Source organism: Flavobacterium yafengii (assembly GCF_030010375.1).
GTDB lineage: Bacteria > Bacteroidota > Bacteroidia > Flavobacteriales > Flavobacteriaceae > Flavobacterium > Flavobacterium yafengii.
In genome coordinates, this window is sequence record NZ_JASCRY010000001.1 from 807401 (window position 1) to 1268773 (window position 461373).

Sequence of the window (461373 nt, forward strand, 5' to 3'; positions counted from 1 at the left end):
CCAGGTCTATTGTTAATTTACTTTTTTTATTGGTGTTTAAATATTGTTTCACAACTTAAAAAACATCATCATGAAAAATCGATTTGAAAAGTTTTATGATTATTTGTCACATTTACTATTTGGAGGTAAAAAAGCAACTAATTATTAAACAATCGGCGCGAGCCTAGTAGACAAATAGAGTATGGATTAAAACTACTTTAACTTTAGAAAAAACACATCGCAAATTCAATTTAATATTGGATTTGTCATGTGTTTTTGCTTTTGGTTACAATCCTTCGGTAAGACTTTCTTCGAATAAAGTAACATCCATTGCATCAGCCACGTTATAATCGCCAATTTTTGTTCTGCGTAAAACGGTTAAATGGGAACCGGAATTCATGGCTTTTCCAAAATCAAAAGCCAGCGAACGAATGTAAGTTCCTTTACTGCAAACAACTCTGAAATCTATTTCCGGGAGTGCGATTCGAGTAATTTCAAATTCGTGTATCGTTGTTTTTCTACTCGCAATTTCAATTGTTTCTCCAGCGCGTGCATGTTCGTATAAGCGAACACCATCTTTTTTTATGGCCGAGAAAATGGGTGGTTTTTGATCTATTTCCCCTAAAAACTGCTTTACGGTTTCGTGAATTAAAGCTGCGTCAATATGTTCTGTTGGGAAAGTCTGGTCTATTTCAGTTTCTAAATCATACGAAGGCGTTGTGGCTCCAATATAGAACGTTCCGGTATATTCTTTGGCTTGACCTTGAAGTTCGGTAATTCTTTTGGTGAATTTTCCCGTACAAACTAATAATAATCCAGTTGCTAAGGGGTCTAAAGTTCCGGCATGACCAATCTTAAATTTTTTCGGAAGATTAGCTTTACTGATTAAAGCCCATTTCATTTTATTTACCGCCTGAAAAGAAGTCCAATTCAAGGGTTTGTCAATGAGTAAAATTTGTCCGTTTTGGAAATCTTCGGCTGTTTTCAATGGGAATTATTTTAAGTATGAAAAGTAGATCAATAAAAAAACGCCTACTATTATTCGGTACCATCCCCAAGGTTTGAAACCGTATTTTTTGATGATTTCAATGAAGAATTTAATAGCGATAATGGCAACGATAAAAGCAACAACATTTCCTATCAAGAACAATTGTATGTTTTCGTTTGATTTTAAAATCAATTCGTAGCCTTTCATTTGTGACGTTTCGTAGGTTTTCAAGAATACGGAGTAACATGTTACCGCCATCATCGTTGGAACCGCTAAAAAGAAAGAGAATTCCGCTGCAGCGTGACGCGTTAATCCTTGTTGCATACCGCCAATTATGGAAGCGGCAGAACGACTTGTTCCAGGCATCATTGCTAAACATTGCCAAAAACCGATGGTTACTGCTTTCTTAATGGTGATGTCTTCTTCTTGAAGAACCGTTGGACTTTGAAAACGACTGTCAATAAATAATAAAATGATTCCACCTAGAATTAACACAATGGCAATAGGAATAGGGTCTCCCAGCACTGCTTCAATCTTGTCGTCGAATAATTTCCCTAAAACCAAAGCCGGTATTACGGCGCAAATAAGTTTAATGTAAAAGTTGATGGCAACACTTTTTGAAGAGAAATCAAAAAATTTCTTCCAATACAAAGCGACAACAGCCAGAATGGCTCCAAATTGTATGGAAACCTGAAATAGTTTTACAAAATCATCCTCTTGAATTCCAAAATAAGAACTTAGAAAAACCATGTGAGCTGTTGAAGAAACAGGAAGATATTCAGTTAATCCTTCGATAACAGCAATTAAAAATGCTTGTAATGTATTCATTTATGCTTTTTTGGGATTCTTAAGAATGGCATAAACGGTAATTCCAAACCCGATTAAAACGGTAGTCGGCGCCAATCGAATTCTTCTGAAATTAAAGATATCTTCATTGAAAACATTTGGGTCATCACTTCCTCCGCCAGCCATTAGAATAAATCCTAAGGCAATTATTCCAATCCCAAGTAATAGAATTTTATAATTTATTTTGTCAAAAAGAAATTCCGGTTGCTGTTCGTTATTTTTCATTTTATGGTGTTGATTTAAAAAGCTGAATGGTGAAAATTCGAATAAACAAATAACCAAATCAACAAATAAACATTAGTATAAATCGTCCGTTCTTAAATTCAAGAAGCGTTGTGTTGCAAAATATGTGCTTAACCAGGTAATCAATATTCCAATACCTAAAACGGTCAATAATACCATTCCAATTAAAGCTTTGTCATCAAGTATTCCAAGATTTGGAAAATTAGTTTGAACATAAATCAAAACGCCAATTAATGCAATAATGGCAAGTCCTGCGCCAATCATTCCCAATTTTATACTTCGCATCACAAATGGTTTTCTGATAAAGGCTTTGGTTGCCCCTACCATTTGCATGGTTTTAATGATGAATCGGTTGGAATGTATCGATAAACGCAATGAACTGTTAATCAGTAATACGGCAATCACGGCCAAGAATCCGCTAATTACAAGAATCCACATACTTACTTTTTTGATGTTGTCATTTACTAGATTCACTAATTGCTTGTCATACACAATATCTGAAACCATAGCGTTTTTGCGCAAGCGGGTTTCTATTTTTGCAATACTGTCTTTGATTACATAATCGGCTTTCAGATGAATATCGTAAGAGTTTTGCAATGGATTTTCGCCAAGAAATTCCATAAAATCTTCTCCAATAATATCTGTATGTTGTTTTGCGGCAGCTTCTTTAGTTACATAATCGTATGATTTTGCAAAGCGGCTCGATTTTAATTCAGTTCCAAAAGCTTTCAGAATACTGTCATTCGCTTCGTTCTTGAAAAAAACGGTCATGGCAATATTTTCTTTGAAATCGTCAGCTAATTTTTTAGAATTTATAATAAAAAGACCCAATACACCCAATAAAAATAAAACCAAGAATACACTTAGCACTACTGAAAAATAAGAGGAAATTAATCTGCGTTTTTGAAATTTATCAAAGGAAGAACTCATAGTTTACTGAAATTATTGGGTAAAAATAATAAAGAATTTCTTTATTTAAAGTTAATAACGCTCAAAGTTTCAACTTTCGTACAATAAACGTAAATTTGGCACCTGAAAATAGTCATCGCAATAAAACTTAGAACCTTAGTTACTCAGTTACTCAGAACCTTAAAAAAATGACTTGAGTATGCGATAGCATGAATCCATAAAAAAGAACAATTAAGAAAGTAGAATGAAGTACAATCCGAACGAAATAGAGGCCAAATGGCAGAAATATTGGTTAGAAAACGAAACGTTTAAAGCCGAAAACAACTCAGAAAAACCTAAATATTACGTACTTGATATGTTTCCTTATCCATCTGGAGCGGGATTACACGTAGGACACCCTCTGGGATATATCGCTTCTGATGTGTATTCAAGATACAAAAGACACCAAGGTTTTAATGTGTTGCACCCAATGGGCTATGACAGTTTTGGATTGCCTGCGGAACAATACGCCATTCAAACGGGGCAACGTCCTGAGGATACGACTTCGGTAAATATTGACGGTGGAACAGATAAAGAAGGAAATAAAATTGCGGGATACAGAAAGCAATTGGATAAAATTGGGTTTTCATTCGATTGGAGTAGAGAAGTACGTACTTCAAATCCGGATTATTACAAACATACACAGTGGATTTTTATCCAATTATTTAATTCTTGGTACAATAAAAACAGCGATAAAGCAGAAGATATTTCGACTTTGGTTTCCATTTTTTCAACGGAAGGAAATGCAAATGTCAATGCGGTTTGCGATGAAAATATTGAAGCTTTTTCAGCAAATGAATGGAACGCTTTCGCAAAAGAACAGCAGGAGAGAATTTTGCTGCAATACAGATTGACTTATTTAGCCGAGACCGAAGTGAACTGGTGTCCGGGATTAGGAACGGTTTTAGCGAATGACGAAATCGTAAATGGTGTTTCAGAACGTGGCGGTTTTACGGTTGTTCGTAAAAAAATGACGCAATGGAGTATGCGAATTTCGGCTTATGCAGAACGTTTGTTACAAGGATTAAACGATATTGATTGGAGCGAAAGCATCAAAGAAAGCCAAAGAAACTGGATTGGAAAATCCGTTGGAGCGACTGTTTCTTTCAAAGTCGAAAGTCAAAAGTCAAACGCCGAAAGTGAGCAACAATATATAGATGTTTTTACTACAAGACCTGATACTATTTTTGGAGTTACGTTCATGACATTGGCTCCGGAACATGAATTGGTTTCGCAAATTACTACTACTGAACAAAAAGCGGAAGTGGAAGCCTATATAGAAAAAACTTCAAAACGTTCCGAAAGAGAACGTATGGCTGATGTAAAAACCATTTCGGGAGTATTTACGGGAGGATATGCAGAACATCCGTTTACGAAAGAACCAATTCCGGTTTGGATTGGGGATTATGTTTTGGCTGGTTACGGAACAGGCGCGGTTATGGCAGTTCCTTGTGGCGACGAAAGAGATTATGCTTTTGCGAATTTCTTCAAAGGTAAACAAGGTATGTCGGACATTAAAAATATTTTTGATAAAGATATATCTGAAGCTGCTTTTGGAGCCAAAGAAGGTTTTCAATTGGTAGATTCTGATTTTCTAAATGGATTAGATTACAAAAAAGGAACTCAAAAAGTAATTGCCGAGTTAGAAAAAATAAACCAAGGAAAAGGAAAAATAAATTACCGTTTGCGTGATGCCGTTTTCTCTCGCCAACGCTATTGGGGAGAACCCTTTCCGGTATATTATGTGAATGGCTTGCCGCAAATGATTGATGCACAACATTTACCAATAATCCTTCCGGAAGTAGAGAAATATTTACCAACCGAAGACGGTTTGCCTCCTTTAGGAAATGCTTTGGTTTGGGCTTGGAATACCGAAACAAATTCAGTAGTTAATACTGATTTAGTCGACAATAAGACGATTTTTCCATTAGAATTAAACACGATGCCAGGTTGGGCGGGAAGTTCATGGTATTGGATGCGTTATATGGATGCACACAACGAAAACGAATTTGCCAGCAAAGACGCATTGGCATATTGGGAAAGTGTGGATTTATACATTGGCGGAAGCGAACACGCAACCGGGCATTTATTGTATTCCCGTTTTTGGAACAAATTCTTAAAAGACAAAGGTTTTGCACCGACAGAAGAACCGTTCAAAAAACTGATTAATCAGGGAATGATTTTAGGAATGAGTGCGTTTGTTTATAGAGTTTTAGGAACTATGGGTATTCCTCCTATTTTTATTACTTCAAGTTTATATAAAAGCAATAATTTAGATTTTGTTTATTCTGAATTAACTAAGATTCATCAACAATTTAATATTGATGGATTTAACGAACGGTTTACAATTGGATTTTCGCCAATTCACGTTGATGTTTCAATAGTAAATTCATCAGATGAATTAGATTTGGAAAAATTTACAAAGTCTAGAGATGAGTATAAAAATGCCATTTTTATAAATGATGAAAACGGGAAATACATAGTAGGTCGTGAGATCGAAAAAATGTCGAAATCCAAATACAATGTGGTAACGCCAGATGATATTTGTAATGAATACGGAGCCGATACGTTGCGTTTGTATGAAATGTTTTTAGGGCCATTGGAACAAGCGAAACCTTGGAACACGGCAGGAATTTCGGGCGTTTTTGGATTCTTGAAAAAACTGTGTCGTTTGTATTTTGATGACAATGGTTTGATTGTTACCAATGACGCACCAACCAAAGACAACTTAAAATCATTACACAAAACCATCAAAAAAGTAGCGGAAGATATTGAAGGTTTCTCTTTCAATACGTCGGTTTCGCAATTTATGATTTGTGTGAATGAATTGTCAACACAAAACTGTCATTCACGTGCAATCTTGGAACCATTAGCGATTGTGATTTCGCCTTATGCGCCACACATCGCTGAAGAATTATGGTCGTTGTTAGGAAATACAGGTTCTATTGCAACGGTTGATTTTCCAATATTCGAACCAGCACATTTGGTAGAAAGCAGCAAAGAATATCCAGTTTCTTTCAACGGGAAAATGCGTTTCACGATGGTTTTACCTTTGGATTTAACCAAGGAACAAATCGAGGAAATTGTAATGAAAGACGAAAGAACCATCAAACAATTAGAAGGGAAAACGCCAAACAAGGTGATTATTGTTCCTGGAAAAATTATCAATTTGGTGGGGTAAATACAAAACGTCATATTGTAGAGACGCACTGCAGTGCGTCTCTACAATCACAATAATATCAATCCAAATTCTATTTTTAGAATTTGGATTTTTTAATTATTAATAAATATAAATCCGCATAAACCCGTTTCATCCGCGTTCCATTTTTTCAATGCCAAATTGACACAATAAAAAATTGGTTCAGATTTTGATGATTCTTTTATAACTTTAACAATACAATTAAAAAACAAAAATATGGGAATGGGTTATTTGATTCTTGCCGGAGCAATTATGCTTTTCAGCTGGTTAGTTAGTTCAAGACTAAAAAGCAAATTTGAACATTATTCTAAATTACAATTACAAAACGGAATGTCAGGCGCAGAAATCGCCGAAAAAATGCTTGCTGATAACGGAATTCGCGATGTGAGAGTTATCTCTACGCCGGGACGTTTGACGGATCATTACAATCCAGTAGATAAAACCGTGAATTTAAGTGAGGCGGTTTACAACCAACGAAATGCGGCTGCGGCTGCTGTTGCTGCGCACGAATGTGGTCACGCCGTACAACATGCTGTAGGATATCAATGGCTGACGATGCGTTCTAAATTAGTGCCTGTGGTGAATGTGGCGTCAACGTACATGCAATGGATTTTGCTTGCCGGAATCTTAATGATGAAAACTTTCCCACAATTGCTATTGGTAGGAATTATCATTTTTGCAGCAACAACTTTATTTTCGATTGTTACTTTGCCAGTCGAATATGACGCGAGTAATCGTGCATTGACTTGGTTAGAAAACAAAAGAATGCTGACGCAACAAGAACAAGCGGGAGCGAAAGATTCGCTTAAATGGGCTGCTAGGACGTATGTCGTGGCTGCTTTAGGATCTATTGCAACGCTGTTGTATTACGTTTCGATTTATATGGGGGGAAGTAGGAGAGATTAGATGATTAGATTTTTAGAAAACTAAATCTTTAGAGAATTATATAAAAAACCGTCTTGTTATCTTAACGAGACGGTTTTCTTGTTTTAAAAATCTAATTATCCAATTGTCTAAAAATCTGACTAAAGTTGAATCTGTCTATCGATTTGTTGGTCTAAGGAAATGAAGGTTTCTGTTCTGGAAACACCTTCTATCGCTTGGATTTTGGTGTTGAGGAGCTGCATTAAATGTTCGTTATCCCTACAGATAATTTTGATAAGAATCGACCAGTTTCCTGTGGTATAATGGCATTCCAATACTTCAGGAATTTTCTTTAAATCACGTACCGCTTCAGGATTTCGGGCGGCTTTGTCCAGATAAATTCCAACAAAAGCCATCGTATTGTAACCCAGAATTTTATTGTTTACTGTGAATTTTGAACCCGAAATAACACCGGATTGCTCCAGCTTTCGCAAACGTTGATGAATTGCCGCTCCTGAAATTCCTATTTTATTGGCGATTTGAAGAATTGGTTTTCGGGCATCTTCCATCAGGTCGCGTAAAATTTCTTTGTCGATACCGTCAATTTCTACTATTAGGGAATTGATTTTCATGAGTTATTGTTTTAAACTAAAATATGAAATTTAGTTTGAATTGAAAATCAAATTTAAGTAAAAAACGATTAGTGTAAAGAATAAGTCGCCTTTTTTATAATTTACGTCATAAAAAAAACCATTCGGATTGCGAACGGCTTTTTGATTTTATTTTGAAAAGTAATTTTTTATTTTCCTTTATTAGCTTCAATAATGTATTTTTCCAAAGCCATTGTCATGGAAGGTGTTGCTGGTGTTGGCGCAAGAATATCCACTCTTAAGCCATGATCCAACGCTTCTTTTTGAGTAGTGCTCCCAAAAACTGCAATTCGAGTATTGTTTTGCTCGAAGTCTGGGAAGTTCATAAACAATGATTTTATTCCGGTTGGGCTAAAGAAAGCCAAAACATCATAATATACATCGGCTAAATCTGATAAATCACTCATTACGGTTCTGTAAAAAACGGCTGGTGTCCAATCTACTTTTAGTGCGTTTAGCGTTATTGGCGCATCGGCATTCAATTGATCTGAAGCTGGTAATAAGAATTTTTCGTCTTTGTATTTTTTTATCAGTGGAGATAAATCAGCAAAATCTTTTGGTCCAACGTAGATTTTACGTTTTCTATACACAACGTATTTTTGCAGGTAAAAAGCAATAGCTTCTGATTGGCAGAAATATTTTAATCCTTCTGGAACTTTATAACGCATTTCATCAGCCACTCTAAAAAAATGATCTACGGCATTTTTACTCGTTAAAATAATTGCGGTGTAATGATTAAGATCGATTTTTTGAAGTCTAATCTCTTTTGCATTAACTCCTTCTACATGAATAAAAGGTCTGAAATCAATTTTTACTTTATGCTTTTGTTGAAGTTCAAAGTAAGGGGAATTCTCCACTTTAGGCTCAGGCTGTGACACCAAAATTGTTTTCACTTTCATATTTAACGGTTTCTAAGCACTCCCTTTTGTAAACCAATAATACATAAAATAATAGGGTGCTATTTCAAGAGCGCAAAGATATAAAATAAAATAAAACAACTTACCGAATATTATATTTTGATAATTTTTTATTGAAATCAAATAAGTTAATATGTTTATTATCAATACTGTAGCAATAATTAGTAATGGAATATTTCTTGAAAACGAGTCGTAATAAAACAAAATAATATTCAATGGCAGTATGATTAGTCCAATATAGGTTCTGTAAGTCACCTTTTGGAGGTTAAACTGCTCCATAAATTCTTCAATATTGAAGGATGTGGCTATTATTTTCTCAATCAAATATTTAGATAAAATAAAGAAAGCTAGGAAGGTAAATATTTGAATATAAAGGATCCAATCTGTCTTTGAGGCATGGCCAAAATAACTTAACGAAATTTGGATGAAGAAAGCAATTGAAATCACTTGGACAAAAAACAAGGAGATGGTGAAACCGCTTTTTAAGTGGCTGCTGTCTCTGTAAACTTTGTTGTATTTATTAGAAAAAATTAAATTGGCGAAATCACCAAATCTATTTTCGAAAACAGATTTTGTAACAGCAATAATAGCAAATGACAGAACAAAAAGCACGGTTGCCCAGTCTTTGCTGTCAGTTATTCTTGGATGAAGTATATTTTCGATCATAACACTGCAAAATTACTAATTTTTATATCATTCTTTTTATTATAATTTTATTAAGGATGAAATGGCATAAAAAGTTTACTTTTGCGGTGAAATTAGTCAAAAATATGAATGATTGTATTGTTATAATTCCTACCTATAACGAAATTGAAAATATAGAAAGCATTATTCGATCGGTGTTTTCGCAACATAAATCTTTTCATGTTCTTATTATTGATGATAATTCACCGGATCACACAGCTGATAAGGTCGTTTTACTTCAATCAGAATTTGGAGGGAGATTATTTTTGGAAAAAAGAGAAAAAAAATCGGGTCTGGGAACGGCTTATGTTCATGGATTTAGATGGGCATTAGCGCATAAATATGATTTCATTTTTGAAATGGATGCTGATTTCTCCCATAATCCAAATGATTTAGAGAAATTATACAATGCGTGTCATTTTGGTGATGCCGATTTAGCGATTGGTTCACGTTATGTTACGGGAGTAAATGTGGTAAACTGGCCGTTGAGTCGTGTATTGATGTCTTATTTTGCATCGGTTTATGTACGAATGATTACCGGAATGAAAATTCATGATGCCACAGCGGGTTTCGTTTGTTACAAAAGGCAAGTGCTCGAAGAGATTAATTTAGATAAAATAAAATTTGTTGGATATGCTTTTCAAATTGAAATGAAATACAGAACGTACTGTAAAAAATTTCAAATTACGGAGGTTCCCATCATTTTTACCGATAGAACAAAAGGGCAATCCAAAATGAGTAATTCGATAATTATTGAAGCTGTTTTTGGAGTTATTGCACTTAGATTAAAAAGATTAGTCAACACCTTATAAGAAAAAGACAGGATGAACAGGGTTTTAATTAAGAATGCCAAAATAGTAAATGAAGGAGTGATTTTTGAGGGCGATGTATTAATTGAAAATGACTTAATTGTTGAGATTTCAGAAAGTATTAGTGCAAAATCCTCTCAATGTAAAATCATTGATGCCGAAGGAAATTATTTGATTCCGGGTGCAATTGATGATCAAGTGCATTTTAGAGAACCAGGGCTGACACACAAAGGAGACATCGAATCAGAATCTAGAGCGGCGGTTGCAGGAGGAATTACTTCTTATATTGAGCAGCCTAACACGGTTCCTAATGCGGTTACCCAAGAAATATTAGAACAAAAATACGAGTTGGCTGCCCAAAAATCGTACGCGAATTATTCTTTTATGATGGGCGCAACCAACGATAATTTGGAAGAAGTTCTAAAGACAAATCCAAAGAATGTTGCCGGAATAAAAATATTCTTAGGTTCCTCAACAGGGAATATGTTGGTGGATAATGAAGCGACTTTAGAGAAAATATTTTCCAGTACACCCATGCTTATTGCGGTGCATTGTGAAGATGAAGCCACTATCAAAAATAATTTAGAGAAATACAAAGCAGAGTTTGGAGAGGATGTTCCCGTTACGGTTCATCACCTTATCCGAAGCGAGGAAGCGTGTTATATTTCGTCTTCCAAAGCGGTTGCATTGGCTAAGAAAACAGGGGCTCGCTTGCATATTTTTCATCTTTCGACGGCCAAAGAAATGGATTTGTTTACGAACAAAATTCCTTTGGAAGACAAGAAAATCACTGCCGAAGTTTGTGTGCATCATTTGTGGTTTACCAATGATGATTATGCTACCAAAGGCAATTTGATAAAATGGAATCCAGCCGTAAAAACGGCTAATGACAGAAAAGTGCTTTGGGAAGCCTTGCTGGATGATAGAATTGATGTGATTGCTACGGATCACGCACCTCATACATTAGAAGAAAAAAAACAATCGTATTTGAATGCGCCTTCCGGTGGACCATTAGTGCAACATGCTGTTGTGGCTATGTTTGAAGCGTATCATCAAGGAAAAATAAGCATTGAAAAAATTGTGGAGAAAATGTGCCACAATCCGGCTAAAATCTTCAAAATAGAAAAGCGTGGTTTTATCAAAGAAGGCTATTATGCGGATTTAGTAATTGTAAATTCAGGTTTGCCTTGGAGCGTAAAAAAAGAAAATATTTTAGCTAAATGTGGTTGGTCTCCATTTGAAGGTTTTACTTTTAAATCTAGAATTACCCATACTTTTGTCAACGGACAATTGGTGTATACTGCTTTTAAAGTAAAAGACATTCGTGCAGGAAAACGTTTATTATTCGAAAGATAAAATTTCATAAATGAAAAAAATCATAGCACTTTTAACGATCATAACACTGTTTGTAAGCTGTAAAGAAGAAGTGGTGAATAAGCCGGAACGACTTATAGAGAAAGACGTTATGGTAGATATTATGTATGATTTATCTATTTTGGAAGCCATAAGAAATCAAAATCCGGCTTCCTTGGACACTTTTAAAATAAATTCCAGAGATTATATTTTTAAAAAATATAAAATTGACAGTGTTCAATTTGCTAAAAGTAATGTCTACTACGCATCTGATTATAATGAATACAAGAGCATGTTTGAGCAAATCAACAAGCGATTACAAGCAAATACAAAGAGTGTAGATTCTTTGATCAAATTGAAAAAAAAGAAAAAAATTATTAAAAAAGGGGAAAAACAAGCTGTAATTAGCAGAGATACCACAAAATTAAACTAAGAAAAGAACTCACAGGTTGGAGATTTCTTTTATGTATTGGTGTACATTTATAAAATCTGTTTTCAAGGTGTCTTTAATCTTTTGGTTCGAATATATACTATTCGCATACGAAGCTTTAGCAGTCGTTTGAGTCAATTTTCTCTTCTGTTGTGAAATATTCGAAACAAACCAATCCAATCTCCAAAGCATTTCCATAAAAAAGGGTTTTGCATGAATTTCAGGTTTTTTAACACCCAATGCATCGGCCATAGTATTCAGAATGTCACGAAAAACACTATTTTCTGCAATCAAGGTAAAGCGTTCATTGTTAATTTCGCTTTGCATTAATTGATGCGCCATTCGAACAACATCAGTAACGGCAACAAATCCCGTTGAGCCCAGCGTATAAAATTTTAATCCGTTTTTTACTTTCGTAAAAAGTTGTCCACTTCCTTGTTCTCTAAAACCGGGTCCAAGAATAACGCCTGGATTTACAATTATCACATTTAAACCTTCTTGTTGCCCACGCCAAATTTCCATTTCGGCGCCATATTTAGAAATAGCATAATCATTATGTGGCTTTTCTGGGTTCCATTCGGTTTCTTCCGTGATGAATTTTTCATGAGGTAGTAAATCTCCCAAAGTGGCAATGGAGCTTACAAAACACAGTTTTTTTATTTCATAGGCGATACAAAAATTCACAATATTCGCCGTTCCTTCAATGTTTGTTTTTCGCAATATATCCTCATCTTTTGGATCAAAAGAAATCAAAGCGGCGCAATGATACACGGTGTCAATATTTTGAAAGGCAATTTCTAAGGAAGGAACTTCGGTAATATCTGCGGGAATCCATTCAATTTGCTCGAACAACGATTCCTTTTTATACATGGAGAACAGCGATTTGGTTTTCTCCATTGAAGTGACACTTCGATAAATAGCACGAACTTTTTCTCCATTTTCAATTAAATGAAGCAATAGATGTGCGCCTACTAAACCCGTTCCTCCTGTGACTAAAATCATGCTACGAAAATACGAATAATTTTTTTCGAATAACCTATTAAACAAATAACCGAATCCACAATAAATTTTATCTTTGTGCACACGAAGCCTTAAAGGCTGAACTGATGAAAGTAAATTGATTAAAAAGATGAAGAATTTTATTGAAGAAGTAACTTGGAGAGGAATGCTCCACGATGTTATGCCCGGCACAGAAGAACATTTGATGGAACAAATGCGTGTGGCGTATGTGGGAATTGACCCAACTGCCGATTCATTGCATATAGGACATTTAGTTGGTGTGATGTTGTTGAAACATTTTCAACTATCGGGACACAAGCCGTTAGCGTTAGTGGGTGGTGCAACAGGAATGATTGGTGATCCGTCAGGTAAATCGAATGAAAGAAATTTATTGGACGAAGCTACTTTGCGTCATAATCAAGAAGCTATAAAAGGACAATTGGCTCGTTTTCTGGATTTTACTTCGGATGCGGCTAATGCGGCTGAATTAGTGAATAATTACGACTGGATGAAGAACTTTTCTTTTCTAGATTTCATTCGGGATATTGGAAAGCACATTACGGTAAATTATATGATGTCCAAAGATTCAGTGAAGAAACGTTTATCTTCTGAAGCTGCCGAAGGAATGTCATTCACGGAGTTCACGTACCAATTGGTTCAAGGATATGACTTTTTGCATTTGTACAGAGAAAAGAATTGTACGTTGCAAATGGGAGGAAGTGACCAGTGGGGAAATATCACCACAGGAACCGAATTAGTGCGCAGAATAGCCAGTGGAAAGGCGTATGCGTTGACTTGTCCGTTGATTACAAAAGCGGATGGAACCAAGTTTGGAAAATCAGAAGGTGGAAATATTTGGTTGGATTCGGTCAGAACTTCTCCTTATAAATTTTACCAATATTGGTTGAACACTTCGGATGTTGATGCGGAAAAATACATTAAGATTTTTACTTTTTTATCAAAAGAAGAAATCGAAGTTTTAACTGAAAAACATAGAGAAGCGCCACATTTACGTTTGTTGCAAAAACGTTTGGCCGAAGAAATTACGGTGATGGTACATTCAGCCGAAGATTTAGAAAATGCGATAAAAGCATCAAATATATTGTTCGGGAATTCTACTTCGGATGATTTGAAGCAATTAGATGAAGCGACTTTTTTAGATGTTTTTGATGGTGTTCCTCAAGCGGAAATCAGCAGAACCGAAATCGAAGCAGGAATTGATATCGTTACTGTTTTGAATGAAAAAACAGGTTTTATGAAATCCAATGGAGAAGCAAGACGCGCTTTAACAGCTAATTCTATTTCAGTGAATAAAGAAAAAGTTGCTGAGGATTTTGTGCTTTCAACAAAAGATTTAATCAATAATCAATTTGTATTGTTGCAAAGTGGAAAGAAAAATTATTTCGTGGTGAGAATTGTTTAACCGCAAAGTTCACAAAGATATTCGCAAAGTTCGCAAGGTTTCTTGCGGACTTTTTTATTCTTTAAAATTAATTTCCATTTTGTCGGATTGGATCCATCCTTTTATGATTGTTTTATCTTCTATTATTCTTTTAAAATCTTCAGATGATACTTTTTCTTTGAATTCTTCTTTCATTAAGTTAATACATAAATCAAAATAATGAGTTGCTTTTTCGTTTAAATAATATTCGATGTCAAAGTATTGAGAATATCTGTTTTTGTCCCAGTTCAAAGTAGCTGAAATTTTTTTAATTTCTTTAGGATTCAATTTGATAATACTGTTAAGTATGTTTTGAGTTATTTGCATTTTATTTTTTGTAATGTCATCATAAATATTGTTTTTAGAACCTTTTTTTGTTTGTGCTAATTTTAATTCTGAGTCTTTTATTATCTTATGAAGTTCTTCCTTAGCTGTTTTAGAATTAAAAATACTGACAGAATTAACGATTTCATCTCCTTGGTATAATCTGTAGGCTGGGTAATAAGACATTGAGCTCGTTGCGTTTGGTCTTATGGAGTTTGTGTTTAAAATAAATGATACGGGATTATTAGTAAGGTTTTCTATATGATAGAGAACTGTAAATTTTCTTTCAGTTGGATTTGAATCTATAAAAGTAATGGAGTCAATTTTTATTTCCAATTCAGTGTTCTGTGCAAAGCTGCAAATTGAAAAAAATAAAAAAATGAGAGGAATGATACGCATAGATTGGAAAGGTTAAATATTATTTTAAATAACCATGAGGTTACAACCTCGAATATCAGAATTATCAAAACGTCCCAATACCTCGAAAGAGTTGTTGGGATTTTTTTTGCCCAAATCTTGCGTGGCAATAAACGAACAAGAATTAATGTTGGCCAAATCAATCACGTTGATTCCACCTGTTTTTCCGTCTTGAATGTAGGTTAAAGCATCTTCGGTATCACGAACGAGGATTTGTATCCAAGAAGGGCATTCAAATACCCCGTTTCCTAATGAATAGGCTTGCGAAAGCAATTCGGTCATTCCATATTCAGAATGTATGGATGAAACGCCAAATCCTTTACACAATTGTTCGTGTAATTCTTCCCGAATCATTTCTTTGCGCTTGCCTTTCATGCCGCCCGTTTCCATGATAATGGTATGCTGCAATTGAAACTGATGTTTCTCGATCAAATCTAATAACGCAAAAGTAACACCAATCAGAATCACATTTTGACCTGCTTGGTCTAAAGCGATTAGTTTAGCAATCAGTTCGTCATGATTGTGCAGGTAAAACCCACTTTCGGGATGATTGGATAATGCAATTAAATCCTTAACCATGTAAATTAAGGAAGAGCCTTCTCTTTCAAGATAGGATGGAAGCAAGGCCAAAACAACATAATCTTCGATATTGCCATAAAATTCTGAAAATCCTTTGCGGTAACTTTCTTCATACAAGGTAACATCCGTAACCAAATGTTTACTGGTAATCATTCCGGTTGTTCCGCTGCTGGTAAAGGTTTCCTGAATGGGATTAGTGTTAGAAACCACTTCATGACTCTTAAAAAACTGAATAGGCAAAAACGGAATCTGTTGTAATGACTTTACTTTATGAGGATCAGTTTTTAAAAAACTGCAAAATTCTTGATAGACCAAGTTGTTTTCGTATTGGAAACGAAACACTTTCAAGGCGATTTTCTCAAACTGTTTTTGACTGGAAATAGCAAATATATCGGAGGATGTAATCAAGAATTTTTTTTGCAAAAGTAATCAAAATTTTTAAGGGAAACTCATTAGCAAAATAGCAATAGTGTGTTTTTTGGAATCCATTACATTAAAATTATGCATAAAAAAAGCCCCAATAGAAATTGGAACTTTGTATTTAAATGTTGATGTATTATCGTATAATTAGTTTTCTGGTCGCAGATGCCTCTTTTTCATTAATTTTTATGATGTAGACACCTGAAGTTAGATTAGAGACATTTAGTTCTCTAGAACTAAGCATTGTTTGAAGCACTTTTTTTCCTAAAACATCAAAGATAATAATTTCTTTATCCAAGTCGTTTTTCGAAGTAATGTAGACTTTGCCATTACTCACAGGGTTCGGGTACAAGCTTAAACCTTCAATTGCGGCGGTTTCTTGTGTTTTTGGTTGTTGCTTAGTTTCCTGAGCACTAGCGCTCATAGAGAATAGAAAAACCAATAAGATGGTAATATAAAAGTAGTTTTTTGCCATTGGATTAGTTTGAATAGTAAATATACAAAAAATAATTCAAAAAGCGTACCAAAAAAAAACATCCTGAAAACTCAGGATGTTTGATATAAATAAAAGCGATGTTTTTTATAAGTTTCCTAATAAATTAACGCCATCAACAATTGCCCATGCTCCAGGAGTCAATACTGCTCCAGATGCTGCTGCACTTGTTGTGAAATTTGCAGGTAAAAATGAAACTGTAAAAGCTGCACCAGCACCCCATTGAGCAGTATTAGTGTCTACAATTTTCACATTCAACATTTTTATCTTACCAGTAAGAACTTGATTAGTGTTTGTAGCAGCATCTTGTATTCTAACGGCAACGGCATTTACTGTTGTAGTTCCTGAAACTGCTGTATTTGTGTATCCTGAGATTACTACATTAGTATATTCTCCGTTTCCTTCTTTTTTGAATTGGATTGCATCTATTTCAAGTGGGTTACCAGCTTCAGTTGCTGTACCAGCAGCTCTTCTTAAAGTAATGTTAGATACTTTTGGGAAGAAAGTATTGTTTACACTTTTTGCTTCGATTTCCATTCCAAAATTTCCAGCTCCAGTTTGATAAGCATACCAGTTAGTATTTGCTTGACCTTGCCATCCATCTTGCCAGTCAAAAGAATCATCTGTGTTTCCGTAAGAAATAAGGTTTTTAGCGCTTACAGTTCCTCCGTAAAATTCAAAACCGTCATCAGCTCCTTTGTAAGCAACAAGGTTTTCTAACACTGTTCCAGAACCTACCGAGTAAAATGAGAAACCATTCATTTCAGAATTTCCGTCAAGGATTTTTTTACCTGCATATTCTACTCGTACATATTTCAAAGAACCACCATTATGAGCGGCATTTGTACCACCGTAAACAATATTTGTTCCGTCTTCAGAAGTTGCAGTTGTAATAGGAGTTCCGTCAGCAGTTTTTCCAGAAACGATAGGAGCATCACCAAACATGATTATACCTCCCCAAGAACCTGCAGTTTTAGATTTTTCAGTAAATACAACAGGTTCTGCTGCAGTTCCTGAAATATTTAATTTTCCGCCTTTTTCTACTAATAAAGCATCTGTACCGTCAGCTACATCAGCAGTAATTACTGAACCAGCTTCAAAAGTTAATGTAACATCGCTTTTTACTCTTACAGTACCTTTAATAGTATAAACACCTTTTGTATACGTTTTTGCAGCTGTGATATCTCCTGTGATTTCACCCGTTGCAGTTGGTGGAGTTGTTACTACATCGTCATCACTTGAAGTACAACTTGTAAAAACCAAGCTCAATAATGCAAGACTGAATACTAATTTTTTCATTTTTAATGATTTTAAAATTATAAATTTTTTTGTTAATTATTTATTTCAAAAGTACTTCCGAGCTTCTGAAATTTAGTTATGTAATTGTTATTAAAGTATTATATAACAATGAATTTGATGTAAAGTTTATGTTACTTATGTAAACAAAAAAAGAGCTATGACAGCTCTTTTTTGTTGTTGTTTTTAAAACGTATATCCTATGTTAAAGGAGAACCCGACACCTTTTTTGAATTCTCTTAAAATTAGCGAGTCTTCTGTAATGTTTAAAGTGCTTTTACTTCCCAACTCTTTTTTGTAACTTGGATTTAAGATGTTGTCTACTCCAAATTTAAGTTCGATACTTTTTGAAATTGAGTTTGTCCAAACAAAATCTAATTTACTAAAAGATTTCTCGTAGATGTGATCAATTCCTGAAGAACCTACAGCGAAAATACGGTCTCCATAAACGTTATATACTAAGGTCATAGAGTTTTTCCAATCTTTATTAAGGATGAAATCATACTTTAAATCAGAATTAATTAACCAGCTTGAAGCACCTTGCAGTTTACGGTTTGTACTATTTTCTAATTCATTCCCTTGTTTTTTAAGGTCAATTTTAACATCAGTACTCATTAATGATGTATTAAAACCTAAAGAAAAATTAGAAAGAGATTCGTTTATTCTGCTCAATTGGAAAAGCATTTCTATTTCGGCACCATAAATAATCGCTTGTTCTGAGTTTTTGAAAGTTGTGATTTGACCACCACTATTTGCAGTTGGTTTGAAAACTCTTTCGATTGGATCGTTGATCATTTTTCCAAATACACCTACAGCAAACATTTCTTTGTTGTTAGGGAATAATTCATATTTGAAATCTACATTATAGTTTTCACTGTCTTTTAAATCCGGGTTTCCACTTTCTGAAGTTCCATCGGCATTGATGTAATTTATTGGTAACAACTCCATAGCAACTGGACGAGTTATAGTTTTTGCCAATGACACTCTCAAATTACTGTTTTCATTCAAAATACGTTTCGCATTTACAGATGGTAATATATCAAGTTTGTCATCTGTCTTTTTGCGGTAAGCGCTTCCAAAAGGATCACCTTGTTGTCTGTATTTTATTTCACGAGTTGAACTCTCCCCTCTAATTCCAGCATTCAAATCCCATTTTTCTCCAAGATTCATAAACAAATTGAAGTAACCCGCATTAACAAACTGATTCAATTTTACTTTATAATCTCCGTTAGACTCTTCCTGAACATAAACAATTCCGTTATTGATGTCTTCGTTGATGTTTTGGCTTATAGTACTTAAATCAGCAGTGTAGTTTTTCTCCAAATTTCTTCTTCCAGAGAAGAAACGATAAGAAGATTCCATGTCGTTCAGCGAACTGTTGTATCCAATAGATAATTTGTTAGTATCTTCTTTGTCTCCAAATTTTAAATTATATTCTAAAAGTGAAGAGAAATAGAAGTTTCCTTTTACATCAAGGAATTGACGGTTCAAGTTATTACCACCATAAGACATGTTTATTTGGCTGTCATTTACTTTTACACCAGTGATAAATTTTCTATCTGGTTGTTGAAAAGAAGTTTTCACATAAGAACCTCCAGCTTTTAAGCTGTGTTTTCCGTCTTCGGTTAACTTATAATCACCGTATAATTGTGTGTTCCAATAGTTAGATTCTTCGTATTGGTTTAATCTGATAAGATTATTTGTCTGATTTGCTAAACTGTTTGTGTATCCTAACTGATCTTGAATTTTGCTTTCAGTCGCTTTAATCAAGAACGTATTGAAGTTTAAATTAAAACGGTTTGTCTTGTACTTCAAACCTGCTAAGCCAGAAAAAGTAGTTTGGTAGCTGTATTGCGTATTGTATAAATTATTGTCGTAGTTCCCTTGTCCAAGGTTGAAAGTTCTGTCAACACCTTCTCTGTAAGAATATTTGTTGTCAAAATTGAAAGACATGATGTAGCTGATGTTTCTTTCTTTTTCAAGACTGAATTTTTGAGCATGTAAAAAACCAATGCTAGAATTCAAAGGGCTTTTCGTATTGTTAACATCCCATGATTTTTTACCAAATCCATTTTCGTATTCAGCAGGAGAAAGTTTTTGCCCGCTTGGAACAGATCCAAAAATACCAGGAAGTGCTCTGTCATTACCAATCATTCCTAAAGTTCCTTTAGCAGAATTTGCGTCATCAGAAAGTAAGAAATCTTGAAGATTATTGTTAGTCGTATATCCAAAACCAATATTCAATTTAGTGATGTTTTTTGGTTGAGGTGTTTCAATATTAACTGTTGCTCCAGCAAAATCTCCAGAAATATTAGGATTAAAAGTTTTGTAGATATTTAATACTCCCACAACATCAGTAGGAAATAAATCTAATGGAATGATTTTCTTGAAAGGACTGTTTGATGGTGATTGTAAGTCGTTTATCAATAAGTTATTGTAACGGTCTTCTAATCCTCTAATAAACAAACCTCTTCCGTCAACTTTAGTGATTCCGGTAATTTTTGTCAAACCTTCCTCAACATCGCTAACTCCTTTACGGGCCATTTCTTGAGCACCGATACTTTGTTTAATTACGACCGCTTGTTTTTGGTCTAATAAAAGAGCTGTTTCCTTTTCTCTGCTTGCTGTATTTTTTATGACAACATCTTCTAGTTTGTAGCTTCCAGAACCTAACGCTTTGTTTACGGTTATGGTTTCATTGGCAGTTACCGTTACAGGAATCTCTACAGATTCATAACCCACAAAGCTTAGTTGTAAAGTATAGCTTCCAGGTAGTATTGTTATGGTATATTTACCATCAATATCAGTATTTGTCCCTATATTTGTTCCTTTAATAAGAACGTTAGCAAAAGGTAATGACTGATTATTAGCATCTTTGTCTGTTAAGATTCCAGAAATCGTTCCTTTATTCTGTGAAAAAGAAATAACTGTTATTAATAACGTGAAAAATAGTAACTTGAATTTCATTTGGTTTTAATTTTTTTGCAAAGTAACGTCCGAAATGTAAAATATAGGTTACTGACTTGTTATGGTTATGTTTTGTTTTGGGTCTCAAAATCACCCCAATATTAAATTATGGTTAACAGCATTTGAATACCCCATTTATTATTACATTTACAATTCAAAAACAATTTTTGGCACTTTATGAAGAAAAAAAACACAAAGATTCTATTAGTAGATGATGAACCGGATATCCTAGAAATTGTGGGGTATAACCTCTCTCAGGAGGGGTATCAAATCGTTACAGCAGCAAACGGGAGAGAGGCAATAGCGAAAGCTAAAAAAGAAATGCCAGACCTAATTATAATGGATGTAATGATGCCGGAAATGGATGGAATGGAAGCTTGCGAAAACATTAGAAAGATTCCGGAGCTCAGCAATGTAATCATCACTTTTTTGACAGCCAGAAGCGAAGATTATTCTCAAGTTGCAGGCTTTGACGCTGGTGCGGATGATTATATCACTAAGCCAATTAAACCTAAATTATTAGTCAGTAAAGTAAAAGCATTATTACGCCGATTAAAAGAAAAGGAGCAAAACAGCGAAACACTTAACGTAGGTGGAATCGAAATAAATCGCGAAGAATATAAAATCGTTAAAGATAATATTGAAATCGCATTGCCTAGAAAAGAATTTGAATTATTCTACTTGCTTGCTTCAAAACCTGGAAAAGTATTCAAACGTGATGAGATTCTGGACAAAGTTTGGGGTAATGAAGTAGTTGTTGGTGGAAGAACGATTGATGTTCACATCAGAAAATTAAGAGAAAAAATTGGAGAAGAATTGTTTAAAACAATAAAAGGAGTTGGCTATAAGTTTGAAGTATAAATGACAATAAATTTTAAAAAAACATATCGTTTTGCCGTAAAGTCAGCGCTTTACATCACTCTTTTTTCTACAGGATTAGTTGGTTTCCTCACGTATTTATTTTTTACTTTTTCATATCGTTTTTGTTTGATTTTTGCCATTGCGATTGCTGCATTTTCATTTATGGTTATACAGTATCGAGTGGAGCGCTTTATCTATAAAAAAGTAAAAAAAATATACGATGATGTTTCTTTATTAGAATCAAGTACTTTTAGAAACCAACCTATTACAACAGATATGGCAACGTTAACACGTGAAGTGAAAAAGTTTGCTACAGATAAAAAGTTAGAAATCGAAACTTTAAAAGTTCGGGAAGAATATAGAAGAGAATTTCTTGGGAATGTTTCCCACGAGCTCAAAACGCCCCTTTTTATGGTTCAAGGGTATTTGTCAACCCTGCTCGATGGAGCGATGAGCGATAAAACAATCCGAAAAAAGTATTTAGAGCGTGCCGAAAAAGGAGTAGAAAGACTGATTTATATCGTACAAGATTTAGACATGATTTCTAAACTCGAAATTGGGGATTTGAACTTGGAAATTGCCGAATTTGATATTGTTAAATTAGTTCAAAATGTTTTTGATTTGCTCGAAATGAAAGCTTCCAAGAAAGATATTCTGCTGATGTTTGATATGAAATATAATAGGCCTGTTATGGTGGTTGGGGATCAGGAAAAAATTCAACAAGTAGTGATGAATCTTATCGTAAATTCAATCAAATACGGAAAAGTAAAAGGTTCTACCGAAGTAAGTATTGAAGATTTGACTGATGAAAAAGTAATCGTTCGAGTAACTGATGATGGCGAAGGAATAGAGAAAAAAAATATTCCAAGACTTTTTGAGCGTTTTTACAGAGTTGATAAAAGCGGAGCAAGAACTGAAGGTGGTTCAGGTTTAGGTTTGTCTATCGTAAAACATATTATTGAAGCGCATGACGAGAAAATTTATGTAAATAGTAAATTTGGAATTGGATCTGAGTTTTCTTTTACTCTTGAAAAATCAAATAAGCGCAGTAAATAATAATAGCGCTAAATGTCATTTTAAAGTTAGGTAATTTTTAATATAATGTGAAGGTTTTTATTTGGTGTAAAAAAGGTATATTTGTAACTAGTTAATTTACAATAAATTAGTGTTTATTCGTAATGATTTATTAACATTAGGTTTTTGTTAAATTAACAATTGCGTAATGTTTAATTAACATTACGCAATCATCTTTGGGGTACTAAATAAACAACTTTTAATCGTGAAAAAAATAGTATTAATTATTGCAAATATATTTGTAGTTAATCTAGCAGCTGCACAAGTTACCCCTGTTGTGGAAAGTTCTAAAAAAATAGAAATTACTACCCAAACAGCCCCTTTAAGTAAAGAAGAGCTTACTAAATCTATAGTTCATGTTTTGGACTCCATTAAAAAAGTAAAGGATGCCCAAGAAAAAAGTACAGAGAAAAAAGAACAATGGTACGATAAAATTAGCATAAGGGGTTATGCACAGATTAGATACAATGGATTGTTTTCTTCTAATGACAAAGTTTCCTGTGATCAATGTGATAAATCCTGGGGAACAACTTCAACTGAAGAAGGTGCAAAATCGAATAACGGTCTATTTATCAGACGAGCGCGAATTGTATTTTCGGGACAAATACATCCTAATGTGTATTTTTATTTTCAACCAGATTTTGCCAGTTCGCCTTCATCCGGAGTTAATAATTTTGTCCAAATCAGAGATGCTTATTTTGATTTATCCTTTGATTCTAAAAAAGAGTATCGCGTAAGAATAGGGCAAAGTAAAGTGCCTTTTGGATTTGAAAATTTGCAATCTAGTCAGAATAGATTAACATTAGATCGAAATGATGCTTTGAATAGTGCAGTAGCTAATGAAAGAGATTTGGGAGCATTTTTCTATTGGGCTCCAAGTAAAATCAGGGATCGTTTCGCAATGCTTATCAAAGATGGGTATAAAGGTTCGGGAGATTATGGCGTATTTGGTTTTGGGCTATATAATGGACAAACTGCCAACAAGTCAGAAGCGAACAGAAACCTACATATTGTGACAAGGGTAAGTTATCCTTTTGAAATTGGGAGTCAAATTATAGAACCAGGCATACAGGCCTATACTGGGAAATGGGCTTTTACTAATGAGCTTTCTGCAGGAGTGACTACTCCAGACAAACAATACACAACAGATCAAAGGGTTGCGGCTTCCTTTGTGCTTTATCCTAAACCATTTGGGATTCAGGCGGAATATAATATTGGGAAAGGACCTCGCTATAATAAATTGACTAATACTGTTGATGTGTCTGATTTAGAGGGTGGTTATGTAACACTAAACTATAAATGGGATTTACCTAAACACCAATATATTTATCCTTTTGCCAAATTCCAATATTATGATGGTGGAAAGAAATTTGAGAAAGATGCCAGGAGTTATGTTGTAAGAGATTATGAACTTGGAATTGAATGGCAGCCTATTAAAGCATTTGAATTAGTTGCAGAATGGGTAATTGCTGATAGAACATTTGAAGATAGTGCTCTTCCAAATAACAGACAAAGAGGCAACTTATTAAGATTGCAAGCTCAGTTCAACTTTTAATAAATTGTTACCATTTATTTTGAATGGATTAAATAATTATTAAAATAAGCTAAATAATAAAGATAGTATAATACTGGCTTAACATATTGTTAATGTAGCGCATATACTTTTGTATAAATTTATAAATAATCATAAGATGACTATCAAAACGAAATTATTCTTAATCTTGCCTTTAATAGGCATGTTAAGTTGCGGTAAAGCAAAAAATGAAGATAAAGGAACTGAAGATAAAGAAGGGAATACAACATCAATTACAATCAAAGGAAGTGATACCGTTTTGCCATTAGCACAGAAAGAAGCTGAGGAAATGATGAAAACAGATTCTAAAGTTAGTGTTACTATAGTAGGAGGAGGAACCGGAGTTGGTGTTACGGCACTTTTAGACGGAACAACGGATATCGCAATGGCTTCCAGAGATTTAAAAACAGAAGAAAAATTAAAATTTTCTGAAGCCAAAAAAGAAATAGAAAAAGTAACTGTTGCCTATGATGCTTTAGCGGTTATTGTTAATCCAGCTAATAAAGTTAGTCAGTTAACGCGTGAGCAATTAGAGAAAATCTATACAGGAGCAATCAAGAACTGGAAAGAAGTAGGCGGAGAAGACGCAAAAATTGTAGCGTATTCAAGAGAATCTTCTTCAGGAACGTATGAGTTCTTTAAAGAAGAAGTAATGGATAAGAAAAATTATGCTTCTGATATCTTGAGTATGCCTGCGACTGGGGCTATTGTTCAGGCAGTAAGCCAAACAAAGGGTTCTATTGGGTATGTTGGGTTAGCTTACGAAACTAAAGAAGTAAAACAACTTTCGGTTTCTTATGATCAGGGAAAAACTTTTGTTGCTCCAAGCGTAGCTTCTGCTAAAGATAAAAGCTATCCAATTTCAAGACCATTATTCTATATTTTTGATAAAATAAATGCTGCAAAAGTAAAAGCGGTTGTAGATTATGCTTTGTCGCCAGAAGGTCAAAAAATTGTTTTGGAAGTAGGTTATGTACCTTTAAATTAATAAGATTTATTTTTAAGTGATAAAAGGCTGTCTATTTTTAGACAGCCTTTTTTGTTGCCTCATTTCTGTAATTTTTTTATGCAAAGAGGAAACGATTTGTATACTTAACTTTAAATTAACACAAGGTTAATGTATAAAACACATTAGGAATATAAGGCTCATGTACTTTTGCTGTTAAAATAAACTATAGATTTGAAAACAAATTTTAAAAAAATAAAAGAGAAAATAATAGAGACCATATTAATGCTAAGTAGCGCCGCTACAAGTATTACTGTTGTTTTGATTGTTTTTTTTCTATTTATTGAAGGAGCAGGAGTTTTTACCAAAAAGCCTATTGAAGAAGGGTTTTTATTGGCAGTACATTCGACCAATCCAATAAAAAAATTAGAACCTTCGCAGGTGAAAGATATTTTCGATCAAAAAATCACCAATTGGAAACAGTTAGGCGGAAAAAACGAACCCATCGTTTTGTTTAGAACAGAAGATATTACCGAATTTTATTCAGACGAGGAGCTAGGAGAAAACTTCGAACATTTTCCAGCAAAAATAGATGAATATGTTTCAAAAACACCTGGTGTAATTGCCTTTTTTTCGGATAAATACAAGGCTAAAAATTTTCATGGAAAAGAATTAGAAATTAATAAAATTAAAATTTTTGAATTTCTTTCCGGAGAAGAATGGTTTCCAACGGCACAACCTATTGCACAAATGGGCGTTAAGGCTTTGATTTATGGGACGCTATGGGTCAGTTTTGGTGCAATACTATTGGCATTGCCAATTGGCTTGGCAGCAGCCATCTATTTGAGCGAAATAGCTAGAAAAAGAACCCGCAATATTTTAAAACCGCTCATTGAACTATTGGCGGGAATTCCATCGGTAGTGTATGGATTTTTCGGATTAGTGGTCATTGTCCCTTTAATTCAAAATGTTTTCGGATTACCCGTTGGAGAAACAGGTTTAGCAGGAAGTATTGTTTTGGCAATCATGGCCTTGCCAACGATTATCACCATTTCGGAAGATGCAATGCGTACGACTCCACGTGCGATGAAAGAAGCCAGCTTAGCCTTAGGAGCGAGTCATTGGCAAACGATATATAAAGTAGTAATTCCTTATTCAGCTTCCGGGATTACTGCAGGAGCCATTTTAGGAATTGGGCGTGCTATTGGTGAAACGATGGCAGTTTTAATGGTAACAGGTAATGCAGCCATAATTCCGCACACACTTTTAGCACCACTAAGAACCATTCCCGCTACCATTGCGGCCGAATTGGGTGAAGCTGCAAATGGCGGATTGCATTATCAGTCGTTATTTGCGCTAGGATGTATTTTATTCCTAATTACTTTTTGCATAAATATGATGGTGGAATTTGTCACCAATAGAAATTCCCATAAAAAACATTAAAAGATGACTAAAGAAATTCGTTTAGCAAAACAAAAAAGAAGAAACCAAAAAATTGCTTTTGGTGTATTTCAATTTACGAGCTATACCGTTGTTGGACTGTTATTTGTGATATTATCCTTTATAGTAATAAAAGGAATTAGCGTTATCAGTTGGGAGTTTATTTCAGCAATGCCAAAAGAAGGTATGACGCAAGGCGGAATTTTTCCGGCTATAGTAGGAACGCTTTGTTTGGTTTTTGGAAGTATGATTTTTGCATTTCCTGTGGGTGTTTTGGCAGCTATTTATATGAATGAATATGTGAAAGATGGCTGGATGAAAAAAATTATTAAACAAATGACGAATAACCTTGCTGGAGTTCCATCGATAGTTTTTGGACTTTTCGGGATGGCGTTGTTTGTTAATAAATTAGAATTTGGAGATTCCCTTTTGGCAGGATCATTGACCTTGGGATTATTGGTTTTACCGGTGGTAATCAGAACTACCGAAGAATCATTAAAGTCAGTTGATGATACTTTTAGACAAGCCAGTTTAGGGTTGGGAGCCAGTAAATGGCAAACTACCAGCAAAGTAGTTTTCCCTATTGCTTTTCCAAATATTATTACGGGATTAATTCTCTCTATAGGAAGGGTTTCCGGAGAAACAGCTCCGATTTTATTTACCGTTGCGGCCTATTTTTTACCAAAATTGCCTACTTCAATTTTCGACCAGGCTATGGCGTTGCCGTATCATTTATATGTGATTTCAACCAGTGGGACGAATATAGAAGCCTCTCGGGCAATGGCTTATGGAACGGCACTTGTTTTAATTATAATCGTATTAATTTCTAATTTATTAGCGAATGCACTTCGTAAATATTTTGGAAAAAAAGTAAAAATGAATTAGTATGCACAAAATAGAATCAAAAAACATCAATTTTTATTACGGAGAAACGCAAGCTTTGCATGATGTTTCATTGTCAATGAAAGAAAATACCGTTACGGCATTAATTGGTCCTTCCGGTTGCGGGAAATCGACGTACCTGCGTTTATTGAATAGAATGAATGACTTGATTGACAACACGAAATTGACAGGTACAATTTTAATCGAAGGAGAAGATATTTATGCAAAAAACACCAATGTAGATGATTTGCGTAAAAATGTGGGTATGGTATTTCAAAAACCTAATCCGTTTCCAAAATCCATTTATGAAAATGTAGCGTATGGTTTAAAGGTAAACGGAATTACCGATAAAAAGATAATCGAAGAACGCGTGATTACTTCTATTGAGCAAGTCGCTCTTTGGGGAGAAGTGAAAGACAAATTGAAAAAGTCAGCTTTTGAACTTTCTGGGGGACAACAACAGCGGTTGTGCATTGCACGCGCATTAGCGATTCAGCCTTCTATATTGTTAATGGATGAACCTACTTCAGCTTTGGATCCAATTTCTACTTCTAAAATTGAAGAACTTATTTATGAATTAAAAAATAAATATACAATCGTTATTGTAACACACAATATGCAGCAAGCTGGACGTGTGAGTGATACCACTGCTTTTTTCTATATGGGTGAATTGATTGAATATGATAAAACAAAAACTATATTTACAAAGCCGTCACAAAAACAAACGGAAGATTATATAACGGGAAGATTTGGATAAGATTGATTTTGATTTGAATTCAGAATCGTTTAATTTTAAATCTTTTAAATCTTTAAAAAATGGGGTCACACATAGAAACAGAACTAGGAAAACTTAAGGGTATAATATTAAAAATAGGAAATTTAGCCGAAAGTCAAGTGGCGGAAGCTGTCAAAGCATTACTTTCAGAACCTGTCATGGAAGGTAAAGAAGTAAAAAAAACAGAAAATAGGATTGATAAATTGGATGTTAAGATTGATGAAATTTGTCAAAGTGTTTTTGCCTTGCATCAGCCAGTGGCTTCTGATTTACGGTTTATTATGTCAGCCATGCAAATTAGCAATGAGATAGAAAGAATAGGGGATTTAGCCATAAGCATCATAAAAAAATCTAAAAATATTAAAGATAAACATGACTTAATTGTTAAGTTTTCAATTGCTGATATTGCTAGACTGGTTGAAGAAATTACGATAAAAACAAACGAGTGTTTTTTAACTCGGAATCAAAGTACAATTGGCGAGATTTTTATTTTAAATAATACCATAAAAAATGAAAGTGATGAAGCAATTCACAATATTATCAATGAAATGAAGTCTAATTCTAAGACCGTAGTTTCAGGAACAAATCTTGTGATTGTTTTAAAACATTTGGAACGAATTTCTGAACATTGTACAAATATTGCAGAATATGTTTATTTTATGATTAATGCCAAAATTATCAAACACGAAAAATTTGGAGAGAAAAAATTTGACACAGATAATCTAGATTAATTTTTTGTATTTTTATAAAAGCACACTAATTATACACCTTGAAGTATAGTAATTAGTGTGCTTTTTGATTATAGAAGAAGCCTAAAGTAGGGGTTGTTTATTCGAAGTATTTTACAAATCACAGTAGTAATAACTATTATTTTTTTTCAAAAATTTTGAATAATATTTTCCAGTCTAATGTAGTGTCTAATCGAGGCAATCCTTTATATTCCTCAATCTCTAGGATGTTTTTCATTCTAAAATCATCTTGCGCAGCATAAGGAACCAGACCTTCTTTCTTCAGTTTTTTGGCTAAATATTCTTGTTCATATTGTCCTGGTGTTGGAATAAAAAAAGCTTTTTTTCGCAGTTGTACCAAATCCATGATTGTAGTATATCCGGAGCGGCAAAGCACCATTTCACTTTCATTAAAAGCCTGTTCCAGTTCGGTTGAATTCATGAAGTTGTAATAGGTGACATTTCCAATTATTGTTGTTTTTTGTTCCTTTTCTATATTTCCTTCAATGAAAATTACATTGCCGTTGTATTTAACGATTTCTCCTTTTAAATGTTTTTCTAACATGCCACGTTGAGGTTCAGGACCAGAGAGAATTACCAGTAAATCATATTTTTTTGGCAATAATTTCTTTTGGAGCCTGCTTAAAGGACCAATGTATTTTGTCTTGAGATTTGGATTGTCAACATGACCAAGTTTACCGGTTAGATTTAGAGTTCCCGCAAGATCAGGAACCCAACATTCTGTGTACTTTTTTATAATATATTGATGTATTTTACTGGTTATCCAAGTAGTATTTCCGGTCATCACATTCAATTGATGGGTGATAAACACAGAGGGTACATTCTTGCTGAAAACACCCAATCTATTATCCGAAATAATACCGTCTATTGCATATTTTTTAACCCAATTTTGAATTATTTTTTTTTCTTCTAGAATGGCTCTGATCATTTTTGGACCATTCTTTATTAATTTCCATTTAAAATTGGCGCCATTTTTAGCATATTCAATTTGATAGGATGGCAGTTCCAGTGTTTGGATGTTGGGAAACTCTTTTCGTAGTAATTCAAGCGCAATGCCATCTGAGGCAATTATTGGAATGTAGTTGTTATCTTGTAAAGCCCTGATTATTGGAATGCAACGGGTGGCATGGCCTAAACCCCAGTTTAAAGGTGCAATCAAAATAGTTTTAGGGGTAGTTTTTATATCCATTTCTAATTGTATCAAATGTTTTTTCTAGGTGAAAGATACATAAGTTAAGCCCTTTTTTGTATTTGCAAAATATTACTAAACTATTAAGTTATCCAGTTATTAAATACTGTTTCAGATTGTTTTATTCTTTCTGATAAACTAAAATAAAGAAAGGCTATCTTTTTTAGGGATAGCCTTTTCAAGATACTTTCTATAAAAATTATTCTTGGATATAGGTTTTATTTCCGTTTGAGTTAATGTAATATTTTCCTCCTCGAGGACCAGTGTACACTTTTTTGCCATTGTATTCACCTGTTATTTTGTCGGCTACTTTAGGTGCTTTTTCATTGGTTTCTTTAATTTTTTTTACTGATTTGCTGCTTGTAGCTTTTTCTTTTATCGCAGTTTTAGCCGTCGCTGCTTTATCTTTGGCAGTTTCTGCTTTTTTTGTAGCTGTTTTTTTAGATGCTGTTGCTTTTTCTTTAGCTATAGCAGCTTTATCTTTTGCGGTTTCGGCTTTATCTTTGACTACTTTATCTTTTGCAGTTCCCGCTTTTTCTTTAGCTGTAGTCGCTTTGTCTTTGGCAGCTTCCGCTTTGTCTTTTGCTATTTTTTTAGAAGTAGCAGCTTTATCTTTTGCAGTTTCGGCTTTGTCTCTTGTTGTTTTTTCTTTAGCTGTAGTTGCTTTGTCTTTGGCAGCTTCCGCTTTGTCTTTAGCTGTTTTTTTAGCCGTGGCTGCTTTTTCTTTGGCTACAGCTGCTTTATCTTTTGCTGCTTCCGCTTTTTCTTTTTTGGCTTTAGCCAATTTTTCAGTTTTAGCTTTTGCTGCTTTCTTTTCGGTTGCAGTTTCTTGTGCTTGTAAGTTTACTGACAAAATAATTACAAAACATAACAACAGTAATTTTTTCATAATAATTTGATTTTAAATTTGATGTAATAAAAATAATAAAAAATAATCATAGTTTATAAATTCAATCAATGAAATTATTCCAAATTCCAGTATTAAAAATAAGCTCTCAATTGAACATTTCCAGTATGAATGGCTTGGCTCGTTTCACTTTTTCTTCCTTGATAATTGAAATTAATGTCTAAAAACTGTGTGATGTTTTTTTGTAAAAGCAATCTCCAAGTCAGGTTCTGCCCAGTTTGTAATCCTTCCAGCATTTGAAATCCAACCGAAGAAAATTCATTTCCTTCAAATTTATTTTGGTAAAAAGAGACTTCTCCGTTCAGCGTTATTTTTTTATCACTGGCATAAGAAAAGGCAGTTCCAAAACGGTTTTGCAACAAGGTTTCGAAAACTCCAATTTGGTTTTCTTTGCTTTGTAATTCATAAAAGATATCCCAACTGGTATTTTTAGAGAATAAATAACTGATTTTTGGCGCCAATTGATATCCGTTTATATCATAATTTTTTTCTGGAAAATTTTCAGATTGAATAGTTGTCTGGATTGTTTTGGCAAAAAAACCGAACAGCCAGCTTTTTTGGTACAAATGTCCATATTGTAATTGATGCGAACTGTTTGTAGCTTCTTGCGAACCTATCGACAATAAGTTTTTCGTTTTATTCTGAAGATAAGAATAGGTAACCGAATGGTTTTGCTTTCCGCGATTGTAAAACAAGCTGTTCCTCAAGCTGGAATTTAATCCAAGTACATTCTCATTAGAACCGCTAAACGGGTTTAATTCAAAATTGTCTCCGTCACTTCTCGTTTTCCTGTCGATTATAAAGGCAGTTTGATTATAGAAATAAGAAAGTAATTTTTTTAATCCTTTTTCATTTTGCCACTGATTTGGGTTTAAGGTCACGGATTGGGAGAATTTATTTTGATGTGTTTTTATATAAATCCGATTGGGTAAAAATACTCTGATGAATTTTGCCTGATCTATAAATGGAGCGACTTCAAACTCCTGTAATTCCTGAATTCCATTGCCGTTATAATCATTCCAAGTATAAACACCCTGACCTGCAGAGACTTCCAAATACGTAAATTCCTGTTGCGGAATGGTTCCGGAATTCGTTTCATAAACCGTTGTGCTTTGGATTAATTGATTGAAAAAACGATCCGTGTACACTATTCTGGAATTTAATGTAGGTTCTCTTTTTCTTGTTGCATCCACAAAATCCAAGATTCTGTAATTGACATAAAGGGACAAATCACTTCTGTTGGTTTGTATCAATTTAGATTTCAGCATCAAAGTCTGGGAGGAATTTACCCGCTGAATCAAGCCGTTTTGTAAGCTGTCATTGGTTCTTCTTAAATACCCCAATTCTACAAAAACTTTAGTGCTATCGCCACGACCGGTAAAAAAACCATACTCCGTAAATTTTTGGCTTAAAGCCGAAAACTGATCGGTTGCTTTGTTTTTTTCTTGATTGTCTTCTAATCGTAAGCTGGAGCCAACCCAGTTTTTATCAAAATGAAAACGCATTTGAGATTGGTTTCTTAAAAATTTAGAAGATAAAACAGTACCGTCACTTTTTAAGAAACTGCCTTGGTTTTGAAAGGTCCATTTTTTTATTCGAAACAAACCATTTAAAATATGTCTGCTCCCTGAAAAATTTTCGGAGAAATCAAGTTTTTCAAACTGATACAATAACAGTCCTTTAGTAGTAGATTTTGGTTCGGGATTTAAGTCCAATTGCAAACCGGAAACCAATAAACTTTGATTTCCCACGGCCGCAGTTCCTAAATTCCAATCTCTGTCAAATTCTATATTGTACAGTCGTTCCACTGATCTGAAATCTTTCTGAATGAATTGATAATTTGCAAAAGCATCTAACTGCCATTTTCTTGAAAAAAGCCGTTGCTTGGCATTGATTTTCCCTGCCAAGCCTTGGTTGTTGGCATCATCAATGGATGAAAATAAATTTTGGTCATTATTGCTCAGGCCAATTTCAAAATCGACAGCCATTTTTTCACTGGGTTTGTATTTTCCTAAAAAGGTGGCGACTTGAATTTTTGTTGGCGCGATGAGCTGAATTATGGGTTCGTAATTTCCTTGAGGAATACCGTTTATTGGCTCTACATATTCATAAACTCGGGTAATGGTAGCCGAATTTGTTACGATATAATTCCCATTATTGGTTCCTACCAAAGTGAATCGGACGTTGAATAATTCCTGTTGCGCGTCATTTGAATATTCGAAAATTTCAACGGCGTTGAATATCGTTTTTCTATACAACACTTTGTTCTCGGAGTAGGAATCAGCATAAGCAGAAGGTGCTGTCATTAAATCAGGATTGTCTCCTGAATTGACTAATATCTGGGCTTGTTCTTGTGATAAATTTTGTTGTAGCGGTTGATTTTTCAAGTCATTTTCAGAATATAAATAGCCTCCAAAACTCCATTTTTCATTTTCATGCGTAGCGCCGGCATACGTCACAAAACGAGTGTAATTCCTGTCGGAATATTGATATTCTATCGCAATACGCATTTCGGAAGTTATGGTAGAAAGAGGCGTAAATACAATTTCACCGGCATTGTAATCTATCGTATAATCATTGTTTTCGCCACGTTTCAGTAAAATTCCATTTACATAAACCCGCTCTGAACCTGAGACAACCAGAACATATAATTCTCCATTTTGCCCTTTTAATTTATAAGGACCTTGATTCCCTTCTTGTCCCACAAAATTACTTTTGGCATATTGACCTCGAACTAATGCTGCTGATGCAAATACATTCGTTTTGTTTTCTTCGGTTCCAAAGTTGAAGTTAGTCGCCAGTCCCTGTACTTTTTTGTTGAAATTCAGGAATTGGGTTTTCTTGTTTTCCAGAAAAATATCTCCTGCTCGAATGTTCCATTCGTCGCTGAACAATTCCATGAAAACATTGTCAAACTGATCTAGTTTTTGAGAATAGCCGCCATCCTGCAACGGAATATTACTGTCTTGAATGGAGGCTCTCAAACTTACTTTTTCGGAAATTTTACCTGTGATTTGTAAATCTAAATTGGAATTCAAAACCGCATTTTGATTGTTTCCGATGGTAATGCCACGGGTAATGCTTCCGGAAGTATTCAAACCATCAAAAGGCACGTTTTTCTTTAGGTTTTTCTCTTCAATTTTATATAAATTCCCATTTCCTGCTTCATTACTGACGACTCTGCTGGGATCGTAAATGCGGTATACTTTGGTTAGTATTTCAGGAAATTTAAGATAGTGTACTGTAAGTGAATCGGAGTTAAAAGCGCTGTTTTCCTTTAAAATTAAAGTCCCTTTTTTGAAATTTATTTTAAATAAAGTGCTGTCGATAGGTTTGCCATTGGCGTCAAGCAGTTTGAAAAAGCTGGAATTAATACTTTCTTTTTCGATGTAAATCGTGTCGCGGGAAGGAAGAATTTTTTTGGTTTTGTACAGCGAATTAATTTCCTGAGCATGGAGCCCAGAAAAACAGCCTATTACAATCCAAAAAAGTAATTTTTTCAACATAAATACTATAACTTGAAAGTACCAAAAGTAGTATTTATAATTCGATAATTAGAAAATGTGCCAGTCAGAAAGTCTGGGAATAGTTAAATCGATATATTCTAGTTTAGAGTTCTTGATTGTATGCTTTGGAACAACAAAAAATGAGAATCAAAATTAAATTTCGATTCCCATTTTAATATTGTTGAAACAGTTTTTAAACTTCTTTAGTGATCACTTGCATAGTTTCACGGCTGACTTGTTTCAATAAAACTACTTTATTTTTTTCGACAGTTTGTGCTGCTTTGTCGTTGAAATGTCGGATCGTATATAAGGTTACATTTTCGTCAAATTCAACTTTAAATTTTTTAGATAAAATGGCATTCAGTGCTTTAAAATTATCAAATTTATCTTCCACACATACAGAAAAACTAATGGCAGAATTCTGAATTAAGTTTACTTTTATTTTGAATTGGTGAAACAACGCAAAAATCTCGCTGATGTTTTCTTCCATGATGAAAGAGAAATCTATTGAGGAAAGTGAAATTAAAAGTTGGTTTCTTTTAACAATAAAACAAGGTAAATACGGTTCTAAATCGACACCTTTAGAAACACTTGTCCCTTTTAATAATGGGTTTATAAATGATTTTACATACAAAGGAATTTCCTTTTTTTGTAAAGGTTGCAGCGTTTTTGGGTGAATAACCGTTGCGCCATAAAAAGCTAATTCAATGGCTTCACGATACGAAATTTGATTTAATAAACTTGCGTTTTCAAAATATCTTGGGTCGGCATTCATTACTCCGGGAACATCTTTCCAGATGGTTACGCTTTCGGCATTTAGGCAATAGGCAAAAATCGCAGCAGTATAATCAGAACCTTCACGGCCTAGAGTAGTGGTGAAATTATTCTCATCAGAACCTAAGAATCCTTGTGTAATATTTAAGATTTTTCGTTTTACGTTCTTGGCAATGTTTTTCTGTGTCAATTCCCAATCTACTTCTGCATCTCTATAATTTGCATCTGTTTTTATGAAATTACGAACATCCAGCCATTGCGTTTTTATTCCCATGAAATTCATGAAATGACTAAGAATAGTTGTCGAAATTAACTCGCCATAACTTACAATTTGGTCGTAAACAAAATTATAATTAGGAGATTTATTATGTGTCAAGAAGTATTCTAAATCAGCAAATTGAGTATTTACAGCAGCAAAAACTTCGTTTTTGTCATCTTCAAATAAATCCATCAAAATTTGATTGTGGTATTTTTTTACTTCTTGGACTGAAGAATTTAACTCAGCCGATTTGTCGAAATAGTTTTTTATGACAATTTCCAATGCATTCGTCGTTTTTCCCATTGCAGAAACAACTAACAATACATCTTCGTAACCCACTTTTTGTAAAACGTCATATACGTTTTTAATTCCTGCGGCATCTTTTACAGAAGCTCCTCCAAATTTGAATACTCTCATAGTTTTAAACAAAAATTGTTCTTTATACTTTATTTCAATTTATTCTCTACAAAATGGTTGATTCCTATTTCATCCATTTGCACTACATACCAATCTTTTAACACTTTTGCACCTGATTTTTCGTAAAATTCAATAGCAGGAGCGTTCCAGTCCAGAACATGCCAGTCAATTCTTCGAACATTATCTCTTTTACCCTGTTTTATAATTTCAGAATACAAAGCATAACCTAATCCTGTGCCTCTCATTTTATCTTTTACTACTAAATCTTCCAGATGAATTATTTTTCCTTTCCAGGTAGAATAGCGGTAATACCACAAAGCAATACCAACAATTTCATCATCAACTTCGGCAACAAAAACATGAAATAGAGGAACAGGACCAAAACCATCACGAACTAAATCGTCAACAGTTACAAGAACTGCATCCGGCTCCTTTTCAAAATCGGCTAATTCTTGAATAAGGCCTAAAACAGCCTGCATGTCTTCAGGTTTTCCTTTTCTAATATTCATAAATTTTTATTTTAATGATTCAAAAATGCAATAAAATTGCATTTTTACGTATTAATTTTGTGTTTTATTCAGCAAATATACAATACTGTCAAACTAAATAAATAGTATTCAAATTGTTTTCACAAAAAAAACGATATTTGTGACTTCAAAATAACTACATCGATTTCGTAATGGAAGAACGCAACAAAACACTAGGAGAATTTATCATTGAAAACCAAAATGCTTTTCAATATTCGTCAGGCGAATTATCCCGAATCATTAACTCCATTCGATTGGCTGCCAAAGTAGTCAATTATAAAGTAAACAAAGCAGGATTAGTTGATATTGTAGGTGCTGCTGGAGAACAAAACATACAAGGTGAAGATCAACAAAAACTGGACGTTTATGCTAATGAAGTTTTCATTCAAACTTTAATTAATCGTGAAATTGTTTGTGGTATTGCCTCTGAAGAAAATGATGATTTCATTACTGTTGAAGGAAGCGACAATAGTCATAATAATAAGTATGTGGTTTTAATGGATCCGCTTGACGGTTCATCAAATATTGATGTGAATGTTTCAGTAGGAACTATATTTTCGGTTTATAGGAGAGTTACTCCAATAGGAACTCCGGTTACCATTGAAGATTTTTTACAGCCGGGAATCAATCAGGTTGCTGCGGGATATGTTATTTACGGAACCTCGACGATGTTAGTGTATACGACAGGACACGGAGTGAATGGATTTACGCTGAATCCGGCCATTGGAACCTTTTATTTATCGCATCCAAAAATGCAATTCCCAACTGACGGTCATATTTATTCCATTAACGAAGGGAACTATGTTCATTTTCCACAAGGAGTAAAAGATTATATAAAATATTGTCAGTTAGAAGAAGGAGACAGGCCTTATACTTCAAGATATATAGGGAGTTTAGTTTCGGATATTCATAGAAATATGATTAAAGGCGGAATTTATTTATATCCTACAAGTTCCAAAGCACCAAAAGGGAAATTACGATTGTTGTATGAATGCAATCCGTTAGCTTTTATTGCTGAACAAGCTGGAGGAAAGGCTTCAGATGGATTTAATAGAATCATGGAAATTGAACCGACAGAATTACATGAAAGGGTTCCGTTCTTTTGCGGAAGCTACAACATGGTCGAAAAGGCGGAAGAATTTATGCATAAAGCAAAATTAAGTAAATACTAAAATATAGGTTTAATAAAAAAGCTCCCAGATATCTGAGAGCTTTTTTTATACTTTTACAATTACTTGTTCATGTTTTGCATTTCGAAAAGGAAAGTATCTAAATCTACTTTTTTATCTACTAATTTAAGTGCTTTATGTATGATATAATCTACATTTTCAGCATTAAAGCCTAGTGCTACTCCAATTTTTCTTAATAATAATTCTTGTTTGTCACCTAACTGATGATCAACATGAACCATTCTCGCTAAATCAAACAAACGCTCCAGTCTTTGCTCATGTAAATAAGGAGGATTTATAGGATATTTTAATGGGTTTTCTAAAATTTCTTCATATTCTGCTTGAGAAATTTCTAATCGAACAGCCAGTTTGTCTAAAAATAGTTTCTCTTCTGGAGCAAACGTATCGTCAGCAAGTGCTACACGAACAATAGCTGAAAAATGACCTTTATTTCTTTGTTTGAATTCGCTATCAAATAAATCTGAAAATGACATAATTATTGTTTTTTTATCTTACAAAGATAAATCTATTTTTAAATTAATGATTTTAATTTTTTTATATTTTTTCTTTGAATTTGATCTCTTTTGAATTGCATTTATTTAAATAATCAAATCAATCATTTTCAAAATTAATCGTAAGTTTACAACCCCTTTATCAACCTAATAAATTACCCATGTCAGAATTTTGGATTTACTTTCAAATAGGATTAAAACACGTTTTAGATATTCATGCGTATGACCATGTTTTATTTTTAATAGCATTAGCAATTCCTTTCTCTTTTAAAGATTGGAAGAGAATTGTGCTTCTGGTGACGCTTTTTACCATTGGACATACAATGGCTTTAATGCTTTCTGTTTTTGGTATAATTGCAATTAAAGTAAATGTTGTCGAATTATTAATTCCAATAACTATACTGATAACGGCGCTGTTTAATCTTTTTACGGCTGGAAAATCAAGCAAGAAAGAAAGTATAAATTTGGTGTTTTTCATCACGCTTTTCTTTGGAATAATTCATGGATTGGGTTTTTCAAATTATTTCAAATCGATTCTTGGAGGCGATGCTGTTTCTAAAATAGTACCATTGTCAGAATTTGCATTAGGAATAGAAGCGGCACAGATTGTAGTGGTTTTTGTGGTTTTGATTTTGTCGTATATTGTTCAAACCGTTTTTAGATTTTCGAAACGTGATTGGACATTAGTGATGTCGGCATTTATAATAGGAGTAGTGATACCATTGATTGTTGAAAGTGAAATCTGGATTAGATAAAAATGAACGAAAAAAAATTAAATAAATACGATAAAGCGTATCTTAGAATTGCCAAAGAATGGGGTTTGCTGTCATATTGTAAACGCAAACAAGTTGGTGCGATTATTGTGCGAGATAGAATGATAATCTCTGACGGATATAACGGAACGCCATCTGGTTTTGAAAATTGCTGTGAAGATGAAGAAGGATTAACGCGTTGGGATGTTTTACATGCTGAAGCAAATGCGATTCTGAAAGTGGCACGATCTACACAATCGTGTGAAGGCGCAACCTTGTATATTACGCTTTCGCCATGTAAAGAGTGCAGCAAATTGATTCATCAATCCGGAATAAAAAGAGTGGTGTATCAGAATGGCTATCGTGACGATTCAGGAATTCAGTTCCTTATAAAAGCAGGAGTAGAGGTAGAACATATCCCAGTATTAGAAGAATAATTATTGTCTTCGTATGAAATATAACGTAAAATATTTGCCCATTCTTATTTTCTCAACACTTGCTTTGGGTGTTGTGCTGGGCGGAATGTTGAATTTTCCTAATGCAGTTGATTTTGCAGACAGAAATAATTCTAGGAGCAAACTCAACAAGCTGATTGATTTTATTGACAATGAATATGTCGATGATATCAATACGGATTCTATAGTAAACCTTACCGTAGATAATATTCTGGCGCAACTTGACCCACATTCCGTATATATTCCGCCAAGCGAACAACTGGAAGTGGTAGAAAGTATGAAAGGAAATTTTGTGGGGATTGGCGTAAATTTTTATATGTACAACGATTCAGTTGCGGTTATAAAACCAGTAGAGAATGGCCCTTCGGCAAAAGCTGGAATAAAGGCAGGTGACCGAATTTTATATGCCGATAAAACAAAATTATTTGGACGCAAATTACCAAGTGACAGTTTGTATTCTAAATTAAAAGGAACGGTAGGTTCTGATATTGAATTGACTATCTACAGAAAATCCGAAGGCAAAAAACTAAAAGTAAGAATAAAGCGCGATGTTATTCCTCTAAAAAGTGTCGATGCGGTACTACTTTTGAACAATAAAACGGGTTATATAAAAATAAACAGATTTGCCGAAACGACCTATAGCGAGTTTATGACAGGTTTGACTAAACTGAAACAACAAGGCGCAAAATCACTCGTAATTGATGTTCGTGATAATGGGGGCGGTTATATGGAAGAAGCGATTGCTATTGCCGATGAATTATTGACGGATAAGCAGCTGATTGTTTTTACCAAGAATAAAAACGGGAATATAGACAAGACATTTGCAACCAAAAAAGGTAGTTTTGAAACCGGAAACGTATTTGTTTTAATCAATGAAAACAGTGCTTCTGCCAGTGAAATTCTAGCGGGTGCCATTCAAGATAATGACAGAGGAACAATTGTGGGCCGCCGTTCTTTTGGAAAAGGATTGGTGCAACGTGAAATGGATTTTGCCGATGGTTCCGCCGTTCGATTGACTATTGCCAGGTATTACACACCAACCGGTCGCTCGATTCAAAAACCTTATTCGAAAGGAAATGAAGCGTATTTTAAAGAATCAGAAGCTCGTTTTGGAAATGGAGAATTGTATGAAAAAGACAGTATAAAAGTTTCGGATACGTTAAAATTCAAAACTAAAAAAGGGAAGATTGTTTACGGTGGAGGCGGAATTGTTCCTGATGTTTTTGTACCGCTAGAAGTAGAGCACGGAAATGAAAGTACCGCTTATTTATTGCAATCCGGAATCGTGGGTAATTTTGTTTTCGAACAATTAGATAAAAACAGAAGCGCTTTTAAAGGACTTAATTTCGAACAATTTAAAATTAAAATGAATGAAACGGATTTGTATTTTAATTTGTTTCAAAAATTTATTTTCGGAAACGGATTGGATTTGAATTTTGGAAAAAGCAAGTCGTTGGTAAAAAAATACTTAACTGCTGAATTTGCCCGGCAATTGTATGGGGAAAGCTATTATTATGAAATTGTATTGAAAGAAGATGCGATGATTAAGGCCATTTCTAAGAAGTAATTGTGAAGAAAAATATTCGTTTTTAAAAACAACTAATTTTTACTGTCCCAATCTTTTCTATAATGAATGAGTTCTTCATCTATCATCTTCTTAGACGTATTTAATAAATAGGTCGCCTCTTCAGAATAAATAGGTGAAAAAAAAGTGATTTTAATCTCGGTAGTCCATTTCCCAAAACACTTTAAAAAATGCGGAATGAAAGTATCATCTCCCACAAAAGCATCCGTTTTTTCTTTATAATCAATAGCAATAGGAATAACCGCTGCTTTAATCTTAGTAGCCATCACAAACGAACCGTAATTAAAATCTACAGTCGTTGGCAAAATATCTGTCGTGCCTTCGGGAAAATTAATGATAGAATATCCTTTGGCTAGAACTTCTCGAATATTTTCGGCAGTTTCTTGTCTGCTTTTTTGGCAGTTTCTGTCTACAAATAAAACACCTGATATTTTACAGATGTAGCCAATCATAGGCCATGATGCAACTTCTTTCTTGCCTACCGGAAAAGCATGTATTTGATTTACAATAACAATTGGGTCAAAATAGGAACGGTGATTGGCTACAATGAGTCCTTGTATCGTGGGTTTTTCTCCATAAATAATGGTGCGAATGCCTAAAATGATATTAAGTCCTCTTATTAAAAAATCGCGTAGATGAAGTGCTCTTTTGGAATTAATTTCTTTGCTACAAAAGAAACTCGTCAAATAGAAAAGAATCGAGAAGAAGGAAACAAATAGTATAAAAATGATGAGCCTGGTCAGTCCTAATAATAGTGATAACATAAAATAGTGTGTTGAAAATGTAAACCTACCACTATTTTTCTAGAGATTTTTTAGAATGAAATTCTATTTACCTGATACTATCGTGTGCATGAGTCTGCACGCCGTCATTCCATAAGGTGAGAATATCTGTTGCAACTGCGGCACCGCTTCCGGCAGCAATGGCCAGCTGGCTTCTCCAACCTGCTAAAGTTCCTATGACATAGATTCCTTCAGCCACTTTGTGGTCGTTGTTTTTTAGTTGGATTCGTTGTTTTTCGGGAAGGGATTTTTGATGGGGTTCTACATAATGCATCAATCCATCAATTGCAAAAGTATTTGCGGAGCCTATGCCTATGACGATTGTTTTTGTTTGGTAGGAATTTTTATTTGTTATGACTGTGAATTCCGGAAATTGCCCTTCAATTTTCAGTACTTTTTCATCTGGAATTTGAGTGATATGAGGATACGCTTTCGAAAGATGTTCGGTGCTTTCCTCCAATAATTCAGACCCTAATTTGCCTGGAGCTATACCATAAGCATTATTAAACAGTGCTTCTTGAAGAGATGATGTTTTTTGATGGGTGAAAATGACAATTCTTTTGTCAGTGACAAAGGATTTATTTCTTGCAGAACCCAAAACGAGTGCGCAGGATATCCCAGAAACGCCACCGCCAACTATGAGAACATCAAACATTATTACAGTTGGTCATTTGATTTTTCTTCAATCTTTTTTGCCATTTTAAAAATCAGAAGAATCAAAACGGCACAAAAAGAAGCAGCAATTCCAATAAAAGCAACTACGCTATCTCCTTGAAATGGATTTCTAAAATCCAACAAAGTAACATTAAATATGATTAGCGCTATTGCTAAAAACACCAAGATGTTAGTGAAAATTTTCATAATACGTTTTTGTTTTTGATATAAAAGAAACAGATTTTTTATTTTAGAAACACATGTCAGTTCAAAAATCAGATTACCTTTTAAAATTATCTTAGGGGGTAAATTTATGAAAATTTATTTTAGACGAACAAACCTTTAACATTCGCAGCGAATAATTTAACAGCAATTGCAAGAAGTACTACGCCAAAAGTCTTTCTAATGACGCCAAGTCCATTTTCTCCTAGTATTTTTTCAATTTTAGAGGATGATTTCAAAACAATATATACCAGTATAATATTCAAAATTATGGCAATAACAATATTTATGGTAAAAAACTGGGAACGTAAAGACAGTAAAGTAGTCATTGTTCCGGCTCCGGCTATTAAGGGAAACGCCAAAGGGACAATAGATGCGGAACTCGCTTCTTCATCGCGATAAAGCCGAATGCCTAAAATCATTTCTAATGCCAGAAAGAATAATACAAATGAACCTGCAACCGCAAAAGAGTTTACATCAATTCCTATTAAATTCAATAATTCCTCTCCCACAAAAAGGAAAACAATCATGATTATGCATGCTACTATTGAAGCTTTTTCAGATTCTATGTGTCCGTGTTTTGATCTTAAATCAACAATAATAGGAATAGTTCCCACGATATCAATTACGGCAAAAAGTACCATTCCAACCGTAATTATTTCTCTAAAATCGATTTCAAACATAATTTTTTTGTTTGCAAAGTTAAACTTTTCGGTAGATTTTTGATTAAAATTAAATTTTATTACAACAATTCTGATTCATTTTTTTACAGACTGATTTTCAATAGAATTTTTATTTTTTATAATTGTATGTTGTTTAATATTAGTTTGTTAGTTGGTTTTAAAAATCAATTGTTTCGTTGGTTTTTCCAAAAGTTAAAGTTGGTTTTTATCTAAAAAATTACAATTTACTTTGACTACCTTTGCACTTTATAATCTCTGTACCCCAAAATAATGTTTCAATTAGGAAAAACCATCGTCTCAGAAGACATACTCGAAAAAGATTTTGTTTGTAATTTGTCAGCCTGTAAAGGGGCTTGTTGTGTTGATGGCGATGCGGGAGCTCCATTGAGCATTGAGGAAACCAAGATATTAGAGGAAATTTATCCTAAAGTAAAACCGTTTTTACGCAAACAAGGAATTGCTGCTATTGAAGCGCAAGGAACTTGGACAAAAGGAACAGATGGTGATCTTGAAACACCGCTGATTGATAATAAGGATTGTGCTTATGTGATTTTTGACGGTAAAACGGCTTTGTGTGGTATCGAGCAAGCGTACAATCAAGGGATTGTTGACTGGAAAAAACCTGTTTCTTGTCATTTGTATCCTATTCGTGTGAAAGATTTCACGGAGTTTGCCGCTGTCAATTATGACAAATGGGATATTTGTGATCCGGCCTGTTCTTTAGGTCAGGAACTTGAAGTGCCAGTGTATAAATTTGTCAAGGAAGCTTTGGTTAGAAGGTTTGGAGAGGACTGGTATGCAGAGCTTGAAATAGTCGCACAAGAACTCAAAAAATAAATCTAAAATAAATTCAAATTTTCTTGTTCCCTGTTTTTAAAATCCTATATTTTACGGTACTTCACCTCTCTTTTTTAATTTTAAAACACTGATTTTTAGACATTTAAAATTCATATAAAAAATGTCTTAATTTTTTAGTTTGTTAAAAACTATGGCCGATTGTGAATAAGTTTGGCTTTTAATTCCGGCAATATTTCACAATCTTTGTAATCCACAGAAAGCATAAAATTTCGTTAAAACCTCAAAAAAATAAACAATTATAATGGCGCAAGTTGAACCAATTTTACAAGAAAATAAAAATCGTTTCGTAATTTTCCCTATCAAACACCATGATATTTGGGAATTTTATAAAAGTATGGAAGCCAGTTTCTGGACTGCTGAAGAAATCGATTTGTCACAAGATCTAAATGACTGGAATAATAAACTTTCTGATGAGGAACGTTATTTTGTAAAACACATTCTTGCTTTTTTTGCTGCTTCTGACGGAATTGTAAATGAGAATTTAGCCGAAAATTTTGTGAACGAAGTGCAATATGCTGAAGCAAAATTCTTTTACGGTTTTCAAATCATGATGGAAAACATTCACAGTGAAACGTATTCTTTGTTGATTGATACGTATGTGAAAGATGAAGTAGAGAAAGATGAATTGTTCAACGCTTTGGAAGTTTTTCCGGCAATTAAGAAAAAAGCGGACTGGGCTTTGAAATGGATTGAATCTGATTCGTTTGCGGAACGTTTGATTGCTTTTGCAGCTGTGGAAGGAATCTTCTTTTCGGGAGCGTTTTGTTCTATTTATTGGTTGAAAAAACGTGGATTAATGCCAGGATTAACGTTTTCTAACGAATTGATTTCTCGCGACGAAGGAGTACACTGTGATTTTGCAGTACACTTGCACAACCACCATTTAGTAAATAAAGTTCCAAAAGAAAGGATCAGAAGTATTATTGTTGATGCTTTGAATATTGAAAGAGAATTTATCACTGAATCCCTTCCTGTGAGTTTAATAGGAATGAATGCAGTGTTAATGACACAATATTTAGAATTTGTTGCCGACAGATTATTGGTTGAATTAGGTTGCGAGAGAGAATACAACACTTCAAATCCTTTTGATTTTATGGATATGATTTCGCTTCAAGGGAAAACAAATTTCTTTGAAAAGAAAGTTGCCGAATATCAAAAAGCAGGTGTTATGAATACCGATGAAGATGCTCAGAAAATTAGTTTTGACGCTGATTTTTAGAAAGCAGTTATCGCATCAGCGGGTGTTTTAGCCCCGATGGAAGGGAATATCCTTTCTAGTCCTGAACTTTTTTCAGGACTAGAAAGATTGGAATGACAGCGGGATTAGCTTCCCAAAAAAATGAAACAAATACTCAAAAACGGGAAAGGGATTTTCTGTTTTTTAAAACAATTAAGCGTATGTATGTAGTTAAAAGAGATGGGCACAAAGAGCCGGTAATGTTCGACAAAATCACAGATAGAATTAAAAAACTATGTTATGGTTTGAATGATTTGGTTGATGCCGTGAAAGTGGCAATGCGCGTAATTGAAGGACTTTATGATGGTGTTTCGACATCTGAATTGGATAATCTTGCTGCCGAAACTGCCGCGTCAATGACTATTGCGCATCCTGATTATGCACAATTAGCCGCTCGTATTGCAATCTCAAATTTACATTCGAATACAAAAAAATCATTCTCTGAAACGATGAGTGATATGTTCAATTATGTAAACCCAAGAAACGGTCAATATGCTCCGTTACTTTCTGAGGAAGTACATAAAGTGATTATGGATAATGCAGAGTTTTTAGACTCACATATTATATACAACAGAGATTTCAACTACGATTATTTTGGTTTTAAAACCTTGGAACGATCGTATTTGCTAAAAATAAACGGTAAAATCGTAGAGCGTCCGCAACACATGTTGATGCGTGTGTCTGTTGGGATTCACTTAGACGATTTGAAATCTGTGATAGAAACCTACGACTTAATGTCGAAAAAGTTCTTTACGCATGCAACGCCAACATTATTTAATGCTGGAACGCCAAAACCTCAGATGTCTTCTTGTTTCCTTTTGGCCATGCAAGACGATAGTATTGACGGGATTTATGATACGTTGAAACAAACGGCAAAAATCTCTCAATCAGCAGGTGGAGTTGGACTTTCTATTCATAATGTAAGGGCTACAGGTTCTTACATACGTGGGACAAACGGAACGTCAAACGGAATTGTTCCGATGTTACGTGTTTTCAATGATACCGCTCGTTATGTAGATCAAGGTGGTGGAAAACGTAAAGGTAGTTTTGCTATTTATATCGAAACTTGGCATGCGGATATCTTTGAATTCCTGGACTTGAAAAAGAATACCGGAAAAGAAGAAATGCGTGCAAGAGATTTGTTTTTTGCGATGTGGACTTCGGATTTGTTCATGAAAAGAGTACAAGAAGATAGCTATTGGACGTTGATGTGTCCTAATGAATGTCCAGGATTGTATGATGTGTATGGCGAAGAATTTGAGGCGATGTACATTGATTACGAGAAACGTGGAAAAGGTAGAAAAACCATCAAAGCACACGAATTGTGGGAGAAAATTCTGGAATCACAAATCGAAACTGGAACGCCTTATATGTTGTACAAAGATGCTGCCAACAGAAAATCAAACCAAAAAAATCTAGGTACGATTCGTTCTTCGAATTTGTGTACCGAGATTATGGAATACACTTCGAAAGATGAAATTGCGGTTTGTAACCTGGCTTCACTTTCGTTGCCAATGTTTGTGGAAAACAAAAAATTCAATCACGATTTGTTGTACACCGTTACCAAACGCGTGACCAGAAACTTGAATAAAGTTATCGACAGAAATTATTATCCGGTAATAGAAGCCGAAAACTCGAATATGCGTCACAGACCAGTTGGTCTTGGAGTGCAAGGATTGGCCGATGCTTTCATTATGTTGCGTTTGCCATTTACGAGTGATGAAGCTAAAAAACTGAACCAGGAAATTTTTGAAACTTTATATTTTGCTGCCGTTACCGCTTCAATGGAAATGGCCAAAGAAGAAGGTCCTTATTCTACTTTTGAAGGTTCGCCAATGTCTCAAGGAGAATTCCAGTTCAATTTGTGGGGGATGAAAGATGAGGAATTATCCGGTCGTTGGGACTGGGCTTCATTAAGAAAAGAAGTGATGCAACACGGGGTGAGAAACTCATTATTAGTAGCGCCAATGCCAACAGCTTCGACTTCTCAAATCTTGGGTAATAACGAAGCATTCGAACCATACACTTCTAATATTTACACCAGAAGAGTACTTTCGGGAGAATTTATTGTGGTAAACAAACACTTGTTACACGATTTAGTGGAGCGTGGTTTGTGGAACGAAACATTGAAACAAGAATTAATGCGAAATAACGGTTCCGTTCAAGACCTGAACATTCCGCAAGACTTGAAAGAATTGTACAAAACCGTTTGGGAAATGTCCATGAAAGACATTATCGATATGTCTCGTCAACGTGGTTATTTTGTGGATCAATCACAATCGTTGAACTTATTCATGCAAAATGCCAATTATTCTAAATTGACATCGATGCATTTCTATGCTTGGCAATCTGGATTGAAAACGGGAATGTATTATTTAAGAACAAAAGCTGCGGTGGATGCAATTAAATTTACATTGAACAATGATAAAAAAGCGGAGCCAATTGAAATTAAAGAGCAACCAATCGCTGTTCCTGTAGTAGCAGAACAAGTAGAAATGACTACCGAAGAATACAAAGCAATGATTGAATTGGCTAAAAATGCCGGTCCAGACGAATGTGAAATGTGTGGTAGTTAATTATAATAGGAAAATAATAAAGGCTTCTTAATTGAGGCCTTTTGTAAGAATATTAACCTTTAATCTATTCTGCTGAGGTAAAGAAAAAAAGTAATACGCATAAAAAAAGGGATATCTGTGACATCCCTAACTTGGAAACTTAAAATTAAAACGGCCGGGAAGCTTTTAAAAAATTAAGTTATAAAGATCATGAGATTACCTCACCTACTTTTTTATTATACCAAAAGTAAATAAAAATATCTTTTTTCCAAGTTAAATTATTCACAGAATTTAAAATATTTTTTTAAACCCAAGCAAAACAAAGGCTTGGAAGAAAATGAATTTTGAGAAAATTCTTAACAAAAAAAAGACAGTATGATAAATTTATCAATTTACCGATTTACGCTTTTAAATAAAGCGAAAGAACAACAAGTTCTTAGCTTCTTCAATGAAGAGGAAGACTTGTTAGATACCATGAATGACTTCTGTAGTCACATCCATAAAAATACTAAATCTTATACAGATGTACAGGGAAAGTATAGAACTTTTTCACTTGCAAATAATCAAATTAAAGATGTTGAAAAAAGGATTATCACAGGCTATTTTGATTCTGGATACACTGGGGAATATGGGCAAATAAAGGATGGGAAAACTTCTAATCTCAAATATGACATTTTAAAAGGAGATTTATTTAGTAAAGATTTTTTTTATCTTATTCATGTTCCTAAAAATTCAAAATATGGGTTTTTTATTTTTCAGAAAAAAGAGAATCATGGTGTGAAAATGATATTTGAAAATGCTTTCAATTCTTTTATGAGGTTGAAAGGAGTTTCAAATTATTTTCTACAATTAAAACAAGCGCCGGCAAGATATCTGATTAATAATTTTTTGAAATTTGGAAAGCTAAAAGAATTTAGGTTAATTGATGGTACAATTCAATCTGCTATAGAAACATTAAATGTAAATTTAGGTAGAGAGGAACGTGTAATAAAGTTGAATAGTTCAACAAATAATCAAAGTGTGAAAAATGTTTTGGTTGAGTTGTTTGATAATTTTTCATCTCAAGATAAAATTCCTTTTATGAATCAAGGTGCATATGATGAGATAACTTTTGTGATTGGTCACAATGGTGTTTCGAAAACCTTTTACATTAAGGACAAAGAGAAAATTAGAACAAGCTTTAATGTTACTTCAATGCTTGAATTTGAGGATGGAGAGGCCACATTCGAATCATTAATAAGGATTTCTTTAGAATTAATAAATTCAGCGGCATAGTATTTATTAAATTTTAAACTTAAGGGAGCATTTGAATTGTCAAATGCTCCTTTTCGTTAATATATCCCAAAATAGAAGGCTACATAAATCTTTAATATTGAATATTTGGATTAAAACTATAAGAATAATTCATTATATTTGAGATGGTTGTCATTATAAATAATCATTTTTATACTACTATTATGGAAAATAAAAAATTTACTGTTACAGATGATTTATTAGCTTCCAAAAGCCAGCGTTTCCTTAATTTCATTATCGATGTGTTGATAGTTTATGTTATTGAAATCACCATTGGCACCACCATAATTATAATTGGAGACTTGACTAATAGTTATGCAGCCTCAAATTGGGTTAAAGCACTGAGCCCAATCGAAAGCTTCTTTTTTGGACTTATTATCCTGTTTTTTTACTACGGACTTACCGAAATGTATTTCTCCAGAACCTTCGCTAAATATTTTACTAAAACACTAGTTGTAAAGCATGACGGTTCAAAACCAAATATGAAAAGCGTTATTATACGAACAGTATCCAGATTAATTCCTTTGGAGCCTTTTTCTTTTTTAACAGCTGAGCGAGGATGGCACGACACATTATCCGTTACGTATGTGGTGAAAAAGCATGAGTTTATTGCAAAAAAAAAATTGCTTGATCCATCTGATGAAATTGCAGTTTAACAATAGTTTTACTTAAAAACAAAACCTAGTAAATTTTTAAATCTACTAGGTTTTTTTATTTAATTATTAAACAGTTGCAATGTTTTCTATCGCAATTCTCATCTCTTGAGCTGCGGCTACCATTTCGACTAAAGCCTTTTTGGTTTCGTCCCAATGGCGGGTTTTTAAACCACAATCCGGATTGACCCAAAGTTGGTCAACAGGAATAACTGCCGAAGCTTTTTCTAATAATTTAACCATTTCGGAACTAGAAGGAACGCGAGGGGAATGGATGTCATATACGCCAGGTCCTATTTCGTTTGGATAATTGAAATCGGCAAAAGCATCCAGCAATTCCATTTGCGAACGCGAACACTCTATGGTGATTACATCGGCATCCATATCGGCAATATTCTGTATGATGTCATTGAATTCACTGTAACACATGTGGGTATGAATCTGGGTGTCATCTTTTACGCCACTTGCCGAAATTCTAAATGCTTTTACAGCCCAATCCAAATAGGTTGCCCATTCTTCTTTTCGTAAAGGCAATCCTTCTCGAATAGCAGGTTCATCAATTTGAATGATCTTAATTCCTGCATTTTCTAAATCGACAACTTCATCTCTAATCGCCAATGCAATTTGAGTACAGGTTTCCGAGCGCGGCTGGTCGTTACGGACAAAGGACCATTGCAAAATAGTTACGGGGCCGGTTAACATTCCTTTAACCCATTTTGGCGTAAGCGATTGTGCAAAAGCCGACCATTTCACAGTCATTGGATTTGGACGTGATACATCGCCATAAATAACGGGTGGCTTCACACAACGGCTGCCGTAACTTTGTACCCAACCGTTTTTGGTAAACGTAAATCCGTCGAGTTGTTCTCCAAAATATTCTACCATATCATTGCGTTCAAATTCTCCATGAACCAAAACATCAATGCCCGTTTCTTCCTGAAAACGAATCGTTTCTTCGGTTTCTTTTTGAAGCAAATCATCATATTGTTGTTGGTTTAATTCGCCTTTTTTGAACTTCGCTCTCCAGCTTCGAACTTCGGTGGTTTGTGGGAAAGAACCAATAGTTGTAGTTGGGAATAACGGAAGATTTAATACGTCTATTTGTTTTTTTCTTCGAACGGAAAATGGATTTTGTCTTTGGTCATCACCACTTGTAATGCTGGCAACACGGTTTTTTACCGCATTATTGTGGATTAATTTTGATGTTTTTCGGTTTTCATTGGCAACGGTATTTTCTTGAAAACGGATAGAATTAGTCGTGTTTATTTCATTTGAGGCAAAATACTTAAGCAGTACTATTTCTTCTGTTTTTTGTTTGGCGAAAGCCAGCCATTGCTTGATTTCAGGAGTTAGTGTTGCGTTGTTGGTTTCTAGTTCTAAATCACACGGGGAGTGAATAAGAGAGCACGATGGCGCAATTAGTATTCTATTTTCGCCAAGTACGTCCGTTGCTTTTTTGATAAGCGCTAACGATTTTTTGAAATCATTTTTCCAAATATTTCTTCCATCGACAACACCAAGTGAAAGATTCACATTATCTGATAATTGTCCTGATTCCAGAATATCATCCAATTGAGAATGACAACGCACCAAATCCAAATGTAAAGTATGAACGGGCAAGGCAAGAACAGTGTCAAGATTTTCTCCGAAACAATCAAAATAGTTAGCAAGAATTAATTTGATTTTAGGGAAGCGTTTGTTGATTTCGGTATACACATAAGTGATAGCACTTCTTTCTTTATCAGTTAGATTCAAAGCCAGAAATGGTTCGTCAAATTGAATCCATGCTACATTTTCATTTTCCAGTTTTTGAAGAATTTCAAAATAAACCGGCAGTAATTTTTCGATAAGGTCTATTCTATGGAAACCTTCTTCCTTTTCTTTTCCAAGAAGTAAGTAGGAAACAGGTCCCATAAGCACAGGCTTTGTTGCGATTCCTAATGCATTGGCTTCTTTGAACTCGTTGATTATTTTTTCGGAGAATAATTTGAATTCTTGGTCTTTGGTAAATTCCGGTACGATGTAATGATAATTCGTATCAAACCATTTTGTCATTTCCATAGCAACGACATCTTGTCCGTCTTTTTGCGAACCTCTGGCCATGGCAAAATACAAATCGATAGTGGAGTTTGTTTTGGCTAATTCTTGATAGCGTTTTGGAATAACGCCCAATGTAAGTGATAAGTCGAGTACTTGATCGTAAAACGAAAAGTCATTGGAAGGGATTAAATCGATTCCGGCTTCGGCCTGTAATTGCCAGTTTTCCTTGCGGATGTTTGCTCCTGTAGTCAAAAGTTCGTCTACGGAAATTTTTCCAGCCCAGTACGATTCGCAGGCTTTTTTTAATTCTCTGTTACTACCAATTCGCGGGTAGCCAAGATTGTTTGTTAGCATTTTTTTGCTTTTTAAATGATGAATAAATCAGTTAAAAGCTCTTGATGCATTTCAGAATGCTCGTTAGAAATGAAAAGTAGAAAGGAGAATACGTTGCAAAAGAGAAATGCACAATAAGGCATAAATAGTTACGCTTATTGTGTTCAGAACGCACCATACCTGACTATTGCTTCAAATCGCGAAAGCATTGTCAATTCGATAAAAGGCAGGTCTCCTGACTTGTAACATTTTTATCATCCTTCCCATTTGCCATTGGCATACAGTGGATCTTTTTTCAGGTAAAAACTTTTTGTGTTACTTACAGTTGCGCGACAGTTCGTGATTTACACACGATTCCCTATTAATCTACAGTTAAGTAAAACCCTTATCGGTTGATGAAGAAATAAATTAAGAACTTAAATTCGGTACAAAAGTAGCACTAATCATTTAAAGTTTTTTTCGATAGGTTTATAAATTTGTTATTTTTAGGATATTGTATTAATAGGAGCCAATACGTTAGGTTTTTCATATAAATTAAGTCATACCTGACTTTATTTCACTTGATAATGTGTCTATTTCTGCTATCTTTGGAAAGAAATTTTAAAAAGAAATCATGAACTGGGAACAACTTTTATCATTAAGAAGACAAGGCGACAAAGGCAAAAGATTACGTGTAGAACAGGACGATACCCGTTTGGGTTTTGAAGTTGATTATGACCGTATTATCTTTTCGGCCGCTTTTAGAAGTTTGCAGGATAAAACACAGGTTATTCCATTGTCAAAAACTGATTTTGTACATACCAGATTGACACACAGTTTAGAAGTTTCGGTTGTAGGACGTTCTTTAGGAAGATTAGTTGGTAAGAAAATTATAGAAAAATATCCGCATTTAAAAGAAGTTCACGGCTATCATATGAATGATTTTGGTGCTATAGTCGCCGCAGCATCATTGGCGCATGATATTGGAAATCCACCTTTTGGACATTCTGGTGAAAAAGCGATTGGAGAGTATTTTTCTATTGGTAAAGGACAGCAATACAAAGACCAGCTTACTGCAAAAGAATGGCAGGATTTGATTGATTTTGAGGGAAATGCGAATGGATTTTCGGTATTGACAGCAGGTCGTCCCGGAATTGAAGGAGGACTTAGAATTTCGTATGCGACTCTTGGTGCTTTCATGAAATACCCAAAAGAAAGCTTGCCTAAAAAACCAACCAAAGACATTGCTGATAAAAAATACGGTTTCTTTCAAACCGATAAGGCCTTTTTTCAAGATGTGGCTTCTGATATGGGTTTGATTCCAAATAAATCGGGAGATAATATAGGTTTCGAAAGACATCCTTTGGCATATTTAGTCGAAGCTGCGGATGATATTTGTTATACCATTATTGATTTTGAAGACGGAATCAATTTAGGATTAGTTTCTGAAGATTTTGCCTTGGAATATTTGATGAAATTGGTAAAAGACAGCATTGATACTTCTAAATACAAGACTTTAGAAACCAAAGAAGACCGGATAAGTTATTTGCGTGCTTTGGCAATTGGTAGTTTAATTAATGATGCAGTCAAAGTTTTTATCGAAAATGAAGCGTTAATTCTGGAAGGAAAATTCCCTTTTGCCATCATGGATAAAAGCAAGTACAAAGCGCAAATGGATGATATTATAAAAATTAGTGTCAAAAACATCTATCAAAGCCGAGAAGTCATCGAGAAAGAAATCGTAGGCTATCAGATTATACAAACGCTATTGGATAAATTCATAACTGCTTTCAATAATAAATTCGACGGAGAAGCATCAAATTATGATGCTTTAATCATGAAAATGCTACCGGAGAAACATCATTTGGAAAAAGAGAATCTTTATGGAAGATTACTTCATATTTGTCATTATGTATCGCTGCTGACTGACGGGAATGCGTTATTATTGTACAAAACAATTACTGCTGCAAAAAGTTAATTGCCTAACAATTAGTTCTAATTTACGGTATAAATAAAAATTAATTTATATCTTAACTAAATATTTTAATCAATATTTTTATGAAAAAAACAATACTCTTTATATTCTTTATCTTTCCATTATTTGTTTTTTCTCAATCTAATAAAGAAATAATTCAAAATTATTTAAATACCCCTAATGCTAGGAACAGCATTTCAAATCGTGATTTTAAAGATTGGGTAATTCAAAGTGAAGGAAGTTTTACGACTTCCGGGATAGAGAATTGTTTCGTTGTACAACGTTATCAAGGAATTGATATATTTAGGGCAGTTTCAAATTTTTCTATAAAAAACAAAAAAATAATAGATGTTCAAAAAAGAGTAGTCGATGATGTTTCTAATAAAGTAAATACTACTACTCCATTTTTGTCTGTATTAGATGCTTTGGCGAAAGCCTATTTTCAATTAGGTATTACGGTTAAGGATAAATTTAATATTTTAGAAAATTCAGAATCGAATAAGTTTAAAATAAGTAATGGTTTAGGTAATGAAGAACCTGTTACCGCGAATTTAGTTTATCATCAATTGAGTGAAAATAAATTGATTTTGGCATGGGATTTTACAATTCATACACCAACTCATGATCATATCTGGAGTGTCAGAATAGATGCGCTAAATGGTAAAATTTTAGAAAAAAATGACTTTGTGATTTCTTGTAGCTTTGATAGAAATAAAGTGTATTCGTCAACAAAAGATTCGCTAATAAGAAATTTCGATGCAACTTATAAACAAATTTATTCGGGGTCATCATCATTAGCACCAGGAGGGTCTTATCGTGTTATTCCATTCAATTATGAAAGCCCGAATCATGGTTCTTTTCAACTTATCTCAAATCCTTCGGATACCAAAGCATCTCCTTTTGGTTGGCATGATGTTGACGGAGTTGATGGTGCGGATTATACTATAACGCGAGGTAATAATGTATGGGCCAAAGATGACTTTGCTGGTGATAATTCAACTGTTACAAGTAGTCCTGATGGAGGACCTTCTTTAATTTTTGATTTTCCGTATGGAGGTACAAATGTTGATGCTAGAACATATATTGATGCAGCAAATACGAATTTATTTTATGTGAATAATATAATGCATGATGTGTGGTATCAGTATGGTTTTGATGAGGGTAGTGGTAATTTTCAAGAAAATAATTATGGACGTGGAGGATTAGCTGGTGATTATGTTAATGCCGAAGCGCAAGATGGTTCATTAGCTGTACCAATGAGTTTGAATAATGCTAATTTTTCTGTTCCAGTGGATGGCAATAGAGGTAGAATGCAGATGTTTTTATGGAATAGTGCACCTGAAATAAAACCAATTATAGTTAATTCGCCATCAAGTTTATCAGGGAACTATGTAGCCAAGCAGAATTCTTTTAACCCTGGACGTGTTGATTTGCCTATTACACCTAGTTTTTTGCAATCAGATTTAGTGCTGTACCTTGATAGTTTTGGAGGGACTTCAGAGGGCTGTGTGTCTCCTTCTAATAGAGCTGATTTAAATGGGAAAATAGTTGTTTTAAGACGAGGAGGCTGCAATTTTGTCGTTAAGGTAAAAGCTGCTCAAAATGCAGGGGCAATAGCAGTTATTGTTGTAAATAATGTTGACTCAGATTTGATTATGTCAGGAGCTGATGCAACAATTAATATACCTGCTATCAGTGTTAGTAGTTCCATTGGGGAAACTATTTTAAATCAAATGAAGACTGAGGCTGTAAATGTAAAAATACAAACACAATCTTCTCCATTTATTAATGTAGATGGAGATTTTGATAACGGGATTATTGCGCATGAATATGGTCATGGAATTTCGATTCGTTTAGCTGGTGGTCCTAATAATTCAGGTTGTTTAAGCAATACTGATCAAATGGGTGAAGGTTGGTCTGACTGGTTTGCCTTGATGATGCAAATTAAGCCTGGTGATTTTGGAGGGGCAAGAAGAGGAATCGGAACTTTTGTTTCCTCAGAACCTACGGATGGTTTAGGCATAAGAGATTATCCCTATTCAACTGATAGAGTTATTAATCCAATGACATATGTATTTACTAATAATTACCAATCTATTGATGCTGAAGGTGTTGAAAAAACTTCGGTTCATGGTGTTGGCTCTGTTTGGGCTACTATGCTATGGGATTTAACTTGGGCTTATATCAATAAATACGGGTATGATAATAATAAATACTCAGGTCAAGGAGGAAATAATAAACTGATGCGAATTGTTTTAGATGGAATAAAATTACAGCCGTGTAGTCCCACTTTTGTAGATGCAAGAAATGCCATTATAGCAGCTGATCAAGCAATAACTGGGGGGCAAGATTACTGTATGATTTGGGAAGTATTTGCAGCTAGAGGTTTGGGGATTAACGCAACAGCTGGTGATAAAAATAAAGGCAATGATCAAGTGGAAGATTTTACTAGGCCTGCTGATGGATCTAATTGTTCTTTAGCTGTTAATAATTTTGATACAGATAATGTGATGAGAGTTTTTCCAAATCCATCTAGAGGAGAAATTACAGTAAGAATTAACAACTACATTGGTGATGTTGATATTAAAATTATTGATAGTAATGGGAGAGTTGTTTATAAAGCAATAAAGCAAGAATTTAATAATGAGAAAAATATTAATTTAAGTCAACTTACTCAGGGAATTTATATTCTAGAAATAGAAGGAGAAGCCCTGAGTTATAAAGAAAAAATTATTATCAATTAATAAAGTATATTTTAAAAAAAATCCTGAAAAATTATTTTAGGATTTTTTTTAGAATATATATTCGATTCCAACACCAATTGCTTGTCGAACTTGCGTTTTTGGGCCTTCAGTTACTTGTATTCCTGCGATTTCTCTTTTTGATTTGATATCGTCATCATAAATAACATGCGCTCCAATATTCGCTTTCACATATTGATTCACCACAAGTTCTACTAGAAAGTCGCAATCCACATCTATATTTCCAAAACGGTTTACATAATCAGAATATAAGCTCAGGCGGTTTTCTAAATTGACATTTTTGAAGATTTCTTTTTTGTATTTATTGGTTATTAAAAAGCCAAGTTCCATTTTTGATTTTTCTCCTTCGGTAAGTAAATTTCCATCCAAGTCGTAAGTCGCTTTAACAACACCAAAAGCACCTTGATTTGCTAATCTTTGGTCTAAAACTAGGGTTGTTTTAAAAGTAAATGGCGAGATGTAAAATGTTCTTTTCTTTTCTTTATTGATATTTTCAGCGCCTACACCCATAAAAATATAAGCGGGAGCAAAAGGTTTTGAGATTGCTTTTTCAGTATTTGGATACGCATAACCATTAGCGAATTGCGTATTAAAATTGAATTTAGCTGAATGATACCAGTTAGAAAGAGTATCTTTTCTGTAGCCAAACGTGGAGTTTAATTGTATTGCATCTTCTGTTTTTCGTATGTCGATTCCGTCTTGTTTATTCAATCCGTATTTAACGATTAATTCATTTGACCAGTTGTAATTGCTTCGGGCATAACCTCTATGGAATTTCCCTTTAAACAATCCTGATATCGAACTTGTTCCACCTGCACTCCAGTTAACAAAGGCAACTTCAGAAATGTCAAAGCCTAAACTGTTTTTTTTACTCCAATGGGATAACGGAAGATAATGTGTTAAGGTTTGTATTTTTAATGCAACTTTCAGCTGTTTATTTGCAGTTGTTAGTGTTGTTATAGGTTTGAGTGTGTCTGATAACGGTGTGATTCTTACTTCTTGAGAAAAACAATTGAAAGAGATTGTAAATGTAAGTAGAAGGAAAGTGTAGGTTAATAATTTCATTTTGGGCTAGTTGTGTTTAAGGTTGCAAAATAATTATTTTAATAGCTTGAAAAAAATATTTCAAGACTTTTAACGTCAATTTTGCAGTATTGTTGTAATTCAGCTACAGTTCCGTGTTCAATGAACTCATCAGGAATACCTAGAATGGTTACTTTTGAAGTATAATTGTTTTCTGAGGCAAACTCGAGAATGGCACTTCCAAAACCGCCTTTTACAGCGCCATCTTCTATAGATACGATAGTTGTAAATGTAGTAAAAATGGTATGTAATGCCTTTTCGTCTAATGGTTTAACAAATGAAAAATCATAATGCGCAATGGTTTCTGGATGCTTTATTTTGGCTATAGCCAAAGTGACATTATTACCAATAGTTCCATTGGATAAAATGGCTACTTTCGAACCTTCTTTAATGCAAATACTTTTTCCAATTTCTATTTTTTTATACGTTCCAAGATGTTGCGTCTGCCAATCGGCAATAACACCGCGCCCTCTTGGATAACGGATAGCGATAGGATGATCTAATCCCAATTGTGCGGTGTATAAAATATTTTGTAATGCTATTTCGTTGCGAGGCGCATAAACAATCATGTTAGGAATGCAACGTAAATAAGCCAAATCGAAAACACCGTGGTGCGTTGCGCCGTCTTCTCCCACTAAACCGGCTCTGTCCAAACAAAAAATCACTGGAAGATTCTGTAAAGCCACATCGTGAATCACCTGATCGTATCCTCTTTGTAAAAAAGTGGAGTAAATGTTGCAAAAAACGACCATTCCTTGAGTTGCCATTCCGGCTGCTAAAGTCACAGCGTGTTGCTCGGCGATTCCTACATCAAAAGCACGTTTTGGAAAAGCCTCCATCATAAATTTCAACGAGCTTCCAGATGGCATTGCAGGCGTAATTCCTATGATTTTTTCATTTTTTTTAGCTAAATCCAATACGGTCAAACCAAAAACATCCTGATATTTTGGAGGTAGATTTTCTTCGGATTTGATGTGAATTTCTCCTGTTGCAGCGTCAAATTTTCCGGGTGCATGATATTTTACCTGATTTTCTTCGGCTTGTTGTAGTCCTTTTCCTTTGGTGGTAATGATATGAAGGAATTTTGGTCCTTTGGTTTTTTGTAAACGTTTCAATTCTTTGATGACAGCAAAAATATCATGACCGTCTATTGGACCTGAATAATTAAAATTCAAAGACTTAATCATGTTGTTTTGCCTCGGATTTTTTCCTGCTTTTACGGCAGTGAGGTATTGTTTCAAAGCACCTACACTTGGGTCAATTCCAATAGCATTATCATTAAGAATAACCAATAAATTAGCATCGGTAACCCCGGCGTGATTTAATCCTTCAAAAGCCATTCCTGATGCAATGGAAGCGTCTCCAATCACCGCAATGTGTTGTTTGTTGAAGTCGCCTTTCAAATTAGAGGCAATTGCCATTCCTAAAGCTGCCGAAATGGAAGTAGAGGAGTGGCCTACGCCAAAAGCATCGTAAATACTCTCACTTCTTTTTGGGAAACCGGAAATACCGCCCAATTGTCTGTTAGTATGAAAATTTTTTCTTCTTCCTGTCAGTATTTTATGTCCGTAGGCTTGATGGCCTACATCCCAAATCAATAAATCATTTGGCGTGTCAAACACATAATGCAAAGCAATAGTCAATTCTATAACGCCAAGACTGGCGCCAAGATGGCCTTCCTTTACAGCCACAATATCGATAATGAAATCACGTAATTCCTGAGCAACCTGAGGAAGTTGGGCTTCATCAAGCAGTCTTAAATCGGTTGGGTTATTGATGTTTGAAAGTAAATTATCTGACATAAAGCAAATGTACGAATTGAATTCTTATTTTTGTAGCTATGATAAATCCTTTCACCGACGAATATTTTATGAAAAAAGCTTTGCAGGCAGCCGAAATGGCTTTTGAAAAAGGCGAAATTCCTGTTGGTGCTATTATCGTCATTGACAATAAAGTCATCGCCAGAGGTCATAATCTTACTGAAATGCTGGTTGATGTTACGGCTCATGCTGAAATGCAGGCTATTACTGCAGCAGCTAATTTTCTTGGAGGTAAATATTTAATTGGTTGCACGCTTTATGTCACACTGGAACCTTGCCAGATGTGCGCTGGTGCTTTGTATTGGAGTCAGATTTCTAAAATTGTGTATGGTGCCAGCGATGAAAATCGAGGGTTTGTGAAAATGGGAACACAATTGCACCCTAAAACTACTGTTGTTTCTGGAATTCTGGCAAATGAGGCTTCGGAGTTGATGAAGCGATTTTTTGCCGAAAGAAGAAAATAAAAACAATCCTAAATTAGAAAAAACTACAGCTTCTTAAAGTCGCTGGGCTTCATGTTTTTTTGTTTTTTAAAATAATTAGACAGATGACTTTCATCTGTAAAGCCAAATTCATAGGCAATTTGTTTGATGGGCACTTGATTGTTGAAAAATCTTTTTTCGATTAATTTGGTTCGCAGGTTGTTAATGTAATCTCTATAAGTTATTGAAAAACTTCGTTTAAAATACGTGCCAAAGTAGGTAGTGGCTATATTAAAATGCGTCGAAATTGATTTTATTTGAACCAGTTTTGGATTATAAATGTTTTGATGAATATAAGATATGATTTGTTCATTATCAATACCAGTTCCTATAATTTGCATATTCATGCAGCGCATAGTTTCCTTAATTAATCCGAAAATTGACAAAACTTGGTAAAAAACGATTGGCGATGTAGAAACATTAGTTTTGCTATTGTAAGCAGTAATATTTTCTATCGTGTTTTTTAAAATGGTCTTACAAGGTTCGTCTAGTTTTAAAACGTTTTCTTTTAATGATTTATCCCGCATAAAATTTTCCGGAGTATTCAATAGAAATTCATCACAAGACAGCTTTTTATTGGAATTGAAATAATTATCTGTGAATTTTATAAAGACAAAACGAGTGCTTTTTTTAATATCAAAATAGTGTTCATCGTCAGGTGAAATTACAAATAAATCTCCCGTTTTATATGATAATAGATTGTTGTTCAGGTGATGGACTCCATTTCCTTTTATGATGTAGATGATTTCATAATACGTATGACTGTGAGTTGGAAGGTGAAATTTGTCTTCTTCAAATTCGTCAATGACTAATGTTTCAAATTGATTTAATTTTGGCATAGCGTATAATTGCAATTTTATATTGCAAATATACAACTTGTTTGAATTTGTTATAAATAAATTTGTCCGATAAATAACAATCGATTTTAAAACACACATATTAATATTTTATAAAAACAAAATGAAGAAAAGTCTCATCGCGCTCTCATTGGGCGGTTTAACTATAGGAATAACTGAATTTGTGATGATGGGTTTATTGCCAGACATTGCATCAGATTTAAAGATTTCAATACCAGTCGCCGGACATTTAATTTCGGCCTATGCTTTAGGAGTAGTAATTGGCGCGCCTTTGTTAGTCATTATTGCCAGAAATTATCCTCCTAAAAAAACACTTTTGATTTTGGCTGCTATGCTAGCCTTTTTCAATGCACTTTCAATTATTGCGCCAAATTATGGATTTTTATTCGCTACAAGATTGCTTTCCGGATTGCCTCACGGAGCCTTTTTTGGAGTTGGAGCTGTTGTTGCCAGCAGACTGGCTGACAAAGGAAAAGAAGCGCAGGCCATATCTATTATGTTTTCGGGATTAACAATTGCGAACCTTGCGGGAGTCCCAATAGGAACTTATATTGGGCATCACTATACGTGGCGTTATACGTTTATAATAATTGCACTTGTTGGGTTTCTAACTTTTGTTTCTCTTTATTTTTGGATGCCGAATCTAAAAGCAGGTCCTAAAGAAACAATTAAGAGTCAGTTGCAATTTTTCAAAAAAACAGAAGCTTGGCTGATTATTTCAATTACTGCTTTTGGTTTTGGGGGACTATTTTGCTGGATTAGTTATATCGCTCCACTGCTGACAGATGTTGCTAAATTTTCTGCCGAAGATGTACCTTATATTTTAATTTTAGCTGGTTTAGGAATGGTTTTTGGAAATTTTATTGGAGGGAAATTAGCGGATAGATTTTCTCCTGCAAAAACAATTATAATGTTACTTTTTGTAATGACTTTGGATTTATTATTAGTCTATTACTTTTCTTCAAGCCAATATATGACTTTAGCATTGGTGTTTTCTACGGGTTGTATTTCTTTTGCAGTTGTAGCGCCAATTCAAGTTCTGATGATTCAGACGGCTGTAGGTGCAGAAATGATTGCTTCAGCTGCGATACAAGCCGCATTTAATATTGGAAATGCTTTAGGAGCTTTTCTTGGCGGATTGCCTTTGGTGTTTGGATTTAGTTATGCGTCTCCCAACTTAGTAGGTGTTGGTATGTCTATAGTAGGAGTTCTAATTACCTTTATATTTCTCCAGATAAAGAGAAGTGCTTTGAAACTGCAAGCTGTTTAAATCCAACGATTTTATCAGTAATAAAAAGACATAAAAAAACCGCCAATCTCACGAAAGGCGGTTTTTTATTCTGAATTTATTTCAGAATCTATTCTATAATAACATTTTCTTTTTTGTCGTAGAAATGATATTCTAAATACGTGTAAGCATCACGAGGTATAATTTTCACCCATTTTTTATGTTCAAGAAACCATTTTGAACGTAATGATGGAAAACCTTTGGTAAGGTATGCGGCCACAAAAGGGTGTACATTAAGCACAACATCTTTGTGGTTTTTTAATACTCTTTCTAGATCAAAAGCGATTTTATCAATGATTTGAATTGGCGCTTCAATTTCGCCACTTTCATTGTTTGGATCTTCTTCTCTAGTTTTAATATTTACTTCTGGTCTTACTCTTTGTCTTGTAATTTGAACTAATCCAAATTTGCTAGGAGGTAAGATCTTGTGTTTAGCTTTATCGTCGCTCATTTCTTCTTTCAAGAAATCGAACAAAACTTTACGATTTTCAGGATTTGACATATCGATAAAATCGACTACGATGATTCCGCCCATATCACGAAGACGTAATTGTCTTGCAATTTCGGCAGCTGCAATCATATTGACTTCCATGGCGGTATCTTCTTGGTTGGTAGCCTTATTAGAACGGTTTCCGCTGTTTACGTCTATAACGTGCAGAGCTTCAGTGTGTTCGATAATAAGATACGCCCCTTTACTCATGGATACTGTTTTTCCAAAAGAAGTTTTGATTTGTCTCTCTATGTTGTATTTCTCAAAAATAGGTGTGTCTTTTGATTGATAAAATTTAACAATTGATTGTTTGGATGGTGCAATTTCTTGCAAATAATCCTTTGTTTGGTTGTACAACTCTTCATCATCAATCTGAATACCACTAAAGGTATCATTAAATACGTCTCTTAATATTGAAGAGGCTCTGTTGAGTTCTCCTAATACTTTGGACGGATGATGAGCAGTTGGTAATTTTTTACACATTGCAGTCCATCTGCTGAGCAGGTTCTGCAAATCTTTTTCTAATTCGGCTGTATTTTTGCCTTCGGCTACTGTGCGAACAATAACACCAAATCCTTTTGGTTTGATGGATTGTACTAATCGTTTCAAGCGTTCTTTTTCTTTTTTATCTTCTATTTTTTGTGAAATAGAAACGCGGTCAGAAAACGGAACCAAAACTATAAATCTTCCGGCAAGAGAAAGCTCAGCGCTAATTCTTGGTCCTTTTGTAGATATAGGTTCTTTGACGACTTGTACTAAAACAGATTGATTGGCACTTAATACATCAGTAATAGTACCATCTTTATCTATTTCTTTTTCAAACTGAAAGGTTTTTAGGGAGAAATCTTTTAATTTACCTGCGCTTACAAGTTTTATGAATTTCAGTTGGGAAGATAAGTTAGGGCCTAAATCGTGATAATGTAAAAAAGCATCTTTTTCGAAGCCTACATTTACAAAAGCAGCATTCAATCCAGCAACTGGTTTCCTGATTTTGGCAATAAAAATATCACCAACCTGGAAGTTGCTTTTTTCTTCTTCTTTGTGTAATTCAATTAGTTTTCCATCTTTTAATAAGGCAAAATCTACGGCTTCAGAACTAGATCTAATGATTAATTCTTTATTCACACTGTAAATTTTTTATCTATTCGCCAAGGCGAACAAATGGATTAAACAATATTTTAACAGGTATTGAACCCGGGGAGATTTTAGATTTGTGAGTTTTTATTCTTGATTTTAGATTTTTCAAATCTGCAATCTTAAATCGGTAATCTACAATCTTAAATCTCAATTTCAATGAACGTTTAAAAAGAAAAAAGTAGTTTAAAACTACTTTTTCTTTTTGTGACGGTTAGCTCTCGCTCTTTTCTTGCGTTTGTGCGTTGCTACCTTATGTCTCTTTCTTTTTTTACCACTTGGCATATCTTGTAGATTTTATGATTAATTAATATTGTTATTTTGCTTCGTTATTTGTTTTCACTCCTTCTACAAAAACTTTTGCAGGTTTAAATGCAGGAATGTTGTGTGCAGGAATTTTTATTGTTGTATTCTTGGAAATATTTCTTCCTGTTTTCTCAGCTCTAGTCTTCACTATAAAACTTCCAAAACCTCTTAAATAAACATTGTCTCCAGTTTCTAATGAATTTTTTACTTCATTCATAAAAGTCTCTACAGTTGCCTGTACATCTCCTTTTTCAAGACCTAATTTTTCTGAAATTTTTGCTACGATATCTGCTTTCGTCATTTTCTTTCCTATTTATAATGTTGTACTATTTTTTTGAGTTTGCAAATATAGGAATTTAAAAAACAATTATTCAAGCTAATTCATTAAATTTTAATCACATAAACTTTTACTTTTGCTAACAAATAATTAAAACATGATTTTTTCTAACTTGCTAATACAATGGTATTTACAAAATAAACGTGATTTGCCTTGGCGAAACACTACCAATCCGTACCCTATTTGGCTCTCTGAAATCATGTTACAACAGACGCGTGTTGCACAAGGAATGCCTTATTTTTTATCTTTTACAACCGCTTTTCCTACCGTTTTTGATTTGGCGAAAGCCAATGAAGAACAAGTTTTGAAACTTTGGCAGGGATTAGGATATTATTCCAGAGCTAGAAATTTGCACAAAACAGCACAGCATATCGCTTTTGATTTATCGGGAATCTTTCCGGGAACTTATAATGACTTATTGAAATTAAAAGGAGTAGGGGAATATACCGCAGCGGCAATTGCTTCTTTCTCCTATAATGAAGTCGTTCCTGTTGTAGATGGAAACGTGTTCCGGGTTTTATCGCGTTATTTTGATCTGGATACTGATATTGCTCAGGCTTCCGCCAAAAAAGAATTCGCTGCTTTGGCTTTCGAACTGATGCCAAAAGATAATCCGGCAACCTTCAATCAAGCTATTATGGAGTTTGGTGCTCTGCAATGTGTTCCTAAAAGTCCCAATTGCGGTATTTGTGTTTTTAACGAAAGTTGTGCCGCTTTGCAAAAAAACAAAGTCGATCAGTTGCCCGTGAAATCCAAAAAACTAAAAGTTAGGAACCGATACTTTAATTATTTGGTACTTGAAGACGAAACGGGAAATACAATTATCCAGAAAAGAACAGATAAAGGAATTTGGCACAACTTATATGAATTCCCTTTGATAGAAACCGATGCAGCAGAAGATTTTGATAGTGTTGCTGCTAAGGTTCAAACCGATTTTAGCGCCCAATATGAAATTATAAGTATGTTAGAATACAACGAAAAAAGTATCATTCATAAATTGTCACACCAGCATTTGTATATCAAGTTTTGGAAAGTAGCTGTAAAAGGAACCATTGAAAACGGAATTGATGGGGTAACTTTGAGAACTTTTCCTTTTCCAATTGTGATTCATAATTTTATTGAAAAGGATTTATAGAGTTTCTAAAAAAATGTATCTTTGATAGAAATACCAAATCCTACAATGAACGGAACATTAAATAAAGTTATGCTTATCGGTTTTCTTGGTGATGATATCAAAATGCATTATTTCGACGGAGGCAATTGTATCGGAAGATTTCAGTTGGCAACAAACGAAGTGTACATCAACAAAACGACCAACGAAAAAATCACTTCTACAGAGTGGCATAATTTGGTAGTACGCAATAAAGCGGCTGAACTTTGTGAAAAATACCTTTCCAAAGGAGATAAAATATATGTGGAAGGACGCATTAAGTCCCGTCAATGGCAATCAGAGGATGGAAGCACTAAACACACCACTGAAATTCAGGTAACGGAATTCACTTTTCTTACAACAAAAAAAGACAGTGAAAACAACAAACAAATTCCTGCAGCTGATGTTGCGAAAAACACTAATTTTGACCCGGAGAATAATGTCTTGCCTATTAATGACTTGCCATTTTGATTGTTTAATTAATCCTAACTAATTTGGACCCAGAGCCCAGTTTATTTTTTGCTTACGCTATTGATGCTAATGTAGTATTTGGCTTTACAGGAATTGCCATTTTGCTGTTTTGTTCCGCTTTAATCTCAGGTGCTGAAGTAGCCTTGTTTTCGTTGTCACAAAAAGACATCGACGAAACGGTACAAGAAAATAATTCCAAAGGAAAAATTATTTCGGAACTTTTAGAAAAACCAAAAAAACTGGCAGCGACATTTCTTGTAGCTAATAATTTCATCAATATTTCCATAATACTATTGTTTTCCTTTGTTGGAAAAACTATTTTTTCTGCAGTAACAGCACCACTTTTAAAATTTATTCTGGAAGTGCTTACAGCTACCTTTTTGATTTTATTATTTGGTGAGGTCTTGCCAAAAGTTTATGCCAGCAGAAACAATATAAAATTTGCTAAACTGATTGTGTATCCAATTGCTTTTTTGGACAAATTGCTTTCGCCAATAAGTTTACCCATGCGTGCTGCCACGATTTATTTGCACAATAAATTAGGAAAGCAAAAAACAAATTTCTCTGTTGATCAATTATCACAAGCCTTAGAATTAACTGCTTCGGATGAAACTTCTACTGAAGAGCAAAAAATTTTAGAAGGAATTGTGAGCTTTGGAAATACGGATACAAGACAAGTGATGAGTCCTCGAATCGATATTTTTGCTTTAGAAATAGACGAATCTTTTTCTGTTATTTGTCCCAAAATAATAGAAAAAGGATATTCCAGAATTCCGGTTTATCGAGACAATATAGACCAGATAGAAGGTGTTTTATTTGTCAAAGATTTGCTGCCGCATATTAATACAAATGAATTTGACTGGAAATCGTTGTTGCGAGAGCCTTTCTTTGTTCCGGAAAATAAAAAACTAGACAATTTGCTGAAAGATTTTCAAAGCATGAAAAGTCATCTCGCGATTGTGGTCGATGAATATGGAGGAACGTCAGGATTGGTATCGCTTGAAGATGTTATCGAAGAAATTGTAGGGGATATCAGTGATGAATTTGACGACGAAAACATTAATTTTTCCCAAATTGACGATAGAAATTATCTTTTTGAAGGAAAAATAAACCTCAAGGATTTCTACAGAATAATTGATGTCGATGAAGAATTATTCGAAATCAAAAAAGGAGAAGCCGAAACACTGGCTGGTTTTATTCTTGAAATTTTGGGAAATTTTCCGAAGAAAAATCAAAAAATTTCATTCGAAAATTGTCTGTTTACAGTAGAAGCTGTGGACCAAAAACGGGTGAAGCAAATAAAAGTAACAATTGAATAAATCCTCCCCCTAGCCCCCTCCGAAGGAAGGGGAATTATTGCGGAATTTGTTTCTTTTGAAAAATAAAAGATCAAATAAATTTAGAATAGAAATGTTAAAAAAAATAATCGCTTTTTCGGCAATAGTAATAATGTCATTGTTGAGTTTTAGTTGTAAAGATGATGTCTTGCCAAAACCATCAAGCTATTTGCGATTGGATTATCCGGAAGCTAAATATGTAAATTTTGAGAATGAGTGTCCTTTTGCTTTCGAAATGAATTCAGATGCCGTTATCAAAAAAGAGACGGATTGTGGTTTTACAATTACGTATCCAAAAATGAAAGCGACTATTTATCTTACCTATAAGCCAGTCACGAAAAACATTAATGAACTGTTGCGTGATGCGCAAAAATTGACTTATGAACACGTGATTAAAGCGGATGATATATTAGAACAGCCCTATTTGAATCCCGATAAAAAAGTGTATGGAATGTTTTATCAGGTAGAAGGAAATGCGGCAACAAATTCACAGTTTTACGCTACAGACAGCACTAAACATTTTGTAACAGGTTCTGTTTATTTCTATGCAAAACCCAATTATGATTCTATTATGCCAGCGGCGAGTTATATCAAAAATGACATGCAGCGACTAATGGAAACCCTGAAGTGGAAATGATATTTCATAAAAAAAGCATCCGCCAGTAACGAATGCTTTTTTTATATAATTTGAAAGTCTGAATTACGACTTCATATTCGAAACTTTGTATGTTTTACCGTCAGCAGCGGCTTCGACAACTTTAGTCAATTTTTCTGGAGTTTGAACCGTTTTATCAAAAGTTACGGTGGCTAATTTTGTATCAAAATCTACCGTTGCTTTTTGAACACCGTCCAGTCCGGTTAAATCTTCTTGAATCGTTTTGGCACAGCCTATAGCGCATGTCATCCCTTCTACAGAGAAACTCGCTGTTTGAAGATTGGCAGCTGCGATTTCTTTTTTAACTTTGGGAACTTCTGTTGTTGCAGTCTCTTTCGAAACTATTTCTGTTGATTTCTCTTTACAGCCTACAAATAAAACACTTGTAAGTACTAGAGTTACTATTGATTTTTTGAAATTCATTATGATGTAAATTTTAAAGATTAAAAGCGTGTTTCTGAACTGCAAAATTAATTAAAAAAAGAAGGACTAATTCATAAAATAATTACAATTTTGGGGCAAAATAATCTTTATGGAATCGAAGCAGTTAAAATGGGTGTACTTGATGGTTCTTGCCTTGGTTTGGGGAAGTTCATTTATATTAATAAAAAAAGGATTAATAGGTTTGACGGCTTTGCAATTAGGGTCGTTGCGAATCCTATTTGCAGCTGTTTTTTTATTGTTGATAGGATTTAAAAGCTTGTCTAAAATCCCATTGCATAAATGGAAATTCATTGCCTTAACGTCCCTGTTTGGGACATTTATACCGGCTTATCTGTTTGCGATTGCCCAAACCGAAATTGACAGTTCCGTGAGTTCTATTTTAAATTCTCTGACTCCTTTGAATACATTAATTTTAGGGGCTTTAGTTTTTGGATTGCAATTCAAAAGAAATCAGATTTTTGGAATTCTAATTGGTTTAATAGGAAGCGCTTTGTTGATTTTGAATGGTGCTATTCATCATCCGGAACAGAATTATTATTATGCTATTTTGGTTTTAATAGCTTCAATATGTTATGCCGTCAATGTGAATTTAATCAAAAAATATTTACATGATTTGAGTCCGTTGAGTATTACTACCGGTAATTTTATGGTATTGTTTTTTCCGGCATTCATAATTCTGTTTTTCTCCGGTTTCTTCGAAGTGATTCACGATGTGAAAGTGCAGGAATCGGTTTTGTTTATAGTAATTCTTGGGGTTGTAGGAACTGGAATCGCAAATATTCTGTTCTTTAAACTCATCCAAATGTCCTCACCAGTTTTTGCTACCTCGGTAACGTATTTGATTCCTGTTGTTGCTTTTTGTTGGGGGTTATTAGACAATGAAATGCTTACTGTGGTTCAGTTTTTTGGTGCTTTTATCGTTTTAATCGGAGTGTATTTGTCTGCTAAAAAATAGATTCGAAAACTTTATAAAACAATAAAGGCTGCCTAAATAGACAGCCTTTATTCACTAATTCAAGTTTTGATTATTGAAAATCAGCATCTGAAACACCTTCATTGATTTTTACGTCAGATATTTTAATATCCAATTCAAATCCTATATTTTGAATAATGTTAAAAGGAATCTTAACGCCTTTTACATCCTTGTAATCTCCGTAATTTGTAGTTTGCGTTATGGTTTGACCACCTTGTTCTATTACTTTAGATTCTGCCAGTTTTAATCCTGAAGTCACATCGTAATAGAATGTTGTTTTTCCGTTTTTTACGGCATATGCCTCTTTTCCGCTGATTGACTCAATACCGCTTAATACCAATCCTTCTTTTTTAGAAAGCAATAATTCTTCAAAAGTTGTTGCGCTTGCTTTCATATCAGTAAGCGTCGTTCCTTCGATGTTCTGGCGTTGTCCTTGTTGCATTACGTAAGCTCCTTTTTCATTTACCACCTGCTTCATCAAGCTCATGGTTCCCATCGCTAATTCAACCATTAGTTTGCCTTTAGCATCAATTTTTGTTGTGAAATTTAAAGGTGAAGGTGCTTGCGGAATAGTTGTAGTTCCGTTCATCGCAATTGTTTTTACAGCAGAAGCTGCTTTTTCTCCACCAATAGCTTTGATGTAGTTATCAATAACGCTTTTGGCAGTTACGCCGGCAGGAATGTCTTTTTTGAAAACTGGTTTTTCCAATGGATTACCGTATTTGTCAAAATAAAACATTGGAATTTTTAGTTTTTCCAAAGCTGGAATTACTTCCGATCCTTTTCCGGCAATAATGATTCGTTTATTGTCTAAAAGGAAATATTTGTTGGCTGCACGAAGTACATCATCAGCAGTTACCGCATTGATAGTTTTGATATAGTTTTCATAAAAATCTTTTGGAAGATCTTCCGTCTCAATATTCAAGGCATATCGAGCGATTGATTGCGGCTTTTCTACCTGCATCACAAATCGTCCGATGTAACCTGCTTTAGTGTTACTCAATAACTCCTCGCTTACTTTTTCGGTACGTATTTTTTTGATTTCTTTGATAAATTCAACTACTGCACTATCTGTAACTACGTTTCTTACCGCTGAAGTCGATCTTAATTTTGTAACGTATTTTCCGCTTCCTATTACGGAACTGGCGCCGTAAGTCCAGGCGTGTTTTTCTCTTAAATTCATATTAAGGTAACTATTGAAGTCGCCGCCAAGAATAGAAGTGGCAATTACAGCAGGGAAGAAATCAGGATCACTCATTTTTAAATTTAAAGTATTTACTAATGAAATCTCCGATTGTACTGCATTAGGAACGTCAACAAAATTGATTTGAGTAAACGGTACATTTTCTGGTGCTGCGTACGTCAGTTTTGGCGTGCTTCTTTTTTGCCATGATCCAAATAGTTTCTCTACAATTGGCTTTGCTTCTTTGTATTTAATGTCTCCAATGATTATTAAATAAGCGTTTTCGGGAACAAAATAATTAGCATAATTAGCTTGAATATCTGCAAGAGTTACATTTTTAATCGTTTCTTCGGTCATGTATTCCCCTGAAGGATGGTTTTTTCCAAAAGCAAGTGCATCAACAACCCTGTTTGCAATTGCAGGAACACTCTTTTCCTGAGATTTAAGATTCTCCAGTAATTTTGCTTTCTCTTTCTCGAATTCTTCTTGAGTAAAATTTGGATATAAAGCTCCTTCGGCCATTAATTCCAGAATTCGTTTAGAATATTTAGAAAGAGTGCTTGCGTAAGCGCCTTGAGAATTAAAATTAAGATCAGCTCCTAGAAAATCAATCTCTTCATTGAAAGCATCTTTGGCTAATTTTTTACTTCCATTTCCTATCATGCTACTCGTCAAGTCATCAACTCCTTTTTTATTACCTTCGGCATAAGGAGCATTGTCTAATGAGAGACTGAAGCTAACTTTTGGAAGTTTGTGATTTTCAACAATCATGACCTTCAAACCATTTGGCATAACAAAAGTTTGTGGTTTTTTGATGTTTACTACTGGTGAAGCTCCAGGTTTTGGTTGTGTGCGATCTTGTGCCTGCATAATTCCTGTTACCAACAAAATGAATAATAATATATTTGTTTTTTTCATGATTTAGAATGTCTTAGTTTTTAGCCTGTTCTGTGGAAGGAATATAATCCAAAAGCAATCTTTGGTTTGGATTTAAATATTTTTTTGCTACGTCTCTAATTTCCTCACGAGTAATAGAATGTAAAAGTTCTATCTCGTTGTTGATTAAATTGATATCGCCGTAAAGCATATAATAGGTTGCTAAATTTTCGGCAATTCCTTCTACATTTGAATTGGCATTCACGAAATTATTGTCAAACTTATTTTGTAATTTTTGAAAATCTTTTTCAGAAATCAATTCGGTTTGAATTTTTACAATTTCTTCGTCAATTTCTTTTAAGACATCAGCAGCTGTGTTAGCTCCCATTGGTAAACCATACAAAATATACATTCCGTAATCTTCCTGACTAAAACCAACGGCACCTATTTGTAATGCCATTTTTTTCTCATCAACGATTTTTTTATACAATTTTGAACTTTTTCCATCACTTAAATAAGAAGAGATGAAATCTAAAACTCTGGCGTCTCTTGTTTTCATTGAGGGAGTTCTGTACGAAGCAACTAACATTGGAATTTGGATGTTAGCGTCCTGATACGTTGCTTTTATCGTTTGAGTGATTGGCTCTTCAACAAAAGTTTGTTTCGTTACAGCAGTTCCTTTTTTTATTGGTCCAAAATATTTCTGAATCCATTCTTTGGCTTGATTTTTTTCGAAATCACCGGCAACAACTAAAACGGCATTGTTCGGAATGTAGAATTTTTTATTAAATGCCTGAAATTCTTCTAAGGTTGCGGCATCCAAATCTTTCATAGAGCCAATAGTGTTCCAACGATAGGGATGTTTCTTGAACATGTTTTCTTTTACAACCGTAAGAATATTTCCATAAGGGCGATTGTCAAAACTGGTTCTTTTCTCCTCTTTTACAACTTCATTTTGAGTGTCAACACCAATTTTATTGATTACAGGATGCATTAATCTTTCGGATTCCATCCAAAGTGCTAATTCTAAATTATTAGAAGGAAATACTTCATAATAATAGGTTCTGTCATCCGAAGTGTTAGCGTTATTCGTTCCGCCGTTAGCGGTAACAATTTTCATCCATTCGCCACGTTTGATGTTTTCAGTTCCTTCAAATAACAAATGTTCAAAGAAATGGGCAAAACCAGTTCGGTCTGGTTTCTCGTCTTTGGAACCTACATGATACATCACAGAAGTGACTACTACAGGCGCAGAAGGATCGTTATGCAAAATGACGTGCATGCCATTGTCTAAATTGTATTCTTCGAAAACTACTTTTTGAGCCGAGGCTACTCCACCAAGCATGAGCACTGTACTTAAGGCCATTATTGATTTTTTCATATTGGATTAATAATTTTATTTACTATAAGTAACTTAAAAAGGGGTATTGTTACATCAAAAATACTGCAGAATGAAACTTTAACAACTGTTCATTTCAATTTTTTATCAAATAGCTTCAAAAGGATGATAAATCAGGGTGTTAGGTGCAGTAAATATTTTTTGTTTTACTAATTGCAGGTTAAATATTTAATTGTATATTTGCAACCTTAAAAATTATTAAAACAATTCAGTATGTATGCAATCGTAGAGATAGCAGGGCAACAGTTCAAAGTAAGCAAAGACTTAAAGGTTTATGTTCACCGTTTGACTAATGAAGAAGGTTCAAAAGTTTCTTTTGACAAAGTTCTTTTATTAGATGATAACGGAACTATCACTTTAGGCGCCCCAGCTATAGAAGGTGCTTCAGTAGAAGCTAAAGTGTTACAACACTTAAAAGGAGATAAAGTTATCGTTTTCAAAAAGAAAAGAAGAAAAGGATACAAAAAGAGAAACGGTCACAGACAATATCTTACTCAAATTGTAATTGAAGGTATTACTGGTGTTGGTGCAAAGAAAGCAGCTCCTAAAAAAGCAGCAGTTGAAGCAACTACAGAAGAAGTTGAAGCTCCAAAGAAAAAGGTAGCTAAAGCTAAAAAAGAAGACACAAAAGAATAATAACAAAATAAAACTAATACGTCATGGCTCACAAGAAAGGTGTCGGTAGTTCTAAGAATGGTAGAGAATCAGAATCAAAACGTTTAGGCGTTAAGATATTTGGTGGTCAAGCTGCTATTGCTGGGAACATCATCGTAAGACAAAGAGGTTCAAAACATAATCCAGGTGAAAACGTTTACATTAGTAAAGATCACACACTACACGCAAGAGTAGATGGAGTTGTTTTCTTCCAAAAGAAAAGAGATAACAAATCATACGTTTCTATACTTCCATTTGAAGTTGAAGCATAATTGATTTTCTCAATTATTATAAAACCCGTTTCGAAAGAAACGGGTTTTTTGTTTTCCTCACCCCAGCCCTCTCCGAAGGAAAGGGAGCCGATAGTCGAAATTGAAGGGTTTTATTTTTAGATTAAAAACGCTCCTAGCCTTCTGAAGGCTAGGAGCGTTTTGATGTAATTGATATTATATTTTGCTTACGAAGTCGGGAGCCTTCGAAGAGCTAGGTGCCTAAATGAGTTTGTATATTCATTTAAGTAGAGTTATTACTTTTTTATAAAAAACTCCAGCTGTTTACAATAAAAATTAAACTTCTGATTGATTTATTCTAAGGTTTTATATAAAATATAGACGTTCAACAGAAAGTAGAAAAAGGCTGGTAAGGAAACTAAAAAAGAATCTCTCATCTTTATTCTTACGCCCACGCCAAGCAGCATCAACAAAGCTAAGCCTCCTGAGGCAAAAACTAAAATAGTGTAATTCTGGATGCCTATAAATAAACCAAAAGCGCCTGTCAATTCTAAAACAGCGGTTAGTATTCCAAACTTTTCAAGGCCAAAGCGTTTGAATTCATTTTTCATGTTTGTAGAGACAAAATAAGCGATTCCGTAGATGAGAAAGGAGATTGCCGAAAAAAAAATAAGTACATTTAAGAAATTCATATTTTAATTATTTGGAAGCGAATAGCGCTACAAAAAGGGATAACGCCAAAAGGAATAAAGATGGGAAATGTTTAGACCAAGGGTTTTTTGCTTTAAAATGAAAAAATTGTGCACATGCCATTAAAAAAGCCATTAAAAGTGCCGGTATAAATACTAATTCAGGAAACCATATTCCTGTTATTAATAAGGTTGCCAAAGTTGTTTTTGACGCGCCTACGAAGTTTCTTGTCAAATCAGACAAGCCATATTGTTTAAATTCGGCAACGATGTTGTCAAGCCTAAAAATCCAAACATAACTTACGGACAACGCGATTACAAGTTGGGCAATAATAGTATAAATATTCATAGTTTTATGGTTATAGTTGTTCTCTTCGTCGGTTTTATAAATATGGCTTTTGAGTAAGCTTAGTTTTCTGTAAACTATATAATATACTCAAATATACCATAAACTTAGAACATAATGATTCCGTTGTTGACTTATTAATAATGGCAGTTACTTTTATTATGCTGTCAATTAAACTTTGGCCTGTGTAGGGACTAATTAGTAAATTAAATCTGGATTTGCGCTAATAAATGGGAGATAAATCTGTGAGGTGGGTTTTACTAATAACAAAAAGTCGCGCAACAGGGCCAATCAAAAACAAAAAACCCTCGCATTTCTGCAAGGGTTTCTATGGTAATTCGTGATTTTTAATTCGTAATTAAAAAAGACTAATATCTGTAATATTCTGGTTTGAATGGACCTTCAACTGGAACACCAATATAATCAGCTTGATCAACACGTAAAGTCTCTAATTCAACACCTAATTTAGCTAAGTGCAACATTGCTACTTTCTCATCTAAATGTTTTGGTAACATGTACACGTCATTGTTGTATGCCGCGCTGTTTTTCCACAATTCGATTTGAGCCAAAGTTTGATTTGTAAATGAGTTACTCATTACAAAACTTGGGTGACCTGTAGCACAACCAAGGTTTACCAAACGACCTTCAGCCAAAATAAGAATGTCTTTTCCGGCAATAGTATATTTGTCAACTTGTGGTTTGATTTCAATTTTTGATGCCCCGTGGTTTGTGTTCAACCAAGCCATATCAATTTCGTTATCAAAATGTCCGATGTTACAAACGATAGTTTTGTCTTTCATTTTTTCGAAATGAGAACCCAAAACGATATCTTTATTTCCAGTAGTCGTAATGATAATATCAGCAGTTGCGATAACTGTATCTAATTTTTTCACTTCAAAACCGTCCATTGCAGCTTGTAAAGCACAAATTGGGTCAATTTCAGTAACCGTAACAATAGAACCAGCACCTCTAAAAGAAGCAGCAGTTCCTTTACCTACGTCACCGTAACCACAAACGATTACTCTTTTTGCAGCAAGCATAATATCAGTTGCACGACGAACCGCATCAACTGCAGATTCTTTACAACCGTATTTGTTATCAAATTTCGATTTAGTAACCGAGTCATTTACGTTGATAGCCGGCATTGGCAATGTTCCCGCTTTTACTCTTTCGTACAATCTGTGAACTCCTGTTGTAGTTTCTTCAGATAATCCTTTAATTCCAGAAACTAATTCCGGGAAACGGTCAATAACCATATTCGTTAAATCTCCACCGTCATCAAGAATCATGTTCAATGGTTTTCTGTCTTCACCAAAGAATAATGTTTGCTCAATACACCAGTCAAAATCTTCTTCGTTCAAACCTTTCCAAGCATAAACTTGAATTCCTGCAGCAGCAATCGCAGCAGCAGCCTGATCTTGAGTAGAGAAAATGTTACAAGAACTCCAAGTCACTTCAGCACCAAGAGCGATTAAAGTTTCAATCAAAACCGCAGTTTGGATTGTCATGTGCAAACATCCAGCAATACGAGCACCAGCAAGTGGTTGTTCGTTTTTGTATTCCGCACGAAGGGCCATTAAACCTGGCATTTCAGCTTCAGCTAGTTCAATTTCTTTTCTTCCCCAAGCCGCTAGAGAAATGTCTTTAACTTTGAAAGCCACAAAAGGCATAGTTGTAGTACTCATTTATAGTATATTTGTAATTGTAAAATTTTTTTGCAAATTTACGTAATAACTTTAGAATTTAACTGTTTTCTAAAAGATTTATGAATTGTTTAATTCGCTAATCTTTTGAACATTAACTAAATAATTTCTTAAAGCTGAACTTGTTTCAGTTTCTAGAGCTATTTCCCGTTATTCGCTATATCTTTTTCCACGCAAAAAAGCGTGAAAAAAGGATGTCGCTACTACCGGGGCTAAAAACCAAGACCATAACACGATGCCGCTTTACAAAACGAAACATATCAATTCCACTACTCAAATCCTCGTTTGGAAAGTAACCGAATCCTATGCGGAATTATTAGAACAAGTGGTATTAAACGGCAGCAATCGCATTCGCCTCGACGGAATGAAATCTGAAATGCACCAGCGCGCCTTTCTGAGTGTTCGCAAGTTATTGCAGGAAACGGGTCACACGGATTTAGATTTGTATTATGATGAATTCGGTAAACCACATCTACAAGGAGAGAAACATATTTCCATAACACATTCCCATAATTTTTCGGCAATTATTATCAGCGACGAAACCGTAGGAATCGACATTGAATTGCAAAGAGACAAAATCATCCGAATCGCCGATAAATTCTGTGATTCAGAATTTCAATTCTTGGATGTGGACAGTGACGAATATATCAGGAAATTAACGGTTATTTGGGGAGCCAAAGAAGCCATTTTCAAAATTAGAAACGAAAAAGGAATCAGTTTCAAAGATCATATAAGTGTTGAGGAGTTCCGTGTTAACGTTAAACAAACTGATGCTAAACTTCAGTTTAATAATTTAGTTAAGGATTTCAATATTCATTTTGAAGAAATAGAGGATTTTACGTTAGTTTACGCTTTCGAAAATTAAAAACAAACCGCAAATTTGCGAATTAGCGGTAAAAAGTATGACAAATATTTATAAAGACATTTTAAAAGCAAAAAGCGAGAATACAAAATTACTCGCCATTCTTCTTGATCCTGATAAAGTAGTTTTGGAGAATTTATCCATTTTAATTTCAAAAATAAATCTTTCGCCAGCAAGCCATATTTTTATTGGCGGAAGCCAGGTCGAAAACAATATTTTAGATGAATTAATTGTTAAAATCAAACAAAACTGTAATTTACCAATCGTTTTATTTCCAGGGAATCCATCCCAAATATCAAATAAGGCAGATGCAATTTTGTTTTTGTCTTTAATCTCTGGTCGCAATTCTGATTTTTTAATTGAACATCAAGTAAAAGCGGTGCCCATTTTAAAACAAACTCAACTGGAAATAATTTCGACGGGTTATATTTTGATTGAAAGTGGAAATGAAACCGCCGTGGAACGCGTTAGTAAGACAAAGCCTTTAGATAGAAATAATCTGGATTTAGCATTGGCAACGGCACAAGCTGGCGAAATGTTAGGCAATAAGTTGATTTATCTGGAAGCGGGAAGTGGAGCAAAACAAGTCGTTCCGTTAGAAATGATTGCATTAGTTTCTCAAAATATTGAAATTCCAGTATTGGTTGGCGGCGGAATTGTAGCTTTGCAAGGAATTCAAAACGCTTACCATGCTGGAGCCGATTTAGTAATTATAGGAACTGCTTTTGAAAAGAATAATAGTTTTTTTGATAAATAATTTAATTTTTTCTAATGATAGAATACTTTTTTTCTCAATACGCAGATTACCCAACATTAGATATTGTTCTAGAAATTGTAGCGGTTATTTTTGGTTTATTAAGTGTTTGGTACGCTAAAAAAGATAACATTTTAGTATTTCCAACAGGGATTGTAAGTACATTAATATTCGTTTATTTGCTTTGGAAATGGACTTTATGGGGTGATATGATGATTAATGGATATTATTTTGTGATGAGTATTTATGGTTGGTATCATTGGACCAGAAAAAAAGATGATACGGTTGAGTTTCCAATTTCAAAAATTTCGAGTTCTGAAAAACGAATTGCGATAATTCTTTTTATATTTACGGTCGCTTTTGTGGTTTCGGTATATCATTATTTCGGAAAATTCACCACTTGGTATGCTTATGTAGATACATTTATCACAGGGGTTTTCTTTGTAGGAATGTGGCTCATGGCCAAAAGAAAAGTAGAAAATTGGGTATTTTGGATAATTGGAGATGTAATTTCTATTCCGTTATATTTTTCAAAAGGATTTACTTTTACAAGTTTTCAATACGTAGTATTTACAATAGTTGCCGTTTTTGGCTATTTAGAATGGAAGAAAATCTCAGACAGCTCTCAAACGGAGCTACAAAAATAATTAAAATTGCGCTGTTTGGCCCAGAAAGCACGGGAAAAACCACATTAGCAAAACAACTCGCTGAATATTATAAAACAGAATGGGTTCCTGAATATGCACGAGAATATCTTCAAGAAAAATGGGATGCAAATCAACAAATATGTACTGTTGACGACATGCTTCCTATTGCTTTAGGACAAACCAAATTAGAAAATGAAAGCGCTGTAATGGCTAATAAATATCTTTTTTGTGATACTAATTTATTGGTAACCAAAGTTTTTTCGGAAGTGTATTATGATTATTGTGATCCATTATTAGACCAAGCGGCTCGCGAACATGAATATGATTTGTTTTTTCTTACGGATATTGATGTTCCATGGGAAAAAGATGATTTAAGAGACCGTCCAGAAGAAAGAGAATCTGTATTTGCAATTTTCAAACAATCTTTAATTGATAATAAAAAACCATTTGTAATTCTTTCTGGAGATAAAAAATTACGACTTAAGAAAGCGGTTGCTATAATCAATGATTTGGCAAAAGCCAAAGAAATGGGACTTTCTTCGCTAGATTTTATTCAGATTTATGAAAAAGGAGTTTCATTAAAAAACATTCAACAACAACTTGGTTTTTTTAGAAATGGAATTACGAAGAGTAATCTGGTTGGACCAGCAACTTTATTCAATGGTATTTTAAAATTATCAGAAAGTGATTTTCGACTAAAAGCAGATTATTTTGATGAAAATAAATCCAGTTTAAAACTGGAAAAATTTGTTCCTGCCTCTGGAGCAGCCACAAGAATGTTTAAGTTTCTGCTTACTTTTCTAAAGGATTTTGATGTCGAAAATGAAACGATTAATGCTTATGTCAATAGAAAAAAAGAAACAGAACTTCCTGTTTTTATAGTAGGTTTAGAGAAGTTCCCGTTTTTTAGGGCAGTTGATGAAAAACTGAGAGAGGAATTTATTGATTTTGAGTTTCTTCATCGAGATTATAAAAATTATTATTTCATAAAATTACTTTTGGCTCCGGATTATTTTAATTTTTCCAATAAACCAAAAGCAACTCTGCCTTTTCATAAATACAAAACACACATTGCAACTCCTGTTGATGAACATTTGAATGAATGTATTCATTATGCAAATTCAAATATGCATTTTACGGTTTCTGAATCACATCAAAAGCAATTTGAAAGTGTTGTAAATAGCATTAAAAATGAAATAGAAAAAGAATCCAGTACTTCATTACATATTAATTATTCTTATCAAAATAAGAGTACAGACACTCTTGCAGTAGATTTTGAAAATAACCCCTTTAGAGATGAAAATGGCAAGTTGTTTTTTAGGCCTGGCGGTCATGGAGCGTTGATAGAAAACCTAAACAATCTCGATGCCGATATTATTTTTATAAAAAATATTGACAACGTTATCCAAAATAATATTAATAAAATTGCTTTGTATAAAAAAGCATTGGCAGGAATTTTAATAGAATTGCAACAGCAAGTATTTAAATATTTACATGCAATTGATGCTGATGAAATTCAACAGGAAAATGGTTGGGAGATTTTACTTTTTTTACAGGAAAAACTAAATATTAGTATTCCGAACAGTTTTTACCAACTTAGTTTTGAAGATAAAATGACCGAAATAAAAGCTATTTTAAACAAACCTATCAGAGTTTGTGGAATGGTAAAAAATGAAGGTGAAGCTGGCGGTGGCCCTTTTTGGGTAAAAGATGAGAAAGGTTCTATTTCGTTGCAGATTGTTGAGAGCTCCCAAGTAGATTTATCAGATGAGAATCAAAGAGGAATCTTGAATGCATCTACACATTTTAACCCTGTTGATATAGTTTGCGGAATCAAAAACTATAAAAAGGAGAAGTTTGACCTGACTCAGTTTGTGGATCATAATAGTGGTTTTATAGTGGAGAAAACTACTTTTGAAAGAGGTATTAAATCGTATGAATTGCCTGGCTTATGGAATGGTGCTATGGCAAAATGGATTACTGTATTTGTTCAAGTGCCTTTGATTACTTTTAATCCCGTAAAAACAGTAAATGATTTATTAAAACCAGCACATCAGCCGTAATAATTTTACGGAAACAATCCCGAAGTTTCGGGAAAATATAAATGGAAAACGAAAAAATTATATCTGAGTTAAGTTTTAAAGCCGTCCGCAGTAGTGGAGCCGGTGGTCAGAACGTAAATAAAGTTTCCTCGAAAGTGGTATTGACTTTTGATTTGAAAAATTCTCAGGCTTTAACCGAAGAAGAAAAACTTTTGGTCGAAACCAAATTATCTTCCAGGGTAACAACTGATTTTGTTTTAATCTTGAATTGTGATGAAGATCGAAGTCAGTTTAGAAACAAAGAAATTGTAACCAAACGATTTTTGGAACTTATAAAAAATGCATTGCTTATTCCTAAAGAACGTAAGCCTACTAAAATTCCTAAGTCGGTTATTAGAAAGAGAATAAAGGATAAAAAAAACGTGTCTGAGGTCAAGAAAAATAGAAAAAGACCTAATTTAGAGTAGGCAGTTTATTTTTATTTTTTAAAACTTTAAATTTTAAACAAAAAAAACTACTTTTGCGCTGTCTCAAAGGGGTGCTCTAAATAACGAGCTGAGATTATACCCAAAGAACCTGGACAAGTAATGTTGTCAAGGGAAAAAATGACAAACAAATAGCGTGCACACTACTTTATTTGTCATAGGAAACAATCATTTTTTAATTTAACAAAAGAATAATTCCCCCTTTTATTCGTAATCTTTTTACGGATGAATACTATTATTACAGTTACAAAGTCTCAAAGTCTCAAAGTCCCAAAGTCCAAGAATCTGACATATTATATGTCTTCTGTCTTTCTTCTCGCCTCTTTTATCTCTTTTTCTCAAGTCAAAGACACCGCTAAAGTAAACCAACTCGATGAAGTCTTGGTTTCAGCGGTACGTGTTACTACAAAAACGCCGGTCAGTTTTAGCAATTTGGACAAAAAGGAAATCAAATTCCGAAACTTAGGACAAGATATTCCTATTCTGATGAATTATCTACCTTCTGTTGTCACCACTTCTGATGCCGGAAATGGAGTAGGATATACCGGAATTCGCGTTCGTGGTAGCGATGCAACAAGAGTGAATGTTACTATCAACGGAATTCCGTACAACGATTCTGAAAGTCATGGAACGTATTGGGTAAATATGCCTGATTTTGCTTCCTCACTGGAGAGTTTGCAATTGCAACGCGGCGTAGGGACTTCTACTAATGGAGCAGGAGCTTTCGGTGCCAGTTTAAACATGCTTACCGATAATTTTGCCAAAGAAAGCACAGGAGAAATCTCCAACTCTTTTGGAAGTTTCAATACTCGAAAACACACGGTAAAATTCAGTACAGGTTTGATGAATGACCATTTCGAAATCGCGGGACGTTTGTCTGCTTTAAATTCAGATGGGTATGTGGATCGAGGCGCATCTGATTTGAAATCCTATTTTCTTCAGGGTACCTATGTAGGGAAAACTACTTTGATAAAAGCCTTGGTATTTGGAGGAAAAGAAAAAACGTATCAATCTTGGAACGGAATTGATGGCGAAACGCTGAACAATGATCGCACGTTTAACTCAGCAGGAGCTTTTACGGATGAACAAGGAAATGCTCGTTTTTATGACAATGAAACCGATAATTACCAACAAGACCACTCTCAATTGCATTGGAACGAAAAAATATCAGAAAACTGGAGTACTAATTTTGCGTTGCATTACACCAAAGGAAAAGGGTTTTATGAAAATTATAAAGAAGACGCTGATTTAGCTGATTATGGATTACAGCCAGTTGGTGCCGTGGTAACAACTGATTTGATTCGTCAAAAATGGTTGGATAATGACTTTTATGGAACTACATTTTCTGCAAATTACAAGAAAGACAAACTGGATGTGATTTTTGGCGGCGGATGGAATAAGTATGAAGGGAGTCACTTCGGGAAAGTCATTTGGGCACGATTTGCTTCACAGAGCGAATTAGGAGATCGTTATTATGATGATTATGCAGTTAAAACGGATGGAACTGTTTTTGCTAAAGCCAATTACCAAATCACAGCGCAATTAAGTTTATTTGGAGATTTACAATATCGTACGGTTAATTATAAAGCCAACGGAGTTCAGGCCACTGTAGTAGATGACACGTTTAATTTTTTTAATCCAAAGACCGGATTTACGTATGACATCAATGCTAATAATGCCTTGTATTTTTCCTATGCAAGAGCAAATAGAGAACCAAACAGAACTGATTATGAAGGCGGAAACGTAAAGCCAGAAAAGTTGAATGACTTTGAATTGGGTTGGAGATATGTTGCAGAGAAAATACAATTCAATTCGAATGTGTATTATATGGCCTATAAAGATCAATTGATTTTGACAGGAAGTTTAGATGATGTAGGCGCTCCAATACGTTCCAATAGCGAAAAAAGCTACCGTTTAGGACTGGAAGTAGACGCTACAATAGCGTTGACAAATCAATTGATTATCCGTCCTAATTTCACTTTAAGTGCTAATAAAAATACTGATTTAGCGGTAGAAGGACAGGATTATGGTACTACTGATATCGCGTATTCACCATCGATTATTGCGGGAAATATTTTGGTTTATACACCAGTGGAAAATCTTCATATTTCATGGTTGCAAAAATTCGTTGGGGAACAATACATGAATAACATTGAATTACCGGAGGCAAAGTTGGCAGATTACTTTGTGAATGACTTGAATGTTGCCTACACTTTTAAACCTAAAACCATCTTCAAAGAAATTGTGTTGACTGGTTTAGTGAATAATTTTTTAGACAAAAAATATGTTTCTAACGGATACATGTATGATGTATATCCGTATTATTATCCACAGGCGGGAATTAATTTTCTTGCCGGTTTGACATTGAAGTTTTAGAATATTGTTTTAGTTATAATGAGAAAAATCCTGATGGCTTACCTGTCAGGATTTTTTGGTTATAGCGATTTATTGAGAATTTTTGATGTAAATTTCTTCGAAAATTTATTTATATGGTTCTTAGATTTTTATAAGAAGAATATGATTTTTTAATTTTGTAAAAAAGTACAATTAATATTGATGGGATTAGTATTTATGGTAATGATAAAATTAAATCTATTAAATTTAAAATGGTAAAATACAGTATAGCTATATATGTAAATATAAACCTTAACTTGTTAAATTCTATTATTTAAATAAGATAATTCTTTAAATAACGTTTTTTTTATTTTTATATTTACAATGGTTCGCCAAAACTAATTATAAATTTAAACTAGTATTAAAAATGAAAAATTTCAAACATATATTCATTATCATTTTGTTATGTCTTGGTTTTGAAAGCTATTCGCAAATCGCTGTGACGGGCTATTCTAATTATGCTTTGGGATTAAATACAAGTAAAGAAAAGGTGATAAGTTTTGAAATGAAGATTTTCACTAACCATTATGTAGAAGATATTCCAATAGAGGGTAATGTGTTTTATAATTTTAAAACCAAAGAATACCACAGATTCTCAATTGGATTAGGAATTAATCTTAGTCCATTTAGTAGTCCTGATCAAGTGAATTCATTTGTAATTCCAATCGTATTAGAAATTTTTCCAATAAAAGATTTTAAAAAAATAGCAATTGTTTTTGAATTAACACCCGAATTAAGGATTGAAGATGATGTTAATATTAGAAGCCTTTTTGGTATTAGATATACTTTTGACAAAAAAATAGCTCAAAATTTTAACCCATGAATTTAATATTTATCTCTTAAAATAAAAGTTTTTTCATCATTTCAAAAAATCCGAAAAGGTTAATACGTTTTGGATTTTTTTCTTTACAAGTTTTGCAATAAATTTAAAAAAAAATGGATGAAAACTTACCACTAAAAAAAATAATCCATAAAGTGTATCATAATTTGAATGAGAATTGTAGTCAATTAAATGCTTTTAAAGAAAATACAAGCAAACAAAATTGAATCTATGTTTAAGAAGTTTAATTATAAACCCGAAGTGATGTTCCGTTTACTTGAACACGATATTGCTTCATAGGATACTGTAAAGTACCCTGTCCGGTAAATAAACTGTATTCTTTACTGTCACATCCACAAACGGCATTTATCCCATCTATGGTCATGGTAGAGCAGGAACTTATAGCCTGATTGGGACAAGCCGCATCAAAAGCATTGTAACCGCTGCCGGTATTAAAAACAATAATGCCACGCGCACCTACTCCGGCATAATAAATAGCGTTGCTTGCATATTTAAGATTCGAATACGCAGGCAAATTCATATTAATATCTACCGTAAAAGTATAATTAGGGACAAATGGATTTGTATTATCAAAACCTGAATCACTACACGAGAAAAAGAAAGGAATTATAACGAAAAGCAGCAGGTATTTTTTCATTTTAAAATAGTGTCAAAGTATTAGTGAAACAAATTTAATTTATTTAACTTTGAATTATATATGATTAACATATATTTATAGACGAAAAAATAATAATAGTATCTTTGTGGAAAGAAATCCCGTCCTGATGGGATTTTTTCTATTTATATAAATGATGAAGTTATGAGTACAGTATCGTATTACACCGCAGAAGGGTTAAAGAAATTAAGAGAAGAATTAGATTATTTAAAAAGCGTAATGCGTCCAAAAGCATCTGCAGATATAGCCGAAGCAAGAGATAAAGGCGACCTTTCTGAGAATGCCGAATACGATGCTGCTAAAGAAGCACAAGGAATGTTGGAAATGCGTATTGCTAAACTGGAAGAAGTACATTCTAATGCCAGATTAATAGACGAAACACATCTTGATGTTTCTAAAGTATTGGTTTTGTCTAATGTGAAAATCAAAAACCAAACCAATGGAATGGAAATGAAATACACGTTAGTAGCTGAAAGTGAAGCCGACTTGAAAACTGGAAAAATCTCCGTAACCTCACCAATTGGGAAAGGTTTACTTGGAAAATCAGTAGGAGAAGTTGCTGAAATTACAGTGCCTAATGGTGTGTTGAAATTCGAAATTTTAGAAATCACAAGAGACTAAAGCTAGTATTTAGTTTCTGGTGTAAACAATCGATTATCTTAAAATTTAGTATCTAAAAAGTCTTATTCATGAGTTCCATATTTACAAAAATTATAAACGGAGAAATTCCCTGTTACAAAATCGCAGAAGATGAAAATTTCTTGGCTTTTTTGGATGTAAATCCAAATGCAAAAGGACACACGCTTTGTATTCCGAAACAAGAAGTAAATAAGATTTTTGAGATGGAAGATGATTTGTATATCGGACTGATGCAGTTTTCTAAAAAAATAGCAGTTGCCCTGGAAAAAACGGTTCCGTGTAAAAGAATCGGAATGGCAGTTGTAGGACTTGAAGTTCCCCATGCGCACGTTCATTTGATTCCCTTGAATGAAATGGATGAAATGCGTTTTCAAAATAAAGTATCGCTGTCCAAAGACGAATTTGAAGCTTTGGCAGAAAGCATAAAAACCAATTTATAATAGTTGTGTAAAATAAATTGGTACGGTTTTAGTTTAGAATGGGGATAGGTGAAAACCTATCCCCTTTTAATTTTTTGAGCCTACATTATTACTATGAAAAATATTTATTTAGTACTTTTTTTCTTTTTCTCGTTTATGAGTTTTGGACAGGTCAACACAGGATATTCTTTGGTTGATGCTAAAATGGCTGTTATTCCTGCTAGTTCAACTACTTCTACTGATGCAATTGCTAAATATATCAATAGTAATTTCAAAACAGAAACAGACAAAATCAGAGCTATTTTTTACTGGACCGCATCCAATATCAGCTATGATGTTGCTAATATGTTTGTCATAAATTTCAATGAAACCGAACAGGAAAAAATCGCAAAGACATTGCGAACCAGAAAAGGGGTTTGTATTCATTATGCTGTTGTTTTTAATGAGCTTTCGCAAAAAATAGGAATCCAGTCCTATATAATTGACGGATATACAAAGCAAAACGGAAAAGTAGGTGACTTAGCTCACGCTCGGACAGCTGCAAAAATTGATAAAAAGTGGTATGTGTTTGATCCAACTTGGGGTTCGGGTTATGTCAATAATGGGAGATTTTCAAAAAAAATAAACAACTATTATTTTAAGGCGCAACCTGATAAAATAATCGCTTCCCACATTCCATTTGATTATTTGTGGCAATTTTCGAATTATCCTATTACCAATAATGAGTTTTATGAAGGGAAAATTCAAATTAATAAAACTAAGAAATACTTTGATTTTGAGAAAGAAATCATCAAATACAATGCTTTGCCTGAAGTGGATCAATTATTTACTTCGGCAGAAAGAATAGAGAAAAACGGGTTGAAAAATGCTATGATTCTCGAACGTTATGAAGGGAAAAAGCAGCAGTTGACTTATTTGCGACAAAATACAAATATTGAAAAATTGAATGCTATTGTGAATGAAATGAATCAGGCAGTTGTCCTGTTGAATGATTTTATTCATTACAGAAACAATAAGTTCAAGCCTACTTTTTCTGATGATGAAATTAGCAGTATGATTGAAACGCCAAGAGCAAAACTAGCCAAATGTCAGAACGATATTTACAGCGTTGGTGCAGTTGGTAATAAAAATGCATCTAATGTAGCGTCGATTAAAGCATCAATTAGAGCAGCTTTGGCGCAAGCCGAAGAACACTCATTATTTGTGAAAAAATATTTGAGTGCCTCTAAAATAGTCAGAAAAACGATGTTTTCTAAAGTCTCTTGGTTTGGAGTTCCGCTAAACTAAATTACTTTTTTTGAAACTGACTTGCATTGTTGTTCCTTTTCCAATTTCGGAATTCAGCACTTTGATGGTTCCTTTATGGTACTCTTCCACGATTCTTTTAGTCAATGAAAGACCCAATCCCCAACCGCGTTTTTTAGTTGTAAATCCAGGTTCAAAGATGCTTTTGAATTGACTTTTTTGAATCCCGCTTCCAGTATCTGAAACGTTTATTTTTACTGAATCACCTTCTTGCTCAATTTCCAGCGCTAATTGTCCTTTTCCTTTCATTGCATCGATGGCATTTTTGACAAGATTTTCAATGGTCCAACTGTGTAAAGTTGGATTCAAAGAAACAAGGATGGGAGATTTTGGTGCTTTGAATGAAAACTCAATTTGTTTCGAAAATCGGGATTGTAAATAGTCGTAAGACTGAAGCGTTTCTGCAACGATGTCTTTATTTTCTAATTTGGGTTCTGAACCTATTTTAGAAAAACGATCGGTTATGGTTTGTAAACGCTCGATGTCTTTTTCAATCTCGAAAGTGGTGCTTTCGCCCACATTTTCAGATTTCAAGAGTTCGACCCAGCCAATCAATGAAGAAAGCGGAGTTCCTATCTGGTGTGCAGTTTCTTTGGCCATTCCGGCCCAAAGTTTATTTTGCGTAGCCATTTTGGTACTTCTGTAAAAATTGTAAACGAGCGCTCCAAAAAGCACAATGATAAGCACTAAGGCAACGGGATAGTATTTCAATTTATTCAGTAATGCGGAATTACCATAATACAGATTTTGAAATTTTCCGGGTACATATTCAATGACAATAGGTTCATTTTCGCTTTTTAATTTGGATAAAAAATCCTTGGCTTTGCGCTCATTCTTTACAATGGCATCGTCAATATTTACCGTGTTTATGATGCTGTCATTCTCAGTGACAATGATAGGAATAGATGTGTTGTTACTGAAAATCTGCAGTGGAAGTTCAACATCTGTATTTTCGTCGGCATTGTTAAGTGTTTTTTGAGCTTTTGCCCAAAGGTTCATTTTTAATCGTTCTTCATTTTTGAAGATTTGAAAAAAAGTATAAGTGTTCCAGAGAATTAATGAAATGATTAAAAAGGATGCAAAAATAATAACCCAACGAGTTGTATTTCTTCTTTCAGAAAACTGCATAAATATAATTTAGAAATATAAATATAACGAAATAAATGCTTTTGTATTTTAGTTTTAGACAAAGAATTTTTTTTAAGAAAATCAAACCTTTATTTTATTCTAATTTGAGGTTACATTTCTTAAACTTAATTCATTTGTCTACTTTTGTATCTTTCAGCAATAAATTAAAAAGGTATGATTACTATTGATCCTAAAAGTATTGAAACAGCAAAATTACAAGGGTATTTGCAAAGTTCCGTTGGACCAAGGCCTATTGCTTTTGCCAGTACGATGGATGCTAAAGGGAATCCTAATCTATCGCCTTTTAGTTTCTTTAATGTGTTCAGTGCTAATCCTCCGATTCTGATATTTTCGCCTGCAAGACGCGTTCGTGATAATTCGATAAAACACACGTTAATCAATGCCGAAGCGACTCGTGAAGTGGTGATTAATGTGGTAAATTATGATATGGTTCAGCAAACTTCTCTAGCTAGTACAGAATATGCTGATGGAGTAAATGAGTTTGTAAAATCGGGCTTGACGCCAATAGCTTCGGATGTGGTGAGACCTTTTCGAGTAAAAGAATCACCAGTTCAATTTGAGTGTAAAGTCACTCAGATTATTCCGTTGGGAACTGAAGGAGGAGCCGGGAATTTAGTACTTTGTGAAGTAGTTCGCATTCATATTGACGAATCCGTTTTAGACGAAAACGGAGCCATTGATCAACATAAAATAGATTTAGTTTCCAGATTAGGCGGCAACTGGTATTCCAGATCGAATCAAGGTCTTTTCGAAGTGCCAAAACCATTATCCACATTAGGAATTGGAGTGGATGCGATTCCTAATTTTATAAAAGAAAGTCCTATTTTTGATGGAAACGATTTAGGGATTTTAGGCAATATTGAAGCCTTGCCTACAAAGGAAGAAGTTAGTATATTTGTAAAACAAAATTTCGCGGTAAAAGGAGTTTTAAGCTCCGATGATGCCGAAAAAGTACACTTAGAAGCTAAAAAATATTTAGATAGTAATGATGTGTTTTCAGCATGGAAAGTACTTTTGGCTGAAAGAAAAAAATAGAGCAAAACAATTAAAACATAGAAGATGGAAGTTACAGGAAAAATTAAAATGATCGATCAAACTAAGGAAGTTGGATCTGGAGGTTTCAAAAAAAGAGATGTTGTAGTTACAACTGATGAGCAGTATCCGCAACATATTCTAGTTCAGTTTGTTCAGGACAAATGTGACTTATTGAACGGTTTTCAAGTAGGAGAGCCTGTAAAAATTGATATTAATTTAAGAGGTAGAGAATGGACAAATCCTCAAGGGGAAACAGTTTATTTTAATACTATCCAAGGATGGAGAATAGGAAAATTGCAAGCTGAAGCTCCTTCTGCTGCGCAAATGCCTCCAATGCCAGCTGCTGAAGCATTTGCACCAGCAACTAACTTAAACGAAGAAGAAGCAGACGATTTGCCTTTTTAATCATTTGATTTTCGATTGATATAGTAAACAAACCCGACAGGTATTCAAAACACTGTCGGGTTTTATTTTTTGATAAAGAATGTATTATTTAACTACAGCATTATTCTTTCCACCCGTTTCTCAGACTAATTCTACAGGTATTCTTGCTCTTGGAGGAGATTTGTCGACTGAGCGTTTACAGCTTGCTTATAGGAATGGGATTTTTCCGTGGTTTGAAGATGGAGAACCTATTACGTGGTGGTCGCCAAATCCCAGAATGGTTTTGTTTCTGGATGAATTGATTGTATCCAAGAGTATGCGCAACATTCTGAATCGAAATAGTTTCAAGGTTACATTTAATCAGAATTTCAGGGACGTAATTTCAAACTGTCAGAACATAAAAAGAGACGGACAAAATGGGACTTGGATTACCAATGACATGATTGAAGCCTATTGTAAATTGAACGAATTAGGTATTGCAAAATCAGTTGAAGTCTGGCAAGATGAGGTTTTGGTTGGTGGATTGTACGGAATTGATTTAGGTCATGTTTTTTGTGGTGAAAGTATGTTTTCTAAAGTCTCTAATGCTTCCAAAGTGGCTTTCATTACTTTGGTAAACCAATTAAAAAAAGAAAATTACAAACTGTTGGATTGCCAAGTTTATAATCCGCATCTGGAAAGTTTAGGTTGCAGGGAAATTCATAGAGAAGAATTTATGAAGATTTTGAAAAGCAAATAATTTTCAGATTCCGATTTCTAGTACTTTAAATGGCTACTTCAATCTGATTACTAGCTTTTTTTCCAGCAATCTGCTACGTGATCATCGACCATTCCAGTGGCTTGCATGTGTGCATAAACTACGGTGGATCCTACAAATTTAAACCCGCGTTTTTTCAAATCTTTACTAATTTCATCTGAAAGTGGCGTGGTTGCAGGAACTTCTTTTAGGGATTGTCGGTTGTTTTGAATTGGTTTTCCATCTGTAAATTTCCAAATGTATTTAGAAAAACTACCAAATTCATCTTGAACTTTCATAAATGCAATGGCATTAGAAACGGCTGCGCGAACCTTTAATTGATTGCGGATGATTCCAGCGTCTTGGAGTAATTCTTGAATTTTATCTTCGCTATAAAGAGCGACTTTTCTATGATCAAAATTATCAAAAGCTAATTTGAAGTTTTCTCTCTTTTTTAGGATTGTAATCCAACTTAGTCCAGCTTGAAAAGTTTCCAAGATTAGAAATTCAAATAATTTTTGATCTTCATAAACAGGAACTCCCCATTCCTCATCATGGTATTTTTCGTAAATATCAATACCAACACACCATTTACATCTTGTTTTTTCTTCCATGATTATTCTGTTTCTTCTGATAAATATTTTTTTATAATGTAGTGTCCCAAATAAATTAGAGGAGTCAATAAAATAGCAATTCCTAGTTTGAATGTGTAACCTGTCAATGCAGAAGTGATAAAAGTATCAAAGTTGATTTTTCCGGGTAACCAAAAAGCAATTCCAAGTACAATAAAAGAATCGAATAATTGAGAAATTATAGTGGAACCCGTTGCTCTAAGCCAGATTTTTTTATTTCCTGTGCGGTTTTTGAAAAACCAAAAAATAGTTACATCAATCAATTGTGAAACTAGAAATGCAATGATACTTCCAACGATGATCCACATGCTTTGCCCAAAAACAGCAAAGAATTGATCGTCGTTTACCGGACTTATTCCTTTTGCTGCGGGAATGCTTATAGCTAAAAACAAAAGGATAAAAGCATAAGCAATTAAACCAGCTGTGATTAAAGACAATTTTTTCACTCCTTTTTCTCCAAAATATTCATTGATTAAATCGGTAGTCAAGAAAACAATGGGCCAGGGTAAAATGCCGATGCTCATTACAAATGGACCAATTTGTATCAATTTTCCACCGATTAATTCGGCTGTAACGGCATTAGTTATAAAAATTCCAGCTAGTATAACAAATACAAGCTCTTTTTTGGTTTTAAACATAAAAAATAATTAGTACTCAAATTTAGTATTTTAATTTATGTTTTTATAAAACAGATGGTAGTTGATTTAAAAAAAAATCCCATTCTGGTGAATGGGATTATATATTTGTAATCAGAATTTAAAATAAATTTAGAATCCTGAAACTATTTTAGAATAGATTATCCTAAAGCAGCTCTTTTGAAACCTGTTACGATAAGATCTTTATCTAAAGATTTAACATAAGCAGCAACGCTCATTTTGTTATCTTTGATATAATCTTGGTTTACTAAAGTGTTGTCTTTAAAGAAACGAGCTAATTTACCTTTAGCGATATTGTCTAACATTGCTTCAGCTTTTCCTTCTTGACGTAGGATGTCTTTAGCAATTTCGATTTCTTTAGCGATAGTTTCTGCATTAACACCTTCTTCGTTTAATGCAATTGGAGCCATAGCTGCAGCTTGCATAGATACGTTTCTTGAAACTTCTTCAGCACCTTCAACATTTGCAGAAAGAGAAACTAAAGTAGCGATTTTGTTTCCAGAGTGGATGTAAGATCCTATGAAAGCACCTTCTAATTTTTCGAAAGTTCTAATTTCTAGTTTTTCACCGATAACTCCAGTTTGCTCGATTAATTTATCAGCAACAGTTATTCCGTTGAAATCAGCAGCTAAAAATTCTTCTTTAGTATTGAAGTTCAATGCTAAATTAGCCATTTCAGTAGCCATTTTCACAAAGTTTTCATTCATCCCTACGAAGTCAGTCTCACAGTTCAATGTGATAACAACTCCAGCAGTTTTGTCAGCATTTACAACAGCAATTGCAGCACCTTCAGTAGATTCTCTGTCTGAACGGTTTGCAGCTACTTTTTGTCCTTTTTTACGTAAGTTTTCGATAGCTAAATCAAAATCTCCTTCTGCTTCAACCAAGGCTTTTTTGCAGTCCATCATACCTGCACCAGTGATTGTTCTTAATTTATTTACGTCTGCAGCAGTAATTGTTGCCATATTGTATTATTTTTTAAGGTTAAAAGTAAAAAATTCCAAGTGTTAAATCCAATTTCCAATTTTATTAAATTATCAACTTTAGGTTTCTAATTTTTTTTGGAGAGGAATTTAAAACTTGGAATTAAATGTTTATTTATTCTTCAGTTGCAGTTGGAGCAACAGCTTCTACAGCAGGAGCAACTTCTACAGCTTCAGCAGCAGGAGCAACAACTTCAGCAGTAGCTTCAGCTTCTTTGTCAGAACCTCTATCAGAAAGTCCTTCAACAATTGCAGCAGTAACTAAAGATAAAATTTTATCAATTGATTTAGAAGCATCATCATTTGCAGGAATTACATATTCTACTTCACGAGGATCAGAATTTGTATCAACCATTGCAAAAACTGGAATGTTTAATTTTTGAGCTTCTTTTATTGCGATATGTTCCGCTTTGATATCAACTACGAACAATGCAGCTGGTAGTCTAGACATGTCAGCGATTGAACCTAAGTTTTTCTCTAATTTAGCACGAAGACGATCAACTTGCAAACGCTCTTTTTTAGAAAGAGTCATGAATGTACCATCTTTCTTCATTTTATCAATAGTAGCCATTTTTTTAACAGCTTTACGGATAGTTACGAAGTTAGTTAGCATTCCACCAGGCCATCTTTCAGTGATGTAAGGCATGTTTGCAGCTTTTGCTTTTTCAGCAACGATGTCTTTTGCTTGTTTTTTGGTAGCAACGAATAATATTTTTCTACCTGATGCAGCGATTTTTTTCAAAGCGTCATTAGCTTCTTCAATTTTTGCTGCAGTTTTATATAGATTGATAATGTGAATACCATTACGCTCCATATAAATGTAAGGAGCCATGTTTGGATCCCATTTTCTAGTCATGTGTCCGAAGTGAACACCTGCTTCTAGTAATTCTTTTACTTCTACTTTGTTTGCCATTTTGTTCTAGTTTACGTTCTGTTGATTAGCAATGAATAAATGGCGATTTCTCGGCTTTATACATTTAGATGCTAAACTATTTCCTACCTCAGTAGGAGAGCAACAACAACTGTTTTTTTAAATTCAATAATAAATGAACGATGTCTTGTCCCATTTGAACAAGACAGGTAATATTAACGTTTAGAGAATTGGAATCTCTTACGAGCTTTCTTTTGACCGAATTTCTTACGTTCAACCATTCTTGGATCTCTTGTCAATAAACCTTCTGGTTTCAAGATAGCTCTGTTTTCAGCATTTACTTCACACATAACGCGTGCCAATGCCATTCTTACAGCTTCTGCTTGACCAGTTGAACCACCACCGTAAACGTTAACTTTTACGTCAAAGTTGCTTACATTTTCTGTCATAGACATTGGTTGTAATACTTTGTACTGTAAAGTTGCAGTTGGGAAGTACGTTTCGAATGCTTTTTTGTTTACAGTGATTACTCCTGTTCCTTCTGAAACATAAACACGTGCAACAGCGGTTTTTCTTCTACCGATTTTGTGAATAACTCCCATTATTTAAGATCGTTAAGGTTAACTGTTCTAGGTTTTTGAGCGCCTTGTTTGTGCTCTGACCCTACAACAACATTTAAATTTCTAAAAAGTTCAGCACCAATTTTGTTTTTTGGCAACATCCCTTTTATCGCTTTTTCTACTAGTAATGCAGGGTTTTTAGCTTGCAATACTTCGGCAGTTAAAGTTCTTTGTCCTCCAGGGTAACCAGTGTGACGGATGTAAGTTTTTTCTTTCATCTTGTTACCTGTAAGGTTAATTTTTTCTGAGTTGATAACGATTACGTTATCACCGCAGTCCACGTGTGGTGTGTAACTTGGCTTGTACTTACCTCTTAAAATCATAGCGACTTTTGAAGCAAGACGACCTAAGTTGTGACCATCAGCATCTACAACAATCCACTCTTTTGTAACGGTGGCTTTGCTTGCTGATTGTGTCTTGTAGCTTAATGCGTCCATAATATATTTTTAATTAAACATTCCATCCCCAATAAAGGGGTTGCAAAAGTACAATTAATTATTTTAAATACAAATACCTTAAATGAATATTTTTTTCTTGTTTTTACTCTGATAATCAAATGTATATTTAAAATAATATTCTAAGATTGAATTTGTGTTTCTCACTTCTATGTGAGTTGAATTCTGTGCGCTGTAGCTTTTATTTAATTTTATTGTATTTTTCTAATTTTTGGAAGCAAATTTTACATTTTATTGGCTATTTTTGTCATTTAAATAGTTAATATTCTAATTATTCATATCTTGTCACTATTTTTATTATATAAATTACGTCAAATATCTCTCTTATGAAAGCTAAAGCAACTTTAAAACAAATCGCTAAAGAACTGAATGTTTCTGTTTCTACAGTTTCTAAAGCGCTGAACGATAGTCCTGAGATTAGTGAGCTGACGAAAATTAAAATTAAAGAATATGCTAAACTTAAAAATTACAAACCCAATGTAATTGGTCTGAATCTAAAAAACAGAAAAACAAAAACCATTGGTGTAATTATTCCAAATATTTTAAATTCTTTTTTTGCCAAAGTATTTAGTGGTATCGAAAAAATTGCAGATGAAAAAGGGTACAACGTTATAATGTGTATCTCTAACGAATCATCAGAGAAAGAAGCACATACGCTGGAAATGCTAAGCAATGGGACTATCGATGGATTTATTGTTTCTGTTTCTGAAGAAGCACAAAAAAATCAGGATTACGAGCATTTCTCTGCTATCATTAATGATGGAACTCCTATTGTTATGTTTGATCGAATTGCAGATGGTGTAGATTGTGACAAAGTGATTGTAGATGATTTTGATTCAGCTTTAAATTCAACACAACATTTAATTGATTTGGGATGTAAGCATATTGCCTTGTTGTCCTCTATTGATAATTTAAGTGTGGGTAAATTAAGAGCTGAAGGGTATTTGAAAGCATTGGAAAATAATAATATTCCTGTAAGTAATGATATAATTTTAAGAACTGATTCAGAAGATGATTTAAAGGATAAAATCGAAAAGGTATTTGAGAACAAAATAGACGGAATCTTTGCTCTTGAAGAAAATGACTCCGTAGCGGCTTTGCGAATTGCGCTTAAAAAAGGATATAAAGTACCGGAAGAAATTTCTATCATTGGTTTTGCCGATGGAATTCTTGCTTCCAGAAGATTATCTCCAAGTTTAACGACGGTAAGTCAGCACGGAATCGAAATAGGAGAAGTGGCTGCTAAATTGCTTATCGACAGGTTAGAATCCAAAGAGGAGAATTTGCCTTATGAAACGGTGGTAATTAAAACAAAATTGAAAGAAAGAGAATCAACAAGGAAGTTGTAGCAAACTCATTTAATAATAGGCATAAAAAAATCTCTAATCGTTTTAAATGATTAGAGATTTTTTTATAAGTATAATGGAAGATATTTAATGTGCTTCCAGCCAGTCTTTTCCTAAGCCTAAATCAACATCCAAAGGAACATCAAGTTTGAAAGCATGTTCCATTTCGTATTTTATCATCGGTTGGATTTTTTCGAGTTCCGAATTATGCACATCAAAAACAAGCTCATCGTGAACCTGTAACAGCATTTTACTTTTCCAGTTTTCAGAAGTTAGTTTTTCATGAATATTAATCATCGCAATTTTGATAATATCGGCAGCACTTCCTTGAATTGGCGCGTTTACCGCATTTCGTTCTGCGCCACCACGAACAATGGCGTTTTGAGAATTAATATCTTTCAAATAACGACGACGCCCCAGGATGGTTTGTACATAACCATTGTCTCTTGCGAAATCAATTTGTTCTTGAATATAGGATTTCAATCTTGGATACGTTTTATAGTATGCTTCAATCAAAGCGGCACTTTCACTTCTTGACAATGAGGTTTGATTGCTCAATCCAAAAGCCGAAACCCCGTAAATAATTCCAAAATTTACCGTTTTGGCATGACTTCGTTGTTCGCGAGTCACTTCTTCGAGCGGAACATTAAATACTTTTGAAGCCGTAGATTTGTGAATGTCTTCGTGATTTTGGAATGCCTTAATCATGTTTTCTTCACCGCTTAATGCTGCGATTACACGCAATTCTATTTGGGAATAATCCGCAGAAACCAAGGTGTAATTTTCATCTCGGGCTACAAAAGCTTTACGGATTTGTCGGCCACGTTCGGTACGAATAGGGATGTTTTGTAAGTTGGGATTATTCGAACTCAATCGTCCTGTTGCAGCAACGGTTTGCATATAATCGGTGTGGATGCGTTGCGTGATTTTGTCTACTTGGTTTGGCAAAGCCTCGACATAGGTATTTTGCAGTTTTACCAACTGTCGCCAATCCAAAATGTCTTTTACAATTGGGTTTTCGGCAGCCAAATAACTCAAAATTTCCTCTCCAGTTGCATATTGACCAGTTTTGGTTTTCTTTTGTTTTACGCTTCCAATTTTCAATTTATCGAATAAAACATCACCCAGTTGTTTCGGGGAAGCCAGATTGAATTTCTCGCCCGCAGTTTCGTAAATATTTGCCTCTAATATTTTAATATCATCGTCTAATGTTTTCGACAGTGATTTCAAGAAATCTACATCTACACGGATCCCTTCTTTTTCCATATCAGCCAAGACTTTTACCAATGGAATTTCTATTTCCTCAAAAAGTTTTTTGGTTCCGGTTTTATCCAATTCTAAGGTGAATATTTCCTTAAGTTGCAAGGTTACATCAGCATCTTCAACGGCATATTCTTTTATTTCTTCCAATGCAACATCACGCATTGACTTTTGGTTTTTTCCTTTTTTACCAATTAAAGTTTCAATGGATTGAGGTGAATATTTCAAATACGTTTCCGATAAAATATCCATATTATGACGCATATCTGGATTGATCAGATAATGTGCAATCATGGTGTCGAATAATTTTCCTTTTACGGTAACATTGTAATTAGAAAGTATCTTTAAATCGTATTTTAAATTCTGACCAATTTTTTCAATGCTTTCATTTTCGAAAAAAGGAATGAACTTCTCTATTAAAGTCTGTGCTTCCTCTTGATTTTCTGGAAACGGAACATAAAATCCTTTTCCTTTTTCGAAAGAAAACGAAATACCCACTAATTCAGCATGCAAAGCATCAAGTCCGGTTGTTTCGGTATCAAAACACACCGATGATTGTTTTTGTAAATTCTGCAACAGCAATCTTAGTCCTAAATCACCTTGAATTATCTGATAAGAATGTTCCGTGTTTTCTAGTGAACTATAGTATTGATGACGTGTCTCTTCTGACGATTCATCCTGTATTGTACTTCCAAAAAGGTCGAATTGCTCTTCGTTTTTTGGTTGTGGTTTTTTGTATAATTTGGTTTCGTCAATAGGATTGTTGTTGGTAGTTGCAGTTCCTCCTTTTTTAAATATGGCATCAAATTGCTCTGCCATTCTTCTAAATTCTAATTCATTGAATAGCGCATCTGTTTTTTCAACATCGGGAGTTGATAATTCATAATCGGTTTCATCAAAAATAACGGGACAGTCCAGTAAAATTGTCGCTAAAGTTTTAGATAATAATCCTTTTTCTTTATTGGCTTCAATGTTTTCTTTCATTTTTCCTTTTAGCTTGTCCGTATTGGCTAAAAGGTTTTCCATGGTTCCAAATTCCTTCAACAGTTTCTTGGCCGTTACTTCACCTACGCCAGGAAGTCCTGGAATATTATCGGCAGCATCACCCATCATTCCAAGAAAGTCGATTACTTGGTCTGGTCGTTCGATTTCAAATTTTGCCAATACTTCCGGAATCCCCCAAATTTCTATTCCATTCCCCATTCGGGCGGGTTTATACATAAATATATTCTCAGAAACGAGTTGTGCAAAATCCTTGTCAGGAGTAACCATAAAGACTTTGTAGTTCTGTTTTTCGGCCTGTTTTGCAATAGTTCCAATTAAATCATCTGCTTCATATCCTTTTACTTCTATAATAGGAATATGCATGGCTTTCAGTAAATCTTGGATATAAGGAATGGCAATTTTAATAGCTTCGGGAGTGGCGTCGCGGTGTGCTTTGTATTCTGGAAATATGTCATTCCTCAATTGGCTTCCGCCATTGTCAAAAGCAACGGCCAAATGGTCTGGTTTTTCTCGTTTAATTACATCCATTAAGGAATTCATAAATCCCATGATGGCTGATGTGTCCATTCCTTTAGAGTTGATTCTTGGGTTTTTTATGAATGCATAATATCCTCTAAAGATTAAGGCGTAGGCGTCAAGAAGGAAAAGGCGTTTTTGTTGTGACATGATTGTGATTTTGTAAAGTTTTCAAAAGTACAAAACTTGTGAGATAATGGAGTGAAGGATTGAAATATTTCTTAAAATGCTTCAAGTACTGCTTTTTTAGTTTTCTAAAAATTTCAACTGGAAAATTTTGTTACCCATTCTTTATTTGGAGAAAAATCACGAATAATGATTTGAAAGAAAATAGATATAATTTTGTAATTGATAATTATTTTTAAACAACACAATTATAAGAATATAGATACATTTTAATTAAAACCATGCTTTTTAACGACAATACATGTATTTAAACGTTATTTTATGTAAATTTGCATATGCAGTTTTGAGTCCGTGAGGTTCTTTATATTTAATCTTTAATTCGTTATGTTTATGAGAAAAAATTATTTTTCTAAAAAGGTTTTACAAGCCTGTGTGTTATTTTTCATGATAATAACTGCAAATGTGTTTGCCCAAGTAGGCATAGGAACTATCACACCTCATACAAGTTCAGTTTTAGATGTTTCATCAACAACCCAAGGGATGTTAACACCCAGAATGACAACTACACAAAGAACGGCTATTGCGTCTCCTGCCGATGGTTTAATGGTTTATGATACGGATTTGAAATCTTTTTACTACTACAATTCAACTATAACATCATGGAATGTAATAAATAGTGGTACAACTGGTAGATTAAAGTTTAAACGTATAAAATCGACAGATGTTTTAGCAACAGTTTTGGCTACGGAGAAGGCTGCAGGAGGAAATACAAAGTATCTTTTGGATGTTAATACGTATTACGAAATAAATGGAACCATAAGTTTTGATTTGCCAATTGATTTAAACAATGCCTATATCTCAGGTCAGGATGCTAATGAAGATGTATTAGTTAGAACATCTGGGAATTTGTTTGATGGTACAACAGGAGGGAGTATTAGAAATGTAACAATTCAGGTTCCCGGAGGGAAAGTTTTTAACTTGAGTGGCGCGGCAACTCAAAGCTTAATTATTAGAGATACTGTAATTGCAGGCTCTCAAAGTGTAGGTTCCATAACTGGTTTTGGATTAGTTTTTGTCAGTATAGTGCAATATGTTGGGAATGCTACGGGTATTGTTTATGACAATATCAGTAAATTATTGATAAGTAACGCAGCGTGGTTTAGTAATAATGGAGGGACTTATGAAAAATTACAAGGTACATTTGGTTTAGTGCAAAAACAAGGAGGTTTTAGCGAGGTTTCCGGAACAAGTATAGGCTTTGATGTATCTTCCAATCCAACAATAACAGGAGATGCGGTTATGGAGACTGTTGTTTTTACAGGAACAGTGTCTACAGGAAAATATGTAAATGGATATACAGTTGGAAGTTATACAGGATATAATTTTAATAACAGTTGGGCAGTTAGATGTGCAGGAATCCCAAATGAAGGTGATGCATTTTCATCTGGTAATATTTATTTAAATAGAACTTTAACAAGCCCGGTTTTTAATCACCCTTCACTAAGCTCACCTGTAAAAGTTACAGGAACTACAATAGCTAGTAATTTATATAGAATGGGGACAACTAACGCTTCAACTAACAATAGATTAGTCTATTTAGGAAAAAAGACAAAAAGCTTTACTATTTCGGCGTCAATAGCTTTTGAAGCGACAGGAACAAACGGGAATACAGATTATATATTTTACTTTCAAAGATTTAATTCGTCAGGTGTATTAGTAGCTAAGATAACGTCTTCGGAATCTTTTATTGATGCTAATTCAGGATTTATTCAAAATATCCCTATCTTAGCTAGTGTTCAATTAGATAGCGGAGATTATGTAGAACTATATTCAGAAAGAATAACTGGCAGTGATAAAAATATGACAATCCGTTCTTTAAATATGACTATGAGATAGAATAAAAAAAGTATAGTTTGTTGTTTTAAACCGCATTATTTTTAAACTAAATAACGCGGTTTTTATTTGTAATTCATATTTTTAAATTCCGGGTGCTTTTTTAAGTTTAATCAACCGTTAAATTTTAATTAATAAAAAACCATTTTGGTTAATTGTTTTGTTATTTTGTTAAAAATTTTTTTAAAATGATCTTTCGTATTGTATTCTTGTGCTTAATCCTTCTTATTATTGAGCTTTATACTTTTCAAGTATTAAAAACTTTAATAAAATCAAAGCCAGTATTGTATTCAATTCAGCTTATCAGCATATTGGTTTTAGTTTATATCGTTTATTCTTTGATGCAATTTGACCGAAGCGTAGGTCAAACCAAACAAATGATGGTTATCATGGGTTTGCTGCTTATTGTTTATGTTCCAAAATTAATTTTGACATTGATATTAATGGGAGAAGACATCTTTAGACTAGGTGCCGGAACGGTTAATTATTTTGCCAATTATGATAAAAACACAGACTTTCTAAATTCAAGAAGAAAGTTTGTCAGTCAAATAGGGTTAGGGTTAGCAGCTGTTCCTTTTTTATCTTTAATATATGGAGTGACAATTGGAAAGTACAATTATAAAGTCATCAAGCAGCGTATATTTTTCCCCGATTTACCGGATGCTTTCGATGGTTTTAGGATTACTCAAATATCAGATGTTCACAGCGGAAGTTTTGATAATCCTGAGAAAATTAATTATGCAATAGATTTAGTCAACGAACAAAATTCAGATATGATTTTGTTTACTGGAGATATTGTGAATACCGATGCCAAAGAAATGCATCCTTGGATAGAGACCTTTAACAGGATTAAAAAGCATGAATATGGGAAATATTCGGTTTTAGGGAATCACGATTATGGAGAGTATGTAACTTGGCCATCTGAGGCGGCAAAAGAAGACAACTTTAAAGCCATTAAAGATTTATATGGACAAATTGGCTTCAAATTAATGCTAAACGAGCATGCCTTTATTGAAAAAGGAGATGCTAAAATTGCATTAGTTGGTGTAGAAAACTGGGGGCATAACTTCAAAAAAGCGGGCGATATCAACAAAGCTTCTCAATATGTAAATAAAGAAGATTTTAAAATTTTGATGAGCCATGATCCTTCACATTGGGAACAGGAAGTGCAACATCATGAGAAAAATTTCCATCTTACACTTTCGGGTCATACACACGGAATGCAGTTTGGAATAGAAATACCAGGTTATTTTAAGTGGAGTTTGGCACAATATGTTTACAAACAATGGGCTGGATTATATGAAAACGTCGGACGATACGTTTATGTAAATAGAGGTTTTGGTTTTCATGCCTATCCAGGTAGAGTAGGAATCATGCCGGAAATAACGGTCATCGAACTAAAAAAAGGTGTTAATGTGGCATAATTCGTTTAAAATGCTACATTTGTAAAATAAATATCTCTTTTTAGTAAATTTAAAAAATTAAATTTTTGGTTTTATGTCAAAATTTGGAGAACTTATAAACGCTCAAGTACCGGTGTTAATAGACTTTTACACGGAATGGAATGAGCCTTCAGTTTCAATGCATCCTGTAATTAGAGATGTAGCAGCCGCTCTTGGTGATAAAGCAAAAGTCATAAAGATTGATGTGGATAAAAATCAAGAATTAGCCGATGCTTTGCGCATTAAAGGCTTGCCTACGTTGATGATTTATAAACAAGGTCAAATGATATGGAGACAATCCGGAGAATTAGATGCGAACACTATTATTAGTATTGTTCAAGAACAATTGTAACCCATTTCATTACAACACTCCACAATTAAAATTATTTTCTTTTAAATAAGCTAATGTTTTAGGCAATACGTATTCTAAGTTTTTAAAGGCTTTTATGCTGTCGTGGAAAACAATAATACTTCCAGTCCTTAGATTTGATGTTACATTTTCTAAGCATTGTTCCTGTGATAAAGTTTGATCAAAATCAGCACTTAGAACATCCCACATAATTATTTTGTATCCAAGTTTTCTAATTTTTTTAGATTGAGATACTTTTATCTTCCCATAAGGCGGACGAAATATTTTAGACTTCGGATTAGAAGTACTATTTTTTTGAATAGTTGCTTCGCATAGTTTCGTGTTTTCAATGTAAACTTCAGTGGAAGTTTTCCAACCTTTCAAATGATTAAAAGTGTGATTTCCTATGGAATGGCCATCGCTAATTACCTTTTTGAATATTTCGGGATTTTTATCAATGTTATCTCCAATACAAAAAAAAGTAGCTTTTACATTGTGCTTTTTTAATTCATTCAAAACCCATTCTGTAATTTCTGGAATAGGCCCATCGTCAAATGTGAGGTAGACGGTATTGCTGCTTCCTGTATTGGAAACATCCCAGGTATAATTAGAGAATATTTTTTTTATAATCCGATTTGTCTTTATCCAGTAAAATTTCATTTTTTCATTTTTAAAATTAAAAAAAGGTAGCAATATTTTTCAATATAGCTACCTTTTAGAATGATAATTTTTTATTTAAAATTATTCTTTTTCGCGTCCAAAGCGGTCGAACATTTTAATGTAAGTGTTGAATACAGTTCTATTTTTGTTATAGAAATCTAAATCGTCATTTTCTTTCATTACGGTCAAAAGACTTCTGTATCGCTCAATATCAGTGATAATAGGAATAGCAATACTAGTTTGCTCAGAAGATTTTAGATTGCCATAATGATTAAGGTTCTCTCTGTATTTTAGGATTAATTTATCCAACAATTGTTGTGCTTTTAATTTCTCGTCGATTTTGTAATATCCGCCCGCGAAAGGTTCTACTAAAGAATAATAATCGAAATACTCCAACGGCATTTTTGTCATTGCCAAATCGATGATTTTTTTGGCTTTTTCTTTCTGGCCTTCAACAATTAATTGATTCATTAATCTGGAAAGATTAGTTCTGTATGTTATGCTGTTTCTACGGGTTTCAGGGTCGTGATAAATTTTTGGACTTTCACTGTTTCCCCAATCCCATTTCATAACTTTTGCATACATTTTATCAGAATCAATCATACCCATATCAAGAGGACTTGCATCTTTTGAAAGCGCGGTTCTTATCGGAACAAGTTTGTAAACCATTCCTTCTAATTGAAGGTACTCTTTCATCCAAATATAATCTTCACTGTCAAATGCGCCTCCGCTAAAATAGATTGGTCTTTTCCAGTTGTTATTAGCAACAATGTCAAGCATCATCAATCTGTTTTTATACAATGCATTTCCTTTGATGTCTAAATCAATGTAAGGGACAATAGAATCATTGTATTTAGGGTTGACTACTTTATTTTGTATGATTATATTTTTGTCAACAGGAATTCGGATTTTATTTGTAGGGTAAAAGTGGATTGTTTGTCCGTTTTGCATGTCTACAGTTGATTTTGGATTTTTGATAAAATTGATAAAATCTTTTATATCCCAACGACTTTCAACTTTTGGAATGTGAGCTACATAATCCAATTTATCTCCTACATATTGGTCGTGTGTAAATGAAATAGGCAAGGGATCAGATTCGTATGTTTTAGTTTTCATCTGATCGATATACCAATCTGTCATAAAAAGGCTCGTGTTTACAATTTTCACATCGGTTCTCACTTTTTCGATTTCTTGTGCGTACCAAAGCGGGAACGTATCATTATCGCCAATGGTGAATAAAATAGCGTCTGGATCACATGATTCTAGATATGCTTTTGCCATTGCAACAGCAGTATGTTTTCCAGAACGGTCGTGATCATCCCAGTTTTGAGAAGCCATAAGAACCGGAGCTGCTAATAAACTGGCTGCGATGATAATAGGACCTGCCAGTTTTGGAGCTAAATATTTTGTGGCACTTTCGTACAATGCATAAACGCCAAAGCCTATCCAAATGGCAAATACATAAAATGAACCTACTAATGCATAATCTCTTTCTCTAGGTTCGAAAGGCCTTTCGTTTAAGTAGATTTTTAAGGCTATTCCAGTAAAAAGGAATAGGGCGAGTAATACGTAGAAACTTTTTAAATCCTTATTCGCATGATACATCAAGCCAATTAAACCAAGAATAAACGGTAGAAAGAAATACACATTTCGACCTTTGTTGTTCAATACATCCGAAGGTAAATTATTTTGACTTCCTAAATGTAATTCATCTATGAATGTTATGCCACTTAGCCAGTTCCCATCAAGATAGTCGTATTTTCCTTGAACATCATTTTGTCTACCAACAAAATTCCACATCAAATATCTCCAGTACATGTACCCAAACTGGTATTCAACCATGAATCCTAAATTGTCAGCAGTTGTTGGCTTTTCAACAATTAAATAGTCACCATAGCTTTTCAGGAACGTAATATAACCTTCGTTGTCAATTTGTTTTTGAGCGTAAGCTTGTCTGAATTCGGTGATAATTTTTTCAGTTTCATTTTTCAGTTGAGCAATTGCTTTGTTATAATCTTCCTCACTCAATTGACTTGGATCGATACCGTATTTAGCTAAATCATCCTCGTATGGATAATCAGGATTTAATCTGAATTGAGGTGGATTTGTGAAATTCATGTAGTTCTCGATGTGATCACCGCTCCACATTCTTGGCAAAATAGTTTTTTGATTGTCATCTGTATTTTGCTCGGCATTTTTGAAATTATTCGTAATACTATATTTCCCGGTTTTGTAATCTCTTTCGTAATTGGGCGCTTTGTCCAGATAAGGATTGTTTTTGTCTAAACCAGCAAAAGCTTCTGTGTATTGAGGTCCATAAAACAAAGGATTTACACCATATTGTTCTCGATTGTAGTACGCAAGAACTTCAGCTGCATCCGAAGGCTTATTTTCGTTGATTACGGTATTAGCGTTAGCGCGTATTGGTAGCATCATCCATGTAGAGAAGCCAATTAAAATAAATAATATACAAAGAATTATAGTATTGTAGAATATGAACCCTTTTTGTTTGGTGTATTTTAATCCAAAGTAAAAGAAAGCAATTAAGACTAATGCAACAAATATAGTTCCCGAGTCAAACGGTAATCCTAAACTGTTGACCATAAAAACTTCGGTTTTACCAAAGAATCCCATAGTCATTGGGAGTAGTAATTTGAAAATAAATAGTAAAATGGCAATAACTACAACATTTGCAATGATGAAATTTTTGAGGGTAACTACTTTATAGTTTTTGAAAAAGTAAAGGAAACCTATCGCTGGAATTGTTAATAATGCCATGAAATGGACTCCAAATGAAAGTCCAACAACAAGAGAGATGATTAAAAGCCATTTGTTTCCTCTAGGCTTGTCCATATCTTGTTCCCAGCGTAAACCCAACCAAAATAATAAGGCAATAAATAAAGAGGCCATGGCGTACACCTCGGCTTCTACGGCATTAAACCAAAAACTATCTGAAAAAGTATAGGCTAAAGCTCCTACGAATGAACTTCCAAGAATAACAATGTCATTGTTTTTATTTGTCTCAGAGAATCTTGAAACCAATTTTTTCAAAATTATAGATGAAGACCAGAATAAGAATAAAATGGTAAATGCACTAGAAAATACAGACATCATATTTACCATCAAGGCAATTTTTGTATTATCTGAAGCAAACATTGCAAAAAATGCACCAATCATTTGGTATAAAGGCGCTCCTGGAGGATGGCCTACTTCAAGTTTTGCAGCTGTGGCAATGTATTCGCCACAATCCCAAAAACTCATGGTGGGTTCAACAGTTAAAGTGTATGTTAATAATGCTATTCCAAATGTAAACCAACCAATAATTGTATTCCATTTATTGAAATTGAATGCTGCTTTATCCATGTACTAAAATTTAATTTAATTTTGAGTTACAAAGAAAATGTTTTTTTGTTTAACCTTGTCAGCATTAACAATATTTTCTGGAAAAGTATTACAATTTAATAACGCATTGATTCTAAAGGTTTTTGAAGTTATTTTGAATTTTAAACGATTTTTTTTTCATAAAAAGGCAAAAAAAATTTGTACAAACTAAAATTTAGTTTAAATTTGCACTCGCTTAGCAGCAATGCTGGTCTATGGTGTAATGGTAACACAACTGTTTTTGGTGCAGTCTTTCAAGGTTCGAGTCCTTGTAGACCAACGTAAAACCTCTCATTTATTGAGAGGTTTTTTTATGCAATAAATCCAGCAGATTGTTTTTGGAGTTTAATTTATTGAAATGCCTGTGGTGGCTATAAGAGTTGCGTTTAGGCTGTTTTGATTTGATTTTTGGATCAATTAAATCTTGAACGTTATCACTGGTTTGGCAGTGTGGTTGACTAAGTCTTCACTGATGCTTCCATTGAAAAAATGAGCGAATCCTGTTCTTCCGTGTGTGCAAAGGCCTATTAAATCGGCATCAATGCTATTGGTGAAATTGATAATTCCGTTTTCTATATTAACGTCGTTGTAAATGTGTGTGGAGTAATTTTCGACCTCAAAAGAGTCAATGAATTTTTTCATTATTTCTTCGGACATTTTGGTGGTTTTAAAACTATTGGGGGTGCAAATCATGACCAAGTATAAATTTGCCTTAAATATTTTGGCAAATTCTATCATTTTTTTGAAAGGTTTTTTGGTTTCTTTCGAAAAATCAGAAGCAAACACAAAGTTGTTGAATTTAAAGTCGCGAATGTTCTTTTTTATAACCAGTACCGGGATTTCGGAGAGTCGCACCACTTTTTCGGTGTTGGATCCGATGAGTACTTCTTCGATGCCTGAAGTTCCGTGTGAGCCCATCACGATTAAATCAATTTCATTTTTTTTATTAAAAGATAAAATACCGCTAAAAGCTCTTTCGAATTGCACGGATGCGTTTACTGAAATTCCATTTAAATAGGGCTGTTCTTTAATTTTTTGGAGTGTTTCGTTAGCTTTTTTTATAAACAACATTACTTCGGGAATACTGCTTCCGCCTTTTACTGCGTCATTCATTTGGTTGGGTAATTCTAATAAATGCAACAAAAAGATTTCACAATTATTTTTTTTTGCAATTATGGCGGCAACTTTTAAAGCGTTTTCAGCATATTCAGAAAAATCGGTAGGGACTAAAATTCGTTTCATAACTATAAAGTGTTAAATTATGAGAAAAACTGTTATTTTAATGCTCCTATAAAGATAAGAAATTATTTTACAGCAATCGATTATTTTAGTTTATAAAAAAAAACACTATATTTGCACCGTTATTTATTAAAATCTAGATAATGAGGGGACTAAATGTCCCCTCTTTTTATAAAAATATGACATTTAAAGAAAAAGTAAATACGTTGTTGACGGAAGGCTTGTTAGAAAAGCCATCAATCTTTTTGATAGACCTTATCATTACGGATGCTTTCAAGGTTATTGTGACTGTGGACGGAGATAATGGAGTGGCGCTTCAAGATTGTATAGATGTGAGTAAATTCATAGATAGCAATTTGGATAGAGAGGAACAAGATTACTCTTTAGAGGTAGCTTCGGTAGGAGTCGGTTCTCCATTGAAATTAATAAGACAGTACAAGAAAAATATAGGGCGCACATTGATTGTGAAGACTGGTACAGAAATTATTGAAGCAGAATTAGTGGATGCTAATGATGATTTTGTAATTTTGTCTTGGAAAGCAAGAGAACCTAAAAAGATAGGAAAAGGGAAAGAAACAGTTCAAAAAGAACTTAAATTGCCTTACGTAGATATAAAAGAAGCAATTGTTACAGTAACATTTTAATTAAAGAATTCGCATGGAAAATTTAGCATTAATCGATTCATTCTCAGAGTTTAAAGATGATAAACTTATTGATCGTGTAACGCTTATGGCAATTTTGGAAGATGTATTTAGAAATGCATTGAAGAAAAAATACGGTTCAGATGATAATTTCGATATCATTATAAATCCTGATAAAGGAGATATGGAGATATGGCAGAGAAGAGTGATCGTTGCGGATGAAGACTTAGATTTTGATCATCTTGAAATCACTTTGACTGAAGCAAGAAAAATTGAACCTGATTTCGAAATTGGTGAAGAGGTTTCCGAAGAAGTGAAATTAATTGATTTAGGAAGAAGAGCAATTTTAGCTTTACGTCAGAATTTAATTTCTAAAATTCATGAACATGATAACACAAATCTTTACAAACAATTTAAAGATTTAATTGGTGATATCTATACTGCTGAAGTACACCATGTGCGTCCAAGAGTAGTGATTTTGGTTGATGATGAAGGAAATGAGATTATTTTACCAAAAGAAAAACAAATACCTTCTGACTTTTTCCGTAAGGGAGATAATGTTAGAGGAATAATAGAAAGCGTTGAATTAAAAGGAAACAAACCTCAAATTATTATGTCTAGAACTTCTGAGAAGTTTTTAGAAAAATTATTTGAACAAGAAATCCCGGAAGTATTTGACGGTTTAATCATGGTTAAAAAAGTGGTAAGAATACCAGGTGAAAAAGCAAAAGTAGCCGTAGATTCTTATGACGACAGAATTGATCCAGTTGGAGCTTGTGTGGGTATGAAAGGATCTCGTATTCATGGAATTGTTCGTGAATTAGGAAACGAAAATATCGACGTTATCAATTATACGAGTAACATTCAATTGTATATCACAAGAGCATTAAGTCCTGCAAAAGTTTCTTCTATTAAAATAAATGAAGAAACAAAAAGAGCAGAAGTTTTCTTGAAGCTTGAAGAAGTTTCGAAAGCAATTGGTCGTGGTGGACACAACATTAAATTAGCGGGTTTATTGACTGGTTATGAGCTAGACGTTATTCGTGAAGGAGATGTTGCAGGTGCTACAGCTGATGAGGATGATGTTGAATTAACTGAGTTTTCAGATGAAATTGAAGACTGGGTTATTGAAGAATTTGCAAAAATTGGTTTGGATACAGCAAAAAGTATCTTAAAACAAGATGTGGAAGATTTAGTAAGAAGAACAGACCTAGAAGAGGAAACGATTCTAGATGTAATGAGAATATTGAAAGAAGAATTTGACAGTTAGTCAATGTGTCTTCAACGATAAACATGCCACTTTACAATTAATTCTTGCTCGGTAGGTATCGAGTTGGGAGTAAAGTGAGGAATAACAAAAAAGGTAATAATAAAAAGGTTTTATGTCTGAAGAGAGAATTATTAGAATAAACAAAGTTTTAAGGGAATTGAATATTTCTTTAGAAAGAGCTGTGGATTATCTAAAAGATAAGGGGATTGCTATTGAAGCAAATCCAAACGCAAAAATTTCTGATGATGTATACAATGTCTTGTGCGGTCAGTTTGCAGGTGACAAAGGGAATAAGGAGGCTTCTAAAGAAGTAGGGGAAGAGAAAAGAAAAGAAAAAGAAGCTTTGCGTTTAGAACGAGAGAAAGAAATCGAAGACAAACGTAAAATTGAGGAAGAGCGAGTAAAACAACAAGAGGTTATAAAAGCGAGAGCAATTATATCTGGTCCGGTTCAAGTGGGTAAGATTGATCTTAATCCAAAAAAACCATCAATCGTTGCGCCTGTAAAAGCTGTTGAAAAAGCAGAAGCTCCAGTAGCTAATGCACCTGAAGTAAAAGCTGTCTCAAAAGAAGTTTCACCTGAGAAACCGTCAACTGAAAAACCGTCAACTGAGAAACCTGTTTCAGACAAAAAAGAGGTAAAACCTATTGTTGGGATAAAAGAAGTTAAAACAGAAACTCCTAAAGAAGTTCCTGCTGAGCCAAAAGTGGTTGCAAAAACCGAGACAGTTAAAGTTGATGAAGTACCTGTTGATGAAACCATCACTACGCAATATCAAAAACTATCGGGAACTACTTTAACGGGTCAGATAATTGATTTATCTCAATTCAACAAACCGAAAAAGAAAAAAGAAGAACCGAAAATCACTCCGAATAAACCGGGTGCTCCAGGTTCGGCTGCAGCCAATGCAAATAAAAACAAGCGTAAAAGGATTGCCCCTAAACCGGGTGCTCCTAGACCGCCTGCAACACCGGGAGTTCCTGGTGCGCCAAATCCTAACAAGATTACACCTAATACAGGTGGTGGTGGATTCAATGCAAACAGAAGTGCTAGACCTGGTTTTGTAAAAGGAAACAGACCTGCCATTGTTGCAAAAGTGGAGCCTACTGAGGAAGAGGTTAAAAATCAAATTAGGGAGACTTTAGAGAAACTACAAGGTAAAGGTGGTAAATCTAAAGCGGCTAAATATAGAAGAGATAAAAGAGATACACACCGTCAGAAATCTGATGATGAGCAAAGAGCAATTGACGAAGGAAGTAAAACGATAAAAGTTACTGAATTTGTTACTGTAGGTGAAATTGCAATCATGATGGATGTGCCAATTACTAAAGTGATTGGAACGTGTATGTCACTTGGAATCATGGTTACCATGAACCAACGTCTTGATGCAGAAACGTTGACTATTGTTGCCGATGAATTTGGTTATGAAGTTGAATTTATCACTGTAGACATCGAAGAAGCAATTCAGGTTGTTGAAGACAGAGAAGAAGATTTAGTTTTCAGAGCGCCAATTGTAACGGTAATGGGTCACGTCGATCACGGTAAGACATCGTTACTGGATTACATTCGTAAAGAAAACGTAATTGCAGGGGAGTCTGGAGGAATTACACAGCATATTGGTGCCTACGGAGTAACTTTAGATAACGGACAAAAAATTGCATTCTTAGATACACCGGGTCACGAAGCGTTTACTGCTATGCGTGCGCGTGGTGCTCAAGTTACCGATATTGCTATTATTGTGATTGCTGCTGATGATGACATCATGCCGCAAACTAAAGAAGCAATCAGCCATGCTCAAGCAGCTGGAGTTCCTATCATATTTGCTATCAATAAAATTGATAAGCCAAATGCTAATCCTGAAAAAGTAAAAGAAAGATTAGCAGGTATGAATTTACTTGTTGAAGATTGGGGTGGGAAAATTCAATCACATGATATTTCTGCGAAAGTAGGAACAGGTGTGAAGGAATTATTAGAAAAAGTATTATTAGAAGCAGAACTTTTAGATTTGAAAGCAAATCCAAATAAAGCAGCTTCTGGAACTGTTGTTGAAGCTTTCCTTGATAAAGGAAAAGGATATGTTTCTACGATATTAGTTCAAAACGGAACTTTGAAAATTGGAGATTATATGTTGGCTGGTAAGCATCATGGTAAAATTAAAGCCATGCATGACGAAAGAGGGAATATAGTAACTGTTGCGGGTCCTTCGACTCCGGTTTCAGTTCTTGGTCTTGATGGAGCAGCAACTGCGGGTGATAAGTTCAATATTTTTGAAGACGAAAAAGAAGCGAAACAAATTGCTTCGAAACGTTCTCAATTGATGCGTGAGCAATCCGTACGTACACAACGTCATATTACATTGGATGAAATTGGACGTAGAATTGCATTGGGTCAATTTAAAGAATTGAACATTATCCTTAAAGGAGATGTTGATGGATCAGTTGAAGCATTGTCTGATTCGTTCTCTAAATTATCTACTGAAGAAATTCAAATCAATATTATCCATAAAGGTGTTGGAGCAATTACTGAAACTGACGTAATGTTGGCTTCTGCTTCAGATGCGATTATCATCGGATTTAATGTTCGTCCTGCTGGAAATGCAAGACAATTAGCTGACAAAGAGGAAATCGATATCCGTTACTACTCTATTATTTACGCCGCTATCGATGACTTGAAAGATGCAATGGAAGGAATGTTAGCCCCTGAAATGAAAGAAGAAATTTTGGGTACTGCTGAGATTAGAGAGATATTCAAAATCTCTAAAGTAGGTTCAATCGCAGGTTGTATGGTAATGGACGGTAAAATTGTTAGAAGCGCTAAAATGAGAATCATTAGAGAAGGTGTAGTTGTTTTCACCGGAGAGCTTTTGGCACTGAAACGTTTCAAAGACGATGTGAAAGAAGTAGCTAAAGGATACGATTGTGGTATTCAAGTAAAAGGATACAACGACATCGAAGAAAGAGATGTTATTGAATCGTACCATGAAGTTGCAGTTAAAAAGAAACTGAAATAGAATTTCAATATATTAAAATTAAAATCCCGAGCAATCGGGATTTTTTTGTTTACGTACTTTTTAAGATACCACCTATTTTAGGTTAACTTTTATTTTAGCTGCTTGTTAGTGATTACTTTTGTTGTGGTGTGGCAATTAGTAAGTATGAATGATCATCGTAAGTTTCTGCTATTTGTATATTATCATTAATTCCAAGTTGATGGTGTCAAAGACATTTGGGAAATCAAATGTTTGATAAGTGACTTTACTGAGCAAACATGCATGAATTACATCAGAGTTAATGATATTTTTAACAATAATCTGTTCCTGTTTCAGAAATTTTCTTCGTACTACGCTTTAAAAAGCTATTTCAGTACACAATTTTTATGTTTGGTGTATCCTCAACATGAGTGCCTAAGTAGTAAATCCACAAATAGCCATTCAAGCTATACGCATAAGAAAAATTGTCTGACCACTGTGAATCAAGTCCTGCTTCATTCCAATCTGCGGAATTATCCCTTAGTATATAAACCCGAAAGACATTACCAGAAGGTAAATGACTATAGATGTTTTTAATTTCGATAACACAGTCCCAAGGGCAACTCCAAGTCATATCTTTGAAAATGATCTCCTTTGGGTTTAGGGATATTTCACCAACAATTACTCTGGCGGTGTCTTTACTAGTTAAGCCTCCCTTATTGATAACTGTTAATTCAAATTCATAAATTCCTTTTTCCAGCTTGCTTACCTTTGTTCTGAGCGAATTTGGACTTTCTAAAACATAGGTTGAAGGTCCAGATATTTTTTTCCAGACGAAGTTATCAATAAGTGCGTTATCTGAATAACTTCCTGATAACCAAAAAAAATCTATAGGCAATATTACCTGAATATCCCCGCCTGCAGAGGCAGTTGGCGTTGAGTTTGGTGGTTCTGTTGTGTCTTTAGGTGGAGCTGTATAAGTGGAGGGAACTGTAGATGGAGTTTCTTCTGAACAGCTACTATTGATAATCAATATTGTACTAAAAAGCAAAAGCCCATATAAATTAATCCTTTTCATAATAATAAGATTTAGTGTGTGAATAGCGTTCTAATTTCTATTAAATGTAGGTTCTCAATGTTGGGGTTTTCGATACTGGATTTATTTCATTTAGTTATTATATAGGTCTCCAATAGTAAAATTGTTGTATTTTTAAAGGAGGATTATTAATTTTTGTACTTCACTTTAAAAATCGATTTCAGTATACAATTTTTACAGATGGCGTATCGTTCGTATCGGTTCCATAATAAAATATATATAAACTACCGTAAGTATAGATGCCGGCGCCATCTGGTCTGGTTTCTACAAAATAGTCATACTTGTTTGCTGAATTTTCTGAATAAGGTGTTACTTCTTCCCATTGCAGGTTATTGTCCCTTTGAATATAAACTTTAAAAATACCTTGGGGCATTAAGAGATTGAAATCTTTTATTTCAATAGCGCTATACCATGGGAAAATCCATTCTATATCTTTAAAAATTATCTCCTTTGGGTTTAGGGACATTTCACCCACAATAACTCTGGCTGTGTCTTTACCTGTCAAACCTTTCTTATTAGTAATTGTTAATTCAAATTCATAAATCCCTTTTTCCAGATTGCTTACCTTAGTTCTGAGTGAATTTGGACTTTCTAAAATATAGGTAGAAGGTCCAGATATTTTTTTCCAGACGAAGTTATCAATAGTTCCGCTATGTGAATAGCCCCCTGATAACCAGCAAAAATTTGTAGGCAATATTACCTGAATATCCCCGCCAGCAAATGAAATTGGCGCTGAGTTTTGTTGTTCTACGGTATTTATTGGTGAAACTCTAGGAAGAGTTTCTTCTGTACATCCATTATTGATGAGCAATGCTGCAATACAAAGTAAAAGCCCGTATAAATTAATTCTTTTCATAATAATAAGATTTAGATTTGTGTATGAAGTTCTAATTTCTATTAAATGTAGGTTGCTAATGTTGGGGTTTTCGATATTGGATTTAGTAGGTAAGTTAATTATTAATTTTAATAATTTTAAATTTTTTAAATTTCAAATATTTGATAATCAGGTGTTTGAAGTGAAAATAAACATAATAAATTTACCAAATATTTAGTGGAGTATTCTTAAAACTACATTAAAATTCCTCAATGAAGTGCTAAAATAAAAATTATAAAATGAATAGGCTTTAGTCCTTTAAATTACAGGCTTTTTTTAGGACTAGACAACAACTTAAAATCTACTCAACTTCTTAGAATTATTACTTCTGAATATTTGCAGTTTTTATTTATTTTAATCACTAGTTGGTTTGAGTATAAGTAAAACTGTTTGCTGGTTCTATACTTCTTGCTGGAATACTCAAGTCGAATGTCGAATAGTGTCAGCAATTATAATAAAGAATCGCTTTTCGTTTTATTAAAGTGGTAAGCTTTTTCATTTTTGAAATTAATAAAAAGGCAAGAGATTTAATGGTGATGAAAATACGTATTTGCTAGGTTTATTAAAATAGACATTTTTATATTTTCTTTTAATTTTAATGAGATTTTATTCTTAATCCTTGTTGTGAAATTTACAGCCAATTTCTGTTCTACAAATAATGTGCTGCGGAAAAGTTTTTCTAGGAGTTATGTTCAAAAAAAAAGCAACTCTAATTGGGTTGCTTTTTTTCTTGTTGTTTATTTATGATTTCTTTTGAACGTTACAATTTAAAAGAAAGATGAATTTTATTTGTTAGGTTTTATTAGAAGTACATTGCTGTGGCTTTTTTTAATTTCGATAAGATTTCGTTCGGCTTCAATTCGTGTTTTGAAATTCCCGACCCAAACCTTGTAATTTGGTGTGAAGAAAATTATAGTACCGTCTATGTCTCTAAATTCTTGCTTGAAATCATTTAACGTTTTTTTTGCTTTTTCGCTGTCTCCACTAAAAATTTGAATTTTATAATAGTCATTTACAGTGTTTGAAACATTTGTTTTTCTCTTTTCATTCAATAATTGTTCAAATTTGGAGTCTTGACTTACTCTAATGTTTCCGTCTTGAGCGTTTACATTACAATAGGAAATAAATAAGGTAAGAGAGATAAAAAATGCTTTTCTAGGGGCTAAAATTCTCATAATGTGATTGTTTTTGTGCAAAAGTAATATTTAATGACTGATAGCAAATACTAAATGTTATTTAGAATTAATATAAATTGAAATTAAGACTATTTTAAGGTTTTGAGAATAGTTCTTAAGTCGTATTTTTGTCCAAGTTTTTAAATAAAGGATCAGTTTTTATAATTCAATTAGAAAAAACTGTGCCAATTTTTAGTAGATAATCATTATACTATATGAAAAAGGTGGGTAACCATAATTCGATCTCAAGGAAATTATTTTTTAGCATAGCTTTGATGCTATCTATTTCCTTTACTTCATTTGCTCAAGAAGCTACTCCTGCGGCCGATGCTGCAGCTCCAGATGCTTCAGCTACTTCGCAAAGTACAGACCCAGTAAAGGGTAAAGAGCTTTTTAATGCAAACTGTGCGGCATGTCACAAACTTGATGCTAAAGCAACAGGTCCTGCTCTTAGAGGTGTGTCTGCTAAATATGATGCTGTATGGCTTCATAAGTGGGTTCGTAATAGTTCAGACTTAATTAAATCTGGCGATGCTCAAGCTGTAAAAGTGTTTGAAGAAAACAATAAGGCTGTAATGTCTGCTTTTCCTCAATTATCAGATGCGGATATTGATAATATCATTGCTTATACTTCAGAGCCTAAAGCTGAAGTTGCTGCTCCAGCGCCTGGAGGTGAAGTTCCTGGCAAGCCGGCTGTAGATAGCGGTATTTCAAACAATATCATATTAGGTGCTTTGGCACTTGTTATGATTATTTTGGTTGTGATGTTGTTTTTGGTAAACAAGGTTTTATCTAAAGTAGCAAAAGCAAACGGTATCGAGACGGCTCCAAAAACTCCAACAACTCCTATCTGGAAAGCATTTGCTAGAAACCAATTTTTGGTTTTAGTTACGGCAATATTCTTGCTTTTGGCGAGTGCTTATTTTGTGTATGGATTTTTAATGCAAGTTGGTGTTGATCAGGATTACGCTCCGATTCAGCCAATTCATTATTCACACAAAATACATGCTGGTGATAATGAAATCAATTGTAAGTATTGTCACTCTGCTGCTAGAGTTAGTAAAAATGCTGGAATTCCTTCTTTGAATGTTTGTATGAACTGTCATAAGAATATTGCTGAAGTTGCTGAAACTACTGCTACTCCAGAGTACAGTAAAGCATTCTATGATGAGCAAATCCAAAAATTATATACTGCGGTTGGTTGGGATAAAACAACTCAAAGTTATACTGGAAAAACGCAGCCTGTAAAATGGGTTCGTATTCATAATTTACCTGACTTTGTTTATTTCAATCACTCTCAACACGTAACTGTTGCCGGAATCGAATGTCAAACGTGTCACGGTCCAGTTCAAGAGTATGAAATTCAAAAACAATTTGCTCCATTAACAATGGGTTGGTGTATAGATTGCCATAGAAAAACGGATGTTAAAATGGAAGGCAATGAATACTACACTAAAATTCATGATGAACTTTCTAAGAAATACGGTGTAGACAAATTGACTGCAGCGCAAATGGGAGGTTTAGAATGTGGTAAATGCCACTATTAATCAAATTATTAAGATTTTAATATTTATATATGTCATCAAACAAAAAATACTGGAAAAGTGTTGAAGAACTAGACAAAAATAGTTCTATTGTTGAGGCGCTTAGAAATAACGAATTTGTTGAAGAAATTCCTACTGATGAATTTTTAGGAAATAATGACGCTTTGTCATCTTCATCAACATCACGTCGTGATTTTTTAAAGTACGTTGGTTTTAGTACTGCAGCGGCTACGCTTGCAGCTTGCGAAGGTCCTGTGAACAAGTCAATACCTTATGTGCTTCAGCCAGAACAAATCATTCCTGGAGTTGCGGATTATTATGCAACTTCTGTTTTTGATGGATTTGATTTTGCTAATCTTTTGGTAAAAACTCGTGAAGGGCGTCCTATTAAAATAGATAATAATACTATTGCTGGAGCTAAGTTTAGTGCTAATGCAAGAGTTCATGCGTCTATTTTATCTTTATATGATAGTATGCGTTTGAAAGAACCAAAAATTGAAGGTAAAAATTCAACTTGGTCTACTGTTGATGCTAAAATTAAATCAAGTATAGCTGATGCTACTGCAAAAGGCGGTCAAGTGGTGCTTTTAACAAACACTTTGGCTAGCCCGTCAACTGAAAAATTGATTGCTGAGTTTATCGGTAAAAATCCAAACGCTAAACATGTTGTTTATGACGCTGTATCTGAATCTGAAGCATTAGATGCTTTTGAAACGGTATATGGGGAAAGAGCTTTGGTAGATTATGATTTTTCTAAAGCGTCACTTATAGTTTCTGTTGGAGCTGATTTCCTTGGAGATTGGCAAGGTGGAGGATTTGATTCAGGTTATGCTAAAGGAAGAATTCCTAAAGCAGGAAAGATGTCTCGTCATTTCCAATTAGAAGCAAATATGACTTTGTCTGGTGCTGCTGCTGATAAGCGTTTACCAATGTCTACGGCTAATCAAAAACAAGCATTAGTACACATATATAATATTGTAGCTGGTTCTTCTGTTGCTGTAAGTTTAGAAGATAAATTTAAAGCAGAAGTTACAAAAGCAGCTCAACAATTGAAAGCTGCTGGTTCAAAAGGAGTTTTGGTATCTGGTATTCAAGATAAAAATGCTCAATTGTTAGTTTTGGCTATCAACCAAGTGCTGGCAAGTGAAGCTTTCAGTACTTCTGGAGTTAGACAAATCAGAAAAGGATCTGATGCAAAAGTTACTCAGTTAATCAATGATATGAAAGCGGGAAGCGTTCATACTTTGATCATGAGTGGTGTTAATCCAGTGTATACTTTAGCAGATAGTGCTTCTTTTGTTGAAGGACTTAAAAAAGTAAAAACATCAGTGGCATTTTCTTTAAAAGAAGATGAAACTGCTTTAGTAAGTACTATTGCGGCTGCTGTTCCTCATTATTTAGAATCATGGAATGATGTAAGTATCACAAAAGGAACTTACGGAATTACTCAACCGGCTATTCGTCCTCTTTTTGTTACAAAACAATTTCAAGATGTCTTGTTATCTTTAAATGGATTGACAGGCACATTCTACGATTATATTAAGGCTAACGCATCAACAATAATAACTGGTTCTTCTTGGAATAAAGTGTTGCATGATGGTGTTTATGTTGGAGTTATCCCAGCGGTATCTGCGGGTTCTGCTGATTATAGTGCTGCTGCAAATGCTTTAGCAAAATCAAAAGCTTCTCAAGGATTAGAACTTGTTTTATATACTAAAACAGGTATGGGAGATGGACAGCAAGCGAATAACCCTTGGTTACAAGAGTTTCCAGATCCAATTACAAGAGTATCTTGGGATAATTATGTTACTGTTTCGAATGCAGATGCTAAGAAATACGAACTTTCTAATGAAATCGTTGCAAATGGTGGATTAAACGGAAGTTATGCTACTATTACTACTGCCGATGGAGCTAAATTAGAAAATGTTCCGGTAATAGTTCAGCCAGGTCAAGCTGTTGGAACTATTGGTCTAGCATTAGGTTACGGTCGTAAAGCGGCTTTGAAAGAAGAAATGATGGTGGGTTTAAATGCCTACTCTTTATATAAAGGTTTTGATAATGTACAGTCTGTAACATTGGCGAAAGCTGGAGGAGAACATGAGTTTGCTTGTGTTCAAGGTCAGAAAACATTAATGGGAAGAGGCGATATTATAAAAGAAACTTCTTTAGAGATTTTCAATACAAAAGATGCTAAAGAGTGGAATGAACAACCAATGGTTTCATTGGATCATAAACTGGTTGAGGCAACTAAAGTAGATTTATGGGATTCTTTTGACCGTTCAACAGGTCATCACTTTAATCTTTCTATTGACTTGAACGCTTGTACCGGTTGTGGTGCTTGTGTGATTGCTTGTCATGCTGAAAATAACGTTCCTGTTGTTGGAAAATCAGAAGTTAGAAGAAGTCGTGATATGCACTGGTTGCGTATTGACAGATATTATTCTTCTGAAAGTACTTTTGAAGGGGATAACGAAAGAAAAGAAAATATTGCAGGTTTATCAAGTTCATTGTCTACATTTAATGAAATGGAAAAAGCTGGGGATAACCCACAAGTATCTTTTCAACCTGTAATGTGTCAACATTGTAATCATGCACCTTGTGAAACGGTTTGTCCAGTTGCTGCAACTTCACACTCTCGTCAAGGTCAAAACCATATGGCTTATAACAGATGTGTTGGAACGCGTTATTGCGCTAACAACTGTCCGTATAAAGTGCGTCGTTTTAACTGGTTCTTGTACAACAAAAACAGTGAATTCGATTATCATATGAATGACGATTTAGGACGTATGGTATTGAATCCAGATGTTAATGTTCGTTCTCGTGGAGTTATGGAGAAATGTTCAATGTGTATTCAAATGACACAAGCGACAATTTTGAAAGCAAAAAGAGAAGGAAGAGCAATCGTTGATGGTGAATTCCAAACTGCATGTTCAAATGCTTGTTCTACTGGAGCAATGATTTTTGGAGATGTAAATGATAAAGAAGCGGAAGTGACTAAATTAGCTGCTGACGAAAGAATGTATCATTTATTGGAGCATGTTGGAACAAAACCAAATGTGATTTACCATGTTAAAGTTAGAAATACCTAGTACAAAAAATAATTAATTAAGAATCAATATAAAGGATTATGTCGTCTCACTACGAAGCAACCATTAGAAAACCCTTAGTTATAGGTGATAAAACTTATCACGATGTAACTGTAGATGTAGCTGCGCCTGTTGAAGGTAAAGCAAACAAACATTGGTGGATTGTATTTTCAATCGCATTAATAGCCTTCCTTTGGGGACTTGGCTGTATAATTTACACCGTATCTACAGGTATTGGAACATGGGGGTTAAATAAAACTGTAGGATGGGCTTGGGATATCACGAACTTTGTTTGGTGGGTTGGTATTGGTCACGCAGGAACACTTATTTCGGCGGTATTATTACTTTTCCGTCAACGTTGGAGAATGGCAATTAACCGTTCTGCAGAAGCAATGACAATTTTCTCTGTTATTCAAGCAGGTTTATTTCCAATCATTCACATGGGACGTCCATGGTTAGCGTATTGGGTTTTACCAATTCCGAATCAGTTTGGTTCTCTTTGGGTAAACTTTAACTCACCCTTACTTTGGGACGTATTTGCAATTTCTACGTATCTTTCTGTTTCATTAGTATTTTGGTGGACTGGTTTATTACCTGATTTTGCGATGTTACGTGATAGAGCTATTACTCCTTTTAATAAAAGAATATATTCTATATTAAGTTTTGGATGGAGCGGTAGAGCAAAAGACTGGCAACGTTTTGAAGAAGTATCTTTGGTACTTGCAGGTTTAGCTACTCCACTTGTACTTTCAGTGCATACTATTGTATCAATGGACTTTGCTACATCTGTTATTCCAGGGTGGCATACTACAATTTTCCCTCCGTACTTTGTTGCTGGAGCGGTTTTCTCAGGATTTGCAATGGTAAACACGTTGCTTATCATTATGAGAAAAGTTTCTAATCTAGAAGCTTATATCACGGTTCAACACATTGAGTTGATGAATATCGTTATCATGATTACGGGATCTATTGTTGGGGTTGCCTACATAACTGAATTATTTGTTGCATGGTATTCTGGTGTAGAGTACGAACAATATGCTTTCTTGAATAGAGCTACCGGACCTTACTGGTGGGCATATTGGTCAATGATGACTTGTAATGTTTTTTCTCCGCAATTCATGTGGTTCAAAAAATTAAGAACAAGTATCATGTTCTCGTTTATAATTTCGATAGTTGTAAATATTGGAATGTGGTTTGAGAGATTTGTAATTATCGTAACTTCGTTACACAGAGATTATTTACCTTCTTCTTGGACAATGTTTTCACCTACATTTGTTGATATTGGAATTTTCATTGGAACAATAGGTTTCTTCTTTGTATTGTTCTTATTGTATTCAAGAACATTCCCTGTAATTGCACAAGCAGAGGTAAAAACAATTTTGAAAGGAACTGGAGATAATTACAAAAGAGAAAGAGAAGCAAATAAAGATTCACATCATGAGTAATAAAGTAATATACGCCATTTATAATGACGATGATATATTGATGGATGCGGTTAAAAAAACCAGAGCAGCTCATCATCATATTGAAGAAGTTTTTACTCCATTCCCGGTACACGGTTTGGATAAAGCTATGGGAATTGCACCTACAAGATTAGCTATTTGTGCTTTTCTTTATGGTTGTGTCGGAATCTCGGTAGCAACAGCTATGATGAATTATATCATGATTCAGGATTGGCCACAAGATATTGGTGGAAAGCCAAGTTTTAGTTATATTGAAAACATGCCGGCTTTCGTGCCAATTATGTTTGAACTTACGGTGTTTTTTGCAGCTCACTTAATGGTTATTACTTTTTATATGAGAAGTAAATTATGGCCTTTCAAAGAAGCAGAGAATCCAGATGTAAGAACTACAGATGACCATTTTCTAATGGAAGTTGCTGTAAACGATAATGAAGAAGAATTAGTTTCTTTTTTCCAAAGCACGGGAGCTGTAGAAGTTAAAGTAATAGAAAAGCATTAATTATAGATATGAAAAGCGTATATAAAATAACACTTTTATTTGGCATAACTATTTTAGTTTCATCTTGCCATAATAATGCGGCACCAAACTATCAGTATTTTCCAAATATGTACGAATCAGTAGGTTATGAAACTTATTCTGAATCGAATGCATTTAAAAATGGTAAAGAAGGTCAACTTCCAGCTGAAGGAACTATTAACAGAGGATTTGAGCCTTTTGAATATGAAAATTCAACTGCTGGATATGAGTTAGCAAAAGCAAATCTTAGATCCCCTTTAGATTCTTTAAGCAGAGACTCTGAGAAAGGCGCAGCTCTTTTTGAAATTTATTGTGTCAGTTGTCATGGTGCTTCTGGAAACGGTAAAGGAAAGCTTGTAGAAAGAGAAAAATTTCTGGGTGTACCAAGTTATGCAGATAGAGTTATCACTGAAGGAAGTATTTTTCATGTTATAACTTATGGTTTAAATTCAATGGGTTCACATGCTAACCAGTTGAGTGCCCATGAACGTTGGTTGGTTACTGACTATGTTCTAAAACTAAAAAGCGAATTATAATTGTTGAACAAACTGATCGTAATAGATATGTATACATTTTCAAGTAAATTAAAAACTTTTTCTTTCATCTTAATGGCTGTAGGTCTTTTAGGAATTGGATATGGTTTTTTAACTGCACCTAAAGATATTCAGGAAGTTGAAAAACTTCTTGCGGCCGAAAGTCATGGTGGTCATGGTGAAGCTAAACATGAAGCGACAACTGCTGCTGAACCTTCGCATGAAGCTGCTGCTAACCATAGTGAAGCTGTCGAAGAGAAAAAAACAGAAGAATCTCATGAAGCTGTAGCTCCAACAGATGATACTGCTAAAGTTGCTGAAGTAGCACATGTTGAACCAGTTCACGCTGAGGCAGCTGTTAAAAAAGAAGGTCATGATGTTAGTGAAGAAGCTGAACATACTGAGCATTTGAATCATGTTTTACACCAACTACAAAACAAACCTTGGTCTGCTTTATACGTTGCTTGTATTTTCTTTATGCTTGTTTCTCTTGGAGTTTTAGTATTTTATGCAATTCAACAAGTAGCTCAGGCTGGATGGTCTCCAGTATTATTTAGAGTTATGCAAGGTATAACATCTTATTTACCGTTTGGTTCTGTTATCTTTTTTGTTATTCTAATATTATGTGGTTTGCATTTTAATCACATTTTTATATGGTTAGATCCTGAAGTTGTAGCAAGTGATAAATTGATTGCTAATAAATCTGGTTATTTAAATTTTCCTTTTTGGATTATTAGAGCTGCTATATTTTTGACTGGTTGGAGTTTATATCAATATTTTTCAAGAAAAAACTGTTTGGCGCAAGATGAATCAAATGATGACTCATTTTACAAGAAAAACTTCAACATATCAGCGATGTTTTTAGTTTTCTTCATCGTGTCAGAATCTATAATGTCTTGGGATTGGATTATGTCTATTGATCCTCACTGGTTCAGTACATTATTTGGTTGGTACGTATTTTCTAGCTTCTTTGTTAGTGGAGTTACTACTATCGCTTTAGTTACTTTATACCTAAAATCTAGAGGCTATTTAGAGCATGTAAATACAAGTCATATACACGATTTAGCAAAATTCATGTTCGGATTAAGTGTTTTCTGGACGTATTTATGGTTTTCACAATTCATGTTGATATGGTATGCAAATATCCCTGAAGAGGTAACGTATTTTATTACCAGAATTGAATTGTATAATCTTCCATTCTTTGGTGCAGTGGTAATGAATTTTGTATTCCCGTTATTAATATTAATTAATACAGATTTCAAGAGAATTACATGGGTACTAGTTATGGCAGGAATTGTAATACTAGCGGGTCATTATATTGATTTCTTTAATATGATCATGCCGGGAACTGTAGGAGACAGATGGTTTATTGGTGTATCAGAAATAGCATCCGTTCTTTTCTTCTTAGGATTATTTATTTATGTTGTTTTCACAGCGTTAACTAAAGCTCCTTTGTTAGCAAAAAGAAATCCTTTCATAGGAGAAAGTAAACATTTTCATTATTAATATTTAAAGAAAAAAACAGATGACAAGTTTGTTGGTAATTATAGTTTTAGTTTTATTAGCTGTTGCTTTATGGCAATTGACTAAAATATTCGACCTGACGCAAGTTGGATCTAATTCAGATAGCTCAGAAATAGCTACAGATAACGACAATAACGTTCAAGGTTATTTAATGTTTGGGTTTTTGGCTTTCATTTATATTTTTTCAATTTACGGATTGTTTAAATGGGGACCTCTTGTTCTTCATACACCTGCTTCTGCTCATGGTGGTGAAGTAGATAATTTAATGAATATTACATGGGTTCTTATCTTTATAGTTCAGGCTATAACTCAAGTTTTGTTGCATTATTTTGCTTTCAAATACAGAGGTAAAAAAGATCAAAAAGCACTTTATTTCGCAGATAATAATAAGTTAGAAGCTATTTGGAGTGTTATTCCGGCTGTAGTTTTAGCAGGATTGATTCTTTACGGCCTTTTCGCTTGGACAAATATTATGTTTGTTGATGAAGATGAGGATACAATAGTTATTGAATTGTATGCACAACAGTTCAACTGGAAGGCTAGATATTCAGGTAATGATAATGTATTGGGTAAAGCTAATGTTAGATTTATTGAAGGAGTAAACGCTGTAGGTGTTGATTTGGCGGATCCATATTCGCAAGATGATATTGTTGTAACAGAATTACATATTCCTAAAGGTAAAAAGATTCTTTTCAAAATGCGTTCTCAAGATGTTTTGCATTCAGCTTACATGCCTCACTTTAGAGCACAAATGAATTGTGTTCCTGGTATGGTTACACAATTCGCTTTTGAACCGATATATACTACAGCAGAATATAGAGAATTGCCATTTATGGTAGAAAAAGTAGCTAATATTAATGCTTTAAGATCTAAGAAAAGTATTGAATTAGTAGCTAAGGGCGAAACTGCTTTAGATCCTTACACGTTTGATTACTTATTGCTTTGTAATAAAATTTGTGGAGCATCTCATTATAACATGCAAATGAAAATTATTGTAGATACACCTGAAGACTATAAAGCATGGTTGAAAGATAAAGCTACAATAGTAAGTGAAGTAAAAGCTGCTATGGCTGAACCTGCTGGAGCATCTGGTACAGATTCTATAAAAGCAAAAGATACTGCAGTAGTTGCCGTAACGGCCATGAAATAATTAATAAGAAAAATTTAAAGTAAACATATATGTCAGCAGAAGGTCACGATCACGCAATAGATCACGAACACGAACATCACCATAAAGACACTTTTATTACTAAATATATTTTTAGTATTGATCATAAAATGATTGCCAAACAATACCTAATTACGGGTATTATTATGGGGATTATAGGAGTAGGAATGTCTATGCTATTTAGAATGCAATTAGCATGGCCAGAAGAATCATTTAAAATTTTCAATATTTTACTTGGTGATAAATTTGCTCCTAACGGAGTAATGACAAATGATATTTATTTGGCTTTGGTTACCATACATGGAACTATAATGGTATTCTTTGTACTAACGGCGGCTTTGAGTGGTACTTTTAGTAATTTATTGATACCACTTCAGATTGGTGCACGAGATATGGCATCTGGTTTTATGAATATGATATCATACTGGTTGTTCTTCTTGTCTAGTATAATCATGGTTAGTTCTCTTTTTGTTGAAGCTGGACCTGCATCTGCAGGATGGACTATTTATCCACCTTTGAGTGCATTGCCACAAGCTATTCCTGGTTCAGGTTTAGGGATGACGTTATGGTTAGTTTCTATGGCTATCTTTATTGCATCGTCTTTAATGGGTTCTTTGAATTACGTTGTAACAGTAATTAATTTAAGAACTAAAGGAATGACTATGACAAGATTACCTCTTACAATTTGGGCTTTCTTTGTAACGGCAATTATTGGTATTGTTTCTTTTCCGGTTCTTTTGTCTGCAGCATTATTGTTGATTTTTGATAGAAGTTTTGGAACTTCATTCTTCCTGTCTGATATTTATATTGCTGGAGAAGTCTTACATTATCAAGGTGGATCACCTGTATTGTTTGAACACTTATTTTGGTTCTTAGGACACCCTGAAGTTTATATCGTTTTATTACCTGCTTTGGGTATTACTTCAGAAGTTATTGCAACAAATTCACGTAAACCAATTTTTGGATACAGAGCAATGATTATGTCAATTTTGGCAATTGCTTTCTTATCAACAATTGTTTGGGGTCACCATATGTTTATCTCGGGCATGAATCCATTTTTAGGTTCTGTATTTACCTTTACAACATTATTGATTGCTATTCCTTCAGCTGTAAAAGCGTTTAATTACATCACAACACTTTGGAAAGGTAACTTACAGTTGAATCCGGCTATGCTGTTTTCAATTGGTTTAGTTTCTACATTTATAACAGGTGGTTTGACAGGAATTATTCTTGGAGACAGTACACTTGATATTAATGTCCATGATACGTATTTCGTAGTAGCTCACTTTCACTTAGTAATGGGTATTTCTGCTCTTTACGGAATGTTTGCTGGTATTTACCACTGGTTCCCAAGAATGTTCGGAAGAATGTTAAACAAGAACCTTGGATATGTACACTTTTGGGTAACTGCAATCTGTGCTTATGGAGTTTTCTTTCCAATGCACTTTATCGGATTAGCGGGTTTACCAAGGCGTTACTATACAAACACAAACTTCCCATTATTTGATGATTTACAAAACGTAAACGTTTTGATTACAACATTTGCATTAATTGGAGGAGCTTTTCAATTGGTTTTCTTATATAACTTTTTTAGTAGTATTTTCTACGGTAAAAAATCTGTAATGAATCCATGGAAATCGAATACATTAGAATGGACAGCACCAGTTGAACATATGCACGGTAACTGGCCAGGTGAAATTCCTCATGTATACCGTTGGCCTTATGACTACAGTAATCCAGCACACGACGTGGATTTTGTACCTCAAAACGTTCCAATGAAAGAAGGTGAAGAAGTTTTACATCACTAAAATATATAAAAAAGCCTCTGCGAAAGTAGAGGTTTTTTTTATGGCATTTTGGTATTACTAGTTTTGATGGTATTATTTTAGATAGTAACTTTTTTAATTTTTATTGCATTTAAAATTTAAAATTTATTATTCAAAATTGCTTTGCTATCTTTGTTAAATGAATGAAAATTTAGACCCAACATCTAACAGTTACAATTCGGAAGAACTTGATCTTGAAAAAAAATTAAGACCACTTTCTTTTGATGATTTTGCAGGACAAGACCAAATATTAGAAAACCTAAAAGTTTTTGTTCAAGCGGCAAATCAACGAAATGAAGCACTTGATCATACGCTTTTTCATGGCCCTCCCGGTTTAGGAAAAACAACATTAGCTAATATTCTTGCCAATGAATTACAAGTGGGAATCAAAATTACTTCTGGTCCGGTTTTAGACAAACCCGGAGATTTAGCAGGTTTATTGACTAATCTTGAAGAAAGGGACGTTTTGTTTATTGATGAAATTCATCGTTTAAGTCCAATAGTGGAAGAATATTTGTATTCTGCTATGGAGGATTTTAAAATTGATATCATGATTGAATCAGGACCAAATGCAAGAACAGTTCAAATCAATCTAAATCCATTCACATTAATTGGAGCCACCACGCGTTCCGGTTTATTGACCGCTCCTATGAGAGCTCGTTTTGGAATATCGTCCCGTTTACAATATTATACCACCGAGTTGCTGACCACAATTGTGGAAAGAAGTGCCACTATCTTTAAAATGCCAATATCAATGGAGGCAGCCATAGAGATTGCAGGTAGAAGTAGAGGAACACCTCGTATAGCTAACGCATTGTTGCGTCGTGTACGTGATTTTGCCCAAATAAAAGGAAATGGTACAATTGATATAGAAATTGCCCGTTACGCCTTAAAAGCGCTTAATGTTGACGCGCATGGTCTGGATGAAATGGACAATAAAATTCTAACTACAATTATCGATAAATTTAAGGGAGGACCAGTTGGTTTAACAACTTTGGCGACAGCCGTATCCGAAAGCAGCGAAACAATCGAGGAGGTTTACGAACCGTTTTTGATTCAGGAAGGATTTATCATGAGAACGCCACGAGGTAGGGAAGTTACCGATAAAGCGTATAAACATTTAGGAAAATTAAATACAAACATTCAAGGAGGCTTATTCTAATTTTTCAGGAGCTATTTCCTGCTATCCGCTATATTCCCGATTAACAAAAACTACGGCTAAAAAAGCCTTGTTTTTCTAAACCGGGAGATGCCGCTGCTATCAGGGCTAGGGAATCCTATTTATTAACTTCTATTTTTATAAACATCAACCACAAGGCTACATACACTCAATTTATCAAATCCGAAGCACAGCGTCTCGGTTTTTTATCTTGTGGAATATCCAAAGCAGGCTTCTTAGAACAAGAGGCGCCACGATTAGAAAACTGGTTAAAGAACAACCGAAATGGCCAAATGTCCTATATGGAAAACCATTTTGACAAGCGTTTAAATCCAACTTTACTAGTCGATGATGCTAAAAGTGTTGTCTCGCTCTTGTTAAATTATTATCCTGAAAAACTGCAAAATACGGATTCTTATAAAATTTCAAAATATGCGTACGGGCAGGATTATCATTTTGTAATCAAGGAAAAACTTAAAGAGTTTTTATTTTCTATTCAATCAACAATCGGAGAAGTTTCTGGTCGTGCCTTTGTAGATTCTGCACCTCTACTCGATAAAGCGTGGGCTGCCAAAAGTGGTTTGGGTTGGATAGGTAAAAACAGTAATTTATTGACACAAAAAGTAGGTTCTTTTTACTTTATCGCAGAACTCATTATCGATTTAGATTTAGACTACGACAATCCTACAACGGATCATTGCGGTACTTGTACGGCATGCATTGATGCTTGTCCTACAGAGGCAATAGTTGCGCCTTATGTGGTTGACGGCAGTAAATGCATTTCCTATTTTACCATTGAATTAAAAGAAAATATTCCTGAGGAAATGAAAGGCAAGTTTGATGATTGGGCTTTTGGATGTGATGTGTGTCAAGATGTTTGTCCTTGGAATAAGTTTTCAAAAGCACATAATGAACCTTTACTTAATCCAAATCCTGAATTACTTTCCATGTCAAAAAAGGACTGGATTGAAATAACCGAAGAAACATTTAAAGCTGTATTTAAAAATTCGCCACTTAAAAGAGCGAAGTTTCAAGGAATAAAAAGGAATATTGATTTTCTAAAATAAGGGTATCTTATAATTTATTTAAATTTTATAGAAGATTCTCTAATGATAACGTTAGTTTCTAATTCAATAGTTCTTGGAGTAAAAGGAATTCCTTCCTTATGACAATTCATTTCTTCCAATAATAAATTGAAAGATTCAATCCCCATTTCATGACTTGGTTGATTTACTGTACTTAATTTTGGAGTCAGCACTTGTGACATAAACCAATTACTAAACCCAATTACGGCTACTTGTTCTGGTACTTTTATTTTGTTTTCATTGAAATAGGCTAATGCGCCCACCGCAACCAAATCTGTAATTGCAAAAATACCATCTATGTCAGGATGCTCATTAATAATTTGTTCCGCAAAATCTCTACCTTCTTCAAAAGTTACGGTTTCACAAGTATAGACTAATTTATTGTCAAAAGGAATATTGTTTTTTTCTAACGCTTTTTTGTAGCCAATATATCGGTCTATGGCGTTTTGAGGATTCAATGGACCGCGAATATGCGCTATCTTCTTACAACCATTATCAATTAAGTGTTGGACAGCATTAAAGGCTGCTTTCTGGTCATCAATTACTACTTTTGAGCATTTAGAAAGCTTGGCAATCTTGTCAAACATCACAAAAGGAATATTTCTATTCATTATTTCTTTAATGTGATCGTCGTTGTTGGATTCATTGGATAGCGACATGATAATGCCGTCTACTCTCTTGTTTATAAGCAATTCTACTTGTTTTTTTTCTAAAGCTAAAGTTTCATTGGATTGTAAAATAATGACAAGATAGCCATTTTTTTCGGCTTCATTAATAATGGCATTTACCACATTCGAAAAAAAGTGATGTACTACTTCAGGTATGATTAAACCAATGGTTTTTGATTCTTTTGTTCTTAAATTTACGGCAAAACTATTAGGAGTATAATGTAGTTTTTGAGCGAGTTCAATTACCGCTCTCTTAGTTTTTTCACTAACATCCGGATAGTTTTTCAGTGCTTTTGAAACAGTAGTTATTGAAATTCCCAGTTTTGTTGCAATTTCTTTAAGAGTAATATCTTTCATGAATCGAATTTCTACGTATTTAATTTTAGGAAAATATTTTTTAGAAATGACTTTATTTCAAGTCTTCATGTGTTTAGTTTTTATTATAAAAAACGGCTGTAACCTAAAATATTCTTTACCAAGATATTAATTTTTATCTTATTTATGAGCTTTTTATCAAAATAAACAAATTAATATTGATTCGTTAAATTAAATAAGCAAGGGTAAGTTGTTGATTAATCAATTGAATTTTTTTATGTTGATTCTCTTTCAATTATGCTGGTTTCTAGTTCAATGGATTGAAAAATTACGGGTAAATTCTTCTTTTTTAGATTGATTTCATCAAATAGAATCGACGCTGATCTTCTCCCAATTTCAAAACCAGGTTGGTCAATTGTTGAGAGTTTTGGTGATATAACGCTTGACATAAACCAATTGCTGAAACCTAAAACCGCTATTTGTTTTGGAATGGAAATTCCTGTTTCATTGAAGTATTTAATGATTCCAATGGCAACTAAATCTGTAACGGCAAAAATAGCATCAATTTCTGGATGTTCATCAATTACTTTTTTAGCATTTTCATAACCATCTTCAAAATCTGTGTTGTTATCACATACAAAAACAAGTGACGAATCATAAGGAATCCCATTGTCTTCGAGTGCTTTTTTGTACCCTAAAAACCGATCAATAGCATTTTGGGGTAAATATGAACCTCTAAAATGAGCTATTTTTTTGTATCCTCTTTTTATAAGATAACTAACAGCATCGTAAGCTGCTTTTTTATCATTGATAGTTACTTTGGAACAGCTAACAAGCTTTGCAATTTTATCAAAAAGTACCAGCGGGGTATTGTGAGCAATGATCGATTTTAAATGTTCAAAATCTCCCGTTTCATTAGACAAGGACATTAAAATACCATCTACTCTTTTATTTAATAACAGATCAATTTGTTTTTTTTCAAACTCTAATTTTTCATTGGATTGTAGAATAATAACCAAGTAATCCCTCTTCTCAGCCTCTTCAAGAATTCCTCTAATCACATTTGAGAAAAAATCATGAACAAGCGTAGGGATTATCAATCCGATAGTTTTAGATTCTTTTGTTCTAAGGTTTACTGCAAAACTATTTGGAGTATAATGTAGTTTTTGAGCAAGTTCAATTACTGCTTTTTTTGTTTTTTCACTGACGTCTGAGTATCCTTTTAATGACTTTGAAACGGTAGTTATAGAAATCCCCAATTGAGCGGCAATTTCTTTGAGAGTGGGGTTGTTCATAGTTCATGCTCTATTTGTAAAAGCCAAAAAAACAGTTTGTTAATTATCTCCTTTTTTAAAGTATTTAATTTTTATTTAAGTTCAATTAATGCCGCTTCGTAAGGACGTAAAACATTCTTTTTTAAATTTTTGGTACCCGTATAATTGTCTAAAATGATTTTAGATTTAGTGGTGGAAATCCCAATGTTGAACGAAGATTCTTTGTCTGAAAAATTTAATAAAACCAGTACTTTCTTCCCTTCTAATTCTCGAGTATATGCAAATACATTCGGGTTTTCTCTGTCCAATAGCGTATATTTTCCATAGACAAGAACAGGTTTCTTCTTGCGTAATTGTACTAATGTTCTAAAATAGTTTAAGGTCGAATTTGGGTCTTTTTCCTGTGCTTCAGCATTTATTAGATTGTAATTTGGATTTACTTTCAACCAAGGCTTTCCTGTTGTAAATCCTGCATTTTTAGTTGCGTCCCATTGAAAAGGTGTCCTTCCGTTTTCTCTTGAAGTTTGTTTTTGTCCTTCCAAAAACGCTTTCAAATCGCCTCCTTTATTTTTTAATCCAATGTATTTATTGCGCGTATCCACATCGTGATAATTCGCTATGGAATCGAATCGGATATTGGTCATTCCTAATTCGTCACCATAATAGTAATAAGGCGTTCCTCGCATGGTCATTATAAATGTAGAGAGCATTTTTGAAGAGATTTCTCTGAATTCAGGAGTGTCATTGCCAAATTTACTTACCATTCTGGGTTGGTCGTGATTGGCTAGGAAAATCGAAAGCCAACCTTTATCTTTAAAGGTTTCGTCATACCTTGAAAAAATATCTTTGTATTTAACAAGACCAAAATCATTGATATGCTTACCAATGTCAACGCTTTCAAAATGATAGGCCATGTTTAATTCTTTTCGGTCAGGATCTACAAACAGCATTGCGTCTTCGGGAGTACTTCCAGCACCTTCGGCAACGGTCATAATATCATATTTACTAAAAACTTCGCGGTTCATTTCCTGTAAATAATCATGTAGATGCGGGCCAACTCCGTAGTATTTTATGATGTTTTTCTCATATCCTTTTGGTAATTCTGGCCATGTAGTATCTTTTGAAGCAAACTGAAAAGCATCCATTCTAAAACCATCAATCCCTTTGTCTAACCAAAAACGCATCATTTCATATATTTCTTGTCTTAGCTTTGGATTTTCCCAATTTAAATCGGGCTGCTTTTGGGAAAAATAATGCAAATAATAGGCGTCAGTTTGTGCGTCATATTTCCAGGCATCGCTATTCACATCAAAAAAACTCCATCGGTAAGGTGGTTTTCCTTTTTCGGCTGGCCACCAATGGTAGTAATCGCGGTATTTATTGTCTCTTGAACTTCTTGATTGTTTGAACCATTCGTGCTCATCGCTGCTATGATTTACCACTAAATCCATGATGAGTTTGATCCCGCGTTCATGCATCCCTTTTAGCAAAAGATCAAAGTCTTCCATAGTCCCAAAATCTGTCATGATTTGTCTATAGTCACTGATGTCATACCCATTATCATCATTTGGAGAAGTATATATCGGATTAAGCCAAACCGCATCGATTCCTAGGCTTTTTATATAATCTAATTTTGAAATGATTCCTTTTAAATCCCCAACTCCATCGTCGTCACTGTCTTTGAAGCTTCTAGGATATACTTGGTACACAACAGCTTCTTTCCACCATTTGGTATCATTTTTTTGACTTGTTTTTACAAACTTGTTTTGAGCTGATGTGCTCTCAGCAGAAAATAGTGTAAGAGCAGAAAACAAGCATAATGAGAGAATAGGTTTCATAGCTGTTTGTGTTAATAGTTTTTTTACTGTATTTGTTTGTAAGTGTTTTGATGCCAGCACTGTGTGATTTGTTGATTTTATATTGGACTCATAAAAGCATTGATTTCTTTACTGGAAATTTTTGGATTTGCGCCTTCGTTTTTTGCTACAATCGCGCCTAAAGCACAAGCAAAATCAATCGCTTCTTGGGGATTCACATTATTTAATAGTTTAGAAATTAATCCAGCTAAAAAGGAATCTCCTGAGCCTACAGTATCAACAACATCAATTTTATAGCCACTATTGTAGTACATTTTTCCATTATAATACAAAACTGCGCCATGACTTCCTTTGGTTACACAGATGTGTTTTGTGTTTGTCTGTTCTGCAATAAAAAGTATGTTTTGTTCCAATGAATGATAGGGGGAATTCATAAAAGCACTTATTTCATACAATTCATCATCATTGAATTTTATAAAATCAGACTGCATCATTAAATTAATCAGGATTTCCTTGGTGTAAAAAGGAGCACGCAAATTAACATCGAAAACAGCGTATTTTGCATAGTTTATTATTTCTAAAAGTGAACTTTGTGAGACAGAATCTCTACATACAAGACTCCCAAAAACAAGTGCGTCCGCTTTTTTGACCATGATTTCGTCTTCCGGAATACAAACAATTTTATCCCAAGCAACCGGGTAATTTATGGTGTATGAAGCAGAACCCTTTTCATTTAATTTTACAATTACTTCGCCTGTGTGAAAAATTTCATCAACTTGAATAGAAGAAGTATCTACGCCATTCATTCGAACATAATCTATTAATTCACGACCTATAGCATCGTTGCCAATTCGACTGATTATATGAGTATTCGCTCCCAGTGATGCTAGTCTTAGTGCTACATTCAATGGTGCACCACCAATTTTTCTATGTGTTGGGAAAACATCAAATAAGACTTCTCCAAAACAAACGATGCTGAGTTTTTCTTTAAAATTATTCATTATTAACCATTTTATGTTCTAATTCTTCTAGTGATAAACCTTTGGTTTCTGGCATCATAAACAATACAAAAACCAATTGTAAAACCATCATAAAAGCAAAAAAAGCAAAGATTGGCCAAGGATTTATTTTGAATAAGTCAATGACCACCGGCCCGGCCAGAGTAATTAATGCGGCAAAAATCCAGTGAATTCCTGTTCCGAAAGATTGTCCGTTAGCTCTAACGTTATTTGGGAATATTTCTGAAATAAATACCCAAATCACTGCACCCTGTCCAATAGCATGTGAAGCTATAAATAGCATGATTGATGTCATCAAAATGATCGCACCCAGATTATTATAAAAAGCAAGCGCAACCATACTTAAACTTATAATGTAGCCCAAAGAACCTATGATCATAAGTTGTTTTCTTCCTAAAACATCTATTAATCGCATGCCGGCAATGGTGAAAATCAAATTTGTTACTCCAATTAAGATAGAGTTCATTAAGGATTCTTTTGAACCCAATCCTGCCATTTCCAATATTTCCGGGGCATAATACAGAATAAAATTAATTCCCGATAGTTGGTTGAAAAAAGCCAGTAAAAAAGCTAAAATTATTGGGAGTTTGTATTTTCTTGAAAAAATAGATTCTTTTACGGAAGTGTCCACTAAATCTTTTTTAATTTCTTGAAAACTTTCTAAAGCTTCTTCTTTACTGTAAATCATTTCAAGTACTTTCATCCCTGCTGCGTCATCTCTTTTTTTCAAGATTAACCAACGTGGACTATCCGGGATTTGTAATACGATTAGACTGTAAATAAATGCAGGAAGCGCTACAATACCAATCATCCAGCGCCAGTCATTTTCTCCTCCAACACCTTCAAATAAATAATTGGAAAAGAAGGCAATCAAGATACCAAATACAATATTAAACTGAAAAAGTGTTCCTAATTTCCCTCTGTTTTGAGGACTGGAAATTTCTGAAATATAAATAGGTGCTGCCACAGATGAAGCTCCAACACCGATACCGCCAATGAAGCGAAAAAATGAAAACGTATAAGGGTCTTGTGCAAATGCTGAACCTAAAGCCGATACTAAAAACAAGATTCCAATCCAGAATAATGTTTTCTTTCTGCCCCATTTATCACATGGAATTCCTCCTAATAAAGAACCCAATACGGTTCCCCATAAAGCCATTGACATGATAAAAATCCCGTGAAATAATGGAGTGGTGTGCCATAATTCTTTGATGGGTAAATTGGCGCCGGATATTACAACGGTGTCAAAGCCAAATAAAAATCCCGCAACAGCAACAGTAAGGGACCAGTTTCGAACGTTATTCATTTTTTATAATTTATGGTTAATAGTTTTGGTTTTATAAATGATATGTATTGTTACCAGATTCCTTTAATTCTATGGACTGTAAGGTTTTTTATTTCTTGTTTTTCATCAGATTGTATGCTCAGTTTTGTATAGGGTTTGTTAGGAAAAATTTGTTCCGTAAAACCGTAAACGCCGCCGTTCAAGAAAATTTCTATAGAAGACCAATCTAAAATAATTTGGTAATCAATAGTTTTCGAAATGATACTTGGCGTTGCAGTTGTATGGATTTCTTTTCCAAAGTTTTCTTCGAAATTTACTATCCCGGAATGGCGTCTGTCTATCGAAAAGGTTTTTTGTGCAGCATCATAATTCAAAACCAAAGAATCATTTACTTCATTAGAAAAAATCAGTTTTAAATTTTTTGAAGCTGCTTTAAATTTTATTTCAGATTGGTTGAAATTATCATAAGTAAAATTGATTTTTTGCTGCGGTTTAATACTCAATAAATCCTTTGAGAATTCTGAAACCAATTGTTTTTTGAATGATTCAATAGGACTATTTTTTAGCACATAACTACTATTTATTTTTACAAGAGAAAGTTCTCGAGGCAGTGTCATGGCACTTCTCCAGTTTTTTGTGGGCGTGTTTCTGGCATATAGCCAATTACTCATCCAGCCTAAAAATATTCTCTTGTAGTCTGGAGTATTGTTATAAGTAACTCCTGCATAATTATCGGTGCCGTTGTCAATCCATTTAATGTCTTTTTGGGTAGTTTTAAAACTTTTTCCATCAAAATCACCTACGAAGTATTGTGTTCCGGAACCGCCATTAGGTGCGCCAGGATTGATGCTGATGAGTAAAACCCATTTTTCTTCTTTGGAACCGGCAACTTTTAATTTAAAAATATCGGGACATTCCCAAACACCGCCATGAGCACCTACTTTTTTGCCAAATTCACTTTCGAATTTCCAATTAATTAAATTTTCAGAGGTGTAAAATTGAGCATGATCTCCGGCTACTAATACCATATTCCAAAGATTAGTTTCGGTATTCCAAAAAACCTTAGGGTCTCTAAAATCTTTTAAAACAGAATTTTTAACAATAGGATTTTTTTCATATTTCAACCAAGTCTCCCCTTCATCTAGGCTGTAAGCCAATCCTTGCGTTTGATAATCTGTTCTTCCCGCTTTTTCGCCTGCCATGTCGTGATACGTGAAAATCGCAATCATCGGCGGGTTTTCTGTAGTTCCTAAACCGGAAGTATTATTTAGATCTACAACCGCACTTCCTGAAAATATCATTCCTAATTTATCAGGAAATAAAGCAATTTTTTTGTGTGCCCAATGAATTAAATCAGTGCTTGTAGCGTGCCCCCAATGCATCGGGCCCCAGACAATGTCATCTGGATAATATTGGTAAAACAAATGATAAATCCCTTTATAGAAAACCATACCGTTAGGGTCATTCATCCATTTTTTTTCTGGAGAAAAATGAAATTGTGGTCTAAACGGTTCTTTGTATTTCTCTGAAGAATCAATTTTTATTTTTTCAGATGAGTTAATGGCAATGATGGTATTGCTTTCTTCTTTTTTACAAGAAAACAAGAATAATGTGCAGCCAAATAGGAAGGAAATCATTACTAAGTTATTTGCGAACTTCATTAAAAAAGGAATTTATTATTATATTATCTTCATAAAAATAGAATTCTATTTTTTAATTATTCAAAATTGTATAATTAATAACGTTTTCGATATGTCGAAAACGTTTTCGATTTGTATTCCATGTACTATATGGAACTATTCAATTTTTTAAGAAATAAATTATATAAGTTTGAAAATATTATTAAAAAATACAACTATGATTTCAACATTTAAGAGTCTAGTCTTCCTGCTTTTAGTAAGTCCAATTGTTTTTGGACAAACTAAATCAGACGAATGGCATTTACAGGCAAATTCCAGAGAAAATTATTTTGGTGTAGCTATGGCAAATGGTCAAATAGGAATTGTTACAGATGATACGCCTTTGAAAACAAAAGAAATTATTCTGAACGGAGTTTACGATGGCAGTCCCGAAAATGGAATTAGCAGAATTGTTCGAGGAATTGAGTTTTTGAATCTGCATTTGAATATAAACAATCAAGAAATTAAATCAGACAATATCGATAACTGGAGCCAAGTGGTTTCTATGAAAGAAGGGACAAGTACCACTTCATTTTCATTTAAAGATTTAGCGAATATCAATTATACAATTTTGGCTAATAGAGCGGTTCCTTTTTCAGCAATGGCAATTGTCGAGATTACTCCTATTAAGGATATAGAAATTATGGCGAATAATTATATGGTAGTTCCTGATGAATTGAAAGAGGTGAAAAGTCAGTTTCGGGTTTTAAAAGACAATCAGTATTTAATGCCGGTTTTTGGAACAGTTGCTAAAACGCTAACTGGAAAATATACGGTTGCGGCTTCAACAACATTTCTTTTTGACGGACAAGGAGAAACTTTGAAGCAAACCGGAAATGAAGTTGGTTTTACTAAAAAATTAGTAAAAGGTAAAAAATACCGTTTTGCAGTAGCAGGAGGAATTTGTACTTCAAAAGATGTTACGGATCCTTTGAACGAATCCGAAAGACAGCCCATATATGCTTTACAGGAAGGAATTGATAAATTATTGAATCGTCATAAACAAGCTTGGGCAGAATTGTGGAATACGGGTGATATTCAAATTGAAGGTGATTTAGATGCGCAACAACGGGTACGTTTTGCTTTGTACAATTTGTATTCGTATATCCGTCCGGAAACCAGACAAAGTATTGCGCCAATGGGATTGTCATCTCAAGGATATAACGGACATATTTTTTGGGACACCGAACTTTGGATGTATCCAACTCTTTTGGCTTTACAACCTGATATGGCAAAATCGTGTTTAGATTACCGTTCAGATCGTTTGCAAAAAGCAAAACAAAAAGCTTTTATTTATGGTTACAAAGGGGCGATGTATCCTTGGGAATCTGATGATACAGGAGAAGAAGCTACGCCGACTTGGGCTTTGACCGGGATTTTTGAACAACACATCACAGCGGATGTTTCGATTGCTTTTTGGAATTATTACAGCTATACACAAGATAAATCTTGGTTGAGAAAAGAATGGGCAGTTCTGAAAGAAACAGCAGATTTTTGGGTAAGTCGTGTAGTTAAAAATCAGGATGGAAGTTTTTCTATTCTGAATGTAGTAGGTGCCGATGAATATGCGCAACATGTAGATGATAATGCCTTTACAAATGCATCAGCTATTGAATCTTTAAAAAACACGATTAAAGCGGCAACAATTTTGAACGAACTGGTTAATCCAAAATGGATTGAAGTTTCTGAGAAATTAGTTATTCACAGAGAGAATGGAATTACTCAAAATTATAAAGGGTATCAGGGCCAAATGATAAAACAAGCTGATGTAAATTTGTTAGCCTATCCTTTACACATAATCACTGACAAAGTTCAAATTGAAAAAGATTTAGAATACTACGCTGAAAAAATTGATAAAAAAGATGGTCCTGCAATGGCTTCTGGAGTTTTATCTGTTTTGTATTCACGATTAGGCGATAGAGAAAAGGCCTATAGTTATTTTGTGAAGTCCTATTTGCCAAATAGCCGCCCTCCTTTTGGTGTGTTTTCGGAATCAGCCAATAGTAATAACCCTTATTTTGCTACAGGAGCTGGAGCGATGCTTCAGGCTGTTATTTATGGTTTTGGAGGAGTGGAACAGACTGATATGGGATTGAAATACAACAAAGGACTGTTGCCAAAACAATGGAAATCATTAAAGATTATTGGAATTGGAGTTGACAATAAGACAATTGTTATAAAATAATACGTTAAATAATTTTTTTTGCCACGAATGCATAATTCAATCTGTTTATAAATGGATTTAATTGTTGTATTTGTGGTTTTTTTTTGGATTATTATCAAAGAAGGTTCTGAAATACTGGATGAGTTTATTAAATAAATTTAATTCAAAATGTATTGAGGTCTTTTTGTCCAAAATATAGTGTTAGTGTATCTAAATTTTTACGTTAATGTGTTTTTGTTACATTACTATTTTTTTAGCGTTATGAAATGGGAAATAAAGCAGATGTGGTTTTTTTAGCCAAATGTTTTGAGGTATATTTATTTAGTCAAATCCAGATTGTTGATTTAGAGCAAAAAATGATATTACTTTGAATAATTCGCAATGTTCTTTCTTATTAGGCTCTTTTTTTGATTAAAATGCAATGATTTTTCGAGGTAAAAGTGAAAATAATATAAGAATTGTTTTTTTAGTGCCTTTTTTTTGTGTTTATTATAATTTTACTATTAATTTTTTAAAGTATTAATTTTAAAATCGAAAACGTTTTCGGCATAACGAAAACGTTATAGTTTAATAAAATCTTAATATTATCATAAAATTATAATTATGTTTGAACCTAATATTTAAAACAAACCATTAAAACAAATTATTAACCAACTTATTTATTACGTATGAAAAATAGTCTAATTAAAGGCTTGATGGTGTTTCTAACGATGCTATGTACAAGTTTGACATATTCACAAGATGTGTCTGGAACTGTATCTGATGCTAGCGGTCCGCTTCCAGGGGCTTCTATCTTAGTTAAAGGAACAACAAATGGAGCTCAAACTGATTTCGATGGAAAATTTACTATCAAAAATGTTGGCTCAAACGCAGTTTTAGTTTTTAGTTACATTGGTCTTAAAACTCAAGAGCTAAATGTAGCAGGAAAAAGCACAGTTAATGTAGTGTTAAAAGAAGATTCAGCTGAATTAAAAGAAGTTGTAGTTATAGGCTACGGTTCAGTTAGAAAGAAAGATGCAACCGGTGCAGTTGATCAAATTGGAGCAAAAGATTTTGACAATGTATCTTCTCCTTCGCCAGCTCAATTATTGAGAGGTAAAGTTGCGGGTGTTCAAGTTACACAATCTAGTGGAGAGCCAGGTGCTGGTGTTGCTATTAGAGTTCGTGGTAACTCATCTATTCGTTCTGGAAACGGACCATTAATCGTTGTCGATGGTGTGCCTTTGGACGGAGGAAATGTTTCTGGTGGAGGAGCTGATTTATTAGGAACTTCATCTGCAAGAAATCCATTAAACTTTATCAATCAAAATGATATCGAAAGTATGTCTGTGTTGAAAGATGCTTCGTCTACTGCTATTTACGGTTCTCGTGGAGCTAATGGAGTTATTGTTATTACAACTAAAAAAGGTAAATCTAAAGAGCCGCAGTTAGCGTACAGTACGTCATTTCAATTTAGTAAATTATCAGGTAAACTGGATGTAATGTCTGGGGATCAATTTGCAGCAGCTGGTGGAGATGATAAAGGGTCTAGATCATACAATTGGAAAGATGCAGTTTTAAGAAGTGGATTCTCTATGAATCATGATCTATCTTTTAGCAAGACTACAGAAAATTCAAATACAAGAATATCTTTTGGAGCATCTAATACAGATGGAATTGTTAAAAACACTGGTTTAGACAAATACAACGCATCATTTTATAACTCGAATGACTTTTTTGGAGGAGCTGTAAAAGTAGAGTCAAGAATTATTTATGCTTCTTTGAAAGATCAAGCGACTCTTTTGTCAAATAATGCAGGTTTTATTGGTAACGTAATTGGTACTGCTTTGTATTGGAATCCTACTTTGCCAATTTACAATGCTAATGGCTCATACAATGTAGTTGGAGATGATTATTTAAATCCAGTACAATTATTAAATTCATATACGGATTATACGAATACTAATAAATTATTGGGAAGTATCAATACTACTTGGAAAATCAATAGTAAATTGAAATACCAATTCTTATTTGGTATCGAAAGTTCTACTTCTAGCAGAAAAAGTCAGTTGTTGCCAACTATGGAAATTTCAGGAGCAGCATTTCAAGCAACCGTTCCAGGTTCAACCGAAGTTAAATTCGGTACAGCTTTTATCAACAATCAAAATAAATTTAATAAAACGTTTGAACATACGTTGAATTATAATAATGATTTTGGTGACAACTTCAATTTAGATGCATTAGTTGGGTATTCTTATTATGACTATACTGCCGATGGAAATTTTGCAAGTGGTAAGGGTTACGATGTTAACCAAACTAATTTGATTGATAACATTGAAGGAGGTCTTCAAAATGAGTATAGAGTGTCTTCATATAGAAATAGAGTGGAATTACAGTCTTATTTTGGTAGAATAAATGCTACTTTGTATAAAAAATTGATTCTTACAGCTACATTGAGATCTGATGGATCAACAAAATTAGGTATTAACAACAAATACGATTATTTCCCATCTGTAGGTTTAGCTTATAAAGTGGTTGAAGGTAAAGAAGGATTGCTAAATGATTTTAAAATTAGAGGTAATTACGGTATCACAGGAAACCAGGAATTTGCACCAAACTCTGCAATTGCTAGAGCTTCTTATGGTAACAATGGTAATTTAAATGTTGATACAAACTCTAACGCTGATTTGAAATGGGAAACTACAAAATCATATGGTGTAGGAGCAGATTTTGAATTGATCAATAATAGATTAACAGGTTCATTAGATTATTTCCAAAGAGATACTAAGGATTTAATTTTCCCTGTACCCGCAGCTGCAACTCAGCCTGGACCACCATCTCCACGTTTTAAAAATTTACCAGGAAACTTAATCAATAAAGGTGTTGAGGTATCTTTGAACTATAAAGTAATTGACACTGAGGATTTAACTTGGGATGTTTCTGGGAATGCTTCTTTCTTAAGCAATGAAGTGAAGAACTTTGCCGGTTTTATTGCCACAGGAGGTTTAAATGGTCAAGGACTATCTGATGCTTATGCACAAGTAATTACAAACAATCAACCTGCGTATACTTATTTTTTATATGAATGGAGAGGATATGACGCTTCAGGAAATTCTATTTATGCTGATGCAGCAGGAAATGATACTGGTTTAGGAACTGCAGCTAAAAAATTATTAGACAAACAACCTTTGCCGAAAATCAATGTTGGTTTTACTACTAATGTAGCTTACAAAGGATTTGATGCAAGTGCTTCTTTCTATGGTGCATTTGGTCACTACATATATAATAATACAACAAATGCTTATTTCTTTAAAGGAGCTTTCCTAGGGGGTAGAAATACAACTTTAGAAGCTGCAAATTCTCCTCAAGCACAAGGAGATCCGAACTCTCCATCTACTAAGTATTTAGAAAAAGGAGATTTCTTGAGAATGGGTAATCTAACGTTTGGTTATACTGTAAATTCTTTAGAAAGATTTAGAATTAAATCAGCTCGTTTCTTTGTAAATGCATCTAATTTATTCATTATTACTAGTTATTCAGGATCTGACCCAGAGGTAGATACTGATAAATCATTAAACGGAGTGCCTTCGGCAGGGATGGAGTATTTATCTTATCCTAGAGATAAAAGTGTATCAGTTGGACTTAACGTAACATTTTAATTAAAAAAACAATGAAAAGAATAAATATTATAAAAAGCATCTTGTTTACTAGTACTATTATTCTAGGAGTAAGTTGTACTAATCTAGATGAGGAAGTATTAGATGGTGTAGTCATTAGCAGTACAGGAGGTTCAACAGTTAATTCTGCCTCATTATTGGTTAGTGCTTATGAAGGATTAAGAGGTTTTCAAGATCAAGACAAAATGTTTGCCTTAGATGAAATGTCTACAGATGCATTAGTTGGGCCTACAAGAGGTGGTGACTGGGATGATAATGCTAAATGGAGACAATTACATACTCATACTTGGGCACCAGATAATATTGAGATTAGAAATGCTTGGAACTCATTATTGTCACAAGTATACAATTGTAACTTGGTTATAGAAAATGGTACTGCTACGCAAATATCTCAAGCTCGTTTCTTGAGAGCGTTTTACTATTATAATGTAATTGATTTATATGGTCAGGCACCTTACAGAGAAGCTGGTAGCTCTCTGGAAGCAGATCCTAAAGTTTGGACAAGACAAGAAGCTACAGCTTTTGTTATTAGCGAACTTGAAGCAATTATTGGAAGCTTACCAGCTCGTGTTGCTGGCGATGCTAGTATTGTTAATGTTGATGCAGCTCACTTTTTATTGGCTAAATTATACTTGAACAAAGGGGTTTTTAATGCTGCTGATGCTGCAGGACCTTATACTTTTGATCCTGCTGATATGACTAAAGTTGTAACTCATGTAGATGCAATTAATAGCTCTTTAGCAACTGATTATTGGGATAATTTCAAACCAACAAATAATACTTCTCCGGAAATTCTTTTCTCTTCTAAAAACATTAGAGGTGGTCAAGGTGGAGGTATTCAATCAAGATGGAGAATGGGTATGCATTACCAACAGACGCCAGATGGTTGGAATGGTTTTGCAACTGTAGCTGAATACTACAACAAGTTTAATCCTAATGATAGACGTATTAAAAATTCAGATCAATATATTATTGACGCTTTTGGTAATAATGTTGGATTTCAAGTAGGCCAAATGAAAAATGGTAAAAACCGTGATGAATTTGGTAGAGATAAAGATGCGAGTGGAGCATTATATACTAACATACCAGCTGGTACTGTAAATCTAAAAGATAGAAAAGGTAATCCTTTAGTGTTTACTGCAGCCTTGACATTGATTACTGGAGGAGCTACACTAGAAACAGCAGGGATTAGAAGTCAAAAATATATTCCGGATGTGGATAATTTAGGCACACCTGAAAATGATTATGCATTGATGCGTTATTCAGATGCTTTATTGATGAAAGCAGAAGCAATTCTAAGAGGTGGTACTGGAGTTAATGACTTAACAAAATTTGCCCAATTAGTATCTAGAACTAATGTAGTAGGTACAGTTCCAACTACTTTAGATGCTATTTATACAGAAAGAGGTAAAGAATTATGGTATGAAGGATGGAGAAGAAATGATATGATTCGTTTTGGAAAATTCTTGGAAGCTAGAGAGTTGAAACCTTATGTGTCTGATAATAGATATGTGTTATTCCCAATTCCAGCGGATGCTTTATTCAATGCAAATTTGAAACAAAATCCAGGTTACTAAAAAAATGTTTACAATTAATTATTTTTTGAGTTAGTTATAAAGAGGGTATTTATTACCCTCTTTATTTTATATCTATTTTATTCTTTTTTATTATCAATATTATATAAATTAGGCAATTCTAATCAATTGAGATTACCTAACTAAATTCTACAATATAATATGTCAAATCGTTTTGTCTTATTACCACTTATTATTCTCTTTTTTTCCAATTGTTCCAAAGAAAATTCAGAAAATAAAGACGCCTTATTCTCCAAATTAGATGCTTCAGAAACAGGAATTAATTTTCTTAATGAAGTAAAAAATGGAGCAGACATGAACATATTCAAATACAGAAATTTTTATAATGGTGGCGGTGTTGCTATTGGTGACATTAACAACGATGGTCTTTCGGATGTATATTTTACTTCAAATCTCGGAACCAACAAACTCTACTTAAATAAAGGGAACTTTAAATTTGAGGATATTTCTAAAAAAGCCGGTGTTGAAGGAACCAAAACCTGGTCAACCGGTGTTGTAATGGTTGATTTAAATGCCGATGGTTTACTCGATATTTATGTATGTAATGCAGGAAATAGCTTGGGGAATCAACAGAAAAATGAACTTTTTATTAATAATGGCAATAATACTTTCACTGAAAAAGCAGATGAATACAATCTAGCTGACACAGGTATTACTACACACGCTGCTTTTTTTGATTATGATAAAGATGGTGATTTAGATGTTTATATTCTAAACAATAGTTTTATTCCGGTAAGTAGTCTTAATTATTCCAATAAAAGAGATTTAAGAGATAAAGATTGGGATGTGGCCGAAATCCTAAAAGGAGGCGGTGATAAACTATTGCGTAATGATAATGGTAAATTTGTTGATGTAAGTGAAAAAGCAGGTATCTACGGTAGTCTCATAGGCTTTGGTTTAGGAGTTACGGTAGGTGATGTAAATGGAGATTTGTATCCGGATATTTATATTTCAAATGATTTTTATGAAAGAGATTATTTATACATAAACAATAAAAACGGAACCTTTACCGAACAAATTCAAGGATGGACATCACACATCAGCCAATCTTCAATGGGTGCTGATATGGCCGATGTAAACAATGACGGGAAAGCCGATATTTTTGTAACTGATATGTTACCGGAACCGGACGAACGCTTAAAAACGACCACAAATTTTGAAAACTATGATTTATTTACTAGAAAAGTAAATCTTGATTTCTACAACCAATATATGCAAAATACGTTGCAAATTAATAACGGCGACAATCAATTTCTTGAAATAGCAAATCATGCTGGTGTAGCTAAAACCGACTGGAGTTGGGGTGCTTTATTATTTGATATGGATAATGATGGTTACAAAGACATTTATGTTTGTAACGGAATTTATAACGATTTAACCAATCAAGATTTTGTTGATTTTTTTGCCAATGAGTTCATGCAAAAAATGGTGGTTACAGGTAAAAAAGAAGAAATTCAGACTATTATCAGTAAAATGCCAAGCACGCCGATACCAAATTACGCCTTCAAGAACAATAGAAATCTGACCTTTAGTAATGAAGCCGTGAAATGGGGATTAGACACTCCTAGTTTTTCTAATGGCGCCGCTTATGGTGATTTAGACAATGATGGTGATTTAGATTTGATTGTCAATAATGTCAATATGGAATCTTTTGTTTATCGAAATAACTCAGAGAAGAACAAAAAAAATCACTATGTTAAAGTAAAACTAAAAGGAAATAATCAAAACACATTTGCTGTTGGGAGTGTTGTTGAGTTATTCTCGGGCAAAGAAATTCTTAGGCAAGAATTAATTCCTTCCAGAGGTTTTCAATCGTCTATTGATTATGTAATGACTTTTGGTATTGGAACCAAAAAAATTGATTCGTTGCAGGTAATTTGGCCAAATGGTAAATTTCAGACGATTAAAAAAATTGCCAATAATTGTACTTTAAATTTAAACATTACAAATGCCAAAGTAGATTATGTTCCTAAAAATGACAAGCCAAAACCATTGTTTGCTGAAAAGAAAAATCAATTTTTAGCACACAAAGAAAACAATTATGTCGATTTTGATCATGAAGGTTTAATATCTAAAATGCTTTCTCAAGAAGGACCTTCACTCGCAGTTGCTGATTTAAATGGCGATGGAAATGAGGATGTTTTTATTGGCGGAGCCAAAGGGCAAGCCGGTAAAATATATTTAAATAAAGGGAATGGTAATTTTTTAATTACGGATCAAAAAGACTTAGATACAGATGCTGATTTTGAAGATACTGCAGCCAGTTTTTTTGATGCTGATAATGATGGAGATATTGATTTATTAGTGGGTTCTGGAGGAAATGAAAAATCGGATCAGGCTAATTATAAAAACCGTCTGTATTTGAATAACGGAAAAGGAGTTTTTGTAAAAAGCAAAACAAATATGCCGACAACCAATAACAACGTCTCGGTAATAGCACCGAATGATTTCGATAATGATGGTGATATTGATGTATTTATAGGAAGCCGAAGTGTTCCGGGAGTTTATGGAATTGATCCTAAACATTTGTTATTGGAAAATGACGGAAAAGGAAATTTTACAAACGTAACTGATAAAAAAGCATTCAAAATTAATTCGGTTGGAATGATAACCGATGCGGTTTGGGAGGATATTGATAATGATTCCAAAAAAGATTTAATCTTGGTAGGTGATTGGACTGCACCTATGATTTTTAAAAACAATGGACGAAGGTTGGTGGAATTCAAATCGAATCTGACGAATTTTCATGGTTTTTGGAATGCAGTTAGCTGTGTAGATTTGAACAATGACGGTAAAAAAGATTTGATTCTGGGTAATAAAGGAACAAATACGAACTACAAAGCGACCAATACAAATCCGATGAAATTGTTTATCAATGATTTTGATAATAACGGAACTATTGAACAAATAGCAACCAGATCTATTGACGGGAAGGATTTACCAATAAGCCTAAAACAAGAATTAGCTAAACAAATTCCTTCGATTAAGAAGAAAAATTTGAGCTATGCGAATTATTCTAAAAAAACATTCCAGGAATTATTTGCTAAAGAAGTAGTTGATAATTCGATTCAAAAGACTGTGAATATTCAAGAAAGTGTTATTGCAATCAACAAAGGAAATGGTAAGTTTGAGATAAAAACACTTCCAAAAGAAGTTCAGTTTTCTTGTGTAAACACCATTACTACAATGGATGTGAATAATGATGGAATTTTGGATTTAATTTTAGGTGGAAACCAATATGAATTCAAACCACAATTCTCCAGATTGGATGCAAATTATGGCAGCGTACTTTTAGGAAGTAAAAACGGAACTTTTTCATGGATGCCTTACAATCAATCAGGTTTCTTCATAAAAGGCGAAGTGAAACAGGTGAAAATAATAAAAGATAAAAATAAAACGGTTTCAATTATAGCTGTTGTAAATGATAATACCCCTAAAATATTTAGACGCCATGAATAATTTTTTCAGAATAGGACTGGCTTCATTGCTGTTTATTGGTTGTTCCAAAAAAGAGGGACAACTGTTTGAGAAATTGTCTTCAGAGGAAAGCAATATTACGTTCAATAACCAATTGTTAGAATCCGAAAACATTTCCATTTTAGATTATCTCTACTATTATAACGGTGGTGGTGTTGCTCTAGGCGACATCAATAATGATGGTTTGGTAGATATTTATTTTACTTCCAATCAGGGAAAAAACAAACTGTATTTAAATAAAGGGAAAAATAAATTTGAAGATATTTCAGCAAAAGCAGGTGTTGAAAGTCAAAGTGATTGGAACGCAGGCACCGTTATGGCTGATGTAAACGGAGATGGATATCTTGATATTTATGTTTGTGCGGTAGTTGGGATTAATGGTTTTGAAGGTCAGAATGAATTATTTATCAATAATAAGGACAACACATTTACCGAAAGTGCAGCAGAATACGGATTAGATTTAGATAATTACAGCTCTTCAGCAGCATTTTTTGATTATGATTTAGATGGAGATTTAGATATGTATTTATTGAATCATGCCGTTCACTCTGAATCATCTTTTGGGAATGCCGATATTAGAAATAAAAGAAGTTATGAGTGTGGGGATAAGTTATTCCGCAATGATAACGGAAAATTTATTGATGTAAGTGAGCAGGCAGGAATTTTTGGCGGTGCCAATGGGTATGGTTTAGGATTAGCAGTTTCTGATTTTAATTTAGATGGTTATCCAGATATCTATGTAGGAAATGATTTTCACGAAGATGATTATTACTATTTAAATAATGGAGATGGAACTTTTACGGAAAGTTTGAAACAATATTTTGGTCACACCAGCCGATTTTCAATGGGTGTTGATGTTGCAGATGTTAATCATGATGGTTTTCCGGATATCCTGAGCTTAGACATGCTTCCTGAAGATGAGAAAGTTTTGAAATCTTCATTAGGAGATGATAATGTACAAATGTTAAAAATGAGAACCGAAAAACTAGGGTATCATTATCAGTACTCCAGAAATACGTTACAATTAAATCAAGCAGGAGGACATTTTACAGAAACTGCTTTATTGAGTGGCGTTGCCGCTACCGATTGGAGTTGGAGTACTTTATTTGGGGATTATGATCAAGATGGAGAGCAGGATATTTTTGTTAGTAACGGAATTCCGAAGCGTCCTAACGATTTAGACTACGTGAAATACTATTCAAATGATCAAATAAAAAGTAAAATAAGTACGACCAAGTTATTGGATAAACAAGCCTTGAAGCGAATGCCAAAGGGAAATGTAACGAATTATGTTTTTCAAGGTGCTGCAGATTTACAGTTTAAAAACCGCTCAAGTGATTGGATAGAAAATGATTCTATAATTTCAAATGGTAGTGGATATGCTGATATTGATAACGATGGAGATTTAGATGTAATTACCAATAATACCAATGCAATTGCTTCGGTTTATATTAATAAAACCGATACCAAATCAAACTATTTAAAATTAAAACTGCGGTTTACCGGGAAAAATACTTTTGGGATTGGAGCCAAAGTGGTTTCTTATTCCAAAGGAAAAAAACAATTTAAGGAACTGCAAACTACCAGAGGATTTCAGTCTTCATCTGAACCTATGATTCATTTTGGTTATGGAAAAACAACTAAGATAGATTCACTCGTGGTGATTTGGCCTGATAAAACGTACCAAACAGTAAAGAATGTTAAAACGTGTCAAACGCTTACCATAAAAGCCAATCAGAGTAGAAAAGCTTTTGATTATAAAAAATTGCATCCGGCTGTTCTGCCAATTTTTAAAAAGGTGGAAACTGGTTTGGGAATTGACTTTATGCATCAGGAAAATGATTTTATTGATATTTTATCCCAAAAATTAATTCCTTACCAGCGCACTGATCGTGGTGCAGCAACTGCAGTTGGAGATTTGAATGGCGATGGAAAGGATGATATTTTCTTTGGAGCTTCTAAAGATAAAAAAGCATCAATTTATATTCAGAATCCAAATGGATTTGTCAAAAAAGGATTTGCTGCAATCGAAAAAGATTCTATTTTTGAAGATGCTTCAGTTGTAATTGGCGATTTCAATAATGATAAAACGAATGATTTGTATGTTGCTTCCGGTGGCGGTGAAAATGCATCTAATTTGCAAGACCGTTTGTATCTAAACAAAAACAATCAGTATCTAAATACAGTTTTGCCTAAGCTGGGTCAAAATGCATCGGTTGTGAAGACTTTTGATTATGATAACGATGGTGATTTAGATATTTTTGTGGGTAATAATTCAATCAATAATAGATTTGGAAGTATGCCGGATTGCTATTTATTGAACAACAATAAAGGAGTATTCACTATTGTTCAAAATAAAATTTTTGAGAAAATCGGAATGGTTACGGATGCTGTTTTTACTGATTTCAACAAAGACGGCAAAATAGATTTAATTGTAGTGGGTGAATGGATGAAACCTACTTTTTTTGCTAATAAAAATGGTAAATTTACCGATGTAACAGCAACGGTTTTTCCAGAAAAAAGCAATGGATTATGGCAATCAGTACTTTCTTTTGATATAGATCATGATGGTGACGAAGATTATTTGGTAGGAAACTGGGGAATGAATTCTAAATTTAAAGCTTCACAGGATTTTCCGATGAAGATGTATTATGATGATTTTGATACTAACGGATCTTTTGAAACGATTGTGGCAATAGAAAAGAAAGGACAGTATTATACCACAATGGGTCTCGACGAATTAGCAGAACAGTTCAGCGGAATGCTAAAAAAGAAATTCAACAGTTACAAATCCTTTGCAGGAAAAACACTTCAAGAAGTTTTTGATCCAAAAATGCTGGAGAAAGGAAAATTGTTTGAAGTTCATAATTTGAAATCTGGTTATTTAAGAAATGATAAAGGAAAGTTTACTTTTGTACCTTTTTCAAATAAAATGCAAGTCGCACCAATCACAAGTTTTCTGAAATCTAATTTTGATTCAGATGCGAAAGAGGAAGTTTTTGCGGCAGGAAATTACTTTGGAGTTTCTCCTTATCACAGTAGATTTGATGGATTTTCAGGAGCATTAATCAAAAATGATAAAACCATATTTTTAGGCAATCAAACAGGAATTGATTTAACTCAAAAAGCAGTTAGACATCTTGACATTGTCAATTTCAAAGGTAAAAAATACATGTTGGTTACTATCAACAATAAAAAGGCTGAATTATATGAAATGCCTTCAGCTAAAAAATGATTTAAAGACAAACAGAATAATTAAACCAAATAACATGAACTCTAAAATTTATCTTTTAGGACTTATAATACTTTTTTTTACTTCATGTAAAAAAGACACTCCAATTAAAGTGACAACAGATGATTTCTGTGCGGCAGTTGATACGGTAACAGGAATTATGGTCCATGATATTTTTTCGCCTCCAGTTGCGAGTAGGATTTATGTTTATCCAAATGTTGCCGCTTATGAGATTATGGCTCAAAACAACACTAAATATGAAAGTTTACAAGGGCAGTTGAAAGGATTAGATTCTATTCCTAAACTAGATCCGAAAAGTGGAGTTAATAAAAATTTAGCAGCGCTTATTGCACATATTGAAGTGAGTAAGCAATTGATTTTTTCTGAGGAAGCTCTAGAAAAATACAGAGATAGTTTGTATGAAAAATGGGGTTCCGAAAATCAAAAAGAATTTGATGTGTCTAAAGAATACGCTTTAAAAGTGGTGGACAGAATCAAAATGTGGATGGGAAAAGACAATTATAAGCAAACTCGAACTTTTTCTAAATTTTCAGTTCATGCAGATCAAGCTGGAAGATGGCAACCAACTCCGCCATCTTATATGGATGGTGTTGAACCGCATTGGGGCGAAATAAGGACTTTAGTTATGGACTCGGCATCTCAATTTAAACCCATTGCAGCTTATCCTTTTTCTACGGATAAAAATTCTGCTTTTTATAAAGATGCAAAAGAAACTTATGATGTAGGAAATTTGATTTCTGAAAAATTAGTTGAAGTGGAGAAAAATTCAAGCAAACCAATTCCTGAAGAATCGGCTATAGCTTCCTTTTGGGATTGTAATCCGTATGCTACCGTAATACAAGGTCATATGATGTTTGCAAAAAAGAAAAATACACCAGATGCACACTGGATTAACATTACTAAAATAGCTTTAAAAAAATCAAAATCAGATTTTGAGACTACGGTTTTTGCTTATACTAAAACATCAATTGGAATTTTTGAGAGTTTTATCAGTTGCTGGGAGGAGAAGTACAGAAGTAATGTTGTGCGTCCTGAAACGTATATTAATCAAAATATAGATGAAAACTGGAGACCACAATTACAAACACCACCTTTTCCGGAATATGTAAGCGGACATTCTGTTGTTTCTTCGTGTTCAGCAATTATTCTAACCTCTATTTTTGGGGATAATTTTAGTTATATTGATGATTCAGAAGTTTCTTTTGGGTTGCCTAAAAGACCTTTTAAATCATTTAAACAAGCTGCCGCAGAAGCTTCAATTAGTAGACTTTACGGAGGGATTCACTACAGAGCCGCAATTGAAAATGGTGTTGCACAAGGCAATAATATTGGAGGTTATATCAATAATAAATTAAAGATGATTAAAAAATAATGACTGTTAGAAAAAAAATTATAATTGGTTTTAGTGTTTTCTTTTCATTGTTTTTAATTTGGTATCTCTTTATAAAGGAAGCAGATTATTCTATTTCGTTTAAAGTAAATGCAGCTACAGGGACTGTTTTTCAAGGAATTCAGGAATGGTCAAATGCTCAGGCTTTAAAGGAATCTGAAAAGTATGTAGTTTTAGAAAAGAGAAATTTTGATTTCATCAAGCAAGAAATGAAAAAAGATAATGTCCAAATGGAATACACTTGGGACATTACCTATATAAATGATTCGGTGACAAAAATCAATGTTGGTATCAAGGATTTGAATCATAGCTTGTATAATAAACTAACGGCGCCATTTTTTAATACGAAGTTCAAACAGGAACAAATCAGAAAAATAACTGATTTCAAGAAAGGATTGGGAGAGCATTTAAAAAATTTTAAAGTAAAAATTGAAGGTGAAGGCGTTTCAGAAGAGACATTTGTAGCGTACATTAATCTGAAAAGTATTTTACAGGAAAAAGGCCAAACTATGATTGCAAACGATGCTATCATTACTGGTTTTCTATTTGAAAATAAAATAAAAATAAAAGGGCGACCTTACTTAGAAATTATAAATTGGGATCTTGATAAAGAAACAATCGATTTTAATTATTGTTTTCCAGTTGATAAGCCCACAAATAGTGTTATAAATAATGTTGTAAAATTTAAAACTTTACCAGTTGTCAAAGGATTAAAAGCTACTTATTATGGGAATTTCAGAACCTCAGACAGGGCCTGGTTTGCTTTGATGGATTATGCAAAAAAACACAATCTTAAATTGGAAAATAAAGTTTTGGAACATTTCTTGTCCAATCCATTTAATGGAGGAGAAGAGTTGCAATGGGAAACCAAAATAATCATTCCTTTTGCTCCAAAATAAAGAGTAATTTTTTAGGTGATTTAAAATTATCGAAAACGTTTTCGGGTCTTCCGAAAACGTTTTTGTTTTTATTCTGTATTTAATTGGCGATATTAAAATTAATTTTAGAAAAAATTAACAAATTAACCAGTTAGAATGAATTTAAAAGTAAAATTGAGTTTTTGGCAGATAATCAATATGAATGTTGGTTTTTTTGGTATACAATACAGCTTTGGCTTGCAACAAAGTGCCGTAAATCCTATTTATGATTTTTTACATGCAAGTCCAGATCAAATTCCGATACTAAATCTTGCAGGGCCTTTAACGGGTTTATTGATTCAACCCATAATTGGAGCGATGAGTGATAAAACTTGGCATCCAAGATGGGGAAGGCGTAAACCGTACTTTTTTATTGGAGCTATAATTTGTAGCATCGCTTTATTTCTATTTCCATTTAGTAGTTCACTATGGATGGCTGCAGGTTTGCTTTGGATTCTAGATGTTGGTAACAACACTGCTATGGAGCCGTATCGCGCTTTTATTGCGGATACGTTAGACGAAGAACAACAGCCCGTAGGTTTTCAGGCTCAAAGTTTTTTTACTGGTTTCGGACAGTTTCTGGCTTATATTTCTCTATTTCTATTTCCAATTGTTTTTGTTGGGTATACCGGATCGTTACCAACTTGGATTTACGCCTCCTTCTTTTTAGGAGCGGTCCTTTCTGTAACTTCTATTTGGTGGAGTATGAGTAAAACAAAAGAAATCCCGCCAACACCAGAAGAAATAGCAATTTTAAAAGCAGAACCATTAAATGTTTTTTCACCTTTTATAGATATCTACAAAGCAGTTTTAGGAATGCCAACGGTCATGTGGCAATTATTTCTGGTTTATTTGTTTCAGTGGTATGCCATGATGTGTTATTGGCAAAACAATTCAAAAAGTATTGCTTTGTCAGTATGGAATGTAACTCCAATGAATGTAATGGGCTACGAAAAAGCGGTAGAATGGAACGGATTAATCGGTGCTTTTGGATTTATAGTTACATTTTCAATTGCTTTTTATTTGGCAAAATTGGCTAAAAAACACGGTGCTAAAATGATTCATTTTGTGTGTCTGTTATTAGGAGCTGTTTCTTTTTTGTGGTTTCCAATAGTTCAAAATCAGTATGTGTTTTTTGCTGTGATTATTGGTTACGGAATTGCTTGGGCAAGTATGATGGGCATTCCGTATTTGATGGTTGTTGCTGTTGTTCCAAAAGAGCGTTATGGAGTCTATATGGGAATTATCAATATGATGATTGTTATTCCAATGATTATCCAAAACCTATCCTTTGGTTACATTTTAAAGAATTTTTTAGATAACGATCCTCGTCAAGCTATTAGTTTTGCGGGTGTATTGTTAGTCATTGCTGCGATGTGCACATTATTAATAAAAATAAAAAAAACGAAATAAAGTGTATAATGCAATAAATAATAATGTGGATAAAATAGATATCCTTTGTGTTGGGGAAGTACTTGTAGATTTTATTGGTCATCAAGAAGATGTTCTTATTAATGATACTAGAGATTATCATAGGTATTTAGGAGGCTCACCTACTAACGTTGCTATGAATTCAACGCGATTAGGGTTAAATACTATAATGGTTGCAACTGTAGGGAACGATGGTTTTGGCTCCTATATTTCGGAACGATTAGCGAGTGTTGGAGTGAATACCAACCACCTTAACGTCCTAGATAATAAATCAACTAGTGTAATTTTTGTTTCAAGGTCTCAGGGAACGCCAGATTTCATACCGTATCGTTCAGCGGATTGTTGTATTTATGAGGAACAAATTTCAAGGGAAATACTATCCAATACTAAGATATTTCATACTACTTGTTTCGCATTGAGTAAAAATCCTGCACAAAAAACGATCTTAAAGAAAGCACAAGAAGCATACGATTTAGGATGTAAGCTAAGCATTGACGTCAACTATGCAAGAAAGCTATGGAAAAGTAAAAAGAAGGCTTTTAAAGTTATTAATGCCTACTGTAAGTTCAATCCATTAATAAAAATTAGTGAGGATGATATGCTGCGTCTTTTTGAGAAGGAGCTTCCGCATGAAGAGATATTTGAGTTTTTTCACCATCAAGGAGTAGATACTGTTTGCTTAACATTAGGGAGTAAAGGGGTGAAATTATCTCAAAAAGGAAAAGATATTATAGAAATGCCAGCAATAAAAATTGACAAAGTTATGGACTCCACTGGAGCAGGTGATGCTTTTTGGTCCGGATTTTTATTCGCTTACATTAAGGAAAAATCAATTAATGAATGTTTGGACATCGCTTTAAAATTAGCGGCTTTAAAATTGCAAAATGTTGGACGATTGCCGGATAACATCAATATCCTTTCTAAACTTTTATAAAATATGATGCTACAAAATAATAAAAAAATCAGTAATGGTGTTATGCTTAATATTTATCCGGATAGTATTGGAGAAAAATTAACTGACGCTGTAGGCATGCTTAAAAGGACTGAATTTAAAGATGTTTTTTCTTTATTGTATGTTTTGCCCACTTTTTTCAATAGCGATTTAGATAGAGGGTTTTCTATTATCGATTATGATATCAATAAGGATTTAGTTGACACAAAAGATTTGCTCGATTTAAAAGAGCTTAATATAAAATTAAAGTTTGATATCGTATTAAATCATCTTTCTGTAGCTTCCCCTCAGTTTAAAGACATGCTACAATACGGTAATGAATCAAAATTTAAAGATTTTTTTATAAATTGGAATGAATTCTGGGAGGGAAACGGGGTAATGAATGAAGATGGAATTATAATTCCAGAACCAGAGTTTCTCAATAAATTGTTCATGAGAAAGTTAGGTTTGCCCATCTTGAAAGTACGTTTTCCGGATGGTACAGAACAGCCTTATTGGAATACTTTTTATCAACAAATAACCTACAATCCAATTGCTGTAGTTGATTTACAAAATCTAAAAGGTTTAACGGAAGAGAAAAGTCAGTTTATTGTTGCCGTAATTAATGCCGCAATTAATGACAATCAAGATTTCAAGACCGTTGATTTTGAAGATTGTACTCCTTTGAAATCAGAAATTTTACAAATCCTAGAACAAAAGCGTTCCTATTTAGGACAAATGGATGTCAATGCTGCATCGCCTTTAGTATGGGATTTTTATGAGGAGACTCTAAAGAAATTAAACGGTTATGGTTGTAATATCCTTCGCTTAGACGCTTTTGCCTATTTGCATAAACAAGTAGGGGAATCTAATTTTTTTAATAAACCGGGAACTTGGGAATATTTAGAGCGTATTAAGAAAATAGCAGAACAAAATAATTTGATGTTATTGCCAGAAATACACGCAGAATATGGTTTGCATTTACATGATGAGGTAGCCAATGAAGGATATCATATCTATGACTTTTTCTTACCTGGTTTAACGATACATACCATCGAAAATAAAACCAGTAAAGCTTTATTAAGTTGGGCTAAGGAAATTATTGCTAAAGGATATAAAACAGTAAATATGCTTGGTTGCCATGACGGAATACCTGTTTTGGACTTGAAAGGCAAGGAGGTAAATGGTGTTTATAATGAAGGATTGTTAAAAGATGCTGACATAGAGGGTATCATGAATAAAATCATGGAACGGGGTGGTCGTGTAAAAAATCTTTACGATCCATCAGGGAATAAAATTTCTTATTATCAAATAAATGCTACATTTTTTAGTGCATTAGGTGAAAACGAACAAAAGTTACTTCTAGCAAGAGCCATTCAAATGTTTATGCCTGGTATTCCACAGGTTTGGTATTTAGATATTTTTGCCGGTAAAAATAATTATGAAGCAGCAGATAATGGAGGTGGTGCAGGACATAAAGAAATTAATCGCACCACATTGACAATGCCTGATATTGAGCGGGGGTTGAAAACAGGAGTTGTTAATAAACAGCTAGACATTATTCGGTTAAGGAATACTTCGAATGCGTTTTCAGGTCACGTAGAAATCAATGATACTGTAGATGTAATTATAGATATCAAATGGGTAAATGGTACTACAGTTTCGCACCTAAAGGCAAACCTTCAAACCAATGGATTTACAATTGAGCATACTGAAAATGGTCTGAGAAGTACGATGAGTTTTTAATTTTGATATCTTATCAAAATATGAAAATAAAGATTGTCATACCTCGAGGGATTGAATACAATAATTATACAATTAATTAAGAAATAAAGATGAAAAAAAGTACGGTTAAAATTGCCATGTATCTCAATTACTTTGTATTTGCGATTCTGCTGAACAGCGTTGGGATTGTGATACTAAAGGCACAAAAAAATTATGGTGTAGATGAATTGCAAGCCAGCGTTCTAGAGGCTTTCAAGGATTTACCCATCGCCATAGTTTCGTTTTTAATCGCTTCTTTTTTGCCCAGGATAGGATATAAGAGAGCGATGCTTATTGGTTTGGCTTTGGTTTCAGTAGCTTGCGTTAGTATGTATTTTGGAAATTCTTTTGGAACTGCAAAATTACTTTTTGCTACCGTTGGTGTTTCGTTTGCGTTGATAAAAGTATCGGTGTATTCACTTATTGGAACAATAACAGAAAATCAACAAGAACACAATAGTTTGATGAGTAGTATTGAAGGCGTGTTTATGATAGGAATTGCATTAGCGTATTTCCTGTTTCCAGCTTTTAATTCAGATGCAAATCCAGATGCTTGGTTGAACGTTTATTGGTTATTGGCTGGGATTTCATTAGTGTCATTTGGGTTTTTATTTTTTACCAAATTCGAAAATCAAACCGAAATTCCGGGTGTTGATTTAGTAGATGATTTTAAAGAAATGTTCAAATTATTTGCGAAACTGTTAACCATAGTTTTTGTAATCAGTGCGTTCTTGTTTGTAATGATTGAGCAGGGAATCATGTCTTGGCTGCCTACTTTTAATAGTAAAGTGTTACATCTTCCAGAGAATATCAGTATCATGATGGCAAGTATTTTGGCTATTTCATTAGCTGTAGGACGACTTTTAGCGGGTGTAATTACTAAAAGAGTCAATTGGATTTGGGTACTCAGTTTTTGTATCGTAGCGGCTATGCTTATTGTAATTTTTGTACTTCCTAAAACAGTTGGATTGGAGGTCAAAGAAATCAATTCGCTTGGTGATATTCCTTTGATAGGATTTGCATTTCCATTAGTAGGACTTTTTATTGCACCTATTTATCCACTTTTAAATTCAGTGGTTTTAAGTGCTTTGCCTAAAAAACTGCACAGTTCAATGACCGGTTTAATTGTGGTTTTTTCTGCACTTGGTGGAACTTTGGGCTCCAGAGTTATTGGTTATTTATTTAAAAACGAAGGGCCGGAAAATGCATTTTATTATACTTTAATACCAATGTCGTTATTGCTTGTTTCTTTCTTTATTTTAAAAAAACTTACTGCTAAACAATGAAATTCTTACTCAACATAGACAAAGTATTCCAGGAACTATTACTTCAAGAGGATACTGATCGGGACAAAAAAATCACTAAAGATGATAATGGCCCTAAAAAATTTGTTTTGGTTGACGAAACTACCAAACAACAGGAGGCGATTGTCGGGACGTATCATTTGTCAAATTTATTACAGGAATTAGCCCAACTTAAGGACACAAATTCAGGAATGGGTGAAGTTGATTTGAGTCGCATTCAAGAGAATCCAGTACAACGAATTTCAAGAAAAATCAAGGATGATTATTGGGAGGAACTCACTCGTACCATTGATAAAAAAGGCTTGACACAAATTATTGAAGACGAAAAAACGTCCAGTGATGTGGCAACACTTTATGTTGCTGCCAAAGATAAACAGGGAGTTGCTTACTTTCAGGCATTAGAAAAAGAATTGCCAAATTTTAAAGTTGAAATTCTGCCTGAAAATTATTCGGTGGAATATGTGGAAACTTTAAATGAGAAACCAGGAATTCTGGCTTTGGCTTTGGAACAAAAAATTTACAGTCTGCAAGGCGTTCCTTTTGTAGTTCCCGGCGGAAGATTTAACGAAATGTATGGTTGGGACAGCTATTTTATTGGTGTTGGCTTGTTAATAGATGGTCAGGTAGACAAAGCAATTGCGATTGCTGAAAATTTTAAATACCAAATTATACATTACGGAAAAATTCTAAATGCGAATAGAAGTTATTATTTGACAAGAACGCAACCACCGTTATATTCTTCTTTGCTAATCGAAATTGTCAAAAAGAAAATGCCAAGTTTAGACTGGTTAAGAAGTCATTTGGAAACGGTCATTTTGGAATACAATACGGTTTGGATGGTTCAAGGAAACCGATTAACTCCAACAGGTTTAAATAGATATAAAGCCGATGGAATTGGAATGCCCTTTGAAGTGGAGCCGGGACATTTTGATGATGTTTTAGAACCGTATGCTAAAAAACACAAGCTGCCTATTCGAGAATTTGAAAAGCAATATTTACAAAGAACGCTCGTGGATGCGGAACTGGATGAATATTTTGTTCACGATAGAAGCATGAGAGAAAGTGGACACGACACCACAAACCGACTCATTAATACGTGTGCCAATTTGAATTCAGTAGATGTAAACAGTTTTCTTTATAAATACGAGAAAGATGTCGCTTACCTAATTGCTACCTATTTCGGGAACACTTTCCAAGTTGGTGATGTAGCTCATACTTCGGAGGAATGGGAGCAAAAAGCGCTTTTCCGTAAAGATAAAATGAACCAATTGTGCTGGAACGAAGCGTCAAGCATGTATTTTGATTATGATTTTGTAAATCATGAGCAATTTCCGTTTGAAGCTGCAACAACATTTTTTCCTTTGTGGGCTGGGTTGTGTGATGAAAATCAGGCTAAAAAATTAGTAGAAGTAGCCTTGCCACAATTTGTAAAAGCAGGTGGAATTACAGGAAGTACTAAGGCGAGTATCGCTAATGCTCCAAAAGAGGCACCGCAGCGACAATGGGATTATCCATTTGGTTGGGCACCGCACCAAATGTTGTTATGGGAAGGATTGATTAACTATAATTATTTAGATAAAGCACAAGAAATGGTCTACCGATGGTTGTGGTTAATTACTAAAAATGCGGTGGATTATAATGGAACGATTCCGGAAAAATTTGATTTGGAAATCAGTTCCCATAAAGTTTTTGCCGAATATGGAAATGTAGGAACTGAATTTGATTACATCGCAAAGGAAGGTTTTGGCTGGGTGAATGCGTCCTATCAATATGGATTACAAATTTTGAACGAAGAATTAAAACAGAAATTAGGAGAGTTGGTTTCTCCCGATGATATATTTTAGAGGTTAAAAAAATGTTTTTTGTTGTTTGAATGCATATTTTTTTTAACTTTATGATTCACTAAATGAATCAATTATGACAGTTAATCAAATTTTAAGCACTAAAGGAAAGGAAGTTTATTCCATACTTTCCACTAACACTGTATACGAAGCATTGACAGTGATGAGCGAAAAAAACATCGGGGCTATTCTTATCATTGAAGATACAGTTTTGAAAGGGGTTTTATCTGAAAGAGATTATGCTCGAAAAATTGTTTTGAAAGCAAAATCTTCAAAGAAAGCCTTTGTTCATGAAATCATGGAGACAGATGTGGTTACGGTAAGTCCATCGGATAATTTAGAGTACTGCATGGAATTAATGAGTACAAAAAGAGTTCGACATTTGCCGGTTCTGGAAAATGAAATTGTAATTGGGATTATCTCTATTAGTGACGTGGTAAAAGCCATAATCGAGATGCAAAAAGATACCATTCAACATTTAAACTCTTATATTACACAATAAAAAGAATCAAAAAAGTTATAATTATAAAAAGCTGCCGTTAGTGCAGCTTTTTTTTTTGGAATCAAAATACGCTTGTTTTTATACAAAAGAATGGGGGAAAAGTCCTCTTTTTTTAAATCAAGAGCCCTATCTTTGTACGCTAGAATAAAATCTAAAAACAATGGACAAAAATAGCAAAAGAAGAGAAGCATTATTATACCACGCAAAGCCTACTCCTGGTAAAATTCAAGTAGTTCCCACTAAGAAATATGCAACACAAAGAGATTTATCTTTGGCATATTCTCCTGGTGTAGCTGAGCCGTGTTTAGAAATTGCCAAAGATGTAAACAACGTTTATAAATATACTGCAAAAGGAAATTTAGTTGCCGTAATCACAAATGGAACTGCAGTTTTAGGATTGGGTGACATTGGTCCCGAAGCATCAAAACCAGTAATGGAAGGGAAAGGATTGTTGTTTAAGATTTTTGCTGATATTGATGTATTTGATATCGAGATTGGAACAAAAGATATTGAAGAATTCATTCAAACGGTTAAAAATATAGCGCCAACTTTTGGAGGTATTAATCTGGAAGATATTAAAGCGCCTGAGTCTTTTGAAATTGAAAGGCGATTGGTGGAGGAGTTAAATATTCCCGTGATGCACGATGATCAACACGGTACTGCCATCATATCATCGGCGGCATTGCTGAATGCTTTGGAATTAGCAGGTAAAAAAGCGGAAGATGTAAAAATGGTCGTTTCAGGAGCAGGTTCTGCGGCACTTGCTTGTGCTAATTTATATGTTTTATTGGGTGTGAAATTAGAAAATATTTTGATGTTTAATAGTAAAGGCGTTTTGACAAAAGACAATCCGTCACTATCTGTTTTACAACAAAAATACGCCCAAGATATAAAATCGATAAGTCTTGAGGAAGCATTAGTGGGTGCAGATCTTTTTTTAGGATTGTCATCAGGGGATATCATGACTCCAAAAATGTTGCTTGGAATGGCCGAGAATCCTATCGTTTTTGCGATGGCAAATCCAGATCCCGAAATAGATTATAACCTTGCTGTTGCCACACGTAAAGATATTATAATGGCAACAGGTCGTTCGGACTTTCCTAATCAAGTAAATAATGTTCTTGGATTTCCCTATATTTTTAGAGGCGCATTAGATGTTCGTGCTACCAAAATAAATGAGGAGATGAAAATGGCGGCTGTAAGAGCGCTTGCTGCATTAGCAAAAGAATCGGTTCCGGAACAAGTGAATATTGCTTACGGAGCTACTAAGTTGGTTTTTGGAAAAGAATATATTATTCCTTCTCCGTTCGATCCTAGGTTGATAACTGTTGTTGCACCAGCTGTTGCAAAAGCAGCTATGGATTCCGGAGTAGCATTAAACCCTATAACCGATTGGGCAAAGTATGAAGAAGAGCTTTTAGATCGTTTAGGGAATGATAATAAAATGGTTCGATTGATCGCTAATAGAGCTAAAATGGATCCTAAAAAAATTGTTTTTGCTGAGGCGGACCATTTAGATGTCCTTAAAGCAGCACAAATTGTATTAGAAGAAGGTATCGGTTTTCCAATTTTATTGGGAAACAAAGAAACTATTTTAGAATTAAAAGAAGAACTAGGCTTTTATGCTGATGTTCAGATTATAGATCCAAAAATTAAAGAAGAGGAAGCTAGAAGAAACAAGTTTGCTACAACGTATTGGACATCCAGACAAAGAAGAGGGATTTCATTATTGGATGCTCAGAAGTTAATGCGTGAAAGAAACTATTTCGCGGCCATGATGGTCAATGAAGGAGAAGCGGATGCATTAGTAACGGGATATTCCAGAAGTTATCCATCGGTAGTAAAACCTATATTACAGCTTATCGAAAAAGCACCTGGCGCTTCTCTAGTTGCCACTACAAATATGATGATGACGGCTCGTGGGCCAATGTTTTTGTCGGATACCGCAATAAACATTAATCCATCTGCAGATGATTTAGCTAAAATTGCCATTATGACAGCAAAAACAGCTAGAATGTTTGGAGTAGAGCCGGTAATTGCGATGATATCCTATTCGAATTTTGGATCATCAACAAATGAAAGTGCATCAAAAGTGAGAGAAGCTGTTGCTTATTTACATAAAAATCATCCTGATATGATTATTGATGGTGAGCTTCAAGCAGATTTTGCATTGAATCCTGAAATGTTAAAAGAAAAATTCCCTTTTTCTAAGTTAGCCGGAAAGAAAGTAAATACGTTGATTTTTCCTAATCTGGAATCAGCTAATATTACCTACAAATTATTGAAAGAATTGAATAAAGTAGACTCAATAGGACCTATTATGTTAGGAATGGGGAAACCGGTTCACATATTTCAATTAGGTGCAAGTGTTGAGGAAATGGTTAACATGGCAGCAATTGCTGTGATTGATGCGCAGGAAAAAGGAAAGAAAAAAGCAAATTTAATTTAGTTTAATAATCTATAAGTTATAAGCGAAGTTAAATTGATGAATATAATAAAATTATGTGCTAATTTTATTATATTTGGTGATATATTTAAGAATTAATGATAGCACATTTACAAGGAAAATTAGTAGAGAAATCGCCCACGCAAATAATTATTGATTGCGGAGGAGTTGGTTATCATGTAAATATTTCTTTACATACTTATTCTTTGCTTCCGAATACGGATTTTATAAAAGTATATACGCATCTTCAAATAAAAGAGGATGCGCATACACTTTTTGGTTTTGTGGAAAAGTCGGAAAGAGAGATTTTCAAAATGTTATTATCAGTCTCTGGAATAGGGGCAAGCATAGCAAGAACAATGCTTTCGTCATTAGACCCAAAACAAATTACTAATGCAATAGCATCTGGTGATGTGGTAACCATTCAATCTATAAAAGGGATAGGGAGTAAAACTGCGCAAAGAGTAATACTGGATTTGAAAGATAAGGTATTAAAATTGTATGATTTAGATGAAGTTTCTATGTCGCAAAGCAATACAAATCGAGATGAGGCGTTATCAGCTTTGGAAGTTTTGGGATTTTTACGAAAATCTTCAGAAAGAGTGGTGGAAAAGATTGTCAAAGAAGACCCAGACGCTTCTGTGGAGTCAATCATCAAGAAGGCTTTAAAAAACCTATAGAGGTATTCAAGTAACACGAGTTGTATGCATAAAATTTGTATTTTTTTGCTTGTATTATTCTGTGGTTTTGCATCGCAAGCCCAAGTAAATCAAGCAGCTCAGGATACCGTTAAAACTGGATTTTCTATTGGAAAAGTCCAGCTAAAAAACCCAAAGAGTATTCTCTCAGCTTATACCTATGACCCTATAACAGACAGGTATATTTACACAAATTCTGTTGATGGATTCTCTATCAATTATCCTATTATATTGACGCCAAAAGAATACGAGAAATTGGTTTTGAAAGAATCAATGCGCGATTATTTCAAAAAAAAGGTTGATGCTATTGAAGGTAAAAAAGAAGGTAGCGAAGAAGCAAAAAAAGATTTATTGCCAAGATATTATGTAAAATCAGGGCTTTTTGAATCTATTTTTGGAAGTAATACCATTGATGTAAAACCTACCGGATCTATAGAAATGGATTTAGGAATGCGTTATACAAAACAAGACAATCCCTCTTTTTCGCCAAGAAACAGGTCCAATCTTTCTTTTGATTTTGATCAAAGGATAAGTATGAGCTTGATGGGAAAAGTAGGAACGCGACTTAATGTAAACGCTAATTACGATACGCAATCAACATTTGCTTTTCAAAATTTAATGAAGTTGGAATATGCGCCTTCAGAAGACGATATTATCCAAAAAATTGAAGTAGGAAATGTGAGTATGCCTTTGAATAGTTCTTTGATTAGAGGCGCACAAAGTTTATTTGGTGTAAAAACACAATTGCAATTTGGAAAAACGACTATTACCGGAGTTTTTTCTGAGCAAAAATCACAAACGAAAAGTTTAATCGCTCAAGGCGGAGGGACAATTCAAGATTTTGATATGTTTGCATTGGATTATGATAATGACAGACACTTTTTCTTATCCCAATACTTTAGAAACAGATACGATAAATCATTAGTAAATTATCCATTTATAGACAGTAGGGTTCAAATTACCCGACTTGAAATTTGGGTAACCAACAAACAAAATAGGGTAGTAGTTACCAATAATAACCTCAGAAATATTATTGCACTTCAAGATTTAGGGGAAGCACAACTAAATGGTTTAACGGATAATGAAGTGGTTGTTTTAGATCCTATTCCTGCCAGTCCTCCGTTTTTTATTGCAGGGCCTGATGCTCCAACAGATAATAAAAACAATGCATATAATCCTGAATTAATACAAGTCGGTGGTGGTTTGTTGAATCCAAATATTCGTGAAATTGTAACGGCAAACTCAGGTTTTAATACCACTGTAAGCGAAGGGCAAGATTACTCTAAATTAGAAAATGCTCGAAAGCTGAATCCAAATGAATACACGTATAACGCGCAATTAGGATATATCTCATTACAACAAAGATTGGCTAATGATGAGGTTTTGGCGGTTGCTTACCAATATACAATTGGAGACCAAGTGTATCAAGTGGGTGAATTTGGAAATGATGGAGTGGATGCGACAGTAGTCACAGGAGACAGTCCTTCAAATCAAGCCATTATTTCTCAAAGTTTGATTTTGAAAATGCTGAAAAGTAATTTGACCAATGTGAAAAACCCAGTTTGGAACTTGATGATGAAAAATATCTATCAGATTCCGGGTGCTTATCAAGTAAAACAAGAGGATTTTAGATTTAACATTCTTTACACGGATCCTTCTCCCTTAAATTACATTACTGAAGTTCCGGGAAGTCCTTTTCCATCGAATCCGTTACCTCAGAATGAAGTTGCCGAAACGCCTTTGTTGAAAGTTTTTAACTTGGATAAATTAAATTATAACAATGATCCTCAAGCTGGAGGTGATGGTTTTTTTGATTTTATGCCGGGCTTAACGATGGATGCTCAATACGGAAGAATCATTTTTACAACTAAAGAACCATTTGGAGAACTGTTATTCTCTAAATTATCAAATACAGGATCTGGAGAAAATTATAACAATACTAGTTCTTATAATGAAAATCAAAAGAAATATGTGTTTCGTAGTATGTACCGAAACACACAATCAGGCGCTTTGCAGGACAGCGATAAAAATAAATTTTTATTAAGAGGAAAATATAAATCATCTGGCGGAGACGGAATACCAATTGGGGCTTTAAATGTGCCGCAAGGTTCTGTTGTGGTTACCGCAGCAGGAAGAGTTTTAGTTGAAGGAATTGATTATAGTGTAAATTATCAACTGGGAAGAGTGCAGATTTTAGATCCGTCACTTCAAGCTTCCAATACGCCTATTGAAGTTTCATTGGAAAATAATTCCGTTTTTGGTTTACAAACCAGAAGATTTATGGGTGTAAATGTGGAACATAAAATTTCGGATAATTTCTTGATTGGAGGAACATTCCTTAAGATGACTGAAAGACCATTTACTCAAAAATCAAGCTTTGGTCAGGAATCAGTTAACAATACTATTTTTGGATTTAATACTAATTTTTCAACCGAAGTTCCTTTCTTGACTCGATTGGTTAATAAATTACCAAATGTAGATACTGATGTGCCATCTAATCTTTCTGTAAGAGGAGAAATTGCTTTTTTGAAACCAGATACCCCAAAAGCAGATCAATTTCAAGGTGAGTCTACCATTTATGTTGATGATTTCGAAGGGTCGCAATCTACCATTGATATGCGTTCTCCGTATGCTTGGAGTCTGTCATCAACACCGGAAAGAAATACCATGAGCACGTATGATTTCAATGCGAATGCAAATGATTTGAGTTATGGATTTAAAAGAGCCAAACTAGCTTGGTATTCTATTGATCCTATTTTTTATACTCAAAAGCCAGCAGGAATTTCAAATCAAGATTTATCTTTCAACAATACCAGAAGAATTTTTAGTGAGGAATTGTATCCTTTGACAGATATTGCACAAGGACAGTCTCAGGTTATAAATACATTGGATTTAAGTTATTATCCTTCTGATAGAGGTCCATATAATAACAGTTTGAATTCGGCTACAAATCCAAGAGATAATTTTGGAGGAATTATGCGATCATTAAATTCGACTAATTTCGAACAAGGAAATGTTGAATATATTCAGTTTTGGGTATTAGATCCTTATGTAGGAAACGGTCAGGTGCAACAATCTAATACTGGAAAAATTTATTTCAATTTAGGTGAAATATCTGAAGATGTTTTGAAAGATGGAAGAAAACAATATGAAAACGGACTTGGACCAGATCAGATATTAGTTAATCCACAACCATTATGGGGAGATGTTCCGGCCTCTCAATCTTTAATTTATGCTTTTGACACTAATGTAGCAAACAGAACGAATCAAGATATTGGTCTGGATGGTTTGGCTAATGCCAATGAAGGAGCCGTGTATACAAATTTCGCCTCAGAGTTAGATCCAGCGGCAGATGATTATACGTTTTATTTAAATGCAGACGGTGGCGTTTTAGATCGTTATAAAAATTACAACGGTACAGAAAACAACTCGGCAGTTGATATTAATGACCCTAACAGAGGATCAACAACCGTTCCTGATGTAGAGGATATCAACAGAGATAATACCATGAACACTATCAATGCGTATTACGAATACAGTATTGATGTTCAGCCAAACATGAATGTGGGGCAAAATTATATTACTGATATAAGAAATACCCAAGTGACTTTGCCGGATGGCTCGACTACAGATGCGAGATGGTTGCAGTTTAAAATACCGGTTTCACAACCTGAAAATACCATAGGAAACATTTCTGATTTTAGATCTATACGTTTCATGAGAATGTTTATGACAGGTTTTAGTGAAGAAGTAACCGTTCGTTTTGGTGCCCTAGATTTGGTAAGAGGAGAATGGAGACGATATACGAATACACTTGATTTTAACGATACTAATGTTGCTGATGATGGTACTAATCTAGATGTTTTAGCGGTTAATGTTCAGGAAAATAATGAGAGATGTCCAATAAATTATATTGTTCCTCCAGGAGTACAGCGGGAACAACTATATAACAATAATACGGTTATCAATCAAAATGAGCAGTCGTTAGCATTGAGGGTTTCTGGAAACGGATTAGAACCAGAAGATTCCAGAGCAGTTTTTAAAAATGTAAGTATTGATATGCGTCAATTCAAGAAACTGAAAATGTTTTTACACGCAGAATCATTGCCAAATGAAGTTGTGCTTCAAGACAATCAAATGGTTGGATTCATTCGTTTTGGTAATGACTTTACTCAAAATTTCTATCAAATTGAAATCCCTTTAAAAGTGACGAGTCCATCTTCTGCTTCAAATACAGATTGTTCTCCTTTGAGTGCTGAGGAAGTTTGGCCTGAGGAAAATGAGATTGATTTGTCATTGGCTTTATTGACAAAATTGAAGATTCTCGCAATGAGTATTAATCCAAGTACATTGCCTTTGGATGGTATTTATTATCCGGATAATGATCCGGCAAATACTGAAGGTGACGGAAGTGATAGGTTGCGATTGGGTATAAAAGGAAATCCTAATTTTGGATTAGTGCGTACGCTGATGGTTGGTTTAAAAAACAATGAATCCCGAAATGATGTCAAAGGAGAAGTGTGGTTTAATGAATTACGCTTAGCTGATATGGATAATCAAGGCGGAATGGCAGCTGTGTTGAATGTAGATACAAATTTAGCTGATTTTGCTACAGTTTCTGCTTCAGGTAAAAAAAGTACTATTGGTTTTGGAACTTTAGAACAAGGACCAAACGAAAGAAACCGTGAGGATACAGAGCAATATAGTATTGTGACCAATGTGAATCTTGGTAAATTATTACCTCCAAAATGGCAAATTAATCTGCCTTTCAATTATGCTATTGGCGAGGAGACTATAACTCCGGAATATGATCCTTTTAATCAAGACATAAAACTAAAACAATTGCTTGCTAATACGGCTAATCAGAACGAAAAAGACAATATTGAAAAAAGAGCCATTGATTATACAAAACGTAAAAGTATAAACTTCATTGGGGTTAGAAAAGACAGAAGTCCAGAACAAAAACAACACGTATACGATCCGGAGAACTTTACTTTCTCTCAATCTTTTAATGAAGTGGAAAGACATGATTTTGAAATTGAAGATTATGTAGACCAACAGGTAAATTCATCGGTGGATTATGCTTATACTTTTAAACCAAAATCAGTAGAGCCTTTCAAGAAGACAAAATTTATGAAAAAAAGTAATTATTGGAAATTGTTAAGCGATTTCAATTTTAATTATTTGCCTTCAAATATTTCATTTAATACTAATATCATCAGACAGTACAACCGTCAGCAATTTAGACAGGTAGATGTGGAAGGAATTGGACTGGATCCTTTGTATCGAAGAAATTTTGCTTTCAATTATCAATATGGATTTAATTATAATTTGACTAAATCTTTGAAACTAAATTATACGGCATCTTCCAGTAATATTGTAAAAAATTATTTGAATGAAGATAATGAGCCGATAGATACTTTTACAATTTGGGACAGTTATTGGGATATTGGAGATCCAAATCAGCACATGCAGCAATTGGTTGTGAATTATGAAATTCCAATCAATAAAATTCCATTATTTAGTTTTGTCAAAGCTAATTATTCCTATACTGGAGACTATAGCTGGCAACGTACTTCTAATGCATTGTCTCAAATAGAAATTGAAGGAAACAGTTATAATTTAGGGAACACGATTCAAAATGCGAGTTCAAACAATTTGAATGCAACTTTCAATATGGATATGTTGTATAAATATTTAGGACTTACAAAAAACGCAAATAAAACAGTCCCAAAACCTAAAGCAACTGCTCCAAAACCAGGTGAGAAAATAGTAAATACAAATGCTAATCAAGTACCAAAAAATAATGAATTCGTAGATGGTTTCATAGGTGTTTTAACCAGTATTAAAAACATCCAAATGAATTACACCTATAACAGTGGTACGGTTTTACCAGGATATACTCCAAGTGTAGGATTTCTTGGTTCATCAAGACCGTCGTTAGGATTTATTTTTGGAGCACAAGACGATGTACGATATGAAGCTGCAAAAAATGGTTGGTTAACAAACTATCCTGATTTTAACCAAAATTTTTCTCAGGTTACCAATAAATTATTTAAGGCTACTGCAAATGTAGATTTGTTGCCGGATTTAAAAATTGATTTGACATTAGACCGCGCTTATTCTGAAAATTCCTCAGAACAATATGATGTTACTGATGGGGTTTATAATCCTAGATCTCCATATGATACAGGTATTTTTTCAATTTCTACGGTGTTGATAAAAACTTCGTTTTCGACTAGTGATGAAAATTCATCGGTTGCATTTGATGATTTTAGAATTAACAGACTTACGGTAGCCAATCGATTAGCTACACAACGAGGAATTGATGTCAATAATCCAGGTAATTTAGACCCAGATGGATTTCCGATAGGGTATGGAAAAAATAATCAAGCAGTATTGTTGCCTGCATTTTTAGCGGCTTACTCAGGCGGAAATGCTTCGGATGTTTCTCTCGGTATTTTTAGAAACTTCCCGATTCCAAACTGGTCGATAAAATACAATGGCTTGATGCGTTATGGACTCTTTAAAAAGAATTTCAAACGTTTCTCTTTGCAACATAATTATAGAGCTTCTTACACGATAAATGCGTTTAGATCAAATTTTGAATACGACAAAGACCCTGATGGAAAGGATGTAAGTGGTAATTTTTTCAATCAAACCATAATGTCAAATATAAATTTGGTGGAACAATTTAATCCGTTGTTACGAATGGATTTTGAATTGAAAAGCTCATTAAAAGTATTGGCCGAAATCAAAAAAGACAGAGCATTGTCAATGAGTTTTGATAATAATTTGTTGACAGAAGTTAAAGGGATAGAATATGTGGTAGGACTGGGTTATCGTTTCAAAGACGTAATTTTCTCTTCCAGACTGGCGGACAATCCAACAGGAATAATAAAAAGTGACATCAATTTGAAAGCAGATGTGACCTATAGAAACAATCAGACGATTGTAAGATATTTGGATTACGATAACAATCAATTAGCAGGAGGACAAAATATATGGTCTTTGACGGTCAAAGCAGATTATGCTTTTAGTAAAAACCTTACGGCTATTTTCTACTATGATCACTCTTTTTCAAAAGCAGTAATATCTACTTCTTTTCCGTTGACAAATGTTCGTTCCGGAATCACACTTCGTTATAATTTTGGGAATTAATTTTTCTAAAAGGCAACAATTTTGAATAGAAGATTATTACATTTGTGGCATAAAATTTAAATTATCAATAAATAATTATCAATTACAATTTATATGAACATACCAGTAAATTTAAAGTACACTAAAGATCACGAATGGGTTAGTATTGATGGCGATACAGCAACTGTAGGAATCACTGATTTTGCACAAAAAGAATTAGGAGATATCGTATATGTTGAAGTTGAAACTTTAGACCAGACTTTAGACAAAGATGAGGTTTTTGGTACAGTAGAAGCAGTTAAAACCGTTTCTGATTTGTTCCTTCCGTTAACAGGTGAGATTATTGCTTTCAATGACGCTCTTGAAAGTACTCCTGAAAGTGTTAATTCTGATCCTTATGGAGCTGGATGGATGATCAAAATAAAAATTGCAAATATGGCAGAAGTAGATGATTTATTGTCAAGCGAATCATACAAAGAACTTATTGGTGCCTAAACAACTCTATTTTTTGGCCGCTTTATTATGGGCTGGAGTTATTGCTTTTTTTTGTTTAGTTCAACTGAATAATGTTCCACTGGGAGAGGTTTCAAATCTAGATAAATTAGTGCATGTCTTTTTTCATTTTGTTTTAACGGTACTTTGTTTTTTGTTTTTTCAAAAATATACAAATGCGATAAACAGCTTAAAACCCATAATAATTTCTTTTCTGTTTTCTGTTTTTTTTGGAATAGGTATAGAAATAGCGCAAGAATCATTTACCATTACCAGGCATGCAGATGTATTTGATGTTTTAGCAAATTTATCTGGTGCAATTTTAGGAGTAGCAGTTATTATTTTATTTGATTTAAAAACAAAATTCAGATAAAATTCAATTTAAATAGAGTCCCACTTTGGTGGGACTTTTTCATTTATAGTATTCATAAACAGGAATGTTTATTTAGTTTGGTTGGTCTTTTTTTTAAAAGCATGTAAAAACTTTAGTTCTAGCGTTAAAAATACAAAATAGTGAAATTTTATAGTAAACTTATGTTCATATAAAATGTATTTTTGTGCGTCATAATCTACTCTAATTAAGAAATCAAAGCGCATGAATATTAAACAATATTTAGATTCTACCTATTTGAAAACGGCAGAACAAGCGGGACTAAGCGAAAAAGAAAATACTTTGGTAGTCAAAGGATTTATCCAAGAAGCCATCGAGGAACATTTTAAGCTTATTATGATTCGTCCTAATATGGTTTCATTGGCAAAAAAAATGATTGTTGAGGCAAATTCGGTGGTGTCAATAGGAACTGTAATTGATTTTCCGGAAGGTAAATCGTCATTAGAAAGTAAGCTTAGTGAAGCTCTTCAGGCAATACATGACGGTGCTGATGATTTAGATTTTGTATGCAATTATGAAGCTTTCAAAAGAGGAGAAGTAGAGTTAGTAAAAGAGGAAGTTCTGAAATGTACCCAATTAGGTTTAGGTAATAATAAGGTTGTAAAGTGGATTATTGAAGTCGCGGCTCTAAGTGATAAGGAAATTATCCAGTTGTCAAGTTTGATAAAAAATGTAATCGTTTCTAATTTTAAACAAGAACTTTTCGCTTCGGTTTTTGTGAAGTCTTCGACAGGATTTTATAAAACAGAAAATAATTTGCCAAACGGCGCTACTATTCCTTCAATAATGATGATGCTTGAAAACGCTTCGCCTCTTCCGGTGAAAGCTGCTGGGGGTGTGAGAACTTATGAAGAAGCAGTTAAGATGATTCAATTAGGAGTGAAAAGAATAGGTACATCAGGCGCAAAAAGTATTGCTAACGGACAAAATTCACATAATGAATATTAAATTCACAAAAAATATAAACATGAAAAAAGGGTTGTTGGCTTTATTTTTATTTTCGTACTCCTTTTTTACATATTCTCAAGATTTAAATACTGCTTCAATACAATCTGGCAATTCGGCGGAGCGATTTCCTGTTTTTCCTGATTGTGTAAATCTACAATCTAAAGTTTTAGAAAGCTGTTTTTACAATCAAGTTCAGGATTTTGTTTTTCAAAATTTTCAAGTTCCGGATAATTTAAAACAAAATAATTTTCAAGGGAATGTAAAAGTCCTTTTTGAAGTGGACAGTAATGGTGTTTTTAAAGTGATTTATGTTGATGCTGTTGATGAAGCATTGATAAAAGAAACAAAAAGGGTTTTTAGTGCATTTCCAAAAATAGAACCGTCAACCTATAACGGAAAACCTACCTACTCCAAGTTTACTATTGCGATTACCATACCCTTGAAAAGTAGAGCAGAACTTGAAGCCGAGGCTTTGGCGAAGGCCGAAATCGTTTCAAATAATAAACCGAAACTTACGGAATTGGATAGTATTGTATATAAAAAATTTACTAAACCGGAGTTTGAAAGTCATTTGAATGTTCCTTTTTCGCATAGTTATTACGCACAATTTGATGGTTCTTTAAATCAAGTGGGAAGTAATAACCATACGGCATCAAAACCATATACGTATGCTGAGGTTTCGAAATATTATGACCTGAAAGCCGTTAATGAAAAGATAAAAAAGAAAGCTTCAGGCTGGTGGGCAAGAAAATTATGGAATGAGAGTATGGTAGAAATTCAGGGCGAAGGATATTGGTTTACGCTAAATCCTATACTTGATTTGCAGGTTGGTAAAGCTTCAAAAAGTGAGGCGTCTTATACATACGTAAATACACGAGGAATCAATTTTAGAGGAGGTTTGGGCAAGCAGCTTAACTTTTCTACCACGGTTTTTGAAAGTCAAGGGCGTTTTGCGGATTACTTTAATCGTTATGCAGAATCCATCAAGCCGGCGGGAGGAAATCCTGCTATTATTCCTGGGATAGGAATTGCAAAAGAATTTAAGACGGATGCGTATGATTTTCCTTTGGCTGAAGCCAATTTGACTTTTACACCTAGTAAATATCTTGATTTGCAATTGGGTTATGGCCGAAATTTTATTGGGGATGGATATCGTTCTTTGTTAGAAAGTGATGGTGCCAGTCCGTACCCTTATTTTAAATTGAATACTAATTTTTGGAAAATTAAATATACCAATACCTACATGTGGCTCAAAGATGTTCGTCCTGAGGTGACATTAGAAAGAACGTATGCTACAAAGTTTATGGCAAATCATTATTTGAGTTGGAATGTTTCGAATAAACTGAATCTTGGTTTCTTCGAATCGGTGATTTGGACCAATACGAATGACAGGGGATTTGATGTGAATTTTGTGAATCCAATTATATTTTATCGCTCGGTTGAATTTGCTTCTTCGGCAAGAAGTGGAAATGCTGTTTTGGGATTGACTTTTAAGTATAAATGGAGTAATCAAATTAATTTCTACGGACAGTTTATTCTGGATGAGTTTTCTCTTGGAGACATCAAAGAAAGAGACAATAGTTGGAAAAATAAGTACGGTTATCAGTTAGGTGTTAAGTATTATAACGCTTTCAAAGTTGACAATTTACTGTTGCAATTAGAATACAATCACGTGCGTCCTTATGTGTATTCTCATAGTATGCCAATCACAAATTATGCCCATAACAATCAGAGTATAGGACATCAATGGGGAGGAAATTTCAAGGAATTTATTGCTATTGCCCGTTATCATAAAGGAAGGCTTTTTGCTGATGCAAAAGTTACTGTGGGAACTAGAGGACTGGATTTTGATACTGCCGAAGACAGCTTCAATTACGGAGGAAATATCTATAAAGATTACGACGAAAAAAGACCATTTGATAGTGGTGTAAAAGTGGGGCAGGGAAATAAAACGGCTGTTTTTATTGCTGATTTTCAAGGTGGTTATTTAGTGAATCCGTCGACGAACCTGAAGCTTTTTGGAAGTTATATTTATAGAAGTTTTGATCCTACAAAAAACACCGAGACAACTTTCACTGAAAGCACTAATTGGTTTACTTTAGGATTGAGAGCTGATATTTTTAATTGGTATTTTGATTATTAATAATTAAGTACAATAGAAAGAAAATAATAAAGCGCCACAATTCATTAGAGTTGTGGCACTTTTTGTTTTGGTGAATTTGAGATGGCAAAGTTAAGATTGTTATAGTTGGTTTTCAATGACTACAAAACTGAAAGTAAAATCTAATGAAATATAAGAAAAAAAAGATTTTTCAACTATTTGTTGTAAATAAAAATAGAATAGCAGTATCTTTGTCAAGAATCAGTCTAAATAAAAATAACTAGATAATGTCCTTGATGAATATTTTAAAAATGAATTCAAAATTACTTTTTCTATTGCCTCTTTTAGTGTTATTTACCACAAATTTGAATGCACAATCACTACGCTTAAAAATTGAAAATGAATCAAAAAAACCAATTGCCAATGCTTCAATTTCATCAAACAATAAAATAATTGCCACAACAAATCTTTCTGGTGAAGCGTCAATTTTGAATACTCAAATTGAAAATAAAACCATTTTAATTTCGGCTCAAAATTACCAATCTCTTTCTTATACTTTTTCCAATTTAGAAGAACAAAGCACGATTACACTTGTTTTGAATGAGGAAAATCAACTTCAAGAAGTAGTAATCACTGCTGGTAGAAAACAAGAGAATATTGCTACGATTCCTTCTTCGGTAACCATAATGAATCAGAAAGAAATACAACAACAAAGCAGTATTAATAGCAATTTGTCGTCTATTTTAGGAAACGTTATTCCTGGATTAGGTACTGCAACCAATAAAGCGACCAACTCGGGGCAAACTTTACGTGGAAGACAAGTTTTGGTTTTGATAGACGGAATTCCGCAATCGACACCTTTGATGAACGGTTCCCGTGATATACGCGCTATTGATGCAAATGCAATTGAACGTATTGAGGTAATTAAAGGAGCTACTTCTATTTATGGAAATGGTTCAGGGGGTGGTATTATCAATTATATTACTAAAAAAAGTCCTTTGAATAATAGTTTTGGAGGAGTAACTACAGTGGGGACAACATTTAATCCGCTTAATAGTAAAGAAACCTTTGGTTATCGTATTTCGCAATTTTTTAATGGAAGAAAAGACAAATTTAGTTATGTTCTTGGAGGATCGTATGATTACACAGGACTTCAAAGAGATGCTAAAGGAGTTCCTTTAGGGCAAACAGATGGTTTGTCTAATTCACATCAGGCTAATGCTTTTGTGAAATTAGGTTACGATATGGACGAAAATACTAATTTCAGCGTAGTGTACAATTTTTATGGCAGTACTCAAAAAGCCAAATATATTAGCCAAGCGGGTGTGTATGGGCAAACTCCAACAATTGGAGTTCGAGGTACAGAACCTGGTAAAGAAGCAGGAACGCCATATAACCACAATTTCATGTTTACCTTTTCGAAAAATAATTTATTTAAAACCACACAATTGGATGTGTCAGCTTATTTGAATTCTTTTCAATCAATGAATCGTTATGTAACTGCTGGAACTGCTTGGTTTGGTCCAGGACAAACAATGATTAATTCGAATAAAAATGGAACGCGAATTAATTTGAACACCCCTTTTACAATTGCTTCGTTACCTTCTGAAATTACTTATGGTATTGATGTATTGAATGATGTTACTTATCAAGATTTGGTTGATGGATGTGTGTATATTCCGAAAATGGATATGTTAAATATTGCTCCTTATGCACAATTGAAAATGGATGTTTTGGAAAATTTAATTTTCAAAGGAGGAATTCGTTATGAAAATGCAACAGTTCGTGTTAAAGATTATAATACTATTGCAACAGGAGCAAATAATGCAGGTAGTATTTTTGTAGAAGGCGGTAAAATTCCATATAATGCTACGATGTTTAATGCTGGTTTACGATTTAATAAATATGAGGTTTTTAATCCATTTGTGAGTTTTTCTCAGGCATTTGCTATTAATGAATTAGGTCGAATTTTACGAAGAGCGAATGAGAATACCATTGCAAGTTTAGAAACAGATCCTATTATTACAAATAATTACGAAGCGGGTTTTTCAAGTAAATTCTACAATTTTAATTTAACAGCAGCTTATTATATCAGTACTTCAAAATTAGGAGCGAACTTGGTTGATGTAGGTGGTTATTTAGTGGCGCAACGTGAACCTGAAAAAGTTAAAGGATATGAAATAACATTAGATTATAGATTTTCTAATAAGCTTAACCTTGGTGGAAGTTATTCTTATGTTGAAGGAAAAGCTGAATTTGATGATGGAAGTACTGTTTACCTTAACGGATCGCGTATTGCTCCACCTAAGGCAACGGGTTTTGTTACTTACAAACCTACTTCTGATTGGAATTTGCAATTATCTTGGGTTAATACAGGTTCTCGTGATCGTTTTGCACTAAATAGCAATGGAAGGTATAATAATAGTGAAGGGCCTATTTTGACTGTGAATTTAGTGAATTTTGCAGGAAGCTATTCGTTTAATGAAAATTGGTCATTAAATTTAGGAGTAGAAAATTTGTTAAACAATTATTATTACCCAACAGTAAGTCAGTATCGTGCTTTAGCTGCAGAATATGTAGTTGGAAATGGTATGACAACGAGTTTAAATTTGCGTTATAAATTTTAAAAATGGTCAAGAAAAAACTTTTATGGTTGCATAAATGGTTGGGTTTGCTTTCAGGACTTGTAGTTTTAATTGTCAGTCTTACGGGATGTCTTAATGTTTTTCAGGATGAGTTACAGCTTATGACTCATCCTGAAAAATTTTTTATTGAAAAGCCGAATCTACAGCCTTCCAAAACGATTGCGTTATGCAAACTTGTTAGTATCGCTGAAAAAAAATTAAATCCAGGGGAAAAAATAAGCCGTGTTGATATTTTTCCGCAGGAAAATCGAACTTGGGTTTTTAGAGCTATAAAAACGAATAAAGAAGCTTTTTTTTACTCTGATTATTTTACGTATTATAAACGGGTATTTGTAAATCCTTATACGGGAAATGTACAAGTGGTTGAAAACACCAAAACAAATTTTTTTCAGATTGTTCTTCAGTTGCATATGAATTTGCTTTTAGGGCAGAAATACGGTCATGTTGTGGTGGGTTTTTCTACAATCTTTTTTGCTATTTTGTGTCTTAGCGGAATTGTTTTGTGGTGGCCTAAAAAATGGAAACCTAAAACAATCAAAGATAGTTTTTCGATAAATTTTAAAGCCAAAAGCAAAAGACTTAATTATGATTTGCATAATGTTTTAGGGTTTTATAGTTTATTGGTCGCTTTGTTATTTGCTTTTACAGGTTTAGTATTTGCTTTTCCAGCTTTTAAAAAAATGGTCTCCAATCAATTGAATGCTTTAGATAGTAAAGAAAAACAAAAGCTTTCATTGCCATTTATACCACAAACAGCTACTACGGTTTTGGATAACGGATTGAATTATGTTTTAGCACAGCATTCTAATGCAGATCAACTTTCGATTCGAATACAAAAAGACATTTCTGAACCGCAAGACATTCAAGTAAGGATTGAAAAAAATAGGACAGGTGTTTTTTACTGGTATTATTTCAATCAAAAAAACGGGCAAGTTGAGGAATTAAAAACTTCGGATAATTTACAGCTCGGAAGCCGTGTCACTTCTCTGAATTATGACTTACACGTTGGGAGTATTGGAGGGATTTATACTAAGATTTTAGCTTTTTTTGGTGCTCTTGTTTGTGCTTCCCTACCTGTTACTGGATTTATAATTTGGTTAAATAAATACAAAAAGTCAAAGTTAAAAAGGATATAAGGAATCATGGTTTCTTTGGGGAAATGACAAAGGAGACTGTGAAAAAGAATTGGTTTATTTGATGAAGCAGCTGAGTTCAGAAAAGGATAGTTTTAAAATAGTATAATTTTTTTGCCTAGATTTTGCTTTAAAAATATTTTGTGAATTGTTTTTTGTCAAATCCCTTTTGATACACTACTTTTGCAAAAGTTTTTCAAAACAAACAAACTCTAGTATTGAACGCAACACAAAATACATTTTCATTAAAATCCATTTATATTGATTTCCGAGAGATCACTAAGGCACGTTTAGCTATTAGTGTTGTGTTTTCGTCTATCGCGGGATTTATGCTTGGGATTTATGATTTGCATTCATTGGATTGGATGGTTTTGCTGAAATTGGCAGTTGGTGGCTATTGTATGGTAGGAGCATCAAATGCTTTTAATCAAGTTATTGAAAAAGATTTGGACGCTTTGATGGATAGAACGAAAAATCGTCCCGTTCCAGCTGGCAGAATGTCTCAGGCTACGGCTTTGATTATTGCGAGTTTTTTAACGATTGTTGGGATTGTGTTACTTTATACAATCAATCCAAAAACGGCTATGTTTGGCGCCATTTCTATATTTTTATATACAAGCGTTTATACTCCTTTAAAAACGATGACTTCACTGTCTGTTTTTGTGGGGGCTTTTCCTGGAGCAATTCCTTTTATGTTGGGTTGGGTTGCGGCAACAGGAGAATTTGGAATAGAAGCAGGGACCTTATTTTTAATTCAGTTCTTTTGGCAATTCCCACATTTTTGGGCAATTGGATGGTTCTTGTATGAAGATTATGAGAAAGCAGGTTTCTTTATGTTGCCTACAGGTAAAAAAGACAAAGGAACAGCCTTACAGATTATTTTGTATACGGTTTGGTTGATTTTAGCGTCGCTTTTACCAGTTTTGGGTTATACAGGGCGATTATATATGACGCCAATTGCTGCTATTGTTGTATTTTTACTGGGATTATGGATGCTTTTTTATGCTGTTCGATTATATAAATTAAGAACTGCAAAAGCGGCCAGAACTTTAATGCTAGTTAGCGTTTCTTATATTACATTATTACAATTGGTTTATATATTTGATAAATTTTTAAGATAGTTATGGAGATGATAATGACAACTGAGGAACAAAAATCCAGAACAGCCAGATCATATAAGTTGATTTTGTTGTTTGCAATGGTAAGTATGACTATGATGTTTGCTGGTCTTACCAGTGCTTTTGTAGTGAGTAAGTCAAGAGCTGACTGGTTGAAGGATTTTCAATTGCCAATAGCATTTTATTACAGTACAGCAGCAATAATAGGTTGTAGTGTTACTTTTCATTTGGCTAAAAAAGCAATTCAAAAAAACAATCAAAGTAAAACGACAATTTTTCTTTTGACGACATTAGTTCTAGGAATATTGTTTGTAATTTTACAGTTCGTAGGATTTGGGCAAATAGTGGATAATGGGTATTATTTCACCGGAAGTGGAAGCTCAATAACCACTACTTTTTTATACGTTGTTACGGTTGTGCACTTGATTCACCTTGCTGGTGGCGTGATTTCACTTCTAATTATAATTTATAATCATTTTAAACAAAAATACAATTCATCTCAAACCCTTGGAATTGAACTAGGTGCAATGTACTGGCACTTTCTTGACTTATTATGGGTTTATTTGTTTTTGTTTTTATATTTCTTTAAATAAGAAAAAAACGTAAATTTGGGAACTTTTTAACGAATAACTTTTATGGAAGCGACAGTTACTACTGCAAATAGTGAAGAAAAAACTTGGGGAGGCGGCAATGAGCCAATGGGAGCAAGTTATGGCAAATTAATGATGTGGTTTTTTATCGTATCAGATGCTTTAACGTTCTCTGGATTTCTGGCGGCGTATGGTTTTTCTCGATTTAAATTTATTGAAACTTGGCCATTGGCCGATGAAGTGTTTACTCACTTCCCATTTATGCACGGCGTTTCTGCTCCGATGTATTATGTGGCATTAATGACTTTTATTTTGATTTTTTCATCTGTAACAATGGTTTTGGCTGTTGATGCAGGTCATCAAATGAAAAAGAACAAAGTAGTTCTTTACATGTTCTTAACCATTATCGGTGGTTTGATTTTCGTAGGATCTCAAGCATGGGAATGGAAAAATTTCATCAAGGGAGAATACGGAGCTATTGAAACAAAAGGAGGAAGTTTACTTCAGTTTGTGGATAAAGACGGTAACCGTGTTGCTTTAGCTGAGTTTGCGGCTGTTTTACCTGAAGAAAGAGAACAATTGACAAGAAGTAAAGGAAAATGGTTTATGGATGAACCAAGTTTGCCTTCTTATTCAGTTGCTGAAGTTCAAGCGGGTTTCAAAGCACATCCTGAACTTTTGATCAGAACTGAGGTTATAACCAAAGAGAAGAAGAAAACGATCCTTTCAAGAGAAGAGTCTGAAGCAAGATTGAGTCAAGCACATTATGTTGTTGAAGGCGCAAACTTGAAAAGAAACGAATACGGAAGTAAATTATTTGCTGACTTCTTTTTCTTTATCACTGGATTTCACGGATTCCACGTTTTTTCTGGAGTAATCATAAATATTATCATATTTTTCAATGTGTTAATTGGAACTTATGAGAAAAGAAAAAGTTATGAAATGGTAGAAAAAGTGGGTCTTTATTGGCACTTTGTCGATTTAGTTTGGGTATTTGTATTTACAGTTTTCTATCTAGTTTAATTTTCAAAAAGTAATTATCATGTCACACGAACACGTATCTAATATAGGTAGAATCTGGAAAGTTTTCGGAATATTATCTGCCGTTACAGTAGTAGAAGTTTATTTGGGTATTTTGAAACCAGATTTTCTTTTCATGAATGATTTTTTAAGTATGAACTTACTTAATTGGATATTCTATGCTCTTACTATTTTTAAAGCCTATTACATTGTATATGCATTTATGCACATGGAAGGTGAAAAAAGTTCTTTAAGAAGTGCAGTTGTTTTTCCAGTAATTTTTCTGATATTATATTTACTCTTCATTCTTTTGACAGAAGGGGATTATATTTATGAGGTTTTTAAGAATTCTACGATTAAATGGAATTTTTAACAAGATATTAATTCAATAAAAGGGTACGCATTGCGTACCTTTTTTTATTTTTGTACTTTAATAGTATTATTACAATGAAAAAAAATATTGTCCTTTTCGTTCTTTTTATTTTACCCATAGTTGCCTACCTTTTTTTTGCTTCAGGTGTCAACGGATTTACTAAATTACCAACAATAACTCCTAATACAGCTGATCTGGGTAATTGGCAATCTTTAGACGGTCAAAAAGTTAGTTTGAATGGCAAAGTAACGATTCTCGGTTTTATGGGCACTGAGCTTTTAAAAAATAGAGGGAATCTTTTCAATTTAAATCAAAAAATTTATCAAAGGTATCATGAGTTCAAAGATGTTCAGTTTGTGATGATTTGTCCAACTGGAACTGAAAAAGATGCTAAAAAAGTGGTCGATGCTTTAGGCGCTTTTACTGATGTTGCTCAATGGCGCTTTGTATTCGCTTCAACAGAAGAGATTGCCACTTATTATGATCAATTGAAATTGGTAGAGAAATTAGATGAGAATTCTGGTACGCCAAAAGTCTACATTATTGATAAAAAACGAAATCTTCGCGGTCGAAAACTGGTGAAAGATACTAAAGAAGGCTACAATACATTTCATCCGGCGGAGTTGAGTAACGAAATGCTTGATGATTTTAAAGTTATACTTTACGAATATCGTGCAGCTCTTAAAAAGAACAATAACGCCACCAGAAAAATTTAATATTTTATGTTCAAAAATAAATCATACATAGGAATTTCTTTTATTATTTTGATTTTTGGGATTTACGCTGTTCCAAAAATAGTAGAGAGAATTAAAAACGATAAAGTAGTTCAAGGGGATAGACTAGACAGTGTTAATCCTGCGACTGCAAAAGAAGGTCAATTAATTAAGATAGGACCTGCGCCTAAATTCGAGTTAGTAAACCAAGACAATAAGAAGATTACTAATGAAACCTACAAAGGAAAAGTGTATGTATTAGAATTTTTCTTTTCGACTTGTCCTACTATTTGTCCAAAAATGAATGAAAGTATGTTGGTTTTAGAAAAGAATTTTTTTGGTAATCCTAATTTTGGAATTGTCTCAATTACTATTGATCCAGAACACGATACTCCAAAAATTTTAAAAGAACATGCGAATCTTTTGGGAGTAAAATCCTCCAATTGGAATTTTTTAACCGGAGATAAAGCCTATATTTTTAATTTAGCCAATAAAGGTTTTAACCTTTATGCGGGTGAAAATAAAAAAGTTGCCGGTGGTTTTGAACATTCAGGATTATTTGCATTGATTGATAAAAATGGAAATATCCGTTGTAGAAATGATGATTTTGGAAATCCAATTTTATATTATGATGGTTTGGATAAAAAAGGAGTAAGAAACATTCAACAAGATATTAATATTTTATTAGAAGAATAAGAATGGAGAATAATTCGTTAGAGAAGAAATTTAGTAAGTTCATTATAGCAGTTTCAATTTTAATACCAGTAGTAGTTGCCATACTTTTTGGAGTAAAACTAAAAGATTTTGGATATAATGTAGAACCACTTTCATTTTTGCCGCCAATATATGCGACTACCAATGGAATTACAGCGATAGTTTTAATCGTTGCAGTTATAGCTATTAAAAACGGTAAAAGAAAACTTCATGAAAGGTTAATGACTTCGGCTATTGCTCTATCTGTTGCTTTTCTTGTCATGTATGTGGCGTATCACATGACTTCTGATTCGACAAAATTTGGTGGAGAAGGAATAATTAGATACGTTTATTTCTTTATATTAATTACACATATTATTTTGTCAATTGCCATTATTCCTATGGTTTTAATAACGTATGTTAGAGCATTGGCAGAAAATTTTGATAAGCATAAAAAAATCTCCAAAATTACTTTTCCAATTTGGTTGTATGTTGCCATAACGGGAGTAGTTGTTTATTTAATGATTTCACCATATTATGTATACTAAAGATTTAAGAAACAAAATTAAAGCCGTTGAAGCTCCAAGAAAAGTAAAAAAAAATGGAAAATCCTGCCTTTTTTCTTTATTGTTAATACTTGTTTTCAACCTCTTTTCGCTATCAGCAAATGCACAATGTGCTATGTGTCGTGCTGCATTGACCAGCGAAGGAAATACAACGAAAGCGGCAGCTGTAAATGATGGAATAGTTTATTTAATGGCAATTCCATATATCCTTGTTGCAGGAATTGGATATGCTGTTTATCGAATGAAAAAGAATAAATCGAGTTAATAGTTCTTTTGTTTTTTTTTGAAAAAATAAAAATTATTTCAATCCATCTACGGAAACATTTACAGTTCCTTTTACTTTTATAAAAGCAATAATAGCTTGGTTTGTCAATTGGATTCTCTGAAATTGAATCTCTTCCATTTTTCCATTTACAAAAACACCTTGCATGGGAGAGTAGTTTTTTAAATACGTCATCATGCTTTTTTGACCTTCTTCAAGATTTGGTTTTATGGAGTAGCGACAACTTTGCTCTATTTTTCTTAAGATTAATCCTTGCGCTAACCAATTAGCAGTTCGCATTAATTTATTTTTTGTGTCCAAAGCATAATCCAATTGATCAAAATATACTTCTTTGGTTTTGTCGTTATACTGAGGAAAACCTGCTAAATAGATAGTTCCGTTTACAGATCCTAATACATCTAAAGCGATTATCATTTTTCCGTTTTTGTGCCAAATAGCAACATTTTGAACTTTTACTTTCTTGGAACCTGAACCAAATTCTTGCCCGGCAAAATTCTTGGTCATTAGTTTTGAAGCTTCCAGATAGGTAGAAACTGCAACAATGTTTGCGGTGATTTCCTGAGGTATTTTAGATACGGGTTTTAAAACAATTTTGCTGGCATTAAATTTAGATTCGGGTTGCTTTCCTATCAATGTTTCCATGTTGCATTTCATTCCCATTTCCAGTACAAAAGTGTCATTTTTGAGTTTGGCATTGGTGGAATAAATTTCAATAGGGACAATTCGAAGCCAGCTTTCATAAGTGTCGCTCATTTGAAAAGGAGCACAAATTTTCTCTAAAGCTGCCAAAACATTCGGTTTGAAATCCATTGATTTTGCAATAGCATCATCAATTTTCTTTTCTATTTTAGATTTGAAAAGCTTTATTCCCGGATTGATAAGATAGGTTACAGGAACATTTTTTCCAAAAACAGTCATCGTCGGACTTTCATTCCAATCCAATGATTTTAGTTCCGTTTTGGTATTCATTTTCCAATTGGTTAAACCTACATCACTCAGTAAAGTTACCACACCATCAAGATTAAATTCTTTAGTGTTGTATAATTCAACGCCCATTTTCTTTGTTCCAATCCTGTATTTTACGATTGCTTTCAAGGGTAAGACAGTTCTAATTTTTTGACCATTAGCACCGTTGTCATTTTTGATTGTGATTGGCGCTAATTTCCAAATCTTCATTTCAATGTCATCATCTTCAATATTGTTGTCTTCATAAATTAGCCCATTTAGAAGTGAGTTTGTTTGGTTTTCGATATCCTTCAGTTTTACACTGATTGGTAAATTGATAAAGGAAGGAGTGTTTTCGTAAACTAAAGGAGTGGCATCATCTGGTTCGGGTTTTAGAATAGCTATTTTATTAGTTGTTGAACAGCTTGTTATCAGTGCGATAGACAGAATTATAAGTAGAGCTGAAAAGTATTTATGCATTTTATTTTAGTTTGATGAGGCAAAATTAGTAAAACAATTCTTTTTTAGGATTAATGTGTAACATTTTCACAACAATTAAGTCTTATGATTAAATTCCTGATAAAGGTATTAACGTTTTCTTATTACAATTTCTTTTAGAGAAGAATTAATATTGTTTTAAAATTAACATAATTATGATTGAAATTAAAGATTTGCATAAATCCTATAAAATGGGAAATTCCGAATTACATGTGTTAAAAGGAATTAATTTCAACATTAAAGAAGGGGAATTAGTGGCTATTATGGGTTCTTCTGGTTCAGGAAAATCTACTTTGCTTAATATTCTTGGGATTCTTGATGAAGCTGATTCTGGTAATTATATTTTGGATAGTGTGCCTATTAAAAATCTCAACGAGACTATTGCTTCAAGATATCGCAACAAGTTTTTAGGTTTTGTTTTTCAATCTTTCAATTTAATTAATTATAAAAGTGCTTTGGATAATGTGGCGATGCCATTGTATTATCAAGGTATAAAAAGGAAAGAACGCAATGAAATTGCAATGAACTTTTTGGAAAAAGTAGGTTTGACGTCGCATTCACATCACTTACCAAATGAACTTTCCGGGGGACAAAAACAACGTGTTGCCATTGCAAGAGCCCTGGCGTCAAATCCGAAAGTATTATTGGCCGATGAGCCTACAGGAGCTTTGGATACCAAAACATCTTATGAGGTTATGGAGTTGATACAAGGGATTAATGACGAGGGAAAAACCATTTTGATTGTAACGCACGAGCCTGATATTGCTGCCATGTGCAAAAGAAATGTAGTTTTAAAAGATGGTTTAATCATCGATGATAAATTAGTAGAACAAGTAAGAGCATCCGCTTATGTTTAATGTAGAACGCTGGCAGGAAATTTTTGAGGCAATTGCCAAGAACAAACTGAGAACGTTTCTCACGGGAATTTCTGTGGCTTCTGGAATTTTTATATTAGTCATTCTTTTGGGGGCGGGCAAGGGACTTCAAAACGGAATTGAAAAACAGTTTGAACGTGATGCCGATGGTATAATTGAAATTTGGACAGGAACTACTACTAAAGAATACAAAGGATTGAATCCAGGAAGACAAATTCAATTTCGCAATAGTGATTATGATATTTCCGTGCAAAAATTCGGAGATATATTAGATAAAAAAGTGGCTACCTATAATTTTTGGAATGGCGTAATTGTTTATGGTAAAGAAACTGGGAATTATCAATATAGAGGTGTTTATCCAGATCATCAAGCCATTGAGAACGCAACAATCATTAATGGAAGATTCATAAATAATAATGATTTGGTAAACAGTGAGAAAGTTGCGGTCATTGGACAAAAAGTAAAGTTGGATTTATTTAAAGAAAAAAATCCTATTGGTGAACAACTTGTGATTAATAATATCACCTTCAAAGTGGTTGGTGTTTTTACTGATCCAGCTGGAGAAAGAGAAGAATCCAGAGTGTATCTACCAATAACGACTACACAAAAAGCTTTTGGGATTGGGGACAAAATTAGTAATTTGTCTTTTACGTTAACCAAAAAGGCTACTTATGAAGAAGCATTAGCGCAATCAACAAAATTTACGCAAGAGTTAGGACAATTATTGAGAAGTAAAAATATAATTGCACCGGATGATGAAAGTGCTATAGGAATTAATAATTCCATAAAAAATGCAAAACAGTTTTATGATTTAAATCTGTATATCCGATTGTTTTTTTGGTGGGTTGGAATTTGTACCATAATCGCAGGAGTAGTTGGAGTTAGTAATATTATGTTGATTATTGTAAAAGAAAGAACCAAAGAAATTGGTATTAGAAAAGCACTTGGAGCCTCTCCGGTTTCTATTATTGGAATGATTTTGCACGAATCCATTTTTATTACGACAATAGCCGGATTTGTGGGGCTTTTATCAAGTTTATTATTGTTGGAATTAGTAGGTCCGCTAGTATCAAGTGATTATTTTTTGAATCCCGAAGTTGATTTTAGTATCGCTTTAACCACCTTGATATTGTTAGTTGTAGCTGGTGCTTTAGCTGGATTTTTCCCTGCATACAGAGCCGCCAAAATAAAACCCATTGTAGCACTTAGAGACGAATAATTATGTTTGACAGAGATAAATGGAACGAGATTTTAGAGGCTTTAACTGCTAATACATTCAGGACGATTCTTACTGCGTTTGGTGTTTTTTGGGGGATATTTATTTTGGTAATATTACTTGCGGCAGGAAACGGATTAGAAAATGGCGTTAAAAAAGGGTTTGACGGAATTGCAACCAATACCATGTTCATGTGGTCACAAACTACTTCAAAACCGTTCAAAGGATTGCCTGCAACCAGACAATTTGACTTTAAAAACGTCGATGTTACTGCTTTGAAAGAGAATTTTCCGGATTTATTATACGTTTCGCCCAGAAATCAATTAGGGGGTTATGAAGGAGCAAATAATGTTGTCAGAGGAACAAAAACAGCAGCTTATACTATTTATGGGGATTATCCAGAGTTGATTAAGCAAGAATCGATGGATATTATAAAAGGACGTTTCGTAAATCAGCAAGATATTGTATTGAAGCGTAAAGTTGCGGTTATTGGTCAGGGTGTAATAAGCGAAATGTATGAAAAAGCAGAAGAGGTTATTGGAACATATATCAAGATTAACGGAGTGAATTTTATGGTTGTGGGCGTTTATAACTCAAAATCCAGAAATAATGGTGATGCTGAATCTGCACAAAAAAATATTTTCATGCCATTTACTACTTTTCAGCAAGCCTTTAATTATGGGGACACAGTAGGATGGATGGCACTTACAGCTAATGATAATGCTTCCATTACAGAGTTAAAGCCTAAAATTTTAGACTTCATGAAATCCAGACATTCGATACATCCTCAAGATGACAGGGCGATTGGGAATTTTGATTTGTTTCAGGAGTTCAGTAAAATACAAGGCTTGTTTCTTATTCTAAGATTCATTGCTTATTTTGTAGGGACATTGGTATTGCTTTCGGGCGTAATTGGAATTTCTAATATCATGTTGATTGTAGTCAAAGAACGTACAAAGGAAATAGGAATTCGAAGAGCATTAGGAGCCACACCGGGTGCGATTCGTTCCCAAATATTATCAGAAGCTATTTTTCTGACTATCATAGCAGGAATGTTTGGAATTGCATTGGCCACAGGATTATTAGCAGTTTTAAATATGGTTTTAGATTCGATGCCAAGTGAAGGAATGATGTTCGCGAATCCAAGTGTAGATTTGACAGTTGTATTTATTGCTTTGTTCATACTCATTGGTTCAGGTTTATTAGCAGGATTAATTCCGGCTCAAACTGCCATAAATGTAAAACCAGTAGACGCATTAAGAACAGAATAAAGTATCAATCAAAAATTATTTAATCGATTAAACATAAGCAAAATGAAAAAAGGATTAACCATAACTATTTTAATTACAATCGCACTAGTGTTCTTTGGTGCTTTGTATTATTTGTATGCCAAGAATCAGGAATCTCCAATTGTTTTTGAAACCGATAAGGCAGAAATAAAAACGATTGTAAAAAACACTATTGCAACCGGTAATATTGTTCCAGATGAAGAGGTGCTTATCAAACCTAATATTTCAGGTATTATTGAGGCGGTTTATATTAAGGCCGGTGAAAATATCAAAGCGGGTGATTTAATTGCAAAAATTAAAGTTGTTGCCAATGTATCTAATTTGAGTAATTCTCAAAATCAGGTGCAAACATCTAAAATTGCTTTGGACAATCAGGAAAAAGTATTTTTAAGACAAAAAACCTTATTTGATAAAGGCGTTATTTCGGCAAATGATTTTGATGCGGCACAATTAGCATATAAACAAGCGAAACAGAATTATAGCGCGTCTCGACAAGGATATGATATTGTGAAAACAGGAACAACTTCCGGATTGGGAAGCTATGCCAATACTTTGATTCGCTCAACAGTAAATGGAATGGTGTTGGATGTTCCGGTAAAAGTAGGAAACCAAGTAATTGAAAGTAATAATTTTAATGAAGGAACAACAATAGCAAGTGTTGCCGATGTTGGGCGTATGATATTTGTTGGAAAAATTGACGAATCAGAAGTAGGTAAAATAAAAGAAAAATTGCCAATCGAAATTACTGTTGGTGCTATTGAAAACAAAAAGTTTGATGCCGTTCTGCAATATATTGCCCCAAAAGGTAAAACAGAAAATGGAGCGATTCAATTCGAAATAAAAGCATCTTTGGCAAATAGAGACGATACTTTTATCAGAGCTGGTTTAAGCGCAAATGCTTCCATTATTTTAGAAAAAGCGGATAAGGTTTTAGCGATAAAAGAATCCTTGATTCAATTTGATAAAAAAACACAAAAACCATACGTAGAGGTTGAAACCGGAGTGCAAAAATTTACAAGAAAAGATTTAGTCTTAGGCGTTAGCGATGGAATTTATGTCGAAATAAAAAGCGGAATTAAAGCATCAGATAAAATAAAAGTATGGAATCAAGGTCTAAAAAATGAAGAAATGAAACCTTAAAAATACATTCAAAAAAGAATTTTAGTTTTTAAAAAAATGTTAAATATGTGTAGTACCTTTGCTACACTTTCATTCAAAATATATGAAAAAAAATAGTTGTATCAGTCTCGTTTTTATCGTGCTTTTTGGTTTATCCGTTCAGGGACAATCCAAAAAATGGACTCTGGAAGAATGCGTAAAATATGCCATTCAAAATAATATCTCCATCAAACAATCCGAGTTAGATACTAAAACGGCGGCCATTGATAAAAAAGGAGCGATTGGAAACTTTCTTCCATCATTGAATGCCAGTGCTTCTCATTCCTGGAACATTGGTTTGAATCAGGATATTACAACAGGGCTTTTGCGTAATCAAACGACTCAGTTTACTTCTGCTGGAGCAAATGTGGGTGTGGATATTTACAAAGGTTTACAAAACCAAAATACATTGCGTAAAGCCAATCTTTCGATTGTGGCAGCTAAATACCAATTGCTCAAAATGCAGGAAGATGTAGCTTTGAATGTTGCAAATGCTTTTTTACAGGTGCTTTTTAATAAAGAAAACTTAAAAGTGCAGAAAGAACAATTGGGAATTAATGAAAAGCAATATGCGCGCTCAGAAGAATTAGTGAAAGCGGGATCTATTCCTCGTGGGGATTTATTGGACATAAAAGCGACTGTGGCATCAAACAACCAAAACGTTATTACAGCTGACAATGCATTATTAATTTCAAAATTGAGTTTGGCTCAATTGTTACAACTAAAAGACTTTGAAAATTTTGATGTTGTTGATGATACCGATGTTAAAGATGAAAATAATATTATGGCACAATCTCCGGTAGCCATTTATGACAAAGCCAAAGAGGGAAGAACTGAATTGAAAATTGCAAGAACTAATTTAGAAATTTCACAGAAAAATTTAGAAATTGCCAAAGGAGCTTTTCAACCTACTTTACAAGGGTTTTATAGTTTTAATAGTCGAGTTTCTTATGCAGATGTTCCTGCGTTTGACAGTATGGGAAATCTAATTGGTACAAGAAGTCCAGCGCCATTTTTTGATCAATTCAGTGATAATAAGGGACAATCTTTTGGAGCTCAGTTATCAATTCCTATCTTTAATGGATTTTCGGCAAAAAATAATGTGGAGCGTTCTAAAGTAAGTTTAGAAAGATCAAAAATTGCTGTTGAGCAACAAGATTTGGATTTACAAAGAAATGTTTTCACTGCATTTGCAGATGCGAAAGGCGCTTTGAATGCTTATGAATCTTCGGTTGTAGCACTTGAATCCAGACAAGGAGCGTATGATTATGCCAAAGAAAAATATGCAGTTGGTTTGATGAATTCTTTTGATTTCAATCAATCACAAACGCTACTTACTAATGCACAATCAGATGTTCTTAGAACAAAATACGATTATATTTTTAAAATTAAAATATTAGAATTCTATTTTGGAATTCCACTTATCAAAAACTAATTTATCATGTCAAAGAAAACAATTTATATCCTAATAGGTGGAGCAATAGTACTTATTGCTGCATTGATAGCACTTTCAAAATCTGGAGTTATCGGAAATAAGGACAAAGGAACTGAAGTTGAAATCGCCCAAGTTATTCCGACAACTATTGTTGAAACGGTTTCGGCAACAGGAAAAATTCAACCAGAAATTGAAGTTAAAATTTCATCTGAGGTGTCAGGAGAAATTATTTCTTTAAACGTAAAAGAAGGACAAGTTGTAAAGAAAGGAGATTTATTGGTTAAAATAAATCCAGATTTGTATACTTCGGGTTACAATCGTTCGGTTTCAAATTTATCAGGAACCAGAGCAAATTTGAGTCAGGCTGATGCTTCGTTCAAGGAATCTAAATCAAGTTACGACAGAAATAAAACATTATTCGAAAAAGGAATTATTTCAAAGTCAGATTGGGATAAAGCAGTTGCCTCTTATGAAGTGGCAAAAGCGGCTAAGCAAACGGCTTATTTTAATGTTCAAAGTGCTTCTGCTACTGTAAACGAAGCCAAAGATAATTTAGGTCGTACTACAATCTATGCGCCTGCGGATGGAACAATTTCTATGTTAAACGTAGAAATGGGAGAGCGTGTTTTAGGAACGCAACAAATGACTGGAACGGAGATTTTGAGAGTAGCAAACTTAAATAACATGGAAGTGGAAGTGGATGTCAATGAAAATGATATTGTAAAAATAAAAGTAGGAGACGATGCTAATGTTGAAGTTGATGCTTATCTTAAAAAACAATTTAAAGGAACTGTAACTAGTATTTCTAATTCGGCTAGTTCTGCTTTGACTGCAGATCAAGTAACTAATTTTAAAGTTAAAGTGAGAATTCTTAAAGAATCGTATCAAGATTTATTAGAAGGAAAACCAGATGCATATTCTCCTTTTAGACCTGGAATGACTGCAACGGTTGATATCATTACAGAAACAAAAACGAATGTATTGTCTGTGCCTATTAGTTCAGTAGTGGTAAAATCTGATACGACAGCTGTAAAAGAAATTAAAGTGGAAGATCCTAATGAAGAACAAAAAGGAGCTGCACCTAAAAGTGATAAAAAGTTTGAATGCGTATTTGTAAAAGTAGGTGGTAAAGCTAAAATTAGAATCATCAAAACCGGAATTCAAGACGATACAAATATTGAGGTTTTAACAGGTCTTAAAAAAGGAGATGTAGTTATAACCGGCCCTTACACTACCGTTTCTAAGGACTTAAATTCTGGAGATAAGGTAACGCTAAAAACGGATAAGGATAAAGCTGAAAGTAAGAAATAATACAGTATACTAATATTTTAAAAATCACAATTATGGAAATATATTTCATGATTGTGATTTTCATGTTAAAATAAAATCTAAAAATTGGAATACATTCTCAACATCGAAACCGCTACGAAAAACTGTTCAGTTGCTCTTGCAAAAGGCGGAAAAACAATTGTATGCAAAGAAATTGCCGAAGAAGGATATTCTCATGCAGAACGACTTCATGTTTTTATTGAGGCAATTATAAAAGAAGCAGGAATTACGCTTAATGATTTATCTGCCATCGCTGTGAGTCAAGGTCCGGGTTCTTATACAGGATTAAGAATAGGCGTTTCAGCTGCCAAAGGACTGTGTTATGCGCTAGATATTCCATTAATTGCCGTTGATACTCTACAAGCTTTGGCATCACAAGTAACCATTTCCAGCGGATTAATTATTCCCATGATTGATGCCCGAAGAATGGAAGTGTATAGTGCTGTTTTTGCTCCAAATTTGGAACGAAAAAGAGAAGTTCTTGCCGAAATAATCACGGAGAATTCTTTTGAAGATTTGCAGGAAACACTTTATTTTGTTGGTGATTGTGCCGAAAAATGTAAGTCAGTTTTGACTAAAGAAAATTATGTTTTTCTTGACAAAATTGTACATCCTTCTGCCAAAGAAATGAGTGCGATAAGTTTTGATAAATTCAAAAAAAGAGACACTGTAGATGTCGCTTATTTTGAACCGTATTATTTGAAAGATTTCATGATTACTACTTCAAAGAAGTAATCTTTAAATTAAGAATTATCCTTAGTTGATTCTCTTACATAAGGCTGAGTCACAATTCCGGCGGCGTCAAATGCCAGTTTACAGCTTTCCAATGTATCAGCATAAACATCCCAGAAATCTTCATTTGTGGCCCATGGTCTAACGGCTAATTGTATAGCACTATCGGTTAGATTTTTTACAGAAACAACGGGTGCAGGAGTTTGAAGTACCTTTGGATTGTTTTTGAAAATGGCAGTAATTATTTCTTTTACTTTTTTAATATCCGTATCATAGGAAATAGCAATGGTCAAATCAGCTCTTCTGATTTTTTGCAAAGAATAATTGATAATGTTTCCATTTGATAAAGATCCGTTGGGTATAAAAATAGTCTGGTTATTAGCCGTAATCAATTTGGTTACAAATATTTGAATTTCGCTGACAGTTCCGGTTACTCCTTGTGCTTCAATGGTGTCGTTTACCTTAAAAGGCTTAAAGAGAATAATCAGCATGCCGCCTGCAAAATTCGATAAGGAACCTTGAAGAGATAAACCCACTGCAAGTCCCATGGCACCAAGAATGGCAACAAATGACGAAGTTTCTATTCCTAGATTTGAAATAAAAGTCACAAATAATAGTACCCTCAAAACCCAAAGTAGAATATCGGCAAGGAATTTTGTCAAGGTAGGGTCTAAGTCCCTTTTTATCATTAATTTTCTGATGAATCTATTGATCAGCCGAATCACATAAAGGCCAACAAATAAAATGAGAAAAGCAGAAATAATTTTTGGCGAATAATCAATCAATACCGTGATAAATGTATTGGCATAATCAGTTAACTGATTTGGATTTAAGTTCATTTTTTATCTAATAAAAAACCTTCCCAAAAGAGAAGGTTAAGTTTGAAGTGCAAAAATACAAATAAATTATTTTTTTATAAATTAATCTGCGTCTTCTTCTATTTTATTTATAGTTTCTTTAGCTTTTTCAGTGGTGTCGGGATCACCGTCATTTGCTAATTCGCTTGCTTTTTCAGAAACAGTTTCGGCAGCATCTGTAGCTATTGTTTTAGTTTCACTTGCTATTTCTTCAACTTTTTCTGTAGCTGTAGCCGTTTTTTCTTTTACTGATTCTGCTGCGCTCCCTAGAGCATCACTGGCTTTATCTGAATATTCAGTGACAGTTTCTTTGGCTTGGTCAGCAAAACTTTCTACTTTATCTATAATTGGAGCTGCAGTTTCTTTTACTTTTTCAAATGTTTCTTCTACAAAAGTTTCTGCTTTTTCAAGGTAGGGAGCTGCAGTTTCTTTTGCTTTTTCAAATGTTTCTTCTGCAAAAATTTCTGCTTTTTCAAGATAAGGTGCTGCAGTCTCTTTTGCTTGCTCAAAGGTAGTTTCTGCTTTGTCAGCTAATTCGCTGGCAGTTTCTTTGGCTGAGCCAAATAAATTTTTTAAAAATGAAGATAGTCCCATGGTATTTTTATTTGATTAGTCTTACAATATTAAACAATTTTTTCTAGGATTGCTTTATTAAATCATTAATAATTTGCTGAAAATCAGTATTTGGCATCAAGTACATCTAGTTTTGGCAGACATGAAACAACGTTTTCTTATTTGTGTAGCGTGCAGATAAAACAATACTTTATTTTTTTGTTTCTGCCAAAATCACCCGGTTTTTGACTGCAGAACAATAACTAATTTCAGAAAGTATCGCAGCGAATAGCTTTGAATAGTTTCTAAAAATAAAAAAGCGTTCGCCGCAGCGAACGCTTAAATTAATGGGTCAAATTAATCTATTCGAGTTCGAAAGTTAATTTTAGGTTTACTCTGTATTCTGTGATTTCACCTCCACTTACGGCCGCACTGTGATCTTTAATGTATACAGAGCGTATGTGATTTATGGTTTTAGCTGCCTTTGCTACTCCTTTTCGAGTTGCATCTTCCCAACTTATATCTGAACTGGAAAGCACTTCAATTACTTTTAATACTGACATAATTTCTATTTGTTAAGTTAAGGATTAAATGTACCTATTTTATTTAAAATAGCAATTATTTTCACATAACTATAACATTGTCAATTAATTGTGAAATTTACTTTTGCTTATGCGTTTACGGCTTCCACTTTAATTCCTTCGTCGTTCAACATACTTTTCAACATGTTTTCGATACCGCTTTTTAACGTAAATGTTGATGAAGGGCAACCGCTGCAAGCTCCTTGAAGGATTACTTTTACGGTCTTGTCAGCTTCATTATATGAATCGAATGCAATATTTCCACCATCAGCTTGTACAGCAGGTTTTACATACTCCTCTAATATGTTGATGATTTGTTGTGAAGTGACATCCAGATTGTCAAACTCTTTTGCTTTGGTGTCTTCTGTTGCTGTAACTGCCTGAATGAAATTTTCATCTAGAACTGTTCCGCCATTTTCAATATATTGCTTGATAAAACTTCTTAATTCTAATGTTATTTCCTGCCATTCATTGATTTCATATTTAGTTACCGAGATGTAGTTTTCATCAATGAAAATCTCTTTTACATAAGGAAATTTAAAAAGTTCTTTTGCTAATGGTGATGCGCCTGTTTGATCAATGTTTTTGAATTCGATAGCGTTTTTAGTCAACATTTTACTCACTACAAATTTCAATGCAGCTGGATTTGGAGTGGTTTCTCCATAAACGGTCACAGGCTGTTTTTTAGTTTTGTTTTCGTCAATAGTGATGATTGTTCCGCCATTGTTTACAAATGTTTCCATTTGTTCTACTACGGCATCTTTGACATCGTCCCATTCCACAATACTATATTTTTCGATTGCTATAAAATTTCCGGAGATGTAAATTGTTTTTACAAAGGGAAGGTAAAATAATTGTTGCGCTAGTGGAGACGTTTTAGCCTCATCAATGTTTTTAAATTCAAAACTTTCATTTTGAGTTATAAAATCTTGAAATTCAAACTTTAATATAGTTGGGTTTTGTGTTTCTTTTATGCTAACTTTGTTCATGACTTTTAAATTTTTACAAATTTACTAAAGTTATTTTCTACGAATAACTATATTTGAGTTTTTAATGAATAAATTAACTTTAGTTTAATTTTTAGATAAGCTGTTTGCTCTTGTTTCCATAAAACTTTTATTGATTTAGAATTATTCATTCGTATTAAAAAGTAATTAAATGTATAATAAAATTAAATTTTTATCTGCTCTTTTTTTTATATCTTTTTATTCCTTTTCGCAGGAAGGAATTCCTGTTTATTCCGATTATCTTTCAGACAATTATTACTTAATTCACCCTTCAATGGCAGGTGCGTCAAATTGCGCCAAAATTAGGCTGACAGGACGTAAACAATGGTTTGATCAGGAAGACGCTCCAGAGCTTCAAACCTTAAGTTTTAATGGAAGAGTAGGTGAAAAAGCAGGTGCCGGAATTATACTTTTCAATGATAAAAATGGATATCATTCCCAAAAAGGAGTCAAATTTAGTTATGCCTATCATTTGATGTTTTCAAGAAATGAGATAGATCTGAACCAATTGTCTTTTGGAATCAGCGCAGGATTAATTCAAAGCCAATTAGACGAAACAGAATTTCTTCAATCTGGTGATTTTGATCCCATTATTGATGGAACTGTTGTGCAAAAAGATTCTTATTTTAATGTAGATATCGGAGCATCATACAACTACTTGGATTTTTATGCTCATGCTACAGTAAAAAACGCTATAGAAACCAGAAGAGATATTTACACGGAATACGAAAGTGATAATTTAAGAAAGTATTTATTGAGTGCCGGATATATCTTTGGTGACAGAGACAAAATATTATGGGAACCTTCTATTTTATTCCAAATGGTGGATCAAACCAAAGAAAAATCGATTGACATTAACTTTAAAGCCTACAAGACGTTAGATTTTGGAAAGCTTTGGGGCGGATTATCTTATAGAAGAAGTTTTGATGGTGCAGAATACATTAATGGAAATTCTGTTTCTAAACAAAAGCTGCAATACATTACGCCAATAGTTGGTGTCAACTTTGATAAATTTATGTTTGCTTATACGTATTCTCAATTATCGGGAGCTGTTAAATTCGATAATGGTGGCTATCACCAAATTACTTTAGGAATCGATTTGTTCTGTAAACCTGTGAAATACGATTGCAACTGTCCTGCAATTAATTAATATTTATTTTTTTCCCCATGCTAATTAAATCTGTTAACGGTAAGTCTCCTTCAATTCCTGAGGATTGTTATGTAGCCGAAAATGCAACTATTGTAGGAGATGTTTCTTTTGGAGAAAATTGTAGTGTTTGGTTTAACGCCGTAATTAGAGGTGATGTAAATTTCATCAAAATTGGGAATAAAGTAAACATACAAGATGGTGCAGTTATTCATTGTACATACAAAAAACACCCAACAATTATAGGAAATAACGTTTCTATTGGTCATAATGCCATTGTACACGGTTGTACAGTTCACGATAATGTGCTAATAGGAATGGGAGCAATTGTTATGGATAATTGTGTTATTGAAAGCAATTCTATTGTGGCTGCCGGTGCTGTAATTACTCAAAATACAGTTGTAGCATCTGGCACAATCTGGGCGGGAGTTCCAGCTAAAAAAGTGAAAGATATTGATCAATCTGATTTTGCTGGTGAAATCGAACGCATTTCGAATAATTACGTGATGTATTCGAGTTGGTTTAAGGTAGAAGAGTAAAAAATATTGTTTAAAACTTTATTTCTTCAACCGGATATTTATTTTCTAAAATTTCAGTCAAAACTTTGGGATTTGTATTCGTATAAAAAACGGGTTCACTGTTTTCTGCCGATGAAAAACCTACTTTGTCTCGTAATATATTTCGTGTTTGCTTTGCAACAGCTTCGCCAGAATCTATTATTTGAATGTGTTCTGGAATAATTTTTTTAATTTGAGGAATTAGATAAGGATAGTGGCTGCAACCTAATACTAAATAATCAATGTTAGCTTCAATCATCGGAGTCAGGTAGGAGTAAAGGAGTTTAGTTATCTCTGGTGAATTGATATCCCCGTTTTCAATTAGTTGCACTAATCCGTGACCTACTTGCTCAATTATTTTTGTGTCTTGGTATTTTTCTGTAGTCTTGTTGAACAGTTCACTGTTCAAGGTTCCCTGTGTAGCGAGGATTCCTATTATTTGTGTTTTAGAATGCGTAACCGCTGGTTTAATCGCAGGTTCAATACCTATAAACGGAATGTCGTATTTTGCTCTTAATTCTTGGATTGCATTAGTAGTTGCGGTATTACAAGCTACAACAATTAATTTGCAGTTCATCTCCAGTAGGAAATCAGTATTTTTCATACTCAATGCAATAATCTCTTGTTTGGATTTTTGTCCATATGGGGCATTTTTGCTGTCTGCCAGATATATGGTTTTTTCATTGGGCAGTAATTGATGGATTGCTTTCCAAATGGAAGTTCCGCCAATCCCTGAGTCAAAAATTCCTATTGGTTGATTATTACTGTTCATAAAAACAAAGTTACATGCTGGAATTTGAATTTCCTAAAGTTTATTTTAAACAAAAAACTGCTCAAACCTAAGATAAGGGTGAGCAGTTTTGTACGATTATCTGTTTTTTTTAGAAACCTAAATCTTTTTTCACATCCATAGTCAAGTTTGGACCATCAGCAAGTAAAAGACTTGAACCATCAAGAACATATTGAAATCCTTTAGCTTTTCCTACTTTTTGAATAGAAGCTCTTACTTTTTCCATTAATGGTTTTACGATATCAGATTCTTTTTGTTGCAATTCTTTTTGAGCATTATCTCTAAAATCAACAATTCTTTTTTGCATATCTTGAACTTCTTTAGAACGCTCACCATTTACAGCTTCAGTAACTGTAGCAGCTTCAGCTTCGTATTTTTTCAATTTTCCTTGGTATTCTTCAACCATTTTTTTGTAGTCAGCATCATACGTAGTACTCAATTTATCCAATTGTTTTTGAGCGTCTAGCATTGCTGGCATTTTTGTCATAATTTCACTTACATCAACATGAGCAGTTTTTGCTTGTGCATTAATTGTTTGGTTTGCTCCTAAAATAAAAATTGCAGCAATAAATAGAGTTTTAATTTGTTTCATCGTTTTTAAAATATTTAATAATTAATTTTTGTTTGTGTTTTCTTTTAATTTTTCTTCTTTGGCTTTCCTGATAGCTTCTCTGTCTTCCAGTATTTTTTTTCTTTTCTCGTCTAATGCTTTCTTGCGATCCTCTAAAACTTTCTTGCGATCTTCTAATGTTTTCGCTCTTGCATCAGCTTGTTTTTGTTTAGCATCTTCAACCGCTAGTTTTGCACTGTCTTTAGCTGGATCATTACTTGCTGCTGTTTCTGTGGCTTCTATTTTAACATTTGCAGAAACCGTGCCATTTTTTTTAGCCTCTCTGTCGGCTATAACTTGTTTCCTTTTATCATCAAACTCCTTTTTCTTTTGCTCTTGAAGCAATTTTCTATCAGCGAGTATTTTATCTCTTGTTGCTTTTTTATCATCCAAGACTTTTTGTCTGTCTGCCAATGCTGGATTTTCATCCAATGCATCTTCTTTATTTTCTTTGGCTTCTTCTGCTTTTAGTTGTTTTTTAGTCAACTGTTCTCTTTTTTCTGTCCTGTTCAATGTGCGTAAAATTTGCTCGCTGATATCAAATCTCTTTGCCGCAAATAACATAGTCAAGTCAGAAGTTTTGTCAAAGATAAAATCATATTTTAATCGTTCTGCAATATCTTGAACTGCAGTAAAAACTTGATCTTGTATTGGTTTTACCAAAACGGATTTTTGTATCATCAAATCTCCATTAGCACCAAATCTTTTTTGTTGGTAATCCAGATTTTCGTTTTCAAGAAAATTAATTTCTGTTTCTCTTTCGTCAATTAATTCTTTTGTCAATAAAGCTCTTTCAGCTTTTAAGGCTTCCTTCAATTTATTGATTTCAATTTTCTTAGTATCAATCTCCAGTTTCCATTTTTCAGCCTTTTGCTCTAATTGAGCTTTTGCTTCCGTATAATCGGGTACATTTTGTAAAATGTATTCCATATCAATGTAGCCTAGCTTAGTTCCTCTGGTTTGTGCGTTAATTGTTTGTGCAACGACTAACGCCAAACATAGATATAAAAATTGTTTTCTCATAACGTTACTGTATTAGAAAATTTAAAACCAATTTTTTTTAGAATTGTTGCCCAATGATAAAATGGGTTTCCCATCCATTAGCTTTTGCTTGTCCTGGTAATGTATCAAAACCGTGACCAAAATCAATCCCCAATAAACCAAATGCTGGCATAAATACACGTAATCCAATTCCAGCAGAACGATTTAAGGCAAAAGGATTATAGCTTTTGAAATCCTTAAACGATGATCCTGCTTCCATAAATGCCAATGCATAAATTGAAGCCGATGATTTTAACGTTATCGGATAACGTAATTCCATTGAGAATTTATTAAAAACGGTAGCTCCAATTTGATCTCCTACATCATTTACTGGTGTTAATGAGTTGTTAGGATATCCTCTCAACTGTACTGTTTCTCTTCCGTCCATAGAATAATTTGCCAGTCCGTCACCACCAAGATAGAATCGTTCAAAAGGAACAACTCCTCTTTCTTGATTGTATGCTCCAAGGAAGCCGAACTCTGCTAAAGTTCTAAGTACTAATTTACCATAAATTTTTGTATACCAGTCTGCTTTAAACTTTATTTTATAATATTCTAACCATTTAAAACGCTCTTGATCTACTTTACTTACGTCCGTAGCAGCAAGATTGAAGTCGGTTACTTTATTTCCATTAGTGTCAATATAATCTCCTATTTGAACAATGTTGCCATTTGCATCTGGAACATTTAAGCGGTCAACAGTGTTTTTTAATTTGTATTCTTCTTTATCGCCTAATGTTGTATAATTAATTCCATTTAACAATGAATAAGGAGGCGTTAATTTAGCTGAAATACTAAACTCCGATCCGTACGTTGGGAATATTGGATTCACACCTTTATTACTTCTTGTTAATCCAACGGTATAGGCAAAATTTCTTGATGTTCCATCTCCAAAAGTAAATAATCCGGTATTGTAATTATTTAAATCATAATGTTGGTAACTTAACGATTGTGACAATACAAAGAAATCATCTGGAACAGTCAGTCTTTTTGCTAAACCAACAGACAATGTCATGATGTTAAAACTTTTGGTTTTATCGGCTCTTTGTGTAACAAAATTATTTAAAAATTGTTTACTGTATGATATAGAGCTACTAAATTGTACCGGTTTTTTTCCGCCAAACCAAGGTTCTGAAAATGAAACACTATAAGTTTGAAAAAATGTACTGGCTTGCAAACGTAAAGATACTTTTTGACCATCTCCCATTGGTAATGGTTTGTATGCATCTTTGTTGAACATATTTCGTGCAGAAAAGTTGTTGAAAGATAGTCCAAGAGTACCAATGAAACCACCTCCGCCATAACCACCTTGAAGTTCAATTTGACTAGAACCTTTTTCTACAAGATTGTATTCAATATCCACAGTTCCTGCTCCTGAATCCACATTCTTGAATTTTGGATCAATCGCTTCTGGATCAAAAAATCCTAGTTGCCCAATTTCACGAATGGTTCTTACTAATTCCTCTTTGCTGTATTTTTCTCCCGGTTTTGTTCTTAGTTCACGATAGATTACTCGGTCATTTGTTTTGTCATTTCCAACAACAGTAATTTTGTTGAAATAGGCAATTGGTCCTTCAGTGATTCGTATTTCAAAATCAATAGTGTCATTTGCTGTTCTAACCTCAACTGCATTTATATTAGAAAATAAATACCCATTATTTTTATATAAGTTGTCAATGTCTTCCCCGTCAGGTTTTGAGGCATCTGCAATTCTTTTTTGTAGCAAAACACCATTATAAATTTCTCCTTTTTTAACTCCTAAAACGCGACTTAATCCTTGATCCGTGTATACTGTATTTCCTAAAAATTTAATGTCTCCAAAGTAATATTTGTTACCTTCTTCTACATTTATTTTAATGGATAATGCGTTCTTTTCTTTGTCAAAAGTAACAGAATCTGAAAGTATTCTCGCATCTCTATATCCTTTTTCCTTGTAAACTGAAATTATTTTTTCTAAATCAGTTTTGTATTTCTCTTTTATGAATTTCGATGCTTTTAAAATTCGAATGAAATTCTTTTGTTTCGTATCTTTCATCGCTTTTCGCAATGTTTTGTCTGATATTTTTGTATTTCCTACAAAGTCAATTTTTTGAATTTTTACCTTTTCACCCTTGTCAATACTGACAAGCATGTTTACTGAATTTATTGTTGAAGTATCTTTAACAGTGTTTATGTTTACTTTAGTGTTATAAAAACCGTCTTTTTTATATTTATTTTCGATGTAGTTTTTTGTAGTGGTAATCAAGTTTTCATTAACTACTTTACCTTTATTTAGACTGTTGTCTTTTATTAAAGCTTCTGTCTTTGTTTTCTTAACGCCTACAAATTTTACTTGGTTTAATTTAGGTAATTCTACAATATTCAAATCAAGATAAATACTGTCATTTTGCACTTTATTTACATAAAATGAAATTTCATCAAAGAGACCCAGTTTTCCAAGTTTTTTTATAGCAGCACTGATTTCTTCACCGGGAATTGTTATTTCTTGTCCTTTTTGCAAACCTGAAAAAGTTACTACGGTTTGAGAGTTGAAACTGATGTCGCCAACCACCGCTACATCGGCTAAAATGTATTTTTTTCCTTGATCAAAAGGAACTCTTTCTTGAGCTTTAACTTGTGAAAAACTTCCAAAAATCAAAACGGTAAGGACTATTTTTATGCTTTTATTTAACACTAAAAAATTATTTAATTTGTTCACTTGTTTTTCCAAATCTACGCTCTCTTTTTTGATAACTAATGATAGCCTCATATAAATCTTGTTCTTTAAAGTCTGGCCACAATATATCAGTAAAATATAATTCTGCATAGGCAATTTGCCACAACAAAAAGTTACTTATCCTATGTTCTCCACTTGTTCGTATTAATAAATCTACGTCAGGTAAATTTTGCGTGTAAAGATGCTCATTAATAATGGAATCGTCAATAGTGTCTATTGAAATTATATTATTTTTAACTTTATTACAGATGTTTCTGACTGCACTGACAATTTCTTCCCTGGAGCCGTAGCTTAACGCCAGAGTCAATGTCATTTGTGTGTTGTCTTTAGTTTTATCAATAACATCAAGTAGTTCTTTTTGTGCTGATTTTGGTAATTTTTCCAAATTACCGATAGCATTCAGTTTGATGTTGTTTTTTTGGAGTGTTACAAGTTCTTTTTTCAAGGAGTTGATGAGCACTTTCATTAAAGTTTCAACTTCTAATTTTGGTCTGTTCCAATTTTCAGTGGAAAAAGCATATAAGGTAAGAAATTCGATTCCGAGCTTAGCACTGGCTTCGATTATTACTTTAACTGATTTTGTTCCGCTTTCATGGCCTAAAGCTCTTAAAAGGCCTTGTTGTTTTGCCCAACGGCCATTGCCATCCATTATAATAGCTAAGTGTTTTGGCAAGTTATTCTTGTTGATAGTCTCTAGTAAATTCATTTTTTTATTCTGCACAATAACAGGGTTTATTCCCAAAGGTATAAGTTAAAGTAACTCCTGAAAAAACATACCAATCATTATTATTTATATTTCCAAATCGGAGCGATTCCAAATTTTTATTTTCCGGATTATTTCCGTCTATGTTATCCGTCAACGTGTATCTTGCACCAACTTCTGCAGCCAATATTAAACTAGGACTAATGGTTGATTTTATTCCTATAGTCATTGGTATTGCAAATGAACCTGTGTTTTTATCTTTTTTAGTTTCTCCGTCCAATACATACAATTCGTCATGTCTAAAATAACTTACGCCGGAATGCACATAAGGAGTAATTTTAGTACTGGATTCGTGAAGATTAAAATCAAAAAAGTTGAATTCAAGGCCTAAAGATACTTCTTTTATGCCGTTTTCAAAACGATAGCCTCTTTGGTTTCTACCGGCCTCTTTTGAATCTAAATCATTTGAAACGATTTTTGATTGTGTGTACGAAAAGCGATAAGCATGTCTGGCACTTTTATTCCACTTATATAGCAATCCAAAAGCAGGTTCGTTTGGCGAAACATAAGTAGTAGGGCCAACGTCTCCTATAAAATTACTTCCGCCTATAAAAACACCAACCTCATGTATCTGAGCATTGGTAACCATTAGGGGGAAAAAGCAAAAAAATAAATAAAAAATTTTGTTCATTTAATCAAAAATTGCGTGCAAATATAATAATTATCAATTCGATTCAATACCCATTCAGTTAAATGTATGTTTTTTTAATAATTAACTACTAAACACACATTAAATAAGTATTAGTTTTACTAAAACGAGGAAAATTGATAAAATCGTATAGTGCTTGATTAAAATGATTTAATTCCTTTTGTCTTCTCCCCAAAGTAATTTCTTGCGAAGTGTTTTTAAAAATGTTTCTCCGGGAATTTCGACCATATTAATTTGAAAAGGAGTTTTCTTTAAAGTCAGAATCGATTCGTTTTTTACCGAGGTAACTCTGGAATCCAATGAAACTAAATAGTATTCCTCTCTTCCTGAAACTTTTAATCGGATTTCAGTTTCATCTGGAACTACAAGAGGTCTTGCGGTAAGATTGTGAGGAGCAATAGGAGTAATAACCAGACTTTTTACGTCAGGTGTCAAAATGGGACCGCCACAGCTTAAGGAATATCCTGTGGAACCCGTAGGTGTCGAGATGATTAAACCATCAGCCCAATAGGAATTCAAATATTCCTCATTCAAGTACGTGTCAATCGTAATCATCGAAGTGGTATCTTTTCGACTGACCGTAATTTCATTCATGGCAAAATTAATTGCGTCAATGGATTCGTTCGGTGGAGTGCACGTTAAACTCAGTAAAGTTCTTTTAGAAATCGTGTATTTTTTATCGATAACAAATTGCATAAACGATGCAATATTTTCTTTTTGTACAGAAGCTAAGAAACCTAATCTTCCAGCATTTATGCCTAGAATTGGTATGCCGGAATCTCTGACTAATGTTGCGGCTCTTAGTATAGTTCCGTCTCCACCGATGCTTATCAGCATGTCAAAACTGGAGTCGAGTTCCGTATGGGATGTGAAAGTTTTGTATTTTTTTTCTACAATCTTCCGTTCATTAAGCATCAACAAAAAATGAGATTCAATAATCATCTCTACATTGTTTTTGTTAAAAAAAACAAAGATGTCATTTATGATGGGTTCTGTACTGTTTTGATAATATTGACCGTAGATAGCTACTTTCATCTTTTTGTTTAATCGTTTAATGTTGATATGTTTATTTTAGCATTTAATCGATTAAACAAATAATCGGTTAAACGAAAACTATATATTAAGGTATTTGTCTAAATAATCGGAGCGCTCTTTTAAATTATTGATATAATTGTCTTCTTGATGCTCTGAAATGATTTCGTAATTGTATCTTCTAAAAGTCTGGATGATTTCATTCATCGCGCCCAAAGTTATTTTCAAAGTAACTTCAACACTTTCAACATCCGCTTCTGAGATAAACAACCCTAAAAGTTTTCCGTTATTACTTTCTATAATTTGAGTAATTTGACTCATAGAATAATCCAAAACTCCTTTTTTAACAACAATGATTCCGCCTGGTTCTTTTAAAAAGGGTGTTTCGTGAAAAAATTTCATGATGTCCTCTATTTCATAATACCCTACATAGGTATTATTTTCGTCCAAAACAGGAACCAAATTAGTATGATTTTTTGCGAAAACTTCCAAAACATCCAGCCACATCGTATTTGTTCTGGTAAAAAATCCTTCAAGAGTAAATCGATAATCAGTCACTTTTTTATGACTGTCAAAAGTCTCTATGTCTTCGGATGCAATACTGCCAATGTAAACTCCCTCTTCGACAATTGGAAAATGTGAAAAGTGTAATTCGCTAAAAAAGTCTTGAACTGCCGCAATAGAATCTTGGCTGTCAATCGCTTTAAAGTCATTGGTGATATATTCTGTAATTTCTGTCATAAATCAATCGGCAATATTTCATGCAAAATAATCAAAAATAAGCAAAATCTCCTACCTTTTACTTTGTATTTTTGCTCCAAGTAAATACTAGTATCAAAATCAAAAAGTGTTCTAATGACAAAGTTAAGTGTAAACATCAATAAAATAGCTACTTTGCGAAATGCTCGTGGAGGAAATGTTCCCAATTTATTAAAAGTAGCCACCGATATTCAGAAGTTTGGTGCCGAAGGAATTACCATTCATCCTCGCCCGGATGAGCGTCACATCCGCTATCAAGATGCCCGAGATTTAAAATCTATTGTTTACACCGAATATAATATTGAAGGAAATCCAGAGAAAACATTTATCGATCTGGTACTCGAAATAAAACCAACTCAAGTGACTTTGGTGCCAGATGCAATTGATGCCATAACGTCTAATGCAGGTTGGGATACCATAAAACATGCGTCTTATTTAACCGAAATCGTTCAGGAATTTCAACGCAACGGAATCAGAACTTCCATTTTTGTAGATCCTGTTCTCGAAATGATTGAAGGTGCTAAAAAAATTGGAACCGAAAGAATCGAGTTGTACACCGAAGCATTTGCACATCAATACAGTTTAGGAAATCAAAACGGAATTTTACCATACACACAATCAGCGATTTTGGCCAATGAACTTGGATTAGGAATCAATGCAGGTCACGATTTAAGTTTGGATAACATTCAGTTTTTCAAACAAAACATTCCGGGATTACTGGAAGTTTCTATCGGTCACGCTTTAATTTCTGAAGCCATTTATCTAGGCTTGGATAATGTGGTGAACATGTATTTGCAAAAATTAAAATAGTTTTTTAAACCATTAAGAAATTAAGATAGATTAAGTCAAAAGCTTCATGACCTTAATTTCTTAATGGTTTGTAATTTAAATTATAACGTTAAAATCTAAAACCATATGCTTTTTTCAAAAATAGAAGGATCAGGAAAACCGCTTTTAATCCTTCATGGATTTCTGGGAATGTCTGATAATTGGAAAACACTCGGAACGCAATTCGCGACTGATTTTCAAGTTCATATTCTCGATTTACGCAACCACGGACGAAGCTTACATTCAGAAGATTTCAGTTATGAAATCATGGCGCAGGATGTTTACGAGTATTGTCAAGCTCATAAATTAGAAAACATCAATATCATCGGGCATTCGATGGGCGGAAAAGTAGCGATGCTATTGGCAACGACACATCCTGAATTAGTGGATAAATTAATTGTGGCTGATATTGGACCAAAATTTTATCCGCAACACCATCAGGATATTTTGGCGGGATTGAACGCCATAGATTTTTCCAAAAAACCAAGCCGCAACGAAGTCGAAGAAATCATGACCAGTTATATTCCTGATTTTGGAACCAGACAATTCCTGATGAAAAATTTATTTTGGCAAGAGCCGGTACAACTTGCTTTCCGATTTAATTTGGCAGTATTTAATCATAAAATGGATGAAATAGGAATTCCGTTACCGGAGAATTCAATTTTTGAAAAGCCAACTCTGTTTATTCGCGGAGGAAAATCTAATTATATTTTGGACAGTGATTTCGAAAATATAAAACAACATTTCCCGGATTCAAGCATCGAAACGATTCCTAATGTAGGGCATTGGCTTCATGCCGAAAACCCAACTGAGTTTTATCAAAAAGTGACTTCTTTCTTGAAATAAACGTGATAATTTTAAATTTTCACTACATTTATTAAAACTTTAAAACAAAAATTCATGAATTTACTGATCAAAATTCTTATCACTTCGGGCTTAGTATTGCTAATTGCGAACTTTATGCCGGGGGTTCATGTGGCAGGATTTACTACAGCATTAATCGTAGCAATTGTTCTGGGGTTACTTAATATATTTATCAAGCCAATATTGGTAATACTTACATTGCCGGTTACCATCATTACATTAGGATTGTTTTTATTGGTAATTAATGCATTAATGATTTTGTTGTGTACGAAAATTGTGGGCGGATTTAGTGTAGATACCTTTTGGACCGCTTTATTCTTTAGTATTATCTTGTCAGTATTACAGTCCATAATGAATGGAATATTAGGCGAAGGAAAATAAGGAATTGTTTTAACATGTATTTGTGAATGAATTAATTTACAGTATTTGTATAATTTTATACCTTTGTGCTTCTATATAAGATAAACAATGTCGAAAAAGTTTTACATAGTGTTATTAGTTATGCTTGGTTTCTTTATGACACCAAGCGTGGCTTTTGCATGTGGAACAAAAACTGAGAAGGCATGTTGCAAAAAAGAATCCTCTTCAAAAAAGGATAAAAAAGAATGTTGTAAAAAAGAACAGTCTTCAAAAGAGAAATCTCATGAAGGTTGTAATGGAGCTTGTAAAAATGTTACTTGCAGCAGTTCAACCGTCTATTTAGGGATGACTTCGTTGTCTTACACTGAATTGAATAATCAACTTTTCAGTTTTTCTACTGAAAAACAAAATTATTATTACTCAGAAATCTTTATTTCCTCAGATTTCCGTTCTATTTGGCTTCCACCTAAAATAAGCTAAATTCCTTCTTTGACAGCCAAAAAACTGTCAGTTTCAAAGCATTTTATGCTTTTATAATCATTAAATTTTAGTCGAATACAATTTGAAATATAGCGAAACAGGCTATTGTTTTCAATGTTTTTTGCGACTAATTCACCTCAAAATTATTCATATAATGAACTCAATAAAAAGAGTATTGATGGCAATAATCCTATTGCTTTCAGTTACAATTGCAAGCGCGCAAATTAAAAACGGTAAAACAGAAACGGTAAAAATATACGGTAACTGTGACATGTGTAAAAGCAAGATAGAAACTGCCGGAAACCTGAAAAAAGTGGCAAAAGTCGAGTGGAATAAAGATTCTAAAATGGCAACACTTACGTATGATTCCTCTAAAACGAGTCAGGACGAAATCTTGAAACGCATTGCTTTAGCCGGTTATGACAGCGATAAATTTCTAGCTCCGGATGCTACTTATGACGCATTACATGGATGTTGTCAATATGAAAGAGAAGCAAAAGTAGCCGTTTCAACAGAGATGAAAATGGAAAGTGCTGCTGCAGAAAATCATGCAAACCACGCCAATCATTCTGATACTGCAATTGCAAAACAGCAAGTGAATACGCAATTAAAAGTTGTTTTTGATACCTATTTCTTATTGAAAGATGCTTTGGTAAAAACAGATGGAAAAGCGGCTGCTACTGTTGCGAAAGACGTTTTAACAGCTTTGAATGCAGTAAAAATGGAAGAACTTGCTATGGATGTTCACGTCGTTTGGATGAAAGAAATGAACGGTTTAATGGCTGGTGCCAAGAATATTTCGGAAACTCAAGACATCAAACGTCAAAGAGAATTTTTTATTCCTTTTTCAAAATCAATGTACGAATTGATAAAAGTGGCTAAATACGAAACTCCGGTTTATCTTCAGTTTTGTCCTATGGCAAACGGTGGTAAAGGCGCAAACTGGTTGAGTAAAGAGAACGCGGTTAAAAACCCATATTACGGTTCTCAAATGATGACTTGCGGAAAAACAGTCGAAACGATTCAATAACTGTTTAAAAAGAATATAACATGAGAAAGATAATGCTACTATTCAGTTTGATAATCAGTATTTCAACTGCAACTGCACAAATGAAAATTGGAGATAGTTTGCCTGATTTTCAACTTAAAAATAATAAAGAAGCAACAATAAATTTGACTTCTCTGAAAGGAAAAACAGTATTGATTGACTTTTGGGCTTCTTGGTGCGCGCCTTGTAGACTGGCTAATAAAAAGCTAGCTCCTTTATACAATCAATATAAAAATGACAACTTCGAAATTGTTGGGATATCGCTGGATACGGACAAAACGAAGTGGATGAATGCCATTCAAAAAGATAAATTAGCATACGAGCAATTAATCGATGCTAAAGGTTTTGATGCTAAATCAGCACTGCTTTTTGGAGTAGAAGAATTACCCAATTCGTATTTATTTGATGCTTCAGGAAAATTAGTTGCCATCAATCCTACAGAGGAACAAATAATTATGCAAATAAAAAAATAAAACAAAATGAAAAATATAAATTTGAAATTCATTGGTATTGCTTGTTTGGTTTTAATGACAAGTTTAAAATCCTATTCTCAAATATCAAAAGCAGAAATAATTGCTACAGGTTTAACGTGTTCCATGTGTTCCAATGCGATAAACAAACAACTGAAAGCAACCGTTGGTGTGGATAGCGTGAGTACTGATTTGAATACGAATACCTTCACGGTTTATTTTAAAAAAGAAAGTAAAATAATGCCAAGAGTACTGAAAGAAGGCGTTGAAAAAGCAGGCTTTTTTATCGGTTCATTAGTAATTACAATGCCTGCAGAAAGCTTTAAAACTGAAGGCGATAATACCATTTCAGTAAACGGTTCTACTTTCGTTTTATTGAATGAAGAACTTAAAAACAGTAACGGTGAAATAAAAGTAAGGGTTTTTGATAAAGGATATGTCACTCAAAAAGAGCATAAAAAACTGCTTAAAACATTTTCAAAAACAGCGTCATATCCATTAGATAATGAAGACGATTACCATATTAAAACTGTAATTTAATGAGAAAATTTTTAATCGTATTTACGTTTTTTCTTATTCAAGGAATATCGGCTCAGGAACTTTTTGTGGTTACTGATCCGGCAAGTAATGTTCCTGCGGGTTCATTAGGAGTTCGTTTGGGACAATCCATTTTTAAGGAACAAATGAAATCAGGATATAGTTATCATGTCATGCCCGAAGTTACTTGGGGTGTCAATAAAAATTTGATGGTGAGAACATCTATGTTTGTCAGCAATAGGAGCAATCAGTTGGTTACTGAAGGCGCCAGTTTTTATACTAAATATCGTTTCCTTTCCACGGATGATTTGCAGAGTCATTTCAGGATGGCAGCATTTGGAAGATATAGTTTTAATAATGCCGATATCCATCAGGAACTGATAGAAATCATGGGGCATAATACTGGTTTTGAAACGGGAATTGTTGCTACGCAGCTTATAAAAAAGGTAGCCATAAGCGCTTCTGTCAGTTTTGAAAAAGCATTTGATAATAAACCGGATTACAGATTTCCAACAACACAAAGTGATAACGCTACCAATTATACAGTATCGTTTGGAAGACTGATGTATCCAAAAAAATACACTAATTTTAAACAAACAAATATCAATACAATGGTTGAGTTTGTTGGGCAGACATTAAACGAAAATGGGAAATCATATTTGGATATTGTGCCTTCCATTCAATTTATCATCAACAGCCAAGCACGAATTGATGTAGCTTACAGGCATGAATTATACAGTTCTATGTTGCGGTCTGCACCAAATGGATTTTATCTGAACTTAGAATATAACTTTTTCAATGTTTCAAAATAAAACAAGTGATAATCAGCACCAAATGGATTTTTAAAAAAGAGTCGTCAAACACTACAGCAATTCGCTGTAATAATTAAACAATTAAATAATTTATTAAAATGAAAAATACAATCCTATCAATAATCACATTAGCATTAGTATCCGTTTCTTGCAATCAAAAAAATAAAGAAACAGAAGCTGATACATCAGTTGCAACCAAAACGACTTCGGAATTGTATTCGTGTCCGATGCATCCTGAAGTTACCGGCGAAAAAGGCGCAGAATGTCCTGAATGTGGTATGGAGCTAACAGAAAAAGTGGCGCAAATGCCAAAAACAGAAAAAATTGATGCCGGTACGACTGATGTTAAAACAGAAAATATAGTCGCAGCCACTAAAACAGTTGTCGCAACTTCGTTTACAATTGATGAAATTGTAAGCAGTTATTTAAAGCTTAAAAATGCATTGGTGAAAGATAATTCCAATGGTGCTGCCAATGCTGGAAAAGGGTTGTATGCTGCGTTTGATAGAGTGAATTCTAATACTATTTCTAATGTAAAACTGAAAAACAAATACAATGACATTGCTAAAAATGCTAAGGAACATGTGAAACATATTGGTGACAATGCCGGGAAAATGGATCATCAAAGAGAATATTTTGCGCTGTTGAGCAAAGATGTACATGATTTGATAAAAACCTTTGGAACAAAACAAAAATTATATCAGGATTATTGTCCAATGTATAATGAAGGAAAAGATGGCTATTGGATAAGCGAAACCAAAGACGTTAAAAATCCATATTACGGTTCTGAGATGTTAACTTGTGGCAGAATGGTGGAAGCAATTTAATAGCGATGAAACTCTACATCAAAAATATGGTATGCGATCGCTGTAAAATGGTTGTGAAATCTGAGCTCGAAAAAATTGGAATTTTTCCTGTTTCGGTGGAGTTGGGGGAAGTGGAACTATTAGAAAATTTCAAAGAGAACCAAAAGCAAGAGTTAGAAGTAAAATTACAATCGCTTGGATTTGAATTGTTAGAAGACAAAACAACGATACTTATAGAAAAGATCAAATGTCTAATTATTGATTTGGTACACCATCAAAATAATGAATTAAAAACCAATTTATCGCACTATTTGTCAGGTCAACTAAGGCAAGATTACAGTACTTTGAGTAATTTATTTTCAGAAGTTCAAGGCACAACTATCGAGCATTATTTTATTGCTCAAAAAATTGAAAAAGTAAAGGAATTATTAATGTATAAAGAATTAACTTTAAGTGAAATTGCAATTAAATTGAATTACAGTGATGTAGCGCATTTGAGCAATCAATTTAAAAAAATCACGGGCGTTACGCCAACTCATTTTAAACAATTAAAAGAAAATAACAGATTGCAAATTGATGGATTGTAAAACTTACAAATCATTTCCAAAATTCTACAACAAGTCAAAATATCAGGCCGAGTACCTTTGAACAGTAGAAATGAATCTTTAGTTTAATATTTTAATAATAGAAAAAATGAAAACATTAATTATCGTACTAAGCGTATTCTTAGCAGTAAATTCAATGGCATCAGCTCAAGAAGCTGTGAAATCGTCCCAAAAGGAAACCCATAAAGAAATGTATGCTTGTCCAATGCATCCAAAAGAGATGAGCAGTAAAGAAGGAGAATGCAGTAAATGTGGAATGAAATTAGTAAAAACACTAAAACACGACACCTCAGGTAAAGGAAAAAAAACAGAAGTAGTTACAAAATACGTTTGCAAAATGGACGGTACAACTGCTGATAAACCTGGAAAATGCTCTAAATGCGGAATGAAAATGACTCCTCAAGACGTTCAAAAACCGGCCTATTCTTGTCCAATGCACCCGAAAGAAATGAGTGATAAATCTGGAAAATGTCCAAAATGTGGTATGCAGATGACTCCAAAAGCAAGTGACAAAAAAGAAGAGAATCATCAACATTAAATTTTTTTTTAAATCGGTTCTATACTTTTTATAGAACCGATTTTTTTTAATTCAACATTATGAAACATACCTATACTGTTACCGGAATGTCTTGCGACGGTTGTCGTTCCAAAGTCGAAAAAACATTGAATGCTATGGATGGGATTCAAACAACAGTTACTTTGGATCCGCCAATGGCAACAATAACAATGGATAAACACCTTCCCACTGCTCAATTACAAGAGGCCTTAACTGCAGCAGGAAACTATACAATTGCCATGAATAATGCGACTGATTCTCGTGAAGCTACTGAAAAGCCAATCGAAAAATCATGTTGCAGTTCGAATGAACAACAACAGAAACCAACCGTAATTTTACCCGCTAATTCACAAGGTAAATACTATTGCCCGATGCATTGTGAGGGCGAAAAAGTGTATGATAAACCGGGAAGTTGCCCGGTGTGCGGAATGAATCTTGAAAAAGTACCAGAATTAAGTGCTGCAAAAACAATGTACACTTGTCCGATGCATCCCGAAGTTATAAAAGACGGTCCCGGTTCGTGTCCCATTTGCGGGATGGATTTAGTGCCAATGGAACCTACCGATTCTGAAGAAAATAAGGTGTACAATGATTTGGTGCGCAAAATGAAAATAGCGGTAGTCTGTACAGTTCCTATTTTTATTATTGCCATGTCAGATATGATTCCGAATAATCCATTAATGAAAATTATGGGTACCCAAAAGTGGAATTGGGTACAATTAATACTCTCGCTTCCAGTCGTTTTTTATGCGTGTTGGATGTTTTTTGAGCGCGCTTGGAAATCAATTGTTACTTGGAATCTCAATATGTTTACCCTTATCGGAATTGGTACAGGTGTGGCGTTTTTATTTAGTTTAGTTGGGATGTTTTTCCCAGCTGTTTTTCCGGATGAATTTAAAACGCACAACGGAACGGTTTCACTCTATTTTGAAGCAACAACAGTCATATTAACATTGGTTTTATTGGGACAATTGTTAGAAGCCAGGGCACACAGCCAAACAAGTGGAGCCATAAAAGAATTGTTGAAATTAGCGCCGACCGAAGCCGTTTTGGTACGCGATGGAAAAGATACGATCATCTCGATTCACGACATCAAAAAAGGAGATTTATTGCGGGTAAAACCTGGAGATAAAATCCCGGTGGATGGAAAAATCACCGATGGCGAAAGTACCATTGATGAATCGATGATTACGGGAGAACCTATTCCTGTTGATAAAAAAATAGGCGATAGCATTAGTTCCGGAACGATAAACGGCAATAAATCCTTTGTGATGATTGCTGAAAAAGTAGGTTCGGAAACCTTGCTTTCGCAAATTATACAAATGGTCAATAACGCCAGTCGTTCGAAAGCACCGATTCAGAAACTAGCCGATAAAATCGCTAAATATTTTGTGCCAATTGTGGTTTTTGTATCAGCAATTACCTTTTTTGTTTGGGCACAATTTGGTCCTGAACCCGCAATGGTTTATGGATTTATCAATGCGATTGCCGTATTGATAATTGCATGTCCGTGCGCTTTGGGATTAGCCACGCCCATGTCGGTGATGGTTGGTGTTGGGAAAGGAGCACAATCGGGAGTTTTGATAAAAAACGCCGAAGCATTGGAAAATATGAATAAAGTAAATGTTCTGATTACGGATAAAACAGGAACCATCACGGAAGGAAAACCTTCGGTTGAAAAAGTATTTTCCTTAAATAATGATGAAGATTCTTTGTTGCAAAGCATTGCATCTTTAAATCAATACAGCGAACATCCTTTGGCGCAAGCCGTAGTCAATTTTGCGAAAGCGAAAGCAGTTTCATTAATCGAAGTCAAGGATTTTGAAGCGATTTCTGGTAAAGGAGTCATTGGAACAGTTACCAATAAAAAAGTGGCGCTCGGAAATAAAAAATTGATGGAGCAAGTAAATGTTTCAGTTTCTGAAGAATTAGAAAATAAAATCACAGCCGAACAAAAACTGGGAAAAACGGTTTCTTACATTTCAGTGGACGGAATCGCGGTAGGATTTGTATCGATAACTGACGCCATAAAAGCAACAAGTGTTGAAGCCATAAAAGAACTGATGCGCCAAGGAGTTGAGGTGATTATGCTAACGGGCGATAATGAAAATACAGCAAAAGCAGTGGCTACACAATTGAATTTAAGTTCGTTTAAAGCCAGCTGTTTGCCCGAAGACAAGCTCAAGGAAATTAAACGATTGCAATCCGAAGGGAAAATTGTGGCTATGGCAGGTGACGGAATCAACGATGCTCCGGCTTTGGCGCAAGCCGATATCGGAATTGCGATGGGAACCGGAACAGATGTGGCTATTGAAAGCGCGAAAATAACATTGGTAAAAGGGGATTTACAAGGTATCGTCAAAGCGAAAAACTTAAGCCATGCCGTGATGAAAAATATCAAGCAAAATTTATTCTTTGCTTTTTTCTATAATGTGTTGGGAATTCCAATTGCTGCGGGCGTTTTGTATCCGTTTTTTGGAGTGTTGCTTTCGCCAATGATTGCGGCTTTGGCGATGAGTTTCAGCTCTGTTTCCGTAATTGCAAATGCGTTGCGATTGCGAAATTTAAAATTATAACAAGAAATCGGCATGAAGAATGGCGATGCCATGTTCCGCTAAAAAAAACAGTATCTTAATATGAAAAAACACTCTATAATTATAATCTTACTTTTTGCATTGAATGCTGCCGCGCAAAAAGTAGTTCGTTACGATTTATATGTTCGGGATACAATTGTCACTTTTGGTGATAAACCCAAAAGAGCAATTGCCGTAAACGGACAAATTCCAATGCCAACACTCACGTTTACCGAAGGCGATATTGCCGAAATTTATGTGCATAATGAATTAAATGAAGATACTTCGTTGCATTGGCACGGATTATTTTTGCCCAATAAAGAAGACGGCGTGCCTAATTTGACACAAATGCCCATCAAACCACACACCACCCATAAATATACGTTTCCAATTATCCAGCACGGAACGCATTGGTACCACAGTCATACGGGTTTGCAGGAACAAATTGGGATGTACGGTTCTTTTGTAATGAATAAAAAATCGGATGATCCAACCTTTAGAAAAGGAATTGATGATTTGTCAACCGTTCCAATTATTCTGAGTGAATGGACGGATATGAAACCGGAAAATGTGCATCGAATGTTACACAATGCGACGGACTGGTTTGCGATTCAAAAAGGAACTACGCAAAGCTATTCTGAAGCTATAAAAGCGGGACATTTTAAGACAAAAGTCACCAACGAATGGAAACGAATGAACGCCATGGACGTAAGTGATGTGTATTACAATAAATTCCTGATCAACGGGAAAAATGAAAGCCAGCTTTCGCAGTTTAAAGCGGGTGAGAAAGTGAGGCTTCGAATTGCTAATGGTGGTGCCTCTACTTATTTTTGGTTGAATTATGCTGGAGGAAAAATCACTGTTGTTGCTAGTGATGGAAATGATGTGGAACCTGTTGAAGTCGACCGATTAATCGTTGCTGTTTCTGAAACGTATGATGTTGTTGTGACGATTCCTGCCGATAAAACGGCGTATGAGTTTTTAGTCACTTCGGAAGACAGGACCAAATCGGCATCATTGTATTTAGGGGATGGCATCAAGCAACTGATTTCGCCTTTGCCTAAATTAAAGTATTTTGAAGGCATGAAGATGATGAACGGCATGATGAAAATGAATGGTGATTTAGATGATATGGGAATGAAAATGTCTTTGAATCAAATGGACATGAATGTGGTAATGTATCCTGAAATTACTGGAAACAGTCAAAAGTCAGAAGGCGAAAGTCAGAAAAAGGATGAGCATGCCAATCACAATCAGTACGACTCCAACGTACTTTCGGATATCACGACATTGAATTATGCGATGCTGAAATCCCCCACGAAAACAACTTTGCCAACTGACGCACCCATAAAAGAATTGCGGTTTGAATTATCAGGAAACATGAATCGCTACGTTTGGAGTCTGGACAATAAAGTAGTTTCGGAAGCCGATAAAATACTAATTAAAAAAGGAGAGAACGTTCGAATTGTTCTCTTCAACGGCTCGATGATGCGTCACCCGATGCATTTACACGGACATGATTTTAGGGTGCTGAACGGAAAAGAAGAATACGCTCCACTGAAAAACATCATCGACATTATGCCGATGGAAACTGACACGATTGAGTTTAATGCAAATGTTAAAGGCGATTGGTTCTTTCATTGCCACATTCTCTATCACATGATGGCTGGAATGGGAAGGGTTTTTAGTTATGAAAATCAAGAGGCAAATCCTTTGATTCCAAATCCAAAATTAGCGCAACGCAAATTATTTGCTGATGACAGGGCTTTTCATGTGATGGCCGAAAATGATTTTGCGACCAATGGAAATGACGGAATGGTGATGATTCAAAACACGCGTTGGAGTATTGGTACTGAATGGCGTTTGGGCTACACCAATCATCATGGGTATGAAACTGAAACACACATTGGGCGATACATTGGGAAAATGCAATGGCTGATGCCGTTCATTGGTTTTGACTGGCGGTATCGCAAAATGGGAATGGGAGCAATCGAAGAGAATCTTTTTGGTCAAACCAATACCAAAGACAATCGTGCTGTTTTCAGTGCCGGAGTCGAATATACGTTGCCAATGCTCATCAAAGCACAAGCCGAAGTATTTACAGACGGTAATTTCAGATTGCAATTTGAACGCATGGATATTCCGGTTTCCAAAAGATTGCGCATGAATTTAATGTGGAATACGGACAAAGAATATATGGCGGGTTTACGCTATATTGTCAAAAGAAATTTTGGGATTACCACGCATTACGACAGTGATATGGGAATGGGTTTTGGATTGAGTTTGAATTATTAAAAACGGAATACTTTGTTTTTGTAATTTTGAGGAAAATATAGTGCTATGGTACAACTTTCAGAAATCTGGATTTATCCTGTAAAATCATTAGGTGGAATTAAATTGCAAGAAGCTCAAGTGACCGATCGTGGTTTGGAACACGACCGCCGTTGGTTGTTAGTTGATGAAAACGGATTGTTTCTGTCGCAAAGGGAACATTCGGAATTAGCTCTTTTTCAACCTGAAATTGCAGGAGATTTTCTAAATATTACACATCGCGTACAATTAGAAACAATACAACTTCCGCTGCAGCAATCTTTTTCGGAGACCAAAACTAAAATTGATGTGATGGTTTGGGAGGACTCCATTCAGGCGTATGAAGTCGATTCGGTTATTTCAGATTGGTTTTCCAGAATATTGGGATTTTCGGCTCGTTTGGTTTACATGCCCGAAGAAAGTCACCGAAAAGTAGAGGCTAAATATGCCGTTACAGAAGCTGATATTAATTCTTTTTCGGATGGCTATCCTTTTTTGTTGATTGGTCAATCGTCTTTGGATGATTTGAATTCGCGTATGAAGGAAGCGCTGCCGATGAATCGGTTTCGACCTAATTTTGTTTGTACAGGCAGTGACGCTTATGAAGAAGAATCTTGGAAAGAATTTACAATAGGTGAGCTAACTTTTTTTGGCGTAAAACCTTGCGGAAGATGCGTAATGACAACTATTGACCAAGAAAAAGGAGTGACCTCAGGAAAAGATCCTTTACGGACTTTGGCAAAATACAGAACAGTGGGAAATAATGTGTTGTTTGGACAAAACTTGATAGGTTCTGGAACTGGTCTTGTTACTGTTGGTGATGCTATTGCCGTTTTGATTTCTATTTAAGTCCCCTAATTTCTTACTCAAATTTATAGCTTATTGAAATAGCTAAAAAGTCGGGAGACGCTGTAGCGCAACCCGACTTTTAATACTATTCTCGTTTATAGCTTGTGTGTTGCAACGTATGTACAAGCAATCAAATCAATCTTTTTTATGTTGTTCCGTATGATTTTGATTTCCGTGAATCGTATGGTCTCCCACATTCATTCCGTTTGACATCCCGATCATAAAGGCGGTAATAATTAGTATAATTTTTCTTTTTGCCCAATGAATAGGGCGTTTAGATTCCTCTAAACGTGTTTTAGTTTTGTGTTTATACATTTTGTAAATGATAAATGATTAGACATTTGGTATCATCTTTATGCATGGAATTGCATAAATGCGTAGAAAGAAATTTCTAGGCTGTGTATAAACTTTTATAGGAATTTCGGGAAGTAATCATCTCATTTATAAAAATGTATTGAGATGCAAATGAACGTACTTTTTGATAAAGAAGCGTTTGTGATTTTAGAAGAACCGGAATTTGAAGACTAAAAATATCTTGAAATTGGAGATAAGCTAACTGAAATAGGAATGCCGTTTTTTTAGCCGAATTTACCTGATGGAACACGTATAATTTCGAATCCTTAGAGTTCAATTCTCGTCTTAGAATTACGTTCGAGAATTGGTAATAATCTGCTGAATTTGATGGAGAATCTAAGGCACCATCATTCACCATCAGGCCAAAAGCCAGAAAGAGTGAAAGGAGATATTTTAGATACTTTGTCAATCTATTTAGTTTTAATTATAATTTCAAAAGTACAAAAGTAACGTTGAATTAAGGACTATTTTTTTATTATTTGTGTTTACAAGCGTTGTCTTTCATTAGATTTTAGATTTGTTCTTTGAAAAATCAGCTTGTTTTAAAAAAACTTATTTGTGGTAGCTGTTAGTTCTGAATGGATTACAATTTACAAGTTCAATACAAGCTGTTTTTATTTGAAGGTTTTTGGGTTTGGCTTTGAGCATCTCAAAAATAGTGCTATTTTTGCACCCGCAATACAAAACAAGGCCCGTTCGTCTATCGGTTAGGACGCATGGTTTTCATCCATGTAAGAGCGGTTCGATTCCGCTACGGGCTACAATTCTAAATAACAATCTTAAAAAAGCCTCGAAAAGTAATTTTCGAGGCTTTTTTTGTTATTGGATTTGGCTGTTGTTTTATTATTTGCTCATTATTGTGGGCGCAAAGTCAGAGACGTTTGCGCAGCATTAATGATAAATTTTTTCTTTTAAAGAACACTTTGCGGAGCGAGGGCTTGTGTTGTATGTAGTTGTTCTTATTTGGCTTGTGATTTTTTAGATACTAAATTCTCAACTTTTGTATTGAATTCTTCTTCGGAAAGTAAGCCTTTTTGTTTAGATTTTAGCAATAAATTAAACTCTTCTGTATCTTTTATCTCTGTTCTTATTTTTTCTTTTGTGCGAAATTCTATTTTCTCGTTATACTCTTCTTGAGAAATTAATTCCATTTCTAGAAGTTTCTTTAAGTCGCTTATGCTGTCTTCGTGCTTTGTTTCTATTTCATTTTTAACTTCTGCTGTAATATCAATTGTTTTACCAATAATAGATTCTTTACAGATATAAAATAGAAAGGGTAAAAAGATTAGTAAAGAAATAAAATACTTATCGTCCTCGTTAGCACTAAGTCTTATTGTGGATGTTGTTGAAGCAAAAATTATCCAATCTATCATTATAATAGTCAGTAAAAGATAAAACTTTGACTTTTTATACTTTGGTTTATTAAGAAGAATAAAGAAAATGACTATTGAAAATAATACTATAGTAAATCCATAATTTTCTGCAAGTCTAAATATCTTATCATAATAAGGAGGAGTTAATTTATCTATTTTACTGTAGTCAAAACTATTATTTGAACTGTCAGTATACTTTTCATATATAGTTTGTACTTGCGAGTCAATTTCTTCTAAATTTTTTATAAAAGAAAATCTAACAGTTAAAAATAACAGTATCAAAAAAATAAGCGTAAATAATGTTTTATAATCTCTTTTAATAATTATTGTCTTCATTTAGCATTAAATATTTAGTATGTTATTTTATTCGAGTGGTCTTTTTTTATCCCGCTGCGCAAAGTCAGAGACATTTGTTCAGCTTAAACTACAAATTTATTCTTTGAAAGAACACTTTGCGGAGCTGAGGGTGATATTTCTGCAAAGTTTACAAGCTGTTAGCAGATGTAGCTCTATTTCAAACTTCTAGTTTTTTTCTTAACTATTTTATTTTGTTCAAGTAATATTTTGTATGATTTCAAAGCATCTCCAGTTTGTTGTTTGCGAAAAAGCTTATTTAAAAGAAGTTGAAAACTTGTCTTTTGCACTTAAAAAATCATTGTACTTTTCAAAGTAATAATACTCAATGATGTTGTCTTCAGTGTCTTTTGAATGTAATCGATTTTTTATTAAATCGTCGATATTTACAGGCAATAGTAAATCAGTAATTAATTTTGTAGTCCAATATTTTGAAATACAATCATGGTAACACCACGTAACTAATAATTCGTCTATGATTAATTCGTCAATTTTTTGAAAACATAAGTCATAATTTATTAAATTTTTAAAATTATTATAATCCCCACCATTTTGGCAATGAAGTGAATAATTTTCAACGATACTATCGTAATATCTATTTTGTAACTCGATACTGTTCATTTTTAATTTTTTAACGGTTTTGAATGCTATATCTGCTAACATGTCCGACTTATCCAACTTAAATGTGGTAGCTTTGTCTCATAAGTGTCAGTGCCTATCTATTTCCAAATATATAAATAAATTATTACAAATTATCAAAGCAACTTTATATTGTTGAATACCTCGACCCGCGTGAAGGATGGCAGTGAAAATCCTTTTATGAAGCGCAGCACAATAAAAGATTATAACGAACAGCCAGACCCAAAGTTGCAAGGAGGAACGACGAAGTAATCTGCAGGGACACGCCCAAATTATTTTCCTTTTTCGGCCTGTGATTTTGTCAAATAACTGCCTAAAATTCAATCCCGAAGGTTCGGGACTAAAAAGCTTGTTTGGGTTGCAAAAATTTTATAATTTTGCAACCCAATTTTATTATGTAAATTAAAGAAGAAGATGGATATCAAAAGAGTAGCAATAGACGCTGTGAATGAAACAATTGTAATGACTGTTGTTCACATGGATTACAAAGGACAAGTTGCAAAAAGAATAAACGAAAAAATGCCTTTGGCAACTGTTAAGGGATTTAGAAAAGGGGCTGTGCCTAAAGATCTTGTTGAAAAACAATACGGTAAAGGGATTAAACAAGAAGAAGTTCAGAAAGTTGTTGATTTGGCTCTAGAGCGTTTCGTACAATCAGAAAGATTAAACCTTCTTGGAACGCCACTTCCTAAAGTAAACGAAGATTTTTCTTGGGATGCTGAAGAATTGGTTTTTGAATATGAAATTGGATTGGTTCCAAACTTCACTTTAGACTTAGATGCTAAAAACGACATCGTAAAATATGTAGTTACTGCTGATGATAAATTAATCGACGGTCAAGTGGAAAGAATCCAAAAACAATTTGGAACTGCAATTCCTCAAGAAGTTGTTGCTGCAGATTCAGATGTAACTGGAACATTCACTAACGAAGAAAAAGGAATTAATAACGCTACCACTATTGCTGCTGATCTTTTCAAAGACAAAGCGACTTGGGATTTATTCACAGGTAAAAAAGTAGGTGATGTCGTGACTGTAAATACGAAAGGTTTATTTGAAGACGACCACCAATTGATGGACGTGATGAAAGTAAGTCATGATGACGTTCACGGTTTAGATGTTGATGTAAACTTCACAATCGAAGCAATCAACACTGCTGAATTAGCAGAATTGAACCAAGAATTGTTTGATAAATTGTTTGGAGCTGGAACAGTTTCTTCACTAGAAGAATTGAAAGCAAAAATCAAAGAAGATGCTGAAACTCAATTTGCACAACAAGCAGACCAAAAATTATTAGGTGATGTAACTGAGTTCTTAATCGAAAGCACAAAATTTGATTTACCGGCTGAATTCTTGAAAAAATGGTTGCAAACTGTTGGTGAGAAAAAATTGTCTCCTGAGGAAGCTGAAGTTGAATATGCACGTTCTGAAAAAGGATTGCGTTTTCAATTGATCGAAGGTAGAGCAATGGCTCAATCTGATATCAAAATCACTTTCGAAGACTTGAAAACATTCACTACAAAAAATATCCGTCAACAAATGGCGCAATTCGGGCAAACAAATCCTACTGACGAAGAAGTTCAAGGAATTGTAGCTAGAGTTTTGTCTAACCAAGACGAAGTGAAAAGACTTTCTGACCAAGTTGTTGCGGAAAAATTATTGGAATTGTTCAAAGAGAAAGCAAATCCTACAACTAAAGAAGTAACTTACGACGAATTTATTGCCGCTTCATACGGAGAATAAATAGGAGTCTGTATGTCGTAAAGTCGAAAGTCAAAAGCCCTAAGAGCGCCAGAGATTATTAAAATTTTATGATTTGATTACAGATTGTAAACAATAAAAAATAGTTATATTTGAGCGTCAGAAAAAATATTTTTTGACGCTCTTTTGTTTGAATTAATTTCAGGAGCTAATCCAGCTGTACGTTACAAGTTTTTTCTTCCGTTTCTGTTTTTTAAATTCCTGCAAGAGCTTCTTTCAGTCGCTTTGCAAGAATAAAAAAACTAAAAAACGGAATTCAAAAAGCTTTTTACTCCCATCTGGGCTAAAAAATAAGACATATTGACATCATTTATAAAGAGGTATGACCTTTGCATTAAATGGAATCACAAGATATAACGTAAAACTTAGAACAAAAAAATATGAACTACGGTAAAGAATTTAAAAAATTTGCTACAAAGGACCACGGCGTAAACTCGATGTATTACGATAAAATCGTAGGCGCAATGACTCCTAAAAACATGACTCCATATATCATCGAAGAACGTCAGTTGAATATTTCACAATTAGACGTTTTCTCCAGATTGATGATGGACAGAATTATTTTCCTTGGAACAGGAATTGATGACCAAATCGCAAACATCGTTCAAGCACAGTTATTGTTCCTTGAAAGCGCCGATGCTTCTAAGGATATTCAGATTTATTTGAATTCTCCAGGAGGAAGCGTTTACGCAGGATTAGGAATTTATGACACCATGCAATACATCAAACCAGATGTAGCAACTATTTGTACAGGAATGGCAGCTTCTATGGGAGCAGTGCTTTTATGTGCAGGTGCAGCAGGAAAACGTTCGGCTTTGCCACATTCAAGAGTAATGATTCACCAACCATCAGGCGGAGCGCAAGGAGTTGCTACGGATATGGAAATCAACTTACGTGAAATGTTGAAACTGAAAGATGAGTTGTACAAAATTATCTCTCACCACTCTGGACAAACTTTCGACAAAGTGCACGGTGACAGTGAGCGTGATTATTGGATGATTGCTGAAGAAGCAAAAGCATACGGAATGATTGATGAAGTTTTAATAAGAGGATAAATTATTAGTCGAAAGTCAAAAGTCCGAAAGTCAAAAGCATTGCTCAGACTTTACAACTTTTGACTTTATGACATTAGACTAAAATAATGGCAAAAGTAGTATTAGAGTGTTCGTTTTGTGGAAGAAAGAAACCAGAAACCAATTTGTTGATTGCTGGTATCAATGCACATATTTGTGATAAATGTATCGAACAAGCACACGGAATTGTTTTAGAGGAATTAAAATCCGGCGGAAGTTCAAAACTGGTTGGAGATTTGATTTTGAAAAAACCAAAAGAAATCAGAGCGTTCCTGGATCAATATGTAATTGGACAGGACCAAACTAAAAAAGTAATGTCGGTTGCAGTTTACAATCACTACAAACGTTTGATGCAACAGCAATTAGACGATGAGGTTGAGATTGAAAAAAGTAACATCATCATGGTGGGACAAACAGGAACAGGAAAAACATTGGTGGCTAAAACCATTGCAAAAATGTTGGATGTACCTTTGGCTATTGTTGATGCAACAGTTCTTACGGAAGCAGGTTATGTGGGAGAAGATGTCGAAAGTATTTTGACTCGTCTACTACAAGCTGCTGATTATGATGTTGCCAAAGCAGAACGCGGAATTGTATTCATTGACGAAATAGATAAAATTGCTCGTAAAAGTGACAATCCGTCTATTACGCGTGACGTTTCCGGTGAAGGGGTACAACAAGCATTACTGAAATTATTGGAAGGAACCGTTGTGAATGTGCCACCAAAAGGAGGACGCAAACACCCGGACCAAAAATTTGTGGAGGTCAATACTCAAAATATTTTGTTTATAGCCGGTGGCGCTTTTGATGGAATCGAAAGAATTATTTCGAAACGATTGAACCGTCAGGCCGTGGGTTATTCTACGTCAAAAAATGTAGATAATATTGACAAAGACAATTTGTTGCAATACATTATCCCAAAGGATATCAAAGATTTTGGATTGATTCCGGAGATTATTGGTCGTTTGCCAGTATTAACACATATGGATCCTTTAGACAGAGAGACCTTGCGTGCGATTTTGACACAGCCTAAAAATGCGTTAATCAAGCAATACGAGAAATTGTTTTTGATGGACGACGTAGAATTCACCATTACAAATGAAGCGTTGGATTTTATTGTGGATAAAGCATTAGAGTATAAATTAGGTGCTCGTGGATTGCGTTCTTTATGCGAAGCAATCTTAACCGATGCGATGTATGAACTGCCAAGTTCTGATGATAAAACATTAGAAATTGACGTAGATTATGCCAAAGAAACGTTGAATAAAAACTTATTGAAACGTTTGGAGATTGCATCGTAATTTGAATTCGGATAAAGATTAATTTTTAATCTTTTCTAAAAATATAAAACCTGTTCATTTATTTGAGCAGGTTTTTTTTATGGATTATTTTAAAGTTATATTATTGATTATAAAAGAGAACCGACTTCAAATATTTTGTAAATTTATAGTCCAAAATTTAAAAAAGAATCGTGACATGATAACAGTACAAAATACAATAAACGCTTCAATTGAAAAAGTCTGGGAATTATGGACTGCTCCGGAACATGTCATGAAGTGGAACAATGCCTCAGAGGATTGGCATACTCCTTTTGCGGAAAATGACTTGAAAGTGGGTAAAAAATTCAAATACACGATGGCTTCAAAAGACGGTACAATGCGTTTTGATTTCGAGGGAATTTATACTAATGTAGTGAATCATTCTTTAATAGAATACGAAATGGCAGATCGGAGAAAGGTGAAAATTGTTTTTGAAAAAGATGCGAAAGGCATAAAAGTAATAGAAAGTTTTGACCCGGAAACAGAAAATTCTGAAGAAATGCAGAAAAATGGCTGGCAGGCAATTTTGGATAACTTTAAAAAATATGTTGAAAATTCAACCCTTTAAAAACAAACAAAATGACAAAGCAAATATGGCTTAATTTGCCTGTAAAAGAGGTGGCGAGATCAAAAACATTTTTCGCTAAAATAGGTTTTTCTTTTAATGAACAATACGCTACTCCGCAATCAACATGCTTGTCAGTTGGAGCTACTCATTTTGCAGTCATGCTCTTTGAGGAAGCGATATTTGAAGGTTTTGTGCGAAATAAAATTATAGATACACAATCAAGTTCTGAAGTATTAATTTCAATTGATGCAGAAAGCAGGGAGGAAGTGGATGAGTTTGCAAAGAAAGTAGAAGAAGCCGGAGGTACAGTTTTTGACAAGCCAGCCGAAATTCAAGGGTGGATGTATGGCTGTGGTTTTACGGATTTAGACGGACATCGCTGGAATATGTTATACATGGATTTTAGTAAAATGCCCAAACAGTAGGATTTAAGTCAATTTAAAAAACAAACAAAATGACAACACTGGAATTTAAAATCGAGATAAATGCTCCCAAAGAAAAAGTTTGGGACGTTTTATGGAATGAAGAAACATACAAACAATGGACCTCTATTTTTTGTGAAGGGTCTTATGCAGAAAGCGATTGGAAAGAAGGCAGTAAAATTCATTTTTTATCTCCAAACGGGGACGGAATGAACAGCATTATTTTCAAGAAAATTGATAATGAATACATGGCTTTTAAACATTTGAGTGAAATCAAAAAATTTCAGGAAATGCCTGTTGATGATGCGACTCAAGAATGGGCGGGTGCCATGGAAATGTACCGTTTGACCGAAGACAATGGAATTACTGTTTTAGAAGCTAAAATGGATGCAGTCGAAAAGTATATCGATTATTTCAAAACGACATGGCCAAAAGCGTTAGATTTGGTAAAGAAACTTTCAGAAGAAAAATAATATATTAATTTAAAAATTACAATCATGGCAGCAATTAATCCGTATTTAGTTTTTAATGGAAACTGCGAAGAGGCATTTCTATTTTATAAATCAGTATTTGGCGGGGAATTCCCTTACATTGGAAAATTTAAAGACATGCCACCAGCCGAGGGCAATCCTGCACTTTCTGAAGCTGATGGAAATAAAATTATGCATGTTTCATTGCCAATTGGTGACGGATCTGTATTGATGGGAAGTGACAGTAATTCGGCAAGTGGCGAAGTTACTTTTGGACAAAATATTTCAATTTCTATAAATACGAAAAGCAAAGAAGAAGCAGATAAATTGTTTAACGGACTTTCGGCAGGAGGAACGGTGACCATGCCGATGAGTCAAACCTTTTGGGGCGCTTATTTTGGAATGTTTGCTGATAAGTTTGGAATCAGTTGGATGGTGAATTTTGATGAAAATGAAAAGTAATTAGCATTAAAATAGTTCTGACTTCCTCATGGATTAGGTTCTTTAGGCAAAACGTTCTTAACCGATGCGCTTATGAATTGTCATGTTCAGATGTTAAGACATAGAAATTGATAGCGAATATAAAAAAGGAACGTGGAGTGAAAGTTTATAAATCGTTTGGGAATTGCATTATAAAAATTGCGTTTTTCTCAGAAAAATAAACCTGTTCATTCATTTGGGCAGGTTTTTTTATGGGTAATTTAAACTATTTGTTATTGTTTAAAAAAAGGAACATTATTTTTTTTTATCAACGTCAGAATGTCGATTTTTGTCCATTCTAAATCAAATAATTATAAAATGCAAGTAGAAGATATAGAGGTTATATTATTAAAAGTTTCTGGTCAGGACAAGCCGGGGGTAACAGCTGGTTTAACATCCATTTTGGCGACTTATGATGCCATTATTCTAGATATTGGACAGGCAGATATTCATGACACGCTATCTTTAGGTATTTTATTTGAAATAAAAGCGGGTTCTTCTTCTGGGCCTGTTTTAAAAGATTTATTGTTTAAAGCGTATGAATTGGGGGTTAAAGTCAAGTTTATTCCAATTACTATTGCTGATTACGAAATTTGGGTAAAAGCACAACGCAAACAACGTTATACCATAAATGTTTTGGGTGAAACACTAACTGCGGTTCAATTAGCAGCTGTTACTAAAATATTGTCAAACCAAAATTTAAATATTGACGCGATCAAAAGATTAACGGGCAGGGTTTCTATTCTTGATAAAGAAGAATTCCCTCGTTCTTGCATACAATTATCGGTAACGGGAACTATTGTAGATAAAACGTTTATGACTGCCAGTTTTATGGAAATTTCCAGAACGTTGGATGTGGATATTTCTTTTCAAGAAGACAATATGTATCGAAGAAACAGACGTTTGGTGTGTTTTGATATGGATTCTACGTTAATTCAAACAGAAGTAATTGATGAATTGGCTGAATTAGCTGGTGTGGGTGAGCAAGTAAGAGCCATTACGGAATCAGCGATGAACGGCGAAATTGATTTTAGCGAAAGCTTCAAACAGCGTATGGCTTTGTTAGAAGGCTTGAGCGAAGATGTACTACAAACAGTTGCTGAAAATTTGCCCATAACAAAAGGAGCGCATCGCTTGATGAAGGCCTTGAAATATTACGGTTATAAAACCGCTATTTTATCAGGAGGATTTACCTATTTTGGTCATTATTTACAAAAAGAATTAGGGATTGACTACGTTCACGCTAACGAATTGGAAATCAAAGATGGAAAATTGACGGGCAACTATATAGGCGAAATTGTTGATGGTAAAAAGAAAGCAGAATATCTTCAAGCCATTGCTGATAAAGAAGGAATACACATCAACCAGACTATTGCTGTGGGTGATGGTGCCAATGATTTACCAATGTTGAATTTAGCAGGTTTAGGAATTGCTTTTCATGCCAAACCTACGGTAAAAGAAAAAGCAGAAAGCTCTATTTCCAGCTTAGGTCTGGACGGTGTTTTATACCTTTTAGGCTACCACGACAGGCATATTGATATGATGGAGGAGGAGTAAAATACTGCAATAATTATAAAAAGAGGCTGTCCTAAATTACTTTTCGGACAGCCTTTTTTATGCTTTAACGGTAAACACTTTTTCAGGTTTTTCCAATGTTTGCTTTTCGGGAGATTTACAAATTCCTCTGGCACCACAACGCATTCTATGCGGTCCACAGGAACTCAAGAAAAAAAGTGTTATCAAGATGTAGAAGGTATTTTTCATCGTATCATTTTTTATACGGTTTGAAACTGCATGCTTTTCAGTTGTTCCAAATAATCCCTTTGGTTGGATAATCTTGGAATTTTGTGTTGTCCACCTAATTTATCTTTGTCTTTTAACCAATCATAAAATAAATTTTTACGGGCTATATTTATTACTAACGGATTTAACGTCATGTTGTTGTAACGTTTCGCTTCGTAATCTGAATTTAAGGATTGTATGGATTCATCCAATGCTTTCTGGAATTGCGATACATCAGCCGGATTGTCTTTGAATTCAATCATCCATTCATGGGCGCCTTTTTCTTTGCCTTCCATAAATATAGGCGCAACAGTGTAATCGACTACTTCCATTTGGGTCATTTTACACGCTTTGGCAATAGCCTGATCCGTGTTTTCGACCATTAATTCTTCGCCAAAAACATTAATGTGATGCTTGGTTCTTCCCGTAACCCGAATTCGGTATGGATTTAATGACGTAAAACGAACGGTATCGCCAATCAAATAACGCCACAAACCGGAATTGGTGGTGATTACCAAAGCATAATTTTTGAACAGTTCCACATCTGCCAGTCGAATTACTTTTTGTTCCGGTGTCCCAAAAGTATCCATTGGAATGAATTCATAAAAAATTCCGTAATCCAGCATTAACAATAAATCACTGGAATAATTTAAATCCTGAATAGCAAAAAAACCTTCAGAGGCATTGTATATTTCGTAATATTGAAACTCTTTTTTAGGTAGTATTTTTTTGTATTGGTCTCGGTACGGTTCGAAATTTACGCCTCCGTGAAAGTAGACTTCCAAATTTGGCCAAAGTTCAAATAAATTTCCCTTTCCGGTTTCTTCCAGCATTTTATTCATTAAAACCAACATCCAGGAAGGAACTCCGGCGAAACTGGTTACATTTTCGTTTTTAGTTTCGTTTATAATCGCAGCAATTTTAGTTTCCCATTCGCTCATCAAGGAAATTTTGTTGCTTGGCGTACTGCTGTACTCCGCCCAAATAGGCATGTTTTCAATCAATATTGCAGATAAATCCCCAAAGAACGTATTGTTGTCTTCATAGATTTGGGAACTTCCGCCAAGACGCAGACTTTTTCCAAGAAACAATTCTGAATCCTCGTTGTTATTTAAATACAAGCACAACAAATCTTTACTTCCTTTATAATGACAATCTTCCAACGCTTCATTACTCACCGGAATAAATTTACTTTTGGCATTGGTTGTTCCGCTTGATTTTGCAAACCATTTTATAGGTGTTTCCCAAAAAACATTTTGTTCGCCTTTGCGGGTTCTTTCAATCAAGGGCTGTAATTCTTCGTAAGTAGAAATAGGAATTCTTTCAGCAAAAGTCGCGTAGGAATGTATCGAAGCATATTCATATTCTTTGCCTAAAGCAGTATTTTTGGATGACTGAATTAAATTCATAAGCAATTCTTCCTGAACCTCATTTGGATATTTTAGGAAAAGTTCGATCTGATGAATTCTTTGTTTTAGAACCCAAGAGGCAAACGAATTGATTATGGTTAGTGGCATTTTTAAATTATGAATTATGAATTACGAGTTATAACTTTACCAAAAATAACAAAATTTGTTTAACTAGATGCGTTAAACCTGAAACTTTAAATAGAATGACATACGAAGGTGTACTTGCAAAAATGCAAACCGAATTTGGAAACCCAATTCAATATTATTTGGTTTTTGAGAATAGCTTTTTAAATGTGAATCAGTTACTGAATAAAAGCATAGAGATTAATTTTGTTGGGTATCAATGTTTGAATTGTGGGAAGAAGAAAAAAATATTCCGTCAGGGATTTTGTTATGATTGCTTCTATTCTAGTGCTGCTGTTGGGGATTGGATTATGAAACCGGAGTTGAGTACCGCTCATCTTGGGATTCAGGACAGGGATTTGGCGTATGAGGAAAAAGTACAATTGCAACCGCACATTGTATATTTAGCTTTGTCAAGCGAAGTCAAAGTAGGAGTGACCAGAAAAACGCAGATGCCAACACGATGGATTGATCAAGGTGCGACACAGGCCATTTCTATTGTGGAAGTTCCTAATCGATACTTGGCAGGAATTACAGAGGTGGCATTGAAAAATCATTACGCCGATAAAACCAATTGGAGAAAAATGTTGACCAACAATGTGGAGCAAATTGACTTGGTTGCAGAACGATTGAAAGTAGAAAATCTTATTCCAACGGAAGTTCAGGAATATTTCTATTCGCAAAAAAATGATTTGTACGAGATGCATTATCCCGTTTTGCATTATCCAACCAAAGTAAACAGTTTAAGCTTGGATAAAACACCGCAGTTTCAGGGAAAACTTACCGGAATAAAAGGGCAATATTTGCTTTTTGAAGACGGAACGGTTTTTAATATTCGTGGTTCAGAAGGATATGTAGTGCGGATTAATGTATAAAATTCCATAAAAAAGCAGGAATCTCAATTTTAGAGACTCCTGCTTTTTTATGTTGAAAAACTACTGTTTTGGTTCTAATTATTCCTGTTCTACTTTCGGTTCTTCTACTTTTTTCTTTTTATTAAACAATCCATTTAATAAATCTTTTGCCTTGGTTTTCACCTCTTCCTTAGTTGCGGGAGTTGTAGGAGTCACCGTTTTTGTAGTATCTCCAGGTTTTTTGTTTTTATTAATGAAATCAGTCAAAGCCGATGTTCCTTGTTTTACCAGTCTGTCTTTTTGTTGGTTCACTAATTGAGTAGTCAATTTTGTTACCGCACTGTTGATGTCAGTTGTGATTTTTGGATTCGTGAAATTACCCACTAATATCGCATTTATGGGAATACTTTGCACTTTAGCAGCATCAGCAGGAGATAATTTTGCTATTAATGCATTTGCTTCTGAACCCAAATATTTTGCGGGAACATCAAATTTTAAATTGTAATTCATGCTTTGGTCAAAACCGTGCGTTCCTCCAATAGTGGCTTTGATGTCTTTGTACTTGATATCAAATGGTTTTACATTTACTTTCCCATCTTTGAACGTAACCGCCGCTTTCAAATCATTCAAATTGATTTTACTTACATCAATGAATTTCAAGTTAGAACCTAAAGCCGTCAGCAAAGTCGAATTAGTTGAGTTTACTGTCGTAGAAAGCAATTGGCCTAATAAATCTCCAGTCAATGTTTTCAGATCAGGAGTTAGTTCTGTTGCATCAAGATTTCCGTTCAATTTGATGCTTGAATTTAATTTACCGTTGATAATCCCGGCAATTGGAGCAATTTTTTTCAACATATCCAGTTGGGAAAATGACTGTGCGATATCGACTTGATTTAATTTTAAATCCATATTGAAGACTGGCGTTTTCCCTTTTGTGGAAACAGCTCCATTCACGCCGATTGTCCCTCCGAAAATAGAAGTTTTTACATTTTCTAAAGTTACTTTTTCGTCTTTCACAATCAGTTTTCCCGATACATCTTTCAGGGTCAAATTATCATATAAAACCGTAGTCGCTTTTGCGGTAAGCGTACAATTTAAGAAAGCAGGAATCTTCATGGCTTCTGTTTTTTTAGTTGCCGTTTTAGTAGTTTCACCGGTTGTCATAAAATCATCAACGGCTAATTGTTTAGAATTCATATTGAAATTTCCTTTCAATTCTTGGTTTCTAAATATAAATCCGTAGAAATTTTCTAAAACTCCCGTTACACTAATGTCGCTTTTTCCGGTAGTTGCGTTCAGTTCTTTCAAATTGACTTGGTTAGGATTAAATTGAACCAAAGCGGTGCTGATGTTCATTGTCTTGCCATTCTCATCCACATAATTAAAGCCGGATAAACTCATGGTTCCGGCATTATTTATATTTTGATATTGACTTTTTTCCACCGATTGCATGTCGAATTTTGTAGTCACATCGGCCTTTAAAATCCCTGATAAAGGCTTGTCCAGCTTTATAGGATACGCTTTTGAAAGATTGGCTAAATTGATAGTTCCTTTTAAAGCGGCGTCAACTATTGCATTTTGAGTAATGTTTCTAATGTTTGCTTTGGCATTAAAAACGTCTTGGTCTATTTTGAAAGAGAGCTTGTCCAAGTTGACATACGTGTCGTTTAGAATACCTGTTTCGTTGATGATTTTAGTATCAATAACGATGTTTTGAACCGATTTTGGTAAATTAGGATATTGAAAAGAAGCGTTATTGGACGCGATTTCAATATTAAATTTTGGTACTGTTGTATCAGAATACAAGCCTTTTGCAAAACCCGCCACAGTAAAATCTCCAGTTGTTTTCACGTTGTCTAAACTTGCGGCATACGCTGCAGGGATAATTCCCAAGAAATTTTTGAAAGAAGAAGTTGGCGTTTTAAATTTCAAATCGTATTGTTGACCCGTTTCCACCATTTGAATAAAACCATCAAATTCCAACGGCAATTGGTTGATTAACGCTTTGTTTTCTTTGAAGGTATATTTGCTTTTTTCTAAATCGATTCCCAAAACTGCGTCCAGAGTCAAGGCAACATTTTTCATGTAATTGACTTTGTCCATATCCAGCGATACTTTTGCCGTTGATTTGGTAACCAAATCTAATTTTTGAGCTGCAAAATCTCCGGTTCCTTCGTGGTTTAAACTGTCGATTACCATTTTTATTTTTGAACTTTCGTCAAAATAGCGAAACTTGAAATTCTCGATTTTGTACTCTTGGATTTTTAAGGATAACGGACTGCTTTTCCCATTGTCTTTGGTTTTTTCATCTTTTAAAGCAATGTCGTAATTCCCGATTCCGTCTTTATTAAAAATGATATTGATTAATCCATTTTTCGAAGTGATTCCGTCAATAGCGATTGCTTCGTTTTTACCTTTAAAAAGTTCCTTGATAGACATTTTTAAATTCAATTCGCCTAGTGAAATCAAAGTGTCACCTTCAAAAGGAGCTTTGTTTATAATGACTAATTTTTCCAATGTCACATTCGCATTTGGAAAATTTTTGAATAAGCTTAAATCCGCTTCTGCAAAAGAGACTCTGGCATCTACTTTGGCATTGATAGCTTCAGAAATTTTAGCTTTTATTTGGTCTTTAAATAGATAAGGAGCAGCAAATAAAGTTACGAAGAGCAGGATAATCAGAACTCCAATGATTTTTAAAACTTTCTTTACCATAATTTAATTTCTTTAGATTCTATGAAGTATAACAAAAATAATGCCTTCTATTCTTTTACAAAAATAGTATTTTTATGACAGAGTGATTTTTTTGGTGTTTTATATAAACAATAATTTAACTTTATTGAATAAAAAAATCCGTTTAAACAATTGATTAAACGGATTTTCTGGTGCATTATAAAAGTTCTTAATGAATATTAATTTCAAAAGGCATTAAGGCCTGAACTCCTTTTTGAGCTTGCAATTTTTTTATTTGTTGCATAATTCTATAGTTTTCTTCTCCTATTTCTTCTTTTATAAAGTCTTCTTTAGATTTTGCAAAAGGAAGATTAGCTAAAAGATCATTGAAGTTTTTCTCATATTCCGGATAATTTTGGGTGCTGTAGCTTTTTACTTTTGCCAAAGATGCGGCTTTTGCAATAGCGTCATCTAAACCTCCAATTTTGTCTACAAGTCCAATTTTTAAGGCTTCTGAACCTGTCCAAACTCTTCCTTGTGCGATAGCATCTACTTGTGCAAATGTCATTTTTCGACCTTGTGCTACGTGTGTAACGAACGTTTTGTAAATGTGTTCAACACCTTCTAACGTAACTGCTTTGAAATTCTCATCAATTGGAACAAAAGGACTATAGTTTGCTGAGTTTTGATGCGTTTTAACTTGTTCAGTATGAATTCCAATTTTAGTAGCTAATGGAGTGAAGTTGGGTAATATTCCAAAAACTCCAATAGAACCAGTGATTGTGTTTTCTTCAGCAAAAATAGTGTTAGCATTGCACGCAATATAATACCCGCCTGAAGCAGCATAATTACCCATAGAAACGACTACTGGTTTTACTTTTTTAGTCAATTCAACCTCTCTCCAAATCAAATCTGAGGTCAAAGCGCTTCCGCCCGGACTGTCGATGCGAAGTACAATGGCTTTTACATTTTTGTTTTTTCGAGCCTCCTGTAACGAGCGACGCATTGAACCTTCTCCGATGACATTTACATCACCTTCGCCTCCAAGAATTTCTCCTTGAGCATAAATAATGGCTATTTCATCCTTACTGTCGAAAGTTTGCGAAGTAGTGGCTACTTTTTGAGCATAATCTACAACAGATACTTTATTATAGTCTTCGTCATTGGCTACTTTAAGCGCTTTACGGATGGCGTTGTGATAGACATCTTCATAAGCAATAATGTCAATTAATTTCTGTGATTTTGCCATTTCTGGAGTTCGAGCAAGAAGTCCGTTAGCAATTTCATTTAATTTGGCCACAGATATATTTCGGCTTTTAGAAATGTCAGCAGTGATAGAATTCCAAACTGAATTTAATAATGCTGTAGTTTGTTCTCTGTTGGCATCACTCATTTTATTTTCTAAAAACGGCTCGACAGCACTTTTATATTTTCCATGACGGATTACTTCCATTTTCAATCCTGATTTTTCCTGAAAATCTTTAAAGAACATAAGTTCAGCAGAAAGTCCTTTGAAATCCATATCTCCAACCGGATTTAAGTAAATTGGACTGGCAACAGAATTTAGATAATATTCTTTTTGTGAATACGAATTGGCATAAGCCATGACGAATTTCCCTGATTTTTTAAAGCTTTCCAAAGCATCTCTCAATGCCTTACTTTGTGCCATTCCCAGAGAGGAATCGTTGTTTAGAATAGAAATACCTTTAATGTCGGTATCCGTTTTTGCTACTTCAATGGCGTTGATAATGTCTGATAAACCTACTTTTTTGTTTTCTGAAAAAATCGTTACCCAAGGATCTTTATATTTTCCTGCATAATCGTTTCTGATGTCTTCCAAATTCAATTCAATAACAGAATTATTTTTCACCGTAACGCCTTCAGATTCACCACCAAAAATGGCTCCGATGAGGATGATTCCAAAAAAGAACAACATGAAAAAAACAAAAACACCTATAATGGTCGCCAATACATTTCCTAAAAATCTCATAATTATATTTTTTTAATATGTCGCAAAAAAGATAGAAATGTTACAAACAATTGTTTCGTATTTCCGAGTTTAATTATCAACACAGGATACAAATATATTGCTAATTCTAAAATTCTTTTAGTTAATTTGCACCTAATTATGAAATCACAACATCAGGTCATTTTATCTATAGGCAGTAATCAAGGCAATCGTTTGGAAAATATCGAGCGTTGCTTGGAGTTGATACATCAAGAAATTGGTACTGTAATCAAAGTTTCCAGATTATATGAAACACCAGCCTGGGGTTTTGAAAGTGATGCTTTTTATAATTGTGCTTTGGTTTTGCATACTTTTTCCTCTGCACATAAAATTCTGACTCAGGTTTTAAAAATCGAAAAACGATTGGGTCGTTTGCGAAGCAAAACTCAAGAATACCAATCACGTACGATTGATATTGATTTGATTGCTTTCGATTCAGAAATTATTACCACCGAAAAACTGCAGATTCCACATCCTTTGATGCAAAACAGAAATTTTGTTTTGTTACCCATTCAGGATTTGAATTTAGATTGGGAACATCCCATTCTTCAAAAAAATATTTCAGAATTATTGGCAGTATCGCCAGATGACAGTGTTTGTACAGTCGTTCAGAATTTGGTTAATCCTTTGCAGAATATTTCTTTGGAGCAATTTAATTATGTTGCTTTTGAAGGAAATATCGGAGCCGGAAAAACCACTTTGGCCATGAAAATTTCTGAGGATTTTAATGCAAAAACAGTATTGGAACGTTTTGCTGATAATCCTTTTTTACCCAAATTTTATAAAGATCAAAACCGATATGCGTTTCCACTTGAAATGTCGTTTTTGGCGGATAGATACCAACAATTATCAGATGATTTAGCGCAGTTTGATTTGTTTAAAGACTTTCTGGTTGCTGATTATCATATTTTTAAATCTTTGATTTTTGCCAAAATCACACTGGCTGAAGATGAATATCGTTTGTATCGCAATCTCTTTGATATCATTTACAGAGAAATGCCAAAACCGGATTTGTACATTTATTTGTATCAAAATTCAGAAAGGCTGTTGCAAAATATTAAAAAGCGAGGCAGAAGCTACGAACAAAAAATTCCAGCGGAATATTTGGATAAAATCAATAGCGGTTATCTCGATTATATTAAATCCCAAACCGATTTGAATGTCCTCATTATTGATGTTTCAGATAAGGATTTTGTGAAAAATCAAGAAGATTATCTCTATATTCTGGAAGAAATTCAAAAGAAAATTAATCAATAAATAAGCTGCTGTTTTAAACGATTAAGTTAATGATCGTTATCTTTTTAGAGAAAAATGTCCTTTCATTACAGGTCTTGTGTTGTCAATTTTCAAGACATACCAATAATCGGAAGCAGGCATGAGATTTTTATTAAATGTTCCATTCCATGATTGGTTGGTTGCACTTAGTTTAGTAATCAGTTTTCCATAGCGATCAAAAATGGTTACCTCTGCTCCCGGATAATTAATTAATCCTTTTATTTCCCATACGTCATTATAAGAGTCGTTGTTTGGAGTAAAGAATTTTGGAGCAATTAAAACTACAAATGTTTTACTGTCTGCCCCGCAAGAATTAACCTCTCTTACATAAGCCGTTTGTAAGCCGCTCGATACATTGAAAAACACATTCGAACTTTGATAATTGATTCCGTCAACAGAATATTCAAAATAGTCCTCTGATTTTATTAAATAAATCACAACCGTTGTGCCGTTTACATCAATAGTATTTATCTCCGGAGTTGTATGTTCAACAACAGTGATTTTTTTTCTGCTGGTGCAATTTTCAGGGGTTAGACTGGTAACGTTTACGGTATAAATACCAGAAGTAGAAACTGTAATTGTTGAAGTTGTTTCGCCGGTAGACCATAAGTAAATCATATTAGGAATTTGTGCATCAAGTGTTAGAGTACTGGATTTGCACAGTGTTAACTCCTGATCCATAACAACTGGTGGGGTATAAATAGTAACTTCAACCGAAACTCTGTTTCCATTAGTGCATCCGTTGTTTATGGCTTCTGCGTAATACATTGTGTTTTGAGTTACATCGGGTATAGTCAGACTTGTTCCGGTTCCTATGATAGTGCTTCCGGTTAGAGTTGAATACCAGTTTATACTTCCAGTTGAAGCTGTTGCTTCTAGCGTTACAGTTCCAGCTCCACATCTGGAAACAGGAGAATTGGTAGCCGTAATAGTAGGGATTGTATTTATAGTGGCTGTAACTGCTGTTCTAGATGTAGCGCATCCAGCATCAACATAATAAGTTGTTGTGGCTGTTAAAAATGGTGTTGTATAAGTGTTGCCTGTTGCTAATAAAGTTCCTCCACTGTTAGCATCATACCAGTTTACGGTTCCGTTAGAAGCGGTTGCTTGAAGTGTTATGGTGCCTGAATCACATCTTGAAGCTGGAGTTGTTCCTGTAATTTGTAATATTGTTATGGTTGTGCTAGTTGCAATTTCAAGTGTTGGGTCTCCAGGCATTCCCCCATATTCTACAATATATCCTTTAGGCTGGTAGTTTCCAGTTGGATCGCCATTTAATTGTAAATCATTCCATGATCCTGGTGTTCCAATACCAGGAGCAGTTATGTGCGCATAATGTTCTATGCCATTACTATTGTTTGGCTCATTTGAATTCCAAAAAGCAAAATTAGGGCTTGATCCATTTACGGCTCCATTCCAAAAAACAGTACCGTTTTCTGGGCCTGTTACCCATTTCCAAACACCTTCTGTTTCGGCATCACTTCCGCCAATCCATCCGGCACCTGCGGCTTGTTCTCCAGATATTTTTGCTTCATCAGCAGCTGTGATTGTGGCTAAGTAGCCTTGTAGTCCATAATAAGTGCTTGTTTCAGCTGCTGTTTTGGCTGCTGTCCAGTTAATTCCAAGGTTTGGAAAATATAGATAATAATGTCCGTTTCTAGGTAAATAATTTGCTTCTCCCATGGTGATTGAGAAATTTCGAATCCCTGACGGAGAAGCGGATGAATTGCTAAATTCAATGTCTTTTATCGCTTTTACAAAGTCGCTATATAAAACATCTGCTCCGGTTGGGCTGTATAATTTTAATTTTCCGGAGGCAATATCCCAACTGGAAATAATTGTTGGATGTAATGTGGGATTGGCTATTTGGATTAAATCCTGCCCATTTACGTATCCTGAAGAAATCTGAATGTAAATAGCTTCTGTGCCTGTGTCTGTAATGTCAGAGTTAGTGATGCTTACATCAGTTACTATTCTTAACGATGTTCCAGGGCAGTAATTTCGATTTCCTGTAGCTATAATTCGTGGAGCATTATCTGCAATTGATACCGGATTTGGACTGGTAATAAAATTAAGATGTGATTTATTTATAGGGCCTTTTGAGATTTCAGCAGTATTTTTCTTTATCGAATAAAAGGAAGTGGCGGAACATTCTGCCATTGGAACGAGCGATAAAAAAACTAAAGATAATTTCAAAAAGTTATAAATTCTCATGCGATAAAAGTATTACTTAATTGGTATTCTATTAAAAATCATTTTGGCCAGTTCAGTTTTTGAAATAAATCCCAAACTACAATTCCTGCACTAACTGATATATTCAAAGAATGTTTGGTGCCTAATTGTGGGATTTCAATACAGCCATCGCATAGTGCAACTGCTTCTTGAGAAACACCATATACTTCGTTTCCAAAAACTAAAGCATATTTTTCTCCTTTTTGAACTTTAAAATTTTGAAGAAAAATAGCACTTTCCACCTGTTCTATGGCTAGTGTCATTACATCTTCCGCTTTTAATTTTTCAATAACGGCAAGAACATTCTCATGATGTTCCCAAGTTACTGTTTCGGTAGCGCCTAGTGCTGTTTTGTGAATTTCTTTATTTGGAGGTGTGGCAGTAATACCACATAAATATATTTTTTCAATTAGAAAAGCGTCGGCAGTTCTAAATACGGAGCCAATATTATGCAAACTGCGGATGTCATCTAATACTAAAATAAGCGGTGTTTTTTCAGATTGTTTGAATGCTTCAATAGATTTTCGATCCAGTTCGCTGTTTTCTAGCTTTCTCATATTTTGTAAATTATTCAAAAAAAAAGCTTCCGAAGTTAATGGAAGCTTTTTTGTCTATTAAGTTAAAATTTAGCTTTTTGCAGCAGGAGCAGCTAAAACATTTCCTTTTATTGTAAGTGTTTTGGTAGGAACAACAGCATTAGTTGTCAATGTTACTGTTTTAGTAAAAGCTTGACCACCTCTTGAAGTGTCATATTTTACTCCAATAACTCCTTTTGCTCCTGGAGCAATTGGCTCTTTAGGATAAGTAGGAACTGTGCAACCACAAGATCCTTGAGCATTAGTAATGATTAAAGGTTTGTTACCGTTATTTGTAAAAACAAATTCGCGTTTACCATCAGAGTTATAAGCAACTGTACCGTAGTCAATAGTTTCACTTACGAAAACCATTCCTGCACCATTTACTTTTGCAGCAACTTTAGCAGTAGTTGCTTTCAATTTTTTTGAAGTTTCTTGTGCAGTAGAAGTTGCTACTCCTAAAACAACTAGCATAGCTAGGGTAATTATTTTTTTCATATCTATTTCAATTTAAAAGTATTTACAAATCTAAATAAAAAATAGAAATTATGACTTAAATCTTTCTTAAAATAGTTTAATTTTTTGAACTCCTTATTTATTTGTTTTAAAATATATAAATTCGCTGATATTTTTTCATTTTTAAACACAAATACAATTGGCATCTAAAGATAAAGTAGTTAAGGAAACTCCGTTAATGAAGCAGTACAATGAGATAAAAAGAAAGTATCCTGATGCTTGTCTTTTATTTCGCGTTGGGGATTTTTATGAGACATTTGGAGAAGACGCAGTTCGTGCTTCAAAAATATTAGGAATTGTCTTGACTAAACGCGGAGCGGGTTCTGAAACTGAAACGGCGCTGGCTGGTTTTCCGCATCATTCCTTGAATACATATTTACCAAAGTTAGTTAAAGCAGGACTTCGTGTGGCAATTTGTGACCAGCTCGAAGATCCAAAAATGACTAAGACTATTGTAAAACGTGGTGTTACTGAACTGGTAACTCCTGGTGTTTCTATGAATGATGAAGTTTTGCAATCTAAAACCAATAACTTTTTAGCGTCCATTTTCTTTGCCAATAAATCAATAGGAATTTCCTTTTTGGATGTTTCTACAGGTGAGTTTTTAACGGCGCAAGGCAATGCAGAATATATTGACAAACTGTTGCAGAATTTTAATCCAAGTGAGGTTCTGATTCCAAAAAATAATAAGAATGATTTCCGAGAAATTTTCGGTGATGATTACCATAGTTTTTACTTGGAAGATTGGATTTACAAAGAAGATTATGCATTCGAAATCTTAACAAAGCATTTCCAAACGGTTTCCTTGAAAGGATTTGGAATCGAAGAATTGAAAGAAGGAATTATTGCGTCGGGAGCCATTTTGTATTATTTATCCGAAACGCAGCATAATAAAGTGCAACATATCACGGCTATTCAGCGTATTGCCGAAGACGCTTATGTCTGGATGGATCGTTTTACCATTCGCAATCTGGAATTGTACCACAGTTATAATCCAAACGCGGTAACGCTTCTTGATGTGATTGATAAAACGCTTTCGCCAATGGGTGGTCGTTTGTTAAAAAGGTGGTTGGCGCTTCCTTTGAAAGACGGTGTTAAAATAAAAAGTCGTCACCAAGTGGTTTCTTATTTAAAAGAGAATCAAGATGTTTTAAAGAATATTCAGAATCAAATCAAGCAAATTTCTGACTTGGAACGTTTGATTTCAAAAATTGCTGCCGGAAAAGTATCGCCCCGTGAAGTAGTTTATCTGAAAGAATCACTGGATGCTATTATTCCAATAAAAACCTTGGCGTTAGAAAGTCCGCAAGAAGCCGTAAAAGTGATCGGTGACAGTTTGCATAGTTGCGAATTGTTGCGTGAAAAAATTAAAACCGTTTTAAATCAAGATGCGCCTGTGGCTATTGCCAAAGGAAATGCGATTGCCAAAGGAATCAATGCAGAATTAGATGAGTTGCGTGCGATATCAACTTCTGGAAAAGAATTTTTGGAAGGAATTGAAAAGCGAGAATCACAACTGACAGGGATTTCTTCGTTGAAAATTTCCTTTAATAACGTTTTTGGCTACTACATCGAAGTTAGGAACATGCATAAGGATAAAGTTCCTGCGGAATGGATTCGAAAACAAACTTTGGTTAATGCAGAGCGTTATATTACGGAGGAATTAAAAGAATACGAAACTAAAATCCTTGGTGCCGAAGAGAAAATCCATAAAATAGAAGTAGAATTATTTGAACAATTAGTGAGTTGGATTGCCACTTATATCAAGCCGGTTCAAATGAATGCTAATTTAGTGGCGCAACTCGATTGTTTGTGTTCTTTTACGCAATTGGCTATCGAAAATAAATACATCTGTCCGGAACTAGACGAAACATTCGAACTGGAAATTAAAAACGGAAGGCATCCTGTTATCGAAAAACAATTGCCTGTTGGTATGCCTTACATAGCCAATGATGTTTTCTTAGATAGAGAAACACAGCAGTTGATTATGATTACGGGTCCAAATATGTCTGGAAAGTCGGCTATTTTGCGTCAAACGGCGCTGATTGTACTCTTGTCTCAAATGGGGAGTTTTGTCCCGGCAGACAGCGTGAGAATGGGAATTGTAGATAAAATATTCACCAGAGTAGGAGCCAGCGATAATATTTCGATGGGAGAATCTACTTTTATGGTCGAAATGAATGAAACGGCTTCTATTTTGAATAATATTTCCGACAGGAGTTTAGTGCTTTTGGATGAAATTGGAAGAGGAACGAGCACCTATGATGGGATTTCCATCGCATGGGCAATTGCGGAGTTTTTGCATGAACATCCTTCGCAACCAAAGACATTATTTGCAACACATTACCATGAGTTGAATGAAATGAGTGAATCATTGCCTAGAATTCAGAATTATAATGTGGCCGTCAAAGAATTGAAAGATACCGTGCTTTTTATTCGAAAATTAGTAAAAGGAGGAAGTGCGCATAGTTTTGGAATACATGTGGCGAAGATGGCCGGAATGCCTCAGATTGTAATTTTGAAAGCACAAAAGCTTTTAAAGAAATTAGAGAAAAATCACTCCAGCGATGCGCTGAACGGAATTAAAGCTGCAAAAGACGAAATGCAAATGAGTTTCTTTAATCTGGATGATCCATTATTGGAGGAAATCAAAGAAGAGATTTTGAATCTGGATATTAATACCATTACGCCTATGGAAGCACTGATGAAATTGAATGAAATTAAAAGAATGTTGACCAGAAAATAATTTATTTTGTTTTAAAGTTTAGGTTATCAGAACATTAACTTAAATCTCTGATTTTTTTATAAAAAAGGCTTGTATAATTCAATAAATGTCCTAAATTTGCATCCGCAATACAGAACAAGTATCGCGGTTCTTTATAAGAATTGAAAATGCGAAAATAGCTCAGTTGGTAGAGCGCGACCTTGCCAAGGTCGAGGTCGCGGGTTCGAGCCCCGTTTTTCGCTCCACACTACATAATGCTCGGATGGTGAAATTGGTAGACACGCTGGACTTAAAATCCAGTGAACAGCAATGTTCGTGCGGGTTCAAGTCCCGCTCTGAGTACTAAAGCCTCTTCAATTGAAGAGGCTTTTTTTTGTTTTTATGGTTTTTTGTATAAAACTAAATCTGTCGAAACCAATATCAACTTTTTTTTGTGATTTGTAATTTTAATTTTTATTTTTTTAATAAATAATGGGTGCTTTTGTAATTAGTAAAAGATATAACGACGAATATAAATTTGTTTTCACTTCCAGAAAGGGAAAGGTTGTTTTTACGAGTTTAAGTTATGAACTTAAGTTTGAGTGTGAGGAAGATATTGAAAAGTTTAAAGCTACAATTGAAACCGCTGACTTTTTGAAATTTAAGTCTTCCAGTGGGAAATTCTATTTTAAATTGATGATGGAAGGAAATCATTTTGCAACAAGTAGAAAATATACCACTTCGTTGCGTCTGCAAAAAGGAATCGATGAAATTGTGCGATATGGTTCAAGTTCAGAGGTGTTAGATTTTTCTGGAAATGATTTTATTTTTTCGGATTAAAGGTTTATGAATTAATTCATAAATAAAAAAAGAGAGTCGTGAAATTTAAATTTCACGACTCTCTTTTTTTATTTATACATTTCTTCTTAAAGAATTGGAAATGTAATAAATTAAAAAAGCCATCTCGCATAGCGGATGGCTTTAAAATTTTTAGAATTTGAGTTCTAATTATTTTTTTGCAGCTTCAGTAGCAGTAGCAGCAGCTTCAGTAGCAACAGCAGCAGCAGAATCAACAACAACAGCAGCAGAATCAACTACAGCAGCAGCAGAATCAACAACAGCAGCAGCAGAATCAACTACAGCAGCAGCGTCCTCAGCAGGAGCGTCAGCTTTTTTACATGATACAACAGTCAAAACAGCAACAGCAGCTAAACTTAAAAATACTTTTTTCATCTTAATTTAATATAAAAGGTTAATTATTAATTCGTGGCAAAGATATAAATTTTTTAATATGTAAAATATTTTTTTATTTTTTTTTTAAAAAATAATATTTTTTGTCAACGCCGAAACAAATAACAATTATTATGCCAATTCAGTCAAATAATTAATAAATGCTTTATATCGGTGTTGAGCGCTTGGTTTTACTTTAAGTTTTTCTTTTTCAGAGGTTTGCTTTTCTTAGGGTGAACCAGTTTTAGTTCACTTATCAAGTTTTTTGCACCCGCATATTTATCTATAATAAACAGGACGTAGCGTATGTCAACCATAATGTTTCTGCAAATACTTGGGTCGTAATAGATATCACTCATGGTTCCTTCCCAAACCCTGTCAAAATTAAGTCCTATTAAGTTTCCATTAGCGTCTATCGCAGGACTGCCTGAGTTGCCTCCAGTAGTGTGATTTGTACCAATAAAGTTAACAGGCATTTTTCCGTTTTCGCCATAAGGACCGTAATCTTTAGTTTTATATAGCTCTATCAATTTAGTTGGAACGTCAAATTCATAATCTCCTGGGATGTATTTTTCCATTACCCCGTCTAAATAAGTTATAGGTGTGTAAAGTGTAGCGTCTTTAGGTTCGTATCCTTTTACTTTTCCATAAGTAATTCGTAATGTGCTATTGGCGTCTGGAAAAATTCTACTATCTTTATTTAGCTCCAATTGCGCTTTCATATACGTGCGCTGTAGCGCTGTAATCTTTAAATTGATTTCGTCGTATTTTGGCGCAACTTCTTTCGAATATTTATGAGCTAATTCTTTTACCAGCAGGAAACCTGCGTCATTATTTAAATTCGTTAAAACGGTTTGCGTATCGCCGGTTAATAATTCTTTCAGACCTGCATAATTTTTAAGTTTGGATTTGGTATATATTTCCGAAGCCAAATTTTTAGCATTTACATTCACTAAGCCTTGAGGTAAAAATTGTTTTGGAGATTTGGTAGCATACAATTCAATCAATTGCTCAAAAACTTTTTCATCAACAGTTGCATTAAAATCTTTGTAAAAAGCTTCTTGACCAGTTAATAAATTGTTTTTTCGGTCTGTAAAAGACTGCTCTCCTTTGGTTTTGTAAACTTGCTCCAGCTGATACAATTTGTAACCAACGCTTAGTAATTCGGTATTAAGTTGCACAACTTCCGCAAAATAATCTCTGGCAGAGGCATATGGCGCTATTTCTGCGTAGTTTTTTTCAAAATCAGCTAATAGTGCTCCGTATTCTTTTTCTTTGCCTGCTTTTGTTATTTTTTGCTGAAAGGCTTTTTCAGATTCTCTTTTGATAGCAACGGCGTTTGATTTTTTTAATCCTTGGGTTTCGCCAATCCATTTTTTCCAATAATTAGCAATTCTGGCATATTTAGAGGCGTATTGAATTTTAATAGCATTGTCTTTTCTCATGAAACCATCAGCCACTTTCAAGGCTTTGTCTCTGATTTTGATTTTTGCCGGATTTAATTCGTTTACAATTTGCTCAATCGCAACAGAAGGTAAATATTCATTTGTTTTTCCTGGATAACCAAAAACCAGTGTAAAATCATCTTCGGCTACACCGTCAAGTGAAATCGGCAAGAAGTGTTTAGGAGTGTAAGGAACATTGTCTTTCGAATACGCAGCCGGACGATTGTTTTTGTCAGCATAAATTCTAAACAATGAAAAATCTCCCGTATGACGCGGCCAAACCCAGTTGTCAGTATCAGAACCAAATTTCCCTATTGAGGAAGGCGGAGCGCCAACCAATCGTACATCGGTAAAAGTTTCGGTTACAAAAAGCATGTATTGATTGCCTTCGTAAAACGTACGGATTTTATTTTCCTGCCAATTTTCTTTTGGTAAAGAATTAGTAAGTGCCATAATGTTTTCTTGAATTTTGTTTTGTTTTTCTGATTCGCTGGTTAGAGCAGCAGTTCCCTCTAAAACTAATGTGGTCACATCTTCGATTTTTACAATAAAAGCGACGGTTAAGTTTTTATTAGGCAATTCGTCTTCCATTTTGTAAGCCCAAAATCCATCAGTCAGGTAATCATGATCTACCGTAGAGTGCGATTGAATTTGTGAAAATCCGCAATGATGATTCGTTAAAATCAATCCTTTTGGAGAAATAACTTCAGAGGTACAACCGCCATTAAAATGCGGAACGGCATCTTTCATACTCGATTGATTGACATCGTAAATCTCTTTCGCAGACATTTTCATGCCTAAATTTTTCATTTCTGTTTCATTCATTCCTTTCAAAAGTGAAGGAATCCACATGCCGCCCTGCTGCGCTTGCATCTGGATGACAAATAATAATAAGAATAATTTTAAAATTTTCATGGTATTAAATTTAGGGTGTAATTTTATCTGATTTTATATCGCATCATTTTTCTGTTATGCAACTCAAAATCGTGCGCAAGGTACAATTTTTGTGCTTTTTCGTTGTGCTGTTCCACTTCCAGATAAACCAGTTTTAACGATAATTTATGACTTTCGTTTTGAATGAATTCAATGGTTTTACTTCCAATTCCTTTGCCTCTAGTTTTTTCGGTCAAATACAATTCGTCTAAAAAAGCAATTTTCCCCTGGTATTCAAAACTAAAAACAAAGGTTAGGATAACGTAGCCTACAATTTCAGTATCGGATAAAATGAGCCATGATTTCCCCAGATTTTCATTGAAAATGAATTCTTTAAATAAAGCTTTGGAAACGTCAATGTCAATGGGGTAATTATCAATCGCATAAAACTCTTGCATCAGTTTCACAATCGTTTCAATATCAGCAATTGCTAATGGTTTAAATTGAATCATTCAAGATGTGTTTTAGAATACTGGCAGTAGCTCCTTTATTCATTTGTACAAAAGTGCTGCAAATATGTCCTTTTTCTTGTCGAATGTCATCATTCTGGATTAGGTTTTTGAATGCTTCGTCTAGTTCTTTACTATTATTAATAGAAATACAAGCTTCCATATTTACCAGTGCTGTTGCTTCTGCAAAATGCGAATAGTTGGGGCCAATGAGAATTGGAACTCCAAAAGTTGCTGGTTCCAGTAAATTATGAACTCCCGGATTCCCGAAACCGCCACCTACATACGCAATATCGGCATAACTGTAGATTTTTGTCAAAATACCAATTGTGTCAATGATAAAAACGTCAAAATCAGCGAGATTTTCCCTTTCTTTTTCAGAGAATAAAACTGTTTTTTGGGTAATTGAATTTTTTAAAGCCTGAATTTGTTCTTCTTTAATATTGTGTGGAGCAATTATAAACTTGATATTTAATGTATTCGAATTAATAAAATCGACTAATAAATTTTCATCTTTTGGCCAAGAACTTCCCACTACAATAGTTAATGTGTTTTCTTTAAACTGAGAAATAAAATCCAAGGAATTATCTTTTTCTAAAATTGCGGCAACTCGGTCAAATCGAGTGTCTCCAGAAACGGAAACATTCGTTTTACCTACTTGTTGCAGTAATTTTTTTGAAGTTTCATTTTGTACAAAAAAGTAAGTGAATGTGTTTAATGCTTCTCTGTAAAAGCCGCCGTACCATTTGAAAAACAGTTGATTTTTTCTAAGAATTCCCGAAATTAAATAGGTTTTGGTATTCCGTTTTTTGAGCTCGACTAAATAATTGGGCCAGTATTCGTATTTGATAAAAAACACTAAATCCGGATGAACGAGTTTTAAAAACTGTTGGGCATTTTTCTTGGTGTCCAAAGGCAAATAAACCGTAACATCAGCAACAGTATTATTTTTACGAACTTCATAGCCTGAAGGCGAAAAAAAAGTAACTACGATTTTGTGTAAAGGAAATTGCTCTTTTATTTTTTCAATCACGGGCAATCCTTGCTCATACTCGCCTAAGGAAGCTGCATGAAACCATATTGTTTTATCGGTAGGTTTAATTTTTTGTTCCAAAACAGGAAAAACCAGTTTGCGGCCTTTTACAAAAAGTTTCATTTTTGGGCTGAAAAGAGCTGCGATTTTTAATAAAAAACCAACAATTTGAACAATTATAGTATAGAGAAAAAGCATCAGTAAAATTTTTGGGCTAAAATACGTTTTCTTATGTTTATTTCTTCAGCAGCAATATTTAAATTTTGGTTGTCAGGAATCCACTTTTTATTTCATTGGAATAATATCTTTTTTTAATGTGGGTTGTATTGGTTTCAACTCATAAATAACTATTTTTGTTCTTCGTTTTAAGAAAGTGTTTGCTGTTTCTTGAAACCTTAAAATAACGTTACCCTGAGCTCAGTCGAAGGGCGAACTTTAACAAAAATTTCAATGAAAAAAATCCAAATGGTTGACTTAAAAAGTCAATATGATAAAATTGCAGCCACTGTAAACGCCTCTATTCAGGAGGTTCTGGACACAAATACCTATATTAATGGACCTCAAGTTCATCAGTTTCAAAAATCTTTAGAAGAATATCTTGACGTAAAACACGTAATTCCTTGTGCAAATGGAACCGATGCGTTGCAAATTGCGATGATGGGATTGGATTTAAAACCAGGAGATGAGGTAATCACTGCCGATTTTACTTTTGCCGCAACCGTGGAAGTGATTGCTTTATTGCAATTGACACCAGTTTTAGTCGATGTGGATATGTATAATATGAATATTTCTATCGAAGGAATTAAAAAAGCGATTACACCAAAAACAAAAGCGATTGTGCCAGTACATTTATTTGGTCGTGCCGCTAATATGGAGGCTATTATGGCTATCGCCAAGGAATATAATCTTTATGTTATCGAAGATAATGCACAAGCAATTGGTGCCAATTGTAAATTTTCGGACGGAACAAAAAAGAAAGCAGGAACGATTGGACATATAGGAGCGACTTCATTTTTCCCTTCTAAAAATCTTGGATGTTACGGGGATGGTGGAGCGATTTTTACCAATGATGATGCATTGGCTCACAAACTTCGCGGAATTGTAAATCACGGAATGTATGAGCGATATCATCATGATGTTGTTGGTGTAAATTCACGTTTAGACAGTATTCAGGCAGCAGTTTTGAATGCTAAATTACCTTTATTAGACGAGTATAGTAAAGCCAGACAAGATGCAGCCAGAAAATATTCAATTGCTTTTGAAGGGCATAAAAATATAATTGCACCAAGTATTTGTGATATTTGTGACTGCCATGTTTTTCATCAATATACATTGCGAATCATTGATGTTGATAGAAACGGATTAATGCAACATTTGCTGGACAAAGGCATTCCATGTGCTATTTACTATCCAATTCCGTTGCATTCTCAAAAAGCATATTTGGATTCCAGATATAAAGAGGAGGATTTTCCCGTTACTAATCAATTGGTTAAAGAAGTACTTTCGTTACCAATGCATACAGAATTAGACGACGAACAAATTAAATTCATTACGGATAGCGTTTTAGAGTTTTTAAAATAATAGAAAGACGCGATGTTTCGCGTCTTTTTTATGTGGTATAAATACAACAGATGCGGTAAATTGCGTTTGTACAAAAAAGTAATCATGAAAATATTAGTTACAGGAGGTTTAGGTTTTATTGGTTCGCACACTGTTGTCGAATTACAAAATGAAGGTTTTGAAGTAGTAATTGTAGATAATTTATCGAATACATCATTGAATGTGTTGGATGGAATTCAGAATATTACGGGAAAAGTTCCTGCTTTCGAAAAGTTAGATTTACGCGAAAAGGATAAAGTTCAAGATTTTTTCAAAAGACATCATGACATTTCAGGTGTGATTCATTTTGCAGCTTCAAAAGCGGTGGGTGAAAGTGTAGAAAATCCGTTATTGTATTATGAAAATAACATCAATGCGTTAGTTTATATTTTGCAGGAATTACAGCAAAAACCAGAAGCTAATTTTATTTTCAGTTCGTCTTGTACGGTTTATGGTCAAGCTGAAACAATGCCAATTACCGAAAACGCGCCAGTGCAACAGCCAATTTCTCCTTACGGAAACACCAAAAAAATTGGAGAAGAAATCATCATTGATACCGCCAAAGTAACGAATGTGAATGCGATTTTATTGCGTTATTTTAATCCAATAGGAGCGCATGCTTCTACTGAAATTGGAGAATTACCTATTGGAGTTCCTCAGAATTTAGTGCCGTTTATTACGCAAACTGGTTTTGGATTGCGTAAAGAATTAGCTGTTTACGGAGATGATTACCCAACTCCAGACGGAACAGCGGTACGTGATTATATTCATGTAGTAGATTTGGCGAAAGCCCATGTGATTGCTTTGCAACGATTATTGAATAAAAAAAATACTGCCAAAGTAGAAACTTTTAATCTGGGAACTGGAACCGGAAGCTCGGTTTTAGAAGTGATACATACTTTTGAAAAAGTAAGTGGTAAAAAATTGCCTTACAAAATTGTAGGACGAAGAGAAGGTGATATTACTTCGGCTTACGCCAATACGGATAAAGCCAATACTGTTCTGGGATGGAAAGCACAATCGACGCTTGAAGAAGCGATGGCTAGCGCCTGGAAATGGGAACAGAAGATTAGAAAATAAAAAAAGGGCTGTCAAACGATAGCCCTTTTTTTTAATTATTTTTTTGCCGCTTCTTTCAATTTTTCTGCGGCTTGATTCATTTTGTCAGCCCCTTTTTCAAGAACTTCTCCTGCTTTAACCTTGGTAGAATCAGCTGCAGCATCAACTTTTACAGCTGCTGTATCTATAGCTTCTTCCATTTCATTACCAACGGCTTCTGTAGCCTCTTTTACTTCTTCTTTTGTTTCTTTTTTGCAAGAAGTCATTAAAGTTGCAATACATGCTAATCCTAAAAGTGCTTTTTTCATTTTTTTCATTTTAAAAAATTAAAATTGATTTTAACTCGTTTTATAAAGATAAAAAAAATCCTCACAAACTCTTGTTTATGAGGATACTATTTTAAAGCAGAATTGAATACTTATTATGCATTTGCAGTAACTGCTTCTTTATCAATTTTACCAATCAATCCGGCCAATACTTTTCCGGGACCTACTTCAGTAAATAAAGTTGCTCCGTCAGCAATCATTTGTTGTACCGATTGCGTCCATTTTACAGGAGCTGTCAATTGAATGATTAGGTTTTTCTTGATTTCGTCAGCATCAGAAACTGCGCTAGCCGTCACATTTTGGTATACCGGACAAATAGGAGTAGCAAAAGTAGTCGCTTCAATAGCGGCAGCGAGTTCTTCTCGAGCCGGTTCCATCATTGGAGAGTGAAAAGCACCACCAACAGGTAATAATAAAGCACGTTTTGCACCTGCTGCCTTCATCGCTTCGCACGCTTTTTCTACTGCTGATGTTTCTCCAGAAATTACTAATTGTCCTGGGCAGTTGTAATTTGCAGCTACTACAATTCCGTCAATCGAAGCACAAACTTCTTCCACAATATTGTCAGCCAATCCTAAAACGGCAGCCATCGTAGATGGTTTTATTTCGCAGGCTTTTTGCATTGCCAAGGCTCTTTGAGAAACCAATCGCAATCCATCTTCAAAAGATAAAGCACCATTAGCTACTAAAGCTGAGAATTCACCCAATGAATGTCCCGCTACCATTTCTGGTTTGAAATCTTCGCCTAATGTTTTTGCTAAAATTACCGAATGCAAGAAAACGGCCGGTTGTGTAACTTTGGTTTCTTTCAATTCCTCGGCTGTTCCTTCAAACATGATGTCTGTGATGCGGAAACCTAAAATTTCATTGGCTTTCTCGAATAATTCTTTTGCAAGAGCAGAATTTTCATATAAGTCTTTACCCATTCCTGTGAATTGTGCGCCTTGACCTGGAAATACGTATGCTTTCATGTATCTAATTTAAAGAGTGAAAAATGTAAAGATTGAAAAATTAGTTTCAATCGGAATGCAAAAATACTATTTTTTGCGGTATTTGAAACTATCTGTTTGGGGTGCTTTTACAGAATAAACATTCAATCTAAAAAAAAATCCACTCAAATTAATGAGTGGATTTTTACCAAAATTAAAAACTAAAGAACGAAATAAGCATTGTTTAAAGGTTGTATATGATGTGCTTTTGATTCATAAACAGGCACTTCTTCATCAAATTCATCTCGATATTCGTTAACCATCTGCATGAGGTTTTTTTCGATTGTATTGGAAATAGCACTTACAGGAGTATCTGTAGGTCTGTTTTCAAATGGATCTTGTAAATGAATGGCCATTTTTTCGATTAAGAAAAAAGCAACAGCAATGGTTGTCACCAATGGAATTTGAAGCCAGCCAATAATGTTGATTAATCCAAAAGGCAATAGCATTATGAATAAACACAGCGCAAATCTAATATACATGCTGTAAGTTGTAGGGAAAATGGTGTTTTTTATACGCTCACATTTACCCATCGAATCACACAATCGCGATAATGTATTGTCGATTTCTACCTGTTGGTAAACGTTAATTTTACTGGTATTGAGAGCTTTTTTTAAATCTTTGGCATGTAACAATAAAATAGCGTTGGGAACATGTTTGTGTTTTTTTACAAACCGCAATTCATCTTCGTCCAGTAAATCTCTAATTGGTTTTATAGGATCTTTTTCTCGGAGTGATTGTCCAAGACTGTAACACCAGGCTGCTTGTCTTTTTGCAAATTTTTCTTTAAAATCGTTTGCCTGAACTGAAAAATCTGGATCATTATAAAAAATAATGATCTGACGTAATAGCGTTCTGGAATCGTTGACAATAGAACCCCAAATTATTCTGGCTTCCCACCAACGGTCGTAAGCTTGGTTCGATTTGAACGCCAGTAATAATGAAATAATGGTTCCAATTATTGTAGGAATCGCAATAGGAATATTGATTGATATAGTCTCGAAGTAGTAATGAAAAATTTGAAATGCAATACAAAACAAAATGACTAATGTCAATTCTGTTCTTATTTTACCCAGCACATATTTCATGGGAATTTTTTTATTTAGTAACATATACTTTGGATTAAAATTTGAAATAATCAGTTAGTTTTCTTAGGAAATCTCTTCGTATAATGAAAGAACGGGCAGGCCTAACGTTTCGTTGATTGTTGCTTTTTTATTCTTTATTAGTTTTAATTTCTTTGGTTTTCGGGTTTCAATCAAAATGTTTATGTTGTTTTTTGATATTGTATCGGTCAAAAAAGGTTCGGTTTCATTTGTTTTGGTTTCACTTACAATTTTCAAAGAAAGAAATGTATTTACATAAGCTTGTAAATCTTCTGCATGAAGGCTTGAATCTGAATTTTTAATATACAATGCCTGGCTAAATGCTTCTTCTTCAAAGTTTGTGTTTGTGTGTAGAATTGGGCATTTGCTGTTAGAAATAATTTGCACACAATAGGTATTAATTTTCTTTTTTGAAGATTTAAAAGAAGGAGTAATAATTGTTAGTCCAATTGTAAAATGCTCCATTAGATTTTTGAAAAGGGGAGAAGAAATACCATATTGATGATGAATTTTTAAGCTGCAATTTTCAGATTCTAAAGTGATTTTTCTACACATCTCCAAAATATTTTCTTGCGTAGCGCTTAAACCTTGATTAATGTTTCTTAGTAAACTGGCAGAAGAAAAAGTATCAGGAATATCTGCAAGCAGCATCAATATGAGCTGTGATGGCTTGCCATTTGATGATTTTATAGCAGTTTTTACCGCATTAAATGTGTCACTTTGTAATGTCGTAGGTATTAGGATATTTTTCATATGTATTAAATTTGATTTATTTATACATACAAAATAACAGTACCCAGTTTATAACAATCTTAAATTAAAATTAGAATATTCTAAGAATTCACATTAGAATTTCTAATGTTGGCTGTGTTAAAAGTAATATTTACAATAGTGCCTTTGTCAGGTTCAGATTGTATTAGAAGTTCTCCATTGTGCATCCTGATTATTTTCATGGCAAGTGGAAGTCCTAATCCATAACCATTGTATTTTGATGCTTTTTTGCCTCGAAAGAAAGGTTCGTAGAGATGCGGAATGTCTTCTGCAGGAATGCCAATTCCAATATCAGTAATAGAAATTTTGATGGTTGAATTGTTTACGGATAAAGTAACAAAGACCGTTTCGTTATCAGAATATTTTACGCCATTGGCGATAATATTATTCAACGAAAGTTCTAATAAGGATTTGTTACACGGAATTTCCAGTAAGCTTGGGTCGCTGGGAATTTTCTTGATTTTGATCGTTACTCTGTTATTGGGATAAATTTTGTCAATGTCTGATTTTACATCCATTAGAAGTTCATCAATCCTGACAATATCTAATAATTGTTTTTTGCCGTCATAACCGGTTTGGGTCAGTTTCAAAAGACTTTCCGTAAGATCACCAAGTCGGGATGCCTGACTGTGTATGTTTTCTAATGACGATATATAATCCGCAACATTTCTTTCTTTCAAAAGCATGATTTCTGCTTCGGCAATTATGGTTGTTACGGGTGTTTTTAGTTCGTGAGAGGCGTTGTTGATGAAATTTGCCTGGATTTCAAATGAGGTTTCCAGTCGGTCCAGCATGTTGTTAAAGGTTTTTGTCAAATCGCCAATTTCATCGGTGCTCTTAGTTTCGGGAAGTCTGTTGTGAAGGTTTGATGCGCTTATTATTTTTACTTCGTCTGTAATTCTGGCCACTGGATTTATCACTCTTCTCGCTAGAAATCTACCAAGAAAATAAGCCAATAGTATAAAAGCCAATCCTCCAAAAAATAGAATTTGAATAATATAAATGCTACTAACATTTCCCCTTCGGTCTATTGCAGTGATGATTACAATATATTTTTGATTGGATTCCGTAAAAGTCTGGGCATAAAAATAGCGGTTACTATTTTCAATCCAATTAGAACCATTGGCCATTACTTTTGTATAGAAATCAGCTGGTAAATTAAGATCGGTGTTGTATTCAAATGTGTTTTTTCCGCTGACTTTAAGAACAAAGTTTTGCTCGTCAATCAATTCTTCAAGGCCATTGGCTTTAAATTCTTTGAAATAGCGGGTTTTTACAGGATCATTTTGATAATGAATCGATGCCACAATTTTAGCTCGATCTTGTAACCTTTTCAAAAAATGATATTGGTTATTTTGTTTAAACAAAAAGAAAACCACCAAACTCAATAAAAGTGTGCTGAGGGTTGAAAGCGCTATATAGGTAAAGGTAATCTTTTTCTTAATCTGCATTTTTATAGTTTCAGTACATAACCCAAGCCTTTCATGGTGTGAATTAATTTAGTGTCGTACGGTTTGTCAATTTTTTTTCTCAAATAGTTAATGTAGACATCAATTACATTGGTATTCATGTCAAAATTAATGTCCCAAACATTGTCTAAAAGTTGTTCCCGGGATAAAATAGTTTCAGAGTTGATGGCCAGATAATACAAAAGTTTAAATTCTTTGGCTGTTAATACAATGGTATCTCCATTTCTGGTTACCGATTTTGTTTTCGAATTAATTTGAAGATCAGCAATAGTGGTGATTTCATTCGGTTTTTGTACTTGACCCGCTCTTCTGGAAAGTGCGTTGACTCTTGCGTCAAGTTCCAGGAATTTAAAGGGTTTCAATAAATAATCATCGGCTCCGGAATTCAATCCGTTTATTATATTTTCAGTGCTTCCTAAAGCGGTTAACAGTAGAATAGGAACAAAGTTTTTAGCGGCTCTCAAACGTCTGCAAATTTCAATGCCATTAATGTCTGGTAGCATCACGTCTAGAATTACCACATCGAAATTATGATTTGAGAGTAAATCTAATGCTGTTGTACCATCAAGTGCAACGCTTACATCGTGATTTTTTTCTGAAAAGCCTTTACGGATAATTGACGAAAGATTAGGTTCATCTTCAACTATTAATAACTTCATTAATATTACTATTTCTACAAATCTAATGATTAAACTTTTATTTTTTTTCCAAAACACCTTTGCTAAACTAATATTAACAAAATCTTATAAATAGTTGAAAGTTTTATTTTGTGTTTTTATATTCAAATCATAGAATTGTTTTTAGGGTTCATTATTAATTTATTACGATTTTGTTTTGTAACATTTTTTGTTTTTTGGTTACTAATAAAGTATAAAAAACAGCTTTATGAAAAAAATATTCTCCATTGTTTTCTTACTCCTTTTTGGGTTTTTACTTTTTTATATCAACCTGCCGGTAATTAATTATGGATTTACTGGTTTTGCTATAATTTTATTATTGTTAGTTATTCTTGGGGTTCTATTTTCTCTAGGGCTCACAGTTTCTCAGCAAACCAAGCAAGTCAAGATTGTTTCCAGGCCTAACAAGGTTTTGTATGTTTTGGCAGGATTGCTTTTAGTGTATTGTATTGCGCTTCCTTTTGTGACCAGCCTAAAAATGTTCAGAAGCGATTCGTATCAAAAATTAATAGGCGAGGTTAAAAACGGCCAAAAAATAACAAACCATATTGCTCCAATTTCTATTGATAAAATCCGTGTGGTCGATGAGGAACTAGCCCATCTTTTGGGAGAGAAAATTTTAGGTTCTCAACCAGCTTTGGGAAGCCAAGTAGAATTAGGGGACTTTTGTATCCAAAAAGTAAATAAAAATCTGTATTGGGTTGCACCATTATTGCATTCGGGTTTTTTGAAATGGTTTAACAACCAAGAGGGAGCTGCGGGATATGTTATGGTTTCTGCAACCAATGAACGTGATGTGAAATTAGTTCAGAATGTGGGAGGGAAGGACATTAAGATTAAGTACCAACAAGGCGCTTATTTTCAAAGTGACATTCACAGACATGTTTATTTTAATGGAAATGCTACTGTTGGTTTGGCTGATTTTAGTTTTGAGATTGATGATGCTGGAAATCCGTTTTGGATTGTCACTAAATATGTGAAAAAAATTGGTTTTTCAGGAAAAGAAGCGACAGGTGTTATTGTGGTTGATGCACAATCTGGAGTTATAAATGAATATTCAATTGCTGAAACTCCAAAATGGGTTGATCGAATTCAGCCTTTGGATTTTATAGAAGATCAATTGAACGATTGGGGCGAATATGTTCACGGGTACTGGAATTTTTCTAATCAGGATAAACTTCAAACTACAGAAGGATTGACATTGGTGTACGGAAAAGACAATAAATCCTATTGGTACACCGGATTGACTTCGGTTGGGAAAGAAGAATCTGCTGTAGGTTTTGTATTGGTGGATACCAGAACCAAAGAAACTACCTTTTATAAACAAGGTGGCGCAACAGAATTTGCTGCTCAAAGCTCCGCACAAGGGAAAGTTCAGGAGAAAGGATATAAGGCGTCTTTGCCTATTCCGTATAATATTAATAATATTCCAACGTATGTAATGACGCTTAAAGATGACGGTGGATTGGTTAAAATGTTTGCGATGGTTGCCATTTCAGATTACACGATTGTGGGCGTGGGCAATACAATGCGAGAAACGTTGACTTCGTTTAAAAACGTCTATAATATGGCTGATAATAAAATAAATCCGAATAGTGTTTCTAATAAAAAATCACTAAAATCAATTGTAACCCGAATCCAGAATGATGTAAAAAACGGGAACAGCTTTTATTATTTTAAGGTAAAAGATTATCCTAATATTTTTGTGGGTTCTTCACAAATATCCAATCAATTGCCTGTGACAATGGTGGGTGACAGTATAAAAATTTCTTTTGATGTAGACTTGGAAGAAGTAATTGATATTTCGAGTTTTGAGAATATCAATCTCAAATTGAGTATGAAATCGAAGTAATTAAAAAGGGCTTAAAGAATTTTCTTTAAGCCCTTTTTTTATTTTTTTGGCAGTAATTTGAATGAAGTGACTTTGAATTTATTGTCAACCACTTTACCAACTACTTCTGCTTTTCTTATGGCAGCACAAAAACCATCGCTGGCATGTGCATCTCCGTGGGAGTCAATGGAACTTCCGTCAACAAAATAGGATTTTCCGTCAATGCGAACGGCTAATTCGCAACCGTGTCCTTCCATCCCAAATTGGCATTGTCCGCACGAAGCTTCTACAATTTGAGGTTTTTTTGGTTCTTCTTTCTTATCCTGAGCGCTTGCAAGTGTTGCAGAGAACAAAATAGCTAAGTATAGTATCTTTTTCATAAATGATTAAATTTTACTTTAGCTAAGATACAGGTTTTTTTACATCGAATAATTTTTAAACATGTAAATCCACAATAATCTAGAAAGACGAATATTAATAGAAGCCATTGCAAGAATCACAACAGCAATAATTGGAATGATCCTTAAATCGAAATTTTCTTTAAAGAAGAATTGAGCAATAACATAGGTAGCAATTCCTTGAGCCACCGTTAAACCATAATTTACATACATGGCTCCAAAAAAGTAACCAGGTTCTTTTTCGAATTTATAGTTGCAATGAGAACAATATTCGTTCATTTTAGGAAATCCAACATTGAGAAATATACTTTTTTCATTGAAAACTTTGCCTTTAAGGCAATGAGGACAATCATTATTCAGGATGTGTACAATAGAATTTGACATCGTTATTATTTTTATCAAAGGTATTTCTTATTCATGTCATGGATGTTTTCTATATTCGCTAATTATAGCACAATAAAGACATTTAGAGTAAAATGAAAAAATATCCTATTTATAACATTCAGCGGTTTAACTGTAATTCAGTGAATAGTGATTTGTATATTAATACCTTTAAAAATCACTTAATAGACCATAGTTTTGTTGAGGAGCCTCACCGACACAGTTCATATGTTTTGGTCTTTTTTACCAAAGGTTCGGGAACGCATGAAATCGATTTTGATGTGTTTGCGATTCAGCCGGGAAGTATGTTTTTCCTGCAACCCGGACAAATGCACCATTGGGACTTATCTGATGATGTAGAAGGTTTTGTGATTTTTTATTCGCAGGAAATGTATAATCTTTATTTTGGACAAAAAACCATAGGCGGCTATCCATTTTATTCTTCGGTGGACAATAAGCCTGAAATGGTTTTCAATGTAGCCGAATCGAAAGCGATTCTCCCTTATTTTGAAAGTCTGATTTTAGAAACTCAGACAAATCAGCAGTTGAAGCAAGATAAAATCATGAATCTGTTAGACATTATACATATTGAAATTGCCAGAAAATATAGTGAAACATATTTCCACGAAGCGCATTCGTATAATGTGAAAATTAAAAATTTTGAAGTGCTTTTAGAGCAAAACTTTAAAATAGAAAAAGCGCCTTCTTTCTATGCTTCGCAACTTGCTATTACTTTAAAACACTTGAACAGGATTTGCAATGAAATGTTGCAAAAAACGACAACCGAAGTGATTACAGATAGAATCATACTCGAAGCGAAACGAATGCTTATGGATAAAAAGTTTACCGTCAATGAAATTGCAACGGAATTAGGCTTTGATGATTATTCTTATTTTACACGATTATTTAAAAAACATACCCGAATGACTCCAACAGATTTTCGTATTTCTAAAAAGTAATTACGAATTTACGGTAACCAATCTGGCTGCTTTCTTCGCTTTTTCTACCACTTCTTCAATTGGAGTTTCTAAAGTATCATTTACTAAAGCCACTCCCATTCTTCGGTACGGTCTTGAAGTTGGTTTTCCAAAGATTCTGAAATCCGTTTTAGGCAATGATGCAATGTTCTCGATGCCGGAATAAGTTGGGTTTGTGGAGTTTTCCGAAGCTAAAATTACAGCACTTGCTCCCACTTTTTCTAATGTAATTTCCAAAATGGGTAAGCTTAAAATAGCTCGTAAATGCAATTCGAATTCATTGAAATTTTGTGTTCCGGCTAATGTTACCATTCCAGTATCATGCGGACGAGGCGATAATTCCGAGAAATAAACCCCATCATCCGCCAAGAAAAATTCTACTCCAAAAAGTCCTGCGCCGCCCAAAGCTTCGGTTACTTTTTCGGCCATGTCTTGTGCTTCGTATAAATCCTTGTCGGATATTCTGGCGGGTTGCCAGCTTTCCTGATAATCGCCACGTTCTTGACGGTGACCTATTGGGGCGCAAAAAAGTGTTGGATTATTATTTTGAACAACGGTTAATAAAGTGATTTCCGAATTGAATTTGACAAAGGCTTCCACAATTACTTCTATCACATCACCACGGGAACCTTCGACGGCATAATTCCATGCTTTTTCGATATCAGCTTCGGTTTTTATGGTGGATTGTCCTTTTCCGGACGATGACATCAATGGTTTTACCACGCAGGGCATTCCAACTGCTTCAACTCCTTTTTGCAATTCCTCAGCAGTGGTTGCGTAGCGATACTTGGCGGTTTTTAGTCCGAGTTCTTTGGAAGCCAAATCACGTATTGCTTTTCTATTCATGGTAAAGTTTGCCGCTTTCGCAGAGGGAACTACTGTGATTTCTTGTTTTTCGTAATCATAAAAACGCTCGGTCCTGATGGCTTCGATTTCTGGAACAATAAAATCTGGTTGATGTTTGGCGACGATTTTGTCTAACGCATCTCCGTCTAGCATGTTAATGACTTCAAAATCATGGGCAACTTGCATTGCCGGAGCGTTCTCGTAACTGTCCACCGCAATTACGATTTGTCCGATGCGTTGTGCTGCAATTGTAAATTCTTTTCCTAATTCGCCTGAGCCTAGAAGTAGTATTTTCATTTTTTGAAGTTTAAAGATGCTTAATCGTTTAATAGCGATTTAAAATGGACGTAAAAATAGTGTTTTTTTACGTGAGGGATTAAAGTGAAAATCCTTTTTATTTTCGAAGTGATAACGGAGAAATAAAAAGATTGTAGCGTAAAGCCCGACCCTTGTGGTCACGCCCAAATACAACAAAACCCCAAGAAAATCTTGAGGCTTTGTTTGTATATTGGAAGTTGGATTTTTGACTTTCCAACTTTCGACTTTATGACTTTTGACTATAAAGCTACCGCTTCTTTTATTCTGCGTAATGCTTCTTTCAATAATTCTTCGCTTGTTGCATAAGAAAAACGAATACAGTCTGGGTTTCCAAATGCGTCACCGGTTACGGTTGCTACATTTGCTTCGCCCAAAAGGTACATAGAGAAATCATTGGCGTCTTTGATGAACGTTCCTTTTAATGTTTTTCCGAAGAAAGATGAAACGTCTGGGAATACATAAAAAGCACCTTCTGGAACGTTGATTTTGATTCCAGGAATGTCTTTCAATAATCCAACCACTAAATCTCTACGGCTATGGAAAGCATCAACCATGTGTTTTAAAACGCTTGGATCAGCATCAACAGCAGTAATTGTAGCACGTTGTGCAATACTGTTAGCACCACTTGTTACTTGTCCTTGAATTTTTGTACATGCTTTTGCAATGAATTCTGGTGCGCCAATATATCCAATTCTCCATCCTGTCATGGCGAAAGCTTTTGCTACTCCATTTACGGTAATTGTTCTTTCTAACATTCCCGGGATAGATGCGATGCTGCAAAAAGTTCCTGAGAAATTGATGTGCTCATAGATTTCATCAGCAACAACATAAACGTTTGGATATTTCTCCAATACTTTTGCTAATGCCGTTAATTCTTCTCTGCTGTATACAGATCCACTTGGGTTACAAGGAGAACTGAACCACATCATTTTTGTTTTTGGTGTAATCGCTGCTTCTAATTGTTCAGGTGTGATTTTGAAATCAGTATCTACAGAAGTTGGAACTTCTACAGGAATTCCACCTGATAATTTTACGATTTCGAAATAAGAAACCCAGTAAGGAGCCGGTAAAATTACCTCGTCACCATCATTCAACATTACTTGTGCAATGTTGTATAACGATTGTTTTGCTCCTGTTGAAACTACAATTTGAGACGGTTTGTACTCTAAATCATTGTCTCTTTTGAATTTTCTACAGATGGCTTCTTTTAATTCTAAATATCCTTCTACTGGAGAATAAGTGCTGTAATTTTCGTCAATTGCTTTTTTAGCCGCTTCTTTGATAAAGTCAGGCGTATTGAAATCAGGTTCGCCTAAGCTTAAACTGATGATGTCTTTTCCTTGTGATTTTAATTCTCTGGCCAAAGCTGCCATTGCTAATGTTTGAGACGTAGATAAATTGTTTATTCTATCTGATAATGGATTCATTTTTTAATAGGTTGTAGTTAGTTTTTATTAAATTCATTCTGTTGGTAGAGATGCACTGCAGCATCTTTACACGTTGTGTTTTTTATGATTATACAGTAAGAGCAGGGTTTTGTCCCAAATCTTTCAAATGCTTAAAATGTGCAATAACAGCGCTTCGCATTGTTTTGTATTCATAATACGGCAAGTTGCATTCCTGCGCAGTTTCTTTCACAATTTTAGCAATTTTACCATAATGGATGTGGCTGATATTTGGAAAAATATGGTGCTCAATTTGGTGATTCAATCCGCCTGTGTACCAGTTAACGATTTTGTTTTTTGGAGCAAAATTAGTTGTGGTAAACAATTGATGAATAGCCCAAGTATTGTCCATTTCACCTAATTCATTTGGAGATGGATTAGTCGTTTCTTCAACAACGTGTGCCAATTGGAACACAACACTTAGAATTAATCCAGCAGTGTAATGCATCACGAAGAAACCAATTAATACTTTCCACCAAGTGATTCCAATAACGATTGGTAATACGATCCAGATAGAAACATAAATTACTTTGGTGATAATTAAAGTAGTCCAAAGTATTTTTGGGCTTTTCGCTTCTCCGTAAGATAATTTTCTTTTCAAGTAGCTTCTCATCTGTTTGAAATCAGTTGTGATAGCCCAGTTGAATGTTAATAATCCGTATAAGAATACAGAATAATATTGCTGAAAACGGTGGAAATTATACCATTTTGCTTCTTTAGTAAAACGGATAACACGTCCGGCATCTAAATCCTCATCGTGACCCGGAATGTTTGTGTAGGTGTGGTGTAAAACATTATGTTGCACTTGCCAGTTGTATACATTTCCTGCCAAAACATAAATAGTTCCACCCATGAATTTGTTGACCCAAGTTTTATTCGAATAAGAACCATGATTTCCATCGTGCATCACATTCATTCCCACTCCAGCCATTCCAATTCCCATAACTATTGTCAACAGAAGATGTGCCCAAAATGGCATTCCAAGTGTCAGAATTAAAAAATAAGGCGCAAGAAAAACAGAAAACAGAATTATGGTTTTCAAATATAGTTTCCAATTGCCTGTCTTTTGGATGTTGTTTTCTTTGAAGTAATTGTTAACCCGTGAGTTAAGTGTTCTAAAAAACTTTAGGCTATCTTGCTTAGCAAATGTTGGAGCATTATTATTCATATATTTTTAATAAAGTTCAAAGGTAATTATTATAAATTTTTGGATATACAAAATTGAGATAAATATTTTAACTCTAAAGTATTACTTTTGTTAAAAAATTAATAGATGGACGAGATTCTTAAGTATTTTCCTAATTTAACTGATATTCAGAAAGAACAGTTCGAAAAACTGGATTTTTTATACCATGATTGGAATGAAAAAATCAATGTTATTTCGAGAAAAGATATTGATGCTTTGTATACTAAACATATTTTGCATTCGCTGGGAATTGCCAAAATCATAAAATTCGAACCGGGAACGTATGTTCTGGATGTTGGAACCGGTGGTGGATTTCCTGGAATTCCATTGGCGATTCTTTTTCCTGAAACGCGTTTTTATTTGATTGATGTCATTGCCAAAAAAATAAAAGTGGTTCAGGCTGTTGCCGAAGGATTAGAATTGAAAAATGTAAAAGCGGAGCAAATGCGTGCCGAAAATGTGAAAGGAGATTTCGATTTTATCGTGAGTCGTGCCGTAACTAATATGCCGGATTTTGTTTCTTGGGTGAAAACCAAAATCAAAAAGAACAACAAACACGAATTAAAAAACGGAATTCTCTATTTAAAAGGAGGCGATTTAACCGAAGAACTAAAGGATTTTCCAAAAGCCACAGAATACGATCTTGCTGATTTCTTTGAAGATGAATTCTTTGAAACTAAGAAAGTGGTGCATTTGCCGTTGAAGTTTACGGTTTAGTCATAAGGTCGAAAGTCTTAAAGTCGAAAGATAGAACTGAGTTGAAAAAATATAAAAAAGGCCGAATCTAAATTTTAGATTCGGCCTTTTAGTATTTGTATGTGCTTTAAGACTTTCGTCTTTCAAACATTAAGACTAAATTATCCTAAAAATGGATATCTGTAGTTCTCTGGAGTAACAAAAGTTTCTTTTATTGTTCTTGGAGAAACCCAACGCAATAAGTTCAATACTGAACCTGCTTTGTCATTAGTTCCTGATCCTCTTGCACCACCAAATGGCTGTTGTCCTACAACAGCACCTGTTGGTTTGTCGTTGATGTAGAAATTACCAGCGGCATTTTCTAAAACTTTCATCGCATATTCAATGGCATAGCGATCTTGACTCAAGACAGCTCCTGTCAATGCGTACTCAGAAGTCGAATCTACTAATACAAGAGTTTCTTCCCATTTAGCATCTTCGTAAACGTAAATTGTCAATACTGGTCCGAATAATTCGTTTTCCATTGTACTGTATTTTGGATTAGTAGTTACGATAACGGTTGGCTCTATAAAATAACCAACAGACTTGTCGTAATTTCCTCCTGCAATAATTTCGGCATCAGCATCTTTTTTAGCTTGGTCAATAAAACCGGCTAATTTGTCAAATGAACCTTCTGAAATTACAGATGAAACGAAATTATTGGTATCTCCTGGCGATCCCATTTTCATAGAAGCTAAATCAGCAACTAATAATTTTTTTACTTCTGGCCATATTGATTTTGGTACATACGCTCTTGAAGCTGCTGAACATTTTTGACCTTGGTATTCGAAAGCTCCTCTGGAAAGTGCCGTAGCAACTTGAGCCGGAATAGCGGATGAATGTGCTACAACAAAATCTTTACCTCCAGTTTCTCCTACGATTCTTGGGTATGTTTTGTAGTTGCTGATGTTTTGTCCAATTTTCCCCCAAATGTCATTAAAAACACGAGTTGAACCTGTAAAGTGAATTCCTGCAAAATCACGACTTCCTAATAACGTTTCAGAAATCATAGCAGAGTCTCCATAAACTACATTGATTACACCGTCTGGTAATCCTGCTAGTTTGAATACCTCTACAATTACATTTGCAGAATAAATTTGTGTAGCACTTGGTTTCCAAACAACAACATTCCCCATTAATGCTGGAGCTGCAGGTAAATTACCGGCAATTGCTGTAAAGTTAAACGGAGTGATGGCATATATAAATCCTTCAAGAGGTCTGTGTTCTAATCTGTTCCAAACGCCTTCTGATGAAGCGGGTTGTTCAGCATAAATTTGAGACATAAATTGCACATTGAAACGCAAAAAGTCTATAAATTCACAGGCTGCATCAATTTCAGCTTGGTGTACTGTTTTTGCCTGAGCAATCATAGTTGCTGCATTTATTTTGGCACGGTATGGTCCGGCAAGCAATTCAGCAGCTTTTAAAAAGATGGATGCTCTGTGTTCCCAAGCTAAATTAGCCCATTTCTTTTTAGCTTCCAGAGCTGTTGAAATGGCTTTTTCTATATGTTCTTTATCAGCTTCGTGATACTGTCCTACAGTGTGTTTGTGGTCGAAAGGAGGATTTATTGATTGAGTTTTTCCTGTACGGATTTCTTCTCCTCCAATGTATAAAGGAACATCAACTGTTTCATTATACATTTTATTGAAAGTGGCTAGAACTTCTTCTCTTTCCGGACTTCCTGGAGCGTAGGACTTAACGGTTTCGTTAAACGCTTTTGGGACGTTGTAAATTCCTTTTGGCATATTAAATAGATTTTAATTAGAATCAAAAATTGAGCTGTAAAGGTAACAATAATTCATCAATCAGAGAATCTGATTGGAAGTTAAAATTCTAATAAAAGAGTTGAAATTTAATTCAAAGCAAAAGGCGCACATAACCTAAAAGTAGGTACAATAACTTTGAAGTTTTTTGTAGAGGTGAAGTTAATCATGTTGAAATATCCTTTCATGGCACCATAAGGTGAAGAAAGTAAACAGCCAGAACTGTAGGTGTGAAATTCTCCAGGTTTTAAAACTGGTTTTTTTCCAATTACACCTTCTCCGTCAACTATTTCTATAGCGTTTAGAGAATCAAAAATTTCCCAATGGCGAGAAATTAACTGGACAGAATCCTTGCTGTGATTTTCAATCGTGATTACATAACTAAAGGCAAAGTGAATCTTGTAGTTTTTGAAGTAGGTTCCTTCAAAACTAGTCAAAACTGAAATTTTTATACCTCTTGTTATTTGAGAAACCATGATTAAATGGATGAATATGTGTTTATTATTGACAAATTTACAAAAAATTGATCTCGTTTTGCCAAATTTTTGAAAAGTTTTTTTAGTTGGTGATATTTAATGAATTTGCTATTCCTTTCCCAACAACTCTATCGTATCGATCTGTATTCTCTCTGTAATAAACGAGTACGGTGTAATCATTTTCGGTTTGATAAAAATTCCCGTCAATTGCATTTTCATAGTCAATAACTCCTTTGTCATTAGCTACAATGTATTGATAATTTGTAAAACCCTGTTTTATTAAAATTGCTTTCTCGTAAACGTTCTTTTGGGAATTATACTCCATTTTGTATTCTGGAGTCAGATTGTAATTATTGAATATTCCGCCAACATAGATATTTTTTTTCAGTCTAAAAGTAGGGGCAGAAAGGCTGAAATAAACCCAAACATAATCCGCTTCTATTTCGGGATTAGTGGCATTTATGTTATTAACAACAAAATCGCCATTAACATCTTGGGTAAACGAGTAAGGGAAGTTTGTTTTTGCGGCATTAGTGTACAAATAAGAACCGTAAATTGCTGTATTAGAATCTATGCGCGCTATGTTGTTACTCGCAGAGCGGATGTCTTTGTTCTCAAAAAATAGAAATTCATTTCCTGCCCAAAACTGTGTTTCAGGATCATATTTGTATATCAGGTCATTTCCAATGGTGTATTGTGGGACTACATTTTTTATGGCAGTGTTAAACTGTCCGTTTTGAAGCAGGACTACTCTAACATTTTTCATAGGATTTTGAAATGTAATTACACTTGATTTTATAGAGAATTCTAAATTGTGTTTTAATTCTATGTTGCTTACTGTTCGTGCTCGCTTCACCTGCATTGGAACCGTAACAAGATCTTCACATAAAATGAATTTTCTGGAAAACACCACTTCTTTATTTTCGTCTAAAACTTTAACGATATAATTCCCGCTGATTCGCAACTGCTGCGTAAACTGATTTGGAATTGATAATTTGTAGTGCGAATAGATTTGTAATGTATTAAAGGAATTAGTGTAATCTTGGATTCTTTGATTGTCAAAACCTTCTAAATATTCGTTTTTTGGAATTCCGGTGGGAATCCAGTTGTAATCGCAATGGATTATTTCGTAGTAATAATTGGCTTCATTGCCAAAAAGGTCGTCAAACTGCAATTGAAATCCTTCTCCTAATTTAAAAATTGGAATCACATTTCGATCACTTTGTAAAAAAGAAATCGTTTTGATATTGTAAGGCGCAACTACTTCTTTTTCTGCTTGTGCAGAGGAAGAATTGGCCGTAAATGCCAAAAGAATAAAGGTGATAATTTTAAAAAAAGGGTTAGTCATTTTGCAGCGCTTAAGATTTTGTAAATATAAGGAATACTCCCCGTTTTTATCCGATAATGTAATTCAAAGAGTAAATATATTTTGTATGTAATTTCTGTTAATTAAAATACAATATTTTTAAAAGTTAGGAGTTATCTTATTATTTTTACTTCAAATATATCTAACCCTATGAAAAAAATTAACAATTTAGTATTTGGAATAATGCTGTTTCCATTGGCTGCTTTTGCACAGCAAATGGATTATTCAAAAGCAATTCCTTTTGATCCTAGCGTAAAAACAGGCAAGCTTGAAAATGGCTTAACCTATTACATCAAGAAAAATGCCAAACCAGAAAAAAAAGTAGACCTTAGGCTGGTTGTGAATGCTGGTTCTATCCTTGAGGATGATGACCAACAAGGATTGGCTCACTTTATGGAACACATGTGTTTTAATGGAACTAAGCGTTTTCCTAAAAATCAATTAGTCGATTATTTGCAAAGTATTGGTGTAAAGTTTGGGCAACATTTAAATGCGTATACCAGTTTTGATGAAACGGTTTATTTTTTGCCAATTCCATCTGATAGTCCTGAAAAATTAGAGAAAGGGTTTCAAATTATTGAAGATTGGGCTTTTAATACGGTTTTGACACCAGAAGAAATCGATAAAGAAAGAGGCGTAGTTTTAGAAGAGTACAGATTGGGTTTAGGTGCCCAAAAAAGAATGTTGGGTCGCTACATTTCAAAAATGATGCATGAATCACATTATGCGGAGCGTTTGCCTATTGGTCAAAAAGAAATTTTAGAAAAGTTCAAACACCAATCCTTAATTAATTTCTACAAAGATTGGTATCGTCCAAATTTGATGAGCGTAATTGTTGTAGGTGATATTGATGTTGCCGAAATGGAGAAGAAAATCATTTCTCATTTTTCAAGTTATAAAAATCCAGCCAAAGAAAAACCTAGAAAATTTTACGATGTTCCTAATCACAAGGAAACTTTTGTAGCTGTTGAAAGTGATAAAGAAGCTTCAAGCGCTCAAGTACAATTGGTTTATAAAGATTATGGAGCTCCAAAACCAATAGTGAATGTTGGAGATTTTAAAAATTATATTGTTGAGGGATTATTCGCTACGCTTTTAAATACGCGATTGGATGAACTGACAAATTCAGCCACACCTCCATTTACCTACGGATATTCGTACTATGGCGGAACTTGGGCCAGAAATAAAAAAGCATATCAGTCTGTGGCAATGTCTCAAGAAGATAAGCAATTAAGTGCTTTGAAAGTATTGGTTACTGAAAATGAAAGAGCTAAGAAATTTGGATTTACGCAAGGAGAATTAGATCGTTCGAAACTAGAATTTCTTGCTTCTATTGAAAAAGCGTACAACGACAGAGACAAAACGAATTCAGTGAATTTTGTTGGAGAATATCAAGCTAATTTCTTAGAAAAAGAACCAGTTCCTGGGATTGAATGGACCTATCAAACGATGAAACAATTGATGCCTTTGATTGAATTAAAGGATGTAAATAGTTTGATTAAAGATTATGTAAAAGAAGATAACCGTGTCATTATTCTTACTGGTCCTGAAAAAGAAGGTTTGAAAAAAGTGACAGAGCAACAAGTTCTTGATGCTTTGAAAATTAATACGGATGATATTAAGCCTTATGAAGATGCTGCCGTTGCGACAAGTTTGATAAGAAACGAAGTTAAACCAGGTACAATAGTTAGTCGTGAAAGCAATGCTAAAATTGGAACAAAAACGTTAGTATTGTCTAATGGGGTTAAGGTAACGTATAAGAATACAGATTTTAAAAATGATGAGGTTCTTTTTGAGGCAGTGAGTCTTGGAGGAACTAATTTATACTCTAACGAGGATATGAAGAAAGTTCAATTTGCTAACGGAGCTTTGGCGGAAGCCGGATTCTCTGGACTAAAATTGAATGATATCAATAAATTTATGACGGGTAAAATAGCGAGAGTAAGTCCTTATATTGGTTCTGCTACCGAAGGTTTGAGAGGAAATGCAACTCCTAAGGATTTAGAATATTTATTCCAAATGACGCATGCCTATTTCACAGATTTAAATATGGACGTGACCGCTTTTGAAGGTTACAAACAAAAGCAATCCGCTTTCTTTAATAATATGGCTTCACAACCTAGTTTTTATTTTCAGCAAGAGTTTTATACTTATTTGAATAAAGAAAACCCTAGATTTAATGGGTTGATTCCTTCTGAAAAAACTTGGGGAGAAACGGATTATGCATTAGCGTACAATAAATACAAGGAGCGTTTTGCTAATGCTGCTGATTTTGAGTTTTATTTCGTTGGAAACATTGATGATAAAACTATGGAAGCATATTCCATTAAATATTTAGCATCTTTACCTGCTACTGATAAAAAAGAGAAAGCGGTAGATTTAGGCTATAGAATGCTAAAAGGAGATTTGAAAAAAGTCGTTAATAAAGGAACAGATCCTAAAAGTAACGTAACCATCATGTATTATGGAGATGCGAAATATTCTACTAAAGACGCGATGAGTATACAAGCATTAGGGGAAGTTTTGACTATAAAACTAATTGAGCAATTGCGTGAAAATGAGAGCGGTGTTTATGGTGTTTCTGCAAGAGGAAGCATGAATAAAGTTCCAAATGGATCGTACAGCTTTACGATTGGTTTTCCATGTGGACCAGATAATGCAGAGAAATTAACAGCTTCTGCCTTAAAAGAACTTCAAAACATTATTGATAAAGGACCAGATGAAAAAGATGTGGCTAAATTTAAAGAAGGGGAATTAGCTGATTTCAGAAAAGACAGCAAGGAAAACAGATATTGGTTGTCTAATTTCACTAGATCGTACACCAATGGAAGTAGCGCTGAAGAAGTCTTGAAATTTGAAGAGACTGTAAACGCAGTAACGGCTAAGGATATTCAAGATATTGCAAAAAAATATCTTACAAAAGATAAAGTAATTGGAATATTGATGCCAGAGAAAAAATAAACCAACTCATTTATAAACTAAAAACCTGCTAAAATTAACTTTAGCAGGTTTTTTTTATGGTGTAAATTATTTAAAACAAACAGGGATAATTTCCCCTTTGGCTAAACAGTATTTCTCTACTAATTCGGGTGCAATTTTATTAGTGTAATCTTCTTCAATTACTTTAAAACCGATACTTCGTAATTTATCAAAATAATCGCGACCGTAAATACGGACATGATCGTATTGACCAAAGATTTTAGCACGTTCTTTTTGATCCGTAATGGAATCATCGGCAAAAGTTGTCGCTCTGGATAAATCCTGTGGAATTTGTAAAATTGCCATTCCGCCAGGTTTCAAAACCCGATACAATTCCTGCATGGCTTTCGTATCATCTGGAATATGTTCTAAAACATGATTGCACAAAATAACATCATATTGATTGTCTTCAAAAGGCAAATTACAAATATCTGCTTTCACATCCGCCAAAGGCGAAAATAAATCAGTTGTGGTGTAGTGCAGATTTTTTTGGTTTCGAAACAATTTATAAAAAGCTTGCTCTGGTGCAAAATGCAGTACTTTCTTTTTTGCTGTTGAAGTAAAAAAATCGGTTTCTTCATTCAAATACAACCATAATAAGCGATGTCTTTCCAGTGAAAGTGTACTTGGCGAAAGCACATTGTTGCGTTGTGTTTCGTATCCATAAGGCAACATCGATTTGAAGCTTTTTCCGTCGATTGGATCGGTGAAATTAGTTCCTCTTAATGAAAAAGCGATAATAGGACGGGCTACATAACTCAGCCTGATTAATAAAGGACGAGGAATGGTATTGAGTATTAATTTAAATAGTTTCTTCATTACAATACTAAAGGTTCTCTTCTAAACTCATCTTCTTCATTACTCACAATTCCTAACGCTTTGTAGATGTATCCAAAAGTCGATAAAATCTCTGGTTTTCCATCAATAATCGCAACATCATGCTCAAAATGTGCACTTGGTTTCCCATCGGCAGTAAGGATTGTCCAGCCGTCTTTTAGTTGTTTGATGTTTCGGGTTCCCATGTTAATCATCGGTTCAATAGCGACAACCATTCCTTCTACAAAAAGTTTTCCTCTTCCTTTTTTACCATAATTAGGCATTTCAGGATCTTCATGCATTTTTTGTCCCACGCCATGACCTACTAATTCACGAACAACACCATAACCATGCGATTCCGTATATTTTTGAATTGCATTTCCTACGTCTTCTACACGATTTCCTAATTTGAATTCGCGGATTCCAACGTATAATGATTCTTTAGTTACTTGCAATAATTTTTTAGTTTCAGGAGCGACTTCACCTATTTCAAAAGAATAGGCATGATCACCATGGTATCCATTTTTATATGCGCCACAATCTACTGAGATTACATCACCACTTTTTAAAGGTGTATTGTTTGGGATTCCATGAACCACTTGAGCGTTTGGACTCATACAAAGTGAATTTGGAAAACCATATAATCCAAGAAAACTTGGTTCAGCACCATGGTCACGAATAAATTCTTCGGCTAATTTGTCCAGATATAAAGTAGTAACTCCTTCTTTGATTTCAGAAGCAATCATTCCTAATGTTTTTGATACGATCAACGCACTTTCGCGCATTAATTCTATTTCTTCACGTGATTTTACAATAATCATAATTTCGAATTTTCAGTTTGCAAAAGTACAATTTTATAAATTATTTAATCCGGATTAGCCATAATTTTAAAAAGCTCTGAATTTGAAATGTAAAAACGGTTCTCCAATGCTATCTTTGAAAGGTATGCACTGACTAAATTATTCTCTCTGGTATTGATTAAAAATAATGAACTTTCACCAAAAGAAAATAATCTTTCCTCGGAATTTAACATGGTGAGATTGTCTTCTACCAATCCTTTTATTAACTCTTTTTGTCTTAGCAACGATTCAATTTCCATTCTTTGTGCATTAATTTTATTGGTCAATTGCACTTTTTCTAAATCCAATGTAAATTCGGATTCTTGAACTTTGTATTTCGCCAGTTTCAAACTACCACGTTCTTTTCGAAGAAACAAAGGAAAATAAAAATCCAATCCAATTTTATAATCCTCAAACTGATAATTATCAATATAACTGGGTTCTGAAATATAGGAGTAACCCACATCAATTTTTGGTAAGAGCATGTTGGCTTTTAATTTCTTTTCCACATTTAGCATATCAATCTTGCTTTGAAGCGCATTGATTTTTGGATGATTGGTGATGGAGAAATCCGTATTCAATAAATCATTCGTTTTTAAACTTTCCTGAATCGTAAATTCCAATTGCATTTCGGGAATCAATTCATCGGATATTTCCAGTGGAATATTGTTTTCCAACCAAAGAAAATTAGAAAGTTCTAATTTGGCTTTAGCCAATTTCAGGTTCGAGTCTTCCAAGCTCAGTTTCCTGTTTTTCACAATAATTCCTGCTTCCACACTGTCTATTGCAGGTTTATCTCCTTGTTTGATTAACGACTGAATTCCTTTAAATCTAATTTGTGCATTATTATTGTATTCTTCATACAATTGCACTTCATTGAAGTTTTTCTTCCAATTAAAATAAGCCAAGGAAGCATCATATAAAACTGTGATAGCTTGCAGTTTTCTTTCGGATTGGCTTAGTTGCATTTGCATTTTTGCTTTTCGAACATCAGCCATCCTTTGATTAATAAACAATCCTTGTCCAAGCGGAACGGTTACTCCCAGCGAAGTTAATCCTTGATTGGGAAGTGTGTTTTGGGGATTCAAATAAACACCTTCACTATTGTCAAAGCCCGCTTTAATCTCGATTCCATACCAAGTTGGGATTTTGAAACTACTGTTCAAAATTGAATAGTATTCCTTGTCTTTGAATTGTTTTTTGCTGAAATCCACTTCAATTTTTGGATCAAATCCACCTCGGGCCATCATCAAATTAGCTTGTGCTTTATTGATTTCTAAGTTGGCATTCTTAACCAATGGATGGTATTTTTTTACATAGCCCAGAAACTCGGTGTAGGTAAGTTCTTTTGAGGTGATATCTTGGGCTGTTGCAGCAAAACCCAAAAATAAAAATGCTAAAAATATTTGTTTCATTATTTTTTCTCTGTTGTTGTTTTAACCGAAGGCTTATAATAATTAGGAGGGAATCCGTTCAGAGTTCTCCATAATTCAAACCATACCGGAACGGTCTCTAATAAAGCGACAGTTTGCGCACCGGCTCCAATGCTCAGTTGTACCGGCCATTTGGCTTCTTTTTTATCCGGAGCAATCAAAACACGATATTTTCCATTGGCACTAATGAAATTTTCAATGGCTACAATTTCGCCTCCAAAAGTCCCATAAGACATATTTGGCCATCCTGAAAATACAATAGTAGGCCAGCCATCAAACCAAACCCGAACTTTTTCTCCTTTAGTTAATAAAGGAAGGTCAATAGGGTTTACAAAAGTTTCTACTGCGATGTCATATTCTGACGGCATTATGGTCGCAATTGGTGTTCCTTCTTTTATCGTTTCACCTATCCCGGATTGCAGCGCCCTATTGATATAGCCGTTTTGTGATGCTTTGATATAATACATTCCATTGCGAATGCTGTAATTTGCATATTGATTTTCGAGTTTGTTTACCTGTGCATCGGTGTCGTATTGACTGCTGAGCGCTGTGTATTTATCACTATTGGCTTTCGAAACTTTCTCCGCATACTCCGCGCTTATTCGGTTTATTTCCACTTTGGCATTGATTAACTCGTTTTTGCTGGTTAAGTATTTGTTTTCTTGCGTGATAATTTTCGCTTCCACTTCTTGTAATTTCAGCCTTTTTTCTTCAATATCAGTAAGTGGTTTTAGTCCTTCTTTATTCAGCTGAACGGAACGATCATATTGTGTATTGGCTATTTTCAGTTGGGTTTTTACAGCAACAAGATCCATACTGTCACTCTTTATTTTCAAAAGAGATTGTTTGATTTTATTTTGTGCTTGTTCCAGTTTTAAGACCTTTTCCCTTTCAATGTTCTGAATTTGGCCGGAAAGTGTACTTACTTTAGAACCATACGATTGTAACGATTGCTTCTTGGCATTTATTTGATTTTTAGTGTTTTCCACTAAATTTGGGTCCATGTAATCCTCTTTTATTTCTGAGATAAATAGAATCGTATCGCCTTTATTGACAAAATCACCTTCCTGGACATACCATTTTTCAAGTCGGCCAGAAATCACGCTCTGAATAGATTGTGGTCTTTGGTCTGGTTTGAGAGTGGTAACACTTCCAGTTCCTGAAATATTTTGTGTCCAAGGCAGAAAAAGCGCCACTAAAGCTACTATTGAAACGCCCGCTATAATTTTATTTAAAATCCTATAATGCGGTCTATTGGTCAAGTTTCTAACGGTCTCGTAACGGTCTAACGGTTGTAGTTTTGTTTTGTTGTCAGATATGTTTAGCATGGCTAATTATTTTTTAAATCAAGTTTAATCACTCCATTTTGCATGATGATTTTTCTATTACATTTGGTTTTCCAATACGGATTTTTTGAAGAAACGATAATCGTCCATTTGTTTTTTTCGGAAGTGATGAAGTCAATAACTTCATTAGCTATTTCTTCATCCATCATGTCCGTTGGATCCTCATAAAAAAGCACTTTCGGCTTATGAATGATACTTCTGGCCAATAGTACTTTTTGTGCATTAGAAGAGGATAATTGTTTCCCTTCCGGGAAAATGCGTGTCTCGAGACCTTTTGGCAATGATTTTATGAATGACGAAAGTTGGACCCCTTCAATGGCCCATTTTAAATCTTCCGTACTTACTGAGTTGTCATTGAACGTGATGTTAGCTAGCAGCGTTCCTTCAAATGGTGTTTCGCCTTGAATAATACTGCCAATTTGAGAGCGGTATTGTTTTAGGTTGATCTTTCTAAAAGTATCATCATTGATGAAGAAAAAACCTGACGTAGGCTGTAATAAACCGGATAATATCCTAATCAGCGTTGTTTTTCCGGAACCATTGGTTCCTTCAATTGCTATTTTGTCACCTTGTTCGATTTTAAATGAGATGTTGCTCAGGATTTCTTTATCTGAATCCGGGAATTTAAAAGTAAGATTTTCTGTTTCCAATGAAATATTCGTATAGCAAGTATCGCTTTTGAAAGTGGTATCTTCTTCTAATTGTAAGTCGGTTACTTGCCCAATTTTTTCAATAGAAGTCAGTACATCGTAGAATGTTTCCAGTCCGATTATTATTTTTTCGACCGAATTAATGACTAATAAAATAATAATTTCTGCAGCCACAAATTGCCCGATATTCATTTGCTGTGACAATACTAAAAATCCTCCTATCGATAACAAACTCGCGGTTATTATGATTTTAAAAATAATTAATTGGCTGAATTGTCTTTGGATAACTTTAAAATGTTTTTCCCGATAATTCAAATAATCACCAACCAGATTGTTGTTTTTTTGTAAGCCATAATTATAGTTGAGGTCATTTTTGAAACTGAAATTATTTCGAGCCATTTCTTGTAACCAGCTGGCCACTTTATATTTGAATTTAGACTCTTTTAAGCTGGTTTCCAGTCCGGATTTATATGAAAACCGGAATATAAAATACAAAAGAAGAAATAGTAAAGCTCCAAATATTATAAAATAGGGATGGTATAAAGACAGTAGAATCAAGCCGAAAACGATTTGTAAGAGTGCTGCCGAAAAATCGATTAAAAGCTTTGAAGTTCCTTTTTGAATAGTCATCGTGTCAAAAAAACGATTAGCTAATTCCGGTGGATAAGAATTGTATAGTTGATCCGTTTTTATTTTTGGCAAACGAGCCGCAAATTCAAAGGAGGAACGAACAAATATTTTTTGCTGTAAATTTTCAGTGATGCGGAGTTGCATTAAAGATAAAATTCCAACTAATGCAACACCAAAAACCACTAAAATAATTAAAACTATCCATGAAGCGCTGACTCTTCCGGATTGTATAAAGTTCGTGATTGCTTGAATTCCCAACGGCAAAGACAAGCTGATCAATCCGGCAAAAATGGCATAGAAAAATATTTGATAGACATCTTTTTTATCTAATTGGAGTAAGTTGTAAAAACGTTTTAATGGAGTCATAGTAGTTTTTTTAGTTTATCGAAGTACATTTTTGGCAAGATTTAGATAAAATTCAGTGGTACTCACGGATTCATTACAATCGGTAATTGTTTTTAAATGTTCCGTTAGAAAATGTTGATGCAAACTCCCTTCAACAATAGTCGAAACTAGTGATTTTGCAAAAGGATATTCTGGATTGACTTCTTTTACAATGCCTACAATTCGATTAATCACTCTTTTGTAAATTAGAAAAAAACCTTCCTTGTTTTCTTGATCCACTTCTTTTGTTTGTACTGTTTTTGTGAATTCAGCAATGATAATTTTATTCAAAATAGCTTCATTGATGTGCTCTGTGTTAGTATCATCAGTAACTTTTTCAGTTACGATAGTTATTGCTTTGCTGAGTTTTTCGGTTGGATCTACAATATTAGTCGTGGCAAAAACCAGTTTGTATTCCATCCAACTCCAATACCAAGAGGATAAATAAACCAATAATTTATGTTTGTTTTCAAAGTAACGATAAATGGAGCTTTCATTAGAGCCAATTTTCTCTCCTAACTTTTTGAATGTGAAATTATCGAATCCAATTTCGTCTATCAAAAAGATACTTTGCTCTACAATTTTTTTACCTAAAGGAGACGTTTCCGGATCCTTAACGTAGATTTTTTCGTTGACTTGTATTTTTAAATTGGATAGTATTGTATTCATAATCGATAATATTTTATGCAAATATAATAGTATTACTATCAACTATGAGATTTTAACTTTTATTTATAAAAAAAGCTACTCGTATGGAGTAGCTTTTAATTCAAATATTAGTAGTTATTTTGTTTAAAGTAAAGAATGACAAGTCATTACTTCTGGTTTTTCTACTCCCATTAATTCCAAGATGGTTGGAGCAATATCGCCAAGAACCCCATCATGAATGGTCTTCAAGTCTTTGTCTACTAATATAATAGGCACTGGATTTGTTGTGTGGGCCGTATTAGGACTTCCATCAGGATTAAGCATCGTTTCGCAATTTCCATGATCAGCAATTACAATGGTCGTATAATTATGGGCTAATGCTGTCGTGATTACTCTTTCAACGCATTTATCAACCGCTTCGCAGGCTTTTATTGCAGCACTCATAATTCCGGTGTGTCCCACCATATCGCCGTTGGCAAAATTAAGACAAACAAAATCCACTTCTTCTTTCTCCAATTCGGGAACCAAAGCATCTGTCAACTCAAATGCGCTCATTTCCGGTTGCAAATCATAAGTGGCAACCTTTGGAGAGTTTTTCAAGATGCGGCTTTCGCCAATAAAAGGTTGTTCTCTTCCACCGGAAAAAAAGAAAGTCACGTGAGGATATTTCTCCGTTTCGGCAATACGAATTTGCTTTTTGTGGGCTTTTTCTAAAACCTCACCAAGAGTTTCCGTAATATTATCTTTGTTATAAACGACTTTTACATTTTGGTAGGTTTCGTCATAATTGGTAAGCGTGACATAGTACAAATTGAGTTTGTGCATGTTTTGCTCATGACAATCCATTTGAGTCAATACTTCCGTTAATTCTCTACCTCTATCCGTTCTGAAATTAAAGAAAATAACGACATCATCTTCTTCAATTGTAGTTAATGGTTTGTCGTATTCATCAACAATAACCGTTGGGTGAATAAATTCATCGGTTATATTAACTTCATAACTTTCTTCGATGGAAGCTACTGCATTTGTTGAATGTGTTCCAATTCCGTTTACCAATAAATCGTAAGCAAGTTTTACTCTTTCCCAGCGTCTGTCACGATCCATCGCATAATAACGTCCCACAACTGAAGCCAGTTTTACGGTAGTATTAGCAATATAATCCTGTAAATCTTGAATGTAATGTTTACCGGATTTTGGATCCACATCACGACCGTCAGTGAAGGCATGAACGAAAACTTTTTGTAATCCGTGTTGTTGTGTCGCGTCAATCAAGCCACGTAAATGAGAAGTATGAGAGTGTACACCACCATCAGAAACTAATCCTAAAAAGTGTACTTTTTTATTGTTTATTCTGGCATAAGTAAAGGCATCAACTAAAACTTGCTCTTTTGCTAAAGTGTCATGTGCAACGGCAAGATTAATTTTGGCTAAATCCTGATAGACAATTCTACCGGCGCCAAGATTCATGTGTCCTACTTCGCTGTTTCCCATTTGTCCCTCAGGAAGTCCAACATTTAAACCGTCAGTTCGAAGTTGGGCGCTTGGGAAATTTCTATATAAACTGTTAATAAATGGCACATTGGCATTATCAATTGCAGATACCTTAGGGTCAGGAGATTTTCCCCAACCGTCCAAAATCATAAGAATTACTTTTTTGTTCATTATACTATATTTTAAACAAAGATAAAGTATTTCTAAAAATGTTCGAATGAATGGAAATCACTATTATACATTCGGAGGGTAACAATAACAAATAATGATTATTTTGTTGTGGAAAGTTGTCTTTTTTAAAATTAATGCATTTAGAATTTATTCTTAACTTGATTATAATCTATAAAATAGCGCACACTTATTGAGAAAACATGACTCAATGCATCGTTATTAAGTAGATTGGTAACATTGTCCGTAAACTCTTTATTAATGTTTCTTTCAAAGGCACCAGCATTATTTCGGTATAAAACAGAAACTTGACTTCCGGGTGCAAACCACCAAGAATAAGACAAATCAGCATTCCAAGAATAGAAGCTCGAGTTTTTATTAGTTGTATATCCTGCAAAATCAGCGAGTCTTCCGTTTTGTTCTAATGATAAAGTATTTTTATTTTCGGCATACGACCAATATTGGCGCAACGAAATATTAAACGTCATTTGGCTGTTCAGAGAATATTTCCCAGAAAGCGTATTTGAATAGGTAATTACATTTCTATTGGCAAAAACTACCGTGTTTGGCGTAGCCGAATTCATGTCATCATTAATGCTGTCAATGTATCCTTTATTATTGTTTTGTCTGAAAAAATTGAAGTTGTAATTCAGCGATAATTTGTCATTAAAACGATATCTTGGACCAACAGCAAAACCATAGGAATTTCTTCCTGCTTCATCAAAAAATGCATAAGAAGGGTTTACATCGATGGCAAAACTATTATTATAATTGGTCGAAACATATACATAGCCTCCAATTTTTGTTGGTTTTATCACATATCTGTCAGCTGTTCTTGGTTCATAATAATCATATGTTTCTACCGCATTGGCATCAATCCCAATTCCGAAAAAGTGATTTTTTTTGTTTTTAGAATTTATCTCAAAATTGATATTACTGGATTGAATTTTACCAGTTTCTTTTTGAAATTGCGAGTAAAGATTAAGGTAAGCATTAAAGCTGTTAAAGTACTTCGTTGGATTAAGGATTCTATAACTCGTATTACCATATAGACTATAATAATTAGTTTCAAAATTAATTCCTAAATCATTATTGTCAAAACCTTTGGTGGCGATGTTAGCGCCAAAACCATAACGGTATTTTCCGCTGGTTTCAGAGAAATTTAATTGAGAATTAATGCCTTTTTTATCTTCAACGTCATTAATATAGCTGTATTTGAAATCTCCAGAAAGACTGTAGGTGTTTTTCTTGGTGTTCAAATCCCAAACTAATGCCGTAACGTTTCCATCTCTAAAACTTCCGTTTCTAGTCACATTAGTATTTACAAACGCAATTGAGGAATTTTTGCGAAAGCGTTGATCCAGCACTAAAACATTGTAATTTGCAAGTGGTTCAACGACTTCTTTTCTAACTTCTTGCGTGTCGCTATTTCGAATAGTAGCTGAAGTTTTTTCGGTAACGGCATTTAAGATTCCAACTCCCAATCCATTTTTGGTTCTTCCGGAAACTTTTAATGCATTGATAAGATTAACACTTGCCGGGTTGTCAATAATTTCTTCATTGGCTTCAGCGGTCGGATAATTGATTGGGTTTCCCCCAATTCGTCTCGAATAAACCAAATTTCCTTTACTAAACAAATCGGTTCCCTCTGTAAAAAAAGGTCTGTTCTCGTTAAATTGTTGTTCAAATGGTCCTAAATTCAGAATTTGATCATCGTATTTTGTTTGTCCAAAATCAGGAATAAGAATCATATCCAGCGTAAAAGCATCGTTTATTCCGTATTTCAAATCTAATCCGCCTTTGAGAGTTCCGTATGTTTTTTGTTGCGAATTTGCATTTACATAAAAGGAAGAATAGGGTAAAAGGAAGAGTCGAGTAGGTGGTTTTATGTTTTCAATTCCTTCTAAAATCCCTGTTTGTTGGGTGAAAGTTCCTAGTTTTGAATCAATAAAATTCCAAGTGTATTTATGACGGTCCCGTCTAATTTCCCTGAAAAAATTAAGACCCCAAGTTTGTTTATTCTCGCCAGAAAAACGCAGTGCGGCGTATGGAATTCTCATTTCTACAACCCAGCCTTTGTCCGTGATTACGGCTTTGCTTTTCCAAACGGCATCCCAGGAATAATCCTCTCCATTGGTGTCTGTGGTAATACAATCGGCTTGGCCATCTGCAGCATTTACAAAAAATTGAAAATCTTGTTGTCCATCGTTAAAACCATTTATAAAAACACCAAAAAGGTCAGAAGTACCAAAATTATCCCGCTGGGTAATTTCTCTTAAAATTTTTCCCGGATTTTCATCATACATAATGGCTCCAATATATATGGCATCATTATCATATAAAACTTTTACTTCGGTTTTCTTGTTTTCTGGAATTGCTTTCCCATTATCTGGATCAAACATGATGAAATCACTGGCTATTGAGGCAGTCTGCCATGTGTTTTCGTCTAATTTTCCATCAATTTCAATTTTTTCCGAAATGAATTTCGTTTGTAACACTTTTTTTTGGCTGTAGCCAAAAGCATATAGTAATAGAAAACAAAGTAATAAATAATTTTTCATGAAACGATTGATTGGTTGATTGATGCAAAATTTAGAAAAACCAGAAAGCTTCAAAGCGAAAAATCACTAATCCACATAATAGTTTTGGATTAATAGACTCTCATTTCAATTGAATGTTACAGTTTGATTGAAAAATTAAAATTTATTTTTCACGGCATTGTAATCAATGAAATAGCGAATGCTTATGGAAAGCACATTAGTTAGGTCGCTATTAAAAATACTTTTTAGATTTTTAGATAAATCTTTCTCGACTATACTAGCTCTTTCTAATCCATAGTTACGGTATAAAATGGATATTTCACTTCCAGGTGCAAACCACCAAGAATAAGACAAGTCGAAGTTCCAAGAATTAAAATTTCTGTCTTTGTTTTGTGCGTACGTGCTGTTTGGGGTTAAATAGCCGTTGTTTTGTAAGGTGAAAAATTCATGATTTTTAGAATAGGACCAGTAATAACGTGCAGTCAGGTTTATTGTCATTCTATTATTCAAGGCATATTTTCCGGTAAGATCATTTTGAAGTATTTCTCGATTGCGTTCGGCAAAAATGATTCCAGTTTCATTAGAATCAACCCAGCCTCGATAATTACTTTGGTTGATGTAATCCATTGCAAATGCAATAGAAAGTCTATCGTTGAATCGGTATTTTGGACCTAAATAAAGACCGTAATTGCCTCGACCGTCCTCATTGTATTTTGTGAATGAAGGTTGAATAATTATCGAAAAAGCATTGTTTTCATTTGATGTGAAATTTATAGCAGTAAAAATTTTTTCAGGAATAAAGACATATCTTCCATATTCACGAGGTTCATAAAAATCGAAAGTTTTAAAAGGTGTGGCTTCTAAGACAAACTCGAAATAATCATTCTTTAGTGTTGTTGCTTTAATTTCAGTTCCAATAGCGCCAGTTTGCAGTTTTCCGGTGGTGTTTTCGATTTCCAAATTAACAAATTGGTTCACTTTGAATGTATTGAAAGTTTTTGTTGGGTTAACAATTCTGTAACTACCACTGGCATAAGCGTTATGGTAATTAGTGTAGAAAATTATTCCCAGATCATTTACATCATAGTTTTCTGAAATATATTTCCCAGAAAATAAATATCGGTATTTTCCACTGGTTTTTCTGAAATTCAATTCTGCTTTATAGCCATCGTAATCTTCAATGCTATTAATAGTACTGTATTTAAAATCTCCGTATAAGTTATACGTATTTTTTTTTGTGTTTAAATCGAATAGTAATCCAGAAACATTCGCATCTCTAAAACTTCCATTTCTAGTGGTATTTGCATTAACAAATGTAACGGATGAGTTTTGGTTGAAACGTTGATCCAAAACTAGCATGTTGTAATTTGTTAATGGTTCAATGACTTCTTTTCTAACTTCGCCAGTGTCATTATTTAAAATAGTAGCTTTAGTTCTCTCAGTAACGGCATTCAAGAATCCAATTCCTAATCCTTTTTCAGTGCGGCCGGATATTTTTACGGCATTCAACAAATCTACCGTGCTTGGATAATTGGTTATTTCTTCATTTGCTGCCGTAGCGGGTTCAGTGCTTGGAGCCCCACCAATTCTTCGAGAATAAAACAAACCTCCTTTGTTAAATAAATCAGTTCCTTCGGTAAAAAAAGGCCTATTTTCTTCTAACTGTTGTTCGAAAGGTTCTAAATTCAAAATCGCATTGTCAAATTTTGTCTGTCCAAAATCAGGTACCAAAATAGCATCTAATGTAAAGGAATCGTTTATGCCGTATTTTATATCCAATCCAGCTTTTAAAGTCGTGTCAGAACCAATATCACTTTGTTGATAGTAAGCTGATGAATATGGAATCAGGAAAAGTCGGGTAGGAGTTTGTATACTTTCAATTCCTTGAAGGATTCCCGCTTGTGGAATAACGGCTCCAATTTTAGTATCAATCCTGTTCCAAGTATATTTTTGCACATCGCGCTTGATTTCACGCATGAAGTTTAATCCCCAAGTTTGTTTGTCAGCTTTTGAAAAGCGTAAAGCGGCATAAGGGATTTTCATCTCGACAACCCAACCCAATTCAGTGATTGTTACTTCGCTGTCCCAGATAGCATCCCAAGTGAAATCTTCAGAATCTTCAATTGCTAAACAATCCATTTGGACTCCTGCAGCACTTACAAAAAACCTAAAATCTTGTTGACCATCATTAAAACCATTTATATAAACAGAAAAATGATCTGATACTCCAAAAACATCTCTATTGGTGATTTCTCGTTGAATTTTTTCGGGTTCATTGTCGTAAAGCAATGCCGAAATATAAATAGCATTGTTGTCATACAATACTTTTACCTCTGTTTTTTTATCACTGCTTATTGGTTTTCCATTATCCGGCTCAAACATTATAAAATCAGAAGCAACTGACGCTGTTTCCCAAACTTTCTCGTTTATCTTTCCATCAATTGTGATATTTTCAGTAATAGATTTTGCTTGAAGCGTTTTTTTTTGGCTGTAAACAGTATGACTAAAGAATATTAAAAAAAATAAAGCTATAGAATATAATTTTGACATAAATTGGGATTGATTCTAAACAAAAATAACAAAATTAACATAGAAACTGTGTTATTTATGATTTTTCACTCAATATTTCGTCAAGTAATGCGTTATAAATGGACTAAAATTTTGTTAAAAATGGTTTGATTCTTATTTTTTGACGTACGTTTGCAATCCCGAATTAATTTATAACTTAAAGAAAATCAATGATTTATAACCTATTTCCTACTATTTTGTTTATGCTGTTTTCTTTCTCTACAAGCAAAACAAACCTTCCAGAGCCAAATGATATTAAACCAGTAGTTTATGCCAAAACGGTAGAATCTAGTGTTGATGCTAAAATTGAAATGGCATACAACAATTTGCATTCTGATAAATTTGCTTTGCCTAAATTAGAAAGTTTTGCCGAAGCTTTAAAAGGATATTATTCGTTGAAAGAAAAAGGATTAATTAAGAAAGATGTTTTAACCTTAATTGATTTCAGTTTGTCTTCAAATACCAAAAGACTTTGGGTAATTGATTTAATTACCGGGGATGTATTGTTTCATTCTCTTGTTGCACATGGAAGAAATACAGGAAATGAATTTGCTTCTAATTTTTCAAATTCAGCAGAATCGTATAAAAGCAGTTTAGGTTTTTATGCCACGGGTGAAATTTATAATGGCAAACATGGAATGTCACTTAAATTAGATGGTTTAGAAAAAGGAGTTAATGACAATGCAAGAGCCAGAGGCGTTGTGATGCATGCTGCTGATTATGTTTCTAATTCATTTATCAAAAACAATCACAGACTAGGAAGAAGTCAAGGTTGTCCTGCTGTGCCGGTAGAATTGTCTAAAGAAATTATCAGTACAATAAAAAACAAATCATGTTTTTTTATTTACCATCCGTCAAGAGTTTCAAAATTTGGAGCAGAATCAATTTCTTAATTTAGTGTATAAATCAGCATCTAAATTGTAAATATCATCTCTAAAAATCAGTTTGTTGTTTTCGCTCCAAGCAGTCCAATACAATAAGTGGAAGGAAACTTCTTTTTTGATTTTTACAAATTTTGTTTTTTCACTTTGTAGAATTTCTGTAATTTTTTCCAGATTCCAATTGATGTCATCGTCCAATAAATACTCTGTTAATTCTAATGGATTGTCTACTCTGACACAACCGGAACTTAACGAACGATCTATTTTGTCGAAATAATCCCTGTGATTGGTATCGTGTAAATAAACAGAGAAGCGGTTTGGAAAAATAATCTTAACCATTCCCAGCGAATTAAAAGTTCCCGGACTTTGCACGTAACGATAACTTTTGGCTTGCGATAATTGCCATTCGTAAGGACTTACGATTCCCCCATTACGATCATATATTTTAATATTTGATTCAGCTAAATAGCTTCTGTTTTTTAAAATGGCAGGAATAACATCTTCTCGCAAAATGGTGGGAGGAACAGTCCAAGTTGGGTTAAAGACAACCTGAGTTAATTTAGACGATAATATTGGCGATTTTCTTTTGGCTCTTCCCACTATTACTCTGTGTGTTCTCAACGTATCTTTATCTTTAATTAATGACAATCTGTAGTCAGGAATATTAATGATTATATATTCTTTTCCCATTTCTTTTGGATACCATTTCCAGCGCTCAAGATTTACTATTATTTGTTGCATGCGTTGTTTTTTAGAAAAATTGAGAGAGGCAATTGTAGCTGGTCCAATTATTCCATCTACGGCTAAACCATGACGATTTTGAAATTTTTTTATGGCAAGCATTGTTTCTTCATTGTAAATGGATGTTAAGCTGTCATTGAGTTGTAATTCTTTCCAATAAATTAATCTTTTTTTAATGTCAATTATGGAGATATTAGTGTCGTTTGGAGAAATTATTTGCTCAATTTTTAATGCGTTAAAGTTATCTTTAGGAAGCGTATTTAGCAATCTCAGTGCTTTTTTTAGTTTTTTGTAAACAATATGATTGGGTTTTAATTGCTCTATTTTATCTGCTAAGGAGTCGTTGTTCAGTAAATCCGTCAAGATTTCATTTATATCAATGTAGTTTTCTTTTAAATCCCAGTTTTTATATAGTTTTCTGGGATTCAGTTTTCCGTTAGTCAAGTGAGAAATGTATTTTTGAAAACTCGAAGTCAGTAAAATGTCATATTTAGCTAAATCAGTCTCGTCAAGTGTCGCTGATTTTTTTTCAAAATCGCTTAATATTTTTACTTTGTAATCTTCTGGATTTAATCCTTCTTCATCGGATTTGAGGAGTTCGGCCAAAATTATTTTTCTGTTTTCCTTAGATTGCCAAATCGTTCTGTAATTAGTTGCTTTATAAAAAGCGGAAAGTGTTTTGCTGTTAAAAGAAGTTAGTAATGCAGAGTCAATTCTAATGGACTTATCTTCAGGTAGAACAACAGGATTTGAAATTTCTTTTTTCAAGATTACCTCACTTGTTATTTCTGCCTTTTTGCAACTAATGGTTACACAGATTAATAGTATTAGGGCTAACGTTTTCATCATTCATTTTTTAAACATGACAATGTATTCTCTAACTCCTTATTGTGTCAAAAGGAAATCCTTTGACTTGATGTTCTTCTTTTATTAAATTCAATAGCTTGTTTTTGGGCAATGCAATATTTCTCTGAATTTATAATGAGTTTTTCTCTAAAACCCTTCTTTTAATTTAAAACTGTTTTTTTTGCAGTAAATAAATCGTTTTTTACTTCGAATAATGAAATAACTCTCGCAGATTTTTTTGTCATACAGGTCAAAATGAACTGTAGTTCCTAAAACATTTTCATTAAAATGACAATTTTCAATTGGTTTTTCAGCCCGAAGTACGGGATGTCTTACCGAAAATGTCTCTAAAGCGATGATTTTTTTGATGTTTGACATCATTTTTTTAAATGATTTTTCAGTGTAATAAAGGTATAATAATTTAATATTAAATTCTTTATGAATTTTATATGCTTTTTTTTAAAAAGACTGTACGGGTCAGTTTGTGATTTTTTAAGAAAAAAACTTGCATTGAAGCAAACTTATTAATTATATTTGCACCGTTGTTAATGCGAAAGTAGCTCAGTTGGTAGAGCTCCAGCCTTCCAAGCTGGTTGTCGCGAGTTCGAGCCTCGTCTTTCGCTCTAAGCCTCAAATTTAGGTTTGAGGTTTTTTATTTTACTGTTTTAATGCGAAAGTAGCTCAGTTGGTAGAGCTCCAGCCTTCCAAGCTGGTTGTCGCGAGTTCGAGCCTCGTCTTTCGCTCCAAAAACCTCAAACAAAAGTTTGAGGTTTTTTATTTTAAGGTTGTGCGAGAAGTTTATCCCGTGAACCAAGAGATACGGGAAGCCTCGTCTTTCGCTCTTTAAAGCCGAAACTTAATTGTTTCGGCTTTTTTTTTGTCATTTATTTTGGGACTACTTTAAAAAACTTAAATCAGTTCCGCTTTCCAGTTCTTCGGGTGCTTGATTTTGTCTAAAAAGTCGTGCCGTCAAATCGCCTTTCAATGTGATTTTATCACCTTTCACGTCCAGCCAGCTTCCTTCTCTTAATCCTAAAACAGGTACAGAATTATAAGCATGAAACTCTTTTATTCTGGTTTCACGAGTTTCTCCCATGTGATTGGAATTGGTATCGGGATCTAAGTAATGCGGATTTAAATTGAAAGGAATCAATCCCAGAGTTTTAAAACTTGGAGGATAAACAATCGGCATGTCGTTTGTCGTTTGCATCGTTAACCCGCAAATGTTACTTCCTGCGCTTGTTCCTAGATACGGAGTTCCATTTTTTACAACTTCAGAGAGAATTTCTATACTGTTGTTTTTGTATAATTGGGAAACCAAAACAAATGTACTTCCACCTCCGGTAAAGATTCCTTCGGCATTTTTCAAAGCTTGATTGGCATCTTCAAATTCATGGATTCCAATTACTTTTTTATTTATTTTGGCGAAAGCCAAGCTTACCATTGCGGTATATTCCTCATGAGAAATACCTCCGGGTCTAGCGTAAGGAATGAAAAGAATGGTATTACAGTTTTGAAAATGCAATTGTAATTCAGGTAATAAATAGTCCAGATAATTCTGGTTAGCAAGAGTAGAAGTACTTGCGATTAGTATATTTTTCATTTTTTAGTGAATAATTTGTGCTAAAGGTATTAAATCAGTCTTTTTGATTTCACATTTTTAATTAACATTTTTTTACCAACCCATTAGTAATTAATTTGGAACGCATTAAGATACTTTTACGAGGTGTCAATAATGGATTTAAAAAGGGATGATCAGAATTGTGTACTTATATTTGGCTTTTGTAGCAACGAATGTTGTAGCACAAGAAACGTCTCGAATAAAATTCAAAGGAAAAGTGACTTCTGATGTTTCTGTTCTTGAAGGGATTTATGTGATAAATTTAAAAAGTGAGCAAGCATTAGTTACTGATAAAGAAGGAAATTTTTCGATACTGGCTAAAGCAGGGGACACATTACTATTTACTCAAGGGCAGTTTAAAGAGGTTAGAATTGGCTTGACCCAAAAAGATTTTGAACAAGAAATAATTGTCGTAAAAATGATGCCCATAGTAAATCAATTGCGAGAAGTTATTGTAAGAAACGGTATCAATGCGGTTTCAATGGGGATAATTCCAAAGGGACAAAAAATATATACTCCGGCAGAACGAAAGTTATACACTGCCAGTAATCTTAATGCCACTGCTAATGCGGGCACTATGATGGGCGGTTCAATCTCAGCGGATCCATTATTAAATTGGATTTCAGGAAGGACTAAAATGCTTAAAAAAGAAGTAGAAGTCGAAAAGAAAGAATCGTATATGAGGCAGTTAGAGAATATGTTTACCGTTGACTATTTTGTAAATAAATTAAAAATACCGGCTGAATATGTCAAAGGATTTGAATATTACAGTGTCGAAAATGAAAGATTTGTGACTGTTCTAAAATCTAAAAATGTGACAATGACGACTTTCTTAATTGGAGAATTGGCAACTAAATACAAAGAAATAATTGCAAGTGAAAATTAAAAATACCCTACTATTTATTGTCTTTTTGTTCGTACAAGTTGTTTTTGCTCAAACTAGAAAGGGAAACGAACTTCGAGGAAAAATTATTGCTGACTCTGTTGCCGTTGATCGCATTACTATTGAGAATGTAACAGCGGATAAAACTGCTTTCTCAGATGTGAATGGTTTCTTTACTATTGCTGCAAAAGAAGACGATGTTTTGGTATTTACTGCGGTTAATTTAGAAGGTCTCCGAATGAAAATTGATAAACAGGATTTACTGCAGGAAGTTATTACGGTAAAGATGCTTCCCAAAAGTATTATTTTGAAAGAAGTTTTAGTGAATGAATCTTTCATCACTGCAGAAAGTTTAGGGATTATACCTTACGGTCAAAAAAAATATACGCCGGCCGAAAGAAAATTATACACGGCAACTTCTGGAAACGGTATCGATGGATTACTGAATGCAATTTCAGGTCGGAAAGCCATGCTGAAAAAGGAGATTGTAATTGAGAAGAAAGAACAATTATTGGCAAGAATCGAATTTCTTTTTGAGGATAAATATTACATCGAAACCTTAAAAATTCCCGCTGATTACATTAAAGGTTTTCAATATTACTGTATAGATGATACTGGTTTTGCAAATGCATTGCGATCTAAAAACAAGACAATGATGATGTTTCTAATTGTAAAACTTGCCGAAAATTACAATGAAATTATTGCGGGTGAAAATAAATAGAATTCTATCGATAGTTTTGTTTTTAATGTGCCAAATTTCTTTTGGGCAAACTTCTACTGGAAAGTTGCTTCATGGTAAAATTAGAGTCGATTCGGCTTATATAAGTGGAATAAATATCTTAAATTTAGTAAACGAAAAAACAGCTGCCACAAATAGTGATGGAGAATTTTTTATTTTGGCTAAAGCCAATTACTAGATTTAAAAAAATAATGCTCATAAAAAACAATCCAAGATGAAAACAAGAATAAAAATCATTTGTTTAATTTTATTTTGCCAATATTCTTTTGGTCAAAATGAAAGCAGGAAGTCCTTACATGGTCAATTCGTTAATGAATCTATTTTAGTAGATCACGGATATGTTTTTAATTTAAATTCAAAAACGAGAACCTTTATTAGCGATCAGGGTTTTTTTGATATTTTGGCGAAAGCCAAAGATACGTTGCTTGTTTCGAGTAATTTATTCAAGTCAAAAAAAATAGTGGTAGAGGAAAAAGACTTTGCAAAATCGTTATTTGTGATTAATTTAGAAACACAAACTACCCTGCTTAATGAAGTTATCGTAAAACGTAAAGCTGAAATTAAACCTATCGTTGGCGGTACACAGCGTATTGTAGATATACAATTTGTAGATGATGAGAAATCTTCGCCAGTAAATAGAACAATGCCTTCGGACGGCAGCATAGAAAACGGAATGGATTTTGTTAGAGTATTTAAAATGGTTTCCAAATTATTTAAGAATGATTCGGCAAAGAAAACCGATTTGAATTCTAATGTAGATTTTTCGGATGTGGTTTCTAAAGGAATTGATAAGTATTTCTTTACCAATACATTGAAGTTGAAAAACGAAGAAATTGGACTTTTTCTGGATTATTGCGAGAATGATCCAAAATCAAAAAGCCTTTTAAAACAAGAAGACGAATTTTTACTAATTGATTTTTTAATCACCAAGAACGAAGAATTTAAAAGAATTACTACTTTTGAAAAATGAAAAAAACAATCTTAATTACTTTTTTTGGCCTATTATTTTTAACGTTGACTTCATTTAGTGTACATAAATTTTATGTAGCATTATACCAAGTAAATTACGCTCCCCAAAAGAAAATGCTTCAAATCACCGCTCGTATTTTTGTAGATGATTTGAATAGCGCAGTTGGAAAAAAGTATAGCAAAAAAATCAATTTAGGCTCCGAAAAAGAAACAGATGAAGATTTGATTTTGTTGAAAAAGTATTTAAGCGAAAAATTCTCCATAAAAATAAATGGGCAATCTAAGACCATGAATCTTTTAAGTAAAGAAATGGAAGGGGATGTACTTATCTGTTATTTAAATATTAAGGAAGTTTCGAAAGTTAATTCACTCGAAATTTACAATACCGTTATCATAGAAGGAAATTCAGAGCAACAGAATATTATGCATTTTAATGTGGCTGGAGTAAAAAACACATTGTTATTTACAGAATCCACATCAAAGGGAATGTTAAAATATGAATAAATTTAGAGAAATTTGTTTTAAATTATTATTTTCACGCACTGAATAACCAGATTTCCACCTATGAAAAAATTTACATTATTATTACTTCTTCCCGCAATTTTATTTGCCCAAGAAAAAACGACACCTGTTGCAACAAAACAAACAGGAAAATACGATACCAATAAGTTTAGCCAAATGTATGATCTGTTAGCAACACCTAACATGTTTCGTACGGCTTCTGGAGCTCCGGGCCCGGCTTATTATCAGCAACAGGCTGACTACAAGATAAATGTTGAGCTAGATGATAAAAAATCTAAATTGACTGGGTCTGAAACGGTTACTTATTATAACAATTCTCCGGATACTTTAGAGTATTTATGGGTACAGTTAGACCAAAATCAAGCTGCGAAAACGTCACAAACTCCATTGGCGGAAAGCCAAAGAATGGAGCAGGTTTTTCCTGCTGGAAACTTCGCAAACAAGTTTTTAAAACAAGAACAAGAGCGTGGTTTTAATATTGAGTTTGTGAAAGATGTAAAAGGGAATCCTTTGTCCTATTCGATCAATCAAACCATGATGCGTATCAATTTAGCAACGCCAATGAAACCTGGTGAGAAATTTACTTTTTCTATCAATTGGTGGTATAATATTAATAACTACAGACAAGATGGTGGTCGTTCAGGTTATGAATTATTCGAAAAAGAAGGAAACAAATTATATGTAATTGCTCAGTTCTATCCTAGAATGGCAGTTTATAATGATGTGGAAGGATGGCAAAATATGCAATTTTGGGGAACAGGAGAATTTACGTTGCCTTTTGGAAATTTTGATGTAAATATCACCGTCCCTGCGGATCACGTTATGGAAGCTACAGGTGAATTGATGAACAGAAGCGAAGTATTTACTGCAGAGCAAGTAAAAAGATACGAACTGGCGCAAAAATCATTTGACAAACCAGTTGTAATTGTTACTCAAGCGGAAGCAGAAGCAAGTGAAAAAGGTTTTTCAGAAAAGAAAAAAACATGGAAATTTAGTGCTAAAAACGTAAGGGATTTTGGTATTGCTACTTCTAGAAAATTTATTCTGGATGCAATGGCAGTTCAATTGACTAACAAAACAGTTATGGCAATTTCAGTTTATCCTAAAGAAAGTAATCCGCTTTGGGGAGAAACTTCAACTAGAACTGTTGCCCATACTTTAAAAAGTTATTCAGCACACACATTTGACTATCCTTATCCAAAAGCAGTTTCTGTTTCAGCAGAAGATCAAGGGATGGAATACCCAATGATTTGTTGGAATTATGGTCGTCCTGACGAAAAAGGAGTGACTAGTGAGCGTATTAAAAACGGAATGATTGGTGTAGTAATACATGAAGTAGGACACAATTTCTTTCCTATGATTGTAAATTCTGATGAGCGTCAATGGTCTTGGATGGATGAAGGTCTTAATACTTTTATGCAATACATGGCTGAACAAGAAATGGGTACAAATTTCCCTTCAAGTCGTGGACCAGCAAGTAAAATTGTTCCTTACATGAGTGGAGATCAAAAATTCTTGGAGCCTATTATGTCAAACTCTGAAACGATAGTTCAATTTGGCGCTAATGCTTATGGTAAGCCGGCAACAGGTTTAAACATCCTTAGAGAAACGATTATGGGAAGAGAATTGTTTGACCACGCTTTCAAAGTATATGCTAACAGATGGAAATTCAAGCATCCTACACCAGAAGACTTTTTTAGAACTATGGAAGATGCATCTGCAGTAGATTTAGATTGGTTTTTCAGAGGATGGTTTTACTCCACTGATTTTGTTGATATCGGAGTGAAAGAAGTAAAACAATATTATGTTTCTGAGACAGCAACTGCAGCATTGAAAGACGCTGTAGTAAGAAGAGGGCGTTTTGGACAGGAAAAAGGACCTTTCGTTTATTTAGTTCCTGGAACAAGTGAAGAATTATCAGCTAAAGACAAAAAAGCATTGGCTATTGGAGATGTGAATTTACTATCTGAATATGTAAACCAAAACTTTTCAGCTGACGAAAAATCAAAATTAAAATCTCCTAAGTATTTCTACGAAGTAGAGTTTAATAAGCCAGGAGGAATGTTAATGCCAATTATTGTTGAATTGACTTACGAAGATGATACAACAGAAACATTCAAATATCCAGCTCAAATTTGGAGAAAAAACAACGATACCGCTAAGAAAGTTTATGCAACTGAAAAAGCAATCAAAAAGATTCAGATAGATCCAAAATTAGAAACTGCTGATATTGATGTAACCAATAACGCTTGGCCTAAAGAAGAAGTGAAGTCTAAATTTGATTAAATAAAGACCTGAAATTAAAAAAGACTCTGAAAAGAGTCTTTTTTTTATGAAAAAATTAAAAGTCAAGGATTCAAAATTAGGTATATTTGTAGCAATAAAAAATAAGAAATATGTTTGGCATAGGAGGAGGAGAATTAATTTTTATCATGTTTATAGTACTCATGCTTTTTGGGTCGGATAAAGTACCAGAAATAGCCCGCACCATGGGTAAAGCAATGGCACAATTAAAAAATGCTACGAATGACATAAAAAGTGAAATTCAAAAAGGAGCAGAGGCTAATGGATTTGATACACAAACATTAACCGATTTAAGAGGGAACATTACGTCGCATATCAATAAAGCTAAGGATGATCTATTAGGAGATACGTCTCAAATTAGCGATATAACCGGAAATATCACCTCAGAAATTAATAAAGCCAAAGACAATTTACTGGGTGATACAACCAACCAAATCGAAACAACTAAAGAAGCTATAGAAGATGTTACAGGACCTATAAAACGTCAGATGTAATGTTGGAAAAATTACTGTCTTTAGATACAAGATTATTTGTTTTTTTGAATGGATTAGGGTCGGAAACCTATGACGGACTTTGGTTATTTATTACCAAACAAAGCAACTGGATTCCTCTTTTTTTACTCCTTTTATATGTTATTTATAAAAAACTAGGCGCTAAACAAACCTTATATTTATTGCTTTTTGTAGCGGCTTTAGTTACAATTACAGATCAAACAACAAACTTGTTTAAGAACGGATTTCAACGATTACGCCCTTGTAATAATCCTGAAATTAATTCTTTTATACGAATTGTTCAAGTCAGAAATTCTTTTAGTTTTTTCTCGGGACATGCAGCAAATTCAATGGCAGTTGCGACATTTTTGTATTTTAATTTTAAAGATAAAATCAAATTTTTCGGCTTCCTATTCTTGTGGCCGCTCATCTTCGCTTACAGCAGGATCTATTTGGGATTGCATTATCCGTTAGATATTTTATCAGGCTATTTGTTCGGACTTACTTTTGGATTTTTGATATTCAAAGCATACAAAATTGCACAACAAAAATATTTCCCACAAAAATAATTTTAGAATTGCTCAGGAGCTTTTTCCTGCTCTACGCTGTATCTTTTTCTTGTTATTCTTCTTTAGGTCAGAATAACAAGAAAAAGGATGCCGCTTCCATCAGGGCTAGGACATTTGTTTTCAATAGAAATATCGTCGTAACTATAGAACTCTGCTTACTGTCAATCCATCACGAATAGGCAACAAAACCGTTTCTACTCTTGGATCATTTGCTAATAGCTGATTGTATTCCAGTAATACTTTTGTACTCAAATCATTAGGCTGTAACGGTTCCAGAACTTTACCGCTCCACAGCACATTATCGGATAAAATAATCCCGCCCTTATTCATTTTAGGAAGAATCAATTCAAAATAGTTAAGGTAATTTTCTTTGTCGGCATCGATAAAAACCAAATCAAATTTCATTTCCAAAGTTGGAAGAATGTCAGTTGCTTCTCCTAAATGTTGTACAATTTGTTTTCCCCAAGATGATTTGTCAAAATGTTTGCGTTGAAAATCAACTAATTCTTCTTTGATGTCAATCGTATGCAATTGCCCGGTTTCCTGCATGCCCTCGCACAAACACAATGCCGAATAGCCTGTGTAAGTACCAATTTCAAGAATATTCACAGGTCGAATCAATTTAGACAACATACTCAAAACCCGCCCCTGAAAATGACCGCTCAACATTCGTGGCAGCAAAATTTTTTGATAGGTTTCCTTATTCAGAGCAGCAAGTAAAGCAGGTTCTTTTTCGGAATGGTGCTCGATATAATCTTCTAATTCTTGGGAAATGAAATGCATTTTTTGAATTTTTTTCAATTTAGAGCAAAGTTATCAAATTATCAAATCAACAAATCAACAAATTGTCATTAAATTTGCACCATGGAAATCGAGAAAAAAGACATACGATCCTTATCAAAAGAACAATTGCGAGATTTTTTCGTAGCAAATGGAGACAAAGCCTTTCGTGGAAATCAAGTGTATGAATGGTTGTGGAGCAAAGGCGCACATAGTTTTGAGGATATGACCAATGTTTCTAAGGGAACACGCACGATGTTGGAAACGCATTTCGTAATCAATCACATCAAAGTGGATACGATGCAGCGCAGTGAAGATGGAACTGTGAAAAATGCTGTTCGTTTGCATGATGGTTTGGTGGTGGAATCGGTTTTGATACCTACTAATACAAGAACTACAGCTTGTGTTTCGAGCCAAGTAGGTTGTAGTTTAGATTGCAACTTTTGCGCTACAGCGCGATTAAAAAGAATGCGAAATCTGGAACCGGCTGAAATTTATGATCAGGTAATTGCCATTGATAAAGAAAGCCGTTTGTATTACAATCATCCGTTATCGAATATTGTTTTTATGGGAATGGGCGAACCGCTTATGAACTATAACAATGTCTTGAAAGCGATAGAAATGATTACGTCTCCGGAAGGTTTAGGAATGTCGCCTAAACGTATTATGGTGTCGACTTCGGGGGTTCCTAAAATGATTAAGAAATTGGCGGATGATGACGTAAAATTCAAATTAGCCGTTTCGCTACACTCTGCAATCGATGAAATTCGTTCTCGAATTATGCCGTTTAGTGCTAATTTTCCTTTGGCAGATTTACGCGAATCATTAGAATATTGGTACCGAAAAACCAAAAGTAAAATCTCCTACGAATATGTCGTTTGGAAAGATATCAATGACAATAAAGCTTCAATAGATGCTTTGGTGAAGTTCTGTAAATACGTTCCTTGTAAAGTAAATTTGATTGAATACAATCCAATCGATGATGGAGAATTTCAACAGGCTTCCGAAGAATCAATTAATGCGTACATAAAAGCACTGGAAGCTAGTGGTATCGTGGTAAAAGTGAGAAGAAGCCGCGGAAAAGATATTGATGCTGCTTGTGGTCAATTAGCTAATAAAGAAGCATAGAAGATTTATTTTCGAAAAATATTCAAAAGAATGTAAGCATTTGTAAGATTACATGCTAAAATTGTATCTTTGAATTCTAATGAATATTACTTCACAAATAAAACAGCCCATTTTCAATGAAATGGAACTTTTTGAAAAAAAGTTCTATGAATCGATGACTTCAAAAGTGGCTTTGTTAAATAGAATCACGTATTACATCGTCAACAGAAAAGGAAAACAAATGCGTCCTATGTTCGTTTTTCTGACTGCCAAAATGGTTTCGGCCGGAATAGTAAACGAAAGAACCTATCGTGGCGCTTGTGTTATTGAACTGATACATACTGCGACATTAGTTCACGATGATGTAGTGGATGATAGTAATCGCAGAAGAGGTTTTTTCTCCCTTAATGCACTTTGGAAAAATAAAATTGCAGTACTTGTGGGTGATTATTTATTGTCCAAAGGATTATTGCTTTCCATTGATAATGGAGATTTCGATTTGCTTCGAATTATTTCTGTTGCTGTTCGCGAAATGAGTGAAGGCGAATTACTTCAAATTGAAAAAGCCCGAAGACTCGACATCACAGAAGATATTTACTATGAAATCATTCGAAAAAAGACAGCAACACTTATTGCTGCCTGTTGTGCTCTGGGCGCAAGATCTGTTATAGAAGATGAAGCTCAAGTAGAAAACATGCGAAAATTTGGAGAACTCATCGGGATGGCTTTTCAAATAAAAGATGATTTATTCGATTATACCGAAGATGCCATTGGTAAACCTACCGGAATTGACATCAAAGAACAAAAAATGACTTTACCTCTTATTCATGTTTTGAATACGTGTACTTCAAAAGAGAAAACATGGCTTATCAATTCCATTAAAAACCATAATAAAGATAAAAAACGCGTCAAAGAAGTTATTGCTTTTGTAAAAAACAATAACGGATTGCTTTATGCAGAACAAAAAATGGTAGAATTCCAGCAAGAAGCCCTTTTACTTTTAGATAATTATTCGGATTCGGAGTTTAAAGATGCGCTAATTTTGATGGTGAATTATGTGATTGAAAGAAAAAAATAATTATTTTTTTAAAATAATTTCGCTTGTTAACATTGATTTTATTGATTTTCAATCTGTAAAATAATTTTTTTTTCTATTTAGGATGCAACCTTTTTGCAATCCAACTCGTCTATACTTATAGAAACACTTTATAAAGATTTTGAAAGTAATCAACTTACATCAGGAGGAAAATGAATTAATCCAGTTAGCTGTCGAAAACAATCGGCAAGCGCAACAGCAAATTTACACCCAATTTTCTCCAAAAATGTTAAGCGTTTGCCGCCAATATATAAAAGACATTCATCTGGCCGAAGATATTATGATTACTGCTTTTATGAAAGTTTTTACCCATCTGAAGAATTTTCAACACAAAGGAAGTTTCGAAGGTTGGATTAGAAGAATTATGGTTAACGAATGTATTTCTTTTATCCGAGTAGAAAAAAAGCTAAAATATAGTGAAGATGAAACCTATTTTGAAGAAAGCTTCAATAACATCGAAAGCCAATTTTCAATAGACGACATTCAGTTTTTGATAGACAGTTTGCCGGATGGCTATAAAATGGTTTTCAATTTATATGCTATCGAAGGATATAAACATCACGAAATTGCTAGTATGCTAGGGATTAATGAAGGAACATCAAAGTCGCAATTGTCACATGCCAGAAAAATGCTGCAAGGACAGATTTGCAAATTAAAAAATTACAGTTATGGAACCGAATAAATTAGAAACACAGTTCAAAGAGCAGTTAAATTCTAGGGAGATTAAACCTTCAGAAATGGCTTGGAGCAAATTGGATGCAATGCTTACCGTTGCTGACCCGAGCAATAGCGAACAGGCGAAGCAAAAACCAAAAACTAAATACCCTTGGATGTTTATAGCGGCAAGTTTTGTTGGATTTCTATTGATAGGAACAGTTTATTTCAGTCAAAAAGGAAATGCAATTGAAAACCAAGAAAATGAGGTTGTTATTCAGAATTCAGTTGCTCCAAAAACTATTGTTGTTCCAGAGAATACTATAAAAATAAAAGAGGAAGATGAGAAAGGCTTAGTTGCCAATGTTGTCCAAAAATCAACTTCGGGAACTAATAAAACTCCAATTTTAAGAGAAAAATTGATAGCCGTTAACAATAATTCAAATCAAAATCAAGTAGCAGAAGTTTCAATCAGTAATCAAAAATCAGAACAAAAATTAATCAAATCACAAATCAGCGATGTTACAGTTGACAAACTGTTAGCAGTTGCTGGAAATCCTTCGAAAAAGGAAAATCAATTGAGCCAAAAACCGGTTGTACATGTAAATGCAAGTAATTTACTGTCGCAGGTTGATGGAGAATTAGAACTTTCCTTTAGAGAAAAAGTAATCAATAAAGTAAACAAAAATTACCAAACGGTAAAAGTCGCGTTGGCCAATCGTAACTTAGAATAAAAATCATCAATCACCTTTAAAATCAAATCACCATGAGAAATTTCACCATTTACTTAGTAACACTGTTATGCTTTTTTGCCGGCAAAATGCTGGGACAGGAAACATTTGAACAACGAGCAAAAACGATTGCTCTAAAAATTGAAACCATTACAAAAGAAGAAAAAGCTGCGCTGAAAATAGAAGTTGAGGCAATTAATAATCAATTAATCAATGGTACAATTACAAGAGAAGAAGCGGAGAATAAAAAGAAATTATTGGCAGAAGCCAGAGCAATCAATATCGAATCAAGAGTAGCAGTAGAGCAAGAAGCATTAAAAAACTTGGTTCAGGAAAAAGTGGATGGAAAAATTAAAGAACAGGATTCTATTCGGACCTATAGGTTTTCTTTCCATACAAAGAAGCATAAGCATGACTTTAAAGATACAATTCAAGGAGAAAGGCGAACAACGTCACAATTTATTTTTGCTGCCGGTTTGAATAATTTAACCACAGATAGTAAATTAGAAGACTCTGATTATAGATTTCTGGGTTCTCATTTCTACGAATTAGGCGTTTCGTATAACAGCAGAATTGCAAAAAACAACAATTTGCTTCATGCTAAATATGGCTTGTCAGTGATGTACAATAATCTTCGTCCTACTGATAATCGTAGTTTTGTAATCAATGGTAATCAGACTAATCTGGCTGTTAATCCCATTGATATTAAAGATTCTCGTTTTAGAAATGTATATTTAGTAGCGCCAGTTCATTTAGAGTTTGATTTTTCGGGTAAAAAAATGAAAGAGGATAAATCATTTTTTAAAACGCATCAAAGTGTTCGTTTTGGAATAGGAGGTTATGCAGGAATCAATTTAAAATCAAAGCAAATTATCAAGTATGATGACAATGATTTAAAAGCTACGGAAAAAACCAAAGGGGATTTTAATACGAGTAATTTCATCTATGGTTTGAGTACTTATATTGGATATAAATCTACCAGCTTGTACTTGAAATATGATTTGAATCCTTTATTCAAAGACAATGCGGTGAAACAAAACAATGTTTCTTTAGGATTGCGTTTTGATTTCAATTAGAAATTGTTTTAGTTAGTTTTATAGTCTGAAAAGCGCTTCGAAAAAAGCGCTTTTATTATTGATATAATTTTAGTCAAGATTTGTAGTTTTATATAAAGGTAGAAATATTTTAATAGCGGTACCTTCGTTCTCTTTTGAAATGATGCTAAAAACTCCTTTTGATTCCCGTATTATATTTTTGCTTAGAAAAAGACCTAATCCTAGTCCTTGTTGTTCTCTTTCTTCGCGATTAAATTGTTGAGAAGCACCAATTTTATTTAATTCTTCTTCACTCAACCCAATTCCAGAATCATTTATATTGATTTCATAATATTTATCATCATACTTAGTACCTGAAACTATAATCTTTTTGTCAGCTGAAGAGAATTTTAATGCATTGTCTATTAATTCAAAAAAGATGAATTCCAAATGCTCTTGACTAAATTTAATTATTGCTTTATCAATATCAAAACTGATTCTTTTTTCCTGCCCTTCATAAATCTTAAAAATTTTTTCTTTAGTATTTAAAAATGTATTTAATATTTCAGAACTTGAATTGTCATTAAATTTAATCGAATTATTTTTAAGATTTTGATAAAGAATTATATTTTGCATTGTTCTATTTAATCGTTCTCCTGACATTTTAATCGATTCATAAAATGCTAAAACTTCTTTTCTGTCAAGACTACCTTCATCTTTCATTAGAAGCTTAATCGATCCTAAAATTCCATTGAGAGGAGTATTGATTTCATGTAGGAAATATTTTTTTTTACCCAAATATAAATTAGTATGATTATTTTTTATTTTTTCAAATCGTTCTATTTTTGATTCTATTATAGATGTTAATTCTTTTATTTTAAATGGTTTATAAATAAAATCATCAGCGCCATCTAATAGACATTTCCTCATCAGGTTATTTTCTTTTTTGGCAGTCAAAAAAATAAAAGGAATTGAGTTCAAAGAATGGATTTCTTTAATTATTTCATGAAATGTATTGCCATCCATCACGGGCATCATTATGTCGCATATAATTAAGTCTGGGGACCAATATTCTAATAGATCTAATGCTTCTTGGCCATTGCAGGCTGTTTTGACGTCGTAATTCTCATAGTTAAGGAGTTCGCTAATAGTTTCTCTTAAATTTAATTCGTCATCTACTAAGAGTATTTTATTTTTGTTCATAAGGAAAAATTAGTTTTATTTTTGTTCCGAAGTTTTCTTTAGTTTTTAATTCGATTCTTCCGTTTAAAAAATCTGTAAATTGTTTTACTATAGGCATGCCTAATCCAGAGCCCATAATGGTACTGGTATTTGAGGCTCTAAAAAAGGAAGTGAATATGTGTTGAATTTCATTTTCAGGAATTCCAATTCCATAATCGATTACCTCTATTAGAATTTCTTTTTCTAAATATTCTATGTTTAGACCGGGGTTTCTTCTATTTTCAGAATATTTAAATGCATTACTGATTAAGTTAGTTAAAATGTGCACCATTAATGTTTCATCAGTAAAGAGCACTTGTTTTTTACCTTCGATTTCTAATTCAATTTTTCGTCCATCATGAGAATTATTAAAATAAGTACTGATTAATGTCTCAATGAATTTTTTGAAATCAATAGACTTTATATTTTTTTTAATATTTGTGGACTCATATTTTCCAAAAATTAAAATATTGTTCATTAACTGAGTCATTCTGTCCACTTCATTTTTAATTCTTGAAGTGATGGATTCCAGATTATTAGTTGCTTCTTTTTCAAAATTCTTTGTTTTAATATCAATAAGTTCTGCATTAGAATAAATAACAGTTAAAGGTGTTCTAAACTGATGGGATGCCATGGCTACAAAATTAGATTTCAACTCGTTGAATTTTCTTTCTTTTAATAGCGCTGTTTTAATTTCTTCTTCGGCTTTTATTCTTTCACTTATATCTCTACTGGAGGATTGAATTTTTGCAAACTGATTTTCAACTTCAAAAATAGCCTTGGTTGTGCTTTCTAGCCAGATATAACTTCCGTCTTTTTTTCTATAACGATATGTAATTGTTCCAGTTTGTAAATGTTTGATGCTGCTATTATGATATTTTTGAAGTTTTGGCAAGTCATTTTTATGTATAAAATCCCAAGGACTTTTATTGATCAATTCTTCTGGGGTGTATCCGATAATTTCTGTTGAAGAATTTGAAACATAGCTATAATCTCCATTGTTTAAATGTTGTGTAATTAAATCAGTGGTATTTTCGGCAATAAATCTAAATTTTTCTTCTGACAACTCTAGTTGTTTTTCTTTTTCTTTAATTTCGCTGATGTCGATATAGGTTCCAATAATTTTTATGGGTCTGCCTTGTTTGTTTTTTTTCAATAAACCGGAATATTTTACCCAAACAGTACGTCCATCTTTATGAATCATTCTTGCTGTTCCGTAATAATTAAGGGATTTTTCAGATATGAAATTTTCTAAATCTATTGTAATTTGCAGGAAATCTTCAGGATGGGTACTGTTTTTCCAAAATTCAGCATCATCTGTGATCTCATCGTTAGTGTAACCTAATATTTTTACCCAATTATAGGAAAAAACATTTTTATTGGTGCCGATATATAATTCCCACATAGCTTGATTAGAACCTTTCATGTAGAAGTCAAATTTTTCTAAAGTAGCTTCTAATTTTAAAATGGTTTTGTCTTGATTGAGTCGGAGCCCAATATTTTTAGAAACGGTATGTAAGGCATATACTTCTTCATCTGCCCATTTTCTTTCCGTTTTGCAATCATCATAACCAATCCATCCCCAAAAGAGATTGTCGGAAAAGATTGGAGTGAATAAGTAGGATTTTATGCCTTGCATTTCCATAAGTTCCCGGAAATAATCATTTTTACTATCTTTTACAAGTCCATAAAGAGGTTCGTTTTTTACTAGTGTTTCATAAAGTCCTGGGAAAGCTTCATAAGTAAGGCCACTCAGATTTGGACTATCAATGTAAGGTTCAATATCGTTATTGCACCATTCATGGGTATAGTAAAGCTTTAGCCCGTCATTTTCGTTTCGATTTTTAAAAATATAACATCTGTCAATTTCTTGGGTTTTGCCAATATCAGTAATGCAAAAATTTAGTGCATCGTCGATTGAACCCTCTTTTAAAAGATGATTATTCGCTTTTGAAATGCTCAATAAAAGATTTTTCATTGATTTACTAATGTTTAAATTACTTAAATTATGTTTTTTATAAAATGAAATAATAAATAAGCGTGATTTCTTTTGAAGAAATTAAAAAAAATAAAGGTATTTTAATTTTAATTTTGGAGGAATACAAGTACTTATAATTTAAATAAAAAAATCAATAAGTTAAAATGTAAATAATTAGTTTAGTACAATGAGAAATCAAAAAATAAGAATAGTATTAATTGAAGATGATAAAGCGCTCGGAAATTCTATTTTAGAGTTGTTGGCGTTGAATGATTTTGATGTTAATTGGTTTAAAGATGGTCTTGAAGCACTTGTTTATTTAAATAAGAGAACTCCTGATATTGTTATTAGTGATTTGATGATGCCTCATATGGACGGTGAAGAATTATTTTTGAAAATCCGAAAAAACAGTAAATTTAATACAATTCCATTTATTATGATTACTGCAAATACGGATGATGATGTTAAATTTAAACAACTGGAAAATGGCGTTAATGATTTTATAATGAAGCCTTTTAAGGTGAAAGAATTGATATATAAAATTAAAAGTGTAATTGAACTTAAAAAAAGTATTGAAAAAAAATTTAGTCCTGATCCATTTTCAAAAGTAACGATCAAGTTATCTGAAAAAGATTTCTTAATATCATTAAACGAAATTCTTATAAAAAATCTAAAATCAAAAATAGATGTGAATGAACTCTCCATGCATCTTTTTATTAGTAAGTCAACTTTAGATAAGCGAATCAGGAAGCGTACTAATAAAAATATAAGTCAATATATGAGGGAGTTCAGATTGGATTATGCTATTAAATTGATTCATTCAGGAGAAAGAAATATTCAATACTTAGTAAGCGAAACAGGATTTAGTTCATTTTCATATTTTACTACAAGCTTTAAATCGTATCTGAATGTAACTCCCAGAGATTATATAAAATCGATTCAGATTGAAAAAAATGCTAAAGATCTTAAAATTGGGTAAGCTGCTAAAAATGTTTAATTTAGCTAATGAAATAAAGACATTTAAAAAAGTATAATAAAAGTTATTTTAGTATGCTTTTTTATTTTATAAAGTATTTTGGAAGAGTTTTTTTTATTTATTAGTCTATAATTTTAAATTATCAGTAAATAAAAAATAAAGCATATACAAATGATATATTTTAAACATTCCGTTTAAAGTATTTTTCAAGATTTAATGAGTAGTTATTACAAACGATTTAAGTATTGACGTGATATTTTGACGGGAATTAAAAAATTTAGACAATATAAAAAATGTATAGTATGAGAATTAGACCTTCTGATTTTGTTTGGGATAAATTAGATAGATTGTTCATTGATGATCAAGAGCCTCTTTTTAATAATACTTCACGCTTAATAGCAGTGTTTTTTTTGACAATGATATTGATTGGAATTTTATTGATTACTATTGGCAGAAATATTTTGTAAATACAATTGCCCTCTCTTTTTTGAGATTTGAAATCTCATTACACAAGTTGTTTGTTAAAATTCAATAATTTTTTTGATGGAATACTTTAGAATTCATTCGGAATGCTTTAGTGTATGTCCTGAAGTGTTTCAATGTTTTTTAGATATAAAGAGGCTCTAAGAAAGATTTTTTTTAGTAATATAAATTATAAGTATTTTTTTTTAAGCTATAGGTTAAAAAGAATTTTATCTGATTTAGTATCATACATTCACATCTAGATTTGGGGTACTTCTTACCAGACAGCTTACTTGAAAATTTATTTGGGAAATAAATTATAATTACAATTTAGTTAAGGTAAGCTGTTTTTGGTAGGATTTTTTAATTAGTATAGCTGAGAAAGATGAATGTAAATTTTGTAGCAGCAAACAAAACAGAAAATATCTTAGAAGAAAATTCCTTTTTTATTGCTTTTGAATCGAAAGTGATTTTTAAAAACGACAAGGAAAGAATCAATTTATCTTTGAACCATATTTCAAATATTAGAATTGTTAAAAATAGAGATTTGACTACTAATATTATTATATCAATATTCTCCGCTTTATTTTATTTAATAGCAATAGTTCCTGTAAATGACAAAATTGTATTTCAATTATTGTTTTTAGTTTATGTTTCGATTTTATTTATAATCTTTAGTCGGATAAAAAAATACAATTACAAACTTTTAATAAATAATGGTAAGTTTGGTTTTAATGAAATTATAATTTCAGAGAACAACCTTTTTTATGCAAAACGTTTTCTTGCTATGTTTAAACCGAACATAGCAAAAACTGATGTTAACGATGGAATAATTGTAATTTCATGGTCTTGTTCTAGTTAGTATACAGGTAAATTCGTGTCTTTTTACTATTTATTGTTTGTTAATAAATTAGATTCTATAATTTTTTTTAATTCTTTAAAGACAAAAGGTTTTTTAATATAACCTTTGGCTCCTAAATCAATTCCTTTTTTTACATCCTTAAGTTCAACATTTGCACTAAGTAATAATACCGGAATAATTGAATACTCTGAATTTTGATGCTGTTCCATGAAACCATAGCCGTCGAGTTTAGGCATTGTTATGTCGCATATGATAAGATCAGGCTTTATTTTTTTGACTTTGTCTAATCCCTTAAGTCCATTTTTAGCCTCATAAACTTCGTATCCTACAAATGATAAAAACTCACTTATAACTTCTCTTAACTTTATCTCATCATCAATAATTAATAGTTTAGCCATAGTTATTACAATTTGTGTAATGGAAATTGCAAAGTTACTTTAGTTCCTTTTCCTAACTGACTTTCTAATTGGACATTTCCTGAATTTTTCGTGGTAAATGTTTTAACAATATAAAGACCTAGACCAGTGCCTTGAATTCCAGTGGTATTGCTTGCTCTAAAAAAAGTGTTATAGAGTTTTGATTGATCCTCTTCTGGTATTCCAATTCCAAAATCGATAATCTCAATAACAACGGTATCGTCAGTAGTAAAAAGGTTAAAAATGATATCTTCACATCCTTTAGAATATTTGAACGCATTATTTAATATGTTGAAAATCGAGTACTCCATTAGTTTTGTATCTGCAAAAACCGTAAAAGAATCTTTTTCAAAGTAAGTTTGTATTTTTAGATTATTATTTTGATTGCTATAACTATTCTCAATTACATTGATACATAGTTGTTTTAAATCGAATTTTACCGGGTTAAAGTTCGTTTTACCGGAATCTTCTTTAGAAATAATCAGCACGGCATTCATTAAATCGACAATACGGTCAATTTCTTCTGTAATGGTGTTTACTCGTTTTTGAAGAAGTGGGGACTTGGCTGAGTTTTGATCGTCAATATAAAGAGCTATTAATTCTGCACTTGTTCGGATTGTAGTCATAGGTGTTCTAAATTCATGTGAAATAGTCGAAACCAAGTTTATGCGTAGTTCGTTTAATTCTCGTTCTTTTAATAGTGCTTTTTCAATAGCCTCTTCTTCTTTTTTTCGTATTGTTATATCTCGAGAACTTGATTGAAAACCAGTTATTTCTCCCTTTTTTTCAGTCAAAGTTGCTTTTGTTTCAAGCCAAATATAATTTCCGTTTCTTGCTTTAAACCGAGCAATTGTACTATCATCTACTTTTTTAGAAATAAAATCATTAAAACTCTCCTGAAGGTATTTTAAGTCTTCTGGATGGGCTAAATCTAGGGGTGATTTTCCTAACAATTCTTCAGGAGCGTAATCTAAGAGCTTTTGTATTGATGGTGAAACATATTGGAAAGAAGTGTCTAAATTATGCAAACAAACCAAGTCGACCGTATTGTCTGCAAGAAGGCGGTACATGTTTCGGGCTTCGTTAAGCTGAATGGTTTTGTTGCGATTGTTCTCTTCGATTAGTAATCTATTTTCACTCTCTATTTTTTTTCTTTCGGTAATGTCTATTATCTGGACTATATAATGCTTGATTTTATTCTTATTATTTTTTGCTAAGGAAACGGACATATGTGCCCATACGATAGATTTATTTTTATGAATGAACCTTTTTTCTGAACTGAAGTTAGCTATCTTTCCACTGTCTAGTTTTTCTTTATAATCCAAATCAAGAGTCAAGTCTTCATAATGGGTGATTTCCTGAAATTTCAGAAATTTCATTTCTTGACTGGAGTAGCCTAGCATTTCACAAAGTCTTTCATTCACTTCTATATAATACCCCTCTATATTAACCAAAGCCATTCCTACTGCAGAATTCTCAAAAGCACCTTTAAATTGTTCTTCGCTTTGTTGTAATTGGTCTGTAAGTTTTTTTTCTATTGTGATGTCTTGCATTGCTCCAATCATACGAACAGCCTTACCTTCGTCATTCCTGATAATTATTGCTTTATCATTGACATAAGCATAAGTGCCATCTGATTTTAGATAGCGGTATTCATCAGACCAATTGTAAATCTCTCCATTTATAGCTTCTTCAATAGCTTCAAAATAGGCTTTCCTATCTTCTGGGTGAACAAAAGCCTCGCATTCTTCACCAGTTACAATGTTATTCTCAAATTGATGACCAAAAAGGGAAGAATAACTTTCTCCAACAAATATTTCATCTGTAATCATGTTCCAATCCCAAATCGCATCAGATGTTGCCTTACTGGAATACGTAAAACGTTCATTGCTAATTTTTAAGGAATCTTCTGCATTTTTTTGGGCCGTTATATCGTTGAAAGAACATATTACATACAGCAATTCACCATAATCGCCGAATACAGGTATAGCATCAACCAATAACCAAACTAAATCATTAAATATAGGACGATAAACACCCATGATTATATTATTTATTGGTTTTAATTTTTGGATAGCTTGAGGTACTGGATGTTCCTCAGATGTGAAGTTTGTACCATCTAGATGGATTACTTTCCAAGTATCATCAAAAGAGGTTTTCCCAAGAAGCTGATCCTCGGTGAGGCCTAACATTTCACAAGCAGCTTTGTTGTTTTCTAATATTTCTGATTGTGGTCCCTGAACTAAAATTCCAACAGCCACATTTTGAATGACACTATCGGTAAGTTGTCTGTTTTTAAGAATTTCTTCTTGAATTCTCTTGCTTTTAGTAATATCAACTCCAAAACCTACCATCATTTCAAGAGTTGAATCTTCACGAAAAACTGGAGTAAATTTTCGAGTGTGATATGTTTTTTTGCCATCCGTACGTTCAATTGTATCTTCCCATTCAATTAGGCTTTTAGATTCTAATGCTTGTAAAAACTTGAGGCGTCTACTTTTTGCAAATGAATCATCTCTACCTGTATGTTCTGCATATTCAAAATCGGTTTTTCCAATAATGAATTTTCGCAGTTCATCATTTTTAATGGCCGCTGGATTTAAATACGTATATCTGTAGTTGCTGTCAAAAACGGCGACATCTGTTGGAAGCCTGTCTAATATTTTTTCATAGAATTCTTTTTGGAGTATAATTTTTTGTTGTGCTTCAATATATTTGGTTATGTCTCTGCAATTTCCTATATATTTTTTTTCCCCTCCTTTAATTGATAACTTTATACTTGTAGCATGCCAAACATAATGCCCGTCTTTGTGTAAAACCCTGTAAGTCATTTCATTTTTAATCGCTCCTAAATCTATTGTTTTAAAAAAGGCAATGCACATTTCCACATCATCCGGATGTAACATTAAAATATTTTTTTTGCCTATAACTTCATTTGGTTGGTGTCCTAAATAAAATTCCCAATTTTTTGAAACAAATGTGATTATTCCATCTTGATTAAGCTCGTATAAAATTTCTTTCGAATTATCAATAAAAGATTGAAATTGATTTTCTTTTTCTTTCATTTTATTTTGTAGCTCTTCCTTTTGAATATGCAATTTCAATAAAGACTGAATTTGTAATACAGCGTTGTTTAGGGCCTTTAATTGTATTGGAGAGAGCTTTTTAGGTTTCGAATCCATTATGCAAAAAGTTCCTACAACTAAGTTTTTATTGATGCAAATGGGAAGTCCTACAAAAAAATCTAAGTGAGTGCCTAATGAATTTAAATGGTCTGATGGATTACAAATACTTTTATTAATACCTGAAATTATACTGATTTTATTTTCTCGAATAATATTCTCATTAAACTCTACTATGTCATGTGGTACGGTTATAAAATTTACTCCTATTTTTGCCTTAACTGTTAGTCCAACTGTGTCATTAAATGAGATAAAAGCATATGGTACTTCGCATATTTCAGAAACAAATAATAGAATGTTATTGAATTCTTGTTGAAGATCCATGTTATCAAATAATTTCCTTATTTTTTTTTTATTCTGTAATAAAGGCATAGGTTTTTAAGTAATTGATTATGCTGCAATAAATTGCAATTTTGATTGGGTTATTAAATACAAAATAACGCTTATTTTGTCATAAATAAAAGTTTGTAAAAAATTAATGAATTCTTCTAGATAAATTCCTCTGTAAGAAGAAGATATTTTATTATTTATAAATGAGTAGGTTTGTTTCTTTTCGATTATCGAATGGGATGATTGAGTTGTTTTTACTACAGTTAATTTTATTGATACTTCCGATAATTAGTCAAACTAAACTTTGTAACTTTGACCTTTTATAACTTTGACCCCAACTAAAATTGATTTCAAAAGCCACTGTTGATACTGTTTTCGAAACTGCCCGAGTAGAGGAGGTTATCGGTGATTTTGTGCTGTTGAAACGTGCAGGAAGTAATTTTAAAGGGCTAAGCCCGTTTTCTGAAGAACGTTCTCCATCGTTCATGGTTTCTCCTGCGAAAGGAATTTGGAAAGATTTTAGTTCCGGAAAAGGTGGTAACTCTGTGGCTTTCTTGATGGAACACGAAAAGTTTACGTATCCGGAAGCCATTCGCTATTTAGCTAAAAAATACAATATCGAAATTGAAGAAACCGAGCAAACGGATGAAGAGAAAGCCAATACTGATGTTAGAGAAAGTATGTATTTGGTTTCGGAATTTGCAAAAACCTATTTTCATGATACACTTTTAAACTCTGAAGAAGGTAAAGCTATTGGCTATTCTTATTTTAAAGAACGTGGTTTTACCAATGAAACTATAAAGAAATTTGAATTGGGTTATTCCCCGGAAGCTTGGGATGCTTTTACTAAGGAAGCATTAGGTAAAGGATATAAATTAGAATTCCTGGAAAGTACAGGACTCACAATTCCTAGAGATGACAGGCCTTTCGACCGGTTCAAAAGTCGTGTGATGTTCCCGATACAAAGTATGTCAGGAAGAGTTCTTGGTTTTGGAGGAAGGATTCTTACCAATGATAAAAAAGCGGCAAAATACCTGAATTCACCCGAAAGTGAAATTTACCATAAAAGTAAAGTGTTGTATGGTATTTTTCAAGCCAAACAATCAATCGCGAAATTGAATAATTGTTATTTAGTCGAAGGATATACGGATGTAATTCAGTTCAACCAATCTGGAATTGAAAATGTTGTCGCTTCTTCAGGAACAGCTTTGACGCCAGATCAAATTCGATTAGTAAATAGATTAACAAAGAATATTACCGTTCTTTTTGACGGAGATGCGGCCGGTTTGCGTGCTTCCATTCGAGGAATCGATTTGATTCTTGAAGAAGGAATGAATGTAAAAGTATGCACATTTCCTGACGGAGAAGACCCGGATAGTTTTGCCAAAAAAACGTCTTATGATGATTTAGTTTTATACCTCGAAAATAATGCTAAAGATTTCATTCAGTTCAAAGCATCGCTTTTGATGAATGAAGCCAAGAATGATCCGATAAAAAAAGCAGATCTTATTCGGGATATGGTAGTCAGTATTTCAAAAATTCCGGATAGAATTCAACGTGAAATTTATATTCAGGAATGTTCGCGAATTATGGATATTTCGGAACAAGTACTAGTAAGTACCTTAGCGCAATTGGTACAAAAAGATGTTGTTGAAGTTGGAAAAAAGCAGAAACAAGAGCAAAAAGCTTTTGAAGTTGTGAAAAATGAAAATCCTGTTGATGCAGAGAAAGTAGATACTTTGGGTATTGTAGAATGTGAAATTATAAACATACTTTTATCATACGGAAATGTTTCTGAAAAATTTGAAGGGGTTTTGATTGGAACTAACCCTGAAGGCGAAGTTGGTGAAGTAGTTGTAAAGAAAGAAAGAAAGGTTTATGAAGAAATATATTTAAGTCTACAGGAGGATGAAATAGAATTTGCAACTGGTTTGTTTAAAGAAATATATAATGATTTAATAAGTGTTTATTTGCAAAATGATGATTTTAATTTAGAGAGATATCTAATGCATTTGAAACCGGAATTTGCTCAAATAATTACAGATATTGTGATGAATAATGAGAAATATGTATTGCATAATTGGGAAGGACAAAATATTTTTCCGAAAACTAAATTAGAACAATTGAATCAAAATGTAACAGATAATTTATTTACGTTAAGATGGTATTTGATTAGTCAATTTATAGAAAATGCTAAGAACTCAGTTTCAAAAGAATCTGAAATAGATAATAGTGAGGTAATAGCTGAAATAATGGATTATATTAAACTTAAAACAAAGTTTTCTTATAAAACTGGTAGAGTAGTAGTGAGATATCATTAAAAAACTCTGTATCATCTGAAGCTAATTCAGATAATACAGAGCCTTTGTTTATGGTTATGGATTATAATATATTAATCCATTCTTTTTCAAAAAAACTAGGGAGAGTTATGTCGCGGTACTAAACTATCTCTAAAGTTTTTGCTTTGTTTACCAAGTCAACTAAATTAGTAACATTTAGTTTTGTAAGTAGTCGTAATTTGTACGTACTAATTGTTTTTTCGTTTAGTTTTAGAATATCAGCTATTTCATGATTTTTCTTCCCGTCACTTAGATAGCGTAAAACTTCTACTTCACGATTAGAAAGCTTACGATATAAGCGTTCGCTCTTACTTTGTTTTGCAATTAATGCTAGATTTTTCTTTACGGTTTCGTTTATAATTATCTTTCCTTGGTGGACTTTGATAATTGAAATTCCTAAAGTTTCTAGTTTTTCTTTTTTGTGGATAAACCCTGAAACTCCCGCTTTAATAGCATTGGGCGCATAAATTTGTTCTGAAAGACCACTGAAGATGATAATTTTAGTTTTTGGAAAATTTTTTAAGACTGCTTTAACCTCAAAAATACTGGAAAGGCCTTCCAGCTCCAAATCTAAAACTAAGACATCAATCTCTTTAGTTAAAAGTATATCCCGTACCATCAAAAAATTACCAACATTGGCAACTATTGATATGTCTGCATTATCTTTAAAGTAAGATTTTACTCCAAAATGCACAACAGGATAATTATCGGCTATACATACTTTAATCATGATTTTAAATTTTTAGAATTATTTGTAATTGGAAATGTAAAATTAATAAATAAATTCTGTAATTAATTGTAAATCAATATAAAATGTGACTTCTTTATTCTTTTGGGATAAAACAAACAGGAATTGCTATCATTTTATGTTGATTGATAGTATTTAATCGCTTATAAATTTCGAAAACAATCTTTTCTCTTCCTGAAAAAGCATCCGAAGATTGTCCAGCTTCATCTTGGGTCATTGCCCATTCCAGTTCGTCATAACTAGCTCCTAGTTGATCTTCATCGGTTCTCTCGTCACCAAATAATCCATCAGTAGGTGATGCATTTAAAATGGAATCCGGGACTTTTAAATAACTTCCTAAAAGAAAGACTTCTGACTTCATTAAATCGGCAATAGGACTCAAATCTACTCCGCCATCACCATATTTTGTATAGAAACCAACTCCAAAATCTTCTACTTTATTTCCGGTTCCGGCAACTAATAAACAATGAATGCCAGCAAAGTAGTAAAGCGTTGTCATTCTTAAGCGTGCTCTAGTATTGGCAAGTGATAAATGAAGTCTAGCTGTATCTGAAACATCTGGAACTGCTGTCTTGAAAGTTTCAAAAACAGAGGTCAAATCAGCTTCAATACTGGACACATTATGGAATCTTTTTTTTAATTGTTCAATATGCTCCCGTCCACGAGTTACATGACTTTGTGCTTGATGGATGGGCATTTCAACACATAAAACTTTTAATCCTGTTTGTGCACATAATGTTGAAGTAACTGCCGAATCTACTCCTCCGGAAACCCCGATTACAAAACCATTTACTTTTGCGTTTTCCGCATATGTTTTTAGCCAATTTACGATATGGGCATTTACTTTTTCAACGTGTAATGTGCTTTTTTTAGTCATAATAGTTTACGTTTTAAAAATCAGGAATGTATATTTGCAAAGTCAATTTGTTGCGCACTCGCTTCCTTAGATTCTTTGGAAACAAATTTAATTAATATATATGAAAAAATATCTGTTTCTTGTAGTCTTTTGTCTCTTTATTTTATCCTGTGATAAGAAAAACAAAGTAGAAAGCGCTGTAACAGCAATTCCTGTAGAAGTAAAAGTAGAACGCTTTGATAAAATATTTTTTGAAACTCCACCACAGGATTTAGAAAAAGTAAAAAAACAGTTTCCGTTTTTTTTTCCTCCAGGAAATGATAATAATGTTTGGTTGAATAAAATGCAAGATCCGTTATGGAGAGAATTGTACACTGAAGTTCAAAAAAAATATAGTGATTTTGAACCAGTAAAAATGGAATTAGAGTTACTTTTTAAACACATTAAATATTATTTCCCTAAGACAAAAACACCAAAAGTAATCACTGTAATCTCTGAAATGGATTATAAAAACAAAGCTATTTATGCGGATAGTTTAGTTGTGATTTCATTGGAATTGTATTTAGGAAAGAATCATAAGTTTTATCAGTTTCCAAATTATTTAAAACAAAATTTTGAGGAAAGACAAATCGCGCCTGATGTAGTTTCGAGTTTTTCAGCACGTAATATTCCACCTGTTTTAGACAAAGATTTGCTAAGTCAAATGATTTATTATGGAAAGCAATTGTACTTAAAAGACTTACTTTTGCCGGATTATACCGATGCTGAAAAAATGGGATATTCTCCTGAGCAAATCACTTGGTGCCAAGAAAATGAAAGTTATATGTGGCGTTATTTTATTGAAAAAGAAATGCTTTACAATAATGATCAAAAGTTAATTTCCCGGTTTATAAATCCGGCTCCATTTTCTAAATTTTATTTAGAAATTGATAATGAATCCCCAGGGCAGGTTGGTTCCTGGATAGGATGGCAAATGGTACGCTCTTATATGAAAAATAATGATGTGCCTTTGGTAGATTTATTAAAAACCAATGCAAAAGAAATATTTGTTAAATCAAAATACAAACCCAAAAAGTAATGTCGAATAAAAATACATCAGAGATTAAGTTTCTAATTGAGTTAGATGAAAATCGTGTTCCGGAAAAATTAATGTGGTCTGCCAAGGACGGTGGAGTAGAACAAGAAGAGGCAAAAGCAATTATGTTGTCTATCTGGGACAGCAAGGCAAAAGAAAGCATGCGAATTGATTTATGGACAAAAGATATGCCGGTTGATGAAATGAAAATTTTCTTTCACCAAACTTTAGTGGCAATGTCTGAAACATTCAAACGTGCTACTGATGACGAAAAAATGGCAGATACCATGAAAGATTTCTGTGATTATTTTGCAGAAAAACTGGAGTTAACAAAATAGAGCTGATTCTAAATCAAAACAAAAAATCCCAAAACTAAATTTAAGTTTTGGGATTTTTTATATAATAAAATGTAGTTTCTAAAATTGATTATTATTTTTAAAAACCTCTTGATTTACGTCGTCAATATAAGAAAGTAATTCCTCTTTTCCAGTAGATTCTGTTGCGGAAGTAACAAAATAATGAGGCATTTCAGCCCAATTGTTAGCAAACATTTTCTTTTTGTAAGCTGCAATATGAGAATCGATTTTTACTTTACTGATTTTGTCTGCTTTGGTGAAAACGATACAAAAAGGAATCTCGCTTTCGCCCATGTAAGACATAAATTCAATATCTATAGTTTGTGCTTCATGACGAATATCAATCAAAACAAAAGCGCAAACGAGTTGTTCTCTGGTTTCAAAATAATCCGTAATAAATTCCTGAAAAATAGATTTTGTTTTTTTAGAAACTTTAGCATAACCGTAACCGGGTAGATCGACTAGAAACCAGTTGCTATTAATTAAAAAATGATTTATTAATTGCGTTTTTCCAGGTCTTCCTGATGTTTTTGCTAACTTTTTATGGTTCGTTAACATATTTATCAAAGAGGATTTCCCAACATTTGATCGGCCTATAAAAGCATATTCCGGTAAAAAGTCTTTCGGACATTTGGCTACATCGGAGTTGCTGATAACAAATTCGGCAGTATTAATTTTCATTTTTTCTAGGTGTAAAATTCTCCTCTTTTAGGATTAATGTACTGATAAATGCGTGTGTGTTAACCAATCTTCTAACAAACGATTAAATTCATCAGGATGCTCCATCATCGCAGCATGTCCGCATTTATCTATCCAGTATAAGGTAGAATTAGGTAATAATTTATTGAATTCTTCTGCAACATCCGGCGGTGTAACTTTGTCGTTTTTTCCCCAAATGATACAAGTTTGAACATGCATTTTTGGTAAATCTTTGGCCATATTATGACGAATGGCACTTTTAGCAATTGTAAGCGTTTTTATCAATTTTATTCTGTCGTTTACAGATTCGTAAACTTCATCAATAAGTTCTTTGGTGGCTACTTTTGGATCGTAAAATACATCTTCAGCTTTTTTCTTGATGTACTCATAATCACCTCTTTTGGGATAACTATCACCCATTGCGCTTTCGTAAAGACCAGAGCTTCCGGTTATTACAAGTCCGGCTACTTTTTCAGGATACATTTTAGTGTGGTATAAAGCAATATGGCCACCTAGTGAATTTCCTAAAAGAATTACTCTGTCTAACCCCTTGAATGTGATGAAATCTTTAACATATTTTGCAAAACTCTTCACATTCGTTTTTAAAATGTTTTGAGTATATATTGGTAAATCTGGAATGATTATTTTATATCCTTTTGTAGAGAAGTAACTTGCAACAGCGTCAAAGTTGCTAAGTCCACCCATAAGTCCATGTAAAATGACAATTGGAGTTCCTTCGCCAGCTTCATAATAGCTATATCTACCTTCTTTTTTATAGTGTTTTTCCATTTTTTTTGAATACGGATTTTCAATTTTGACAAATATAGGATTTAATAAATAAAAATGAATTTTTCCAACAATTTTTAATTGTAAAATTATACGTGTTGTTATAAAAACAGACCTCTCTTTTGGGTGTATTTGGCTTCTGAATTTTAATTATTTCGAGCTTGCTCTTACCATTTTAAATTGAAATTTCATTGTATTTCAGCTCCTTTTTTTTATAACATTACCTTTCTTACAAATAAAATAAAAGAGAGCTAACGTTCTGACTGTCCAAAAATTAAGGGTTTTTGTTCTAAAGTGGTTAAACTTATTAACAAAGTGGGATATAGTGGTAAATTGTGGTAATATTTTTTATATTTTTGCTCAACATCATTTAAAACTTTTTGATTGGATACAATTATTGGAACATATGAATGTAAAGTCGATGCTAAAGGAAGGTTGCTGTTGCCAGCACCTTTAAAAAAGCAATTGGCTGCTTCACTTCAAAACGGTTTTGTTTTGAAGCGTTCCGTGTTTCAACCCTGTTTGGAGTTGTATCCTATGAGCGAATGGGATTTGATGATGCAAAAAATCAATAAACTGAATCGGTTCGTGAAGAAAAACAATGACTTTATCCGCAGGTTTACTGCTGGGGTTAAAGTGGTTGAGATAGATGCTTTAGGTAGGTTGTTAGTACCAAAGGATTTGGTGATGTTTGCGAGTATTACTAAAGAGGTTGTGTTCTCATCAGCAGTGAATATTGTTGAGATTTGGGATAAAGATTTATATGAAAAATCAATAAATGGAGAAGATGTTGATTTTGCAGATTTGGCAGAAGAAGTAATGGGAAATATAAATGACGACGACAATGGAATATCATAATCCGGTTTTGCTTCAGGCATCAGTAGATGGTTTAAATATTAAGCCAGACGGCATTTATGTAGATGTGACTTTTGGCGGTGGAGGACATTCGAAAGAAATTCTGAAAAGACTCGGGCCAAACGGAAAGCTATTTGCTTTCGATCAGGATGAAGACGCTTTGGCGAATGCCTTGCCAGATGAAAGATTTACGCTTATTAATGAGAATTTCCGTTTTATAAAACGGTTTTTGCGTTTTTATGGGGTGAAAAGTGTGGATGGAATTTTGGCGGATTTGGGAGTTTCTTCACATCAATTTGATGTTCCGGAAAGAGGTTTTTCTACTCGCTTTGATGCTGAGTTGGATATGCGAATGAGTCAAAAAAATGATTTGAATGCCTATCGAGTTGTGAATGAATATGATGATGTAAATTTAAAAAGAGTATTCTTGGATTATGGTGAATTGAAAAATGCACCTGCTTTAGCAAAAACAATTATAGAATCCAGAGAGGAGCAGCCAATCAAAACAACCGATGAATTGAAAGCTGTTTTGGCGAGGTATTTACCAGAAAGAGTTAGGAATAAAATATTGGCTCAAATCTATCAGGCTATCCGAATTGAAGTGAATCAGGAAATGGATGTTTTGAAAGAGTTTTTGGAGCAATCTTTAGAAATATTGAATCCGGGCGGAAGATTAAGTGTGATATCGTATCATTCGTTAGAAGACCGATTGGTGAAAAGATTCATGAAAAACGGAATGTTTGAAGGGGAGCCTGAACGTGACTTTTTTGGCAATTTTTCTGTTCCTTTTAAAACTGTTGGAAAATTAATTGTTCCTGATAATGCTGAGATAAAAGAGAATAATAGAGCCAGAAGTGCCAAATTAAGAATAGCTGAAAAGATATAATTGTCATAAAAATGAAAAACGGAGTTTACAGCCTATTGAAAGCGCGGTTTCTTATAAATGATGATGCGGTAAAAAACTGGCGGTTTATTGTTTTTGTTATCCTATTGGCCATTGTAATGATTGCTAATACACAACGATTTGAACAAAAAGTATTTCAGATTGCCGAGTTGACAAATCAGGTTAAAGAGTTGCGTTCAGAATTTGTGGACAGACGCTCCGAATTAATGAAATTAAAAATGGAATCGACTGTTTCTGAAAAAATGATAGAAAAAGAAATTTTTCCGTCAACAGTTCCTCCAGTTAAAATAAAAGTTAAAAAAGAAGAAGAAAAAAGCTTTTTCAAAAAAATATGGCAGTAGAAGATAAATACATATCGTACAGAATTTATCTGGTTGCATTCGCTATCTTTTTGATGGCTATTGCGATTGCTGTAAAATTGACAAATATTCAATGGGTTGAAGGTGATTATTATAGAAAATTAGCCAAGGAAAGAACCGTTAAGAATTTTGTGATTCCAGCTAATAAAGGAAATATTTATTCTGCTGATGGGAGTCTTTTAGCGACTTCTATTCCTAATTACGAAATACGTTTTGACGCCGTGGCTCCAAAAGCTGAAGCATTTGAAAAAAATGTTAAGTCGTTATCAGATTCGTTAGCTTCAGTTTTAGGAAAACCATCTAATTTTTTTGAAAACGAATTAAGAAAAGCCAGAGCTAATAAAAACAGATATTATTTAGTTGCCCGTAAATTGAGTTATACCCAGTATTCTAAAATAAAAGGTTTTCCATTGTTTAATTTGGGAGCTTACAAGGGCGGAATTATAATTGAACAGGAAACGGTACGGGAACATCCAATAGGGAAAATTGCAGAACGTACTGTTGGTTATGAAAGGACTACAGAATCTGGATCATTTGATGGAAAAGGAATTGAATGGGCCTTTAGAAAATATTTGAACGGTAAAGACGGTAAGATTTTAAAGCAAAAAATAGCAAAAGGGCAGTGGAAACCCATTCGTGATATTAATGAAGTTGAGCCTCAGGATGGCTATGATGTGATATCAACAATTGATGTTTATGTTCAGGATATCGCACATCACGCGTTATTGAAACAGTTGGAATTGTATGAGGCGGATCATGGTTGTGTAGTAGTTATGGAAACTAAAACGGGTCATGTAAAAGCGATTTCAAATTTAGGAAGAGCGAACGACGGAACCTATTATGAAACCACAAACTATGCCGTTGCCGAATCACATGAGCCGGGTTCTACCTATAAACTGGCAGGTTTAATGGCACTTCTCGAAGATAAAAAAGCGGATACCAGTACTGTTTATGACAGTAAAGGTGGTGAAATAACTTATTTTGGAAAAAAAGTACGTGACTCTCATAAAGGCGGCTATGGGAAAATTTCTCTGGCAAGAGGTTTTGAACTTTCGTCTAATACGGTTTTGGTTCAGGCAGTTTATAATGCGTATAAAAACGAGTCTTCAAAATTTGTAAGTCATCTTAATAATTTTGGATTAAATAAAACTTTAGGACTTTCGATTAAAGGGGAAGGAGTACCTTATATTCCTCAGCCAAGTGATAAAAACTGGTCAAATATTTCACTGCCCTGGATGGCCTTTGGATATGGGGTTCATATTACGCCATTGCAAACATTAGCTTTTTATAATGCGGTTGCCAATGATGGTGAAATGGTAAAGCCTCAGTTTGTTTCTGAAATTAAAGAATGGAACAAAACTATCAAAAAGTATGAGAAAGAAGTATTGAATCCACGGATTTGCTCTCCAGAAACGATTTCAAAATTACAAGCAGTTCTGGCAAATGTTGTAAAAAAGGGAACGGGTTCAAAACTCTATTCGAAAGATTTTTCTATGGCAGGGAAAACCGGTACAGCTCAAGTTAATTATGGAAAAAGCGGCAGATCTGGAATGTATTATGCTTCTTCATTTGTAGGGTATTTTCCGGCGGATAAGCCTATGTATTCTTGCATAGTGGTAGTTCATAGACCCAATACAGCAAATAATGATTTTTATGGTGCTGGTGTGGCAGGCCCCGTTTTTAAGAGAATCGCACAAAAGATTTTTACTGATGCGCCTTCAACAAATGAGATTAAAAACTTGGACAGAAAAATACAAAAACAAGAGCGTAATTATGATTCTTATTTTGTTAAATCAGAAAAGAAGTTGCAATTAATCCCAAATTTGAAAGGAATGTCTGGAATGGATGCGGTCGCTTTATTAGAGAATTTAGGAGTAAAAGTAAGAGCTATTGGAGTTGGTAAAGTGAAAAAACAATCGCTTGCTGCGGGTCAGAATATTGTAAAAAATACAACTATACTATTGGAATTATCATGAGTATATTAAAAGATATATTGTACAAAGTAGCTATCGAAGCCGTAAAAGGTTCGACGGATATTGCTGTAAATAAAATGGATTTCGATTCTAGAAAAATTGAGTCTAATGATGTTTTTATTGCTATTCGTGGCTCCATTTCGGATGGTCACGATTTTATAGAAAAAGCAATTGAGCAAGGCGCCGTAGCGGTTATATGCGATACGTTTCCGGAAAATATTGCAAAAGGAATTACTTATGTTCAGGTAAAAGATACGAATTCAGCCCTTGCATTTATGGCTGCAAATTATTTTGGAGATCCGTCCCAAAACTTGAAATTGGTTGGAATCACGGGAACAAATGGTAAAACTACCATTGCTTCTTTGTTGTACCAATTGTTTAAAAAAGCAGGTTTTAAAGTTGGATTGCTTTCTACAGTAAAAATTTTAGTTGACGATGTTGAATATAAAGCGACTCACACCACTCCAGATTCGATTACGATAAATCATTATTTGAATGAAATGGTCGAAAACGGGGTTGAATACTGTTTTATGGAAGTGAGTTCTCATGGAATTCATCAAAAAAGAACTGAAGCGTTGCATTTTGTTGGCGGTATTTTTACCAATTTGTCTCACGATCATTTGGATTATCATCCAACTTTTGCAGAATACAGGGATGTAAAAAAATCGTTTTTCGATAATTTACCTAAAACGGCATTTGCATTGTCCAATATTGATGATAAAAATGGACAGGTGATGTTGCAGAACACTGCGGCAAAAAAACTGACCTATGCCTTAAAATCGTATGCCGATTATAAAGCGCAAATCCTGGAAAATCAATTGTCAGGTTTGTTGTTGAAAATTAACGGAAATGAGGTTTGGGTGAAGCTGATAGGAACATTTAATGCCTATAATTTATTGGCTATTTATGGAACTGCGATTGAACTTGGTATGGAAAGTTTGGAAGTACTTCGATTATTATCCGATTTAGAAAGTGTTTCGGGACGTTTTCAATTTATTGTTTCTGCTTCAAATATTACGGCGATTGTGGATTATGCGCATACGCCGGATGCATTAGAAAATGTGCTAAAAACGATTAATGACATTCGTACAAAAAACGAACAATTAATTACTGTTGTAGGTTGTGGAGGAAATAGAGATAAAACCAAGCGTCCAATTATGGCTGGAATTGCATCTGATTTGAGCGACAAAACAATTTTTACTTCGGATAATCCAAGAAATGAAGATCCAGAAGTTATTATTGCTGAAATGGAGCTAGGGGTTGCTCCCCAGAATTATAAAAAGACATTGACCATAACTGATAGAAAACAAGCCATAAAAACGGCATGTCAATTGGCTCAGCCCAATGATATTATTTTAATTGCTGGGAAAGGGCATGAAACGTATCAGGAAATAAATGGCATCCGTCATGATTTTGACGACATGAAAATAGTTAAAGAAATATTAGACCAACTCCATAAATAGAAAAATATGCTGTATTACTTATTTGAATATTTAGACAAAATATTAGATGTTCCAGGAACGGGTGTTTTTCAGTACATCACTTTTAGATCGGCGCTAGCATTGATGCTTTCTTTGCTATTGTCTACAATTTATGGTAAAAGAATAATTCGTTTTTTACAAAGACAGCAAGTGGGAGAAACGGTTCGTGAACTTGGTTTAGCGGGTCAAAATGAAAAAGCGGGTACGCCAACAATGGGAGGGTTAATTATCATATTTGCCACTCTGGTTCCGGTTGTGCTTTTCGCAAAACTGCATAACATTTACATCGTTTTGTTGATTGTAACCACACTTTGGATGGGAATAATTGGTTTTATAGATGATTATATTAAAATTTTTAAGAAAGATAAAGAAGGTTTAAAAGGAATATTCAAAGTTGTTGGACAAGTGGGATTGGGGTTAATAGTTGGGACAGTTCTTTATTTTAGTCCTGCGGTTACTGTACGTACGGATACCGGGAAATCGGATGTGTTTAAAGTACCAACAGAAACAGTGATTTTGCCTGCGCCTGTCGAAGAAAAATCTACGGCTACTACGATTCCGTTCTTTAAAAATAATGAATTTGATTATGCCGAATTGCTAGCATGGACTGGTGAGGGATATGAAAAATGGGCTTGGTTAATTTTTATTCCAGTTGTTATTTTTATTATAACGGCAGTTTCTAACGGCGCTAATTTAACGGATGGTATTGATGGACTCGCCGCAGGGACTTCTGCTGTTTCGGTTCTGGCGTTAGGAATATTTACGTTCGTTTCGGGGAATATAATTTTCTCGAATTATTTGAATATTATGTACATCCCTAATTCGGGGGAAATGACGGTTTTTATAGCCGCATTTGTGGGATCATTGATTGGATTTCTTTGGTATAATTCTTATCCGGCATCGGTCTTTATGGGTGATACAGGAAGTTTGACTATTGGTGGAATTATCGCTGTTTTGGCAATTGCTGTTCGAAAAGAAATGCTGATTCCTTTATTATGCGGAATTTTCCTTGTCGAAAATTTATCTGTGGTTTTACAAGTAAGTTATTTTAAGTATACCAAGAAACGCTTTGGCGAAGGCCGAAGAATATTTCTAATGTCTCCTTTGCATCATCATTATCAGAAGAAAGGGTATCATGAAAGTAAAATAGTAACGCGTTTTTGGATTGTTGCCATAATGCTCGCCATACTGTCAATTGTTACTTTAAAATTAAGATAACATGAGGTTAGTAATCTTAGGTGGAGGAGAAAGTGGTGTTGGGACTGCTATTCTGGGTAAGAAAAAAGGATATGAAGTTTTTGTATCTGATTTCGGAAAGATAAAAGGGAATTACAAAGAGGTTCTTATCATTAATGGAATAGCTTGGGAAGAGGAAAAGCATACCGAAGATTTGATTTTGAATGCTGATGTGGTCATGAAAAGCCCGGGAATTCCAGATAAATCTCCAATAGTGAAGAAGCTTATTGAAAAAGGAATTCCAGTATTGTCTGAAATGGAGTTTGCGGCACCTTTTACAGATGCAACCATAATAGGGATTACCGGTAGTAATGGAAAGACAACTACCACAATGCTTACACATCATTTGCTGAAATCTGCAGGGTTAAATGTAGGATTGGGAGGGAATATTGGAAAGAGTTTTGCCTGGCAAGTTGCAGATAATAAATATGATTCTTATGTGTTGGAGTTGAGTAGCTTTCAATTAGACGGAATCTTGAATTTTAAGCCACATATTGCCATTATTACGAATATTAGTCCAGATCATTTAGATCGATACGATTACAAATATGAGAATTACATTGATGCAAAGTTTAGAATTACGATGAATCAAACCGAGGAAGATTACCTCATTTATGATGCCGATGATGAAGCCATTACAGAATGGTTTAAGACACATACAACAAAAGCCAAATTAATTCCTTTTTCATTGACAAAAACTTTCAGCGAAGGAGCTTATATAAAAAACAACAAAATGGAAATTTCAATCAATCACGAAGAGTTTACAATGGACACAGAACATATTGCCTTAGAAGGAAAACATAACATGAAAAACGCAATGGCAGCAACCTCTGTAGCAAAATTGATGCAGATTAGAAAATCTACAATACGTGAAAGTTTATCTAATTTTCAAGGAGTGGAACACCGTCTTGAAAAAGTATTGAAAATTCAGAATGTACAATATATTAATGATTCAAAAGCCACTAATGTAAACGCCACTTTTTTTGCATTAGACAGCATGAATACACCTACAGTTTGGATTGTGGGAGGTGTTGATAAAGGAAATGATTACAATGAATTGATGTCATTAGTTCGTGAAAAAGTAAAAGCGATTATCTGTCTTGGTGTGGATAATAAAAAAATCATTGATGTTTTTGGTAACGTAGTCGATATAATGATTGAAGTCTCTACTATGAATGATGCTGTGAAAATGGCTCAAAGATTATCAGAAAAAGGCGATACAGTTTTATTGTCCCCTGCTTGTGCCAGTTTTGATTTATTCGAAAGCTACGAAGACAGAGGAAAGCAATTCAAACAAGCGGTTAAAAATTTATAAAAAAAGTTTCTTCGTTTTAAGTTGTTTAACCTTAAACTTTAAACGAAGAAAACTTTAAACAAAAAGAAAGAATGAAACAACTAGTCAGCAATTTAAAAGGAGATAAAGGGATTTGGTCATTCGTGGCCTTATTAGCCTTGTTTTCATTTATGCCTGTTTTTAGTGCTAGTAGTAATTTGGCTTATATTGGTCAAGGAAACGGAAATACATTAGGCTATTTAGTTAAACATATCGTGCATATTTGTATTGGTTTCACCATAATTTTTATGGTGCATAAAGTACCTTACCACTATTTCAAGGCTGTTTCTAAAGGAGCGCTGTATATTGTTTGGGTATTATTGGCCTACACATTAATAAAAGGAACCGTTATTGCTGGTGCTAATGCCAGTCGATGGATTCAAGTACCGTTTATAGGGGTTACGTTTCAAACGTCAACATTGGCAGCAATGGTGTTGTTTATTTTTGTAGCCCGTTATTTGTCTAAAACCAGAGAAATTCCTATTTCTTTTAAGTCTTCTATTTGGGAGCTTTGGTTGCCGGTATTTATTACGTTAATATTTATTCTTCCAGCCAATTTTTCTACTACGGCATTAATTTTTTCCATGGTGCTGATGTTGGTTTTTATTGGAAAATATCCGTTGCGTTATATAGGAATTGTAGTAGGTTCAGGAATTGTGTTTCTGGCATTTTTTATCCTTGTTGCTAAAGCTTTTCCAGATGCTTTCCCTAACCGTGTCGATACTTGGATCAGTCGTATTGATAATTTTACTAGTGATAAACCGGATGAAGATGATTATCAAATAGAGAAAGCTAAAATTGCAATAGCTTCCGGAAAAATATATGGATTAGGCCCAGGAAAAAGTGTTCAAAAGAACTTTTTGCCTCAATCTTCTTCCGATTTTATTTTTGCCATAATCGTTGAAGAATATGGACTAATAGGCGGTTTAGGAGTATTGACATTATATTTATTGTTGTTGTTTCGATTTGTAATAGCATCGCACAAAGCCAATTCACTATTCGGGAAATTAGTAGTTGTGGGATTGGGTTTTCCCATGATATTTCAGGCAATGGTAAATATGGCTGTCGCGGTTGAGTTATTACCTGTTACGGGACAAACATTACCTTTAATCAGTAGTGGAGGAAGCTCCATCTGGATGACTTGTTTTGCACTTGGAATCATCATTAGTGTTACGAAAAAAGAAGAAGAAATTGCGCAGGAATTGAAAGACGCTGCTAAAAGAGAAGAAGCACTTCAAAAATTAATTGACAGGGAATTAGAAGAGGAAGAGGTAGTAGCCGAAAATTATTCGATAGAAGATAAAGCAAAGAATCCAATGCATGCGGTTTTGAATAAATAAGTCGCTTTAGAAAATTAGAAATTAATAAAAATGAAACAGTATAAATTCATATTAAGTGGTGGCGGAACGGGAGGACATATCTATCCGGCAATTGCTATTGCAAATGAATTAAAATATCGTTTTCCTGATGCCGAATTTCTTTTTGTAGGTGCCAAAGACAAAATGGAAATGCAAAAAGTACCTCAGGCAGGTTACAATATTAAAGGACTTTGGATATCAGGTTTACAGCGTAGACTGACATTTGACAATGCTCTTTTTCCAATTAAGTTGCTTTCAAGTTTGTTAAAAGCAAGAAGAATAATCAAACAGTTCAAGCCAGATGTGGTTATTGGAACAGGTGGTTTTGCAAGTGGCCCGCTATTACAAGTTGCCGCTATTGCAGGAATTCCAACAGTGATTCAAGAACAAAATTCCTTTCCGGGAATTACCAATAAACTGTTGAGTAAAAAAGCAAACAAAATTTGTGTTGCTTACGAAAATTTGGAACGCTTTTTTCCAAAAGAGAAAATGATTTTAACTGGAAATCCAGTGCGTCAGGATTTAATTGATATCGAAAGCAAAAGAGATAGCGCTATTCAATATTTTAATTTAGATCCAAATAAAAAAACATTGTTGGTTCTTGGAGGAAGCCTTGGAGCAAGAAGAGTAAACCAATTAATCGAAAAAGAGTTAGCCAATATGCTTTCTCAAAATGTTCAGGTGATCTGGCAATGCGGAAAGTTGTATTTAGAAGATTATAAAAAATACAATTCAGCTAATGTTCAGGTTGTCGCTTTTATTGAAAGAATGGATTTAGTTTATGCAGCGGCAGATATTGTTATTTCGCGCGCGGGTGCATCATCCGTTTCGGAGTTGTGCATCGTGGGCAAACCAGTAATTTTTATTCCGTCCCCAAATGTTGCCGAAGACCATCAAACTAAAAACGCACAAGCGATAGTCGATAAAAAAGGCGCGTTAATGCTCAAAGAATCGGAGCTTGATTCACAATTCAGTCTTGTTTTTGAAGTCTTACTGAAAGATCAGGGAAAGCAAAATCAGCTGAGTGAAAATATAAAATTATTGGCTATGCCAGAAGCAACAAAACAAATTGTTGATGAAATAGTAAAGTTAATTAGATAGAAATAAAAAAGATAATACACCAAAGACTCAAAATAAAATGAACTTAAATCAAATACATAACGTCTATTTTATCGGAATCGGAGGCATTGGGATGAGTAATTTGGCTCGTTATTTCAAGAATCTGGGCAAGAATGTCTCGGGTTATGATAAAACACCATCGGCTCTTACTAATGAATTAATAGAAAGTGGAATTTCAATTCATTTTGAAGACAGCATTGATGCGATTCCAAAAGATTTTTACATAGAAAATACGTTGGTGATTATTACACCGGCTGTTCCTAAGACGCATTCAGAGTGGAATTATTTCTTGGAGAGAGATTTTCAAGTTAAAAAAAGAGCGGAGGTTTTAGGGATAATTACAAAAGACACTTTTTGTTTTGCAGTTGCCGGAACGCATGGAAAAACAACTACATCAGGAATTTTAGGACATATTTTGAACGAAAGTGGTGCTGATGTTACTGCTTTTATAGGTGGAATTGTTGAGAATTATAATTCGAATTTAATAGGAAACGGAAAAACAGTAACTGTTGTTGAAGCAGATGAATTTGATCGTTCGTTTCTGCATTTGCACCCTAATATTGCCTGCATAACTTCTATGGATGCGGATCATTTGGATATTTATGGAACCAGTGAAGCGATTGAAGAATCTTTTCTTGAATTTGCCTCGAAAATAGAAGATAAGAGCAATCTTTTTATAACAAAAGAATTGCCACTAGAAGGCGTAACCTGTGCTGTAAACGAAGATGCAGTTTTCAAAGCTTTTAACGTTAGAATAGGAAATGGCAGCTATGTTTTTGATGTGCAAACTCCTACGGAAGTAATCAAAGATTTGCATTTTGGTTTGCCGGGAAGACATAATTTAATGAATGCATTAATGGCTATCGCAATGGCAAAATTATTCGGCACCCCAACCGATGCCATTGCAAAAGCCATTGCATCATTTCAGGGAATTAAAAGAAGATTTTCTTATCAGATTAAAACAGAAGCTAAGGTTTATATTGATGATTATGCCCATCACCCAACGGAGATAAACGCAGTACATCAGGCGGTTCGAGAATTGTATCCAAACCAAAAAGTTTTAGCAATTTTTCAACCCCATTTGTTTAGTAGAACGAGAGATTTTGCTGATGATTTTGCCAAAAGTTTATCGTCTTTTGATGACATTATTTTATTGGATATTTATCCGGCCCGTGAATTGCCAATGGAAGGAATAAACTCACAGTGGCTGATGGATAAAATGACAAATAATCATAAGAAAATTGTAAATAAAGGTGATTTGATTGCGTCAATTTTAGCAAGTGATGCATCGATTATTGTTACAATTGGAGCTGGAGATATTGGAGAATTAGTACCATCAATTAAAAAAGCGATAAATGAAACTCTTTAACTGGACAAATATTCGATTATTACTGATGTTTGTGTTGGTAATTTTTCTGTTTTCGTTTACGTCAAATCGTAATGCAGGTAGAAAATTGACCAAATCTATTGTTATTTTTGTAGGAGATAACGCTCCTTTTGTAAAGCAAGAAACGGTTAATAAATTGTTAATAGAAAATAAAAAAGATGCATCAAGCATTCAAAAAGTTAATTTAGATTTGAATAAGCTGGAAACAACTCTCAATGCACAAGAAATGATTGAAGAATCAGATGTATTTGTGAGTATTGACGGTGTGTTAAAAGCAGTGGTGAAACAAAAGACTCCTATTGCTAGAGTTTTTGACAAAAATGGTTCTTTTTATATTGATTACGAAGGAAATAGAATGCCCTTGTCAACTAATTTTACAGCTAGAGTTCCACTTGTTTCAGGGGGAATAAATAAAAAAAATAACGAAGATTTATCCGATTTATTTCGCTTAATCTATGACGATGCGTTTTTGAAAAAAAACATCATCGGAATTCAAATTATGCCTAATGGAAGCTTAAAAATGCTCAATAGAAATTTTGATTATCAAATTGATTTTGGTAGAGTGATAAATGTGGAGCGTAAATTCAAGAATTATAAAGCTTTTTTTCAAAAAGCGGTTTTAGATAGTTCGTTGTATAAATATAAAAAAATTGACCTCCGATTTACGGAACAAGTAGTTTGCACTAAATAATAGATAATGGAAAAAGAGAATATTGCAGTAGGTCTAGATATTGGGACAACTAAAATAGTTGCCATGATAGGCAAGAAAAATGAATACGGGAAACTAGAAATTTTAGGTGTAGGTAAATCTAAAAGTTTAGGAGTGGCTAGAGGTGTGGTAAATAATATCACTCAAACCATACAATCAATACAGCAAGCGATTCAAGAAGCCGAAAATAATTCAGGCTATAAAATAAAAGATGTAGTTGTAGGAATTGCGGGACAACACATCCGTAGTATTCAGCATACAGATTATATCAGCAGAAACAATCCCGAAGAAGTAATTGGAGGGAATGATATTCAGCTTTTGATTGACCAAGTGAATAAATTGGCAATGTTACCCGGCGAAGAAATTATACATGTTTTGCCACAAGAATTTAAAATTGACGGACAATCTGAAATCAAAGAGCCTATAGGAATGTATGGTGGAAGATTAGAGTCTAGTTTTCATGTTGTAGTGGGACAAGCTTCATCGATTCGTAATGTTGGGAGATGTATTCAAAGTTCTGGAATCGAACTGTCAGGGTTGACATTGGAACCCTTGGCTTCGGCAGATGCAGTTTTGAGCCAGGAAGAAAAAGAAGCTGGAGTTGCGCTTATCGATATTGGTGGTGGAACAACAGATTTGGCTATTTTCAAAGATGGTATTATTCGTCACACTGCGGTAATTCCTTTTGGAGGAAATGTGATTACAGATGATATCAAAGAAGGATGTTCGATTATTGAAAAACAAGCTGAATTATTGAAAGTTAAATTTGGATCAGCATGGCCAGGAGAAAATAAAGACAACGAGATTGTTTCTATTCCGGGATTAAGAGGTAGAGAGCCAAAAGAGATTTCTTTGAAAAATTTATCTAAAATAATCCATGCTCGTGTTGTAGAAATTGTTGATCAGGTTTTTACTGAAGTAAAAGCTTATGGACACGAAGATCCTCGTAAAAAACTAATTGCCGGAATTGTACTTACTGGTGGCGGTGCTCAATTGAAACACATCAAACAGTTAGTGGAATATATTACAGGGATGGATACGAGAATAGGATATCCAAACGAACATTTAGCTGGGAACTCAGATGAGGAAATTTCAAGCCCTTTGTATGCTACTGCAGTTGGATTAGTAATGAAAAGCATTGAGAATAAAACACAGAGTGCGGTAAGAATGGACGCTATTGAACAGCCGAAAGCTCCTCCCGTATACAGGCAGGTAGTAGTTCAAAATCCAATGGTCAATGAAGTTCTTGAGGAAGAGGAAGAGGATGAAAACTCAAATGAGAAACATAATTCTACCGTAAACAGGATACAAAGAAATTTCTTTGACCGTTATGTGGATAAGATTAAGGATTTCTTAGATAATGCAGAATAATTTAGAAGTAATAAAAAATATTGTTTTTAATTCTTTTTGCCCCAAGTAAAAAGAATTAAAAATCAAAAAATAATATAAATATCAAAAACCAAATAAAATGATGAGCAACTCAGAATTTGGAAGTATTTCATTTGATTTACCAAAGAACCAATCAAATGTAATCAAAGTTATTGGTGTAGGTGGAGGCGGAAGTAACGCCATAAATCACATGTTTAAGCAAGGGATTAAAGGCGTAGATTTTATCGTATGTAATACGGATTCTCAGGCCTTACAAAGCAGTTCTGTGCCTAACAAAATTCAGTTAGGAGTACATTTGACTGAAGGACTTGGTGCTGGAGCAAACCCAGATGTAGGACAGCAATCCGCTATTGAAAGTATTTCCGAGATTGAAAAAATGTTGGATAGAAATACTAAAATGGTATTCATCACTGCCGGAATGGGCGGTGGTACTGGAACTGGAGCTGCACCTGTAATTGCACAATTGGCTAAAGAAAGAGATATTCTTACTGTAGGGATTGTGACATTACCTTTCTTGTTTGAAGGGAAAGTGCGTCAGGAACAAGCCTTAATTGGTATTGAAAAATTGCGTAAACAAGTTGACTCTTTAATTGTTATCAACAACAATAAATTAAGAGAAGTGTATGGTAATCTTGGTTTCAAAGCAGGATTTTCAAAAGCAGATGAAGTTTTAGCAACAGCCTCAAGAGGTATTGCTGAAGTAATTACGCATCACTATACTCAAAATATCGATTTAAGAGATGCTAAAACAGTATTGTTTAATAGTGGAACTGCTATTATGGGATCTTCTGTTTCTTCTGGTGAAAATAGAGCTAAGGAAGCCATTGTTGCTGCTTTAGACTCTCCATTGTTAAATGACAATAAAATTACAGGTGCCAAAAACGTATTGTTGCTTATCGTTTCTGGAACTAATGAAATTACAATTGACGAAATTGGAGAAATCAATGACCATATTCAAGTTGAAGCAGGACATAATGCCAATATTATCATGGGGGTTGGTGAAGACGAATCACTTGGAGATGCTATTGCAGTTACCATTATTGCTACAGGCTTTGATATTGAACAACAAAACGAAATCGTAAATACTGAGCCAAAAAAAATTATACACACATTAGAAGATGAACAAAGAAGTGTTCATAATCTAAGTAATAAAACGGTTGCAGCTTTTGATTTAAATACAGAATCTCCAGCTTCTAATTCAAATGAAAGAGTAGTTTTTGATTTATTAGAAGATACGGTAGTTGCTCCTGAACCAGTGGTTACAGCACCTGCACCAGCAATCAACAAGGAAGAATTGATGGTAATGTCTGAATTTATTAAAAATTTAGACGTGACTTTCGAAATTGTTTCTCCTATTACTGATATTGATTTTACAATTTCATCTCCAGTAGCAGAAGTAAAAGCAGTACAGCCAAAAGTTATCGAAAGACAAGAACAAACTACTTTCTCTTTTGATTTGCCACTTTTCAAAGCAGAACCGGTAGCGCAAGTTGAAGAAAGCAAAGTAATGTTTGAATTGACGAATGAAACTCGTGATATCAAAGTAAATGAAGCGGTTCAATTTGTTCCTGTGACAGAATTGACTGATAATGGAATTATCAAATATTCTCTTGAAGAGTACATGGAGCCAGAGCATGATTTCATGGCTAAGCCAGTTGCTAAAACTCCAGAAGTTGTTATTCCGGCTGAGTTAAACATCACAATGAAACAAGTTGATACATCAGTAAATACACCTGTTGACTTTGATACTATTTCTCCTATGGAAATGACAATCGAGGAATCATTGAGAATGAGAGCCGATGAAAGAAGAAAAAAATTAAAAGAATTCAATTATAAGTTTCATAATAATGTTTCTAAAATTGATGAATATGAAAAAGAACCGGCTTATAAAAGATTGGGAATAGATATTTCAAACAATCAAGCCAATAATACAAATTCGAGAATTTCTGTGGGAACAGACAGCAACAACGATTTGCAGTTGCGTTCTAACAACTCGTATTTACATGACAACGTAGACTAACTAACTCAAACCAAAATGAGGTAGCCCGAAAATTCATTTAATTTTCGGGTTATTTTTTTGTCGTTTCGAGCAACAAAGCAATCTATTGTTAATTACAGTAAATTTCTTTAATTTTGTCGGGCCTTAATCCAGCTGTCGTTTCAAGCTTTTTATCAAAAATGTTTTTTTCTACGCCCTTAAAAGAGCTTCTAAAGTCGCTTTTTAAGTCCATGAAAAAATACATTTTCTCCTAAAAGGCTTTACACTCCATCTGGGGCAAAAAAAGAATTGTTTCCATAATTAGCATTTTACAATCGATTAAACAAATAATCGATTAACCAAATTAACAATAAAGAATATGAGTTTATCAGTACAAATCATGGACGAAATGAAAACCGCCATGAGAGCCAAAGATACAATTGCATTAGAAGCTTTAAGAGCTATTAAATCTGAAATCCTATTAGCGCAAACAGCTACAGGATCTAAGGAAGAAATAACGGAAGACGATGAAGTTAAATTGCTTCAAAGATTAGTAAAAACCCGTAAGGAAAGTGCTAGAATTTTTACAGAACAAAATCGTTTGGATTTAGCTGAACCAGAATTGGCTCAAATTGCAGTAATTGAAAAATTCTTGCCGGCACAATTAAGCGAAGCTGAAGTTGAAGCTGTAATAGCTAAAATTATTGCAGAAACGGGTGCGTCAGGAATTGCTTCAATGGGAAAAGTAATGGGATTAGCTGCAGCACAATTAGGTGGAACAGCCGAAGGAAAAACCATTTCTACAATAGTTAAAAAATTATTGACATAAATTATTCATGATTTACGATTTAGAATTTCAAAATCCTAAATTGCAAATCAAATGGCTGCGTAGTTCAACTGGATAGAATATCAGATTTCGACTCTGAGGGTTGCAGGTTCGAACCCTGTCGCGGCCACGTTATTAAACGCAATTACTTGTTTATTAAGGAATTGCGTTTTTTGTTTTTTAATCTTAGTCAGTATTTAGTCGGTAATTGGCGAAAACCGTAAGAATCACATGCTTTTTACCAAAATAAATCTATATTTTTAATTATTTTTTCTTTAAATTCTTTTCTGTGGCTTTATTCCTCATTGCCATTTCCCGTATTGCCAACCGCATTGCCTTCATTCGTACAAGAAAATCCTTGTCGTTGTTATTCTCGTTTGCCTTATTCTCGTTGATAGTTGAGTTCTCTTTATTGTCTGCCTCCGGTAAGTTTGGTTTCTTTTCCATATTCTATTAAGTAAGGGTTGTTTATATACCTGTGTCTGTGCTAATAAATGGTACAAAGAAATGCAGTCAAATTCCTTGCACTCAAATAATAATCAATGTAATACGGTTAAAAGTAGTATAAAATTAAAGATACAATTCAATAATGAATACAAATGTTTTATTATAAATTTATTTTAAAATTTAGAAAAATAATAATAATTTTTAATTTGTAATATGCTACTGCTGTTGGGTGGGTATGGGGGTTTGTGCATGGGGTGACGTAAAAGGAAACTCAAATTATTGAGGGGTATGGGGTTGTGAATTTTAAAAACATTATAAATTTTTTGAGTTTTTTACAGTATCAATTTAAGTATGGTTCGATTTTTACTATAATAAAAAATGCCCTAATAATATAGGGCGTTTTTATGTGTTTCATTTTTGATTAGAATAAATCATATTCAGTTTTTATTTGTTATTAGAAATTGCTTTTGAAATAACCTCTGCTATTCTGCTTTTTAAAATACGTAATTCATTGTCTACTTCTTCTTTACCGTAGTAGTAATTACCATCAATTCTAAAAGTGTTAAATCTAGTATGGTCAATAATCTGATCTACTGATCTAATAAGTACTATTCTTAAAGTCTCATTTTTTCTTTCTCCTGTGTATCCCATGATTTTTTTTTTAAATTTCTAAATTGATTAAAATGTTTAATTGTCGAGGTTGATATATTCTTTTTTGTTTAATGGATCTATTACTGTTTGTGTTCCTGATATTATGCGCAATCTCTTTTATTTGAGTTTCAAAGTCTGACTTAAACCAAACTTTAGATAAGAACCGGCTTTTGATTTGTTCAAATGTTTTTAATTCGTTTTTATGGTAGTACCTCAGTCCAGAATGTGAAAGCAATATACTATCCTCTTTCTGCATTGAAATATTTAAACCGGTAATTAAACAAATTGAAGTTTTTGAGTTACTGCAATCTTTTAAGTTTGTAATTTCATTTATGGTGCAGTTTCCATCTATATATACTGTCGAAATTGCACCCTTTTTATTGTTTTCTTTGGGTGTGGAAATTGCACCCCTTTTTAAAACTTCTAGTTTTTCAATAATAATTCTTTCTAATTGTTTTTTCAAATGATCCCCAGTTTTATCTATTAGATTATTGTACCTCGTTTTGTTTTTAGCAAAAACATTTCTGCTTTGATTTATAAATTTATACCAGGCGTGAGGATTTAGATAGCCATTAAGTTTTAATTGCTCTTCCATTGAAAGAATCTTAATATCTGTATGATTATCGAGAATTAAAACCTTTTCAAATTCTTTGATTATGTTGTCGGCCATTAGTACATAAGCATCTTTGTTTAGTAAATCGTCAAGGGTTTTAACTCCTAATTCCTTGATGTATTTGCTTTCTTTGCTTTTTACTTCAAATCGGAATGTATTAATATCTGTGAACTTTGGAAACTGTATTCCCTTCGCGTATGCCTTGATTATTTTGTATTGATTTGCTCTGCCGTTTTTATCTATCCGATAACTCTTTTTGCTGAATGGTAATCCTATATCCGTTCTAAACTCATTCTTTTCGTGGTAAGCCAAATAGGTAATCAAATCTTTAATATCAATGGAGGAAATTACATTCAACCCGTATTCTATGTTTATCACTTTTAAATCTGTTAGGGACACATTAAACGTCGTTTTGAACTCTTTGATGATGTTTATAGAATCAATTGCGGTAAAATCATTTGCGTTGTGCAAATTGCCGTTAAAATAGTAATGAGGTTTGAATAAGATCTCTAATTTATTGGAATAGAAACAGAAATAAATTCCTTTATACTGTTTCTTGGTTTTGGTATTTATAACCTCATTATCAAAATGGTTAAACCGGTCCTCATTACTCACCCATTCTAAAAGGCTATTGCTATTGAAGTAATCAATTAATGCAGCATCAAAGGTTAATAGTTTGAGAAAATCAATCATTTTAATTATATTTGAAATGTTTTTGCGATGTCAGTAAAGACAACTTTTGAACAAATATTAAGGGGACTTGAACAATCCCCTTTTTTATTGCTATTAGTTTATAAATCTTAGTACTGTATCTAAATTTGCTGTGTAGTAGTTCCTGAAGTAGTAAATTACAACTGTCTTTTCGTTGTCCATGAACTTAACAATTATTAAATCTTCTTTTCGGTTGTTGCTGCCTTTGTCAGCATAATAAGTTTCTGGGGTAGAAGTTTTAAAAAGTCCGGTAAAGTTTACCCATCTTTTACCAACTCTGATTTTTAACCAAAAGTTAGGGGCCGATTTAGCAAAACCTCGATCTGCATTGATATTAATAAGATCAGATAGTTTTTTTGTTCCGTTTTCTACCTCAACAATTTCGTAATGTTTTGTAGTTTTAAATTTACCCTCGTTTATTTCCTTGTAAACGTGGATAGTCGGTTTTGGGATGATGCCAGTACTCATAACCTTATACGTTAAGAGGTTTGAGACTTGCCTCAATTTCTGAACGTAAAAAATAAACTCTGGATCCAAGTCCTAAAGGATTGAGTTTTTTTGACTTGCACCAATTATGAATTGTTGAAAGATCAACGTTGAACATTTGCGCCACTTCCTGACGTGTCAAATATTCGTTTGGTTGTTTTGGCGTGAAGTGTTTTAGAAAATTTTCTAATTGAATTTTAACCCCTTCAGTAATTTGCAGTTGTAGTTCCTGCGGTGTTGTCTGGATAAATTGTACTGTCTGCATATCTGTTTGTTTAAAAATGATATGCAAATGTTTGAATACTGGTGTACTGTGGGAAGTACGAAATTGTACTTTTTACGGTACAATATTATTAGTTTGTTTTAAACCATTCTAATGCAGTTGAATAATCTTTTTTTCTTTGTGCTGTTTCAGTGTCTGTTTCGGTGTTTATTTTAGAAAATTCATCGTCGTACGTTTTCATAAACCAGTTTTTAAAAGGTTCTGATTTTTGATGTATGTATTTATCATTGAATAATCTCCAATAAAAATAACTTAACTGTTTATAGCGCCCTTTTATTCCTTTTTGTTTTATGAAATTTTCGTTTAAAATATATTCAAATAACTCAAACCCATTGTTTGAAAAAATATGCTCGTGTTTAATATTTGATTCTGTTTCAAATGCCGGGATTAGATTATTTTTAATAGATTCCAAATGTTTTATTTCACCCTGAAAGTAATTGGTATCATTGTTATAATCTATAATTTCCATTGATTGAATCATTTTTTTTATTTCGGCCTCCTGGGCTTTTATAGTTGACAAATCTAGGACCTCGTCTCTTCTAGAGCCAATAGACTTTCTTTTTATTAATTCTGTAATTTCAGATAGGTTATGTTCTATTTTTCTGTCAATTATATTGAAACGTAATTCTGGAATGTCACAATTTTTAATGAATTTACTAAATTGCTCTAATAATATTCTGCAGCAAAACGATAGAGAATAAATCCACGCCTTAATTTTGGTTTCGTCTATCTTATTTTGAATTTCTTCACTTTGTATGAATCCATCTAAATTATTCAAATGAGCGAATGTTGTTTCTAAAAATGGTATTCCTTCAAAAAGGGCAATAGTGTTATTCAATAATTTTTCATCTGATATGTAACGGATAAAATGAGATATTAAAAGCCATTTTTTAATAGGTTCGGATTCGGTTTTTAAAACATACTTTATTGTAAGGTAAATTTCCTTATTTGAAAAGGGTATTTTATTATTGTCTATATCAATGAAATCCATTTGAAATATTTTTACTTTAGAATTTTATAAAGGTCTTTTTTATTGTAATAAGATGCTATTTCATATAGATCTGACACCTTTACATAATAATTATAATCAATTGTTTTGTAATCTTTGGTTAGATTAGTGAATTCAAAATTTATATAGTTGGCACTGTAATTTTCTTCAAAATCCTTAATTAATCCTCCATTAAATCTTACCAGTTCCTCTGCCATTTTATAAATCCTATCTTTACTAAATTCATTCAGTTCATTCTGAATCGTACTGTACTCCGAATAAAATAAATCTGTTCTGTATTCACATGTAACATAAAATTCATTATTTTTAAAATAACATTTATAGGTTAATTCATTGGTATTTAGATTTTGATAAATAACATTCATACTTCTTTTAAACCAATCTTGTTTATCAAAAATAGGGTCCTCTGTTTGCTGTCCAAAACTAAAACTACTCAATAATATTATGATGAATAAGAATTTTGTTTTCATAAATGATTAAATTAATTTTTACAAATTGATTTTAGATCTAAAAGTTCACTAAATCTATTTTTTACCTCTTTATCATGCTTTGTTTCTTTATTCAATATGAGTAAAATGATTTCTTTTCTAAGTGCTTTTAATTGCTTTAATCTGTACTCATGATCCTTTTCCTTTTGAAGTTCTAGTAATTGATTTTTTAGTTTTTCAGTCATTTTTATGGTTTTTATATGGTTGTAAATATTTGTTTGATTCTAAAATATGTAGAATGGTTACAAGTTGTTAGTCATTCGTTCCGTTTTTAATCAACTTCATTTCTGGGGTTTTGTCTTTGTTAAGGTCTTCATAAAATTTCATGAATAAATCTGCGTTGCTGTCTTTGTCTTCACGTTTATTGATATAAGTTAAAAACAAACTTTCTTTTGAGTGTCCAGTGATTCCAATAAGTACGGCGGTCGGGATCTTTTTATAATAATTTGATGCAAACGAACGCCTAAAACAATGTGAAGCAATCAATTCATGTTTTGGATAGTTTCCTAACTCTTTTCGATTGGTTTCAGTATTTAGTTTCGTTCCTTTTACAACCTCAACAATTCCAGCCAGTTTACAAACTACTTTTGAATATTCGTTTAGTTTTTGGTGTGGTATTTCTTTAGGTAAATTGTTTTCTATTATTTCGATAACATGAGGCGCAATTATGCCAATGGTTACACTTTTATTTGTTTTCTGTTGGATTATATCTAAGTACATATTTCCGCCCTTATATCGAATATTCTCGTTTGTGATCTTTAGTAAATCACCGCCTCGTTGTCCAATTTCACAACCGATTAAAATCCAGTTGCGAGCGTTGTCTAATGTTTCGGGTGTTAAAGAAAGGTTCTTTGTAAGTTCAGGATTTGTCTTTTTAAATTCTTTGAGTTGTTCAAGATCTGAATAATCGGTGTTTTTGATTTGCTGCAGTTCCTCAAATGATAATGTTTGAATATAGCGGTCTTTGTCGCTTTCTCCAAAATGTTGAATTGTTTTTGAATAGGGTGTTATCAGAATTTCGTTTTTTTCAGCATCAATGCAAACAGTTTTTAAGATTTGTAATTCTCGTCCCGTTGTGTTAGAGGAATATTTTTTGGTATTAACTAGCCAGTTTGTGAACTTGTCAACAAAGGTATTTGTGATCTCAATAAACTGGATTTGTTTTTTTATGGTGTTTTGGTACTCTAAGACTATATTTTTAAAAACAGTATAGTTTTTTATGGTTTCCTTACTCAATCCAATTTTAACACCGCCGTTTGTTCTTACTTTGCGAGTGTTTGCATTATCGAGAATGTATTGTATGTGATTAATCAATAAACCTGTATCAGTTTTAACAACCCGTTTAAAACAATTGTTTATTTGATTTTCTAACCAATAAGCATCAATTAAAACACCTCCGGCCAAATCATTGTTTAGGTTTCCAATAACAAACGGATCTAACTTTTTGAGATTGTTGGATAATTTCTTATTTTCGGGATTATTTTGTTTTGGTAGTCCGGTTGTTTCGCTCCAGTCTTTTGAGTTTATAGTAAATCCAGTTTTTTTCTTAATTGAAACTTTCTGACTTATTGAAACTCTAATGTATATTTGAGAGTTTTCGGATTTACTTTGAAGTAAAAATTTAATCTTTGCCATAATTTGAACTTTTGAACACTCAAACTTATAACATTAATTTGAGTTAAAAAAATTCTAGTCAGTATTTAGTCAGTAATTAGTCAGTGTTATTAAATCGTATTCTATTTTATTCTATGGTTTAGAATTAGTTTTAACTTACTGTTTTACTGTAATTTGTTGAGGTATTTGGTTTTTTAGTAGTGTTTTTAAGTGTTTGTTTAAAACGTCAAATTGAGGCGTTAAGGTTTCAGGTTCGAACCCTGTCGCGGCCACAAATACAAATAGAAATGCTTCAAAAAATCAAGTTTCCTTGAAATTATTTTGAAGCATTTTTTATTTTAAAGCAGTTATAAAATATGTCATTACAAATTTTCATTTCGGTGCTTTTTGGAACATTATTTCTCCTGCTTTTAATTTTTAGAGTAGTGGAGCCAGCTTATATTTTACTGTTCAATAAACCACTTTATATTCATTGGTATCCTTTCTCCAAAAAATTAAAACCAAGCCAACGCCAGATTTTAGTAAATGATTTTCCCTTTTACAATAGGCTTTCCTCTAAACGGAAAGTGTATTTTGAACATCGGGTAAATGAGTTTATTGCTAGATATGAATTTATAGGAAAAGAAACCGTTATTACGGAACAAATGAAAATGCTGATTGCGGGAACGTATGTGATGTTGACTTTTGGGATGAGAAATTATCTTGTTACGCTATTCAATAAAATAATAATTTATCCTTCCAGTTATTTTTCTACCGTGAATCAAGCGTATCATAAAGGAGAATTTAATCCTAGAATGAAAGCAGTAGTTTTTTCGTGGGAAGATTTTTTATTGGGACATTTAACCTCAAATGATAATATTAATTTGGGTTTACATGAGTTCTCTCATGTGTTGCATTTTCATTGCTTAAGAAGTAATGATCCAAGTGCGATTATCTTTTTTGATGAATTCAATGAAGTAATAAAATATTACAGCGATCCAGTTTTGAATAACGAGTTAACTCGAACAGATTATTTTAGATTGTATGCTTATGAAAATCAATTCGAATTTTTATCGGTTATCTTGGAGCATTTTTATGAAACTCCCCATGTTTTCAAAAAGGAGCATCCTGAATTATATGCTCATATTTCAAGAATGATTAATTTTAAAGAAGAATATTTAAAATAAAAATGGCGCTTTAAGCGCCATTTTTTTAGAAGTTTGTTAGCTTCTTTAAATCTTGTATCGTTTGCGTTGGGTTTTCTGCTTTGAAAACAAAGCTTCCGGCTACGAGAACATCTGCACCGGCTTCCACTAATTGTTTTGCGTTTTTATTGGTTACACCACCATCAACTTCAATCATTGTAGTTGCACCTTTTCTAGTGATTAAAGCTTTTAGCTTTTCAATTTTAGCATACGTATTTTCTATAAACGATTGTCCTCCAAAACCTGGATTCACACTCATGATACAAACTAAATCAATGTCATTGATTACATCTTCCAGTAAGTCAATATTAGTATGTGGATTGATAGCAACCCCAGCTTTCATTCCTTCGGCTTTGATGGCTTGTAGCGTTCTATGAAGGTGTGTGCAAGCTTCATAGTGTACACTTAGAACATTTGCGCCTAATTCAGCAAAAGTTTTAATGTAACGGTCTGGATCCACAATCATCAAGTGAACGTCTATTGTTTTTTTTGCATGGCGGTTAATAGCTTCCAGAACTGGCATTCCATAAGAAATGTTTGGTACAAAAACGCCATCCATGATGTCAATATGAAACCAATCGGCTTCACTGTTGTTGATCATTTCGATGTCGCGTTGCAAGTTTCCGAAATCGGCAGCAAGCACTGATGGTGCAATAAGTGTATTCTTCATTGTGTAGTTGTTTTATAGAGACGTACCGCAGTGCATCTTTACAGTTTGTGTTGTTTGTGCAAAAGTAGTTTTTTTGCAGCAATTGGCGAAAGTTTTTTTGTAGATACGACTAGCGAATTGTCCGTACATCGCGTAAGGGATAGAGGCGGCATCCTCGTAGCGAAGCGGAGAGATATAGCCGAAAGCCCGATCCGAAGTTTTTACGGAGGGTTACACCCAAATCATTATAAAAAGGGAATAGGTTCAAGGGAATCTGAAATGAATTCAGATTAAAAAATAAAACTCCGGTAATCAGCCGGAGTTTCAATCATCAATCAAAAAACGAACAGTTAATCAGACCGTCGTTACTTATTAGTCGAAAGCCGAAAGTCAAAAATCATACTGTTGTTGAACTTTATGATTTTTGACTTTATGACTTTTGACTGTTTTATCCTAAATAGGTTTTTAGTATTTTACTTCTTGAAGTGTGTTTTAATCTGCGGATAGCTTTTTCCTTGATTTGACGCACACGCTCACGAGTTAGGTCGAAAGTTTCTCCTATTTCCTCTAAAGTCATTGGGTGTTGGTCACCAAGACCAAAATATAAACGAACTACATCAGCCTCTCTTGGAGTCAATGTTTCTAAAGAACGCTCGATTTCAGTACGTAATGATTCGTGGATTAATTCCCTGTCTGGATTTGGTGATTCACCAGAACGCAATACATCGTAAAGGTTTGAATCTTCTCCTTCTACAAGAGGAGCATCCATTGATAGATGACGACCAGAGTTTTTCATACTCTCTTTTACGTCATTTACGGTCATGTCAAGTTCTTTTGCAATTTCCTCAGCAGATGGTGGGCGCTCGTTAGATTGCTCTAATAAAGCGTACATTTTGTTGATTTTATTGATAGAACCAATTTTGTTCAAAGGCAAACGAACGATACGGGATTGTTCAGCCAATGCTTGTAATATAGATTGACGAATCCACCAAACGGCATACGAAATGAATTTGAAACCACGTGTTTCATCAAAACGTTGTGCTGCTTTTATCAATCCTAAATTTCCTTCGTTAATCAAATCGGGAAGTGTTAACCCTTGATTTTGATATTGTTTTGCTACCGAAACCACGAAACGTAAATTGGCTTTTGTCAATTTCTCTAATGCTTTCTGGTCACCGGCTTTAATCTTTTGTGCTAATTCTACCTCTTCGTCAGCGGTAATAAGGTCAACTTTTCCAATTTCTTGTAAATACTTGTCTAATGAAGCAGTTTCACGATTGGTTACCTGCTTGGTGATTTTTAGTTGTCTCATGTTTTTTTTGTCTCCTCAATTTTTAAGTGTACAAATGATTATACGTATGGAGTTACTAAAAAGTTACAATAGTTACTAAAATAATTTAATTTAAAGCAAAAATCCCGTTTCAAATACATGAAACGGGATTTTTTATAAATAAACCTTTAGTAAACTAAGAATTGATTACTCTTTTTTCTCCTCACGTGGAGGTCTTGGCATTAAGGCTTTTCTAGATACTTTCTCTTTACGAGTTTTAGGATCTAAACCTAAATATTTAATCATGAATACATCACCCATGTTTACTACATCGGCAACATTTTCTGTTCTTTCCCAAGCCAATTCAGAAACGTGAAGTAATACTTCATTTCCTGGAGCGTCAAGGTACTCCACAACTGCACCAAAATCTAGCATTTTGATTACTTTTACTTCGTAAGCTTCTCCCATTTGTGGTTTGAAAGTGATTGACTTAATTTTAGCCAATACTGCCTCAATTCCAGCAGGATCCGTCCCTAAGATTTCGATAACTCCTTGCTCATCTACTTCGTTGATTACGATAGTTGTTCCAGTAGCTTTTTGTAATTCTTGAATTACTTTTCCACCAGGTCCAATCAAAGCACCAATAAAGTTACCAGGAATTGTTCTTGTAATGATTTTTGGAGCATATGCTTTAACATCCGCTTTTGGCTCAGCTAAAGTTTCGATTAATTTTCCAAGAATATGTAAACGACCGTCACGAGCTTGAGCTAAAGCAGCTTCCATAATCTCATATTTCAAACCGTCTATTTTGATGTCCATTTGGCAAGCTGTAATTCCTACTGAAGTTCCAGTTACTTTAAAGTCCATATCTCCTAAGTGATCTTCATCACCAAGAATGTCAGACAATACAGCAAAACGTTCTCCATCAGTAATTAATCCCATTGCAATTCCAGAAACTGGACGAATCATTTGAATACCAGCATCCATTAATGATAATGTTCCAGCACAAACTGTTGCCATAGAAGACGAACCGTTAGATTCTAAAACTTCAGAGACTACACGAATTGTATAAGGACAATCAGCAGGAATCATGTTTTTTAATGCTCTTTGAGCCAAGTTTCCGTGACCTACTTCTCTTCTTGAAGTTCCTCTTAAAGGACGAGCTTCACCAGTTGAGAAAGGAGGGAAGTTATAATGTAAGTAGAATTTTTCTTCACCTTGTTCAGATGGAGAGTCGATTTGGTTTGCTTCTCTAGAAGTTCCTAAAGTTGCAGTTGCCAAGGCTTGAGTTTCCCCACGTGTAAACAATGCTGATCCGTGTACAGATGGTAAATAATCTACTTCACACCAGATTGGTCTGATTTCTGTAGTTTTTCTTCCGTCTAAACGTGTTCCTAAATCTAAGGTTACGTTACGAACTGCTTCTTTGTTTGTTTTGTAAAAATATTTAGAAACTAAATCGCCATTTTCTGCCAATTCTTCTACTGTAAATAAGGCTTTTACTTCTTCTTTTACTTCTGCAAATGAAGCAGTGCGTTCTTGTTTTGAAGAACCTTTGCTTGCAATAGCATAAATTTTATCGTAAGATGCTGCTTTTACTTTAGCATAAATAGCCTCATCTTCTCTTTCTCCTTCGTAAGTACGAACTTCTTTTTTTCCAAAAGCAGCTTGCAAACGTAGTTGAGCAGCAATTTGATTTTTAATGTGTTCGTGTGCAAATTTAATTGCTTCTAACATTTCTGCTTCTGAAATTTCTTTCATCTCGCCTTCTACCATCGCGATAGAATCCATAGAAGCTCCAATCATCATATCAATATCAGATAATGCTAATTGTGCGCGACTTGGATTGATGATGAATTTACCATCAATTCTTCCAACTCTAGCTTCAGAAATTAAAGTTTCGAAAGGAATGTCAGATAAAGCTAATGCTGCTGAAGCGGCTAAACCTGCTAATGCATCTGGCATCACATCTTCATCATAAGACATTAATTGAATCATCACTTGAACTTCTGCATGGTAATCATCTGGGAAAAGTGGACGCAATACACGGTCTACTAAACGCATTGTTAACACTTCGTTATCGCTTGGACGCGCTTCTCTTTTGAAGAAACCACCAGGAAAACGTCCTGCTGCAGCAAATTTTTCACGATAATCTACCGTAAGTGGTAAAAAGTCGATACCTGGACTTGCTTTTCTTGAAGATACAACTGTTCCTAAAATAACAGTTTTACCTATTCTTACTACTACAGATCCATCCGCTTGTTTGGCTAAACGACCTGTCTCGATTGTGATGTTTCTGCCATCACCTAAATCGATACTTTCTACAAATAATTGTGGAATCATAAATTTAATTTATTAGTTAAACATGGGTTCTAGTTGTGTTGTAGTTGTTGTTTTGCGTAGTTAATGCCTAAAACCCAATGAAAAACCAAACTTTTTTATTATTGTATATAAAAACAAAAAGAGGCACTTTCGCACCTCTTTTATATTGATTATTTTCTGATATTCAATACTTTGATAATTTCACGGTATCTGTTGATTTCTGTTTTCTTCAAGTAATCCAACAAAGATCTTCTTTTACCTACAAGCAATACTAATGAACGCTCTGTGTTATAATCGTGACGATTTTTTTTCAAGTGCTCAGTTAAGTGGCTAATTCTGAAAGTGAACAAAGCAATTTGAGCTTCTGATTTTCCAGTGTTTGTTTTTTCTCCGTGTTTAGCGAAGATTTCTTCTTTAATCTCTTTAGTTAAATACATTCCAATATTTGTTTAATGATTTTTATGTATGTCGTACATCTATTGTAAGACGGGTGCAAAAGTAAAAAATAATTATGAATTATGAATTATGAATTGTGAATTATTTTAAATCAATATATAACTTCGCAATTTCTTGATTAACAAATTCCAAGAATTTTTCATCCTCTTCAGTAAAAGGATTCAAGACATGACTGTCAATATCAATTTGTCCTATGTTTTTTCCGTTTACAAAAAGTGGGACTACGATTTCTGATTTCACGGTAAAACTACACGCGATATAATTGTCTTGTGCTGCAACGTCAGGAACTACAAAGTTTTCATTAGAAACGGCCACTTGTCCGCAAATTCCTTTTCCGAAAGGGATTACAGTATGATCTGTTTCTGCTCCAACATACGGTCCTAAGTGCAATGTTTTAGACTCATGATTTGCAAAATAAAATCCAACCCAATTATAATAGTCAACAGAGTTACTAAGCAGCTCACAAATAGACAATAGTTTTTCGTCTCTTGACAACGTTGTATTTAATGTGATTTCGGTTACTTTTGGTTGTAATTCTTGAAATGTCATGTTTTTAATTTTTATTTATGCAAAAGTATTTAAAGCCAGTTTCAAAAATTACATAAATTTGTTAAAAAATAGATTTTGAAAAAATATTTTATTCTCTACAAGCCATTTTTGCTTTTTCTGGCGACCTTTTTTTTGACTTACATAGTGCTGACTTTTTTGTATCAGCGCTATCTTAATGGTTTTGAGGAAAATAAAATAGATTCCATTACCAGAATGGTGAGTGAAAATACGGAGCAAGTGCTGCAATTGTTCAATAATGGATCTTCAATTGAAGAAAGTGCTGCACATCCTTATATGAAGTTGTTTTATAATCAAAAATATGTTGCCCGTATTGTAGAAGGCTGTAATGCAATTAGTGTAATTATTTTGTTTATTTCATTTGTAGTTGCTTTTTCAGGGAAGCTAAAAACGACACTGTTTTTTATCTTTGGCGGAAGCCTGCTTATTTATGTTTTAAATGTTTTGAGAATAGCGGCTTTAAGTGCACTTATTTTTTATTTCCCAAAACAAGAACCATTTTTACACGGAGTCCTTTTTCCTTTGTATATTTATGGTGTAGTTTTTATTTTGTGGTTAATTTGGGTTCGTAAATTTTCAAGATATGCTTCAAAAGATATTAAATAACAAACTGAGATTCGTACAATTTCTTTTTTTGGTTGTATTATTAGTGCTTGTTCGCGCTTTTGAAAATCAGTTGTTCTATGATCCTTTTCTTGATTTTTTCAAAAAAGACTTTACTAAGTTAAGGTTGCCAAGTTTTGATTCAGCCCAATTATTTTTAGGACTATTGTTCCGTTATACATTAAATACAGCTATTTCATTGGGTATTATTTATGTCCTTTTCAAAGATGTAACGATGGTCAAATTTGCCTTCGTCCTGTATTATTTTTTCTTCATGATTTTAATAGTTGCTTTTTTCTACATAGTCTACTTCGCGAATGAACATAGTAATTGGGTTTTGTTTTATGTTCGCAGGTTTTTGATTCAGCCTATTTTTGTCTTATTATTTGTTCCGGGATTTTATTATCAAAAACAAAATAAGTAGTCTTTTTTCTTTATCTTTAATGTTGGTTTAAGTGTCTGTTTATTAAATTAATAAGGCTATGAAAATTATCAAACATTCTGGAGATATTGTCGAATTTAATTCTGATAAACTCAAAAAATCACTTTTAAAATCCGGAGCAAGTGCTATTGCAGTCGACAACATACTTTATACTATAAAAAAACAAATGTATGAAGGTATTTCTACGAAGCAAATCTATAAAATGGCTTTTTCGTTATTGAAAAAAACAGCTAATTCCCATGCTGCACGTTATAATTTAAGGGAAGCAATACGATTGTTAGGTCCTGCAGGTTTCTTTTTTGAAAAATACATAGCCCGTCTTTTTGCCTCGGAACAGTATCAAACGGTAACAAATATAAGCTTGCAGGGCAAATGTGTCTTGCATGAAATTGATGTTTTAGTAAAGAAGAATGAGAATATTTCCATGGTTGAATGCAAATATCATGTGGGTAGGGACGCTGCTTCTGATGTGAAAGTTCCCATGTACATTTTGTCTCGTTTCAATGATTTGAAGGAAAGACAATATGCTATTTTTGAAAAAAAAGATAGTATTTCAAATTGTTGGATCGTTACAAATAATAGATTTACAACAGATGCGGTCGATTTTGCAAAATGTTCAGGATTGAGTTTATTAAGTTGGAATTATCCTGAAGACAACAATCTAAAAACCAAAAATGACACGCATTATCTTTATCCGGTGACTTGCTTAACCACTTTGTCAATAGCCGAAAAAGATAAGTTGTTGATATTGGATGTAATCTTGGTAAAAGAAATAATAAACCATTCCGATTGTTTAGAAAAAATAGGATTGAGTCCCAACCGTATAAAAAATGTATTAAGAGAAGCAACGGAATTATGCAGTTATATTTAAAATAATACTGGATTGTTTAATTTTAAATTCAAATCAAATGAAAGTTAAATTTATTGGTGGGGCAGGTACAGTGACTGGTTCTAAAACATTGATTGAAAGTAATGGGATTCGGATTTTGATAGATTGTGGTCTATTCCAAGGGATAAAACCTTTGCGGGAACTCAATTGGGAACCTTTGCCTATTTTGCCAGCTACGATAGACTTTGTTTTGCTTACTCATGGTCATTTAGATCATTGTGGTTGGTTACCAAGACTGGTGAATCAGGGCTTTGAAGGCAAAATTTATTGCACCAGTCCCACAAAAGATATTACTAAACTCATTCTTCTGGATAGTGCTAAAATTCAAGAAGAGGAAGCTAAAAAAGCGAATGAAGGGAAATATTCGAAACATGAAATTGCCGAACCGCTTTATACGGTAGAGCAGGCTGAAAAAGTTTTTCCGTTTTTTAGAGTAATTAAAACCAATGAGCCTGTTCCTTTGGATGCCCAAATTGAAGCTATTTATACAAATGCAGGTCATATTTTAGGCGCTTGCAGTATTGCTTTGACACTTGAAAATAAAACTTTAGTTTTTTCTGGAGACATTGGTCGTGATAATGATGTGTTGATGTATCCGCCAACCAAGCCCAAAAAAGCTGATTATGTTTTTCTCGAAAGTACCTATGGTGATCGACTGCACCCTCATACAGATACCAAATTAGAACTGGAAACTTACATCAACAATACGGTTGAGAAAGGCGGAACGATTATTATTCCGAGTTTTGCCGTAGAGCGTGCTCAAACCATCATGTATTTGCTGTGGCAGCTAAGGGAAGAAGATAGAATTCCCAATATCCTTTATATTATTGATACTCCAATGGGAATTAATGCACTGAATATTTTTTCGAATAATAAAAAATGGCATAAGTTATCGCTGGAAGAATGTGCAGAAATGAGTAAAATGTTTTCATTAGTTTCTGATTATCAGGAAACAATTGAAGTGATTTTTGATGAACAGCCTAAAGTAGTGATTGCGGCCAGCGGAATGGTAACTGGAGGAAGAGTGTTGGGTTATCTCGAACATTATATTGGTCTTCCGGAAACTACCGTAATTATTGTAGGGTATCAGGCCGAAGGAACACGTGGAAGAAAATTACTAGAAGGAGCAAAAGAAATTAAAATTCATGGTCGCTATTATCAGGTAAAAGCAAATATTCTCGAAATACAAGGTTTGTCAGCGCATGGAGATCAAAAAGATTTGCTTAACTGGTTGTCAGAATTGGAAAATAAACCAACACGAGTTTTTCTCGTGCATGGAGAGAATCAGCCGATGGATGAACTTCGGATAAAAATTCATGAAAAGTATGGTTTTGACTGTAAAATTCCTTTAATGGGACAAGAATTTGAGTTGTAAATTCTTTATAAATTTAATTTTTTGATGTGATAAAATCACTAATTTTGCAAGGTGAAATTTAACAAACATATAAGTATACTTTTGGCTTTTTTCGTATTGGTTTCCAATATGGGATTAGCATTTAATGTTCGTTATTGCGGTAATGATATTACTTCGGTAACTCTTAAAACGCCTGTTCAGGACCAAAATTTAGAAAAAGATTGTTGTGGGGTTATTGAAAAAAAATCACATTGTTGCAAAGACAAAGAGGTTAATTTTCAAAAGAAAACGGATGATTTAATTCAAAAAATAGTTTCTTTTCATACGGATTTTACATTTTCAATAGAGGAATGGAATCCTTCTGTGTTTTCATTTATTTCAAATTTTAAAAACACCCAGTTTACTTCGTATTATTGTGATGCAAATGCGCCGCCTTTTTTTAAATTATACCACCAATATATTTTCTACGCGTAGTTTTAATGTTTTAATAAAACTTGAATCACACTTTTGTGGTTTTATATTTTTCTAACATTAAAAATCAATCATGCAAAAACAAATTTCAATACTTTTATTGTTCTCCTTTTGCGCTTTTAATTCTTATTCGCAAGATACTTTGCAGGAGATAAAAGTAAAAGGCAACAGTAAAAGTTTAAAAAAATCATATAGCCTGACGGCTAATACTACAATACTGACAAGTAAAGAATTACTCAAAGCAGCTTGTTGTAATCTGGCAGAAAGTTTCGAAACAAATCCTTCAATCGACGTCAATTTTTCGGATGCTTTGACGGGAACGAAACAAATAAAAATGCTGGGATTAACGAGTCCCTATTTGATGATTACAGAGGAAAATATTCCTTCGGTACGTGGTGCTTCTCAAGCTTATGGATTGTCATTCACCCCGGGAACTTGGGTTGAAAGCATCCAAATTACAAAAGGAGCCGGAAGTGTTGTCAATGGCTTCGAAAGTATTTCGGGACAAATTAATACCGAATTAATAAAGCCAATCAGTGATATTCCATTTTTTCTGAATGCCTATGGTTCAACAGATTCTAGATTTGAATTAAATACGCATTTCAATACTAAAATTTCTGATAAATGGAGTAGTAGTTTGTTTGTTCACGGAAATACCAGAGTTTCAAAAAACGACATGAATGACGATGGTTTTCTGGACAATCCATTGGCAAAACAAATCAATGTTTTAAATCGTTGGCAATATACCAATGCCGAAAAAGGCTGGGTGAGTTTCATCAACTTCCGATATATGAATGATCAAAAACAAACAGGAGAATTAAATTTTGATCCAGATAGAGACAAGGGAACGACTAATTATTGGGGCTCCGAAATCAATACAGAACGTTTTGATGTTTCCACTAAATTAGGCTATGTTTTTCCGGATATGCCGTATCAGAGTATTGGTTTTCAAAATGCTTTTAATAGTCATGATCAAAACTCTTATTTTGGATTAAATCAATATAATATCAAACAAAAAAGTTATTATTCAAATTTGATTTTTAATTCGATTATCAATAATACGAAACATAAATTTTCTACGGGTTTGAACTTTACGTATGATAAATACGGTGAGTTTGTCAATGTGAATGATTATAGCAGAATTGATAATTCGGTAGGCGCTTTTTTCGAATATACCTATGATAACACGGAGAATTTTAGCGTAGTTCTTGGCGGTAGAATAGATAATCATAATCGTTTAGGGACTTTTGCTACGCCAAGATTACATGTGCGATACAATCCTTGGGAGAAAGGTGTTTTGCGATTTTCAGCAGGTAGAGGAAAGCGAAGCGCTAATGTTTTTGCCGAAAATCAACAGCTTTTGGCAAGTTCAAGAACTTTTGAATTTTTAGATACCAATGGAAAAATATACGGATTGAATCCTGAAATTGCATGGAATTACGGGTTGAGTTTTATGCAGGGTTTTTTACTTTTTGGTAAGAGTGCTGACGTTGGTTTTGATTTCTACAGAACCGATTTTCAAAATCAGGTAGTTGTCGATGTGTTGCAAAGTCCACAACAGGTTTTGTTTTACAACTTAAAAGGGGAGTCGTATGCCAATAGTTTGCAAGTAGAGTTTAATTATGAATTAGCTAAACATTTTAATTTGAGAACAGCCTACAAATACTATGATATTCAAACGGATTATTTGTCAGGAACCTATCAAAGACCATTGCAGGCAAAACATCGTTTCTTTGGAAATTTAGGATATGAAACCCATATTTTAGATAAGGGAAAACAATGGAAGTTTGATTATACTTTAAACTGGCTCGGAAAACAACAATTACCTAATACGTCAACAAATCCTCAAGCAGACAGACTACCTGAATTTTCACCTTCATTTTCTGTGATGAATATACAAGTTACTAGAACTTTTTCTTCTACTTTTGAATTATATATTGGCGGGGAAAATATTGGTAATTACAAGCAAGATAATGTTATCTTGGGTAATGAAAACCCTTTTGGACCTACTTTTGACGCATCAATAGTTTACGGTCCAGTTTTTGGACAAATGTATTATGCGGGTTTACGTTTTAAAATTAAATAGTCTTAAAAAAAATTAAATGATGAAAAATATATTAGTAGTACTGTTACTTACATTTGTTGGATTTACAGTTCAGGCTCAAGAGATGAAAAATAAAAACGCTAAGGTTGAATTTCATGTGAGCGGGAATTGTGAAATGTGTAAAAAGAGAATTGAAAAAGCGGCATTAGGCGTTTCGGGTGTAAAATCTGCCGATTGGCATATGGATTGTGGCACCTTATACTTGATTGTAAACGAGCAGAAAACCGATGTACCTGCAATTCAAAAAGCGATTGCAAAAGCAGGGCACGATACAGATGAATTCAAGGCATTAAAGGAAGATTATGACAAACTTCATACTTGTTGTCAATATGAACGAAAATAATTTTAAAAAAAACCAAAGTGAAAGCTTTGGTTTTTTTAATGCCATATTTAATATTTTTTTGAGTGAAATTGTGGTCATTAGCTATAAAAAATCATAGATTTAAAAATCTAGAATTCCGAATATTAAAAACAATATTTGATTGTAAACTAGGTAAAGTTAATTCGGCTAATTTAAATAGTTAATAAAACTTTAAAATAGTACCATAAATTGTGGTTAAGATATATTATCCGTACTTTCACGCACGAATAATTGTAGCATAAAACACCGTAGAATGAACGATTTTGATTGGAAGAATTTGATTGACCCGCTTTTTTATATTCATTTTGATGTTAATGGAATTAAATTGGGTATTTATATAGTTTTATTTATTGTTTTTGCAGAAACAGGTCTTTTTGCAGGTTTCTTTTTACCGGGAGATAGTTTGTTGTTTTTGGCAGGGATTTATAGCCGTGATTTAATAGAAAATATTCTATTCATTGAAAATGATTTTGTGAATGTTGTTCTTTTGGCAACATTTGTGGCTTTAGCAGGAATATTAGGGAATGTAGTTGGATATTGGTTTGGTTCAAAAAGCGGTTATTATTTGTATAATAAGGAAGATAGTTTTTGGTTTAAGAGAAAATATTTAGTTCAATCAAAAGATTTCTTTGAAAAATACGGAGGTAAAGCAATTATTTTTGCTCGATTCCTACCAATATTTAGAACTTTTGCACCAATAGTAGCTGGGATTGTTTCTATGGACAAAAAGAAGTTTATGTTCTATAATATTCTAAGTTCTTTCATTTGGTCATTCACCTTGATTTTCGCAGGACATTATTTATATGGGTTTCTACTGGATAATTATCAAATTGATTTGAAAGAGCACATCGAAATCATTGTTATCGCTTTAGTTGGAATTACTGTTTTACCGGTAATTTATAAGTTCAGTAAAAAGTCTAAAGTTCAAGAATAAATAAATAATCAAGAATAAATAAATAATTTAGAATCCATAAAAAAAACCGTCCCGATTTATATCGGAACGGTTTTTTATTTACAACGGATTGATATTACATCATTCCTGGCATACCTCCACCCATTGGGTTTCCGCTACCATTATCTTCTTTAATATCAATCAAAGCGCATTCAGTAGTCAATATCATTCCGGCAACCGAAGCTGCGTTTTCTAATGCTACACGCGTTACTTTTTTAGGATCAATAATACCTGCTTTAAGCATGTCAACGTATTCGTCAGTTTTTGCGTTGTATCCAAAATCGCCTTTTCCTTCAGCAACTTTTGCTACTACAACTGAACCTTCAAGACCTGCATTTTCAACAATAGTTCTCAATGGAGATTCCACTGCACGAGATACAATTTGAATTCCGGTTGCTTCATCAGCATTGTCAGCTTTAATAGTGCTAAGTGCATTTTTAGCTCTCAATAAAGCTACACCACCACCAGCAACAATTCCTTCTTCAACAGCAGCACGCGTTGCGTGAAGTGCATCATCAACTCTATCTTTTTTCTCTTTCATTTCTACTTCAGAAGCAGCACCAACATAAAGTACAGCAACTCCACCAGCTAATTTAGCCAAACGTTCTTGCAACTTTTCTTTGTCATAATCAGAAGTTGTTGCTTCCATTTGACCTTTGATTTGGTTTACGCGATTTTTGATAATATCAGCTTCGCCAGCACCACTTACAATTGTTGTATTGTCTTTATCGATAGTCACTTTTTTAGCAGTTCCTAACATTTCGATAGTTGTGTTCTCTAGAGTGTATCCTCTTTCTTCTGAGATTACAGTTCCTCCAGTTAAGATAGCAATATCTTCCAACATTGCTTTTCTTCTGTCTCCAAAACCAGGTGCTTTTACAGCCGCGATTTTCAAGGCTCCACGTAATTTATTTACCACTAATGTAGATAATGCTTCACCATCAACGTCTTCAGCAATAATTAATAATGGTTTTCCAGATTGAGCAACTGGTTCCAAAACTGGTAACAATTCTTTTAAAGAAGAAACTTTTTTGTCATATAAAAGGATGTAAGGATTTTCCAATTCTACTTCCATTTTTTCTGAATTAGTAACAAAATAAGGAGAAAGATATCCTCTGTCAAATTGCATACCTTCCACAACATCAACATACGTATCAGTTCCTTTGGCTTCTTCAACAGTGATTACACCTTCTTTTCCAACTTTTGCGAAAGCAGCAGCGATTAACTCACCAATTACTTCGTCATTATTAGCAGAAATTGAAGCAATTTGTTTGATTTTTTCAGAATCACTTCCAACAACTTTAGCTTGTTTTGCTAAGTCAGCTACAATAGCTTCAACCGCTTTGTCGATACCACGTTTTAAATCCATTGGATTTGCTCCTGCAGCAACGTTTTTCAAACCTTCTTTTACAATTGCTTGTGCCAAAACGGTTGCAGTTGTAGTTCCGTCTCCAGCTAAATCATTAGTTTTAGACGCTACTTCTTTTACCATTTGAGCACCCATATTTTCCAATGGATCTTTCAATTCAATTTCTTTTGCAACGGTAACGCCATCTTTAGTAACGGTTGGTCCACCAAAAGCTTTTCCAATAATTACATTACGACCTTTTGGTCCAAGCGTTACTTTTACTGCATTTGCCAATGCATCAACACCACGTTTTAATCCGTCACGTGCTTCAATATCAAATTTTATATCTTTTGCCATTTTAATTTATTTGTTAATTCGTTTATTTGTTAATTCGATTATATTATTGCTAAAATATCGTCCTCACGCATGATCAAATAATCTTTTCCTTCCAGTTTCAATTCAGTACCAGCGTATTTTCCGTAAAGAACAGAATCACCAATTTTCACAGTCATTGTGTGGTCTTTTGTTCCGTTTCCAACAGCAACAACAGTTCCTTTTTGTGGTTTTTCTTTAGCTGTATCTGGAATGAAAATCCCTGAAGCAGTTTTTGTTTCAGCTGCTACTGGTTCGATAAGAACTCTGTCTGAAAGTGGTTTAATGTTTAAAGCCATGATTTTATGTTTTTATAGTATTTATTTTTATTACTGTTATAGAGATTTCAGAAATTGTGCCATCCTAATGAAACTGACATAATTTCTTATAAAAAATGCCAGCTTTGACAGGCTGGCATTTAGAATATGTTGTAATAATTTATTTTGCTGGATTTGTTGCAGCAGGAGTGTTTTGAGCAGGAGCAACTGGCGTGTTTGTAGCTGGTGCTGCACTTCCTGTGTTTTCGATGATTTTAGAATCTGTATCACTTAATGTACCTGTAAAGCCTAAGCTAGAAAGTAATATAAGTGCAATTAGTATAGTTGCTAATGTCCAAGTGCTTTTGTCTAAAAAATCAGTTGTTTTTTGTACCCCACCTAACATTTGAGAACCACCTATTGTAGATGATAATCCTCCGCCTTTAGGGTTTTGAACCATGATGACTACGATTAATAGAAAACAAACTATAGTTATTAAAACTAAAAAAATTGAAAATGTGCTCATTGTTTAATTATTATTATGTTGTAAAATCTTAATATCCGATATGCGGTCTGCAAAGAAACTACTTTTTTCTGGATATTTCAAAATTAATATTTCATATGCTTGAATCGCTTTTTGATATTTTTTTTGTTCCAAATAGACTCTGGCTAAAGTTTCCGTCATCAAGAAGGAATTGTCTGCTGCATTTAAGTCAAAAGTAACAGTGGAAGCTACTCCGTGTTTTACCGGAGAAATCTTCGGGCTGGCTTCAATAAACTTATCGATTAACTCTAATTTCTTTCTTTTATCTTCATCTATTACAGGAAGCGGTGGATTAATAGGACTCTCTTTTGCTCTTTCGATAGGTTCAGTGCGGGAAAGTTGAAGCCATTCTTGAAAGGAATGTTGTTCACTTTTAGAGAAATCTAAAGGTTTCCCAATTGCCAGTTTCTCTTCGGGGGTTTTTGAAGCATCATCAACTTCAATTGTTGAGGCTTCTTTTATTGATGTGAGTATGGATCTTTCTAAAGAATTTATTTTGGATTCCGATTTTTCTTCAGTAACAATAATTTCACTGTCAACTACTTTTATTTCAAGAATTTCTAACGCTTTTTTATCGTAAAGTCCTTTTTGAATTGAAGTGAACGTGTCCGAAGTAATGAAATCAAATAAAATAGATCGGTCCGTTGAATGTGCTGCAGTAATTTTTAAAGCAGTATTGTATTTAAAACTGTTTTGATTGTAAAGCCCTTTTAATTGAATTGCTCTGGCACTTTGAAAATAAGGAAACTCAACGAGTACTTTTTCCAAAGCTTCCGTTTGCTTTTCATGAATAGCATCAGGTTTATTAATCAAATAAGTATAATCGGTTACGTTCATAAAGGGTATTCGTTTATTTGGTTATTCGTTTGTTTGTTCTTCGATTAACTGAATCAACAAATTATCGAATTTAAACCCATTTACCATTTTGCGAGTGACTCATTAAAGATGTCTTGTGTAATTCTTTCAAAAATTTCCTTTAAAGCACTGTTTAAAGTTGCTCCTGTCAATTGCTGTTCTGCAGGATAATCGTAGAAGAAAGTGAATGGTTTTTCAAAATCATCTGTTTCTTTTTTCTTATTAGTAAAACGAACATTCACTCGAATCGTTAATCGGTTCTGAGCTGCTCGCTGATCTGCAGTAGCTGTCATTGGACTTATTCTATAATCTACAATCTCTCCTTCGTAAGTCAAATCAGCACCATTTTTAACCAAGTTTAAATTGGTTTGATTCTGGATTAAATCTTGAAGTTCTAATGTAAATGTTCTGTCAATACCTGGTTCAATTATTTCAGCATTATTCTGAAAAAAACCAACTTGAAATGTTTCGGCATCAATTTTACCAGTTCCTGTAAAGTTATAAACCGAGCAACTGTTGATACTTACTATAATTATTGAAAGAAGAATAAATTTTATATGTTTCATTTTCTATTTTAAAAATTGCTCCGTTAGTTTGTTAACGGCTGGGTCAAAGATATTCATTTTCAATTAAATCATTTGTGTCTTAGCATTTTTGTGGTAAAAACTACAAATCAAATTGCTTAATTTTTCTATATAAAGTCCTTTCAGAAATGCCCAGCTCATCTGCTGCAGCTTTTCGTTTTCCTTTATTTTTTTCTAATGATTTCTTAATCATTTCAATTTCTTTTTGTTCTAAACGTAATGTTTCTTCTTCTTCGATTGTTTCTGCAAAAAGATAATTATCATCATGTTCCTGATACAGCTCTTGATTGTTTTGAGTAGTGATTAAGGCTGATCTTGGTTCTTCTTCAAAATCGATTTCACTGTCATTTTCTTTCGAACCATATATTTTTTTTATCAAATGCTGATTGGTTTCCTGTACTTTGGACACGCCGTTTTGAATCAATTCCAAAGTTAATTTTTTCAAATCATTCAAATCACTTTTCATATCAAAAAGGACTTTGTACAAAATTTCTCTTTCGGTACTAAAATCACTTTCGCTTTTCTTATCCTTTATGACAGATGGTAAATTGTTTCCCAAAACCGGCAGATACGATTGTAAAGTCACTGCGGATATATCACGATTCGTTTCCAAAACGGAGATTTGTTCGGCTACATTTCGCAATTGTCGAATATTACCGCTCCAACGAAACTTCTGCAATAATTGGATAGCGTTTTCGTCCAGTTTTAAAGGCGGCATTTTGTATTTATGGGCAAAATCGGCAACGAATTTTCTGAATAACAAATGAATGTCATCTTTTCGATCGCGTAAAGGTGGCAAAGTAATGTCCACCGTACTTAAACGATAATATAAATCCTCTCTGAATTTCCCTTTTTCGATAGCATCAAATAAATTGACATTCGTAGCGGCTACAATTCGTACATCTGTTTTTTGAACCTGGGAAGAACCTACTTTTATAAATTCGCCATTTTCAAGAACACGTAACAAACGCACTTGAGTAGTTAATGGTAGTTCACCGACTTCGTCCAAGAAAATAGTTCCGCCGTCAGCGACTTCAAAATAACCTTCACGCGTATTTGTTGCGCCAGTAAAAGCTCCTTTTTCATGTCCGAAAAGCTCACTGTCAATCGTTCCTTCAGGAATGGCTCCACAGTTTACGGCAATGTATTTTCCGTGTTTTCTGTGCGAAAGCGAATGAATGATTCTAGGGATATTCTCTTTCCCCACACCGCTTTCTCCCGCTACTAAAACGGTAATATCAGTTGGAGCTACCTGAATGGCTTTTTCTATCGCACGGTTGAGCTTCGGGTCATTCCCGATAATCTCAAATCGTTGTTTTATAGCTTGAACTGTTTCCATATTGTCATTGCGAGGCACGAAGCAATCTCATTAATGTTATTTTTTTAGCCACGAATTTCACTAATTCGGCACTAATTTTTCTAATTTTCTATAAATTCTAAAGAACAATTCTTTTATGCTGTAGTGTTTTAATATTGAAATTTGCAATTATTCCAACTTGACTATCAGCTAATTTCATGTAATTTAAAGTTTGGGTAACGTTGTCGCTTATAATTTCTTTTATTGCCTTTACTTCAAAAATAATCTCATCATAAATAACGAAATTCGCAAAATATTTATGTGCTATATTATGTCCTTTATAGCTTATTGAATAAGGTTTTTCTCTTTCGTAAGGGATGTTATTGTTTTTGAATTCTATTTCTAATGCATCTTTATATATAATTTCGGATAACCCTCCTCCTAAAACGTTATGTACTTCCATACATAATCCTACGATTTTATAGTACTCCTCTCTTTTATATAAATCCATATTTTTCAATTTTTTTAGCCACGAATTTCACTAATTCCCACTAATTAAATTTTTTAAATTAAAAAAAAATTCGTGCCCAATTAGTGAAATTTGTGGCAACCTTTTTTCTAATTCATTTCACTCAAACCAACTGCTTTCCCTTTTAACGTTCCACTGGTACAACTTTCTATTTTAACTAAAACAAAATCCCCAATCTTGTAATCCTCCTTTGGGAAAACTACTGTAATACTTTGTGAATTCCTTCCGGAAAATTCTTCTGTAGATTTTTTTGAAACTTTCTCTACCAAAACTTCTACCGTTTGTCCAATGAATTCTTCACTGCGGAACCAAGCGTGTTTTTGTTGTAAATCGACAATTTCCTGCAATCTTCTGGCTTTAGTTTCTTCGGTAACGTCATCCTCCATTTTTCTTCCTGCCAATGTTCCCGGACGTTCGGAATACGAATACATATAACCAAAATTATATTTCACATATTCCATTAAGCTCATTGTGTCTTGATGATCTTGTTCGGTTTCTGTTGGGAAACCAGCAATCATATCTTGCGAAATGGAGCCATTGGGAATAATAGTTCTGATTTTGTCAATCAAAGTCATGTATTCCTCACGCGTGTGCAAGCGGTTCATTTCTTTTAGGATTCTATTGCTTCCTGATTGAACTGGCAAGTGAATGTGTTTGCAAATATTAGGATGTTTCGCAATCACATGCAAAACACTTTCGTGCATATCTTGGGGATTAGAAGTAGAAAACCGAATACGCATTTTTGGAAAACCAACCGCTACCAGTTCCAGTAATTGGTCAAAATCGACTGCCGTTGCTTTTTGCATTTCGGTAGCATTCTCAAAATCTTTTTTCAATCCGCCGCCGTACCAAAGGAAACTATCTACGTTTTGCCCCAAAAGCGTAATTTCTTTAAACCCTTTGCCCCACAAATCTTGGATTTCTTTCATGATACTTTGTGGTTCACGACTGCGTTCGCGTCCACGGGTAAAAGGCACCACGCAAAACGTACACATATTATCGCAACCACGAGTAATTGAAACCAAAGCGGTAATTCCGTTACTCATCAATCGAACAGGAGAAATATCGCCATAGGTTTCATCTTTCGACAAAATCACGTTAATCGCATCACGACCTTCTTCCACTTCTTGTAAAAGGTTCGGTAAATCTTTATACGCATCGGGTCCCACAACAAGGTCAACGATTTTTTCTTCTTCCAGAAATTGACTTTTCAAACGCTCGGCCATACAGCCCAAAACGCCTACTTTCATTTTTGGATTAATGCGTTTTACAGCATTGTATTTTTCCAAACGTTTGCGAATGGTTTGCTCCGCTTTGTCACGAATAGAACAGGTATTGACCAAAACTAAATCGGCTTCTTCCAGAACTTGCGTTGTATTGTATCCGTTTCCGGATAGAATAGAAGCTACAATTTCACTGTCCGAAAAATTCATCGCACAGCCATAACTTTCTATAAATAGTTTTTTTGTATTCTCAGGTTTATTCTCCAGAACAAGACTTTCGCCTTGCTTACTTTCTTCAATAATCTTTTCCATCATGTATTTTCAAAGCACAAAGATAACGCAATTCAAATAAATATGACAAGATGTCAGATTAAGAATTAACAGTATTTTAAGGCATTTTTTCTGGGGAGCTATCTCCCGCTTTCCGTTACAAGTCCTCACAAAAAAAGTAAAGTTTCCAAAGTCCTAAAAAGAGCTTCCGTTGGTCGCTTTTTTAGAACAGGAAACTTTTACTTTTTTGCTCCGGGCTTTTCACTATAATCGGGACTAAAAAACAGTCGAGTATGGCAATAACTTACCTATTAATGATTGTGAAATAATTCAAAAATAAAATCAAAAGCCCAATATTTAAAAAAATTAGATACTTTTGTCCCAGAAAAATAGAGCAATGGCAAAGAATTTAGTTATAGTTGAGTCCCCTGCAAAGGCAAAAACAATCGAGAAATTTCTAGGAAGTGATTTTCAAGTGGAGTCCAGTTATGGGCATATTGCAGACTTACCTTCCAAAGAAATTGGTGTAGATGTAGAAAATGGTTTTAAACCCAAATACGAAGTTTCTGCCGATAAAAAAGCATTGGTCACCAAATTAAAAGGATTAGCAAAAAAAGCTGAAATGGTTTGGTTAGCAAGTGATGAGGATCGCGAGGGTGAAGCTATTTCTTGGCATTTAGCCGAAGAATTAAAATTAGACAAAAATAAAACCAAGCGAATTGTTTTTCACGAAATTACTAAAACTGCGATTCTAAAAGCAATTGATAATCCACGTGAAATCGATTATAATTTGGTCAACGCGCAACAAGCACGTCGTGTTTTGGATAGATTGGTTGGGTATGAATTGTCTCCTGTACTTTGGAGAAAAATTAAAGGTGGACTTTCTGCAGGTCGTGTACAATCGGTATCCGTTCGTTTGATTGTGGAACGTGAAAGAGAAATTCAAAACTTCAAAGCAGTTGCTACTTATTCCATTGTAGCGGAATTTACTAATGAATCTGGAAAAACATTCAAAGCCAAACTGCCTAAAAATTTCAATACTAAAAAAGAAGCCGAAGATTTTTTAAATAAAAATATAGGTTCTACATATAAGGTAGCCGATTTAGAAACAAAACCTACCAAAAAATCACCAACGGGTCCATTTACGACTTCAACTTTGCAACAAGAAGCCGCTCGTAAATTGTATTTGCCTGTTGGAATTACAATGCAACTCGCACAACGTTTGTACGAAGCCGGACTTATAACCTATATGAGAACGGATAGTGTAAACTTATCCAAAGATGCAATGGAAGCTGCTCAGGCTGAAATTATCAAATCCTACGGAAAAGAATTCTCTAAACCTCGAACTTTTGTCAATAAAAGCAAAGGGGCACAGGAAGCGCACGAGGCGATTCGTCCTACGGATATGTCGCGTCATACGGTAGATATCGACAGAGATCAAGCGCGTTTATATGATTTGATTTGGAAAAGAACGTTAGCTTCGCAAATGAGTGATGCACAATTAGAACGCACAAACGTGAAAATTGAAGCGAATAATCACGGTGAAATATTCACAGCATCTGGTGAAGTATTGCTTTTTGAAGGTTTCTTGAAAGTGTATTTGGAAGGTCATGATGACGATGATGAAGAGCAGGAAGGTATGTTGCCAGCTATGAAAGTCAACGAAAAATTGCAAAACAATTACATCACAGCGACCGAAAGATATTCAAGAGCTGCAGCAAGATATACTGAAGCTTCTTTGGTGAAAAAATTAGAAGAATTGGGTATTGGTCGTCCTTCTACTTATGCGCCAACGATTTCTACGATTATCAACAGAAATTATGTGGAGAAAGGAAATCTTGACGGACAAGAAAGAAATTATACGCAATTGACTTTGCAATCCGGGAAAGTAGGAGAGAAGTTGTTGAAGGAAAATACAGGTTCTGATAAAGGAAAATTAGTCCCTACAGATATTGGAACGATTGTTACGGATTTCTTGGTTAAGAATTTCGGAAACATTTTAGATTATAATTTCACTGCAAAAGTGGAACAGGATTTTGATGAAATTGCAGAAGGAAATATCGTTTGGACAAAAATGATGCAGGAGTTCTACGATAAATTTCACCCAACAGTGAAAGATGTAGAGGCAAATGCAGACAGAGAAAGCGGGGAAAGAATTCTGGGAACAGATCCAAAAACGGGGAAACCGGTTTCGGTGCGTTTAGGGAAATTTGGTCCAATGGCTCAAATTGGAGCTGCAGATGATGAAGAGAAAAAATTCGCCAGTTTAATGACGGATCAAAATATTGGAAATATTACCTTAGAGGAAACGTTGAATTTATTTTTGTTGCCAAAAAATCTTGGAGAATATAAAGGAGAGGAAGTTGAGGTAAGTAATGGTCGTTATGGTCCTTACATTCGTTACGGTGCTGCTTTTGTTTCTTTGCCAAAAGGAGAAAATCCTCTAGATGTAGATTTTGAAAGAGCGAAAGAATTAATTGACGAAAAAGCAGTTGCTGATGCACCAATAGCAGTTTATAAAGGGGAAGGCGTACAGAAAGGTGTGGGTCGTTTTGGTCCTTTTATCAAATGGAATGGTTTGTTCATTAATGTAAGTAAAAAGTATAACTTTGATAATCTGTCTCAAACGGATATTGAAGCCTTGATTGAGGATAAATTGCAAAAGAATATTGATAAGGTTTTGCATAATTGGGAAGAAGAAGGAATTTTAGTTGAAAAAGCCCGTTGGGGACGTTCCGTTATTACCAAAGGGAAAATCAAAATTGAATTAAGTAAAGATGTCGATGCTACAAAATTGACATTGGCTGAAGTTCAGGAAATGATTGCCAAGAAAACGCCAGCTAAAAAAGTAGCAGCCAAAAAAGCACCGGCAAAGAAACCAGTAGCAAAGAAACCAGTAGCAAAAAAGAAATAAAATGGAATTTGATTTTCTGAAACCCGTAGATGATGAAATCCTTAGTTATATAAGCGGATTGACTTCTCAGCAATTGGGAAGTAAAATTGTGTTGCATACAGAAAAACAATTTCCAGATTTAAATAAGATTAAAATTGCTCTAATAGGCGTTTTAGAAAATCGAGGAGATAAAAAAGCTGTTTCGGATGTTGATTTAATAGCACTTAGAAAAGAGTTATACGGATTATTTCCGGGAAACTGGGACGCTTCAATTGCTGATTTAGGGGATATTCTTGCAGGGAATTCTGTTGAGGATACTTATTTTGCAGTAAAAAAAGTAGTTGCAAGTCTAATCAAGAAAAAAATCACTCCTATAGTTATTGGTGGTTCCCAAGACTTAACGTACGCGCTTTATAGAGCTTACGATGATTTGGAACAGATGGTCAACTTGGTTTCCATTGATAATAAATTTGATTTTGGGAAGGATGAAGAGGAGGTGTCGGCTTCTTCGTATTTGACAAAAATAATTGTAGACGAACCTAATAATCTTTTTAATTATTGTAATATAGGGTATCAAACGTATTTTAATTCTCAGGAAGAAATAGATTTGATAGAAAAACTATTTTTCGACGCCTATAGATTAGGAGAAGTTTCGAATAATATCTCTATTTCGGAGCCTGTTTTTAGAGATGCGGATTTAGTGAGTATTGATTTGAATTCGGTTAAATCATCTGATTCAGGAAATTTCATTTCGTTTGCGCCAAATGGTTTTAACGGAAAAGAGATTTGTTCTTTGTCACGATATGCAGGAATAAGTGATAAAGTATCGGCATTTGGAATATTCAGCCATAATAATTCGACACAAGAATCTGTCATCATAGCACAGATCATTTGGTATTTTATAGAAGGGTTTCATTATCGTTCTAATGAGTATCCTTTTGGAAGCAAAGAAAATTATTTGAAATACATTGTCCCATTGGAGGAAGAGGAACTTGTTTTTTATAAAAGTGATAAAACAGACCGATGGTGGATAGAAATCCCATTTATTTCGAATGGTAATAATAAACTAAAAAGAAATACGTTATTACCATGTTCTTACGATGAATATTTATTGGCATGCAATCAAGAATTACCTGAAAGATGGTGGAAAGCGCAACGTAAGAATATCTTGTAATTAATTATTTGAGAGCTATACTTCAATCCTTAAAAATAGTTTAATAATTAACGCGATTTATAAGCTTAACATTATAAAACACATGAAAAAATCGATTTTTATGTGTTTTATCGGTTATTTTGGCATTTTATCGACAAAATATTTTTTTTGTATTTTATTTAACATTATTTTTGGTCTCAAATTAATTTCATAACAAAAATATTGTTTTTTTAATAAATAATAAATAGGTTTACACACTTAAAAATAATGAATAGATAACCAAATTAATATGAAGAAGTTCATTGCATATACGTCAATTTTGGCCCTTTTGATTGGCTGTGGTAAATCAAGCGATAAAGGAGAATTAGTTGGTATTAATGGAGGGAAATGGCATCCTGAAAAACCTTATGGAATGGCTTTAATTCCTGGCGGTGCTTTTATTATGGGTAAATCAGATGCTGATTTAGCTAATGTTGAAGATGCTCCAACCAAAACGGTTACTGTTCGTTCATTTTACATGGATGAAACAGAAATTACCAATAGTGAATATCGTCAATTTGTAGAATGGGTAAAAGATTCTACTATGAGAGTTCGTTTGGCAATTATGGCTGATATGGGCGGGCAAACAGCTGATCCAGCAGCTGCTAAAGGCAAAGGTAAAAATGCCGGAAGTATTGGGGATTTTGCTTTTAATGATTCAGATCCTGAAAAAATGACGGCTTATGATAAATACATGTATGATAATTATTATAGTATAGGTACTGCAGACGATCCGTATGCAGGAAGAAAATTGAACAAAAAAGTAAAATTAATCAAAGACACTAAGTTGTATCCTGATGCAGAATATGCTGAAGTGATGGACTCCATGTATTTGCCAATAGAGGCTTCATACAATGGATTGCGAACTATAGATGTGGATAAATTAAAATTCCGTTACTCTTGGATGGATATTCAGGCAGCTGCTAAAGCTAAAGTAGGAAATAGAAAAAATTTCATCAGAACAGAAGAAGTAAAAGTATATCCTGATACAACAGTTTGGATTAAGGATTATGCTTATTCTTATAATGAGCCTATGCACAATGATTATTTCTGGCATAAAGCTTATGGAGATTATCCAGTTGTAGGGGTAAAATGGACACAGGCAAAAGCTTTTTGTGCTTGGAGAACTTTAAATAAAAATACGTACATAAAATCCAAAAAGAAAGGTCATGATTTAATAAACTCTTTCAGATTGCCAACAGAAGCTGAATGGGAATATTCAGCAAGAGGTGGTTTAGAATCAGCTACTTATCCTTGGGGTGGTCCTTATACTAAAAATGACAGAGGTTGTTTTCTAGCTAATTTTAAACCGAACAGAGGTGATTATGCAGCTGATGAGGCGTTATATACTGTAGAGGCAAAATCTTATGAGCCAAATGGTTATAATCTTTACAATATGGCAGGAAATGTTTCTGAGTGGACAGATTCATCATACGATCCAAATGCTTACGAATATGTTTCTTCAATGAACCCGAATGTTCAGGATTATAAAAATCAAAGAAAAGTGGTTCGAGGTGGTTCATGGAAAGATGTTGCTTACTTCCTTCAAGTGAGTACTCGTGATCATGAATATGCAGATTCTGCAAGAAGTTACATTGGTTTTAGAACTGTTCAAGATTATATGGGGGTTCAATCCACTGGAAACGGGAGAAAGAAATAAACAAAACAAAAAAAACCAAGACTATATCTATTAAATTAAAAAAGAAACTATTATGGCATTACTAAGCAAAAAACAAATGAATTTCGCATACGGTATGGGAGCTGCGGTTGTAATTATTGGAGCATTATTCAAAATTACACATATTGAATTTGGAATCATAACAGGAAATTTAATGCTTACAATAGGTTTAGTGGTAGAAGCTTTAATTTTTGCTCTATCTGCTTTTGAACCAGTTGATGATGAATTAGATTGGACATTAGTTTATCCAGAGCTTGCTAACGGTAAGCCTGCTGGAGAAAGAAAACCAAAAGTAGAAGCTCCTGCTGACGCTCAAGGATTGTTGTCTCAAAAATTGGATGCGATGTTGAAAGACGCTAAGATTGATGGAGAATTAATGGCAAGTTTAGGAAACAGTATCAAAAACTTTGAATCAGCAGCGAAAGGAATTGCTCCTACTGTAGATTCTATTTCTGCAACTAAAAAATACAGTGAAGAATTATCGATGGCTGCGGCACAGATGGAATCTTTAAACAGTTTATACAAAGTACAATTAGAAAGTGCTTCTAGAAATGCTGAAGCAAATAAAGAAATTGCTGAAAATGCAGGAAAATTAAAAGAACAAATGCAATCTATGACTGCAAATATTGCTTCATTGAACAATGTTTATGGTGGAATGCTTTCTGCTATGGGTAATAAAGGATAATTAGTTTCAAACTATAAAACAACAACAAACTAATTAGTAGAAAATATGGCAGGAGGAAAACTAACCCCTAGACAGAAGATGATTAACCTAATGTACTTGGTTTTTATCGCGATGTTAGCTTTAAATATGTCCAAAGAGGTATTGTCAGCTTTTGGGATTTTAAATAATAAAATAGTAGAGTCTAACTCTATAACTGATACTAGAAATGAAAGCTCATTTCAACAATTAGCCCAAAAAGCAGTGGATCAGCCTGGACAGTTTGGAGATAAAAAAGTTAAAGTTGAAAAAATTAGAGCTTTGTCTAAAGAGTTTAACGACTACATAGAAAACATCAAAACAACTGTCACTCAAAAACTTGAAAGAGATGCTGAAGGAAATTTGCCTTACGAGCAAATGGATAAAGGTGATTTAATTGACAGAATGTTCTTTACAGGTGATAGAGTTTCTAAACAAGGTAAAGAGTTTTTAGATAAAATCAATAATTTCTCAACTCAAATAAAAGCTATTGGTGGAAGTTCAATTGCTGAATCTGAAATGAAAAAGATTGAAGCAAGATTTGCTACAAAACCAGTTTATTCTGAAAAAGCAGGTGCTAAATTAGATTGGATAGATTACAATTATAAAGGATATCCTCTTATTGCTACAATTACTAAATTATCACAATTACAAGCTGATATCAAAACAACTGAAAGCGATGTGATGACAGGAATGTTTCAATCTGATTTAGTTGCTGCAGCGTCACTTACTGCTTACCAGCCTATTGTAGTTCTTGATAAATCTGTTTTCTTTCAAGGAGAAGCAGTAACAGGAAAAATTATTTTAGGTAAATTCGATCCTTCATTAAAAGCAAAATCTGTTATTGTAAATGGATCTAGTGTACAAGCGCAAGCAGGTCAAGCTAAATTCTCTTTTGGAGCAGGTAATATTGGAGAACATGCTATTGGCGGTTCATTTAATTTTGACGAAAATGGAAAAGTGGTTAGCTTACCTATTAAAGATAAATACGTTGTTGTTGCAAGACCAAAATCGGCTACTATTTCTGCTGATAAAATGAATGTAGTGTATAGAGGTGTTGTAAACCCAATGACTATTTCTTTTGCAGGTGTTTCAGCTGATAAAGTTTCAGCTAGTGCTCCAGGATTAAGTTCTGCTGGTGGCGGTAAATACAACATGAGTCCAGGTTCAGGTTCTGAAGTAGTTATCAATGTTACTGGTGCACTTCCTGATGGTTCTAAAGTTTCGGATAAGAAAACTTTTAGAATAAAAGGTATTCCTGGTCCAACTGGAACTATTAGAGGAGAAATGGGTGTGGTAAAAGGACCTAAATCAAATTTACAAATTGCTACTATTGGAGCTAAACTAGTTGATTTTGACTTTGAAGTTGGTTTGAATGTAGTTGGATTTAATTTAAAAGTAACAGGTCAACCTACTGTAGTTGTTACAGGAAATAAATTGAATGCGCAGTGTAATGCTGTACTTTCAAAAGCAGTTAGAGGAGATCAAGTTACTATTTCTGAAATAAAAACAAAACTTGTAGGTGCAGGTAGCTATTTATTGCCAAGAACTGCTCCAGTAATTTTTGAAATACAATAAATAATAAGTAAGTTTATATTTGACCTACTTCAATTCTTATTATGATACCATGATGAATGTAAGAAATTTTTTAATCGCTATTGTCTCTATTACAGGAAGTTTTGCTTCTTTTGGACAGTCTAATTTGCTTAATGCAAAAACTCCTGACCAAATAGGACTTAAAACTGCGGCACAACTCATTTCAGATAATGATAAACCATTAGTCTATGGTTATGTGCATGATAGAGATGTTTTAATGGGTAAGACTACATGGGAAATTATTGATTTAAGCGAAAAGATTAATTTTGCTTTGTATTTTCCTATTGATACTGCAAATATTGGATCTGATAGAAGATCTTTGTATGATGTGCTTACTAAAGCTTTGAAAAATGGTAAAATTACTGAGGTGTACACCGACAGTTATTTCAATACCAAAAAATCCATGCAAGATATTCAAACTTCATTGACTCGTATTGACACTACTGATGCAGGTAGAGAGCAAATTAATGCAGGAAATCAAATATCGGATGAGTATATTTTAAAACAAGACTTAGCGGCTCAAGATGTAACACAATATAAAATTAAAGGATACTGGTATTTTGACAAACGTCAGAGTGAGCTGAAGTATCGTTTGTTGGGAATTTGTCCTGTAACTCCGGATGTTTATACCATGAATAGTGATGAAAAAGATTATATCGAATTGTTCTGGGTATTCTTCCCAGCTGCAAGAGATGTTTTGCATGAAGCAAAAGCGTTCAATGATAAAAATTCAGCGATGCCGGTTTCATTTGATCAAATATTAAACTCTAGGCGTTTTAATAGTGTTATTTACAAAGAAGAAAATGTATACGGCGATAGAACTATTGAAGAATACATGAAGGATAACGCTCAAAATCAATTATTAGAATCGGAAAGAGTAAAAGAAAAAATTCGCAATTTCGAATCAGATATGTGGAATTATTAATCCTGATTTTAAAATATAATAAAAAACTCTTACTGTAATGGTGAGAGTTTTTTTGTTTTAATGTGTTTACTTTGCACTTATTTTTAAGGTATTATTTCAAATGATTGATTATTTAATTATTGGTTCTGGTTTAGCGGGTATTTCATTTGCAGAGGTTGCTTTGCGTAATGACAAATCTATTTTGGTTTTGGATAACAATTCCCAAAATTCATCCAAAATCGCAGGAGGGTTGTATAATCCGGTTATTTTAAAGCGTTTTAGCGAGGTGTGGCAGGCCCAAGAACAATTAGCGATTATGAATGAATTTTATACTTTTTTAGAAGAAAAACTAAATTGTAAAGTTGATTTTAAAAGTCCTATTTTAAGAAAATTTTTTTCCGTTGAAGAACAGAATAATTGGTTTGCTGCTTCGGATAAAATAGCACTGGCTCCTTTTTTATCAACACAATTGATTTCTAAAAAGTATGTTGGGATTGATTCTCCTTATGGTTATGGCGAAGTTTTACAAACGGGCTATGTGGACACCGCTTTGCTCTTAAATAAATACAGAGAGTATCTAAAACATAACAATCTATTTCAAGAAGAAGCATTTGATTATGATGCTTTAAAAATCGAATCGGACAGTATTCATTATAAAAATATTCAAGCCAAACATATTATTTTTGCGGAAGGTTTTGGGATGCATGCCAATCCGTATTTCAATCAGTTGCCTTTAGACGGAACCAAAGGAGAGCTTTTTATTATTAAAGCGCCTGAGTTAAATCTTGATGTAATTGTGAATACCAGTGTGTTTATTTTGCCACTTGGGAATGATTTATTCAAAGTTGGAGCAACGTATAATTGGAAAGATAAAACAGATTTGCCTACTGAGGAAGGAAAAACGGAATTAGTAGATAGAATAAAAGAAATTATTAGCTGTGATTTTGAAATTATAGAGCATTTTGCAGGCGTTCGGCCAACGGTTAAGGACAGAAGACCATTAGTGGGAACGCATCAAAATTATGAATCAGTACATATTCTAAACGGTTTGGGAACTAGAGGAGTTATGCTAGGACCAGCAATGGCAAAAGCATTATTTGAAAATATTGAACATCAGGTGCCTTTAAATAAGGAGATTGACATTAACAGATTTCTGCCTAAAGGGCCGTAATGCTATTATTTTAGTTTGGTTTTTGGATCATAGGAAACAAACATATTGATGTATATGTTTCTGGACCATCGCAAGACAAATGGAAATAAGACAATAAGTGATGCAATTATAGCAATAAATGCCACTTTTAGGCTGGAACCAAAGATTACAAATGAGATTATAAAGGCTGCAATTCCAGTAGCGACATTTAATCCGTAACTGACATACATTGCACCATAAAAAAAGGAAGGTTCAATTTGATATTTCAAACCACAATGGCTGCAGTTTTCATGCATTTTCAAGATTTTATTGAAATGTAATGGATTTTTATCCAAATACATACTCTCATTCTGACATTTAGGACAAGTTCCTGTTAAAATACTATATAATTTGGATCCTTTTTTTAACATTTGCAAAAAATTTAATTTTTCCTTTCTTAGAGTTACAAATTTACGCATTCGAAAAGGAATAAAATAACAATACATGCTTAATATACACAATTTATCCGTTTCGTTTGGTGGTACTTATTTATTTGAAGAAGTTACCTTTCGATTAGGGGCCGGAGACCGTGTAGGTCTCGTTGGGAAGAACGGAGCGGGAAAATCTACCATGCTTAAAATGTTGGCAAAAGATTTTGCTCCTGATTCAGGTGTTATTTCTCAAGAGAAAGATCTTCGTATGGGATTTTTGCGTCAGGATATCGATTTTGAACAAGGAAGAACGGTTCTTGAAGAAGCGTATGAAGCTTTTACTGAGATTAAAATTGTCGAGAAAAAGCTCGAAGAGATTAATCACTTGTTAGTTACAAGAACTGATTATGAAAGTGATGAATACAGTCAAATCATAGAAGATTTATCTGATTATACGCACCGTTTTGAATTATTGGGCGGTTATAATTATGTGGGTGATACAGAGAAAATTTTACTTGGTTTAGGATTTAAAAGAGATGTATTCGATAATCAAACCGAAACTTTTTCTGGAGGATGGAGAATGCGTATCGAATTAGCTAAATTATTATTACAGGCTAATGATGTTTTGTTGCTGGATGAGCCTACGAATCACTTGGATATAGAAAGTATCATTTGGTTAGAAAGTTTCCTTCGTAATTATCCTGGAGTTGTGGTGATTGTTTCGCACGATAAAATGTTTTTGGATAATGTGACGAACAGAACTATAGAAATTTCTCTTGGAAAAGCGTATGATTTCAATAAACCATATTCTCAATATTTAGAATTGCGTCACGAAATTCGTGAAAAGCAATTGGCAACGCAAAAAAACCAAGCCAAAAAAATTGAAGAAACAGAAAAATTAATCGAAAAATTCCGTGCCAAGGCTTCCAAAGCTTCTATGGCACAATCGATGATTAAGAAACTCGATAAAATAGAACGCATCGAAGTCGATGAAGATGACAACTCGGTGATGAACATTACTTTTCCAGTTTCAAAAGAACCGGGAAGAGTCGTAATTGAAGCCGAAAACGTAACTAAAAGCTACGGTGATAAAACGATTTTGAAAGATATTAATTTGTTAGTGGAGCGCGGAAGTAAAATTGCATTCGTTGGACAAAACGGACAAGGAAAATCGACTTTCATTAAAGCTATTGTTGATGAATTTGAATATAAAGGAAATATCAAATTAGGGCATAATGTACAATTAGGGTATTTTGCGCAAAATCAAGCGGAATATCTGGATGGCGAAATCACTTTGTTGCAAACGATGGAAGATGCAGCTGCAGACACAAACCGAATGAAAGTGCGCGATATGCTGGGGTCTTTCCTTTTTCGTGGCGATGATGTAGAAAAAAAGGTAAAAGTCCTTTCTGGAGGCGAAAGAAACCGTCTGGCGTTGTGTAAATTATTGTTGCAGCCCATTAATGTTTTATTGATGGATGAGCCTACGAATCACTTGGATATTAAATCCAAAAATGTTTTGAAAGCGGCGCTTCAAAAATTTGGAGGTACTTTATTGCTGGTTTCTCACGATAGGGATTTCTTGCAGGGAATGTCAAATTTAGTGTATGAATTCAAAGACCAAAAAATAAAAGAATATTTAGGGGATATCAATTATTTCTTGGAGCAACGCAATATGGAAAATATGCGCGAAGTCGAGAAAAAAGATGCCCAGAAAGCGGCTGCGCCTAAAGAAAGCAACAAAGCTTCGTATGAAGATCAGAAAAAAGGGAAAGCGTTGCAGAATAAATTGAGTAAAGTGGAGAGTCAAATCAAGCAATTGGAAAAAGACATTCAGCAAGATGATAAAATGCTCGCTTCTAATTATGACAAGCACATTGAAGATGCTAAGTTTTTCACAGCATACAACAAGAAAAAATCTGAATTAGACAAACTGTTGTTAGATTGGGAAGTTGTTCAGGAAGAAATTGATAATTTATAAAAAACGAGAGTTCCATTTTTGGAACTCTTTTTTTATACAATAATTCCAATCATTTTTGAATGTGCTATGGCTTCGCTACTGTTTTGAAAATAGCAAACAGAAACTTTCAGGGTTTCTAAATTTTTCAAAACCGCGGTTACTTTGTCTTTTTTGTTTGTTCCGGTTTGTCTGATGTAAACTGCCTTTACGGTTACTGGGAAAATTTTACAAATGGCCTCGTACAAAAATGGATCATGTTGCGAATCATCTCCAAGAAGTACATATTCTAAATTGGGGTAAAATTCTAAAATGTGTTTTATTTTGTCAAACTTATGATTGTGATTGCCTCTGCCGGACAAGAAAAAATCAGTGAGACTTGTTTTAATATCCTTCAATAATAAAACTGCTTTTGGGAGCTTATGAATTTCGGTAAATTTTGTGATAAAACGATACAGATTCCATTCGCTGCTGGAAACATAGAAAAAAGCATTGAATTCCCCTTTGTTTTCCCTTCCGGCGGTACTTAAAGCTTGATAATGTGTCACAACGTCTTCGTATATTTTTCTCTTGTTTACGTTTTTAAATAATAAAACATATAATTTTTTCAAAGGATTCAACGTATGAGAAACTAAAAAAGTGTCGTCAATATCAGATATGATTCCTAAATTCCCTTTGTGAGGCCTAATGTAACTGTCTCTGGTTGTTATAGGTTCATTTTTGTAAACAATACTTACTTCATAATCAATCCACCCATAATTAGTATTTTGGTCTAATGGAACACAGAATTTAAAATAACCGTCGATTAATGTTTTGGTATGAATTTTGGCATTGTTGTGTTCTAAGTATACATCGGCGTTTGCCTGTGTTTTTATTTGAAACATTTTAATTACCGAAGTAGCATTTTTCAGATTCTTTTTTTGAAAATTATATTCTTGAATTGTTGTTGGCTTAAAAACATGCCCCATCACAATCAATTCCTGTTCATTAGCATAGCCGCGATATAATTTTAAAATTGGTTTCATTTATTGTAGTACTTTTGAGTGTTGTTGAAATTAATTATTTTTAATCAATAAAAGAAGAAAAAGTTTGAAAAATAACATTATGTTGGTTGTAAATCCAATCTCTGGAGATGTTGATAAATCTGAATTGATCGACGCAGCAACAATTTTTGCCGGAAAAGAAAATTTGAATCTTGTGATTTATAATACTTCGGGAGCCGCTGATATTGAGAATATAAAAGTACTCTATGACACCTATAATCCGGAACGAATTATTGTTGCTGGAGGTGATGGAACAATAAAAATGGTTGCCGAGGCGATGGAAAGCCATGACGTTATTATTGGGATTTTACCCGCTGGTTCTGCCAATGGTTTGGCTGTTGATTTAAATTTACCATCTACAATCGAAGAAAACTTAGAAATTGCATTTCATAATGGCTACATGGAAATAGATATGATTTCAATCAATGATAAAAAAAGCATCCATTTAAGCGATTTAGGTGTAAATGCGGAAATGATTAAGAACTATGAAAATAGTAATATTCGAGGAAAATGGGGCTATTTTTTACAAACTTTCAGTACTTTAATTGATTTAGGCGATCCTTTTACAGCAACAATAACAGGCGATTTTGAAACGATTGAATGTACAGCAAGAATGATTGTAATTGCGAATTCTCAAAAATACGGCACGGGAGTTTCTATTAACCCCAATGGTGTTATGGATGATGGAAAGTTTGAATTAGTTATTTTGAAAAATTTAGATTTGGTAGTACTGGGGAAAATTATTTCAGGGAATATGCCTATAGATTCAGACGATGTTGAGATAATTTCTACTGATAAAGCTATGGTTACGACTAATGTTCCGGTTAGTTTTCAAATTGATGGGGAATATTGCGGTACCAAAACAAAACTGGATATTAAAATTTTACCCAAACAAATGAAAGTTGCTATTCCAAATATAAATCGTGATGTTATTTAAAAGGATTTCGTTCTTGCCAATTGGTTTCAGGTTCTAAATATCTAAATATTTTTGACATGTATGAATTGACAATTGGATTGCTATGCGCCATGAATCCATACATTTTTATAGGTTTTGCGCCAACTGAGCTTTTGATTTCCAATGCCGTTCTAGCAAACACAATTTCCTTAAACCCTTTATTTATAGAATACGCTATCATATCATACAGCATGTTCAAATACAGCATTTTTTCACGTTGAATACTTTCGTCATATCCCAGGAAATAAGTGTCCATTACGGAACCATTTTTTATCAAAGTATTAAATCCAATTAATTTTTCATCTATGAAATAACCATAAAAAAGAAATTTGTCTTTAAAGATTTCTTTAAAAATTCTAAAATGATTTTTAGGGAGAAAAAAAGTATTGAAAGGTGCATTTTTTGCCACATGAAGATACAAGTCATAAATAGTATCTTCTAAAGTTATGATATCCTCTAAATGCATTTTCCTTTTCTCAATAAAGGCTCCCTTTTTTCGGACTCTTTTATACTGATCTCTGTATTTTTTTGAAAGGGAGTCGATGTAATCTTGTTCTGACTTCCAGTTTTCATTAATGTAGAAAACCATATTCGGTTGTGTCGAAAACTGATAGTCATTTTTAAATTCAGGAATGGCAAAGTTCGTAATGTCTTCTTTGTGAAAATCTTTATAAGTGGTAATATGAATCTTTTTTCCTTTGGATTGAAATATTTTTTCCAATGCTGATGTAGCTGATTTCAAGGTTTGCAGTGCTTTCTTTTTATCAATAGATTCAGATAAAGCAAAAGAATTTTGCCCAGTTAACATATTGTTTCCAATTACGAGAACGTGAGAACCGAAGTTCCTGAAAACTAAATTTCTAACAGTGGTTTTAATGCATTTATCCCGATCTCCAAAAGATTCCAGTTGATTTAAATCTAAAAATTGAGAAAGTGCAATGCCAACTAAAGTTTCATTTTCGAATAGTCCAATGAAATGACACACCATATTTTCGGGAGATGATTTTTCTAAAATCTCCAGGTATTTTTTAGATAAAAAAATGGTTGAAACAGCTAAATCATCCCAGTTTGAAGGAAGTTGCGCTGTAGCATTATAAATTTTAAAAGAATAAGGTGTATTCAAATTGAAGAGAAATTTTTTTTCAAAATTAGTTAATAAAGTTAAAGTATTTCTCAATGTCTCGAAATTAACTAACTTTATATAAATTAAAGAGTAGATTATGAAAACCTATTCAGCTGAGACAATTCAATCCGAACTAAAAGTGCTTAAAGACTGGCAATTTGTCAATGATGGAATTGAGAAAAAGTTTGTTTTTTCAGATTTTACTCAAGCATTAGGTTTTATAGTTCAAGTAGGAGTGATGGCCGAGAAAAGAAATCACCATCCAGAATTATTCAATGTGTATAGTAAAGTCACAATTAGGCTGACAACACATGATGCAAATGGTGTTACTGATAAGGATTTAGATTTAGCCAAAGCTATTGAGACAATCCCATAAAAAACAAATTTCGTCTTGTAGTATACGAAGACGAAATTTATTTTATTTTTTTTCGAAAATTATTTCCAAGCACAAATAATTCCTCCCATAATCATAAAGCATACAATCCAAAAACCACCGGTAACAAGAGTGTATTTGAAGCTTCTTCTTTCGTAGAGTGCATTTGTGCCTATAATTGGTAATGCTAAAAACAGTCCAGTCATAAAGCCGTGTAATGCTCCGTGCTTGAATGATCTAAATGCTAATCCATAATCTGCCATGAAAGCCTCGTAAGAAGGTTTTGCGATACTAGGATCTCCGCCAACCATTCCTAATGCTCCAAATTGATGTATTGTTAGCATTTGAAGGATAAAGCTTATGAAAAAAGCGTACAGTAATGATACTCCAAATGTCAGGAGCATATTTCCTCCTTTCATTTTTTCTTCCGTCATGCCGGATTCTTTCATCCAAATTGTTCCAAAAACTTTTGGATTGTACCAAACAAATCCTACGACAAGTGTAGATAAAGCAGCGACAAAAAGTGCTAGAAAATTGATTTCCATATAATTGGTTTTAAAGATTAGTAATCAAATTTAATAAATTAATATTTAATTAAGAAAATCGAGCATTCTTGTAAGATATAACTCTATAAAAAATAAAAAACAGTGTAGTTCGTCGATTTTATTTGCTGATTAGCTCCGTTGTATGTAGTTTTATGTGTATTAAAGAAATAAATCTGACGTTATGAGAAATATAACTACTCTATTTTTAACCCTTTTGTTTTCATTTCAAATGTTTGCTGATGTATCTCAATCAGAAAAAGATGCGTTGGTAAAACTGTATCAATCTACAAATGGAAATCAGTGGAAAGTGAAATGGGATTTAGCATCACCAATTTCTACTTGGCATGGTGTTAAGTTACAAGACGATAAAGTAATTTCTATTACTTTAGACAATAACAATTTGGTTGGTGAAATTCCAGAAGAGATTTTAAGCTTAGTAAGCTTGCAAGAATTGGATTTACACAAAAACCAAATTTCAGGCATGATTCCTTCTTCTATCGGAAAATTAAAAGAAATGAAAGTATTGAATCTTTCTTTCAATAAAATATCAGGAACAATTCCTTCTTCTATTTGTGAAATGAGTAATTTGAAAGATTTAGAATTGTATATGAATGCAATTTCAGGAGAGTTGCCTATGCAAATAGGAGCTTTGAATCAATTAGAAACACTTTCTTTATTCAATAATGAAATAGTAGGACAAATTCCTAATTCACTATATGACATAAAAACATTAAAAACATTGCTTTTAAATAGTAATAAACTTTCGGGAGGATTAAGTCGTGAAGTGGTTAACATGACATCGCTTGAGAACCTTAGTTTATTTGATAATAAAATGAATGGTCAAGTGCCTTTAGAACTTGAGAAATTAAATAAATTGAAAGAAATGAATATTTCTTACAATATGTTTAACGGCTTGATATCTAAAGAGTTAGCTGTTTTAGATATGTTGAATATGACAATGATAAATGATAAAGGAGTAGCGGTTTTATTAGAAGTAAATACTGTTAGAAATACTGCTATAGCTTCTGAGGATTAATTTAGAATAAACAAAGAGTTTACTACTCTTTGATATTACAATTTAGTTGTTTTAATAAACTTAGTTTGTCTGAACCTGTGAAGCTTGCTTCACAGGTTTTTTATTTTAAATTACTTTGGTGTAGTTGTAACAAAAAAAGCTCCAGATTTCTCTAAAGCTTTCAAGTCGTTTACGGGGTAGATATTAGTTTTCTAAATTACATTTAGATTTTGAATGAATTCTCTCCCAATTCCGAATTTTAAATATTTTTCTCTTTTTATTGCTGCTGATTTTGAATTGAAAAACTCAACATGAATAATCTTTCAAGGGCTAAAATTTTAAAGTAACCCCCTTTGTTCCTAAAATATTATGAGATTTGAATCGCTCTATTAAATTAGAAGTAAAACCAGTATAATTCTTTTCTAATTTTTCAGAATATAAAATGTACACAACAAATTCATTCATAATTACAAGGTATAAAAAAACCCATCAAAATTTTGATGGGTTTCTCTCAGTAGCGGGAACAGGACTCGAACCTGTGACCTTCGGGTTATGAGCCCGACGAGCTGCCTACTGCTCTATCCCGCGATGTACGTTTGTAATTTCAATAAAATTCTTAGTAGCGGGAACAGGACTCGAACCTGTGACCTTCGGGTTATGAGCCCGACGAGCTGCCTACTGCTCTATCCCGCGTTGTTTCGGGTGCAAATGTACGACGAATTTCCGTATTTCCAACGAAAATTTTAAAAAATGTTTTATTTCGTCTATTGACTTGATATGTCTACCTTTGCAAAATAAATTATAATAGAAATGTCACACAAAGCAGGTTTTGTAAACATCATAGGAAATCCAAATGTTGGTAAATCAACATTAATGAATGCCTTTGTTGGAGAAAGATTGTCAATAATCACATCAAAAGCACAAACAACACGTCATAGAATTCTGGGAATTGTAAATGGAGAAGATTTTCAAATGATCTTATCAGATACACCTGGAATCATCAAACCTGCTTACGAAATGCAGGAATCAATGATGAATTTTGTTAAATCCGCTTTTGAAGATGCTGATGTGCTGATTTACATGGTTGAAATTGGAGAACAAGAGTTGAAAGATGAAGCGTTTTTTAATAAAATAATTCATGCCAAAATCCCTGTTTTATTATTATTGAATAAAATCGATAATTCAAATCAGGCGCAACTGGAAGAACAAGTAGCTTTCTGGACTGCCAAAGTTCCTAATGCAGAAATTTTTCCAATATCAGCATTAAAGAATTTTAATGTACCGGAAGTTTTTGGAAGAATCATTGAGTTGTTGCCGGAATCACCTGCTTATTACCCAAAAGATCAATTGACAGATAAACCGGAGCGTTTCTTTGTAAATGAAACCATCCGTGAGAAAATCTTGTTGAATTACAGCAAAGAAATCCCATACGCAGTAGAAATTGTTACCGAAGAGTTTTTTGAGGATGAAAACATCATTAGAATCCGTTCTTTGATTATGGTGGAGCGCGATACCCAAAAAGGAATCGTTATAGGACACAAAGGTGCCGCTTTGAAAAAAGTAGGAATGGAAGCCCGTGCTGATTTAGAGAAATTCTTTGGAAAACAAATTCATATTGAGTTGTACGTGAAAGTGAATAAAAACTGGAGAAGCAACGCAAATATGTTGAAACGATTTGGTTATAACCAGTAATATAATTTGGGCGTGACCACAAGGGTTAGGCTATACGTTACAATCTTTGTTGCAAAAAAAATGCAACAAAGGATTTTCACTACTATCCTTCACGCAAAAAACGGATAGTTTAGATTACAAAATAATAGAGTACCTTTGCAAAATATTTGAATTTATATTATGAATAACATTGTTGCGATAGTAGGAAGACCTAATGTAGGGAAATCAACCCTTTTTAATAGGCTGATACAAAGAAGAGAAGCTATTGTAGATTCAGTATCTGGGGTGACCCGAGATAGAAACTATGGTAAAAGCGAGTGGAACGGAAAAGAGTTTTCTGTAATTGATACCGGCGGATATGTACGTGGTTCTGATGATGTTTTTGAAGGAGAAATCCGTAAACAAGTGGAACTTGCCATTGATGAAGCTGATGTTATCATTTTTGTGGTTGATGTGGAAGAAGGGATTACTCCAATGGATGATGCCGTTGCGAGATTGTTGCGTAAAGTGACAAAACCGGTTTTACTTGCAGTAAATAAGGTGGATAACGCCATGCGTGAGAAAGATGCAATTGAGTTTTATAACCTTGGTTTAGGAGAGTATTATACCTTTGCCAGTATTTCAGGAAGTGGAACAGGAGATTTATTGGATGCATTGATTGATGCTTTTCCTATTAAACCAGAGCCAACTCAAGAAGAAGTGGTATTGCCTCGTTTTGCAGTTGTAGGTCGTCCTAATGCTGGAAAATCAAGTTTTATCAATGCATTGATTGGTAAAGACAGATATATAGTTACTGATATTGCGGGAACAACCCGTGATTCTATTGATACAAAATTTGACCGTTTTGGTTTCGAATTTAACTTAGTGGATACTGCGGGAATCCGTCGTAAAGCAAAAGTAAAGGAAGATTTAGAGTTTTACTCGGTAATGCGTTCGGTTCGTGCCATTGAGCATGCTGATATTTGTATCTTGATTATAGATGCCACACGTGGATTCGAAGGCCAAGATCAAAGTATTTTTTGGTTGGCTGAGAAAAACCGTAAAGGTGTTGTAATCTTAGTAAACAAATGGGATTTAGTGGAAAAAGAAACGATGTCAACTCGTGATTATGAAGCTAAAATCAGAGAAGAATTAATGCCATTTACGGATGTGCCTATTCTTTTTGTTTCGGCTTTGACAAAACAACGTTTGTTGAAAGCTTTGGAAGCTACAGTAAAAGTTTTCGAAAACAGACAGCAACGTATTGCTACTTCAAAATTCAACGAATTTATGTTGAAAGTGATTGAAGCATACCCACCACCAGCTACAAAAGGGAAATATGTAAAAATTAAATATTGCATGCAGTTGCCAACACCAACACCACAATTTGTGTTTTTTGCCAATATGCCACAATATGTAAAAGAACCTTACAAACGTTATCTGGAAAATAAAATTAGAGAAAACTGGGACTTTTCAGGGGTGCCAATCGATATTTATATCAGAGAGAAATAGTTTTTATTTCTAAATTAAAATAGAAAGTTTATTGAGTTTGTAAAAGCTCGATAAACTTTTTTTATTTTTATGAAAAAATATGAATGCAATAAATGGCAAAGTAGTTTGGATTACAGGCGCTTCAAGCGGAATAGGAGAGGCTTTAGCGTATGAATTATCCGATAAAAATTGCAAATTAATTCTTTCGGCTCGAAATAGTGATGCTTTAGAAACTGTAAAATCTAAATGTTCAAACACAGAAGTTGTCATTTTGCCTTTTGATTTGGTTGATTTTGACAACGCTAAAAATCATGCAGAAAAAGCCATTACTGCTTTCGGAAAAGTGGATGTTCTTATTAATAATGGTGGGATTAGCCAGCGCTCACTGATTGTAGAAACAGATTTTGAAGTAGATAAAAAACTCATCGAAACAGATTATCTCGGGACAGTCGCTTTAACAAAAGCATTATTACCTCATTTTATCAATAATAAGAAAGGACATTTTGTAACCATAACCAGCTTGATGGGTAAATTTGGTTCGCCATATCGTTCCGGATATTGTGGGGCAAAACATGCCTTGCATGGTTTTTTTGATGTTTTGAGAATGGAACATGAAAAAGATACTATCAAAGTGACGCTTGTTTGCCCTGGATTTATTCAAACGAATGTGGCCAAAAATGCGCTTACCGCAGACGGATCTAGACAAAATAGAGACGATGAAGCAACTCAAAATGGAATGAAAGCAAGTGTTTTTGTCAAAAAATTGGTGAGAGCAGTTGAGTATGATAAATTTGAAGTTTATATTGGTGGTAAAGAAATTATGGGAGTTTATATGAAACGATTTTTCCCCAAATGGTTGCATTATTTTGTTTTAAAAAGTAAAGTGAGATAAATTTCAATATTGTCTAATGAAAATTTAAATCAGAAATTGATAATAACAAAAAATCCCGAGCAATCGGGATTTTTTGTTATTTAATAAAACTATAATATTTCTAATTTTCATCTTCTTCCAAAGTTTCCATTGGATGATCACCGTACCAATCTTTAAATGTTTTTGTAGTTGTATAATCATCATGTAGTACGGTATAAACCATAAACAAGATTAATGGTATGCCTACGCAATATAAGGTCATTATTACCGGCAAAGCTACGTTAGTTTGACATAAACCGGCAAATACAAAAACATAAATGGTAGTAAACCAAACGAGTTTAATTGCAAAATTTTTCATGGCTATATCTTTTTATTAAAGTTACGCCAGAAATTCAAAATATTTAGTTAATGTATTGATAATCAATATTTAAAATAAAATTAATTTGTATTTTTTATAACTTAAAGAGGATGAATACTATTCTAAACCTTTTTTTGGAGTTTTATTTTATGGAAAATACTGAATCGGATGATGTCTCTATTGAAATAATCAATTCCATTAGCTCGTCGTTGAAAACTGTTTAAATAACCCAATTCTAATGTAATATTTTTGTTTATACCATATTGTACCGCGGCATAAACTCTATTTTGGTCAAATGTGTTTTTAACGATATTTTTTCCTGCATTGAACATTATTTCATCTGAAAGAATAGTTTTTAAATACTGATTTTCTTTTTTCCAAAAAATGTAATCGGCTTGAAGTCTGTATCTGAATCTCCAGGAAAATGTAGTACCGGGTAATAATGATTCTTTATTGGCATTATGAATAAATCGTTCTTCTGCTTGAAATCGTTGAAGCAGTGTTACTTTATTAATGTCTAGTTTCCATGTAAGATCTTGTTGTCCTCGGTATTCCGGAGTATTAAAAGTATAGGATACTTCGGGTACTTGTGTTGCAACGGAGAAATGAGTAAAGCCAATTCCTGATTCTAAATGTTCATTGATTTTGTAGCGACCTTGAATTCGTATGACATATAAATTTTCTTTTACAGGTTTTAAAAAGACTCTATTATCAAATTCTGTATGTAAAGACCATTTCTCATTTAATAGCAATTGATTGTAGTAGCGTGTCCAAAGAATGCTTTGATGATCTATATTTTTCTCCGTTTGTGCTTGACAGAGAACAGATACAAATAAAAAGAAAATGATTCGAATAGTTTTCACGTGGTTTTTATTTCAATTTTTGGTAAATTTAAGCAAACACAATAAAAAATTAAGTGTAGATTAAACCTTTTATTTTTTTTAGTGTCTTATCTATTTATTTAAATAAATTTTTGCATGTCTAAATTGTACTTTTGTTTACTTTTTTTGCTCTTCTGTTTTTCTGTCAATGCCCAAGAAGAATATGTTGTTAAAGGAACTGTTCTTGATGTGAATACCCAAATTCCTTTAGAAGCGGCAACGGTTTATTTTTCTAATGTAAAAGATTCTACGGTATTAGAATATACAACCACGGATAAAAATGGTCTTTTTAAAATTAGTTCCAAAAAATATGAAAAACCCATCTTTTTGAAGATTTCCTATATTGGTTATCAAACCTATGTTGAGGAGCAAAAAGAGATTTCGGAGAATAAAGATTTTGGGAAACTCTATTTATTAGAAAATGTAAATGCTTTAGCTGGCGTGACTATAAAAAGCGAAGCACCACCAATTCGTGTAAAAAAAGACACACTGGAATTTCATGCAGGATCTTTTAAGGTTCGTCCTGATTCTAATGTAGAAACTTTGTTGAAGCAATTGCCCGGTTTTGAAGTGGATAGTGACGGTAAAATTACTGTAAATGGTAAAGAGGTGACCCAGTTTTTGGTAAACGGAAAAACTTTTTTTGATAGAGATGGAGCAATGGCTTTGAAAAATTTGCCAGCTGAAATCATTAATAAAATTCAGGTTTCCGATTTTAAAACCAAAAAAGAAGAATTGTCTAAACAAGAGTCAACTTCAGATTATTCGACTATCAATTTGACTATTGACGAAAAGAAAAACAAAGGTTTTTTTGGGAAATTCTTAGGGGGTTTTGGTACCGATGAACGTTATGAAAGCAGTATGGTAATGAACTTTTTTAATAACAAACAAAAAATAAGTGTTTTAGCTTCTTCCAATAATATTAATTCTTCCGGGTTTTCTATGGATGAGGTATTTGACAGTATGGGAGGAGGAAGAAATACCAGAGGGAGTAGTGGTTCGACTGTAAGCGGGAGCGGGAAAGGAATTACCCAGTCTAATTTGGCAGGATTCAATTATACCGATGAATGGATGAAAGATTTCGATGCTACTGCAAGTTATAATTTTTCGAATACCAATACCGAAAATGCAAGCAAGTCCAAACAAACCAATTTATTGCCTACGGGGAATTTCTCCACCGAATCGGAGTCGAAATCAAGAGATGAAAATACCGGAAACAAAGCCAATCTGGAGGTTGAATATAAAATTAATCCAACGACACGAATTTCTGTTACTCCAAAATTGAATCTGTCAAATTCTAATAGTAATTCTAGTGCCGAAAATTTCTCCAGGGATGGAGATGATGCACTTTTGAACGAAAGTATTTCAAAATCGTATAGAGAAAACAAGTCGACTAATTTTGGGAACACGATAAATTTTAATAAAGCTTTCCAAAAAAAGTCTCGTAATCTAAGTTTTGTTTTCACTAATAATAATACCAGAAGTGGTTCAGATGTTTTAACGGAGTCTAAAACTATTTTTCATCAAGATGGTCAATCTGATGATGTGAGAAATCAAATGAGCAATAATGAAAACACGAATGATTCGTACTCGGCAGATATTGAATATACAGAACCGATAACCGATTCTATACGCATTCGTTTTGGTGCTGATTTTGATTGGACGAATGGGATGAAAGATTTAAAAACCTTTGATTTTAATGCTGATTCTCAATCCTATTCTGTTCTAAATGAGTCCTTGACTAATTTTATCACTTCCAGGCAAAATTCAGTTAGTCCTAAAGTAGGGATTACTTTCGAAAAAAATAAATTCACTTTTAATTTGAATTCCAGTACTTCCATTATTGATTTTGATAATCATTCGCTGTATTTAAATAAAGTAATCGATTTGAATAAAAAATATGTGCTGCCTTATGGGAGAGCGCAAATCAGATACAAGTTAGATCGCTCCAAATTTATTACTTTGCGATATGATTATTCCAATAGTCTGCCTTCCTCAAGTCAATTGCTGGCAGTAGAAAATTTGGCCAATCCTTTGAATACGATAATAGGTAATCCTAATTTGAATCCCAATGAAAAACATAGCGCCAATGTCAATTTCAGGAATTTTGATTTCCGTACCCGTTCAGGTTATACTTTGTTTGTAAAGGGAGATTATAATAATAGTGAGGTGATTTCCATTTCGGTATACGATGCCAGTAGAAAAAGAACTACGACTTATGAAAATATTTCAGGAACATACGCTACGGCTATAGGGGGAAATTGGAATCAATCCATAAAAAGAGAGGCACATACCTTACGATATGGGATTGGTTTGAACAGTAGTTATTCTTTTGATAAAGGGTTTACCAATGGCGTATTGTATAGTGCCAAATCATTGGGAATTACACCAAGGGTATATTTAAATTATGATTATGGAGAAGTTTTGACCATAGCGCCATCCTATGGTTTATCTTATAATGAATCAAAATATTCCAATTATGTAACCAGTGGAAGTGCTAATGTGGTACACCGAATTAATCTGCAAACCACCAGTTATTGGCCGAAAAACTGGGTTTTTGGAAATGATTTTGGTTATACCTATAATTCCAGAATTGCAAGTGGTTTTAAGAAAGATTTTTATCTCTGGAATACCAGTTTGTCTTATGGTTTTTTTGATAAAAACATGATTGCCAAAGTAAAAGTCTATGATGTTCTGAATCAGAATCAGAATTTTTCCAGAACTATTTCGGCTACCGCCATCCGCGATGAAGAAAATACCATTTTAAAACGATATGCAATGTTTTCGCTAACCTATAAAATTCAAGATTTTTCGGGTATGAAGAAACTCCCAAAAGGTGGAAATAGGAGAGAGGGCTCCAGGGATGCTATGGGAGAGAATTAAAAAAAGCGGTTGTGTGTAACAACCGCTTTTTTTATGGGATTGTATCAGTTTGTAACCTTTATAATGAATATTTCAATGTAATTCCATACGTTCTTTGATCACCTAATACACCTGCATATTGTCCTGTATTTCCACCAGCAGGCAATAGTTGTTCGTAATAATCTTTATCTAAAAGATTGCGTCCCCAGAATTGTACAGACAAACCATCAGTTGCACGGAAACCTAAACGAGCATTAAATAGGGCATAACCCTGAACTACTAAATATTTTGAAGCAGATGGACTTGAAGAGAATTCAGAACGTGCATAAGAATCAACGGCAATAAAAATTTTTCCTGCATTTCCAAAGAATTTGGCATTATCTGAAAGTTCTCCTCCTAAAGATCCTGCCCATTTTGAAGCACCTGGTAATGCAGTTCCGGAAACATCTTTAAAAGATACTGCCGCTCCTGTTTCTTCTAAAGGAAGAGGTGCATTTGTAAATTTGACATATTTACCGTCTGTATAGGTCGCTGCTCCATTGATGGTTAAATGTTTGCTGATTACAAAACTGGCATCTAATTCTACCCCTTTTACCTGTACTTTATCTGCATTGGCAAGATAGCCACGGTTTACACCTAATTCAGCTGCCTGTACATTGGTTTGAAAATCTTTGATATCGGTATTAAAGAAGGTTAAATTGAATATTGAGTTTTTAAACGGTGATGTTTTTACACCAATTTCATAATGATTCACTTCTTCCGGTTTAATTACAGCAAGTTCAAGAATTGGTTGTCCGGCAAGCGTAGGTAATCCAGCTACGTTTACTCCAACTGGTTTATAGCTTTTTGCAAAAGTCGCATACGCATTAATCTTATCAGTAGCTTTAAAAGAAACGGTTATGTTTCCAGAAAAGTCAGTATCATCTGTGTTTGATGAAAAAGACTGATCCGTATAAACTAGTTTTTTCAAGGCAATTAAGGCTGGGTCATTCGTTTGAAGTCCTCCGTATGTTGTACGGTTATAATCAGCATCTTTTTTGTCAAAATTATAGCGTATACCTGGTAATACGTGTAAACGTTCTGTTATAGCCCAGTCCAACTGACCAAATACTGCCGCACTGGAAGCTCTAATACGGGCATCGGTTTTGATACCGTATCCTTCAAACAGACCTGGTGTTTTCCATAAATTACTGGTAGTGCTTTGTGCAAATCTCCATTGTGCATTACCAGATTCTTCTGTACCATCTGTTTGTGATGTTTGGTCAATAAAAAATACACCTACAACACCACTTAATTTAGAGGTAAGCTGACCTGCATAACGTACTTCTTGCGTTATTTGTGTCTGTCTGGTTGGGTTTTGCGATTTTGCTAATACTTGTAATCCTGTAAAATCTCTATCGTTTGATGGATCCCAATTCCAAAAACGCCAAGCAGTTGTTGCCGTAAGTGTTCCATTTCCAATTTTTGTATCTACATTTAGAGATATACCTCCCATATCTTGTCCAGAACGCCATGGCGTATCGTGGTCAATTTTACGGTCAAACGCATTTAAACTCGGTAATTGATAATTCAAATCAGCAATAATAGCATCAAATTGACGGTAAGCCGCTCTTTGTGTAGGTGCGACACCAGCAACTACCTGTGCATATCCGTCTGGACGTTGCGTTGTGATATCTGCAGCTAATATAATATTGGTTCTTTCTGAAGGCGTATAAAGTAATTGTCCTCTAATTCCTTGATTGTTTAATGTGTTTGTAGGTCTTCCTGTTGCAACATTATCGATTAAACCGTCACGTTGCGTACCGGAAAAAGAGATACGACTAGCGATTTTTGAACTCAAAGCTCCCGTAACCGAAGCTTTAGCTTGCAAAAAGTTGTAATTTCCGTAGCTCACTTCAAAGTCAGCACCTGAAGTAAAACTTGGTTTACGAGTAGTAATGTTAAAGGCACCGGAAGTTGTGTTTTTACCAAACAATGATCCTTGCGGACCACGCAATACCTCAATTTGTTCAATATCGATAAAATCTAAAGTTGTAGCTGCTGGACGGGCATAATAAACACCATTAACATAGAAACCAACACCCGGATCGATTCCATCATTTGTAAGTCCAAAAGGGGAACCTAGGCTTCGAATATTAATTCCCGTATTTCTAGGGTTTGACGAATATAATTGAACTGATGGGACAAGTTCTTTTATACGATTAACGTTAAAAGCCCCAGTTTGTTCGGCCTGTTTTCCTGTTATTACTGATATTGCGATTGGCACATCTTGTACTTTTTCTATTCGGCGTCTTGAAGAAACGACAACCTCGACCAAAGCATTTTCTTCCGTAAGATTAATTTGCAATGAAGGTATTGGTAAAGAAGTGATTTCTATTTCTGCAGTTTTATATCCTACATATTGAACTAAAAGAGTTAAAGGGAGTTTTCCTTTTGTGTCTAGTGTAAATTTCCCGTTAGAATCTGAAATTGTGTTAGAAGTCGTTCCTTTTATTACAACATTTGCGGCTTCTAATGGAATGTTTTGGTTTGTTGTAACTACACCTTCAATGTTTTGTGCAAATGATATTGAGAAAGTTAAAACGGATACTATTGTAAGTATATTTTTTATTGAATTTTTCATTTATATTAAGTATATGTAATTAGTAGAATTTAATTTAAATTTTTTTAACTAACACATACACATCATTTGGGAATTCTTTTTTTCAATTATAATTAGTTGATTTTTTCGTGATTGCCTATTCAAAAAAGCAAACTTACTTCGATGCGTTTTCATACGTTTAAATTTGGATTGTTAATGATGTATTAAATTCGAGGCAAATATATAATTAATTCTATAAAATTAGTAGAGTTTAATAAATATTTTTTTATTTTTTTACCAATGAAGCAATAGTAATGCCTTCCATGGCCTTTAAAGTTTCCTCTCTAATGGTAATCAATCCGTGTCGTAGTAGGCATTCCGATTCGTTGACGCAATCAGAACAGCGTTCGTAAAAATTCAATGATGCACAAGGAAGTAATGCAATTGCACCATCAAAAAGTCGGTGAATATCGGCTAAAGTAATGTCGTTTTTAGATTTTAAAAGATAATAACCGCCAAATTTCCCTTGTTTGCTTCCTACGAAATGGCCGCGTTTTAAATCTAACAGAATCTGTTCCAAAAACTTTTTTGGAATAGAGGCCGCCTCGGCAATTTCTATAGTTCGAGAAACATGGGTTTCTTCTTGTTGCGCTAAATATAAGAGTGCTTTTAGTGCATATTTGGCTTTATGTGAAAGCATTTACTGTAATTTATTTATGTTTTTTGAATAGATTAGGCGCTACAAATATTTAAAAGAGCCTTTAATTTTTTGAATCTCGAATGCATTTGTTTTATCAAGATGGAAACTAAATATTACCAATCTCCACCAGAACCGCCACCAGAGAAACCGCCGCCGCCAAATCCACCGCCGAAACCGCCTCCGCCAAATCCACCACCAGATGAACCTCCGCCGAAACCACCTCCGCCACTGTTTCTTCCAAGGCTACTTAGAATAATGACATCCAATAGACTTGGGCCTATGCCACCGCCTCTGTTACCGGAATTTCCGCCACCGCCTTTGTTTCGAGATATCAGCACTAGTATAATGATGACAATAACGATTAAGGGTAAAATAGGGAATCCTTTATCTTTGGTTTTTTTAACTCGTTCGCCTTTGTATTTTCCTTTGAAAACATCAAATAAAGCATCCGTTCCTTTATCAAGTCCTTTGTAATAACTTCCCGCTTTAAATTCAGGAATTATAATATTTCGGGTAATTTCTCCACCAATACCGGCAGTCAATCGATCTTCAAGACCATATCCTGGTGAAATCCATATTTTTCTTTCGGCTTTTGCCAATAAAATAAGAACACCATTGTCATTTTTTGCAGTTCCACCAATTTCCCAGGCATGTCCCCATTTTGGAGTAAGGATACCAATGTCTTCTCCTTTAAGGCTTTCTATGGTAATCACCACAATTTGGGTTGTAGTAGAATCAGAATATTTAATCAGTTTTTCTTCTAATTGTGCTTTTTCTGTTGCGCTTAAAACATTCGCATAATCATAAACAGAAGTCTGTAAAGTTGGTTTTTCAGGAATGGTAAATTGCGCAAAGCCAATTTGTGTGAATAACAAACAAACAAACAGCTTTAGGAAAATTAGGGTACTCTTTTTTTGTAATAGCATTATCCTCTAGATATTTCGTTTGATAATTCATTTGTGTCGCCTTCCAGCCAAGGGAAATATTTCTGCAATTGTTCTCCAGCTCTGGTAATTCCGTCAATAAGACCTTGCTTGAAATCTCCTTTTTTGAACTCTGCTACCATAATGTCTCGGGTACAATTCCAAAAATCATCTTGTACGACGTCATTAATGCCTTTATCACCACAAATAACAAAATGTCTGTCTTCTACCGCTAAGTAAATTAAAACACCATTTTGAAGCTCAGTTTCATCCATTTTTAGTTCATGAAAAACTTCCATGGCACGATCATACGCATCCATGGAAGTTGTTTTTTCTATATGAACTCTAATCTCGCCAGAAGTATTTTTTTCAGCCATACGAATAGCTTCAACAATTTCTTGTTCATCTTCTTTGGTTAAAAAATCTTCTACTTTTGACATTGTTTTTTAGATTAGAATTTTACTTCAACTGGTTTATCTGCACCTTCAACTGCATTAAAGTATGCTTTCTCTTTGAATCCGAATAATCCAGCAAATAAGCTGTTTGGAAACGTTTTGATGTGAGAGTTATATGGTTTTACCGCTTCATTGAAACGCGTTCTCGCCGTTAGAATTTGGTTTTCTGTACTTGCCAATTCGTCTTGTAATTTCAAGAAGTTCTGGTTGGCTTTCAATTCTGGATACGCTTCAACAGTTACTAATAATCGAGACAATGAACTGCTCACGCCACTTTGTGCTTTGTTGAATTCAGCTAATTGTTCAGGAGTAATATTTGCTGGATCAATTTTTACAGAAGTAGCTTTAGAACGCGCTTCGATAACTGCTGTCAACGTGCTTTTTTCAAAATCAGCGGCACCTTTCACAGTGTTTACTAAATTTCCAATAAGGTCATTTCTTCTTTGATAGGCTGTTTGCACATCACCCCAAGATTGTTCTACATTTTGGTTTAACGTTACTGCAGTATTATTAATTCCTTTAACCCAGCTGTAAATTACAAAAATTACAACCGCTCCGATAATCCAAGGCAAAAATCTTCTCATGTTTACTTAATTTAATGTTTATTATTTAATTGTTTAAAAATTTTAATTGGGAAATAGTCGTGCTGACTACAATTCGTTTTTAATATTTGTTAATTGTGTGCGTATCGTTTCTAATTTTCGAATAATTTCAAACTTATCCAAAGTCTTCTTTTGTCCTTCTTTCAAATGGGTTTTTGCACCTTCCAGCGTAAAACCTCTTTCTTTGACTAAATGATAGATCAATTGTAAATTAGTGATATCCTCCGGAGTAAACATTCGATTGCCTTTCGCATTCTTTTTTGGTTTCAGAATATCAAATTCATTATCCCAAAAACGAATCAGCGATGCATTCACGTCAAATGCTTTGGCTACTTCGCCAATGCTGTAATATCTTTTATCTTTAGAAAGCTCAATATGCATGTTTCTTTTATTTGACTTTTAATTCTGCAACCTGTAGACTTTTTTTCTCCTACACCTGATCACTTAAAACTGATAACTTTCTGGAGCATTAATCTAATGATTGATTCTCTTGATTTGCTAATTGTGCAATCACAACATATTCTACAGCCGAAATATTTCCGTAATAAAAATTAAGCGGATTCACCACTTTTTTATCCTTGTGAACCTCATAATGCAAGTGCGGTCCTTCGGATCTTCCTGTGCTTCCCACATATCCTATAACATCGCCTCGTTTTACGCGTTGTCCAGCTCTCGCTTTATATTTGCTCAAATGTGCGTATAAAGTTTCGTATCCAAATCCATGCCGAATAACAATATGATTCCCAAATCCTGAAGCAGTATTGTCTGCTTTTGCTACCACTCCGTCGCCAGTGGCATAAATGGGAGATCCAGTTTTAGCTGTAAAATCCATTCCTTCATGCATTTTCCTTGCTTTTGTAAAAGGATCCGTTCGGTATCCAAAACCAGATGCCATTTGTTTTAAATTCTCATTTCGTACTGGCTGAATGGCAGGAATGGCAGACAAAAAATCACTTTTAGCATCTGCCAATTTCAAAATAACATCCAATGATTTTGACTGAACCGCTAATTCCTTGCTAAGGACATCAATCCTTTTTGTGGTATTCATTACCAACTGGGAATTGTCATAACCTTCTAATACTTTATACCTGTTTTTTCCTGGTAATCCCGCTTTTCGAATAGAATCAGGAATTGCTGCTTTATTAAAATACACGCGATACAAATTATTGTCTCGATCTTCAATAGCTTCAATAACGTCATTTACCTGATCCATTTTTTTGTTCAGCAGCGCATAATTCAATCTCAAATTTTCAATTTCACGCGCTTGCAAACGGTCTTTTGGAGTTTCAAAATAAGGAGTGTTCAATAAAACAATAAAACTCAAAAAACCAAACAATGCCGATGCCAATAAAAACAGAATAATAACACCAAGTTTTCTTCTTTTTCGTGTTTTTATTTTTCTATAGGCTAGATTTTCGGAATCGTAATAATATTTTACTTTCGACATATTTTAAAATACCCTATTTTTGCACACTGTAAAAGGTTAGACGAACAAATTTAATAAATGTTTCATTTGTTACACCCTTTTTTCAATAATAAATAAAATAATGTGCCTATTCCAGCTATTCGTTACAAGTTCTCGTTTATAAATCTTTTTTTCTAATGAGCTAGCAGGAGCTTCCTCCGGTCGCTCTGCCACCTCAAGAAAAAATAGATGTATAAATCTCTAAGCTTTTCACTGCTATCTGGGGCAAAAAAATGTTAATTTGTTAATTTGGTTTTTCGTTTATGCGATGCAGCCGATTAACCAAATTAACAAATAACCGAACAAACAATAAAAATGAAATCACAAGACGTACGTAAACAATTTCTGGATTTTTTCGCATCAAATGGACATTTAATCGTTCCATCGGCACCTATAGTTCTTAAGGATGATCCAACACTGATGTTCAACAACTCAGGAATGGCGCAGTTCAAAGAATATTTTCTGGGGAACGGAACTCCAAAAAGCACCAGAATTGCCGATACGCAAAAATGTCTTCGTGTTTCAGGAAAACACAATGATCTGGAAGATGTAGGTTTTGACACCTATCATCACACCATGTTTGAAATGTTGGGGAATTGGTCTTTTGGAGATTATTTCAAAAAAGAAGCCATCAACTGGGCTTGGCAACTTTTGACAGAAGTGTATAAAATTCCAAAAGAAAATTTATATGTTTCCGTTTTCGAAGGAAATCCGGATGAAAACGTGCCATTCGATCAGGAAGCTTGGGATATTTGGAAGGAATTAATTGACGAAGACCGAATCATTCTTGGAAACAAGAAAGACAACTTTTGGGAAATGGGAGATCAAGGACCTTGTGGACCGTGTTCAGAAATTCACGTCGACATTCGTTCTGTAGAAGAGAAAGCTTTAGTTTCAGGAAAAAGTTTGGTAAACAATGACCATCCGCAAGTAGTGGAAATTTGGAACAATGTATTCATGGAATTCAACCGTAAAGCCGATGGTTCTCTGGAAAAATTGCCTGCAAAACACGTTGATACCGGAATGGGATTTGAGCGTTTGTGTATGGCATTACAAGGAAAAACTTCGAATTATGACACTGATGTTTTTACGCCACTTATTGAAAAAGTAGAACAAATTACAGGATTAAAATACACTTCAAACGAAGTTTTAAATATCAGCGAAGAGCAAAACAAAACTAATATTGCTATTCGTGTAGTGGTTGATCACGTTCGTGCCGTAGCTTTTGCTATTGCCGACGGACAATTGCCATCAAACACAGGCGCAGGATATGTAATTCGTAGAATTTTGCGTCGTGCAATTCGATACGGATTTACCTTCTTGAACACCAAAGAACCTTTCATCAATCAATTGGTTGCTGTTTTGGCGAATCAAATGGGGGAATTTTTCCCGGAAATCAAATCACAACAACAATTAGTTACCAATGTGATTCGTGAGGAAGAAGCTTCTTTCCTAAGAACATTAGACCAAGGATTGCAATTATTAGAAAATGTAGTTGCCGAAACTAAAGGGTCAACTGTTTCAGGAGCAAAAGCATTTGAATTATACGATACTTTCGGATTTCCAATTGACTTAACGGCATTAATTCTGAGAGAAAAAGGATTTGAACTGGACGAAGCTGGTTTTAACGTTGCCATGCAAGCTCAAAAAGCGCGTTCCCGCGCTGCATCAGAAGTTTCTACCGAAGACTGGTCTGTGTTAATTCCTGGAAATGTAGAAACATTTGTAGGGTATGATCAATCAGAAAGTGACGTAAAAATCACTCGTATCCGTAAAGTGGACAGTAAAAAAGACGGTGTTTTATACCAAATCGTTTTGGATAACACGCCATTCTATCCAGAAGGTGGTGGACAAGTTGGTGATAAAGGAACATTTGTTTCTGCAAATGAAACTATTGAAATTATCGACACGAAAAAAGAAAATAACCTGATTTTGCATTTTGCAAAACAATTGCCAGAGAATGTAAACGCTGGTTTTGTTGCTAAAGTGAATCAGGATTTGAGAAGTTTATCTTCTAGAAATCACTCGGCGACACACTTGATGCACCAAGCGTTGAGAGGTATTTTAGGAACACACGTTGAACAAAAAGGATCTTTAGTAAATCCAAACTATTTGCGTTTTGACTTTTCTCATTTTGCTAAAATGACGGAAACCGAATTGCAACAAGTGGAAGATTTTGTAAACGCAAGAATCCAGGAACAATTACCTTTAATCGAAAGAAGAAACATTCCTTTTGCGCAAGCAGTTCAAGAAGGAGCCATGGCACTTTTCGGAGAGAAATATGGTGATGAGGTTCGTGCGATTAAATTTGGCGAAAGCATGGAATTGTGCGGTGGAATCCACGTGAAAAACACAGCTGAAATCTGGCATTTCAAAATCGTTTCTGAAGGAGCTGTTGCTGCAGGAATTCGTCGTATCGAAGCGATTACAAGTGATGCGGTAAAAGCACATTTTGCTTCTTATGAAAACACATTGAATGAAGTAAAATCAGCGTTGAAAAATCCTCAGGATATTTTGAAAGCCGTTCATTCGATGCAAGAAGAAAATGCCAAGTTAGCGAAACAAATTGAGGCTTTGGTAAAAGATAAAGTCAAAAATTTGAAAGCGAGTTTAATTGCTGAAATTCAGGAAATAAACGGCGTTCAATTTTTGGCAAAACAAGTCGATTTGAATCCTGAAGGAGCAAAAGATTTGGCTTACGAATTAGGGAATTTAGGGAATAACTTATTTTTAGTTTTGGCTACAGCCGACGAAGATAAACCTATGTTAACCTGTTATGTTTCTAAAGAATTAGTTACGGATAAAAACCTAAATGCTGGACAAGTAGTTCGTGAATTGGGTAAATTTATCCAAGGTGGCGGGGGCGGACAACCGTTTTTTGCAACAGCAGGCGGGAAGAATGTCGCAGGAATTCAGCAAGCTTTGGAGAAAGCAGTTGAGTTTGTAAAGTAAAACAAATTTATTTTTTATGATAGAAACCCTTTTAGGACATAAGTTCTAAAAGGGTTTATTTTTTTGTTCAACACAGTATTTACAGGCGCTTCACATAGTGTTATCGGGAGATTTAAAATAGTAGTTCAACCGAAATATAGGGATTGTAACGATGAATATTGTAGTTTTTATTTTATTTTTCTAGGTTTGATTGATATAGCACCAGAAGGTTTGAGAAAGGTGAATCGATTTATTTAGTATAATGAAAAAAACAAAAAACATATTTTGGGTATTATCAATTTTTGTATTGACACTTTATTCGTGTTCAAGTGATAATGACGATAGTGTAAAATTGCTAAAGAAGGTCGTTGAGACTTCAGAAGAAGGCACTTCAGAAACCACTTTATTTACTTATAATGGAACTGAAATAGTGCGTATTGAAGGAGCTCAGAAGCGTACTGATTTTACGTATACCGATGGTTTAATTACGAAAATTGTAACGTTAAGTAAAACAAACCAACTTCTAGAGACCATTGAATACAGTTACCTTGTGGGTAAATTAGTTGAAGTTGAATCTTTAGGTAATTACAGAATAAATTACATTCATAATTCAGATAAAACCGTTTCTTATCAAAAATTCACGATTGGTTCAGGAAATCAGGAGGTAAAAGAATTTCATGGAATATTATATTTTGAAAATGAAAATTTGATTAAAGAGGAAAGGACATTAGACAATACAGCTGTAGGAGTTACTTCAAATTATAGCATAAGTTTTGATTATGATTCTAACAAAAATCCGTTGTATAATATCTTAGGATATAAAAAATTATTAGACCATATGGAGACCATTTCATCAAATAACAGTTTAATAAATACAGTAATTGCGACTACTACAAATGGAGATCAAGTATTATCATTAGCTAATTTTTATAAAAGCTCTTTTCAATATGATTCTGAGAACTATCCAACGGAACAGGTTTCTGAAACAGCACTTTTTGCTAATGGAAATAGAGGCTATCTGAAAACGGAATATTTCTACTAAGAAAAACATTTATTTTTATAGCAACCCTTTCAGCGTATAAAACTCTGAAAGGGTTTTTTTATACTAATGAAAAAAGAACTAAACCTCATTTAATTCGCTAAAATTATTCAAATTTGTAGTAAATTATAAACAATGCAATTCAGAACCCAAATCCCCATTTCTAAAAGTAATTATCCCATAGATTATAATGCTACCATTATGTCTTTAGGTTCTTGTTTTGCTGTAAATATGGCGGAGAAACTGGACTATTTTAAGTTTCAAAATAGTTGTAATCCATTTGGGATTTTATTCCATTCGTTGGCGATTGAAAAACTAATAGATTTTGCTGTTTCCGAAAAGCAATTTACAGAAAACGACATTTTTTTTCACAATGAACGCTGGCATTGTTTTGATATGCATTCTGATTTGAGTAATTCAAATAAAGAGGAATTAGTAGCAACATTAAACACAATAATCAAATCAATAAATCAACAAATAACCGAATCAACACATTTCATCATCACGTATGGAACCTCGTGGGTATATCGAAATATAGAAAGTGATTCTATTGTGGCCAATTGTCATAAAGCGCCACAAAAGCAGTTCAAAAAAGAATTGCTATCTGTTGAAGAAATAAAAAAAAGTATTACAAATACAGTAAAATTAATTCATTCTGTAAACCCTGATTGCACTATTATTTTTACGGTTTCACCGGTACGACACATCAAAGATGGTTTTGTCGAAAACCAATGGAGCAAAGCCAATATAATTAGTGCGCTTCATGAGTCTTTTGACTTTCGACTTTCGACTATAAATTACTTTCCTTCTTACGAGATCATGATGGATGAACTTCGGGATTACCGCTTTTATGCCGAAGATATGTTGCATCCCAATCAAGTGGCAATCGATTATATTTGGAAGCGATTCCAAGAAACTACTATTTCTGAAACTGCTTTTGCGACGATGGATGAAGTAGAAAGTATTCAAAAAAGTCTTTCGCATAAGCCTTTTAATCCTGATTCTGAAAGTCATTTAAAGTTTGAGTCTAAAGTCAGAGAAAAAATCACTAAATTGGAAAGTCAATATTCATTTATGAAATTTTAATTATGCTTAGAAGAATACTTATTGGAATAGCAGTTATCGGTGGAATATTTTTATTGTTCAAATACTGCGATTTTAAGAAAAACGATGATGAAGATATCACGTACAACACGAATCTCATTCAGCAACAAATTTTGAACGTTGGAAAATTGGTAGTTACTGAAGGTCATTTTTCGGAAGTCATCACCTATAAAAATCAGCAAAAATATTTGTTGGACATGCTTTCTTTCGAGAAAAAAGCCTTGGTTGTCGTCAATGCCGATGTGACTGTAGCGTATGATTTGCACAAAATGAAATACGATATCGATGAAAAGAATAAAACCATCACGATTGTAAGCATTCCAAAAGAGGAAATAAAAATCAGTCCTGATATTCAGTTTTATGATGTAGAACAAAGTAAATTGAATCCGTTTACGGGAGATGATTACAATAAAATCAACAAATCGGTAAAAGCGAATCTGGCTAAGAAAATAGAAAAATCATCTTTGAAAACAAATGCTCAAAATCGCTTGATAAGCGAATTATCTAAAATATTGATTCTGACCAATACCATGGGGTGGAAATTGCAATACGAAGGAAAGGTTATCGAAAGCGAGAAAGATTTTGGTAAGCAAATAAAACTTTAGATAAAATTTTAAACACGAATTGCGCTAATTTTCACAAATTAATTCGTGTAAATTAGCGCAATTACTTCGTCCGTTCGCTTTGCTCGGGTCGTGTTTAATTCTTTTTATGTTTTCCGAGAAAAAACCTAAGCTTTCTCTTTATCGAAAATCAAGTCCAAACCACCAGCAATCAAATGGGCTACTTCGGGTCTTTTTACTTTCAATTGATCAAGATAAACCATTATTTCCTGTAGCAATTGAGGTTCGTTTCGGTCCTTCAAAAGCTCTGCGATTTCAACAGCTAACAACCAGTCGTTTGGATGATTGGTGTGTAATTTATCAAAAATTGGAGTTAAAGAAGTTTCTGTATCCTTAGTTTCTCTTATGTTTCGAACCGTTTGGTATAAAACCTCTAAATCATCACGTTCCGCAGTATGTTTTGCCTTGATGGTTTTGCTTGTTGGTACATGTGAAATCAAATCAAAACTATTCACATCAGCAGGACCTGAAAAAGCAGAAATCACTTTTTTACCTACAGCCATATCATAAATTCCCCATTCTGGTTGAAACAAAATAGTTTCTCCGTGAGTCACGGTACAGTTTTTTAAACTGATTAGAATAATCTCTCCGTGCAGGTTTCTGGAACCTGTGATAATTTCCCCTTTTACGGTGATATCACCTTCAAATTCAAGCGTTACACTTTTACTTTCGGTAATGGAATAAGCGCTTAAATCTCTTGGACTCATGTCTTCAATAGCTAGATTTATACCTTTTAATTTTCCAATCGGACTTCCAAAACCTTCAGCATGTTTAATTGTTCCATGACCTACTAATTCTTTTTCACGGTATGACAATGCTGTTTTTCCTGTTGTTTGGATATAAACGGGTTTTCCTTCTTCTTCAATAACATTGGTGAAAACGCCCGAAATCTGAATTCCGGTACTCAATTCAATTGTTCCTAAAGCATTGGAATGAATCAGTTTATTAATTCCCGATAATCCTCCGGTACGCAACGCCATTTTATTAGCAAACTCTTCCAAAACCAAGCTTAAATAAGCAAAATCTGGAGTAACGTAGAGCTGCGGTTGCAGTTTTGTAATGTCAAAACTCTGGTTCGCTGCTGATATATCGTAAGGGATTTTCTTTACATTGTCTGTCATACACCACGCACTTTCTCCAATAGACGAAAGCAGTCCGGCACCGTAAATTTTTGGATTGTCGATAGTTCCTATCAAACCATACTCTACGGTCCACCAATGCAGGTTTCTGATTTGCGCCATTTCAGATAATTCGCCCATGTTATTCTGCAAATCTTCCACCGCTTTTTCGGCAGCATCAATATCGGCTTGCGGCGTATCTTCGGCTTCTTTCAAGATAGAAAGCAGTCTGATGGCTTCATACATTTGGTAATCTTTATGCGAAGAAATCGCTTTACAGCCTATTTCACCAAAACGGCGCAGGTATTCCGCATATTCGGGATTGGCAATAATAGGCGCATGACCGGCTCCTTCGTGAATAATATCCGGCGCAGGGGTGTATTCTATATGTTCGAGCTGGCGAATGTCAGAAGCAATTACCAGTACATTATACGCCTGAAATTCCATAAAAGCATTCGGCGGAATAAATCCATCCACGGCAACTGCAGCCCAACCTATTTCAGTCAAAATACGGTTCATGCCGTACATACTAGGAATGTTGTCAATTTCGATTCCCGTTTTCTTCAATCCTTCCAAGTAAGAACTGTGGGCTACTTTTGATAAGTAATCTACATTTTTGCGCATCACATAACGCCAAACCGCTTGATTTATGGGCGTGTAATCGCTATAATCCTGAGGTTTAATGAATTGTTTTAAGTGCTTTGGCAATCGGTCTAATAACGGATTGCTTTCTATAGTTGAGTTCATATCGAAAACGTTGTAGTTCTACTGCAAAAGTACGAATTTCAGGAGCTATTTCCCGCTTTTCATTGCAAGTTTTTGCTAACCCGTTTGTTTTTCTAAAGTTTTCGCAGGAGCTTCCTTTGGTCGCTCTGCAGCAACAAGAAAAACCAAAACGGCTTTCGCAAAAAGCTTTCCATTTCACTCGGGGCTAGGTGAGTTGTAGAATTAATAGCTTTTTTGGATTTATTACTTCACCAACTCAAACACCAAAATCTGCGTTTTCTGTTTGTCTGAAAAATTATTGTCAGATACAAATAGCAGTGATGGATTACCATTAGCTAATTTTGGTCCAAAAGTAAGTCCTTCAATATTATCAATAAAAATGCCTAAATCATCCATGTTCAGCATCAGTTTTTTAGAAGCTAATTCTAATTTTTGGTTTTGCAAGGTCTTATGGTTTTTTACATTAGTAGCCTTTTTCAAATCACATAAAAATACTTTTATCGTGCATGCTTGTGTTCCAGTTGAGTAGGAACGTTCCACAACCAGCAATTGGTTTTTACCATAATACTGAATTGCCGAAACGCCATTTACACCAAAAGCTCCTTTAGGATTGGGTTCACGAGCAATAGGTTCCAGTTGGTAACCGTATTGAGCGGTGTTCTTCTTTGTTTTGGCATCAAATTGATAGAATCTAATCAAACCTCCTTTGCTGGTATTGGCTTGGTCGCCATCTTCAAAAAGTGGTTCTTCAATGTTGGTATAGATATGTTTATACTTTTTGTCAAAAGTTATCCCTTCTAAAGTGCCGTTATTTCTCGGGCCTTTTTCTTGTTTCTGCATTTTTAAATTTTCCGGCAATGTAACATTGCCTAGAAAATCACCTTTCAAATCCATGAAATTCAAGGAAGGATCTTGTAAAACTTCCTTATCTGCGGTAATCACTCGCGCACCTTCGCTACTCCAAACCAAAGTATTCGTTTTTGGATTGAATCGGATATCTTCGGGATCTGATGAAGTAGTTGGCGTGGTATTCCAATTTCCATACGCTGTTCCGGTTTCGTTTTTCAAAGTGCTGACACTTTGGAAATCGATACCTTCTAATTTGTTTTCGAACAAACGAATTTTTGCAGTATAAAATCTCGAATCGTTAAACATAGATCGATCATCACTTATCAAATAATACAACTCGTTTTTTGCATCATAATCGATTCCGGACAATCCGCCCACTTTTGTATTCTGAAACGTTTCCTCAAAAGGAATTTCAATCGAGCTGATTAGTTTTAAACTGGGAGTTGGTTTGTTTTCAACGGTTTGTTTTAAATTGGAACAAGAAAATAGAAAAGCTGGTAAAACGACAAGAAATAGTAATTTGCGCATAAAAGAATGTGTTACTGTTTGCAAAAAGGAACAGAGTTTGGATTAAAAAACCACTTTAAAAACTACGAATTGTTCGTTTGATTTTTTTCAAGATTACGGAAATAGTCAATTTTGTAATTGAACATTTCAGCCATATTTTTAGCACGTAGTTTCGCTTCTTCGGCCAATGGACCTACAAATAAACTATCAGTAGTTTTCGTGAAAATTTCCATCCAGCGGTCAAAATGTTCTTTGGCAACCGGTAATTGTTTGTGCGGCGGAAATGGACTTCCGGAATAAGAGTGAACTTCGAGTAAAATAGTTTGCCAAAAGCGATACATTTTTTCCAGATGTTCGGGCCAGCGGTTGCCTATTTTCTCGTTGAATATGGGTCCAATAAATTCGTCTTTTTGAACTTTAGAATAAAAAGTATCTACCAGTAATTTGATATCTTCGAATGTGGTAATGTCGTTAAGTTGTGCCATGATTGGGTATAAAAAAAGCCTACGCAAAGGTAGGCTTTTATGTTGAAATTTAATGGTAAACTATTTTGCTTTCGGTGGGAATTGCTCTAAAATTTTAGCTACAAATTCGTTGATTTGTTTTTCTTTTTCCTTGCGGTTTTCAGTTAGATAACCAACACCTTCACCTTGCCAAACCAATTCTTTTTTCTTGGCATCAATTAAATCAATATACAATGTCCCTTCGGTTGATGACGAAACATAAGTACTTCGCCCTCCCCATAAATAAGGATTCCATCCCCATCCCCAACCATAACCCCATCCGGCGTTGTATTGATTTACATCAATTTTTTCTCTTTCTTTAGTTAGTATATTAATTAGCAAATCTGGATTTTCACTTTTGGTCATTCCTTTTTTGCTTAATTCTCGATCTATGGCATTAAGTATTCTTTTCTTGTCTAATTCTGAAATTTCAACTTTATCAATTCCTTTTTTATGAAAAGCATATGTTTTGTATTGACTAAAATCCACATTGTTGTCATAATCAGAATATACTCTTACGGAACTGCAAGAGGTAAACACTAAAAGTAGAAATACGGGAAGGAGTTTAATTGCTTTCATGATGTGATTGTTTGATTACTATATGTGTACTAAAGATACGCTCAAATTTTTAAAAATCCAACAAATTGTCGGCTACTATATTAGGGATGGTTACTTTCAATAAAGGTTGCGTCTCCATCGCTCTTTTTATTGCAAATAATGCTCCGTCATTTCTAGCCCAGCTTCTTCTGGAAATTCCATTGTTGACATCCCAGAAAAGCATTGATGCTAAACGTCTTGAAGCTTCTTTAGAACCATCAAGAACCATACCAAATCCACCGTTTATTACCTCGCCCCAGCCTACGCCGCCGCCATTGTGAATCGAGACCCAAGTGGCTCCTCGAAAGCTGTCTCCAATGACGTTTTGTATCGCCATATCGGCGGTAAATCTTGAGCCGTCATAGATATTTGAAGTTTCTCTGTACGGAGAATCAGTGCCGGAAACATCATGGTGATCGCGGCCTAAAACTACTGTTCCTATTTCGCCTTTGGCAATAGCCTGATTAAATGCTTCGGCAATTTTTACACGACCTTCAGCATCAGCATAAAGGATTCGGGCTTGAGAACCTACGACTAATTTATTTTCTTGTGCGCCTTTTATCCAATGAATATTATCCTGCATTTGTTGCTGAATTTCTTCGGGAGCTGTTTTGGCCATTTCTTCCAAAACCTGGCAGGCAATTAAATCTGTTTTGACTAAATCTTCTGGTTTTCCCGAAGCACAAACCCATCGGAAAGGGCCAAAACCGTAATCAAAACACATGGGTCCCATAATATCCTGTACATAACTCGGATACCTGAAATCAATATGATTCTCTGCCATGACATCAGCACCGGCACGGGAAGCTTCCAGTAAAAATGCATTGCCATAATCAAAGAAATATGTTCCTTTGGCAGTATGTTTATTGATTGCTGTTGTATGACGGCGTAATGTTTCTTGTACTTTTGTTTTAAATAAATCAGGAGTTGATGCCATCATTTCATTGGCTTCTTCAAATGTAAGGTCTGCAGGATAATAACCGCCCGCCCAAGGATTATGTAAGGAAGTTTGATCGGATCCTAAATCGATATGAATGTTTTCTTCATCAAATTTTTCCCAAACATCAACCACATTTCCAAGATACCCGATAGAAACAACTTCTTTATTGGCTTGCGCCAAAGCGACTCTTTTTACGAGTTCATCCACGTTTTCAATCACTTCATTGATCCATCCTTGGCTGTGGCGAATGTGTGTGATTTTGGGATTTACTTCGGCACAAACAGTGATGCAACCGGCAATATTTCCGGCTTTAGGTTGTGCGCCAGACATTCCACCTAATCCTGAAGTGACAAATAAGCCGCCTTTTGGACTGCGTTTTATTTTACGAAAACCATTCAAAACGGTAATAGTTGTTCCGTGTACGATTCCCTGCGGACCAATATACATGTAACTTCCTGCCGTCATTTGCCCGTATTGAGAAACGCCTAATGCATTCATTTTTTCCCAATCGTCCGGTTTAGAATAATTAGGAATTACCATTCCGTTAGTCACGACAACTCGCGGAGCTTCTTTATGGGAAGGAAATAATCCCATTGGATGCCCAGAATACATGGTTAAGGTTTGCTCATCCGTCATCTCTGACAAGTATTGCATCGTCAAAAGATATTGTGCCCAGTTTTGAAAAACAGCTCCATTCCCACCATACGTAATCAACTCATGCGGATGTTGTGCTACGGCATAATCGAGATTATTTTGAATCATTAGCATGATCGCTTTTGCCTGCTCGGATTTTCCCGGATATTCCGAAATGGGACGGGCATACATTTTGTAATCCGGACGCAAGCGGTACATATAAATACGACCATACGTTTCCAATTCTTCCGAAAATTCTTTGATTAATTCAGCGTGATGTTGCTGTTCAAAATAACGTAACGCATTGCGAAGTGCCAGTTTTTTTTCTTCTGTCGAAAGGATTTCTTTGCGCTTTGGTGCGTGATTGATGTCTATTTCGTATGGTTTTGGTTTTGGTAAAACCGATGGAATTCCTTGTTGTATTTGTTCTTGAAAAGTCATTTTTAGCTTTTAATTCGTTAATTTTATTGTGTTGATTCGTTGAAGAAGTTAAGACTTCTTGTAAAAAAAATGAAACAACTAAGGATAACGAATATCCGACCTGTGGTAGGATTTGTGAATTTTGATTCTATATTTCTGTAAACAAATATCCATTTTTATCTTGGTTTTTTAAAACTGACGTTTTCTTGTTTTTAATTCTTAAAAGGCGTTACTTTTTATTGGTTCCTGTTTTTTTATCAAAACCATAGGGACAATGACGACAGCCGCTTTTACAGCAATAACCACGTTTTAAATGGTGTTTTTCAGTAAAACATTTATAGCCTTCGGGCGTGTAATAGAAATCTTCCCCTTCTATCAATTTATTTTCATTACTTTGGTCAATCATATTTGGGATATTCTATTGTACAATTTATTTGGATTGCCTAATTTATTAAACTCAACTCAAACGATTGAGATTTTCGTTAAATAGAACCATTTTATCATTACAAATTTATAAATTTTATAGCGAATGTTTCTGATTGTTGCTAAATATTTAATTCCTAAAGGATATCGCGGATTGGCTGTATTTCCTTTTGTATTTGTAAAATATGATAGGGATGCAGCAAATAGAATTTTTGTCAATCATGAAAAAATTCATCTTCGCCAACAGGCAGAATTATTAATACTTCCTTTTTTTATTTGGTATCTGTTAGAATATTGTATTAGATTGGTTCAGTATAAAAATACAAATTTGGCTTACAGAAACATTAGTTTTGAGAGAGAAGCTTATGCGAATGAATCAAATTTTGAGTACTTAAAAAACAGGTCTCCTTTTCTATTCCTAGAATATTTGGACTTAAAAAATGAATAGTATTTATCAAAATATTTTTGAGGCGTAATACTTTTTTTAATGATTTTGATACTGTCTTATCACTTCCTTTGTATTGGCCCAAAATAATTATACGGTATTAACTTATAGTTAGTCAAGTCGTTATCTTATTAGAAATATTGAATTGCTATATCGTTCTTAATTGATTTTTAATTGTAAGAAATTATATATTTAAAATTAAAAAACATCAATTTTATCGATTATTTATACTTTTTATCGGCATTTGTGCTGATTCCTATATTGTTTTTTTTGTAACTTTAAATAAAAATAACTCAAAACAGATTTTAGCACCTAAAATCCTTGATTAGGAATGTGTTTTTTAGACCTTTTTAAAGCTAAATAAAATTTCGTTTTTTTAAATTAAAGAGACATTGTCTTAAATGTAATGTCATATTAAAGAATATAATTTATTTCATACAAATCAATTTAATAAACAGGCTTATGGACTCAAAATTACTTAAACGAACACTGTTTATTTTTGCCGGATTATTTTTACAGAACAGTGTAAATGCCCAGATGTATGTAAGTCCCAATAGTTACGTTTTTGTGAATAACCAAGTGGTTTTTGTGAAGCAGCAACTGGAGTTGAATGCTGTCAACAGTAATTTCTATTTAAGGAAAGATGCTCAGTTGGTTCAAGGATCTATGTCGACCAGTACTAATAAAGGTCTTGGCAGCTTATCTGTTTTTCAAGAAGGAACTACTAACAATTTTCAATTTGATTATTGGTGTTCACCAGTTGGGGGCAGTAATGCAACTGCAGGAAACTCTCCTTTTGGAATTACACAGTTAAAAAATATTGTGAGCGAAATAATTAGTGATAATTCAACTATTTTGGCAATGAATAATTACGATGGAGCCGCCAGTCCATTTGCAATTTCGCCTTATTGGATTTTTAAGTTAACCGCTTCATCCAACTATTCAGATTGGAATCAGGTAGGAGCAACTTCGAATATTAATGTAGGAGAAGGATTTACGATGAAAGGGAGTTCTGGGACTAATCTAACAACTGTATATGGAGTTCAAAATAATCCAGGAGGTAAACAGCGATATGATTTTAGAGGAAAACCTAATGATGGAACTATTTCTATTCCAGTTGCATTTGAGCAATTTACATTGACAGGAAATCCATATCCATCTGCGATAGATTTATCTGCTTTTTTAATTGAACAAACACATTGCACCGGAATTGCTTATTTCTGGGAACAGGATAAAACAGTTGATTCCCATTTTATTGCCGATTATAAAGGCGGATATGGTGCTTTTTCTCCAGGTACTATTGGTAGTAGCGGGGTATACGTACCAGCTACTTTTTATTCGTACGATGGTTCTGGAAATGAAGGCTCAGCTTCTGGTTCGGGAGGAAATTATGAAAGACGTTTTTCTCCTGTTGGACAAGGTTTTATGATTGATGGACTTGTAAATGGAACTGTAGAAATGAAAAATAGCTACAGGGTTTTTGTTAAAGAAGATGCGTTGAATTATTCTCAATTTGAAAAAAATATAAATTCAAATAAAACAAAGGCTACTTCGGCTTACATGTCAGATATTCCATCAGTATCCGGTTTTGATTATAAAACGGTAAGTACTGCACCAACGCCGCAAATACGATTTAATACCTTATTGAATAATCAAGGAGTTCGTCAAATTGTTTTAGCATTTATTCCTGGAGCTACTGATGGGGTTGATCGTGCAATGGATGCAATATCTTCCAGTGACGATAGTCCGGCAGATGTTTACTTTGTGATAGATGACGAAGAATATCTTATAGACGCAGTAAGTTTTGATATTGATAAAAAGATTCCAATAGGTTTTAAAAATACAAATCAAGCTAATTTTAAGATTACAGTAAAAGGAATGCTGAATTTTACAGGAACCAATTCCGTTTATTTACACGATAAAACAACCGATTTATACCACGACATCAAAAACGATTTCTATGATTTGACATTGCCGGCAGGCGTAAACAACACACAGTTTGAAATTACTTTTAAAAACAATGTTACTTTAGGAATTGACGAAACAGCACGTCAAAGTTTTGTGGTTTATCAAAATAATTCTACTAAGAACTTAACCATCAGTAATCCATTATTACTGGATCTTGCTTCTTGTAATTTATATGATGTAGCCGGAAAATTAATTTTCAATAAAAAAGATTTAGGTTCAAATTCCTCTTATACTTTTTCTACTTCGGGACTTAGTGATGGGATTTATATCGTTAAAATAGCAACTAAAGATAAAATTGAAGTTGGTCAAAAAATCATTATCAGAAGATAAGAGTCAATATTATTGAAACGAAATGCAATCTGTAAGGGTTGCATTTTTATTAGATATAATTTTACCTTTGTGCCAAAATCACTCCCCTTGAATCAACACGTAATATCTTCGTTTCTAAACTCTATTTCAGTATATCTATAAAAAGTTGTGAGGTGATTTTAATTATTAAAGATGTTGAATTGACGATTAGTTTTCAATCAAAATTAATAGTGCTTTTGGGAATAATTAACCATCATCTTAGATGGTTTTTTTATTAAAAAAATAACCTTAAACTAAAAATATCTGTTCGCATTTGTCTGATTTTTAGATTTTTATTATGTGATATCCTTCCAATATATTCCATTCTATACTAAACACTATTAAAATTAACTTCAAAAATATAATATTTACTGCTTTCTTAATTCGACTCTTCATAATGTTAAATTTACTATATTAATAAGAAAATTTTTATTTTTTATTTTTTAATGCTATTTATAATCCAATAAAATTTTAGTCATAAATGTGTCTATTTGCTACAAATCACAGGTCAAAATTTTACTTTTATATTATAAATGATAATAAATAAGTGTCAATTTGACGCACTATTTCTTTTAAAGTCTTGTTTAGTCATTAAATAACATCACATTTGCAACTTATTACGATTTTTAATTGTAAAACATGTTGTTTTTCAATATTTTAAGTAAAATGCTAATTAAAAAATATGAAAAATAATGTCACGTTCTTGTTAATTTTATTCTTACAAATATCAGGAATAATAAATGCGCAAGTTGGAATAGGAACTACTAATCCTGAAGTTTCATCAATACTCGATATTCATTCTACCAATAAAGGATTTCTTTTGCCTCGATTGACTACTGCACAAAGAGATGCGATAAGTTTACCAGCAACAGGTCTTCTTATTTATAATACTACTACCTCCATTTTTAACTTTTATAACTCGGGTTGGAAAGATTTTAATACAGGTTTAGTTTTGCCAATAAATGGAGGAACTGGAATAGCCAATAGTAACGCATCTACTCTTGCATTACCGGGAGGATTTGCAACTACACTTACAACTAATGGATTAACAGACGTTACTTTGCCTATGACAGGAACTTTGTATGGAACGCAAACAGGAAGTATAACTTCAGCACAAATACAGAATTCATCGAGCGATGAAACAGGTACTGGAAAGTTAGTGTTTTCTGAATCTCCATCTTTTACAAACATACCATTAGCTCCAACTGCAATTGTTGGAACAAATACAACACAATTAGCTACGACAGCTTTTGTAATGGCTAACTCAAATAATTATTATTCAGTTAATAATACAGGGGACTTAACAACGACTTCACCTACGGATGTTGTAATACCAGGAATGTCAATAAGTACCTCTACAGGAACTTATGCTGTTGCCTTTAATGGGCAGTATACAATAATACCTAGTAATAAAACGGCGCAAGCAGCAATCGATTTACAATCGGTTTATACTCAATTGAATAGTATCGCTGTTACAAATACGACCCATGCACCTGTATTTGGAGGTGAGACTCTGCTTCCAGGAGTGTATAGTATAGCTGCTGCAGGTTCCGCAGCAGGTATTATTACTTTAGATGCACAAGGTGATCCCAATGCTCTTTTTATTATTAAATTCGGAGAAGCCTTTAGCACAGGAGCAACTACTACGATAGTCTTGGCTAATAGCGCATCAGCTGCTAATGTTTTTTGGTTGGCGAAAGGAGCTATTGGACTAGGAGCTTCAACTGTTATGAAAGGAACCCTTCTTAGTAAAGAGGGAGCAGTTTCTTTAGGAGCTAATTGTATAATTGATGGCAGAGTGCTTACTGGTAGTGGAGCTATAGGTATTGATACTTCAACCATAACTAAAACCTCAAATAGTCCTTATGTTAACTTGGGAGCCTTGTTTTCCTTTGCCCTGTTTACTTCTTCTGGTGGTGTTGGGAATACAGGAGTTTCAACTATTAATGGAGATATAGGTACTAACTTAGGTGCTATAACAGGTTTTGAAACTGCTAGAGTGAATGGTGCTTTAATTACTCCTGGAATTGTTAGTGCTATGGCTACTTTTAGTATTTATCAAAATGGAGTTTTAATTGCAAACTCAAGCAGAACGAGAGTAAGTTCTATAAATACTGTAGATGTTTCATTGCAAGCCATTGCAGATGTTTCGGTAGGCCAAGATATTGATGTAAGATGGAACATTGATGCAGGAACTTTAAAGCTAGGAAGTAGAATATTAACACTAATTAATGTTAGGTAGTTTTGGGTATCTTTTATGTTTAAGAATTTTTTAATTTATTAAGAAGATTTTTTTATAAAAAAGAAATTGTTCAATGTTTATAAATATAAAAAAAATAATTTAGTATTATAAAACTAAAACTATTAGTTAATAATAAATTTTACGGTGAACGAATTAATATTTAAACCCGGCATTACTACTGTAGTAACCACTAGAAAAGCATTAGCAATTTCTAGTATTTATCAAAATGGAGTTTTAGTTCCTAATTCGAGCAGAACGTGAGCAGGCAATCGCTACAGTTTCTGCGGGTCAAAATATTACGATTAGATGGAAAATTGATTCAGATACATTGATTCTGAAAAACAGAATAATAACCCTCATAAGTGTTAGATAATAGTCTTAAAAAAACTATAGCAAATATCTAGTTTGCACCTTGAAATTTTTATCAATCTAATAGCTTCATTTCTAACATTAAAAATGTTTTAGTCATAATTAATTATTAAAAAACTTACAAATTAATTCAGTTGATAAGCTTATGAATTCAAAATTACTTAAAATAGCACTGTTGATTTTTTCTGGAATTTTATTTCAGAGCAATGCCAATGCCCAAATGTATATAAGTCCCAATAGTTATGTTTTTGCGAACAATGAAGTTGTTTATATAAAACAAGAATTGGAGTTAAATGCAGCCAGTAGTAATTTTTATTTAAGGAAAAATGGACAGTTGTTACAAGGCACAACTTCAAATAGCACTAATAAAGGATTAGGTAGTTTGTCTGTATTTCAGGAAGGTTCTACAAACAATTTTCAATTCAATTATTGGTGTTCTCCGGTTGGCGGTAGTAGTTCTTCAGTTGGAAATTCTCCATTTGGGATTATACAACTTAGAGATATTGTTGATTTGACTAACAGTAATAGTCCAACAATTTTAGCAATGAATAATTATAACGGTACAGCCAGTCCATTTGCAATAGCCCCATTTTGGATCAATAAATTAACTGTTTCATCTGATTATTCAAGTTGGATTCAGGTGGGGTCTAATTCTAGTTTGAATGCAGGAGAAGGATTTACAATGAAAGGGAGTTCAGGAACTAATTTAACAACTGTATATGGAGTTCAAAATAATCCCGGAAGCAAACAGCGATATGATTTTAGAGGAAAACCTAATGATGGAACTATTTCTATTCCAGTTGCATTTGAGCAATTTACATTGACAGGAAATCCATATCCATCTGCGATAGATTTATCTGCTTTTTTAATTGAACAAACACATTGCACCGGAATTGCTTATTTCTGGGAACAGGATAAAACAGTCGATTCTCATTATATAGCTGACTATAAAGGCGGATATGGAACTTTTTCTCCTGTTTCTAGAGGAGGATCCGGTATATACGTGCCAGCTGCTTTTTATTCGTACGATGGTTCTGGAAATGAAGGCTCGGCTTCCGGTACAGGAGGAGGTTATGAAAGACGTTTTTCTCCTGTCGGACAAGGTTTCATGATTGATGGACTTGAAAATGGAACTGTAGAAATGAAAAATAGCTATAGGGTTTTTGTTAAAGAAGATGTTTTGAATCATTCTCAATTTGAAAAAAATATAAATTCAAATAAAACAAAGGCTACTTCGGCTTACATGTCAGATATTCCATCAGTATCCGGTTTTGATTATAAAACGGTAAGTACTGCACCAACACCGCAAATACGATTTAACACCTTATTGGATAATCAAAGAGTTCGTCAAGTTGTTTTGGCATTTGTTCCTGGAGCTACTGATGGGGTTGATCGTGCAATGGATGCAATATCTTCCAGCGATGATAGTCCGGCAGATGTTTACTTTGTGATAGATGACGAAGAATATCTTATAAACGCAGTAAATTTTGATATTGATAAAAAGATTCCAATAGGTTTTAAAAATACAAATCAAGCCAATTTTAAGATTACAGTGAAAGAAATGTTGAATTTTACAAGTGCGAATTACGTTTATTTACACGATAAAGCAACCGATTTATACCACGACATCAAAAACGATTTCTATGATTTGACATTGTCGGCAGGAGTAAACAACGCACAGTTTGAAATTACGTTTAAAAACAATACTACTTTAGGAGTTGACGAAACAGCACGTCAAAGTTTTGTGGTTTATCAAAATAATTCTACTAAGAACTTAACCATCAGTAATCCATTATTACTAGATCTTGCTTCTTGTAATTTATATGATGTAGCCGGAAAATTAATTTTCAATAAAAAAGATTTAGGTTCAAATTCCTCTTATACTTTTTCTACTTCGGGACTTAGTGATGGGATTTATATCGTTAAAATAGCAACTAAAGATAAAATTGAAGTTGGTCAGAAAATAATCATCAGAAGATAAGAGTCAATATTATTGAAACGAAATGCAATCTATAGAGGTTGCATTTTTGTTATATATAATTTTACCTTTGTGCCAAAATCATTTAGCTTGAATCAACACGTAATATCTTCGTTTCTAAACTCCATTTCAGTAACCATCAAACGGGAAGATCTGATTCATCCTTTTGTTTCCGGAAATAAATTCAGAAAGCTAAAATACAATTTGCTGCAAGCGAAAACGGAACAGTACGAAACGCTGCTTACTTTTGGCGGTGCTTTTTCGAATCATATAGCGGCAGTAGCTTTTGCAGGAAAAGAAAAGGGATTTAAAACTATCGGAATTATTCGTGGAGATGAATTAGGGAGTAAAATCTCGGAGAATCCTACGTTGTTATTCGCTCAAAATTGCGGAATGCAACTGGAATTTATTTCAAGAGAAGTATATCGGTTAAAAAGTGAGGCTTCATTTTTAGAAAACTTAAAACAGCAATTTGGCGATTTTTATCTAATACCAGAAGGTGGGACAAATGCGTTAGCTATCAAAGGGTGTCAAGAAATTCTAACTCCGGAAGATGCTGAATTTGATTATATTTGTTGTTCAATAGGAACTGGCGGAACGATTTCGGGAATCATTAATAGTGTTTTGCCACACCAAAAAGTTTTAGGATTTCCCGCTTTAAAAGGTGATTTTTTGAAAGAGGAAATTCGTAATTTTGTCCAAAATGAAAATTGGGAGTTAATTACGGAGTATCATTTTGGAGGTTATGGGAAAGTAAATGAAGCCTTAATCGGATTCATCAACCAGTTTTATACCGAAAATCAAATTCCTTTAGATCCCATTTATACGGGAAAGATGGTTTTTGGCGTTATAGATTTAATTCAAAAAAACTATTTTCCTGTCGAATCAAAAATTTTACTAATTCATACGGGTGGAATTCAGGGAATTCAAGGTATGAATATGAAATTAAGAAACAAACAATTACCAACAATCGATATCAATGTTTAAAAAAATTCTACTGCTTCTTACCTTAATTACTTTGATAGGTTGTAATGCCACAAAACCTGTTATTGTAACAAAGAAAGCTCCTATAAAACCAAAATCGGAAGTAGTCCGCACGATAAAAAAGCCTGCTGCGTCAAGTTCTACCACTGCAAGACCAACTGTTGCAAAACCGGTAAAAAAAGAACAAGGTAATCGGGAAACAGAAGTAATCGTTTCAACTTCAAAAACAGTAGTTACCAATGATGTGATTGTATCGTATATTTCTAAATTTAAAGAAATTGCGATAGGAAACATGAAAAATTATGGTATTCCCGCAAGTATTATTTTGGCTCAGGGAATTTTAGAATCAGGTGCAGGAAGAGGAGATTTAGCGATAAGTGCCAATAATCATTTTGGAATAAAATGTCACGTAGGATGGACAGGAGAAAGCGTTAAGCACGATGATGATTCTGATCAGGAATGCTTTAGAAAATATGACAACCCTTCAGAATCATTCAAAGATCACGCTTTATTTTTGACTGGAAGAAGCAGGTATGCTAAGCTATTTGAATTTTCAAAAGGCGATTATAAAGCTTGGGCAAAAGGTCTAAGAGCTGCGGGTTATGCCACAGATCCTAAATATCCGGATAAGTTGATTTCTTATATTGAGCGTTACAATTTGCATCAATATGACAATCAGGTTTTAGATGTCAATTATGTGTCTAGCGAAAAACAAATGGTTGAGGAATTAACTATTGAATCCAGAAATACAATCAATCACGACTTACTTTCATACGTTGTTCAAAAAGGAGATACGCTTTATTCTATTTCAAAAAAATTCGATTTAAAGGTCGATGATTTAAAGCAAAAAAATAATCTTTCTGACAATACACTTTCTATTGGGCAGAGATTGGTGGTAAAATAATTGAAAAATAACTATAACTCATAATTTATAAATGTTGTATAAAAGAAGCAGTCAGCTTTTTGCTGAAGCAGAAAAAGTAATTCCGGGAGGTGTAAATTCACCAGTAAGAGCTTTTAAAGCAGTGGGTGGAACTCCAATTTTTGTCAAAAGTGCCAAAGGTGCTTATTTGTACGATGAAGATGGAAACCGTTTGATTGACTATATCAATTCTTGGGGACCAATGATTTTAGGACACGCTTACGAACCGGTAGTACAAGCCGTAATAGAGAAAGCGAAATTAGGAACCTCGTTTGGAATGCCAACAGAATTGGAAACACAAATTGCTGCTTTAGCCGTTGCGATGGTCCCAAATATCGATAAAATTAGATTTGTAAACTCTGGTACCGAAGCCTGTATGAGCGCTGTAAGATTGGCTCGCGGATTTACCAAAAGAGATAAAATAATAAAATTTGCAGGTTGTTATCACGGTCATTCGGATTCGTTTTTAATCCAAGCCGGAAGTGGAGCAATTACTTTTGGTTCACCAAACAGCCCTGGAGTTACAGCAGGAACTGCTAAGGATACTTTGCTGGCACGATACAATGATTTAGAAAATGTAGCCGCTCTAATTGAAGCCAATAAAAATGAAATTGCAGCCATAATCGTGGAACCTGTTGCGGGGAATATGGGATGTATTCCACCAAATAAAGGCTTTTTGCAAGGCTTGCGCCAATTGTGTACTGATAATGGAATTCTATTGATTTTTGATGAGGTTATGACAGGATTCAGACTCGCTGCCGGCGGTGTTCAGGAATTGTTTAATATACCTGCTGATATTGTTTGCTTCGGGAAAGTAATCGGTGGAGGATTGCCTGTTGGTGCTTTTGCTGCCCGTGCAGAAATCATGAATTATCTGGCTCCGTTAGGGCCGGTTTATCAAGCAGGAACATTGTCTGGAAATCCGTTGGCAATGGCTGCTGGATTAGCAATGTTGCAAGCTTTAGATACGGATCGTGCTATTTTTCAAAGATTAGAAGAGAAAACAGCGTATTTGGCTGCGGGAATTGATAAAGTGTTGAAAGCAAATAACGTTACATTTACAATCAATAGTATTGGATCGATGATTTCGGTTCATTTTGATGCTGCTCCGGTTGTTGATTTTAAAACCGCAGCAAACGGCGATAACGAGACGTTCAAGAAATTCTTTCACGGATTATTGCAAGAAGGAATTTATATTGCGCCATCAGCTTATGAAACGTGGTTTATTACTGATGCATTAACGTATGAGGATTTAGATTTTACCATTCGAGCGATAGATAAAGTTTCGAAAACATTTTAATAATAAAAAAAGCCCCTGAATAGGGGCTTTTTTATGAAATAAGATGAAGTATTTCAAGTGAACGGATTATTTTTTATCACCCGTTTCTGCTGGTTTTCTGTCTTTATGGTGCATCATTCTTTTTTTCATTCCGTGATGTCTTTTCGATTTCATGTCATCCCATTTTTTATATTGTTCTGGAGTAAGAATTTTTTTCACTCTTTCTTTCATAACAATTTGCTCGTCTAACATTTTGCTTTTTTTAGCAAAAATTTCGTCTGAAGTAAGTTTTTTGACTGAATCTTTAGTTGCTTTTCTTTCTGCCATTTTAGCTTCTCTTTTGGCACTTTGTTCCGCGATGATTTTACTCATTTCTTTTTGTTGTGAAGCATTTAAATCTAATTCCAAAGTCATCTTTTTCAAGTGCAATTGATTTCTTTGCTCAGGAGTCATTTGCTCCATTTTGGCTCTCTCTGGTCTTGCTTTTTTTTCTTGTGCAAAGCTTGTCATTCCGACAACTAATAATGCAACGATAAATAATTTTTTCATTTGTATTGTTTTAAGTTTTATAGGTATAAGACAAGGATAGGTTTGAAAAGTTTAATCCTTAACAAAAGTTTATCGTTTGGTTTTAATAGTAAGGAAACATTTATAATTGCTGTTGTTTGTGTAAAAGACATCAAAAAAATAACTTTCGTGGATGTTAAAGCATGATATTTATCAGCTTTTTTCCAGTTTTCTTTCTTGACTTTTGTAGTTTATTTATTAAATCATTTTAGCATGACAACATTTAAACCACTTCATACTTTTCATATCCCGGTAATGGGACTTGCCTATACCATTGATAGTCCGATACGAGTGGCGAAATATGGAATTTCGTCCGTGATTTCAATTATGGATGATGAACTTATCGAAAAAATGAATGCTTTTTACAGCAAGAAATTCGATTTGCCGTATCAGGAAATTACCCAAAAAATACATGATTACCGCGCAGAACGTATTACTTCTTATTTGAATTTGGTAGACAAAATCGTCAAGGAAAAATTTGAAAATTTCAAAACGGAATTATCCGAAAGTAAATCAGCTTTGGAAAATTACATCGCCATGTTGCCCAACAAATCAGAGATTAAAGCAGGCTTGCAAAACTTGATGGAAGACGGTTTTACTTTCAAAGAAAACATCAAAAATTATCTCGAGAAGAATCTTTATCCGGGCGATATAGATGTTAATATTATGACCAAATTAGATAAGGATAATTTCATCAAAGACGAACAATTACCCATTGCTTTCAATGATGCGCATGCTGCGCTGCGAGGGTTTGTCAATAGTACATTAGAATCTTCGGTAGTTTTATCGGCTGGGATGAATCCAAGGTTATACAGCTATTTCGAAAGTTTTTCGGCTTTCTTTCCAGATTCGAATAATACACTGAAAAAGAAAATCACGCTGAAAGTAAGCGACTTTCGTTCGGCGATGATTCAAGGGAATTTTTTAGCAAAAAAAGGACTTTGGGTTTCTGAATATCGAATCGAATCCGGACTGAATTGTGGCGGACATGCTTTTGCCACCGAAGGCTATTTATTAGGACCGATTCTGGAAGAATTCAAACAGAAAAAAGAGCAATTGATTCAATCTGCGCATGAGTTGATGGTAAAAGCATTGGCACAAAAAGAAATGCATGTTCCGGAACAGCCTTTGGATTTAAAAATTACGGTTCAAGGCGGCGTAGGAACTGCTGAAGAACACGATTTTCTATTGGGCCATTATAATGTAGATTCTGTGGGTTGGGGTTCGCCGTTTTTATTGGTTCCTGAAGCCACTTCGGTTGATAAACACACCCGAGTATTATTGGCTGGAGCCAAAGAAGATGATTTGTATTTAAGTCATATTTCGCCGTTGGGAATTCCTTTCAATACGTTGCGAGGAACGACGAATGAAAAATTGAAATTGAAACGAATTGAGGAAAGCAAAGCGGGAAGTTCATGTCCAAAACGATTTTTGGCGTTGAGCAAAGAATACGATGCAAAAGGAATTTGTACGTCTTCCAAGAAATACCAAGACTTGAAACTGGAAGAATTGCTACTTCAAAAAGATGTTTTAACTGCAGCAGTTTTCGAAAAAAAGAAAAACAGTATTACTGAAAAAGCCTGTCTTTGTGTGGGTTTAGCCAATGCTTCGTATCTTGAAAATGACATTAAGATAAAAGGGCAGGCGCAAGGTGTAATAATTTGTCCAGGACCTAATATGGCGTACTTTGACCAAGAAGTTTCACTGTCTAAAATGGTGCAGCATATTTATGGAAACGCATCTGTACTGAAGGGGACTAATCGACCAAATCTATTTGTGAAAGAGTTAAAAATGTATTTGGATTATTTGAAAAATGAAATCACAGCGGTTACTGAAGAAATAACTTTGGGACAAATTAAAAAATGGAATTCGTTTAAAAATAATTTGTTTCTAGGAATTGAATATTATGAAGATTTATTTTCAACAACTCCTTTTTTCGAAAGCACTAAAAATGAGATTCTGAATCAATTCGATATTTATAAAAACGAACTGATTGCTTTTGAGATTCCAGAATTAAAATTGGCATAAAGCCTCCAGATATTTGTTTTTAAATAGAATGATTTTACAGGATTATTCTATTTAAAAACATTTTTTTATACTCCATGATGTTGTAAATTTGCACCGTGAAAAAAATCATATTCATAATTGTATTTATCATGCTCGTAAAGCCAATTCTACCGGTTTTAGAGTATGTCGTGAATTATGAATACATTTCAAAAGTACTTTGTATCAATAAGGACAAACCTAAAATGCAATGTAACGGAAAATGTCATTTGATGAAAGAATTGGCTAAGGCTTCTGATACTGAAAAGCCGCTTTCTTCAGATAAAAAAGGAACTGCTCCAATACTTGACGTACTCATTTTTGAGGAAATCAAATCTTTCGAAATTGTACCCGTTTGTTTTGGAACCAAAGAAAAAACAAACCCGTACTATTCTAATTTATACTTTCACTTGAATAGTGCTTCTGTATTTCATCCACCCACTTTCATTTCTTAAATTTTGATGCACATAGTGCGCTTTTATTAATCCGTTTTATGTAACGGATGAGATTCTGTTTGCTTTTTTTGGAAATAAATTGTCCAAAAATGGCATGCAAATCAACACCCATATTTAAAATAAAAATCTAAAGAAATGAAATTTCAATTAAAAAATATACTGGCTGTAGTGGCTATAGCACTTGCATTTTCCTCCTGTTCCTCAGATAGTGAAACTCCTATTGTTGATGAATTGGCAGAATTGACCAAATTCAAAGAAATTACAAACACAACCCATACTATCGAATTGTACGCTCACATGGGAGCTTTAGAACAAGGCTATAATGAAATCAGTTTAAGAATTAAAGACAAAGCAAGCGGCGATTACGTAAAAAATGCAACTGTCAGTTGGATGCCATTAATGCACATGACTATGATGACGCATTCTTGCCCAAAATCGGGAGTTGAAAAAGTAACGGCTGATGGAACTTTATACAAAGGAAATATTGTTTTTCAAATGCCTCAAAACGCCACGGAATATTGGGATTTAAAAATAGATTATACGATTGATGGCACCGTTTATACAGTGACTTCAGTAATTGATGTTCCGGCTTCAGCTAAACAAAGAGTGACTACTTTTACAGGTTCTGATAATGTAAGATATATTGTAGCTTATGTTGAACCACATCATCCAAAAGTGGCATTGAATGGTATTACGGTTGGTGTTTATAAAATGGAATCGATGATGAGTTTTTCAGTAGTTGATAATTTTAAAGTTAAAATTGATCCAAGAATGCCAAGCATGGGAAATCATGGTTCGCCAAACAATGTTGATTTAACGCAGTCTACTTTGGATAAATTATATCACGGAAAATTATCATTGACCATGACCGGTTTATGGAAAATCAACTTGCAGCTTGTAAACGCATCTGATGTTGTTTTAAAAGGCGAAACCATTACGGATTTAGTTCCGGCAAGCAGTATTTACTTTGAGATAGAATTCTAATTCTATTTCATTTTCTTAACTAAAAAAGGCCAATAAAATCAAATGTATTGACAGCTGTTCTTTTGGCCTTTTTTTAATTTTTCTATCATGAAAAAGAAATTATACGGTTTTGTACTCTTATGTTTCACTTCTATAACTCTTTTTGCACAAGATCAAGTTGCAGATACGATTGTTCCAGAAAAATTAAATGAAGTGATTGTCATTGGAAAAAAAACGCAATTATATCAAAACCAAACCAAACCTCTGGCTACAGTAGAAGAGTATTTGCAGCAGTCCGGAAAAGTTGGAATGATAAAAAGGGGAGGTTATGCGTGGGATCCAATCATTAACAGTATGGCTACCGAAAGAACATTGATAACCATTGACGGAATGCGAGTTTTTGGGGCTTGTACTGACAAAATGGATCCGATAACTTCTTATGTTGAGGTTTCTAATTTATCGGAAGCCACAATCACATCGGGACAGTTGGGCGGTTGTCATGGGGCAACTATTGGCGGAGCTATTGATTTAAAAAGAAATCGTAGCGGATTTATAAATTCCGGTTGGGATATTTCACTGCATTCCGGTTTTGAAAGTAACGGAAATCAAAAAATTATTGGATCGGCAGTCAATTACGCAAACAATAGTTTTTATATCGATACTGATTTTATGTATCGCGATGCCGAAAATTACTCGGCAGGAAACAATCAAGAAGTTTTGTATTCGCAGTTTAGAAAATTCAATATTTCTGCCACTTCTGGTTTTTCTTTTGATGAAAATAAAATGTTGGAAGCTTCATTAATCTACGATAAAGCAACTGATGTTGGTTATCCGGCACTTCCGATGGATGTTTCTTTGGCGGAAGCTTTAATCACTTCATTGAAATTTGAGTATGTTCCAAAGTCTTCAAAAATTGAAAATTGGGAAACCAAAATTTATTACAACACCATCACGCACATAATGGATGATACCAAACGCCCTTCTGTGCCTATTCACATGGATATGCCGGGTTGGAGCGATACGTACGGATTCTATTCAAAAGCCAAAGGAGTTTTTAAAAGCCATCGTTTCATGGTTGATTTGAATTCGTTTTACAACCGTTCCGTTGCTGAAATGACGATGTATCCGAGCGATCCAAATGAAAGTTTGATGTTTATGTTTACCTGGCCGGATGTGCGAACACTTTATAATGCGTTGTTTCTGGAAGATAATATCATTTTGAACGGTCAATCCAGTTTGCGGTTTTCAGCAAGTGTTGCGAATCATTTTAATAAAGTTGCCGATAATTTAGGGCTGGAAAGTTTACAGATTTTTTATCCAAATATGGAAGATAGCAAAAATAGAATTTTAAAAAGCATTTCGTCAAATTATACGTACGATAAAAATGGGTTTCAGTATGGATTTGGACTTGCTTATGGCGAGCGTGCTCCATCGGTTTCTGAGGGATATGGATTTTATTTATTCAATAGTTTTGACCGATACGATTATATTGGAAACCCGGAATTAAGAAACGAAAAATCATCAGAAGCGAATGCTTTTATTGGTTACAAAACAAAAAAAATAAGCACTAAAATCTCGTCTTCTTATTTTCATATCTCGAATTATATTGTTGGTAAACCGGCTGAGAATTTGATTCCGATGACTATTGGCGCAAGCGGAATAAAAATCTATACAGCACTTGATTATGCTACCATTTTTAATACTGATTTGAATATTGAATACCAATTTGACACGAACTTTAAATGGTCAGTACAATTGGTTTACAGTTACGGACAGGATTATAAAAAGGAGAATTTACCTTTTATAAGTCCGTTGCGGTATTCGTCATCGTTGCTTTATAGACTAAATAAATTCTCCTCTGAAATCATGGTTCAGGGAAATGCTGTTCAAACGCAATACAGTCCTTTTTACGGTGAAGACAGAACGCCGGATTATGCGATTTTAAACTTCGCATCGAGCTATTCATTTCAGATTGATAAAAGCAAATGGAATGTAAAAGCAGGAGTAGAGAATGTTTTAGATGCATATTATTCCACTTTTTCAGATTGGAACAATATTCCTCGTAAAGGAAGAAATTTCTTTTTGAATATTAGTTTTGGGTTTTAAAAACTATCAGATTTATAGTTTGGAATAAAAAAGGAGCTTCAATTGAAGCTCCTTTTTTATAAATATATTTCTCGAATAAACTTATTCTTTCAATCGGCACGCTTTGCTGTCACCATTCACGACAACTTCAGTCATTCCTAACGAAGATAAATTCTTCATGGCTTTGTCCCATTTTTTACCGCTCAATTCCGATTTGATTTTCAAAAGACCAAATTCCATTTGGTTTTCATTTCCTTGTAATAGCGAGATAATTAATTTCTCATCTTCTTCCAATTCAATTTTAACTTGAGTTTTCTCTGGTCGCATTTGAGGGAACAATAATACTTCTTGAATAGAAGCATTATTTGTCAAATACATAATCAATCGATCCATTCCAATTCCCATTCCAGATGTTGGAGGCATTCCGTATTCTAAGGCTCTCAAGAAATCTTCATCAATAGTTCCGGTAGCTTCATCATCTCCTTTTTCAGCTAATCTCATTTGGTCTTCAAAACGTTCTCTTTGGTCAATTGGGTCGTTCAATTCAGAATAGGCATTTGCAACTTCTTTACCGCAAATCATTAGCTCAAAACGCTCTGTCAATTCTGGATTGTCACGGTGTTGTTTACAAAGCGGAGACATTTCTTTTGGATAATCCGTGATGTAAGTAGGCTGAATGTAATTTCCTTCACATTTAGCGCCAAAGATTTCGTCAATCAGTTTTCCTTTACCCATTGTTTTATCCACGTCAATTCCCATTCCTCTGGCAGCGTCAAATAACTCTGTTTCACTTTTTCCTGAAATATCAAATCCTGTAAAATGTTTGATGGAGTCCGTCATTGTAATGCGAGCATAAGGCGCTTTAAAATTGATAGTATGTTCCCCAAAAATCACTTCTGAACTTCCATTTACGGCAATTGCGCAATGTTCCAAAAGGTCTTCGGCAAATTTCATCATCCAGTTGTAGTCTTTGTAGGCTACATATATTTCCATGGCGGTAAATTCCGGGTTGTGCGTACGGTCCATCCCTTCATTACGAAAGTTTTTCGAAAACTCATAAACCCCTTCAAAACCACCAACAATTAATCTTTTTAAGTATAATTCGTTTGCAATACGCATATAAAGCGGAATGTCAAGCGAGTTGTGATGCGTGATAAAAGGACGCGCTGCAGCACCACCGGGAATCGGTTGTAAAACAGGCGTTTCTACCTCTAAATATCCTTTGTCATTAAAGAACGAACGCATTGCATTGAACAATTTTGTTCTTTTAATAAATGTTTCTTTCACGTGATCGTTCACCGTTAAATCTACGTAACGACGGCGGTATCTTTGTTCTGGATCAGCAAAAGCATCATGCGTTTTTCCATCAGCATCCGTTTTTACAACAGGAAGTGGTTTCAAGGCTTTTGCCAAAACCGTCAATCCATAAACATGAACCGAGATTTCACCCACTTGCGTTTTGAAAACCGTTCCACGAACCCCAATAAAATCGCCAATATCCAATAGTTTTTTGAAAACTACATTGTACATTGTTTTCTCTTCATCAGTCGAAATATCATCTCTCGAAACATACACTTGAATACGTCCTTCAGCATCTTTCAATTCCGCAAATGACGCCTTTCCCATGATACGCTTACCCATCAAACGACCTGCCAAAACAACCTCTTTTCCTTCGTACTTCTCGAAATCAGCTAGGATTTCGCTAGAATATGCGGTTGTGGTAAATTCGGCTGCAGGATAAGGTTCGATACCTAAATTGCGTAATTCTGTAAGTGCTTCTCTACGTAGAGTTTCTTGTTCGGATAATGCCATTATATTCTGATTTTAAGAGCGCAAAGATACTATATAAGTTCTAAAGTTGCAAAGACAGCAATACATAAAGGATTTTAGTTTTTTGGAGCAGATAATTTTGTTTTTTCAAGACAACTTGTCCCGCTATTTGTTCTATCTTTTTTTCTTGTTGAACAAAAAACAAGAAAAAAAGGATGCCACTGCTATCGGGGCTATTTAACTACTTTTTCTTTTTCAAAACAGCATGAAAAATAGTACGAATCATGTATATTTGGAAACCAATAAATACTCTGAATTACCAAATGAAAAAATGCGCCCTTCTGCTTTTAGTACTATTTTTAACAAGTTGTCAAGTCACTGAAATCATTCATTTAAACCAAGACGGAACCGGAAAAATTGAAATAAATGAGTTGCGAGACGAGCACAGTTTTATGCAATTGATGGGTGAAAACTACTCTAAAGAAGAAGTTTTTAGAGATACAACATATGTTTTTCAGGATTTGATAACGAAACATTCCGAGACGTTTGCCAGATTACCAGCATTTGAAAAAGCCATTTTTCAAAAATTTGCTACGGTAAAAGTACATATCAAGAAAAGTTCATTCGAGAAAGAATTTCGCACAACAATCAGTCAAAACTTTACTAAAATAGCCGAAGTTGCGGATTTGTATAAAACTGAGGAATATGCGGACGATATAGAAAATAATTATGCATTGGTTGCCGAAGAACATTATTATAGTGTGAATTATACTTTTGACGGAAGTGTTTTCAAGAGAATAGTGAAAATTACTGATCCGATAGAATTAAAGAAACAGCAGGATAAGATTGAAGGATATAAAACGCAAGTTTCTAAATTCAAAATCACACAGCCTTATGTTCTAAAATATCATTTCCCAAGGAAAATAAAGTCCGTATCAAATTCGAATGTAAAAATTAGCGAAGACAGAAAATCATTGGAATTACAATTTCTAATAGCAGATTGTTTGGTCAATCCGGAGAGCACTAATCTGGAAGTTGTTTTAGAGTAATTCATTGGAAGCTTTTCTTGTCTGTAACTTCTCTTAAAAACTTTGTACCTTTGCCGCTCTTAACCTTTGCACCTTTCAAGAAATGAACAAAACCATCCAGCTTCAAGATTTAGGAACTAAAGATTACAAAGAAACTTGGGAATACCAAGAAGAATTGTTTAAAGGAATTGTTGACTTGAAAATTCGAAATCGTAGAGAAGAACTCGACTTAGAGACTCCAAATTACTTTCTTTTTGTGGAACATCCACATGTTTATACTTTAGGAAAAAGTGGGGACTTGAGTAATTTACTGTTATCTGAAAAACAATTGGAAGCCAAAGGAGCAACTTTCTACAAAATCAATCGTGGTGGCGATATTACCTATCACGGACCGGGACAAATTGTGGGTTATCCAATTATAGACTTAGAAAATTTCTTTACTGATATTCATAAATACTTGCGTTTTCTGGAAGAGGCCATTATTCTTACTCTTCAGGAATATGGAATTGCTTGCGGCAGAAGCGAAGGTGAAACCGGAGTTTGGTTAGGTACAGGAACTCCTTTTGCAAGAAAAATTTGTGCTATGGGCGTTCGTGCTTCCCGTTGGGTAACCATGCATGGATTTGCTTTAAACGTAAATGCTGATTTGGGTTATTTCGATAATATTATTCCGTGTGGAATTCGCGGTAAAGCGGTAACGTCATTAAACGTCGAACTTGGCGTAGAAAAAGTTAATGAAGAAGAAGTGAAAGAAAAGATATTAAAGCATTTCTTTATTCTTTTTGAAGCGACTTTTGAGAAATCTGCAATCAAAAATCATTAATCTACAATCAAAAATCAAAAGTATACTGTTCCGGCAATAAGCGAAATGTCATTCGATGGTATTTTGTAACCCCGTAGATCCGAATTGCTTCTCGGTGTTCTTTGGTAGGATATCCTTTGTTTTGTTTCCAATTGTACATTGGGAATTCCTCATGAATCCGATTCATATATTCATCCCGATACGTTTTAGCTAGTACGGAAGCGGCTGCAATACTCATATATTTTGAATCTCCTTTTATGATACTGGCATTCGGAATCGAATTTAGGATTTCAATTTCAGCATCGGTAAAAATCTTTCCCCCTCGATTTTTAATTCCCCCTTTAGGAATTAAAGGACTATTTCCGTCTACAATAATTGATACAGGTCTTGGATCCAGTTTGAGGATACTTTCCTGCATTGCTTTTATAGATGCATTCAGAATGTTTATTTCATCAATTATCAAAGGCTCTAAATGCGTTACGGCAAATGAAATGGAATGTTGTTCTATTATAGGTCTTAGTTTTTCTCTCGCTTTTTCAGATAACTGCTTGCTGTCATTCAGTATATCATTTTGAAAATTAGATGGTAATATTACAGCGGCGGCAGTAACGGGTCCAGCGAGGCAACCTCGACCAGCTTCGTCAGTTCCAGTTTCTAAATTTGGTGTTAAAAAAAAAGGGCTTAACATTAAAAGTGATTTTGGCAAAAATATAGTTTTAAACATAACTATTCGTATAAAATTTTAGGTATAGATATAATTTTGATATTATATGTTCTTTTTGGTTTAAAATTTTAACAAAAATAAAATGTGTTAATTCTTGTGAATAGTTGTTTCTTTAAGAAATTATTATGATTTTTGTGAAATAACTAATTCAAAATAAATTTAATATGAGATCAAAATTCAAATGGATTTTTTCGTTGCTATTGGCATTGTCAATGCAATTTGCATTTGCACAAGAAAAGACGTTACTGGCGTGGTTACAGATGCTATGGGGCCTATTCCGGGAGCAAATGTTATTGTTAAGGGTACAAATAGAAGTACACAAACTGATTTTGATGGAAAGTATTCCATTAAAACTAGTGCAGGAGACGTTTTAGTATTTTCTTTTGTTGGTATGAAAGAGATTACAGCAAATGTTGGTGCTTCTTCTGTAGTTAGTATAAAAATGGAACAAGAAGATAATACACTGGAGGAAGTAGTAGTTGTAGGTTATGGAACTCAAAAGAAAAAGAATCTTACCGGTTCGATTTCACAAATTAAAGGAGAGACTATAGCAAACTTAGCTACACCTAGTTTTGAATCTCAATTAGCTGGTAGAGCAGCGGGTGTTCAAGTTACATCTAATTCAGGTGTTTTAGGACAAGCTCCTAGAATTAGAATTAGAGGAATTGGTTCAATCTCTTCTGGAAGCTATCCTTTAGTTGTTGTTGATGGTGTGCCAATTTTTACAGGAGATGTAGGAGGGTATGCTAATACTAATGCTTTAGGAGACATTAATCCAGCAGATATTGAGTCAACAGAAATTTTAAAAGATGGTTCTGCAACCGCTATTTATGGTTCTAGAGCATCAAATGGTGTAATATTAATTACAACTAAAAAAGGAAAAGGTGGTAAATTTAGAGTAAACTATAATACTTACACTGGAGTTGCTTCGCCAATTGATTTCTTAGATTTGTTAGGAACTACAGATTTTATTACAATCCAGAACGAAAAAAGATCAAACAGAGCCGCTTCACCATGGGCAGCAGGAACAGCTTTTAATACTGATTGGCAAAAAGCGGTACTTCGTTCTAATGCTTTCCAAACAGATCATAATTTATCATTATCTGGTTCAACTGACAAAACAAATTATTATTTTTCTGTTGGATACAATGAGCAAGAAGGTATTGCAAAAGCAAATAACCAAACTAGATATAACGTAAGAGCTAACGTAGACCAAAAAGTTAAAAGTTGGTTGAATATTGGTGTTAATATGGCTTTGTCTAGAACGCAAAATAATGGTTTAAACACTGGAGCAAACTCGTTGTCAGGTTTGATGTTTAATGCAATGCGTCAATTACCAAATACTGCTATATATGATGCTGCTAATCCAACGGGTTATAATATCGCCGGAGCAAGCGTAGGTCAAGGAGAAAACTTATCAGTAATTGGTAATAATTTGCCAAACATTGTTTATGTTTTAGACAATAATATTTATAGATCAAAAGTGGATAGATCTTTAGTGAGTCTGTTTGCTGATTTTAAAATCTTGCCTAGTTTAAGTTTTAAAACTCAAGGAAGTGTAGATGCTATTGGAACTGAAGGTTTTCAGTATTTAAACCCAATTAATGGTGATGGTGCTGGAGTTGCAGGATTAGTTAGAAATAACTTTACAAACTTGACACGTTGGAATGTTCAAAATATTTTGTCTTATAATAAGACTTTTGGAGGTGCTCATACTATTGGAGCTACTGCAATCTATGAAGCACAGAAACAAAAAGTAAATTCTTTCTTCGGAGGTGGTAATGGTTTATCTGATACTTTCTTTAATCAAGGTTTAATTTCTGGTTCCTATGCTACTCAAGTTTCTGGTGGAGGAATATCTGAAAACGGAATCATTTCTTACGCTGGTAGATTAACCTATAACTATAAAGAAAAATATTTCCTTCAAGGATCTCTTCGTAAAGATGGTCTTTCGTCATTGCCTTCTGCTAACAAATGGGGGACTTTCCCAGGAGTTTCTGCAGGTTGGAGCGTGAACAAAGAATCTTTTATGACACCTTTAGAAAATGTTATTTCTGAATTTAAATTAAGAGCTTCTTATGCTGAAGTTGGAAATACTGATATTGGAAACTACCCTTATTTAGGTTTGTATAACAATGCAAAATATGCCGAGAATAATGCAATAGCATATTCTCAGGCCAGTAATTTTGATTTGAGATGGGAGACTTCAGAAAAAATTGATTATGGTGTGGATTTAGCTTTTTTAAATAATCGTTTAAAATTTACCTATGATTATTTTATCAATAATCAAGATGGGTTAATTTTAGCGGTGCCTCAGCCTTTGTCTTTGGGTGTTCCAAATAATTCAATCTCTAAGAATATTGGAGCTTTAAGGAACTCAGGGCACGAATTATCCATTGAGGCTTCTCCTTTTAGAAGTGAAAATTTTGAATGGACCTTAACTGCTAATTTATCTTTAGTAAAAAGTAAAGTGAATACTTTAGTGAATGGTCAGGATATTAATTATGTTGATGCAGATAATTTTAATACTGGAAACAATATATTAAGAGAAGGTGAGTCGCCTTATGCTTTGTATGGTTTTAAATATTGGGGAGTAAATCCGGCTAATGGTAACCCAGTTTATTATAAAGCTGATGGTTCGTTAGTTCAAGGAAATATCGATACTCAGGCATATAGAGTTTTTGATCCAAGCAATCCTTCGGATATTTCGGTAGCTTCTTCTTTAAGTACATCTGATAAAAGTATTTTAGGAAGTATACTTCCTACTTATTTTGGAGCGTTCAATTCTAACATGAGATATAAAGACTTTGATTTAGGTTTCATGTTCCGTTTTAGTGGAGGTAATAAAATTCACAATTCAACTAGACGTGATGCGTTAACTATGAATTTCAATAACAATGGTACTGAGATATTAGGAAGATGGCAAAGTGCTTCTAATCCTGGTGATGGATGGACTCCAAGATTGAGAGATGATAGAGAAACTTTTATCAATTTAAATCAAGCGTCTACTCGTTTTGTTGAAGATGGTGATTATATCAAATTGGATAATGTAACTTTAGGTTACAATTTGCCAAAACCAGTTTTAGAAAAAATTGGAGTTGATAAATTTAGACTTTTTGTGCAAGGTCAAAACTTATTAATTATTACAGACTATAAAGGTTTAGATCCAGAGATGGAAATTACAGGAATTGATTTAAATGGTACTCCAAGATCTCGAGTATTCACTATTGGTCTTAATGTAGGTTTCTAATTTAAAAATGAAAAAAATGAAAAATAAAAATAAATTTTTATCCTTATGGAGTGCTAAAATAGCAGTTCCGGTAATGATGGTTGCACTTTTGTTTGTCTCTTGCAGCGAAGAAAATACTATTGACTTAGTCCCTTTTAATAGTGTGGAAGAAAATATTGCTTTTACCACTCCTGCACTGATTGATCTTTCAGTTTCAGGGATGTATAATGGTGCTCAATTGGGTAACTTTAATGGTGCTGGAGCCAGAGGCTATGTGTTTGGAGCGGCTTATATTCAGCAAGGTGATAATAGAGGTGAAGATGTAGTTAATTTAGCGGCATTCTATCAACTAACTTATACGGGAACCTATGATCCAACTACGGCTAATAATGTATATTATTGGGCTGACGCTTACCGTTTAATCAATAGAACAAATATTGTAATTGAAGGAGTTGAAAAAGCTGTTGCAAGCGGAATAATATCTCAAGCTTTAGGGAATGATTATATTGGACAAGCAAAATTTTTCAGAGCGATTACACATAATGAATTATTGATTTATTTTGCAAGACCTTTTCAAGATAAAAACGGAGATAATCCAGGTGTTCCTTACAGAGAACTCCCTTATAATACTGCTGCAAATATTGAGCTAGGTTTGGCTCAAGGGAGAAATACTGTTGCTGAGTGTTATACTAAAATTCTTAAAGATTTGAATGACGCTGAGACTTTGCTTGCTCCAAAAAGCGCAAGAACTGGTGCAACTGCAATTGAAAGGATTACTAAAGAAGCTGCGATTGCTTATAAAACGAGAGTTTATTTGCACATGCGTAATTGGAACAATGTAATAACGGAAGGTTTAAAGTTGAATGGTTTATACAGTATGGAAGATAATCCTAACACTCCTTTCGCTAGTAACACTTCAAATAAAGAATCTATTTTCTCTATTGCAAATGGAGCTACAAATAATCCAGGTGCTAATGGTGCATTAGCAAATATGTATCATCCACCAATTCCAGCAGCCTCTAATGGTCGTGGATTGGTAGCTATAAGCCCAATTATTTGGAGAGATCCAAGTTGGTTGTCAGATGATAAAAGAAGAACTGAAGGTGCTATGGTTATAACAGGTATTGGAAGTTATTATCCAAATTCTAAATTCACCAAAAAATACAAAGATGGTGTGAATAAAACAGATGCGGCTCCAGTAATCAGATATGCTGAAGTAGCATTGAATATGGCTGAAGCTTACGCTAGAAATAATGATGTTGTTAACGGTTTAACAAGATTAAACTCGGTTAGAAACAGATCTTTAGCTAATCCGACAACACAGGCTTTTACAGCAACTAGTTTTTCTTCTAACATTACATTATTAGGTGCTATATTGAAGGAAAGAAGAATAGAGTTTCTTATGGAGGGACGTCGTTGGGCTGATATTCATAGATTGCAAAATGACCCTAATTTCCCAGTAGTTGGTGTTCCTGCAAAAGCTGCTAATGGAGGTTTTTCTAGTGCTTCAACAGCTTTAGCAGCATATACATTAGGTACTCCATACTCAGGTGCTTTAGGTGTTAATGCAATTCCTTACGATAACTTTAAGTTTTTGTGGCCTATACCGCAATTGGAGTTGGATTCTAATCCAACTCTAAGAGCGCAACAAAATCCTGGTTACTAAATTTAATATTTGTAGCGCATTAAACAAGGTAGTAAGCTCTTATTACTACAACCTTGAAAAAACCGGTATGGATTAAATTAATTGCTATTCAAACAGTTGCGAGATCTTTTTCTTGCAACTGTTTTTTTTAAATTTGTTCTTATTCGATGCTTTAATTGATAGTTTTCAAGAGTCATAAAATGACATGGCTATGTCTAGGCTATTTATATTTAATTTATTTCATTTTGTGAATTTAAGAATAGCAGATTACTTTTAGAAATAAAATCTATTCTAATAAATTAGCTTATAATTTAAATTTTTTGTAATTTCTTTTTAAATTACTTTCATTACTTTTTGTAAAAGAGAGTTTCTAGTTTAGCTTTTCTTAATTTAATAACTCTTTTGAAAATTAACAGGGAATATTATGGAAGTATTGTTAACAGGCAAGTGAGTCAATTTCGACTTGATTCATAAGTTCTGATTTCCTAAATTTGGTGTTAAAATTAAATTGGTTTATAGTTGGATTAATTTTGATAAAAACATAAGTTTATATAGAGATATTAGTAAACAATATGGCTTGAATGTGAAAAATGATTAAGGAACCTATTGTTTTGAGTGAAAAAATTAACAAATGTTAATTTCGTTATTTGTGAAATAAATTTGTTTCTTTAAGAAATTATTATGATTTTTGTGAAATAACTAATTCAAAACAAATTAATATGAGATCAAAATTCAAATGGATTTTTTCATTGCTATTGGCATTGTCCATGCAATTTGCATTTGCACAAGAAAGAACTATTACAGGTGTCGTTTCTGATGCTTCAGGTCCTATTCCTGGTGTAAACGTTTTAATTAAAGGTATTAAGACAGGAGTACAAACTGACTTTGATGGGAAGTATGCTATTAAAGCAAAAACAGGCGATGTTTTGGTTTTCTCTTTCGTGGGGATGACTCAATCGTCAAAAACAGTTGGTGCTTCGAATTCCATCAACGTATCAATGCAAAATGATGCTAAGGTCTTAGCTGAGGTAGTAGTTCAAGGGTACAGAACAGTAACTAAAAAGAAAGCTGTTGTTTCAGATGCCACAGTATCCAGTAAAACTATTGAAAATAGACCAAACGCAAACGCTATTAACACGCTTCAAGGTCAGTTAGCTGGGGTTAACATTACAGCTAGTACTGGTCAACCAGGAGCAAAATCAACGGTTGTTATTAGAGGGGTAGGTACTATTACAGGTAACTCAGATCCTTTGTATGTGATTGATGGTTTTCCGTCAAACAGTGACAACTTTCGTTCTATCAACCCTAATGACATTGAGTCTACTTCTGTACTGAAAGATGCTGCGGCAATTGCTGAGTATGGTAACAGAGGGTCAAATGGTGTTATTGTTATTAGAACTAGAAGAGCAAAGTTTGGAGAGTCTAAAACTACGTTTAGAGCAAGCTCTCAGTATGGTGTTGGAGAATTGCAAAAACCAAAATACAGTTATGCTAACTCTAAGCAGTTATTGAAGATTGAACAAAATTTCGGTTCTGGTTTGGGAGCTACGTTAACTGATGCACAAATTGCAGCGTATGCCATTAATACGGACTGGGTTGATTATTTCTTTAATCAATCAAATACAACTTCGCATAACATAGCTGTTGAAAACAGTAGTCAAAATATTAGTTCTTACACCTCTTTGGGTTATTTTGAGCAACAAGGTATTTTAGCTACAACTGGTTTAAAAAGATTTACATTAAGAAATAATATCAATGGTAAATCTGCAAATGATAGATTTAAATATCAAGTTAACACTTCATTTGGTTTCAGTAAAAACAATGAAGCGACTACTTTAGGTGAAGGTGCTATTAATAGAAATTATGTTTTAGGTGCTTTTATATCAGCCCCTTATGTTTCTCCAAGTATTTATACAGGCCCTCAGTCAGCATTAGATTATTACAATAATACTCCAGGTTTATTGGCTACTCCTATTATGTTAGTAGATAAATTACAACAATACAAAAACCAAACGGATGAGGTACGTGTTGATGTTGCTACAGATTTTTCATATGATATTACTAAGGATTTGGTAATACGTAGTAGGTTAAATGGTCAATTATTAGATACTAGATTTTTTCAATCTGAGTTTCCAAACTCTTTCAATGCATTGTTGTTCCAGGCTGCAGGTCAAACTTTTACCGGTTTTGAGGACATAAATTCAAGAAGAGAGTGGTATTTTAACAATTTATGGCAAATCAATTATGGTAAAACGCTAGGTGAACATACGTTCAATGTTAATGCGAACATGGAATACAATCATTCTCGTTTGTATACTAATAACATTAGACAAAGAGGTTTAATAGAAGGTATCTTTGTTCCTAATACAGGAGCAGGTTATGCAGGTGATACTGGTACTAATGATTTTTATGTACCTCAAGTTTCAGCGCGTAACGTTAGAAATGATTTGATATCTTATTTCGGTTCGTTTGATTATGACTTCAAGGATAAGTATGGTATTGTTGGCTCCGTAAGAAGAGATGGTTCTTCTAGATTTATTGAGGACAAACAATGGGGTACGTTTTACTCTGTAGGAGGTAGATGGAATCTTGATGAGGAAGCTTTTATGGATAATGTTTCTTTTATAGATGTATTGAAATTGAGAGGGTCTTACGGTACTGTTGGTAATCAGAGAGTTGTGACAGGTGATGTTTTTGCAGGTATTCAACCCCCTCGTTTTGCCGATATATATAGTATTGCAAACAATACTTACAATGGTGGAACAGGTTATGCAATTAACTTTGGTTTTCCAGAATTGCAATGGGAAACAACTACGCAATGGAATGCTGGATTAGATTTTGAAATGTTTAAAGGGAGACTTAGAGGAGCAGCTGATTATTACAATAGAGAAACATCTCAATTGTTTTTAGAAAATCCGGTTACTTCAACTTCGGGTACAGCAACTTTAACTCAAAATGCTGATGTAACTGTTACTAACAAAGGTGTAGAGTTAAATTTGGCTTATGATATCATTAGAAATCAAGACAAAGAAATATCTCTAACAATTAAAGCTAACGGTTCACGTAACACGAATCTTGTATCCAATATTCAAGGTGCTGGACAAATATTTTCAGGTGCTGGACTTTTTGTTAGTGAGAATGGTGGTGGAATTAACGAACCTTTTGTGTATAAATATTTAGGAGTAAATCCAGTAAGCGGAAACTTATTATTTGAGGATGCAGCAGGAAATCCAACAGAAAATCCAGTTCAAGCAGATAAAAGAAGAGCAGGCGTGAATAATTTACCAAAGTATCAAGGTGGTTTTGGTTTTGATTTCAGTATCAAAGGATTTTATGCTTCCACTTTATTTACATTTGCATATGATGTAGCTCGTTTTGATTACGATTTAGATAATTTATATTCTGTAGGAAATATAGGTCAATTTAACGTAACGGATGATTTGTTAAATGCTTGGACTTCAACAAATACTAATACTGATGTTCCTTCATTAAATGCCGGTAATTTAGGGTTAGGTGATGAATCAGATCGTTTCCTTAAAGATGCTTCTTATATTCGTATGAGAAATGTGCAAGTAGGTTACAATGTTCCGCAAAAATTCTTAAAGGGTACTTTTATGACTGCAGTGTCATTCTCCCTACAAGGAGAAAACTTATTAACTTTCTCTAAATGGAAAGGTTTTGATGTTGAAAGTAGCAGAACTAACGATGTATATCAATACCCAACTCCAAGATTGTACACTTTCGGTGTAGATGTTAAATTTTAATTAGAAAAATTATGAAGAAAATATTTGGAATATTAATAGTATCATTGACACTTTTTGTTTCGTGTTCAGATGAGTTGTTGGAGCCTTTCACTCCCGGTTCTCTTACCGAAGAAGTGGCTGTAACTAAGAGTAGTGATTTAGTCAATTTGGTAAATTCATCAATGAATATATTGACCAATAGAGCAGATTACGTTTTTAGTTCTATTTTTACTGATGAAGCTGCTCCTGGATCTCAAAACGGTGGTCAAGGTATCACTACAGATTATGTTTTTTTAATGAATGTTAGTAATGGTTCAGCCGCTGCTATTTGGCAATCACAATACTTTGCATTAGCAAGAATTAATCGTGTTATTACTTTTGCTGATAAAGTGGTTGCAACTAGTCCTGCTAATCAGCAACTTATTAATAGGTCTAAAGCGGAAGCTTTAGTGTTAAGAGCATTAGCGCACATTAAGATATTATCTTATTTTTCTCCTAATCCTAAGGACGGTGCTGCGTTAGCTGGAGTTTTAGCGGACAGAATTATACTTACTACGGAGAAACCACAAAGGACTACAAATGCTGATTTTTATGCCTTAATTCATGCTGATTTAGATGCTGCAATAGGTATTTTTAATGCTAATACAGCTACAGCATATTCTAACAAAACGTATTATCCTTCTAAAGCTTTAGCTCAAGCGCTAAAAGCTCGTGCTTACGCACTAAAAGGTGATTATCCTAATGCAGAAATTTTTGCTAATACTGTGATTACTACGTCAGGAATTACATTGGCTAATACTCAGGCTCAATATGATGCTGTTTTCCATACGCACAATGAGCCTGTAAATACAGAGGTTATTTTCAGATTAAGAAGAACTGTGCAGCAAAATGCACAAGGCACAAACTTAAACAACGGTTGGGTTTCTATAGCAAATAGGAGAAATGGTTCTCCATTTTATGAAGTAAGTAGATCATTATACAATAAACTTACTGCTGTTTCAGGGGATTACAGGCTAAATACTACTGTTTTCTTAAACGGTACAAGTTCATCTTTAATTGATCCTAATTACACTACTTCTGCAGATGTCAGAAATACTGATATTATTGTTTTACAAAAACATGGTGGACAATCTGCTGTTACTGCAACAAATGGTTTTAATCCAGACTTTATGGTGTCTAGACTATCAGAAATGTACTTTATTAGAGCCGAGGCGAGAGCAGCTGCTGGTGATTTAGTTGGTGTTGGTACGAATTTGAAAGCAATATTAGATGCTCGTTTCCCAACGGCACAACTAGCTCCTGTATTTGCTAATCCGCAAGCTGCATGGAAAGGTATCTTGGATGAAAGAAGAAAGGAATTATCTTTTGAAGGTTTTAGATTTATTGATTTAAAACGTATTGGTACTCTAGCAGGTGCTTCTTTAGAGAGAGATGCTTCTGAGTATGCATCAAGTGCTTGGAGTTTTCCAGCGGCTAATCCATCTAACTTGCCATTAAGTAGTTTTAAATTTACTTTGCCAATCCCACAAGTTGAGGTTAATGGTAATGCTGATATACAGCAAAACGACGGTTACTAATCATAAGTTAATGTCCTAATAGACAATACTGATTATTTAATCAGATTATTTTATAAAAGTTGCAAGATTTATTTCTTGCAACTTTTTTTTATTCATCATTGATTTTTTGGTGAGGATTTTAAATTTGAGTTTATAAGTGACTGTTTGTCTTTTGTTTTGCACGTTAAAAATTATTTGTTATTAGATTGAAATCAAAATCTAAAATTTATGCGAATGAATTTATGAACCAATTGGTTAATGCTAATAGATAATTAACGTTGAATTAAAATTTTAAAAACTGAGTTTGATTAATGTTTACCTCAATTTTTTTATTTATTTAACTACCTTTGTTTTCGTTTTTTATAGCTTTACACAAATATTTAAAACTGTATCATGAGACTAAATCATATTTTCTGCTGAGAAATTAATTCCTGTATTATTTATTTATGAAAAAAGCAATATTTTTATTATTACTCACTAACATATGTATAGCACAAGATTTAAGTCAGCAAAAGCAAATTAAAGACACAACTACCGCTAAAATCGCCACCATCGACATGTATCGATTTATCACAATCGATAACGATACAACTTACATTGATACCTCTCTTACCATTCAAAAAGAATACAGTCACAATTATTTGCGAAAAGATATTTTTGGACTTTTACCTTTTGCAAATGATGGACAAACCTATAATACGTTGCAGTATAGTTTGACTGATTTTTCACCGTATCCAGAATTTGGTTTTAAAGCAAAACATTTTAATTTTTTAGAAGCGAATCAAATAAGGTATAGTTCTGTAGCTACGCCTGTGACCGAATTGTATTTTAAAACTACCGTAAGAAAAGGGCAATCTGTAGATGCATTTATAACCTTAAATACTTCTGAAAACCTTAATTTTTCTATTGCATACAAAGGATTGCGTTCAGAAGGGGTGTATATTAATCAGTTATCCAGCACAGGTAATTTTAGATTTACAACAAATTTTAATACCAAAAATAAGCGCTATTTTGCTAAAGCGCATTATACTTTTCAAGATATTCTGAATGAGGAAAATGGAGGGATAACTACAATAGATGATTTCGAAAGTGAAGATCCAAACTATAATAATCGCCAACGATTTGAAGTTTATTTTTCAGATGCTAAGTCATTTCTTAAAGGGAAAAGAATATTTCTGGACCATAATTTCAGGATAAATTCAGAAAAAGGGAATAATAACTTGTATTTAACCCATCAGTTTAATTATGAAAATAAATTTTTTGAATACAATCAGGCTACAGTTCCATCAACAGTAGGAGGTACAATTGTATATAGATTTGGTGAATCTTTTAAAAGTAGCGGGATAAATGATCAAACGCGTTATAACAAAATGTACAATAGAGTAGGGCTGGTTTATGAGAACGCCACTTTAGGTAAATTCCAGTTTTTTGCCGATGATTTTAGATCAAATTATTATTACGACCAAATATTGATTTTTGATAATCAAAATGTGATTCCAAGTTCATTCAGCCAGGAAATTAATAGTGTTGGTGGTCAATATGAATATCGTAAAAATAAATGGAATGGTAAATTTTTATACTCAAGATCAGTAACGGCGCAGTCTTTATCAAATCTTGATGCTAAATTAAAATATGATTTTAATGACGAAACTCAATTCTCATTTCAATACCAGAGCATAAATAAATTGCCAAACAGTAATTATAATCTTCATCAAAGTAGCTACGTTCAGTACAACTGGTCAAATGATTTTAAGAACGAAAAAATAAATTCAATTAGCGCTAATGCAATTACTTCATGGGTAGATGCAGAAGTACAATTTTCAGTTTTGAAAGATCATTTGTATTTTAATGATGCGTCAACTTCTGAACAAGCATTAGCAAAAACACAAATAGTGGCTCCGTCACAATATGATGGGACAATAAATTATTTGTCAGTAAAAGTAAGTAGAGAATTGACATTTGGAAATTTTGCTTTAGATAATACCATTTTATATCAAAAAGTAGATCAACAAGATGCAGTTTTAAATGTTCCGGAAATTGTAACAAGAAATACGTTTTATTACTCCAATTATTTATTCAAACGTGCTTTGTTTTTACAAACAGGAATTGTACTGAATTATTTTACTAAATATTATGCAAGTGACTATAATCCGGTTATTGGAGAGTTTTTTGTGCAAAACGATAAACAAATTGGAAATCATCCAAACTTTGATTTTTTTATAAACGCAAAAATTCAAAGAACTCGAATTTATTTCAAAGCAGAGCATTTTAACTCTTCTCTTTCGGGTAATAATTTTTATTCTTCACCAAATAACCCATCACGTGATTTCACGATTCGATTAGGGTTAATTTGGAACTTCTTTAATTAATTTGCGACAAATAGTATAGCCTTTCAATGCTCTTTTCTTGGGCGTTTTATCGTGCTATACGCTATATCTTTACTTGCTTAAAGGAAGCAAGTAAAGGATGCCGCTTTTATCACGAACGCAAAATAGTGTAAACAAGAATATTTTATAACAAAATACTATCTTTGCACTAGTATTTACAACAAATCACAATCTTAAATTCATAATAAAATGCGCTACGCAGAAAATATATTAGGCACAATAGGCAATACACCATTAGTAAAACTGAATAAAGTAGTTGCCGGTATTGACGCTTTGGTGTTGGCCAAAGTAGAAACTTTCAATCCGGGCAATTCCGTAAAAGATAGAATGGCCGTAAAAATGATTGAAGATGCCGAAGCTGACGGAAGATTAAAACCGGGAGGAACAATTATTGAAGGAACTTCAGGGAATACAGGAATGGGATTGGCATTAGTTGCCATTATAAAAGGATACAAGCTGATTTGTGTGATTTCAGATAAACAGTCCAAAGAAAAGATGGACATCCTTCGTGCAGTAGGCGCTAAAGTGGTAGTTTGTCCGACTGATGTCGAGCCTACTGATCCACGTTCGTATTATTCAGTTTCCAAAAGATTAGCGGAGGAAACACCTAATTCCTGGTATGTGAATCAATATGATAATCCTTCAAATGCGATTGCACATTACGAGCAAACGGGGCCAGAAATTTGGGAGCAAACGGGAGGTAAAATTGCACATTTTGTTTCTGGTGTTGGGACTGGAGGAACAATTTCAGGAGTTGGGAAATATTTGAAAGAGAAAAATCCAAATATCAAAATCTGGGGAATTGATACCTATGGTTCTGTATTTAAAAAATACCACGAAACAGGTATTTTCGATGAAAATGAAATCTATTCCTATATCACAGAAGGAATCGGTGAGGACATATTGCCAAAAAATGTTGATTTCTCTTTAATAGACGGATTCACAAAAGTAACTGATAAAGACGCCGCCGTTTATACTCGTAAAATAGCACTTGAAGAAGGGATATTTGTTGGGAATTCAGCAGGTGCAGCCGTAAAAGGATTGTTGCAGCTCAAAGAGCATTTTAAACCGGAAGATGTTGTTGTGGTATTATTTCACGATTCCGGAAGTCGTTATGTAGGTAAAATGTACAATGACGATTGGATGCGCGAACGCGGTTTTCTGGACGAAGAAATTACAAAAGCTGAAGACGTTATCAAAGACCATATCGATAAACCATTGATTGTAGTTCGTACGGAAGAATTAGTTTCACACGCTATCGAAAGAATGCGTAAATACAAAATTTCTCAAATTCCGGTGATTGACGTCACAGGTTTTGTAGGTTCCGTCGATGAAAGTGATTTGTTTCAAAGTTATGTTGCCGATAAAAATGTTGCTGACAAGCCAATCAAAGAAGTTATGGGGAAACCATTTCCAATAGTGAAATTTGGAACTTCAATAGAAGAAGTCTCTCGATTATTTACTAAAGAAAATGAAGCCGTTTTGATTGAATTAGAAAATGGAAGTCACCATATTATTACCAAATATGACATTATTGGATCAATTAAATAAGATTTTATAATTCAAGGTATTAAAATTTTTATAGCCATGAATTTGACGCATTTATTTCGTTAAATTTGTGGCTTTTCAGATTTATAACAAACATATAATATGACTTTTACTGCCATAGATTTTGAAACCGCAACTGCATACCATCCGTGTTCTGTGGGAATTGTTACCGTAGAAAACGGAATTATTGTAGATGAGTTTATTAGTTTAATTAAGCCTCCAAATAATCTATATTCTCCCTTTACCATTCAAGTGCATGGGATATATCCACGAGATACGGTGCATGCAAAATCATTCGCGCAAGTGTATCCTGAAATTCAAAAACGTCTGCAAAATAGAGTGGTCGTAGCTCATAATGAGAGTTTTGACAGAAATGTCCTGGCCAAATCAATGGCGCTTTATGGTTTTGATTATGCCAATTTGAATATTGCTTCGCGTTGGGAATGCACCGTAAAAATCTACAAAGCCAAAGGATTGAAACCAACTAAATTAAGTGATTGTTGTCGAGAAATGAATATAGCTTTAAATCATCACGAAGCGTTATCAGATGCTCGGGCTTGTGCCAAATTGTACATTTTGAGATAACTTACCGGTTTTTTTATATTGGCAAAAAAAAACCGAATTCTATTTTTTAGTCTCCTATCAAACAACCTGAAACATTCCAAGAGCTAAAGCTTGATCCCTCTGGTTTGCCTTGAGGGATTTTAATTTGTATCGTATGTTTTCCAGGTGAAAGATTTCCTAAATCAATATAAATGGGATTAGTTACTGTTCCTGGACACCAGTTGGAACGACTTAAATCGGAAGAGGACAATCCGTCGCTGAAATTTCCAGATGCGGGATTACTCAATCGATAGGAACCACAATCCGTTCGCCATGGCGTAAACGCAAAAACTTCTTTTTCATCAACGAGTATTGTGTTTTTTTTGGGTACAAATTCATCTCCATTTTCCCAGCCGCCGTGACCAGTGGTAATGTAACGTAACTTGAAATTCTTGAAGCCTTCGGGAACATCAAAAGTCACTTCCAATCCTTTCTCGGTGTTGAACATGGTTGCATACTGTTGACCGGCCATTTCCATGACATTATTAGTGTTAAAAAGAGGTAATAACCATGTGTTTTTTGGTTTGTTTTCTTCTTCTGGATGTATAGAAATATTTAGGCTAGCTTTGTGTCCGCCGTTGTCGTAGTTCCCAATATTCATCCCAATCCAAACTTCTTTATTGCTCAAGGCAGGAAGCATTTCTGAAATATCCTGACGGTAATAAACACTGTCTTGCCACACTTTATTCTTCAATTGAAGCGTATTGAATTGCTTTACGCCAAAAGGAGTAAAAAAGCGCATCAATTCTAAAAGTGGGGCGTAATTTTCTGTTCGAATCACACCTTGATATTTTTCACCATTTCCATTTTCGTATATAGGCAATGCTTTTGCTCCATTTTTCAAGCCATCAAGAAACGAAATGTTTTTGTCAGTAGGAATTAAAAATACGGAACCAGTTCTGTCATAAACGTCACCATTTGATTGCTCTGTTACATCGACAAAAATTCGGTTTCCTTTTTTTATTTCTGGGACTTTTACTTTTTTGATAATTATAGTTCCATTGGCAAACCGCAAGATGCTGTCATTTGATTGGGATGTATTCGAAAAGTTGATGATTTCTTTGTCAAAAACAGCAATATTGATAAATCGACTTTTCCAGATTAAATCCTTATACGTTAATAAATCCACTTTTCTCTGTGGAGCTTCACTTTTTCTTATTATTGGGAATTCTTTTAGGACTTCAATTTTTGAGGCAGCGGTAATATAATTCCCATTTCTAACCATTTCGAGCACTAAACCTAGATCTTGTCCTAAGATTGTTGGTGCACCTTTTACTTTTATATCATTGGTAAACCATAATTCAATGGTATTTGAGTTGATTACTGTTTTTGCTTTTTTGCAGGTATAACCTAAAATAGTTTTGGTTTCGTTGGTAATTTCAAAATTTTGTTTTGCTAATGAAAGACTATCTGTTGTGAAAATAACTTTGTTCTCATTTAGATTTGCAAACTGGTCATATGTATTGGTATCTCTATAGATATTGTAGTATTCGAAAGGGAAAGAGGCTTTTTTATTAAATATGGATTCAGAAGTGATTTGTGTTTTTAACTCATTGGTAAAAACTAAAATTGGATCTTGGTTTTCAATGAGGGTGCCGTTTGAACTTTTGGTATAAGTTATTTTTATTGATTTAATATTTTTTTGAGCTAGAGCTGAAAAGACAGAACAAAAAACAAAGAATAAAATGAAGTGGTTTTTCATGGTAATAGAGTTAGGAGCGCAAATATAAAAAATTAGGGTAAGATTTTTAGCTGATGTTTCTTTATATTGGAAATGAATAAGTTTTTTTTATCATAGCATTTTGATGTATTTATTTGTAATAATTTTCGTTACTTTAGTGTCTGATTCTTTAAATTTAAACAAATGAAAGAAGATTTTCTGCATTACCTCTGGAAGTTTAAGAAGTTTGACACTTTGAATTTAAAAACGGTCAACAACGAGGAAATTACAATTGTCAATGTAGGTCAATATCTAGAATTGGCAGGTCCTGATTTTTTTAATGCTCAGATAGTTATTGGTCCTCAAAAATGGGCTGGCAACGTTGAAATTCACCTTAAATCTTCGGATTGGTACGTGCATCATCACGAAAAAGATACGGGTTATGAAAACGTAATTTTGCATGTGGTTTGGGAGCATGATATGGCAGTTTTTAGAAGCGATAATTCTGAAATTCCTGTTTTAGAATTAAAAAAATACGTTGAAAAAATAACTGTGGAAAACTACCAGTCTTTGATGACTCCAAAATCATGGATTTTTTGCGAAAAGCAGCTAAAAGAAGTTGACGTATTTACATTGCGAAATTGGCAAGAGCGTTTATTTTTTGAACGGTTAGAAAGAAAATCGCAACCCATATTTGATTTATTGGAACAAACCAATCAAGATTGGGAAGGAGTTTTATTTTGTTTGTTAGCTAAGAATTTTGGTTTAAATACAAACGGTGAAATCTTTTATAAAATGGCGCAATCTATTCCTTTTTCGATAATTAGAAAGGAAAGTTTTGAAGTCGAAAATATGGAAGCTTTAATTTTTGGTACTGCCAGATTATTGGATTCCGAAAAAGAAGACAACTATTTTAAGGATTTAAAATTCAGATATTTCTACTTGTTGCATAAGTATCAAATAGAGAAAGTTTGTATAGAACCGATGCAGTTTTTTAAGCACCGACCTGATAATTTCCCGACGATACGTCTCTCGCAATTAGCTAATTTATACCACAGTCAGCAGAATTTATTTTCGAAAATAAGTAGCTTGAATTCATTAAAAAGCACTTACGAATTGTTTAAGATTACGGCCTCTGAATATTGGAAAAACCATTATCAGTTTGATAAAGAAAGTCCGAATAAAAATAAGGGACTTTCAAAATCTTTCATTGATTTAATTGTAATAAACACTATAATTCCAATTCAATTTGCTTTTGCAAAAAGTCAGGGAAAAGAAATTTCTGAGGATTTAATACTACTTTTAAATGAAGTTGTTGCGGAGAAAAATACCATTATAGAAAAATTCACTTCTTTTGGAATACAGCCAAAAAGTGCTTTTGAAACACAATCTTTGTTGCAGCTCAAGAGTGAGTATTGTAATAAAAGTAAGTGTTTAGAATGTGCTATAGGTGCAGAATTATTGAAAAATAATAATTAGTAATTAGAAAATGAGTCAATAGGATAATTTTGTAATTTTGTAGATAATTCATAATTCATAAAATGTCAGTAGTAATTAAACTTAAATTTTTTTTTGAAAAACACGGTTTCCATGTTTCTTCTCGTTTAGCTGATACTTTAGGAATGCGTGCCAGTAGTGTACGATTGTTTTTTATCTATTTATCTTTTGTTACTGTAGGATTGTGGTTTGCGGTTTATCTCACATTGGCTTTTTGGATTCGTTTGAAGGATTTAATTCGGGCCAAACGCACCTCGGTTTTTGATTTGTAAATAGCTATAAATGAAAAAAGGGATTATAAAGTATTTAAGTACTTTATAATCCCTTTTCTATTTATGATGAAATTTTATTTATCTGGATTGTTTAGTTTACTATTTTTCTTTCCATAGACAAAATAGATAACAACACCTAATGCCATCCATACTACAAGCCTCGCCCAGCTTTCATTTGGCAATGAATACATCAAGGCTAAACAGATCAGAATTCCTGCAATTGGTACAAAAGGCACTAAAGGCGTGCGGAAAGATCTTGGTGCATCTGGCATTTTTTTACGCATTACCAAAACTCCGATACATACTAAAACGAATGCTAATAATGTCCCAATACTTACCATGTGACCTAAATCACTTACAGGTACAAAACCTGCAAAAAGACTCACAAATACCATGAAGAAAATATTTGTTTTCCATGGTGTTCTGAATTTTGCGTGAATATCGCTAAAGAAAGAAGGTAATAAACCATCTTTACTCATCGTGTAGAAAACACGACTTTGTCCCATTAACATCACAAGCATTACCGAAGTATAACCCGCTAAAATAGCTACGATTAACCCAGTTTGTAAAAATGTATATCCTGTTCTTGCAAATGCAGTTGCTGCTGGTTTTGCATCTCCTGCAAATTCATTATAAGGAACAAGACCTGTCATTACATGTGCAAACAATACATATAGAATAGTACAAATAACAAGGGATCCTAAAATACCAATTGGCATCCCTTTTTGTGGATTTTTTGCTTCTTGAGCAGCAGTAGAAACAGCGTCAAACCCAATGAAAGCAAAGAATACAGTTCCAGCTCCTGCAGCAATTCCTGACCATCCAAACTCTCCAAAAACTCCTGTGTTTTCAGGAATGTAAGGTGTGTAATTCGCAGTGTCAATAAAGCTCCAGCCTAAAACAATAAACATGATAACCACTATTACTTTTACAACAACTAGAAAGTTGTTTATAGATGCAGATTCTTTAGTTCCTCTTATCAATAATAAAGATAGCATTGAAACGATAAAAATAGCAGGAAGATTAATGATTCCGCCTTCTATAATTGTTCCGTCACTTAATTTTAGTGTTTCCCAGGGAGAACATATCAAATCATGGGGAAGATGTATTCCGTATTTATTTAATAATTCGAGTAAATAACGAGACCAACTCACACCTACCGTAGCGGCTCCTAATGCGTATTCAAGAACTAAATCCCAACCGATAATCCAAGCCATAAATTCTCCCATAGTTGCATAAGAGTACGTGTAAGCACTACCTGCTACGGGTATCATTGATGCGAACTCAGCATAGCAAAGTCCAGCAAAAGCACATCCTACAGCGGCTAAAATAAATGAAAGTGTAACTGCTGGACCGGCATGTTCTGCGGCAGCAATTCCTGTTAATGAGAATAATCCTGCTCCAATAATTGCTCCAACTCCAAGTGCTACTAATGAACGTGAAGACAAAGTCCTTTTTAATCCTTTTTCGGATTCTGATGCTTCATTTAGCAGTACCGATAGTGGTTTAGTTTTCCAAATTGACATGGGTTATATGGTTTTGTTTGTTATTAAGCTCCAAATGTATAGTTTTTTATAAAAAATAAAAACAATAATTGAATTTTAAGTTATAAAAAAGTAATTTACCTGTCTTTATTTGGGGTTTAGTCTGAGAAAAAACTTTTTTTTGAATCTAGTTGAACTGAATGTTACTTAGTTTTTTGAAATAAGTTAGGTCTCTTTAGAATATTTTTCCTTAGAAAGTGATAGGTCTTGATTTAATTTATAAATTTAGGAATCTTAAATTTACTCTACTAATTCTTAATTATAAATGAATTTTAAAATAGTGCGAACTTTCTTCAATTTTACTCGAGAGCAAAGCACGGGTATTTTCGTGTTATTCGCAATAATAATTCTTTTACAAATGATTTATTTTTTTGCGGACTTTAGTTTTGAAGCAAAAGAATATCCGGATAAACAGAAATGGCTTTCCCTTCAGTCTAAAGTGGACTCCATGAAAACTAATAATTCTAAGGGTTTTCCTAAAATATATCCTTTCAATCCTAATTTTATAACTGACTATAAAGGGTACAAGTTAGGAATGTCAGTGGCGGAAATTGACCGCTTGTTGGCTTTTAGAAAAGAGAATAAATACGTTAATTCCTCAAAGGAGTTTCAAAACGTGACTAAAATTTCGGATTCATTATTGCATGCGATAGCTCCTTATTTTAAATTCCCTGATTGGGTAAATAATAAGAAAGAGTATAAAGAATTTAAAAAATATCCAAATCCGGCTTTTGCCAAAAAAGGAAAAATTATTTTAATCGATATCAATTTGGCTACCAAAGAAGATTTGATGAAAATTTATGGAATAGGTGAGGCGATATCGCTTCGAATTTTAAAACAAAAAGAAAGTTCAGGAGGGTTTGTTTCCATGGAACAAATGAAAGATGTTTGGGGATTGTCACCTGAAGTTATTGAGAATTTAAATACTCATTTTAAAGTTTCGGTACTTCTAAATTTTAAGAAAATAGACATTAATAATGCTTCTTTAAAAGAACTTTCCCAGTTTTATTATTTTAGATATGCTTTGGCAAAAGAAATTGTCACTTATCGAAGCATGAGAGGAAGCATTAACAATATTGAGGATTTAACAAAAATTAAGGGATTTCCTGTTGATAAAGCAAAAATAATTGGCTTATATTTGGACTTTTAAAATAAAACACTATTACAATGAACTTTGACTACAACGAAACGCAATCAATGATTGCGCAATCTATAAGAGATTTTGCTGAAAAAGAAATTCGACCAAACATAATGGAGTGGGATGAAGCGCAAACATTTCCTGTACCATTATTTAAAAAATTAGGTGAAATGGGTTTTATGGGTGTTTTAGTGCCGGAAGAACTTGGTGGTTCTGGATTGGGATATCATGAATATATTACTATAGTAGAAGAAATATCAAAAGTTGATCCATCCATAGGATTGTCTGTTGCGGCACATAATTCATTGTGTACAAATCATATTTTGACTTTTGGAAATGAAGAGCAAAAGAAAAAATGGATCCCAAAATTAGCTACAGCTGAACATATCGGTGCTTGGGGATTGACAGAACACAATACCGGATCAGATGCAGGCGGCATGAATACCACTGCAAAAAAAGATGGGGATTTCTGGGTTGTTAATGGAGCTAAAAATTTCATTACGCACGCTATTTCCGGAGATATTGCAGTTGTAATTGTTCGTACCGGTGAAAAAGGAGATTCGAAAGGAATGACTGCTTTTGTTTTTGAAAAAGGAATGCCAGGTTTTACATCTGGTAAAAAAGAAAATAAATTAGGCATGCGTGCCAGTGAAACTGCTGAATTGATTTTTGATAATTGTCGTATTCCTGATGCTAACAGATTAGGGGAAGTAGGACAAGGTTTCATTCAAGCGATGAAAATTCTGGATGGTGGAAGAATCTCTATTGGTGCATTGTCGTTAGGAATTGCCAAAGGAGCATATGAAGCAGCGTTGAAATATTCGAAAGAAAGACATCAATTTGGGCAGCCAATTTGTGAGTTTCAAGGAATTTCATTCAAGTTAGCGGATATGGCAACTGAGATTGAAGCTTCGGAATTATTGTTACACAAAGCGGCTTTCTTAAAGCAACAACACAGGCCGGTTACCACGATGGGAGCTATGGCTAAAATGTATTCTTCTGAAGTTTGTGTGAGAGTAGCTAATGAAGCGGTACAAATACATGGCGGCTATGGTTATATTAAAGATTATCCGGTAGAGAAATTCTATAGAGATTCTAAATTATGTACCATTGGTGAAGGAACTACGGAGATTCAAAAAATAGTGATTTCCAGAAATTTGTTGAAAGGATAGTTTTTGAAAAATTAGAATATAGTATGAAGAGCCAAGATGTATTCAATTGCAACTTGGCTCTTTTTTTTGCGTGAAGGATGGGAGAGAAAAGCCCGGAATGTAATGAGGACTTGAAACGGACAGCCTGACGGCGGACGAATTGACGTTTTGTGGATGATGAAAGTGGTGTTTGCCGGCACGCTCAAAAATAATCCATAATTCATGACTCGTAATTCAAAATAATGTTTACTTTTGCACACTTAAAGAAAGGGGGTGTCTATATTATGTTAATTATACCAATTAAAGACGGAGAAAATATCGATAGAGCGTTAAAACGCTATAAAAGAAAATTTGATAAAACAGGAACTGTTCGTCAATTAAGAGCACGTACTGCTTTTATTAAGCCTTCAGTTACCAATAGAATCAAAATTCAAAAAGCGGCTTATATCCAAAATATGAGAGATAACTTAGAGAGTTAGTCAATATCTATTAGAATAAAGTACCGTTAGTCATTAAAGTTTTATAACTTTGATGCTAACGGTTTTTTTATGGCTACTAATAAAGATGCATTTCGGGATTATCTACTGTTGGAGAAAAAATACTCTTCGCATACTGTAACTGCGTATTGCAATGATATTGCTTCTTTTGAGTTGTTCAATACGATTCATTTTGATCAAGAGAATATTGAGCAAGTCAATTATAGTCAAATTAGAACTTGGATTGTGTCTCTCGTTGATGATGATATATCAAATACCTCGGTTAATAGAAAAATTGCATCCTTAAAAGCATTTTACAAATTTCTGTTAAAGACAAAGCAAATAGAAGTGAGTCCGTTATTGAAACACAAGGCGCTAAAGACTCCTAAGTTATTGCAAATTCCGTTTTCTGAAAAAGAACTTGAGGATGCTTTGAGTCATGTGCAAAATCCAGTGGGCTTTGAAGAAATAAGAAATAAACTTATAGTCGATTTGTTTTACACTACTGGCATGCGAAGAACGGAGTTGATTCATTTAAAAGTAGTTAATGTCAATTTATCTGGCGGTACGGTCAAAGTGCTGGGGAAAAGGAATAAGGAGCGGATATTGCCAGTTTTACCGATAATTATAAATCAGTTTTCTTTGTATTTAAAGGAGCGTTCCTCTGTGTTGTCGATAGTGGATGGCGATTATTTTTTTCTCACAAAAAAAGGGTTAAAATTAAATGATTCCTTTGTGTATCGATTAATAAATTCTTACTTTAGTGCTGTCTCCGAGAAAGTAAAAAAGAGTCCGCACATATTGCGACATACGTTTGCAACTCATCTATTAAATAACGGAGCCGATTTGAACTCAGTAAAAGAATTATTAGGACATTCTAGTTTGGCGTCAACGCAAATATATACGCACAGTAGTTTAACAGAACTAAAAAAGGTGTATGAAGATGCGCATCCAAGGAATCAGAAGTAATTCAGAAATGTTTAACTATTAAAAAATAATGATTATGAAGGTAAATGTTCATGCAGTTAACTTTACTGTTGACAAAAAGCTAGTGGATTTTGTTCAAGAAAGAATGGACAAGTTAGAAAAATATTACGATAAGGTAGTGTCGGTGGATGTTTTTTTGAAAGTTGAAAAGACGAGTGATAAAGAGAACAAAATTGCTGAGATAAAAATTAATGTTCCGGGAGATGATTTTGTAGTTAAAAAGCAGTGTAAAATATTTGAAGAAGCGGTGGAGCTTTGTGCGGAATCTTTAGAACGATTGTTAGTAAAAAGGAAAGAAAAAATAAGTTCGCACATTTAATATAAATTTTTTTAAAAAAATGTTTTGATTGAGAGATAAAATCTATACATTTGCAGTCCGTTAGAAATAGCGGACTTTTTTATTGATATTGCCAGCGTAGCTCAGTTGGCTAGAGCAGCTGATTTGTAATCAGCAGGTCGTGGGTTCGAGTCCCTCCGCCGGCTCTAAAAATTTGTTTCCAAAGCGTTTGGAAATAGTTCTTTTAAAGTATTGGAAATCAATAAAGGGGGAGATACTCAAGCGGCCAACGAGGGCAGACTGTAAATCTGCTGTGTGAACTTCGCAGGTTCGAATCCTGCTCTCCCCACAAGGATGAATTTTAGATTGTGAATTTCAGATTGTAGATTTGAAAAGTCTAAAATTAGAAGTCTATCCTGGTAGCTATCGGGACTAAAATCAAGGATTCTGCCGACTTAGCTCAGAGGTAGAGTGCTTCCTTGGTAAGGAAGAGGTCACGGGTTCAATTCCCGTAGTTGGCTCAAGTTAGTAAGAAATTGAAATAAATATATAAACTAGATTAAAAATTAAGTAAAATGGCAAAAGAAACCTTTAACCGTAACAAGCCCCACTTAAACATTGGTACAATTGGGCACGTGGATCACGGAAAAACTACATTAACTGCAGCAATCACAAAAGTGTTATCTGATGCAGGTTACTGTCAAGCAAAATCATTTGATCAAATTGATAATGCTCCTGAAGAAAAAGAAAGAGGTATTACAATTAATACATCTCACGTTGAGTACGAAACTGCTAACCGTCATTACGCACACGTTGACTGTCCAGGTCACGCAGATTACGTAAAAAACATGGTTACTGGTGCTGCTCAAATGGACGGTGCTATCCTAGTTGTAGCTGCTACTGACGGGCCAATGCCGCAAACTCGTGAGCATATCCTTTTAGGTCGTCAAGTAGGTATTCCTAGAATGGTTGTATTCATGAATAAAGTGGATATGGTTGATGATGAGGAATTATTGGAACTTGTTGAAATGGAAATTAGAGACTTATTGTCTTTCTATGAATATGATGGAGATAATTGTCCAGTTATTCAAGGGTCTGCTCTTGGAGGATTGAATAATGATCCAGCTTGGGTACCAAAAATCATTGAATTAATGGAAGCTTGTGATACATGGATTGAAGAACCAATTCGTGATACTGCAAAACCTTTCTTGATGCCGGTTGAGGATGTATTTACAATTACTGGTCGTGGAACTGTTGCTACAGGTCGTATCGAAACTGGTATTGCTAATACAGGAGATGCTGTTGAAATCATTGGTATGGGAGCTGAAAAATTGACTTCTACTATTACAGGAGTTGAGATGTTCCGTAAAATCCTTGATAGAGGTGAGGCAGGAGATAACGTAGGTTTATTGTTGCGTGGTGTTGATAAAGAATCTATCAAAAGAGGAATGGTTATCATTAAGCCAGGTTCAGTTAAGCCACACGCTACTTTCAAAGCAGAGGTTTATATCTTGAAAAAAGAAGAAGGTGGTCGTCATACTCCATTCCATAATAACTACCGTCCACAGTTTTACGTACGTACAACTGATGTAACAGGAGTTATTACTTTGCCAGAAGGTGTAGAGATGGTAATGCCAGGAGACAATTTAACTATTAATGTTGCTTTGTTGAGTCCAATCGCAATGAGCGTTGGTTTACGTTTCGCTATCCGTGAAGGTGGTAGAACAGTAGGTGCTGGACAAGTAACTGAAATTGTAGGATAATCTACTAAAATAAATTCAAAAAATAGTGTCGTTTAACGATGACACTATTTTTATTCTACGGGCGTAGTTCAAGGGTAGAATAGCGGTCTCCAAAACCGTTGATGGGGGTTCGAATCCCTCCGCCCGTGCAAAAAATAAATCATAATGACAAAAGTTGTTAATTACATATCAGAAGCATTTGAGGAATTAAAGTCAAATGTGACTTGGCCAGCTTGGGCTGAGGTGCAACGTCTAACGATTGTTGTTGCTGTTTTTTCAGTATTATTCGCTTTGGCAACTTGGGGAGTAGATGAAATTTTCGCAAAAGCTTTGGCTGGATTTTTTAACTGGATAAAAGCGTAATTTTTTTTGTTATGGCAGATAATAATATTAAGAAGTGGTATGTCGTTAGAGCGGTAAGCGGGCAAGAAAATAAAGTGAAAGCTTATATTGAAACCGAAATCGCGCGACTAGGAATGGGAGATTATGTTTCGCAAGTTTTAGTGCCTACTGAAAAAGTAGTGACAGTAAAAGAGGGAAAAAAAATAATCAAAGACAAAGTTTATTTTCCTGGTTATGTTATGATTGAAGCTAATCTTATTGGAGAGATACCTCATATTATTAAGTCTATAACAAGTGTTATTGGTTTTCTAGGTGAAATCAAAGGTGGAGAGCCTGTGCCATTGAGAATTTCAGAAGTAAACAGAATGTTAGGTAAAGTAGATGAGTTGGCTGTGAATACAGATACTCGTTCTATTCCATTTAACATTGGTGAGACTATTAAGGTTGTTGATGGGCCTTTTAATGGTTTTAACGGTACTGTTGAAAAAATTAATGAAGAAAAGCGTAAACTGGAAGTAATGGTTAAGATTTTCGGAAGAAAAACACCATTGGAATTGAGTTTTATGCAAGTTGAAAAAGTATAATTTTTTGTTACATCTATAATATCCATTACAATCGCTTCCAATGATTGTAGTGTTAAATTTTTTAAAAAATGGCTAAAGAAATTAGTAAGGTAGTTAAACTACAAGTTAAGGGAGGTGCTGCGAACCCGTCGCCACCGGTTGGACCTGCTTTAGGAGCTGCTGGGGTAAACATCATGGAATTCTGTAAGCAATTTAATGCTAGAACTCAAGATAAACCCGGCAAAATATGCCCAGTACAAATTACTGTGTATAAAGACAAATCATTTGATTTTGTTGTAAAAACTCCTCCAGCGGCTGTCCAGTTATTGGAAGCGGCAAAGCTAAAGTCCGGATCTGGTGAACCAAATCGTAAAAAAGTAGCTAGCGTTACTTGGGATGTTATCAAAGCAATTGCTGAAGATAAAATGGTAGATCTAAATGCATTCACAATCGAATCTGCTATGAGCATGATCGCTGGAACAGCTAGATCTATGGGTATAACTGTATCAGGAGATTCTCCTTTTTAATTAAGAGAAAGACATGGCAAAATTGACAAAAAAGCAAAAAGAGGCTGCTTCAAAAATTGAAAAGAACAAATTATATTCTCTTAAAGATGCTGCGGCATTGATAAAAGTTATTGCTTCTGCAAAATTTGATGAGTCTGTTGATATCGCAGTTCGATTGGGTGTAGATCCAAGAAAAGCGAATCAAATGGTTAGAGGTGTGGTAACATTGCCTCATGGAACTGGTAAAGATGTTAAAGTATTAGCATTAGTTACTCCAGATAAAGAAGCGGAAGCTTTAGCGGCTGGTGCAGACTATGTAGGTCTTGACGATTACTTGCAAAAAATTAAAGACGGTTGGACAGATGTTGATGTTATCATCACTATGCCTGCTGTTATGGGGAAATTAGGTCCATTAGGTCGTATATTAGGACCTAGAGGTTTAATGCCAAACCCTAAAACAGGGACTGTAACTATGGATGTTGCAAAAGCTGTTGCTGAGGTAAAAGCTGGTAAAATTGACTTTAAAGTTGATAAAACTGGTATTGTACATGCAGGAATTGGTAAAGTTTCTTTTGGAGCTGAGCAAATTTATGACAATGCACACGAAATTATTCAAACATTAATCAAACTTAAACCAACTGCTGCTAAAGGTACCTATATTAAAGGTATTCACCTTACAAGCACGATGAGTCCTGCAATTGCATTGGATCCAAAAGCAGTATAATTGGTAGTTAATAATTTTTAGTATGACTAGAGAAGAAAAATCAATCGCGATTGAAGAATTAACTGCACAGTTAGCTGGTACAAATATCATTTATGTATCTGATATTTCTGGACTTAATGCAGAAACAACTTCAAGCTTGAGAAGAGCTTGTTTTAAAGCAGGTATAAAATTAGAGGTTGTGAAAAATACTTTGCTTGCAAAAGCAATGGAAGCTTCTGCTAATGATTATGGTGATTTGCCATCTGTATTGACAGGTAACAGCGCTATATTTATTTCAGATATTGCAAATGCACCTGGAAAAATAATTAAAGATTTCAGAAAAAAATCAGCTAAACCTGTATTAAAAGGAGCTTATATTAACGCTGAAATTTATATTGGAGACGATCAATTAGATGCATTAGCAACTATTAAATCTAAAGAAGAGCTTATCGGCGAAATCATTGGATTGCTTCAATCACCAGCTCAAAGAGTTATTTCTGCTCTTCAAAACCAATTCGCAAAAAGCGAAGAGGCTACAGAAGAAGTAGAAGCATAATAAAACTGGCTTTATAGTCTAAGTTTTATTTTAAAAAGCGCACAATAAATAAATTATATTTTTACAAATCATTTTAAAACGATAGAAAAAATGGCAGATTTGAAACAATTCGCAGAACAATTAGTTAACCTAACGGTAAAAGAAGTTAACGAATTAGCAACAATATTAAAAGATGAGTACGGAATCGAACCAGCTGCTGCAGCTGTAGTAGTTTCAGGTGGTGGAGAAGCTGCTGCTGAAGAAGCTCAAACTGAATTTACAGTTGTATTGAAAGAAGCTGGTGCTTCTAAATTAGCAGTTGTAAAATTAGTTAAAGAACTTACAGGTTTAGGTTTGAAAGAAGCTAAAGATGTAGTTGATAGCGCTCCAAGTAACGTTAAAGAAGGTGTAACTAAAGAAGAGGCTGAAGGTCTTAAAAAATCTTTAGAAGAAGCTGGAGCTGTTGTTGAGCTTAAATAGTTAAACTCAGTTTAAAGAATTAGGTTTAGGTCTTGGGTTTCCCAATGACCTAAACCATTTTTCGTATAACAAAAGTCTACCTTGTATAATTACATAATAGTCTTTGAAAACAAATTCATTTTACCCATTACGAGGAAAAAAAATTAACAGATAATAAGAAAGTAGTTATCTTAAATTGGTTTTTAAAGATGTAATGGTTGTAAAAGAAAAGTATAAATAGATCAATATTTGTACAAAAAAATTACTTTTTTAATCAAAATTTTGTCCATTGATGATAACAAATCAGACCGAAAGATTGAATTTTGCCTCAACAAAAAATATTCCTGATTATCCAGATTTTCTAGATGTTCAGGTTAAATCGTTTAAAGATTTTTTTCAATTAGAAACTAAATCTGACGAAAGAGGCGACGAAGGGCTTTACAATACCTTCATGGAAAACTTCCCAATTACTGATACAAGAAATAACTTTGTATTAGAATTCCTTGATTATTTTGTAGATCCACCACGTTATACAATTCAAGAATGTATAGAAAGAGGTCTTACCTATAGTGTGCCTTTAAAAGCAAGGTTAAAACTATATTGTACAGATCCAGAACATGAAGATTTTGAAACTATTGTTCAAGATGTTTATCTTGGTACAATTCCTTATATGACGCCTAGTGGTACCTTTGTTATTAATGGTGCTGAGCGTGTAGTTGTTTCTCAATTACACAGATCTCCAGGTGTTTTCTTTGGTCAATCATTCCATGCAAATGGTACAAAATTGTATTCTGCCAGAGTAATTCCTTTTAAAGGTTCTTGGATAGAGTTTTCTACAGATATAAATAGTGTAATGTACGCTTATATCGACAGAAAGAAAAAATTACCAGTTACCACTCTTTTTAGAGCAATTGGTTTTGAAAGAGATAAAGATATTCTAGAAATTTTTGATCTTGCCGAAGAAATTAAGGTTTCTAAAACAGGTCTAAAAAAATATATCGGTAGAAAATTAGCTGCTCGTGTATTGAATACATGGCATGAAGATTTCGTAGATGAAGACACTGGTGAAGTAGTTTCTATCGAACGTAACGAAATAATCCTTGATAGAGATACTATTATCGACAAAGATAATGTGGAAGAAATCATTGATTCTAACGTTAAATCTATTTTGCTACATAAAGAAGATGCTAATCAAGGTGATTATGCTATCATTCATAATACGTTGCAAAAAGATCCAACAAACTCTGAAAAAGAGGCTGTTGAACATATCTACAGACAATTACGTAACGCTGAACCGCCTGATGAAGAAACGGCTCGTGGTATTATAGATAAATTATTCTTCTCTGACCAACGTTACAACTTAGGTGAAGTAGGTCGTTATAGAATAAATAAAAAATTAGGGTTGGATACTCCAATGGAAAAGCAAGTCTTGACCAAAGAAGATATCATAACTATCGTGAAATATTTGATCGAATTGATCAACTCTAAAGCAGAGATTGATGATATTGATCACTTATCAAACCGTCGTGTTAGAACAGTTGGAGAACAATTGTCTCAACAATTCGGTGTTGGATTAGCGCGTATGGCGAGAACTATTCGTGAGAGAATGAACGTTAGAGATAACGAGGTGTTTACACCAATAGATTTGATTAATGCAAAAACATTATCATCTGTTATCAACTCTTTCTTTGGAACAAACCAGTTGTCTCAGTTTATGGATCAAACGAATCCACTTGCCGAGATTACGCACAAGAGAAGATTATCTGCACTAGGACCAGGTGGACTTTCGAGAGAAAGAGCAGGTTTTGAGGTACGTGACGTTCACTATACGCATTACGGACGTTTATGTCCAATTGAAACTCCTGAGGGACCAAACATTGGTTTGATTTCATCTCTTGGTGTTTATGCTAAAGTAAACGGAATGGGTTTCATCGAAACACCGTACCGTAAAGTAACTAATGGAACTGTAGATTTAGTGTCTACTCCAGTATACTTAAGCGCAGAAGAAGAAGAAGGAATGATGATTGCTCAGGCAAACATTCAAATGGATGCTACAGGAAAAATTACTGCCGAAGACGTAATTGCACGTCAAGAAGGTGATTTCCCAGTAATTGAACCAACAAAAGTAGATTATACTGATGTTGCTCCAAATCAAATTGCTTCTATTTCAGCTTCTTTGATTCCTTTCTTAGAACATGATGATGCGAATAGAGCCTTGATGGGATCTAACATGATGCGTCAGGCCGTACCATTAATTCGTCCTGAAGCTCCAATTGTTGGAACTGGTTTAGAGCGTCAAGTAGCTTCTGATTC

At 33.9% G+C, this 461373-nt stretch carries 397 protein-coding genes, 13 tRNA genes and 1 riboswitch (1 of these 411 running past the window's edge); of the genes, 242 read left to right on the forward strand and 168 right to left on the reverse strand.

Going from position 1 to position 461373, the window contains the following annotated elements:
* Positions 1–265: 265 nt before the first annotated feature.
* From truB to QLS97_RS03570, 4 genes are all read right to left on the reverse strand, one after another.
* Positions 266–967 carry a tRNA pseudouridine(55) synthase TruB gene (truB, locus tag QLS97_RS03555; RefSeq protein ID WP_282714283.1) on the reverse strand — a complete coding sequence of 234 codons (702 nt, stop codon included), beginning with the start codon at positions 965–967 and terminating at the stop codon, positions 266–268.
* A gap of 6 nt (positions 968–973) precedes the next feature.
* A complete protein-coding gene (locus tag QLS97_RS03560; RefSeq protein ID WP_282714284.1) occupies positions 974–1795 on the reverse strand; it encodes an undecaprenyl-diphosphate phosphatase in 822 nt (273 codons plus the stop codon).
* Positions 1796–2038, reverse strand: coding sequence for a DUF3098 domain-containing protein (locus tag QLS97_RS03565; protein ID WP_282714285.1), 243 nt, complete (start codon positions 2036–2038; stop codon positions 1796–1798).
* A gap of 72 nt (positions 2039–2110) precedes the next feature.
* Positions 2111–2986 (reverse strand): cell division protein FtsX, encoded by an 876-nt coding sequence (locus tag QLS97_RS03570; RefSeq protein WP_282714286.1) that lies wholly within the window; start codon positions 2984–2986, stop codon positions 2111–2113.
* 223 nt (positions 2987–3209) lie between these two features.
* On the opposite strand from QLS97_RS03570, the gene QLS97_RS03575 reads away from it, so the two are divergent.
* Positions 3210–6185 carry a leucine--tRNA ligase gene (locus QLS97_RS03575; protein ID WP_282714287.1) on the forward strand — a complete coding sequence of 992 codons (2976 nt, stop codon included), beginning with the start codon at positions 3210–3212 and terminating at the stop codon, positions 6183–6185.
* Between the two features lie 234 nt (positions 6186–6419).
* Complete coding sequence (locus tag QLS97_RS03580; protein WP_282714288.1) at positions 6420–7109, forward strand: zinc metallopeptidase; 690 nt, start codon at positions 6420–6422, stop codon at positions 7107–7109.
* Between the two features lie 119 nt (positions 7110–7228).
* Here the strand turns inward: QLS97_RS03580 and QLS97_RS03585 are convergent, their stop codons facing one another.
* The 3 genes from QLS97_RS03585 to QLS97_RS03595 all read right to left on the reverse strand — a co-directional run bounded on the left by QLS97_RS03585 (position 7229) and on the right by QLS97_RS03595 (position 9300).
* The gene (locus QLS97_RS03585) at positions 7229–7699 is read right to left on the reverse strand and encodes an Lrp/AsnC ligand binding domain-containing protein (protein ID WP_073352582.1); all 471 of its coding nucleotides are present in this window, start codon (positions 7697–7699) and stop codon (positions 7229–7231) included.
* A 167-nt stretch (positions 7700–7866) separates the two neighbouring features.
* Positions 7867–8616, reverse strand: coding sequence for a uroporphyrinogen-III synthase (locus QLS97_RS03590; protein WP_099714209.1), 750 nt, complete (start codon positions 8614–8616; stop codon positions 7867–7869).
* A gap of 12 nt (positions 8617–8628) precedes the next feature.
* Positions 8629–9300, reverse strand: a complete 672-nt coding sequence (locus tag QLS97_RS03595) for a DUF4271 domain-containing protein (protein ID WP_282714289.1) — start codon at positions 9298–9300, stop codon at positions 8629–8631.
* Between the two features lie 104 nt (positions 9301–9404).
* Between QLS97_RS03595 and QLS97_RS03600 the strand changes: the two genes are divergently transcribed.
* From QLS97_RS03600 to QLS97_RS03610, 3 genes are read left to right on the forward strand one after another with little or no spacing between them, the layout of a single operon-like run.
* Entirely contained in the window at positions 9405–10130 is a 726-nt protein-coding gene (locus QLS97_RS03600; protein WP_282715535.1) for a polyprenol monophosphomannose synthase, read from the forward strand.
* Between the two features lie 12 nt (positions 10131–10142).
* A complete protein-coding gene (locus QLS97_RS03605) occupies positions 10143–11483 on the forward strand; it encodes a dihydroorotase (protein ID WP_282714290.1) in 1341 nt (446 codons plus the stop codon).
* A 10-nt stretch (positions 11484–11493) separates the two neighbouring features.
* Positions 11494–11913 carry a DUF4296 domain-containing protein gene (locus QLS97_RS03610; RefSeq protein WP_282714291.1) on the forward strand — a complete coding sequence of 140 codons (420 nt, stop codon included), beginning with the start codon at positions 11494–11496 and terminating at the stop codon, positions 11911–11913.
* 9 nt (positions 11914–11922) lie between these two features.
* Here the strand turns inward: QLS97_RS03610 and QLS97_RS03615 are convergent, their stop codons facing one another.
* Positions 11923–12912, reverse strand: coding sequence for an NAD-dependent epimerase/dehydratase family protein (locus tag QLS97_RS03615; protein ID WP_282714292.1), 990 nt, complete (start codon positions 12910–12912; stop codon positions 11923–11925).
* A gap of 127 nt (positions 12913–13039) precedes the next feature.
* Here QLS97_RS03615 and tyrS point away from each other — a divergent pair, with 127 nt between their 5' ends.
* Entirely contained in the window at positions 13040–14332 is a 1293-nt protein-coding gene (gene tyrS / locus QLS97_RS03620; protein WP_282714293.1) for a tyrosine--tRNA ligase, read from the forward strand.
* Positions 14333–14386: 54 nt separating this feature from the next.
* On the opposite strand, the gene QLS97_RS03625 is transcribed toward tyrS, so the two are convergent.
* The 5 genes from QLS97_RS03625 to QLS97_RS03645 all read right to left on the reverse strand — a co-directional run bounded on the left by QLS97_RS03625 (position 14387) and on the right by QLS97_RS03645 (position 20846).
* The gene (locus tag QLS97_RS03625; protein WP_282714294.1) at positions 14387–15010 is read right to left on the reverse strand and encodes a hypothetical protein; all 624 of its coding nucleotides are present in this window, start codon (positions 15008–15010) and stop codon (positions 14387–14389) included.
* Between the two features lie 87 nt (positions 15011–15097).
* Positions 15098–16078: a LuxE/PaaK family acyltransferase gene (locus QLS97_RS03630; RefSeq protein WP_282715537.1), complete on the reverse strand. Its 981-nt coding sequence runs from the start codon at positions 16076–16078 to the stop codon at positions 15098–15100.
* A 148-nt stretch (positions 16079–16226) separates the two neighbouring features.
* Positions 16227–16565: a T9SS type A sorting domain-containing protein gene (locus QLS97_RS03635; RefSeq protein WP_131914872.1), complete on the reverse strand. Its 339-nt coding sequence runs from the start codon at positions 16563–16565 to the stop codon at positions 16227–16229.
* Positions 16566–16670: 105 nt separating this feature from the next.
* On the reverse strand, positions 16671–17882 hold the full coding sequence (locus tag QLS97_RS03640) for a hypothetical protein (RefSeq protein ID WP_282714295.1): 1212 nt from the start codon (positions 17880–17882) through the stop codon (positions 16671–16673).
* A 183-nt stretch (positions 17883–18065) separates the two neighbouring features.
* Positions 18066–20846, reverse strand: a complete 2781-nt coding sequence (locus QLS97_RS03645) for a TonB-dependent receptor (RefSeq protein WP_282714296.1) — start codon at positions 20844–20846, stop codon at positions 18066–18068.
* Positions 20847–21023: 177 nt separating this feature from the next.
* On the opposite strand from QLS97_RS03645, the gene QLS97_RS03650 reads away from it, so the two are divergent.
* The 8 genes from QLS97_RS03650 to phoU all read left to right on the forward strand — a co-directional run bounded on the left by QLS97_RS03650 (position 21024) and on the right by phoU (position 29128).
* Positions 21024–21707, forward strand: coding sequence for a response regulator transcription factor (locus QLS97_RS03650; RefSeq protein ID WP_099714218.1), 684 nt, complete (start codon positions 21024–21026; stop codon positions 21705–21707).
* Positions 21708–22763, forward strand: a complete 1056-nt coding sequence (locus QLS97_RS03655) for a sensor histidine kinase (RefSeq protein WP_282714297.1) — start codon at positions 21708–21710, stop codon at positions 22761–22763.
* A 319-nt stretch (positions 22764–23082) separates the two neighbouring features.
* Positions 23083–24336 carry a porin gene (locus QLS97_RS03660; protein WP_428831781.1) on the forward strand — a complete coding sequence of 418 codons (1254 nt, stop codon included), beginning with the start codon at positions 23083–23085 and terminating at the stop codon, positions 24334–24336.
* Between the two features lie 136 nt (positions 24337–24472).
* Positions 24473–25342, forward strand: a complete 870-nt coding sequence (locus QLS97_RS03665; RefSeq protein WP_282714298.1) for a phosphate ABC transporter substrate-binding protein — start codon at positions 24473–24475, stop codon at positions 25340–25342.
* A gap of 192 nt (positions 25343–25534) precedes the next feature.
* Entirely contained in the window at positions 25535–26743 is a 1209-nt protein-coding gene (gene pstC, locus QLS97_RS03670; protein WP_282714299.1) for a phosphate ABC transporter permease subunit PstC, read from the forward strand.
* 3 nt (positions 26744–26746) lie between these two features.
* The gene (gene pstA, locus QLS97_RS03675) at positions 26747–27625 is read left to right on the forward strand and encodes a phosphate ABC transporter permease PstA (protein ID WP_282714300.1); all 879 of its coding nucleotides are present in this window, start codon (positions 26747–26749) and stop codon (positions 27623–27625) included.
* A 1-nt stretch (position 27626) separates the two neighbouring features.
* Positions 27627–28379 carry a phosphate ABC transporter ATP-binding protein PstB gene (pstB, locus tag QLS97_RS03680; RefSeq protein ID WP_131914878.1) on the forward strand — a complete coding sequence of 251 codons (753 nt, stop codon included), beginning with the start codon at positions 27627–27629 and terminating at the stop codon, positions 28377–28379.
* A gap of 59 nt (positions 28380–28438) precedes the next feature.
* Positions 28439–29128 carry a phosphate signaling complex protein PhoU gene (gene phoU, locus QLS97_RS03685; RefSeq protein ID WP_282714301.1) on the forward strand — a complete coding sequence of 230 codons (690 nt, stop codon included), beginning with the start codon at positions 28439–28441 and terminating at the stop codon, positions 29126–29128.
* A 136-nt stretch (positions 29129–29264) separates the two neighbouring features.
* Here the strand turns inward: phoU and QLS97_RS03690 are convergent, their stop codons facing one another.
* The 5 genes from QLS97_RS03690 to QLS97_RS03710 form a co-directional block, all read right to left on the reverse strand.
* Entirely contained in the window at positions 29265–30335 is a 1071-nt protein-coding gene (locus QLS97_RS03690; protein ID WP_282714302.1) for a glycosyltransferase, read from the reverse strand.
* Between the two features lie 199 nt (positions 30336–30534).
* Positions 30535–31224: a hypothetical protein gene (locus tag QLS97_RS03695; protein WP_282714303.1), complete on the reverse strand. Its 690-nt coding sequence runs from the start codon at positions 31222–31224 to the stop codon at positions 30535–30537.
* Positions 31225–31316: 92 nt separating this feature from the next.
* The gene (locus tag QLS97_RS03700) at positions 31317–34748 is read right to left on the reverse strand and encodes a hypothetical protein (RefSeq protein ID WP_282714304.1); all 3432 of its coding nucleotides are present in this window, start codon (positions 34746–34748) and stop codon (positions 31317–31319) included.
* A gap of 193 nt (positions 34749–34941) precedes the next feature.
* The gene (locus QLS97_RS03705; RefSeq protein WP_282714305.1) at positions 34942–36198 is read right to left on the reverse strand and encodes an aspartate kinase; all 1257 of its coding nucleotides are present in this window, start codon (positions 36196–36198) and stop codon (positions 34942–34944) included.
* Positions 36199–36227: 29 nt separating this feature from the next.
* Positions 36228–36707, reverse strand: coding sequence for a GNAT family N-acetyltransferase (locus QLS97_RS03710; RefSeq protein ID WP_282714306.1), 480 nt, complete (start codon positions 36705–36707; stop codon positions 36228–36230).
* Positions 36708–36877: 170 nt separating this feature from the next.
* Between QLS97_RS03710 and fbp the strand changes: the two genes are divergently transcribed.
* The gene (gene fbp / locus QLS97_RS03715) at positions 36878–37897 is read left to right on the forward strand and encodes a class 1 fructose-bisphosphatase (RefSeq protein ID WP_282714307.1); all 1020 of its coding nucleotides are present in this window, start codon (positions 36878–36880) and stop codon (positions 37895–37897) included.
* A 59-nt stretch (positions 37898–37956) separates the two neighbouring features.
* On the opposite strand, the gene QLS97_RS03720 is transcribed toward fbp, so the two are convergent.
* Positions 37957–38388, reverse strand: a complete 432-nt coding sequence (locus tag QLS97_RS03720; protein ID WP_282714308.1) for a tellurite resistance TerB family protein — start codon at positions 38386–38388, stop codon at positions 37957–37959.
* 179 nt (positions 38389–38567) lie between these two features.
* Between QLS97_RS03720 and QLS97_RS03725 the strand changes: the two genes are divergently transcribed.
* The 3 genes from QLS97_RS03725 to QLS97_RS03735 are packed head-to-tail and all read left to right on the forward strand — an operon-like array spanning position 38568 to position 41180.
* Complete coding sequence (locus QLS97_RS03725) at positions 38568–39161, forward strand: HupE/UreJ family protein (RefSeq protein WP_282714309.1); 594 nt, start codon at positions 38568–38570, stop codon at positions 39159–39161.
* A 2-nt stretch (positions 39162–39163) separates the two neighbouring features.
* Positions 39164–39595: a deoxycytidylate deaminase gene (locus tag QLS97_RS03730; RefSeq protein WP_114753665.1), complete on the forward strand. Its 432-nt coding sequence runs from the start codon at positions 39164–39166 to the stop codon at positions 39593–39595.
* Between the two features lie 13 nt (positions 39596–39608).
* Positions 39609–41180 (forward strand): S41 family peptidase, encoded by a 1572-nt coding sequence (locus QLS97_RS03735; RefSeq protein WP_282714310.1) that lies wholly within the window; start codon positions 39609–39611, stop codon positions 41178–41180.
* Between the two features lie 32 nt (positions 41181–41212).
* On the opposite strand, the gene QLS97_RS03740 is transcribed toward QLS97_RS03735, so the two are convergent.
* From QLS97_RS03740 to QLS97_RS03755, 4 genes are all read right to left on the reverse strand, one after another.
* Positions 41213–41962, reverse strand: coding sequence for a lysophospholipid acyltransferase family protein (locus QLS97_RS03740; RefSeq protein ID WP_282714311.1), 750 nt, complete (start codon positions 41960–41962; stop codon positions 41213–41215).
* Positions 41963–42029: 67 nt separating this feature from the next.
* The gene (locus tag QLS97_RS03745) at positions 42030–42635 is read right to left on the reverse strand and encodes an FAD-dependent oxidoreductase (protein ID WP_282714312.1); all 606 of its coding nucleotides are present in this window, start codon (positions 42633–42635) and stop codon (positions 42030–42032) included.
* Between the two features lie 2 nt (positions 42636–42637).
* On the reverse strand, positions 42638–42841 hold the full coding sequence (locus QLS97_RS03750; RefSeq protein ID WP_099714232.1) for a hypothetical protein: 204 nt from the start codon (positions 42839–42841) through the stop codon (positions 42638–42640).
* A 119-nt stretch (positions 42842–42960) separates the two neighbouring features.
* Positions 42961–43539: a MarC family protein gene (locus QLS97_RS03755; protein WP_282714313.1), complete on the reverse strand. Its 579-nt coding sequence runs from the start codon at positions 43537–43539 to the stop codon at positions 42961–42963.
* A gap of 270 nt (positions 43540–43809) precedes the next feature.
* On the opposite strand from QLS97_RS03755, the gene QLS97_RS03760 reads away from it, so the two are divergent.
* From QLS97_RS03760 to QLS97_RS03780, 5 genes are all read left to right on the forward strand, one after another.
* On the forward strand, positions 43810–44376 hold the full coding sequence (locus QLS97_RS03760) for a DUF3109 family protein (protein ID WP_282714314.1): 567 nt from the start codon (positions 43810–43812) through the stop codon (positions 44374–44376).
* A 262-nt stretch (positions 44377–44638) separates the two neighbouring features.
* Positions 44639–45616: a ribonucleotide-diphosphate reductase subunit beta gene (locus tag QLS97_RS03765; protein ID WP_282714315.1), complete on the forward strand. Its 978-nt coding sequence runs from the start codon at positions 44639–44641 to the stop codon at positions 45614–45616.
* 179 nt (positions 45617–45795) lie between these two features.
* Positions 45796–48210 carry a ribonucleoside-diphosphate reductase subunit alpha gene (locus tag QLS97_RS03770; protein ID WP_282714316.1) on the forward strand — a complete coding sequence of 805 codons (2415 nt, stop codon included), beginning with the start codon at positions 45796–45798 and terminating at the stop codon, positions 48208–48210.
* 354 nt (positions 48211–48564) lie between these two features.
* Entirely contained in the window at positions 48565–49464 is a 900-nt protein-coding gene (locus QLS97_RS03775; protein WP_282714317.1) for a hypothetical protein, read from the forward strand.
* Positions 49465–49646: 182 nt separating this feature from the next.
* Complete coding sequence (locus QLS97_RS03780; RefSeq protein WP_282714318.1) at positions 49647–50138, forward strand: RDD family protein; 492 nt, start codon at positions 49647–49649, stop codon at positions 50136–50138.
* Between the two features lie 66 nt (positions 50139–50204).
* Here QLS97_RS03780 and metE read toward each other — a convergent pair whose 3' ends face one another.
* Entirely contained in the window at positions 50205–52529 is a 2325-nt protein-coding gene (metE, locus tag QLS97_RS03785) for a 5-methyltetrahydropteroyltriglutamate--homocysteine S-methyltransferase (protein WP_282714319.1), read from the reverse strand.
* 187 nt (positions 52530–52716) lie between these two features.
* Positions 52717–52910: riboswitch (cobalamin riboswitch) on the reverse strand.
* Between the two features lie 211 nt (positions 52911–53121).
* Here metE and dgt point away from each other — a divergent pair.
* The gene (dgt, locus tag QLS97_RS03790; protein WP_282714320.1) at positions 53122–54465 is read left to right on the forward strand and encodes a dGTP triphosphohydrolase; all 1344 of its coding nucleotides are present in this window, start codon (positions 53122–53124) and stop codon (positions 54463–54465) included.
* 80 nt (positions 54466–54545) lie between these two features.
* Positions 54546–57206, forward strand: coding sequence for a T9SS-dependent M36 family metallopeptidase (locus QLS97_RS03795; RefSeq protein WP_282714321.1), 2661 nt, complete (start codon positions 54546–54548; stop codon positions 57204–57206).
* Between the two features lie 48 nt (positions 57207–57254).
* Here the strand turns inward: QLS97_RS03795 and QLS97_RS03800 are convergent, their stop codons facing one another.
* Both QLS97_RS03800 and QLS97_RS03805 read right to left on the reverse strand, forming a co-directional pair.
* Positions 57255–58289, reverse strand: a complete 1035-nt coding sequence (locus QLS97_RS03800) for a DUF3078 domain-containing protein (protein ID WP_282714322.1) — start codon at positions 58287–58289, stop codon at positions 57255–57257.
* 38 nt (positions 58290–58327) lie between these two features.
* Complete coding sequence (locus QLS97_RS03805) at positions 58328–60109, reverse strand: 1-deoxy-D-xylulose-5-phosphate synthase (RefSeq protein ID WP_282714323.1); 1782 nt, start codon at positions 60107–60109, stop codon at positions 58328–58330.
* Positions 60110–60147: 38 nt separating this feature from the next.
* On the opposite strand from QLS97_RS03805, the gene QLS97_RS03810 reads away from it, so the two are divergent.
* Complete coding sequence (locus QLS97_RS03810; protein WP_282714324.1) at positions 60148–60591, forward strand: nucleoside deaminase; 444 nt, start codon at positions 60148–60150, stop codon at positions 60589–60591.
* 23 nt (positions 60592–60614) lie between these two features.
* On the opposite strand, the gene QLS97_RS03815 is transcribed toward QLS97_RS03810, so the two are convergent.
* Complete coding sequence (locus tag QLS97_RS03815) at positions 60615–61448, reverse strand: AraC family transcriptional regulator (RefSeq protein WP_282714325.1); 834 nt, start codon at positions 61446–61448, stop codon at positions 60615–60617.
* A 121-nt stretch (positions 61449–61569) separates the two neighbouring features.
* On the opposite strand from QLS97_RS03815, the gene QLS97_RS03820 reads away from it, so the two are divergent.
* Positions 61570–62736, forward strand: a complete 1167-nt coding sequence (locus tag QLS97_RS03820; RefSeq protein WP_282714326.1) for an MFS transporter — start codon at positions 61570–61572, stop codon at positions 62734–62736.
* 88 nt (positions 62737–62824) lie between these two features.
* Here QLS97_RS03820 and QLS97_RS03825 read toward each other — a convergent pair whose 3' ends face one another.
* Positions 62825–64369 (reverse strand): Rne/Rng family ribonuclease, encoded by a 1545-nt coding sequence (locus tag QLS97_RS03825; RefSeq protein ID WP_282714327.1) that lies wholly within the window; start codon positions 64367–64369, stop codon positions 62825–62827.
* 325 nt (positions 64370–64694) lie between these two features.
* Complete coding sequence (locus QLS97_RS03830; RefSeq protein WP_066080765.1) at positions 64695–64985, reverse strand: HU family DNA-binding protein; 291 nt, start codon at positions 64983–64985, stop codon at positions 64695–64697.
* A gap of 133 nt (positions 64986–65118) precedes the next feature.
* Between QLS97_RS03830 and mutY the strand changes: the two genes are divergently transcribed.
* The 4 genes from mutY (at position 65119) to gldD (ending at position 68616) form a co-directional block, all read left to right on the forward strand.
* Complete coding sequence (gene mutY / locus QLS97_RS03835; RefSeq protein WP_282714328.1) at positions 65119–66156, forward strand: A/G-specific adenine glycosylase; 1038 nt, start codon at positions 65119–65121, stop codon at positions 66154–66156.
* Between the two features lie 45 nt (positions 66157–66201).
* Positions 66202–66642, forward strand: coding sequence for a single-stranded DNA-binding protein (locus tag QLS97_RS03840; RefSeq protein ID WP_131990340.1), 441 nt, complete (start codon positions 66202–66204; stop codon positions 66640–66642).
* A 23-nt stretch (positions 66643–66665) separates the two neighbouring features.
* The gene (locus QLS97_RS03845) at positions 66666–67961 is read left to right on the forward strand and encodes a gliding motility-associated protein GldE (RefSeq protein WP_282714329.1); all 1296 of its coding nucleotides are present in this window, start codon (positions 66666–66668) and stop codon (positions 67959–67961) included.
* A gap of 91 nt (positions 67962–68052) precedes the next feature.
* Positions 68053–68616: a gliding motility lipoprotein GldD gene (gldD, locus tag QLS97_RS03850; RefSeq protein ID WP_282714330.1), complete on the forward strand. Its 564-nt coding sequence runs from the start codon at positions 68053–68055 to the stop codon at positions 68614–68616.
* 63 nt (positions 68617–68679) lie between these two features.
* Here gldD and QLS97_RS03855 read toward each other — a convergent pair whose 3' ends face one another.
* Entirely contained in the window at positions 68680–69057 is a 378-nt protein-coding gene (locus QLS97_RS03855) for a heavy-metal-associated domain-containing protein (protein WP_282714331.1), read from the reverse strand.
* 109 nt (positions 69058–69166) lie between these two features.
* Between QLS97_RS03855 and QLS97_RS03860 the strand changes: the two genes are divergently transcribed.
* Positions 69167–70033, forward strand: coding sequence for a DMT family transporter (locus tag QLS97_RS03860; RefSeq protein WP_282714332.1), 867 nt, complete (start codon positions 69167–69169; stop codon positions 70031–70033).
* 70 nt (positions 70034–70103) lie between these two features.
* Here the strand turns inward: QLS97_RS03860 and QLS97_RS03865 are convergent, their stop codons facing one another.
* Together QLS97_RS03865 and QLS97_RS03870 are read right to left on the reverse strand one after the other, a co-directional pair.
* Complete coding sequence (locus QLS97_RS03865; protein ID WP_282714333.1) at positions 70104–72152, reverse strand: M16 family metallopeptidase; 2049 nt, start codon at positions 72150–72152, stop codon at positions 70104–70106.
* 13 nt (positions 72153–72165) lie between these two features.
* Positions 72166–73491: a M16 family metallopeptidase gene (locus QLS97_RS03870; RefSeq protein WP_282714334.1), complete on the reverse strand. Its 1326-nt coding sequence runs from the start codon at positions 73489–73491 to the stop codon at positions 72166–72168.
* Positions 73492–73722: 231 nt separating this feature from the next.
* On the opposite strand from QLS97_RS03870, the gene rplU reads away from it, so the two are divergent.
* Positions 73723–74145 (forward strand): 50S ribosomal protein L21, encoded by a 423-nt coding sequence (gene rplU, locus QLS97_RS03875; protein ID WP_121342910.1) that lies wholly within the window; start codon positions 73723–73725, stop codon positions 74143–74145.
* A 23-nt stretch (positions 74146–74168) separates the two neighbouring features.
* Positions 74169–74435 (forward strand): 50S ribosomal protein L27, encoded by a 267-nt coding sequence (rpmA, locus tag QLS97_RS03880; protein WP_035669638.1) that lies wholly within the window; start codon positions 74169–74171, stop codon positions 74433–74435.
* A gap of 311 nt (positions 74436–74746) precedes the next feature.
* Here rpmA and QLS97_RS03885 read toward each other — a convergent pair whose 3' ends face one another.
* From QLS97_RS03885 to ahcY, 3 genes are all read right to left on the reverse strand, one after another.
* On the reverse strand, positions 74747–75085 hold the full coding sequence (locus QLS97_RS03885; RefSeq protein ID WP_282714335.1) for a DoxX family protein: 339 nt from the start codon (positions 75083–75085) through the stop codon (positions 74747–74749).
* 7 nt (positions 75086–75092) lie between these two features.
* The gene (locus tag QLS97_RS03890; RefSeq protein WP_282714336.1) at positions 75093–75431 is read right to left on the reverse strand and encodes a DoxX family protein; all 339 of its coding nucleotides are present in this window, start codon (positions 75429–75431) and stop codon (positions 75093–75095) included.
* Between the two features lie 365 nt (positions 75432–75796).
* A complete protein-coding gene (gene ahcY / locus QLS97_RS03895; protein WP_282714337.1) occupies positions 75797–77113 on the reverse strand; it encodes an adenosylhomocysteinase in 1317 nt (438 codons plus the stop codon).
* Positions 77114–77366: 253 nt separating this feature from the next.
* On the opposite strand from ahcY, the gene QLS97_RS03900 reads away from it, so the two are divergent.
* The 7 genes from QLS97_RS03900 to QLS97_RS03930 all read left to right on the forward strand — a co-directional run bounded on the left by QLS97_RS03900 (position 77367) and on the right by QLS97_RS03930 (position 85138).
* Complete coding sequence (locus QLS97_RS03900; protein ID WP_282714338.1) at positions 77367–77996, forward strand: 4'-phosphopantetheinyl transferase family protein; 630 nt, start codon at positions 77367–77369, stop codon at positions 77994–77996.
* Between the two features lie 37 nt (positions 77997–78033).
* A complete protein-coding gene (locus QLS97_RS03905; RefSeq protein ID WP_282714339.1) occupies positions 78034–78750 on the forward strand; it encodes a phosphoglycerol geranylgeranyltransferase in 717 nt (238 codons plus the stop codon).
* A 14-nt stretch (positions 78751–78764) separates the two neighbouring features.
* Entirely contained in the window at positions 78765–79394 is a 630-nt protein-coding gene (pnuC, locus tag QLS97_RS03910; RefSeq protein WP_282714340.1) for a nicotinamide riboside transporter PnuC, read from the forward strand.
* Positions 79349–81457, forward strand: coding sequence for a DUF4301 family protein (locus tag QLS97_RS03915; protein WP_282714341.1), 2109 nt, complete (start codon positions 79349–79351; stop codon positions 81455–81457). Before pnuC ends, QLS97_RS03915 begins: the two co-directional genes overlap by 46 nt.
* Positions 81458–81498: 41 nt before the next feature.
* The gene (gene arfB / locus QLS97_RS03920; RefSeq protein WP_282714342.1) at positions 81499–81903 is read left to right on the forward strand and encodes an alternative ribosome rescue aminoacyl-tRNA hydrolase ArfB; all 405 of its coding nucleotides are present in this window, start codon (positions 81499–81501) and stop codon (positions 81901–81903) included.
* A 243-nt stretch (positions 81904–82146) separates the two neighbouring features.
* Entirely contained in the window at positions 82147–84297 is a 2151-nt protein-coding gene (locus QLS97_RS03925; protein ID WP_428831766.1) for a TonB-dependent receptor, read from the forward strand.
* A gap of 385 nt (positions 84298–84682) precedes the next feature.
* Positions 84683–85138, forward strand: coding sequence for a hypothetical protein (locus QLS97_RS03930; RefSeq protein ID WP_282714344.1), 456 nt, complete (start codon positions 84683–84685; stop codon positions 85136–85138).
* A 241-nt stretch (positions 85139–85379) separates the two neighbouring features.
* Here the strand turns inward: QLS97_RS03930 and QLS97_RS03935 are convergent, their stop codons facing one another.
* Complete coding sequence (locus QLS97_RS03935; RefSeq protein WP_282714345.1) at positions 85380–85793, reverse strand: Rieske (2Fe-2S) protein; 414 nt, start codon at positions 85791–85793, stop codon at positions 85380–85382.
* A gap of 162 nt (positions 85794–85955) precedes the next feature.
* Between QLS97_RS03935 and greA the strand changes: the two genes are divergently transcribed.
* The 3 genes from greA to QLS97_RS03950 all read left to right on the forward strand — a co-directional run bounded on the left by greA (position 85956) and on the right by QLS97_RS03950 (position 88156).
* Entirely contained in the window at positions 85956–86432 is a 477-nt protein-coding gene (gene greA, locus QLS97_RS03940) for a transcription elongation factor GreA (protein ID WP_282714346.1), read from the forward strand.
* Between the two features lie 68 nt (positions 86433–86500).
* On the forward strand, positions 86501–86890 hold the full coding sequence (locus QLS97_RS03945; protein WP_282714347.1) for an HIT family protein: 390 nt from the start codon (positions 86501–86503) through the stop codon (positions 86888–86890).
* A gap of 93 nt (positions 86891–86983) precedes the next feature.
* The gene (locus QLS97_RS03950; RefSeq protein ID WP_282714348.1) at positions 86984–88156 is read left to right on the forward strand and encodes a transglutaminase domain-containing protein; all 1173 of its coding nucleotides are present in this window, start codon (positions 86984–86986) and stop codon (positions 88154–88156) included.
* Here QLS97_RS03950 and QLS97_RS03955 read toward each other — a convergent pair.
* A complete protein-coding gene (locus tag QLS97_RS03955; protein WP_282714349.1) occupies positions 88148–89302 on the reverse strand; it encodes a sensor histidine kinase in 1155 nt (384 codons plus the stop codon). The two genes, QLS97_RS03950 and QLS97_RS03955, sit on opposite strands and share 9 nt — an antisense overlap.
* 174 nt (positions 89303–89476) lie before the next feature.
* Between QLS97_RS03955 and QLS97_RS03960 the strand changes: the two genes are divergently transcribed.
* The 3 genes from QLS97_RS03960 (at position 89477) to aat (ending at position 91481) form a co-directional block, all read left to right on the forward strand.
* Complete coding sequence (locus tag QLS97_RS03960; protein ID WP_282714350.1) at positions 89477–90358, forward strand: flavin reductase family protein; 882 nt, start codon at positions 89477–89479, stop codon at positions 90356–90358.
* A gap of 24 nt (positions 90359–90382) precedes the next feature.
* Positions 90383–90763 (forward strand): DUF3127 domain-containing protein, encoded by a 381-nt coding sequence (locus QLS97_RS03965; RefSeq protein ID WP_099714265.1) that lies wholly within the window; start codon positions 90383–90385, stop codon positions 90761–90763.
* 79 nt (positions 90764–90842) lie between these two features.
* Positions 90843–91481 carry a leucyl/phenylalanyl-tRNA--protein transferase gene (aat, locus tag QLS97_RS03970; RefSeq protein ID WP_282714351.1) on the forward strand — a complete coding sequence of 213 codons (639 nt, stop codon included), beginning with the start codon at positions 90843–90845 and terminating at the stop codon, positions 91479–91481.
* A gap of 50 nt (positions 91482–91531) precedes the next feature.
* Here the strand turns inward: aat and QLS97_RS03975 are convergent, their stop codons facing one another.
* The 6 genes from QLS97_RS03975 to rplM form a co-directional block, all read right to left on the reverse strand.
* A complete protein-coding gene (locus QLS97_RS03975) occupies positions 91532–92092 on the reverse strand; it encodes a DNA-3-methyladenine glycosylase I (RefSeq protein ID WP_282714352.1) in 561 nt (186 codons plus the stop codon).
* A gap of 2 nt (positions 92093–92094) precedes the next feature.
* Positions 92095–92748, reverse strand: coding sequence for a queuosine precursor transporter (locus QLS97_RS03980; RefSeq protein WP_282714353.1), 654 nt, complete (start codon positions 92746–92748; stop codon positions 92095–92097).
* A gap of 158 nt (positions 92749–92906) precedes the next feature.
* Complete coding sequence (gene tsf / locus QLS97_RS03985) at positions 92907–93731, reverse strand: translation elongation factor Ts (RefSeq protein ID WP_282714354.1); 825 nt, start codon at positions 93729–93731, stop codon at positions 92907–92909.
* A 133-nt stretch (positions 93732–93864) separates the two neighbouring features.
* Positions 93865–94662 carry a 30S ribosomal protein S2 gene (gene rpsB / locus QLS97_RS03990; RefSeq protein WP_282714355.1) on the reverse strand — a complete coding sequence of 266 codons (798 nt, stop codon included), beginning with the start codon at positions 94660–94662 and terminating at the stop codon, positions 93865–93867.
* A 173-nt stretch (positions 94663–94835) separates the two neighbouring features.
* A complete protein-coding gene (gene rpsI / locus QLS97_RS03995) occupies positions 94836–95222 on the reverse strand; it encodes a 30S ribosomal protein S9 (protein WP_066080508.1) in 387 nt (128 codons plus the stop codon).
* On the reverse strand, positions 95222–95677 hold the full coding sequence (rplM, locus tag QLS97_RS04000; RefSeq protein ID WP_282714356.1) for a 50S ribosomal protein L13: 456 nt from the start codon (positions 95675–95677) through the stop codon (positions 95222–95224). Before rplM ends, rpsI begins: the two co-directional genes overlap by 1 nt.
* Positions 95678–96021: 344 nt before the next feature.
* Here rplM and QLS97_RS04005 point away from each other — a divergent pair, with 344 nt between their 5' ends.
* A complete protein-coding gene (locus tag QLS97_RS04005; protein WP_282714357.1) occupies positions 96022–97044 on the forward strand; it encodes a LacI family DNA-binding transcriptional regulator in 1023 nt (340 codons plus the stop codon).
* Positions 97045–97128: 84 nt separating this feature from the next.
* Here QLS97_RS04005 and polA read toward each other — a convergent pair whose 3' ends face one another.
* Complete coding sequence (polA, locus tag QLS97_RS04010) at positions 97129–99972, reverse strand: DNA polymerase I (protein ID WP_282714358.1); 2844 nt, start codon at positions 99970–99972, stop codon at positions 97129–97131.
* A gap of 366 nt (positions 99973–100338) precedes the next feature.
* Here polA and QLS97_RS04015 point away from each other — a divergent pair, with 366 nt between their 5' ends.
* The 3 genes from QLS97_RS04015 (at position 100339) to QLS97_RS04025 (ending at position 103635) form a co-directional block, all read left to right on the forward strand.
* Entirely contained in the window at positions 100339–101844 is a 1506-nt protein-coding gene (locus tag QLS97_RS04015; RefSeq protein ID WP_282714359.1) for a hypothetical protein, read from the forward strand.
* A 185-nt stretch (positions 101845–102029) separates the two neighbouring features.
* Positions 102030–103265 carry a metallophosphoesterase gene (locus QLS97_RS04020; protein ID WP_282714360.1) on the forward strand — a complete coding sequence of 412 codons (1236 nt, stop codon included), beginning with the start codon at positions 102030–102032 and terminating at the stop codon, positions 103263–103265.
* A 73-nt stretch (positions 103266–103338) separates the two neighbouring features.
* On the forward strand, positions 103339–103635 hold the full coding sequence (locus QLS97_RS04025; RefSeq protein WP_099714276.1) for a thioredoxin family protein: 297 nt from the start codon (positions 103339–103341) through the stop codon (positions 103633–103635).
* Positions 103636–103644: 9 nt separating this feature from the next.
* Here the strand turns inward: QLS97_RS04025 and QLS97_RS04030 are convergent, their stop codons facing one another.
* Both QLS97_RS04030 and QLS97_RS04035 read right to left on the reverse strand, forming a co-directional pair.
* The gene (locus QLS97_RS04030) at positions 103645–104292 is read right to left on the reverse strand and encodes a polysaccharide deacetylase family protein (RefSeq protein WP_282714361.1); all 648 of its coding nucleotides are present in this window, start codon (positions 104290–104292) and stop codon (positions 103645–103647) included.
* 81 nt (positions 104293–104373) lie between these two features.
* Positions 104374–107655 (reverse strand): glycosyltransferase family 117 protein, encoded by a 3282-nt coding sequence (locus QLS97_RS04035; RefSeq protein WP_282714362.1) that lies wholly within the window; start codon positions 107653–107655, stop codon positions 104374–104376.
* Between the two features lie 227 nt (positions 107656–107882).
* Here QLS97_RS04035 and QLS97_RS04040 point away from each other — a divergent pair.
* A tRNA-Gln gene (locus QLS97_RS04040) sits at positions 107883–107953 on the forward strand.
* 137 nt (positions 107954–108090) lie between these two features.
* Here the strand turns inward: QLS97_RS04040 and QLS97_RS04045 are convergent.
* Positions 108091–108915, reverse strand: coding sequence for a universal stress protein (locus tag QLS97_RS04045; RefSeq protein ID WP_282714363.1), 825 nt, complete (start codon positions 108913–108915; stop codon positions 108091–108093).
* A 176-nt stretch (positions 108916–109091) separates the two neighbouring features.
* Between QLS97_RS04045 and rimP the strand changes: the two genes are divergently transcribed.
* The 3 genes from rimP to infB all read left to right on the forward strand — a co-directional run bounded on the left by rimP (position 109092) and on the right by infB (position 113833).
* Complete coding sequence (gene rimP / locus QLS97_RS04050) at positions 109092–109556, forward strand: ribosome assembly cofactor RimP (protein WP_282714364.1); 465 nt, start codon at positions 109092–109094, stop codon at positions 109554–109556.
* 13 nt (positions 109557–109569) lie between these two features.
* The gene (gene nusA / locus QLS97_RS04055) at positions 109570–110823 is read left to right on the forward strand and encodes a transcription termination factor NusA (RefSeq protein WP_131914962.1); all 1254 of its coding nucleotides are present in this window, start codon (positions 109570–109572) and stop codon (positions 110821–110823) included.
* A 112-nt stretch (positions 110824–110935) separates the two neighbouring features.
* Positions 110936–113833: a translation initiation factor IF-2 gene (infB, locus tag QLS97_RS04060; protein ID WP_282714365.1), complete on the forward strand. Its 2898-nt coding sequence runs from the start codon at positions 110936–110938 to the stop codon at positions 113831–113833.
* A 349-nt stretch (positions 113834–114182) separates the two neighbouring features.
* Here the strand turns inward: infB and QLS97_RS04065 are convergent, their stop codons facing one another.
* From QLS97_RS04065 to QLS97_RS04075, 3 genes are all read right to left on the reverse strand, one after another.
* Positions 114183–114869, reverse strand: coding sequence for a PKD domain-containing protein (locus QLS97_RS04065; protein WP_282714366.1), 687 nt, complete (start codon positions 114867–114869; stop codon positions 114183–114185).
* Positions 114870–115047: 178 nt separating this feature from the next.
* A complete protein-coding gene (locus tag QLS97_RS04070; protein ID WP_282714367.1) occupies positions 115048–115743 on the reverse strand; it encodes a PKD domain-containing protein in 696 nt (231 codons plus the stop codon).
* Positions 115744–116546: 803 nt separating this feature from the next.
* Complete coding sequence (locus tag QLS97_RS04075) at positions 116547–116936, reverse strand: SPOR domain-containing protein (RefSeq protein ID WP_282714368.1); 390 nt, start codon at positions 116934–116936, stop codon at positions 116547–116549.
* 215 nt (positions 116937–117151) lie between these two features.
* On the opposite strand from QLS97_RS04075, the gene QLS97_RS04080 reads away from it, so the two are divergent.
* The 10 genes from QLS97_RS04080 to queG all read left to right on the forward strand — a co-directional run bounded on the left by QLS97_RS04080 (position 117152) and on the right by queG (position 130823).
* The gene (locus tag QLS97_RS04080; protein WP_282714369.1) at positions 117152–118483 is read left to right on the forward strand and encodes a c-type cytochrome; all 1332 of its coding nucleotides are present in this window, start codon (positions 117152–117154) and stop codon (positions 118481–118483) included.
* A gap of 29 nt (positions 118484–118512) precedes the next feature.
* The gene (locus tag QLS97_RS04085) at positions 118513–121569 is read left to right on the forward strand and encodes a TAT-variant-translocated molybdopterin oxidoreductase (protein ID WP_282714370.1); all 3057 of its coding nucleotides are present in this window, start codon (positions 118513–118515) and stop codon (positions 121567–121569) included.
* Between the two features lie 38 nt (positions 121570–121607).
* Entirely contained in the window at positions 121608–123011 is a 1404-nt protein-coding gene (nrfD, locus tag QLS97_RS04090; protein WP_282714371.1) for an NrfD/PsrC family molybdoenzyme membrane anchor subunit, read from the forward strand.
* Positions 123004–123528 (forward strand): DUF3341 domain-containing protein, encoded by a 525-nt coding sequence (locus tag QLS97_RS04095; protein ID WP_099714289.1) that lies wholly within the window; start codon positions 123004–123006, stop codon positions 123526–123528. The genes nrfD and QLS97_RS04095 overlap by 8 nt, the downstream gene beginning before the upstream one ends.
* Before the next feature lie 8 nt (positions 123529–123536).
* Entirely contained in the window at positions 123537–124082 is a 546-nt protein-coding gene (locus QLS97_RS04100; RefSeq protein ID WP_282714372.1) for a c-type cytochrome, read from the forward strand.
* A 27-nt stretch (positions 124083–124109) separates the two neighbouring features.
* Complete coding sequence (locus QLS97_RS04105; protein WP_282714373.1) at positions 124110–125585, forward strand: quinol:cytochrome C oxidoreductase; 1476 nt, start codon at positions 124110–124112, stop codon at positions 125583–125585.
* Between the two features lie 19 nt (positions 125586–125604).
* Positions 125605–126753 (forward strand): cytochrome c oxidase subunit II, encoded by a 1149-nt coding sequence (locus QLS97_RS04110; RefSeq protein ID WP_282714374.1) that lies wholly within the window; start codon positions 125605–125607, stop codon positions 126751–126753.
* Between the two features lie 29 nt (positions 126754–126782).
* A complete protein-coding gene (locus QLS97_RS04115) occupies positions 126783–128579 on the forward strand; it encodes a cytochrome c oxidase subunit I (protein WP_282714375.1) in 1797 nt (598 codons plus the stop codon).
* 157 nt (positions 128580–128736) lie between these two features.
* Positions 128737–129759 carry a Holliday junction branch migration DNA helicase RuvB gene (gene ruvB / locus QLS97_RS04120; protein WP_099714294.1) on the forward strand — a complete coding sequence of 341 codons (1023 nt, stop codon included), beginning with the start codon at positions 128737–128739 and terminating at the stop codon, positions 129757–129759.
* Between the two features lie 143 nt (positions 129760–129902).
* Positions 129903–130823, forward strand: a complete 921-nt coding sequence (gene queG, locus QLS97_RS04125; RefSeq protein WP_282715542.1) for a tRNA epoxyqueuosine(34) reductase QueG — start codon at positions 129903–129905, stop codon at positions 130821–130823.
* A 14-nt stretch (positions 130824–130837) separates the two neighbouring features.
* Here the strand turns inward: queG and QLS97_RS04130 are convergent, their stop codons facing one another.
* The 6 genes from QLS97_RS04130 to QLS97_RS04155 form a co-directional block, all read right to left on the reverse strand.
* Positions 130838–131866 carry a LacI family DNA-binding transcriptional regulator gene (locus QLS97_RS04130; protein WP_282714376.1) on the reverse strand — a complete coding sequence of 343 codons (1029 nt, stop codon included), beginning with the start codon at positions 131864–131866 and terminating at the stop codon, positions 130838–130840.
* A 233-nt stretch (positions 131867–132099) separates the two neighbouring features.
* The gene (locus tag QLS97_RS04135; RefSeq protein WP_282714377.1) at positions 132100–133119 is read right to left on the reverse strand and encodes a LacI family DNA-binding transcriptional regulator; all 1020 of its coding nucleotides are present in this window, start codon (positions 133117–133119) and stop codon (positions 132100–132102) included.
* Positions 133120–133190: 71 nt separating this feature from the next.
* The gene (locus tag QLS97_RS04140; RefSeq protein ID WP_282714378.1) at positions 133191–134936 is read right to left on the reverse strand and encodes a glycoside hydrolase family 13 protein; all 1746 of its coding nucleotides are present in this window, start codon (positions 134934–134936) and stop codon (positions 133191–133193) included.
* Between the two features lie 77 nt (positions 134937–135013).
* Positions 135014–135916, reverse strand: a complete 903-nt coding sequence (locus tag QLS97_RS04145) for a carbohydrate kinase family protein (RefSeq protein WP_282714379.1) — start codon at positions 135914–135916, stop codon at positions 135014–135016.
* Positions 135909–137240, reverse strand: coding sequence for a sugar porter family MFS transporter (locus tag QLS97_RS04150; protein WP_282714380.1), 1332 nt, complete (start codon positions 137238–137240; stop codon positions 135909–135911). Before QLS97_RS04150 ends, QLS97_RS04145 begins: the two co-directional genes overlap by 8 nt.
* Positions 137241–137290: 50 nt before the next feature.
* Positions 137291–138880 (reverse strand): glycoside hydrolase family 32 protein, encoded by a 1590-nt coding sequence (locus tag QLS97_RS04155; RefSeq protein WP_282714381.1) that lies wholly within the window; start codon positions 138878–138880, stop codon positions 137291–137293.
* 196 nt (positions 138881–139076) lie between these two features.
* Here QLS97_RS04155 and QLS97_RS04160 point away from each other — a divergent pair, with 196 nt between their 5' ends.
* From QLS97_RS04160 to QLS97_RS04305, 30 genes are all read left to right on the forward strand, one after another.
* The gene (locus QLS97_RS04160) at positions 139077–141083 is read left to right on the forward strand and encodes a kojibiose hydrolase (RefSeq protein ID WP_282714382.1); all 2007 of its coding nucleotides are present in this window, start codon (positions 139077–139079) and stop codon (positions 141081–141083) included.
* A 647-nt stretch (positions 141084–141730) separates the two neighbouring features.
* Entirely contained in the window at positions 141731–144700 is a 2970-nt protein-coding gene (locus QLS97_RS04165) for a SusC/RagA family TonB-linked outer membrane protein (protein WP_282714383.1), read from the forward strand.
* 11 nt (positions 144701–144711) lie between these two features.
* A complete protein-coding gene (locus tag QLS97_RS04170; RefSeq protein ID WP_282714384.1) occupies positions 144712–146295 on the forward strand; it encodes a RagB/SusD family nutrient uptake outer membrane protein in 1584 nt (527 codons plus the stop codon).
* A 159-nt stretch (positions 146296–146454) separates the two neighbouring features.
* Entirely contained in the window at positions 146455–149772 is a 3318-nt protein-coding gene (locus tag QLS97_RS04175; RefSeq protein WP_282714385.1) for a VCBS repeat-containing protein, read from the forward strand.
* Complete coding sequence (locus QLS97_RS04180) at positions 149765–153025, forward strand: VCBS repeat-containing protein (protein WP_282714386.1); 3261 nt, start codon at positions 149765–149767, stop codon at positions 153023–153025. Before QLS97_RS04175 ends, QLS97_RS04180 begins: the two co-directional genes overlap by 8 nt.
* Before the next feature lie 34 nt (positions 153026–153059).
* The gene (locus QLS97_RS04185; RefSeq protein WP_282714387.1) at positions 153060–154415 is read left to right on the forward strand and encodes a vanadium-dependent haloperoxidase; all 1356 of its coding nucleotides are present in this window, start codon (positions 153060–153062) and stop codon (positions 154413–154415) included.
* Positions 154415–155332 carry a GyrI-like domain-containing protein gene (locus QLS97_RS04190; RefSeq protein WP_282714388.1) on the forward strand — a complete coding sequence of 306 codons (918 nt, stop codon included), beginning with the start codon at positions 154415–154417 and terminating at the stop codon, positions 155330–155332. Before QLS97_RS04185 ends, QLS97_RS04190 begins: the two co-directional genes overlap by 1 nt.
* 135 nt (positions 155333–155467) lie before the next feature.
* Entirely contained in the window at positions 155468–156763 is a 1296-nt protein-coding gene (locus QLS97_RS04195; RefSeq protein WP_282714389.1) for an MFS transporter, read from the forward strand.
* 1 nt (position 156764) lies between these two features.
* Positions 156765–157715 (forward strand): carbohydrate kinase family protein, encoded by a 951-nt coding sequence (locus QLS97_RS04200; RefSeq protein WP_282714390.1) that lies wholly within the window; start codon positions 156765–156767, stop codon positions 157713–157715.
* 3 nt (positions 157716–157718) lie between these two features.
* Entirely contained in the window at positions 157719–159458 is a 1740-nt protein-coding gene (locus QLS97_RS04205) for an alpha-amylase family protein (protein WP_282714391.1), read from the forward strand.
* An 89-nt stretch (positions 159459–159547) separates the two neighbouring features.
* Positions 159548–160762, forward strand: coding sequence for an MFS transporter (locus tag QLS97_RS04210; protein ID WP_282714392.1), 1215 nt, complete (start codon positions 159548–159550; stop codon positions 160760–160762).
* On the forward strand, positions 160759–162624 hold the full coding sequence (locus QLS97_RS04215) for a trehalase family glycosidase (protein WP_282714393.1): 1866 nt from the start codon (positions 160759–160761) through the stop codon (positions 162622–162624). Before QLS97_RS04210 ends, QLS97_RS04215 begins: the two co-directional genes overlap by 4 nt.
* Before the next feature lie 73 nt (positions 162625–162697).
* The gene (locus QLS97_RS04220; protein WP_196852195.1) at positions 162698–163123 is read left to right on the forward strand and encodes a CBS domain-containing protein; all 426 of its coding nucleotides are present in this window, start codon (positions 162698–162700) and stop codon (positions 163121–163123) included.
* Between the two features lie 160 nt (positions 163124–163283).
* Positions 163284–165572: an NADP-dependent malic enzyme gene (locus QLS97_RS04225; protein WP_282714397.1), complete on the forward strand. Its 2289-nt coding sequence runs from the start codon at positions 163284–163286 to the stop codon at positions 165570–165572.
* A 95-nt stretch (positions 165573–165667) separates the two neighbouring features.
* Positions 165668–166249, forward strand: coding sequence for a Holliday junction branch migration protein RuvA (gene ruvA, locus QLS97_RS04230; protein WP_282714399.1), 582 nt, complete (start codon positions 165668–165670; stop codon positions 166247–166249).
* Positions 166250–166273: 24 nt separating this feature from the next.
* Positions 166274–173428, forward strand: a complete 7155-nt coding sequence (sov, locus tag QLS97_RS04235) for a T9SS outer membrane translocon Sov/SprA (protein ID WP_282714401.1) — start codon at positions 166274–166276, stop codon at positions 173426–173428.
* Positions 173429–173521: 93 nt separating this feature from the next.
* Positions 173522–173902 carry a glycine cleavage system protein GcvH gene (gene gcvH / locus QLS97_RS04240; protein ID WP_282714403.1) on the forward strand — a complete coding sequence of 127 codons (381 nt, stop codon included), beginning with the start codon at positions 173522–173524 and terminating at the stop codon, positions 173900–173902.
* A gap of 13 nt (positions 173903–173915) precedes the next feature.
* Positions 173916–174272, forward strand: coding sequence for a VanZ family protein (locus QLS97_RS04245; RefSeq protein ID WP_282714405.1), 357 nt, complete (start codon positions 173916–173918; stop codon positions 174270–174272).
* A gap of 222 nt (positions 174273–174494) precedes the next feature.
* A complete protein-coding gene (gene deoC, locus QLS97_RS04250; protein ID WP_282714407.1) occupies positions 174495–175238 on the forward strand; it encodes a deoxyribose-phosphate aldolase in 744 nt (247 codons plus the stop codon).
* A gap of 19 nt (positions 175239–175257) precedes the next feature.
* On the forward strand, positions 175258–177381 hold the full coding sequence (locus QLS97_RS04255; protein ID WP_282714409.1) for a capsule assembly Wzi family protein: 2124 nt from the start codon (positions 175258–175260) through the stop codon (positions 177379–177381).
* A gap of 269 nt (positions 177382–177650) precedes the next feature.
* Entirely contained in the window at positions 177651–179966 is a 2316-nt protein-coding gene (locus QLS97_RS04260; RefSeq protein ID WP_282714410.1) for a TonB-dependent receptor, read from the forward strand.
* Between the two features lie 2 nt (positions 179967–179968).
* Positions 179969–181120 carry a PepSY-associated TM helix domain-containing protein gene (locus tag QLS97_RS04265; protein ID WP_282714412.1) on the forward strand — a complete coding sequence of 384 codons (1152 nt, stop codon included), beginning with the start codon at positions 179969–179971 and terminating at the stop codon, positions 181118–181120.
* A 215-nt stretch (positions 181121–181335) separates the two neighbouring features.
* A complete protein-coding gene (gene cyoE, locus QLS97_RS04270) occupies positions 181336–182238 on the forward strand; it encodes a heme o synthase (protein WP_282714414.1) in 903 nt (300 codons plus the stop codon).
* 2 nt (positions 182239–182240) lie between these two features.
* Complete coding sequence (locus tag QLS97_RS04275) at positions 182241–182828, forward strand: cytochrome c oxidase subunit 3 (RefSeq protein WP_282714416.1); 588 nt, start codon at positions 182241–182243, stop codon at positions 182826–182828.
* A gap of 42 nt (positions 182829–182870) precedes the next feature.
* Positions 182871–183848 carry a cytochrome c oxidase subunit 3 gene (locus QLS97_RS04280; protein WP_282714418.1) on the forward strand — a complete coding sequence of 326 codons (978 nt, stop codon included), beginning with the start codon at positions 182871–182873 and terminating at the stop codon, positions 183846–183848.
* 19 nt (positions 183849–183867) lie between these two features.
* Positions 183868–184218, forward strand: a complete 351-nt coding sequence (locus tag QLS97_RS04285) for a cytochrome C oxidase subunit IV family protein (protein ID WP_131914990.1) — start codon at positions 183868–183870, stop codon at positions 184216–184218.
* Between the two features lie 74 nt (positions 184219–184292).
* Positions 184293–184934 (forward strand): thioredoxin domain-containing protein, encoded by a 642-nt coding sequence (locus QLS97_RS04290; RefSeq protein WP_282714419.1) that lies wholly within the window; start codon positions 184293–184295, stop codon positions 184932–184934.
* Between the two features lie 6 nt (positions 184935–184940).
* Positions 184941–185627 carry an SCO family protein gene (locus QLS97_RS04295; protein WP_282714420.1) on the forward strand — a complete coding sequence of 229 codons (687 nt, stop codon included), beginning with the start codon at positions 184941–184943 and terminating at the stop codon, positions 185625–185627.
* A 2-nt stretch (positions 185628–185629) separates the two neighbouring features.
* Positions 185630–186172, forward strand: a complete 543-nt coding sequence (locus QLS97_RS04300; protein ID WP_282714421.1) for a DUF420 domain-containing protein — start codon at positions 185630–185632, stop codon at positions 186170–186172.
* The gene (locus QLS97_RS04305) at positions 186162–186455 is read left to right on the forward strand and encodes a hypothetical protein (protein WP_282714422.1); all 294 of its coding nucleotides are present in this window, start codon (positions 186162–186164) and stop codon (positions 186453–186455) included. Before QLS97_RS04300 ends, QLS97_RS04305 begins: the two co-directional genes overlap by 11 nt.
* Positions 186456–186488: 33 nt before the next feature.
* Here QLS97_RS04305 and QLS97_RS04310 read toward each other — a convergent pair whose 3' ends face one another.
* The gene (locus tag QLS97_RS04310) at positions 186489–187898 is read right to left on the reverse strand and encodes a DUF4403 family protein (protein ID WP_282714424.1); all 1410 of its coding nucleotides are present in this window, start codon (positions 187896–187898) and stop codon (positions 186489–186491) included.
* Positions 187899–188071: 173 nt separating this feature from the next.
* On the opposite strand from QLS97_RS04310, the gene QLS97_RS04315 reads away from it, so the two are divergent.
* The 7 genes from QLS97_RS04315 (at position 188072) to tsaB (ending at position 195953) form a co-directional block, all read left to right on the forward strand.
* Positions 188072–188773 carry an ABC transporter ATP-binding protein gene (locus tag QLS97_RS04315; RefSeq protein WP_282714425.1) on the forward strand — a complete coding sequence of 234 codons (702 nt, stop codon included), beginning with the start codon at positions 188072–188074 and terminating at the stop codon, positions 188771–188773.
* Positions 188766–190010: an ABC transporter permease gene (locus QLS97_RS04320; protein ID WP_282714427.1), complete on the forward strand. Its 1245-nt coding sequence runs from the start codon at positions 188766–188768 to the stop codon at positions 190008–190010. Before QLS97_RS04315 ends, QLS97_RS04320 begins: the two co-directional genes overlap by 8 nt.
* A 2-nt stretch (positions 190011–190012) precedes the next feature.
* Positions 190013–191278 carry an ABC transporter permease gene (locus QLS97_RS04325; RefSeq protein WP_282714429.1) on the forward strand — a complete coding sequence of 422 codons (1266 nt, stop codon included), beginning with the start codon at positions 190013–190015 and terminating at the stop codon, positions 191276–191278.
* Between the two features lie 42 nt (positions 191279–191320).
* Positions 191321–192436, forward strand: coding sequence for an efflux RND transporter periplasmic adaptor subunit (locus QLS97_RS04330; protein ID WP_282714431.1), 1116 nt, complete (start codon positions 191321–191323; stop codon positions 192434–192436).
* An 82-nt stretch (positions 192437–192518) separates the two neighbouring features.
* Positions 192519–193889: a TolC family protein gene (locus QLS97_RS04335; RefSeq protein ID WP_282714433.1), complete on the forward strand. Its 1371-nt coding sequence runs from the start codon at positions 192519–192521 to the stop codon at positions 193887–193889.
* 6 nt (positions 193890–193895) lie between these two features.
* Positions 193896–195200 (forward strand): efflux RND transporter periplasmic adaptor subunit, encoded by a 1305-nt coding sequence (locus QLS97_RS04340; protein ID WP_282714435.1) that lies wholly within the window; start codon positions 193896–193898, stop codon positions 195198–195200.
* Between the two features lie 84 nt (positions 195201–195284).
* Positions 195285–195953, forward strand: a complete 669-nt coding sequence (tsaB, locus tag QLS97_RS04345; protein ID WP_282714437.1) for a tRNA (adenosine(37)-N6)-threonylcarbamoyltransferase complex dimerization subunit type 1 TsaB — start codon at positions 195285–195287, stop codon at positions 195951–195953.
* A gap of 8 nt (positions 195954–195961) precedes the next feature.
* Here the strand turns inward: tsaB and QLS97_RS04350 are convergent, their stop codons facing one another.
* The 4 genes from QLS97_RS04350 to QLS97_RS04365 form a co-directional block, all read right to left on the reverse strand.
* On the reverse strand, positions 195962–196789 hold the full coding sequence (locus tag QLS97_RS04350) for a mechanosensitive ion channel family protein (RefSeq protein WP_282714439.1): 828 nt from the start codon (positions 196787–196789) through the stop codon (positions 195962–195964).
* An 81-nt stretch (positions 196790–196870) separates the two neighbouring features.
* Entirely contained in the window at positions 196871–197401 is a 531-nt protein-coding gene (locus tag QLS97_RS04355; RefSeq protein WP_282714442.1) for a YtxH domain-containing protein, read from the reverse strand.
* Between the two features lie 320 nt (positions 197402–197721).
* Positions 197722–197922: a dodecin family protein gene (locus QLS97_RS04360; RefSeq protein WP_131990241.1), complete on the reverse strand. Its 201-nt coding sequence runs from the start codon at positions 197920–197922 to the stop codon at positions 197722–197724.
* A 107-nt stretch (positions 197923–198029) separates the two neighbouring features.
* Positions 198030–198929 carry a NifU family protein gene (locus tag QLS97_RS04365; RefSeq protein ID WP_282714445.1) on the reverse strand — a complete coding sequence of 300 codons (900 nt, stop codon included), beginning with the start codon at positions 198927–198929 and terminating at the stop codon, positions 198030–198032.
* A gap of 169 nt (positions 198930–199098) precedes the next feature.
* Between QLS97_RS04365 and QLS97_RS04370 the strand changes: the two genes are divergently transcribed.
* Together QLS97_RS04370 and QLS97_RS04375 are read left to right on the forward strand one after the other, a co-directional pair.
* On the forward strand, positions 199099–200097 hold the full coding sequence (locus QLS97_RS04370) for a PorP/SprF family type IX secretion system membrane protein (RefSeq protein WP_282714447.1): 999 nt from the start codon (positions 199099–199101) through the stop codon (positions 200095–200097).
* A 17-nt stretch (positions 200098–200114) separates the two neighbouring features.
* On the forward strand, positions 200115–200633 hold the full coding sequence (locus QLS97_RS04375; RefSeq protein WP_282714449.1) for a gamma carbonic anhydrase family protein: 519 nt from the start codon (positions 200115–200117) through the stop codon (positions 200631–200633).
* A gap of 10 nt (positions 200634–200643) precedes the next feature.
* Here QLS97_RS04375 and murI read toward each other — a convergent pair whose 3' ends face one another.
* The 8 genes from murI to QLS97_RS04415 all read right to left on the reverse strand — a co-directional run bounded on the left by murI (position 200644) and on the right by QLS97_RS04415 (position 208993).
* Positions 200644–201423 carry a glutamate racemase gene (gene murI / locus QLS97_RS04380; protein WP_282714451.1) on the reverse strand — a complete coding sequence of 260 codons (780 nt, stop codon included), beginning with the start codon at positions 201421–201423 and terminating at the stop codon, positions 200644–200646.
* 109 nt (positions 201424–201532) lie between these two features.
* Positions 201533–202033 (reverse strand): OmpH/Skp family outer membrane protein, encoded by a 501-nt coding sequence (locus tag QLS97_RS04385; RefSeq protein WP_282714453.1) that lies wholly within the window; start codon positions 202031–202033, stop codon positions 201533–201535.
* Between the two features lie 21 nt (positions 202034–202054).
* Complete coding sequence (locus QLS97_RS04390; protein ID WP_282714454.1) at positions 202055–203074, reverse strand: OmpH/Skp family outer membrane protein; 1020 nt, start codon at positions 203072–203074, stop codon at positions 202055–202057.
* A 37-nt stretch (positions 203075–203111) separates the two neighbouring features.
* Positions 203112–205841, reverse strand: coding sequence for an outer membrane protein assembly factor BamA (gene bamA / locus QLS97_RS04395; protein ID WP_282714455.1), 2730 nt, complete (start codon positions 205839–205841; stop codon positions 203112–203114).
* Complete coding sequence (uppS, locus tag QLS97_RS04400; RefSeq protein ID WP_282710806.1) at positions 205774–206514, reverse strand: undecaprenyl pyrophosphate synthase; 741 nt, start codon at positions 206512–206514, stop codon at positions 205774–205776. The genes bamA and uppS overlap by 68 nt, the downstream gene beginning before the upstream one ends.
* Before the next feature lie 4 nt (positions 206515–206518).
* The gene (porG, locus tag QLS97_RS04405; RefSeq protein ID WP_282714457.1) at positions 206519–207202 is read right to left on the reverse strand and encodes a type IX secretion system protein PorG; all 684 of its coding nucleotides are present in this window, start codon (positions 207200–207202) and stop codon (positions 206519–206521) included.
* A gap of 168 nt (positions 207203–207370) precedes the next feature.
* Positions 207371–208255 carry an NAD kinase gene (locus QLS97_RS04410; protein WP_282714460.1) on the reverse strand — a complete coding sequence of 295 codons (885 nt, stop codon included), beginning with the start codon at positions 208253–208255 and terminating at the stop codon, positions 207371–207373.
* A 78-nt stretch (positions 208256–208333) separates the two neighbouring features.
* Positions 208334–208993: a CBS domain-containing protein gene (locus tag QLS97_RS04415; protein ID WP_282714462.1), complete on the reverse strand. Its 660-nt coding sequence runs from the start codon at positions 208991–208993 to the stop codon at positions 208334–208336.
* 114 nt (positions 208994–209107) lie between these two features.
* Between QLS97_RS04415 and QLS97_RS04420 the strand changes: the two genes are divergently transcribed.
* From QLS97_RS04420 to QLS97_RS04485, 14 genes are all read left to right on the forward strand, one after another.
* Positions 209108–209821: a pyridoxine 5'-phosphate synthase gene (locus QLS97_RS04420; RefSeq protein WP_282714463.1), complete on the forward strand. Its 714-nt coding sequence runs from the start codon at positions 209108–209110 to the stop codon at positions 209819–209821.
* Between the two features lie 105 nt (positions 209822–209926).
* Entirely contained in the window at positions 209927–210685 is a 759-nt protein-coding gene (locus QLS97_RS04425) for an alpha/beta fold hydrolase (protein ID WP_282714464.1), read from the forward strand.
* A gap of 54 nt (positions 210686–210739) precedes the next feature.
* Positions 210740–211084 (forward strand): phage holin family protein, encoded by a 345-nt coding sequence (locus QLS97_RS04430; protein WP_091165627.1) that lies wholly within the window; start codon positions 210740–210742, stop codon positions 211082–211084.
* Positions 211085–211192: 108 nt separating this feature from the next.
* On the forward strand, positions 211193–211543 hold the full coding sequence (locus QLS97_RS04435; RefSeq protein ID WP_282714466.1) for a hypothetical protein: 351 nt from the start codon (positions 211193–211195) through the stop codon (positions 211541–211543).
* Positions 211544–211697: 154 nt separating this feature from the next.
* Positions 211698–212573: a DUF3347 domain-containing protein gene (locus QLS97_RS04440; RefSeq protein ID WP_131990226.1), complete on the forward strand. Its 876-nt coding sequence runs from the start codon at positions 211698–211700 to the stop codon at positions 212571–212573.
* Between the two features lie 20 nt (positions 212574–212593).
* Complete coding sequence (locus QLS97_RS04445; protein WP_282714468.1) at positions 212594–213064, forward strand: TlpA family protein disulfide reductase; 471 nt, start codon at positions 212594–212596, stop codon at positions 213062–213064.
* 6 nt (positions 213065–213070) lie between these two features.
* Entirely contained in the window at positions 213071–213601 is a 531-nt protein-coding gene (locus QLS97_RS04450; RefSeq protein WP_282714470.1) for a heavy-metal-associated domain-containing protein, read from the forward strand.
* Positions 213601–214410 carry a hypothetical protein gene (locus QLS97_RS04455; RefSeq protein ID WP_282714472.1) on the forward strand — a complete coding sequence of 270 codons (810 nt, stop codon included), beginning with the start codon at positions 213601–213603 and terminating at the stop codon, positions 214408–214410. The genes QLS97_RS04450 and QLS97_RS04455 overlap by 1 nt, the downstream gene beginning before the upstream one ends.
* A 98-nt stretch (positions 214411–214508) precedes the next feature.
* Positions 214509–215237 (forward strand): DUF3347 domain-containing protein, encoded by a 729-nt coding sequence (locus QLS97_RS04460; RefSeq protein WP_282714474.1) that lies wholly within the window; start codon positions 214509–214511, stop codon positions 215235–215237.
* Between the two features lie 5 nt (positions 215238–215242).
* Positions 215243–215803, forward strand: a complete 561-nt coding sequence (locus QLS97_RS04465) for a helix-turn-helix domain-containing protein (protein ID WP_282714475.1) — start codon at positions 215243–215245, stop codon at positions 215801–215803.
* 106 nt (positions 215804–215909) lie between these two features.
* On the forward strand, positions 215910–216359 hold the full coding sequence (locus QLS97_RS04470; protein WP_282714477.1) for a heavy metal-binding domain-containing protein: 450 nt from the start codon (positions 215910–215912) through the stop codon (positions 216357–216359).
* 59 nt (positions 216360–216418) lie between these two features.
* On the forward strand, positions 216419–218953 hold the full coding sequence (locus QLS97_RS04475; RefSeq protein WP_282714478.1) for a heavy metal translocating P-type ATPase: 2535 nt from the start codon (positions 216419–216421) through the stop codon (positions 218951–218953).
* 60 nt (positions 218954–219013) lie between these two features.
* The gene (locus QLS97_RS04480) at positions 219014–221245 is read left to right on the forward strand and encodes a multicopper oxidase family protein (protein ID WP_282714480.1); all 2232 of its coding nucleotides are present in this window, start codon (positions 219014–219016) and stop codon (positions 221243–221245) included.
* A gap of 45 nt (positions 221246–221290) precedes the next feature.
* Positions 221291–222109 (forward strand): MOSC domain-containing protein, encoded by an 819-nt coding sequence (locus tag QLS97_RS04485; RefSeq protein WP_282714482.1) that lies wholly within the window; start codon positions 221291–221293, stop codon positions 222107–222109.
* Between the two features lie 135 nt (positions 222110–222244).
* Here the strand turns inward: QLS97_RS04485 and QLS97_RS04490 are convergent, their stop codons facing one another.
* Complete coding sequence (locus tag QLS97_RS04490) at positions 222245–222424, reverse strand: hypothetical protein (RefSeq protein WP_282714483.1); 180 nt, start codon at positions 222422–222424, stop codon at positions 222245–222247.
* A 76-nt stretch (positions 222425–222500) separates the two neighbouring features.
* Entirely contained in the window at positions 222501–222872 is a 372-nt protein-coding gene (locus QLS97_RS04495; protein ID WP_282714485.1) for a hypothetical protein, read from the reverse strand.
* Positions 222873–223152: 280 nt separating this feature from the next.
* On the opposite strand from QLS97_RS04495, the gene QLS97_RS04500 reads away from it, so the two are divergent.
* Positions 223153–223224 (forward strand) — tRNA-Glu (locus QLS97_RS04500).
* Positions 223225–223422: 198 nt separating this feature from the next.
* Here QLS97_RS04500 and QLS97_RS04505 read toward each other — a convergent pair.
* Positions 223423–224172 (reverse strand): SHOCT domain-containing protein, encoded by a 750-nt coding sequence (locus tag QLS97_RS04505; protein ID WP_282714487.1) that lies wholly within the window; start codon positions 224170–224172, stop codon positions 223423–223425.
* Positions 224173–224445: 273 nt separating this feature from the next.
* The gene (locus tag QLS97_RS04510; RefSeq protein WP_282714489.1) at positions 224446–224811 is read right to left on the reverse strand and encodes a hypothetical protein; all 366 of its coding nucleotides are present in this window, start codon (positions 224809–224811) and stop codon (positions 224446–224448) included.
* Positions 224812–225243: 432 nt separating this feature from the next.
* Here QLS97_RS04510 and QLS97_RS04515 point away from each other — a divergent pair, with 432 nt between their 5' ends.
* The 8 genes from QLS97_RS04515 (at position 225244) to serB (ending at position 232476) form a co-directional block, all read left to right on the forward strand.
* Positions 225244–226569, forward strand: a complete 1326-nt coding sequence (locus QLS97_RS04515) for a trigger factor (protein WP_282714491.1) — start codon at positions 225244–225246, stop codon at positions 226567–226569.
* A gap of 398 nt (positions 226570–226967) precedes the next feature.
* A complete protein-coding gene (gene clpP, locus QLS97_RS04520) occupies positions 226968–227642 on the forward strand; it encodes an ATP-dependent Clp endopeptidase proteolytic subunit ClpP (protein WP_282714493.1) in 675 nt (224 codons plus the stop codon).
* Between the two features lie 86 nt (positions 227643–227728).
* The gene (clpX, locus tag QLS97_RS04525) at positions 227729–228961 is read left to right on the forward strand and encodes an ATP-dependent Clp protease ATP-binding subunit ClpX (RefSeq protein ID WP_282714496.1); all 1233 of its coding nucleotides are present in this window, start codon (positions 227729–227731) and stop codon (positions 228959–228961) included.
* Between the two features lie 175 nt (positions 228962–229136).
* On the forward strand, positions 229137–229547 hold the full coding sequence (locus QLS97_RS04530; RefSeq protein ID WP_282714498.1) for an SRPBCC family protein: 411 nt from the start codon (positions 229137–229139) through the stop codon (positions 229545–229547).
* An 11-nt stretch (positions 229548–229558) separates the two neighbouring features.
* Positions 229559–229972 (forward strand): VOC family protein, encoded by a 414-nt coding sequence (locus QLS97_RS04535; protein WP_282714499.1) that lies wholly within the window; start codon positions 229559–229561, stop codon positions 229970–229972.
* 29 nt (positions 229973–230001) lie between these two features.
* Positions 230002–230442 carry an SRPBCC family protein gene (locus tag QLS97_RS04540; protein WP_282714501.1) on the forward strand — a complete coding sequence of 147 codons (441 nt, stop codon included), beginning with the start codon at positions 230002–230004 and terminating at the stop codon, positions 230440–230442.
* Between the two features lie 24 nt (positions 230443–230466).
* A complete protein-coding gene (locus QLS97_RS04545) occupies positions 230467–230901 on the forward strand; it encodes a VOC family protein (RefSeq protein WP_282714503.1) in 435 nt (144 codons plus the stop codon).
* 336 nt (positions 230902–231237) lie between these two features.
* Positions 231238–232476: a phosphoserine phosphatase SerB gene (gene serB, locus QLS97_RS04550; RefSeq protein ID WP_282714505.1), complete on the forward strand. Its 1239-nt coding sequence runs from the start codon at positions 231238–231240 to the stop codon at positions 232474–232476.
* Between the two features lie 57 nt (positions 232477–232533).
* Here serB and QLS97_RS04555 read toward each other — a convergent pair whose 3' ends face one another.
* Together QLS97_RS04555 and QLS97_RS04560 are read right to left on the reverse strand one after the other, a co-directional pair.
* The gene (locus tag QLS97_RS04555) at positions 232534–232683 is read right to left on the reverse strand and encodes a hypothetical protein (RefSeq protein ID WP_282714507.1); all 150 of its coding nucleotides are present in this window, start codon (positions 232681–232683) and stop codon (positions 232534–232536) included.
* A gap of 11 nt (positions 232684–232694) precedes the next feature.
* Entirely contained in the window at positions 232695–234218 is a 1524-nt protein-coding gene (locus QLS97_RS04560; RefSeq protein ID WP_282714509.1) for a GH3 auxin-responsive promoter family protein, read from the reverse strand.
* A gap of 95 nt (positions 234219–234313) precedes the next feature.
* Between QLS97_RS04560 and QLS97_RS04565 the strand changes: the two genes are divergently transcribed.
* Positions 234314–235108 (forward strand): DUF2797 domain-containing protein, encoded by a 795-nt coding sequence (locus tag QLS97_RS04565; RefSeq protein ID WP_282714511.1) that lies wholly within the window; start codon positions 234314–234316, stop codon positions 235106–235108.
* Positions 235109–235186: 78 nt separating this feature from the next.
* Here the strand turns inward: QLS97_RS04565 and QLS97_RS04570 are convergent, their stop codons facing one another.
* Together QLS97_RS04570 and sppA are read right to left on the reverse strand one after the other, a co-directional pair.
* Positions 235187–237802: an AsmA family protein gene (locus tag QLS97_RS04570; protein WP_282714513.1), complete on the reverse strand. Its 2616-nt coding sequence runs from the start codon at positions 237800–237802 to the stop codon at positions 235187–235189.
* Positions 237803–237989: 187 nt separating this feature from the next.
* Positions 237990–239750: a signal peptide peptidase SppA gene (gene sppA / locus QLS97_RS04575; RefSeq protein WP_282714514.1), complete on the reverse strand. Its 1761-nt coding sequence runs from the start codon at positions 239748–239750 to the stop codon at positions 237990–237992.
* 138 nt (positions 239751–239888) lie between these two features.
* Here sppA and folK point away from each other — a divergent pair, with 138 nt between their 5' ends.
* Positions 239889–241025, forward strand: coding sequence for a 2-amino-4-hydroxy-6-hydroxymethyldihydropteridine diphosphokinase (gene folK / locus QLS97_RS04580; protein WP_282714516.1), 1137 nt, complete (start codon positions 239889–239891; stop codon positions 241023–241025).
* Between the two features lie 36 nt (positions 241026–241061).
* Here folK and QLS97_RS04585 read toward each other — a convergent pair whose 3' ends face one another.
* From QLS97_RS04585 to QLS97_RS04595, 3 genes are all read right to left on the reverse strand, one after another.
* Complete coding sequence (locus QLS97_RS04585; RefSeq protein ID WP_282714518.1) at positions 241062–243257, reverse strand: Ig-like domain-containing protein; 2196 nt, start codon at positions 243255–243257, stop codon at positions 241062–241064.
* A gap of 38 nt (positions 243258–243295) precedes the next feature.
* A complete protein-coding gene (locus QLS97_RS04590) occupies positions 243296–243832 on the reverse strand; it encodes an RNA methyltransferase (protein WP_282714520.1) in 537 nt (178 codons plus the stop codon).
* Between the two features lie 69 nt (positions 243833–243901).
* Complete coding sequence (locus QLS97_RS04595; protein WP_099714384.1) at positions 243902–244348, reverse strand: DUF1573 domain-containing protein; 447 nt, start codon at positions 244346–244348, stop codon at positions 243902–243904.
* 157 nt (positions 244349–244505) lie between these two features.
* On the opposite strand from QLS97_RS04595, the gene mutS reads away from it, so the two are divergent.
* The 4 genes from mutS (at position 244506) to QLS97_RS04615 (ending at position 247910) form a co-directional block, all read left to right on the forward strand.
* The gene (gene mutS, locus QLS97_RS04600; RefSeq protein WP_282714522.1) at positions 244506–247112 is read left to right on the forward strand and encodes a DNA mismatch repair protein MutS; all 2607 of its coding nucleotides are present in this window, start codon (positions 244506–244508) and stop codon (positions 247110–247112) included.
* Positions 247113–247260: 148 nt separating this feature from the next.
* Positions 247261–247336: transfer RNA gene (locus QLS97_RS04605), tRNA-Gly, on the forward strand.
* 11 nt (positions 247337–247347) lie between these two features.
* Positions 247348–247433 (forward strand) — tRNA-Leu (locus tag QLS97_RS04610).
* A gap of 129 nt (positions 247434–247562) precedes the next feature.
* Positions 247563–247910 carry a DUF1508 domain-containing protein gene (locus tag QLS97_RS04615; RefSeq protein ID WP_282714524.1) on the forward strand — a complete coding sequence of 116 codons (348 nt, stop codon included), beginning with the start codon at positions 247563–247565 and terminating at the stop codon, positions 247908–247910.
* Positions 247911–248078: 168 nt separating this feature from the next.
* Here QLS97_RS04615 and QLS97_RS04620 read toward each other — a convergent pair whose 3' ends face one another.
* The 4 genes from QLS97_RS04620 to QLS97_RS04635 all read right to left on the reverse strand — a co-directional run bounded on the left by QLS97_RS04620 (position 248079) and on the right by QLS97_RS04635 (position 252358).
* A complete protein-coding gene (locus QLS97_RS04620; protein WP_099714386.1) occupies positions 248079–248303 on the reverse strand; it encodes a hypothetical protein in 225 nt (74 codons plus the stop codon).
* 188 nt (positions 248304–248491) lie between these two features.
* Positions 248492–250660 carry a S46 family peptidase gene (locus tag QLS97_RS04625; protein WP_282714526.1) on the reverse strand — a complete coding sequence of 723 codons (2169 nt, stop codon included), beginning with the start codon at positions 250658–250660 and terminating at the stop codon, positions 248492–248494.
* A 23-nt stretch (positions 250661–250683) separates the two neighbouring features.
* Complete coding sequence (locus QLS97_RS04630; RefSeq protein WP_282714528.1) at positions 250684–251130, reverse strand: GNAT family N-acetyltransferase; 447 nt, start codon at positions 251128–251130, stop codon at positions 250684–250686.
* A complete protein-coding gene (locus tag QLS97_RS04635; RefSeq protein ID WP_282714530.1) occupies positions 251117–252358 on the reverse strand; it encodes a 3-deoxy-D-manno-octulosonic acid transferase in 1242 nt (413 codons plus the stop codon). The genes QLS97_RS04630 and QLS97_RS04635 overlap by 14 nt, the downstream gene beginning before the upstream one ends.
* Before the next feature lie 252 nt (positions 252359–252610).
* Between QLS97_RS04635 and QLS97_RS04640 the strand changes: the two genes are divergently transcribed.
* Both QLS97_RS04640 and galE read left to right on the forward strand, forming a co-directional pair.
* Complete coding sequence (locus QLS97_RS04640; protein ID WP_282714532.1) at positions 252611–253741, forward strand: DegT/DnrJ/EryC1/StrS family aminotransferase; 1131 nt, start codon at positions 252611–252613, stop codon at positions 253739–253741.
* An 84-nt stretch (positions 253742–253825) separates the two neighbouring features.
* The gene (galE, locus tag QLS97_RS04645; protein WP_282714534.1) at positions 253826–254839 is read left to right on the forward strand and encodes a UDP-glucose 4-epimerase GalE; all 1014 of its coding nucleotides are present in this window, start codon (positions 253826–253828) and stop codon (positions 254837–254839) included.
* Positions 254840–254874: 35 nt separating this feature from the next.
* Here the strand turns inward: galE and QLS97_RS04650 are convergent, their stop codons facing one another.
* From QLS97_RS04650 to QLS97_RS04675, 6 genes are all read right to left on the reverse strand, one after another.
* Entirely contained in the window at positions 254875–255126 is a 252-nt protein-coding gene (locus tag QLS97_RS04650; RefSeq protein WP_282714536.1) for a hypothetical protein, read from the reverse strand.
* Between the two features lie 113 nt (positions 255127–255239).
* Positions 255240–256115: an ACP S-malonyltransferase gene (gene fabD, locus QLS97_RS04655; RefSeq protein WP_282714538.1), complete on the reverse strand. Its 876-nt coding sequence runs from the start codon at positions 256113–256115 to the stop codon at positions 255240–255242.
* Positions 256116–256294: 179 nt separating this feature from the next.
* Positions 256295–257245 carry a bestrophin family protein gene (locus tag QLS97_RS04660; protein WP_282714540.1) on the reverse strand — a complete coding sequence of 317 codons (951 nt, stop codon included), beginning with the start codon at positions 257243–257245 and terminating at the stop codon, positions 256295–256297.
* 39 nt (positions 257246–257284) lie between these two features.
* Entirely contained in the window at positions 257285–257992 is a 708-nt protein-coding gene (locus tag QLS97_RS04665; RefSeq protein ID WP_282714542.1) for a hypothetical protein, read from the reverse strand.
* Between the two features lie 80 nt (positions 257993–258072).
* On the reverse strand, positions 258073–259347 hold the full coding sequence (locus QLS97_RS04670) for a HAMP domain-containing sensor histidine kinase (protein ID WP_282714544.1): 1275 nt from the start codon (positions 259345–259347) through the stop codon (positions 258073–258075).
* Positions 259348–259463: 116 nt separating this feature from the next.
* On the reverse strand, positions 259464–260138 hold the full coding sequence (locus QLS97_RS04675) for a response regulator transcription factor (protein WP_282714546.1): 675 nt from the start codon (positions 260136–260138) through the stop codon (positions 259464–259466).
* Between the two features lie 226 nt (positions 260139–260364).
* Here QLS97_RS04675 and QLS97_RS04680 point away from each other — a divergent pair, with 226 nt between their 5' ends.
* On the forward strand, positions 260365–262008 hold the full coding sequence (locus tag QLS97_RS04680) for a hypothetical protein (RefSeq protein ID WP_282714548.1): 1644 nt from the start codon (positions 260365–260367) through the stop codon (positions 262006–262008).
* Positions 262009–262046: 38 nt separating this feature from the next.
* Here QLS97_RS04680 and QLS97_RS04685 read toward each other — a convergent pair whose 3' ends face one another.
* Positions 262047–262367: a DUF6370 family protein gene (locus QLS97_RS04685; RefSeq protein ID WP_282714550.1), complete on the reverse strand. Its 321-nt coding sequence runs from the start codon at positions 262365–262367 to the stop codon at positions 262047–262049.
* Between the two features lie 39 nt (positions 262368–262406).
* A complete protein-coding gene (locus QLS97_RS04690; RefSeq protein WP_282714552.1) occupies positions 262407–262769 on the reverse strand; it encodes a DUF983 domain-containing protein in 363 nt (120 codons plus the stop codon).
* Positions 262770–262861: 92 nt separating this feature from the next.
* Here QLS97_RS04690 and QLS97_RS04695 point away from each other — a divergent pair, with 92 nt between their 5' ends.
* Positions 262862–263725: an AraC family transcriptional regulator gene (locus tag QLS97_RS04695; protein ID WP_282714554.1), complete on the forward strand. Its 864-nt coding sequence runs from the start codon at positions 262862–262864 to the stop codon at positions 263723–263725.
* Here the strand turns inward: QLS97_RS04695 and purT are convergent, their stop codons facing one another.
* The 3 genes from purT to QLS97_RS04710 form a co-directional block, all read right to left on the reverse strand.
* Complete coding sequence (gene purT, locus QLS97_RS04700; RefSeq protein WP_282714556.1) at positions 263726–264886, reverse strand: formate-dependent phosphoribosylglycinamide formyltransferase; 1161 nt, start codon at positions 264884–264886, stop codon at positions 263726–263728.
* A 260-nt stretch (positions 264887–265146) separates the two neighbouring features.
* Positions 265147–266334 carry a pyridoxal phosphate-dependent aminotransferase gene (locus tag QLS97_RS04705; protein WP_282714558.1) on the reverse strand — a complete coding sequence of 396 codons (1188 nt, stop codon included), beginning with the start codon at positions 266332–266334 and terminating at the stop codon, positions 265147–265149.
* 88 nt (positions 266335–266422) lie between these two features.
* Positions 266423–267520: a fatty acid desaturase family protein gene (locus tag QLS97_RS04710; RefSeq protein WP_099714402.1), complete on the reverse strand. Its 1098-nt coding sequence runs from the start codon at positions 267518–267520 to the stop codon at positions 266423–266425.
* A 105-nt stretch (positions 267521–267625) separates the two neighbouring features.
* On the opposite strand from QLS97_RS04710, the gene rsmG reads away from it, so the two are divergent.
* Positions 267626–268255 (forward strand): 16S rRNA (guanine(527)-N(7))-methyltransferase RsmG, encoded by a 630-nt coding sequence (gene rsmG / locus QLS97_RS04715; protein WP_282714561.1) that lies wholly within the window; start codon positions 267626–267628, stop codon positions 268253–268255.
* 140 nt (positions 268256–268395) lie between these two features.
* On the opposite strand, the gene pruA is transcribed toward rsmG, so the two are convergent.
* The 3 genes from pruA to QLS97_RS04730 all read right to left on the reverse strand — a co-directional run bounded on the left by pruA (position 268396) and on the right by QLS97_RS04730 (position 271863).
* Positions 268396–270021, reverse strand: coding sequence for an L-glutamate gamma-semialdehyde dehydrogenase (gene pruA / locus QLS97_RS04720; protein ID WP_282714563.1), 1626 nt, complete (start codon positions 270019–270021; stop codon positions 268396–268398).
* 107 nt (positions 270022–270128) lie between these two features.
* Positions 270129–270515 carry a Co2+/Mg2+ efflux protein ApaG gene (gene apaG, locus QLS97_RS04725; RefSeq protein ID WP_099714405.1) on the reverse strand — a complete coding sequence of 129 codons (387 nt, stop codon included), beginning with the start codon at positions 270513–270515 and terminating at the stop codon, positions 270129–270131.
* Between the two features lie 82 nt (positions 270516–270597).
* Complete coding sequence (locus QLS97_RS04730) at positions 270598–271863, reverse strand: type IX secretion system plug protein (protein WP_282714564.1); 1266 nt, start codon at positions 271861–271863, stop codon at positions 270598–270600.
* 168 nt (positions 271864–272031) lie between these two features.
* On the opposite strand from QLS97_RS04730, the gene QLS97_RS04735 reads away from it, so the two are divergent.
* Complete coding sequence (locus tag QLS97_RS04735) at positions 272032–274842, forward strand: M16 family metallopeptidase (RefSeq protein WP_282714565.1); 2811 nt, start codon at positions 272032–272034, stop codon at positions 274840–274842.
* A gap of 66 nt (positions 274843–274908) precedes the next feature.
* Here QLS97_RS04735 and QLS97_RS04740 read toward each other — a convergent pair whose 3' ends face one another.
* The 9 genes from QLS97_RS04740 to QLS97_RS04780 form a co-directional block, all read right to left on the reverse strand.
* Positions 274909–275679 (reverse strand): class I SAM-dependent methyltransferase, encoded by a 771-nt coding sequence (locus QLS97_RS04740; protein ID WP_282714566.1) that lies wholly within the window; start codon positions 275677–275679, stop codon positions 274909–274911.
* The gene (gene map / locus QLS97_RS04745) at positions 275679–276497 is read right to left on the reverse strand and encodes a type I methionyl aminopeptidase (protein WP_282714568.1); all 819 of its coding nucleotides are present in this window, start codon (positions 276495–276497) and stop codon (positions 275679–275681) included. Before map ends, QLS97_RS04740 begins: the two co-directional genes overlap by 1 nt.
* 44 nt (positions 276498–276541) lie before the next feature.
* Complete coding sequence (locus QLS97_RS04750) at positions 276542–277930, reverse strand: TolC family protein (protein ID WP_282714569.1); 1389 nt, start codon at positions 277928–277930, stop codon at positions 276542–276544.
* A complete protein-coding gene (locus QLS97_RS04755) occupies positions 277930–279276 on the reverse strand; it encodes an HlyD family secretion protein (protein ID WP_282714572.1) in 1347 nt (448 codons plus the stop codon). The genes QLS97_RS04750 and QLS97_RS04755 overlap by 1 nt, the downstream gene beginning before the upstream one ends.
* A gap of 2 nt (positions 279277–279278) precedes the next feature.
* On the reverse strand, positions 279279–280940 hold the full coding sequence (locus tag QLS97_RS04760; RefSeq protein ID WP_282714574.1) for a peptidase domain-containing ABC transporter: 1662 nt from the start codon (positions 280938–280940) through the stop codon (positions 279279–279281).
* A 15-nt stretch (positions 280941–280955) separates the two neighbouring features.
* The gene (locus tag QLS97_RS04765; RefSeq protein WP_282714576.1) at positions 280956–281627 is read right to left on the reverse strand and encodes a TetR/AcrR family transcriptional regulator; all 672 of its coding nucleotides are present in this window, start codon (positions 281625–281627) and stop codon (positions 280956–280958) included.
* A gap of 123 nt (positions 281628–281750) precedes the next feature.
* Positions 281751–283268, reverse strand: coding sequence for a 2,3-bisphosphoglycerate-independent phosphoglycerate mutase (gene gpmI / locus QLS97_RS04770; RefSeq protein WP_282714578.1), 1518 nt, complete (start codon positions 283266–283268; stop codon positions 281751–281753).
* 140 nt (positions 283269–283408) lie between these two features.
* A complete protein-coding gene (locus tag QLS97_RS04775) occupies positions 283409–285826 on the reverse strand; it encodes a DUF5916 domain-containing protein (protein WP_282714580.1) in 2418 nt (805 codons plus the stop codon).
* 135 nt (positions 285827–285961) lie between these two features.
* Positions 285962–288355, reverse strand: coding sequence for a DUF5916 domain-containing protein (locus QLS97_RS04780; RefSeq protein WP_282714582.1), 2394 nt, complete (start codon positions 288353–288355; stop codon positions 285962–285964).
* Between the two features lie 188 nt (positions 288356–288543).
* Between QLS97_RS04780 and QLS97_RS04785 the strand changes: the two genes are divergently transcribed.
* Positions 288544–289266, forward strand: coding sequence for a murein L,D-transpeptidase catalytic domain family protein (locus tag QLS97_RS04785; protein WP_282714583.1), 723 nt, complete (start codon positions 288544–288546; stop codon positions 289264–289266).
* Here the strand turns inward: QLS97_RS04785 and QLS97_RS04790 are convergent.
* Positions 289255–290844 carry a L,D-transpeptidase family protein gene (locus QLS97_RS04790; protein ID WP_282714585.1) on the reverse strand — a complete coding sequence of 530 codons (1590 nt, stop codon included), beginning with the start codon at positions 290842–290844 and terminating at the stop codon, positions 289255–289257. The two genes, QLS97_RS04785 and QLS97_RS04790, sit on opposite strands and share 12 nt — an antisense overlap.
* A gap of 144 nt (positions 290845–290988) precedes the next feature.
* Positions 290989–291222 carry a hypothetical protein gene (locus tag QLS97_RS04795; RefSeq protein WP_282714587.1) on the reverse strand — a complete coding sequence of 78 codons (234 nt, stop codon included), beginning with the start codon at positions 291220–291222 and terminating at the stop codon, positions 290989–290991.
* Between the two features lie 169 nt (positions 291223–291391).
* Here QLS97_RS04795 and QLS97_RS04800 point away from each other — a divergent pair.
* Together QLS97_RS04800 and QLS97_RS04805 are read left to right on the forward strand one after the other, a co-directional pair.
* Positions 291392–291464 (forward strand) — tRNA-Gly (locus QLS97_RS04800).
* 47 nt (positions 291465–291511) lie between these two features.
* A tRNA-Gly gene (locus QLS97_RS04805) sits at positions 291512–291587 on the forward strand.
* A 149-nt stretch (positions 291588–291736) separates the two neighbouring features.
* Here QLS97_RS04805 and pepE read toward each other — a convergent pair.
* Positions 291737–292444 carry a dipeptidase PepE gene (pepE, locus tag QLS97_RS04810; protein ID WP_282714589.1) on the reverse strand — a complete coding sequence of 236 codons (708 nt, stop codon included), beginning with the start codon at positions 292442–292444 and terminating at the stop codon, positions 291737–291739.
* 148 nt (positions 292445–292592) lie between these two features.
* On the opposite strand from pepE, the gene QLS97_RS04815 reads away from it, so the two are divergent.
* The 8 genes from QLS97_RS04815 (at position 292593) to QLS97_RS04850 (ending at position 298939) form a co-directional block, all read left to right on the forward strand.
* Positions 292593–293348, forward strand: coding sequence for a hypothetical protein (locus QLS97_RS04815; RefSeq protein ID WP_282714590.1), 756 nt, complete (start codon positions 292593–292595; stop codon positions 293346–293348).
* Positions 293338–294066 (forward strand): hypothetical protein, encoded by a 729-nt coding sequence (locus QLS97_RS04820; protein ID WP_282714593.1) that lies wholly within the window; start codon positions 293338–293340, stop codon positions 294064–294066. Before QLS97_RS04815 ends, QLS97_RS04820 begins: the two co-directional genes overlap by 11 nt.
* Positions 294067–294091: 25 nt before the next feature.
* A complete protein-coding gene (locus QLS97_RS04825) occupies positions 294092–294262 on the forward strand; it encodes a hypothetical protein (protein WP_282714594.1) in 171 nt (56 codons plus the stop codon).
* 36 nt (positions 294263–294298) lie between these two features.
* The gene (bamP, locus tag QLS97_RS04830; RefSeq protein ID WP_282714595.1) at positions 294299–295054 is read left to right on the forward strand and encodes a BamP family beta-barrel-assembly machinery protein; all 756 of its coding nucleotides are present in this window, start codon (positions 294299–294301) and stop codon (positions 295052–295054) included.
* The gene (locus QLS97_RS04835) at positions 295051–295557 is read left to right on the forward strand and encodes a DUF6702 family protein (protein WP_282714596.1); all 507 of its coding nucleotides are present in this window, start codon (positions 295051–295053) and stop codon (positions 295555–295557) included. Before bamP ends, QLS97_RS04835 begins: the two co-directional genes overlap by 4 nt.
* A 60-nt stretch (positions 295558–295617) precedes the next feature.
* Positions 295618–297861: a M1 family metallopeptidase gene (locus QLS97_RS04840; RefSeq protein WP_282714598.1), complete on the forward strand. Its 2244-nt coding sequence runs from the start codon at positions 295618–295620 to the stop codon at positions 297859–297861.
* Between the two features lie 110 nt (positions 297862–297971).
* Positions 297972–298373, forward strand: a complete 402-nt coding sequence (locus QLS97_RS04845) for a Sec-independent protein translocase subunit TatA/TatB (protein WP_282714600.1) — start codon at positions 297972–297974, stop codon at positions 298371–298373.
* Positions 298373–298939 (forward strand): phosphatase PAP2 family protein, encoded by a 567-nt coding sequence (locus tag QLS97_RS04850; RefSeq protein ID WP_282714602.1) that lies wholly within the window; start codon positions 298373–298375, stop codon positions 298937–298939. Before QLS97_RS04845 ends, QLS97_RS04850 begins: the two co-directional genes overlap by 1 nt.
* A gap of 141 nt (positions 298940–299080) precedes the next feature.
* On the opposite strand, the gene QLS97_RS04855 is transcribed toward QLS97_RS04850, so the two are convergent.
* A complete protein-coding gene (locus QLS97_RS04855; RefSeq protein WP_282714604.1) occupies positions 299081–299722 on the reverse strand; it encodes an O-methyltransferase in 642 nt (213 codons plus the stop codon).
* An 81-nt stretch (positions 299723–299803) separates the two neighbouring features.
* Between QLS97_RS04855 and rlmN the strand changes: the two genes are divergently transcribed.
* The 5 genes from rlmN to QLS97_RS04880 all read left to right on the forward strand — a co-directional run bounded on the left by rlmN (position 299804) and on the right by QLS97_RS04880 (position 304383).
* Complete coding sequence (gene rlmN, locus QLS97_RS04860; protein WP_099714427.1) at positions 299804–300847, forward strand: dual-specificity RNA methyltransferase RlmN; 1044 nt, start codon at positions 299804–299806, stop codon at positions 300845–300847.
* A gap of 79 nt (positions 300848–300926) precedes the next feature.
* Positions 300927–301904, forward strand: a complete 978-nt coding sequence (locus tag QLS97_RS04865) for a polyprenyl synthetase family protein (RefSeq protein ID WP_282714606.1) — start codon at positions 300927–300929, stop codon at positions 301902–301904.
* 139 nt (positions 301905–302043) lie between these two features.
* Positions 302044–302604, forward strand: a complete 561-nt coding sequence (locus QLS97_RS04870) for an RNA polymerase sigma factor (RefSeq protein ID WP_282714609.1) — start codon at positions 302044–302046, stop codon at positions 302602–302604.
* A complete protein-coding gene (locus tag QLS97_RS04875; protein WP_282714611.1) occupies positions 302591–303310 on the forward strand; it encodes a hypothetical protein in 720 nt (239 codons plus the stop codon). The genes QLS97_RS04870 and QLS97_RS04875 overlap by 14 nt, the downstream gene beginning before the upstream one ends.
* Before the next feature lie 32 nt (positions 303311–303342).
* On the forward strand, positions 303343–304383 hold the full coding sequence (locus tag QLS97_RS04880) for a hypothetical protein (RefSeq protein ID WP_282714612.1): 1041 nt from the start codon (positions 303343–303345) through the stop codon (positions 304381–304383).
* Positions 304384–304452: 69 nt separating this feature from the next.
* Here the strand turns inward: QLS97_RS04880 and QLS97_RS04885 are convergent, their stop codons facing one another.
* Together QLS97_RS04885 and QLS97_RS04890 are read right to left on the reverse strand one after the other, a co-directional pair.
* Complete coding sequence (locus QLS97_RS04885) at positions 304453–305544, reverse strand: ATP-binding response regulator (RefSeq protein WP_282714613.1); 1092 nt, start codon at positions 305542–305544, stop codon at positions 304453–304455.
* A complete protein-coding gene (locus tag QLS97_RS04890; RefSeq protein WP_282714615.1) occupies positions 305531–307540 on the reverse strand; it encodes a sensor histidine kinase in 2010 nt (669 codons plus the stop codon). Before QLS97_RS04890 ends, QLS97_RS04885 begins: the two co-directional genes overlap by 14 nt.
* Positions 307541–307727: 187 nt before the next feature.
* On the opposite strand from QLS97_RS04890, the gene QLS97_RS04895 reads away from it, so the two are divergent.
* Entirely contained in the window at positions 307728–308519 is a 792-nt protein-coding gene (locus QLS97_RS04895) for a response regulator transcription factor (RefSeq protein WP_282714616.1), read from the forward strand.
* Between the two features lie 844 nt (positions 308520–309363).
* Entirely contained in the window at positions 309364–309840 is a 477-nt protein-coding gene (locus QLS97_RS04900; RefSeq protein ID WP_282714617.1) for a hypothetical protein, read from the forward strand.
* A gap of 26 nt (positions 309841–309866) precedes the next feature.
* Here QLS97_RS04900 and QLS97_RS04905 read toward each other — a convergent pair whose 3' ends face one another.
* Both QLS97_RS04905 and QLS97_RS04910 read right to left on the reverse strand, forming a co-directional pair.
* Positions 309867–310238 (reverse strand): response regulator, encoded by a 372-nt coding sequence (locus tag QLS97_RS04905; protein ID WP_282714619.1) that lies wholly within the window; start codon positions 310236–310238, stop codon positions 309867–309869.
* Between the two features lie 5 nt (positions 310239–310243).
* Complete coding sequence (locus tag QLS97_RS04910; protein WP_282714621.1) at positions 310244–313810, reverse strand: PAS domain S-box protein; 3567 nt, start codon at positions 313808–313810, stop codon at positions 310244–310246.
* A gap of 302 nt (positions 313811–314112) precedes the next feature.
* Here QLS97_RS04910 and dnaG point away from each other — a divergent pair, with 302 nt between their 5' ends.
* Positions 314113–316089 carry a DNA primase gene (gene dnaG / locus QLS97_RS04915; RefSeq protein WP_282714623.1) on the forward strand — a complete coding sequence of 659 codons (1977 nt, stop codon included), beginning with the start codon at positions 314113–314115 and terminating at the stop codon, positions 316087–316089.
* A gap of 118 nt (positions 316090–316207) precedes the next feature.
* Here dnaG and QLS97_RS04920 read toward each other — a convergent pair whose 3' ends face one another.
* Complete coding sequence (locus QLS97_RS04920) at positions 316208–316837, reverse strand: response regulator transcription factor (RefSeq protein WP_099714433.1); 630 nt, start codon at positions 316835–316837, stop codon at positions 316208–316210.
* A gap of 94 nt (positions 316838–316931) precedes the next feature.
* Positions 316932–317732 (reverse strand): NAD(+) synthase, encoded by an 801-nt coding sequence (gene nadE, locus QLS97_RS04925; protein WP_282714626.1) that lies wholly within the window; start codon positions 317730–317732, stop codon positions 316932–316934.
* Between the two features lie 100 nt (positions 317733–317832).
* Between nadE and gldB the strand changes: the two genes are divergently transcribed.
* Both gldB and gldC read left to right on the forward strand, forming a co-directional pair.
* Positions 317833–318789: a gliding motility lipoprotein GldB gene (gldB, locus tag QLS97_RS04930; protein ID WP_282714627.1), complete on the forward strand. Its 957-nt coding sequence runs from the start codon at positions 317833–317835 to the stop codon at positions 318787–318789.
* Positions 318789–319124, forward strand: a complete 336-nt coding sequence (gene gldC, locus QLS97_RS04935; protein WP_091165314.1) for a gliding motility protein GldC — start codon at positions 318789–318791, stop codon at positions 319122–319124. The genes gldB and gldC overlap by 1 nt, the downstream gene beginning before the upstream one ends.
* 78 nt (positions 319125–319202) lie before the next feature.
* On the opposite strand, the gene yihA is transcribed toward gldC, so the two are convergent.
* Together yihA and QLS97_RS04945 are read right to left on the reverse strand one after the other, a co-directional pair.
* The gene (yihA, locus tag QLS97_RS04940) at positions 319203–319823 is read right to left on the reverse strand and encodes a ribosome biogenesis GTP-binding protein YihA/YsxC (RefSeq protein WP_282714629.1); all 621 of its coding nucleotides are present in this window, start codon (positions 319821–319823) and stop codon (positions 319203–319205) included.
* 33 nt (positions 319824–319856) lie between these two features.
* Entirely contained in the window at positions 319857–320630 is a 774-nt protein-coding gene (locus QLS97_RS04945; RefSeq protein ID WP_099714437.1) for an alpha/beta fold hydrolase, read from the reverse strand.
* 381 nt (positions 320631–321011) lie between these two features.
* On the opposite strand from QLS97_RS04945, the gene mraZ reads away from it, so the two are divergent.
* From mraZ to QLS97_RS05020, 15 genes are all read left to right on the forward strand, one after another.
* Positions 321012–321485 (forward strand): division/cell wall cluster transcriptional repressor MraZ, encoded by a 474-nt coding sequence (mraZ, locus tag QLS97_RS04950; RefSeq protein ID WP_099714438.1) that lies wholly within the window; start codon positions 321012–321014, stop codon positions 321483–321485.
* The gene (rsmH, locus tag QLS97_RS04955; protein WP_282714631.1) at positions 321460–322368 is read left to right on the forward strand and encodes a 16S rRNA (cytosine(1402)-N(4))-methyltransferase RsmH; all 909 of its coding nucleotides are present in this window, start codon (positions 321460–321462) and stop codon (positions 322366–322368) included. The genes mraZ and rsmH overlap by 26 nt, the downstream gene beginning before the upstream one ends.
* Positions 322369–322379: 11 nt before the next feature.
* Positions 322380–322727, forward strand: coding sequence for an FtsL-like putative cell division protein (locus QLS97_RS04960; protein WP_131991875.1), 348 nt, complete (start codon positions 322380–322382; stop codon positions 322725–322727).
* Entirely contained in the window at positions 322718–324721 is a 2004-nt protein-coding gene (locus QLS97_RS04965) for a penicillin-binding protein (protein WP_282714635.1), read from the forward strand. The genes QLS97_RS04960 and QLS97_RS04965 overlap by 10 nt, the downstream gene beginning before the upstream one ends.
* Positions 324718–326181 (forward strand): UDP-N-acetylmuramoyl-L-alanyl-D-glutamate--2,6-diaminopimelate ligase, encoded by a 1464-nt coding sequence (locus QLS97_RS04970; RefSeq protein WP_282714636.1) that lies wholly within the window; start codon positions 324718–324720, stop codon positions 326179–326181. The genes QLS97_RS04965 and QLS97_RS04970 overlap by 4 nt, the downstream gene beginning before the upstream one ends.
* Positions 326182–326187: 6 nt before the next feature.
* A complete protein-coding gene (gene mraY, locus QLS97_RS04975) occupies positions 326188–327417 on the forward strand; it encodes a phospho-N-acetylmuramoyl-pentapeptide-transferase (RefSeq protein WP_282714637.1) in 1230 nt (409 codons plus the stop codon).
* A 1-nt stretch (position 327418) separates the two neighbouring features.
* Positions 327419–328750, forward strand: coding sequence for a UDP-N-acetylmuramoyl-L-alanine--D-glutamate ligase (murD, locus tag QLS97_RS04980; protein ID WP_282714639.1), 1332 nt, complete (start codon positions 327419–327421; stop codon positions 328748–328750).
* A 71-nt stretch (positions 328751–328821) separates the two neighbouring features.
* Positions 328822–330108 (forward strand): FtsW/RodA/SpoVE family cell cycle protein, encoded by a 1287-nt coding sequence (locus tag QLS97_RS04985; protein WP_282714641.1) that lies wholly within the window; start codon positions 328822–328824, stop codon positions 330106–330108.
* Positions 330109–330138: 30 nt separating this feature from the next.
* Entirely contained in the window at positions 330139–331227 is a 1089-nt protein-coding gene (murG, locus tag QLS97_RS04990; RefSeq protein WP_282714642.1) for an undecaprenyldiphospho-muramoylpentapeptide beta-N-acetylglucosaminyltransferase, read from the forward strand.
* Between the two features lie 37 nt (positions 331228–331264).
* On the forward strand, positions 331265–332614 hold the full coding sequence (gene murC / locus QLS97_RS04995) for a UDP-N-acetylmuramate--L-alanine ligase (RefSeq protein WP_282714644.1): 1350 nt from the start codon (positions 331265–331267) through the stop codon (positions 332612–332614).
* Entirely contained in the window at positions 332601–333323 is a 723-nt protein-coding gene (locus QLS97_RS05000) for a cell division protein FtsQ/DivIB (RefSeq protein ID WP_282714646.1), read from the forward strand. Before murC ends, QLS97_RS05000 begins: the two co-directional genes overlap by 14 nt.
* A 6-nt stretch (positions 333324–333329) precedes the next feature.
* A complete protein-coding gene (ftsA, locus tag QLS97_RS05005) occupies positions 333330–334712 on the forward strand; it encodes a cell division protein FtsA (RefSeq protein WP_282714648.1) in 1383 nt (460 codons plus the stop codon).
* Between the two features lie 97 nt (positions 334713–334809).
* Positions 334810–336750 (forward strand): cell division protein FtsZ, encoded by a 1941-nt coding sequence (gene ftsZ, locus QLS97_RS05010; RefSeq protein ID WP_282714650.1) that lies wholly within the window; start codon positions 334810–334812, stop codon positions 336748–336750.
* A 337-nt stretch (positions 336751–337087) separates the two neighbouring features.
* Positions 337088–337537, forward strand: a complete 450-nt coding sequence (locus QLS97_RS05015; RefSeq protein WP_282714651.1) for a GatB/YqeY domain-containing protein — start codon at positions 337088–337090, stop codon at positions 337535–337537.
* Positions 337538–337590: 53 nt separating this feature from the next.
* Positions 337591–337664 (forward strand) — tRNA-Arg (locus QLS97_RS05020).
* 134 nt (positions 337665–337798) lie between these two features.
* Here the strand turns inward: QLS97_RS05020 and QLS97_RS05025 are convergent.
* The 9 genes from QLS97_RS05025 to QLS97_RS05065 all read right to left on the reverse strand — a co-directional run bounded on the left by QLS97_RS05025 (position 337799) and on the right by QLS97_RS05065 (position 343857).
* Positions 337799–337981 carry a hypothetical protein gene (locus QLS97_RS05025; protein WP_282714653.1) on the reverse strand — a complete coding sequence of 61 codons (183 nt, stop codon included), beginning with the start codon at positions 337979–337981 and terminating at the stop codon, positions 337799–337801.
* A gap of 444 nt (positions 337982–338425) precedes the next feature.
* Positions 338426–338632 carry a hypothetical protein gene (locus QLS97_RS05030; RefSeq protein ID WP_282714654.1) on the reverse strand — a complete coding sequence of 69 codons (207 nt, stop codon included), beginning with the start codon at positions 338630–338632 and terminating at the stop codon, positions 338426–338428.
* A 10-nt stretch (positions 338633–338642) separates the two neighbouring features.
* Positions 338643–339938: a hypothetical protein gene (locus QLS97_RS05035; RefSeq protein ID WP_282714656.1), complete on the reverse strand. Its 1296-nt coding sequence runs from the start codon at positions 339936–339938 to the stop codon at positions 338643–338645.
* A 93-nt stretch (positions 339939–340031) separates the two neighbouring features.
* Entirely contained in the window at positions 340032–340424 is a 393-nt protein-coding gene (locus QLS97_RS05040; protein ID WP_282714657.1) for a hypothetical protein, read from the reverse strand.
* A 4-nt stretch (positions 340425–340428) separates the two neighbouring features.
* Positions 340429–340707: a helix-turn-helix domain-containing protein gene (locus tag QLS97_RS05045; RefSeq protein ID WP_282714658.1), complete on the reverse strand. Its 279-nt coding sequence runs from the start codon at positions 340705–340707 to the stop codon at positions 340429–340431.
* 88 nt (positions 340708–340795) lie between these two features.
* The gene (locus QLS97_RS05050) at positions 340796–341716 is read right to left on the reverse strand and encodes a hypothetical protein (RefSeq protein WP_282714659.1); all 921 of its coding nucleotides are present in this window, start codon (positions 341714–341716) and stop codon (positions 340796–340798) included.
* 11 nt (positions 341717–341727) lie between these two features.
* Entirely contained in the window at positions 341728–342204 is a 477-nt protein-coding gene (locus QLS97_RS05055; protein ID WP_282714660.1) for a hypothetical protein, read from the reverse strand.
* A gap of 11 nt (positions 342205–342215) precedes the next feature.
* A complete protein-coding gene (locus QLS97_RS05060) occupies positions 342216–342407 on the reverse strand; it encodes a hypothetical protein (protein WP_282714661.1) in 192 nt (63 codons plus the stop codon).
* A 67-nt stretch (positions 342408–342474) separates the two neighbouring features.
* A complete protein-coding gene (locus QLS97_RS05065; RefSeq protein WP_282714663.1) occupies positions 342475–343857 on the reverse strand; it encodes a phage integrase SAM-like domain-containing protein in 1383 nt (460 codons plus the stop codon).
* A gap of 335 nt (positions 343858–344192) precedes the next feature.
* On the opposite strand from QLS97_RS05065, the gene QLS97_RS05070 reads away from it, so the two are divergent.
* Positions 344193–345002: a zinc-dependent peptidase gene (locus QLS97_RS05070; RefSeq protein ID WP_282714665.1), complete on the forward strand. Its 810-nt coding sequence runs from the start codon at positions 344193–344195 to the stop codon at positions 345000–345002.
* Positions 345003–345027: 25 nt separating this feature from the next.
* On the opposite strand, the gene rpe is transcribed toward QLS97_RS05070, so the two are convergent.
* The 5 genes from rpe to QLS97_RS05095 form a co-directional block, all read right to left on the reverse strand.
* Positions 345028–345690 (reverse strand): ribulose-phosphate 3-epimerase, encoded by a 663-nt coding sequence (rpe, locus tag QLS97_RS05075; protein ID WP_282714668.1) that lies wholly within the window; start codon positions 345688–345690, stop codon positions 345028–345030.
* A gap of 427 nt (positions 345691–346117) precedes the next feature.
* Entirely contained in the window at positions 346118–346981 is an 864-nt protein-coding gene (locus QLS97_RS05080; protein ID WP_007137700.1) for a sigma-70 family RNA polymerase sigma factor, read from the reverse strand.
* A 165-nt stretch (positions 346982–347146) separates the two neighbouring features.
* Entirely contained in the window at positions 347147–349282 is a 2136-nt protein-coding gene (locus QLS97_RS05085; protein WP_282714670.1) for a polyribonucleotide nucleotidyltransferase, read from the reverse strand.
* Between the two features lie 149 nt (positions 349283–349431).
* Positions 349432–349698, reverse strand: a complete 267-nt coding sequence (rpsO, locus tag QLS97_RS05090; RefSeq protein WP_066079886.1) for a 30S ribosomal protein S15 — start codon at positions 349696–349698, stop codon at positions 349432–349434.
* A gap of 100 nt (positions 349699–349798) precedes the next feature.
* A complete protein-coding gene (locus tag QLS97_RS05095) occupies positions 349799–350266 on the reverse strand; it encodes a GAF domain-containing protein (protein WP_282714673.1) in 468 nt (155 codons plus the stop codon).
* 75 nt (positions 350267–350341) lie between these two features.
* Between QLS97_RS05095 and xrtF the strand changes: the two genes are divergently transcribed.
* The 8 genes from xrtF (at position 350342) to QLS97_RS05135 (ending at position 357442) form a co-directional block, all read left to right on the forward strand.
* Positions 350342–350890 carry an exosortase family protein XrtF gene (gene xrtF, locus QLS97_RS05100; protein ID WP_282714675.1) on the forward strand — a complete coding sequence of 183 codons (549 nt, stop codon included), beginning with the start codon at positions 350342–350344 and terminating at the stop codon, positions 350888–350890.
* Positions 350868–351311 (forward strand): exosortase F system-associated membrane protein, encoded by a 444-nt coding sequence (locus QLS97_RS05105; protein WP_282714677.1) that lies wholly within the window; start codon positions 350868–350870, stop codon positions 351309–351311. The genes xrtF and QLS97_RS05105 overlap by 23 nt, the downstream gene beginning before the upstream one ends.
* A gap of 58 nt (positions 351312–351369) precedes the next feature.
* Positions 351370–352200: an ATP cone domain-containing protein gene (locus QLS97_RS05110; protein WP_282714679.1), complete on the forward strand. Its 831-nt coding sequence runs from the start codon at positions 351370–351372 to the stop codon at positions 352198–352200.
* A 37-nt stretch (positions 352201–352237) separates the two neighbouring features.
* Complete coding sequence (locus tag QLS97_RS05115) at positions 352238–353593, forward strand: MBL fold metallo-hydrolase RNA specificity domain-containing protein (RefSeq protein ID WP_282714681.1); 1356 nt, start codon at positions 352238–352240, stop codon at positions 353591–353593.
* Positions 353594–353644: 51 nt separating this feature from the next.
* Positions 353645–354046 (forward strand): HYC_CC_PP family protein, encoded by a 402-nt coding sequence (locus QLS97_RS05120; RefSeq protein ID WP_428831767.1) that lies wholly within the window; start codon positions 353645–353647, stop codon positions 354044–354046.
* A 70-nt stretch (positions 354047–354116) separates the two neighbouring features.
* Positions 354117–356129: a TonB-dependent receptor plug domain-containing protein gene (locus QLS97_RS05125; protein ID WP_282714684.1), complete on the forward strand. Its 2013-nt coding sequence runs from the start codon at positions 354117–354119 to the stop codon at positions 356127–356129.
* A gap of 16 nt (positions 356130–356145) precedes the next feature.
* A complete protein-coding gene (locus QLS97_RS05130) occupies positions 356146–356490 on the forward strand; it encodes a heavy-metal-associated domain-containing protein (RefSeq protein WP_282714686.1) in 345 nt (114 codons plus the stop codon).
* Positions 356491–356761: 271 nt separating this feature from the next.
* Positions 356762–357442, forward strand: coding sequence for a DedA family protein (locus tag QLS97_RS05135; protein WP_282714688.1), 681 nt, complete (start codon positions 356762–356764; stop codon positions 357440–357442).
* A gap of 94 nt (positions 357443–357536) precedes the next feature.
* On the opposite strand, the gene groL is transcribed toward QLS97_RS05135, so the two are convergent.
* The 8 genes from groL to miaB form a co-directional block, all read right to left on the reverse strand.
* Positions 357537–359165: a chaperonin GroEL gene (groL, locus tag QLS97_RS05140; protein ID WP_282714690.1), complete on the reverse strand. Its 1629-nt coding sequence runs from the start codon at positions 359163–359165 to the stop codon at positions 357537–357539.
* A 38-nt stretch (positions 359166–359203) separates the two neighbouring features.
* Positions 359204–359479 carry a co-chaperone GroES gene (locus QLS97_RS05145; RefSeq protein ID WP_035670228.1) on the reverse strand — a complete coding sequence of 92 codons (276 nt, stop codon included), beginning with the start codon at positions 359477–359479 and terminating at the stop codon, positions 359204–359206.
* A 139-nt stretch (positions 359480–359618) separates the two neighbouring features.
* Positions 359619–359963, reverse strand: a complete 345-nt coding sequence (secG, locus tag QLS97_RS05150; protein WP_282714694.1) for a preprotein translocase subunit SecG — start codon at positions 359961–359963, stop codon at positions 359619–359621.
* Between the two features lie 3 nt (positions 359964–359966).
* Positions 359967–360818: a tetratricopeptide repeat protein gene (locus QLS97_RS05155; protein ID WP_282714696.1), complete on the reverse strand. Its 852-nt coding sequence runs from the start codon at positions 360816–360818 to the stop codon at positions 359967–359969.
* An 80-nt stretch (positions 360819–360898) separates the two neighbouring features.
* Positions 360899–361402 (reverse strand): LptE family protein, encoded by a 504-nt coding sequence (locus QLS97_RS05160; protein ID WP_282714698.1) that lies wholly within the window; start codon positions 361400–361402, stop codon positions 360899–360901.
* A 100-nt stretch (positions 361403–361502) separates the two neighbouring features.
* A complete protein-coding gene (locus tag QLS97_RS05165) occupies positions 361503–362759 on the reverse strand; it encodes a sigma-54 interaction domain-containing protein (protein ID WP_282714700.1) in 1257 nt (418 codons plus the stop codon).
* Between the two features lie 97 nt (positions 362760–362856).
* Positions 362857–363228: a GxxExxY protein gene (locus QLS97_RS05170; RefSeq protein WP_282714702.1), complete on the reverse strand. Its 372-nt coding sequence runs from the start codon at positions 363226–363228 to the stop codon at positions 362857–362859.
* Positions 363229–363335: 107 nt separating this feature from the next.
* Entirely contained in the window at positions 363336–364781 is a 1446-nt protein-coding gene (miaB, locus tag QLS97_RS05175; protein ID WP_282714704.1) for a tRNA (N6-isopentenyl adenosine(37)-C2)-methylthiotransferase MiaB, read from the reverse strand.
* 355 nt (positions 364782–365136) lie between these two features.
* Here miaB and topA point away from each other — a divergent pair, with 355 nt between their 5' ends.
* The 7 genes from topA (at position 365137) to QLS97_RS05210 (ending at position 374873) form a co-directional block, all read left to right on the forward strand.
* Positions 365137–367653, forward strand: a complete 2517-nt coding sequence (topA, locus tag QLS97_RS05180; protein ID WP_282714707.1) for a type I DNA topoisomerase — start codon at positions 365137–365139, stop codon at positions 367651–367653.
* 1 nt (position 367654) lies between these two features.
* Positions 367655–368806, forward strand: coding sequence for a formimidoylglutamase (locus tag QLS97_RS05185; protein ID WP_282714709.1), 1152 nt, complete (start codon positions 367655–367657; stop codon positions 368804–368806).
* A gap of 268 nt (positions 368807–369074) precedes the next feature.
* Positions 369075–370484 (forward strand): T9SS ring complex lipoprotein PorK/GldK, encoded by a 1410-nt coding sequence (gene porK / locus QLS97_RS05190; protein WP_282714711.1) that lies wholly within the window; start codon positions 369075–369077, stop codon positions 370482–370484.
* 52 nt (positions 370485–370536) lie between these two features.
* Positions 370537–371187, forward strand: coding sequence for a type IX secretion system motor protein PorL/GldL (gene porL, locus QLS97_RS05195; protein ID WP_282714713.1), 651 nt, complete (start codon positions 370537–370539; stop codon positions 371185–371187).
* 45 nt (positions 371188–371232) lie between these two features.
* Positions 371233–372780, forward strand: coding sequence for a type IX secretion system motor protein PorM/GldM (gene porM, locus QLS97_RS05200; RefSeq protein ID WP_282714715.1), 1548 nt, complete (start codon positions 371233–371235; stop codon positions 372778–372780).
* A gap of 52 nt (positions 372781–372832) precedes the next feature.
* Positions 372833–373723 carry a type IX secretion system ring subunit PorN/GldN gene (porN, locus tag QLS97_RS05205; protein ID WP_282715544.1) on the forward strand — a complete coding sequence of 297 codons (891 nt, stop codon included), beginning with the start codon at positions 372833–372835 and terminating at the stop codon, positions 373721–373723.
* 100 nt (positions 373724–373823) lie between these two features.
* Positions 373824–374873, forward strand: a complete 1050-nt coding sequence (locus QLS97_RS05210) for an NAD(P)/FAD-dependent oxidoreductase (RefSeq protein ID WP_282714717.1) — start codon at positions 373824–373826, stop codon at positions 374871–374873.
* A 5-nt stretch (positions 374874–374878) separates the two neighbouring features.
* Here QLS97_RS05210 and QLS97_RS05215 read toward each other — a convergent pair whose 3' ends face one another.
* The gene (locus QLS97_RS05215; protein WP_282714719.1) at positions 374879–375262 is read right to left on the reverse strand and encodes a DUF983 domain-containing protein; all 384 of its coding nucleotides are present in this window, start codon (positions 375260–375262) and stop codon (positions 374879–374881) included.
* A 73-nt stretch (positions 375263–375335) separates the two neighbouring features.
* Between QLS97_RS05215 and QLS97_RS05220 the strand changes: the two genes are divergently transcribed.
* Entirely contained in the window at positions 375336–377243 is a 1908-nt protein-coding gene (locus QLS97_RS05220; protein ID WP_282714721.1) for an ABC transporter ATP-binding protein, read from the forward strand.
* Between the two features lie 32 nt (positions 377244–377275).
* Here QLS97_RS05220 and QLS97_RS05225 read toward each other — a convergent pair whose 3' ends face one another.
* Positions 377276–378244 (reverse strand): App1 family protein phosphatidate phosphatase, encoded by a 969-nt coding sequence (locus QLS97_RS05225; protein WP_282714723.1) that lies wholly within the window; start codon positions 378242–378244, stop codon positions 377276–377278.
* Positions 378245–378308: 64 nt separating this feature from the next.
* Here QLS97_RS05225 and QLS97_RS05230 point away from each other — a divergent pair, with 64 nt between their 5' ends.
* Positions 378309–379199 (forward strand): diacylglycerol/lipid kinase family protein, encoded by an 891-nt coding sequence (locus tag QLS97_RS05230; RefSeq protein WP_282714725.1) that lies wholly within the window; start codon positions 378309–378311, stop codon positions 379197–379199.
* Here the strand turns inward: QLS97_RS05230 and QLS97_RS05235 are convergent.
* The gene (locus QLS97_RS05235; protein ID WP_282715546.1) at positions 379192–380340 is read right to left on the reverse strand and encodes an 8-amino-7-oxononanoate synthase; all 1149 of its coding nucleotides are present in this window, start codon (positions 380338–380340) and stop codon (positions 379192–379194) included. The genes QLS97_RS05230 and QLS97_RS05235 overlap by 8 nt on opposite strands.
* Before the next feature lie 97 nt (positions 380341–380437).
* Here QLS97_RS05235 and QLS97_RS05240 point away from each other — a divergent pair, with 97 nt between their 5' ends.
* Entirely contained in the window at positions 380438–380716 is a 279-nt protein-coding gene (locus QLS97_RS05240) for a 4a-hydroxytetrahydrobiopterin dehydratase (RefSeq protein WP_282714727.1), read from the forward strand.
* Between the two features lie 59 nt (positions 380717–380775).
* Here the strand turns inward: QLS97_RS05240 and QLS97_RS05245 are convergent, their stop codons facing one another.
* Positions 380776–381258, reverse strand: a complete 483-nt coding sequence (locus tag QLS97_RS05245; protein WP_282714729.1) for a DUF1761 domain-containing protein — start codon at positions 381256–381258, stop codon at positions 380776–380778.
* Between the two features lie 181 nt (positions 381259–381439).
* On the opposite strand from QLS97_RS05245, the gene QLS97_RS05250 reads away from it, so the two are divergent.
* On the forward strand, positions 381440–382294 hold the full coding sequence (locus tag QLS97_RS05250; RefSeq protein ID WP_282714731.1) for a leucine-rich repeat domain-containing protein: 855 nt from the start codon (positions 381440–381442) through the stop codon (positions 382292–382294).
* A gap of 309 nt (positions 382295–382603) precedes the next feature.
* Here the strand turns inward: QLS97_RS05250 and QLS97_RS16920 are convergent, their stop codons facing one another.
* From QLS97_RS16920 to QLS97_RS05265, 3 genes are all read right to left on the reverse strand, one after another.
* Positions 382604–382738, reverse strand: coding sequence for a GIY-YIG nuclease family protein (locus QLS97_RS16920; protein ID WP_282714734.1), 135 nt, complete (start codon positions 382736–382738; stop codon positions 382604–382606).
* Positions 382739–382788: 50 nt separating this feature from the next.
* Positions 382789–382861, reverse strand: a tRNA-Met gene (locus QLS97_RS05260).
* A 32-nt stretch (positions 382862–382893) separates the two neighbouring features.
* Positions 382894–382966: transfer RNA gene (locus tag QLS97_RS05265), tRNA-Met, on the reverse strand.
* A 117-nt stretch (positions 382967–383083) separates the two neighbouring features.
* On the opposite strand from QLS97_RS05265, the gene era reads away from it, so the two are divergent.
* The 3 genes from era to QLS97_RS05280 all read left to right on the forward strand — a co-directional run bounded on the left by era (position 383084) and on the right by QLS97_RS05280 (position 386306).
* A complete protein-coding gene (era, locus tag QLS97_RS05270) occupies positions 383084–383965 on the forward strand; it encodes a GTPase Era (RefSeq protein WP_282714735.1) in 882 nt (293 codons plus the stop codon).
* 159 nt (positions 383966–384124) lie between these two features.
* The gene (gene der / locus QLS97_RS05275) at positions 384125–385435 is read left to right on the forward strand and encodes a ribosome biogenesis GTPase Der (protein ID WP_039109002.1); all 1311 of its coding nucleotides are present in this window, start codon (positions 384125–384127) and stop codon (positions 385433–385435) included.
* A gap of 79 nt (positions 385436–385514) precedes the next feature.
* Positions 385515–386306, forward strand: coding sequence for an SDR family oxidoreductase (locus QLS97_RS05280; RefSeq protein ID WP_282714739.1), 792 nt, complete (start codon positions 385515–385517; stop codon positions 386304–386306).
* 100 nt (positions 386307–386406) lie between these two features.
* Here the strand turns inward: QLS97_RS05280 and QLS97_RS05285 are convergent, their stop codons facing one another.
* Positions 386407–386643, reverse strand: a complete 237-nt coding sequence (locus QLS97_RS05285) for a hypothetical protein (RefSeq protein WP_121342751.1) — start codon at positions 386641–386643, stop codon at positions 386407–386409.
* A gap of 122 nt (positions 386644–386765) precedes the next feature.
* Positions 386766–387506, reverse strand: a complete 741-nt coding sequence (locus QLS97_RS05290) for a DUF2490 domain-containing protein (RefSeq protein ID WP_282714741.1) — start codon at positions 387504–387506, stop codon at positions 386766–386768.
* 114 nt (positions 387507–387620) lie between these two features.
* On the opposite strand from QLS97_RS05290, the gene QLS97_RS05295 reads away from it, so the two are divergent.
* Positions 387621–390407, forward strand: a complete 2787-nt coding sequence (locus tag QLS97_RS05295; protein ID WP_282714743.1) for an outer membrane beta-barrel protein — start codon at positions 387621–387623, stop codon at positions 390405–390407.
* A gap of 58 nt (positions 390408–390465) precedes the next feature.
* On the opposite strand, the gene QLS97_RS05300 is transcribed toward QLS97_RS05295, so the two are convergent.
* From QLS97_RS05300 to QLS97_RS05330, 7 genes are all read right to left on the reverse strand, one after another.
* On the reverse strand, positions 390466–393009 hold the full coding sequence (locus tag QLS97_RS05300) for a TonB-dependent receptor (RefSeq protein ID WP_282714745.1): 2544 nt from the start codon (positions 393007–393009) through the stop codon (positions 390466–390468).
* A gap of 244 nt (positions 393010–393253) precedes the next feature.
* Positions 393254–393667 carry an RrF2 family transcriptional regulator gene (locus tag QLS97_RS05305; RefSeq protein WP_282714748.1) on the reverse strand — a complete coding sequence of 138 codons (414 nt, stop codon included), beginning with the start codon at positions 393665–393667 and terminating at the stop codon, positions 393254–393256.
* Positions 393668–393780: 113 nt separating this feature from the next.
* Positions 393781–394593, reverse strand: a complete 813-nt coding sequence (locus tag QLS97_RS05310) for a TPM domain-containing protein (RefSeq protein WP_282714750.1) — start codon at positions 394591–394593, stop codon at positions 393781–393783.
* Positions 394593–395030 (reverse strand): TPM domain-containing protein, encoded by a 438-nt coding sequence (locus QLS97_RS05315; RefSeq protein WP_282714752.1) that lies wholly within the window; start codon positions 395028–395030, stop codon positions 394593–394595. The genes QLS97_RS05310 and QLS97_RS05315 overlap by 1 nt, the downstream gene beginning before the upstream one ends.
* A gap of 11 nt (positions 395031–395041) precedes the next feature.
* Positions 395042–395629, reverse strand: coding sequence for a LemA family protein (locus tag QLS97_RS05320; RefSeq protein WP_073352690.1), 588 nt, complete (start codon positions 395627–395629; stop codon positions 395042–395044).
* 66 nt (positions 395630–395695) lie between these two features.
* Positions 395696–396028, reverse strand: a complete 333-nt coding sequence (locus tag QLS97_RS05325; protein ID WP_091165014.1) for a MerR family transcriptional regulator — start codon at positions 396026–396028, stop codon at positions 395696–395698.
* 88 nt (positions 396029–396116) lie between these two features.
* Entirely contained in the window at positions 396117–397094 is a 978-nt protein-coding gene (locus QLS97_RS05330) for a M23 family metallopeptidase (protein ID WP_282714757.1), read from the reverse strand.
* Positions 397095–397427: 333 nt separating this feature from the next.
* Between QLS97_RS05330 and alaS the strand changes: the two genes are divergently transcribed.
* The 4 genes from alaS to QLS97_RS05350 all read left to right on the forward strand — a co-directional run bounded on the left by alaS (position 397428) and on the right by QLS97_RS05350 (position 402791).
* Positions 397428–400064, forward strand: a complete 2637-nt coding sequence (gene alaS, locus QLS97_RS05335; RefSeq protein WP_282714759.1) for an alanine--tRNA ligase — start codon at positions 397428–397430, stop codon at positions 400062–400064.
* A 241-nt stretch (positions 400065–400305) separates the two neighbouring features.
* Positions 400306–401085, forward strand: coding sequence for a hypothetical protein (locus tag QLS97_RS05340; RefSeq protein WP_282714761.1), 780 nt, complete (start codon positions 400306–400308; stop codon positions 401083–401085).
* A gap of 132 nt (positions 401086–401217) precedes the next feature.
* Complete coding sequence (locus QLS97_RS05345; protein ID WP_282714763.1) at positions 401218–402168, forward strand: GSCFA domain-containing protein; 951 nt, start codon at positions 401218–401220, stop codon at positions 402166–402168.
* 2 nt (positions 402169–402170) lie between these two features.
* The gene (locus tag QLS97_RS05350; RefSeq protein WP_282710585.1) at positions 402171–402791 is read left to right on the forward strand and encodes a DUF4230 domain-containing protein; all 621 of its coding nucleotides are present in this window, start codon (positions 402171–402173) and stop codon (positions 402789–402791) included.
* A gap of 125 nt (positions 402792–402916) precedes the next feature.
* Here the strand turns inward: QLS97_RS05350 and QLS97_RS05355 are convergent, their stop codons facing one another.
* The 6 genes from QLS97_RS05355 to QLS97_RS05380 form a co-directional block, all read right to left on the reverse strand.
* Positions 402917–404674 carry an aromatic amino acid hydroxylase gene (locus QLS97_RS05355; RefSeq protein ID WP_282714764.1) on the reverse strand — a complete coding sequence of 586 codons (1758 nt, stop codon included), beginning with the start codon at positions 404672–404674 and terminating at the stop codon, positions 402917–402919.
* 222 nt (positions 404675–404896) lie between these two features.
* Positions 404897–406030, reverse strand: a complete 1134-nt coding sequence (locus QLS97_RS05360) for an esterase-like activity of phytase family protein (RefSeq protein WP_282714766.1) — start codon at positions 406028–406030, stop codon at positions 404897–404899.
* Between the two features lie 62 nt (positions 406031–406092).
* Positions 406093–406494, reverse strand: coding sequence for a group III truncated hemoglobin (locus QLS97_RS05365; RefSeq protein ID WP_282714768.1), 402 nt, complete (start codon positions 406492–406494; stop codon positions 406093–406095).
* Between the two features lie 60 nt (positions 406495–406554).
* Complete coding sequence (locus tag QLS97_RS05370; RefSeq protein ID WP_282714769.1) at positions 406555–407091, reverse strand: DUF4136 domain-containing protein; 537 nt, start codon at positions 407089–407091, stop codon at positions 406555–406557.
* Between the two features lie 49 nt (positions 407092–407140).
* The gene (gene hutU, locus QLS97_RS05375; RefSeq protein WP_282714771.1) at positions 407141–409123 is read right to left on the reverse strand and encodes a urocanate hydratase; all 1983 of its coding nucleotides are present in this window, start codon (positions 409121–409123) and stop codon (positions 407141–407143) included.
* A 208-nt stretch (positions 409124–409331) separates the two neighbouring features.
* On the reverse strand, positions 409332–409508 hold the full coding sequence (locus QLS97_RS05380; protein WP_158634650.1) for a C1orf53 family protein: 177 nt from the start codon (positions 409506–409508) through the stop codon (positions 409332–409334).
* 123 nt (positions 409509–409631) lie between these two features.
* Here QLS97_RS05380 and QLS97_RS05385 point away from each other — a divergent pair, with 123 nt between their 5' ends.
* From QLS97_RS05385 to hemL, 7 genes are all read left to right on the forward strand, one after another.
* On the forward strand, positions 409632–409973 hold the full coding sequence (locus QLS97_RS05385) for a hypothetical protein (RefSeq protein WP_282714774.1): 342 nt from the start codon (positions 409632–409634) through the stop codon (positions 409971–409973).
* A 459-nt stretch (positions 409974–410432) separates the two neighbouring features.
* Positions 410433–412268, forward strand: coding sequence for a T9SS type A sorting domain-containing protein (locus QLS97_RS05390; RefSeq protein ID WP_282714775.1), 1836 nt, complete (start codon positions 410433–410435; stop codon positions 412266–412268).
* Positions 412269–412968: 700 nt separating this feature from the next.
* Positions 412969–414528 carry an ice-binding family protein gene (locus QLS97_RS05395; RefSeq protein WP_282714777.1) on the forward strand — a complete coding sequence of 520 codons (1560 nt, stop codon included), beginning with the start codon at positions 412969–412971 and terminating at the stop codon, positions 414526–414528.
* A gap of 514 nt (positions 414529–415042) precedes the next feature.
* Positions 415043–416878, forward strand: a complete 1836-nt coding sequence (locus QLS97_RS05400) for a T9SS type A sorting domain-containing protein (RefSeq protein ID WP_282714779.1) — start codon at positions 415043–415045, stop codon at positions 416876–416878.
* 87 nt (positions 416879–416965) lie between these two features.
* Positions 416966–417862 carry a 1-aminocyclopropane-1-carboxylate deaminase/D-cysteine desulfhydrase gene (locus QLS97_RS05405; protein WP_282714781.1) on the forward strand — a complete coding sequence of 299 codons (897 nt, stop codon included), beginning with the start codon at positions 416966–416968 and terminating at the stop codon, positions 417860–417862.
* The gene (locus tag QLS97_RS05410) at positions 417855–418763 is read left to right on the forward strand and encodes a glucosaminidase domain-containing protein (RefSeq protein WP_282714783.1); all 909 of its coding nucleotides are present in this window, start codon (positions 417855–417857) and stop codon (positions 418761–418763) included. The genes QLS97_RS05405 and QLS97_RS05410 overlap by 8 nt, the downstream gene beginning before the upstream one ends.
* A gap of 31 nt (positions 418764–418794) precedes the next feature.
* Positions 418795–420081, forward strand: a complete 1287-nt coding sequence (gene hemL, locus QLS97_RS05415; RefSeq protein WP_282714784.1) for a glutamate-1-semialdehyde 2,1-aminomutase — start codon at positions 418795–418797, stop codon at positions 420079–420081.
* Positions 420082–420147: 66 nt separating this feature from the next.
* Here hemL and QLS97_RS05420 read toward each other — a convergent pair whose 3' ends face one another.
* Positions 420148–420609, reverse strand: a complete 462-nt coding sequence (locus QLS97_RS05420) for a hypothetical protein (protein WP_282714786.1) — start codon at positions 420607–420609, stop codon at positions 420148–420150.
* A gap of 231 nt (positions 420610–420840) precedes the next feature.
* Between QLS97_RS05420 and QLS97_RS05425 the strand changes: the two genes are divergently transcribed.
* The 4 genes from QLS97_RS05425 to QLS97_RS05440 all read left to right on the forward strand — a co-directional run bounded on the left by QLS97_RS05425 (position 420841) and on the right by QLS97_RS05440 (position 426194).
* The gene (locus tag QLS97_RS05425) at positions 420841–422655 is read left to right on the forward strand and encodes a hypothetical protein (RefSeq protein ID WP_282714788.1); all 1815 of its coding nucleotides are present in this window, start codon (positions 420841–420843) and stop codon (positions 422653–422655) included.
* Between the two features lie 128 nt (positions 422656–422783).
* Positions 422784–423125, forward strand: coding sequence for a hypothetical protein (locus tag QLS97_RS05430; RefSeq protein WP_282714790.1), 342 nt, complete (start codon positions 422784–422786; stop codon positions 423123–423125).
* 135 nt (positions 423126–423260) lie between these two features.
* Entirely contained in the window at positions 423261–424109 is an 849-nt protein-coding gene (locus tag QLS97_RS05435; RefSeq protein WP_282714791.1) for a hypothetical protein, read from the forward strand.
* A gap of 87 nt (positions 424110–424196) precedes the next feature.
* Complete coding sequence (locus tag QLS97_RS05440; protein ID WP_282714793.1) at positions 424197–426194, forward strand: TonB-copper family protein; 1998 nt, start codon at positions 424197–424199, stop codon at positions 426192–426194.
* Positions 426195–426275: 81 nt separating this feature from the next.
* On the opposite strand, the gene lysS is transcribed toward QLS97_RS05440, so the two are convergent.
* On the reverse strand, positions 426276–427985 hold the full coding sequence (gene lysS / locus QLS97_RS05445) for a lysine--tRNA ligase (protein WP_282714794.1): 1710 nt from the start codon (positions 427983–427985) through the stop codon (positions 426276–426278).
* 281 nt (positions 427986–428266) lie between these two features.
* On the opposite strand from lysS, the gene QLS97_RS05450 reads away from it, so the two are divergent.
* Complete coding sequence (locus tag QLS97_RS05450; protein WP_282714796.1) at positions 428267–428992, forward strand: hypothetical protein; 726 nt, start codon at positions 428267–428269, stop codon at positions 428990–428992.
* Positions 428993–429074: 82 nt separating this feature from the next.
* Positions 429075–429794, forward strand: a complete 720-nt coding sequence (gene lipB, locus QLS97_RS05455) for a lipoyl(octanoyl) transferase LipB (protein ID WP_282714798.1) — start codon at positions 429075–429077, stop codon at positions 429792–429794.
* Between the two features lie 7 nt (positions 429795–429801).
* Here lipB and QLS97_RS05460 read toward each other — a convergent pair whose 3' ends face one another.
* The gene (locus tag QLS97_RS05460; protein ID WP_282714799.1) at positions 429802–430461 is read right to left on the reverse strand and encodes a ribonuclease HII; all 660 of its coding nucleotides are present in this window, start codon (positions 430459–430461) and stop codon (positions 429802–429804) included.
* A gap of 217 nt (positions 430462–430678) precedes the next feature.
* On the opposite strand from QLS97_RS05460, the gene QLS97_RS05465 reads away from it, so the two are divergent.
* From QLS97_RS05465 to QLS97_RS05495, 7 genes are all read left to right on the forward strand, one after another.
* A complete protein-coding gene (locus tag QLS97_RS05465) occupies positions 430679–433747 on the forward strand; it encodes a SusC/RagA family TonB-linked outer membrane protein (protein WP_282714801.1) in 3069 nt (1022 codons plus the stop codon).
* 16 nt (positions 433748–433763) lie between these two features.
* Positions 433764–435392 (forward strand): RagB/SusD family nutrient uptake outer membrane protein, encoded by a 1629-nt coding sequence (locus QLS97_RS05470; protein WP_282714802.1) that lies wholly within the window; start codon positions 433764–433766, stop codon positions 435390–435392.
* A gap of 698 nt (positions 435393–436090) precedes the next feature.
* Positions 436091–439135 carry a SusC/RagA family TonB-linked outer membrane protein gene (locus QLS97_RS05475; protein WP_282714804.1) on the forward strand — a complete coding sequence of 1015 codons (3045 nt, stop codon included), beginning with the start codon at positions 436091–436093 and terminating at the stop codon, positions 439133–439135.
* Positions 439136–439146: 11 nt separating this feature from the next.
* Positions 439147–440691, forward strand: coding sequence for a RagB/SusD family nutrient uptake outer membrane protein (locus QLS97_RS05480; protein ID WP_282714805.1), 1545 nt, complete (start codon positions 439147–439149; stop codon positions 440689–440691).
* Positions 440692–441116: 425 nt separating this feature from the next.
* Positions 441117–443039: a putative porin gene (locus QLS97_RS05485; protein ID WP_282714808.1), complete on the forward strand. Its 1923-nt coding sequence runs from the start codon at positions 441117–441119 to the stop codon at positions 443037–443039.
* A gap of 207 nt (positions 443040–443246) precedes the next feature.
* Positions 443247–444608, forward strand: coding sequence for a pyridoxal-phosphate dependent enzyme (locus QLS97_RS05490; RefSeq protein WP_282714809.1), 1362 nt, complete (start codon positions 443247–443249; stop codon positions 444606–444608).
* A gap of 99 nt (positions 444609–444707) precedes the next feature.
* Positions 444708–445190 (forward strand): 3'-5' exonuclease, encoded by a 483-nt coding sequence (locus QLS97_RS05495; protein ID WP_282714811.1) that lies wholly within the window; start codon positions 444708–444710, stop codon positions 445188–445190.
* A gap of 46 nt (positions 445191–445236) precedes the next feature.
* On the opposite strand, the gene QLS97_RS05500 is transcribed toward QLS97_RS05495, so the two are convergent.
* Positions 445237–446910, reverse strand: coding sequence for a GLPGLI family protein (locus QLS97_RS05500; RefSeq protein ID WP_282714814.1), 1674 nt, complete (start codon positions 446908–446910; stop codon positions 445237–445239).
* Between the two features lie 162 nt (positions 446911–447072).
* Here QLS97_RS05500 and QLS97_RS05505 point away from each other — a divergent pair, with 162 nt between their 5' ends.
* Together QLS97_RS05505 and QLS97_RS05510 are read left to right on the forward strand one after the other, a co-directional pair.
* On the forward strand, positions 447073–448347 hold the full coding sequence (locus tag QLS97_RS05505; protein ID WP_282714816.1) for a DUF2851 family protein: 1275 nt from the start codon (positions 447073–447075) through the stop codon (positions 448345–448347).
* A gap of 62 nt (positions 448348–448409) precedes the next feature.
* Positions 448410–448637, forward strand: a complete 228-nt coding sequence (locus QLS97_RS05510) for a PspC family transcriptional regulator (RefSeq protein WP_099714538.1) — start codon at positions 448410–448412, stop codon at positions 448635–448637.
* A 74-nt stretch (positions 448638–448711) separates the two neighbouring features.
* Here the strand turns inward: QLS97_RS05510 and QLS97_RS05515 are convergent, their stop codons facing one another.
* Positions 448712–450163, reverse strand: a complete 1452-nt coding sequence (locus QLS97_RS05515; RefSeq protein ID WP_282714818.1) for an amino acid permease — start codon at positions 450161–450163, stop codon at positions 448712–448714.
* 376 nt (positions 450164–450539) lie between these two features.
* On the opposite strand from QLS97_RS05515, the gene QLS97_RS05520 reads away from it, so the two are divergent.
* The 17 genes from QLS97_RS05520 to rpoB form a co-directional block, all read left to right on the forward strand.
* Positions 450540–451331 carry a ComEA family DNA-binding protein gene (locus QLS97_RS05520; RefSeq protein ID WP_345956935.1) on the forward strand — a complete coding sequence of 264 codons (792 nt, stop codon included), beginning with the start codon at positions 450540–450542 and terminating at the stop codon, positions 451329–451331.
* 17 nt (positions 451332–451348) lie between these two features.
* Positions 451349–452491 (forward strand): acyl-CoA dehydrogenase family protein, encoded by a 1143-nt coding sequence (locus QLS97_RS05525; RefSeq protein WP_282714822.1) that lies wholly within the window; start codon positions 451349–451351, stop codon positions 452489–452491.
* 263 nt (positions 452492–452754) lie between these two features.
* Positions 452755–452949 (forward strand): 30S ribosomal protein S21, encoded by a 195-nt coding sequence (gene rpsU, locus QLS97_RS05530; RefSeq protein WP_035670421.1) that lies wholly within the window; start codon positions 452755–452757, stop codon positions 452947–452949.
* Positions 452950–453018: 69 nt separating this feature from the next.
* Positions 453019–453915: a tyrosine-type recombinase/integrase gene (locus tag QLS97_RS05535; RefSeq protein WP_282714823.1), complete on the forward strand. Its 897-nt coding sequence runs from the start codon at positions 453019–453021 to the stop codon at positions 453913–453915.
* Between the two features lie 34 nt (positions 453916–453949).
* Positions 453950–454252, forward strand: coding sequence for a ribosome hibernation-promoting factor, HPF/YfiA family (gene hpf / locus QLS97_RS05540; RefSeq protein ID WP_039109464.1), 303 nt, complete (start codon positions 453950–453952; stop codon positions 454250–454252).
* A 90-nt stretch (positions 454253–454342) separates the two neighbouring features.
* Positions 454343–454416: transfer RNA gene (locus QLS97_RS05545), tRNA-Thr, on the forward strand.
* 62 nt (positions 454417–454478) lie between these two features.
* A tRNA-Tyr gene (locus QLS97_RS05550) sits at positions 454479–454559 on the forward strand.
* A gap of 100 nt (positions 454560–454659) precedes the next feature.
* Positions 454660–454731: transfer RNA gene (locus QLS97_RS05555), tRNA-Thr, on the forward strand.
* 54 nt (positions 454732–454785) lie between these two features.
* Positions 454786–455973, forward strand: a complete 1188-nt coding sequence (gene tuf / locus QLS97_RS05560; protein WP_131916706.1) for an elongation factor Tu — start codon at positions 454786–454788, stop codon at positions 455971–455973.
* 57 nt (positions 455974–456030) lie between these two features.
* Positions 456031–456101: transfer RNA gene (locus tag QLS97_RS05565), tRNA-Trp, on the forward strand.
* Positions 456102–456117: 16 nt separating this feature from the next.
* Positions 456118–456315 carry a preprotein translocase subunit SecE gene (gene secE, locus QLS97_RS05570; RefSeq protein WP_039109059.1) on the forward strand — a complete coding sequence of 66 codons (198 nt, stop codon included), beginning with the start codon at positions 456118–456120 and terminating at the stop codon, positions 456313–456315.
* Between the two features lie 11 nt (positions 456316–456326).
* Complete coding sequence (gene nusG, locus QLS97_RS05575) at positions 456327–456878, forward strand: transcription termination/antitermination protein NusG (RefSeq protein ID WP_126455879.1); 552 nt, start codon at positions 456327–456329, stop codon at positions 456876–456878.
* A 68-nt stretch (positions 456879–456946) separates the two neighbouring features.
* Entirely contained in the window at positions 456947–457384 is a 438-nt protein-coding gene (gene rplK / locus QLS97_RS05580) for a 50S ribosomal protein L11 (RefSeq protein ID WP_035639405.1), read from the forward strand.
* A 13-nt stretch (positions 457385–457397) separates the two neighbouring features.
* Positions 457398–458087: a 50S ribosomal protein L1 gene (gene rplA / locus QLS97_RS05585; RefSeq protein ID WP_072944426.1), complete on the forward strand. Its 690-nt coding sequence runs from the start codon at positions 457398–457400 to the stop codon at positions 458085–458087.
* A gap of 22 nt (positions 458088–458109) precedes the next feature.
* Positions 458110–458622 carry a 50S ribosomal protein L10 gene (gene rplJ / locus QLS97_RS05590; RefSeq protein WP_282714828.1) on the forward strand — a complete coding sequence of 171 codons (513 nt, stop codon included), beginning with the start codon at positions 458110–458112 and terminating at the stop codon, positions 458620–458622.
* A gap of 90 nt (positions 458623–458712) precedes the next feature.
* Positions 458713–459081: a 50S ribosomal protein L7/L12 gene (gene rplL / locus QLS97_RS05595; protein WP_077370834.1), complete on the forward strand. Its 369-nt coding sequence runs from the start codon at positions 458713–458715 to the stop codon at positions 459079–459081.
* A 271-nt stretch (positions 459082–459352) separates the two neighbouring features.
* Positions 459353–461373, forward strand: partial view of a DNA-directed RNA polymerase subunit beta gene (gene rpoB / locus QLS97_RS05600; protein WP_282710498.1) — the 5' portion only. The gene runs 1792 nt beyond the window's last position; 2021 of the gene's 3813 nt are visible here — the first part of the coding sequence; the start codon lies at positions 459353–459355; its stop codon lies off the right edge, out of view.

Bases quoted from the DNA above. Each gene is read 5' to 3' on its own strand.
- QLS97_RS03560 (WP_282714284.1), bottom strand. From the start codon at position 1,795: ATGAATACATTACAAGCATTTTTAATTGCTGTTATCGAAGGATTAACT.
- QLS97_RS03565 (WP_282714285.1), bottom strand. From the start codon at position 2,038: ATGAAAAATAACGAACAGCAACCGGAATTTCTTTTTGACAAAATAAAT.
- QLS97_RS03570 (WP_282714286.1), bottom strand. From the start codon at position 2,986: ATGAGTTCTTCCTTTGATAAATTTCAAAAACGCAGATTAATTTCCTCT.
- QLS97_RS03575 (WP_282714287.1), top strand. From the start codon at position 3,210: ATGAAGTACAATCCGAACGAAATAGAGGCCAAATGGCAGAAATATTGG.
- QLS97_RS03580 (WP_282714288.1), top strand. From the start codon at position 6,420: ATGGGAATGGGTTATTTGATTCTTGCCGGAGCAATTATGCTTTTCAGC.
- QLS97_RS03585 (WP_073352582.1), bottom strand. From the start codon at position 7,699: ATGAAAATCAATTCCCTAATAGTAGAAATTGACGGTATCGACAAAGAA.
- QLS97_RS03590 (WP_099714209.1), bottom strand. From the start codon at position 8,616: ATGAAAGTGAAAACAATTTTGGTGTCACAGCCTGAGCCTAAAGTGGAG.
- QLS97_RS03595 (WP_282714289.1), bottom strand. From the start codon at position 9,300: ATGATCGAAAATATACTTCATCCAAGAATAACTGACAGCAAAGACTGG.
- QLS97_RS03600 (WP_282715535.1), top strand. From the start codon at position 9,405: ATGAATGATTGTATTGTTATAATTCCTACCTATAACGAAATTGAAAAT.
- QLS97_RS03605 (WP_282714290.1), top strand. From the start codon at position 10,143: ATGAACAGGGTTTTAATTAAGAATGCCAAAATAGTAAATGAAGGAGTG.
- QLS97_RS03610 (WP_282714291.1), top strand. From the start codon at position 11,494: ATGAAAAAAATCATAGCACTTTTAACGATCATAACACTGTTTGTAAGC.
- QLS97_RS03615 (WP_282714292.1), bottom strand. From the start codon at position 12,912: ATGATTTTAGTCACAGGAGGAACGGGTTTAGTAGGCGCACATCTATTG.
- tyrS (WP_282714293.1), top strand. From the start codon at position 13,040: ATGAAGAATTTTATTGAAGAAGTAACTTGGAGAGGAATGCTCCACGAT.
- QLS97_RS03635 (WP_131914872.1), bottom strand. From the start codon at position 16,565: ATGGCAAAAAACTACTTTTATATTACCATCTTATTGGTTTTTCTATTC.
- QLS97_RS03640 (WP_282714295.1), bottom strand. From the start codon at position 17,882: ATGAAAAAATTAGTATTCAGTCTTGCATTATTGAGCTTGGTTTTTACA.
- QLS97_RS03645 (WP_282714296.1), bottom strand. From the start codon at position 20,846: ATGAAATTCAAGTTACTATTTTTCACGTTATTAATAACAGTTATTTCT.
- QLS97_RS03650 (WP_099714218.1), top strand. From the start codon at position 21,024: ATGAAGAAAAAAAACACAAAGATTCTATTAGTAGATGATGAACCGGAT.
- QLS97_RS03655 (WP_282714297.1), top strand. From the start codon at position 21,708: ATGACAATAAATTTTAAAAAAACATATCGTTTTGCCGTAAAGTCAGCG.
- QLS97_RS03665 (WP_282714298.1), top strand. From the start codon at position 24,473: ATGACTATCAAAACGAAATTATTCTTAATCTTGCCTTTAATAGGCATG.
- pstA (WP_282714300.1), top strand. From the start codon at position 26,747: ATGACTAAAGAAATTCGTTTAGCAAAACAAAAAAGAAGAAACCAAAAA.
- pstB (WP_131914878.1), top strand. From the start codon at position 27,627: ATGCACAAAATAGAATCAAAAAACATCAATTTTTATTACGGAGAAACG.
- phoU (WP_282714301.1), top strand. From the start codon at position 28,439: ATGGGGTCACACATAGAAACAGAACTAGGAAAACTTAAGGGTATAATA.
- QLS97_RS03690 (WP_282714302.1), bottom strand. From the start codon at position 30,335: ATGGATATAAAAACTACCCCTAAAACTATTTTGATTGCACCTTTAAAC.
- QLS97_RS03695 (WP_282714303.1), bottom strand. From the start codon at position 31,224: ATGAAAAAATTACTGTTGTTATGTTTTGTAATTATTTTGTCAGTAAAC.
- QLS97_RS03700 (WP_282714304.1), bottom strand. From the start codon at position 34,748: ATGTTGAAAAAATTACTTTTTTGGATTGTAATAGGCTGTTTTTCTGGG.
- QLS97_RS03705 (WP_282714305.1), bottom strand. From the start codon at position 36,198: ATGAGAGTATTCAAATTTGGAGGAGCTTCTGTAAAAGATGCCGCAGGA.
- QLS97_RS03710 (WP_282714306.1), bottom strand. From the start codon at position 36,707: ATGAATATTAGAAAAGGAAAACCTGAAGACATGCAGGCTGTTTTAGGC.
- fbp (WP_282714307.1), top strand. From the start codon at position 36,878: ATGGAAGAACGCAACAAAACACTAGGAGAATTTATCATTGAAAACCAA.
- QLS97_RS03720 (WP_282714308.1), bottom strand. From the start codon at position 38,388: ATGTCATTTTCAGATTTATTTGATAGCGAATTCAAACAAAGAAATAAA.
- QLS97_RS03725 (WP_282714309.1), top strand. From the start codon at position 38,568: ATGTCAGAATTTTGGATTTACTTTCAAATAGGATTAAAACACGTTTTA.
- QLS97_RS03730 (WP_114753665.1), top strand. From the start codon at position 39,164: ATGAACGAAAAAAAATTAAATAAATACGATAAAGCGTATCTTAGAATT.
- QLS97_RS03735 (WP_282714310.1), top strand. From the start codon at position 39,609: ATGAAATATAACGTAAAATATTTGCCCATTCTTATTTTCTCAACACTT.
- QLS97_RS03740 (WP_282714311.1), bottom strand. From the start codon at position 41,962: ATGTTATCACTATTATTAGGACTGACCAGGCTCATCATTTTTATACTA.
- QLS97_RS03745 (WP_282714312.1), bottom strand. From the start codon at position 42,635: ATGTTTGATGTTCTCATAGTTGGCGGTGGCGTTTCTGGGATATCCTGC.
- QLS97_RS03750 (WP_099714232.1), bottom strand. From the start codon at position 42,841: ATGAAAATTTTCACTAACATCTTGGTGTTTTTAGCAATAGCGCTAATC.
- QLS97_RS03755 (WP_282714313.1), bottom strand. From the start codon at position 43,539: ATGTTTGAAATCGATTTTAGAGAAATAATTACGGTTGGAATGGTACTT.
- QLS97_RS03760 (WP_282714314.1), top strand. From the start codon at position 43,810: ATGTTTCAATTAGGAAAAACCATCGTCTCAGAAGACATACTCGAAAAA.
- QLS97_RS03765 (WP_282714315.1), top strand. From the start codon at position 44,639: ATGGCGCAAGTTGAACCAATTTTACAAGAAAATAAAAATCGTTTCGTA.
- QLS97_RS03770 (WP_282714316.1), top strand. From the start codon at position 45,796: ATGTATGTAGTTAAAAGAGATGGGCACAAAGAGCCGGTAATGTTCGAC.
- QLS97_RS03775 (WP_282714317.1), top strand. From the start codon at position 48,565: ATGATAAATTTATCAATTTACCGATTTACGCTTTTAAATAAAGCGAAA.
- QLS97_RS03780 (WP_282714318.1), top strand. From the start codon at position 49,647: ATGGAAAATAAAAAATTTACTGTTACAGATGATTTATTAGCTTCCAAA.
- metE (WP_282714319.1), bottom strand. From the start codon at position 52,529: ATGCTAACAAACAATCTTGGCTACCCGCGAATTGGTAGTAACAGAGAA.
- dgt (WP_282714320.1), top strand. From the start codon at position 53,122: ATGAACTGGGAACAACTTTTATCATTAAGAAGACAAGGCGACAAAGGC.
- QLS97_RS03795 (WP_282714321.1), top strand. From the start codon at position 54,546: ATGAAAAAAACAATACTCTTTATATTCTTTATCTTTCCATTATTTGTT.
- QLS97_RS03800 (WP_282714322.1), bottom strand. From the start codon at position 58,289: ATGAAATTATTAACCTACACTTTCCTTCTACTTACATTTACAATCTCT.
- QLS97_RS03805 (WP_282714323.1), bottom strand. From the start codon at position 60,109: ATGTCAGATAATTTACTTTCAAACATCAATAACCCAACCGATTTAAGA.
- QLS97_RS03810 (WP_282714324.1), top strand. From the start codon at position 60,148: ATGATAAATCCTTTCACCGACGAATATTTTATGAAAAAAGCTTTGCAG.
- QLS97_RS03815 (WP_282714325.1), bottom strand. From the start codon at position 61,448: ATGCCAAAATTAAATCAATTTGAAACATTAGTCATTGACGAATTTGAA.
- QLS97_RS03820 (WP_282714326.1), top strand. From the start codon at position 61,570: ATGAAGAAAAGTCTCATCGCGCTCTCATTGGGCGGTTTAACTATAGGA.
- QLS97_RS03830 (WP_066080765.1), bottom strand. From the start codon at position 64,985: ATGACGAAAGCAGATATCGTAGCAAAAATTTCAGAAAAATTAGGTCTT.
- mutY (WP_282714328.1), top strand. From the start codon at position 65,119: ATGATTTTTTCTAACTTGCTAATACAATGGTATTTACAAAATAAACGT.
- QLS97_RS03840 (WP_131990340.1), top strand. From the start codon at position 66,202: ATGAACGGAACATTAAATAAAGTTATGCTTATCGGTTTTCTTGGTGAT.
- gldD (WP_282714330.1), top strand. From the start codon at position 68,053: ATGTTAAAAAAAATAATCGCTTTTTCGGCAATAGTAATAATGTCATTG.
- QLS97_RS03855 (WP_282714331.1), bottom strand. From the start codon at position 69,057: ATGAATTTCAAAAAATCAATAGTAACTCTAGTACTTACAAGTGTTTTA.
- QLS97_RS03860 (WP_282714332.1), top strand. From the start codon at position 69,167: ATGGAATCGAAGCAGTTAAAATGGGTGTACTTGATGGTTCTTGCCTTG.
- QLS97_RS03865 (WP_282714333.1), bottom strand. From the start codon at position 72,152: ATGAAAAAAACAAATATATTATTATTCATTTTGTTGGTAACAGGAATT.
- QLS97_RS03870 (WP_282714334.1), bottom strand. From the start codon at position 73,491: ATGAAAAAATCAATAATGGCCTTAAGTACAGTGCTCATGCTTGGTGGA.
- rplU (WP_121342910.1), top strand. From the start codon at position 73,723: ATGTATGCAATCGTAGAGATAGCAGGGCAACAGTTCAAAGTAAGCAAA.
- rpmA (WP_035669638.1), top strand. From the start codon at position 74,169: ATGGCTCACAAGAAAGGTGTCGGTAGTTCTAAGAATGGTAGAGAATCA.
- QLS97_RS03885 (WP_282714335.1), bottom strand. From the start codon at position 75,085: ATGAATTTCTTAAATGTACTTATTTTTTTTTCGGCAATCTCCTTTCTC.
- QLS97_RS03890 (WP_282714336.1), bottom strand. From the start codon at position 75,431: ATGAATATTTATACTATTATTGCCCAACTTGTAATCGCGTTGTCCGTA.
- ahcY (WP_282714337.1), bottom strand. From the start codon at position 77,113: ATGAGTACTACAACTATGCCTTTTGTGGCTTTCAAAGTTAAAGACATT.
- QLS97_RS03900 (WP_282714338.1), top strand. From the start codon at position 77,367: ATGCCGCTTTACAAAACGAAACATATCAATTCCACTACTCAAATCCTC.
- QLS97_RS03905 (WP_282714339.1), top strand. From the start codon at position 78,034: ATGACAAATATTTATAAAGACATTTTAAAAGCAAAAAGCGAGAATACA.
- pnuC (WP_282714340.1), top strand. From the start codon at position 78,765: ATGATAGAATACTTTTTTTCTCAATACGCAGATTACCCAACATTAGAT.
- QLS97_RS03915 (WP_282714341.1), top strand. From the start codon at position 79,349: ATGGAAGAAAATCTCAGACAGCTCTCAAACGGAGCTACAAAAATAATT.
- arfB (WP_282714342.1), top strand. From the start codon at position 81,499: ATGGAAAACGAAAAAATTATATCTGAGTTAAGTTTTAAAGCCGTCCGC.
- QLS97_RS03925 (WP_428831766.1), top strand. From the start codon at position 82,147: ATGAATACTATTATTACAGTTACAAAGTCTCAAAGTCTCAAAGTCCCA.
- QLS97_RS03930 (WP_282714344.1), top strand. From the start codon at position 84,683: ATGAAAAATTTCAAACATATATTCATTATCATTTTGTTATGTCTTGGT.
- QLS97_RS03935 (WP_282714345.1), bottom strand. From the start codon at position 85,793: ATGAAAAAATACCTGCTGCTTTTCGTTATAATTCCTTTCTTTTTCTCG.
- greA (WP_282714346.1), top strand. From the start codon at position 85,956: ATGAGTACAGTATCGTATTACACCGCAGAAGGGTTAAAGAAATTAAGA.
- QLS97_RS03945 (WP_282714347.1), top strand. From the start codon at position 86,501: ATGAGTTCCATATTTACAAAAATTATAAACGGAGAAATTCCCTGTTAC.
- QLS97_RS03950 (WP_282714348.1), top strand. From the start codon at position 86,984: ATGAAAAATATTTATTTAGTACTTTTTTTCTTTTTCTCGTTTATGAGT.
- QLS97_RS03955 (WP_282714349.1), bottom strand. From the start codon at position 89,302: ATGCAGTTTTCTGAAAGAAGAAATACAACTCGTTGGGTTATTATTTTT.
- QLS97_RS03960 (WP_282714350.1), top strand. From the start codon at position 89,477: ATGATTACTATTGATCCTAAAAGTATTGAAACAGCAAAATTACAAGGG.
- QLS97_RS03965 (WP_099714265.1), top strand. From the start codon at position 90,383: ATGGAAGTTACAGGAAAAATTAAAATGATCGATCAAACTAAGGAAGTT.
- aat (WP_282714351.1), top strand. From the start codon at position 90,843: ATGTATTATTTAACTACAGCATTATTCTTTCCACCCGTTTCTCAGACT.
- QLS97_RS03975 (WP_282714352.1), bottom strand. From the start codon at position 92,092: ATGGAAGAAAAAACAAGATGTAAATGGTGTGTTGGTATTGATATTTAC.
- QLS97_RS03980 (WP_282714353.1), bottom strand. From the start codon at position 92,748: ATGTTTAAAACCAAAAAAGAGCTTGTATTTGTTATACTAGCTGGAATT.
- tsf (WP_282714354.1), bottom strand. From the start codon at position 93,731: ATGGCAACAATTACTGCTGCAGACGTAAATAAATTAAGAACAATCACT.
- rpsB (WP_282714355.1), bottom strand. From the start codon at position 94,662: ATGGCAAACAAAGTAGAAGTAAAAGAATTACTAGAAGCAGGTGTTCAC.
- rpsI (WP_066080508.1), bottom strand. From the start codon at position 95,222: ATGGGAGTTATTCACAAAATCGGTAGAAGAAAAACCGCTGTTGCACGT.
- rplM (WP_282714356.1), bottom strand. From the start codon at position 95,677: ATGGACGCATTAAGCTACAAGACACAATCAGCAAGCAAAGCCACCGTT.
- QLS97_RS04005 (WP_282714357.1), top strand. From the start codon at position 96,022: ATGAAAGCTAAAGCAACTTTAAAACAAATCGCTAAAGAACTGAATGTT.
- polA (WP_282714358.1), bottom strand. From the start codon at position 99,972: ATGTCACAACAAAAACGCCTTTTCCTTCTTGACGCCTACGCCTTAATC.
- QLS97_RS04015 (WP_282714359.1), top strand. From the start codon at position 100,339: ATGAGAAAAAATTATTTTTCTAAAAAGGTTTTACAAGCCTGTGTGTTA.
- QLS97_RS04020 (WP_282714360.1), top strand. From the start codon at position 102,030: ATGATCTTTCGTATTGTATTCTTGTGCTTAATCCTTCTTATTATTGAG.
- QLS97_RS04025 (WP_099714276.1), top strand. From the start codon at position 103,339: ATGTCAAAATTTGGAGAACTTATAAACGCTCAAGTACCGGTGTTAATA.
- QLS97_RS04030 (WP_282714361.1), bottom strand. From the start codon at position 104,292: ATGAAATTTTACTGGATAAAGACAAATCGGATTATAAAAAAAATATTC.
- QLS97_RS04035 (WP_282714362.1), bottom strand. From the start codon at position 107,655: ATGGATAAAGCAGCATTCAATTTCAATAAATGGAATACAATTATTGGT.
- QLS97_RS04045 (WP_282714363.1), bottom strand. From the start codon at position 108,915: ATGAAACGAATTTTAGTCCCTACCGATTTTTCTGAATATGCTGAAAAC.
- rimP (WP_282714364.1), top strand. From the start codon at position 109,092: ATGACATTTAAAGAAAAAGTAAATACGTTGTTGACGGAAGGCTTGTTA.
- nusA (WP_131914962.1), top strand. From the start codon at position 109,570: ATGGAAAATTTAGCATTAATCGATTCATTCTCAGAGTTTAAAGATGAT.
- infB (WP_282714365.1), top strand. From the start codon at position 110,936: ATGTCTGAAGAGAGAATTATTAGAATAAACAAAGTTTTAAGGGAATTG.
- QLS97_RS04065 (WP_282714366.1), bottom strand. From the start codon at position 114,869: ATGAAAAGGATTAATTTATATGGGCTTTTGCTTTTTAGTACAATATTG.
- QLS97_RS04070 (WP_282714367.1), bottom strand. From the start codon at position 115,743: ATGAAAAGAATTAATTTATACGGGCTTTTACTTTGTATTGCAGCATTG.
- QLS97_RS04075 (WP_282714368.1), bottom strand. From the start codon at position 116,936: ATGAGAATTTTAGCCCCTAGAAAAGCATTTTTTATCTCTCTTACCTTA.
- QLS97_RS04080 (WP_282714369.1), top strand. From the start codon at position 117,152: ATGAAAAAGGTGGGTAACCATAATTCGATCTCAAGGAAATTATTTTTT.
- QLS97_RS04085 (WP_282714370.1), top strand. From the start codon at position 118,513: ATGTCATCAAACAAAAAATACTGGAAAAGTGTTGAAGAACTAGACAAA.
- nrfD (WP_282714371.1), top strand. From the start codon at position 121,608: ATGTCGTCTCACTACGAAGCAACCATTAGAAAACCCTTAGTTATAGGT.
- QLS97_RS04095 (WP_099714289.1), top strand. From the start codon at position 123,004: ATGAGTAATAAAGTAATATACGCCATTTATAATGACGATGATATATTG.
- QLS97_RS04100 (WP_282714372.1), top strand. From the start codon at position 123,537: ATGAAAAGCGTATATAAAATAACACTTTTATTTGGCATAACTATTTTA.
- QLS97_RS04105 (WP_282714373.1), top strand. From the start codon at position 124,110: ATGTATACATTTTCAAGTAAATTAAAAACTTTTTCTTTCATCTTAATG.
- QLS97_RS04110 (WP_282714374.1), top strand. From the start codon at position 125,605: ATGACAAGTTTGTTGGTAATTATAGTTTTAGTTTTATTAGCTGTTGCT.
- QLS97_RS04115 (WP_282714375.1), top strand. From the start codon at position 126,783: ATGTCAGCAGAAGGTCACGATCACGCAATAGATCACGAACACGAACAT.
- ruvB (WP_099714294.1), top strand. From the start codon at position 128,737: ATGAATGAAAATTTAGACCCAACATCTAACAGTTACAATTCGGAAGAA.
- QLS97_RS04130 (WP_282714376.1), bottom strand. From the start codon at position 131,866: ATGAAAGATATTACTCTTAAAGAAATTGCAACAAAACTGGGAATTTCA.
- QLS97_RS04135 (WP_282714377.1), bottom strand. From the start codon at position 133,119: ATGAACAACCCCACTCTCAAAGAAATTGCCGCTCAATTGGGGATTTCT.
- QLS97_RS04140 (WP_282714378.1), bottom strand. From the start codon at position 134,936: ATGAAACCTATTCTCTCATTATGCTTGTTTTCTGCTCTTACACTATTT.
- QLS97_RS04145 (WP_282714379.1), bottom strand. From the start codon at position 135,916: ATGAATAATTTTAAAGAAAAACTCAGCATCGTTTGTTTTGGAGAAGTC.
- QLS97_RS04150 (WP_282714380.1), bottom strand. From the start codon at position 137,240: ATGAATAACGTTCGAAACTGGTCCCTTACTGTTGCTGTTGCGGGATTT.
- QLS97_RS04155 (WP_282714381.1), bottom strand. From the start codon at position 138,880: ATGAAGTTCGCAAATAACTTAGTAATGATTTCCTTCCTATTTGGCTGC.
- QLS97_RS04160 (WP_282714382.1), top strand. From the start codon at position 139,077: ATGATTTCAACATTTAAGAGTCTAGTCTTCCTGCTTTTAGTAAGTCCA.
- QLS97_RS04165 (WP_282714383.1), top strand. From the start codon at position 141,731: ATGAAAAATAGTCTAATTAAAGGCTTGATGGTGTTTCTAACGATGCTA.
- QLS97_RS04170 (WP_282714384.1), top strand. From the start codon at position 144,712: ATGAAAAGAATAAATATTATAAAAAGCATCTTGTTTACTAGTACTATT.
- QLS97_RS04175 (WP_282714385.1), top strand. From the start codon at position 146,455: ATGTCAAATCGTTTTGTCTTATTACCACTTATTATTCTCTTTTTTTCC.
- QLS97_RS04180 (WP_282714386.1), top strand. From the start codon at position 149,765: ATGAATAATTTTTTCAGAATAGGACTGGCTTCATTGCTGTTTATTGGT.
- QLS97_RS04185 (WP_282714387.1), top strand. From the start codon at position 153,060: ATGAACTCTAAAATTTATCTTTTAGGACTTATAATACTTTTTTTTACT.
- QLS97_RS04190 (WP_282714388.1), top strand. From the start codon at position 154,415: ATGACTGTTAGAAAAAAAATTATAATTGGTTTTAGTGTTTTCTTTTCA.
- QLS97_RS04195 (WP_282714389.1), top strand. From the start codon at position 155,468: ATGAATTTAAAAGTAAAATTGAGTTTTTGGCAGATAATCAATATGAAT.
- QLS97_RS04205 (WP_282714391.1), top strand. From the start codon at position 157,719: ATGATGCTACAAAATAATAAAAAAATCAGTAATGGTGTTATGCTTAAT.
- QLS97_RS04210 (WP_282714392.1), top strand. From the start codon at position 159,548: ATGAAAAAAAGTACGGTTAAAATTGCCATGTATCTCAATTACTTTGTA.
- QLS97_RS04215 (WP_282714393.1), top strand. From the start codon at position 160,759: ATGAAATTCTTACTCAACATAGACAAAGTATTCCAGGAACTATTACTT.
- QLS97_RS04220 (WP_196852195.1), top strand. From the start codon at position 162,698: ATGACAGTTAATCAAATTTTAAGCACTAAAGGAAAGGAAGTTTATTCC.
- QLS97_RS04225 (WP_282714397.1), top strand. From the start codon at position 163,284: ATGGACAAAAATAGCAAAAGAAGAGAAGCATTATTATACCACGCAAAG.
- ruvA (WP_282714399.1), top strand. From the start codon at position 165,668: ATGATAGCACATTTACAAGGAAAATTAGTAGAGAAATCGCCCACGCAA.
- sov (WP_282714401.1), top strand. From the start codon at position 166,274: ATGCATAAAATTTGTATTTTTTTGCTTGTATTATTCTGTGGTTTTGCA.
- gcvH (WP_282714403.1), top strand. From the start codon at position 173,522: ATGAACATACCAGTAAATTTAAAGTACACTAAAGATCACGAATGGGTT.
- deoC (WP_282714407.1), top strand. From the start codon at position 174,495: ATGAATATTAAACAATATTTAGATTCTACCTATTTGAAAACGGCAGAA.
- QLS97_RS04255 (WP_282714409.1), top strand. From the start codon at position 175,258: ATGAAAAAAGGGTTGTTGGCTTTATTTTTATTTTCGTACTCCTTTTTT.
- QLS97_RS04260 (WP_282714410.1), top strand. From the start codon at position 177,651: ATGAATTCAAAATTACTTTTTCTATTGCCTCTTTTAGTGTTATTTACC.
- QLS97_RS04265 (WP_282714412.1), top strand. From the start codon at position 179,969: ATGGTCAAGAAAAAACTTTTATGGTTGCATAAATGGTTGGGTTTGCTT.
- QLS97_RS04275 (WP_282714416.1), top strand. From the start codon at position 182,241: ATGGAGATGATAATGACAACTGAGGAACAAAAATCCAGAACAGCCAGA.
- QLS97_RS04280 (WP_282714418.1), top strand. From the start codon at position 182,871: ATGGAAGCGACAGTTACTACTGCAAATAGTGAAGAAAAAACTTGGGGA.
- QLS97_RS04285 (WP_131914990.1), top strand. From the start codon at position 183,868: ATGTCACACGAACACGTATCTAATATAGGTAGAATCTGGAAAGTTTTC.
- QLS97_RS04290 (WP_282714419.1), top strand. From the start codon at position 184,293: ATGAAAAAAAATATTGTCCTTTTCGTTCTTTTTATTTTACCCATAGTT.
- QLS97_RS04295 (WP_282714420.1), top strand. From the start codon at position 184,941: ATGTTCAAAAATAAATCATACATAGGAATTTCTTTTATTATTTTGATT.
- QLS97_RS04300 (WP_282714421.1), top strand. From the start codon at position 185,630: ATGGAGAATAATTCGTTAGAGAAGAAATTTAGTAAGTTCATTATAGCA.
- QLS97_RS04305 (WP_282714422.1), top strand. From the start codon at position 186,162: ATGTATACTAAAGATTTAAGAAACAAAATTAAAGCCGTTGAAGCTCCA.
- QLS97_RS04310 (WP_282714424.1), bottom strand. From the start codon at position 187,898: ATGCATAAATACTTTTCAGCTCTACTTATAATTCTGTCTATCGCACTG.
- QLS97_RS04315 (WP_282714425.1), top strand. From the start codon at position 188,072: ATGATTGAAATTAAAGATTTGCATAAATCCTATAAAATGGGAAATTCC.
- QLS97_RS04320 (WP_282714427.1), top strand. From the start codon at position 188,766: ATGTTTAATGTAGAACGCTGGCAGGAAATTTTTGAGGCAATTGCCAAG.
- QLS97_RS04325 (WP_282714429.1), top strand. From the start codon at position 190,013: ATGTTTGACAGAGATAAATGGAACGAGATTTTAGAGGCTTTAACTGCT.
- QLS97_RS04330 (WP_282714431.1), top strand. From the start codon at position 191,321: ATGAAAAAAGGATTAACCATAACTATTTTAATTACAATCGCACTAGTG.
- QLS97_RS04335 (WP_282714433.1), top strand. From the start codon at position 192,519: ATGAAAAAAAATAGTTGTATCAGTCTCGTTTTTATCGTGCTTTTTGGT.
- QLS97_RS04340 (WP_282714435.1), top strand. From the start codon at position 193,896: ATGTCAAAGAAAACAATTTATATCCTAATAGGTGGAGCAATAGTACTT.
- QLS97_RS04350 (WP_282714439.1), bottom strand. From the start codon at position 196,789: ATGAACTTAAATCCAAATCAGTTAACTGATTATGCCAATACATTTATC.
- QLS97_RS04355 (WP_282714442.1), bottom strand. From the start codon at position 197,401: ATGGGACTATCTTCATTTTTAAAAAATTTATTTGGCTCAGCCAAAGAA.
- QLS97_RS04360 (WP_131990241.1), bottom strand. From the start codon at position 197,922: ATGTCAGTATTAAAAGTAATTGAAGTGCTTTCCAGTTCAGATATAAGT.
- QLS97_RS04365 (WP_282714445.1), bottom strand. From the start codon at position 198,929: ATGAACAAAGTTAGCATAAAAGAAACACAAAACCCAACTATATTAAAG.
- QLS97_RS04370 (WP_282714447.1), top strand. From the start codon at position 199,099: ATGTATAATAAAATTAAATTTTTATCTGCTCTTTTTTTTATATCTTTT.
- QLS97_RS04375 (WP_282714449.1), top strand. From the start codon at position 200,115: ATGCTAATTAAATCTGTTAACGGTAAGTCTCCTTCAATTCCTGAGGAT.
- murI (WP_282714451.1), bottom strand. From the start codon at position 201,423: ATGAACAGTAATAATCAACCAATAGGAATTTTTGACTCAGGGATTGGC.
- QLS97_RS04385 (WP_282714453.1), bottom strand. From the start codon at position 202,033: ATGAAACAAATTAAAACTCTATTTATTGCTGCAATTTTTATTTTAGGA.
- QLS97_RS04390 (WP_282714454.1), bottom strand. From the start codon at position 203,074: ATGAGAAAACAATTTTTATATCTATGTTTGGCGTTAGTCGTTGCACAA.
- bamA (WP_282714455.1), bottom strand. From the start codon at position 205,841: ATGAGGCTATCATTAGTTATCAAAAAAGAGAGCGTAGATTTGGAAAAA.
- uppS (WP_282710806.1), bottom strand. From the start codon at position 206,514: ATGAATTTACTAGAGACTATCAACAAGAATAACTTGCCAAAACACTTA.
- porG (WP_282714457.1), bottom strand. From the start codon at position 207,202: ATGAACAAAATTTTTTATTTATTTTTTTGCTTTTTCCCCCTAATGGTT.
- QLS97_RS04410 (WP_282714460.1), bottom strand. From the start codon at position 208,255: ATGAAAGTAGCTATCTACGGTCAATATTATCAAAACAGTACAGAACCC.
- QLS97_RS04415 (WP_282714462.1), bottom strand. From the start codon at position 208,993: ATGACAGAAATTACAGAATATATCACCAATGACTTTAAAGCGATTGAC.
- QLS97_RS04420 (WP_282714463.1), top strand. From the start codon at position 209,108: ATGACAAAGTTAAGTGTAAACATCAATAAAATAGCTACTTTGCGAAAT.
- QLS97_RS04425 (WP_282714464.1), top strand. From the start codon at position 209,927: ATGCTTTTTTCAAAAATAGAAGGATCAGGAAAACCGCTTTTAATCCTT.
- QLS97_RS04430 (WP_091165627.1), top strand. From the start codon at position 210,740: ATGAATTTACTGATCAAAATTCTTATCACTTCGGGCTTAGTATTGCTA.
- QLS97_RS04440 (WP_131990226.1), top strand. From the start codon at position 211,698: ATGAACTCAATAAAAAGAGTATTGATGGCAATAATCCTATTGCTTTCA.
- QLS97_RS04445 (WP_282714468.1), top strand. From the start codon at position 212,594: ATGAGAAAGATAATGCTACTATTCAGTTTGATAATCAGTATTTCAACT.
- QLS97_RS04450 (WP_282714470.1), top strand. From the start codon at position 213,071: ATGAAAAATATAAATTTGAAATTCATTGGTATTGCTTGTTTGGTTTTA.
- QLS97_RS04455 (WP_282714472.1), top strand. From the start codon at position 213,601: ATGAGAAAATTTTTAATCGTATTTACGTTTTTTCTTATTCAAGGAATA.
- QLS97_RS04460 (WP_282714474.1), top strand. From the start codon at position 214,509: ATGAAAAATACAATCCTATCAATAATCACATTAGCATTAGTATCCGTT.
- QLS97_RS04465 (WP_282714475.1), top strand. From the start codon at position 215,243: ATGAAACTCTACATCAAAAATATGGTATGCGATCGCTGTAAAATGGTT.
- QLS97_RS04470 (WP_282714477.1), top strand. From the start codon at position 215,910: ATGAAAACATTAATTATCGTACTAAGCGTATTCTTAGCAGTAAATTCA.
- QLS97_RS04475 (WP_282714478.1), top strand. From the start codon at position 216,419: ATGAAACATACCTATACTGTTACCGGAATGTCTTGCGACGGTTGTCGT.
- QLS97_RS04480 (WP_282714480.1), top strand. From the start codon at position 219,014: ATGAAAAAACACTCTATAATTATAATCTTACTTTTTGCATTGAATGCT.
- QLS97_RS04485 (WP_282714482.1), top strand. From the start codon at position 221,291: ATGGTACAACTTTCAGAAATCTGGATTTATCCTGTAAAATCATTAGGT.
- QLS97_RS04490 (WP_282714483.1), bottom strand. From the start codon at position 222,424: ATGTATAAACACAAAACTAAAACACGTTTAGAGGAATCTAAACGCCCT.
- QLS97_RS04505 (WP_282714487.1), bottom strand. From the start codon at position 224,172: ATGAAGACAATAATTATTAAAAGAGATTATAAAACATTATTTACGCTT.
- QLS97_RS04510 (WP_282714489.1), bottom strand. From the start codon at position 224,811: ATGAACAGTATCGAGTTACAAAATAGATATTACGATAGTATCGTTGAA.
- QLS97_RS04515 (WP_282714491.1), top strand. From the start codon at position 225,244: ATGGATATCAAAAGAGTAGCAATAGACGCTGTGAATGAAACAATTGTA.
- clpP (WP_282714493.1), top strand. From the start codon at position 226,968: ATGAACTACGGTAAAGAATTTAAAAAATTTGCTACAAAGGACCACGGC.
- clpX (WP_282714496.1), top strand. From the start codon at position 227,729: ATGGCAAAAGTAGTATTAGAGTGTTCGTTTTGTGGAAGAAAGAAACCA.
- QLS97_RS04530 (WP_282714498.1), top strand. From the start codon at position 229,137: ATGATAACAGTACAAAATACAATAAACGCTTCAATTGAAAAAGTCTGG.
- QLS97_RS04535 (WP_282714499.1), top strand. From the start codon at position 229,559: ATGACAAAGCAAATATGGCTTAATTTGCCTGTAAAAGAGGTGGCGAGA.
- QLS97_RS04540 (WP_282714501.1), top strand. From the start codon at position 230,002: ATGACAACACTGGAATTTAAAATCGAGATAAATGCTCCCAAAGAAAAA.
- QLS97_RS04545 (WP_282714503.1), top strand. From the start codon at position 230,467: ATGGCAGCAATTAATCCGTATTTAGTTTTTAATGGAAACTGCGAAGAG.
- serB (WP_282714505.1), top strand. From the start codon at position 231,238: ATGCAAGTAGAAGATATAGAGGTTATATTATTAAAAGTTTCTGGTCAG.
- QLS97_RS04555 (WP_282714507.1), bottom strand. From the start codon at position 232,683: ATGAAAAATACCTTCTACATCTTGATAACACTTTTTTTCTTGAGTTCC.
- QLS97_RS04560 (WP_282714509.1), bottom strand. From the start codon at position 234,218: ATGCCACTAACCATAATCAATTCGTTTGCCTCTTGGGTTCTAAAACAA.
- QLS97_RS04565 (WP_282714511.1), top strand. From the start codon at position 234,314: ATGACATACGAAGGTGTACTTGCAAAAATGCAAACCGAATTTGGAAAC.
- QLS97_RS04570 (WP_282714513.1), bottom strand. From the start codon at position 237,802: ATGGTAAAGAAAGTTTTAAAAATCATTGGAGTTCTGATTATCCTGCTC.
- sppA (WP_282714514.1), bottom strand. From the start codon at position 239,750: ATGAGATTTTTAGGAAATGTATTGGCGACCATTATAGGTGTTTTTGTT.
- folK (WP_282714516.1), top strand. From the start codon at position 239,889: ATGAAATCACAACATCAGGTCATTTTATCTATAGGCAGTAATCAAGGC.
- QLS97_RS04585 (WP_282714518.1), bottom strand. From the start codon at position 243,257: ATGAGAATTTATAACTTTTTGAAATTATCTTTAGTTTTTTTATCGCTC.
- QLS97_RS04590 (WP_282714520.1), bottom strand. From the start codon at position 243,832: ATGAGAAAGCTAGAAAACAGCGAACTGGATCGAAAATCTATTGAAGCA.
- QLS97_RS04595 (WP_099714384.1), bottom strand. From the start codon at position 244,348: ATGAAAAAAATAATTACCCTAGCTATGCTAGTTGTTTTAGGAGTAGCA.
- QLS97_RS04615 (WP_282714524.1), top strand. From the start codon at position 247,563: ATGGGTGCTTTTGTAATTAGTAAAAGATATAACGACGAATATAAATTT.
- QLS97_RS04620 (WP_099714386.1), bottom strand. From the start codon at position 248,303: ATGAAAAAAGTATTTTTAAGTTTAGCTGCTGTTGCTGTTTTGACTGTT.
- QLS97_RS04625 (WP_282714526.1), bottom strand. From the start codon at position 250,660: ATGAAAATTTTAAAATTATTCTTATTATTATTTGTCATCCAGATGCAA.
- QLS97_RS04630 (WP_282714528.1), bottom strand. From the start codon at position 251,130: ATGATTCAATTTAAACCATTAGCAATTGCTGATATTGAAACGATTGTG.
- QLS97_RS04635 (WP_282714530.1), bottom strand. From the start codon at position 252,358: ATGCTTTTTCTCTATACTATAATTGTTCAAATTGTTGGTTTTTTATTA.
- QLS97_RS04640 (WP_282714532.1), top strand. From the start codon at position 252,611: ATGAAAAAAATCCAAATGGTTGACTTAAAAAGTCAATATGATAAAATT.
- galE (WP_282714534.1), top strand. From the start codon at position 253,826: ATGAAAATATTAGTTACAGGAGGTTTAGGTTTTATTGGTTCGCACACT.
- QLS97_RS04650 (WP_282714536.1), bottom strand. From the start codon at position 255,126: ATGAAAAAAGCACTTTTAGGATTAGCATGTATTGCAACTTTAATGACT.
- fabD (WP_282714538.1), bottom strand. From the start codon at position 256,115: ATGAAAGCATACGTATTTCCAGGTCAAGGCGCACAATTCACAGGAATG.
- QLS97_RS04660 (WP_282714540.1), bottom strand. From the start codon at position 257,245: ATGTTACTAAATAAAAAAATTCCCATGAAATATGTGCTGGGTAAAATA.
- QLS97_RS04665 (WP_282714542.1), bottom strand. From the start codon at position 257,992: ATGAAAAATATCCTAATACCTACGACATTACAAAGTGACACATTTAAT.
- QLS97_RS04675 (WP_282714546.1), bottom strand. From the start codon at position 260,138: ATGAAGTTATTAATAGTTGAAGATGAACCTAATCTTTCGTCAATTATC.
- QLS97_RS04680 (WP_282714548.1), top strand. From the start codon at position 260,365: ATGAAAAAAATATTCTCCATTGTTTTCTTACTCCTTTTTGGGTTTTTA.
- QLS97_RS04685 (WP_282714550.1), bottom strand. From the start codon at position 262,367: ATGAAAAAGATACTATACTTAGCTATTTTGTTCTCTGCAACACTTGCA.
- QLS97_RS04690 (WP_282714552.1), bottom strand. From the start codon at position 262,769: ATGTCAAATTCTATTGTACACATCCTGAATAATGATTGTCCTCATTGC.
- QLS97_RS04695 (WP_282714554.1), top strand. From the start codon at position 262,862: ATGAAAAAATATCCTATTTATAACATTCAGCGGTTTAACTGTAATTCA.
- purT (WP_282714556.1), bottom strand. From the start codon at position 264,886: ATGAAAATACTACTTCTAGGCTCAGGCGAATTAGGAAAAGAATTTACA.
- QLS97_RS04705 (WP_282714558.1), bottom strand. From the start codon at position 266,334: ATGAATCCATTATCAGATAGAATAAACAATTTATCTACGTCTCAAACA.
- QLS97_RS04710 (WP_099714402.1), bottom strand. From the start codon at position 267,520: ATGAATAATAATGCTCCAACATTTGCTAAGCAAGATAGCCTAAAGTTT.
- rsmG (WP_282714561.1), top strand. From the start codon at position 267,626: ATGGACGAGATTCTTAAGTATTTTCCTAATTTAACTGATATTCAGAAA.
- pruA (WP_282714563.1), bottom strand. From the start codon at position 270,021: ATGCCAAAAGGAATTTACAACGTCCCAAAAGCGTTTAACGAAACCGTT.
- apaG (WP_099714405.1), bottom strand. From the start codon at position 270,515: ATGGTTTCTCAAATAACAAGAGGTATAAAAATTTCAGTTTTGACTAGT.
- QLS97_RS04730 (WP_282714564.1), bottom strand. From the start codon at position 271,863: ATGACTAACCCTTTTTTTAAAATTATCACCTTTATTCTTTTGGCATTT.
- QLS97_RS04735 (WP_282714565.1), top strand. From the start codon at position 272,032: ATGAAAAAAATTAACAATTTAGTATTTGGAATAATGCTGTTTCCATTG.
- QLS97_RS04740 (WP_282714566.1), bottom strand. From the start codon at position 275,679: ATGAAGAAACTATTTAAATTAATACTCAATACCATTCCTCGTCCTTTA.
- map (WP_282714568.1), bottom strand. From the start codon at position 276,497: ATGATTATTGTAAAATCACGTGAAGAAATAGAATTAATGCGCGAAAGT.
- QLS97_RS04750 (WP_282714569.1), bottom strand. From the start codon at position 277,930: ATGAAACAAATATTTTTAGCATTTTTATTTTTGGGTTTTGCTGCAACA.
- QLS97_RS04755 (WP_282714572.1), bottom strand. From the start codon at position 279,276: ATGCTAAACATATCTGACAACAAAACAAAACTACAACCGTTAGACCGT.
- QLS97_RS04760 (WP_282714574.1), bottom strand. From the start codon at position 280,940: ATGACTCCATTAAAACGTTTTTACAACTTACTCCAATTAGATAAAAAA.
- QLS97_RS04765 (WP_282714576.1), bottom strand. From the start codon at position 281,627: ATGAATACAATACTATCCAATTTAAAAATACAAGTCAACGAAAAAATC.
- gpmI (WP_282714578.1), bottom strand. From the start codon at position 283,268: ATGAACAAAAAAGTAATTCTTATGATTTTGGACGGTTGGGGAAAATCT.
- QLS97_RS04775 (WP_282714580.1), bottom strand. From the start codon at position 285,826: ATGAAAAATTATTTATTACTTTGTTTTCTATTACTATATGCTTTTGGC.
- QLS97_RS04780 (WP_282714582.1), bottom strand. From the start codon at position 288,355: ATGTCAAAATTATATTCTATAGCTTTATTTTTTTTAATATTCTTTAGT.
- QLS97_RS04785 (WP_282714583.1), top strand. From the start codon at position 288,544: ATGATTTATAACCTATTTCCTACTATTTTGTTTATGCTGTTTTCTTTC.
- QLS97_RS04790 (WP_282714585.1), bottom strand. From the start codon at position 290,844: ATGATGAAAACGTTAGCCCTAATACTATTAATCTGTGTAACCATTAGT.
- QLS97_RS04795 (WP_282714587.1), bottom strand. From the start codon at position 291,222: ATGATGTCAAACATCAAAAAAATCATCGCTTTAGAGACATTTTCGGTA.
- pepE (WP_282714589.1), bottom strand. From the start codon at position 292,444: ATGAAAAATATACTAATCGCAAGTACTTCTACTCTTGCTAACCAGAAT.
- QLS97_RS04815 (WP_282714590.1), top strand. From the start codon at position 292,593: ATGATCAGAATTGTGTACTTATATTTGGCTTTTGTAGCAACGAATGTT.
- QLS97_RS04825 (WP_282714594.1), top strand. From the start codon at position 294,092: ATGTGCCAAATTTCTTTTGGGCAAACTTCTACTGGAAAGTTGCTTCAT.
- bamP (WP_282714595.1), top strand. From the start codon at position 294,299: ATGAAAACAAGAATAAAAATCATTTGTTTAATTTTATTTTGCCAATAT.
- QLS97_RS04835 (WP_282714596.1), top strand. From the start codon at position 295,051: ATGAAAAAAACAATCTTAATTACTTTTTTTGGCCTATTATTTTTAACG.
- QLS97_RS04840 (WP_282714598.1), top strand. From the start codon at position 295,618: ATGAAAAAATTTACATTATTATTACTTCTTCCCGCAATTTTATTTGCC.
- QLS97_RS04845 (WP_282714600.1), top strand. From the start codon at position 297,972: ATGTTTGGCATAGGAGGAGGAGAATTAATTTTTATCATGTTTATAGTA.
- QLS97_RS04850 (WP_282714602.1), top strand. From the start codon at position 298,373: ATGTTGGAAAAATTACTGTCTTTAGATACAAGATTATTTGTTTTTTTG.
- QLS97_RS04855 (WP_282714604.1), bottom strand. From the start codon at position 299,722: ATGCATTTCATTTCCCAAGAATTAGAAGATTATATCGAGCACCATTCC.
- rlmN (WP_099714427.1), top strand. From the start codon at position 299,804: ATGGAAATCGAGAAAAAAGACATACGATCCTTATCAAAAGAACAATTG.
- QLS97_RS04865 (WP_282714606.1), top strand. From the start codon at position 300,927: ATGAATATTACTTCACAAATAAAACAGCCCATTTTCAATGAAATGGAA.
- QLS97_RS04875 (WP_282714611.1), top strand. From the start codon at position 302,591: ATGGAACCGAATAAATTAGAAACACAGTTCAAAGAGCAGTTAAATTCT.
- QLS97_RS04880 (WP_282714612.1), top strand. From the start codon at position 303,343: ATGAGAAATTTCACCATTTACTTAGTAACACTGTTATGCTTTTTTGCC.
- QLS97_RS04885 (WP_282714613.1), bottom strand. From the start codon at position 305,544: ATGAACAAAAATAAAATACTCTTAGTAGATGACGAATTAAATTTAAGA.
- QLS97_RS04890 (WP_282714615.1), bottom strand. From the start codon at position 307,540: ATGAAAAATCTTTTATTGAGCATTTCAAAAGCGAATAATCATCTTTTA.
- QLS97_RS04895 (WP_282714616.1), top strand. From the start codon at position 307,728: ATGAGAAATCAAAAAATAAGAATAGTATTAATTGAAGATGATAAAGCG.
- QLS97_RS04900 (WP_282714617.1), top strand. From the start codon at position 309,364: ATGAATGTAAATTTTGTAGCAGCAAACAAAACAGAAAATATCTTAGAA.
- QLS97_RS04905 (WP_282714619.1), bottom strand. From the start codon at position 310,238: ATGGCTAAACTATTAATTATTGATGATGAGATAAAGTTAAGAGAAGTT.
- QLS97_RS04910 (WP_282714621.1), bottom strand. From the start codon at position 313,810: ATGCCTTTATTACAGAATAAAAAAAAAATAAGGAAATTATTTGATAAC.
- QLS97_RS04920 (WP_099714433.1), bottom strand. From the start codon at position 316,837: ATGATTAAAGTATGTATAGCCGATAATTATCCTGTTGTGCATTTTGGA.
- nadE (WP_282714626.1), bottom strand. From the start codon at position 317,732: ATGACTAAAAAAAGCACATTACACGTTGAAAAAGTAAATGCCCATATC.
- gldB (WP_282714627.1), top strand. From the start codon at position 317,833: ATGAAAAAATATCTGTTTCTTGTAGTCTTTTGTCTCTTTATTTTATCC.
- gldC (WP_091165314.1), top strand. From the start codon at position 318,789: ATGTCGAATAAAAATACATCAGAGATTAAGTTTCTAATTGAGTTAGAT.
- yihA (WP_282714629.1), bottom strand. From the start codon at position 319,823: ATGAAAATTAATACTGCCGAATTTGTTATCAGCAACTCCGATGTAGCC.
- QLS97_RS04945 (WP_099714437.1), bottom strand. From the start codon at position 320,630: ATGGAAAAACACTATAAAAAAGAAGGTAGATATAGCTATTATGAAGCT.
- rsmH (WP_282714631.1), top strand. From the start codon at position 321,460: ATGACGACGACAATGGAATATCATAATCCGGTTTTGCTTCAGGCATCA.
- QLS97_RS04960 (WP_131991875.1), top strand. From the start codon at position 322,380: ATGAAAAACGGAGTTTACAGCCTATTGAAAGCGCGGTTTCTTATAAAT.
- QLS97_RS04965 (WP_282714635.1), top strand. From the start codon at position 322,718: ATGGCAGTAGAAGATAAATACATATCGTACAGAATTTATCTGGTTGCA.
- QLS97_RS04970 (WP_282714636.1), top strand. From the start codon at position 324,718: ATGAGTATATTAAAAGATATATTGTACAAAGTAGCTATCGAAGCCGTA.
- mraY (WP_282714637.1), top strand. From the start codon at position 326,188: ATGCTGTATTACTTATTTGAATATTTAGACAAAATATTAGATGTTCCA.
- murD (WP_282714639.1), top strand. From the start codon at position 327,419: ATGAGGTTAGTAATCTTAGGTGGAGGAGAAAGTGGTGTTGGGACTGCT.
- QLS97_RS04985 (WP_282714641.1), top strand. From the start codon at position 328,822: ATGAAACAACTAGTCAGCAATTTAAAAGGAGATAAAGGGATTTGGTCA.
- murG (WP_282714642.1), top strand. From the start codon at position 330,139: ATGAAACAGTATAAATTCATATTAAGTGGTGGCGGAACGGGAGGACAT.
- murC (WP_282714644.1), top strand. From the start codon at position 331,265: ATGAACTTAAATCAAATACATAACGTCTATTTTATCGGAATCGGAGGC.
- QLS97_RS05000 (WP_282714646.1), top strand. From the start codon at position 332,601: ATGAAACTCTTTAACTGGACAAATATTCGATTATTACTGATGTTTGTG.
- ftsA (WP_282714648.1), top strand. From the start codon at position 333,330: ATGGAAAAAGAGAATATTGCAGTAGGTCTAGATATTGGGACAACTAAA.
- ftsZ (WP_282714650.1), top strand. From the start codon at position 334,810: ATGATGAGCAACTCAGAATTTGGAAGTATTTCATTTGATTTACCAAAG.
- QLS97_RS05015 (WP_282714651.1), top strand. From the start codon at position 337,088: ATGAGTTTATCAGTACAAATCATGGACGAAATGAAAACCGCCATGAGA.
- QLS97_RS05025 (WP_282714653.1), bottom strand. From the start codon at position 337,981: ATGGAAAAGAAACCAAACTTACCGGAGGCAGACAATAAAGAGAACTCA.
- QLS97_RS05030 (WP_282714654.1), bottom strand. From the start codon at position 338,632: ATGGGATACACAGGAGAAAGAAAAAATGAGACTTTAAGAATAGTACTT.
- QLS97_RS05035 (WP_282714656.1), bottom strand. From the start codon at position 339,938: ATGATTGATTTTCTCAAACTATTAACCTTTGATGCTGCATTAATTGAT.
- QLS97_RS05040 (WP_282714657.1), bottom strand. From the start codon at position 340,424: ATGAGTACTGGCATCATCCCAAAACCGACTATCCACGTTTACAAGGAA.
- QLS97_RS05045 (WP_282714658.1), bottom strand. From the start codon at position 340,707: ATGCAGACAGTACAATTTATCCAGACAACACCGCAGGAACTACAACTG.
- QLS97_RS05050 (WP_282714659.1), bottom strand. From the start codon at position 341,716: ATGGATTTCATTGATATAGACAATAATAAAATACCCTTTTCAAATAAG.
- QLS97_RS05055 (WP_282714660.1), bottom strand. From the start codon at position 342,204: ATGAAAACAAAATTCTTATTCATCATAATATTATTGAGTAGTTTTAGT.
- QLS97_RS05060 (WP_282714661.1), bottom strand. From the start codon at position 342,407: ATGACTGAAAAACTAAAAAATCAATTACTAGAACTTCAAAAGGAAAAG.
- QLS97_RS05065 (WP_282714663.1), bottom strand. From the start codon at position 343,857: ATGGCAAAGATTAAATTTTTACTTCAAAGTAAATCCGAAAACTCTCAA.
- QLS97_RS05070 (WP_282714665.1), top strand. From the start codon at position 344,193: ATGTCATTACAAATTTTCATTTCGGTGCTTTTTGGAACATTATTTCTC.
- rpe (WP_282714668.1), bottom strand. From the start codon at position 345,690: ATGAAGAATACACTTATTGCACCATCAGTGCTTGCTGCCGATTTCGGA.
- QLS97_RS05080 (WP_007137700.1), bottom strand. From the start codon at position 346,981: ATGAGACAACTAAAAATCACCAAGCAGGTAACCAATCGTGAAACTGCT.
- QLS97_RS05085 (WP_282714670.1), bottom strand. From the start codon at position 349,282: ATGATTCCACAATTATTTGTAGAAAGTATCGATTTAGGTGATGGCAGA.
- rpsO (WP_066079886.1), bottom strand. From the start codon at position 349,698: ATGTATTTAACTAAAGAGATTAAAGAAGAAATCTTCGCTAAACACGGA.
- QLS97_RS05095 (WP_282714673.1), bottom strand. From the start codon at position 350,266: ATGACATTTCAAGAATTACAACCAAAAGTAACCGAAATCACATTAAAT.
- QLS97_RS05105 (WP_282714677.1), top strand. From the start codon at position 350,868: ATGCTTCAAAAGATATTAAATAACAAACTGAGATTCGTACAATTTCTT.
- QLS97_RS05110 (WP_282714679.1), top strand. From the start codon at position 351,370: ATGAAAATTATCAAACATTCTGGAGATATTGTCGAATTTAATTCTGAT.
- QLS97_RS05115 (WP_282714681.1), top strand. From the start codon at position 352,238: ATGAAAGTTAAATTTATTGGTGGGGCAGGTACAGTGACTGGTTCTAAA.
- QLS97_RS05125 (WP_282714684.1), top strand. From the start codon at position 354,117: ATGCAAAAACAAATTTCAATACTTTTATTGTTCTCCTTTTGCGCTTTT.
- QLS97_RS05130 (WP_282714686.1), top strand. From the start codon at position 356,146: ATGATGAAAAATATATTAGTAGTACTGTTACTTACATTTGTTGGATTT.
- QLS97_RS05135 (WP_282714688.1), top strand. From the start codon at position 356,762: ATGAACGATTTTGATTGGAAGAATTTGATTGACCCGCTTTTTTATATT.
- groL (WP_282714690.1), bottom strand. From the start codon at position 359,165: ATGGCAAAAGATATAAAATTTGATATTGAAGCACGTGACGGATTAAAA.
- QLS97_RS05145 (WP_035670228.1), bottom strand. From the start codon at position 359,479: ATGGCTTTAAACATTAAACCACTTTCAGACAGAGTTCTTATCGAACCA.
- secG (WP_282714694.1), bottom strand. From the start codon at position 359,963: ATGAGCACATTTTCAATTTTTTTAGTTTTAATAACTATAGTTTGTTTT.
- QLS97_RS05155 (WP_282714696.1), bottom strand. From the start codon at position 360,818: ATGAACGTAACCGATTATACTTATTTGATTAATAAACCTGATGCTATT.
- QLS97_RS05160 (WP_282714698.1), bottom strand. From the start codon at position 361,402: ATGAAACATATAAAATTTATTCTTCTTTCAATAATTATAGTAAGTATC.
- QLS97_RS05165 (WP_282714700.1), bottom strand. From the start codon at position 362,759: ATGGAAACAGTTCAAGCTATAAAACAACGATTTGAGATTATCGGGAAT.
- QLS97_RS05170 (WP_282714702.1), bottom strand. From the start codon at position 363,228: ATGGATTTATATAAAAGAGAGGAGTACTATAAAATCGTAGGATTATGT.
- miaB (WP_282714704.1), bottom strand. From the start codon at position 364,781: ATGGAAAAGATTATTGAAGAAAGTAAGCAAGGCGAAAGTCTTGTTCTG.
- topA (WP_282714707.1), top strand. From the start codon at position 365,137: ATGGCAAAGAATTTAGTTATAGTTGAGTCCCCTGCAAAGGCAAAAACA.
- QLS97_RS05185 (WP_282714709.1), top strand. From the start codon at position 367,655: ATGGAATTTGATTTTCTGAAACCCGTAGATGATGAAATCCTTAGTTAT.
- porK (WP_282714711.1), top strand. From the start codon at position 369,075: ATGAAGAAGTTCATTGCATATACGTCAATTTTGGCCCTTTTGATTGGC.
- porL (WP_282714713.1), top strand. From the start codon at position 370,537: ATGGCATTACTAAGCAAAAAACAAATGAATTTCGCATACGGTATGGGA.
- porM (WP_282714715.1), top strand. From the start codon at position 371,233: ATGGCAGGAGGAAAACTAACCCCTAGACAGAAGATGATTAACCTAATG.
- porN (WP_282715544.1), top strand. From the start codon at position 372,833: ATGAATGTAAGAAATTTTTTAATCGCTATTGTCTCTATTACAGGAAGT.
- QLS97_RS05210 (WP_282714717.1), top strand. From the start codon at position 373,824: ATGATTGATTATTTAATTATTGGTTCTGGTTTAGCGGGTATTTCATTT.
- QLS97_RS05215 (WP_282714719.1), bottom strand. From the start codon at position 375,262: ATGTTAAAAAAAGGATCCAAATTATATAGTATTTTAACAGGAACTTGT.
- QLS97_RS05220 (WP_282714721.1), top strand. From the start codon at position 375,336: ATGCTTAATATACACAATTTATCCGTTTCGTTTGGTGGTACTTATTTA.
- QLS97_RS05225 (WP_282714723.1), bottom strand. From the start codon at position 378,244: ATGAAACCAATTTTAAAATTATATCGCGGCTATGCTAATGAACAGGAA.
- QLS97_RS05240 (WP_282714727.1), top strand. From the start codon at position 380,438: ATGAAAACCTATTCAGCTGAGACAATTCAATCCGAACTAAAAGTGCTT.
- QLS97_RS05245 (WP_282714729.1), bottom strand. From the start codon at position 381,258: ATGGAAATCAATTTTCTAGCACTTTTTGTCGCTGCTTTATCTACACTT.
- QLS97_RS05250 (WP_282714731.1), top strand. From the start codon at position 381,440: ATGAGAAATATAACTACTCTATTTTTAACCCTTTTGTTTTCATTTCAA.
- QLS97_RS16920 (WP_282714734.1), bottom strand. From the start codon at position 382,738: ATGAATGAATTTGTTGTGTACATTTTATATTCTGAAAAATTAGAAAAG.
- era (WP_282714735.1), top strand. From the start codon at position 383,084: ATGTCACACAAAGCAGGTTTTGTAAACATCATAGGAAATCCAAATGTT.
- der (WP_039109002.1), top strand. From the start codon at position 384,125: ATGAATAACATTGTTGCGATAGTAGGAAGACCTAATGTAGGGAAATCA.
- QLS97_RS05280 (WP_282714739.1), top strand. From the start codon at position 385,515: ATGAATGCAATAAATGGCAAAGTAGTTTGGATTACAGGCGCTTCAAGC.
- QLS97_RS05285 (WP_121342751.1), bottom strand. From the start codon at position 386,643: ATGAAAAATTTTGCAATTAAACTCGTTTGGTTTACTACCATTTATGTT.
- QLS97_RS05295 (WP_282714743.1), top strand. From the start codon at position 387,621: ATGTCTAAATTGTACTTTTGTTTACTTTTTTTGCTCTTCTGTTTTTCT.
- QLS97_RS05300 (WP_282714745.1), bottom strand. From the start codon at position 393,009: ATGAAAAATTCAATAAAAAATATACTTACAATAGTATCCGTTTTAACT.
- QLS97_RS05305 (WP_282714748.1), bottom strand. From the start codon at position 393,667: ATGCTTTCACATAAAGCCAAATATGCACTAAAAGCACTCTTATATTTA.
- QLS97_RS05310 (WP_282714750.1), bottom strand. From the start codon at position 394,593: ATGCTATTACAAAAAAAGAGTACCCTAATTTTCCTAAAGCTGTTTGTT.
- QLS97_RS05315 (WP_282714752.1), bottom strand. From the start codon at position 395,030: ATGTCAAAAGTAGAAGATTTTTTAACCAAAGAAGATGAACAAGAAATT.
- QLS97_RS05320 (WP_073352690.1), bottom strand. From the start codon at position 395,629: ATGAGAAGATTTTTGCCTTGGATTATCGGAGCGGTTGTAATTTTTGTA.
- QLS97_RS05325 (WP_091165014.1), bottom strand. From the start codon at position 396,028: ATGCATATTGAGCTTTCTAAAGATAAAAGATATTACAGCATTGGCGAA.
- QLS97_RS05330 (WP_282714757.1), bottom strand. From the start codon at position 397,094: ATGTCGAAAGTAAAATATTATTACGATTCCGAAAATCTAGCCTATAGA.
- alaS (WP_282714759.1), top strand. From the start codon at position 397,428: ATGAAATCACAAGACGTACGTAAACAATTTCTGGATTTTTTCGCATCA.
- QLS97_RS05340 (WP_282714761.1), top strand. From the start codon at position 400,306: ATGAAAAAAACAAAAAACATATTTTGGGTATTATCAATTTTTGTATTG.
- QLS97_RS05345 (WP_282714763.1), top strand. From the start codon at position 401,218: ATGCAATTCAGAACCCAAATCCCCATTTCTAAAAGTAATTATCCCATA.
- QLS97_RS05350 (WP_282710585.1), top strand. From the start codon at position 402,171: ATGCTTAGAAGAATACTTATTGGAATAGCAGTTATCGGTGGAATATTT.
- QLS97_RS05355 (WP_282714764.1), bottom strand. From the start codon at position 404,674: ATGAACTCAACTATAGAAAGCAATCCGTTATTAGACCGATTGCCAAAG.
- QLS97_RS05360 (WP_282714766.1), bottom strand. From the start codon at position 406,030: ATGCGCAAATTACTATTTCTTGTCGTTTTACCAGCTTTTCTATTTTCT.
- QLS97_RS05365 (WP_282714768.1), bottom strand. From the start codon at position 406,494: ATGGCACAACTTAACGACATTACCACATTCGAAGATATCAAATTACTG.
- QLS97_RS05370 (WP_282714769.1), bottom strand. From the start codon at position 407,091: ATGAAAGCAATTAAACTCCTTCCCGTATTTCTACTTTTAGTGTTTACC.
- hutU (WP_282714771.1), bottom strand. From the start codon at position 409,123: ATGACTTTTCAAGAACAAATACAACAAGGAATTCCATCGGTTTTACCA.
- QLS97_RS05380 (WP_158634650.1), bottom strand. From the start codon at position 409,508: ATGATTGACCAAAGTAATGAAAATAAATTGATAGAAGGGGAAGATTTC.
- QLS97_RS05385 (WP_282714774.1), top strand. From the start codon at position 409,632: ATGTTTCTGATTGTTGCTAAATATTTAATTCCTAAAGGATATCGCGGA.
- QLS97_RS05390 (WP_282714775.1), top strand. From the start codon at position 410,433: ATGGACTCAAAATTACTTAAACGAACACTGTTTATTTTTGCCGGATTA.
- QLS97_RS05395 (WP_282714777.1), top strand. From the start codon at position 412,969: ATGAAAAATAATGTCACGTTCTTGTTAATTTTATTCTTACAAATATCA.
- QLS97_RS05400 (WP_282714779.1), top strand. From the start codon at position 415,043: ATGAATTCAAAATTACTTAAAATAGCACTGTTGATTTTTTCTGGAATT.
- QLS97_RS05410 (WP_282714783.1), top strand. From the start codon at position 417,855: ATGTTTAAAAAAATTCTACTGCTTCTTACCTTAATTACTTTGATAGGT.
- hemL (WP_282714784.1), top strand. From the start codon at position 418,795: ATGTTGTATAAAAGAAGCAGTCAGCTTTTTGCTGAAGCAGAAAAAGTA.
- QLS97_RS05420 (WP_282714786.1), bottom strand. From the start codon at position 420,609: ATGAAAAAATTATTTATCGTTGCATTATTAGTTGTCGGAATGACAAGC.
- QLS97_RS05425 (WP_282714788.1), top strand. From the start codon at position 420,841: ATGACAACATTTAAACCACTTCATACTTTTCATATCCCGGTAATGGGA.
- QLS97_RS05430 (WP_282714790.1), top strand. From the start codon at position 422,784: ATGCTCGTAAAGCCAATTCTACCGGTTTTAGAGTATGTCGTGAATTAT.
- QLS97_RS05435 (WP_282714791.1), top strand. From the start codon at position 423,261: ATGAAATTTCAATTAAAAAATATACTGGCTGTAGTGGCTATAGCACTT.
- QLS97_RS05440 (WP_282714793.1), top strand. From the start codon at position 424,197: ATGAAAAAGAAATTATACGGTTTTGTACTCTTATGTTTCACTTCTATA.
- lysS (WP_282714794.1), bottom strand. From the start codon at position 427,985: ATGGCATTATCCGAACAAGAAACTCTACGTAGAGAAGCACTTACAGAA.
- QLS97_RS05450 (WP_282714796.1), top strand. From the start codon at position 428,267: ATGAAAAAATGCGCCCTTCTGCTTTTAGTACTATTTTTAACAAGTTGT.
- lipB (WP_282714798.1), top strand. From the start codon at position 429,075: ATGAACAAAACCATCCAGCTTCAAGATTTAGGAACTAAAGATTACAAA.
- QLS97_RS05460 (WP_282714799.1), bottom strand. From the start codon at position 430,461: ATGTTAAGCCCTTTTTTTTTAACACCAAATTTAGAAACTGGAACTGAC.
- QLS97_RS05465 (WP_282714801.1), top strand. From the start codon at position 430,679: ATGGATTTTTTCGTTGCTATTGGCATTGTCAATGCAATTTGCATTTGC.
- QLS97_RS05470 (WP_282714802.1), top strand. From the start codon at position 433,764: ATGAAAAATAAAAATAAATTTTTATCCTTATGGAGTGCTAAAATAGCA.
- QLS97_RS05475 (WP_282714804.1), top strand. From the start codon at position 436,091: ATGAGATCAAAATTCAAATGGATTTTTTCATTGCTATTGGCATTGTCC.
- QLS97_RS05480 (WP_282714805.1), top strand. From the start codon at position 439,147: ATGAAGAAAATATTTGGAATATTAATAGTATCATTGACACTTTTTGTT.
- QLS97_RS05485 (WP_282714808.1), top strand. From the start codon at position 441,117: ATGAAAAAAGCAATATTTTTATTATTACTCACTAACATATGTATAGCA.
- QLS97_RS05490 (WP_282714809.1), top strand. From the start codon at position 443,247: ATGCGCTACGCAGAAAATATATTAGGCACAATAGGCAATACACCATTA.
- QLS97_RS05495 (WP_282714811.1), top strand. From the start codon at position 444,708: ATGACTTTTACTGCCATAGATTTTGAAACCGCAACTGCATACCATCCG.
- QLS97_RS05500 (WP_282714814.1), bottom strand. From the start codon at position 446,910: ATGAAAAACCACTTCATTTTATTCTTTGTTTTTTGTTCTGTCTTTTCA.
- QLS97_RS05505 (WP_282714816.1), top strand. From the start codon at position 447,073: ATGAAAGAAGATTTTCTGCATTACCTCTGGAAGTTTAAGAAGTTTGAC.
- QLS97_RS05510 (WP_099714538.1), top strand. From the start codon at position 448,410: ATGTCAGTAGTAATTAAACTTAAATTTTTTTTTGAAAAACACGGTTTC.
- QLS97_RS05515 (WP_282714818.1), bottom strand. From the start codon at position 450,163: ATGTCAATTTGGAAAACTAAACCACTATCGGTACTGCTAAATGAAGCA.
- QLS97_RS05520 (WP_345956935.1), top strand. From the start codon at position 450,540: ATGATTTATTTTTTTGCGGACTTTAGTTTTGAAGCAAAAGAATATCCG.
- QLS97_RS05525 (WP_282714822.1), top strand. From the start codon at position 451,349: ATGAACTTTGACTACAACGAAACGCAATCAATGATTGCGCAATCTATA.
- rpsU (WP_035670421.1), top strand. From the start codon at position 452,755: ATGTTAATTATACCAATTAAAGACGGAGAAAATATCGATAGAGCGTTA.
- QLS97_RS05535 (WP_282714823.1), top strand. From the start codon at position 453,019: ATGGCTACTAATAAAGATGCATTTCGGGATTATCTACTGTTGGAGAAA.
- hpf (WP_039109464.1), top strand. From the start codon at position 453,950: ATGAAGGTAAATGTTCATGCAGTTAACTTTACTGTTGACAAAAAGCTA.
- tuf (WP_131916706.1), top strand. From the start codon at position 454,786: ATGGCAAAAGAAACCTTTAACCGTAACAAGCCCCACTTAAACATTGGT.
- secE (WP_039109059.1), top strand. From the start codon at position 456,118: ATGACAAAAGTTGTTAATTACATATCAGAAGCATTTGAGGAATTAAAG.
- nusG (WP_126455879.1), top strand. From the start codon at position 456,327: ATGGCAGATAATAATATTAAGAAGTGGTATGTCGTTAGAGCGGTAAGC.
- rplK (WP_035639405.1), top strand. From the start codon at position 456,947: ATGGCTAAAGAAATTAGTAAGGTAGTTAAACTACAAGTTAAGGGAGGT.
- rplA (WP_072944426.1), top strand. From the start codon at position 457,398: ATGGCAAAATTGACAAAAAAGCAAAAAGAGGCTGCTTCAAAAATTGAA.
- rplJ (WP_282714828.1), top strand. From the start codon at position 458,110: ATGACTAGAGAAGAAAAATCAATCGCGATTGAAGAATTAACTGCACAG.
- rplL (WP_077370834.1), top strand. From the start codon at position 458,713: ATGGCAGATTTGAAACAATTCGCAGAACAATTAGTTAACCTAACGGTA.